This is a genomic window from Rarobacter incanus, assembly GCF_006715765.1.
GTDB lineage: Bacteria > Actinomycetota > Actinomycetes > Actinomycetales > Cellulomonadaceae > Rarobacter > Rarobacter incanus.
In genome coordinates, this window is record NZ_VFNV01000001.1 from 1,787,190 (window position 1) to 2,248,562 (window position 461,373).

The 461,373-nt window shown below is 64.7% G+C and carries 362 protein-coding genes, 10 tRNA genes, 3 rRNA genes, 5 pseudogenes and 2 riboswitches (2 of these 382 running past the window's edge); of the genes and pseudogenes, 260 read left to right on the plus strand and 120 right to left on the minus strand.

The window, feature by feature from the left end; all coding sequences use genetic code 11:
- A protein-coding gene (locus tag FB389_RS07395) for an MFS transporter (RefSeq protein WP_142112365.1) crosses the window boundary here: on the plus strand, positions 1–842 show its 3' portion. 538 nt of this gene lie to the left of the window's left edge; only the last 842 of its 1,380 coding nucleotides appear in the window; the start codon falls outside the window, past its left edge; its stop codon occupies positions 840–842.
- Positions 843–967: 125 nt separating this feature from the next.
- On the opposite strand, the gene FB389_RS10845 is transcribed toward FB389_RS07395, so the two are convergent.
- Together FB389_RS10845 and FB389_RS07400 are read right to left on the minus strand one after the other, a co-directional pair.
- Positions 968–1,126, minus strand: coding sequence for a MarC family protein (locus FB389_RS10845; protein WP_281282031.1), 159 nt, complete (start codon positions 1,124–1,126; stop codon positions 968–970).
- The gene (locus FB389_RS07400) at positions 1,126–1,584 is read right to left on the minus strand and encodes a MarC family protein (RefSeq protein ID WP_281282032.1); all 459 of its coding nucleotides are present in this window, start codon (positions 1,582–1,584) and stop codon (positions 1,126–1,128) included. Before FB389_RS07400 ends, FB389_RS10845 begins: the two co-directional genes overlap by 1 nt.
- A gap of 147 nt (positions 1,585–1,731) precedes the next feature.
- Between FB389_RS07400 and FB389_RS07405 the strand changes: the two genes are divergently transcribed.
- From FB389_RS07405 to FB389_RS07425, 5 genes are all read left to right on the plus strand, one after another.
- Complete coding sequence (locus FB389_RS07405) at positions 1,732–2,538, plus strand: SDR family NAD(P)-dependent oxidoreductase (RefSeq protein WP_142112367.1); 807 nt, start codon at positions 1,732–1,734, stop codon at positions 2,536–2,538.
- Between the two features lie 56 nt (positions 2,539–2,594).
- Positions 2,595–3,170, plus strand: a complete 576-nt coding sequence (pyrE, locus tag FB389_RS07410; protein WP_142112369.1) for an orotate phosphoribosyltransferase — start codon at positions 2,595–2,597, stop codon at positions 3,168–3,170.
- Positions 3,171–3,459: 289 nt separating this feature from the next.
- Complete coding sequence (locus tag FB389_RS07415) at positions 3,460–4,182, plus strand: ABC transporter ATP-binding protein (protein ID WP_211344977.1); 723 nt, start codon at positions 3,460–3,462, stop codon at positions 4,180–4,182.
- Positions 4,183–4,231: 49 nt separating this feature from the next.
- Positions 4,232–5,527, plus strand: coding sequence for a hypothetical protein (locus FB389_RS07420; RefSeq protein WP_170207927.1), 1,296 nt, complete (start codon positions 4,232–4,234; stop codon positions 5,525–5,527).
- Positions 5,524–6,129 carry a hypothetical protein gene (locus FB389_RS07425; RefSeq protein WP_142112374.1) on the plus strand — a complete coding sequence of 202 codons (606 nt, stop codon included), beginning with the start codon at positions 5,524–5,526 and terminating at the stop codon, positions 6,127–6,129. The genes FB389_RS07420 and FB389_RS07425 overlap by 4 nt, the downstream gene beginning before the upstream one ends.
- Before the next feature lie 13 nt (positions 6,130–6,142).
- On the opposite strand, the gene FB389_RS07430 is transcribed toward FB389_RS07425, so the two are convergent.
- On the minus strand, positions 6,143–6,916 hold the full coding sequence (locus tag FB389_RS07430; protein ID WP_142112376.1) for an HAD-IIA family hydrolase: 774 nt from the start codon (positions 6,914–6,916) through the stop codon (positions 6,143–6,145).
- 162 nt (positions 6,917–7,078) lie between these two features.
- Complete coding sequence (locus FB389_RS07435) at positions 7,079–14,716, minus strand: GH92 family glycosyl hydrolase (protein ID WP_142112378.1); 7,638 nt, start codon at positions 14,714–14,716, stop codon at positions 7,079–7,081.
- 199 nt (positions 14,717–14,915) lie between these two features.
- Here FB389_RS07435 and FB389_RS07440 point away from each other — a divergent pair, with 199 nt between their 5' ends.
- The gene (locus FB389_RS07440; protein ID WP_142112380.1) at positions 14,916–15,608 is read left to right on the plus strand and encodes a TrmH family RNA methyltransferase; all 693 of its coding nucleotides are present in this window, start codon (positions 14,916–14,918) and stop codon (positions 15,606–15,608) included.
- 56 nt (positions 15,609–15,664) lie between these two features.
- On the opposite strand, the gene FB389_RS07445 is transcribed toward FB389_RS07440, so the two are convergent.
- On the minus strand, positions 15,665–17,665 hold the full coding sequence (locus FB389_RS07445; protein ID WP_142112382.1) for a hypothetical protein: 2,001 nt from the start codon (positions 17,663–17,665) through the stop codon (positions 15,665–15,667).
- A 203-nt stretch (positions 17,666–17,868) separates the two neighbouring features.
- Between FB389_RS07445 and fbaA the strand changes: the two genes are divergently transcribed.
- The gene (fbaA, locus tag FB389_RS07450; RefSeq protein WP_142112384.1) at positions 17,869–18,888 is read left to right on the plus strand and encodes a class II fructose-bisphosphate aldolase; all 1,020 of its coding nucleotides are present in this window, start codon (positions 17,869–17,871) and stop codon (positions 18,886–18,888) included.
- A 132-nt stretch (positions 18,889–19,020) separates the two neighbouring features.
- On the opposite strand, the gene FB389_RS07455 is transcribed toward fbaA, so the two are convergent.
- Positions 19,021–19,374, minus strand: coding sequence for an STAS domain-containing protein (locus tag FB389_RS07455; protein WP_246043580.1), 354 nt, complete (start codon positions 19,372–19,374; stop codon positions 19,021–19,023).
- Positions 19,375–19,573: 199 nt separating this feature from the next.
- Here FB389_RS07455 and FB389_RS07460 point away from each other — a divergent pair, with 199 nt between their 5' ends.
- On the plus strand, positions 19,574–21,943 hold the full coding sequence (locus FB389_RS07460; RefSeq protein ID WP_246043691.1) for an ATP-binding SpoIIE family protein phosphatase: 2,370 nt from the start codon (positions 19,574–19,576) through the stop codon (positions 21,941–21,943).
- A gap of 21 nt (positions 21,944–21,964) precedes the next feature.
- On the opposite strand, the gene FB389_RS07465 is transcribed toward FB389_RS07460, so the two are convergent.
- Entirely contained in the window at positions 21,965–22,336 is a 372-nt protein-coding gene (locus FB389_RS07465; protein WP_142112388.1) for an STAS domain-containing protein, read from the minus strand.
- A gap of 219 nt (positions 22,337–22,555) precedes the next feature.
- On the opposite strand from FB389_RS07465, the gene FB389_RS07470 reads away from it, so the two are divergent.
- The 3 genes from FB389_RS07470 to purD all read left to right on the plus strand — a co-directional run bounded on the left by FB389_RS07470 (position 22,556) and on the right by purD (position 26,434).
- Positions 22,556–23,842, plus strand: coding sequence for an adenylosuccinate synthase (locus tag FB389_RS07470; protein ID WP_142112390.1), 1,287 nt, complete (start codon positions 22,556–22,558; stop codon positions 23,840–23,842).
- Positions 23,843–23,954: 112 nt separating this feature from the next.
- A complete protein-coding gene (locus FB389_RS07475; protein WP_142112392.1) occupies positions 23,955–25,157 on the plus strand; it encodes an ROK family transcriptional regulator in 1,203 nt (400 codons plus the stop codon).
- Between the two features lie 11 nt (positions 25,158–25,168).
- Positions 25,169–26,434 (plus strand): phosphoribosylamine--glycine ligase, encoded by a 1,266-nt coding sequence (gene purD, locus FB389_RS07480; RefSeq protein ID WP_142112394.1) that lies wholly within the window; start codon positions 25,169–25,171, stop codon positions 26,432–26,434.
- Here the strand turns inward: purD and FB389_RS07485 are convergent.
- A complete protein-coding gene (locus FB389_RS07485) occupies positions 26,431–27,114 on the minus strand; it encodes a hypothetical protein (protein ID WP_142112396.1) in 684 nt (227 codons plus the stop codon). The genes purD and FB389_RS07485 overlap by 4 nt on opposite strands.
- A 1-nt stretch (position 27,115) precedes the next feature.
- On the opposite strand from FB389_RS07485, the gene FB389_RS07490 reads away from it, so the two are divergent.
- The 4 genes from FB389_RS07490 to FB389_RS07505 all read left to right on the plus strand — a co-directional run bounded on the left by FB389_RS07490 (position 27,116) and on the right by FB389_RS07505 (position 30,424).
- The gene (locus FB389_RS07490; RefSeq protein WP_142112398.1) at positions 27,116–28,096 is read left to right on the plus strand and encodes a phosphoribosylaminoimidazolesuccinocarboxamide synthase; all 981 of its coding nucleotides are present in this window, start codon (positions 27,116–27,118) and stop codon (positions 28,094–28,096) included.
- A gap of 55 nt (positions 28,097–28,151) precedes the next feature.
- Positions 28,152–28,409, plus strand: a complete 258-nt coding sequence (gene purS, locus FB389_RS07495; RefSeq protein WP_142112400.1) for a phosphoribosylformylglycinamidine synthase subunit PurS — start codon at positions 28,152–28,154, stop codon at positions 28,407–28,409.
- Positions 28,406–29,119, plus strand: coding sequence for a phosphoribosylformylglycinamidine synthase subunit PurQ (gene purQ, locus FB389_RS07500; RefSeq protein WP_142112402.1), 714 nt, complete (start codon positions 28,406–28,408; stop codon positions 29,117–29,119). Before purS ends, purQ begins: the two co-directional genes overlap by 4 nt.
- Positions 29,120–29,188: 69 nt before the next feature.
- Positions 29,189–30,424: a glycoside hydrolase family 3 N-terminal domain-containing protein gene (locus tag FB389_RS07505; protein WP_170207928.1), complete on the plus strand. Its 1,236-nt coding sequence runs from the start codon at positions 29,189–29,191 to the stop codon at positions 30,422–30,424.
- Positions 30,425–30,453: 29 nt separating this feature from the next.
- Here FB389_RS07505 and FB389_RS07510 read toward each other — a convergent pair whose 3' ends face one another.
- From FB389_RS07510 to cobA, 4 genes are read right to left on the minus strand one after another with little or no spacing between them, the layout of a single operon-like run.
- Positions 30,454–31,755 carry a glutamate-1-semialdehyde 2,1-aminomutase gene (locus FB389_RS07510; RefSeq protein ID WP_142112406.1) on the minus strand — a complete coding sequence of 434 codons (1,302 nt, stop codon included), beginning with the start codon at positions 31,753–31,755 and terminating at the stop codon, positions 30,454–30,456.
- Positions 31,752–32,732 (minus strand): porphobilinogen synthase, encoded by a 981-nt coding sequence (gene hemB, locus FB389_RS07515; protein WP_142112408.1) that lies wholly within the window; start codon positions 32,730–32,732, stop codon positions 31,752–31,754. Before hemB ends, FB389_RS07510 begins: the two co-directional genes overlap by 4 nt.
- Before the next feature lies 1 nt (position 32,733).
- On the minus strand, positions 32,734–34,509 hold the full coding sequence (gene hemC, locus FB389_RS07520; protein WP_142112410.1) for a hydroxymethylbilane synthase: 1,776 nt from the start codon (positions 34,507–34,509) through the stop codon (positions 32,734–32,736).
- Positions 34,506–35,267, minus strand: coding sequence for a uroporphyrinogen-III C-methyltransferase (cobA, locus tag FB389_RS07525; protein WP_142112412.1), 762 nt, complete (start codon positions 35,265–35,267; stop codon positions 34,506–34,508). Before cobA ends, hemC begins: the two co-directional genes overlap by 4 nt.
- A 128-nt stretch (positions 35,268–35,395) precedes the next feature.
- Here cobA and FB389_RS07530 point away from each other — a divergent pair, with 128 nt between their 5' ends.
- Positions 35,396–36,580: an AI-2E family transporter gene (locus FB389_RS07530; protein WP_142112414.1), complete on the plus strand. Its 1,185-nt coding sequence runs from the start codon at positions 35,396–35,398 to the stop codon at positions 36,578–36,580.
- Positions 36,581–36,617: 37 nt separating this feature from the next.
- Here FB389_RS07530 and FB389_RS07535 read toward each other — a convergent pair whose 3' ends face one another.
- From FB389_RS07535 to FB389_RS07545, 3 genes are all read right to left on the minus strand, one after another.
- A complete protein-coding gene (locus tag FB389_RS07535) occupies positions 36,618–37,841 on the minus strand; it encodes an O-succinylhomoserine sulfhydrylase (protein WP_425467271.1) in 1,224 nt (407 codons plus the stop codon).
- On the minus strand, positions 37,838–38,269 hold the full coding sequence (locus FB389_RS07540; protein WP_246043581.1) for a rhodanese-like domain-containing protein: 432 nt from the start codon (positions 38,267–38,269) through the stop codon (positions 37,838–37,840). The genes FB389_RS07535 and FB389_RS07540 overlap by 4 nt, the downstream gene beginning before the upstream one ends.
- Positions 38,270–38,390: 121 nt before the next feature.
- On the minus strand, positions 38,391–39,089 hold the full coding sequence (locus tag FB389_RS07545) for a TetR/AcrR family transcriptional regulator (RefSeq protein WP_142112418.1): 699 nt from the start codon (positions 39,087–39,089) through the stop codon (positions 38,391–38,393).
- Between the two features lie 175 nt (positions 39,090–39,264).
- Here FB389_RS07545 and purL point away from each other — a divergent pair, with 175 nt between their 5' ends.
- Both purL and FB389_RS07555 read left to right on the plus strand, forming a co-directional pair.
- A complete protein-coding gene (purL, locus tag FB389_RS07550) occupies positions 39,265–41,607 on the plus strand; it encodes a phosphoribosylformylglycinamidine synthase subunit PurL (protein WP_142112420.1) in 2,343 nt (780 codons plus the stop codon).
- Between the two features lie 205 nt (positions 41,608–41,812).
- Entirely contained in the window at positions 41,813–42,445 is a 633-nt protein-coding gene (locus FB389_RS07555; RefSeq protein ID WP_142112422.1) for a hypothetical protein, read from the plus strand.
- A gap of 41 nt (positions 42,446–42,486) precedes the next feature.
- Here FB389_RS07555 and FB389_RS07560 read toward each other — a convergent pair whose 3' ends face one another.
- The 3 genes from FB389_RS07560 to FB389_RS07570 all read right to left on the minus strand — a co-directional run bounded on the left by FB389_RS07560 (position 42,487) and on the right by FB389_RS07570 (position 45,407).
- The gene (locus FB389_RS07560) at positions 42,487–43,467 is read right to left on the minus strand and encodes an ABC transporter permease subunit (protein ID WP_142112424.1); all 981 of its coding nucleotides are present in this window, start codon (positions 43,465–43,467) and stop codon (positions 42,487–42,489) included.
- A complete protein-coding gene (locus FB389_RS07565; RefSeq protein ID WP_142112425.1) occupies positions 43,464–44,477 on the minus strand; it encodes an ABC transporter ATP-binding protein in 1,014 nt (337 codons plus the stop codon). Before FB389_RS07565 ends, FB389_RS07560 begins: the two co-directional genes overlap by 4 nt.
- Positions 44,478–44,576: 99 nt before the next feature.
- Positions 44,577–45,407, minus strand: a complete 831-nt coding sequence (locus FB389_RS07570) for a sulfurtransferase (protein WP_142112427.1) — start codon at positions 45,405–45,407, stop codon at positions 44,577–44,579.
- Positions 45,408–45,872: 465 nt separating this feature from the next.
- Between FB389_RS07570 and FB389_RS07575 the strand changes: the two genes are divergently transcribed.
- Together FB389_RS07575 and FB389_RS07580 are read left to right on the plus strand one after the other, a co-directional pair.
- Positions 45,873–46,220, plus strand: a complete 348-nt coding sequence (locus tag FB389_RS07575; protein WP_142112429.1) for a sterol carrier family protein — start codon at positions 45,873–45,875, stop codon at positions 46,218–46,220.
- A 43-nt stretch (positions 46,221–46,263) separates the two neighbouring features.
- The gene (locus FB389_RS07580; RefSeq protein ID WP_142112431.1) at positions 46,264–46,551 is read left to right on the plus strand and encodes a hypothetical protein; all 288 of its coding nucleotides are present in this window, start codon (positions 46,264–46,266) and stop codon (positions 46,549–46,551) included.
- 1,820 nt (positions 46,552–48,371) lie between these two features.
- Here FB389_RS07580 and FB389_RS07585 read toward each other — a convergent pair.
- Positions 48,372–48,578 (minus strand): hypothetical protein, encoded by a 207-nt coding sequence (locus FB389_RS07585; RefSeq protein WP_142110820.1) that lies wholly within the window; start codon positions 48,576–48,578, stop codon positions 48,372–48,374.
- A 478-nt stretch (positions 48,579–49,056) separates the two neighbouring features.
- Here FB389_RS07585 and FB389_RS10920 point away from each other — a divergent pair.
- Positions 49,057–49,335: pseudogene (locus FB389_RS10920) on the plus strand (HNH endonuclease); the annotation flags it as partial.
- A gap of 37 nt (positions 49,336–49,372) precedes the next feature.
- On the opposite strand, the gene FB389_RS07590 reads toward FB389_RS10920, so the two are convergent.
- Positions 49,373–49,579, minus strand: coding sequence for a hypothetical protein (locus FB389_RS07590; protein WP_142112433.1), 207 nt, complete (start codon positions 49,577–49,579; stop codon positions 49,373–49,375).
- A gap of 981 nt (positions 49,580–50,560) precedes the next feature.
- On the opposite strand from FB389_RS07590, the gene purF reads away from it, so the two are divergent.
- Both purF and purM read left to right on the plus strand, forming a co-directional pair.
- Positions 50,561–52,102 (plus strand): amidophosphoribosyltransferase, encoded by a 1,542-nt coding sequence (purF, locus tag FB389_RS07595; RefSeq protein WP_142112435.1) that lies wholly within the window; start codon positions 50,561–50,563, stop codon positions 52,100–52,102.
- 74 nt (positions 52,103–52,176) lie between these two features.
- Positions 52,177–53,301: a phosphoribosylformylglycinamidine cyclo-ligase gene (gene purM / locus FB389_RS07600; protein ID WP_142112437.1), complete on the plus strand. Its 1,125-nt coding sequence runs from the start codon at positions 52,177–52,179 to the stop codon at positions 53,299–53,301.
- Positions 53,302–53,575: 274 nt separating this feature from the next.
- Here purM and FB389_RS07605 read toward each other — a convergent pair whose 3' ends face one another.
- Entirely contained in the window at positions 53,576–53,764 is a 189-nt protein-coding gene (locus tag FB389_RS07605; protein ID WP_142112439.1) for a DUF3073 domain-containing protein, read from the minus strand.
- Between the two features lie 340 nt (positions 53,765–54,104).
- Here FB389_RS07605 and FB389_RS07610 point away from each other — a divergent pair, with 340 nt between their 5' ends.
- Positions 54,105–54,311 carry a BldC family transcriptional regulator gene (locus tag FB389_RS07610; protein ID WP_142112441.1) on the plus strand — a complete coding sequence of 69 codons (207 nt, stop codon included), beginning with the start codon at positions 54,105–54,107 and terminating at the stop codon, positions 54,309–54,311.
- A gap of 227 nt (positions 54,312–54,538) precedes the next feature.
- On the opposite strand, the gene FB389_RS07615 is transcribed toward FB389_RS07610, so the two are convergent.
- Entirely contained in the window at positions 54,539–54,832 is a 294-nt protein-coding gene (locus FB389_RS07615) for a hypothetical protein (RefSeq protein WP_211344978.1), read from the minus strand.
- 2 nt (positions 54,833–54,834) lie between these two features.
- On the minus strand, positions 54,835–55,266 hold the full coding sequence (locus FB389_RS07620) for a phage holin family protein (protein WP_142112444.1): 432 nt from the start codon (positions 55,264–55,266) through the stop codon (positions 54,835–54,837).
- Between the two features lie 112 nt (positions 55,267–55,378).
- On the opposite strand from FB389_RS07620, the gene FB389_RS07625 reads away from it, so the two are divergent.
- Positions 55,379–56,416 carry an FHA domain-containing protein gene (locus tag FB389_RS07625; RefSeq protein ID WP_142112446.1) on the plus strand — a complete coding sequence of 346 codons (1,038 nt, stop codon included), beginning with the start codon at positions 55,379–55,381 and terminating at the stop codon, positions 56,414–56,416.
- 21 nt (positions 56,417–56,437) lie between these two features.
- Here the strand turns inward: FB389_RS07625 and FB389_RS07630 are convergent, their stop codons facing one another.
- The 4 genes from FB389_RS07630 to FB389_RS07645 form a co-directional block, all read right to left on the minus strand.
- On the minus strand, positions 56,438–57,547 hold the full coding sequence (locus tag FB389_RS07630; protein WP_142112448.1) for a fatty acid desaturase family protein: 1,110 nt from the start codon (positions 57,545–57,547) through the stop codon (positions 56,438–56,440).
- 223 nt (positions 57,548–57,770) lie between these two features.
- Positions 57,771–57,843 (minus strand) — tRNA-Phe (locus tag FB389_RS07635).
- Between the two features lie 38 nt (positions 57,844–57,881).
- Positions 57,882–57,955, minus strand: a tRNA-Asp gene (locus FB389_RS07640).
- 92 nt (positions 57,956–58,047) lie between these two features.
- Positions 58,048–58,120: transfer RNA gene (locus FB389_RS07645), tRNA-Glu, on the minus strand.
- A gap of 182 nt (positions 58,121–58,302) precedes the next feature.
- Between FB389_RS07645 and FB389_RS07650 the strand changes: the two genes are divergently transcribed.
- From FB389_RS07650 to FB389_RS07670, 5 genes are all read left to right on the plus strand, one after another.
- Positions 58,303–58,656: a metallopeptidase family protein gene (locus FB389_RS07650; protein ID WP_142112450.1), complete on the plus strand. Its 354-nt coding sequence runs from the start codon at positions 58,303–58,305 to the stop codon at positions 58,654–58,656.
- 107 nt (positions 58,657–58,763) lie between these two features.
- On the plus strand, positions 58,764–59,840 hold the full coding sequence (locus FB389_RS07655; RefSeq protein WP_142112452.1) for a metal ABC transporter substrate-binding protein: 1,077 nt from the start codon (positions 58,764–58,766) through the stop codon (positions 59,838–59,840).
- Position 59,841: 1 nt separating this feature from the next.
- Positions 59,842–60,630: a metal ABC transporter ATP-binding protein gene (locus tag FB389_RS07660; protein ID WP_246043583.1), complete on the plus strand. Its 789-nt coding sequence runs from the start codon at positions 59,842–59,844 to the stop codon at positions 60,628–60,630.
- Positions 60,627–61,811, plus strand: coding sequence for a metal ABC transporter permease (locus FB389_RS07665; RefSeq protein WP_246043584.1), 1,185 nt, complete (start codon positions 60,627–60,629; stop codon positions 61,809–61,811). The genes FB389_RS07660 and FB389_RS07665 overlap by 4 nt, the downstream gene beginning before the upstream one ends.
- A complete protein-coding gene (locus FB389_RS07670) occupies positions 61,808–62,614 on the plus strand; it encodes a metal ABC transporter permease (RefSeq protein WP_170207929.1) in 807 nt (268 codons plus the stop codon). Before FB389_RS07665 ends, FB389_RS07670 begins: the two co-directional genes overlap by 4 nt.
- A gap of 97 nt (positions 62,615–62,711) precedes the next feature.
- Here the strand turns inward: FB389_RS07670 and FB389_RS07675 are convergent, their stop codons facing one another.
- Positions 62,712–65,825, minus strand: coding sequence for an OmpL47-type beta-barrel domain-containing protein (locus FB389_RS07675; RefSeq protein WP_142112458.1), 3,114 nt, complete (start codon positions 65,823–65,825; stop codon positions 62,712–62,714).
- Between the two features lie 271 nt (positions 65,826–66,096).
- Entirely contained in the window at positions 66,097–70,131 is a 4,035-nt protein-coding gene (locus FB389_RS10595) for an OmpL47-type beta-barrel domain-containing protein (protein ID WP_142112460.1), read from the minus strand.
- Between the two features lie 332 nt (positions 70,132–70,463).
- Here FB389_RS10595 and FB389_RS07685 point away from each other — a divergent pair, with 332 nt between their 5' ends.
- Together FB389_RS07685 and FB389_RS07690 are read left to right on the plus strand one after the other, a co-directional pair.
- On the plus strand, positions 70,464–72,146 hold the full coding sequence (locus tag FB389_RS07685) for a DUF885 domain-containing protein (protein ID WP_142112462.1): 1,683 nt from the start codon (positions 70,464–70,466) through the stop codon (positions 72,144–72,146).
- Between the two features lie 64 nt (positions 72,147–72,210).
- Positions 72,211–75,759, plus strand: a complete 3,549-nt coding sequence (locus FB389_RS07690) for a TM0106 family RecB-like putative nuclease (RefSeq protein WP_142112464.1) — start codon at positions 72,211–72,213, stop codon at positions 75,757–75,759.
- Positions 75,760–75,824: 65 nt separating this feature from the next.
- Here FB389_RS07690 and FB389_RS07695 read toward each other — a convergent pair whose 3' ends face one another.
- Both FB389_RS07695 and FB389_RS07700 read right to left on the minus strand, forming a co-directional pair.
- Positions 75,825–76,856 (minus strand): hypothetical protein, encoded by a 1,032-nt coding sequence (locus FB389_RS07695; protein ID WP_142112466.1) that lies wholly within the window; start codon positions 76,854–76,856, stop codon positions 75,825–75,827.
- A gap of 351 nt (positions 76,857–77,207) precedes the next feature.
- Complete coding sequence (locus FB389_RS07700; RefSeq protein ID WP_142112468.1) at positions 77,208–77,930, minus strand: sirohydrochlorin chelatase; 723 nt, start codon at positions 77,928–77,930, stop codon at positions 77,208–77,210.
- Between the two features lie 210 nt (positions 77,931–78,140).
- Here FB389_RS07700 and FB389_RS07705 point away from each other — a divergent pair, with 210 nt between their 5' ends.
- Positions 78,141–79,385 (plus strand): glutamyl-tRNA reductase, encoded by a 1,245-nt coding sequence (locus tag FB389_RS07705; RefSeq protein ID WP_170207930.1) that lies wholly within the window; start codon positions 78,141–78,143, stop codon positions 79,383–79,385.
- A gap of 1,012 nt (positions 79,386–80,397) precedes the next feature.
- Here FB389_RS07705 and FB389_RS07710 read toward each other — a convergent pair.
- Together FB389_RS07710 and FB389_RS07715 are read right to left on the minus strand one after the other, a co-directional pair.
- Positions 80,398–80,470: transfer RNA gene (locus FB389_RS07710), tRNA-Lys, on the minus strand.
- A 317-nt stretch (positions 80,471–80,787) separates the two neighbouring features.
- Complete coding sequence (locus FB389_RS07715) at positions 80,788–81,516, minus strand: M50 family metallopeptidase (protein ID WP_142112473.1); 729 nt, start codon at positions 81,514–81,516, stop codon at positions 80,788–80,790.
- Between the two features lie 66 nt (positions 81,517–81,582).
- Between FB389_RS07715 and msrB the strand changes: the two genes are divergently transcribed.
- Positions 81,583–81,990, plus strand: a complete 408-nt coding sequence (gene msrB, locus FB389_RS07720; protein ID WP_142112475.1) for a peptide-methionine (R)-S-oxide reductase MsrB — start codon at positions 81,583–81,585, stop codon at positions 81,988–81,990.
- 16 nt (positions 81,991–82,006) lie between these two features.
- Here msrB and FB389_RS07725 read toward each other — a convergent pair whose 3' ends face one another.
- From FB389_RS07725 to chcB1, 3 genes are all read right to left on the minus strand, one after another.
- The gene (locus tag FB389_RS07725) at positions 82,007–82,489 is read right to left on the minus strand and encodes a MarR family winged helix-turn-helix transcriptional regulator (protein ID WP_142112477.1); all 483 of its coding nucleotides are present in this window, start codon (positions 82,487–82,489) and stop codon (positions 82,007–82,009) included.
- On the minus strand, positions 82,486–84,066 hold the full coding sequence (locus FB389_RS07730; RefSeq protein ID WP_246043585.1) for an MFS transporter: 1,581 nt from the start codon (positions 84,064–84,066) through the stop codon (positions 82,486–82,488). Before FB389_RS07730 ends, FB389_RS07725 begins: the two co-directional genes overlap by 4 nt.
- 180 nt (positions 84,067–84,246) lie before the next feature.
- Complete coding sequence (chcB1, locus tag FB389_RS07735; protein WP_142112479.1) at positions 84,247–85,005, minus strand: trans-4-hydroxycyclohexanecarboxylate dehydrogenase; 759 nt, start codon at positions 85,003–85,005, stop codon at positions 84,247–84,249.
- A gap of 296 nt (positions 85,006–85,301) precedes the next feature.
- Between chcB1 and FB389_RS07740 the strand changes: the two genes are divergently transcribed.
- The 5 genes and pseudogenes from FB389_RS07740 (at position 85,302) to FB389_RS07765 (ending at position 90,358) form a co-directional block, all read left to right on the plus strand.
- A complete protein-coding gene (locus tag FB389_RS07740) occupies positions 85,302–86,096 on the plus strand; it encodes an IclR family transcriptional regulator (RefSeq protein WP_142112481.1) in 795 nt (264 codons plus the stop codon).
- A gap of 378 nt (positions 86,097–86,474) precedes the next feature.
- Positions 86,475–87,698: pseudogene (locus FB389_RS07750) on the plus strand (MFS transporter).
- Positions 87,699–87,702: 4 nt separating this feature from the next.
- Positions 87,703–88,509, plus strand: coding sequence for a hypothetical protein (locus FB389_RS07755; protein WP_342776030.1), 807 nt, complete (start codon positions 87,703–87,705; stop codon positions 88,507–88,509).
- 222 nt (positions 88,510–88,731) lie between these two features.
- The gene (locus FB389_RS07760) at positions 88,732–89,346 is read left to right on the plus strand and encodes a DUF47 domain-containing protein (RefSeq protein WP_142112488.1); all 615 of its coding nucleotides are present in this window, start codon (positions 88,732–88,734) and stop codon (positions 89,344–89,346) included.
- A 7-nt stretch (positions 89,347–89,353) separates the two neighbouring features.
- Positions 89,354–90,358: an inorganic phosphate transporter gene (locus FB389_RS07765; RefSeq protein ID WP_142112490.1), complete on the plus strand. Its 1,005-nt coding sequence runs from the start codon at positions 89,354–89,356 to the stop codon at positions 90,356–90,358.
- A gap of 60 nt (positions 90,359–90,418) precedes the next feature.
- Here FB389_RS07765 and FB389_RS07770 read toward each other — a convergent pair whose 3' ends face one another.
- From FB389_RS07770 to FB389_RS07785, 4 genes are all read right to left on the minus strand, one after another.
- Complete coding sequence (locus FB389_RS07770; RefSeq protein WP_246043586.1) at positions 90,419–91,441, minus strand: NUDIX hydrolase; 1,023 nt, start codon at positions 91,439–91,441, stop codon at positions 90,419–90,421.
- 3 nt (positions 91,442–91,444) lie between these two features.
- A complete protein-coding gene (locus FB389_RS07775; RefSeq protein WP_142112492.1) occupies positions 91,445–93,751 on the minus strand; it encodes an RNA degradosome polyphosphate kinase in 2,307 nt (768 codons plus the stop codon).
- Between the two features lie 59 nt (positions 93,752–93,810).
- On the minus strand, positions 93,811–94,809 hold the full coding sequence (gene mshD, locus FB389_RS07780; RefSeq protein ID WP_142112494.1) for a mycothiol synthase: 999 nt from the start codon (positions 94,807–94,809) through the stop codon (positions 93,811–93,813).
- 224 nt (positions 94,810–95,033) lie between these two features.
- Positions 95,034–96,098 (minus strand): alpha/beta hydrolase, encoded by a 1,065-nt coding sequence (locus tag FB389_RS07785; RefSeq protein WP_211344979.1) that lies wholly within the window; start codon positions 96,096–96,098, stop codon positions 95,034–95,036.
- A gap of 54 nt (positions 96,099–96,152) precedes the next feature.
- Between FB389_RS07785 and FB389_RS07790 the strand changes: the two genes are divergently transcribed.
- Both FB389_RS07790 and FB389_RS07795 read left to right on the plus strand, forming a co-directional pair.
- Positions 96,153–97,787 (plus strand): bifunctional lysylphosphatidylglycerol flippase/synthetase MprF, encoded by a 1,635-nt coding sequence (locus FB389_RS07790; RefSeq protein WP_142112497.1) that lies wholly within the window; start codon positions 96,153–96,155, stop codon positions 97,785–97,787.
- The gene (locus tag FB389_RS07795; protein ID WP_142112499.1) at positions 97,784–98,629 is read left to right on the plus strand and encodes a hypothetical protein; all 846 of its coding nucleotides are present in this window, start codon (positions 97,784–97,786) and stop codon (positions 98,627–98,629) included. Before FB389_RS07790 ends, FB389_RS07795 begins: the two co-directional genes overlap by 4 nt.
- Positions 98,630–98,650: 21 nt before the next feature.
- Here the strand turns inward: FB389_RS07795 and acs are convergent, their stop codons facing one another.
- Entirely contained in the window at positions 98,651–100,603 is a 1,953-nt protein-coding gene (gene acs, locus FB389_RS07800; RefSeq protein ID WP_142113679.1) for an acetate--CoA ligase, read from the minus strand.
- A gap of 166 nt (positions 100,604–100,769) precedes the next feature.
- Between acs and FB389_RS07805 the strand changes: the two genes are divergently transcribed.
- The 5 genes from FB389_RS07805 (at position 100,770) to FB389_RS07825 (ending at position 106,856) form a co-directional block, all read left to right on the plus strand.
- Positions 100,770–101,396, plus strand: a complete 627-nt coding sequence (locus FB389_RS07805) for a hypothetical protein (protein WP_142112501.1) — start codon at positions 100,770–100,772, stop codon at positions 101,394–101,396.
- Positions 101,397–101,489: 93 nt separating this feature from the next.
- Positions 101,490–102,245: a copper resistance CopC family protein gene (locus FB389_RS10850; RefSeq protein WP_142112503.1), complete on the plus strand. Its 756-nt coding sequence runs from the start codon at positions 101,490–101,492 to the stop codon at positions 102,243–102,245.
- A gap of 38 nt (positions 102,246–102,283) precedes the next feature.
- Positions 102,284–102,874 carry a copper chaperone PCu(A)C gene (locus FB389_RS07815; protein ID WP_246043587.1) on the plus strand — a complete coding sequence of 197 codons (591 nt, stop codon included), beginning with the start codon at positions 102,284–102,286 and terminating at the stop codon, positions 102,872–102,874.
- Complete coding sequence (locus FB389_RS07820; RefSeq protein WP_142112505.1) at positions 102,871–104,097, plus strand: Dyp-type peroxidase; 1,227 nt, start codon at positions 102,871–102,873, stop codon at positions 104,095–104,097. Before FB389_RS07815 ends, FB389_RS07820 begins: the two co-directional genes overlap by 4 nt.
- A 131-nt stretch (positions 104,098–104,228) precedes the next feature.
- Positions 104,229–106,856 (plus strand): ATP-dependent Clp protease ATP-binding subunit, encoded by a 2,628-nt coding sequence (locus tag FB389_RS07825; RefSeq protein WP_142112507.1) that lies wholly within the window; start codon positions 104,229–104,231, stop codon positions 106,854–106,856.
- 159 nt (positions 106,857–107,015) lie between these two features.
- Here the strand turns inward: FB389_RS07825 and FB389_RS07830 are convergent, their stop codons facing one another.
- From FB389_RS07830 to FB389_RS07850, 5 genes are all read right to left on the minus strand, one after another.
- Positions 107,016–108,056 carry a 1-aminocyclopropane-1-carboxylate deaminase gene (locus FB389_RS07830; RefSeq protein ID WP_142112508.1) on the minus strand — a complete coding sequence of 347 codons (1,041 nt, stop codon included), beginning with the start codon at positions 108,054–108,056 and terminating at the stop codon, positions 107,016–107,018.
- 13 nt (positions 108,057–108,069) lie between these two features.
- Complete coding sequence (locus FB389_RS07835) at positions 108,070–108,768, minus strand: GntR family transcriptional regulator (protein WP_142112510.1); 699 nt, start codon at positions 108,766–108,768, stop codon at positions 108,070–108,072.
- A 159-nt stretch (positions 108,769–108,927) separates the two neighbouring features.
- Entirely contained in the window at positions 108,928–110,157 is a 1,230-nt protein-coding gene (locus tag FB389_RS07840) for a sensor histidine kinase (protein WP_142112511.1), read from the minus strand.
- Entirely contained in the window at positions 110,154–110,834 is a 681-nt protein-coding gene (locus FB389_RS07845; protein WP_142112513.1) for a response regulator transcription factor, read from the minus strand. The genes FB389_RS07840 and FB389_RS07845 overlap by 4 nt, the downstream gene beginning before the upstream one ends.
- A complete protein-coding gene (locus tag FB389_RS07850; RefSeq protein ID WP_142112515.1) occupies positions 110,831–111,367 on the minus strand; it encodes a hypothetical protein in 537 nt (178 codons plus the stop codon). The genes FB389_RS07845 and FB389_RS07850 overlap by 4 nt, the downstream gene beginning before the upstream one ends.
- A gap of 195 nt (positions 111,368–111,562) precedes the next feature.
- On the opposite strand from FB389_RS07850, the gene FB389_RS07855 reads away from it, so the two are divergent.
- Entirely contained in the window at positions 111,563–111,955 is a 393-nt protein-coding gene (locus FB389_RS07855) for a hypothetical protein (protein WP_142112517.1), read from the plus strand.
- Positions 111,956–112,251: 296 nt separating this feature from the next.
- Positions 112,252–113,922 (plus strand): MDR family MFS transporter, encoded by a 1,671-nt coding sequence (locus tag FB389_RS07860; RefSeq protein ID WP_342776032.1) that lies wholly within the window; start codon positions 112,252–112,254, stop codon positions 113,920–113,922.
- A gap of 11 nt (positions 113,923–113,933) precedes the next feature.
- Here the strand turns inward: FB389_RS07860 and FB389_RS07865 are convergent, their stop codons facing one another.
- The gene (locus FB389_RS07865) at positions 113,934–115,508 is read right to left on the minus strand and encodes an aspartate:alanine exchanger family transporter (protein WP_246043588.1); all 1,575 of its coding nucleotides are present in this window, start codon (positions 115,506–115,508) and stop codon (positions 113,934–113,936) included.
- A 120-nt stretch (positions 115,509–115,628) separates the two neighbouring features.
- Between FB389_RS07865 and FB389_RS07870 the strand changes: the two genes are divergently transcribed.
- The 3 genes from FB389_RS07870 to FB389_RS07880 are packed head-to-tail and all read left to right on the plus strand — an operon-like array spanning position 115,629 to position 118,633.
- Positions 115,629–117,410, plus strand: coding sequence for a hypothetical protein (locus tag FB389_RS07870; RefSeq protein ID WP_142112521.1), 1,782 nt, complete (start codon positions 115,629–115,631; stop codon positions 117,408–117,410).
- A complete protein-coding gene (locus FB389_RS07875; protein WP_142112523.1) occupies positions 117,407–117,943 on the plus strand; it encodes a fibronectin type III domain-containing protein in 537 nt (178 codons plus the stop codon). Before FB389_RS07870 ends, FB389_RS07875 begins: the two co-directional genes overlap by 4 nt.
- 24 nt (positions 117,944–117,967) lie before the next feature.
- Complete coding sequence (locus FB389_RS07880) at positions 117,968–118,633, plus strand: YigZ family protein (RefSeq protein ID WP_211344980.1); 666 nt, start codon at positions 117,968–117,970, stop codon at positions 118,631–118,633.
- Positions 118,634–118,747: 114 nt separating this feature from the next.
- On the opposite strand, the gene FB389_RS07885 is transcribed toward FB389_RS07880, so the two are convergent.
- The 5 genes from FB389_RS07885 to FB389_RS07905 are packed head-to-tail and all read right to left on the minus strand — an operon-like array spanning position 118,748 to position 123,094.
- Positions 118,748–119,119 (minus strand): hypothetical protein, encoded by a 372-nt coding sequence (locus tag FB389_RS07885; protein ID WP_142112525.1) that lies wholly within the window; start codon positions 119,117–119,119, stop codon positions 118,748–118,750.
- 10 nt (positions 119,120–119,129) lie between these two features.
- Positions 119,130–121,124, minus strand: a complete 1,995-nt coding sequence (gene feoB / locus FB389_RS07890; protein ID WP_142112527.1) for a ferrous iron transporter B — start codon at positions 121,122–121,124, stop codon at positions 119,130–119,132.
- Positions 121,125–121,131: 7 nt separating this feature from the next.
- A complete protein-coding gene (locus FB389_RS07895; RefSeq protein WP_142112529.1) occupies positions 121,132–121,368 on the minus strand; it encodes a FeoA family protein in 237 nt (78 codons plus the stop codon).
- A gap of 33 nt (positions 121,369–121,401) precedes the next feature.
- The gene (locus tag FB389_RS07900) at positions 121,402–122,619 is read right to left on the minus strand and encodes a glycerate kinase family protein (protein ID WP_142112531.1); all 1,218 of its coding nucleotides are present in this window, start codon (positions 122,617–122,619) and stop codon (positions 121,402–121,404) included.
- A 1-nt stretch (position 122,620) separates the two neighbouring features.
- Positions 122,621–123,094 carry a tRNA (cytidine(34)-2'-O)-methyltransferase gene (locus FB389_RS07905; RefSeq protein WP_142112532.1) on the minus strand — a complete coding sequence of 158 codons (474 nt, stop codon included), beginning with the start codon at positions 123,092–123,094 and terminating at the stop codon, positions 122,621–122,623.
- Positions 123,095–123,233: 139 nt separating this feature from the next.
- Here FB389_RS07905 and FB389_RS07910 point away from each other — a divergent pair, with 139 nt between their 5' ends.
- Positions 123,234–123,752, plus strand: coding sequence for an amino-acid N-acetyltransferase (locus FB389_RS07910; protein WP_142113686.1), 519 nt, complete (start codon positions 123,234–123,236; stop codon positions 123,750–123,752).
- Positions 123,753–123,778: 26 nt separating this feature from the next.
- Here the strand turns inward: FB389_RS07910 and FB389_RS10725 are convergent, their stop codons facing one another.
- A complete protein-coding gene (locus tag FB389_RS10725) occupies positions 123,779–124,663 on the minus strand; it encodes an HhH-GPD family protein (RefSeq protein WP_246043589.1) in 885 nt (294 codons plus the stop codon).
- Positions 124,664–124,804: 141 nt separating this feature from the next.
- Between FB389_RS10725 and FB389_RS10730 the strand changes: the two genes are divergently transcribed.
- From FB389_RS10730 to FB389_RS07930, 4 genes are all read left to right on the plus strand, one after another.
- On the plus strand, positions 124,805–125,371 hold the full coding sequence (locus FB389_RS10730) for a hypothetical protein (RefSeq protein ID WP_246043590.1): 567 nt from the start codon (positions 124,805–124,807) through the stop codon (positions 125,369–125,371).
- Positions 125,372–125,642: 271 nt separating this feature from the next.
- Entirely contained in the window at positions 125,643–126,845 is a 1,203-nt protein-coding gene (locus FB389_RS10925; RefSeq protein ID WP_142112536.1) for a S8 family serine peptidase, read from the plus strand.
- Positions 126,842–128,050: a S8 family serine peptidase gene (locus FB389_RS10930; protein WP_342776033.1), complete on the plus strand. Its 1,209-nt coding sequence runs from the start codon at positions 126,842–126,844 to the stop codon at positions 128,048–128,050. The genes FB389_RS10925 and FB389_RS10930 overlap by 4 nt, the downstream gene beginning before the upstream one ends.
- 225 nt (positions 128,051–128,275) lie before the next feature.
- Positions 128,276–128,965: a hypothetical protein gene (locus tag FB389_RS07930; protein ID WP_142112540.1), complete on the plus strand. Its 690-nt coding sequence runs from the start codon at positions 128,276–128,278 to the stop codon at positions 128,963–128,965.
- 93 nt (positions 128,966–129,058) lie between these two features.
- Here FB389_RS07930 and disA read toward each other — a convergent pair whose 3' ends face one another.
- Entirely contained in the window at positions 129,059–130,144 is a 1,086-nt protein-coding gene (gene disA, locus FB389_RS07935; protein ID WP_142112541.1) for a DNA integrity scanning diadenylate cyclase DisA, read from the minus strand.
- 24 nt (positions 130,145–130,168) lie between these two features.
- Positions 130,169–131,566, minus strand: a complete 1,398-nt coding sequence (radA, locus tag FB389_RS07940; RefSeq protein ID WP_142112543.1) for a DNA repair protein RadA — start codon at positions 131,564–131,566, stop codon at positions 130,169–130,171.
- A gap of 166 nt (positions 131,567–131,732) precedes the next feature.
- On the opposite strand from radA, the gene FB389_RS07945 reads away from it, so the two are divergent.
- The 3 genes from FB389_RS07945 (at position 131,733) to FB389_RS07955 (ending at position 135,354) form a co-directional block, all read left to right on the plus strand.
- The gene (locus tag FB389_RS07945; protein ID WP_142112545.1) at positions 131,733–131,918 is read left to right on the plus strand and encodes a hypothetical protein; all 186 of its coding nucleotides are present in this window, start codon (positions 131,733–131,735) and stop codon (positions 131,916–131,918) included.
- Between the two features lie 9 nt (positions 131,919–131,927).
- Positions 131,928–134,060, plus strand: coding sequence for a carbohydrate-binding domain-containing protein (locus FB389_RS10600; RefSeq protein ID WP_281282049.1), 2,133 nt, complete (start codon positions 131,928–131,930; stop codon positions 134,058–134,060).
- Positions 134,061–134,508: 448 nt separating this feature from the next.
- Positions 134,509–135,354, plus strand: a complete 846-nt coding sequence (locus FB389_RS07955; RefSeq protein ID WP_142112549.1) for a hypothetical protein — start codon at positions 134,509–134,511, stop codon at positions 135,352–135,354.
- A 91-nt stretch (positions 135,355–135,445) separates the two neighbouring features.
- Here the strand turns inward: FB389_RS07955 and FB389_RS07960 are convergent, their stop codons facing one another.
- Together FB389_RS07960 and FB389_RS07965 are read right to left on the minus strand one after the other, a co-directional pair.
- Positions 135,446–136,144 carry a potassium channel family protein gene (locus tag FB389_RS07960; protein ID WP_142112551.1) on the minus strand — a complete coding sequence of 233 codons (699 nt, stop codon included), beginning with the start codon at positions 136,142–136,144 and terminating at the stop codon, positions 135,446–135,448.
- A complete protein-coding gene (locus FB389_RS07965; RefSeq protein WP_142112553.1) occupies positions 136,137–137,528 on the minus strand; it encodes a TrkH family potassium uptake protein in 1,392 nt (463 codons plus the stop codon). The genes FB389_RS07960 and FB389_RS07965 overlap by 8 nt, the downstream gene beginning before the upstream one ends.
- Positions 137,529–137,649: 121 nt before the next feature.
- On the opposite strand from FB389_RS07965, the gene FB389_RS07970 reads away from it, so the two are divergent.
- The 3 genes from FB389_RS07970 to FB389_RS07980 all read left to right on the plus strand — a co-directional run bounded on the left by FB389_RS07970 (position 137,650) and on the right by FB389_RS07980 (position 139,405).
- The gene (locus tag FB389_RS07970) at positions 137,650–138,831 is read left to right on the plus strand and encodes an arginase family protein (RefSeq protein WP_142112555.1); all 1,182 of its coding nucleotides are present in this window, start codon (positions 137,650–137,652) and stop codon (positions 138,829–138,831) included.
- Positions 138,832–138,985: 154 nt separating this feature from the next.
- Positions 138,986–139,192: a helix-turn-helix domain-containing protein gene (locus tag FB389_RS07975; RefSeq protein ID WP_142112557.1), complete on the plus strand. Its 207-nt coding sequence runs from the start codon at positions 138,986–138,988 to the stop codon at positions 139,190–139,192.
- 114 nt (positions 139,193–139,306) lie between these two features.
- Complete coding sequence (locus FB389_RS07980) at positions 139,307–139,405, plus strand: 30S ribosomal protein bS22 (protein WP_003792170.1); 99 nt, start codon at positions 139,307–139,309, stop codon at positions 139,403–139,405.
- A gap of 87 nt (positions 139,406–139,492) precedes the next feature.
- Here the strand turns inward: FB389_RS07980 and FB389_RS10855 are convergent, their stop codons facing one another.
- Together FB389_RS10855 and FB389_RS07985 are read right to left on the minus strand one after the other, a co-directional pair.
- A complete protein-coding gene (locus tag FB389_RS10855) occupies positions 139,493–139,621 on the minus strand; it encodes a hypothetical protein (RefSeq protein ID WP_281282033.1) in 129 nt (42 codons plus the stop codon).
- Between the two features lie 124 nt (positions 139,622–139,745).
- Positions 139,746–140,543 (minus strand): HAD family hydrolase, encoded by a 798-nt coding sequence (locus tag FB389_RS07985; protein ID WP_142112559.1) that lies wholly within the window; start codon positions 140,541–140,543, stop codon positions 139,746–139,748.
- Between the two features lie 35 nt (positions 140,544–140,578).
- Between FB389_RS07985 and FB389_RS07990 the strand changes: the two genes are divergently transcribed.
- Complete coding sequence (locus FB389_RS07990; protein WP_142112561.1) at positions 140,579–140,899, plus strand: glutaredoxin family protein; 321 nt, start codon at positions 140,579–140,581, stop codon at positions 140,897–140,899.
- 188 nt (positions 140,900–141,087) lie between these two features.
- Here FB389_RS07990 and FB389_RS07995 read toward each other — a convergent pair whose 3' ends face one another.
- A complete protein-coding gene (locus FB389_RS07995; protein WP_142112563.1) occupies positions 141,088–141,633 on the minus strand; it encodes a YceI family protein in 546 nt (181 codons plus the stop codon).
- 133 nt (positions 141,634–141,766) lie between these two features.
- On the opposite strand from FB389_RS07995, the gene FB389_RS08000 reads away from it, so the two are divergent.
- From FB389_RS08000 to FB389_RS08030, 7 genes are read left to right on the plus strand one after another with little or no spacing between them, the layout of a single operon-like run.
- Complete coding sequence (locus FB389_RS08000; protein ID WP_142112564.1) at positions 141,767–142,411, plus strand: histidine phosphatase family protein; 645 nt, start codon at positions 141,767–141,769, stop codon at positions 142,409–142,411.
- Positions 142,411–143,025: a TlpA family protein disulfide reductase gene (locus tag FB389_RS08005; RefSeq protein ID WP_142112566.1), complete on the plus strand. Its 615-nt coding sequence runs from the start codon at positions 142,411–142,413 to the stop codon at positions 143,023–143,025. The genes FB389_RS08000 and FB389_RS08005 overlap by 1 nt, the downstream gene beginning before the upstream one ends.
- Positions 143,022–143,861 (plus strand): cytochrome c biogenesis CcdA family protein, encoded by an 840-nt coding sequence (locus tag FB389_RS08010; protein WP_142112568.1) that lies wholly within the window; start codon positions 143,022–143,024, stop codon positions 143,859–143,861. Before FB389_RS08005 ends, FB389_RS08010 begins: the two co-directional genes overlap by 4 nt.
- Positions 143,858–145,447, plus strand: a complete 1,590-nt coding sequence (resB, locus tag FB389_RS08015) for a cytochrome c biogenesis protein ResB (protein WP_246043591.1) — start codon at positions 143,858–143,860, stop codon at positions 145,445–145,447. Before FB389_RS08010 ends, resB begins: the two co-directional genes overlap by 4 nt.
- Entirely contained in the window at positions 145,444–146,385 is a 942-nt protein-coding gene (ccsB, locus tag FB389_RS08020; protein WP_142112570.1) for a c-type cytochrome biogenesis protein CcsB, read from the plus strand. Before resB ends, ccsB begins: the two co-directional genes overlap by 4 nt.
- Before the next feature lie 25 nt (positions 146,386–146,410).
- Entirely contained in the window at positions 146,411–147,361 is a 951-nt protein-coding gene (locus tag FB389_RS08025; RefSeq protein ID WP_142112572.1) for an ATP-binding cassette domain-containing protein, read from the plus strand.
- Positions 147,358–148,161, plus strand: a complete 804-nt coding sequence (locus FB389_RS08030; protein WP_142112574.1) for an ABC transporter permease — start codon at positions 147,358–147,360, stop codon at positions 148,159–148,161. The genes FB389_RS08025 and FB389_RS08030 overlap by 4 nt, the downstream gene beginning before the upstream one ends.
- Positions 148,162–148,221: 60 nt before the next feature.
- Here FB389_RS08030 and FB389_RS08035 read toward each other — a convergent pair whose 3' ends face one another.
- The gene (locus FB389_RS08035; RefSeq protein WP_142112576.1) at positions 148,222–149,337 is read right to left on the minus strand and encodes a GTP-binding protein; all 1,116 of its coding nucleotides are present in this window, start codon (positions 149,335–149,337) and stop codon (positions 148,222–148,224) included.
- Between the two features lie 99 nt (positions 149,338–149,436).
- On the opposite strand from FB389_RS08035, the gene rpmB reads away from it, so the two are divergent.
- Genes rpmB through FB389_RS08065 form a run of 6 tightly spaced genes read left to right on the plus strand, consistent with a single transcriptional unit; the run spans position 149,437 to position 151,802 of the window.
- A complete protein-coding gene (rpmB, locus tag FB389_RS08040; protein WP_142112579.1) occupies positions 149,437–149,670 on the plus strand; it encodes a 50S ribosomal protein L28 in 234 nt (77 codons plus the stop codon).
- Positions 149,671–149,841, plus strand: coding sequence for a 50S ribosomal protein L33 (rpmG, locus tag FB389_RS08045; RefSeq protein ID WP_142112581.1), 171 nt, complete (start codon positions 149,671–149,673; stop codon positions 149,839–149,841).
- Complete coding sequence (rpsN, locus tag FB389_RS08050) at positions 149,841–150,146, plus strand: 30S ribosomal protein S14 (RefSeq protein WP_142112583.1); 306 nt, start codon at positions 149,841–149,843, stop codon at positions 150,144–150,146. Before rpmG (FB389_RS08045) ends, rpsN begins: the two co-directional genes overlap by 1 nt.
- Positions 150,147–150,149: 3 nt before the next feature.
- Positions 150,150–150,272 carry a type B 50S ribosomal protein L36 gene (ykgO, locus tag FB389_RS08055; RefSeq protein WP_142112585.1) on the plus strand — a complete coding sequence of 41 codons (123 nt, stop codon included), beginning with the start codon at positions 150,150–150,152 and terminating at the stop codon, positions 150,270–150,272.
- The gene (gene rpmF / locus FB389_RS08060) at positions 150,272–150,439 is read left to right on the plus strand and encodes a 50S ribosomal protein L32 (protein WP_142112587.1); all 168 of its coding nucleotides are present in this window, start codon (positions 150,272–150,274) and stop codon (positions 150,437–150,439) included. The genes ykgO and rpmF overlap by 1 nt, the downstream gene beginning before the upstream one ends.
- Before the next feature lie 7 nt (positions 150,440–150,446).
- Complete coding sequence (locus FB389_RS08065; protein WP_246043592.1) at positions 150,447–151,802, plus strand: YibE/F family protein; 1,356 nt, start codon at positions 150,447–150,449, stop codon at positions 151,800–151,802.
- A gap of 98 nt (positions 151,803–151,900) precedes the next feature.
- Here the strand turns inward: FB389_RS08065 and FB389_RS10985 are convergent.
- Positions 151,901–152,047 (minus strand): annotated as a pseudogene (locus tag FB389_RS10985) (PLDc N-terminal domain-containing protein); the annotation flags it as partial.
- A gap of 363 nt (positions 152,048–152,410) precedes the next feature.
- On the opposite strand from FB389_RS10985, the gene FB389_RS08075 reads away from it, so the two are divergent.
- Positions 152,411–152,833, plus strand: a complete 423-nt coding sequence (locus FB389_RS08075; protein WP_142112591.1) for a DUF4229 domain-containing protein — start codon at positions 152,411–152,413, stop codon at positions 152,831–152,833.
- On the opposite strand, the gene FB389_RS08080 is transcribed toward FB389_RS08075, so the two are convergent.
- Together FB389_RS08080 and FB389_RS08085 are read right to left on the minus strand one after the other, a co-directional pair.
- Complete coding sequence (locus FB389_RS08080) at positions 152,813–153,694, minus strand: 1,4-dihydroxy-2-naphthoate polyprenyltransferase (protein WP_142112593.1); 882 nt, start codon at positions 153,692–153,694, stop codon at positions 152,813–152,815. The genes FB389_RS08075 and FB389_RS08080 overlap by 21 nt on opposite strands.
- Before the next feature lie 56 nt (positions 153,695–153,750).
- Positions 153,751–154,863: an AMP-binding protein gene (locus FB389_RS08085; RefSeq protein ID WP_170207932.1), complete on the minus strand. Its 1,113-nt coding sequence runs from the start codon at positions 154,861–154,863 to the stop codon at positions 153,751–153,753.
- An 88-nt stretch (positions 154,864–154,951) separates the two neighbouring features.
- On the opposite strand from FB389_RS08085, the gene FB389_RS08090 reads away from it, so the two are divergent.
- On the plus strand, positions 154,952–156,031 hold the full coding sequence (locus FB389_RS08090; protein WP_170207933.1) for a DUF3048 domain-containing protein: 1,080 nt from the start codon (positions 154,952–154,954) through the stop codon (positions 156,029–156,031).
- A complete protein-coding gene (locus FB389_RS08095) occupies positions 156,016–156,528 on the plus strand; it encodes a flavin reductase family protein (protein WP_170207934.1) in 513 nt (170 codons plus the stop codon). Before FB389_RS08090 ends, FB389_RS08095 begins: the two co-directional genes overlap by 16 nt.
- Here the strand turns inward: FB389_RS08095 and FB389_RS08100 are convergent.
- Positions 156,501–158,264 (minus strand): dolichyl-phosphate-mannose--protein mannosyltransferase, encoded by a 1,764-nt coding sequence (locus tag FB389_RS08100; RefSeq protein ID WP_170207935.1) that lies wholly within the window; start codon positions 158,262–158,264, stop codon positions 156,501–156,503. The genes FB389_RS08095 and FB389_RS08100 overlap by 28 nt on opposite strands.
- Positions 158,265–158,301: 37 nt before the next feature.
- Here FB389_RS08100 and rsmI point away from each other — a divergent pair, with 37 nt between their 5' ends.
- The 6 genes from rsmI to FB389_RS08130 all read left to right on the plus strand — a co-directional run bounded on the left by rsmI (position 158,302) and on the right by FB389_RS08130 (position 164,658).
- Entirely contained in the window at positions 158,302–159,144 is an 843-nt protein-coding gene (gene rsmI / locus FB389_RS08105) for a 16S rRNA (cytidine(1402)-2'-O)-methyltransferase (protein ID WP_142112603.1), read from the plus strand.
- A 31-nt stretch (positions 159,145–159,175) separates the two neighbouring features.
- Positions 159,176–160,762 carry a methionine--tRNA ligase gene (metG, locus tag FB389_RS08110; RefSeq protein ID WP_211344981.1) on the plus strand — a complete coding sequence of 529 codons (1,587 nt, stop codon included), beginning with the start codon at positions 159,176–159,178 and terminating at the stop codon, positions 160,760–160,762.
- Positions 160,763–160,767: 5 nt separating this feature from the next.
- A complete protein-coding gene (locus FB389_RS08115) occupies positions 160,768–161,712 on the plus strand; it encodes a TatD family hydrolase (RefSeq protein ID WP_142112604.1) in 945 nt (314 codons plus the stop codon).
- A 75-nt stretch (positions 161,713–161,787) separates the two neighbouring features.
- A complete protein-coding gene (locus FB389_RS08120; protein ID WP_142112606.1) occupies positions 161,788–162,894 on the plus strand; it encodes a resuscitation-promoting factor in 1,107 nt (368 codons plus the stop codon).
- A 93-nt stretch (positions 162,895–162,987) separates the two neighbouring features.
- Positions 162,988–163,758 carry a 16S rRNA (adenine(1518)-N(6)/adenine(1519)-N(6))-dimethyltransferase RsmA gene (gene rsmA / locus FB389_RS08125; RefSeq protein WP_342776034.1) on the plus strand — a complete coding sequence of 257 codons (771 nt, stop codon included), beginning with the start codon at positions 162,988–162,990 and terminating at the stop codon, positions 163,756–163,758.
- Positions 163,759–163,767: 9 nt separating this feature from the next.
- A complete protein-coding gene (locus tag FB389_RS08130; RefSeq protein ID WP_142112610.1) occupies positions 163,768–164,658 on the plus strand; it encodes a 4-(cytidine 5'-diphospho)-2-C-methyl-D-erythritol kinase in 891 nt (296 codons plus the stop codon).
- A 4-nt stretch (positions 164,659–164,662) separates the two neighbouring features.
- On the opposite strand, the gene FB389_RS08135 is transcribed toward FB389_RS08130, so the two are convergent.
- Both FB389_RS08135 and FB389_RS08140 read right to left on the minus strand, forming a co-directional pair.
- On the minus strand, positions 164,663–165,154 hold the full coding sequence (locus FB389_RS08135; RefSeq protein ID WP_142112612.1) for a MarR family winged helix-turn-helix transcriptional regulator: 492 nt from the start codon (positions 165,152–165,154) through the stop codon (positions 164,663–164,665).
- Entirely contained in the window at positions 165,151–165,750 is a 600-nt protein-coding gene (locus FB389_RS08140) for a TetR/AcrR family transcriptional regulator (RefSeq protein ID WP_142112613.1), read from the minus strand. Before FB389_RS08140 ends, FB389_RS08135 begins: the two co-directional genes overlap by 4 nt.
- 84 nt (positions 165,751–165,834) lie before the next feature.
- Between FB389_RS08140 and FB389_RS08145 the strand changes: the two genes are divergently transcribed.
- The 9 genes from FB389_RS08145 (at position 165,835) to FB389_RS08185 (ending at position 189,795) form a co-directional block, all read left to right on the plus strand.
- A tRNA-Gln gene (locus tag FB389_RS08145) sits at positions 165,835–165,906 on the plus strand.
- A gap of 117 nt (positions 165,907–166,023) precedes the next feature.
- The gene (glmU, locus tag FB389_RS08150; protein WP_142112615.1) at positions 166,024–167,733 is read left to right on the plus strand and encodes a bifunctional UDP-N-acetylglucosamine diphosphorylase/glucosamine-1-phosphate N-acetyltransferase GlmU; all 1,710 of its coding nucleotides are present in this window, start codon (positions 166,024–166,026) and stop codon (positions 167,731–167,733) included.
- Positions 167,730–168,716 (plus strand): ribose-phosphate diphosphokinase, encoded by a 987-nt coding sequence (locus FB389_RS08155; RefSeq protein WP_142112617.1) that lies wholly within the window; start codon positions 167,730–167,732, stop codon positions 168,714–168,716. Before glmU ends, FB389_RS08155 begins: the two co-directional genes overlap by 4 nt.
- A 13-nt stretch (positions 168,717–168,729) precedes the next feature.
- The gene (locus tag FB389_RS08160) at positions 168,730–170,253 is read left to right on the plus strand and encodes a CDP-glycerol glycerophosphotransferase family protein (RefSeq protein WP_142112619.1); all 1,524 of its coding nucleotides are present in this window, start codon (positions 168,730–168,732) and stop codon (positions 170,251–170,253) included.
- Between the two features lie 303 nt (positions 170,254–170,556).
- Entirely contained in the window at positions 170,557–174,552 is a 3,996-nt protein-coding gene (locus FB389_RS08165) for a hypothetical protein (protein ID WP_142112620.1), read from the plus strand.
- A gap of 139 nt (positions 174,553–174,691) precedes the next feature.
- The gene (locus FB389_RS08170; RefSeq protein ID WP_142112621.1) at positions 174,692–178,753 is read left to right on the plus strand and encodes a cadherin-like beta sandwich domain-containing protein; all 4,062 of its coding nucleotides are present in this window, start codon (positions 174,692–174,694) and stop codon (positions 178,751–178,753) included.
- 2 nt (positions 178,754–178,755) lie between these two features.
- The gene (locus tag FB389_RS08175) at positions 178,756–182,526 is read left to right on the plus strand and encodes a discoidin domain-containing protein (protein ID WP_170207936.1); all 3,771 of its coding nucleotides are present in this window, start codon (positions 178,756–178,758) and stop codon (positions 182,524–182,526) included.
- Between the two features lie 224 nt (positions 182,527–182,750).
- The gene (locus tag FB389_RS08180) at positions 182,751–188,522 is read left to right on the plus strand and encodes a GH92 family glycosyl hydrolase (RefSeq protein WP_170207937.1); all 5,772 of its coding nucleotides are present in this window, start codon (positions 182,751–182,753) and stop codon (positions 188,520–188,522) included.
- 217 nt (positions 188,523–188,739) lie between these two features.
- Positions 188,740–189,795 carry a threonine aldolase family protein gene (locus tag FB389_RS08185; RefSeq protein ID WP_142112625.1) on the plus strand — a complete coding sequence of 352 codons (1,056 nt, stop codon included), beginning with the start codon at positions 188,740–188,742 and terminating at the stop codon, positions 189,793–189,795.
- A gap of 36 nt (positions 189,796–189,831) precedes the next feature.
- Here FB389_RS08185 and FB389_RS08190 read toward each other — a convergent pair.
- Both FB389_RS08190 and FB389_RS08195 read right to left on the minus strand, forming a co-directional pair.
- Positions 189,832–190,209: pseudogene (locus FB389_RS08190) on the minus strand (phosphoketolase family protein); the annotation flags it as partial.
- Between the two features lie 32 nt (positions 190,210–190,241).
- A pseudogene (locus FB389_RS08195) lies at positions 190,242–191,496 on the minus strand (IS3 family transposase).
- Between the two features lie 199 nt (positions 191,497–191,695).
- On the opposite strand from FB389_RS08195, the gene FB389_RS08200 reads away from it, so the two are divergent.
- The 14 genes from FB389_RS08200 to FB389_RS08265 all read left to right on the plus strand — a co-directional run bounded on the left by FB389_RS08200 (position 191,696) and on the right by FB389_RS08265 (position 222,272).
- A complete protein-coding gene (locus tag FB389_RS08200) occupies positions 191,696–194,182 on the plus strand; it encodes an FAD-dependent oxidoreductase (RefSeq protein ID WP_142112626.1) in 2,487 nt (828 codons plus the stop codon).
- A 36-nt stretch (positions 194,183–194,218) separates the two neighbouring features.
- Positions 194,219–195,277 carry a threonine aldolase family protein gene (locus FB389_RS08205; RefSeq protein WP_142112628.1) on the plus strand — a complete coding sequence of 353 codons (1,059 nt, stop codon included), beginning with the start codon at positions 194,219–194,221 and terminating at the stop codon, positions 195,275–195,277.
- Between the two features lie 146 nt (positions 195,278–195,423).
- Entirely contained in the window at positions 195,424–198,516 is a 3,093-nt protein-coding gene (locus tag FB389_RS08210; protein WP_142112630.1) for an esterase-like activity of phytase family protein, read from the plus strand.
- Positions 198,517–198,821: 305 nt separating this feature from the next.
- Positions 198,822–202,286 carry an Ig-like domain repeat protein gene (locus FB389_RS08215; RefSeq protein ID WP_170207938.1) on the plus strand — a complete coding sequence of 1,155 codons (3,465 nt, stop codon included), beginning with the start codon at positions 198,822–198,824 and terminating at the stop codon, positions 202,284–202,286.
- A gap of 343 nt (positions 202,287–202,629) precedes the next feature.
- Positions 202,630–203,226, plus strand: a complete 597-nt coding sequence (locus FB389_RS08220) for a 50S ribosomal protein L25/general stress protein Ctc (RefSeq protein ID WP_142112634.1) — start codon at positions 202,630–202,632, stop codon at positions 203,224–203,226.
- Positions 203,227–203,380: 154 nt separating this feature from the next.
- Positions 203,381–203,983: an aminoacyl-tRNA hydrolase gene (pth, locus tag FB389_RS08225; protein WP_142112636.1), complete on the plus strand. Its 603-nt coding sequence runs from the start codon at positions 203,381–203,383 to the stop codon at positions 203,981–203,983.
- The gene (gene mfd / locus FB389_RS08230; RefSeq protein ID WP_142112638.1) at positions 203,980–207,537 is read left to right on the plus strand and encodes a transcription-repair coupling factor; all 3,558 of its coding nucleotides are present in this window, start codon (positions 203,980–203,982) and stop codon (positions 207,535–207,537) included. Before pth ends, mfd begins: the two co-directional genes overlap by 4 nt.
- 101 nt (positions 207,538–207,638) lie before the next feature.
- On the plus strand, positions 207,639–208,343 hold the full coding sequence (locus FB389_RS08235; RefSeq protein WP_142112640.1) for a hypothetical protein: 705 nt from the start codon (positions 207,639–207,641) through the stop codon (positions 208,341–208,343).
- Positions 208,344–208,566: 223 nt separating this feature from the next.
- Entirely contained in the window at positions 208,567–214,701 is a 6,135-nt protein-coding gene (locus tag FB389_RS08240) for a GH92 family glycosyl hydrolase (RefSeq protein WP_142112642.1), read from the plus strand.
- 153 nt (positions 214,702–214,854) lie between these two features.
- Positions 214,855–216,414 carry a Re/Si-specific NAD(P)(+) transhydrogenase subunit alpha gene (locus FB389_RS08245; RefSeq protein ID WP_142112644.1) on the plus strand — a complete coding sequence of 520 codons (1,560 nt, stop codon included), beginning with the start codon at positions 214,855–214,857 and terminating at the stop codon, positions 216,412–216,414.
- Positions 216,415–216,417: 3 nt separating this feature from the next.
- Positions 216,418–217,869: a Re/Si-specific NAD(P)(+) transhydrogenase subunit beta gene (gene pntB, locus FB389_RS08250; protein WP_142112646.1), complete on the plus strand. Its 1,452-nt coding sequence runs from the start codon at positions 216,418–216,420 to the stop codon at positions 217,867–217,869.
- An 87-nt stretch (positions 217,870–217,956) separates the two neighbouring features.
- Positions 217,957–218,943 carry a UDP-glucose 4-epimerase GalE gene (gene galE, locus FB389_RS08255; protein ID WP_142112648.1) on the plus strand — a complete coding sequence of 329 codons (987 nt, stop codon included), beginning with the start codon at positions 217,957–217,959 and terminating at the stop codon, positions 218,941–218,943.
- Positions 218,944–219,069: 126 nt separating this feature from the next.
- Entirely contained in the window at positions 219,070–220,350 is a 1,281-nt protein-coding gene (gene eno, locus FB389_RS08260) for a phosphopyruvate hydratase (protein WP_142112650.1), read from the plus strand.
- A 230-nt stretch (positions 220,351–220,580) separates the two neighbouring features.
- Positions 220,581–222,272, plus strand: a complete 1,692-nt coding sequence (locus FB389_RS08265) for a hypothetical protein (protein ID WP_142112652.1) — start codon at positions 220,581–220,583, stop codon at positions 222,270–222,272.
- Here FB389_RS08265 and FB389_RS08270 read toward each other — a convergent pair.
- Positions 222,266–223,222, minus strand: a complete 957-nt coding sequence (locus FB389_RS08270; RefSeq protein ID WP_142112654.1) for a 1,4-dihydroxy-2-naphthoyl-CoA synthase — start codon at positions 223,220–223,222, stop codon at positions 222,266–222,268. The genes FB389_RS08265 and FB389_RS08270 overlap by 7 nt on opposite strands.
- A gap of 171 nt (positions 223,223–223,393) precedes the next feature.
- Here FB389_RS08270 and FB389_RS08275 point away from each other — a divergent pair, with 171 nt between their 5' ends.
- The 17 genes from FB389_RS08275 (at position 223,394) to FB389_RS08355 (ending at position 248,258) form a co-directional block, all read left to right on the plus strand.
- Complete coding sequence (locus FB389_RS08275; protein ID WP_142112656.1) at positions 223,394–224,518, plus strand: serine/threonine-protein kinase; 1,125 nt, start codon at positions 223,394–223,396, stop codon at positions 224,516–224,518.
- Positions 224,519–224,602: 84 nt separating this feature from the next.
- Positions 224,603–230,806 (plus strand): Ig-like domain-containing protein, encoded by a 6,204-nt coding sequence (locus FB389_RS08280; RefSeq protein WP_211344982.1) that lies wholly within the window; start codon positions 224,603–224,605, stop codon positions 230,804–230,806.
- A gap of 101 nt (positions 230,807–230,907) precedes the next feature.
- Positions 230,908–231,864, plus strand: a complete 957-nt coding sequence (locus FB389_RS08285) for an AAA family ATPase (protein ID WP_142112660.1) — start codon at positions 230,908–230,910, stop codon at positions 231,862–231,864.
- A 154-nt stretch (positions 231,865–232,018) separates the two neighbouring features.
- On the plus strand, positions 232,019–233,242 hold the full coding sequence (locus FB389_RS08290) for a DUF58 domain-containing protein (RefSeq protein ID WP_142112662.1): 1,224 nt from the start codon (positions 232,019–232,021) through the stop codon (positions 233,240–233,242).
- Positions 233,239–235,701: a transglutaminase domain-containing protein gene (locus tag FB389_RS08295; RefSeq protein WP_142112664.1), complete on the plus strand. Its 2,463-nt coding sequence runs from the start codon at positions 233,239–233,241 to the stop codon at positions 235,699–235,701. The genes FB389_RS08290 and FB389_RS08295 overlap by 4 nt, the downstream gene beginning before the upstream one ends.
- On the plus strand, positions 235,698–236,534 hold the full coding sequence (locus tag FB389_RS08300) for a PP2C family protein-serine/threonine phosphatase (protein ID WP_142112666.1): 837 nt from the start codon (positions 235,698–235,700) through the stop codon (positions 236,532–236,534). The genes FB389_RS08295 and FB389_RS08300 overlap by 4 nt, the downstream gene beginning before the upstream one ends.
- Positions 236,527–236,916 carry a hypothetical protein gene (locus FB389_RS08305; RefSeq protein ID WP_142112667.1) on the plus strand — a complete coding sequence of 130 codons (390 nt, stop codon included), beginning with the start codon at positions 236,527–236,529 and terminating at the stop codon, positions 236,914–236,916. The genes FB389_RS08300 and FB389_RS08305 overlap by 8 nt, the downstream gene beginning before the upstream one ends.
- The gene (locus FB389_RS08310) at positions 236,909–237,868 is read left to right on the plus strand and encodes an o-succinylbenzoate synthase (RefSeq protein ID WP_142112669.1); all 960 of its coding nucleotides are present in this window, start codon (positions 236,909–236,911) and stop codon (positions 237,866–237,868) included. The genes FB389_RS08305 and FB389_RS08310 overlap by 8 nt, the downstream gene beginning before the upstream one ends.
- Positions 237,865–239,535 carry a 2-succinyl-5-enolpyruvyl-6-hydroxy-3-cyclohexene-1-carboxylic-acid synthase gene (menD, locus tag FB389_RS08315; RefSeq protein ID WP_170207939.1) on the plus strand — a complete coding sequence of 557 codons (1,671 nt, stop codon included), beginning with the start codon at positions 237,865–237,867 and terminating at the stop codon, positions 239,533–239,535. Before FB389_RS08310 ends, menD begins: the two co-directional genes overlap by 4 nt.
- Positions 239,536–239,609: 74 nt before the next feature.
- Positions 239,610–241,457, plus strand: coding sequence for a S1C family serine protease (locus FB389_RS08320; protein ID WP_246043593.1), 1,848 nt, complete (start codon positions 239,610–239,612; stop codon positions 241,455–241,457).
- Positions 241,458–241,535: 78 nt separating this feature from the next.
- Positions 241,536–242,237: a class I SAM-dependent methyltransferase gene (locus FB389_RS08325; RefSeq protein ID WP_142112673.1), complete on the plus strand. Its 702-nt coding sequence runs from the start codon at positions 241,536–241,538 to the stop codon at positions 242,235–242,237.
- 83 nt (positions 242,238–242,320) lie between these two features.
- Entirely contained in the window at positions 242,321–243,364 is a 1,044-nt protein-coding gene (locus tag FB389_RS08330) for a polyprenyl synthetase family protein (RefSeq protein ID WP_142112675.1), read from the plus strand.
- A 77-nt stretch (positions 243,365–243,441) separates the two neighbouring features.
- Positions 243,442–244,467 carry an RDD family protein gene (locus tag FB389_RS08335; RefSeq protein ID WP_170207940.1) on the plus strand — a complete coding sequence of 342 codons (1,026 nt, stop codon included), beginning with the start codon at positions 243,442–243,444 and terminating at the stop codon, positions 244,465–244,467.
- Positions 244,454–245,431, plus strand: a complete 978-nt coding sequence (locus FB389_RS08340) for an FHA domain-containing protein (RefSeq protein WP_142112679.1) — start codon at positions 244,454–244,456, stop codon at positions 245,429–245,431. Before FB389_RS08335 ends, FB389_RS08340 begins: the two co-directional genes overlap by 14 nt.
- 183 nt (positions 245,432–245,614) lie before the next feature.
- Positions 245,615–246,988 (plus strand): FAD-dependent oxidoreductase, encoded by a 1,374-nt coding sequence (locus FB389_RS08345; protein WP_142112681.1) that lies wholly within the window; start codon positions 245,615–245,617, stop codon positions 246,986–246,988.
- A 1-nt stretch (position 246,989) separates the two neighbouring features.
- Positions 246,990–247,883: a zinc metalloprotease HtpX gene (htpX, locus tag FB389_RS08350; protein ID WP_142112683.1), complete on the plus strand. Its 894-nt coding sequence runs from the start codon at positions 246,990–246,992 to the stop codon at positions 247,881–247,883.
- A gap of 12 nt (positions 247,884–247,895) precedes the next feature.
- Positions 247,896–248,258 (plus strand): hypothetical protein, encoded by a 363-nt coding sequence (locus FB389_RS08355; protein ID WP_142112685.1) that lies wholly within the window; start codon positions 247,896–247,898, stop codon positions 248,256–248,258.
- Here the strand turns inward: FB389_RS08355 and FB389_RS08360 are convergent.
- Entirely contained in the window at positions 248,245–248,742 is a 498-nt protein-coding gene (locus FB389_RS08360) for a YajQ family cyclic di-GMP-binding protein (protein ID WP_211345023.1), read from the minus strand. The genes FB389_RS08355 and FB389_RS08360 overlap by 14 nt on opposite strands.
- Before the next feature lie 140 nt (positions 248,743–248,882).
- Here FB389_RS08360 and FB389_RS08365 point away from each other — a divergent pair.
- The 7 genes from FB389_RS08365 to FB389_RS08395 all read left to right on the plus strand — a co-directional run bounded on the left by FB389_RS08365 (position 248,883) and on the right by FB389_RS08395 (position 251,626).
- Positions 248,883–248,964: transfer RNA gene (locus FB389_RS08365), tRNA-Tyr, on the plus strand.
- Positions 248,965–249,063: 99 nt separating this feature from the next.
- Positions 249,064–249,135, plus strand: a tRNA-Thr gene (locus FB389_RS08370).
- A 75-nt stretch (positions 249,136–249,210) separates the two neighbouring features.
- Positions 249,211–249,287, plus strand: a tRNA-Met gene (locus FB389_RS08375).
- Between the two features lie 124 nt (positions 249,288–249,411).
- On the plus strand, positions 249,412–249,582 hold the full coding sequence (gene rpmG / locus FB389_RS08380; RefSeq protein ID WP_089396115.1) for a 50S ribosomal protein L33: 171 nt from the start codon (positions 249,412–249,414) through the stop codon (positions 249,580–249,582).
- Positions 249,583–249,599: 17 nt separating this feature from the next.
- Positions 249,600–250,058 carry an FAS1-like dehydratase domain-containing protein gene (locus FB389_RS08385; protein WP_142112689.1) on the plus strand — a complete coding sequence of 153 codons (459 nt, stop codon included), beginning with the start codon at positions 249,600–249,602 and terminating at the stop codon, positions 250,056–250,058.
- 11 nt (positions 250,059–250,069) lie between these two features.
- Positions 250,070–250,480, plus strand: a complete 411-nt coding sequence (locus FB389_RS08390) for a MaoC/PaaZ C-terminal domain-containing protein (RefSeq protein WP_425467252.1) — start codon at positions 250,070–250,072, stop codon at positions 250,478–250,480.
- A 9-nt stretch (positions 250,481–250,489) separates the two neighbouring features.
- A complete protein-coding gene (locus tag FB389_RS08395; RefSeq protein WP_142112692.1) occupies positions 250,490–251,626 on the plus strand; it encodes a UDP-N-acetylmuramate dehydrogenase in 1,137 nt (378 codons plus the stop codon).
- Positions 251,627–251,695: 69 nt separating this feature from the next.
- Here the strand turns inward: FB389_RS08395 and FB389_RS08400 are convergent, their stop codons facing one another.
- Positions 251,696–252,787, minus strand: a complete 1,092-nt coding sequence (locus FB389_RS08400; protein WP_142112694.1) for an adenosine deaminase — start codon at positions 252,785–252,787, stop codon at positions 251,696–251,698.
- Positions 252,788–252,997: 210 nt separating this feature from the next.
- Between FB389_RS08400 and FB389_RS08405 the strand changes: the two genes are divergently transcribed.
- Positions 252,998–253,492, plus strand: coding sequence for a flavodoxin domain-containing protein (locus FB389_RS08405; protein ID WP_142112695.1), 495 nt, complete (start codon positions 252,998–253,000; stop codon positions 253,490–253,492).
- Between the two features lie 109 nt (positions 253,493–253,601).
- On the opposite strand, the gene FB389_RS08410 is transcribed toward FB389_RS08405, so the two are convergent.
- Entirely contained in the window at positions 253,602–254,843 is a 1,242-nt protein-coding gene (locus tag FB389_RS08410; protein WP_142112697.1) for a pyridoxal phosphate-dependent aminotransferase, read from the minus strand.
- Positions 254,844–254,974: 131 nt separating this feature from the next.
- Between FB389_RS08410 and FB389_RS08415 the strand changes: the two genes are divergently transcribed.
- The 5 genes from FB389_RS08415 to rplA all read left to right on the plus strand — a co-directional run bounded on the left by FB389_RS08415 (position 254,975) and on the right by rplA (position 257,539).
- Positions 254,975–255,047, plus strand: a tRNA-Trp gene (locus FB389_RS08415).
- 93 nt (positions 255,048–255,140) lie between these two features.
- Positions 255,141–255,434, plus strand: a complete 294-nt coding sequence (secE, locus tag FB389_RS08420; RefSeq protein ID WP_142112699.1) for a preprotein translocase subunit SecE — start codon at positions 255,141–255,143, stop codon at positions 255,432–255,434.
- 75 nt (positions 255,435–255,509) lie between these two features.
- Complete coding sequence (nusG, locus tag FB389_RS08425; RefSeq protein WP_425467253.1) at positions 255,510–256,232, plus strand: transcription termination/antitermination protein NusG; 723 nt, start codon at positions 255,510–255,512, stop codon at positions 256,230–256,232.
- Between the two features lie 68 nt (positions 256,233–256,300).
- Positions 256,301–256,732 carry a 50S ribosomal protein L11 gene (gene rplK, locus FB389_RS08430; RefSeq protein ID WP_142112703.1) on the plus strand — a complete coding sequence of 144 codons (432 nt, stop codon included), beginning with the start codon at positions 256,301–256,303 and terminating at the stop codon, positions 256,730–256,732.
- 96 nt (positions 256,733–256,828) lie between these two features.
- Positions 256,829–257,539: a 50S ribosomal protein L1 gene (gene rplA / locus FB389_RS08435; RefSeq protein WP_142112705.1), complete on the plus strand. Its 711-nt coding sequence runs from the start codon at positions 256,829–256,831 to the stop codon at positions 257,537–257,539.
- Between the two features lie 105 nt (positions 257,540–257,644).
- Here the strand turns inward: rplA and FB389_RS08440 are convergent, their stop codons facing one another.
- Positions 257,645–258,268, minus strand: coding sequence for an FMN-dependent NADH-azoreductase (locus FB389_RS08440; RefSeq protein WP_142112706.1), 624 nt, complete (start codon positions 258,266–258,268; stop codon positions 257,645–257,647).
- 192 nt (positions 258,269–258,460) lie between these two features.
- Between FB389_RS08440 and FB389_RS10860 the strand changes: the two genes are divergently transcribed.
- From FB389_RS10860 to cofE, 9 genes are all read left to right on the plus strand, one after another.
- Entirely contained in the window at positions 258,461–260,695 is a 2,235-nt protein-coding gene (locus FB389_RS10860) for a glycosyl hydrolase family 18 protein (protein WP_142112708.1), read from the plus strand.
- A 598-nt stretch (positions 260,696–261,293) separates the two neighbouring features.
- Positions 261,294–262,812, plus strand: a 16S ribosomal RNA gene (locus tag FB389_RS08450).
- A 380-nt stretch (positions 262,813–263,192) separates the two neighbouring features.
- Positions 263,193–266,310: ribosomal RNA gene (locus FB389_RS08455) — 23S ribosomal RNA — on the plus strand.
- A 90-nt stretch (positions 266,311–266,400) separates the two neighbouring features.
- Positions 266,401–266,513, plus strand: a 5S ribosomal RNA gene (gene rrf, locus FB389_RS08460).
- Together the 16S, 23S and 5S rRNA genes form the textbook arrangement of a ribosomal RNA operon.
- Positions 266,514–267,400: 887 nt before the next feature.
- Complete coding sequence (gene rplJ / locus FB389_RS08465; RefSeq protein ID WP_142112710.1) at positions 267,401–267,928, plus strand: 50S ribosomal protein L10; 528 nt, start codon at positions 267,401–267,403, stop codon at positions 267,926–267,928.
- Between the two features lie 69 nt (positions 267,929–267,997).
- Positions 267,998–268,384, plus strand: a complete 387-nt coding sequence (gene rplL, locus FB389_RS08470) for a 50S ribosomal protein L7/L12 (RefSeq protein ID WP_142112712.1) — start codon at positions 267,998–268,000, stop codon at positions 268,382–268,384.
- A 549-nt stretch (positions 268,385–268,933) separates the two neighbouring features.
- Positions 268,934–269,137, plus strand: a complete 204-nt coding sequence (locus tag FB389_RS08475) for a cold-shock protein (RefSeq protein ID WP_142112714.1) — start codon at positions 268,934–268,936, stop codon at positions 269,135–269,137.
- 359 nt (positions 269,138–269,496) lie between these two features.
- On the plus strand, positions 269,497–270,495 hold the full coding sequence (locus FB389_RS08480) for a TIGR03557 family F420-dependent LLM class oxidoreductase (protein WP_142112716.1): 999 nt from the start codon (positions 269,497–269,499) through the stop codon (positions 270,493–270,495).
- Position 270,496: 1 nt separating this feature from the next.
- The gene (gene cofE, locus FB389_RS08485) at positions 270,497–271,387 is read left to right on the plus strand and encodes a coenzyme F420-0:L-glutamate ligase (RefSeq protein WP_142112718.1); all 891 of its coding nucleotides are present in this window, start codon (positions 270,497–270,499) and stop codon (positions 271,385–271,387) included.
- A gap of 65 nt (positions 271,388–271,452) precedes the next feature.
- Here the strand turns inward: cofE and FB389_RS10935 are convergent, their stop codons facing one another.
- The 3 genes from FB389_RS10935 to FB389_RS08500 all read right to left on the minus strand — a co-directional run bounded on the left by FB389_RS10935 (position 271,453) and on the right by FB389_RS08500 (position 276,256).
- A complete protein-coding gene (locus tag FB389_RS10935; RefSeq protein WP_142112720.1) occupies positions 271,453–273,651 on the minus strand; it encodes a putative F420-0 ABC transporter permease subunit in 2,199 nt (732 codons plus the stop codon).
- 4 nt (positions 273,652–273,655) lie between these two features.
- Positions 273,656–274,711, minus strand: coding sequence for a putative F420-0 ABC transporter substrate-binding protein (locus tag FB389_RS08495; protein WP_246043594.1), 1,056 nt, complete (start codon positions 274,709–274,711; stop codon positions 273,656–273,658).
- 177 nt (positions 274,712–274,888) lie between these two features.
- Complete coding sequence (locus FB389_RS08500) at positions 274,889–276,256, minus strand: aminotransferase class I/II-fold pyridoxal phosphate-dependent enzyme (RefSeq protein WP_246043595.1); 1,368 nt, start codon at positions 276,254–276,256, stop codon at positions 274,889–274,891.
- A gap of 184 nt (positions 276,257–276,440) precedes the next feature.
- Between FB389_RS08500 and FB389_RS08505 the strand changes: the two genes are divergently transcribed.
- The 48 genes from FB389_RS08505 to FB389_RS08740 all read left to right on the plus strand — a co-directional run bounded on the left by FB389_RS08505 (position 276,441) and on the right by FB389_RS08740 (position 322,526).
- A complete protein-coding gene (locus FB389_RS08505) occupies positions 276,441–277,289 on the plus strand; it encodes a nitrilase-related carbon-nitrogen hydrolase (protein ID WP_142112722.1) in 849 nt (282 codons plus the stop codon).
- A gap of 35 nt (positions 277,290–277,324) precedes the next feature.
- Positions 277,325–278,758: a dihydropyrimidinase gene (hydA, locus tag FB389_RS08510; RefSeq protein ID WP_142112724.1), complete on the plus strand. Its 1,434-nt coding sequence runs from the start codon at positions 277,325–277,327 to the stop codon at positions 278,756–278,758.
- Between the two features lie 12 nt (positions 278,759–278,770).
- Positions 278,771–279,802, plus strand: a complete 1,032-nt coding sequence (locus FB389_RS08515; RefSeq protein WP_142112726.1) for a TIGR03842 family LLM class F420-dependent oxidoreductase — start codon at positions 278,771–278,773, stop codon at positions 279,800–279,802.
- Entirely contained in the window at positions 279,799–280,671 is an 873-nt protein-coding gene (locus FB389_RS08520; protein WP_142112728.1) for an ABC transporter permease, read from the plus strand. The genes FB389_RS08515 and FB389_RS08520 overlap by 4 nt, the downstream gene beginning before the upstream one ends.
- A complete protein-coding gene (locus FB389_RS08525; RefSeq protein WP_425467255.1) occupies positions 280,668–281,561 on the plus strand; it encodes an ABC transporter ATP-binding protein in 894 nt (297 codons plus the stop codon). Before FB389_RS08520 ends, FB389_RS08525 begins: the two co-directional genes overlap by 4 nt.
- Entirely contained in the window at positions 281,558–282,334 is a 777-nt protein-coding gene (locus tag FB389_RS08530; protein WP_142112730.1) for an ABC transporter permease, read from the plus strand. The genes FB389_RS08525 and FB389_RS08530 overlap by 4 nt, the downstream gene beginning before the upstream one ends.
- Before the next feature lie 46 nt (positions 282,335–282,380).
- Positions 282,381–283,559 (plus strand): ABC transporter substrate-binding protein, encoded by a 1,179-nt coding sequence (locus tag FB389_RS08535; protein WP_142112732.1) that lies wholly within the window; start codon positions 282,381–282,383, stop codon positions 283,557–283,559.
- Positions 283,560–283,681: 122 nt separating this feature from the next.
- Entirely contained in the window at positions 283,682–285,016 is a 1,335-nt protein-coding gene (locus FB389_RS08540; RefSeq protein ID WP_142112734.1) for an aspartate aminotransferase family protein, read from the plus strand.
- Positions 285,017–285,769: an SDR family oxidoreductase gene (locus FB389_RS08545; protein WP_142112736.1), complete on the plus strand. Its 753-nt coding sequence runs from the start codon at positions 285,017–285,019 to the stop codon at positions 285,767–285,769.
- A 335-nt stretch (positions 285,770–286,104) separates the two neighbouring features.
- Complete coding sequence (rpoB, locus tag FB389_RS08550; protein WP_142112738.1) at positions 286,105–289,620, plus strand: DNA-directed RNA polymerase subunit beta; 3,516 nt, start codon at positions 286,105–286,107, stop codon at positions 289,618–289,620.
- A 97-nt stretch (positions 289,621–289,717) separates the two neighbouring features.
- On the plus strand, positions 289,718–293,584 hold the full coding sequence (locus FB389_RS08555) for a DNA-directed RNA polymerase subunit beta' (protein WP_142112740.1): 3,867 nt from the start codon (positions 289,718–289,720) through the stop codon (positions 293,582–293,584).
- Positions 293,585–293,726: 142 nt separating this feature from the next.
- Positions 293,727–294,206 (plus strand): recombinase family protein, encoded by a 480-nt coding sequence (locus tag FB389_RS08560; protein WP_170207941.1) that lies wholly within the window; start codon positions 293,727–293,729, stop codon positions 294,204–294,206.
- 419 nt (positions 294,207–294,625) lie between these two features.
- Positions 294,626–295,000 (plus strand): 30S ribosomal protein S12, encoded by a 375-nt coding sequence (gene rpsL, locus FB389_RS08565; protein WP_142112749.1) that lies wholly within the window; start codon positions 294,626–294,628, stop codon positions 294,998–295,000.
- On the plus strand, positions 295,000–295,470 hold the full coding sequence (gene rpsG / locus FB389_RS08570; protein WP_142112752.1) for a 30S ribosomal protein S7: 471 nt from the start codon (positions 295,000–295,002) through the stop codon (positions 295,468–295,470). The genes rpsL and rpsG overlap by 1 nt, the downstream gene beginning before the upstream one ends.
- An 85-nt stretch (positions 295,471–295,555) precedes the next feature.
- Complete coding sequence (gene fusA, locus FB389_RS08575; RefSeq protein WP_142112754.1) at positions 295,556–297,658, plus strand: elongation factor G; 2,103 nt, start codon at positions 295,556–295,558, stop codon at positions 297,656–297,658.
- Positions 297,659–297,781: 123 nt separating this feature from the next.
- Entirely contained in the window at positions 297,782–298,969 is a 1,188-nt protein-coding gene (gene tuf / locus FB389_RS08580; protein ID WP_142112756.1) for an elongation factor Tu, read from the plus strand.
- A gap of 685 nt (positions 298,970–299,654) precedes the next feature.
- Positions 299,655–303,701, plus strand: a complete 4,047-nt coding sequence (locus FB389_RS08585) for an Ig-like domain-containing protein (RefSeq protein WP_170207942.1) — start codon at positions 299,655–299,657, stop codon at positions 303,699–303,701.
- Between the two features lie 599 nt (positions 303,702–304,300).
- Positions 304,301–304,609: a 30S ribosomal protein S10 gene (gene rpsJ, locus FB389_RS08590; RefSeq protein WP_089396113.1), complete on the plus strand. Its 309-nt coding sequence runs from the start codon at positions 304,301–304,303 to the stop codon at positions 304,607–304,609.
- Positions 304,610–304,625: 16 nt separating this feature from the next.
- Positions 304,626–305,285, plus strand: coding sequence for a 50S ribosomal protein L3 (gene rplC / locus FB389_RS08595; protein ID WP_142112760.1), 660 nt, complete (start codon positions 304,626–304,628; stop codon positions 305,283–305,285).
- Positions 305,286–305,290: 5 nt separating this feature from the next.
- Positions 305,291–305,995, plus strand: a complete 705-nt coding sequence (gene rplD, locus FB389_RS08600) for a 50S ribosomal protein L4 (RefSeq protein ID WP_142112761.1) — start codon at positions 305,291–305,293, stop codon at positions 305,993–305,995.
- Positions 305,992–306,291 carry a 50S ribosomal protein L23 gene (gene rplW / locus FB389_RS08605; protein WP_142112763.1) on the plus strand — a complete coding sequence of 100 codons (300 nt, stop codon included), beginning with the start codon at positions 305,992–305,994 and terminating at the stop codon, positions 306,289–306,291. The genes rplD and rplW overlap by 4 nt, the downstream gene beginning before the upstream one ends.
- Before the next feature lie 34 nt (positions 306,292–306,325).
- Positions 306,326–307,162, plus strand: a complete 837-nt coding sequence (gene rplB, locus FB389_RS08610; protein WP_142112765.1) for a 50S ribosomal protein L2 — start codon at positions 306,326–306,328, stop codon at positions 307,160–307,162.
- A gap of 15 nt (positions 307,163–307,177) precedes the next feature.
- Entirely contained in the window at positions 307,178–307,459 is a 282-nt protein-coding gene (gene rpsS / locus FB389_RS08615) for a 30S ribosomal protein S19 (RefSeq protein ID WP_142112767.1), read from the plus strand.
- On the plus strand, positions 307,456–307,872 hold the full coding sequence (rplV, locus tag FB389_RS08620) for a 50S ribosomal protein L22 (RefSeq protein ID WP_142112768.1): 417 nt from the start codon (positions 307,456–307,458) through the stop codon (positions 307,870–307,872). Before rpsS ends, rplV begins: the two co-directional genes overlap by 4 nt.
- A 2-nt stretch (positions 307,873–307,874) precedes the next feature.
- Positions 307,875–308,681 (plus strand): 30S ribosomal protein S3, encoded by an 807-nt coding sequence (gene rpsC / locus FB389_RS08625; protein ID WP_142112770.1) that lies wholly within the window; start codon positions 307,875–307,877, stop codon positions 308,679–308,681.
- Between the two features lie 2 nt (positions 308,682–308,683).
- Positions 308,684–309,103 (plus strand): 50S ribosomal protein L16, encoded by a 420-nt coding sequence (rplP, locus tag FB389_RS08630; RefSeq protein WP_142112772.1) that lies wholly within the window; start codon positions 308,684–308,686, stop codon positions 309,101–309,103.
- Positions 309,103–309,342: a 50S ribosomal protein L29 gene (gene rpmC / locus FB389_RS08635; RefSeq protein ID WP_142112774.1), complete on the plus strand. Its 240-nt coding sequence runs from the start codon at positions 309,103–309,105 to the stop codon at positions 309,340–309,342. The genes rplP and rpmC overlap by 1 nt, the downstream gene beginning before the upstream one ends.
- 7 nt (positions 309,343–309,349) lie before the next feature.
- Complete coding sequence (gene rpsQ, locus FB389_RS08640) at positions 309,350–309,622, plus strand: 30S ribosomal protein S17 (RefSeq protein ID WP_142112776.1); 273 nt, start codon at positions 309,350–309,352, stop codon at positions 309,620–309,622.
- Positions 309,623–309,737: 115 nt separating this feature from the next.
- Positions 309,738–310,106, plus strand: a complete 369-nt coding sequence (gene rplN, locus FB389_RS08645; protein WP_142112777.1) for a 50S ribosomal protein L14 — start codon at positions 309,738–309,740, stop codon at positions 310,104–310,106.
- Positions 310,107–310,108: 2 nt separating this feature from the next.
- Positions 310,109–310,450 carry a 50S ribosomal protein L24 gene (rplX, locus tag FB389_RS08650; RefSeq protein ID WP_142112779.1) on the plus strand — a complete coding sequence of 114 codons (342 nt, stop codon included), beginning with the start codon at positions 310,109–310,111 and terminating at the stop codon, positions 310,448–310,450.
- Positions 310,450–311,028, plus strand: coding sequence for a 50S ribosomal protein L5 (gene rplE / locus FB389_RS08655; protein ID WP_142112781.1), 579 nt, complete (start codon positions 310,450–310,452; stop codon positions 311,026–311,028). The genes rplX and rplE overlap by 1 nt, the downstream gene beginning before the upstream one ends.
- A gap of 1 nt (position 311,029) precedes the next feature.
- The gene (locus FB389_RS08660; RefSeq protein ID WP_142112783.1) at positions 311,030–311,215 is read left to right on the plus strand and encodes a type Z 30S ribosomal protein S14; all 186 of its coding nucleotides are present in this window, start codon (positions 311,030–311,032) and stop codon (positions 311,213–311,215) included.
- A 64-nt stretch (positions 311,216–311,279) separates the two neighbouring features.
- The gene (gene rpsH, locus FB389_RS08665; protein ID WP_142112785.1) at positions 311,280–311,678 is read left to right on the plus strand and encodes a 30S ribosomal protein S8; all 399 of its coding nucleotides are present in this window, start codon (positions 311,280–311,282) and stop codon (positions 311,676–311,678) included.
- 20 nt (positions 311,679–311,698) lie between these two features.
- Positions 311,699–312,235: a 50S ribosomal protein L6 gene (gene rplF / locus FB389_RS08670; protein WP_142112787.1), complete on the plus strand. Its 537-nt coding sequence runs from the start codon at positions 311,699–311,701 to the stop codon at positions 312,233–312,235.
- The gene (rplR, locus tag FB389_RS08675) at positions 312,235–312,606 is read left to right on the plus strand and encodes a 50S ribosomal protein L18 (protein ID WP_142112789.1); all 372 of its coding nucleotides are present in this window, start codon (positions 312,235–312,237) and stop codon (positions 312,604–312,606) included. Before rplF ends, rplR begins: the two co-directional genes overlap by 1 nt.
- 49 nt (positions 312,607–312,655) lie before the next feature.
- Positions 312,656–313,315: a 30S ribosomal protein S5 gene (gene rpsE, locus FB389_RS08680; RefSeq protein ID WP_142112791.1), complete on the plus strand. Its 660-nt coding sequence runs from the start codon at positions 312,656–312,658 to the stop codon at positions 313,313–313,315.
- Positions 313,315–313,497: a 50S ribosomal protein L30 gene (rpmD, locus tag FB389_RS08685; protein ID WP_142113702.1), complete on the plus strand. Its 183-nt coding sequence runs from the start codon at positions 313,315–313,317 to the stop codon at positions 313,495–313,497. Before rpsE ends, rpmD begins: the two co-directional genes overlap by 1 nt.
- A gap of 2 nt (positions 313,498–313,499) precedes the next feature.
- Entirely contained in the window at positions 313,500–313,976 is a 477-nt protein-coding gene (gene rplO / locus FB389_RS08690; RefSeq protein WP_142112793.1) for a 50S ribosomal protein L15, read from the plus strand.
- A 214-nt stretch (positions 313,977–314,190) separates the two neighbouring features.
- Positions 314,191–315,486, plus strand: a complete 1,296-nt coding sequence (secY, locus tag FB389_RS08695; RefSeq protein WP_142112795.1) for a preprotein translocase subunit SecY — start codon at positions 314,191–314,193, stop codon at positions 315,484–315,486.
- Entirely contained in the window at positions 315,483–316,058 is a 576-nt protein-coding gene (locus FB389_RS08700) for an adenylate kinase (RefSeq protein WP_246043596.1), read from the plus strand. Before secY ends, FB389_RS08700 begins: the two co-directional genes overlap by 4 nt.
- Before the next feature lie 65 nt (positions 316,059–316,123).
- Complete coding sequence (gene map, locus FB389_RS08705; RefSeq protein ID WP_142112798.1) at positions 316,124–316,966, plus strand: type I methionyl aminopeptidase; 843 nt, start codon at positions 316,124–316,126, stop codon at positions 316,964–316,966.
- Positions 316,967–317,145: 179 nt separating this feature from the next.
- Positions 317,146–317,367, plus strand: a complete 222-nt coding sequence (infA, locus tag FB389_RS08710) for a translation initiation factor IF-1 (protein ID WP_089395665.1) — start codon at positions 317,146–317,148, stop codon at positions 317,365–317,367.
- Positions 317,368–317,452: 85 nt separating this feature from the next.
- The gene (rpmJ, locus tag FB389_RS08715; protein ID WP_007540807.1) at positions 317,453–317,566 is read left to right on the plus strand and encodes a 50S ribosomal protein L36; all 114 of its coding nucleotides are present in this window, start codon (positions 317,453–317,455) and stop codon (positions 317,564–317,566) included.
- A 164-nt stretch (positions 317,567–317,730) separates the two neighbouring features.
- The gene (gene rpsM, locus FB389_RS08720; RefSeq protein ID WP_142112800.1) at positions 317,731–318,105 is read left to right on the plus strand and encodes a 30S ribosomal protein S13; all 375 of its coding nucleotides are present in this window, start codon (positions 317,731–317,733) and stop codon (positions 318,103–318,105) included.
- 77 nt (positions 318,106–318,182) lie between these two features.
- Positions 318,183–318,584 carry a 30S ribosomal protein S11 gene (gene rpsK / locus FB389_RS08725; RefSeq protein ID WP_142112802.1) on the plus strand — a complete coding sequence of 134 codons (402 nt, stop codon included), beginning with the start codon at positions 318,183–318,185 and terminating at the stop codon, positions 318,582–318,584.
- A 124-nt stretch (positions 318,585–318,708) separates the two neighbouring features.
- Complete coding sequence (locus FB389_RS08730) at positions 318,709–319,731, plus strand: DNA-directed RNA polymerase subunit alpha (protein ID WP_142112804.1); 1,023 nt, start codon at positions 318,709–318,711, stop codon at positions 319,729–319,731.
- Positions 319,732–319,787: 56 nt separating this feature from the next.
- A complete protein-coding gene (rplQ, locus tag FB389_RS08735; protein WP_142112806.1) occupies positions 319,788–320,345 on the plus strand; it encodes a 50S ribosomal protein L17 in 558 nt (185 codons plus the stop codon).
- Between the two features lie 99 nt (positions 320,346–320,444).
- A complete protein-coding gene (locus tag FB389_RS08740) occupies positions 320,445–322,526 on the plus strand; it encodes a DUF6541 family protein (protein ID WP_142112808.1) in 2,082 nt (693 codons plus the stop codon).
- A gap of 93 nt (positions 322,527–322,619) precedes the next feature.
- On the opposite strand, the gene FB389_RS08745 is transcribed toward FB389_RS08740, so the two are convergent.
- The gene (locus tag FB389_RS08745; RefSeq protein ID WP_142112809.1) at positions 322,620–323,411 is read right to left on the minus strand and encodes an ROK family protein; all 792 of its coding nucleotides are present in this window, start codon (positions 323,409–323,411) and stop codon (positions 322,620–322,622) included.
- A 31-nt stretch (positions 323,412–323,442) separates the two neighbouring features.
- On the opposite strand from FB389_RS08745, the gene truA reads away from it, so the two are divergent.
- Positions 323,443–324,327 carry a tRNA pseudouridine(38-40) synthase TruA gene (gene truA / locus FB389_RS08750; protein WP_142112811.1) on the plus strand — a complete coding sequence of 295 codons (885 nt, stop codon included), beginning with the start codon at positions 323,443–323,445 and terminating at the stop codon, positions 324,325–324,327.
- A gap of 16 nt (positions 324,328–324,343) precedes the next feature.
- Here the strand turns inward: truA and FB389_RS08755 are convergent, their stop codons facing one another.
- Entirely contained in the window at positions 324,344–324,703 is a 360-nt protein-coding gene (locus FB389_RS08755) for a DUF5709 domain-containing protein (protein ID WP_142112813.1), read from the minus strand.
- Between the two features lie 124 nt (positions 324,704–324,827).
- Between FB389_RS08755 and trhO the strand changes: the two genes are divergently transcribed.
- The 5 genes from trhO to FB389_RS08780 all read left to right on the plus strand — a co-directional run bounded on the left by trhO (position 324,828) and on the right by FB389_RS08780 (position 329,184).
- Positions 324,828–325,769 carry an oxygen-dependent tRNA uridine(34) hydroxylase TrhO gene (gene trhO, locus FB389_RS08760; RefSeq protein WP_142112815.1) on the plus strand — a complete coding sequence of 314 codons (942 nt, stop codon included), beginning with the start codon at positions 324,828–324,830 and terminating at the stop codon, positions 325,767–325,769.
- A 199-nt stretch (positions 325,770–325,968) separates the two neighbouring features.
- Positions 325,969–326,412, plus strand: a complete 444-nt coding sequence (gene rplM / locus FB389_RS08765; RefSeq protein WP_142112817.1) for a 50S ribosomal protein L13 — start codon at positions 325,969–325,971, stop codon at positions 326,410–326,412.
- A gap of 56 nt (positions 326,413–326,468) precedes the next feature.
- Positions 326,469–326,954 (plus strand): 30S ribosomal protein S9, encoded by a 486-nt coding sequence (gene rpsI / locus FB389_RS08770; RefSeq protein WP_142112819.1) that lies wholly within the window; start codon positions 326,469–326,471, stop codon positions 326,952–326,954.
- Positions 326,955–327,223: 269 nt separating this feature from the next.
- Complete coding sequence (gene glmM, locus FB389_RS08775) at positions 327,224–328,570, plus strand: phosphoglucosamine mutase (RefSeq protein ID WP_142112821.1); 1,347 nt, start codon at positions 327,224–327,226, stop codon at positions 328,568–328,570.
- Entirely contained in the window at positions 328,567–329,184 is a 618-nt protein-coding gene (locus FB389_RS08780; protein WP_142112823.1) for a peptide deformylase, read from the plus strand. The genes glmM and FB389_RS08780 overlap by 4 nt, the downstream gene beginning before the upstream one ends.
- On the opposite strand, the gene coaA is transcribed toward FB389_RS08780, so the two are convergent.
- Positions 329,181–330,134 (minus strand): type I pantothenate kinase, encoded by a 954-nt coding sequence (gene coaA, locus FB389_RS08785; RefSeq protein ID WP_142112825.1) that lies wholly within the window; start codon positions 330,132–330,134, stop codon positions 329,181–329,183. The two genes, FB389_RS08780 and coaA, sit on opposite strands and share 4 nt — an antisense overlap.
- 74 nt (positions 330,135–330,208) lie before the next feature.
- Between coaA and glmS the strand changes: the two genes are divergently transcribed.
- The 8 genes from glmS to tsaD are packed head-to-tail and all read left to right on the plus strand — an operon-like array spanning position 330,209 to position 338,186.
- Complete coding sequence (glmS, locus tag FB389_RS08790; protein ID WP_142112826.1) at positions 330,209–332,074, plus strand: glutamine--fructose-6-phosphate transaminase (isomerizing); 1,866 nt, start codon at positions 330,209–330,211, stop codon at positions 332,072–332,074.
- A gap of 17 nt (positions 332,075–332,091) precedes the next feature.
- Complete coding sequence (locus tag FB389_RS08795) at positions 332,092–332,514, plus strand: holo-ACP synthase (protein WP_142112828.1); 423 nt, start codon at positions 332,092–332,094, stop codon at positions 332,512–332,514.
- On the plus strand, positions 332,511–334,193 hold the full coding sequence (locus tag FB389_RS08800) for a bifunctional ADP-dependent NAD(P)H-hydrate dehydratase/NAD(P)H-hydrate epimerase (protein ID WP_142112830.1): 1,683 nt from the start codon (positions 332,511–332,513) through the stop codon (positions 334,191–334,193). The genes FB389_RS08795 and FB389_RS08800 overlap by 4 nt, the downstream gene beginning before the upstream one ends.
- Entirely contained in the window at positions 334,193–335,401 is a 1,209-nt protein-coding gene (gene alr / locus FB389_RS08805; protein ID WP_142112832.1) for an alanine racemase, read from the plus strand. The genes FB389_RS08800 and alr overlap by 1 nt, the downstream gene beginning before the upstream one ends.
- Before the next feature lie 2 nt (positions 335,402–335,403).
- Positions 335,404–335,916 carry a tRNA (adenosine(37)-N6)-threonylcarbamoyltransferase complex ATPase subunit type 1 TsaE gene (tsaE, locus tag FB389_RS08810; RefSeq protein ID WP_281282034.1) on the plus strand — a complete coding sequence of 171 codons (513 nt, stop codon included), beginning with the start codon at positions 335,404–335,406 and terminating at the stop codon, positions 335,914–335,916.
- Between the two features lie 10 nt (positions 335,917–335,926).
- Entirely contained in the window at positions 335,927–336,640 is a 714-nt protein-coding gene (gene tsaB, locus FB389_RS08815) for a tRNA (adenosine(37)-N6)-threonylcarbamoyltransferase complex dimerization subunit type 1 TsaB (protein WP_170207943.1), read from the plus strand.
- Entirely contained in the window at positions 336,637–337,146 is a 510-nt protein-coding gene (rimI, locus tag FB389_RS08820; RefSeq protein ID WP_142112836.1) for a ribosomal protein S18-alanine N-acetyltransferase, read from the plus strand. The genes tsaB and rimI overlap by 4 nt, the downstream gene beginning before the upstream one ends.
- Positions 337,143–338,186, plus strand: a complete 1,044-nt coding sequence (tsaD, locus tag FB389_RS08825) for a tRNA (adenosine(37)-N6)-threonylcarbamoyltransferase complex transferase subunit TsaD (protein WP_142112838.1) — start codon at positions 337,143–337,145, stop codon at positions 338,184–338,186. Before rimI ends, tsaD begins: the two co-directional genes overlap by 4 nt.
- Positions 338,187–338,306: 120 nt before the next feature.
- Here the strand turns inward: tsaD and FB389_RS08830 are convergent, their stop codons facing one another.
- The 8 genes from FB389_RS08830 to FB389_RS10870 form a co-directional block, all read right to left on the minus strand.
- A complete protein-coding gene (locus tag FB389_RS08830) occupies positions 338,307–340,502 on the minus strand; it encodes a beta-1,3-glucanase family protein (RefSeq protein ID WP_170207944.1) in 2,196 nt (731 codons plus the stop codon).
- A gap of 230 nt (positions 340,503–340,732) precedes the next feature.
- On the minus strand, positions 340,733–343,993 hold the full coding sequence (locus FB389_RS08835) for a glycosyl hydrolase (protein WP_142112843.1): 3,261 nt from the start codon (positions 343,991–343,993) through the stop codon (positions 340,733–340,735).
- Between the two features lie 28 nt (positions 343,994–344,021).
- Positions 344,022–347,249, minus strand: a complete 3,228-nt coding sequence (locus tag FB389_RS10865; RefSeq protein ID WP_211344983.1) for a glycosyl hydrolase — start codon at positions 347,247–347,249, stop codon at positions 344,022–344,024.
- Between the two features lie 130 nt (positions 347,250–347,379).
- Complete coding sequence (locus FB389_RS08845) at positions 347,380–348,393, minus strand: hypothetical protein (RefSeq protein WP_142112847.1); 1,014 nt, start codon at positions 348,391–348,393, stop codon at positions 347,380–347,382.
- A 299-nt stretch (positions 348,394–348,692) separates the two neighbouring features.
- Positions 348,693–349,829, minus strand: a complete 1,137-nt coding sequence (locus FB389_RS08850) for a glutamate--cysteine ligase (protein ID WP_142112849.1) — start codon at positions 349,827–349,829, stop codon at positions 348,693–348,695.
- Positions 349,826–351,094: a THUMP-like domain-containing protein gene (locus FB389_RS08855; protein ID WP_142112851.1), complete on the minus strand. Its 1,269-nt coding sequence runs from the start codon at positions 351,092–351,094 to the stop codon at positions 349,826–349,828. The genes FB389_RS08850 and FB389_RS08855 overlap by 4 nt, the downstream gene beginning before the upstream one ends.
- On the minus strand, positions 351,084–351,845 hold the full coding sequence (locus FB389_RS08860; RefSeq protein ID WP_142112853.1) for an HAD hydrolase-like protein: 762 nt from the start codon (positions 351,843–351,845) through the stop codon (positions 351,084–351,086). The genes FB389_RS08855 and FB389_RS08860 overlap by 11 nt, the downstream gene beginning before the upstream one ends.
- Positions 351,846–352,047: 202 nt before the next feature.
- Positions 352,048–352,179, minus strand: coding sequence for a hypothetical protein (locus FB389_RS10870; RefSeq protein WP_281282035.1), 132 nt, complete (start codon positions 352,177–352,179; stop codon positions 352,048–352,050).
- A gap of 17 nt (positions 352,180–352,196) precedes the next feature.
- Here FB389_RS10870 and groES point away from each other — a divergent pair, with 17 nt between their 5' ends.
- Positions 352,197–352,490, plus strand: coding sequence for a co-chaperone GroES (groES, locus tag FB389_RS08865; protein ID WP_142112854.1), 294 nt, complete (start codon positions 352,197–352,199; stop codon positions 352,488–352,490).
- 93 nt (positions 352,491–352,583) lie between these two features.
- Here groES and FB389_RS08870 read toward each other — a convergent pair whose 3' ends face one another.
- The gene (locus FB389_RS08870; RefSeq protein WP_142112856.1) at positions 352,584–352,892 is read right to left on the minus strand and encodes a WhiB family transcriptional regulator; all 309 of its coding nucleotides are present in this window, start codon (positions 352,890–352,892) and stop codon (positions 352,584–352,586) included.
- Between the two features lie 294 nt (positions 352,893–353,186).
- On the opposite strand from FB389_RS08870, the gene FB389_RS08875 reads away from it, so the two are divergent.
- Genes FB389_RS08875 through FB389_RS08885 form a run of 3 tightly spaced genes read left to right on the plus strand, consistent with a single transcriptional unit; the run spans position 353,187 to position 356,790 of the window.
- Positions 353,187–354,272 carry a MerR family transcriptional regulator gene (locus FB389_RS08875; RefSeq protein WP_142112858.1) on the plus strand — a complete coding sequence of 362 codons (1,086 nt, stop codon included), beginning with the start codon at positions 353,187–353,189 and terminating at the stop codon, positions 354,270–354,272.
- Positions 354,273–354,325: 53 nt separating this feature from the next.
- Positions 354,326–355,840, plus strand: coding sequence for an IMP dehydrogenase (gene guaB / locus FB389_RS08880; protein ID WP_142112860.1), 1,515 nt, complete (start codon positions 354,326–354,328; stop codon positions 355,838–355,840).
- Entirely contained in the window at positions 355,837–356,790 is a 954-nt protein-coding gene (locus tag FB389_RS08885; RefSeq protein WP_246043597.1) for a pseudouridine synthase, read from the plus strand. Before guaB ends, FB389_RS08885 begins: the two co-directional genes overlap by 4 nt.
- Here the strand turns inward: FB389_RS08885 and FB389_RS08890 are convergent.
- The 3 genes from FB389_RS08890 to FB389_RS08900 form a co-directional block, all read right to left on the minus strand.
- Positions 356,741–357,025, minus strand: a complete 285-nt coding sequence (locus FB389_RS08890; protein WP_142112861.1) for a hypothetical protein — start codon at positions 357,023–357,025, stop codon at positions 356,741–356,743. The two genes, FB389_RS08885 and FB389_RS08890, sit on opposite strands and share 50 nt — an antisense overlap.
- Positions 357,026–357,029: 4 nt before the next feature.
- Positions 357,030–358,571, minus strand: a complete 1,542-nt coding sequence (locus tag FB389_RS08895; RefSeq protein WP_142112863.1) for a UDP-N-acetylglucosamine 1-carboxyvinyltransferase — start codon at positions 358,569–358,571, stop codon at positions 357,030–357,032.
- A gap of 290 nt (positions 358,572–358,861) precedes the next feature.
- A complete protein-coding gene (locus FB389_RS08900; protein ID WP_246043598.1) occupies positions 358,862–359,566 on the minus strand; it encodes an exonuclease domain-containing protein in 705 nt (234 codons plus the stop codon).
- A 114-nt stretch (positions 359,567–359,680) separates the two neighbouring features.
- Between FB389_RS08900 and FB389_RS08905 the strand changes: the two genes are divergently transcribed.
- Entirely contained in the window at positions 359,681–360,805 is a 1,125-nt protein-coding gene (locus FB389_RS08905; RefSeq protein WP_142112867.1) for a GuaB3 family IMP dehydrogenase-related protein, read from the plus strand.
- Between the two features lie 12 nt (positions 360,806–360,817).
- On the plus strand, positions 360,818–362,545 hold the full coding sequence (locus tag FB389_RS08910) for a putative PEP-binding protein (RefSeq protein ID WP_142112869.1): 1,728 nt from the start codon (positions 360,818–360,820) through the stop codon (positions 362,543–362,545).
- Positions 362,546–362,635: 90 nt separating this feature from the next.
- Here the strand turns inward: FB389_RS08910 and FB389_RS08915 are convergent, their stop codons facing one another.
- Genes FB389_RS08915 through FB389_RS08925 form a run of 3 tightly spaced genes read right to left on the minus strand, consistent with a single transcriptional unit; the run spans position 362,636 to position 368,414 of the window.
- The gene (locus FB389_RS08915; protein ID WP_246043599.1) at positions 362,636–363,877 is read right to left on the minus strand and encodes an acetate/propionate family kinase; all 1,242 of its coding nucleotides are present in this window, start codon (positions 363,875–363,877) and stop codon (positions 362,636–362,638) included.
- Entirely contained in the window at positions 363,874–365,976 is a 2,103-nt protein-coding gene (gene pta / locus FB389_RS08920) for a phosphate acetyltransferase (RefSeq protein ID WP_142112871.1), read from the minus strand. The genes FB389_RS08915 and pta overlap by 4 nt, the downstream gene beginning before the upstream one ends.
- On the minus strand, positions 365,973–368,414 hold the full coding sequence (locus tag FB389_RS08925) for a phosphoketolase family protein (RefSeq protein ID WP_142112872.1): 2,442 nt from the start codon (positions 368,412–368,414) through the stop codon (positions 365,973–365,975). The genes pta and FB389_RS08925 overlap by 4 nt, the downstream gene beginning before the upstream one ends.
- 205 nt (positions 368,415–368,619) lie before the next feature.
- Between FB389_RS08925 and FB389_RS08930 the strand changes: the two genes are divergently transcribed.
- The 6 genes from FB389_RS08930 to FB389_RS10940 all read left to right on the plus strand — a co-directional run bounded on the left by FB389_RS08930 (position 368,620) and on the right by FB389_RS10940 (position 373,961).
- Positions 368,620–369,477: an SURF1 family protein gene (locus tag FB389_RS08930; protein ID WP_246043600.1), complete on the plus strand. Its 858-nt coding sequence runs from the start codon at positions 368,620–368,622 to the stop codon at positions 369,475–369,477.
- Between the two features lie 108 nt (positions 369,478–369,585).
- Complete coding sequence (locus FB389_RS08935; protein ID WP_142112876.1) at positions 369,586–370,347, plus strand: CAP domain-containing protein; 762 nt, start codon at positions 369,586–369,588, stop codon at positions 370,345–370,347.
- 24 nt (positions 370,348–370,371) lie between these two features.
- A complete protein-coding gene (locus FB389_RS08940; protein ID WP_142112878.1) occupies positions 370,372–370,791 on the plus strand; it encodes a DUF3817 domain-containing protein in 420 nt (139 codons plus the stop codon).
- A gap of 31 nt (positions 370,792–370,822) precedes the next feature.
- Entirely contained in the window at positions 370,823–372,400 is a 1,578-nt protein-coding gene (gene guaA / locus FB389_RS08945) for a glutamine-hydrolyzing GMP synthase (protein ID WP_142112880.1), read from the plus strand.
- A 31-nt stretch (positions 372,401–372,431) separates the two neighbouring features.
- Entirely contained in the window at positions 372,432–372,716 is a 285-nt protein-coding gene (locus FB389_RS08950; RefSeq protein WP_142112882.1) for a hypothetical protein, read from the plus strand.
- A 117-nt stretch (positions 372,717–372,833) separates the two neighbouring features.
- Positions 372,834–373,961, plus strand: a complete 1,128-nt coding sequence (locus FB389_RS10940) for a hypothetical protein (RefSeq protein WP_342776035.1) — start codon at positions 372,834–372,836, stop codon at positions 373,959–373,961.
- A gap of 146 nt (positions 373,962–374,107) precedes the next feature.
- On the opposite strand, the gene FB389_RS08960 is transcribed toward FB389_RS10940, so the two are convergent.
- Entirely contained in the window at positions 374,108–374,515 is a 408-nt protein-coding gene (locus FB389_RS08960; protein ID WP_142112884.1) for a hypothetical protein, read from the minus strand.
- Positions 374,512–375,936: a PspC domain-containing protein gene (locus FB389_RS08965; protein WP_142112886.1), complete on the minus strand. Its 1,425-nt coding sequence runs from the start codon at positions 375,934–375,936 to the stop codon at positions 374,512–374,514. Before FB389_RS08965 ends, FB389_RS08960 begins: the two co-directional genes overlap by 4 nt.
- Positions 375,937–376,092: 156 nt before the next feature.
- Between FB389_RS08965 and FB389_RS08970 the strand changes: the two genes are divergently transcribed.
- The 3 genes from FB389_RS08970 to FB389_RS08980 all read left to right on the plus strand — a co-directional run bounded on the left by FB389_RS08970 (position 376,093) and on the right by FB389_RS08980 (position 378,450).
- Entirely contained in the window at positions 376,093–377,370 is a 1,278-nt protein-coding gene (locus tag FB389_RS08970) for an ATP-binding protein (protein WP_142112888.1), read from the plus strand.
- Complete coding sequence (locus FB389_RS08975) at positions 377,363–378,028, plus strand: LuxR C-terminal-related transcriptional regulator (protein ID WP_142112890.1); 666 nt, start codon at positions 377,363–377,365, stop codon at positions 378,026–378,028. Before FB389_RS08970 ends, FB389_RS08975 begins: the two co-directional genes overlap by 8 nt.
- Positions 378,029–378,102: 74 nt before the next feature.
- Entirely contained in the window at positions 378,103–378,450 is a 348-nt protein-coding gene (locus FB389_RS08980) for a hypothetical protein (protein WP_142112892.1), read from the plus strand.
- Between the two features lie 13 nt (positions 378,451–378,463).
- Here FB389_RS08980 and FB389_RS08985 read toward each other — a convergent pair whose 3' ends face one another.
- Together FB389_RS08985 and FB389_RS08990 are read right to left on the minus strand one after the other, a co-directional pair.
- Positions 378,464–379,321, minus strand: coding sequence for a phosphoadenylyl-sulfate reductase (locus tag FB389_RS08985; RefSeq protein WP_246043601.1), 858 nt, complete (start codon positions 379,319–379,321; stop codon positions 378,464–378,466).
- Positions 379,318–381,129: a nitrite/sulfite reductase gene (locus tag FB389_RS08990; RefSeq protein WP_142112894.1), complete on the minus strand. Its 1,812-nt coding sequence runs from the start codon at positions 381,127–381,129 to the stop codon at positions 379,318–379,320. Before FB389_RS08990 ends, FB389_RS08985 begins: the two co-directional genes overlap by 4 nt.
- A gap of 459 nt (positions 381,130–381,588) precedes the next feature.
- Between FB389_RS08990 and pcrA the strand changes: the two genes are divergently transcribed.
- From pcrA to FB389_RS09020, 7 genes are all read left to right on the plus strand, one after another.
- Complete coding sequence (pcrA, locus tag FB389_RS08995) at positions 381,589–384,117, plus strand: DNA helicase PcrA (protein ID WP_246043602.1); 2,529 nt, start codon at positions 381,589–381,591, stop codon at positions 384,115–384,117.
- Positions 384,118–384,410: 293 nt separating this feature from the next.
- Positions 384,411–385,589 (plus strand): ADP-forming succinate--CoA ligase subunit beta, encoded by a 1,179-nt coding sequence (sucC, locus tag FB389_RS09000; RefSeq protein ID WP_142112895.1) that lies wholly within the window; start codon positions 384,411–384,413, stop codon positions 385,587–385,589.
- Positions 385,590–385,616: 27 nt separating this feature from the next.
- On the plus strand, positions 385,617–386,504 hold the full coding sequence (gene sucD, locus FB389_RS09005; RefSeq protein ID WP_142112897.1) for a succinate--CoA ligase subunit alpha: 888 nt from the start codon (positions 385,617–385,619) through the stop codon (positions 386,502–386,504).
- A 268-nt stretch (positions 386,505–386,772) separates the two neighbouring features.
- Entirely contained in the window at positions 386,773–388,224 is a 1,452-nt protein-coding gene (locus FB389_RS10610) for a cell division protein PerM (protein WP_211344984.1), read from the plus strand.
- A 10-nt stretch (positions 388,225–388,234) separates the two neighbouring features.
- The gene (purN, locus tag FB389_RS09010; RefSeq protein ID WP_281282036.1) at positions 388,235–388,900 is read left to right on the plus strand and encodes a phosphoribosylglycinamide formyltransferase; all 666 of its coding nucleotides are present in this window, start codon (positions 388,235–388,237) and stop codon (positions 388,898–388,900) included.
- Positions 388,901–388,986, plus strand: a riboswitch (ZMP/ZTP riboswitch). It begins immediately after the preceding gene.
- A gap of 70 nt (positions 388,987–389,056) precedes the next feature.
- Positions 389,057–390,697: a bifunctional phosphoribosylaminoimidazolecarboxamide formyltransferase/IMP cyclohydrolase gene (purH, locus tag FB389_RS09015; protein ID WP_142112901.1), complete on the plus strand. Its 1,641-nt coding sequence runs from the start codon at positions 389,057–389,059 to the stop codon at positions 390,695–390,697.
- A gap of 70 nt (positions 390,698–390,767) precedes the next feature.
- Positions 390,768–391,574 carry a collagen-like domain-containing protein gene (locus FB389_RS09020; RefSeq protein ID WP_142112903.1) on the plus strand — a complete coding sequence of 269 codons (807 nt, stop codon included), beginning with the start codon at positions 390,768–390,770 and terminating at the stop codon, positions 391,572–391,574.
- A gap of 186 nt (positions 391,575–391,760) precedes the next feature.
- Here the strand turns inward: FB389_RS09020 and FB389_RS09025 are convergent, their stop codons facing one another.
- Entirely contained in the window at positions 391,761–392,975 is a 1,215-nt protein-coding gene (locus FB389_RS09025; protein ID WP_142112905.1) for an aquaporin, read from the minus strand.
- Between the two features lie 237 nt (positions 392,976–393,212).
- Here FB389_RS09025 and FB389_RS09030 point away from each other — a divergent pair, with 237 nt between their 5' ends.
- The 3 genes from FB389_RS09030 (at position 393,213) to FB389_RS09040 (ending at position 402,322) form a co-directional block, all read left to right on the plus strand.
- Entirely contained in the window at positions 393,213–394,427 is a 1,215-nt protein-coding gene (locus FB389_RS09030; protein ID WP_142112907.1) for an NADP-dependent isocitrate dehydrogenase, read from the plus strand.
- A 45-nt stretch (positions 394,428–394,472) separates the two neighbouring features.
- Positions 394,473–395,501 carry a malate dehydrogenase gene (locus FB389_RS09035; RefSeq protein ID WP_142112909.1) on the plus strand — a complete coding sequence of 343 codons (1,029 nt, stop codon included), beginning with the start codon at positions 394,473–394,475 and terminating at the stop codon, positions 395,499–395,501.
- Positions 395,502–395,776: 275 nt separating this feature from the next.
- Complete coding sequence (locus tag FB389_RS09040; RefSeq protein ID WP_142112911.1) at positions 395,777–402,322, plus strand: glycoside hydrolase family 3 N-terminal domain-containing protein; 6,546 nt, start codon at positions 395,777–395,779, stop codon at positions 402,320–402,322.
- Between the two features lie 711 nt (positions 402,323–403,033).
- Here FB389_RS09040 and FB389_RS09045 read toward each other — a convergent pair.
- The gene (locus tag FB389_RS09045) at positions 403,034–404,311 is read right to left on the minus strand and encodes an ABC transporter substrate-binding protein (RefSeq protein WP_142112913.1); all 1,278 of its coding nucleotides are present in this window, start codon (positions 404,309–404,311) and stop codon (positions 403,034–403,036) included.
- 177 nt (positions 404,312–404,488) lie between these two features.
- Entirely contained in the window at positions 404,489–405,355 is an 867-nt protein-coding gene (gene purU, locus FB389_RS09050) for a formyltetrahydrofolate deformylase (RefSeq protein WP_425467256.1), read from the minus strand.
- Between the two features lie 126 nt (positions 405,356–405,481).
- Between purU and FB389_RS09055 the strand changes: the two genes are divergently transcribed.
- The 3 genes from FB389_RS09055 to FB389_RS09065 all read left to right on the plus strand — a co-directional run bounded on the left by FB389_RS09055 (position 405,482) and on the right by FB389_RS09065 (position 408,410).
- Positions 405,482–405,988 carry a GNAT family N-acetyltransferase gene (locus FB389_RS09055; RefSeq protein WP_142112917.1) on the plus strand — a complete coding sequence of 169 codons (507 nt, stop codon included), beginning with the start codon at positions 405,482–405,484 and terminating at the stop codon, positions 405,986–405,988.
- A gap of 69 nt (positions 405,989–406,057) precedes the next feature.
- A riboswitch (ZMP/ZTP riboswitch) is annotated at positions 406,058–406,148 on the plus strand.
- A 66-nt stretch (positions 406,149–406,214) separates the two neighbouring features.
- Positions 406,215–407,513, plus strand: coding sequence for a serine hydroxymethyltransferase (glyA, locus tag FB389_RS09060; RefSeq protein WP_142112918.1), 1,299 nt, complete (start codon positions 406,215–406,217; stop codon positions 407,511–407,513).
- A gap of 12 nt (positions 407,514–407,525) precedes the next feature.
- On the plus strand, positions 407,526–408,410 hold the full coding sequence (locus FB389_RS09065) for a bifunctional methylenetetrahydrofolate dehydrogenase/methenyltetrahydrofolate cyclohydrolase (RefSeq protein ID WP_142112920.1): 885 nt from the start codon (positions 407,526–407,528) through the stop codon (positions 408,408–408,410).
- Positions 408,411–408,496: 86 nt separating this feature from the next.
- Here FB389_RS09065 and FB389_RS10615 read toward each other — a convergent pair whose 3' ends face one another.
- Positions 408,497–411,136 (minus strand): glycosyl hydrolase family 18 protein, encoded by a 2,640-nt coding sequence (locus FB389_RS10615; RefSeq protein WP_142112922.1) that lies wholly within the window; start codon positions 411,134–411,136, stop codon positions 408,497–408,499.
- Positions 411,137–411,336: 200 nt separating this feature from the next.
- On the opposite strand from FB389_RS10615, the gene FB389_RS09075 reads away from it, so the two are divergent.
- The gene (locus FB389_RS09075; RefSeq protein WP_142112924.1) at positions 411,337–412,131 is read left to right on the plus strand and encodes an exodeoxyribonuclease III; all 795 of its coding nucleotides are present in this window, start codon (positions 411,337–411,339) and stop codon (positions 412,129–412,131) included.
- 22 nt (positions 412,132–412,153) lie between these two features.
- On the opposite strand, the gene FB389_RS09080 is transcribed toward FB389_RS09075, so the two are convergent.
- The 3 genes from FB389_RS09080 to FB389_RS09090 are packed head-to-tail and all read right to left on the minus strand — an operon-like array spanning position 412,154 to position 415,113.
- On the minus strand, positions 412,154–413,299 hold the full coding sequence (locus FB389_RS09080; RefSeq protein WP_142112926.1) for a P-loop NTPase: 1,146 nt from the start codon (positions 413,297–413,299) through the stop codon (positions 412,154–412,156).
- A gap of 10 nt (positions 413,300–413,309) precedes the next feature.
- Positions 413,310–413,840, minus strand: coding sequence for a DUF1003 domain-containing protein (locus FB389_RS09085; protein WP_142112928.1), 531 nt, complete (start codon positions 413,838–413,840; stop codon positions 413,310–413,312).
- Positions 413,833–415,113, minus strand: a complete 1,281-nt coding sequence (locus FB389_RS09090) for a magnesium transporter MgtE N-terminal domain-containing protein (RefSeq protein WP_142112930.1) — start codon at positions 415,111–415,113, stop codon at positions 413,833–413,835. Before FB389_RS09090 ends, FB389_RS09085 begins: the two co-directional genes overlap by 8 nt.
- A 91-nt stretch (positions 415,114–415,204) precedes the next feature.
- Here FB389_RS09090 and FB389_RS09095 point away from each other — a divergent pair, with 91 nt between their 5' ends.
- On the plus strand, positions 415,205–415,930 hold the full coding sequence (locus FB389_RS09095; protein WP_211344985.1) for a YflT domain-containing protein: 726 nt from the start codon (positions 415,205–415,207) through the stop codon (positions 415,928–415,930).
- Between the two features lie 51 nt (positions 415,931–415,981).
- Here FB389_RS09095 and FB389_RS09100 read toward each other — a convergent pair whose 3' ends face one another.
- Positions 415,982–417,508 (minus strand): aminopeptidase P family protein, encoded by a 1,527-nt coding sequence (locus FB389_RS09100; protein WP_142112931.1) that lies wholly within the window; start codon positions 417,506–417,508, stop codon positions 415,982–415,984.
- A 50-nt stretch (positions 417,509–417,558) separates the two neighbouring features.
- Here FB389_RS09100 and FB389_RS09105 point away from each other — a divergent pair, with 50 nt between their 5' ends.
- On the plus strand, positions 417,559–418,443 hold the full coding sequence (locus FB389_RS09105; RefSeq protein ID WP_142112933.1) for a PHP domain-containing protein: 885 nt from the start codon (positions 417,559–417,561) through the stop codon (positions 418,441–418,443).
- A gap of 13 nt (positions 418,444–418,456) precedes the next feature.
- Here FB389_RS09105 and FB389_RS09110 read toward each other — a convergent pair whose 3' ends face one another.
- Together FB389_RS09110 and FB389_RS09115 are read right to left on the minus strand one after the other, a co-directional pair.
- Positions 418,457–420,082 carry a DEAD/DEAH box helicase gene (locus tag FB389_RS09110; protein WP_142112935.1) on the minus strand — a complete coding sequence of 542 codons (1,626 nt, stop codon included), beginning with the start codon at positions 420,080–420,082 and terminating at the stop codon, positions 418,457–418,459.
- Between the two features lie 316 nt (positions 420,083–420,398).
- Positions 420,399–420,623, minus strand: a complete 225-nt coding sequence (locus tag FB389_RS09115) for a DUF3107 domain-containing protein (protein ID WP_142112936.1) — start codon at positions 420,621–420,623, stop codon at positions 420,399–420,401.
- 200 nt (positions 420,624–420,823) lie between these two features.
- Between FB389_RS09115 and FB389_RS09120 the strand changes: the two genes are divergently transcribed.
- Complete coding sequence (locus tag FB389_RS09120; protein ID WP_142112938.1) at positions 420,824–421,480, plus strand: sigma-70 family RNA polymerase sigma factor; 657 nt, start codon at positions 420,824–420,826, stop codon at positions 421,478–421,480.
- Positions 421,477–421,758 (plus strand): mycothiol system anti-sigma-R factor, encoded by a 282-nt coding sequence (gene rsrA / locus FB389_RS09125; protein ID WP_142112941.1) that lies wholly within the window; start codon positions 421,477–421,479, stop codon positions 421,756–421,758. The genes FB389_RS09120 and rsrA overlap by 4 nt, the downstream gene beginning before the upstream one ends.
- A 133-nt stretch (positions 421,759–421,891) precedes the next feature.
- On the opposite strand, the gene FB389_RS10990 is transcribed toward rsrA, so the two are convergent.
- Complete coding sequence (locus tag FB389_RS10990) at positions 421,892–421,966, minus strand: 50S ribosomal protein bL37 (protein ID WP_425467272.1); 75 nt, start codon at positions 421,964–421,966, stop codon at positions 421,892–421,894.
- 108 nt (positions 421,967–422,074) lie between these two features.
- Between FB389_RS10990 and FB389_RS09130 the strand changes: the two genes are divergently transcribed.
- Positions 422,075–423,160, plus strand: a complete 1,086-nt coding sequence (locus tag FB389_RS09130) for a type IV pilus twitching motility protein PilT (RefSeq protein ID WP_142112943.1) — start codon at positions 422,075–422,077, stop codon at positions 423,158–423,160.
- A 3-nt stretch (positions 423,161–423,163) separates the two neighbouring features.
- Here FB389_RS09130 and FB389_RS09135 read toward each other — a convergent pair whose 3' ends face one another.
- The 4 genes from FB389_RS09135 to FB389_RS09150 form a co-directional block, all read right to left on the minus strand.
- A complete protein-coding gene (locus FB389_RS09135; protein ID WP_142112945.1) occupies positions 423,164–423,769 on the minus strand; it encodes a GDSL-type esterase/lipase family protein in 606 nt (201 codons plus the stop codon).
- Positions 423,766–427,515 carry a multifunctional oxoglutarate decarboxylase/oxoglutarate dehydrogenase thiamine pyrophosphate-binding subunit/dihydrolipoyllysine-residue succinyltransferase subunit gene (locus FB389_RS09140; protein WP_142112947.1) on the minus strand — a complete coding sequence of 1,250 codons (3,750 nt, stop codon included), beginning with the start codon at positions 427,513–427,515 and terminating at the stop codon, positions 423,766–423,768. Before FB389_RS09140 ends, FB389_RS09135 begins: the two co-directional genes overlap by 4 nt.
- A gap of 190 nt (positions 427,516–427,705) precedes the next feature.
- The gene (locus FB389_RS09145) at positions 427,706–428,827 is read right to left on the minus strand and encodes a sensor histidine kinase (protein ID WP_246043604.1); all 1,122 of its coding nucleotides are present in this window, start codon (positions 428,825–428,827) and stop codon (positions 427,706–427,708) included.
- Between the two features lies 1 nt (position 428,828).
- Entirely contained in the window at positions 428,829–429,560 is a 732-nt protein-coding gene (locus tag FB389_RS09150; RefSeq protein WP_246043605.1) for a response regulator transcription factor, read from the minus strand.
- Between the two features lie 157 nt (positions 429,561–429,717).
- Here FB389_RS09150 and FB389_RS09155 point away from each other — a divergent pair, with 157 nt between their 5' ends.
- The 3 genes from FB389_RS09155 (at position 429,718) to FB389_RS09165 (ending at position 433,369) form a co-directional block, all read left to right on the plus strand.
- Positions 429,718–431,058, plus strand: a complete 1,341-nt coding sequence (locus FB389_RS09155; protein ID WP_142112953.1) for a hemolysin family protein — start codon at positions 429,718–429,720, stop codon at positions 431,056–431,058.
- Positions 431,055–432,113 (plus strand): hemolysin family protein, encoded by a 1,059-nt coding sequence (locus FB389_RS09160; protein ID WP_142112955.1) that lies wholly within the window; start codon positions 431,055–431,057, stop codon positions 432,111–432,113. Before FB389_RS09155 ends, FB389_RS09160 begins: the two co-directional genes overlap by 4 nt.
- A gap of 77 nt (positions 432,114–432,190) precedes the next feature.
- The gene (locus tag FB389_RS09165) at positions 432,191–433,369 is read left to right on the plus strand and encodes a M15 family metallopeptidase (protein ID WP_142112957.1); all 1,179 of its coding nucleotides are present in this window, start codon (positions 432,191–432,193) and stop codon (positions 433,367–433,369) included.
- Positions 433,370–433,750: 381 nt separating this feature from the next.
- Here FB389_RS09165 and adhE read toward each other — a convergent pair whose 3' ends face one another.
- The 4 genes from adhE to FB389_RS09185 form a co-directional block, all read right to left on the minus strand.
- Positions 433,751–436,471 (minus strand): bifunctional acetaldehyde-CoA/alcohol dehydrogenase, encoded by a 2,721-nt coding sequence (adhE, locus tag FB389_RS09170; RefSeq protein WP_142112959.1) that lies wholly within the window; start codon positions 436,469–436,471, stop codon positions 433,751–433,753.
- Between the two features lie 296 nt (positions 436,472–436,767).
- Complete coding sequence (locus FB389_RS09175; RefSeq protein WP_142112960.1) at positions 436,768–438,534, minus strand: cation:proton antiporter; 1,767 nt, start codon at positions 438,532–438,534, stop codon at positions 436,768–436,770.
- Between the two features lie 61 nt (positions 438,535–438,595).
- Positions 438,596–440,458 (minus strand): dihydroxy-acid dehydratase, encoded by a 1,863-nt coding sequence (ilvD, locus tag FB389_RS09180; RefSeq protein ID WP_142112962.1) that lies wholly within the window; start codon positions 440,456–440,458, stop codon positions 438,596–438,598.
- A gap of 119 nt (positions 440,459–440,577) precedes the next feature.
- On the minus strand, positions 440,578–440,832 hold the full coding sequence (locus FB389_RS09185) for a hypothetical protein (RefSeq protein WP_142112964.1): 255 nt from the start codon (positions 440,830–440,832) through the stop codon (positions 440,578–440,580).
- Between the two features lie 180 nt (positions 440,833–441,012).
- On the opposite strand from FB389_RS09185, the gene FB389_RS09190 reads away from it, so the two are divergent.
- Positions 441,013–442,395 (plus strand): D-alanyl-D-alanine carboxypeptidase, encoded by a 1,383-nt coding sequence (locus FB389_RS09190; RefSeq protein ID WP_142112966.1) that lies wholly within the window; start codon positions 441,013–441,015, stop codon positions 442,393–442,395.
- Between the two features lie 53 nt (positions 442,396–442,448).
- Here the strand turns inward: FB389_RS09190 and FB389_RS09195 are convergent.
- Positions 442,449–442,521 (minus strand) — tRNA-Arg (locus tag FB389_RS09195).
- Positions 442,522–442,601: 80 nt separating this feature from the next.
- Positions 442,602–443,300, minus strand: coding sequence for a FadR/GntR family transcriptional regulator (locus FB389_RS09200; RefSeq protein ID WP_170207946.1), 699 nt, complete (start codon positions 443,298–443,300; stop codon positions 442,602–442,604).
- 75 nt (positions 443,301–443,375) lie between these two features.
- On the opposite strand from FB389_RS09200, the gene argS reads away from it, so the two are divergent.
- The 12 genes from argS to rho all read left to right on the plus strand — a co-directional run.
- Positions 443,376–445,028, plus strand: a complete 1,653-nt coding sequence (gene argS / locus FB389_RS09205) for an arginine--tRNA ligase (protein WP_142112969.1) — start codon at positions 443,376–443,378, stop codon at positions 445,026–445,028.
- Positions 445,025–446,380 (plus strand): diaminopimelate decarboxylase, encoded by a 1,356-nt coding sequence (gene lysA / locus FB389_RS09210; protein WP_142112971.1) that lies wholly within the window; start codon positions 445,025–445,027, stop codon positions 446,378–446,380. Before argS ends, lysA begins: the two co-directional genes overlap by 4 nt.
- 360 nt (positions 446,381–446,740) lie before the next feature.
- On the plus strand, positions 446,741–449,359 hold the full coding sequence (locus FB389_RS09215; RefSeq protein ID WP_142112972.1) for an Ig-like domain repeat protein: 2,619 nt from the start codon (positions 446,741–446,743) through the stop codon (positions 449,357–449,359).
- A 112-nt stretch (positions 449,360–449,471) separates the two neighbouring features.
- The gene (locus tag FB389_RS09220; RefSeq protein WP_142112974.1) at positions 449,472–450,611 is read left to right on the plus strand and encodes a heme/hemin ABC transporter substrate-binding protein; all 1,140 of its coding nucleotides are present in this window, start codon (positions 449,472–449,474) and stop codon (positions 450,609–450,611) included.
- A gap of 2 nt (positions 450,612–450,613) precedes the next feature.
- Complete coding sequence (locus FB389_RS09225; protein WP_425467257.1) at positions 450,614–451,807, plus strand: FecCD family ABC transporter permease; 1,194 nt, start codon at positions 450,614–450,616, stop codon at positions 451,805–451,807.
- Complete coding sequence (locus FB389_RS09230; RefSeq protein WP_246043606.1) at positions 451,804–452,613, plus strand: heme ABC transporter ATP-binding protein; 810 nt, start codon at positions 451,804–451,806, stop codon at positions 452,611–452,613. The genes FB389_RS09225 and FB389_RS09230 overlap by 4 nt, the downstream gene beginning before the upstream one ends.
- Positions 452,614–452,615: 2 nt before the next feature.
- Positions 452,616–453,905 (plus strand): hypothetical protein, encoded by a 1,290-nt coding sequence (locus FB389_RS09235; RefSeq protein WP_142112978.1) that lies wholly within the window; start codon positions 452,616–452,618, stop codon positions 453,903–453,905.
- Positions 453,902–455,284, plus strand: a complete 1,383-nt coding sequence (locus tag FB389_RS09240) for a hypothetical protein (RefSeq protein ID WP_142112980.1) — start codon at positions 453,902–453,904, stop codon at positions 455,282–455,284. The genes FB389_RS09235 and FB389_RS09240 overlap by 4 nt, the downstream gene beginning before the upstream one ends.
- 89 nt (positions 455,285–455,373) lie before the next feature.
- Entirely contained in the window at positions 455,374–456,690 is a 1,317-nt protein-coding gene (locus FB389_RS09245) for a homoserine dehydrogenase (RefSeq protein ID WP_246043607.1), read from the plus strand.
- Positions 456,691–457,761 carry a threonine synthase gene (gene thrC / locus FB389_RS09250; RefSeq protein ID WP_142112982.1) on the plus strand — a complete coding sequence of 357 codons (1,071 nt, stop codon included), beginning with the start codon at positions 456,691–456,693 and terminating at the stop codon, positions 457,759–457,761.
- Positions 457,762–457,783: 22 nt separating this feature from the next.
- Positions 457,784–458,719: a homoserine kinase gene (gene thrB, locus FB389_RS09255; RefSeq protein WP_246043608.1), complete on the plus strand. Its 936-nt coding sequence runs from the start codon at positions 457,784–457,786 to the stop codon at positions 458,717–458,719.
- 870 nt (positions 458,720–459,589) lie between these two features.
- Positions 459,590–461,373, plus strand: partial view of a transcription termination factor Rho gene (gene rho, locus FB389_RS09260; RefSeq protein ID WP_142113721.1) — the 5' portion only. 148 nt of this gene lie beyond the right edge of the window; 1,784 of the gene's 1,932 nt are visible here — the first part of the coding sequence; it begins with the start codon at positions 459,590–459,592; the stop codon falls past the right edge of the window.

Sequence of the window (461,373 nt, forward strand, 5' to 3'; positions counted from 1 at the left end):
TCCTCATCATCAACTGGGCCCTGCCACACCCCACCGACACGTTGCTCAAATCCGAGGCCTTCCTGGGCTGGGGGTGGCGCATACCGTTCCTGTTCTCCGCGGTGATGGTGATTGTCGGCCTGTGGGTTCGACTCAAGCTCGTTGAGTCCGAGGCCTTCAAGACCGCAGAAAAGCAAGGCGCAATCCGCAAGGTCCCCCTGGGCGAAACATTGCGGTTCCACTGGAAGGCGCTAATCCAGGGAACGTTCATCATGCTCGCGACATACGTTCTGTTCTATCTCATGACGAGCTTCACGCTCACCTACGGCACAGCGGCATCCGACGCCGCGGTTCCGGGCCTCGGCATCCGTTACGTCGACTTCGTGCTCATGCAGATCCTCGCGGTCGTGTTCTTTGGGATCTTGACAGCGGTTTCGGGCCCGCTCGCCGACAAACACGGACGCAGGTTCGTGCTGATCATCGTGACGACCGCGATCATCGTCTTCGGGCTCACCTTCGGGTTCTTCCTCGCGCCGCACGGCGACCTAACAACCGCAGTGACCATCGCGTTCCTGATCGTGGGATTTTCGCTCATGGGCCTGACGTTCGGCCCGATGGGGGCTTACCTGCCGGAGCTGTTCCCGACCAACGTCCGGTACACCGGATCGGCCATTGCCTACAACGTGTCGTCGATCCTGGGAGCCGCCCTCGCACCTATCATTGCGGTGGCGCTGTGGACCGCGGCGAACGGCTCGACCTGGCTGGTGGGCATCTACCTGGCGGGGGCCAGCGTGCTGACCCTCATCGCGCTGATCGTGACGCCGGAAACCAAAGAGACGGACTACGACGCGGCCTCGCGCTGACGGCATGATCCGAGCTGCGGCGCGGCCTCTCGCCGCCGTCGCGCTCCCGGCGCGTCCACATTGCCAACCCGGCGCCGGCGGGCAGCCGCCGACGGGCGGGCGGGCCGGCGGGGTGGGGGCACTCGTCAGCCAAATTGAGCGCTGATCCCGTGCACCGCCAGCTCCACGCCGATCGCGAGGATCAAGAACCCCATCACGCGAACTAGCGCGCCCACCCCCGTCGGCCCGAGTCGGCGAATCCACGCGGTGGCGAACCGCAGGCTGAGGGCGATGATGAGCCCCATCAGGGCGCTGGCTGCGATGACGCCGATGCGGGCCTGGGCCCGGGGTGTCGCGCGGAGATGGCAATCACGACGCCGATAGCGCCCGGACCCGCGATCAGCGGCAGTGCCATCGGCGAGAAGGAGATGTCGGCCTTGGTGCGGGCGTGTTCGCGCTCGGCGGGGGTGGCGCGGTCCCTCGGCGTCATCAATTGGAACCCGGAGTGCATCACGACAATCCCGCCGGCGATCTGCAGGGCCCCCGGGGAAATGCCAAAGGCAGATAGGACGAGCGACCCCGCCGCACCGAAAACCATCAGAATCCCGGCGACCCACATGCCCGTTCGCCACGCCTGACGGTGGACGTCCGCGGTGGGCATCGACGCGCTCAGGCCGGCGTGGGCGGCGACAGCGCCGATTGGATTCGTTATCGGTACCAATGCCGCGAGCGTTGCGACAAAGGCCGTTGTGAGTGCCTCCATGCGGACCACCCTAGCGAAGCCGCGTCCCACGGGCTGGGCCGGGGGCCACGCGGGTGGGGACTTGCGGCCGCCGCCCGGCGAGCGGCCGCCGGGCGCCAACCGGTGCGTTTGCGGCGCACACACAGAACGTCACCGTAGGCTTAGGGCATGGGTACGGCACTTATCACGGGAGCAAGTTCGGGCCTGGGCGCGGAATTTGCGTGGCAATTGGCAACGGCCAAACACGACTTGGTGCTGGTGGCACGCAACCAGGAGCGCCTGGACGTGCTGGCGGAACACTTGCGCCAGGTAGCTGGCGTGGGCGTCGAGGTGCTGCCCGCGGACCTTTCCAAGGCGGGGGGCCGCGCCGCAGTGGTCGAACGGCTGCAAGTGGGGGCGTTGCGCGACGGCGAGGTGCCGGTGCGTCCCGCGCCGGGCGAACCGGCACCCATCGGCCTGCTGGTCAACAACGCAGGCTACGCCCTGCATCATTCATTCGTCGCCGATCCCGTCGATGACGAAGTCGACGCGCTCAACGTCATGGTCACGGCGGTCCTGGAGCTGTCTCACGCCGCTGCCACCCAAATGATTTCGCGCGGGCGCGGGTCGATCTTGAACGTGTCGTCGGTCGCCTCCTACATGGCGGCTTCGACGTATTCGGCGCATAAGGCCTGGGTGCGGGTATTCACCGAGGGTCTGGCCGTCGAACTGCGGGACACCGGGGTGTCTGCGACCGCCCTCTTGCCGGGGCTGACCCGCACGGAATTCCATGAGCGGGCCGGCATAGACGATGATTTCCCGGGCATCGCTTGGCTGCGCGCCGACACGGTCGTCGCCAGCGCGCTTGACGCCGCCCGCCGCGGCCAGACGCTGGTGACCCCGTCGCTGCGCTACGGCGCGGCGTCCGGCCTGCTGCGGCTTGCTCCGCGTTGGTTGGTGCGCGCGTTCGGGCACACCGGCGCGCGCGGCGACTGACAAAGGCGGCGGGAGCGCGAACGCAGGGCGGGGCGGCGACCCGATACGCTAGAGCAATGAGCAACGAGACTTTTTCGCCCACCCCGCGCGAGCAACTGCGCGACCTGATCCGCGAACTAGCAGTCGTCCACGGCAAGGTCACGCTGGCTTCGGGTAAGGAAGCCGACTACTACGTCGATTTGCGACGAGTCACCCTCCACCACCTCGCCGCCCCCCTGGTGGGGCACGTCCTGTTGGACCACCTAGAGGAGTCGGGGTATTCCACGGACGACGTGGATGCGGTGGGCGGCCTGACGATGGGGGCAGACCCTGTAGCTCTAGCCCTGCTGCACGCCGCCGCGTCCCGCGGCCAGGATCTGGACGCCTTCGTGGTCCGCAAGGAGGGCAAGGCGCACGGCCTGCAAAAGCGGATCGAGGGCCCCGACGTTGCGGGCAAGCGCGTCATCGCGGTCGAGGACACATCCACGACCGGAGGATCGGTCCTCACCGCCGTCGAAGCCCTGCGGGAGGCGGGCGCGAACGTGGTCGCCGTGGCCGTGATCGTCGATCGCGACACCGGTGCGCGCGAGAAGATTGAGGCCGAAGGGCTGGAATACCTGTACCTATACGGGCTGGACGACCTGGGTCTTTGACCCGCGGCGGGAACCGACGTGGACGCCATGTTCATTGGCGTGAGATGGATGCGGCAAGAATCGCCGTGAGCCAGCACGGGACGTTGGCGGGAGCGTGTTATTGCGACAGGCATGGTCGAATCGGCCACCCTCGCTGGCCTTGGTATGCTGTGTCCGATCTTAGGGCAATGTAAGAGACTACAGCGTCCAAAGATTCGGAGAAGCCTTGGCATTGGCGTCACGCTCTCGGGACCACGCTCCTGGTGGCGGCGCCTGCGATGCCGGCGTCGGACTCGTTCTAGGGGGACGTGTGGATAAGGCCATTTGCGCGCTTTGCGATGTGAGAGTCCGGCTCGGAGGCTTCGAGTTTGGGCCGATCACCCACACGTTGTCGCGAGGGGTGACCTCACTCCTGGGCGCTAACGGTGCCGGCAAGACGACCCTGATGCAAACCATCGTCGGGTCGCGTAAACCCAGCGGCGGTTCCATCAGCGTGGGTGGGGACACGAAGGCCACCGTAGGTTTTTTGCCGCAGGACTTTGCGGCACCCGGGCACGTTCGCGTCACCGACTACCTGCGCTTCATCGCGTGGGCGCGATCTAGCCGAAAGTCGGCGATATCTGCGAACCGCGTAGCGGAAGCACTGGAACGGGTCAACCTCGCCGACAAGGCACACGAACGCATCGCGCACCTATCGGGCGGTATGGTGCGCCGCGTGGGCATCGCGCAGGCGCTGCTGACCAATAGCGACGTGGTGATCCTGGACGAACCGACGGTCGGCTTGGACCCGATCAATCGCGCCGAAGTGCGCGCCCTGATCCACGAGATTGGCGCAGACTCCGCCGTCCTGGTGTCCACGCACCTGTCCGAGGACATTGCTGACTTCAATGCGGGCGTCCTGGTCCTTGACGAAGGGCGCGTGCTCTTCGACGGCACCGTCGCCGGGCTGGTGGCTACGTCAGGAGCGCAGGCCGTCTCAGGGCCAGGCGTTGAACACGCATTCGTGGAACTCGTCCAAGGCCAACGCAAGTAGGGCTCACCACCCAGTGGTCGCCCCGCCGCGGCCACGCGGCGGAACAACTGTGGAAGCGAGCAGAATCTTCATGAATTACCGCCAATTGGTGGCCTACTTTGTGCGCTACGGATTGATCCTCTGGTTGATCCCCATTCAACTGGGTGTCTCCCTCATCGTGGCCCTGCAACGCGGAGCGCAATGGCGCGGAGACGTCATCTGGACACTCGACTGGCTGGGTGTGGCGCTCACTGTCATCGCGCCCTTGGTCGCGGGGTTTGCCGCGGTCGATGCGGCGCGACTCCTGGGCAAAGTGTCCTACCTGGAAGATAACCGGATCAGCCGAACTCCGCACATCGCGCTGGTGTGGGCATACGGGATTGCCGTCACGGCGGTACAGGTGCTGACGCTGGTCATCGCTCTTATCGTGTCCCAGCCAAGTTCTGTGCCGGCCAGTGCCCTGCTCGTCGCACTGAACCAATCACTTGTCCTTATCGTGATGGTCGGTCTGGGATCCCTGGCCGGTCGCCTGGGCGGGAGCGTCTTCGGTGGGATCCTTGCCGTTCTTGCCGGTGCGGTGGTCATGTTTGCGTTCGGCTATTCGGATACCTACCTGTCGCCATTCGACTACGGTGGCGCGACCGTGCCCCGCATCGGCTATATCTACAACACGACCGCCCTCCTAGCGCAAACAGCCATGCTCGCCTTGTTGACGGTCGCTTTGTCCATGACAAGGCTCACGAACCGTGGCCCCCGGCGCGCGCTTCGGCTCGCGGACGCCGGCGGCATTGCGGGCATCCTGGTGGCCGTGATGGTGATTGTTCTTGTGGCCCCGGCCCAACGCCTGAGCCCGTCTGACGAGCGCCCGACCACCTGCGGGGCGGCTGCCACCATACCCACCTGCTTCTACCCGGAGCATCGCCGGGTGGCGAGCGCCTATACCGAACAATTCTGGGTGCTGGCGACAGCGGCAATGGACAAGGGGTATCCCGCGTTCTTGCCCACGCAGGTCGTTGAAGCGAGTCAGACATACCACCCGCGCACGCAGGACCCGAGCGTCGGGGAGTTCATCGTGTCGTCAGCAGGGCTGGCTGGCGAAACCCCAACGTTGTGGGAGATTGCGCTGGGTATTCTGGAACCGGGCCATTGCGCGCAACTGCAAACCGATATTGCGCCGTCACAGCGTTACGCGGATGACCTCAACTCGTTGATCGGAACCTGGCTCCACCTGGTCGATCCGTCCGCGGCGGAGATGGCAGGGCTTGTGGGTATAAAACTCCTCAGCCCCGAGGAGGTCGCCGACCTGGTCGAGGCGTTCCGCACTTGCAACTACCCCTACTTCACGGTTGAGCCGGCTGGGCAATGACGTTCCGAACCATCCTCGCGGCGACGGGATTCCGGCGAACGCTGCCCCTCTTCATCGCGGCCGCGGCGGTCGGGATAGCAGCGCCCGACGGCACGATTGACCGGCTCGGCCCGATCGTGCTCCAACCCGCCGTGCCCGTCGTTACGTTCGTGCCGGTGCTCGTGGGGTTCGCGTTCGGCATCCTGAACGATGCGTGGCCGGTGGCGGTCATCGCTCGCAATCGTCGGCTTATTGCGAGCCGGGCGGTCTCACTGGCTATGGCGACCCTGCTCGCCATTCTTGTCGTCGTCGTGATCGCATCCGTCTCGAATGTGGCGACTGCCGCGACCTTGATCCGCAACGTTCTGTGGGTTGCCGGTCTGGCGCTTGCCGTGGGATCTCTGTGGGGTGCTACGTATGCGTGGCTTCCCGGCGTCGTGTTTTACCTCGCCGCGATCGTGTGGGGCCCAAGCGACAGCGCGCTGTCGCCGTACGCGTTGCTCCTCGCGCCCGTCGATCAGGCGACCGATATCGTGGTGCCTGCCTGCGTGGCCGCGGCAGCCCTCGTCATCGGCGTGACGAACCCGCGCAATCTGGGTTGGCTGCCGAGGGTCTCGCCGTAGCCCGGCGCCCGGCTCAGATCAGCTCGATGAGCGATTCGATTGAGGGATAGACCTGGCTCGGCCGGAATGGGTATTTTTCGATGTCCGATTCCTTGGTCGAACCGCTGAGCACCAAGAAAGTCCGCAGGCCCGCCTCGATTCCGGCGACGACGTCGGTGTCCATGCGGTCGCCGACCATGGCTGTGACCTCGGAGTGGGCGTCGATTCGGTTGAGTGCGGAGCGGAACATCATGGGGTTTGGCTTGCCGACAAAATAGGGCTTTCGCCCGGTCGCCGCCGTGATCATCGCGGCGACCGCGCCCGTCGCGGGCAGCGGCCCCTGCGGGCTGGGACCGGTCGTGTCGGGGTTGGTGGCGATGAAGCGCGCACCTCCCAGGATCGCCTGCACGGCCTTTGCAATGGCCTCGAAGGAATAGGTGCGCGTCTCGCCCAGCACCACGAAGTCCGGCTTCGTTTCGGTCATGATGTAGCCGGCCTCGTACAGGGCGGTGGTGAGTCCCGCCTCCCCGATGACATAGGCGCTTCCCCCGGGCGCCTGGGTCGCAAGGAACTTGGCGGTGGCCAGCGCCGACGTCCAAATCGAGGCCTCGGGGACCTCAATGCCGGAGGCCGACAGGCGCGCCGCCAGGTCGCGTGGGGTGAAGATCGAATTGTTGGTGAGGACGAGGAAGGGGCGTTCCTTTTCCCGTAACCGGCCGATGAAATCGGCGGCGCCGGGCAGCGCCTTGTTTTCGTGGACCAGGACACCGTCCATGTCGGTCAGCCAGGATTCGATCGAATGTGTCATAAGTCCTTCTTGCGGCGAAACGGTTTGCTGCGATCAGCGTAGAGCGCACGGAACAATTCTAGGTGGCGAACCGGTGAACGTCGCGCGCGCATGAGTGGGGCGCTGGGCGGGAAACCACCATTCCCGCCCAGCGCCCCCGGAAAAAGCCTCAGGGATGCGGGGTTACCGCGTTGCCTTCAGCTTGATCGTCTTGGAGGTCTTTGCCTTGCTCGCACCCTTGTACTTCGGGACGAACTTGGCACGGACCTTGAGAGACGAACCCTTGGCGAACCGCGCTGGCACGGTCACGGTGTACTTACCGTTCCGCTTGCGCAGGGCCGGAGTCTTGATCGTCTTGACGACCTTCTTGCCCACGTACACCTTGACCTTTCCGCCTGCAATGCGCCCGCTATTGAGCTTCTTGGACGCCTTGACGGTCACGCGGAATGAGCGGCCCGGGGTGTAACGCTTGCCCTGCACCTTGATCTTCTTGATCGAAGATTTCTTGACGGTGAACGTGGAAGACGCGGTCGAAACTGCGGCGGCGGTCGTGTCGGTTTGGTCCATGCTCGCAACCACCTTGTACTTCCCGACCCACAGCTTCGTGGACAGCTTCACCGTGGCTTTGCCGCCCACGATCGGTGCGACGCCGACGATCTTGCTTCCGGCCTTGAACGTGACCGAACCCGTCTGCGCGCCCCGAACCGTCACGGATACCGACGCGGGCTTGGTCGACTTGTACAGTTGGCTCGACTTGGTGAACTGGGGCTTGCCCAGTGTTACCTTCGCCGCGCCATCGGGAGCCTGCGTCACTTCCACGGCTGCCGGCTGCGATGAGGCAGGGGCGTAGTACTGATCGCCGCTGTATTTCGCGGTGAACGAGTGCGCACCAGCGCTCAGCCCGGCTTGCTTGATCGTCGCCGCGCCCCCAGCGATCGCCGCGGTTCCCAGCGACCTGGTTCCATCGAAGAACTCGACGGTCCCGGTAGCGTTGTCGGCCAGCGTTGCGGTCAGATCAAGCGAACCGGCCGTCGTGATCGCGCTCGCGGAGCTTGTGAGCGTGACGGAAGTGGTGGAGGCCACTACCGCGACGGCGACCGCGTCGGATTCGGCAGCGCCGAACCGTTCATCCCCGGCAAACTTCGCCGTGAACGAGTGGTCCCCCGCGGTCAGTGCGCCGACCGTCAAGTTCGCCGTCCCGTTCACGATGCTGGCAGTGCCCAAGCTTTCGCTTCCGTCGAAGAACTCGACGTCGCCGGTGGCACCGGCGGGCACCGTCGCCGTGAGGTGGCTTTCGGCGATTGCCGCCCGCCCCTCGACATCTGAAGCGAGCGAGAGCGTCGCTGCTACCTTGCTTACCTGCACCTCTACCGCATCCGAGGTGCTGGCCTTGTAGGTCGCGTCGCCAGCGTAGACCGCGGTCAGCATCCGCTTCCCGGCGGCCAGCCCCGTCACGTTGAGCGCGGCGGTTGCGGTGTCCTCGTCGATTGCCTGCGAACCCAGCAATGAATCCCCGTCGAAGAATTCGACGCTGCCGGTCGCGCCATCCGTCACCGTTGCGGTGAGGACAACGGTCCCCAGCGTGTCGGTGGTGGTCGGCGCTGCGCTCAGTTCGGTCGCGGACGCTGCCTTGTCTACGGTCACCACCTTGGCCGGCGAGGTTGCACCGCGGTAGCTCTCGTTCTCCACAAACCGCGCCGAGAACGAGTGCTCCCCAACCGATAGGCCGGGTCCCGCCTCGAATGAGGCGACGCCGCTGGTGGCACTAGCCGACCCGATCTTGGTGTCTGCATCGTAGAACTCGACCGTGCCCGTGGAGGGACCGGTCAAATTCGCCGTCAGCGTCACGGTCTCAAGAACGGTGGCGTCCGTTGCGCTCGTCGTGATTTCCACGGACGAGGCCGCCAACTCCGAGATGATAGTCACGGTGTTCGAATCGGCGCCGCCGAGCGCGGAGTCCCCGGAGTACACCGCCTTGATGACGTGTGAACCCACCGGCAGCCCGCTCAGGGGCAAGGTCGCCTTATCGTTGCTGATCTGGACCTTCCCCAGGGAGTCGCTTCCCGCGAAGAACTCCACGGTTCCGGTTGCGCCTGCCGTCAGCGTCGCCGTCAGCGTCGGCCCGGACACCGGCGTTGCCGTTGCCGCACTCGCTGTCAGGCTCACGGTCGCCGCCACCGAGGTGATGGCGATGGATACCGTGGTGGTTGCTCCCTTGTAGGTCGCGTCGCCGGAATACGTTGCCTTGTACTCCTTGGACGCGCTGGTTGCGGGCGCGGTCACCGATATCGAGGCGACGCCACCGCTGACGGTGGCCGTGCCGAGGGAGGTGGAGCCGTCGAAGAATTCGACGGTTCCCGTGGCCCCGGTGCTCACGGTTGCCTGCAGCGTGAAAGTGCTTCCAACCAGGGGCGACCCCGGCGTGGAATTGACGACGACGGTGGCGTCCGCCTTGTCGACGGTCACCACCGCGGGTGCGGACGTGGAGCCGTTGTACTTGGCATCGCCGGCGTACTTCGCGGTGACGCTGTGCGTCCCAGCGGCGAGCGGGCCCGCGGCGAGCGTCGCCTTGCCGTTGGAAACCGTTGCCGTGCCGAGCGAGGTGGGGCCGTCGAAGAATTCGACGGTTCCCGTTGCGTCGTTCGGGACCGTTGCCGTGATGCTTGCGGTGGTGGTCGTCGTCGGGTTGGTTGCCGGCCCCGCAACTGTGACCGTGGAGTCCACCTTGGCGCTCACCGTGACTTGACGCGATGTTACGACCGTGTGCACGCCGTCGTCGATGCTCACGGTAACCGTGTAGGTTCCCGCCTTTGCGAAGACGTGGGTTCCTGCGACCTTCCCGTCGGCTACTTGCCCACCGGTGACAGGCGAATCGTCTCCCCAGTTGATCGTTGCCGAGTAGGCGTTGGAGGCAGTATCGCCGCCCGCAAACTCCGCCAGATCAACGGTGGTCGCAGAACCCGCGTATGCCGCCGATACCGGCTCCGCCGACGGTTCAGCGGTCAAAGCCGCCGGCGCCGTCCGCGTGCCATCACTCGCTACAGCGAACAGGTGCAACTGCGCCTTCGACGTGTCAGGCTTGGCCGACATGGTCAGCCATAGCGGCGAGCCGTGGCCGGTATCGAGGGTGACGGTGTCCGTTGACCACACGTAGAACGTGGGGCTGGTCTCCGATGTCGAGGTTCCCTTGTAGCGACCCTCACTCGACCCGACGACCACGTTGGACGTGTTGGCGATCTTTGAACCGGTGTCATCCCAGTTGTCGAACCCAACCACGATGTCCTGCGTGTGCCCATCACCGTAGGTCAACGTCAGCGTGCGCGTTTGATCCTTCTCATTTGCAAAGCCGATGAACGAGACCTTCGTCGCATCGTCGCCCACGTTGATCCGGACCGGGGCGCTGGTGCTGACCAGGTTGTCCGGCTTTCCGGATGCGATGTCCGGCAGATCGAACGAGACGCCCTTGCCCGGGACCTGAACCGTGGTCCCCTGGACGAACCCAGAAGCCGCCAGGCTCTCCTTCTTGTACCCGTTGGTGTTCCCGTCGCAGTCCGCCGCGACGCCGAGGACGGTGATGCAGGCGTTATTGAACTGGGCCTGCATCGTTTGATCGCGGCTGACGGTCACCGTCGCCGTTCCCGTGGCGGTTTCGCCGCCCTGGGTTACCGAAATCGGCAACGAGTACACGCCGGTCGCGGAGAACGTGTGCGCCAGGCTGACTGTCAATCCCAGCCCGCTAGAGGTAACCGTCGCCGACTGCGGCCCGTTCCCGTCGAGGAAGTCGACCGTGGCCGAGTAGTCGCCGCTGGCGGCACTGCTGCCGCCCGCGATCAGCGCGTAGCCGGCGGTCACGGCGGACCCCACCTGCGTGGTCAGGGTGGTCGGAATGACGGTGAGCTCGTCCTTTTGTACCTGACCGGCAAGCAGTTCCACCTCGGCGATCGTCGCCGGTTCGCCGGTGCTGGTCGCCTCGATCACGATGCGGTAGCTGCTGTACGTCCCGGGGTCTTCCACCTGGAAGGGCCTGGTTTGCGTGGCCCAGCGGAATTCCTGGTCAGAACGCGAATCAAGGGTCTTCCACGTGGTTCCGTCATTGGACCCCTGGAGCTTCCACGCCTTGGGGGCCGCGCCGCTTGACGCGTTGGTCAGGGTGTAGCTCTGCACCGATGCCGCCACGGCCTTCGAGGCGAATGTGAGGGAAGCGGTCGCGGAGTTGAGCGCGATTGACGTCGTCGACGAGTTGTCGACGAGCTTGTCGGTTGCGGTTCCATCACTCGCCTGGACAGTCGCGTAGTCCGGGCCGGTCACATCGACCAGGGGCTGGGCGGACTGGGCGGTGAAGGTGCGCTCGCCCCACGTGGTCGGGGTCGCCGACATTTCGAACGACAGCGTGTGATCGCCCGCCGCGTTCAGGGCGGCTTGAGACAGCGAGGCCGTTCCAAGGGATTCGCCATCCAGCGTGGCCGAGGCGATGTACACGTTATCGCGCGAGTTTGCGTTTGCATCGATGGTCAGGTCGCCGTTTTCCCTGTGCACGACGACGTGGTCGTAGAGCGGGGAGCCGATCGTGAATTCGCCCGAGCCGAGCGAAAGCGGATAGAAGCCCAGGGAGGCGAAGATCTGCCACGATGACATTTCGCCGTTGTCCTCATCGCCCGGGTAACCCTGTCCGATTTCGGAACCGACGAAGAGGCGCTGCATGACCTCGCGTACCGCGGCCTGCGTCTTCGACGGCTTGCCCGCCGCCGCATAGATCCACGGGATGTGGTGGGATACCTGGTTGCTCATCCCGAATTCGCCCATCCGCACGTCGCGTGCTTCGAGCATCTCGTGGATGACCCCGCCGTAACCACCCGGCTTGTCGGCCTTCTCCTGGGTGGTGAAGAACGCGTCGAGCTTGTCGATCAGGCCCTGCTGGCCGCCGTACAGGGCGGCCAGCCCCTCCACGTCGAAGGGAGCGTGGAAGGCGAAGTTCCAGCCGTTGGTTTCGGTGAATACGCCGCCCCAGACCTCGGGGTCGAACGACGCGGAAGCGGTTGCGAAGGCCCCCGAGCTTGTCTTGCCCTGGAAGAAGCCCGCGGTCGAGTCGAACATGTTGACGTAGTTCTTCGCGCGTTGGCGCAGGTAGGTCGCCTCCTGCGCGATTTGCGCGCGACGTGCTTGTGGCACCGCGGTGTCGGTTGCAAGCTTCGCGGCCATGTCTGCGAGCGCATTGTCGTTGATGTAACCCTCCAGCGCCCACGAAACCGATTCCGAGGTTGCCGTCGAGGTGTAGCCGACGAACTGCGACGTATTGAGACCCTTGCGGCCGGTCTGCGACTGAGGGGACACGACGGTGGCGTTCTTGAGCCCGGCGTCGTATGCCTCGAGCGCGGTAGCGGTGTCAATGGCTCCCGACGTGTACGCCTCGGCGAAGGACGCGTCCGAAGACGTGCCGGTCATCGAATCCGCGTAGCCGGGGGAGGACCAGCGTGCCACCCAGCCGCCTTCGCGGTACTGCTGCACAAACCCGTCTACCAATTCCTCGGCAATGTCGGGGTAAAGGAACGAGTACAGCGGCCAGACGGTGCGGTACGTGTCCCAGAACCCGTTATTGACGTAGATCTTGCCGTCCTTGATCTGCGCGTTCGTCGTTGTCGCCGTCGCCGATCCGGTCGTAGCCAGCACCGGGGAGGCGTGCTTGTATTCGGGGGTGTTTGAGCCCAGCTGCGACACGTCCTCGAATTGGGAGTTCGGGTAGAGGTTGAGGCGGTACAGGTTGGAGTAGGTCGTCACCTTCTGGGCGTCCGTGGCGTTAGAATCCGCCAGGTCAATGACCCCAAGGCGTGCGTTCCACGCGGCGCCGGCCGCCTGCCGGATCTGGTCGAACGTCTTGCCCGTCACCTCGCGGTCCAGGTTCAACTGCGCCTGGTCCTGGGAAATGAACGAGGTGGCGATCCGCAGCTCGACCTGCTTGTTGCCGTCCAACTGCACGACTGAAATTTTGCTCGCGGTGCGGTCCGTTCCGGCCGTCGTTGCGCTTGGAGCGGACGAGTACTTGCCTGCGATGAACATGCGCGTGGCACCGGAGCCGCCGTTCGGATCGACCCACCCGGTCACAGCGCCCGCGGCATCGACCGTGAAGCTCCCCTGGCCGCCGACAATGTCGATGAGGGAACGCAGGGTTGTGTCGCCAGACTTGTTGTTGGTGTAGCGGATGATTGCGCCGTGGTCCGTGGGCGATATTTCGGTGCGCAGATTACCGCCGTCGAGCATCACCGAGTAGTAGTCGGGGCGCGCAATCTCGGTGTCGTGGGAGTATGTCTTGGCGCGCGACGAGAGATTGCCGCTGCCGCCCGTGCCGGCCGTATCGGGCATGAAGACGACCTGGTTGCGGTCGCCCATCCACGGGCTCGGCTCGTGGGAGATGCCGAAGCCGTTGAGCTTATTGGCGCCCGTGGTCGAATCTACGTAGGTGGAGTTCTGATACGAGTATTCCCACCTGCTGGAGCTCGCATCCGTCATGGGGGTGAAGAAGTTGAAGCCGTTTGGCATCGCGGTGATCGGCAGGTTGTTCCCGCGCGAAAACTTGTCATTGGAATTGGTGCCACGGCGGGTGTCGACGTAGCTGACTAGGCCGGCGGAGGTGTCGCGGGCTGTCGCATCCGCGATCTTGATGTCATCTACCCAACCGGCAAACGCCGTGGTGGCGGATCCGTTGGGGTTGTCGTACGAGATGAGGATCTTCTTGATAGTGCGGCCGGCCAGGCTACCGAGGTCCACGGTGACCTTGTTCCATTGGGAGCCGTACAGCGCCTTTTGCTCCCCGTAGGCGCTGGCCTTGAAGTCGAAACCGTTGGTGTCGACCAGGCCCTTCGACGACACCAACGTGTTGTCGTCGAGAACCAGGTCGAGCGCCGTGTAGGTCGCCGGATACGTCAGGTCGGTCTCGTCGAGGATGGGGAAAATTGCGTACGACAACTGGGACGAGTCGCCGATGGCGATGTTCTGGTCATCGAAAAGCACCCCCGCACCCTTGGCCTCCCCCGCCGCGATGTGCGCACCGACGTATTGCATCGATGCCTTGCCGGTGAAACCAGCGTTGACTCGCGCGACCTTCGCGGAGACGGGGCCCGTGCTCACGGTGGTTTGGATCGGGGAAGGAGATGCCGCATTGGACGTTCCGTCCAGGATTTCCCAGTCGCCTAGCTGAATCATCGAATCGCCGTTGTTGGCGTCAATGGCGAGCCGGTAGTACGAATACGCGGTGTTGTTGTCGATGTTGTAGGTGAAAGTCGTCAGCTTCGGCGTCGAGGTGGGAAGCTGATCTGCCCGCGTGTCCAGGGTGTCCCACGAGCTACCGTCGGTGGATCCCTGCACCTTCCAGCTCTTCGGGTTTCGCGCCGGGGAGTCGTCCGCGGTGGTCATCTTGTATTGCTTCACTACCGCGGGGCTGCTCAACTGGTACTGCAACCATCCGGTGTTGGTCTTGACCAGCCATTTCGTGCTGCTCACGCCGTCCGCGGCTTTAGCAGCCCCCTCGTTTGGCAGGTTTTCGCCCGATGCGGTGACCGCGGAAACCAATCCGAGCAGGCTGCCCGCCGAGAATTTTTTCCCCGTCACGTTCGTTAATGCGCCGTAGGCGGTGCCCGTCAGGGGCTGCGCCTCGGAGGCCTCGAAGGAAGTCGAGAAGGTGCCACCCGTAGCGGGGGCAGCCTGCGCGATGGGTGTGGAAATGCCCGCCATCGTAACGCCCAGGGCGATGCTGACGCCGAGGGAGATTGTGCGGGCGGAGCGGCCTGCGCGGCCGCGGATCCGCGGCTCGATGCGTTTTCTGTTCACGAGATTGCTCCTGCTGCTGTTGGATTGAACCGGTGAGATACGCCCATGTACCTCACTTCGCGCGAATATATCCAATTCGCTGACAACGCTGTCACTTATCGCAAGTATTCAACCGTAAGCGCACAAAGTCAAGCCGGGTTTCGCCTCCGCCGGCGGGGGCCGATCGCGGGCGGATCATGGGCGCGGTTACGATATTCGGATGCTTGAAAACCGTCCGTCACCCGGTGCGCCGCTCACTGCGAAGTCGGCAAGCGGAACCCGCCTCCAGGGTGCTCCCACGCCCACGGGCGCCGCGCGCGGGGACGCGCGCGCGAAGTTCGACCCCGAACTGATCGCGGGCGGCGACACCCGGAACGTGGTAGACGAATTCCGGCTGTGGACCGTTGACGCAATCCGCGACGAACTGGACGCGCGCGCCGCGGCCGCGCTCGCGGCGGGGCAGGGGCAACTGCAAATCGCGATCGAAAACTGGGGACACGACTTCAACATCGGTTCGGTGGTGCGCACCGCGAACGCCATGGGCGTGCGCCACGTGCATATCGTCGGTCGCCGTCGCTGGAACAAGCGCGGCGCCATGGTAACCGACCGCTATTTGCACGTGCACCATCACGAATCGATCGCCTCGCTGGTGGGGTGGGCGAGGGACTTCGACCTAGAGGTGATCGGAATCGACAACGTCCCCGGCTCGGAGGCGATGGAGGGCTGGGCCCCGCCGCGATCCGCCCTCATGGTTTTTGGCGAAGAATCGCAGGGATTGAGCGACGAGGCCCGCCTCGCCGCCACGACTATCCGGCATATAACGCAGTTCGGCTCCACACGTTCGATCAACGCCGGGGCGGCCGCGGCGGTCGCGATGTACCACTGGCGGCAGTTCAGGGCCACTGGCAGCTGATCGCGGTGCCTGCCCGCTACATGGCCGCGGGCAGGCACCGATGGGTATCTGCTTTCCTACCTGACCCGGATGGTCGTGCCCTTCTTGGCGGACAGAGCCGTCGCGTTACCGCCGTAGGACACGGTGATCTTGACCTTGCCGCGCTTGGTGAGCTTCTGCGACTTCACGGTTGCCTTCCCCGCCCGGGACAGCTTCTTGGTGAACTTCTTGCTGCCCACCTTGACCGTGACCTTCCCCGTGCCGGCAGCCCCGCCGGCGCGCACGGTCACCGTTATCGTCGCGCGCTTGCCCTTGCGCACCTTCTTCTTTGCAAGTTTCACGCTGATGCTTGCTGCCGCCTTCTTCACCGGGGCGGTGGGCGTACCGCCTGCGTTGGTGCCGCCCGTGTCGGTTCCCCCGGACGCGGCTGCTGTGACGGCCGCGGTCGGGGCGGTCGTCAGGGGCGTAACGGTTGCATACTGCTTGACGGGGGTGACCGTGACCGTCAGCTGCGCCGCAAGGTCGGCCTGCGTCACCAGGTAGGTCTCGGCCGTCGCCCCCGGAATCGGTTCGCCGTTGCGGTTCCACTGGTAATCGAACGAGGTGGGCTCGTTGGTCCACTGGCCGGGGGTGACGGTAAGCGTCTGCCCCACCTGCGCGTTGCCGGAGATTGCGGGCACGACCGATGGGGTAGGTGCCTGCGGGCTCCCGATGGGGGAAACGATCTCCGGAAGCGGAGTGGACGAGCCGCTGATCGATGAAAGCGCAACGTTGAGGTATGTCTCAGAGAGGAAACCGATGCCCCTTCCCACGGCCAACCCCTTGCCGGGCACCGACACGATCGCAATGACCGCTATCGCCAGGTAGTCATTGAACTGAGGGGTCACCTCGAGGGAATCGGACGTCGATAGCACCCGGGCCGTGGTCCCCAGATCCGCCATGGAATCGATCGCCGCCCACACGTAGCTGACGGAAACCTGGTCCTGGTCGAGCGCCGCGATCGCCGTCGGCAGCGTGACGTGTGCCGTCAGCGATTCGCCGTACACAGCGTTGCCCGTGACGTTCACGATCGGGGACAGGGTGGAGATGGAATCCGCATTCAGCACGGGTTCGATCGCGACCTCGAGCGGCGATTCGGCCCCGCTGGCCGATTCGGTCACCGTGACCAGGGATGAGCCTGCGGCCGCCGCGCCGCCAACGGTACCGTTCGCCGAGATGAGCGTGGGTCCCGGGGTCAATCCGCGCAGCGTAACCGAGTTTTCGGCGTCCGTCGCAACCGGGGTCGAAGTGCTGTAGAACGACGACGGTGACGTCGACTCGACGTCGGGTGACGCGTCGAACCCGGCTGCGCTCACGTGCACCGGGCGGCTGGTGCGCCACGCGGTTGAGTCGATCGTGATGGGTGCGGGGGAGGCCTCATCCACCGGCGCGAATGTGCCGGAAGCGGAGCCCGGTGGCGCGGTGAACGTCGCGCCGTCCGAATACTGAGTGAAGTAGTCACCGTGCGCCCGCACCAATATCTGGAACGAGGCGCCGCTGACCACGGGCACGTACGTGGTGCCATCGGCGGCGGTTGGTGCCGCACCGCCTGCCGAGACGAATGGCATCTGCAGGCCCATATTCGATGCGTACTGAACCGCCGCAAGCGTCACATCCGCCTGGGCGGGGCTTACGGTCACCGGGACAAGCACCGTGCTGGGCACGCTCACGGTGATGGCGGAGGCCCCCGCGGACGTTGTCACGGATTGGGTGATGACGCCGTCGGCGACAAATACGCCCGCCGCGGTGCTTAGCCCGATCTGATAGCACTGCGTCGGCAGTGCCGGAATTGTGAACTGGCCCGCTGCGTCGCTCGTGGCCGAGACGGAGGAGCCTGCGGAAACCTTCGCGTTGCACGCCACCGGCGTGTACGTCAGCACCTCGCCGGGAAGCGGCGCGCCGGAAACGGACGCGACCGTCACGACGAGTGGTGTGGGGGCGGCGAACGCTTGGGTGGGTTGCGCTCCGGCTAGCGCCACTGCGACTGCCAGGCCCAAAGCGGGGCCGCAGCGCCGAGACCGGCGGGGATTGGATTGCATGCTTGCCTTCTTTGGTTAGAGCAAATGTGACGAAGCGGACATCCCGCCTCAAAGGCAACTTTATATGCGAACGTGGTAAACGCACCCATTCGGGACGAAATTCGCGATGCGCGTTCGGGTACTACGGCCCACCCGCAATCGCGGGTTTTCTGGGATACTGGTGGTGATCCATTGATCACGACATCTCTACAGGAGCGCCACAGATGGCAATTGCAACCCCCGAGGTTTACAACGAACTGATCGATCGCGCACGCGAGGGCAAGTTCGCGTACCCGGCCGTGAACGTCACTTCGTCCCAGACGCTGAACGCAGCCCTGCAGGGCTTCGCGGAAGCGGAGTCGGACGGCATCATCCAGGTTTCGGTTGGTGGCGCGGAATACGCCTCCGGCCCGACCATCAAGGACCGCATTGCTGGTAGCCGCGCGCTCGCGGCCTACGCTGCCGAGGTTGCCAAGAACTACCCCGTGACCGTTGCGCTGCACACCGATCACTGCGTCGAGGCAAACTTGGACTCGTGGGTTCGCCCGCTGCTCCAGCTCGAAATCGAAGAGGTCAAGGCCGGTAAGAACCCGACCTTCCAATCTCACATGTTCGATGGCTCGACCGTGCCGATCGACCGCAACCTGGAAATCGCGCAGGAACTGCTTGAGCTCTCGGTGCAGGCCCGCACGATCCTCGAAATCGAAATCGGTGTTGTGGGTGGCGAAGAGGACGGCCACACCGCCGAAATCAATGACAAGCTCTACACCACAGTCGAAGACGGCATCAAGACCATCGAGGCGCTCGGGGCCGGCGAAAAGGGCCGTTACCTGACCGCCCTCACCTTCGGCAACGTGCACGGCGTCTACAAGCCGGGTGCGGTCAAGCTGCGCCCGGAGCTCCTCAAGGAGATCCAGGACGGCGTCGCCAAGGTCGCAGGCAAGGCGAACCCGTTCGACCTCGTCTTCCACGGCGGTTCAGGCTCGACGCCCGAGGAAATCGCGGAGGCGGTTGCCAACGGTGTTATCAAGATGAACATCGACACCGACACGCAGTACGCGTACTCGCGTCCGGTCGCCGACCACTTCTTCAAGAACTACGACGGTGTCCTGAAGGTCGACGGCGAGGTCGGTAACAAGAAGGCCTACGACCCGCGCGCATGGGGCAAGAAGGCCGAAGACGGCCTTGCCAAGCGCCTGGTGGAGGCCGCGCAGCAGCTCGGCTCCGCGGGCCGCAAGCTCTGATTTACCCGCCGCGGTAGCGCCTAGCGTTCCGCGTCGATGACAAGCGTGGGGGCCGTCAGCCAAAGCTGGCGGCCCCCACGCTTGCGCAAACGCTCTATTTCGGTGAGTCGGGCGGCGCGGTCGCGGAGCCCCCTATTCGACGATTTCCACCAGGTCCGCGGTGGACGTCACCTCTAACAGGAACTTGACCGTGGGCGGCACGTGCAGCAGGCGCGGCCGCGCCGGAGCCGCTAACGCGATCTTGGAAACGAAGGCCACGCCGAACGAGTCCATGAAGGTGACGTGCCGCAGGTCGAAAGTGACGGGGAGCGCGGACGAGGTGGCCTCGTTCATCGCTGCATTGAATTCCCCTGTGAGGCTCGCGTCTATCTCGCCGGACAGCACTATCCGCAACTCATCGCGTTGAACCAGGATATGGAGCGACCCGGCCCCCGCGGCCGCGCCGGAATCCACGCCGTGCATATTGCTACCTCCAGGAACTTCCACATCGAACAATCTACGACGATAGGGCACCCGTTCGCTCCCCGGAAGGGGTGCGACGGAAGGTGACGGCAGCCAGAACGAGGGGTGGTGCAGATCGACGCCGCATGAGAACATGCAGTCACACCGCATCACCTAGGGACACCATCGGCGCTGCCCGCTGGGCCCGGACCGTCAATCGATAGGATAATTCCCTGTGGACGAAATGTCTGGTTCGAGCCCGCACGAACCCGAAATTCATCCGGCTTATTCGCCCGACGGACCACCCGCGGGCATCGACCGGGTACTCGTTGCGGGGATCGCGGAGCTTGCCACCCCGATTGCGGTCCTGGAATTGCGGCGCGATCTTCTCGCGGCGCAGGCGATTGCGCCGCCGGCGAACGCGACGATGCCGCCCGCGTTCGGATCGATGATCGTGGTCTGGGCGAACCGTGCCGCCCTCGAAGATTGGGGACACGATTCGCGGCCCGTCGTAGGTGAGTCGCTTGGCGCGCTGGCCCCGGGCATCTCGTTCCTGTCCGGGACGTGGGAAATCGAGGCGGGGCTAAGCTCGCGCAGGCCAGTCGACACCGAGGTGCGCGGCATCCTGGAGCATCGCGATTCAGCGGACGAGTTCGCCTACACCTGCACCGTGCAACCGCTTGCGGGCGCGACGGCGCGCGGTGGTGAACTGTGGATGATGCAGCTTTCCGGGCAGGGTGTGGCGGGTGCGGGTGTGGCCGCACCCGCACCCGCCACACCGGCCTATGCGGGCCTCGCCCCCGCAACGCTGGGGGCGGACGCCGATGCGAGGGTCATCGCGGATCACCAGTCGCGCCGCGCTCTGGCGGTTCTTGCGCGCATATCCGAGTACCTGATCGACGTCGATCGCCTCGGCGTGCTCACCGACATTTGCGGGGTCCTGCAAGAGGCCATGGGCGGCTGGTTCGGGTTCTACTTGCGCGTCGGCGACGCGCTCGAATACGTCGAATCGCTTGCAACCGCGTCGTCCGAGGGAACCCGGGCCGTCGCCATCCGGGCCGAATCGGGGCTCGACGCGCTGGGCGACCCCCACCTTCCGGGTATGGGCACCCGCGTCATAGAGGGCCCCGAGATCACCGAGGTGCAGGACCCGGTCCGCGCGCTGCTGCTCGGAAAGGTGGGACACAACGCGGACTTCATATTGCAGGCGGCCTATATGCCGGGCACGGTCTCGAGAGAGCTTGCGCAGGATGTCGGCAAGCGCCTGCCCAACGCGCCTGGCAGGGAGTATGGCAACGCCGTCGTCTACGCGCTGCCGGGGCGCGCGCAGGCGCTCGGCGTCCTGGTGGCGGTCATGCCGGGGTTGAGCGAGGAGACGACCATCGTCGGGACGTCGGCGCGCGTCAAGCGCGCGGCCGCCTGGGGCACAACGTTCGAGGACGGCGCGTCGGTGCTTGACCTCACCGCGCGCCGAGTCGGGATGGCGGTAGAAAACGCGCAGTTGCACCGCCGCGAGCACCAGGTCGCGGAGGCGCTGCAGCGCTCCATGTTGCCGGAGCAGATCGACGTCCCGGGCTTGGACGTGTGGAGCTATTACGCCCCGGCATCGGGGCACGCGCAGGTTGGCGGCGACTGGTTCGACGTCCTGCAATTGGACGATTCCACGGCGGGAATCGTCATCGGTGACGTGGTCGGGCACGACATCGAAGCGGCCGCAACCATGGGGCAGCTGCGATCTATCATCCGCGCCTACGCCTTCGAGCTCATGGATCCGGCGGTGGTGCTGGCCCGTGCCGATCGCATCGCCGCGGAGATGCGGTTGCCTCGTCCGTCCTCGGTTGTCTACGGGTCCCTTGCCAAGATGCGCACCGGCTGGAAATTTGAATTTGCGCGAGCGGGCCACCTGCCGCCGCTCGTGTCCCGCGCGGATGGAGTGGAGGTGTTGCGCGGCGAAGGCGGTCTGCTGGTTGGCTACGGCCGGGGTGCGCGCAAGTCCAGTCGCACCAAGCTTTTGCCCGGGGACGCAATCGTGTTGTACACCGACGGGCTTATCGAGCGGCGGGCGGAGTCGTTGCGCGACGCGCTTGAACACCTGCAACAGTGCCTGGCGCGCACGCGCGGCCTCGACGCGGCCGGCATCGGTGAGGAATTGCTGACCCAATTGCGCGGGGAACAAGAAGACGACACCGCGCTGGTGATCGTGCGGGTGCCTGATGCAGCCACCGGTCCGGCCGCCGCCCCCCAGCGGCAGGCGCGCCGGTGGACGCTGCCGAGCGAGTCGGCGTCGATAGCGCGGGTTCGGCACGCCGTCGTGGCGGCCGCTACGCAATGGGAGTTCGCGGGCGTGGCGGATGCCGAACTCGTCGCCTCCGAACTTGCCGCCAATGCCGTCTTGCATGGATGGGGCCGCCTTGGCCTGCGAGTTTCGATGGATTCTGACGGGCTGCGCGTCGAGGTCGAGGACTCGAATCCGGCGCCGCCGGTGCTGACGACGGGGCACGCCAACCGCGCGGGCGGGTTCGGAATGCGGATCGTGGACAGGTTGGCGACCTGGGGATGGGAACCCAGCGGCAGCGGCAAGGTGGTGTGGGCCGTGATCGCCCACCCGGCCTGATCCCAATCCGACCGGGGGTAGTCAGGTGCCCGTGGGATCCACCGGCGTCAGGCCCAGCCGCAATTCGCCGCTGTCCACCGGGCACGCGTAATCGGCGTCGACCCGGAACAGGTCCAGTGCCCCGCAGGTTTCCAGGACGAACAGGTGGCGGTCGGCGCAGCCGCGCAGTATCGCCTCGCCGCCGCGGCGGCCCGCCGCATCCGCCAACGAGATGAGGAAGGCGGCTCCGGTCGAGTCCACGAACGAAGTGCGGCACATGTCGATCACGAGCAGGGAGCGGCGCAGGCCTGCTATCCGCGCGGCCACCTCGGGGAAGCGGTCCTTGACGGAGAAGTCGAGGTCGCCGACGATCACCAGGGTGGTGGTGGTGACGGATGTCGCGAGCTCAAGCATGGTCTGAACAATAGTTCGTCGGCGGCGAACTTGCCCGATTTGTTCCGCCGCGCCGCGGAAGTTACGGAAGTTTTCTCGAACTTTCGGCCACGAAGAGGGACTCGGCGTTCCCGCTCGGTAGACTTGGCGAGGACCTGGAGCTGCCGCCCGGTCCCTGTGGCCCGCCGCCGTGCGCGGAGCCAACGTAGCCAACCAGACGGCAGCAAAGGTGGGAGTGTCATGCCGGCGATCGTTGTCGTAGGTGCCCAGTGGGGGGACGAGGGCAAGGGTAAGGCGACGGATCAATTGGGATCCAGCGTCGAATACGTTGTCAAGTTCAACGGCGGAAACAACGCCGGGCACACCGTTGTCATAGACGGGCAGAAGTACGCGCTGCACCTGCTGCCGTCCGGCATTTTGACTCCCGATGTGACCCCCGTGATCGGCAACGGAGTCGTCGTCGACCTGGATGTCCTGTTCGAGGAATTGGACGGGATCACGGCGCGCGGCGTGGACGCATCGCGGTTGCTCATCTCCGGTTCCGCGCACGTCATCGCTTCCTACCACCGCACGCTCGACAAAGTCACCGAACGCTTCCTCGGTAAGCGCCGCATCGGCACGACGGGGCGCGGTATCGGCCCGGCCTACGCCGATAAGATCAACCGGGTCGGCCTGCGGATGTGGGACCTGTTCGATGAGAAGATCCTGCGCGCGAAGATCGAGGGGTCGCTCGAACAGAAGAACCAACTGCTGGTAAAGGTCTACAACCGTCGCGCGGTATCGGTGGACGAGGTTACCGACGAGTTGCTGCAGTACGCCGAGAGGTTGCGGCCGATGGTTACCGACACCGCGGTGGTCCTGAACACGGCACTCGATGAGGGCAAGACCGTCCTGTTCGAGGCGGGGCAGGCGACCATGCTGGATATAGACCACGGGACCTACCCGTTCGTGACCTCCTCGTCGGCGACCGCGGGGGGCGCCTGCACGGGCTCCGGCGTCGGCCCCACCCGCATTGACCGAGTCATCGGGATCGTCAAGGCCTACACCACCCGCGTTGGCGAGGGGCCGTTCCCGACGGAACTATTCGATGAGTGGGGCGACCGGCTGCGGACGGTGGGCGGTGAGTTCGGGACGACGACCGGGCGACCGCGCCGATGCGGGTGGTACGACGCGGTCATCGCGCGGTACGCCACCCAGGTCAATGGCCTCACCGACTTTGTCCTGACCAAACTCGACGTGCTATCCGGCATCGAGCAGATTCCAGTGTGCGTTGCCTACGACATCGATGGTGTGCGCACCGAGAACCTGCCGACCGATCAGTCGGCATTCCACCACGCCCGCCCCATCTACGAGTTGTTCCCCGGCTGGGAGGGCGACATCTCCCAGGCGCGTTCGTTCGCGGACCTGCCGCGCCAGGCACGCGACTACGTCGTTGCGCTTGAGGAGCTATCCGGCACGCGCATCTCGTCGATCGGGGTGGGGCCGGGGCGCGAGGCGACTTTGCAGCGCCACAGCCTCGTGGACTGAGACTTTGCCGGGGTCGGTTCGGAGATTTGATAAAAGTATAGATAGGATATCCCGACTTCTCTTTAGGTAATGGTGGGCTGTTCGAGGCTCAACGCGGTGACAGGCGAGAGTGATGAGTAGCGAAAACGGTTTGACCGGCAGGCAGCGTAATCGCGCGGCGGCGCTTGAGTACATTCGGCGTGCGGGAGGGTGCTCCCGCAACGAGCTCATGGACTATCTGGGGCTCTCTCGCGGCGGCGTGGCTCACCTGGTCAACTCGTTATTGGAGACCCACGACGTCGAGATTGTCGAGGAAGATTCGCGGCCGATAGCCAAGCGCGGCCGGCCGGCTTCCAAGATCATCTACAAGTCGCCGCCGGCGCTCGTGGTGGGAATTGACTTCGGGCACACCCATGTCACCGTCGCCATCGCCGACCTGGGCGGACGGGTTTTGGCGGAGCGGACGATCGCGTACGACGTCAATAAGGACGCGCCGGGGGCCTGCGCGCAGGCGCGAGTGATGCTCGACGGGTTGCTGTACGAATCGGGCGCGGGCAACCCCGTCATCTACGCGGTTGCCGGCATCCCCATTTCGATCGATCGGCGCACCGGCGGCATGCGTGCCAATATGCGGCGGTCGAGCTGGGCGCAGGGGCGCCCGCAAGAGATCATCGAGAATGCCCTGGGCATGAGCGTCCGGCTCGAACACGACACTAACCTCGGGGCGCTGGGGGAAATGCGGGTGGGTTCTGCCCGCGGCCTCACGGACGCCCTCTACATCAAGATATCCAGCGGAATCGGTGCGGGGCTGATCTTCGACGGGAAAATCTACCCGGGGTCCAGCGGTTTCGCCGGCGAAATTGGGCACATCAAGGTTCCCGGTTCCTCCGAATTGTGCCGCTGCGGTTCGCGGGGGTGCTTGGAGGCGCTGGCCGGCATCGAGCCGGTTGCGCGGCAGCTGTCGATGGCGACGCGATCGACGATCGATGAATCGGGCAGGATCATCACGCCTGGCCACGATCCCGCCGCCGAGCGGATCCTCATGGAGGCGGGCTGGACGATCGGCCGCCTCATCGCGGACCTGGCGAACTGCCTCGATCCGCAGACGATCATTCTCGGTGGTCGCCTCGGCGCGGAAAACGAGACCGTGCGCGAGGGGGTGGCGCAGGCGATGATGCGGCACGCCGAGCCCGCGATCGCTTCGACCATCCCGGTGCGGCGCGCAAGCCTTGGGCAGCGTGCGGAAATCGTGGGCGCGGTGACGCTGGCCGTGGACGATGCGGTGGTGCTGCTTGATTCCCAGCGCACTGCCGCCGACGCCACGCGCGACCGATAGAATCTTGCCTCGTGAAGATCCTTGTCTTGGGCTCAGGTGCCCGCGAACACGCCATCGTCCACTCGCTCGCCGGCGAACAGGAAGCCCACGAGTTGCACGCCGCGCCCGGAAACCCGGGTATTGCGGAGCACGCCGTGCTGCACGAAGTGAAGGCCGATGACCCTGCGGCGGTTACGCGGTTGGCCAAGCAGCTAACGCCGGATCTGGTCGTCATAGGCCCCGAGGCACCGTTGGTGGCGGGGGTCGCCGACGCCCTGCGCGAGGCCGGTTTCGATGTCTTTGGGCCATCCGGCGCCGCGGCGCAGCTGGAGGGCTCCAAGGCCTTCGCGAAGGAAATCATGGCCGGCGCGGATGTCCCCACGGCGCTGGCGCACGTGTGCACCACCATCGCCGAGGTGGCGGACGCGCTCGACGCATTCGGCGCTCCCTACGTCGTCAAGGACGATGGCCTGGCCGCGGGCAAGGGTGTCATTGTCACCTCCGATCGCGAGGCCGCGCTCGATCACGCGCGCGCCGCGCTCGCCGCCCGCGGGGACGATGGCCGCGTCGTCATCGAGGAATACCTGGACGGGCCCGAGGTGTCGCTGTTTTGCATCAGCGACGGCAAGGACGTCGTTCCGCTGGTCGCCGCGCAGGACTTCAAGCGCGCGCTGGACGACGACCAGGGTCCCAACACGGGGGGCATGGGGGCATACAGCCCGCTCCCGTGGGCGCCCGCCGACCTCACCGAAATCGTCATGGACCGCGTGGCACGTCCGACCATCGCCGCCATGGCGAATCGCGGAACGCCCTTTGCGGGGGTCCTCTACTGCGGGCTGGCGCTGACTTCCCGGGGCGTGCGCGTCGTGGAATTCAACGCGCGCTTCGGTGATCCGGAGACGCAGGTGGTGCTTTCCAGGCTCCAGACCCCGTTGTCGCAGCTGCTGGTGGCCTCCGCGCGCGGAACCATCGGTCAGCTCCCGGCGTTGCAGTGGAAGGACCAGGCGGCAGTGACGGTCGTTGTGGCCGCCCACGGGTACCCGGGGGAGGTCCGGGCGGGGGACCCCATCACGGGAACGGATGCGGCCGCGCGCGTCCCCGGAGTGCACGTCTTGCACGCCGGCACGGCCCTTGACCCGAGCGGCCGCTTGGTGTCGGCCGGCGGGCGCGTCTTGAGCGTGGTTGGCGTTGGCGCAACTCTGCAAGAAGCGCACGATGCCGCGTACCGGGGCGTCGCCCTCATCGATCTGCCCGGCTCCCAGCACCGATCGGACATCGCCGCGAAGGTGCTGGGCTAACTCCCCGCTTGCGCGGCGACGCGCGAGACTTGCAAGCCAGCGGCGTTTCGCCAGTAGACCTCGATGGTGATCGGGTTGCCCTGCGCCACGGTGTCGCGTTGGACCACGACCTGCGTGATGGCTACCGGACGCGGGCTATCGCCCATGACGTCGGCGACGGCCCGCCCGATCTGTCCACCAGAGACGTCCGCCAGCGCGAACGCGCTCGCCGAAGTGGGTGCGGTAAGCGGGTCGCCCAGCGAAACCGCGGTGTCCTCGACGTAAACGTAGTCCTGCCAGGCGCCGTCTGCTGCCTTTCCCGTTGCCTGAATCTGCGTCGAGGTGAGCAGTAGGCGGCTGAGCGCAGTGATGCCGTGTTCGGTATGCAAGGCGTCGAGCGCGCGTTGCGGCCAGGGCGAAGCCATGAGGCCCGGATCGAGCGTTGCCTGCGACGTTGCGGCGGCCGATGGCGTCGCGGGGGAGCCCGCCCGCCACGGCCCCCACCAGGCGACGGCGATCAACGATGCGACGACCGCGCCCGCCGCGATCCACCACCACCGCGCGGCGCGCCGGGAGGCGGGCGAGGCCAACTCGTCGGCCAATTCCTCCCACTCATCCCCCTGCCCGCGCGGGGGCTTGTCGGGGTCGGTTGCCAGGCCCATGTTGCGTTCCTTCGCTTCGGGATTTTTGCGCACGCTCACTATGGACCACACTAGAGGGGTGATCTCGGAATCGAATGACACCGCTCCGTCCGGCTGGACACACGCCTACTCGGGAAAGGTGCGCGACCTTTACGTTCCCGACCTCGAATTGTTGGGCGGCGCGCATCCGCTCGGCGATGTCGTCTTGGTCGTCGCCTCCGACCGGATCAGCGCGTACGACCACGCGCTGTCGCCCGAAATCGCGGACAAGGGACGAGTCCTGACCGCCTTGAGCCTGTGGTGGTTCGAACAGATCAGCGACATAGTCGACAACCACGTCGTATCCGTTGAGGTATCCACAACCCACGCCGATGGCCTGATCCCGCCACAGTTCGCCGGCCGCGCGATGATTTGCAAGCGCCTGAACATGTTCCCGATCGAATGCGTCGTGCGCGGGTACCTGACGGGCTCGGGCCTGGTCGAATACCGCGCCGCGCAGGCCGCGGGACTGCCGGGGCAGGTGTGCGGCGTCGAACTGCCCACCGGACTCACCGATGGCTCCAAGCTTCCCGCGCCGATCTTTACCCCGGCCACCAAGGCGGAGCTGGGCGATCACGATGAGAACATCTCCCTGGCGCAGGCGGCCGCCCGCATCGGCGAGGAGCCGGCCGCCCGGCTGCGCGACCTATCGATCGCCGTCTACGAGCGCGCGGAGAAAATCGCCCGCTCCCGCGGCATCATCGTGGCCGACACCAAACTAGAGTTCGGGATCGACTCGGCGACGGGATCGATCGTGATCGGCGACGAGGTGCTCACTCCCGACTCCTCACGCTTCTGGCCCGCCGACGAGTGGGAGCCGGGGCGCGCGCAGTCCAGCTTCGACAAACAATTCGTGCGCGATTGGCTCACCTCCCCGGATTCGGGCTGGGATCGCGCGGCCGACGGGACGCCCCCCGCGTTGCCCGCCGTCGTCGTCGCGCGGACCCGCGCGCGCTACCTTGAGGCCTACGAGCGCCTGACCGGGCAGCCCCTGGCGCAGTAGCCCCGGTCGAGTAGGATAGTTGCAAACCGCCCACCACTTTGAGAGGGAGCCCCCTGTGGCACGAGTGATCGTCGACGTCATGCCCAAACCTGAGATCCTTGACCCGCAGGGCAAGGCGGTGGCAGGTGCCCTACCGCGACTCGGTTTCACGCAGTTCGCGTCGGTGCGTCAGGGTAAGCGATTCGAACTCGAAGTGACGGGGGAAATCACGGACGAGGTCCTGCTCGCCGCCCGCCAGGCCGCCGCGCAGGTGCTGTCGAACCCGATTATCGAGGATGTCGTGGCTGTCACGATCGCGGAGGACGACAAGTGACCGCAGCGGCCGGGGCCCGCATCGGCGTCATTACGTTTCCCGGCACGCTTGACGACCGCGATGCGGCCCGCGCGGTCCGCCTCGCCGGCGCCGAGGCCGTGAGTTTGTGGCACGGCGACGACGACCTGCACTCCGTCGACGCGGTGGTGGTGCCCGGGGGTTTTAGCTACGGGGATTACCTGCGCGCCGGGGCCATTAGCCGCTTTGCGCCGGTGATGCGCGCCGTGATCGACGCGGCGCAGGGCGGGATGCCGGTGCTCGGTATCTGCAACGGGTTCCAGATACTGACCGAATCGCACCTGCTGCCCGGCTCCATGATCAAGAACGATCACCTGCATTTCGTCTGCCGCGAGCAGCAGCTACTCGTTGAAAACACCTCCACGGCGTGGACAAACGAATACGCGAAGGGCGAGATAATCACCGTTCCGCTCAAGAATCAGGACGGCCAGTTCGTCGCGGATCAGCGCACGCTCGACGAACTCGAGGACACCGGGCGCATCGTGTTTCGATACGAAGGCGTCAACCCCAACGGTTCGCGCCACAACATCGCCGGCATAACGAACGAGCGCGGCAACGTTGTCGGCTTGATGCCGCACCCCGAACACGCGGTCGAGGCGGGCTTCGGCCCGACGGCCGCGGACGGTTCGCGCACCGGCACCGACGGTTTGCGCTTCTTCACCTCGGCCATCGCCTCCTTGGTAGCGTCGTAGCGGGTACCCATGTGGGCAAAGCGTGCACGCACCCCACGGCGGCGCCGGACGGCGATCGCATTGGGCGGTGTGCTCGCATTCGTGGTCGTCTTCGCCGTTAGCGTCTACGCGGCCACGTCCCAGCAGCGTGCGGCCAGCGCCACGTCGCAGGCAACCATCGGCGGGGGGACGGGGAACTCGTCCCTGCCCGTGCAGACCACCACCGAACAGCCGTCGCCCGCGACGGACGGACCGACGGAATCGGACCCGGCAGCAATATCTGGGCAGTCGGCACCCTCCCTCGAAGACGTATCCGCATGGCCGATCGAGCAGCAGGTGGGGCAGCTGTTCATGGTGGGTGCGGCCGCGACCGGCGACGACGCGCAGGCGGTTTCCGCGATTGAGGAACGCCACGTCGGGAACGTCTTCTTGCACGGTCGATCGCAGGCGGGCGTCGCCGCCACCCGGAAGCTAGTGGACACAATGACCGCGCTGGTTTCGCGTGAAACCACGCGGGACCTGCCGCTCTTCGTCGCCACCGACCAGGAAGGCGGCGACGTGCAGGTACTGCGCGGGAGCGGCTTTTCCGACATTCCCGATGCGGTCTCCCAATCCCGCGAAACGGAAGGGGACCTGCAAGAGTTTGCGACCATCTGGGGCAAGGAACTGGGGTCAGCGGGGGTGAATCTCAACCTCGCACCGGTGCTCGACGTTGTGCCTAATAAGGCAGCCGCCGCAAATAACCCTCCGATCGGTGCGTTCAAACGCAATTACGGCTATGGCCAAAAATCGGCGATGCGCGGCCTGGCCTTCGGGCGAGGTATGCGCGCTGCGGGGGTTTTGGACACGGTCAAGCACTTTCCCGGCCTGGGGCTAGTGGCCGCCAACACGGACGTGAGCGCGGACGTAGTTGACACAGAAACGAGCGCATCGTCGCCGTCCGTCCAGGTCTTTCGCGCCGCCATCGAAGACGGTGCGCCCTTCGTCATGGTGTCGTCCGCCACCTACCAAAAGATCGACCCGGACACCATCGCCGCGTTCTCTCCGATCGTGATCGAGGACCTGCTGCGCGGCGAGTTGGGTTTCGCCGGGGTGGTAATCTCGGACGACGTTTCGGCGGCGAAGGCCGTCGCCGCCTGGACTCCCGCCGAGCGGGCGGTGAATTTCATCGCTGCCGGAGGGGATATGGTGCTGGTGTCCGCTCTGCCGTCCGCGGCCCCGGAGATGATCGACGCGGTGGTGGCAAAGGCAAAGGCCGATCCCGCGTTCGCCCGGCGGGTCGCGCAGTCGTGCCACCGCGTGGTCGTCGCCAAGCAACTGCTGTAGCGCGCGGCGTAGGACCGGGTTCGGGGCGATCAGCCCGCGGCGGCCCGCGCCGCGGCGGGCAACGCGGCAAGGATTCGTTCCACGGCGGCATCGTCGTGGGCGGCCGACACGAACCACGCCTCGAGCGCGGACGGCGGCAGCAGCACGCCCGCATCCGCCATGGCGTGAAAGAAGGGGGCGTAGCGAAAAAGCTCCTGGTCGCGCGCCTGGGAGTAGTTCTTGGGGGCGTGTTCGCGAAATGCCAACGATACGAGGTTGCCGGCGCGTTGGACCCGGTGCGCGACGCCGGCAGCGTGCAGCGCCTCGCGGAGCCCGGCGGCGATGGCGGAGGCGGCCTTGTTGATGCGGGCGTACGCCGCATCGTCAGCATGGCCGAGCATCGCCAAGCCTGCGGCGGTTGCCAAGGGATTTCCGGACAAGGTTCCCGCCTGGTAGACGGGGCCAGCGGGCGCCAAGAGCCCCATGAGCGACCCGGGTCCCGCCAATGCGGCGAGCGGCAGGCCGCCCCCGATGACCTTTCCGAAGGTGAAGAGGTCGGGCGACCACCCCTCGGCCGCACCCTCCAAACCCCACCATCCGCGGGGATCGACGCGGAATCCGGTCAGCACCTCATCGAAGATGAGCAGGGCGCCGTCGGCGGCGGTGATGGCGCGCAACTCTGCGTTGAAGCCGGGGCGCGGTGGGACAACGCCCATGTTGGCGGGCGCCGCTTCGGTAATGACTGCCGCGATGCGGCCCGGATGCGCGGCGAACGCATCGCGCACGGCCTGCGCATCGTTGTAATCGACCACGATCGTGGTTGCGGACACCGCCGCCGGAACCCCGGCCGAATCGGGCAGCCCGAGCGTCGCCACCCCGGAACCCGCCGCCGTCAGCAGGCCGTCGGAGTGCCCGTGGTAGCAACCCGCAAACTTCACAATGAGATCGCGTCCCGTTGCGGCGCGGGCCAGGCGCAGGGCCGTCATGGTCGCCTCGGTGCCGGAAGACACGAAGCGGACCTGTTCGACCGGGGGAATGCGCTCGACGATGGATCGGGCCAGTTCGGTTTCCCGCGGGTGGGGAGCGCCGAAGCCCAACCCCGCAGCGGCCGCCGATTGCACGGCAGCGACGACCTCCCGGTGCGCGTGCCCCAACAGTGCGGGCCCCCATTGGCCAACTAGGTCGACATACGTTGCGCCATCGGCGTCGGTGACGTACGCGCCGCGCCCGCTGACCAGGAAGCGGGGGACCCCGCCGACGGCACCCCACGCGCGCACGGGCGAATCGACGCCGCCGGGAAGGACCGCCCGCGCGGCACCGAACAGTCGTTGGTTCGCGGTGCGTCCCGTCACAGAGTTCCCGCGGCTATCCACCCGGCGGCCTGCAAGGCGAAGTAGGTCAAGATGATCGAGGCCCCCGCCCTCTTGATCGAAAGCAGTGACTCCCCGGCGACGCTGTCGGCATCGATCCAGCCGTTGGCGCCCGCGGCCGCGATCATCGAATACTCACCAGAGACCTGATAGGCCGCGACCGGCAGATCCGACGCTTGCGCGAACTTCGCTACGACGTCCAGGTAGGAACCGGCGGGCTTGACCATGACCATGTCAGCGCCGGCAGCTGCTTCCAACGTTAGGGCTCGCAAAGCCTCGCGCTGCCGCGCGAAATCCATCTGATAGGCCCGCCGGTTGCCTACCAGTGTCGATTCCACCGCGTCGCGGAAGGGACCGTAGAAGGAGGAAGCGTACTTCGCGGTGTAGCTCAGGATGGAGGTGGCGGTGAACCCGGCCTCATCCAGGGCGTGGCGAACGTGGGCGGTCTGCCCGTCCATCATTCCGGAAAGGCCCACGGCGTCCGCGCCCGCGCCGGCGTGCAGCACGGCCATGGTGGCGTAGGTCGCCAGCGTGGCCTCACCATCGATGTGGCCGTTCTTGCCAAGAATGCCGCAATGGCCGTGGTCGGTGAACTCGTCCAAACAAACGTCGGAAAAAATGACCAGGTCCTCGCCGGCCTCCTGGCGGGCGGCGCGGATCGCAACCGGGAGGATCCCGCTGGGGTCCGTTGCGCCAGAGCCGAGGCGATTGCGCACCGACGGCACCCCGAAAATCATCACGCCGCCGATGCCGGCCGCGGCCGCGGCGCGCACCTCCTCGCGCAGGCTGGCAATGGAGTGCTGGACGACCCCGGGCATGGAGGGGATCGGCACGGGCTCGGTGAGTCCCTGCTTGACGAAGACGGGCAGCACCAGATCGCGGGGGTGGATGCGCACATCCGCGAGCAGTTCGCGCATGGCCGAGGAGGTCCGTGCGCGCTGGGGACGGACGATGGGCATGTTACTCCTTGCTGAGCGGCGGCAGAATCTGGTTCAGGGCGGCGGCTAAGCCGATGGCGTCGGGCGACACCGCAGTCGCCGCGAGCGGCATTCCCAATTCGCATACTGCGCGGGCGGTGACCGGGCCCAGCGCGACGACGGGGACCGATCGGGACAGGGGATGAAGTCGCTCCCATGAGCGGGCGCTCGATGGCGATGTCAGAACGACCGCATCCGGCGGTTTATTCAGTTGCTGCAATGATACTTCGTCGGCGGCGATACAAGATGTTTCGGACAAAACGACTTGGTATGCGGTGATTCGCCGCACACGGTGCCCACGCTTTTCCAGCGCCGCGGCGATCGCGCCCGCCGTGCGCGCGGACGCCGGTATCGCGATGCGAGACGAGGGGCGCAATTGCCATGCATCGAGGGCGCTATCGCGCAAGGTTCCGTCCGCCTCCCACAGCCCGGCGGCGCCGCTGAGCGTGCGGGTGACTTCGAATCCCGCCCGCGTCGCGGCGGCGGCGGTGGCGGAGCCGATGACTTCGACCGCAAAACCGCCCTGCCGCTGCGCATCGCGCAGATCCGCCCCGGTGCGTTGCAGCGCCTCGATTGTCCGGGCGCTGGTGAGAAAGAGTTGGTCGAACTTCCCCAGCGCCAAATCGGCGACGAGTTCCGCCACCGCCGTCGCATGGGCCTGGTAGTCGGTGCGCAGCAACCTGATCGGCACGGGGATGGCCCCCGCTGCGCGCACCGCCTGCGACCAGCGGTCAGATCCGTCGGAAGGTATGGGCGCGGCAACCAGGGGGGCGTCGACTACGGCGCGGCCGGGCCCGCGGCCCCCGCCGGCGGGCGCTTCCGGGTTCGGGGGCGCGGGGGGCGGTGGCGACTGCGCGCCAATTCCATCGCACGTGCCCGCGCCCTGGGCCAGCAGCGCGCCGGCGACCAGTCCCCCCGCCGCGGCGGCGCTTGGTGCGGTGGCCGTCGCGCGCAGCGGGGCATCCGCTTCCCGCCACAACGTGGCATGAACGGTGACGCGATCATTGTGTGCCCGCGCCCACGCGCCGAGCGCCGCGGTGCATCCGGCATCGAGGCGTTCCAGCACCGCGCGTTCCGCGGTCGTCTCCAACCGTGACGTGGCATCGTCCAGTCGTGCCAGTGCCGCGATCGAAGCTGCGTCATTGGCCCGGCATTCGATCGCTAGCGCACCCTGACCGGGCGCGTAGGGTGCATCTACCGGATCGAAAATGTCCGTTATTGCATCGATCCTGCCCAGGCGGGCGAGGCCCGCGACCGCCAAGACCACGGCGTCCAATTCGCCATCGGCAACCTTTTGGAGGCGGGAATCGACGTTTCCGCGAAGCGGCTCAACGCGCAGATCCGGGCGCCGGGAAAGCAGATGCAGCCGCCTGCGGGCCGATCCCGTGCCCACGCGGGCGTCAGCGGGCAGCCGCGAGAGGGGCAGACCGTCGCGCGCGCACAGGGCATCGCGCGGGTCGACCCGCGCGCTGATCGCCGCCACGATGATCCCGGGCGGTTGAGCTACGGGCAGGTCCTTGAGCGAGTGGACGGCAACATCGCAGCGACCGGCGATGAGCGCGTCGCGGACGCCGCTGACAAATACACCCGCACCGCCGATTTGTTCGATCGGAGCGTTGCTGCGATCCCCGCGCGTGGAGACCACGACCAGTTCGGTCGCTATCCCGGCTTCGCCGAGCAGGGAGGCTATTGTGCCCGATTGGGCGCGTGCCAGCGCCGAGCCTCGGGTGCCGATGCGCAAAGCGCGGTGTGCCGTCACGGGACAACCTTGCCAGTATTTTGCGCCAGCGCGCCCACAACGTCGCCGACGACGATCACCGCGGGCGATGTGATGCCGTGTTCCGCTGCGTCACCGGTCACGTGTCCGAGCGTCGAGACGATGTGGGTCTGATTCCTGCCGAAGCCGTCGTGAATGATCGCGACCGGAGTCGAACCGTCGGCACCCGCTGCCGTGAGGGCCTGGACGTGGCTGGCCAACAGCAACATCCCCATGAGTATCACGAGTGTGTTGCCGCCGCTAACCAGCGCGCCGTAGGCGCTCGCGGTTGCCCGCGGCCAGGCTTCGTGCCCGGTGGCGACCGTGAAGCTGCGGGCCACCTGCCGCGCCGTGACCGGGATGCCGACGCTTCCCGGCACGGAGATTGCGCTGGTGATCCCGGGGATCACTTCGACCGGGACGCCGGCAGCGAGGCAGGCGTCCACTTCCTCGCTGCCGCGTCCAAAGACGAAGGGGTCGCCGCCCTTGAGTCGCACGACGTTTTTTCCGGCGCGGGCGGACTCGATGATTTTCTCGTTAATTGCCTCTTGCGGTACGCGGTGGTAGCCGGGGAGCTTGCCGACGTCGAGCAGAACGGCCTGAGGGGCGAGCTCGCCGAGATCGTCCGTGGGGCCGAGGCGGTCGTAGAGCACCACCTGCGCGTGCCGCAGGGCGCGGGCCCCCGCGACGGTGATGAGATCGGCCGGCCCGGGACCGCCCCCGACTAGGGTCACGGTTCCGTACGGGGGCCGTTCGGTCATGGCTGTGTGGTCCTCCCGGTGTAGTTGGCAGCCGAGTGCGGATGCCTGGAACAGCATTATTGTGCCGCTTTTGTGTCGCCTTTGCGTATTCTGTCTGCCCTTTGGGCAATCTGGGTTAGGTTAGGACCATGACTCAGCCGATTCCCGTTATCCCGCCCGCCCGGCCCGGATCGGGCGCGTCTTCGACCCCGCCGCGATGGCTTCCGAAGGCGTTGCTGATGGCTGTCATCACCGTCTTTGTGGGCATATTCGCTTGGCACGCGCTGGGTTCCTTGACCACGTTGGGCGTGTACCTGTTGCTCGCCTTCTTCCTGTCGTTGGCGCTCGAACCGGTCGTTCTGTGGCTGGTCAAACACAAGTGGAAGAGGGGCCGGGCGGCCGCCGCATCGCTGGTTGGGTTCGTGCTGGTTGCATTGATCATCACGGCGTTGTTCGGGCAGCTTCTGGTGCAGCAGGTCATGGAGTTCTCGAAGCAGGCGCCGCAAATCCTTGAGAATCTGCGCGATTCGCTGGACGGAAAGTTCGGGTTGAAAATTCCCGAAACCAGCGACCTGCTATCGCAGGCGATGACGCGATTCGGCGACGACGTGACGTCCGGTGCGTTGGCGATCGGAACCGGCGTGGTGTCTGGCATTTTCGCGACGATGACGATCATGCTGGTTACCTACTACCTCATGGCCGCTGGGCCGAGGTTCCGGGCCTCCATCTGCGGTTTCCTCCCGGCGGAACAACAAACCGAGGTCTTGCGGTTCTGGGAGATCACGCAGGACAAGGTGTCGGGTTTTATCAGCTCGCGTTTGATCTTGGCCCTGTTTTCCAGCCTGGCCACTTTCGCCTGCCTGACGATCCTGGGAACGCCGTACTCGGTGCCGCTGTCGCTCTTCATGGGAATCGTGTCGCAGTTCATCCCAACCATCGGTACCTACATCGGTGGCGCGCTGCCGGTGCTGGTCGCGCTCGCCGGCCAAGGGTGGGTTAAGGCAGTGATCATCCTGGGGTTCCTCATTGCCTACCAACAGGTCGAGAACCTGCTTTTGCAGCCCAAGATCTCGGCAAAGGCACTCGAGATGAACCCGGCGGTTGCGTTCATAGTCGTGATCGCGTTCGGTTCCGTATTCGGCGCGATAGGTGCCTTCTTGGGCTTGCCCATCGCGGCCGTCATCCAGGCGGGCATGTCGACGTACATCAGGCGGCACGAACTCATCGATTCGGAGATGCTGCACGACCCCAACCAGACGGGGCCCGTGGTGGTGCAAACGGGAGGCGGCGCAGACCAAAGCGTCGCGAAGGGCGATGACGAGGGCAAGGCCTAGCGGGGGCGACGCCGTTGCATGGAGTCGCCAGGAGTCGCTAGGAACTTAGGGCCTGCGTGATGTCGGCGATAATGTCGGCGGTATCTTCCAGACCCACCGAGAGCCGCACCGTCGTTTCGCTGATCCCCACGGCAGCGCGACCCGCGACCCCGAGCTTTGCGTGGGTCGTCGTCGCGGGGTGAGTCACTAGGGATTTGGCGTCGCCGAGGTTGTTCGAGATATCGACGATCTGCAGTGCGTCCAGGAATCGGAACGTGCGTTCTTTGGCCGCTTGCGGCTCGGTGCCGTCGGGAACCGCAATGTCGAACGTGACGACCGTGCCTCCGCCGCTCTGCTGGGACCTAGCCAGGTCGAACTGCGGATGCGATTCCAGGTACGGATAGCGGACTCGGGCGATCGCCCCGCTGTCTTCGAGCGCGCGCGCGACCGTCAGCGCGCTGTCGTTTTGGGCTTTGACGCGCACCGATAGCGTCTCAAGGCCCTTGAGTAGAACCCAGGCATTGAAGGGACTCAAGGATGGCCCGGTGTTTCGGATCAACTTTTCCACGGGACCGTGGATGAACTCGTTCGTCCCCAAAACTGCGCCGCCAAGGACGCGTCCCTGCCCATCAATGTGCTTCGTCGCGGAATAGACCACGACGTCCACCCCGAATTCGAGCGGACGCTGCAGGATCGGCGTCGCGAACACGTTGTCAACAATCACGGTCGCCCCGGCGCCGTGCGCCAGCGCGGACACCGCCGCCACGTCAACTATGTCCTGCATCGGATTCGACGGTGTCTCGAAGAACACGACATCCGCGGGTTGCGAGAGGGCCGTCCTCCACTGCGCAAGGTCGTGCCCATCGACGTAGTCGGTGGTGACTCCCCATCCGGCAAAGACCTCGTTGAAGAGCACCAGGGTGGATCCGAAGAGCGCGCGCGCGGCAACGATGCGGGAGCCGGAGCGCACAACGGCCGCGAGAGCGGTGAAGACGGCTGACATGCCGGTGGTTGTGGCGTAGGCGGCCTCGGCCCCCTCAAGCAGCCGCAGGCGTTCCTCAAAGATGTGGACCGTTGGATTGGCATAGCGCGAGTACATATACTGGTCGCGCGTGCCTGCGAACGCGTCCTCCGCGTCCTGCGCGCGGTCGTACACGTAGCCTTGGGTCAAGAACAGGCCCTCGGATGTTTCGCCGAAGGGAGTGCGGTCGTGCCCACCGCGCACCGCGATCGTCGCGGGGTGCGCCCAATCTGGAAGGGGCTTGTGCCCCGAACCGCTCACAACGACTTCCAGGGAAGATTCGCGACCTTCCACCCGGATACGTTGCGCTGCCCGTCGGGCCCGACCGGCCCTTCAAAACCGTCAAGCACGTTATAGGCCGGGCCGAACCCGGCTGCCGTCGCGGCATTTGCCGCGCCGATAGAACGCTGCCCGGAACGGCACAGGAACACGACCGGGCGGCCGTCTGCGGGTTCCAACCCCAGCGCCGCGAGGTCGGATATGAACGATGGGTTTGGTTGTCCCTGGTCGTTGACCCAGGGAACGAAGCCCGCTTCGCGGCCGGTGGCCGACGTGTCTGGCACACCGATCTGCTTCCATTCGCCGGGTGTGCGAACATCCACCAAGATCGCGTCGGGCGATTCTGTTAGCAGACTCCACGCCTCTTGCGTTGTCAGGTCACCTGCGTAGGACATCATTCCTCCGGGCATTGCGAATACTGCTGATGCTACGAGGATGCGCCGTTTACAGCGGGCCGCGAAACCCGGCTCAGTATGTGAGACGGGATGGGGTGGAGTGTCCCGTTTGCGCTGAACGGATCCCCCGGTTGCGCTAGGCGGAATCCGCGTCCGGATCGGCGAGCGTCAACACTCCCCGTTTGTATACCGGCGCCTTGAAATCGGGGTTCTTGACGGAGGCCTGCGCCACCTCTTTGACAATTTCATCCGTATCCGCAAGCCCTGCCATGTCAAGAATGATGCGAATAGTGCGGAAACGCTCGACGCCGACCGGGCGCTCCGACCTGGTCGATACGAAATTCTGCCCGATCAGCAGGCTCGTCACGGCTTCGGAAACCAGATCATAACCGCGTTTGGGTGTGGTGCCGTATTTCTCGCCAATTCGGGAGATGTAGTCCTGGACGGGTTCGCGAAAGGTCGCGATGATCGCCTTTGAATTCTCTACCGGCGACGTCAAATCGAAGGCCAAAGTCGCTGATGCGCGCGTGATCGGATCGGCGGCAAGGTGATGCCCCAGGCCGATGAGATAGAGAACAAATGCGTGCGCGGGTTGATCGGGGTAAATTGTGTCCGCCGCCGCCTTTACCTTGCGTGAATCCACGTCAAAGGCGTCGGCCAGCGCATCGGCTATCGATTTCTTGGTGGGAAAATGGTAGGCGAAGGCGCCTTTCGTTAAACCGAGCCGACGGGCGACCGTTGACAAGGCGGATGAAGCATATCCATTTTCCGCGATTACTTCGGCCGCGGACGTTAGAAGCCGCTGCCGTGTTAGCGATGACCGTGATGATTGCACATTTCATGCTAATCGCCCGGACCAAATTATTCACCCCGGGAAACGAGTGAAATCGGACCGCGCGGTCGACGAAGGTAGAATGGTGCCGGTTCGCGGTAGACCCGGCGATCCCACTTGAGCCTCCTTCCCCGGAGGCATTGCATGCGACTTCGCGCCAACGTAACTGAGGGAAGTAATGAGCGACTTAGCCAAAGATGCCGTCCGCCCCGCGCTGGACACGGTAGACAACGCCGCCGTGACGCCGGATGAGCCGCAGCCGTACGCGGAGTTGGGGCTGAAGAAGGACGAATACTTGCAGATTCGCGAGCTCCTGGGTCGGCGGCCCACCGCCGCCGAGTTGGCAATGTACTCGGTTATGTGGTCCGAGCACTGTAGCTATAAGTCGTCCAAGGTTCACCTGCGTAAGTTCGGCGACGCCACAACCGATGAGATGAAGTCCCGCCTCCTGGTGGGCATCGGGGAAAACGCCGGGGTCGTCGACATCGGCGATGGCTGGGCCGTGACGTTCAAAGTCGAGAGCCACAATCACCCCAGTTTCGTTGAGCCCTATCAGGGGGCGGCCACCGGAGTGGGCGGCATCGTGCGCGACATCATCTCCATGGGGGCGCGGCCCGTGGCGGTCATGGATCAACTGCGGTTCGGCGCAGTGGACCACCCCGACACCGCCCGCGTGGTGCACGGCGTGGTGTCCGGAGTCGGCGGTTATGGCAACTGCCTCGGCTTGCCGAACATAGGCGGTGAGTTGGTATTTGACTCGTCGTACCAGGGGAATCCGTTGGTCAACGCGCTGTGCCTGGGCGTATTGCGGCATGAGGACATCCACCTGGCAAGCGCGACCGGGGTCGGCAACAAGGTGATCCTGTTCGGCGCCCGCACCGGCGGCGACGGCATCGGGGGCGCTTCCATCCTGGCGTCGGAAACCTTCGAGGATGGCGTTCCGGCCAAGCGACCCAGCGTGCAGGTCGGCGACCCGTTTATGGAAAAGGTCCTGATCGAATGCTGCCTGGAACTGTTCGCCGCGGGCGTGGTTGAAGGCATCCAGGACTTGGGCGCCGCTGGGATCTCCTGCGCAACCTCCGAACTGGCCTCCAACGGCGACGGCGGTATGCACGTTTGGCTCGACGACGTCTTGCTGCGGGACCCCACGCTCAACGCCGGGGAAATCCTGATGAGCGAATCCCAGGAACGCATGATGGCGGTCGTTCACCCCGCCAAGCTCGCTCAGTTCATGCAGATCACGAAGAAATGGGACGTCGAATCGTCGGTCATCGGCGAGGTCAACGACTCCGGTCGGCTGACCATTGATCACCACGGCGAGCGGATCGTCGACGTCGATCCGCGCACGGTTGCGCACGAGGGTCCGGTCTACGACCGCCCCTACGCCCGCCCGGCCTGGCAGGACGCGCTCAACCTGGATTCGATCTCGACTTCCGCGGGCAAGGCGCGGTTTGCGCGCCCCGCGGGCGGCGACCAGCTTCGCTCCTCCGCTCTGGAGTTGTTGGGGTCGCCGAACCTTGCATCCAAATCCTGGGTGACAGATCAGTACGACCGCTTTGTGCAGGGTAATACGGCGCAGGCGCAGCCGGACGATTCGGGCATTATCAGAGTGGACGAGGCCACCGGGCTCGGGGTGGCGCTGGCGACCGACGCGAACGGGCGCTACGCCAAACTCGATCCTCGTACCGGGGCGCAGTTGGCGCTCGTGGAGGCATACCGCAACGTTGCATCGGTCGGCGCGGAACCTCTCGCGATCACCGACTGCCTCAACTTCGGGACGCCGGAACACCCGGACAGCATGTGGCAGCTCGTGGAGGCGATCGAGGGACTGGCGGATGGCTGCCGGGAGCTGGGCGTACCCGTTACCGGCGGAAATGTGTCGCTTTACAACACGACGGGCGACCCGGGGGAGCGGGACTCGTCCATTCATCCAACGCCGGTGGTCGGGGTGCTGGGCCTCCTGGAGGACGTGAGCACGGCGATCCCGATGGGTTGGAACGCGGCGGGATTGAACGTCCTCCTGCTCGGCGTGACGCGGCCGGAGCTTGACGGGTCGGCGTGGGCCGAGGTCGCGCACGCACACCTGGGCGGGGTCCCTCCGATCGTCGATTTCGCGGCCGAGGAAGCGCTGGCCGATTTGCTCACTTCCGCACGCCGTCGCGGCCTGGTCGCGGGCAGCCACGACCTGTCTGAGGGCGGACTGATCCAGGCGCTCATCGAGGCGAGCCTGCGTCACGGGTTCGGGGTGCGCGTTTCTGTGGACCCGGTGACCGAGCGCGACTCTGTTGACGAGTTCGAGGCGCTGTTTTCGGAGTCGACGGCGCGCATTCTTGTGGGAGTCACCGACCGTAACCTTGCCGCATTCATCGAGTTGGCCGCTTCGGTCGGGGTGCCGCTCGCCGCGCTGGGTCGTACCACCGCCAAGCAGGATGCGTCGATTGAGGTGGTCGGGCAGTTCATCATAGGTTTGGACGAGGCCCGCTCGCGCTTTGAGCAGACCTTGCCGTCGTTGTTCGCGTAGAAGGTCGCGAAGCGGGCGTTTTCCCCGCGCCGGCGTGCGGATTGCGCGCCGCCAGTCTCGACTGAAGTCGAGGGCCGCGGTGACTGCGGGTCGTGCGGGCTGCGGGCAAATCTCGCGTTCAAGTATTGAACGATGCTGAAGGGCTTTGTCGTACGCTGCCGATACTCTGGTTCATCAAGGCGGTCGACACTGGAGGTGCGCAGAGATGCCAATAACGTTATCGACGGCGGAACTCTTCTCGGCTTTTCTCGAGATCGTTGAGGCATCAGAGCAGTTGCCCCCGATCCTGGCCGAAGACGTCCGGTTCTCGTTCGTTTCCAGCGTGCTCGAATCGTTTCGCGCGGAGGGCCTGCACGGCCTGCAGGAACGGGGGCTCATCCGGGTGGCGGCAACGGTCGAACTGGACCCATTTTTGCGCGCGGTGCTGCGCACCATCCGCATCGCTGACGTGCGCATCGACATTCGCGTAGAAGTGACGGGGCGTGGTATCGGGGCTTCGGTGCCATTTCTGTCCGCCTTCGGTTTCGATTCCGGAGAGTCGATGTGGACGATCCTGCGCAATTCGACCGACGGCCTCAACGGACTGCACGCGGCCGCACGCGACAGCGCACTTGCCAGCATCAATGAGACGGTAGCGGCAGCATTCGACGGCACGGACGACGGAACCGCGCTGACCGTTTACGTCCTCAAGAAGATGGTGGGGCGCACCGAGGCGCTGGAAGTGGCGCGCGGCAGGACGCTGCGCGGCGACATCGAGGGAGTCGGAACCCAATCGCACTTCCGGCCGGTGGGCGAGGCGATGATGTGGGATCCCCAGTTGCTCCGCGCAAGCAACTGACTTCCCGTCACGGCGCGGCGGATGCGGGTCGGCGCGGACCTCTAGGCGGCATCCCGGCGTTGGAACACTATGGCACCGGCGACCGCGACAACCACGGCAAGAACTGCTAGGTAGATCAACGACTCGCCCTGGTAGACGTGGTACAGCTTCGGGGTGCATCCGTTCATCGCATCAAAGTTCGTGCACACCTCGTAGGCTTCAAACTCCCATTTGCCGTTGAGCCACGCATAGAGCCTTGGCGTGGTGGCGAATCGCCAGCCGCTCCGGATGGCGTGCGTCGCGTAGAGGTCTGCCACCGTCCACATCAGCACGGCGCCCATCGCGATCGCCGCGTGACGCGCGAGGGTTGCGATCCCGTACCCGATCAGCACAAAGAGCACCAGGAGGACGAGCGCCCGCAAGCCGGTTTTGAGGGCGTCGTTTGCCAGCGTGGAAGCGTTGGCTTCCAATGCGCCGTTGTACCGTGCGATCGCGTACACGATCCCGAGGTTCGAGCCGACTACGACGATTCCGGCCGCGACGAGTGCCAGTAGAAGGGCCGTCAACTTGCTTGAATAGACGCGCATGCGCCGCGGTTCGAACGTCAACCAATTACTCATGGCACCGGAAGACAGGTCCGCCGTCATGAAGCTGATCGAAATGATCAGTGCGGCTATGAGAAGCGTGATCGCTGAAAAGACCATCGAGGGGGTTGCCACATCCGCATACGTGGCGGCGTGCTTCAGGAAATCGTCGATTGTCAGCGCTACGCCCTGATCATCGCAGCCGAAATCAGCATCCGGGCCCGCCGCCTCTTGTTCCTTCATGCATTGCCCATCCGGCCCGTAGTATTCCGCGTCCAACCGATTGATGTCGTCGAGTTGGGCTTGGGCGTTCGCGACCTGGGCTGCCGACGGGGGTGCGGTAGACGAGAACACATTCGCAAAGATCAGTGCTTGGCTCAATACCAGGATGGCCAGTCCCGCCAGGATGAGCCAGCGGTGAGAGAACCGGCGTAACTCCGCCGTCACCAAGCGGATCATTTTGCAGCCTCCCCAGCAGTTGCCACGATGGATCGATCATTCGTCGAGCTGGGGACAGCGGCGGCTGCGCCTCCCCCCGGCACCTCACCTGCGGTGAGTTCCAGGAACAGGGCCTCCAGGGTGTTCCCCTCGCTGGTTAGGCCCGAGGCGAAGAGGCCATTGCGGGCCAGCGTCTCGTTGACGCGTGCGGGGTCGGCGGCGCCCGTCACGTGCAGTTCTCCGGCGGTGGGACGTACCTGGTATCCCGCCATCTGTAGCGCGATGAGCCCCGCCGCAATCTCGGTTGGTCGCAACGTCACCTTCACGGTATTGGAACCGCGGGCCGCCAGGAGGTCCGTGACTCGTCCCTGCGCCACGACGGAGCCCGAACCGATGATCGAAACGGTGTCCGCAACCAATTCGACCTCGGACAGAATGTGGCTGGAGACGATCACCGTCTTGCCGGCATCGGCCAGCGAGCGCATCGTTCCGCGAATTTCGCGAATTCCCGCGGGGTCGAGGCCGTTGGTCGGCTCATCGAAGATCAGCAGATCCGGGTCCTTGAGGAGCGTTGCCGCAACTGCGAGTCTTTGCTTCATTCCCAACGAGTATCCCGCGTAGCGGTTCTTTGCGCGCCCGGTAAGTCCGACCGAGTCTATGACTTCATGGACCCGCGCGGCTGGGACCCCGATCGCGATCGAGAGCTGCCGCAGGTTTTCGTATCCCGAGAAATGCGGATAGAACTTCGGCTGTTCGACGATCGCCCCAATTGCCGGGGTGACCTGGGCCAGGTGCTTCGGCACGGCTCGGCCAAGTATCTCCATGGTCCCGGAATCCGCTCTAATCAGCCCGAGGAGCATGCGGATCGTGGTGGTCTTCCCGGAGCCGTTTGGGCCTAGGAATCCATGCACCCCGTGCGCAGGAACGTCCAGATCGAGGTTATTGACCGCAATGACCTTGCGACCGGTGAAGGTGCGATATGTCTTGCGCAATCCGCGGGTGACAACCGCGCAATGGTCGAATGTGGACATAGGGACGCGCCCCCTTGCGTCGTGATGATGGACCTTTGGTTCCAGGTTCCCGTGAACACGATACATGGGGGCGCGCTGTGCCGTCTGGCGGCGCTGGGTTTAGGCAGTCGCCAGGAACTCCCTGATCGGGGTGTTGACCCAGGCTGACCACGAGCCGGGGTATAGAGCCGCGCGGTATCCGGCAATGGTCAATGCCAGGACCTCGTGGGCGGCGGCGATTCCCGATGTGCAGTAGACCGCGACCGGGGTCGAGGGGTCGAGTCCCAGCGCGCTGAAGCGGGTGCGAAGCTGATCGGCGTCCTTGAGGGTTCCGTCTTCGTTGATGTTGAACGTGGTGGGCACGCTCAGCGCGCCGGGTATGTGCCCGCCGCGCGGCTCACCTATGTCCGCAATGCCGTGGAAGTGTTCTGTGGCACGTGCGTCGAGGAGCGCCCTGCGCGCTGCCACCGCCGGAATCTCGTCCGTTTCGAGTGCGTCGAGGTGACCGTATCTCAACGTTGCGGTTCCGGGCCGCACGAACGGGGTCCCAGCCTCCAGCTTGCCGCCCGCGGCGCGCCAGCCGGCGAGCGCGCCGTCCAGAATGCGGACCTTCTTGAGGCCTGCGTGTCGCAGCACCCACCAGGCGCGGGCGGCGGAGATTGAGGAGTTGTCGTCGTAGACGACGACCTCGTCCTCATCGCTGATTCCCCACCGGCGCACGGCCGATTGCAGCAGGTCGAGCGGCGGAAGGGGGTGACGTCCCTCGCTGCGGGCGCCCCGGAACGCGAGTTCGGTTTCGAGGTCGACGTATACGGCCTCCGGCAGGTGGCCGGAAACATAGTCGGCCTGGCCGTTCGGGGCGATCGGGCGCCAGCGAACGTCGAGAATGCGCGGCGCCTTGCCGCGGGAGATGAGGCGCTTGAGCTGGGCGGGGGTAATGAGATGCGTCATGGCGGATGTCCTTTTGCGAAAGTCTGGGTGCCCCAGTGGGCGGGCCGGATGGTGCGATGCACGCTCGCGGCCGAACGGGAATGTGGTGCCACGGATGGGATCCGGGCAAAGAAATACCTGCGCGGTGCGGTTGCTGCCAGCGCAGGTTGGTCGATCAGTTGTCTCGCTGGAATAAGCGGAGATGATCGGCTATCACGCGGCTGGACAGGGACGACAGCAGTCGTCCATGGGCATGCACATTCGGGACATTCGACAACAGGGGGAAACGCGGACGAAAGACAGGGATACCGAGCGGGTACCGGACTGTGTGCGTGCGTTTGCCATGTAAGTAGGATAGAGGCGGTGACCGCGACTGTCCATCCCCCATATCAATCTGTGAGATGAGCGGCGGGAATGTGGCATTCTCGGCGCGGGAGGATGCGATTTGTACGCAATTTGTCTCGCCATGTGGACAGGGTGTGAGGTGTGCGGAAGACGATAGAGCCTGAGCGGGGGATCGCCGCCGTTGCTCGGTGGCGAGACGGCGATTCCTCACGAGCGACAATGACGATTGCGGTGCGCTATACGCTCGAGGAACTTGCCCGGCGCGTGCCGGGCAACAGCGTCGAGGTGAGGGTGCCTCCCTATGCTGCCGTGCAGTGCATTCCAGGGCCCCGGCATACTCGCGGAACGCCTCCCAATGTCGTGGAGATGGACGCGCAGGTGTGGCTCGAGTTGGCGACGGGTGCGACCACCTGGTCCGCCGCCTACGGTGCAGGAAGGGTACGCGCATCCGGAACGCGTGCCTCGCTGGAGGACGTGCTGCCGGTGTGAGGGGGCCTCGTCGGTAGAAATCATCCAACTACGATTGTTGGCCATGAGCACTAGTAACGATGCACGCGACCCGCAGGGCCACGTCCCGCCATCGGAATCCGACGAACCGCAGGTCGTTACGCCGCGACGGGCCCCCAGGTTTGGCAGGTTTGTGGCCTGTGGAGCGGTTGTGGGGGCGGTTCTGGGTGCGCTCGCGTCGCTCATCGCGGGGCTGGCCACGGGGCATTCGCAGAATGCTGGCGCTATCGCCTTATTCTGCGCGGCAGGGCTTGCCGCGGTGGGTGCCTTGGTGGCGGCCGGCATCGCCCTTTATTGGGACGGTAGGTCTTAGGGTGTCACCCCCGCTGTGAAGTTACGCGCGATGAAGCGGGCATGTCGGGGATGATTTGCGCGGGTTCTTTGCGTGCCGAAACGAGTGCGAGGGGCGCTTGGTGCGGCCCGGCCCGTCTGATGTCTGGTGCTCGCCCTGGCGGTTCGGTCACGGGTTCGGTTCTTTGTTCGGTTCTTCGTTCGGTTCTGCGTTCGGTTCTGCGTTCGGTTCTTTGTTGGGTCCCCGCTGGCGCCACGACGTTGGTCGGCATCCTGTTTGGCCCCACGGTGCAGGGGTGCGACGCAGTGGGGGTTCTCCATGCGGGGCACTGGCCACGGGCGCGTTGGCGGCTGTGCGCTGGGCACATGGGCGACTGTGGCGGCTGTGCGCGTGGGCACATGGGCGACTGGGGCAGCTGTGCGCTGGGCACATGGGCGACTGGGGCAGCTGTGCGCTGGGCACATGGGCGACTGGGGCAGCTGTGCGCTGGGCACATGGGCGACTGGGGCAGCTGTGCGCTGGGCACATGGGCGACTGGGGCGGCTGGGCGGCTGGGTGCTGGTGGGGCGGCTGTGCTCTGACGGGGGCGGCTGTGTGCTGTGGCGTCGTCTCGGGGTGTCGTGGCGTGTGTTTTGTGGTGAATTTGTTGGGTCTGAAAGTGCTGGTCGCGGTGGCGATTGGTCGTGGGGTGGGCTGGTTTGGTTGGGCTTTGGGCGCGACAATGTCACAGGCTCATGCAACACTTGTTTCATGGATGGGGAGAATGTTGTAACAAGGGCCGACGTACCCTCGGCCCGCGCGGTCGCGCCCGGCGGGGGTGACCGCGCGGGTGCTGGCGGCGTGCGAGCCCGCAAGAGCGCTGGCGTTCCTGCGGGCGGTGGCGCTAGCGCCACGGCTGGCGCTGCCGCATCCGCTGCCGTTGACGCCCCCACCGCCTCTGCCTCTGCCGCCTCTGCCTCTGCCGCTGCCGCCACGGCTGGCGCTGCCGCATCCGCTGCCGTTGACGCCCCCACCGCCTCTGCCTCTGCCGCCTCTGCCTCTGCCGCTGCCGCCACGGCTGCTGCCGTCAAAGCCTCCACTGCTGCTGTCGCCGACGTTGCCGCCGACGTTGCCGCCTCCACTGCCGATGCCGTTGGTGTTGGTGTTGATGTTGGTGATGTGTTGGTGGGGCGGTTGGCGGGGGTGTATGAGCGTATTCGGGTGTTGGAGTGTGAGGCGGTGGGGTTGGTTGGTCAGATTGTTGGCCGGTGTGGGGTTGGTGATGGTGATCAGGATGTGGCGGTTCGGCATGGGTATAGGAATGCGGTGTCGTTGGTTGAGGGTGTGACTGGTGTTAGTGCGCGGTGTGCTCGGATGTTGGTTGGTGTTGCGGGGGCTACGGCGGATCGGGTGATGCTTACCGGTGAGGTGTTGGAGCCGCGGTTTAGTGTTGTGGCTGGTGTGGTGGGTCGGGGTGGGGTTGGTTTAGAGACTGCGAATGCGATTGTGGTGGGTTTGTCGGATGCGTGGGGTCGGGCTGATGAGGGTAGTTTTGTGGCTGCGCAGCGTGGTTTGGTTGATATGGCTACTGGTGGTATTCAGGATGGTCCGGGTGCTGGTGTGGCGTATTCGTGTGATCTTGTTGCTCGTGCGGCTAGGGTGTGGAAAGACCGGATTGATCCTGATGGTGTTGAGCCGCGTGGGGATGTAGCGCATAAGAATCGGCAGTTGTGGGTTTCGACGCGTGCTGTTGGGGGGTTGCATGCTGTTCGTGGTGGGGTGCCTTCGGATGTTGCTGCTCGTTTCCACGCGATGATGGATGCGCAAAGAGCCCGTCTGGTTACTACACGCGAAACAGGCCCTCAAGAACCACCCACCCCCACCAACACGACCAGCACGGGCGGGCTGACGGCCACCGCGGGCGACGCGACCACCGCGGGCGGTACGGCCACCGCTGGCGGTACGACCACCGCGGGCGGTACGGCCACCGCTGGCGGTACGACCACCGCGGGCGGTACGGCCACCGCGTCCACCGCGTCTACCGCGTCCACCGCGTCCACGGCGTCCACTGCGGGTGGTGCGGCTGGTGTGTCTACGGCGGGTGGTGCGTCTGGTGTGGGGGTGGTGGTGGGTGGTGATGTTGTGCGGGCGCGTGATGATCGTAGGACGCTTCGCCAAATTGGTGCGGATTTGTTTGCTGCTCTTGTGACGCAGTGTCTGGCGGCCCACCAACTCGAGGACCTATCACGCCCGGCAACAGTGCTTGGGTGTGTTGACGAGTCGGGCCAACAACCCCAGGACCTGTCAAGCTCGGTGGGGTCGGGTCAACAACCCCAGGACCTGTCAAGCTCGGTGGGGTCGGGTCAACAGTCTGAGGGTGGACCGCACTCGGTGGGGTCGGGTCAGTGGTCTGAGGGCGGACCACGCTCGGTGGGGTCGGGCAGGTTTGGTGGGGTTGTGCCTGTGTTGGTGACGATTGCGGCTGACCGGGGTAGTGACGTGTTGGCGCCGGCGGGTTTGATTGGGGATGAGTCTGTTCCTCGCTCGATGATTGAGCAGTGGGCTTGTAATGGTGGTATTCAGCGTGTGTGGACGGAGCCTGGTGGGCGGGTTGTGGTTTTAGAGACCCCCTCGCGGGTTTTTTCTGCTCATCAGCGAAGAGCGATCGCGGCTCGTGATGGTAATACGTGTGTGATTCCGCATTGCACTATCCCGGCTCTGGCTTGTGAGGCCCATCACGTGACTGCGTGGGCGTTGGGTGGTAAGACCGTGGTCGATAACGGTGTGCTTTTGTGTTGGTCGCACCACCGCACGATCGAGAATGGGTATTGGGCCATCACCATGGTTCAAGGACGCCCCGTGATCACGCACGCGATACGCTCTTTCCACCCGCGGTCTCCCGCAGGTGGTAACTACCCACCACGCCCACCCCAACAACCCGGACCAGCAAGACCACCGCGGCCACCGGTATCGCCGGGATTACGGGCGCAGGCACCAGGATCGTGGGGATCATCGGGCTCACCGGGATCGCCGGGGTTACGGGTGCAGGCACCAGAAGCGTGGGGATCATCGGGCTCGCCGGGGTTACGGGCGCAGGCGCCAGAAGCGTGGGGGGCGCGGGCATCGACGCAGGACGCGCAGGTGCGAGTATCGCCAAGGGCGCAGTCACGGGCACTGGCGCGAACACGGCCACAAGCACACGCGCAAATACAGATACCATCCGTGGAGCCGGGCTCACCGCAGTCGTATGCGCAGTCACCGGTCGAGCCGGGATCACAGTGGCAGACGGGATCGCCACTATTACCGCAGTCGTATGCGCAGTCACCGGTCGAGCCGGCATCGCAGCCGACGGTCGACCCGCGGTCAAGATCAAGGTCGAGGTCGGGGCCGAGGTTGAGGTCTCACCCGCAGGCGCGGTCGAGGTCGCCGGTAGAGCCCCAGGCGCAAGGGCCGCCGGGTACTTGTGCTGGTCAAGTCACCGGAACTGACCCGACTCGCGACAGAAACCACCCACTACGGACATAACGGTGGGCATTGGGTAGTGGGAACTGGTCGGCGGGGTGCTGCGGCGCGCCCGGAATCACGCGGTTCGCCGCGCGGTTTCCCCGGTGACGCTCGCCACCAAATCCGACGCTTGGACCTGCCACCAAAGTCGACGTGCTACCGCCACCTACGTGCCTACGTGCCTGCGTGCCTACGTGCCTGCGTGCCGCCTGCGGGCTGCCTGCGGGTCTGCGGGCTTGCGGGTGTTGTGGATCTGCGGACCTGGCCGCCGGGGCGTACCAGCGGGTGCACGCACGAGCGGTCTTTCGAGTAGCTCCGGGCATGCGCGGGACGTGAAGCTATGGCTTTGGCACCGTCGGCGGGTGCGGGGTGCGGGTTTATGAGGCAATCGGAACCGCGGTCTCGTCTTGGCGGCGTGTGCGAAGAGAACCGCACCGCGAAGCTTGGCAACTACCGACAACAGTGTTCCCCGGCGCTCATCCAGGCTAATGTAGCCATGCAAATCCGCACGCGGGCTATTGGTCGCTTGATATGGGACAATGATTCCGTGGCTTTGCGCGGAGATGGACGCCTGAATCATGACCTCTTACCGGATGAGAAGGGGCCGCAGGACGAATGCGGTGTCTTCGGTCTGTGGGCACCGGGGGAAGAAGTAGCGAAGCTCGCATACTTCGGCCTCTACGCCCTGCAACACAGGGGGCAAGAATCGGCGGGAATAGCAACATCGAACGGTGAACAGATCCTCGTCTACAAGGACATGGGTTTGGTTTCACAGGTCTTCGATGAAACTGCCTTGAATGCCCTTACCGGGCACCTGGCTGTGGGGCATTGTCGGTACTCGACGACAGGCGGCAATACCTGGGAGAACGCGCAGCCTACTCTCGGCGCGACTGCCTCGGGGACCGTCGCGCTGGCCCACAACGGCAACCTCACGAACACCGCCGACCTCGTCGAATTGGTCGCCGAGCGTTACGGTGCGCAGCGACGCGGCGAGCTTGCCCGCGGAAACACCACCGACACTGCTCTCATCACTGCCCTATTCACGGGCGATGACGGCCACTCCCTCGAGGAAACGGCCATGGAGGTATTGCCGCGTTTGGAAGGCGCCTTTTCGCTAGTCTTCATGGACGAGCACGCCCTCTACGCCGCCCGCGATCCCCAGGGCGTGCGCCCACTGGTGCTAGGCCGGTTGGACCGCGGGTGGGTCGTTGCCTCGGAGACGCCCGCACTCGATATCGTCGGCGCCAGCTACGTCCGGGAAATCGAACCCGGAGAATTCATCAGGATCGACCAGGACGGCCTAGTTTCTAGGAAATTCGCGGAGCCCAAGCGGGCCGGATGCGTGTTCGAGTACGTCTACCTGGCGCGTCCCGATACATCGATCCGCGGCCGCTCGGTGCATGCCGCGCGTGTCGAAATGGGCAAAATACTCGCCCAAGAACACCCCGTCGAGGCCGACCTGGTCATTCCGGTTCCCGAGTCCGGGACGCCGGCTGCCGTTGGATACGCCCAAGAATCGGGGATCCCGTTCGGGCAGGGATTGACGAAGAACAGTTACGTTGGGCGAACATTCATCCAGCCTTCGGACACCTTGAGACAACTCGGTATCCGCCTGAAGCTCAACCCGCTACGCGAAGTCATCCGCGGGCGAAAGCTCGTCGTGGTCGACGATTCGATTGTGCGCGGCAACACCCAACGTGCCCTCATCCGGATGCTGCGCGAGGCCGGCGCCGATGAGGTACACGTCCGCATCAGCTCCCCTCCCGTCAAATGGCCGTGCTTCTACGGCATCGATTTCGCGTCCCGCGCTGAGTTGATTGCCAACGGGCTTTCCGCGGACGAGATCGCCTCGTCCCTGGGAGCGGATTCCCTCGGATACATCTCGCTGGAGGGAATGATCGCTGCCTCCAACCAGCCAGCATCCGAGCTCTGCGCAGCCTGCTTCACGGGCGAGTACCCGATCGAGCTGCCGTCGGAGGAGCGTCGCGGCAAGCACCTGCTGGAGATGCCGACAATGGGCAACCCCGACGACGGGTTGCATTCGCTCACGGTCGGTGCCGGCGGTGCCGGCGCCCTTCAACACCCGTAGGTCGCGGCGGCGGTGGCCCTTGGCACGCCCCGGGAACAATTACGCACCATCCGACTCATTGCAAGGAGATACCCGTGACTAACCCACCGGCATTGACATATGCCAGCGCTGGCGTGGATACCGAGGCGGGCGACCGCGCCGTTGAACTCATGAAGGGCGCGGTGAAGCGCACCCATTCCGATGCGGTTTTGGGCGGTGTCGGCGGATTCGCTGGAATGTACGACGCAAGCTTCTTGTTGCGTTACGAACGTCCCTTGCTGGCGACGTCGACCGATGGCGTGGGAACGAAGGTAGCGATCGCGCAGGCGCTCGACATCCACGACACCATCGGCTTCGATCTGGTGGGAATGGTCGTTGACGACATCGTAGTGGTCGGCGCGGAGCCATTGTTTATGACCGACTACATTGCCACCGGCAAGCTGGTCCCGGAACGCATAGCCGCGATTGTCAGCGGTATTGCGCAAGCCTGCGAGGTTGCCGGGACGGCGCTGGTCGGCGGCGAAACCGCTGAGCACCCGGGCCTGCTTGCAGCCGATGAATACGACGTGGCCGGGGCTGCGACCGGCGTGGTCGAGGCCGCCAACGTTCTTGGGCCGGAACGCGTAGAAGATGGTGATGTGCTGGTCGCCTTGGCATCTTCAGGCCTGCACTCGAATGGCTATTCCCTGGTGCGAGCGGTCATCGCGAATGCGGGGTGGGACCTGACCAAACCGGTACCCGAATTTGGCCGCACGCTCGGTGAAGAACTTTTGGAGCCTACCCGTGTGTACGCAAGCGACTGCCTCGAACTCATCCGCACCGACGGGCTGGACGTTCACGCGATGACCCACGTTACCGGTGGCGGGCTGGCGGCGAACCTGGCTCGGGTGTTGCCCGCGGGAATGGTGGCGACGGTCGACCGCTCCGCGTGGGAGGTGCCTGCAGTCTTCCGTGTCATCAAGGAGCTCGGCAACGTTCCCGTCGCCGACTGGGAATCGACGCTAAACCTCGGCGTTGGGATGGTTGCGATCGTGTCCGCTAGCAGCGCCGACGCGTACGTGAGTGCGGCGCGGCAGCTCGGGACCCCAGCATGGGTCATTGGCGAGGTGGCAGCTGCAACGTCAGCGCGGGGCGCAGAAGCTCTCGCTGATTCGACGTTGGTCGCAGGGACCAAGGGCGTCGAGGGCGGCGCGGTGCACCTAGTCGGTCAATACCGATAAATCGGTCGATGGTTGGTTGCGGGGCGCGCTGCCGCGTACCCCGCGGCAGCTACCAATGGTTCCGTATGTCCTGCCCGAAAGCGGTGGAACGCTGGGTGTGCGGGTCTGGTGTTTCCGCGTAGGCGCGGTCCGTGGTCGGTGGAACGCTGGGTGTGCGGGTCTGGCGTTCCCCGTAGGCGCGGTCCGGAACCGTCACGGCGTCTTACCTCCAGCGACGCAGTACCTCCGCGGTTTGCCCACGGCGACGTTTTGTCACACTAGCTGGACCGGTGCGTCAACGCCCGTACGATGACCACTTATCGTCGTCGTCCTCCGGTACGTCCCACCGTGACTCGGTGGCGACATCCGTTTTAGAACTGCCAGACAACTCTGCCTCGAGAGCCCGATAATCGGTCTCTGGGCTGTAGTACTTGAGTTCGCGAGCAACCTTGGTGTGCTTCGCCTTCTGACGGCCGCGGCCCATGGCTCCGACCCCCTCAACGTGGAAGCGAGGCGGCGACGCTCCTGGGCGTGCGGCCTCGGTGATCAATCAATGTTTCGTAGCACTACCGTACATGTTCAAGTACCCTTGGGGCTAGTTCAGGGGAGCTTGATTCGCCACAAGCGAAGTCGGAGCGCCTTTGCGGGCGGGGCGACGCGCCGAAAAAACGCCGTTTCAAAACGGAAAAATGGCACTCTTCGCCCGAACCTGGGCCTTAGGTCTATGTCGGACACTGGTCGATTCGTCCATGCTTGATGTATTGGTTATTCATATTGCCGGAGGTCGGTAGATTGTGCGGCCCCCGCCGAAGGAAGGTGGAACGATGACCACTGCATCCTCGACGTCCGAGGTTCTGCTGACACCCGCGGAAGTCGCGAACATGTTCCGCGTGGACCCAAAGACGGTGACGCGCTGGGCGAAGGCAGGGAAGTTGAGTTCGATCCGTACCCTGGGTGGGCATCGCCGCTACCGCGAATCCGAGGTCCGTAGCCTGTTGGCAGACTTTGAAGCGGGTCAGCACGGAAACTGATGCTTGCTGCGCCGGGGCGACCCGGTGACAGACCAACAATTGGCAGGCAAGTGGGCAGTCAGTCGGCTGGCGGCCGATAGTTAGGCGGCTGGGGCTGTCGTGCCCGCCGGGGCGACCCGGTGACCGGCTGGCGGTTGGGTATGTAAGTTGGCGGCTGACAGGCAAGGTGGTCGACAAGTAGGCAGCCGACGCTCTCGCTTGGCCCCGGCGGCCGCGAACCTGCGCTTCTAGCGAGACCTGCGGATCGCCTTCACGATTCCGCCCGCGGCAATGGCGCCCGCGGCCACGAGCGCCGCGATCGTCTTCTTACGGCGAGAGTCATCGGCGGGAAGCCCATTCCCCGTTGCGGCGGCAACTACGTCGCGGACGGTCCGCTTGCCCTCATCCTGGAGATCGCGGGCGATTGCGCGAGGCTGAACTCGTTCAACCAACTCACCCAATGCGGCGTCGAGTTCCCTGCGGGCGTTGGCAGTCGAGGGGATGGCGTCCGAGCCGTTCTCCGCGGGTGCGTCGTGGGTCATTTTCATGCCTCCGGGGTTTCCTCGTGTGCGGATGCGGTCTGTTGCGCCTGCGAGATGCTGTCGGCGAGGGAATCTTTGATCTTGGCGGGCACTTCACCGGCGCTAGGCACCTGGTGTCGCTTCATCAGGGAAGCGCCGATGGCTCCCAAAGCCGCGGCAATCACGGCCATCGCGGCGGCAAGTACCAGCCCTGCAAGCCAGGCGGGCATCGCGAGGCACAGACCCTGATAGGCCGCCACAGAAAGGTAGACGGCAGTCAATAGGACGAGCACCCCAGCGGCAGCGAATAGGCCGATCGCGATCGCGGATTCTTTGAGTTTGACGACCAATGAGTTCTTGTACGCGGCGATTTCGGCCTTTGCAAGATCGACGATTGCCGTGATCGCACGCGCAATGACGGCGCTGAGCGGTGGTCGGTCGGTTGGTGTCGTCATGGGGTTCTCCTCAAGGGGCGTCGGACTGCACTTCGCGGCTAACGCCAACCTAGCGATCAGAATTAGGATGAGTCGAGCGCAGTTACAAGACTACGCGTGAAGGAGAATTCTTGTGAGTAGAGCGCAGGACCAGGCCCGCGCCGGGGTCGACATCATGACGTCGGCGGAGCCCGAAGCGGTGGTCTTGTGCGTGGAGAATTCCTGCGGTGAGTACCCGTCGCGCGCGCAGGACCGGGCCCAATATGCGGTCGATATTGTCGAAATTGCGGGCGGGTTCGCGCGCCTGGGGATCCGGGGCACGGATGCTGCCCGCCGGGACTACTTGCAATTTCACATTCACATTGGCAGCCGCTTGGAATCGCACACCTCCGTCAGCGCAGGAATCGATAGCTATACTCTCGTGGCTCCGGTTGAAGTGGATCGGGGCGCGACGATTGCCGCCTTCAATGCCTACGAGTCCTTTCTGGCCAGCTTCTGCCGCGCCCTGATCGCAGTCGATTCCGGTGCGGATATTGCCGTTCGGGGAGCATTGCGGGACCTGGCGGTAGTCGCCGACTACGAAATGCCTCAGCCCGCACCGGCACCCGCCCAGCGTCCGTGGCGCGCACCGATCCCCAGCGCGCCGTGGGCGGTTGCGGGCGCGCCGGGAGGCGCAGCGGATGGGGCCGAGTCGGGTGGGCCTGGGGTGTCCGTGCCGGGAAGCGCAGCGGATGGGGCCGAGTCGGGTGGGCCTGGGGGGACGGGCCCTGGCGTGTCCGCGCCGGGTGGCGCCCCGCGCCCACCGAGCGAACCGGTGAGCACGGAGAAGGCCGTCTTCACGATGGTCGATTCCACGGGCAACGTCTACCCGGTCAAGGCCGTGAAGGTTCTCATGGGTAGGCGTCCCGATCGCGCAGGCTACCCCGGGATAACGACCCTGACTCTGGTGGACCCGTCGCGGACGGTGTCGAAAACGCACGGGTTGGCGGAACTCGTCGGTAATGTTCTGCATGTCACGGATGTCGGTTCGACAAATGGTGTGAGCCTGATCGGCGATGACGGTGTCAGCGTCGTAGTGCACATTAGTGCAGGTCAGACGGTACACGTCGAGCGTGGCGGGTGCTTTCAGCTCGGCGATTTGAAACTAGCCTGGGACCTTGGCGAGCGATGAGATGGGCGGCGCCGGCGCTCGCTAGCCGCGTCTGAACTGGGCGACCATGGGGCACTCGAATGGCGCGGGAGCGGCGAGGCCGACGGTGTTGAGGTAACCGATCACGATCGCGTACGAACGCAATAGCGACGTCTCGGTGTATGGCACATCGTGTTGAGCACAGAACTCCTTGACGATCGCGCGCGTTTTGGCCAAGTGAGGACGCGCCATGCTCGGGAATAGGTGGTGTTCGATCTGGTAGTTGAGCCCGCCCATGAGCGCCGTCATCCACCACCCGCCGCGAATGTTGCGAGAAGTACGGATCTGTTTGGAAAAGAAATCTAGCTTCGAATCGGGGGCGATGATCGGCATGCCCTTGTGGTTGGGGGCGAACGATGCCCCCATATAGAGCCCGAACACTGCAAGCATCACGCCCGCGAACGCAAATGCCATCCCCAGCGGCAAAAGTGCGAAGATGGGCACGAATAGCAGCGCGGAGCGCACCAGAATCAGGGAGAGTTCCGTCCACCGGGACTTCACCTTTCCGGGACCGACAAGAAACCGCAGGCTGTGGAAGTGCAGGTTGAACCCCTCGAGGGTGAGCAACGGGAAGAAGAACCAGCCCTGCTTGCGGGTTATCAGGCGGCGGAACCCCCGTGCCTGTGTGGCGTCTTCGTCCAAGAACGAGATCGTGTCGACCTCGATATCGGGGTCTTTGCGGACACGGTTGGGGTTCGCGTGATGGCGGGTATGCTTCGCATCCCACCACGAATAGCTCATGCCGACGTAGGCCGCCAGGATCCGCGCCAGGCGATCGTTCGCCGGGCCGGAGGAGAGGATTTGGCGGTGCCCAGCCTCATGGGCTAAGAAGGCGACCTGTGTGAACAAAATCCCCAGCGCCGCCGCGATCAGTAGCTGAAACCACGAGTGTCCTAGCAAAACGAAACCGATGATAGCAAGCGCGAACAAAGCTGCGATGACCGCGCCGGTCGCAAGGTAGAAGCGGCGCGAACGCCGCAACAGTCCTGCCTCGCGGACCACCTCAGATAGCCTGGCGTAAGCGCGGATGATCGGCGGGAAGTCCTCGCTGCGTGAGTATTTTTGGGTGGTCGTCGCGGGGGAGCCGAGGGCATCGGCGAGTTGAGTGGAAATACTCTAACCTCGTTCTGTGACGGCGGCCGAGCGCCAGGTGGATTGCGCGCCCGGCGGTCGCCGATCACTGAGGTCACAGTACGGCATGACGCTGCATAGGGCTAGGGCGTACCGCGTGTGGGTGTGGCGGGGACTTGGCCTGCGCGGCGACCCGCGCGCAAAAAAGAACCCTTGCGATGTAGAAGCTACGCAAGGGTTCAGCAGCGATGTAATAGTCGCTACGTGGCTCCGACCGGCGTCGATCCGGTGACCTTTCGATTTTCAGTCGAACGCTCTACCAACTGAGCTACAGAGCCTAGCCTCACAGGCTGGCTGAGCCAGCTGCTGAGCCGAGCGACCCCGACGGGACTTGAACCCGCGACCTCCGCCGTGACAGGGCGGCGCGCTAACCAACTGCGCCACGGGGCCTTGATCAATCAAGACCTTGGTTCGACTTTTCACTTTCGAACCTGCACGATCGTACACGATCATTTCCGCGGAGGGAAATCGCTTCCGATCGGTACCCCCAACGGGATTCGAACCCGTGTTACCGCCGTGAAAGGGCGGCGTCCTAGGCCACTAGACGATGGGGGCGCCTTGCCCGGTTCGTGGTCTTGGAGCATTCCGTGAGCCACCGCCCGGCAACGTGGAGTCGCGCGGCCTGGGGCCGAACAACTCGCCTAGCATAATGGGAAAATGCCACTTTCGGCAACGTGAGGGTCCCGGGCGACGCGTTTCGTGTGGTTGATGGGCAATGCGGCGGGCACAATGGGTCCATGTTTGAGATGTCCCAGGCCGATTTCCAGGCGATTGTTGCGGGGGTTTTGGATCGCATTCCGCACCAGATTGCGCGGCGCCTCGACAACGTCGCCTTTGTCGTGGAGGACGACGCTCCGGACCACGACCCGCACTTATTGGGGCACTTCGATGGTTTTCCGGTCACGGCTGTTGGTGAGGGGGGTCCGGCGGGTGCGCTGCCCGACAAGATCACCATCTACCGGCTCCCGACGTTGCGCATGTGCGAAACGATTGACCAGGTCATTGAGGAAGTTTCGGTCACGGTGATACACGAAATCGGGCATTACTTCGGCATTGACGACGCGCGCCTGCACGAACTCGGGTGGGCTTAGTTCAGTGAGGGACGAGGCCCACCACCCCGCTCCAGCTATTCCATATTGGTAACCATTACCAAATAGGGCTATAGTGAGAACTGTTGTCAACTAGTAGGTAGGTATTGATGAAGAAAACAGTTCTGGCCGTACCCGTCGCCCTCCTGGCGGCCGCGGCGCTCGCCGGGTGCGCGGGTGGAACCGCGGCCTCCTCGTCCTCGTCCTCCAGGCCTTCCGCCGGGAAATCGGACCTGGCGATCGTCGCAACAACCACGCAGGTTGCGGACTTCACACGAAACGTCGTAGGCGACCTGGCGCAGGTCACGCAACTCATTCAACCGAATGCTTCCGCACACAGCTTTGATCCGACGGCGGCGGAACTGTTGGCCATTTCGCAGGCGGACGTCATTGTCGAAAGCGGTGCGGGCCTGGAGACGTGGTTGTCCAAGGTGACTGAGGCGGCCGGGTTCAAGGGGACTCTCGTGGATTCTTCGCAGGGTGTCGAGTTGGGCGGCGATGGTGACCACGACCACGACCACGGGGACGACGCTGATCACGCGGACGACCACGATGACGCTGATCACGCGGATGCGGATGGGCACACGGAAAACGAATCCGGACAAGAGGAGAGCAAAAACCCTCACATCTGGATGGACCCCGCCAACGCGATCATCATGGTGACGAACATCGCTGACGCGCTCGCGGACAAGGATCCGACCAACGCGGCGGGCTTCAAGAAGAATGCAGAGACATACAACGCGAAGCTCAAGAAACTGGACGAATGGATCGCCGACAGCGTGGACCAGGTTCCCGCCGATAAACGCCTCATGGTCTCGAACCACGACGCCTTCTACTACTACACCCAGGCCTTCGACATCGATTTCGTCGGCTCGATCATCCCGAACTTCGAGGACAACGCGGAACCGAGCGCTGCGCAGATTCAAGACCTCATCGACAACATCAAGAAGCTGGGCGTCAAGGCCATATTCTCCGAGTCGGCCATCGATCCGAAGGCCGCAGAACAGGTGGCCAAGTCCGCGGGCGTAACGGTTTACTCGGGTGAGGATGCCTTGTATGCGGATTCACTCGGCCCCGCGGGATCGACGGGGGATACCTACATCAAGGCACAGATCCACAACACGACGGTGATTCTCAGCGCCTGGGGGGCCCAGCCGCTCACCCTCCCCAGTGACATACAGTCGTAGTGTGACTGGAACGGATGGAACTGCCCCGAGCCTTGATCTCGCGGACGCGGCCTTCAGCTACGGGGGACCCCCCGCGCTCAGCGGCGTAACCGCGCACGCGCGCGCGGGTGACGCGATCGCACTGATCGGACCGAACGGCTCGGGCAAGTCTACGTTGATCAAGGGCCTGCTGGGCCTGGTCGGATGCGTCAGCGGCACGGTGCGCGTCCTGGGCGAATCTCCCAGGGACGCGCGCCGCCGCGTGGGCCTGATGCCGCAGACGGAAGAACTCGACCCCGAATTTCCCGTTACCCTGCGGCAGGTCGTCATGATGGGGCGCTACCGGCAGATGGGTGCCATGCGCTGGCCCAGCGCCGCCGACAAAGAAGCCGTCAAGCAAGCGATAGATCGCGTGGGGCTGAGCGGGCACGAGCGGCGGCGCTTCGGCGAGCTGTCCGGAGGCCAACAGCAGCGCGGGATATTGGCGCGGGCAATAGTGTCAGGCCCGCGGATTCTGCTGCTCGACGAGCCTTTCAACGGCCTGGATCAGACCAATCGCGATGCGCTCCTCAAACTCGTAAGCGAACTGCGCGCGGAGGGCGTGACGATCGTGACGTCCACCCACGACCTGCAACTTGCCCGCGATGTTTGTAGCCACGTCATGCTGCTGAATAAGTCCATGATCGCGTTCGGACCCATCGCGTCAACCCTCACCCTCGACAAAATCGAAACGACCTTCCACGGGCTCGGGGTCGAGATCGACGAACACACCCTGACCACACCCGATCACGACCACGGCCGGCACGGATGAGCCCGGCGGACATTGCGCAGGTATTCGCGCTTCCCTTCATGGGCAGGGCGCTGCTGGTGGCGGCGGTCATTTCCGTCGCCGCCGCGATGATCGGCCTGTTCGTGAACTTGCGAAACCTCGAATTCGTCTCCGACGGATTGACGCACTCGGTGTTCCCGGGCCTCGTCATCGGGTACATCGTGGGCGGCACGGAATGGATGGTGGTCGGCGCGCTCGCGGCCGCCATGATCGGCGCCGTTACGCTGACGGTCCTGGACCGCCGCCATGTTGGATCGGATGCCGCGGTCGCGGTCGTGCTCACGTCCATGTTCTCGATCGGGGTCGTGCTTGTTTCGCGGCGATCAGGTTACGTCTCGGAGCTGGAACAGCTACTGTTCGGGAACCTGCTCGCTATTCCGCCGCAATTGGTCGGACAGATCGTTGCGGTGAGCGCCGCGGCCTGCCTGATCATCGTGATCGGCTGGAAGTGGTTCCTGTTCCGAGCCTTCGACGCGCGCGGGTTCGCCGCGGCCGGATTCCCGACGCTGCCGTACGACGTGGCGCTCAATAGTGCGGTCGCGCTAATCGTCGTCGCAGGGTCGCAGGCCATCGGGAATCTGATGGTTTTGGCCCTGATAATTGTTCCCGTGGGGGCGGCGCGCCTGGTTACGCGCAGGGTCCTTCTTATTACCCCGATTGCCGCTGCGCTGGCCGTCACGGCCAACGCGGTGGGTCTGGTCGTGGGCTTCGATCTATCGGTCAACCAGGACGTTTCGGCATCGCCATCGGCGGTCGCGGTGCTAACGCTCATAGCCTTCTACCTGGTCATCATGGCCATGGGCCTATTGGCGCGGGCCTTCGCATCGCACGGAAAATCACCGACGAGTTCCCCGTCCCCCCCTCCCAGCGCCCCCGATCACGATGCGGTTGACCGCGCGGCGGCGCGCGGCGCCGCGTTGTCGGGTGCCGGGGCGTCGGGTGCCGGTGAGGCGGGTGTTGCTTCGGCGGATGGTGCGATGTCGGATGCCGGTGTGCCGGGTGCCGGTGCGGCGGGTGTTGCTTCGGCGGATGGTGCGATGTCGGATGCCGGTGTGCCGGGTGGTGCGGCGGGTGCCGGCGCACCTGCCAGGGGCGGAGCCGAAGGCGGCGCAGCCGCCACCGCCACCGCATTCGATGGGGGACGGGAGGAAGGGCGAGGGTGAACTCGTTCTATCAATTGGCGCAAAGCGAAGCGCTGGTGCTGGGGCTCCTGGCCGGGATCGTGGGGCCGATTGTGCTGCTGCGCAAGCGCGCGTTCTTTACGGTTGCGCTCACTCACGCGAGCTTCCCCGGCGGCATCATCGCGGCGCTTATGGGAATGAATGTGGTCCTTGGAGCGGGGGTCTTCAGCCTGGTGCTCGTTGCGGTGCTGGCCGCGCTGAGCCGCGTCCGGCGGCAGGGCGACCAGGTTGCGACGGGCGTGGTGCTGACCGGCGGGTTTGCTCTGGGCATGCTGCTGCAATCGCTCAATCCCGCGCGCGCGGGCGCGGTGAGTTCTTACCTGGTCGGATCCATCTTGACGGTGCGTGAATCCGACGTCGCGGCCAGTGCCGTGGTCCTGGCGGCGGCGGTCATTGTCGTGGGCGTTTGGGGTAAGGAACTGGTGTTTTCTAGCTTCGACCGCGTCGGCTATGCGGCGGTGGGGTACTCGCCGGTTTTCATCGATGTTATTGCGCTTGTGCTCATTGCCGCGACGGTTGCCGTGATGATGCCGGCAGCGGGCGCAATCCTTGCGATCGCGTTGATAGTGGGGCCAGCGGCCGCCGCCAGAGCGTTGACCGGGCGGCTGTTCCTGCTGATGCCGCTGGCGGCCACCTTCGGTGTCATTAGCACGCTCGGCGGGCTGGAGATATCGAAGGCCTGGAACGTGGCTGCGGGCGGTTCGATGTCGCTGCTCGCGGCCGCCTTATTCGTGTGTGCTCTGTTGGTGCGCGCCGGGGTGACGCGGCTGCGGGCGGCGCGCTGAGGGGGAGTGCGCGGGTGCGGGTGGTTGGCCGCGAGCGAGCAAAAGGGGCGGGGCGACCACTGCGTAGTGGTCGCCCCGCCCCTCCCCTCGTTGTCGGCTATCGCCAAGAGGCCTTGATCTTCTTGACCTTCGCCTTCGACCGGTTACCGGCCTTGTCGTAGGCCCTGACCTTGACCTTCTTCAGGTTCGCCGTGATCCGGATCTTCTTGCTGGACTTGTAGGTCTTCCACTTGCCCTTGCCGTTCACCTTGTACTGGATCTTCACGACCTTCGACGTTGCGTCCTTCGCGGTGAGCTTCAGCAACCTGGCCCCCTTGGACCGCTTTTTGAGTGCCTTGGCCTTGATCTTGGCGGGCTTCTTCGTGTCGATCTTCGCCGTTACGGAGTCAATCGGGGACGTCTTCGAACCGGAGACCACCCGCGCCTGGACCTTGACGGCCTTGCCGTTGGTCTTGACCTTTACGGGGCCGGTGTAGGTCCGCCACGCTGCCGAGCCCACCTTGATCTGCAGGAATCCCGGCGCCGAGGACAGGATCGTTCCCCGGGCCGCAACCGTCACTGCCTTCTTGTACCAGCCACGCTTGCCGTTGGGCTTGGTGGGGGTGATGCGCACGGTCGCGGAGAGCTTGGTGCCGATCGTGAGCGTGCCCGAAGGGTTTGTGCCCTGGTTGGGGTTGCTCGGATCAGTGCCCGAATCGGATGGCAGATCAGTGCCGCCGTTGTTGCCGCCGTTGTTGCCGCCGTTGTTGCCGCCGTTGTTGCCGCCGTTGTTGCCGCCGTTGTTGCCGCCGTTGTTGCCGCCGTTGTTGCCGCCTGTGCCGCCGCCGAGGTCCGGATCGGTGATCTTTCCGGGGTCTCCCTCATTGTCGACGTTGCCGGTCCAGGTTGCGAGCGCGGACACGTTGCCCGCTTCGTCAACTGCCCGGACCTTGACCTCAACATTCGTGCCGTTCGGTGGCGTGATAGTGGCCACTCCGGTAGCGGCGTCGACCGCTGAGGCAGCGAGCCACAGGCTGTTGCCGACCTTGTAGTCGACGTGAATTCTGCTCGCTTCGCTGCCGCCCGCAGTGTCGCTAACCTTCGCCTTGAGCTGGGTGGCGATCGTGCCTCCCGTGGCGACCTGAACGGTTAGATTCGGCGCCGACACGTCGCCCGCCGTCGAATCATACTGGCGCATCCATTTGGTCTTTTCTTCGTCTCCGGCTGCTCCGGCGCTATCTGCCTGACCACCTTGGTCGTTGACGATGTGCCGGATCCCGCCGCCCTTTCCTTCAGCAGTACAGTTCGGGTCTGCGGCGCCTGCGTCAGTCGAGGCACAACCGTTCAACCAACGCGTTACGACTCGCTTGACCGACACGCCTTCTCGTTTTGGTACGGAGACCCCGGTGTGGGCCCAGACCGTGTCCGACCAGCGGAAATAGGAATAGACGCCAGCACCGAAAAGCTCATGGCTTTTTACGGATGGGTCGACCTTATAGGCTGCGTACCCTTCGCGACCGCGATCTGTCCACTGGTCCTGAGTCTCCGGCTCGTAGGGCAGCTCGTTTTGGTAAAAGATAGTCCGGCCGTTTTCCCCGTTCCAAATGGTTTGGTTTTTTTGATAGTGCTCGACAAAGAGTCCCAAAGCGGTGACGTTGTTTGCATTGACAAGGAGCCCGGTGCCTGCCTCGTTGTCGTTCCACCGGTAGCCGCTCTTCACGCCGCTGTCAAAACCGTGATCGGCGCGCCAAGACCAGATGTTATCGATTTGCGTATGGGGGGAGTTGATCTCAATTGCCGTGTCGACGCTTCCGTATTGTGCGCCACCAATTCGGATGTAGATATCGGACAGCGTGGTTGGCGTCTTCGGATCGCTGGTTTTGGCGCCCCGCGGCCCGACCTGGATGAGCACGTCCGATTTCTTCTCGGTGGGTTCGATCATCAATCCCGAAAGGCTGACATTCGAAACGTCCCCGACTGCAATCACAGCGTTACCGTTCGTGGGGCGTAGGGTCGCCAAACCAATGCCTAGCACTACCGTGTCTGCGTTTGTGACTTTGAGAGGCTCTGTCACTGAGTATTGGCCGGGGGTAAATAGTATGTGCTTTCCCGCGGCGAGCGCGCTGTTGGCGGCAGAGGCAGTGAAATTGCTGGGTTGGAACACAACGAAATCGCTCAAAGAAATGCTGGTGCCCTTGCCTGCGCTGGTTTCTGTCCATTGGACACCGCTCGCATTCGTGCGCGCGTCCGGCACAAATACCTGGTAACCATCGGCGCTGTCCCAGGTGAGGAAAGGCGCGTCGCGACTAACGGGCGTATCGCCGTAGTTCGCGTACTTTGACTGGTCTTTCGTGTCCGCGTTCTGGGCAGAATCCGGGTAACTGTCCGCGGGAGCTCCCGTGACCCCGGAAAACACCATGTTCCAAACGGAGCCGTTCCAGGAACCTATTACGGAATCGCGGGTGTACCACTGCTGCTGACCGGCGGCGTAGACCTCACCGTCTACCTTTGAGCTTGCCATGAAGCCGCCTGAAGCAAAGCCGTAGTACTGGCCAATGAGAGAGAGTTGCCCCTTGATGTGCACGCGCCGTAGCGGAGCGGCTTGCGAGACGGCCCATCGCACCGAGTTTGTTGCTGACTGTGCGGCGTTGCCGGTGTCGTAGAAGTCCTGATTCGGAATGGGGTTAATGGCCAGGTTCGACATGCCGCGCCAAAAATTGTTGAGCGATCCGGGACTCTTGCAGAGGTCGCTGTCGTATCGGTCGCCAATTGCGCTGCATATGCCCTGATCTTGCGTATCATGTAGTTCCTGTTCGACCGATAGCGAACCGTTGATGGTCACGGAATCGGGCGATGCGCCGAGGCCCGCGACGGTCGTGTAGTAACCCACCTCGGACTGTATTGGCGTTGCTGCTGTGCCATATGTCCCTGGCTTAAAAAAGAACGCTCTTCTTTCTGTGGACCAGTGGTTCGCGTCGCCGGCCATCGAGCTTGCTGCTGCTCGAAGGGTCGATTGAATCGAGGGTGCGGGCATAGAGTCGTCAAAGATCGTGACGTTCGAACCGAAGTCAGGGTTCGTTGCATCGGCGAGGGTGTAAGCGGCCTGTGCGGGTGTCGCGGCGAGGGTGATGCCCGACGCGATGAGCGCAAGCGCGGCCGTCCCGGCGAGTGATGGTTTAAGCCTGCCTCTGCGGGGGGCTGTCGGTAATGTTCTGCGATGGTGTTCGCTCACGTGCGGGACTCCTTCAAACCGATGTGACGTTCGCTTCGTTGCGTAGCGTGGGGCGTGGGATTTGGTTGGGGCATGAGCGGCCACGCTGCTGCTCATGCACCGTTGACAACGTTATCAGCAAACGTGAAACGCGGCGACCCCAGCGTGCGTGCAACAAATGAACGTACCCGGTTTGTGGCTGTTTGTCCGCGCGCGAGGCGGAAACGGGTGGGCCCCGCAACCAATCGGTTGCGGGGCCCACCCGTTGGCCAATGACCATTTCGGCAAGGTCTCAGACGACCTTCGCGAGGCGCTTCTTGAGCTTCTTCGCGATTTTCACCTTCGACTTCTTTCCCTTCTTCGAAGCGTTTCCTGCCTTGTCGATGGCATACACCCGCAGTTTCGCCTTCTTCTTGACGAGCTTGCGGACAATTTTGGCAATCTTCTTCTTCTTGGCCTTGAGCACAATGCCCTTCTTTTTGGCCTTCTTTGCCGTGATGGTCTTCCACTTCTTGCCGGGCAACTTGTAGCGGAACTTCAAGACCTTCGAGTGCTTATCCGTCGCGGTGAGACGGATGTAGGCAACCCGCTTCTTCTTCTTGATCTTGATCTTGACCTTGATCTTCTTCGGCTTGACCTTGTCCACCTTGACCGACTTGCTAACGACAGGTGATGACTTGGTCATCGTGACTGTCCGAGCTTGGATCTGTGTCTTGCCGTTCGCGGAGACCAGCACGGGGCCCGCATAGGTGTACCACGGGCCGTTCCCCACCTTGATCTGCGCGACGGCACGGGTGCCAGCGGGAGCGGTTCCGGTAACCTTCACGGTTACGTTCTTCTTGAACCAGGTGTACCCCTTCTTCGGGGCCGCCGGTTTGGTGTGAATCGTCGCCGTGAGCGTCTTGCCGACAGTGATGGTACCGGGTGGGTTGCTGCCCAGGTTCCAGGGATCGCTCGCCGGCTTGGCAATGGTTCCGGTCCACTGCGCAACCTCGGATACGTTTCCGGCGGCATCGGTGGCGCGCGCCTTGACGGTGTACGTGCCGTTGTTGGTGAGCGTGATGGGCGTCGAGTACTCCACCCAGCCGTTGCCCAGGTCGTACTCCAGTTTTGCAACCGCACCGCTGTCGTCGCTTCCCGCGACCGTGAGGGTGACGGCGTTGGTGTACTTGCCGTTGGCATCCGGTGCGCGGTCGGGTGTGATGGTGGCGCTAGGGCTGGTCGCGTCGGGGAACCTTATTGTTCCGGTCCACGTTTTGACATCGCTCACCTTGCCGGCGCTGTCCGTGGCGCGGGCCTGGAGCGAATGCTCACCCTCGGACGTGAACGTTACTGGACCGGTGTATGCCTCCCATTCGCCACCATCGCGCATAACTTCAATCGAAGGCGAAGGATCCTTGTCGTCGCTTGCGGTGACAGTGAGCTTGACCGAAGTCTCGTATTTGCCATTCGCACTAGGTGAAGACGGGTCCGACGAAATGGTCACCTTCGGTGCCTCCGCGTCCGGTAGCGACGTGTCGATCTTTCCGGTCCACGTCGCTTCACGCCAGTTCCCCTGCTTGTCGGTAGCCCGCGCTAGCACCGTGTAGGTGCCGTCATCTGTCAGCTTGAACGGCGCCGAGTAGTCGGTAGTGGCGCCGCCGTTGATTTTGTAGGTGACCTTCGGGTAGCCAGCGTTGGTCGTGACGTTATCCTTAGCAGTAATTGTCAGCGTGACCTGCTGCCGGAAGACACCATCAGTCGCAGCCTGCGGATCCGAAGTGATCTGCACCGTCGGCTTGGTCGTGTCGGCGGGGTCTGGGTCGGTTGGGTCCGGGTCGACGGGGTAGACGGGGCCTCCGATGTCCGGGTCGGTGCCCGACTCAGGATCGGTCAGGTCACCGGGGTTGCCGTCCGCGTTGATCTTGAATGTGCGGGAAGTTCTCGAGACGTTGCCGGCCTCATCGGTGGCGCGCAGTTTGACGGTGTGTTCGCCGCTGGGCGGGTTCAGTAGCCCCTTGCCGGTGTCTGCATTGATGCCGACGCGCTTCCAGTTCCTGTCGTCGATTTGGTATTCGAGCAGGATCTGGTCATTCGGAGTCTCATTGTCCGTTGCGCTGACCCACAGGTTCACCGGTGTGGTGTACGTATCGCCATCGTCGGGCGAGGCGGGATCCGCGTCGGTCAAGATCACAGGTGCGATGGAATCGGAATCGGAGTTCCAATCGAAGTTGGCTAGCCACGATGTGCGATCGTTGTCGTTGACCTTGCCGTTCGCGGTGAGATCGACGTTGGCGGCCTTGCGGCCGATCCGGTTCACCACGTGATCGATGGACCCGTAGCCGTTCAAGAACCTTGTCACGGCCGACGTGACGGTCACATTCTCGGCGCGCGGGACGGAGATACCTGTCGAGGCGCTGGGATTGTCTTGCGCGTCCCGGAAGTATGAATACACGCCGGCGCCCCGGAGGCGGTGGTCCGTGACGTCGGGTGCGACCCGATACGAAGCGTAGCCGTCGCGGCCCTCGTCCTTGTACTTCGATTGGTTTGGAACTTCGTAGGGGAGTTCGGATTGGAAGAACACAACGTCGCCGTTGTTGCCGTTCCATTCGACCTGGTTCTTGTAGAAGTGCTCTGCGAACAGTCCGGTCGCGTGGACGCTGTCGCCGTTGACTCGAACGCCAGTTGGCGCGTAGTTGTCGGACCAGCCGTAAAGTCCGGTGCCGCTCGTCGAATCGCCGGTGCCATGGTCGGCGCGCCAAGTCCAGATGTCATCGAGCAAAACGTTGTCGCTGTTGATCTCGATAGCGGTGTCCGTGCGCCCCTTGTTCATGCCACCCACGCGGACGAAAACGTCCGACAGCGTGGTCGGGTTGTCGGGGTTGGAGTTGTCGGCGGTGTCGCCCTCACGGACGGGTCCCACCTTGATCAGCGAATTGGTAAGGCGTTCGCCAGCATCAACCAGGATGCCCGCGATCTTGACGCCCTCAACGTCCGCGACCTTGATAACCGCGTCAGCATTCCCCACCGGGGTTAGCGTCGCAAGGCCGAGCCCCAGAACGACAGTGTTGGCGTTCTTGATCACGATTGAGTGTGAGAGTTTGTAGACATCGGGGCTCAAGATCAAGTGGTTGCCGGGCGTCTCCAGCCACGCGTTAATGTCGTCAATCGACGTGTCCTTGTTGGCAACAAGGAACTTACTGAGTGAGATTGTCTGCGATGAACCGTTCGCGGATGCCGACCAGGTAGTTCCAGACGTGTTCTTTTGCGCATCGGGCACGACAACGGAGTAGCCGCTGGAGCTGTCCCACACGACGTACGGCGCCTCGCGCGAAACGGAGGTCTTATCAACGACCGTCCACTTGTGCAGGGTGCTTACGTCGGTTGTGTCGTTACTGGTGCTGGTCGGGAAGTCCGTCGCGGACGGACCGCCCGTCACGCCCGAGAACACCATGTTCCACACGCCCTTGTCATCGAATTGCTTCGATGTGTCGTTCTGCGTATTGACCGCGCTGTTGCGGAAGAGGAACTGCTGCTGGGAACCTGTTTGGATAGAACCCTGAATCTTGCTGTCGGCAATGAAGCCGCCCGAAGAATACTGGCCCCAGTGCGGGTACACACTCAGGTCACCGTTGATCTGGACGCGACGCATGGGGGCCGCCTGCGACACGGCCCACCGCATCTGGCCCGCATCGGCGTTGCCCGCCGCCGTAGTTCCGCGGGCAGCGTCGTCGCCATACGCGAACTGCTTGGGATTGATCGTCATGTTAGAAAGCGAGCGCCAGAAATTGTTGAGCCCACCCGGCGAGAGGCACTTCGATAGGGACGCGTACTCTTCGGGCGTCAGCGTCTCGATGTAGTTCGAGTCATTGCCTGCGCCCCACGGTTGCTCGCTGCATTTTTGAACTTCCGCAGCCGTGAGCCCCGAATACGTGGTCCCGGCGTTGTACTGCTCGCCCTCGACGTGGAGCGCGCCGTTGATGGTCACATCGCCGGGATTCTTTCCCAAACCTGAGATCTGGGTGTAGTAGCCCACTTCGGAGTTCACAATTTTCGTCGGGTCGTCGGTGGCGCCGTTGTATGACGAGTTCCCGTAGGTACCGGGCTTGAAGAAGAACGCCTTGCGGTCGGTTGACCAGTGCGTGCCCGCGCTCGCGGCGTTTCGCAGGGCCGTGTTGATGTTCTGATTCGACCACGAACTGTCGAAGATCGTGACATTGCCGCCGAACGGATTCGCGGCCATGGGGTCGGCGCCTGAGGCTGCGGCGTGGGCCGGAACGGCGGCGGTGAGCGCGGTCGCCGTGAGCGCCGCGGTCGTCAGGGCCGCGATGAGGCGGCGCTTGTGCAAACTTCTGTTGGGTGGTGCCCCACGTCCCGGGGCCCGAGTGCTTCCGAATGCGCTCACGCGACTTGCTCCTTTTGTCTGCCGATTCAACATCGAACGGCGGCGATGCGGGCGGCCATTGCCCGCCGGGTTTCACCATCGGTGCGGCGCGACTATGCGCTGACAACGATGGCAGGTATATCTATAATTGCCTCACGATACTCGAAGTTGCAAAAGATGTGAGAGCAATCGTGAGTGAATGCGTCTATCCTTTAGATGCAGTGCGCGCGCGTGCGGGGGCGGGGCGCTCGTCGGTAGCAAAGACCTTTGTCACAGGGCAGTACTACCCTGGTGACATGACAGACAATGACGCGGCAGGGCGCGAGCAATCGGCCATCGATCTCATCGCCGAAAAGTGGCTCGACACGGTGGTGACGCTTTTCCCAGAGACCGGCACCTACACGGGCATTGACCCGCTGCCCGACCAGCACGCTGACTTCGGGCCCGAGGGCACGCAGCGCTACCTCGATGCGGCGAAGGCAACACTGCTTGAGCTCCACGACGCTCGGCCGCGCGATGACGTCGATCGGATCACGAAATTCGATCTGGCGGAGCAAATTGGGCTAGAGATCGAGTCGTACGAGGCCGGCTTCCACCTGCGCGACCTCAACGTGTTGGCGTCGCCCGCGCAGGATATCCGGATGGTCTACGACCTGATGCCAACCGCAACCGAAGATGACTGGGCCGTGATCTCGCGAAGGCTGTCGAATGTTGGGCCGTCCATTCGCAGCTACATCGAAACGCTGCGGATCGGTATCGCGCGCGGCGTGACGCCCGCGATACGCCAGGTCAACGCGGTCGCGGATCTGGTCCAGACCTATGGAGGCCCGAACGGGTTGTTCGCGGCGATGGTGGGCGAGGAGAAGACGGCGCCTGCGCACATCCCCGAATCGCTGCGCGCGGATCTGCAGCAAAACGCGGCAAGGGCGGCGCGCGCCTATGAGGAATTCACCGAATTCTTGCGAACGGATTTGGCGCCCAACGCGACCGCGGACGACGCGATAGGGCGTGAGCTGTATTCGATCGCATCGCGAAAGTTCCTCGGAACACGCATCGATCTCGATGAGACCTACGAGTGGGGGATCGAGGAACTTGCCCGCATGGTCGCCGAACAGGAAGCCGTGGCCCGGCGCATCGACCCGTCGCGCAGCCTCGAGAATGTCATCGAATTTCTGGATGCGGACCCGCGGCGTAAGCTCCACGGCAAGGACGCACTGCAGGCATGGATGCAAGAAACGGCCGATAAAGCAGTCGCGGATCTGCGCGGGACGCACTTCGACATTCCCGGGCCCGTGCAGAAGATCGAATGCATGATCGCCTCGACCGACGACGGCGGGATCTACTACACCGGTCCGTCCGATGACTTCTCGCGGCCCGGGCGGATGTGGTGGTCCGTGCCGCCGGGCGTGGAGGACTTTGCGACGTGGCGCGAGCTGACCACCGTCTTCCATGAGGGGGTACCCGGACACCACCTGCAGATCGGGCAGGCCGTCTACAACCGCGCGGAGCTCAACGCCTGGCGCCGCCTGCTGGCGGGTACATCGGGGCACGCGGAGGGCTGGGCGCTGTACGCCGAAAGGCTGATGCAGGATCTGGGATACCTCAGTGACGACGCCGACCTACTCGGGATGCTAGACGGGCAGCGGATGCGCGCGGCGCGCGTGGTCCTTGACATCGGCGTGCACACCGGCAAACCGAACCTCGACGGCACCGGCGCGTGGACGTTCGAGTGGGCGCTCGACTTCTTCCGCAAGCACGTTCACATGAACGACGAATTCATCAAGTTCGAGGTCAACAGGTACTTCGGCTGGCCCGGACAAGCGCCGTCCTACAAGGTGGGGCAGCGGGTTTGGGAACAAATTAGGGACGAGGCCCGCGCCCGCGAGGGGGCCTCGTTCGATCTCAAGAGCTTCCACACGCGGGCGCTCAACGTCGGCTCGGTTGGTTTGGACACGCTTCGCATGGCGCTGCTTGGGTAGCGCGCATCTGCGATCTGCCTGTGGATGGGACGGCCGTGTCGGTGGTCGGCGGTAGGGTCGCGGCATGTACTTCTCACAAGGGCAAGTCGTCACTAGCCCGTCCGACCTGACGGTCGCGGCGCACTGCGAATTCGCATTCGCGCGGAAACTCGACGCCCTGCTGGGGCGGGTGCAACGGCCGCCGCGCGTCGAGGACCCGATGGCCGCGAGGGCGGCACATCTGGGTGACCGCCACGAGGCAGCAGTGCTGCAGCGATACCGCGATCGCGGGTTGCGGGTCGTTGAGATTGCCCGGCCCGACCTGCGCGATCCCGGGCAGATGGAAGTTGCGCGGCAAGCAACGGTGACCGCGTTGAGGTCGGGAGCCGACGTCGTGTTTCAGGCCGCGTTCATGCACGCGGGCATGGTCGGATTCGCGGATTTCCTGGTGCGCACCGATGACGGCGCATATGAGGTGCAGGACACGAAGCTGGCCCGTACGGCGAAGGTAACGGCGTTGATGCAACTTGCTTCCTACGCGGAGCAAATGCGTAGCATCGGGATTACGCCGGCACCAACCACACGTCTCATCCTCGGCGACGGCAGCGAATCCGTGCACGCCCTGCGCGACATCGAGCCAACGTATCGAGCGCGGGTAGAGCGCCTGCGATCGATAGTCGATGCGCGGGTGGGGGACAGCAAGGCAGTCGTGTGGGGAGCGCGCGGGTTGCATGCGTGCGGCACCTGCGAGTGGTGCTCTCCGGAAGTCGAACTTCACGATGACGTGTTGCAGGTGGCGGGCATGCGCGCGGCGCAGCGGGCGCGGCTGCTCGATGCGGGCGTGCGCACCGTTGCGGATTTGGCCGGGCGGCGCGCCGACGTGCCTGGAATCGGCAGCGGCACGCTGGAAGCGATGCGCCAGCAAGCCAAACTTCAACTTGCTGCGCGCGCGGGCGCAGACACCGGCGGGCACGAGCCGCCGGTGCAGGTCGTCGATCCGCGGGCCATCGCGGCGCTGCCGCGGCCGAACGTGGGGGATCTTTTCTTCGACTTCGAGGGCGACCCCATGTACTCGGAACCGGCGACCACGCGCGGGCAAACGGCGTGGGGGCTGGACTACCTGTTCGGCGTCGTCAATCGGCGCGGGGCTTTCACTGCATTGTGGGCGCATTCCCTGGAACAAGAGAAGTCGGCGCTCGTTGCTTTCCTCGACCTGGTCGAACGAAGGCGCGCCGCATACCCCGACATGCACATCTACCACTACGCCGCTTATGAGCAAACTCACCTGCTGTCGATCGCGGCCCGGCACGGCGTGGGGGAGGATCGCGTGGACGCACTGCTGCGCGATGGCGTGCTGGTCGACCTGTACCCCGTTGTGCGCAGGTTCGTGCGAATAGGCGCAGGTTCATACTCGCTGAAAGCGATCGAGGCGCTGTACCTGCCTGCCCACATGCGCGACAACGATGTGAAGACGGCAACGGGGTCGGTTGAGGCCTACTGGGACTACTGCGATGCGCGCGACCGTGGGGACCACGAGGAAGCGCGGGCGATCCTGGAATCAATCGCCTACTACAACGAGGTTGACTGCGATTCGACGCGCAGGCTCCACGAATGGCTGGTGCGGCGCGGGGAGCAGGCGGGCGTGCGCCCGGGCGACGGGTCGGACACGGTCAGCGCGGAGGAGCAAGAGGCGCTTCGACCCGCCGAGTCTGCGCTCGCCGCAAGCCTTAGGGAGAAGGCGGGCGACCCGCTGAACCCCCACCGCAGCGCGCGGCAAACGCTGTGGGGGTTGGCCGGTGCCGCGGTCGATTACCACCGACGCGAAACAAAGACCTTCTGGCGGGCGCACTTCGAGCGGCGCCGCGCGCCGTTATCGGACTGGGCGCACACTCGCGACGTGCTTGTGTGCGATGCGACCGGCGGCGATGCCGGGCCGTGGGAGCCCCCGGCGGGTAACAAGCGCTTGGCTTCGCGCCTGATCGAACTGCGTGGTGAGTTCGGCGACGGAACGACGCTGCGCGAGGGCAGCCAGGTTTTCTTGATGTACGAGTTCGGGAGCCGTGCGCAAGGTGGTAGCGAGCGCCCAGATATGCGACCGGCACATTCACGTGCCCTCGTAACCGCGATCGATGTGCCCCGCGGCTGGGTCCAGGTGGAAGAAAAGGCCGATCTCGGAGAGGAATACTCCGATCTCCCCGTCGCGCTCACGCCGGGGCCGCCGATCCGGCCGGGGTCGATTCCGGGCGCGATCAGCCGCTGGGCGGAGCGGGTGGACCGCGCGCATCCCGGTGTTCCGCGCGATCCGGTGGTTGACATCATGCTGCGTGCACCGTCGCGCACGCATTGCGGGACGCTGGTCCGACCCACATCGGGGAGCGATCTCGCCGCCGCGATCAGCGCAAGCGTCGCCGACCTCGATCATTCGTATGTGGCCGTCCAAGGGCCGCCCGGAACCGGAAAGACCTACACCGGGGCGCGCGTGATTGCCGACCTCGTGGGGCGCCGGAAGTGGAGAATTGGGGTCGTAGCCCAGTCGCACGCGGCCGTGGAGAATGTTCTGGCCGCCGTGGTCGAAGCGGGCGTCGACCGGGACAACGTCGGCAAGAAGGCCGCGTTGGGAGCCGCGGCGGGCGAAACCAGGGCGTGGACGACCCTGCGCAACGATCGGATCCTCGATTTTGTGCAACGTCGGGGAATCGTCGTGGGCGGAACAGCCTGGGATTTCTCGAACGCATCCCGCATCCCGGCCGGGCAACTAGACCTGCTGGTGATAGATGAGGCGGGACAGTTTTCGCTCGCCGCGACGGCGGCAGTGGCAGGAAGCGCCCGGAACCTGCTGCTCTTGGGGGACCCCCAGCAGTTGCCGCAGGTATCGCAGGGGCTGCACCCGGAACCCGTCAACGAATCCGCGCTGGGGTACCTGTCTGCGGGCCACGATGTGCTGCCGAGCCAGTTCGGGTACTTTCTGCCGGCCACGTGGCGCATGCACAGCGAACTGTCCTCAGTCGTCTCGGACCTTTCCTACGGCGGCGAACTGGTGTCGGCGGCCGCCGCGGATGCCAGGTCCCTTCGGGCCCCAGGGGTCCTCGCGAAGGCCGTGCGGCGGACCCGGGACGGCATCGATTGCGCGGCGGGCGTCCACCCGGTGCCGGTGAGCCATACGGGACGGGCAACGAGTTCGCCAGAGGAAGCCGCGCGCGTCGCCGCAATCATCGCGGAATTGCTGGGCAAACCCTGGCGCGATCCGCGGGCCAAGCACGCAACGGATGCGGCGGGTTCGACGCGGCCGCTAGCGGCGGGCGATTTCATCGTTGTCACTCCGTTCAACGCGCAGGTGGCCCAGTTGCAGCTTGCCCTGCATGGGGCGGGACTTGACGAGGTTCCCGTTGGGACCGTCGATAAGTTCCAGGGCAGGCAGGCCGTGATCTCGATCCTGTCGATGGCCGCGTCGGAGCCGAGCGAGGTGCCGCGCGGGATGGGGTTCCTGCTGTCGAGGAACCGGCTGAACGTGGCAATTTCGCGCGCGCAGTGGGCCAGCTACATCGTCTACTCCCCGGAACTGGTGAACTACCTGCCCACTTCCGCCGAGGGGGTGGCTGAACTGAGTGCATTCTTGCGCGTGGTCGATGGGTAGCGCGATGCGGTCTGACGGAACTCAGCGCCCCGTCATTCCGCCGGGCCGCCACGCGAAGACACGCATCACAGGATCGGAACGACGACGGGTAGATCCATAGCCAATTGGTACCCGGCTGGGGCGGCCACGACCTGCGGGATCACGTTGACGGTCGGGGCGGCGCTGGTGACATACCCGTTGTCTGCCGGCATCATTCCGTGGATCTCCGTGTGCAGCAGGCCCGGTTCACCATCGATGTCAACCGCCTCGCGGATGCGGGGCTCCTCGACCTTGTCGGCGCAAACGCGGTGTACATAGCGCAAGGTGACACGGGGTTTGCCGTCAACTTCCCCGATCATCTCAAAGACGTGCCCGTAAATCGTGCCCTTTTCGACGGTGCCCCAGGCAACCTGAAGATCCTCGGGCGCGGCAAAGACCTGGTGGGTTGAGCGTACGGTGTCGAACGGGATGCCGAGGCGCTCGCCCATTTCGTAAACGGCGCCGACGTAGTACGACACGATTCCGGCCTTCAACCTGTCGGAGGGGAACGTGGCCGGATCGGTCCCGTAGCCAAAGACTTTGACCCAACTGGACGTGTTGAACTGGTCGTCCTCGCCCGATTCGACCAGCACGGTATCGACCCGGCCCATGATTCCGGCCAGAACCATCGGAATGTAGCTCGCGTACGCCCCCGGAAGCAGCCCGGAGGGAAGGAAGGTGACGCCCGCGGCGCGCGCGGTATCATCCAATTTCTTGTAAAGATCGGGTGCGGTAACCCTCATGTAGTACAAAGGAATGGTCGTTATGACATTCTTGCCCGCGGCAAGTTCCCGGCAGATCTCGTCGACGCTAGGGCTGAACCGGCCGCTTTCGTCTCGCCGCGTCGGGCTGTAGTCGAGCACCACCTCTCCCGATCCTGCCAAGACGGCATCCACATCGTCGGAGACGGTGACGCCGAGCGGATCGAGTCCGCACACGGTTCCCGCATCCTTCCCGACCATGTCCGGGTTGATATCTATCGCGCCAACGAGTTTGATGCTCGACTTCGTGGCGATCATTCGAATTGCGTCGCGCCCGACGTTCCCAAGACCGCGGACAATGACTCCAACGGGTTCCACAGAACTCACCTCTTCGCAATCACGCGGCCGCAATGCCGCATTGTGGTGCACAGGTCGCGTGGCGTTCGACGGGGCGAATCCGGCGTTCACGCCGAGGCCGCTGGGGATGCCGCGTGGCGAGTGTTCTTGGTTTTCACATTACTCACCTTTGGGTCAAGCTGTAGGGACTTTCATCCCTTGCGCGATGCTGCGCCGGCGGCGGATACCGCGCCGGGGCGTGTGGGTGTTGCGGTGTCGGGGCGGCTGGGCGTGTGTGTGGCGGTGCCGGGGCGTGTGGGTGTTGCGGTGTCGGGGCGGCGGGGCGTGTGTGTGGCGGTATTCCGCGTTGCGCGGGGATCGGGCTTGCGGGAATTAGGGTGCCGCTAACGCCGCGGCATAGTGATCCGCAACGACCCGGGCAAGCGTGGGATCGGGCGCCAGCGGAGCCGAGACAATATCGCCGCCGCTCGCGGCGACCAGTTCGGCGAAGAACCCGGGGGCGAGCACGTACCGCGCGACGATCACGCGCGAGGCCCCGTCAGCCCGGGCCGCGGCCACGGCATCGGCGATGCGGGGTTCACTGGCCGACGCGTAGCCGACCGTCACCGGCACCGGGATGGCCTGGCCGACTCCCGCGGCGACCGCCGCCACGTCCCGGACGGCGGCGGGGTTGCTGGAACCGGCAGCCGCGAGCACCACCCGGTCCGTGGGTTCAAACCCACCCGGCACGGCAGCGATAAGCCGGTCTGTGACCAGTCGGGCAACGAGTGGGTGAGCGCCCAGCGGCTCCCCCTGCGCAACGCCCGCGTGGGCACCGACCGCTCGGGCTATATCCACCTTGGTGTGATAGCCGGTGGACAGAAGCAGGGGGACGACGACGGCCCTCGTCCTTAAATCTTGTGCGCAATCGCCAGCCGCCGGCTCCCCGCACACCTCTGCAAGGACGCGCTCGAGGTCCGGCTGCTGAACATCGACGAAGGCCTCTTCGACGCGCACGGAGGGCAGAAGCTCGCGCACCTGATCCACCAGCGATCGTATGGCCGCCTGCCCTGCGGGGTCGCTCGTTCCATGCGAACACGCGATCAGGACGGTCATATAAGCACCTCAATCGGTCGGGGCCCGGCACGAGTTCCTGCGGGCAGAGTGCGCGGCTACGCTTGCCGAAATCGATTCTTTCACCCACGGTCGCGTGCCCGCCAAAACCTTACCCATCTGAGATGGAATCGCCAGCCCGATTGGTCGCGCGTGTTCACCAGGTGGGCGCAGGTGCCGCCGGCCGGTGCCTCTCAGTACGATGGCCGCACCATGATCCTCCTTGCCCTGAGCGCCTCGCACTGCGACGTTGCCCTCGCGACGATAGAACGGTTGAGCGCAGCGGCATCCAATGTGCGCGCGCTCGGCGCCGACGGGCCGGGTTTGGGCCTTGGCTCCGGTGGTGGATCCGGCTTCGGCTTCGGCAATGGCGCGGGATTCGGCAATGGCGCGCCAGCGGTGCGCGAGGTTGTAACGCTGGCGACGTGCAACCGGTTCGAGGTGTACGCGGTTGTCGATGCCGGCGCCGCTAAGGATGCAACGCGCGAACTGATCGAAGCGATCGCGAACGCCACGGGGCTGAGTTTCGACAGTGTCTTGTCGCTGCTGGTCGCCCGCCACGGGCAGGATGCGGCCCGGCACCTGTTCGCCGTCGCCGCCGGCCTGGAATCAATGATCGTCGGGGAACGCGAAATAGTCGGCCAGGTGGCCTGCGCCTTGAGCGAAGCGCGCGCGGAGGGCAGCGCCGGGCACGTCCTGGGGAGGTTGTTCCAGACCGCGATACGCGTTTCGCGGGAGGTCGAGGCCGCAACCTCGCTGGCATCCCACGGCCGTTCCATCGTTGCGACGGGCCTGGACATGGTGGGCGGCGCGCTGGAAAACTGGGGCGCCGCGCGGGTGCTACTAGTGGGAACCGGCAAGTTCGCCGGGGCGTGCCTGAGCGCCCTGCGGGCCCGCGGATGCACAAACGTGCAGGTCTATTCGCCGTCGGGGCGGGCCAGGGATTTTGCGCTGCCGCGGGGTGCGGCCCCGGCCGACGATGTGCAGCGGGCCCTGCGGCACGCCGACGTGGTGATTGCGAGTTCCGGGCGCGGCAACGTGCTCGATGCCAGGACCCTGGCGCCCGTGTTTGCTGGAGGGGAGCATCCGGTGGCGTTGCTGGACCTGGCCTTGGCGCGCGATATCGACCCCGACGTGCGGTATTTGCCGGGAGTGACCTTCGTCGATCTGGCCGCGATCAAGGCAGCAGCACCGCAGATCAGCACCGAGCCGGTGGCGCGCGCGCACGCCGTAGTTGCCCGCGGGGTTGAGCGGTGGCAGGCCTGGATGAGTGAACAGTCAATTAGCGACGAGGTCCGCGCAATCGTGGATCAAGCCTCCCGTGAAATTGACGCCGCGTGCCGCGCGACCGCAGGGGAGCGGCAGGCGAGGGCGGTCCGCGCCGAGATGCGCCGGGAACTCCACCGACGGCTGCAGCGCGTGCGGCACGCGCACGCCGCCGGGCGGGTCGCCCGTTAATTGGGTGCGCGGTCGGTGCTTGTGGGGGTGCGCGGGGACGCCGAGTGCGGTGTGCTTCGCTGGTCGAGTGTGCCAAGGGCGCGTATCGAGACCAGTAGGCGTGTGGGGGTGGTCTCGATATGCCCGCTGCGCGGGCGGCTCGACCCGCGAAGGTAGCGGTTCTTGGCCGGCCCTGACTGAAAGGGGCGCGGTCGGCGCGTGTGGGGGTGCCCGGGGGGCGTCGAGTGGGGTGTGCTTCGCTGGTCGAGTGCGCCAAGGGCGCGTATCGAGACCAGTAGGCGTGTGGGGGTGGTCTCGATATGCCCGCTGCGAGGGCCACTCGACCGACGGAGGGGCTTTGACTGAAAGGGGCGCGGTCGGCGCGTGTGGGGGTGGCCGGGGACGCCGAGTGCGGTGTGCTTCGCTGGTCGAGTGTGCCAAGGGCGCGTATCGAGACCAGTAGGCGTGTGGGGGTGCCCGGGGGGCGTCGAGTGGGGTGTGCTTCGCTGGTCGAGTGCGCCAAGGGCGCGTATCGAGACCAGTAGGCGTGTGGGGGTGGTCTCGATATGCCCGCTGCGAGGGCCACTCGACCGACGGAGGGGTTTTGACTGGAAGGGGCGCGGTCGGCGCGTGTGGGGGTGGCCGGGGACGCCGAGTGCGGTGTGCTTCGCTGGTCGAGTGTGCCAAGGGCGCGTATCGAGACCAGTAGGCGTGTGGGGGTGCCCGGGGGGCGTCGAGTGGGGTGTGCTTCGCTGGTCGAGTGCGCCAAGGGCGCGTATCGAGACCAGTAGGCGTGTGGGGGTGGTCTCGATATGCCCGCTGCGAGGGCCACTCGACCGACGGAGGGGTTTTGACTGGAAGGGGCGCGCTCGGCGCGTGTGGGGGTGCGCGGGGACGTCGAGTGCGGTGGTTTGGTTCGAGGGCGGTGGTTTGTGCGGGGGTTTTGACTGGAAGGGGCGCGCTCGGCGCGTGTGGGGGTGCGCGGAGACGTCGAGTGCGGGGTTTTGGTTCGAGTGCGGTGGTTTGAGCAGGGTGGGCCCCGTGGGGCTCGAACCCACGACCTACGGATTAAAAGTCCGGAGCTCTACCAACTGAGCTAGAGGCCCTCCGCCCAGGATTCGAAAGGGAACTGAGCGGGCAGCACCGAAATGCCGCGGGGACAACATTACCGTCAAAGGTGGGTTAGCGCCGAATCCTGTTGGGCGCGGCGCAAACTCGCTTGGCGCCCCCACCTAGCAGCGGCGCGCTGAACCGAGCCGCCGGACGGCCCCGCCCACCTCGCAGCGCCGCGCTGAACCGAGCCGCCGGACGGCCCCGCCCACCTCGCAGCGCCGCGCGAAACGGAACTACCGTTTGGAACTAGTCGCCGGCGACTGCGGTCGGTAGGGTTCGCGGTACAGGAGCTGGCGGCGTCACAGCGCGCCTAACCGAACCACCGAATGGACCCGGTCACCAGCCACAGCGCCGAGACGGCGCCGAGCGCGCACGTGACACCCAGGAATACGACCACCCAGAACAGCCCCGGAATCCGGGTCAGGCGCGCAAGCGCGTCCGCATCGGACCCAGACCGCCCCCGCGAGCGCGCGCGCTGGACCTGCATCTCGATCACGGGCCGCACGGCGCCCAGCACCAGCAGCCACGTCAGCGCGTACGCGCTGTACTGGATCAGCTGGGGGTCCGCCCGCCACAGGATGACGCCCAGGACCGCTCCCAACCCCACGATCGGCAGGATTCCGAACCAGTTGCGTACCCACACCAGCATGACGGCGAGCGCGGCAATCCACGCCCAAAGCAACCCGGTGGCGTGCCCCGACGCCACCACCGCCGCACAGCCTAACCCAACGATTGCGGGCCCCGGGTACCCGGCCAAGGCGGTAAAGAACAGCCCCGGCCCACCGGCCCGGCCCGTCGAGGTGGTGAGCCCCGAAGTGTCGGAATGCAGCCTGATCCCCTTGAGCTTGCGCCCGGCGACGACGCCGACGACAGCGTGCGCCCCTTCGTGCGCGATCGTGATGACGTGACGAACCAGCGCCCACACCGGAGGGAACGCGAGCGCAACCAGCACGCATGCCCCCACGATGGCGGCGCTGCGCCCGTCCAGGGGCGCGGTGCGCGCCGCGACATGCTCCCACAGGGTCGCTAGATTGGTCATAAGGGAATCACATCATAGGGGTCTGACGTTGACCTGAATGGTTCAACTATTGCCAAGGAGGCACCCGTGAATTACCAAGTTTCCAGGTCGGATGAGAAATGGCGCGAAATCCTGACGGCCCCGCGTTTCGCCGTCCTGCGCGAAGCGGCGACGGAACGCCCCTTTACCGGTGAGCTGCTTGCCGAACACCGACCGGGGACCTACCACTGCGCGGGTTGCGGCGCGCCGTTGTTTGACGCCGAAACGAAGTTCGAATCGCACTGCGGCTGGCCCAGCTTCTACAAGGACATCAAGCCGGGCGCGATCGAATACGTGCAGGATAAGAGCCACGGGATGGTCCGCACGGAAGTGCGCTGCGCCAACTGCGGTTCGCACCTGGGCCATATCTTTGATGACGCCCCGCAGACGCCGACTGGCCAGCGTTTTTGCATCAATTCGCTTGCCCTTGAGTTCGTGCCGGCGGACGAAAGCTAGCTATTTCAGCTGCCGATTATTTCGACGAGTTCTCCCACGCCGTCACCGACTCAGCGAAACGGTGCAGCCCCGCCGCGAAGCTCGCGACGTCGTCCGGTCCCCAGTCCGCCAGTGCCGCCCCCAGAATTTCCAGCTGTTCGGTCCGCACCGCGCCGACCAATTCCAGTGCGGCGGGGGTGAGGGACAACCTGACGGATCGGCAGTCGTTTTCGTCGGGTCCGCGCTCTATCAGCCCGAAGGATTCAAGGCGCGCCACTTGCCGCGACATGGTCCCCTTCGAAACGCCCTGGGCGCCCGCAAGCTCGGAAAACATTGCGCCGGGGTTCCGCTTCAGGAAGCTCAGCAGCGGAAACGCGCTGGGGTCCAGCCGCGGGTCCACGGCGTGGATCGCCCGCTGCGTGATGTGGCGCCCCCGTCGCAGTATCACGCCCAGGTCGCGCAACAGCTCGATGAGCGCGGCGGGCGGGAACTCGGATGCGACGGGGGGAGATGCGCTCACAGTTCAACAGTCTCCTGCGCCGCGGCCTGCTCACGCAACTGCTCGCCACTGCTGGTCCCCAACGGGATTTCGCGCATGAAGAGCAGTGCGATCAGCACAAGCACGGAGATCGGGGCGCTGATCAAGAAGACGTGGGGGACACCGACGCCGTAGGCGTGTTCGATCACGGACACGATCGGCGCGGGCAACGAGTGGAGGTCGGGGATGTTTGTCAGGCCACCGCCAGTGCCTACGCCCAGAGTCGCAAGGCCGTGGGAGACCTCGTCACGCACTTTGGTGCTAAGGACGGATCCGAGCGCGGCCACGCCCATCGCCCCGCCCATGGTCCGGAAGAAGGCCACGGCGGATGTGCCCGCCCCGATGTCCCTGATATCGAGCGTGTTTTGGGTGGCTAGCACCAGGTTTTGCATCAGCATGCCAACGCCCGTGCCCATGACGAACAGGTAGACGAAGATGAGCGCCAAGGGCGTGTTCTCGTTGATGGTCCCCAGCGCACCAAGTGCCGCGATCAGCGTGATGGCACCGGCGATCATGATCCTGCGGTACCGGCCCGTCGCGGCAATGATATTGCCCGAAAGCGTTGAGGCAGCGAACATTCCCACGGCCGTCGGAAGCGAGGCGAGTCCGGCGACCATCGTTGAATATCCGCGCGACAGCTGCATGTATTGGCCCAGGAACACGGAGGATCCGAACAGGGAGATCCCGATCGCGGCGCTGGCGACGATGGCGACCACGAAGGTGCGGTTCTTGAATAGGTGCATGGGTAGCAAGGGCTCATCGGTGACCAATTCGATGCGGACTGCGACGGCGAGCGCGGCGATGCCGCCGCCCACAAACGCCGCGGATTGCCAGGACAGCCAGGCGAAATCGTCCCCGGCAAAGGTCACCCACAGCAGCAGGGATGCCACGCCGAGGCTGATCAGCAACGCCCCCCAATAGTCGATCTTGACGCGTCGGCGCGTGAATTCGGGGAGTTGCAGGGTGCGCTGGATGGTGACGATCGCGATGATGGCGAGCGGCAGTGTTAGGTAGAAGATCCACCGCCAGCCGAAGTGCTGGGTGATGAATCCGCCCAGCACGGGTCCGCCGACCATGGCCACGCCGGTGAAGGCACCGACGTATCCCATGTACTTGCCTCGCTCGCGGGGGGAGACGATGTCGGCGATCAGTACCGGGCCCAGCGACATCAGGCCGCCCGCGCCGATGCCTTGCAGCGCGCGGAACGCGATGTGGCTGAGCACGTTGGGCGCCATTCCGGCCAGCGCGCTGGAGATGACGGTGATGGCAAGCGCCAGCTGAATGAGGCGCTTGCGGTTGGTGAGGTCGGCCAGTTTGCCCCAGATGGGGGTGCTGATTGTGGACGTCAGCAGGGTTGCCGTCACGATCCAGGTGTAGGCGGCCTGCGTGCCCTTGAGGTCCGCGACGATGACGGGCAGCGACGACGAGATGATCGAGGTCGACAGCACGGAGACGAACAGCCCGACGAGGATGCCGGACATGGCTTCAAGGACCTGGCGGGTGGGGCGCGGGGACGCCTCGATGCCTGCGTGGGCGATGGGGTTGGTAGTTGTGGTCACCCATCGATAATAGTTGCCTTAGGCAACGAAAGGGGGTGGAGCGGGGTGTTGAGTGCGTCACAGGTGTGGTTAAAAGGGTGCTGCGGGTGCCCAATCTGGAACGAATTGGGCACCCGCAGCTACCGCCGGGAGAGGGGAGGGAGAGAGGTCACAAGAACTAGGCCGGCGGCAGATTTGGGGTTAGGAGTCGGCGCGCAGGTTGTTGCCGGCGGTCTCGCCGCCGTCGATTGCAATCGACGACCCGTTCACGAAACGCGACTCGTCGGATGCCAGATAGAGAACGAGCGCCGAGATTTCCTCCTGCTCGGCCGCCCGGCCGGCGGGGATTTGCCCGAACCCACGCTTGAGCCCGGCCGTAAGCGGCGTATTGACGGACCCGGGGTGGATCGAGTTGACGCGCACGCCATCGGCGCCAAAATCCAGCGCGGAAGTCTTGGTGATCCCCATGACGCCCCACTTAGCCGCCGCATACGCGACGCGGTTTTTGAATCCGACGAGGCCCGCTATCGATGAGATGTTGATGATCGAGGAGGTTTCGTTCTTCTTGAGCTCGCCAATCGCCGCTTTCGTCCCGAAGAAGACGCCGTTGAGGTCGATGTCGATCGTTTTGACGAAGTCATCGACCGTTGCGTCCTCGACGTTGCCGCGAGTGAAAATGCCCGCGTTGTTGACCAGGACATCGAGTTTGCCGAACTTCTGGACGGACGCCTGCACGGCGGCGGCCCACGAGTCGTAGTCCGTGACGTTGAGTGTCACGAAGAGCGCATTGTCTTCGCCAAGTTCGGCGGCGAGTGCGGTTCCCTCGTCGGTCAATAAGTCGCCGATGACTACCTTCGCGCCCTCGGCGACCAGCGTGCGCGCGTGGGCGGCGCCCATGCCCCGCGCACCGCCGGAAATTAGTGCAACCTTGCCCGCTACGCGACCTGTCGTGCTTGTCATGGTGTGGCCCTTCCTCGCCCATCCAAACTTTTTGCATTATCTGAATCTGATGGCAGATAGTGAACTTCAGTAGTCCCAATCTAGCTACCGCAAGTGCGCGCCGCGAGGGGTCTTACGTCCTAATCGTTCGATCGAAATGTGGTGTCTTGCTTTGGTCGCGTTGCGCGTGATCGCTGCGCGGCACTAAGGCGCGCGCCAGCGGCGCGCTTATCCGTGGCGGGGTGCTGGTCGGGCGCGGGCGCAGCGCGGGCCCTTTGATCGGGTTCGCGGGTGCGCGCGGTGCGACAATCGAAGGCATGAGTGAGCAGGGTGCGGCGCAGGTCGCTGAGGGCAAGCAGGCGGGGACTCTCATCCAGTCGGTTTCCCGGGCTTCGGCGATCATGATGGCGGTTGCCGAGTCGGATGCGGGGGTGTCGGCGCGGGATGTGGCCGAGCGTGTAGGGATCAACGCCGCCACTGCTCACAACCTGTTGCGCACCTTGTTGCATGAAGGGCTGCTGGAAAAGGCCCCGGGCCCCGCGTATGTGCTGGGTCCCGCGGCGCGCGTGCTCGCGGCTGCGGCCTCCCGGCTGCGCCGCCCCCCCCAGGCGTTCCACGAAGCGCTAACCGGACTGGCGGCCGAAACCGGGGAAACCGCGTACCTGGGAGCGTGGAGCGGCGACCAGATATCGCTCGTCGAATCGGTGGAATCAATGCACACTCTGCGGCTGGTTCCGCGTCCGCTGGGACCCGAAATGGACACGATAAACGCGCGCGCGACGGCCAAAATCCTGCTCGCATACTGCCCGGAGGACGTGAAGGATTCCGTGCTCGATCGTTGCGCCTTCCCCGCGCTCACACCCGCGACGATTGTTACTCGCGCTGCCTTCGAGGCGGAACTCGTGCGCGTGCGCGCTGCTGGTGTCGCGTACGACCGCGAGGAATACTTGCAAGGGGCGTCGTGCGTGTCCGCGCCCATCTGGGTTGGTTCGGCGGTGCCTGCCTGCCTGTCGTTGCACGTGCCGCAGTCGCGTTTCGCGGGCCAGTTCGAGCGCCTGACGGAGGCTACGGTGCGCTACGCCGAGCAGGCGTCGGTGCGCTCTACGCGTTAGTTCGCCGCGCCGGGTGGGCGTCGGTGCGCTCTGCGCGTTAGTTCGCCGCGCCGGGTGGGCGTCGGTGCGCTCTGCGCGTTAGTTCGCCGCGCCGGGTGGGCGTCGGTGCGCTCTGCGCGTTAGTTCGCCGCGCCGCGTTCAGTTTCCCTAAGCAGGCGGCGGCCTGCTGCGTCAGCTAGCGGCGTATGGGTCTAGCGAGATTTTCTTTCCCCACTGCGCATCGGGCCGTAGGTCCCGACCCGCCTCGACCCAAGTCCATATAGTGAACTCAAGTGCACTAAATGATCCAATGGCGGGTGGCTCCCCGCCCTCACGACGGAGGCAGGCGTGTCCACACAAACGACCAGGTCGCGATGGCTGGTATTCCTAGGCGGCTTCGTGATTTCCTTCATGATTGCCGGTATCGCGCTATTCAGCGTGTTCAAGCAGGAACTGATCGAAACCAACGGGCTAGACGCGGGGGCCGTGCCGCTCGCGATGTCTATCTACCTGTTCACCATGGCCTTCGGCGGCATTTTCTCGGGGCGCATCGCCGACAAGTACGGCGCGGTCCCGTTGATGTACGGCGGTGCGGTCGCCTACGGGCTCGGCTGGTTCCTGACCGGCAACGTACATTCGACGGGGCAGCTGTACCTGGTATTCGGCCTGCTGGCAGGCCTTGGCGTGGGCGCCGTTTACAACCCCACAATCGCGGTCACGCTGCGGTGATTCCCGGACATCCGCGGGAAGGTGTCCGGAATGCTGCTTGCTGGCGCGGCTATAGGTCCCGCGATCTTGGCGCCGATCATGAACTCGCTGATCGAAAAGTACGGCGTGACAACGGCCCTGCACGCCCTGGGAATCATCTTCTTCGTTTCGATCGCGGCGTGCGGCTGGTTGATCGTCACGCCCCCTGCGGGGTGGGTACCGCGAGGCTGGACGCCGCCCGCCGTCACGGCGGGCACGGCCGGGGCCGCAACAGAAAAGACCTGGAAGCAGATGATGGCGACCCCATTGTTCTGGGCGATGATTCTACTGATGGCGTGCGCTGCCACCGCCGGGAACATGCTTGTCAGCTCCGCCAAGCCAATCGCCGTTTTGCAGGTCGGCGGCGGGTTTGGCATGGAGGCCGCCGCGTTCGGTGCGATTATCGTCTCGATCTCGACCCTTGCGAACTTTGCAGGTCGCCTCAGCTTCGGCGCTCTGTACGACAAAATCGGCCCGAATCGGTCGCTCCTCATATCCCTCGGGGCAACCATTGTCGCGATGGCGGCCATGTCGGCCGCATCCAATGCCTTCTTCTTTACGGTCTGCATCGTGGTTCTAGGGTTCGCATTTGGTGGCGTACTGGTGATATTCCCGCCCATGACCTCACGCAACTTCGGCATGAAGAACCTTGGGATCAACTACGGGATCATGTTCATCGGTTATGCCATCGGTGGGTACATCGGCCCCAAGTTAGCTACCGCCTTTGTCGGCCCGGACCCCGCCGCGACGAACTACTACCGTGGCGCGTACATCGGCGCCATCGTCGTCGGGATCGTCGGGATCGCGATTGTCGCCCTGATCATGTGGCTCGAAAAGAGGCAAAGGGCCGCACTTACAGCGACGGCGACCGCGTAGCCGAATGGCTGCGTCCGTCGCCCCGCCCGGCGTGCCCGGTCGCACACCTGCCCATCACCGCGGGACGGACTGGGACGCCGGGCGTGCCGCTGCCCGCGGGACCGACTGGGACGCCGGGCGTGCCCGTGTCCGCGCCACCTTCGCGGGGATGCGGGACAATGGGGCGGTGAACTCGTCGGGAAAAAACGGCCGAAGGCCGCGCAGACCAGCAAGCTTGGACTGGCGCGACGCCGAAAAGATCCCCGGGGATCCCGACCCCGCGCTGCGCAACGATCTCGCGCATATGACCGCGAACATGATCGTGCACGGCGCCCGCGACTCGGAGGATCCCGACGTCGTCGGCAGGCTCATCCGGTTGGTCGATACCGAAGGCTTGGACCTGGTCGCGGGCCTGTGGGCGGATTCTCCTGCCGAGACCCTGCCGGGGGCCCTGTGGCGGCTCTACATGCTGCGCGAGTTTGTGCGGCGCGATCCGGAGCAGACCACACGCCGGTACCGCATGGGGATAGCCGCCGCGCCGGTTGCGGAGGCGATCGCTGGGGCGGCAAGCGCGCCCGGACCGCAGGACCTGCGCAGGGTCGCGGACGCAGTCCTAGGCGGGGTGTACGGCGGTGACCTGGCGGTCGCGCTGGAGCGCGCTGCCGCGTTTTGCAGGCTGCTAGCAACGGGCGCCGCCTTCGATGCCGACTCGCTCGATCTGGTCGCGGGCGACCGGGCCCGGCGCCTCACTCTGGCCGCGGCGGGGATGGACCGCACCGCGGACGAGCTGACGCACGCGGCCGAATTATGGCGCGGCGGCAAGTTAGACTGATGGTGCGACGTCAGGCTGCGGTAGCCCCGGGCTCCAACACCAGCCGCTGCGAGCGGCCACACGCCGAGAGGCGCTCCCGGTCTGGCGTCGCTTTTCCATTTGTGCCGACATTTCGGGCACCAAATGTTCGCACTATGGACACCCGGCGTTTACCGGTTATTGTGAGATGCGTCGGCGTCCATATCCGACCGCTTCACAACCCAACCATGTACGGAGACTGCTGTGCGATTCACCCCGCGCGACAACACGTTCTTTGAGCTCCTGGCCGAATCGGCCCAGCAACTCGTCGAAGGATCGAACATCTTGGCCCAGATTACTGGCGCCGAAGGTTCGGACCGCAAGAAGCTTGCGAAGCGGATGAGCGAGATTGAGCACGCCGGAGATGAGGCAACCCACGCCATCATCAAGCGCCTCAACTCCACGTTCGTGACGCCCTTTGACCGCGACGACATATATAACCTCGCATCGGGCCTGGACGACTGCCTGGACTACATGGATGAGGCGGCGGAACGCATTGTCCTGTACAAAATCGATGAACTGCCGGACCGGGTTGACGACCAGGTCGAAATCCTGCGACGGATGGCCGAACTGACCGCGACCGCTATGCCGGGGCTGCGGTCCATGAATGAACTGCACGACTACTGGGTTGAGATCAACCGCCTAGAGAACCAAGCGGACAAGGCGTACCGTAAGCTGATTAGTCATCTCTTTGAAGACGTCAAGGACCCGATCCAGCTCATGAAGCAGCGCGAGGTGGTTGAGGTGCTGGAAAAGGCCGCCGACGCGTTCGAGAAGGTCGCGAACTTCGTCGAGACCATAGCCGTCAAGGAAGCGTGATCGCGACGTGGAGTTCGCGCTCGTCATCCTGGTAGTACTGATCGCACTAACCTTCGATTTCACCAACGGCTTCCACGACGCGGCCAACGCCATAGCCACTTCGATCGGCACCCGGGCGCTGACACCGCGGGCCGCCCTGGCCATGGCCGCGGTGTGCAACCTCCTCGGAGCCATGCTCGGCACCAATGTCGCTGAAACCATCGCGCACAACATCGTGGACATTCAGGATCAGTCCAGTCATTTTGGTTTGATCATCGTCTTGTCCGCACTGATCGGCGCGATCACCTGGAACCTCATCACCTGGTGGTTCGGGTTGCCCTCTTCGTCGACACATGCACTGATCGGCGGGCTCACCGGCGTCGGATTGGCCGCCGGAATTCCGGTCTTCTGGTCCTCCATCGTCGACAAAGTCGTCATCCCAATGGTGGTTTCACCGCTGGTCGGATTCGGGCTGGCGTTTGTCGTCATGGTCGGGGTGTTGTGGCTCATTAGGAACGCTCGCCCCAACCCGACAAACCGCCGGTTCCGCATCGCCCAGACGGCATCGGCCGCCGCCATGGCGCTGGGTCACGGTTTGCAGGACGCTCAAAAGACGATGGGAATCATCATGCTCGCGCTTATCGCAGGTGGGCACTATTCGAAGGATGATTCCATCCCCTGGTGGGTTAAGGTTTGCGCGGCATTGGCCATATCCGCGGGCACGTATTCGGGCGGATGGCGGATCATGCGGACACTGGGGCGCCGCATTATCGAGCTCGATCCCGCGCGCGGGTTCGTCGCGGAGAGCGTTTCCGCAATTGTCCTCTATGTCAACGCCTACGTTTTGCACGCGCCGATTTCAACGACGCACACGATTACCTCTGCGATCATGGGGGTTGGCGCCACCAAGCGGGTCTCGGCGGTCAGGTGGGGCGTGGCCAAGAACATCGTTGTCGGGTGGGTGCTGACGATTCCCGCGGCGGCGATAGTCGGCGCCGTCAGCTTCTGGGTCGTCAACGGGATGCTCAAGTAGCGGCGACCCAAACCAGGATCAGCGGGTGAAGGCCCCGGGTGCTAAAGGTGCCCGGGGCCTTCACCACACCTGCGGTTTGAACTTCTCGACCGTGACGATGCGCGGGCCCGCGCTGGTGTCCGCGATCTGCGCGACCAGGCACGCCCCGGGTTGCAAATAGGGGGTCGAGCGCGGCAGCGCCCGCCTTGCGTGCGCCCGCGCGAACTGTCGCAGTGCGTCGAAAACGGTGGGCAGAACCGGCCTGTGCGTGCACAGCACGGCGCCCACGTTGCCTTCGATCAAGGCGGTGGTGGCATCGAATGCGGATTTCGCTGTTTGTTCGTGCGCCCTTTCGGTGATGTTGTCCAGCGGGGTAAGCGGGATCCCGGAGGCTGCCGCGAACGGTTCGACCGTCGAAACGCAACGCTGCCACGGGCTGGTAACGATCTGCTGGACCCCGTAGCAGGCCAGGAGTTGCACCAGTGCGCTGGCCTGCCCTGAGCCGAACGGTGTGAGGGGACGGGTGGCCTCGTCGCCGGACCAGCGGGATCTATCGACGGCCTTGCCGTGGCGCACGATGATCAAGGGGCGCGTCGCCAGGGTGCCGGTTCGGTGGGCGTCCAACAAGGTCTCAAGCGGGAGCCGGTCGGAAGGCCGGCTGAGTTTTGCCAGCGCCTTCTCGGGTGTCATCCACTTTCGGTCGTCGATCTCGTTCGGGTCTACGGGTGGGACCGGGAACCTGGCTGCAACCGCGGGCACGTCGGCGCCTGCGCGCTGCGCGGCCCAGTAGTGGGCGCGTTTCACCGTGCCGTCGGCAAGCAGATACTGGAGGCCGGTAAGCGGGACACCGAGCACAACGGGGCGGCCCGTTTCCTCAGCCGTCTCCCGCACCGCAGCGACGGGACGCGATTCGGCCTTGTCGAGCTTCCCCTTCGGCCAAGACCAGTCTCGATATCGCGGCCGGTGTATCAATTCAACTTGCAATTCGCCCTTGTGGACGCGCCACGGCAGGGTTCCCGCTGCCTGCACGACTGGGGCGACGGACGTGTCGATCTGTTCGACTTCAGCGCTCATATCGACGACGCGGACGGCGGTGGGCGCCACGGGCTACCGCCCCGCCTTGAGCTGGCGCCGCTGCCGCGCGATCAGTTCCGATTGCAGGTCGACAAGTGGCCCATCTTCGCCTTGGCTGACGCGCCGCCAATTTCCGTCTGATTCCAGATGCCACGATGAAGTCTTTTCTGCTGTGGATTCATCCAGAAGCCACAGCAGGGTTGCGGCATGTCCCGGATCCTCGATGCGAACCAGCGCCTCGACGCGGCGATCCAAATTTCGGTGCATCAGGTCCGCTGATCCGATGTAGACCTCGGCGCCGGACTCCGCGCCGTCCCCGATGGCGGGGCCACCCGAATTCGCGAACGCGAATACGCGCGAATGTTCCAGGTACCGACCCAGGATCGAGCGCACCCGAATGGTTTCCGACAGCCCCGGCACTCCTGGTCGAATCGCGCAGATTCCGCGCACGATGATGTCGATGTTCACCCCGGCCTGCGACGCGCGATAAAGGGCGTCGATCACCTGCTCGTCGACGACCGAATTGACCTTGATCTTGACCCAGGCCTCGCGACCGGCCAGCGCGGCCCGGCGCTCGCGTTCGATGCGCGCTATCAACCCCGTGCGCACCGTCCGCGGGGCCACCAAGAGCCTCGAGAACTTGGTCTGCGGCGCGTAGCCAGACAATTGATTGAATAGCCGTGAAACGTCCTGGCCGATGGTCGGATCGCATGTCAGCAGGCCCAGGTCGGTGTACAGGCGCGCCGTCTTGGGGTGGTAGTTTCCGGTGCCCACGTGGCAGTATCGGCGCAGCCCGTCGGACTCCTGACGCACCACCAGTGAGAGCTTGCAGTGCGTTTTCAGCCCGACGATTCCATAGACGACGTGAACCCCGGCATGCTCTAGCTTGCGGGCCCACGATATGTTTGCCTGCTCATCGAAACGGGCCTTGATTTCGACCAGAGCCAGCACTTGCTTTCCGGCGTCGGCCGCATCGATGAGCGCATCGACAATCGGCGAATCGCCCGAGGTGCGGTACAGCGTCTGCTTGATGGCCAGCACGTTTGGGTCGGCGGCCGCCTGCTCCAAGAACGTCTGCACAGATGTCGAGAAGGAATCGTAGGGGTGATGCAGAAGCACGTCGCGCGTCTTGATCGCGGCAAAGAAATCGGTGGGGGTTGCCCGTTCAACTTCCGCCAGCTGGTGGTTGGTCGTGGGGACGAACTTCGGGTATTGCAAGTCGGGCCGTGCGAGATCGGCTATTAGATTCAACCCTGTGAGGTCCAGCGGCGCCGGCAGGGTGTACACCTCCGATTCCTTGACCCCGAGTTCGCGGGTCAAAATCGTGCGCACGCGCGTGGATATCCCCCGCGCGACCTCCAGGCGGACGGGCGGACCAAAGCGCCGACGCAGCAGCTCCTTTTCCATTGCTTTCAGAAGGTTCTCTGCGTCGTCTTCTTCAACTTCCACGTCCTCGTTGCGCGTCACCCGGAACGTGTGGTGTTCTGCGATTTCCATCCCGGGGAACAGCGCATCGAGATGTTCCGCAATGACCTCTTCGATCGGTACGAACGATGTCTTGCCGTGGTCCGCGGTCACCGACTTGATGTCGGGAGCGCTGGGGCGCCCGTGTTCGTCAACCGCGATGAAGCGGGGCAACAGTGGCGGAACCTTGACGCGTGCAAAGTGTTCCTTACCGGTGGCGGGATTGCGGACCACGACGGCGAGGTTGAGAGACAGCCCCGAGATATAAGGGAAGGGGTGTGCCGGGTCAACCGCGAGCGGAGTGAGTACCGGGAAAATCTGGCGACGGAAGTATTTGCGCAGGCGGTCTTGCTCATCAGCGCTAAGGTCCGCCCAGTGGACCAATGAGATGCCTTCCTTGTCCAATGCTGGACGGATCTGATCTGCGAAGATCGCGGCGTGGTGGTCCATGAGCTGGTGGGCCCGCTGGGAAATCTGGTCCAGTACTTGCAGGGGGCTGAGGCCCGAAGCCGCCGTAACCGCGATTCCAGTGGCGATGCGCCGTTTTAGTCCAGCGACCCTAACCATGAAGAATTCATCGAGGTTCGACGCGAAGATGGCAAGGAACCTTGCGCGTTCAAGCAACGGGAGGGACGAGTCCTCCGCCAACTCTAAAACGCGCTTGTTAAAGGCGAGCCAGGATATTTCCCGGTCCAAGAACCGGTCCGCGGGCAACGGTGGTAGCTCCTCGGGTTGCGCCGGACCGGGGAGTGTCGCGGCGGCCTTGCCGCGCGCCTTGTCCGCAATGTGTTCGGCGATGTGCTCGGCAAGCGTTTGGCCGAGTGGGGAATCGCCCTGTGCTAACTCGGTCTGCTGGACTTCAGTCGCGTCAGTCATACGCCTATCGTGGCACCTCACGTGCCAATTCGGAACTCGAACCGGCGAACTGTGGGTAACTACTTGGGACGGGCGTACTGCACATCGGTGCGGGTAACGGCAAAGCCTGCACGTTGATAGGTGGTGACCGCGGGCGTGTTGTTTGCATCTGTCCACAAGGTGGCGGTCGTAATGGCGCGATCGCGCAGTGAGGCTAGTGCCAGCATGGTGAGACGTTTGCCCCAACCGCGCCGTTGTGCGGACGGGTCAACCGCTAGGACGTAGATCTCCCCGGTTGCCAGCGCATCCGGCTCAACTTTTGTCCACACCGAGGCAAGGAGCGGGCCGACCTCGTCTATATCTGTGCCATCTGCGTCGTTACGACCGCGCACAACAAAGAATCCATTGGCATCGAACCACGATTCGGCCATCCGGGCGCGCAAATCGGCGAGCGTCCATTGGCCCTGCTCTGGGTGGTCGTTGAACGCGCGTGCGTTGAGGTCGAGCCATGCGCGTTCGTCGCGCTCCGCGACGAAGTTCTGCACTAGGCAGTTGGGGCCAAATGTCGCCAGCGTGGTCGCAACCGACGGGATCCACGGTAGTTCGACTGTTGCCGAGGGATCCTCTTCGCTGCCGAGCGGACGCTCCATGAGATCTAGTTCGCGCACCACATGCATGTCTTCTCCCTCCGCAAGCTGCCGGGCGCCAGGCAGGTTGCCGTGTGCCCACACGCGCAACGGGGCATTCGCTCCGGGCTCGCCCGAATGGCTGGGAAGGGTCGCGTCACGCAGCGCGGTGCGTAGCAGAATCCTGCCAATGCCTTGTCTGCGTACCGATGGGTCCACAAACAATTCTGCGGCGGGCCGCCCACCCGCACGGTTGATCTGCGCGTACCCGACGACACTGGCGTCTTCGCTCACAGTGACATGGGTGATCGTTGGGATGTTGCGAGTCAATTCGATGCGTGCCTGCTCGGACAGCGGTACAATGCCGTCTGCTGCCACCACTCGCTCAAGCAGAGGCTTGATCGCGTCTGCCAGCGCAGCCGAGCCATTTGCAATATCGAGAGAGACTGTCATTGGGCTAGTCCATCACATTTTCTTTCGTGGGGTTAATACCGCAGATCCGGGCGCCCTCCCCGGCAGGCGTAAACCCGGTGCCTGGCCGCGATCATCTTCACATTCGACATCCCCTGGCGCCAACCAGCAAGCCTCGCCAAAGACCGCTAAGCGGAATTGGAATGCAGGTACGGCAAGAACGCTAACATTCCGTGGGGCTTCGAGCGTTCCCGTCGCCCTGTGCACTATGCGTACAAGAAAGCTAAAGCCTTCCCCACCGACTCGCGCGCCATCACCCATGTGTGGTTGTGACCGCATGCGATCTTCTGGTCGACGACCGCACCGCGTCCCACCAACAGCGACGCGACCGTATCCATGTCACGACGGCGGGAGGCAGAACTGCTCTGGGCCATGACGATCGCAACACGCATCGCGACCGACTCCGAGTTCCTACTCAGATATAACGCGGGGGTATTCGCGTCGCGCTGTGCCCGGTTCCGCAACAATAGATGCCCCGCCAGGCCCGCATCGGGGTAACCCTCTAGCACGCCGATTGCGTCGAATAAGCGCCGGTTACGCAAGCCGATGTTCAGGGCAGCGAAAGCCCCAGCCGACATTCCGACGATCGCGCGCGACATAGGGCCCGCTGCGGTAGGGAACATACGATCCACCCAGGGCACCACATCGTTGACGAGATGCGATTCGATCAAAGAACCGCCGTTGGTTGAGTCCAGCCCTTCGGTATCCCACTTGCCGAGCCCCCGTCCATTGGTCGAAGGGGCGACCGCGATGAGCGGGGGTATCCGCCTGCTAGCGATCAGCGAATCGAGCGTCGCGGCCAAGTCTCCGCCGGCGAACCAATCGGATGAGCCCCCGGGGCTTCCATGTAACACATAGAGAACGGGATAGCGTTCGGAACCGCGTGGGTCGAACCCCGCGGGTGTGTACACCCACGTGGTGGTTCGCGGTACCCGATAGGCGGGATTTGCGGGGATGACGTGGGGCGAAACGGTGGACCCGGAGTCCGTGACCCAGGACCGCGCCGCCACGAAGGGCAAGCCCCCCACGACGACGCGGACGGCCTGCCGCGTAGGGACAAAGCCGGAGTAGATATTAGCTTCGATCGCGGCGGCGGTGACGGCGCCGGTCACCCCAACCCAGCCCAGGGCGCGGCGTAGGGCCGTGCGCCGCGCGGCAAGCGCGCAAAGCCCAACCGCGGCGCCGCCAACCGCCGCCAGAGCGGCAAACCGGTGAGAGCTGAACCACGCAGAAGCGCCGTACCGGCGCCGGCGAAGCGCTGCAAGAAACATCACGCGATCCCCAATTCTGCCGTGCGACTCCCTTAACAAGGCACACTAGTTCATGTGTCTGTACAGAACTTAACGGGGGGAGCGCCGTGGAGGCGCGCGCAGCGCGCACGGCGTATTGCGAATATCGGTGCGATTGTGATCGCGACGGTGGGGCTGGTGTCGGCGGCGGTCCCGCCGTTGCGGTCCCGCCTAGCGCGCGTGATCGACATTGTGCCAGGAATAGTGCCGGGGACTGCGGCGGTGATGGTTGTCGCTGTATCTATCGCCTTGCTTTTGACCGCGCGTGGCTTGCGCCGCGGCCACCGCCTTGCCTGGGGACTTGCTTTGGGCTTGATGGGGCTCTCGTCGATCCTTCACCTTTTCAAAGGCGGGGACATTGAGGAGGCGGTGATCGCCGCCGTCGCGTTTGGCTGGTTGGCCGGTCAGGGGTTCGCATTCGATGTCGCGCCCCCGCGCTCAACCGTGCGCCTGACGATCCGTTGGGGGAGCATCATCGCGGGCGCGACGGTGGCGCTATCCGTCGGTTTCACACTACTTTTCCCGCACCGCCTGCTGGAACACAGCCACAAGGTAATGTCGCCGGTCGTGCTCGTCGTGGCAATCGGACTTGTCTTCGCCGCCCTATGGATTCTGTTGTCCCCGCGGCAGGGCCGCAAGCTGAGCGCCAAGGAGCACCTTGAGGAACGCGAACGTGCGCGCGCAATCGTCGACGAGTGGGGCGCAGGGACGCTCGACTACTTTGCGCTGCGGGACGACAAAGATTGGTTCTTCGAGGGAAGGTCGGTTGTGGCCTACGCGGTACGTGCCGGGGTGTGCCTGGTATCGCCGGACCCCATCGGCCCCCCTGCGGACCGAGCCCGCGTGTGGGCCGAATTCTTGGACTTTGTGTCATCGAACGGGTGGTCGGTGGCCGTGCTTGGCGCCGCGAAACCGTGGTTGCCGATCTACGAATCTGCCGGCCTTCGATCCGTATATTTCGGGGACGAGGCCATAGTCGACTGCGGCGGCTTTTCGCTGGCCGGTGGCGCCCACAAGTCACTGCGTCAGGCCGTGGGCCGAGTCGACCGTGACGGGTACGTCACGACATTCCACGACCCCGCCACCCTCGCCGATGACCTGCGCGCTGAACTGCTGGAGATGTCCGATCAGAGCCGCCAGGGTGACGTGGAACGCGGATTCTCGATGACGCTTTCGCGCCTTTTCGATCCCGCCGACACCGGACTGTTGCTGTCGGTGACCCGCAACTCCACCGGTCGCGTCGATGCCTTTGTGCAGTGGGTGCCCGCCCGCGACATCCACGGTTGGTCCCTCGACGTGATGCGCAGGCGCACCGATCAGCCCACCCCCAACGGCCTGATCGAATCGAACATCATTGCCACGATGGAAGAACTAGCTAGCCGCGGCGACAAGAAACTGGGGCTGAACTTCGCGGTCGTGCGCGCCGTGCTGGACGGGGAAATGTCGGGTCCGCTAGCCAGACTTTTCCGACCCGCCCTGGAGGCGATGTCCGAACGCACGCAAATGGAGTCACTTGCGAAGTTCAATGAGAAGTTCGACCCCGAATGGGTGCCGAGGTACGTGGTGCTGGATGCCGTCGACTTCGTTGCGGCCCAAGGGCTGGTTATGGCGGATGCCGAGGGTGTTACCGAGATTCCGGTGATCGGTCGGTTCATGGGGCGCGACCGGTGATCGCCTGGGCCGCAGCCATCGCGGCATCGTTGATGTACGGGGCGGCTTCCGTCCTGCAGGCGTTCGCCGCGCGCCGCGCTTCGGGGCCAAAGGTGCTGGTCAGTCCCCTCTACCTGGCGGGGCTGGCCCTCGACGGGATCGCGTGGTTGACCTCACTGGTGGCGCTGACCGAGGTTCCGCTGTTCGCCGTGGAATCTGTATTGGCGGGGTCCCTGGTCATCACCGTGCTATTAGCCCGCGTATTCTTGGCGGCCCGCTTGCGTCGCATCGATTGGATCGCAATCGCCGTGATCATCGGCTCCCTGGTCGTGCTGTCCTTGGGTGCGGGCACGCAGCCCGCCGCGGCTGCGCCGACCTGGTTTGGATGGGCTATGGTCGCGGCCGCCGCGGCGGTGGCGGGAAGCGTGGCCGCGCTGTACCGTGCAGGGCACCCGATAGCCCTCAGCGTTGCCGCTGGCTTGGGCTACGGTGGGGCCGCCGTCGCTGCCCGCGGCACGTCGGGGTTCGCCGGACTGTCCGCAAAGGGAGTGGCCGGGTCGATCGGCGTGGACGGAATCGGCACCCTGCTTGGGGCGCTGTGGCAGCCGACCATCGCGGCGATCATTCTGTTCGCTGCCGCGGGCGCGCTGGCGTTTGCGCGGGCGCTGGAGCGCGGCAACGTCGGGTCGGTGACTGCCGTCTGTTGGGTTTTTGAGGTGGTGGCTCCCGGGGTCGCCGGGGTCGTGCTGCTCGGCGACACCGTGCGCCACGGCTGGCAGGCCCCCGTGATCGGTGGGCTGGTGTTGGCGTTGGTCGGTTGCGTCATCCTGGCCCGGTCGCCCGCCCAGCGGGCCGCCAGCTAGGCGGGCTACCGCGCACGCCCACTACATCTTGCGCGCGATCAGGTTCATCACGGACGAATCCGCCAGCGTCGTTGCATCGCCCACCGTCCGGTTCTCTGCCACATCACGCAACAGCCGGCGCATGATCTTGCCGGAGCGGGTTTTGGGGAGTTCCGGCACTATCAGAATCCGGCGCGGCTTTGCTATCGGTCCTATTTGCTTGCCTACGTGGTTGCGCAGCTGTTCTTGCAGCGCGGCTGCCTGCGCCGGATCCGTGACGAGTTCAGCGAATTGCGCGCGCACGATCACGAACGCCACGACGGCCTGGCCCGTCGTCTCGTCCGCCGCGCCAACGACCGCAGCCTCGGCAACGCTTTCGTGTGCCACCAGCGATGACTCTATTTCGGTGGTCGAAAGGCGGTGCCCGGAAACGTTCATCACGTCGTCCACCCTGCCCAGCAACCAGATGTCGCCGTCCTGATCCTTCTTGGCGCCGTCCCCCGCGAAATAGATGCCGGGGAACCGCGACCAGTACGTGTCCTTGAACCGCTGCAAGTCACCCCAGATCCCGCGCAGCATCGAAGGCCAGGGTTTAGTTATCACCAGGTACCCGCCCGCGCCATTGGGGACTGGCGCCGCGTCATCATCGACGACGGTTGCGCCGATACCGGGCAGCGGGACCTGGGCGGAGCCCGGTTTGGTTGCGGTGACACCAGGCAGGGGGGAAATCATGATCGCTCCCGTTTCGGTCTGCCACCAGGTGTCCACGATCGGGGTGCTGCCGCCGCCTATCACCCGCCGATACCACATCCACGCCTCGGGGTTGATCGGTTCGCCCACCGATCCGAGCACGCGCAGCGAGCCAAGATCGAACTGGGCCGGGATCTGTTCCCCCCACTTCATGCAGGTGCGTATCGCGGTTGGCGCGGTGTACAGGATCGAAACCTTGTACTTCTGGACGATTTCCCACCACCGGCCCCGATGGGGTGCGTCCGGGGTGCCCTCGTAAATTACCTGCGAGGCACCGTTGACTAAGGGCCCGTAAACGACGTAACTGTGCCCCGTGATCCACCCAATGTCGGCGGTGCACCAATACACATCCGAATCCGCCTTGAGGTCGAATACCGCCCAGTGCGTCCAGGCTGCCTGCGTCAGGTACCCGCCGGTCGTGTGCAGGATTCCTTTTGGCTTGCCCGTAGTGCCGGACGTGTAGAGGATGAACAGCGGGTGTTCGGCTTCGACAAAAACCGGATCATGGCGGGTGTCAGCAGCTTCCAACGCCTCGCTCCACCACAGGTCCCGGCCCTGCGTCCACCCGATCTCTTGACCAGTGCGCCGGACGACAACGACGTGGTCCACTCCGGGATGCGACGGATCCAAACCCGCGATTGCCTCATCGACGGCCGGCTTTAGCGCGGCGGGCGCCCCCCGCCGCCACCCGCCGTCCGCAGTGACCACGATTCGCGCCCCGGCGTCCTCGATGCGCGAACGCAGAGCGTCCGCTGAGAATCCCCCGAAGACGACCGAGTGGGGCGCGCCGATGCGCGCGCATGCAAGCATGGTGACCACCGACTCAACCAGCATCGGCATGTAGATCACGACCCGGTCGCCGGTCTTCACGCCGAGCGATTGCAGGGCATTGGCGGCGCGGGAAACCTCCGTGAGCAGTTCTGCGTACGTCACCTGCCGGGTGTCGCCCGGTTCCCCCTCGAAGTACAGCGCCACGCGATCGCCGTTGCCAGCCTGCACGTGGCGATCGAGCGCGTTGTGCGCCGCGTTGAGCGTGCCGTCGGCGAACCAGCGCGCCACCGGCGCCTGCGACCAGTCGAGCGTTTGCGTGAAGGGTGTTTTCCACGTCAGCATCGCGCGCGCCTGATCCGCCCAGAACCGTTCGGAATCCGCACCGAGGCCGTATGCATCCGCATCGACGTTGGCCTGCGCGGCGAAGGGTGCCGGGGGAGCGAAGGAGCGGGCCTCGTTCGCGTGATTGTCCATCCCGCTGGTGCTTGCGTCTGTTCGATCGGTCACGGCGGCCTCCGATTGCTCGTCATTGAAGCGTAGGACCAACGGTCCTTGACGAAGTCTATCCCCAAGATGTGACACCCGTCACAGCAATGGGACCGTTGGCCCGGACCGCGCGCGGCTATGCCATGATGGGGCCATGCCCGCCAGCCCCCTTACGCGCGTGACGCGATCGGTCGCGATCGCCGCCGTGGCGCTGGTTGCTACCGTTTTTGCGCACGTCATCGCCGGGGGAAGCGCCCCGGGGCTCTTTGTCATCGTGGCGACTGCGGTGCCGACGCTGCTGGGAACGGTTGCGCTGTCATGGTCGCAGCGCCGCGCGGTGCATGTAGTGGCGTCTGTGGCGCTGAGCCAGGTCGCATTCCACTGGCTCTTCACTGCCTCGCAGGCGGCCGCCGGCGCCACCTTGACCGGTGCGCCCGGCGCGGGGGAAACCCTGGCCGGCCATGCGCATCACCTCGGGGCGGGAAGCGTCGTGTTCGTGCCCGCTGCCGCCGCGGGGGTGCCGGGGCCCGCCGCCGCGGCCACCATGGTGGTCGCGCACTGCGCGGCGGGCGCGCTCATAGCGGCGTTCATGTATGCCGCAGACACGGTGGGCGACCTGCTGGCCCGCGCCGCGCGGTGGGCCAAATCCCTGCTTCGCGTTGCATGGGCGCCGCGTCGGTTCGGTCGCGCCGAAGCCTCGATCTTCCGATACAGCGTCCGGCACGGGCGCGCCTTGCGCGCGCCGTGGCGGGGGCGGGCGCCGCCCGCGCGCGCGGCGTAGCCGGCGCCCAGTTCTTCTTGGTGACCGGCTGCGCCATCTGCGCGCCAGCGTCGCCGTGGGCGACGGTCATCCACTGTGAGGAATCCAGAGATTATGAAGAACGTACTTGCGCGCGCATTCGGCGCGCCAACCCTTTTTGCCTGCGCGGCCGCGGTCGTTGTCGCGGGAATCGCGGGGGCCCCGCTCGCCTACGCGCACGATGCCCTTCTCGGTGCCAACCCCGCCGACGGGGCCAAGATCAAGGTGCTTCCAGGTGAGCTAAAGCTCACCTTTTCGGAAAGCGTCTTGGACACCGGCGCCGCGATCAAAGTCGTAGGCCCCGACGACGAGCGCTGGGACAACGACGACGCGACCGTCAGCGGCGACCAGGTGGAAACAACCCTGCGCGACGATGCACCCGCTGGCACCTACACGGTCACCTGGCGGGTCGTGTCATCGGATGCGCACCCCATCTCGGGGACCTATGCGTTCACCGTGACCACCGGCGCGGTCCCTGCGAAATCGCAGGATTCCACCGCTTCGCCGGAAGATGGCGCTGCGGCCACCGGGGCCCAGGACGCAACGGACGGCACCCAGGGGGCTGCCGGCGCGGCCCAAGACGGATCCGGTTCCGCGCAGTCGCAGGGAACGCCAGGGGGCGCCGCCGCCGGCGAGCCGGATGCGGGGGCGACGGCCGCTGCCGCCGACGCCGACGCCGCAACCGCCGCCGCGACCGACCGGGCGGGGCGGGACTCGGGCAGCGGGATCTCGCGGCTGATCGGCGCGGCGGTCATCGGCGCCCTGGCGGGAATCGTCACGTATCTGATCTACCGTGCCGTTCGGCGTTCCGCGCCGTCCCGGCGCAAGTAAAAAGCCACCGCGGCCCATCTATCTGCTCTGAGGAAGACATGTTCACATCTAAAACACCCGTTCGCACCGCTGCCGCGATGATTCTAGGCGCGCTAACCTTCGCCGCGCTCGCGGGGTGCACAACTAGCTCGGAACCCACTTCGGCCACATCCCTGGCCGGACAATCGCAAGCGGCCACCTTAGCGCCCGCCCAAACTCAGGCTGACGCCATCACCGCTTCCGACGTCTGGGCCAAGGCCGCCGACAAGGGCGCAATGACGGCCATGTTCGCGGTGCTCACGAACAATGGAACCGCGGCCGCGACCATCACCGCGGCGGAAAGCGAGGACTCGTCCTCGATGCAACTGCATGAAACCGTCACCGATGCTTCGGGGGCGACCGCAATGCAGAAGAAGGACGGCGGATTCACCATCGGCGCTGGCGAAACACTTGAACTAACGCCCGGCGGAAATCACATCATGTACATGGCGCTTGCGCGGGCGCTCAAGGCCGGGGACGATGCCTCGGTCACCCTCTCGTTCGCAGACGGTTCGACACTAACTATCACCGGTCCGATCCGTGAGTATTCCGGGGCGCAGGAAACCTACACACCCGACCACGCCGGGGCGGACATGGGCGGCGGGCAATGACCGATGGCCGCCCCCAGCGCGCAATCTCGCGCCGCGGCCTGTTGGGAGCGGGGGCGATGGCCGGTATCGGTGCGGCGGCTGCGGTTGGTCTGCAGTGGCGTGCGCAGGACCGACGAGGTGCCCCAGCCGCCCCCTCCAAGTCGACCGATGCGGCGTTCGCCGACAGCCGTATCGCCTTTGCAGGCGCGCACCAGGCGGGCCTGACCGTGGACGCGCAAGCGTACGTCCGCTTCGCGGCCTTTGACCTCATCGCGGGCGCCGACCGCGATGCCGTGCGCAGGCTTATGCGGACGCTCACCGATGATGCTTCCGCGCTGATGGACGGACGGGCGCCGCTGGGCGACCAGGAGCCGGAGATGGCGTACGCTCCAGCGAACCTGACGGTGACCGTCGGGGTGGGGCCGGCACTCATGTCGCTGGCGGCCGGGAAAGCGGCCGTGCCGTCGTGGCTGGCTCCGCTTCCCGCGTTCGGCGTGGACGATCTGCGCGAGGAATGGTCCGGCGGCGACCTGCTGGTCGAAGTCGCCAGCGATGAGCCGGCGACGGTCATGCACGCCGCCAGGCAAATAGCGAAGGACATCCGATCAATTGCTTCGCCCCGGTGGGTGCAGGACGGATTTCGCAACGCGCGCGGAGCGTTCGCCTCGGGAACAACCATGCGTAACCTGTTCGGGCAGGTCGACGGGACCGTCAACCCGGTGCCGGGCACGGCGGCCTTCGATGCCGCGGTGTGGATATCCGATGGTCCGCTGGCGGGCGGCACGTCGCTGGTGCTGCGCCGCATCCGGATGGATCTGGACGCGTGGGACCGCATCGACCGCACCGGTCGTGAGGGGTCCGTGGGGAGGTTCCTGAGCAATGGTGCTCCCCTGACGGGCGTCAATGAGCACGACGAGCCCGACTTCGAGGCGGTCGATAACCTGGGCTTCGCCATCATCCCTGATTACGCACACATGAGGCGTGCGCGCGGGGGGAACTCGTCGCCGAAAATCTATAGGAGGGGTGCGAATTACGAGATCCCGGCCCGCGCCGGGCAGACCGAAGCCGGGCTGATCTTCGCGTCGTATCAAGCCGATCCCGTCGCCCAATACGTTCCGATCCAGCGTCGCCTGGATGAATTGGACATGCTGAACGAATGGACAACACCCATCGGGTCGGCTGTCTTTGCGATGTTGCCCGGCGCGCGCGAGGGGGAGAGGCTCGGGGCGGCACTGTTCAACTAGGCGGGGCGATTCGGTCTTTCACGCCAATGGCGAACAAGGGCAGTTTTTGGGGCCGCGGCGCGTTGAGTGCGGTTAGAGTCGAAAGCCACTGGGCCACAGTCATGGCCTCGGTGGCACCGGAAGGAGCGCCCATGTTTGAGAGATTTACCGACCGTGCGCGGCGGGTGGTCGTGCTGGCCCAAGAAGAGGCCCGCATGCTTAACCACAACTACATTGGTACGGAGCACATCCTGCTCGGCCTGATCCACGAGGGTGAGGGGGTTGCCGCGAAGGCCCTGGAGTCCTTGGGTATCTCGCTCGACGCGGTGCGCAGCCAGGTCACCGAGATTATCGGCGAGGGTCAGCAGGCCCCCAGCGGGCACATCCCGTTCACGCCGCGGGCTAAGAAGGTTCTGGAGCTGTCTTTGCGCGAGGCGTTGCAGCTGGGCCACAACTACATTGGCACCGAGCACATCCTGCTCGGTTTGATTCGCGAGGGCGAAGGCGTGGCCGCCCAGGTTCTCACCAAGCTCGGTGCCGACCTGTCCACGGTGCGCCAGCAGGTTATCCAGTTGCTTTCTGGGTATCAGGGCAAGGAACCCGCGAACGCGGGGGGGCCTGCGGAGGGAACGCCTGCCGGGTCGGCCGTGCTCGACCAGTTCGGGCGCAACCTGACGCAGGCGGCTCGCGAGGGCAAACTCGACCCCGTCATCGGGCGCGAAAAGGAAATTGAGCGGGTCATGCAGGTGCTGTCTCGCCGCACCAAGAACAACCCGGTCTTGATCGGTGAGCCGGGCGTCGGAAAGACGGCGGTCGTCGAGGGGCTGGCGCAGGACATCGTGGCCGGAGACGTCCCCGAAACCCTCAAAGATAAGCAGCTTTACACCCTTGACCTTGGCTCGTTGGTGGCGGGATCGCGGTACCGCGGTGACTTCGAGGAGCGGTTGAAGAAGGTCCTCAAGGAAATCCGCACCCGCGGCGACATCATCTTGTTCATCGACGAGATCCACACGCTGGTGGGAGCCGGCGCGGCGGAGGGCGCGATCGACGCCGCCTCCATCCTCAAGCCGATGCTTGCTCGCGGCGAGCTGCAAACCATCGGTGCCACCACGCTCGACGAATACCGCAAACACGTCGAAAAGGACCCCGCGTTGGAACGGCGGTTCCAGCCGATTCAAGTCGATCAGCCGACCTTGAACCACACCATCGCGATACTGAAGGGATTGCGGGACCGGTACGAAGCGCACCACCGCGTGTCGATCACCGATGACGCTCTGGTGGCGGCGGCGACGCTCGCGGATCGATACATCAACGACCGATTCTTGCCGGATAAGGCTATTGACCTTATCGACGAGGCCGGGGCGCGGCTGCGGATCCGCCGCATGACTGCCCCGCCTGAGTTGCGTGATCTTGATGAGCAGATCGCTCAGGCGAAGCGGGATAAGGAATCCGCGATCGATGAGCAGGACTTCGAGAAGGCCGCGCAGCTGCGCGACACGGAGAAGCAGCTCATCGCCAAGCGCGCGGAGCAAGAGAAGGCGTGGAAGTCCGGCGACATGGATACCGTGGCGAAGGTGGACGAGGATTTGGTGGCAGAGGTACTTGCCATGTCCACCGGAATCCCCGTGTTCAAGCTCACGGAAGAGGAATCCGCGCGGCTGCTGCACATGGAGGACGGGCTGCACAAGCGGGTCATTGGGCAGGACGAGGCCATCCGCGCCCTTTCCAAGTCGATCCGTCGCACGCGTGCTGGCCTGAAGGATCCCCACCGCCCGGGTGGTTCGTTCATCTTTGCGGGTCCGACCGGTGTTGGTAAGACCGAGCTTGCCAAGGCGCTAGCCGAGTTCCTGTTCGGTGATGAGGATGCGCTGATCCAGCTCGACATGTCGGAGTACTCGGAGAAGCACACCGTCTCGCGGATGTTTGGTTCCCCGCCTGGATTCGTCGGTTACGAAGAGGGCGGCCAGCTGACCGAGAAGGTGCGGCGCAAGCCGTTCTCGGTGGTGCTGTTCGACGAGGTGGAAAAGGCGCACCCCGACATCTTCAACTCGCTGTTGCAGATTCTCGAAGATGGCCGGTTGACCGACGCGCAGGGGCGCATGGTCGACTTCAAGAACACCGTGATCATCATGACGACGAACCTTGGCACCAAGGACATCGCGCGCGGCGTCCAGACCGGGTTCAACTCGTCCAGCGATACGGCCACGAACTACGACCGCATGAAGTCGAAGGTGAACGAGGAACTCAAGCAGCACTTCCGCCCCGAGTTCCTGAACCGTGTCGATGACGTCATCGTGTTCCCGCAGCTCACGCAGCCGGAGATTCTGTCGATCGTGGACCTGATGATCGCGAAGCTGAACTCGCGGATGCTCGAAAAGGATATGGCCGTCGAGCTCACCCCCGCGGCCAAGAAGCTCATATCGGAGCGGGGTTACGACCCGGTCCTGGGTGCGCGTCCGCTGCGCCGCGCGCTGCAACGCGATATCGAGGATGTCCTCAGCGAGAAGATCCTGTTCGGGGACGTCAAGCCCGGGCAGATCGTCATCGTGGACGCCGAAGGCGACGCGCCGCTCGGTGAGTTCCACTTCAACGGCGTCGACAAGGCCGACTATCTCGCGACCAAGCAGGCCGCGGGCGTCGATGGTGACTCATCGAACGCAGTCGAAGCCGGCGACGATGTCGCAGCCCCGCAGCCCGCGCTGGACGTCGACGATGAGGCGGATGCCGTCGTCGAAGCGTCCGTCGCGGCCGACGGCTCGAAGAACCCCGATGTCGGTTAGGTAGCACCGCGGGCATGACAGTGGCGGGGGCTGCACATTGGTGCCGCCCCCGCCACTTCTCGGTTTTCGGTGAAATTCAGCTATTGTCGGCCGCGCCCGCCCGGCCACGGCACCGGTCGCGCCGGGCGCCACGCGGGAGGCGCCCGGCCGCGTAGAGCGCTACAGCTTGGCCGGGCCCTGGTCGTCCCACAGCGAGTGATAGGCGTTTAGCGCGGGTTGGCCACCCAGGTGCGCATACAGCACCGTGGAGCTGGCAGGGATGTCCTTTTCGCGGACCAGATCGATTAGCCCGGCTAGGGACTTACCTTCGTACACCGGGTCGGTAATCATGGCCTCCAACTCGGCACCCAGGCTCATCGCGTCCATGGTGGACTGCACGGGAACTCCGTAGTGCTCGCCGGCCCATCCCGGCAGGATCGTGATCTCGTCATCGCGCAGATCCCGACCCAACTCGATCAAGGAAGCCGTGTTGCGCGCGATCCGCGTGACCTGGTCGGTGGTCTTTTCCAGCGTTGCCGACGCATCGATCCCGATGACGCGGCGCTTGATCCCGGTGATGTCCTCGAGTGCCGCGAAACCCGCGATCATCCCGGCGTGCGTCGACCCGGTCACCGTGCACACGACGATAGTGTCGAAGAAGACACCTAGCTCGCGTTCCTGGGCCGCTACCTCGAAGGCCCAGTTCGCAAATCCAAGCCCGCCGAGCTTGTGCTCGGACGCCCCCGCGGGAATCGGGTAGGGCTTGCCGCCTGTCTGCTCAACTTCTGCGAGTGCCTGCTTCCACGAGTCGCGGATGCCGATGTCGAATCCGTGCGGATCCAGCCGCGTGTCCGCGCCCATCATCCGGGACAGCAAAATGTTGCCGACCTTGTCGTTTGTGGGGTCATCCCACGGAACCCAAGTCTCTTGGACCAGGCGCGATTTAAGCCCCAGGTGAGCGGCCACCGCCGCAACCTGGCGCGTGTGGTTCGACTGGTAGCCGCCAATAGACACAAGGGTGTCCGCGCCCGAGGCGATGATGTCGGGCACGATGTATTCGAGTTTGCGTATCTTGTTGCCGCCGAAGGCCAGCCCCGAGGACACGTCCTCGCGTTTCGCCCAAACCTGAGCGCCTCCCAAGTGCTGAGTGAGGCGGTCGAGGCGTTGCAGGGGGCTGGGGCCAAAAGTCATCCGATAGCGCGGAAATTGGGCTAGCTTCACGGGCGGTGCTCCTTTAGTGGGATGGGTTTTCACCGGTGGCGGAGCCATCGGGGTCGCTGGTTGAAACCGTCAGATCGGACCAGATCATGCTCGCTAGGTCCGCCGCGCCTTGCGCGTCCTTGCGGCGGCACAGGTCGATCAGCTCGCTGTGACGCTGTGCGGAGGCATGCCCCTCCAACGATGCAAATCGCAGGCGCTCGGCGCGCTCCAACACCGGCTCGTAGGTGGCAAGTACATCCGCAATCGCGGGGTTTGCCGCGACGCGTACCGCGACGCCGTGGAGTTCGGCGTCCGCGGCAAGCGCGGCATCGACGTCTTTGGCGGCGTGCGCCCTAGCGAAGCGCGCGTTTGCCGCGACCATCTGGTCGATGTCGGCGTCGGTCAGCCGGGGCGTGGCTGCAAGCTGAGCGGTTCGGTGCATGGCGGCGACGACCTGGGCCGCGTGGCGGACCTCGGTTGCGTCCAGTGGTGCCACGGTCGTGATCCGACCGGGCGTTGCCCGCACCAAACCCGCGCGCGCCAGCTCCAGGATTGCCTCGCGCACGGGGGTGCGGGAGACGCCGAGCCACTGCGCTATCTGTGCGTCGCGAACCTGCTCATCGGGGGCGAGCGTTCCGGCAACTATCGCGGTTCGCAGCGCGTCTAGGACCGAGTCGCGCAACAGCGGGCGAGGTGGGAGTGGGGGGACCGGAGCGGTAGCGCTAACTGACATGCAATATACTGCACATCGCAGCGAGGGATTTGTCAACAGGGCGGCGGCGTCCCCCGGTCCGCTTCGATGACGGTCGGTGCGGGGTATGGGCCGCCCGCCGGCGCGCCTCGGGCGGTCGGGTGTTAGGCAGGGTGTGAGGGCTCCTCGGGCGGCCGGGTGTCAGGCAGGGTGTGAGGGCGCCTCGGGCGGGGCGAGCGGAAGCGTGAAGCGAGCAACAGCGCCCCCCAGCGGGCCGTTGGTCAGCACGAGGTTGCCGCCCAGTGCCTCGCAGAGCTGCGTGGCGAGCACCAATCCCAGGCCAGACCCGCCTGCCCGACCGTAGGTGGAGAACCGGTGCGGGCCGTTGCGGACAATATCGTCGGGGAAGCCGGGGCCTGCGTCGCGGACTTCAACGGTGTCGCCAAGGACGACCACCCGCACGTTGCCGCCGCCGTGGCGGTTACCGTTGACGATCAGATTGGATAGGACCTGGCCCAGGCGGTGTGGGTCGGTCAGGACACGGGCCGAAAACTCGGCGACCACCTGCGCTCTCGCCTCGGTGAGGCGCTCGATGTCGCGCACGATCGACCGCACTAGCGTGGCGGACTCGTGCGCGTCGAAGCGATCGCGATCAGCGCCACCTTCCGAGCGGGCCAGGTCAAGGAGGTTTTCGACGAGAGCCCGGATCCTCTTGGTCTGGTTGCGCACGAGGGCGGTGGCCTCGTCCGCGTCGTCCAAAAGCTCGGTAGCGTTCACCAATGCCGTCAGCGGATTGCGGAGCTCATGTGCGACATTGGCGGAGAAAGCGCGCTCGCGGTCTAGGCGGTCGGAAAGGCGCGTGGTGAGCTCGTCGATCGTTGTCGCTAGCTCGGCCACCTCATCGTTTCCGCCCACCGCATCAGAAATGCTTGCCTGCGTGCTGTCCGCGCCGACGACCATCGAGGCCGCGCGCCGCAAGCGCCGCGTGAGCTGATTTGCCACCAGGAAGCCGACCGCCCCAGCAAGGACCACGACGGCCGCAGAGGTCCAGGTCAGAATCGCCCGCAGTTGCGAACGCTGGGTGGTGAGCTGATCGGCGCTGACCCGGACCGCCAGGATCTTCGAATCCGCCACCCGGTGGGCACCCCACATCGTGGCGCCGTCGAAGTAGGTGGCGGTGAGGTCTCCTGTAATGGATGAGCGAAGCGTCGGGGGCATCACGGACTGGTTCGTTGTGGCGTTGCGGCTCAAGGCACCCGAGAATTCGTACGTCGCGGTCGCTGCGTCGAGCTGGTCGATCGCCGTCTCGCGCAGGTGTTCTCGGCCGCTGATCATGAATTGGCGATCGACGATGAGGCTTATCGTCGACGCGACGACCAGGGCGCAGCCGATGACGACGAGCGCAATCCGCGTGCGCAGCGACCGAATCACGAAGCCCGTTCCGCAATCGCCTTGTATCCGAACCCTCTGACCGTCGTAATCGCGTCCACTCCCAGCTTCCCGCGCAGGCGCTGCACGTTGGTGTCGACGACGCGTTCGTCCGTCCACGTTTCGTCGTTCCACACCTCCCGCAGAAGCTCACTGCGGCTCATCACGCGCCCCTCGGCGCGGATCAGGGCGAGCAAGAGCCTCATCTCCGTGGCGCTGAGGAGCAGCGGTTCGCCCCCGCGAGTCACGGTCATCGCTTCGGCGTCGACCCGCGCGTCCGCGATCACATACGCCTCGCGGCGCGCGGGACGTTGGCGGCGCACGGCGGCACGTATGCGTGCAGCCAACACGTCGCCGTCGTAGGGTTTCGTGACGTAATCGTCGGCGCCCGCGTCCAAGCCCGCGACCTGATCGAACGGTAAGTCGCGCGCCGTTACCAGAATGATCGGCAGGTCATGCGACGCGCGCGCCAGGCGCGTCATCGATAGCCCATCCATGCGCGGCATGGCCACATCCACCAACGCCACATCGATGCCACCGCCCGCGATCGCATCGAGTCCTTCGACGCCATCGGGCGCCTCCACGACGTCAAAGCCGCGCCGGCGCAGGACCAACGAGGTCGTCGTGCGAACATCGCTGTCGTCCTCAACCACCAGCACGGTGATGGGGTTGCTAGTCATTGAGAGTTGACCTTGTTTGCCGACCGCGAATTATCCACGTCAAATTCCTGCGTGCTCGAAGTTACCCAGGGCGGGCGGTTCTCCGTGAATGTGACGGTGAGGTCGCGGTAGTACTGGGAGGATTCTCCCCGATACAGGTTGCTCAGCGTCACCGCGACCGGAAACTCGAGCTGCTTACCCTCCGCGCACGACGGCTCGCAGTCGTTCACCTCGTATAGAGCCGTCCCCTTCGCGGCCTCCAGGCCCCACGTCGTCCACTGGATCGCGTTGATGGACTCATTGCCGTCTCCGCACGCGAGCACGATCGAGGAGGGGTGCTCACGCGGATTCCCGGCACAGTTAAAAAGGTACGTTGGCTGCGCTTGGCCCTGCGCGGTTGCTGCGGCAGCCACCTTAGCCGCCGGATCCGCGAAGGTGCTTGTGGCCATGCGCCAGATTGCCCCCGCGGCGGCGAGCGCGACCACTAGTGCGAAGACTAATGGTCCGGCTTGGGCATACCGACGGTTGCGCGCGGGCGGGTTGGTCGTGTTCATGATGATCCTCCAACACTATCGTCGCCCACTCCCATACCGTAGCGTCGATTTGTGACACAACTGCCACATTCTTGGGAACGACCTGAGAAGTTCGTGTTGCATTGTGGTCCTGTAAGCAAAATCCGATATGACCAGCGTCCGCGCCGAATGCTTCCGCTATCGACCAGCACTGGCCGCCAATGCGAGGTGGTTGTGATGATGATGAGGAAGGTCGCGGCGGCAGCGGCGATCGCGGTAGGGGCGGCAGGATTGGGCTTGGCGCCGGCGGCGCAGGCAATGCCAACCGAGTACTCGGTCACGGCGATTCCCAGCGCTTCCACCGTCGCGACGGGCTCATATTTCAAAATCTCGGGCGCATACCTGCACGACGATGCCGGCATCGCCGGTCGCACCGTGAAGGTCCAGACCAAGGTCGGCAAGAAGTGGGTCGCGCTGACCGGCGCGAAGGTGAAGACCTTGAAATCGGGCAAATACTCCGTGCGCGTTCAGTTGAACCTGAAGGGGACGCGGAAACTGAGGGTTGCCACTCGTTACCTGGGCGGGGGGATGAACATAGTTTCCCCGACCGTGAAGGTGCGGGTGCGATAGCGCGCTAGGTGCGCACCGCCTTAGGCGCCGGGTCATTCCGCAGGGGGGAATGACCCGGCGCCTGCTCGTTTCACTGGCCCGATGCACGGGGTCCGCGAACCGTGCGAGGATCCCCGCGGGCGCATTCTCGCCGCCGCGGGTTATTGTCTGGCGAAATGTCGGATACAGGTGGAATAGTTTGAGTTGGGCTGTGGTTGGCTAACTTAGGGCTGCCGACGGCGGCCCGTGAGCCGGCGGCTCTTCGCTGACCGGTACGATCCGCGCCCCACGGCGCGACCGCCCAATCTAGGAACACATTGGCGACCACCGATTCACTTTCGCAGCCGCAGCACCCCCAAGGCGCGCTCGGCCCACACGACCCGTCCGGCCAGGACACCCCGCCCGCGACCGCACCGATCGTGCTGACGAACAGGCGCATTTGGGTGATCATGTCGGCGCTGATGGCGGGAATGTTCCTGTCGTCGCTTGACCAGATGATCATCTCCACCGCGCTGCCGACGATCGTCGGTGAACTGAACGGGCTGGAACACCAGTCTTGGCTGATCACGATCTACATCTTGGCGGCCGCGATCATGATGCCGCTGTACGGCAAATTCGGTGACATTTGGGGCAGACGGTGGCTGCTCCTGGGCGCGATCGGCCTGTTCACGATCGCCTCCGCCGGGGCCACGTTCGCGCAGAGCTTCCTGGAACTCGTCATTCTTCGCGGCGTGCAGGGCATCGGCGGCGGGGGTTTGATGATCCTTTCCATGGCGGTGGTCGCCGACATCGTTCCCGCCAAGGACCGCGCCAAGTACATGGGCCCGATGGGCGCCATTTTTGGCCTATCAGCCATTGCCGGCCCGTTGCTGGGCGGCTGGTTCACGGACGGGCCCGGATGGAGATGGTGCTTCGCCATCAACATCCCGATCGGGATCATCGCGTTCCTGATCACCTTCGTGGCGCTGCGAATCCCGACCCACCGCCACGACAAGCCCATCGATGTGCTGGGCATCATAACGATGGTGATCGGCACGGCGGGGATTGTCCTCGTCGCCTCCTGGACATCGTTCGCGAAGAGCTCGGCATACGATTGGTCCAACCCGCGGTTGCTGACCTTGCTTGCCATCACTCTCCTAGCCATCGCGGCGTTCATCGCCGTCGAACTGCGGGCGTTCGACCCCATCCTTCCCCTGCGGCTGTTTAAGAACTCGACGTTCACGCTGACCTCGATCGTGGGGCTGGTGCTCGGGTTGGGCATGTTCGCGGCGATCGGATACCTGCCCACCTACCTGCAGATGACGAAGGGAGTCTCGGTCACGGAATCGGGGCTGCTGCTCATCCCGATGATGGTGGGGATGATGCTGATGGCGATCTCGTCCGGTCTGATCATCAACAAGACGGGCCGCTACAAGCTGTTCCCGATCCTGGGGATGGCGATCGCGGTTGTGGGGCTGATTGGGCTAACGCGCCTGACCGCGGACACGTCGCTGGTGCAATTCGGCGTGACCGTCTTTGTGCTGGGTGCAGGCATGGGGCTGACAATGCAAAACGTGGTGCTTGCCGTGCAAAACGCTGTTGATCCGCACGAAATCGGCGTCGCGACCAGCTCCAACAGCTTCTTCCGCGAGATCGGCGGGTCCATCGGGGCGGCTATGTTCGGGTCTTTGTTTGCCACCCGACTCAAGGAACACCTGGAACCGCTCTTCGCCGCTCAGCAGGGTTCCGGCGGCACCGATTCCGCGCAGTCGCTGACTCCCGAGATCGTCAACGCGCTGCCCGAACCGCTGCACGCGCAGGTGACGCACGCTTTCGCGAACGCCCTGACGCCCGCGTTTTGGTATTTGCTTCCGTACCTGGTCATCGGGCTTGTCGTCACTTTCTTCCTCAAAGAGGTCAAGCTGTCCGATCAAGCCGGCATGGTTGCGCGCGGGGAAGCCGTGGTTGAAATCAAGGACGAGCACCCCCATCACCGGCCGACGCATTGACCTTGAAGGAATCAGAGCCCGACCAGCACCTGCACCAGGACTAGTTTGACGATGATTCCCAGCGCGAAAAGTGCGGCGTACCCGGACTCGATGCGGTCGTCGGTCACCCGCGAATTCGCGAAGTCCAATATGGCGGGCTGACCCACCACCCCCGCGAAGGCCCCACAGGTCCGCGCCGCGCTGAGGCCCAGCAGGCGGCCGCCGCCCAGGAAGGCGGCGGCCGTCACCGCCGTGACCGCTATCGCGATCACGCCAACCTTGAGCCCCGTTGCCGACCACGCGGCGGCCGCGAAGTCGTCACCCGAACTGAGTCCGACGGTGGCGAGGAAGAACAGCAACCCCAGCTGGCGCACCGTCAGGTTCGCCGCCCTGGGCATTCCCCACACGGCGGGGCCGGTGCGTTCCAAGGCGCCAAGAACCATGCCGACCACCAGGGGACCCGCGGCCGCCCCGAGCCCAAAGGTGCCGCCACCGGGAAGCGGTATCTTGATCAGCCCCGCGGCCAGCCCCAGCGCCATGCCGATGCCCATCGTGAGGGCGTCAACCTCGGATATTTTCCGTTCCGAATCCCCCAGAAACGCGCGCACCGCGCGCAATCTGGGCCGCGGCACGACCGCCAGCACGCGGTCTCCGTATTCGAGTGTCAGATCGTCGCGCCCTAGCAGATCCACATCGCCGCGCCGCACCCGCGTGATGACCCCGCCAAACCTGCCCGGCATGTCGAGTTCGGAAATGGTGTGCCCGACGACGGCGCGGTTCGATACGACGATGCGGCGAAAGTCCACGTAGGTGCGGTCGTGTGCCAGGTGCTGGTCGAGGCCGGCGCCCAGGTAATTCGCAGCGACCTCCATGTCGGCGCGTTGGCCCACCACCAGAACGCGGTCGCCCTGGCGCAGAACCTCGTCGGGGCGGACGACGCGGACCTCGTCATTTCTTTCCAGGTACGAAAGGCGAACGCGCTGATCCGCGTAGCCGGGCACTTCGCAAAGCGAGGTTTCTTTACTCACAAGGACGCTGGCGGCGTCCAGCCCTTCCGCGGAGTTGCCACCCTGATCGTGCCGGGCGGGCCAGGCCCTTCCCGCGACCGCGGCGACGGCAAGAATGGACACGATGACGCCGATCGGGTACGCGAGCGAGTACGCGACTGCGGGCTCGCTACTCCCGGCGGCTTCGGAGGCGGCGGCCAGCGCGGGGGTGGAGGTTTGCGCTCCCGTGAAGGCGCCGGCGATCATCGGCCCGTCCACGCCCAGCGCGATCCCGGCCAACCCGGCGGCCGCGGTCGCGGCGATAAGCGTGCCGATGCCGACGAGCATGAGCGGGTACTGCCTGCGCAGATCGCGCACGAAGGTGCTGCCGGCCGCCAGGCCCACGGTGTACACAAACAGCGCCAGGCCCAGCGTCTGCAGGAGCGCCAGGCCCTTGCCGAGGGCGGGGTCCAGCGCGCCCAGCACTAGGCCCGTGAAAAGAGCACCGGCCGCACCGAAGCGAAGCGGCCCGAATCTGACGGCGCCCAGTGCGGTACCCGCAGCGACGACCAGGAACACCGTGAGCAGAGGCGAGGATTCGAGCGCATGGTAAATCGACACGCGCCCACGGTACCCGCGGGATCGGCGGCCGTGGAGGGTCCAACAGCCCCGCGAACCCCCCAAAGACTGGGGAAACTCTGGGGTCGCCATCGTTGCCGGGGACTTAAGTCCCCTGCGACGATGGGGGTAGTGGTTGCGGTGCGATTGGCGTCGACGGCGGCGCGGCCTGATTCGGGCCCGCCGGGACGGGCGCGTGGCAAGGGGGAGAACCCGCTGCGCACCTTCGTGGCACCGACGACCTATGCGTACGGGGTCGTGGCGCCGAGCGGCGGCCGGATGGCGTTTGTCGATCCGAACACGGATCCGGGCGACGATACCGCCCGAATCGTGGTCTCCGGCATCGACGCGAACGCGCACGGGGCCGGGTTTTTCGGAGCCGAAGAATCGGTCGGCCTGGGCGGAGCTGTCGGGCAATCCGCGCAGGTGGTCGCTTGGACATCCGCGCCAACAACTCCCGGTGGCATGACGCAGGTCCGGCCCGCCCGGCAGCCGCAGCCGACGGTCGAGCAGGGGGTTGCGGTCGGCGAAGTCGTCAAGATCAGGACCGGGCAGCCGCAGTCCGACGCACTGTACGTCGCGGACGTTGAAACCGGTCAGGTCACATGGGCGCGGGTCGATGACCCGGCAGCATTGTCTGACTATTCCGCGAGAGTGGGTGCCGCGGGTCTGCACGCAGGGACCTTTTTGGCCGACGGCCGCCTGCGATTGGTGCTCAAAGATGGTCGCGTCGCGACGATCAACTGGCGCAATTCCAACGCAAACATGACGATTGGCCCCGCCGTCGCAATGTTTGCAACGGCAACCGCTGGCGTCATCTCTGTGGACGGCTCGCAGGTGGCGTGGTCCGGTCCCGACGAGTGGGGCGACACCCACGTCATCGTTCGCCGCATCGACGCGGCTGGTGCGATCAGCGGAGACTACGATGCGAAGGGGCGTTATGACGCGGAGTCGGGCGGCTTCTTGGGGGTCACGGACGTGACTCAGATTGCGAACAACGGTCGCTTCGTCGTGGGGGCGCAAATGTTTGCGCACCTGACATCCACCGGCGGGGGACCCGCGTGGTCTGACTATGCGTATCCCGACGTGGTCGTGGACCCCGCAACGGATGCCGCTATTTCAGTGGAGGATGCTCTGGACCGTCCCGCGGCGATCATCGACCCGACACGCACCTACGCCGACCGGCACCTCATATCGACGAATCGGGTGGTGTTGTCGCCCGACGGAAAGTTCGCCTGGTACACCGTGGACGGGTTCAATGACTACGGCAGGTTTGAATCCCAGGTGTGCGGATGGTCCGGGGTCGCGGTCCGCGCCGTTGATGTGCGCTCTTCGCGCTGCGTGGGAACCGATACCCCGCATCACGAAGCGAACCCAGTTCCCGCTCGCGTCGTTGCGGCAGGGCCCGACGGGAGCGCGATCATCGAATCCCGAGACAACTACAGCGTTGACACCGGGTACCGGGGCAACGTTGACGTTGCGCAGGTGTCCGTGGGTAACAATCCGCAATTACATCCGGTTGTCGCCGCGATCGAGGGCCTCGAAGCGACAAATCAAAGCGGTGACGAGCCCTCCTTCAAGCTGATCCCAGCAATGCCGAGCGGTGCGGCGTCCACCGATCTTGTCAATTACAAAGTCACCGCCCAAGGCGCCGGTACCGCCACCAAATCTTGGACCGTGCCTATCTCGCGCGCCAATCCGACGGCGCCGATCGTGCTCGACAACACCAATGGCCCGTGGGACGCCAACCTCACCGTGTGCCTGGCGGCATCGGCGATGGTTGGCGGCAAAGAGGTGTACGGGTCATGCAGCGTCAGCAGCAGCGCTGTGTGGGACCACGAGGCGGGCGGCGGCGGCTCGGCGATGGCGGCGGTGGCTCGGGCGATGGCGGCGGCAACGGTGTGAAACCAGTCGGCGCGGTCACGGGATCGCGGGCGCGGGGAGGCCCGGGCAAGGTCAAGGTCACATGGACCGGAACCAGGTCGGGGCGAGCGGCGCGCTACAGCGTCACGGTGGGCGCGCAGCGCCGGGAGTTGCCGGGGAACGCGCGCAGCGCCACCTTCACCGGATTGACAAACGGCGTCAAGGTTACCGGGTCGATCGTGGCGGTGGACTCGTCGGGGAAAAAGGGGCCGCAAGCCAAGGGGACGGTCACGCCTGTCGGGAAGCCGCGGCCGGTGCGCCGACTCAAGATGGTGTTCAAGGCCAAGGGCAGGGCCGTCGTGACGTGGCGTCCGCCCGCATCGAGGGCTGCCGCACCCGTGTCGCGCATAGAGGTGCGATCCGGGTCGAAGGTCGTGCGCCTGAAACCGAAGGCAGAGAAATGGATCGCGAAGGGGCAACGGAAGGGCAGAACTTACGTCGTAAAGGTCAGGGCGGTGGGCGCCGCAGGGGCGTCGAAGTGGGTGAAGGCGACGGCCAAACGTGCGGTGCGCTGAACGCTGGCGGGGCACAATGGTGGGGTGAACCCCGACGTCGACCCATCGCGCCCGCTATTGGCCACTATCGCCGGGCCGTGCGAGCACGAGATCGATATCAAGAAGTCGCGTTTCATTGCACACCTAGTCCCCGTTCGCACCGTGAGTGAAGCGGACGAGGCCATCTCCTCCCTGCGCCGCCAATACTGGGACGCGCGCCACCACTGCGTGGCGATGGTCATCGGGCCGCACGGCGACCTGCAGCGATCGAGCGACGACGGGGAACCCTCAGGGACCGCCGGGGTGCCGATGCTGGAGGTGCTGCGGCGGCGCCAGGTCACCGACGTTGTTGCGGTCGTGGTGCGGTACTTCGGCGGGACGCTACTCGGCGCGGGCGGGCTGGTGCGCGCCTACACCGCTGCCGTCAGCGAGGCGCTGGATCGGGCGGCGGTGCGCCCGCGGGCGTTGCGGCGCCGGATGACGGTGCACGCCCCGTACGCCGAATCCGGGAAGCTCGAAAACCTGCTCCGCACCTGGTGCGATGCCAATGCTGCTGTTTTCCTCGGGGTTGATTACGCGCAGGATGCCGCGCTGCGGGTTGCGGTGGCGGTGGGTGACGAGCCGCTGCTCGCAGAGTTCATATCGGCTGCGACCGGGGGGCAGACCACGGCGCATTCGGGTGAGCTACAGGTCGTGGAATCGAGCGCCTAGCAGCGCGAACCGTGCGCGGGCGCTTCCCGCCGGAACGGTCGCGGGCGCCCCAACGCGCCGGGAACCGCCTGGCGGGCACCGCGCGCGGGCGCCACTTGCGCGGAACAAGCCACGCTACTTGCGTAGGACCGCGGACGCGGGCGCGAAAGGGCACCCGCGGCAGGTGAGGGGAAGCGGGGCGGGTGGTCCCGCTGCGGCGCCGGGCGCCGCCGGGCAGCCGCCCGCGGAGGTGGGGCATCCGCCGCCCGCCGCGCACCCGCCAACCGGCTGCGCCAGCCCCAATGCGACCAGTTGGCGCACCGCCGCGCGGACGACCTGCACCGAAATTCCCAAGTCGGCGGCGATCAGGGCCTCCGTCGACCCGGCGCGCAGCGCGGCGAGCACGCTTGCGGTCACGGAGCGCGGGGAGGAGGGGGCCTCGTCCGTGATTGGCCGCTTGGCAGGAATAGCGGATCGCCTGCGGGCGGGGGATTCGAGTGCAGTCATGGCGGGCCACTCACCAAACCAGGCGCAGCAGCCAGAAGGCGGCGACCGATAACGTCCACGCGACGGCGATCTGCGCGCCCATGGCGCCCAGCGTCCACCGCGCCCCGAACAGTCGCCACTGTTCGGCGACCGTGGCCAGGCACGGCGTGTACGCGAGCACGAAGATCAGGTAAGCGATCGCGGCTGGCCGCGGGTGCCCTCCCGACGTGGACTCCAGGGTGGAGGTGACCTGCGCCCCCAGATCGCCCGCCAGCGCGGGATCGTCGGGCTCGTCCACCGCGTAGGACTGGGCCAGCGCACCGACCGCCACTTCTTTCGCCACAAATCCGGTCATCACAGAACTAGCCATGTGCCAATCTCCGTAGCCCGCGGGGGAGAACGCGGGTGCCACGCCCTCCGCGATCCGCCCGTACGCGGAATCGGCCACCGGCACATTGGCGAAGCTGTGCCCCGCGGTCACGGGGATGGCAAGCAGCAGCCACACCGCCGCCAGGACGGCGACAATGATGGTTCCCGCGCCTTTCAGGAATGCCAGGACGCGTACCCACATCGTCACGAGCAGGGGTCGCAACTGCGGCACTTGGTAGGACGGCAGGACCAATGCCAGGGGCTCGGCCTTAATGTCGGTGAAGAGGGTGCGGCGCAGCAGCCACGCGCCGCCGACCACCAGCGCCACCGACAGCACGTACATCGTCAGCAGGACCAGTGCCGCATTGCGCGGGAAAAAAATCCCGGCGATCAGGATGTAGACGGTCAGGCGGGCCGGGCACGACGTGTAGGGGATCACCAGGCCCGTGAGCAGGCGCTGCCGCGAATTCGGCAGCGTCTTGGTGGCCGCGAGCGCGGGCAGGTTGCAACCGAATCCGACCACCAGGGGCATCACCACGCGGCCGTCCAACCCGACCGAACGCATCAACCGGTCGGCCAGTACCGCTACGCGGGCGACGTAGCCGGAATCTTCGAGCACGCCGATGGCCAGGAACATCATCGCCATCAGCGGGGCGAAGGCAACGACGGTTCCGACGCCCGCCAGTATTCCGTCGATCAAGAAGGCTTGGAACCAGCCGCCGCCGATGCCCATCGCGCCCAGCGCGGCCTGCACAATCCCGGCCACGGGGCCGGAAACCAGACCCTCGGCGGCGTCCATGATGGGGGCGGCCAGCCGCGTCGCGAGTTCGAATAGCAACCACAGGACCGCCAAGAAGATGGGGATGCCGACCCAGCCATTGAGGAGCCAACGATCGATTCTGTCTGATCGGGTCGGGCGTTCGGGCTCGGTGGCGATACCGGCCTCGTCGATCACGTCCTGCGCCCAGGCCAGCAGGGCGTCGGCGTCCGCCATCAGCTCCTCGACGTCGGCCGAACCGTCGTAGCGCGGGCCGTCCGGCACGGTCCGGACGGTGCCGGGGTGTCGGTCCAATCCGGATAGCGCCGCGGCCAATTCGCTAAAGGGCCGGCCCGTGCGAGGGTCGATGGCGATAACCGGCACGCCCAAAACCTGCTCCAGGCGACCCGGGTCGATCACGGTCCCCGCGGCCGACGCCACGTCATTCATGGTCAGCGCCACCACGATGCGTCGCACCCGGCGGGCAACCTGTCCCAGCAGCAGCAACGAACCGTGCAGCTGCGAGGCATCCGCCACCACCACGACCACGTCGTCGTGGGTGAGCGAGGCGATGGTGTCGCTGGCGACCCGTTCGTCGGCCGATACGGGGCTGAGGGAATACAGCCCCGGCAGGTCGATGAGGGTGTATGTTCGCGGGTCGGCGTCCCGCGCGGGGGAACCGGCGGGCGCGGCCATGCGCCACGATCCGGTGGCAATTTCGACGGTGGTGCCGGGGGAGTTGCGAACGTCCTGGCGGGCGCCCGTGAGCTGGTTGAAGAGCGTGGTCTTGCCGGCGTTTGGTGTGCCGACCAGGACAACGCGCTCGCGGGCGGAAGGTAATACGCCGACGCGGGCCTGCGTGGAGGCGCCGGAGGTGGGGGCGCAGTGGGGGCAGCTCACGGGCGCATCACCGTCCCTGCTCGACGGCGATCGCGGCGCACGTGTGGGGGTCGAGCGCGATTCGCCTGGTCGCGAGCGTGATGACGCGCCCACCGAATGGCGTGGAACGGATCACGCGCACCTGCGCGCCCGGCCTGATGCCCAGTTCGCGTAGCCGCAAGCGGCCCGCGGGTGTGGGGAAGGCGGCGGGATCGACCGATGCCACGGTGACGCGGTCTCCAAGGTGTGTGCCGTTGAGTTTCACACTTTCGACACTACGCGCTTTGGTGAGGCTTGCCTAAGGGACGATGGTCCCGTGGATGTGGCGCGATAGCGCCGCCCCTGCGGCGGCGGCGAACCGGGCGGGTTCGCCGCGAGCGGTCGCCGCGTCACCGGCGATTTCCGTTAGCGTGACTAGGTCGCCGCGTCCCGCAATCGCGCGGCCCGCGTTGCCGATGTCGGTGCCGGTGGTTCCCGCGATGACGCCCACGCGCCGCCCCGCCGCGAGCCGGTGCACCTCGCCGGCGACCTTGCCCGCCCAACTGGTGGCATCAAGCTGCCCCTCGCCGGTTATGACAACATCGGCCCGCCCGATCGCCGCGTCAAGCCCGGACAGAATCGCGAGGGTGGGCGCGCCCGGGCGGATCCGCGCCCCCAGCGCCGTCGCCAAACCGAACGCCGTTCCCCCGGCAGCCCCCGCGCCGGGGCGTTTCGCCGCATCGGCCGCGGCCAGGCCCTGTCGTTCCAGGACATTCGCCAGGTGTCGCAACCCGGCCTCCAAAACAGCCACCTGGGAGGCGTCGGCACCCTTTTGGGGCGCGAACGTGGCGGCGGCCCCCGCGGCGCCCAGCAGCGGATTGGTCACATCGGTCAGCACCTCAATGTCGGCGCTGATGCGCACATCCGATAGGTCCAGCTCACCGAGTTCCCGCAGCTTTTCAGGACTGGGGACGAGTTCCCCGCCCCCCGCATCGAGCATCCGGGCACCGAGCGCCACCAGGGCACCCACGCCGCCATCCGTGGAGGCGGACCCACCCAGGGCGACGATCAGGCGGGTGGCCCCGCCCGCTAGAGCGCGCGCGATCGTTTGCCCCAGGCCATACGTGTTCGCGGTCAGCGGCGCGGGTGGGTCATACAGGCCAAGGCCGCAGCATGCCGCTAGTTCAACGACTCCAACGGTGTCTTCGCCCGCGGCGCTGCCGCCCGGCGTCGGAGCGGTGTTCCGGGGCGGGGCCGCGGCGCCCGCGTCTACGAAGGGATCGCCGGGACACGCGAGCCACGGCCCCGGGCCGGGCCCGGCCTGCGGGGTGCGCGGCTCGCCGACGAGCCGCGCACCCGCGACTCCCGCCGCAAGCACCTCCAGCGTCCCCTCGCCACCATCCGCCATCGGGATGACGGTGATGACGTCGGCGGGGAACTCGTCGGCCCAACCGCGTGCTATTGCGCGGGCGGCAACCGGCGCGGGCATGGTGCCCTTGAAGGAGTCCGGCGCTATCACCACCCGCAGCGATTTCACCTCAGGCGCCGCCCGCGAAGTCGGCCTGGCGCCATGCCTCGTAAATCGCAATCGATGCGCAGGAGGTGAGGTTCAGCGAACGCCGTTGGGCGAGCATGGGGATGCGCACCTCTTCCGTGATGCGCGGGTGCGCAAGCACGTCGGCGGGTAGCCCGGTCGGCTCCGGTCCGAATAGCAAAACGTCCGTCGGCCTGTACGCGATGTCCGTGTAGCGGGTGGTTGCCTGCGTGGTGAAAGCGAAAATGCGCGCGGTGGGAACCGTGGCAAGGAACGCCGCGAAATTCGGGTGCACGGTCATCGAAGCGAGGTCGTGATAGTCCAAGCCGGCGCGCCTTAGCTTCGGCTCGGAGAGGTCGAACCCGAGCGGTTCGATCAGGTCCAGGTGCGCGCCCGTGACGGCGGAAAGGCGGATGGCGTTGCCCGTGTTGGGGGGTATGCGGGGTTCGAAGAACACGATGCGGGGCAACTTTGTCATGCCTCTATTGTGGCGCAAGCCGCACGTTCCTCTATCGCGGGTGCGCGCCGGGTGGCGCTAGTGTTGGTGGGTGACAAAAACGCCCAAACTTCGTGTCGTGTCGGGCAATGGCCCCGGCGCCGCCTCCGAACCCGTCGAATTGCGGCCGCCCGATGACGGCGTGCGGATCCGCAGGGCGTTGCCCCGCGATGTGCCGGGCATCGATGCGCTGGTCGCGGACTACGCCGTTGACCGTATCTTGTTGCCCAAGGAACTGGTTGGCTACTACGAAGATATTCAGGAATTCTTCGTGGCCGAAGACGTGGTGAGCCGCCAGATAGTCGGCTGCGGGGCGCTGCATGTGATGTGGCACGACCTGGCCGAAATCCGCACGCTCGCGGTCACACCCCTGCGCAAGGGGCGCGGAATCGGGGCGCGCTTGGTGCGCGGGCTATTGGAACGGGCGCGCGAATTGGGTTTGAGCCGGGTCTTTTGCCTCACCTTCGAGGTCGCCTTCTTCAAGCGGGAAGGGTTCCACGAAATCGAGTCGACCCCGGTTACCCCGGATGTCTACGCGGAACTGTTGCGGTCCCACGACGATGGCGTTGCAGAATTCCTTGACCTGGCGCGGGTCAAACCGAATACGCTGGGCAACACCCGGATGCTCATCGAGCTATAGCGAACTTCTCGCTGGGCCGCTAGGTCTCAGGTCGGTAGGCGATACGCCAGTGCGTTGTCCGCGCCATGGAATTCGACGACCAGGTTGTCGGTTAGCAGCGATGCCAGGGCCCGTTCGAATTGGGGGTGCGGCGCCTTGACCACGGCAAGCAGCTCTTCGCGTTCGGCGTGTTGGCTGGCGCGCAGTACCGCCATGATCTGGCCCCGGACCTGCCGATCGGTGCCGTGCCAGGCCTGCGCCGTGCGGCGGTGCGCTAACTTGTCGGGTGGCATGCCCGCGGCCTGCCACGCGCACCGGCTCTTGATTGGGCACTCGGCGCATTTCGGTGCCTTTTGGCACACAAGAGCGCCCAACTCCATGCTCGCGGCGGCCCACAGCGCGGCGCGCTGCGGCTCGGCGGGGACCAGCGCGGCTGCCCGCTCGCGCTCCGCGCGGGTCAGGTGTGGCACCGGCAGCGCCTGCGCGTCGAACGCCCGGCACAGGACCCGGCGCACGTTCGTGTCCAGGACCACGGATCTGCCGTGGAAAGCGAAGGCCACCACCGCGGCCGCCGTGTATTCCCCGATACCGGGCAGTGAGCGCAGGCGGGCCTCGTCGCTGGGAACTATCCCATCGAAGTGTTGCACTATCGCCGTCGCGCAGTCCTTTAGCCGCAACGCGCGGCGCGGATACCCCAGCCGGTCCCACACGCGCAAAATATCGGCCGTCGATGCGGCCGCAGTGGCGGCAGGCGTCGGCCACAGGCGCATCCATTTCTCCCAACGGGGCAGGACACGGACCACCGGGGTTTGTTGCAGCATAACCTCGGAGACAAGCACCCCCCAGGACCCGCACGCCGGATCGCGCCACGGCAGGTCGCGTTGGTGCTCCGCGTACCATTCGCACACGCTATCTACCACCGCATTCGACACAACGACCAGTATGGGCCATGCGTCGGCGTGCCCGCATTGCTGCGCGCATCCGCGCCCGTAACGTGGAAGGGAACTAATTCGCCGCGGCGGCAGCCGCAACGCCCGCGACCCGGGCCGCTGGGCTATGGAGGTGACCGGACAGTGAGGAACGAACCCGTGTATCGGCGCCGGCGCGCCGTCGCGTTGACGGCGCTGATCGTCGTGGTTGCCCTGCTCGTGTGGGCGATCGGTGCCATCATTGGAGCATTGCGGCCCGGCACGAAGCCGCGCACCTCGGCATCGCCCAGCGCGGCCGCCACCAGCGCCGCGGCGACAGGCGCGCCCCAGAACTGTTCGGCGGACGGATTGGTCGTGGCGCTGGCCACAAAGGGCGATTCGTTCGCCCTGGGCGGCAAAGTTCCGTTCGCGGTCTCGATCACTTCCACGGCCGACGCGGACTGCCTCATCGACGTTTCTGACACCTCGCGAGTGCTCACAATCCGGTCCGGATCGGACCAGGTGTGGTCCTCGGCGGATTGCGGATCGGCGGATCCGAAGGAACTGTTGATGTCGAAGGGCTCCAAAGAGGCGCACACTGTCACCTGGAAGATCGAACGGTCGGTGGCGGGGTGCAAGGACGGGCAGCCCGCGCTGCGGGCGGGCACATACCGCGCGCAGGTGAGCGTGAGCGGGGCGAAAAGCGACGAGGTTTCCTTCATCCTCAAGTAAAGTGCCCGCCACCCGGCGCGATCCCGCGGGAGACGAGGCGCGCGGCGTCCAGCGCACGCAAGTATAGTGCCCGCCACCCGGCGCGATCCCGCGGGCGGCCCACCAGCGCCGAACCTGTGAATAAATGCGATTGTGACCCCCAGGCCTGACAACGTTGGCAGGTGGTTGTAGGCTCGCACATAGTGACGGCCGCAACGCTGCGGTGCGCCCGCCGCAAGGAACTTCCGGAACTACGCGCCGTGTCTGGTGGGCGCCGGGGGTCAAGATAGACATGAAGAACGTTTCCACCTGGGTTGCCGCAACCGCGGCCGCCGCCCTCGTGATGGTCGGATCCTTGGCGGGTGGAGCAACCGCGCATGCCGTATCCGCGCAGCCGCTCAAACCGAAGGAATCGGCGCAATCGCAGGACTTCGATGGGACCCAGTCGGTGGGTGAAGCCGACTGGCTCGACGATGCGTCCGGGCGGCAAAGCGTTTTCATCCAAACCACGGGCGGGTCCGCGCTAGTGACCATGGCACGGCAACAGAACAAGGGGCTCAGCAAGTCGGCAGCTGCGTCGCGCGCCAAGACCCAGGCTGCCGCCACGCAGGTGACTACCGACGCAATCGCCGACAAGGTCAGATCGCTGGACCCTGGCGCGACAATCATGTACGACTCGCAGCACACCGTGCCCGGAATCGCGGTGCGCGCCACGGTCGGGGCGTTGCAGAAGGTGCGCCAGCGTTCCGATGTCATCACCATCGTGGAGCTGCCGCGCTACGCGGAACCAACCGCGGAAGCCGCCGACGATAAGTCGGCAACCGGCACGGTCACGACGTCCAACGCGCAAACCTCCGACCTGGTGCGGGCCATCGAGGCCTGGAAGCAGAAGAACCAGGGGCAAGACGTCGTTGTTGCCGTTGCCGATTCCGGCCTGGACTACACGCACGCGGACTTCGGCGGGCCCGGAACCACCGCGGCCTACGATTCAGCAGTGGCCGCGGCCAAAGGTTCCGTGCCAACGGGCCTGATGAACACCGAGAAGGTCGTCGGTGGCATCGACCTTTACGGCACCGACGGAACCGGGAACAACCCCGACAACAACCCCATCCCTACCCGCAAGGACAACACCGACCACGGGACGCACGTGGCCGGCTCGATCGCGGGATGGGGAGTCAACTCGAACGGTTCCACGTACGATCCGGGCAGCCGCGACTACTCGCGCGTGAGCGACGCCAGCCAGCTCTCCTCCCTCAAGGTTGCCCCGGGCATGGCCCCGCGCGCGAAGCTATACGGAATCAAGATTTTCGGGGACGACGGGTCCGGCACGGGACTAGCCATGAAGGCGATGGAACACGTCGCAAAGATCACCGCGACGACCAACATCAAAATTGACATCGAAAATGAATCCCTGGCGGGGGCTACGGCAACCCGGACAACGACTACGAAGAAGCGACCGTCGAGGCACTCAATGCCATTGGAATTGTCGCGGTGATCTCCCAGGGCAACGACGGCGACTACGTCGATGTCGGGTCCTCGCCCGCGGTGTCGGAGCGGACCGTGGCAGTCGCGGCGGCGAACAAGTCCAAGCAGATCGCGGACTTCAGCTCGCGCGGCGTCCACGGATCGTTCAAGGAGCGCGTCAAGCCGGACGTAACGGCGGTCGGAGTCGACGTTCGCTCCGCGAAAAGCGGAAGCGGTTCGGACGCAGCCAGCGCCAGCGGCACTTCCATGTCCGCACCCGTCACGTCCGGGGTCCTTGCCATCGAAATGAGCGGGCACTCGTCCTGGCGCACTGGCGACGATACGGCGGCGCTACGCTTCAAGTCGACCCTGATGAACACGGCCTCGACCGACGTTCTTGATTCCGCGGGCAATTCGTATTCGCTGTCGCGCACGGGCACGGGCATGGTTAATGCCTACGACGCGGCTCGCTCCGATGTGTGGCTTGCCTCTGACGACAACGATCACCTGGTGACCGCCTCGTTTGGGGTGGTGGAGGCCGCGCAGCCGCTGACCGAAACGCGGACCATCACCGTGCACAACGAGGGAACGGCGGGGCACACCTTCAACGCGAAGTACGTGGGACGCTACGACGCGCCCGGTGTGAGCTTCAGCGTTTCGCCCAGCACCTTTACCGTCGCCGCCAAGCAGACGGCCAAGGTCACCATCACGTTGACGATTTCGGACCCCTCGCAGCTGCGCCGCGTTATCGATCCCACGATGAAGACAACGACCTCCATCGCGAACGGCAGTTCCAAACTGCCCCGGCAGTATGTGACCGAGGCAATCGGCATGCTCGACCTGCAAATCGCCAACCCCGACCAGGACTCCCACCCGTTCTTGCGGTTGGGCGTCTACGCCGCCCCGAAGCTGGCAACCGAGATCACCGCGCAGGCACCAATGTTCGACGGCAGTGATCCGCTGGTCGGCAAGGTGGCCTTGACCGGGACCGGCTACGACATCGGGAACCCGGGCACCGGCGTGACCCAGCCGTTGACGATGGCGTTCCAATGGGGCGCGACCGATGACGTCAATTCCACCGACCCCAAGGCAAACCTCAAGCGGCAAAGCGACATCGACGTGGTGGGTGCGGCGACCAACTCGCCTAGCCTTACCGATAAATCGAAGGGAACTCTTTACTTCGCGCTAGCTGTTCGCGGCGGCGATCACCATCGAATCGCGTCAATGGCTGCGTGACGGGCAGGTCATCGCTGGGGCTACCGGCACGACATACCGGGTCGAACAGTCCGATGTGGGTCACCAGATCTCGATCCGCGTCTCGGCGCGGCGCGGCGAGATAACGGGGACGGCGCAATCGGATGCGGTGGTGATTCGCACCGGAGTGCCCACCGCGACGCAGCCTCCCGCCGTTGGCGGCGAGGTCTTGGTTGGCGGCACCGTGACGGCGTCCCCGGGACCTGGGTGGATGGAGACGGCTCGACAATCACGTACGCCTGGCTCAGAGATGGGGACGAGATCCCCGGCGCCGACGGGCAGGCCTACACAATCGGCGAACAAGACCAGGGAAGCCAGATATCTGTCCGCGTTGAGGTCACGCGCGATGGGCTCACCGGCTCGCAAACCTCGCAGCCGGTCGCGGTTCCTGCGGCTTCGGACGGTTCCGGTGCGGGGGGCAGCGGAAGCGGCAATACCGGGGGTAACACCGGGGGTAACTCCGCTGGCGGGACGACCGGGAGCGGTGCAACGTCGGGGGATTCGACGAATGCTGGATCCTCGCCATCGGCAGCGGGCAAGAATAAGGCCAAGGTGAAAGTCAAGGTTTCTAAGAAGAAGGTTCACCGTGGCAAGAAGGTGAAGGTGCGTATCACCGTCACCGTTGGAAAGAAGCGTGTTGTTGGTGGGAAGATCCGCGTGCAGGTCACGGGAAAGAAGACGAAAACCTACAAGCTGAAGAAGGGCAAGCGCGTTCTGCGGATCAAGATCGTGCGCTCGTCGAAGACAAAGATCAGGGTGAAATTCCTGGGTACCGCGACCGCGGCGGCCGCGAAAAAGGCGAAGGTCACGATCCGTACCCTTCGGCGTGTTTTCGCGCAGACGGTTTGCTGCGGCTTGGTGTGTGCCCGTTGGGGCACACCCGTTGTCGTAGGGTAGCCCCTGGGGCACACCCGTTGTCGTGGGGTAGCCCCCGGGCCACACCTATTTCGGCGGCTCCGGGCGGCGCCGGGGATTAGCGGGCCGCCTTCGTCAGACGTAGCGCTCCAGTATCGAAGACTCCGCCAGCCGGGACAGGCCCTCGCGCACTGCGCGGGCGCGATGCTCCCCAACGCCGTCGACGGCCATGAGCTCATCAACGGAGGCGGCGAGCAGCTTCTGTAGGCCGCCGAAATGATTGACGAGGCGATCGGTGACGGTGGCCGGGAGACGGGGCACGCGGGAGAGCAGCCGGTAACCGTGTGGGGCGACGGCAGCGTCGAGGGCCTCGCCCCCACCCGGTAGGCCGAGCACCCGGCCCACCAAGGCCAGATCCAGCAGCTGGGACGACGTCAGCGTATCCAAGTCCGCCAGCACCGTGTCGACCGAACGGTCCGCGGGAGCCAGATCGACGTAGTCTCGGATGACGGCCTCGCGGTCGGTCGAAACCCCCGAAATGAGCTCGTCCAGTTGCAAGGTGAGCAATCGCCCGTCGGTTCCTAGTTCGACGACGTAGCCGTTGATCTCGTCGGAAATTCGGCGGACCATCTCCAGACGCTGCACCACTACGCACACGTCGCGGGCCGTGACCAGGTCCTCAATCTCGAGCGCGGAAAGCGTCCCCGCCACCTCGTCGAGCCGCGCGCGGTAGCGTTCGAGAGTCTGCAACGCCTGATTCGCGCGCGCCAGGATCGTGTCGGTGTCATCGAGCACGTGCCGGGCCTGCCCGACATAGACGGCGATGATGCGCATGGACTGGCTCACCGAGATCACCGGAAAACCCGTCTGCTTGGCGACCCGTTCGGCCGTGCGGTGCCGGGTGCCGGATTCGGTCGTCTCGATGCTCGGATCCGGTAGCAGCTGGACGGCGGCTCGCACGATCCGGTTTGTGACGGGATCGAAGACGACGGCGCCGTCCATCTTGCACAGTTCACGAAGGCGGGTTGCCGAAAATGGAACGTCCAAAACGAAGCCGCCGGACGAGATTTCTTCGACTACTGAGTCCATCCCGAGAACAATGAGCGCGCCGGTGCGCCCGCGCAGGATGCGTTCAAGCCCATCGCGCAGCTCGGTTCCGGGCGCTACTGCCGCAAGCGTTTCTAGCAGCAACTGGTCATGGTGATCAAGGGTGGAAGCCACAACATGAATCCTAGCGTCAGGAACCTATGAGAATGCCGAATTCACGGCATCGGAAATGGTGTCTGCCTCGATGATCTGCAGCACGTCACGAATGCTTGCCTTTACCCCGCTGACCGAACCGCTCGGAACGATGGCCCGGCGAAAGCCCAATCGTGCCGCTTCGCTTAGGCGCCGCTGCATGCCGGCGACGGGGCGCAGGTCCCCCGACAGCGCCACCTCGCCGAATGCGACGAGGGAGGCCCGCAACGGCCGGTTCGACATCGATGAGGCGATGGCCAGCGCAATGGGTAGGTCGCTGGCGGGTTCCGCGGCGCGTGCGCCACCGACGGTTGAAACGTACACGTCGCTGCTGCGCAGCGCCTCCTTGAAGACGTGACGATCCAGAACCGCAAGGTTCATGGCGAGTCGCGAGACGTCGACGCCCGAGGTCGTGCGGCGCGGGTTCGATGCCGTTGTGGCGGAAGTGAGGGCTTGGATCTCCGTCACCAGCGGCCGTGTTCCCTCGACGGAGACGGTGATGCAGGTTCCTGCGACTTGGCCGGCGCTGCGCGAGAGGAACAGCTTCGAAGGGTCGGAAAGCGAATCGATGCCGGTGTCGGTCAGCTCGAAGCAACCGACCTCATCGGTTGCGCCGTAACGGTTCTTGACCGCGCGCACCAGGCGCAGTTGCGTGTGCCGGTCGCCCTCGAATTGGCATACGACGTCGACCAGGTGCTCCAGGGTCCTGGGGCCTGCAACCGATCCGTCCTTGGTGACGTGGCCGACCAAGAGAACCGGCATTGCGCGGGATTTCGCGGCGGCTATGATCGCCGCCGCGACCTCTTTGACCTGCGAGATGTTTCCGGCGGCCCCATCGACTTGCGCCGACGCGATCGTTTGCACGGAATCGATTATCACCAAATCGGGACCAACGTTTTCGATGTGTCCCAGGACTGTCGCCAGATCCGTTTCCGCGGCCAGGAGCAACCTGTCTTGCAGTGCCCCGATCCTGTCGGCCCTGAGTCTGACCTGGGCCGCCGACTCTTCGGCGGTGATGTATAAAGCGGTGCGGCCGGCGTGTGCGACGCGCCCGGCGACATCCAAAAGCAGTGTCGACTTGCCGATTCCAGGTTCCCCCGCGACCAAGACGACGGCCCCGGCCACCAACCCGCCCCCAAGGACGCGGTCGAATTCCGGCGCGCCGACGCTGAAGGCCGCCGCGCCCTCGGCAGGCACCTTCGAGATCGGTAGCGCGCTATCGGCAGGCGGCTTGACGGCGGTCGTTTTGGGGCCCGTCGGAGCGCTCGCTTCACGCACGGTGCCCCACTGCTGGCATTCCCCGCATCGGCCGACCCACTTCACGGTTCGCCAACCGCATTCGGAGCATTCGAATTCTGGGCGTGCCGCCTTCGTTGATCCCGCTCTTTTGGTTGTCGCTGACATACGAACAAACTAGCGTGACCGTCTGACAACGCGCCCCTGTGGGTTTTCCAAACCGCTGCGATGGGCGTCTACACAGCAAATTGACAGCGTTGTCCAACGCTACGCACGGTTGGACCCGGAATCCTATGGGAGAAGGTTGAGCAAATCACGAACAATGGAGTGTCGTATGAAGCAAGGAAAGCGAAAGTCCGCGCCGACCAGGATCGGAAGTTGGGGCAAACGCCCCATTGGTATATGCGCAGTGGCGGCCATGTGCGCGGCCGGTGGCATGGCGGCGGCGCCGAGCGCACTCGCCGCAACGGTCGACATCGATACCGTCATGGCGGCCAACGCGCCGATTAACGAAGCGTAGGGCGACCTGCTGTGGGACGAGGCCTCCGTCGCCGACGTAGCGCTCGCAGATACGACCGTCACGACAACTTCGCCCAACGTCGCAGTCAACGAGGGCGTTGTCACCATTTCCGCCGGGGGCACCTACCGACTAAGCGGTTCCCTGTCGGGGCGCCTGGAAATCAGTGCGGGCAGTGAACTCGTCCGAATTATTCTTAACAACGCAACGATAGATAGTGCTGCTGGTGCCGCGATCAACGCCGTGGCCGCAAGCAAGTTCGTGTTGATCGCCGCCGCCGGCTCCACCAACGCGATTTCCGACGCCCAAGGCGGAAGCCAGAACGCCGCGATCGTGTCAAAAATCGACACGATCGTTGGAGGATCTGGAAACATCACGGTGACGGGCAAGACCGGCGAGGCGATTCGCAGTACTGCCGGTTTGGTCATCGACGGCGCGGATCTGACGGCGACGGGCGCGGACGACGGAATTCGCGGCAAGGACTATCTGGTCGTGCGAGACGGCAAAGTTCAAGTCACGGCGGTTGCGGATGCGCTCAAGTCTTCAAATGATTCCGATGTCACAAAAGGATACGTGCTGATCAGTGGGGGCGACCTGCGCCTGACAGCCGGCAACGACGGAATTCAGGCGGAAACGGATCTGCTCGTCAGCGGGGGAACGCTGGACGTCAGCACGGCCGGTGGGGCGGCGGCTGCGGCCGCGCTCGGAGAGGATGTTTCCGCAAAGGGCCTGAAATCCAGCGCAGTGACCGTCATCTCCGGCGGAACAATTCACGTCGATGCGGCCGATGACGCCATCCACTCAAACGGTGAAATCTACCTGAACGGTGGCGACTATAGCCTCGCCAGTGGTGATGATGGGGTGCACGCCGACGTGCGATTGGAGGTGAACGAGGGCACCATCACCATCACCAAGAGCGAGGAGGGGCTGGAGGCCGCCGCGGTCCTCATCGCGGGGGGAACAACCAACATCACGTCCAACGACGACGGAATCAACGCGGCCAGCGATACCATCACCCCCCTCACGCTCGACATCACGGGTGGGTCGGTCGCCGTCAATGCGCAAGGAGATGGGCTGGATTCGAACGGGTCCCTGACCATTTCCGGGGGAACCGTTGTCGTCGCTGGGCCGACCGGGAGCGACAACAGCCCGCTAGATTCCGATGGAACGATGCTTATTGATGGCGGCACAGTGCTGGCCGTTGGAAGCTTCGGCATGGTGCAGACCCCGAGCGCTTCGTCCAAGTCTGGGTGGTTGGCGGGAACCTTCACTTCACAGAACGCCGGAGCCGTAATCTCGATATCGAAGGCGGACGGGACTTGGCTTGCGTCGTACGTTGCGCCGAAAGCGTTCGCCGCGGTCATCTATGCATCCAGTGAGATTGTCAATGGGGAGCAATACATAGTTAGCTCGGGCGCCGGTGCCACGTGCACGACGGTGGGTGGCTTAGCGCAAGCAGGAACAACTGGCACAACGACCCTTGCGACCGTAACGGCCGGGCAGTCGACAGCATCGGGTGGTTCCGGGTCCGGCGGGCCGGGGTCCGGTGGGCCGGGAAGCGGGGGTCCTGGATCGGGAACGCCAGGTGGCACGGCTCCGGGGTCGGGAACGACGGCCCCCGGTGCCAGCGACTCCACGGATCCGGGCGTATCTAGCGTTGCTGCTTGTAGCGCCGAGGGTGGTTCGGATGCGGGTGACGGGTCCGGCACCGGTGACGGGTCGGGCACTGGCACTGGTGACGGGTCGGGTTCTGGCACTGGTGACGGGTCGGGCACTGGCACTGGTGACGGGTCGCAAACTGGAGGCACACAAAGCGACGCGGTTGCCTCGTGCGCGAAAATCAAATCGCGCGCCAAGGTCAAGGTTTCGAAAAAGAAAGTGAAGCGTGGGAAGAAAATCAGGGTCACAATCCGTTTGACCGCGTCCACGGGCACTCCGACCGGCAAGGTGAGGATCGTTCTTGGCGGCAAGAAGATCAAGACCGTAAAGGTCGGTAAATCGGGGACTGTCACTGTCAAAGTCAAGATTCCGAAGAGCGCCAAGAAGGGCAAGGCCGTACTGAAAGTGCGATACCTCGGCTCGTCGAAGTTCAAGAAGAGCGTCAAGGCGGCGAAGGCATCGCGGGTTACGCTCACCTTGAAGTAGCCCGGGGGAGGACTGTCAAGAAAACGGTGGACATTGGATGGGTTTAGGCGGCGTTCGCACCCGCACGGTGGCCGATATATAGCCCCGCGTGGCCCACTATTGGTGGGACGCAAGATCGTTTCGCGTGGTGGTGGGTACGAACGCCATTCCAAGGAGCCGATACGAAGTCCCGCAAGAAGAACAATTTCACTGCGGCGATCAGCCAGGCCGAGGAAGTGGTGATGGACGAGATGTTCTTCCGGGATCTGCCAGCGTTCGGGGAGAACGCGTGGGAAGGGAGGAAGCACTGAGGATCCACATGGAAGTAGTCAAGCAGCAACTCAAGGAACCCAAAACGCTGATCTAGCCGGCCTCGTTCGAAATTCCGCGGCGCACCCGCAGTTCTGCGCGTGCGTGTCGGGGGTCACGGGTAGGCTCACCCCAGAACCGCAGACGAAGGGGAACGACGATGAGTGACGGACCGATCTTTCCGCGCGTGAATGGCGCGCGCGGTGCGGAAGAACCGCGCGACTCCCACGCGTCCGCCCCGGTGCCGGTGGAATTCCCACAGGCCCGCGGCGCCACCGATTCCCCCGCGGGTACCGCGCGCGACGACGACCAGGATCACGCCGCAAGTTTTCCGCCGGTGGTCTTGCCCCGCCCGGCCGAGGATGGCGAAAACGAACCAGGGGAAAACGAACCGGCCGAGCGCGAGAGCGGGCGCAAACGTTTGCCGTTGTGGGCAATCATTCTCATCGCCATCGCGGGCCTCGCGGCTATCGCCGCGATTGTCATCGCAATCGCGGCCAGCAGCAAGGAAAACTCGCCCGGCGCAACCGTGACCGTGACCGCCGAGGCGCCGGTCGCCACGGCCCAACCGATCGAACGCGGCGAAGGGTCGGCCCTGTTTGAGGCGATTCCCGGCCTAGCGAACCAGTTCGCGTTGACGGCGCTGACAGAAAACGCGACCTGGACGGAACAGCACAAGGCCATCGAGGCGTACGACGCCGCATACGCGGGTACCGCCGACGGCATCGACGGTGTGGAAATCACGATCACGATCGGGCAGTGGGAAACGGCGGAAGATGCTGCCCAGGCCGCGCAGGCCCTGGTTTCCTCCGCCCTGGGCGCGGGTGCTGCCAGCACGGATGTCACCGTCAACGGCAAAGTAGTCGGTGAGGTCTACACCCCCGAAGCAGGGCTGGCGCAGGACCACACGGCGGCGACGATGATCTGGACAAACGACACGGTCGTCGTCGAGCTCGCGGGCCCGGCCGACCAGTTGCAACGCATCTACGAAGGCTACGGTCTGTAAAACGCGAAAGGCTGCCGACTCCGAAGTCCGTTCGAAACCCGGCCCCGGTGGCAATGAACTTGCCGCGCGCAGGGCGCGCCTCAACCAAGGGCTAAGGGCGCGCGGCGAACCTGTCTAACAACTCGGAGTGCCCGGAAACGATAAGCAGGTCGGAAGCCGAAATCCGGGTTGCCGGGGTGGCGTAGACGAATTCCTCGCCGGGAGATTTGACTCCGATCACGGTCACTCCGTATTTGGTGCGGATCTTTGACTGCGCGATCGTGAACCCCTGAGTTTCCTTCGGCGGACGCATCTTGACGACGGTGAAGCCGTCCTCGACCTCGATGTAATCCAGTAGCTTCCCAGACACCAGGTGCGCGACGCGCGCGCCGGCATCCGCCTCGGGGAACACGACGTGGTGCGCGCCGATCCGCTGCAAAATGCGACCGTGTTCGGCGGACACCGCCTTAGCCCAAATCTGGGCGGTGCCCATGTCCACCAGATTCCCGGTGACCAGCACGGAAGCCTCCAGGGAGGAACCGATACCGACGACAACGAAGGGAAAATCGCGGGCCCCCAACTGTTCCAGGGCCTCGGGACTGGTCGCATCCGCCTCGACCGTCGGGATGCGGTCCGCGAACATGCGGATGATTTCGGGGCTGCGTTCGACGGCCAAGACTTCCTGACCCAGCCTGTCCAAGGTGGTTGCGATCGCGGACCCAAAGCGCCCCAACCCAACAACCAGGACACCGCTGCGCGACCCCTTGCCCGACCGGTCGGCCTCGCGGAACGGAGTGTGTAGATCAGCCAATGGTCGGCCTTTCTTCAGGTAGTCGGATCACGCGACGCCGATCCCGGATCGCCAGGGCCGCCGCTAGTGTCATGGTTCCGGTTCGACCCAGGAACATGAGCGCGACCAGAACGTATTGTCCCGTGTCCGGCAAGACCGCCGACAGCCCCGACGTGAATCCGACGGTGCCGAACGCGGAAATCGCCTCGAACAGTACACGGTCAAGGGTATCCCCGGAGATTTGCAACAACAGCAGCGAGCCGATCAGCACGGCGGTTGCTCCGATAAACACCACCGCCACGGCGAGGCGGAGCGTGTCACGCGGGACTCGTCGGCCAAATGCCTGAACATCACGATCACCGCGCGCCTCGGCGATAATCGCAAGCACGATCACGGCCAACGTCGTCACCTTGATTCCACCGGCGGTCGACGCACTGCCACCCCCGACAAACATCAGCGCGTCAGTGATGAGCCACGTGGTTTCGTGCGCCTGGCTCATCTCGAACGTGGCGAACCCGCCCGAACGCGGCATCACACCCATCATGAACGAATTCAGGGCCTTGGCGCCGACCGAATAGTCGCCGATCGTGCCGGAGTTCGACCACTCCGTCGCCAGGAACAGCGCCGTGCCGATCACGACCAGGGTCAAAGACGTCACCAGGGTGAGCTTTGTGTGCAGCGAAAGGCGCGCCAGGCGACGGAACCGCGAATGCCGCCACGTGCGCCAAATGTTCAAGATCACGGGGAAGCCCAGCGAACCGACAAATACCCCGACCGCGATCGGGATCAGCAGCAGCCAGTCCCCGGCGTGCGTCGCCAAACCGTCGGCGGTCGGCACGAATCCGGCGTTGTTGAAAGCGCTTATCGCGTAGAAAAGGGAGTGCCACAGGGCTGAACCGAAGGTCTCGTTGAGCATGACGAAGCGGGGCGTCAAAATCAGGGCAAGCGCGATCTCCAGGCTGGTCGAGGTCACGATGACCACCTGGATGAGGGAGCCGACCTCGCCCAACTTCGTGGTCTTTGTTTCCGAAGCGGCGATCAGTTTTTGCGTCAACCCAATCCGCCGCGAAACGGCAAGACCCAGGATCGAGGCGAGCGTCATCACGCCAAGGCCGCCGACCTTCATGCCGAACAGCAACACGACGTGCCCGAACGTCGACCAGTAGGTGCCCGTCGGAACGACGGTCAGCCCCGTGACGGAGACCGCCGAGGTCGCGGTGAAAAGTGCCGTGACAGGAGGCGCCGGGCGCCCCGATGCCGTGGCCGCGGGGAGCATGAGCAGGAGCGTGAAGACGCCGATCACGCCGGCGAACGCGAAAATGGCAAGCCGGGCGGGGGATTGCCGCGCGACGCGGTCGATGAGGTCGCGTGCGCGCTCCGGCGACAGGCGTTCGCGCAGCGTCATGCGGTCTCCTCTCCGCTTTGGTATCTCACCGAAACTATCGCATCCGCCGCCCAATCCTAATAGCGTGGGATCACTCGCGTCGCTTCTGGGCGCGTCGCAGTGCCGCATAAGGGGGCGCACCATGGAAGAGTTGCCGGTTCTTGCCGTCGCCTGGAGTGACGATTTCTTACAATACAAATTCACCGACGAGCACCCCCTCAACCCGACCCGGCTCGACCTGACAATGCGACTGGCCCACGCGCTCGGGCTTTTCGACCTTGCGCAGGTCAAGGTCATCGAGCCGCACCTCCTGGACGCGGCGGCGCTGGCCGCCGTGCACACGCCCGCGTACATCGACGCGGTGCGGCTGGCGGCCGCGGGCATCGCCAACCCGGCCCTGGGCCTGGGTACGACCGACATTCCGCTCGCCCCGTTCCTGGACCAGGCGGCGGCGCTGGTTGCCGCCGGATCGGTCGCCGCGGCCGCGAGCGTGTGGGGAGGCGGTGCGATGCACGCCATCAACCTGGCGGGCGGCATGCATCACGCGCGCGGCGACGCGGCCGCCGGCTTTTGTATCTACAACGATGCGGCGCTGGCGATCCGATGGCTGCTGACCCACGGTGCGCGCCGGGTGGCCTACATAGATTTTGATGCGCACCACGGCGACGGCGTGCAACAGATTTTTTGGGACGAGGCCCGCGTCCTCACAATCTCCGTCCACGAGCAGGGGATCTTTCCCTACTCCGGCAACGCGGGCGAGACCGGGGGGCCCGCCGCCCCTGGCACCGCCGTCAACCTGGCGCTGCCGACCGGGACCGGATCCGCCGCGTGGCTGCGCGCGATCGACGCCGTTGTTCCCGATGCCCTCGCGGCCTTTGCTCCAGACGTTGTGGTCACCCAGCACGGCTGCGACGCGCACGCGGCGGACCCGCTGGCGGGTTTGCGGGTGGGCGTGCCGGCACTGCGGCGCGCCGCTATCATGGCGCACGAATGGGCGCACCGGTTCAGCGCGGGCAGGTGGATCGCGCTGGGCGGGGGAGGCTACGAGGTGTCGTGGGTCGTGCCGCTGTCCTGGACGCACCTGGTTGCGGTGGCGGCGCACCAACCCCTGGACACGGACCAGCCGACCCCGCAGCGGTGGCTCGATACGGCGGCTTCTTTGGGGGTCCGCGATGCGCCCGCGAATCTGGGATGGGCGGACGGCGGCGACACCTGGCGGCCCTGGCTGGGCGGATTCGACCCCGAGAGCGCCACAGACCGGGCGATCCGTGCCACGCGCGCGCTGGCGCTCGCGGAGATGGGCGTCGACGTCAGCTACGGGTAGGCGCGCGAGGCCGCCCGTGCAATGGCGAGTACGTGCGTTATGTCAAAGAAATCACAGTGGCACCTTCAGTTTCCTCAGTCACGTGTTTGGCTCTACTATTGGCAATAGTGCCGCAAGAGATGTGCGGCAAGCCGTTGCCCCAGGAGTGAAACCGATGCCCAGCGACACGCCCGCCGCCGCGTTCCTCACCGTAGCCGAGGTGGCCGAACGCATGCGCGTGTCAAAGATGACGGTGTACCGGTTGGTGCATTCTGGAGAGCTGCCGGCCGTCCGCGTCGGCAAGTCCTTTCGCGTGCCGCAGCAAGCGCTCAACGAGTACCTGAATTCGGCCTTCTACGACGTCGATCGCGCGACTTCGTAACCCTACGTTTTTCATCCCAGCCCGAAACCAGGTAGGCTGAAAGACGGACTTTGCTGCCAGGCACCCGCCCACGGTAGTTGACCAGTTTCCATCAGTGGCACAAGGAGTGAGCCCATGGGTTCCGTAATCAAGAAGCGTCGCAAGCGCATGGCGAAGAAGAAGCACCGCAAGTTGCTGCGGAAGACTCGTCACCAGCGCCGCAACAAGAAGTGAGCGCCTCAGGGGCCCGGCTGTCGCCGGGCCCCTGAACTTTTTCGGGGCGGCGGGCCCGCCGTCACCGGCCGCTCTCACCGCCGTTCGTCACTGGCTCCTCGCACCGCCGCGGCCGTCCGCTCGCACCTTCGCACCGCGGTGTTGCAGCGCCAAGCCGATCCCCGTGGTTGCGAGGATGAGGGCGAGCACTAACAAGGCAGCGATCGTTGGGGTCACCTCACCGACGGTAGGCCCGCGGCATCTGGCGGCCAAGGGGCGGGCCACCATTCAGACACCCTAGCGGCGCGTGCATCTCGCTGGTCGAGCCGATGGCAGTGCGCGCCGGTGTGGGGCGGCAGGGTCAGCGACGGAGCCCTCGTCGGCGCAAAATCGTGCGAACGGTCACGATCGCCGCCCAGAGCGCGCCGGCCGCGGATGCGGTCTTGACGGTTCTGCGGTTGACGAGCCTGCGTGAGCGGAAGTCGCGAATCGGCCACCCCACCGTCTTGGCGTGCCGCCGCAGGCGTGGGTCGGGGTTGATGGCGCAAGCGTGGCCGACCGCGCAGAGCAGCGGCAGATCGTTCATGGAATCGCCGTACGCGTAGGAATCGCCGAGTGAAATGTCGCGGTCGGCGGCCAGCGCCTCGACGCCGAGTGCCTTCGCCTCGCCATGCATCATGTCGCCGACCAGCCGCCCGGTGTACTTGCCGTCCTTGTGTTCGGCAATCGTTCCCAGGGCCCCGGTTGCGCCGAGCCTGCGCGCGATCAATTCGCCGATTTCGATGGGCGTGGCGCTGACGAGCCACACCTCGTGGCCGCGGGCCAGGTGGTCGTTGATGAGCTTCAGCGCGCCGGGGTAGATGCGCAGCGCCAGGACTTCGTCGTAGACCTCTTCGCCGATGGCGACGACCTCGGCCACCAGGTGCCCCTTCATGATTTCGAGGGCCTCGGCGCGCACCTGCGCGATTTGCTTCTTGTTTTCCCCGAATGTGAGGTAGCGGGCCTGGTGGATCGCGAATCGAAGCAGGTCCCGCTTGCGGAAGAATCCGCGGTCCAGGAGCGCGCGTGCGAGGTGAAAGGAGCTAGCACCCCGGATCACGGTATTGTCCACGTCAAAGAACGCGGCGGTCACCGGCGTCGAAGCTGTCGTGGGGCTCATCCACCCCACTCTATCGCGGAAGGGTCACCCTACCCATGGATACTCCAGTTGAACTCATCGTGACACAGGGGTGTTCGCTGTGTGGTCCCGCGGCGGCGGTTGTGGAAAAGGTCTGTGCCGAGATGGCGGTTGCTTGGCGGGTCATCGACATCGCCTTCGGGCGCGCCGTGACGCATGGTGACGACGGCGAGCATTCCCAGTGGCTCGCCGAAGGCGAACTCCACGAACTGCGGCAACGCTGGGCGCACAGCGTCCCGGTCGTGATCGTCGACGGCGCGGTGCAGGGGATTTTTACGATCGATGTCGACCGCCTGCGGGCGGCGCTGGGCGGCGGGGGGCGGCGCTTGCGCGCGTAGGTTGATTTGTACCGACGAGGCCGCCTTGGCCGCCGCGCCGCGCGCGAAGAAGGGCCCGCCAGGCGGGGGTGCTGCCTGGCGGGCCCAATTTCAGCACGGTAGCCCCATGTCGCTACCGGGCGGGGAGTTCTGCAGATGGTGTCTTCAATTGTGCCGGGTTTTGCGGCCCGGGCACCGGGCCGTTTGGCTCATGCCGCGATGGCCGACACGTCCAATTCGATCTTTACGTTGTCCGAAACAAGCACGCCGCCGGTTTCCAGTGCGGCGTTCCACGTCAGGTCAAATTCCTTGCGCGAGAACTGCGTGGTGGCCTCGAATCCGACCCGGACGTTGCCGAACGGGTCCTGGGCAGTGCCCGTGTATTCGGTTGCGAGTGTTACCGGCTTGGTGACGCCGTTGAGGGTCAGGTCCCCGGTGATGTCGAACCCATCGCCGTTCGCGACGACCGAGGTGGTCACGAAGGTCCATGTCGGGTTCTTGGCGGCGTCCCAAAAATCGGGGCTGACCAGGTGCTCGTCGCGTTGCTTGGAGCCGGTGTCGACGCTGGCGGCGTCGAGCGTTGCAGAGACGGTCGACGACTCGACGTCGTCGCCAATCGTGATCGAGCCCTCGGTGACGGCGATCGAACCGCGCACCTTCGAAATGCCGGCGTGGCGGACGATGAATGCGGCGGTCGAGTGCGATGGGTCGATTGCGTAGGTGCCGGGCTTGAGGCCCGTGGGTAGTGCCGTCATGATGCTCCTCCTGGGATCTTGTGAATGAAACGATGCTGGCAAGCTGGTCGAGTCCGGAACAACTAGTTGCGGAATCATTAGTTGAAGCCTAAACCAAATGGGCGTGGGTGGCAAACTCTGCAAGACTTGTCCCATGGTCCTAACTACTGTCCACCTGGTTCGGCACGGCGAGGTCTTCAACCCGGACAAAATCCTCTACGGTCGCCTGCCGGGGTACCACCTCTCTGATCGCGGCAAACTGATGGCCGACCGCTTGGCCGAGTACTTCGCAGATGGAACCCATGACATCACGGAACTAGTGAGTTCGCCGCTGCAACGAGCGCAAGAAACGATGCAACCCATCGCGGCCGCGCTCGGGCTTGCGGTGCGAATCGACGAGCGGCTCATCGAAGCGTCGAACTACTTCGAGGGCAAGACGTTCGGTGTCGGCGATGGATCGTTGCGCCACCCCCAGCACTGGCCACACCTGATAAACCCCTTCAAGCCGTCGTGGGGGGAGCCCTACAAGGAGCAGGTCGCGCGGATGCACGCAGCGGTGGCGGACGCGCGTAACCGCGCTACCGGGCACGAGGCCGTTTTGGTCAGCCACCAGCTTCCCATTTGGATCGCCAGGCTGGCCTTCGAGGACCGCCGGCTGTGGCACGACCCCCGGAAACGTGAATGTTCGCTCGCTTCTGTCACATCCCTGCACTTTGCCGGTGATTCACTCAAGAACGTGACCTATGCTGAACCGGCATCGGACCTTCTACCCGGTGCCAGCACAGTTCCCGGAGCGTAATGAAACCAAAACGCATCGCCCGCGGCGTCCGCAAAAGCGCCGCGACCGCACTCGTCCTTTGCCTGGCGTTTGGCTCCGCCGCCTGCGCGCAATCCAGCGGCAACGCATCGGACGTCGTCAACCAGGGGTATGAATCCGGGGACGGTTCAGTCAAGCAGTGGCCGGCTTCTGCGCGCGGTGCGGCGGTAGACCTTTCCGGAACCGACTACGCCGGCGAGTCCGTTACCCTCAGCGATTACGCCGACCGCGTGGTGGTGCTCAACACCTGGTACGCCGCGTGCCCGCCGTGCCGCAAGGAGGCCCCCGCGCTCGTGCAGACGGCGCAAAAGTACGCCGAGAAGATCCAGATTATCGGGATAAATTCAACGGACGAGGGCGGCGCCGCGAAGGCATTCCAGCGCACTTTTTCCATACCGTATCCCTCGATTCAGGACACGAGCGGCGCCGCAACCGCCGCATTGCAGGGCGTCGTTCCGATCCAAGCGGTCCCGACCACGGTTGTCCTGGACCGCCAGCACCGGGTCGCGGCGCGCGTCCTGGGTGAGGTATCCGCCGGAACCCTCGCGGCCCTCATCGATGATGTGCTGGCCGAATCGTCACCAACGGCCTCATGAGCGCGGTCGCCATCCTTGCCGAAGGCGGCAACTCCCTGACCCATACCGTGTTCGCGGGCCCGGTCCTGCTGGCAGTGCCTATCGCGCTCCTGGCCGGGTTGGTTTCATTCGCTTCCCCGTGCGTCCTTCCCCTGGTGCCGGGCTACATCGGGTACGTGTCGTCCTTGGCCACAGCGCAGGCGTCCTCACCGCCGCACGATCCCGCCGCGGCGATGGCGGCTGTGGGGGCGGGGGCCTCGTCGGAAATTAAACGTCCGGCGCGATGGCGCGTCGTGGCGGGTGTGCTGCTCTTCATCGCGGGATTCACGGCAGTTTTCGTGGCTTTGGGCGTCTTCTTCGGGACGATCGGGCAGTTCCTGCTGCGGTGGGATTCGGTGATTGAGCGGGTGCTGGGCGTCGTGATTATCGTCATGGGGCTCGCCTTTTGGGGCCTGATTCCGGCGCTCGAACGCGACCGGCCGGTGCGCATTACCGCGCGGGCGGGGCTGTGGGGCGCGCCCGTCTTGGGGATTGCGTTCGGCCTGGGTTGGACCCCGTGCCTGGGACCAACCCTGACGGCGATCAATGCGCTGGCGCTCGACGGCGGGTCGGGCACGCGCGGGGCGATCCTGGCAACCGCCTACTGCCTGGGGCTGGGCATCCCCTTCGTGATCGTCGCCTTCTCGATGTCGTCATCGGCCGCCGTCATGGGATTCTTGCGGCGCCACCGGCGGGCCGTGATGGCGGTCGGTGCGGGGCTGCTGATCTTGCTCGGAGCCGCCATGGCGACCGGGCTGTGGGGATTCTTGGCGTCGCGGGCCCAAGGCTGGGTCTCCGGATTTGAGCTTCCGCTGTGAGCGCGAAGGAAAGCGGGCGCAACGTCGTGGCCGGCATCGGCGTGCGCGGATGGTTGCGGTTCATTTGGCGCCAGCTCACGTCGATGAGCGTGGCGCTGATGCTCCTGATGCTGCTCGCTATCGCGGCGATTCCGGGATCGGTCATTCCGCAAAAGATGTCGAACCCGCAAGGTTACGCGCGCTACATCGAGGCCAACCCGGATCGCGTCGCCTGGATGGAGAAGCTGCAACTCTTCGACGTCTACACGTCCGTGTGGTTTTCCGCCGTCTATATCCTCTTGTTCGTCTCCCTGATCGGCTGCATCCTGCCGCGAATCCGGGTGCACTACCGCGCACTACGCAACCCGCCGCCGCGCGCGCCCAAGAACCTGTTGCGGTTGCCCGCTCACGCGCAGGCCAGCGGGGTTACCCGCGATGACGAAGAAATGCGGCGGCGCGCGGTCGGTTGGTTGCGCCGCTCCAAGCGGTACCGCGTTATCTGCGATGACGAACCGGGCGGCGCTTTGGTCGTGCGGGCCGAACGCGGCTACGCCCGCGAGACCGGCAACCTGATCTTCCACATCGCGCTCGTGGGTTTGCTGGTATCCGTGGCGATAGGGCAGCTGTACCACTACCGCGGGCAAGTGATACTGGTGCAAGGGCGCGGATTCGCCAACGCCCAGGTCGACTACGACTCGTTCAGCGCCGGATCGGCATTCGACCCGGCTTCGATGTGTCCGTTTAGGATGACGCTGGACCAGTTCGATGCGAAGTTCCGTGTCAGTGACGCGCAGGCGCAGGACTTCACCGCGCACGTCACGATCGACGACAACGCAACGAGCAGCAAAGAACAGATCAAGGTCAACCACCCGCTGATCATTGGCGGCGCAAAGATCTACCTGCAGGGCAACGGGTACGCGCCCGAAGTCGAGGTCAAGGACGCAGACGGCGAAGTTGCCTTCGCTGGCGCGGTTCCATTCATAGCGCAGGACAACGTATATACCTCGCTGGGCACGATCAAGGTCCCCGATGTCACATCCGGTGACCAGATCGGACTGGTCGGATACCTGCTGCCGAGCGCGGAGCAGAGCGAATCCGGCGCCTGGAAATCGGTCTACCCGGATCTGCTCGATCCCGTCCTGGTTCTCACGGTTTGGCGCGGCGATCTGGGATTAGACAACGGTATTCCGCAAAACGTCTACGAACTCGACACCGACAATATGACCCAAGTGGCCAAGGACGGGAAGGTCGTCACCTTGGTTGTTCGGCCGGGCGAAACCGTCGACCTGCCGGACGATTTGGGATCGTTCACCTTCAACGGCGTCAAGCGCTACGTGGCGCTGGATCTGCGCCACGATCCGAGCTTGACCATGGTGCTGATCGCCTCCATTGCGGCCGTGATCGGGCTGGCAATGTCGCTGTTTATACCCCGGCGCAGGATGTGGGTGCGCATTGCGGGCGCAGTGGCGTCGGTCGGTGGCCTGGCTAAGACCGAGGACGAGAACCTGCAGCGTGAAGTACGCTCACTGGCAGAATACATCGCAGCGCCGGATAAGGCGCCCCCGGTAGGCCCGGGGCAAGCGATTCAGGAAGGAAAGGCCGAATGAACGTCGGGCAGGTCAGCGATGTGTTGGCGTGGGGGACCGCGACAGCGTACGCGATTGCGATGATCACATTCACCATCACCTTGGTGACGGGGCGCGGCGTCGTGGGGGAAGTCGACCTCGCTTCCGCGGCGGCGAGCGCGCGACGCAGGGCCAAGACGATGGGCATCTCCAAGATGCTCGTATTCGTCGGAGCCGCCATGCATCTGGCCGCGGTCGTGACCCGCGGCGTCGCCGCGGGGCGCGCGCCGTGGGCCAACATGTACGAATTCACGCTGGTGGGGTCGCTGATCGTCGTGATTGTGTTCCTGGTGTTCGCGTTGTGGCGCGGGACCTGGTTCCTGGGAGCCGGGGTCACCGCGATCGCTGTTGTGTTCCTGGTGTTGGGCCTGCGGCAACTGCACGTGGCGGCCGACGGGGTGCAGCCGGCCCTGCAAAGCTACTGGCTGGTCATTCACGTCGGCATCGCGGTGGGTGGGGCCGGGGTGTTTACCGTCGGGTTCCTGTTCGCGGTGTTGCAACTGCTGCGCGATTCCTACGACTCCACGCTCGCGAAAATCCACGCGGAGCCGGGCCAAGCCGTGCAGGGCGGGGGAATCCTGCGCTGGGCATGGCTCACGCAGTTGCCCAAGGCCCCGCAACTCGAGGTGCTTGCTTTCCGCGTCAACGCCGTCGGGTTCGTCTTGTGGACCTTCACCCTCATTACCGGGGCGATCTGGGCCGAAGACGCCTGGGGGCGCTACTGGCAGTGGGACCCCAAAGAGGTGTGGACCTTCATCGTGTGGATCGTCTATGCGGCCTACCTGCATGCGCGCGCGACCCAGCGTTGGACCGGGCGCCGGGCCGCCTACCTGGTGATCGCCGGGTACGCCTGCGTTTTGTTTAACTTCACGGGCGTGAACCTCATCTTCAATGGGAAGCACTCGTACTCGGGCCTGTGAGTCGAGGAGCCGCTAGTATCGAGGTGTGGAGCCAACAACCGCGCCGGCGATATCGATCCGCAGCCTGACCAAGCGTTATGGCGCCCGTGAGGTGGTGTCGAAGCTCTCATTCGATGTGCACCCCGGGCGCGTGACGGGATTCTTGGGGCCCAACGGTGCCGGCAAGACCACGACCTTGCGCATGCTCCTGGGCCTGGCCCGGCCGACAAGCGGATCGGCGTCCTTTGGCCATCTCGCCTACGCCGACCTGCCCGACCCGGGGAAGCTGGTCGGGGCATCCATCGCCGCCGACGCCTTCCACCCGGGGCGCACCGCCCGCGACCACCTGCGGGTGTACGCGCCCGCGGTCGGGGCCGCTGAACGTCGAATCGACGAACTGCTGGGCTTCTTGGGGATTGCCGATGCCGCGCAACGGCGCGTGGGGGAGTTTTCCACCGGCATGCGCCAGCGCCTATCTCTTGCCACGGCACTGCTCGGCGACCCGCAGGTGCTGATACTCGACGAACCGACAAACGGGCTGGATCCGGAGGGCATAGCGTGGCTGCGCGAGTTTCTCCGGGCCTATGCAGCCCGCGGCCGCGCCGTGCTGGTGTCCTCGCACATGCTGCTGGAGGTCCAGCAATCGGTGGATGACGTGGTTGTCATCGCGCGCGGCACGTTGATCCATGCCTCATCTCTGGCTGACCTATCGGCGATGGCCGTGGCCACCGTGCGAGTGGCTGGCCCGGATATGGCGGGCCTGCGCGACTTGGCGACCCGGCGTGGGTGGACTATCGTCGGCGGTTCCCATCGCGCCGCTAGCGAATTGGAGTTGCGCGGCATCGGGGCCGCGGCCGTGGGGAAGGCCGCATTCGACGCCGGGATTGAACTGCACGAATTGGTCGAAAACAGGCCCAGTCTCGAGGACGTGTTCTTACAGATGGTCTCAGCCGCGGAGCCCGACAGCCACGTGGGCGTGGGGCAGGTGCCGTCATGATCGCGCAGATCGGATCCGAGCTACGAAAGTTCGTCTCGACTCGCATGGGCGGTTGGCTGTTACTGCTGATGGTCGGATACATGGCGTTCTTGGCGGCCACCATGGCATTCGCGCTCACTGGCGGGCAGGTCGACAGCTCGACGCCCACGCAGGTGCTGTCGCCGCTGGCCCTTGTCCGCGCGGTCTATACGATTGCGGTGTCGTTGGGCTACGTCTTTCCGGTCATCGTCGGCACGCTGGCCGTTACCGCGGAGTTTCGCCACCACACGATCGCTACGACGTTCCTCTTCGAACCCAGCCGCACCCGCTTCGTGTTAGCGAAGTTCGCGGCGATGGTGCCCGTGGGGCTCGCATTCGGCGTTGCGGGGATCGGCGCCGGGGTCGGGGCGGGAGCCGGGGTCCTGGCGATCCGCGGCCACGCCACGATGCTCAACGATGCGAGTGTGTGGGCCTCTATCGGGATGGGCGTTGCGGCGCTTACGGTGTGGGCGTTGGTGGGCGTGGGCGTGGGGCTCATGGTCACGAACCAGGTCGCGGCGGTGGTCATCATCTTGGCCTTCACGCAGTTCGTGGAGCCGATCGCCCGCATGGCGCTGCCCGCCGCACTCGGCGCTGCCGGTTCCAAGGTTGCGAGCTTCCTGCCGGGGGCCGCCGGGGAGTCGATGGCGCAAGGATCGATATATTCGGCGTTCACAACAGGGTCGTTGCTGTCTTGGTGGCAGGGGGCGCTCGTTCTTATTGCCTACGCCTTGGTGTTCGCAGCGATCGGCCGTCTAACAACGCTGCGCCGGGACGTTTAGCCGGCCTCCCGCGGCGCGTTGTGCACCGGCGCCGCGTGTCGCGCCGGCGGCCCGGACCATCTACGGCTCGTCGTCGATCCAGGGCATGAGCGGCTCGGCCAGCTTGCGCCAGGGGATCGTGGGGTCAAAAAACTCCTGCGGCTGCACTAGCGAATCCTCGAATGCGCTGATGATCGACTCGCGTTCGCTATCCGTGCCGATGAAACGCAGCGCGCAACCGTTGCCAGTTCGCCCTTCGCTGGCGTCTGTGCCGGGCCCGAGGCCGGGGGCAAGCGCGCCAATGGCGAGTTGGCCGCCCGCTCCGTCCCAAAGGCACCGCGTCGTGGGCTTGCCCATCACCCGAAACGTGCCGCGCGTGCGGATCCGGCCCGCGCCCATCGCCTCGATGTTCTGCAACAGGCGCGTCGGGTGGAACGGGCGGTCGCTCGCAAGATCTAAGACCCACGCCCGGCCGCGGCCCTGCCGGGGCGGGTGGGCGATCCCCGCGGCGGGGTGGCGCCGCCTGTCGGCGGCGTCGGCGTCATGCCGACACGCCTTGAGGGAGTGAGGATCGGCGACCTTGCCGACCTCCAGGCGGGCGGAATCGGGGGCGCGCAGCAGATCGATCAGGGAGCTCGCGGTCGCGGTTGGGGTTGATGCCACTTGAATGACGTCGGCGTATTCGAGGTTCGTTGCCAACGGCTCACCGAGAACTCGTTCATCATCTGGCCCCAATCCGATCCCGCGTTCCGCGGTTAGCTGCGCGCCCAACAAATCCTCCTCTAGGTTCGTGCCGTCGACCACGGCGAGGGTCGCGGCAAGGCGCAGATGCGACAGCGCGCCGCCGCGGTTCGTCGCGGCCGCCAGCGGGGGCGTGACCAGCGATAATTCGGCACTCACCGGCAAGGCAAGGGCGATGTGGTTCCAGCGCCGATCCCGACCCATGGATGCGAGGGCGGGGATGATGTCCTCGCGCAGGGCGCATGACAGGCACGTGTGGTCCAACTCGACCCATTCGTCACTGATTACTCCGCCCGAGCTTGAGACTATGCGGCGCACGTGATCGCCCGAATCCGCGAAGTCGTACGCGAGGATGCCGGTTTCGGGATCGTCGATCGCTAGCGAAAAGACCGTGGTATCACGCAGGACGCGGTCGATTGAACCGATGACGGTGAGTGCGGTGGGTGGCTGGGGCATGGGCGTCCTTCCGGAAATACGCGATTGACGGGAATAGTTATCATTATTACTATCTGATGTTTGCTAGTCAAGCACGCATCCCAATCAAGAGAGGACATCATGTCGGCACGCTGCCAAATCACCGGGCGCCAGCCGAGCTTCGGAAACTCGGTTTCGCACTCGCATCGGCGCACCAAACGCCGCTTTAACCCAAACGTGTTCAAACGCACCTACTTCGTTCCTTCGCTGGGGCGAAAGGTGACCTTGACGGTCAGCGCGAAAGGCATCAAGACCATCGACCGCAGGGGCATCGAGGTCGTGGTTCGGGAACTGATCAAGAAGGGCGAACTCTAGATGGCATCGAAGCGGACCGACCTGCGGCCGGTAATCAAGATGAAGTCGAGTGCCGGCACCGGCTTCACCTACGTCACGCGCAAGAACCGGCGCAATGACCCCGACCGGCTCGTCTTGCGCAAATACGATCCCGTCATCCGGCGGCACGTCGACTTCAAGGAGGACCGGTAATGGCGAAGGCCGCAAAAATTGCGCGCAATGCTCAGCGCGAACAGATCGTGGCCAGGTACGCGGAGCGGCGTGCCCAGTTGAAGGCGATTATCGCTTCGCCGCTCAGCACGCCCGGCGAGAAGAATGGCGCAATCGCGGAACTGCAACGCCAGCCGCGCAACGCTAGCCGGGTGCGTCTGCGCAACCGGGACGTCGTTGACGGACGGCCCCGCGGCCACCTGCGCAAGTTCGGGCTGTCGCGGGTGCGCATGCGTCAGTTGGCGCTGCGCGGCGAACTGCCAGGCGTGACGAAATCGAGTTGGTGACCGATGAAAGTTAGGGCTTCCCTGCGTTCGCTCAAGGACAAAGACGGGGCAAAGGTCGTGCGAAGGCGCGGGAGGATCTTTGTCATAAACAAGAAGAACCCACGGTGGAAGGGTCGGCAAGGCTGATGGCGGTACCGAAGAGGAAAATGTCGCGGGCCAATACGCGCGCGCGGCGTGCACAGTGGAAGGCGCGGCCGGCGGCGCTCACCGCCGTCAACGCCCCCGATGGGGAACTGCTCGTTGTGCCGCGCCGATTCGCGAAGGCATACGCCCGCGGGTTGGCTGTACGCTAAGCGTTTTATGGGAGCTCACAGCGCGCACGGGCACGCGCATTCGCAATCACGCATCGCCGTAAGTGACCGCCGTGCCATCCGCATAGTCATCGCCGTGATCATCCCGGTCATTATCGGGACGATCGCGGCGATGGCCGCCCTGTGGCCCAACCGCGACAAGCTACCCGATTCGATACCGATCACCGATCCCAGCGCCGTCATCATGTACGCCACCATCACGACCGCCGGGAACTCCACGACGACCGATGTTGGCGCCGTGATCACCAAGATTCCGGCATCGTCCGCCAAGCAATTGCAGGAGGCCGGCGAACAGGTGCCGGCGGTCGGGACCGAAATGCGGCTCTACATGTCCTACGAGCAACTCAACGTTGGCGTGGAGCCGGGCTCCAAGGCCCGCATCGTGTACTTGCCATACGCCGTCGGCGTTGACGATGGTTCCGGCAACGAAGCCAGCCCCTACGTGTTCTTGGACTACGACCGCTCCGCGCCGATCGGTGTGCTGGCGGTGATTTACGCCCTCTTGGTGCTGGTCGTTGCGCGTTGGCGGGGCCTTGCCGCGTTCATAGGTTTGGGGCTGTCCATGGCCGTCCTCGCCTACTTCACCCTGCCTGCGCTACTGGCGGGAGGCCCCCCGCTCCCGATCGCGTTGGTCAGTTCCGTCGCGATCATGCTCGTCTCGCTCTACGTCGCCCACGGCGTGTCGGTGCGCACATCGGCTGCACTGTTGGGAACGGTTGTGGGCCTGGCGCTGACCACTGGGATCGCGTGGTGGGCGACCAAGAACGCTCAATTGACGGGAATGACCAGCGACGAGGCCCTCTCGCTTCCTTCCTACGTGCCGGGATTGGACCTGCGCGGGCTGGTCATGTGCGGAATCGTCCTGGCGGGCTTGGGCGTCCTCAACGATGTGACCGTCACGCAGGCATCGGCCGTGTGGGAAATGCGCGAACTGGCACCGCATGCGACCCGGTGGCAACTATTCCGTGGCGCACTGCGGATCGGACGCGATCACATCGCCTCGACGGTTTACACGATCGTGTTCGCGTACCTGGGGGCGTCTCTTCCACTGTTCATGCTGGTGGTCTTGCAAGAGCAATCGATCGCCACCTCGATCACGTCGGGTTCCATCGCCGAGGAAGTGGTGCGCACGCTTGTGAGCTCAATCGGCCTGGTGCTTGCCATCCCCATTACGACTGTGCTGGCCACGATCCTGGCGCCCGGCCATCAGTCGTCGGCGCCGCCGCGGGAGCCGTCATCGGATGCCCCCGGTGACGAGCCGTCCTTGCCGTCGCCCGCCGCAGGATCGGAGCTCGGCGATGAGCCGGCGCCGGGAGCCTTCGACGTGCCGGGCTGGCGGCGCTGACGGCGGGCTCGTTCGGCCAGGAACGCGAGAAACTCGGGGTCATCGTCCGGGGCAATCGGTGCCGGTGGGCGCGCCGTCCGGCTGCGAACCAACCAGAGGACCGGTCCCATGACCGGCAGGACGATCACCAGGGTCATCCATAGCCAGCGAGGAGCGCCCGCGCGCCGGTAGGCGGGGCTCTGGTATGCGTCGACTGCCGCGTACACGGTGAGCGCGGCGACGGCGAGGAACAGTATCTGGCGCATATCACCAGCCTACTGGGTGGCTCGTTGATCGAGTGCGCCGGTTTGTGCGGGGGGTTTGTGCAGGGGTGGTCTCGATACGCCCGCTACGCGGGCAACTCGACCAGCGGGGACGTCGAGTGCGGTGGTTTGAGCAGGGGTCTTGACTGAAAGGGGCGCGGTCGGCGCGTGCGGGGGTGTGCGAACTCGTCGAGCGCGGGGTTTTGGTTCGGGTGCGGTGGTTTGTGCGGGGGTTTGTGCAGGGGTGGTCTCGATACGCCCGCTGCGCGGGCAACTCGACCAGCGGGGTCGTCGAGTGCGAGGTTTTGGTTCGAGTGCGGTGGTTTGTGCGGGGGTGGGCGTCCTGGATCCGCGTACCCTTGATGGGTGCCTTTGGTTAAATACACGCTCTATCGCGTCGTACTGTTTCTCTTTGCCGCGGCGGTGCTATACCTGCTTGGCATGGGCGGTTGGCTCCTGTGGGTCGCCGCAGTATTCATTGCGTTCTTGCTGTCGTACATTGCGTTGCCGCGCCCACGCGCCGCCGCCTCGCAATACCTGTTGGAGCGGAGGAACCGCCGGCAAGCGGGCCACCGCTTCAGCGACACCCAGGAAGAGGATTTTGCCGACGAGGACACCCAAATCGAGTCCCAACAGATCCGAGATGGCGGGGGTCTTGCGGTGAACCCCGATGGTGGCGACGCACTTCCGGACTGCGGTGATGGCGGGGGTCTTGCGGTGCACCCCGATGGCGGCGACCGTGGGGACAGCACCGATGCAAGCGACGGCCTACCGCGCCCCAAGAACTAGCGCGATAGCGAATAGCAGCGCGAACCCCAATTCGTAAAGACCGGTTCCGGACAGGACCATGATGAGCGCGCGCCCCCAGGCGCCCGCCAGCACCGGAATCGACAGCAGCACGGCGGGGGCCAACAGCAGGCACACCAGCAGCGACCAGCCGCCGGTGGCGGGCGCGGCCAGGGACCCCAAAAGGATCGGAACCGCGATCATCGCGACATAGCTCAGGCGAGCATTGCGCTCGCCCATGCGCACCGCGAGCGTCATCTTGCCTGCCATTCGGTCCCCGGCGATGTCCCGGATGTTGTTGACCATCAGCAGCGCGCAAGCGAGCAGGCCGATGGAGATCGCGCCCAGAACTCCGACCAGCGTGATGCGCCCGGCTTGTGTCAGCTGCGTTCCAAGGACGGCGACCAGGCCGAAGAAAACAAAAACGCCGACCTCGCCCAATCCGCGGTAGCCGTAGGGATTCTTGCCGCCGGTGTAGAACCAGGCCGCGGCGATCGCGGCGACGCCGATGGCGAGCAGCCACCACTGAGCGCTCGCGATCACCAGCACCAAGCCAAACAGGGCACCGGCACCGAACCAACCGAACGCGGCATATTTCACCGCACTCGGTGACGCGGCGCCCGATGCCACCAGCCGCATCGGGCCCACCCGTTCCAGATCGGTGCCGCGGATTCCGTCGGAGTAGTCGTTGGCCAGGTTAACGCCAATCTGCAAGCTCAGCGCAACAGCCAGCGCGGCCAGGGCCAACCAACCGCTGAATTCTCCCGCATGGTATGCGGCTGCCGAGCCGACGATCACGGGTGCGGCGGCCGCGGGAAGGGTGCGGGGGCGAGCGCCCTCGGCCCATTGCGCCAAAGTTGCCATGTCGGATCCTTTCGGGGCGAATTACGGGCGGTGGCCCGCTGCCGCGGTGGGCGGCGTCAGTAGCTGGCGTCCAGTGCGGCGCTTGCCGCGGCGGCGATCCACCGGCGGTCCACCTTACCCGTCGCACCAACGGGAAATTCCGGAACGTCGATGAATGAGTGCGGAACCTGCTGCGGAGCCAGCGCACCTCGCAGGGATTGCCGGGCGGCGCGCGCGCGGGCCTCGTCCCATATTTCGCGTCCCAACCCGCGCGCTATGACCGCGGTGACCCGCTGCCCCCACTGCGGATCGGGCACCCCGACGACAACGACCTGCGCCTGCGGATCGTGCAGGTGAGCGCGGATGGCGTCCTCGACAACCGATGGGACGACGTTGTGGCCTCCCGTGACGATAACGTCGTCGGCCCGGCCGGCCACCCGCAGTCGGTGCCCGTCCCATGTCCCGACGTCGTTGGTGCGCCACCACCCATCCTTCGTGAGGTGCGCGGCGGTCGTCGCCTCATCGATCCGGCCCGCCGCGTCGACGTAGCCGGATGCCAGCACCCGCCCGCGAAGGTGGATGCGGCCGTCGGCGTCGGTGCGGACCTCGACCCCCGGCAGCGGGATGCCGTTATAGACGCAACCGCCGCACGTTTCGGTCATGCCGTAGGTCGTAGTCACGTTGATTCCGGCCGCGGCCGCTCGGGCGGCGAGCGATAGGTCCAGCGCGGCGCCGCCTACCAGCACATGATCGAACGAGGCCAACGCCCGCGTTGCCTCCGCATCGCCCAAAATGCGAAACAGCTGGGTGGGAACGAGCGAAACCGTGCGGCGCCCGGCGGGCAAGGACGCTGCGGCGTGCGCAAAGGCCGCGGGAGTGAACGACGATGCCGGGTCCATGGTCGCGAGCGGGGCCGCTGACAGGTGGGCCCTGACCAGGACCTGGAAGCCCGCGATGTGCCGCGCGGGGAGGCACAGTAGCCAGGCCCCCGCGTCGGTGAGGTGGTCGAGCGTCGCGCGTGCGGAGGCGACCAACGCCGCGTGCGCGAGCAGCACCCGCGCCCCGGTTCCCGACGTCGACCCGGATGTCGTTACGATCACCGCTCCGCTTGCGCCGGCAGCCACGGCGCGGGCCAGACGCGCCGGATCGGCGCAGGTGCGCAAATCTTCGGGCGGTTGGGCGAGGCTCACCATCTCAGCGTATTAGGGCACTTAGGCTGATACGGCATCAAGTGCTCAAGATCACTGATTGATCGGGAAAATGCGTGAGGAGTCGGCCGTGAACCGTCAGGTGCCTTCCAAGGGAAATCGGGGGCCAGCGTGGGCGCGCGTTGTCGCGCCGCTGCTGCTTGTGCCCCTCGTCGCCGCCGGATGCGGGAAATCGGCTTCCGCCCCCGCCACGGTGACAGCGCTTCCCAGCGTGGCGGCGACCCGGGTCGCGCCGCCGGAACCCGCGGCGGCGGCTATCACCTGGCCGCTGACCGGCGTGGAAACCGAAAAGGTGGCGCAGCGGCCCGCGCTGAGCGTCAAGATCGAGAATTCGCCCGCGGCGCGGCCCCAGATCGGGCTCAACGACACCGATTTGGTTTACGAGGAAGTCGTCGAGGGCGGCATAACGCGGTTCATTGCCGTGTTCCAGTCCATGACCCCTAAGGTCGTGGGCCCGATTCGCTCGGTGCGCCCCATGGACGCGAACCTGATCGCTCCGCTGGGGGGATTGCTGGCCTATTCCGGGGGGCAGAGCGCATTCTTGGGGCTGGCGCCGAAGGCTGGCCTCCAGGTGTTGAGCATGGATGCCGGGGCGGCGGGGTTCAGCCGCACCTCCACCAAGGCAGCGCCGCACAACGTGGTTGGTGACACGGCCACGTTCTGGAAGCAGGCCAAGGGCAAGAACAAGAAGGTTCCCGCGGCGGCCTTCGCGTATAACGACGAGGAATCGACCGCGGCGGCATCCGGTGAGTCGATCAAGGAGCTGTCGGTGACGATGTCGCAGGGGTTCAACCCCCGCTGGCACTGGGACGAGAAGAAGAAGGTCTTCAAGCGATCCGAGGGCGCGACGCCGGCCACCGTTCAGGGCGGTGATCGAATCGTCGCGAAGAACATCGTTGTGCTCAAGGTGAAGATCACCCAGACCAAGTATCGGGATCCCGCGGGCAACCCGGTCCCCGAAACGATCGTCATCGGATCGGGCAAGGGTTTGGTCGTCTCCGAGGGCAAGGCGGTCGCGGTGACCTGGAAGAAGAAGAACCAGAAATCGCAGATCGAGCTCGCGACCGCGGACGGCAAGGCGGTCGAATTGACGCCGGGGAACACCTGGATCGAACTCATGCCGAACACAAACAAGTGGACAACGAAGTAGAAGGTAACGCCGCAGAGCGGTTCCGCGAACTCTCGAACCGCCTGGCCAAGGGCGTGGCGGTCGTCAGCGCGCGTCACCGCGGCCACGACGTCGCGCGCACGGTCACGGACGTCATCACCGTTTCGTGGGATCCGCCGACGGTCATGGTTTCGCTGTATTCGCTGGGCAGGATGGCGGAGGCGCTTGAGGCCGAATCGACCTTCGCGGTGAGCTTCCTGTCAGCGGACCAGCGGTGGATCGCGCAGTGGCTGGCGGAACCGGGCACCCCGACGATCGGCCTGCTGGACCAGATCCCGCACCGCAGACTCGACCCCGCCGGGCCTGCTTTGATCGAGGGCGCAAGCGCGGGGCTGGTGGTGCGCAAGGAGCACGAATTCGAGGTTGCCACGCACACCCTCTTCGCGGGCGGCGTGGTCGCCATGGTCGGCGCAGGTGCGCGCCCCTCGGCGCTGCTGCGCCACCGCGGCGACTATATCCAGGTCGGCGACCACATGTGAATGAGCCAGTACATGTACGGAACCGAAACCCCCGTCCAAAGCGGGTAAAAGAACACCGCGACGAGCGCAATGGCGCCCAGGGTCCACCACAGGACGATGAGGGTCGTGCGGCGCCGGCGCCGGGCGCGCCGCACGGTTTGCCGGGCCCGCAACTGGCCGCGGGTGGCGAATGCGGCATCGGGAAGCCGCCGCGCCAGCGCGATCGTTGCCTGCGGGACATCGCACCGTTCCAGTAACAGCGCGACCCCGTAAGCGAACGCGAGCGCTACGAACGGGGACAACACAACCATGTAGAAGTTGAATATGGTGCGTTCGGCGAAGAACAGCCATGGGACCCACGCCCCGACATAACCCGCCACCACCGCGCCCGCGCGCCAGTCGCGCAGGCGGATCAGGAACCACAGTGCACACACGAACGCGGCCGCGCCCAGCCACCACAGCAGCGGGTTACCCAGCGCCAAGACGGCCTCCACCTGGTGACTGTCCGACTCCTCCCAATAAAAGGACGTCGGCCGCGCCTGGATCGGCCACAACCACGGGTTCGACTGGTAGCGGTGGGGCGTTTCGAGATTTTCGTGGAAGGTCAGCATCGTCGAGTGGTAGTGGATGAACGATCGCGCGCCGTTCCACCAGCCGAGCAAAGAATCGGGCAGCCAGCTCGGGATGGGCGCGGGGTTTTGCGCCGCCCACCTGCGGCCCCAGGCGTCCAGATGGGTGAACCACGACCACCACGAGGCAACGTAGACGATCACCAGCGTCGGGACAAGCGCAAAGAACGAGGCCACCGCGTCCCGCACGAACCAGGTCCGCAACCAGTGCGGTGCGCCGATGGTGCGTCGCGCGGACCAGTCCCATGCGACGGCAGCGATACCGAAGGTGACCGCGAAGTAGACACCCGACCACTTCGTTCCGGTGGCTAGGCCTAGCGCGACGCCGCAGGCGATCAGCCACCACCGCATCCCCGCCGGCCTGCCCGCCTGCATGCGGCGGCGCGAATGTGTGCGGTCCGCGATCAGGCACGCGAACGCGACCACGACAAAGAATGCCAGGATTCCGTCCAGGATCGCGGTGCGCGACATCACGATCCCCAGGCCGTCCACGGCCAGCAGCCCCCCGGCCATCGTGCCGAGCGCTGTCGAGGCGAGGATGCGGCGCGCCGTGCGCGCGAGAATGAAGATCATGAGCGTTCCGAGCACCGCGGTCGCGAGCCGCCACGCCCAGGCGTGGTCGACCCCGCCCGCATCGATTCCCAGCGATATGAGCCACTTGCCGACAGGTGGGTGCACGGTGTAGTTCGCCTGCTGGAGGTACTGGTCGACGTTTCCGGCGGCGAAGCTTTGGTCGATGTCAGCCGGCCACTTCGCGTCGTAGCCGATCTGGGACAGCGTGTAGGCGTCCTTGACGTAGTACGTTTCGTCGAACACGATCGCGCGCGGGTGCCCCAGATTGATAAACCTGATCAACCCGCCCAAGGCGGTTACCAGCAGCGGGCCCAACCATCCCCACAGCCGGTCGCGTGCGGTGGCACCGAGCGCTAACTCGCGCGGGGAGAATAGCGCGGGGATCCCAGATTCGCTGCCGGTGGCGGCGGCCGCTGGCGCCGGGCTCGATGCTTGTTCAACGCTTGGGGCCGATTCGAGGGGGGCATCCGGCAGTGGGGCGCCGTGGTGGTCCCCCAATGCTTGCTCGCCTGACGCTTCCGCTCGGTGGGCGTTCGCCGCTACTTGTCCCTGCACCTGGCCCATCGTACTTTCCCCGTGTCACGCTTATTAGATGAACAGCTTTGCGCAATCCGTGACCGGGGGACTGGTGCTCGCGGCGACCCCGATCGGAAATGCGGGCGACGCCTCGGCGCGCCTGATCGAACTGCTGGGAACGGCGGACGTGATCGCTGCCGAGGACACCCGGCGCCTGCGCGACCTGGCGCGCCGCCTGGGGGTGACGATCGCGGGCCGGGTCGTTTCCAATTACGACCACAACGAACGCGCTCGCGTGGGCGAATTGCTGGACGAAGTGGCAAGGGGGGCGCTCGTCCTTGTTGTCTCGGATGCCGGAATGCCAACAGTTTCCGATCCCGGTTACCCTCTTGTTGTCGCGGCCAGCGAACGCGGATTGCCCGTGACGGTGGTTCCGGGCCCGTCCGCGGTCCTCACGGCGCTGGCCATCTCGGGGCTGGCCACCGACCGCTTCGCATTCGAGGGATTTGTGCCGCGCAAGGAGGGCGAACAGCGGCGGCTGTTTCGCGAGATCGCGGGCGCCCCGCACACCCTCGTCTTTTTCGAATCACCGCACCGCGTGGCGCAAACCCTTGAAATCATGCATCAGGAGTGGGGGCCGCGCGCGGTGGCGGCGTGCCGCGAACTGACAAAGACTCACGAGCAGGTGATCCGGGGCAGGCTGGGCGAGCTGGACCTGGGGGAGCAGGTCCGCGGCGAATTTGTTCTGGTTGTCGAGGGGGCAAGCCGCGAAGAGCCGCAGGTCGCGGACGCGGCCGCGCAGGTCGGCGAACTGGTCGCCCGGGGCGTGCGCCACAAGGATGCGGTGCGGCAGGTGGCTGGGGCATTGGGGGTATCGCGGAGGGAGCTGTACGAGGCGACGCTGGCGCCGCGTGCATGAGATGGGACGTGGGGCCACTACCATTGAACCCATGTCCTGCTTCTACCTGACGACACCGATCTACTACGTCAACGACGCCCCCCACATCGGCCACGCGTACACCACCGTCGCCGCCGACGTGTTGACCCGCTGGCACCGCCAGCGCCAGGAGGACGTCTGGTTCCTCACCGGAACCGATGAACACGGCGAGAAGGTGATGCGCACGGCCGAGGCGCGCGGGGTTGCGCCGCAGCAGTGGGCCGACAACCTGGTGGAAACCGAATGGCGCCCGCTGTTGAACCTGCTGAACGTCCGCAACGATGACTTCATTCGCACCACCGACGAGCGCCACGTCGTCGCCGTGCAGAAGTTCATCCAGCGCCTGTACGACGCGGGGGACATCTACAAGGGCAAGTTCGAGGGCCCGTACTGCGTGGCGTGCGAGGAATTCAAACTGCCCGGCGACCTGCTCGAAGAGGGCGGGCAGCTACTGTGCAAGATCCACGGGCGCCCGGTGGAATTGCTCAGCGAGGAAAACTACTTCTTCCCGCTCAGCCAGTACGGCGAGCGGCTCTTGGAGTTGTATGAATCGAATCCGGACTTTGTGCAACCTGCATCCGCGCGCAATGAGGTCATCGGGTTCGTCAAGCAGGGCCTGCGCGACCTGTCCATTTCCCGGTCATCCTTTGACTGGGGCATTGAGCTGCCGTGGGATTCGGGCCACGTCTTGTACGTCTGGTTCGATGCGCTGCTGAACTACGCGACCGCAATCGGCCTTGAGGATGAGAGCAAGAAGGACGAGTTCTCCCGCATTTGGCCCGCCAACGTCCACCTGGTGGGCAAGGACATCCTGCGATTCCACGCCGTGATCTGGCCCGCAATGCTGATGGCCGCCGGCATCGAGCTTCCCAAGACCGTGTTTGCGCATGGCTGGTTGCTGGTGGGCGGCGAGAAGATGTCCAAGACGAAGCTGACGGGTATTCACCCGCGCGAGATCGTTGACGTATTTGGTTCCGATGCGTTCCGGTACTACTTCACGCGCGCCGTGCAGTTCGGCCACGACGGTTCGTTCTCGTGGGAGGACCTGTCCGCGCGGTACAACGCGGAACTGGCGAACGGGCTCGGCAACCTGGCATCGCGGGTCGCGGCGATGGTCGGCAAGTACTTCGGCGGGGTGCTGCCCGAACCGGGGTCCGTGACCGACGCAGAGACGGAGTTGGAAGCAGTCGCGAATGCCGCCGTCGCGGATGCCGAGGCCGCGATCGACCGGATTTCGACCACCGATGCCGTGGCCGCGGTGTGGACGCTTGTCGATGCAACTAACCAGTACCTCACCGAACAAGAGCCATGGAAGGTCGCCAAGCTGCCGGGCGAGATGGGCGCCGACGGAGCCGGTGCCAATGGGGGGCGGCTCGCCACGATCTTGGTGACTGCGGCGGAGGCCCTGCGTTCGCTGGCGATCCTGCTTAATCCGGTCACCCCGATCGCCGCGCAGGGCCTGTGGGATCTGCTGGGGGCCGCGGTCTTGGGCGAGCTGGACCGCCAGCCGGTCGCGGCGGCCGCGTCGTTCGGGAAGCTGCCCGCGGGGACGCCGGTCACCAAGGGAGACGCGCTGTTTCCCCGTATTGAGGAGGCGTAGGCGCCGTGGGGCGCCACCGTCCCCAGGACCGTTCCTGGCCACCCGCCCCGCCGCCGCTGCCGCGGCCCATCGCGGATAACCACACGCACCTGGACTCGATCGACGACGTGCTGGCGCCGGGGGTGCAGGTGCCGACCATTCGCGAGCACCTGGCCCACGCGCGCGAGGCGGGCGTCGATAGGTTGCTGCAGATCGGTTGCGACCTGCCCTCGGCCCGGACCACCGCGGCGTGGACTGCGATGTTTCCGATCCTGGGCGGGGTGGCGATTCACCCGAATGAGGCGGTTCTGCACGCAGGCATCCTGGAGACGGGGCCCGACGGGCAGGACCCGCGGCCGCAACCGCGCCACGCCGCGTCCTTGGCGGAGGCGATCGAGGAAATTGCCGCGCTTGCCGATAGGCCGGGGATCCGCGTGATCGGTGAAACCGGATTGGACAAGTTCCGCACCGGGCCGGGCGGGCTCGCAGCGCAGATCGAATCCTTCCGGGCGCACATAGCGCTGGCAAAGGAGAAAGATCTGGTCTTGCAGATCCACGATCGCGACGCGCACGCGGAAGTGCTGGAGGTGCTGCGCCGCGATGGGGCGCCGGCACGCACCGTCTTTCACTGCTTTTCCGGCGACAAGGAAATGGCGGAATTCTGCGCCAGCCAGGGCTGGTATCTGTCGTTCGCCGGGCCAGTTACCTACCGTGCCAATGACGAATTGCGGGCCGCGCTGCGCGCCGTTCCGGTGGGCCTGGTGCAGGTCGAGACGGATGCGCCCTACCTGCCGCCGCAACCCTACCGCGGCCGCCCCAACGCACCGTACCTGGCGGCGTTGACCGCCGCATTCATGGCCGACGTGATCGATATGCCGCTTGCGGACTTTTGCGAGCAAATCTCGCAGACTTCTGACGCGCTATATGGGCCTTGGCCAGCGGATTATGCGTCATCGGGCACGGATTTGTGACATCCGACACTCGCAACCGCGTGATGAATTCGTTATCGTAGGGAGAGTTCTATTCGCCAGGGTCGAGGTAGCAGCGTGTCAGATTCCAAGAAAGCCCCCCGCCTTTCGCGTCGCGTTGTGACGTGGGCGGCGCAGGGGACCCTGGTGGCGATGCTCGCCGCCGGGACGATCGGGTACGCCAGCGCCAATAAGCGCATCACGGTCGAACACAACGGAACCGACGTCGTCGTGACAACGTTGGGGGCCACGGTGGCCGATGCGCTCAACTCGGCGGGGATCACCCCGGCGGAAGGCGAAATCGTAGCGCCGTCGCTCACGTCGCGGATCCACGACGGCGACGAGATCGCGGTCCGGATGGTCAGCGCCCAGGCCGACGTGGTTCGCACCGATGTCGCAACGCGGTCCGAGCAGCGCGGGCCGCTGCGGGAAGTTACCGTCGTGATCGACGGCAAATCGCAAAAGGTCAACACCACGGCCACCACCGTGCGCGGCGCTTTGCAGGACCTGAGCGTGGTGCTGGACGAAGCGAGCGTTGTGGAGCCGGGCCTCGACGATGAGCTCGCGGACGCAGCAACAATAACCGTTTCGCAGGCCACGACCGCGACCGTGACCACCACGGAAAAGGTCGACTTCGCGGTCACGAAAAAACAGGACTCGACCCTCGCGAAGGGGAAAAAGGTAGTCGAAACTAAGGGCGTGGCGGGCCAAAGGGTCACCACGTACCAGGTCACCGAAGTCGACGGCAAGGAGGTTTCGCGCACGCAGATCGCATCCGGTGTCACGAAGCAGGCCGTGGACCAGGTGGTGCGTGTGGGGACAATGGAAAAGTCCACCACGTCCAGCAGTTCGGGAGGCAGCTCGACTTCCGTGCCGAAGTCGTCGCCGGTGTCGGCGGGCAGCGCGCGCGCGATCGCCAAGGACATGGTGGGTGACGACGAGCAGTTCGCATGCCTTGACGCACTGTGGCAGCGAGAAAGCGGATGGCGGGTCACCGCCGCCAATAGCTCGTCGGGCGCCTACGGCATTCCGCAGGCGCTCCCGGGCAGCAAGATGGCCAGCGCGGGGTCCGATTGGCGCACCTCCGCTGCGACCCAGATCAAGTGGGGGCTCGGATACATCAAGGGTCGCTACGGCACCCCCTGCGGGGCCTGGTCGTTCTTCAAGTCACACAACTGGTACTGAGCCATCAGCGAGACAGATTCACGCGCCCCGCAGCTGCTGGGGCCGGCGCAGATACGTGCCCTCGCAAGCGAGCTGGGGGTCACGCCCACCAAGGTGTGGGGCCAGAACTTTGTGCATGATCCCGGCACCATTCGGCGCATAGTGCGCATAGCGGGAGTCCGCCCCGCGGAGCACGTCGTCGAGGTCGGCCCGGGACTGGGATCGTTGACCCTTGGAATGCTGGAAGCCGGCGCGCGCGTCACGGCGGTCGAAATCGATCCGCGCTTGGCGGCGCGTCTGCCGCTGACCGCTCCGGGGGACGCGCTCACCGTCATCAATGCCGATGCCATGACGGTGACGGAGCTTCCCGGTTCGCCGACCGCGCTCGTGGCGAACCTGCCCTACAACGTCGCGGTGCCCATCTTGCTGCACTTCCTGGCGACGTTTAGTTCGATCGAGCGAGTCCTAGTGATGGTGCAAGCCGAAGTCGCCGATCGCCTCGCGGCGCAACCCGGTTCGCGCACCTACGGTGTGCCCTCCGTCAAGGCCCGGTGGTACGGCGATGTGGCGCGCGTCGGGACAATCTCGCGCAACGTGTTTTGGCCGGTCCCGAACGTTGATTCTGCGCTCGTTGAAATCAAGCGCGGGGAACCGGTTTCCACCACGGCTTCCCGCGATGAGGTCTTTGCCCTGGTAGACGCCGCTTTCGCGCAGCGCCGTAAGACCATCCGCAAGGCGCTTAGCGCCCGCGTTGCCGATTCCGCTATGCTCGACGGCGCGCTTGCCGCTGCGGGTATCGACCCGCAGGCGCGGGGAGAGTCCCTGGCGGTTGCGGATTTCGCTCGGCTGGCCGAGCGCGTGCGGGTCGATCGCCCGCGTGGGTGAAGGAGTAACGTGAACCAGGTTGCCAGCGAGGCTACAGCGACCAGTTACGGAAAAATCAACGTCGCGTTGCGGGCGGGCCCCGTGGATGCCCACGGCTACCACCCGCTGCGGACCGTCTTTGCGGCCGTGAGCCTGCCCGAGCGCGTCCACGTTAGGGCGAGCGACCGGTTGCAGATCGAGGTCGTGAACGACCCGCACGGGGTGGTGCCGCGCGACGAGACCAATCTGGCCGCTGCCGCTGCCCGTTTGATGGCCGATCGGGTGGGACGAGACCCCCTCGTCGAGATCACCATCGACAAGACGGTGCCGGTCGCCGGCGGGATGGGCGGCGGCTCCGCCGACGCGGCCGCAACCCTGCTGGCGCTCAACGAGCTGTGGGGGATGGGCCTGCATCGCAGGCAACTGGCGGCCATGGCCCGCCCGCTCGGTGCCGATGTCCCGTTCGCGGTCGTCGGTGGGACCGCGCTGGGCACCGGCAGGGGCGATCACGTTCTTCCCATCGCGACGAGCCGGAGCCTGCCGATTGCGTTGGCGCTGCAGGACGACGGTATTTCCACCGCGCGGGTGTATCAGCTCTACGACGAATTGCACCCCGGCGCCATCGATCCGCACGCGGACGACGACCTGGTGGCCGGGCTGGAGAGCGGTGACCTGGAACGGGTGGGTCGCAACATGGTCAACGACCTGGAACCCGTAGCCTTCGCCGTCATGCCGCGCCTGCAACAAATCAGGGACGCGGCGCTGCGCGAGGGGGCGCTGGGGGCCGTTGTTACCGGTTCGGGGCCGACGGTTGCCGCGCTGGGGGCCGACGACGATCACGCTCGACGCATTGCCGCGGCGTGGGGGGCACAGGGGCTTTGCGCGCGGGCGGTCGCGGTGCGCTCGGTTCCCGCCGAATAGGGCGCTACTTCAGCGACTTGAGCAGCACCCGCAGCGCGGCCGCGACGGTGTCCCGCTGGTCGGCGTCGAGCACGGTCAGCAGTTCGCGTTCCACCTCTATCAGGTCGGTCAGCGCGGCATCGACCTGGTCAAGGCCCTGCTGCGTGGCGGTCACGACCGCGCCGCGGCGGTCCGCCGGGTCGGGAATGCGCGTGACCAGCCCGCGTGAAACGAGCCTTTCGATTCGGTTCGTCATCGTGCCGGACGTCACTAGTGTCTGATCGGCCAGGGCTCCCGGCGACAGCGCGTAGGGCCTGCCGGCGCGCCTGAGTGCCGCCAGCACGTCGAATTCCCAGGTTTCCAGGTCGTGGCGCGCGAATGCCGCGCGCCTGGCAAGGTCGAGGCGGCGATTGATCCGGGTCAGCCGGGACATGATTTCCAGCGGCCCCAGGTCGAGATCGGGACGGACCCGATGCCAGGCATTGACGATGAGGTCCACTTCGTCGCGCGGGGTCATCGCGCCGCGCCCAGGTGCGGGTTGCGTTGCATTCCGGACAGTCCGAACCATGCCAGATTGACCAGATGGGCGGCGACGACCGACTTGTCCAGCTCCCGGTTGTCGAGCCAATACTGCCCCGTCAGGGCAACCATGCCGACCAGCATCTGCGCGTAGATGGATGCTGTTCCGGCATCGAGCCGGCGCTTGCGGAACTGATCGGCCAGCATGTGTTCGACCTGGGTGGCGACATCGCCGATCAGGCTCGAAAAGGTGCCCGTCGCCTGTGCGACGGGCGAATCGCGCACCAGAATGCGGAACCCATCCTCGTTCTGTTCGATGTATCCGAGAAGAGCCAGCGCCGTGCGCTCCACCAGCGCCTTGGGATGGCCGCCTGCCTCCAGCGCGCCGGAGAGCGCGCCCGTGAGGGACTGGATTTCGCGGTCCACGACGACGGCGTACATCCCCTCTTTGCCGCCAAAATGCTCGTACACAATTGGCTTTGAAACACCCGATTGGGCCGCGATCTCTTCGACGGATGTGCCCTCAAAACCCTTGGCAGCAAACAGCCTGCGGGACACCGCGAGAAGCTGTTCGCGACGGTCTTTCGCTGTCATTCGTGAGCGTGTCGGACGTGCCATGTCTCCATCTTGCCCGAATGTTTGGCACAATAGACCAGTCGCCACGTTCGGTGACGACGTTCCGCCTTGGTGTAATCGGCAGCACACGGGTTTTTGGTGCCCTTAGTCCAGGTTCGAGTCCTGGGGGCGGAGCAACGGCGGGCCCAGTTGGGTCTTTGGTGCGCACGGGCGTGTGCACACGCGGTAAAGTTAGGGCTGACCTCCGCGGCCCGCTGCGGAGTCCTGACCGAATACCGACAGGAGTCATCCGTGGCGCAGGCCGCTCCCGCAGCAGTCATCATTCTTGCCGCTGGTGCCGGAACCCGCATGGTTTCGCGTACCCCCAAAGTTCTGCACCGCATCGGAGGACGATCCCTACTCGGGCACGCTATCCACGCGGCACAGGGCCTGGACCCGCAACGGATCGCGGTAGTGGTGCGGCACGAACGCGATGCGGTCGCGCAGCACGCGATCGAGATCAACCCCGACATCCTGATCGCGGATCAGGACAACGTTCCCGGAACGGGCCGCGCGGTTCAGTGCGGGCTGAGCACCCTGGACGCGGCGGTCAAGGCGCGGGCGGTCGCGTTGAGCGGCGCGCCGCTCGACGCGGAAGGAATCGTCAGCACCACGCAGGTCTGCGGGCCGGTCGTCGTCATCGCGGGGGATGTGCCGCTTTTGGACGCGGCCACGCTCGGCGAGTTGGTCGCGGCCCACAAGGCCGACGGTAACGCCGTGACGATCCTCACGACCGAGGTGGCGGATCCGACGGGTTACGGCAGGATCGTGCGCGACCCCGCGACGGGGAGCGTCGCCGCGATCGTCGAGGAAAAGGATGCGACCGACGGCCAGCGCCTGATCCGCGAGATTAACTCGTCGGTATATGTCTTTGACGCGGAACTGCTGCGCGATGCGCTCACCTTAGTCACCCCTCACAACGCGCAAGGCGAGTTCTACCTCACCGACGTTGTCGCAATTGCCCACGGCCGCGGTTTGCCGGTTCGCGCCGTGCAATCGGACGATCCGGTCATCGTCGAGGGCGTCAACGACCGCGAACAGCTCGCTGTGCTCGGCGCGGAGTTGAACCGGCGCATCCTTGCCGATTGGATGCGGCGCGGGGTCACCGTCGTGGATCCGGCAACGACCTGGGTCGATGTGGACGTGGAACTCGCCCAGGACGTGACACTCCTGCCGGGCGTGCAACTCCACGGCGCCAGCACCGTCGGCGTGGGCGCGACGATCGGGCCGGACACGACTCTCACCGACGTCGAAATCGGCCCCGATGCCACCGTGATTCGCACCCACGGCTCCCTGGCTGTGATCGGCGCGGGGGCTACGGTCGGTCCGTTCGCCTATCTGCGTCCCGGCACCGAACTCGGTGAGCGCGGCAAGATCGGGACGTTCGTCGAGGTCAAGAACGGCAAGATCGGCGAGGGGACCAAGGTTCCGCATCTCTCCTACGTCGGCGATGCGACGATCGGTAAGCACACCAATATCGGTGCGGGCACGATCTTCGTCAACTACGACGGCGTGAACAAGCACCACTCCACGGTTGGGGATGGCGCGCGTACGGGGGCCAACAACATCTTCATCGCCCCGGTGTCCGTGGGTGATGGCGCGTACACCGCGGGCGGAACCGTCGTCCGCTACCCGGTGCCCGCGGGCGCCCTGGCCGTGTCCGCAGGGCGCCAAAGGAACATTGACGGATGGGTCGAGCGCCGCCGACCCGGCACCGAGGCGGCCGATATAGCGCGGCAGGCCCGCGAATCCGAGGCCCCGCAAGAATCCTCGACGCTCGGCCGCCAGGCCCGCGAAGAGCAGGCCCGCGCCGGGTCCGCCTCACACCCCGTAACGCCCGCGGACGGCACCCCGTTCGGGTACCGCATCCCGGACGCGCCCCCCACGCCCGCCTTCGGCACCCCGCAGGCGCAATCCCCCAACCACAACTCACCCAATAAAGAAAGTGGCGACGCGCAATGACAGGTCTGTTCTCCGAAGGTGGCGGAACCAAGAGATTGATGTTGGTTTCGGGACGAGCCCACCCGGAGCTAGCGAAGAACGTTGCCGAGGAGATGGGGGTCGAACTTGCCCCCGTCAGCGCCTATGACTTTGCCAACGGTGAGATTTACACGCGAGTCAGCGAATCGGTTCGCGGTGCGGACGTGTTCGTTTTGCAGTCCCACACCAGCCCGATCAACCAGTGGATCATGGAGCACCTGCTCATGGTCGATGCCCTCAAGCGCGCATCCGCCAAGACCATCACCGTGGTGATCCCGTTCTACGGTTACGCCCGCCAGGACAAGAAGCACCGCGGCCGCGAGCCGATCTCGGCGCGCCTGATGGCCGACCTGTTCAAGACGGCCGGGGCCGACCGCATCATGTCGGTCGACCTGCACACCGCCCAGATCCAGGGATTCTTCGATGGCCCCGTGGACCACTTGTGGGCCATGCCGCTGCTGACGGACTACGTGAAGACACGGGTCGATATCCAAAACGTCACCGTCGTCTCCCCGGACGCGGGACGGATCCGCGTGGCGGAGCAGTGGGCCGCGAAACTGGGTGGGGGTCCGCTGGCGTTCGTCCACAAGACCCGCGATATCACGCGCCCCAACCAGGCGGTGGCGAACCGAGTGGTGGGCGATGTTGCCGGTCGCACCGCGGTGCTGGTCGATGACCTCATCGACACCGGCGGCACCATCGCGGAGGCCGTGCGCGTTGTCCTGGAGGCCGGCGCCAAGGACGTCATCGTCGCGGCGACGCACGGCGTCTTGTCCCACCCCGCGGCCCAGCGGTTGCAAGAATGCGGCGCGCGCGAGGTCGTCGTGACCGACACCCTTCCCATTGCCCCGGAAAAGCGCTTCGAGCACCTCACCGTGCTGTCGATCGCCCCCGTGATCGCGCGCGCGATCCGCGAGGTGTTCGACGACGGATCGGTGACGTCACTGTTCGACGGGAATTCATAGGCAAAGGATCACCATGGGCGCATTGCGGCTAGCGGGCCGATTCGTCAACGACCTCGCGGCCGCGGTGCTGGCAGCGGGCGCGGTGCTGCTGGCCTGGCGGATCGCTGGTGGGCCGTGGTTACCGGCTGCTGCAACCGCCATCGGCGCCGGATTGCTGTGGTTGCTCAGGCCGTTCGCGGCCCGTGTCACGGCAGTGAAGGTGATCGCCGGTGCGCGCGTGGCGGGCCTGCCCGCCGTCGGCGCGCGCGCGCGGCGGGCCGGCGCGGTGCGTTGGACGGTGGCGCTGGGCAGCGTTGCCGGCGTCCTGGTGACGCTGGCAGGCTGGCGGTGGCCCGCGGCGGAGCTGACTGTGGTGGCGCTGGCGGCGCTGTGCGCCGTGACGCTGCGGGCCTGGCAAGTTGTGCGGCGCCAGCGCGCGACACTCGATAAGATCGCGACCAAGATCGCCAAGACCCGGCCGCAGTTCGCCATCTACAACTGCCGTCCGCGCGGCAGCGCCTACCAGATCGCGATGTGGAAAGACCTGCTGGCCGCGTCCGTCCGCCCGGGGATTGTCGTGGTTCGCCAGGAATCCGCGCTGCGCGAACTGCAAGATCGCGTACCATGGCCCGTCGTTCTGTGCCCGCGCTCGGCCGACCTCGAGGCAGTCTTGGCGCCGACCCTCCGGACGGTTTTCTACGTCAATTCCGTCGCCCGCAACACCGACATGGTCGCGTGGAGGGGGCCTCGTCATATCTATTTGGGGCACGGCGATTCGGATAAGGCGCTGTCGTCCAGCCCGTCGCACGCGATGTTCGATGAAATATGGGTGGCAGGAAGACATTCGATCGACAGATACGCGGCCGCGGGCGTGGTGATCGAGCCCGCCAAATTCGTGGCGGTGTCGCGGCCGCAGCTGGCGGCGCTGCGCGACCCGGACCCGAACGAACCGCAGACCGCGCTGTACGCCCCGACGTGGGATGGCTATAACTCCAAGACCCGCCTCAGCTCCCTGCGCGAGGGGGAGCGGATCGTCGCCGACCTGATCGGTGCCGGGCTGCGGGTCGTCTTCCGCCCCCACGCGCTGTCGCGGCAAACCCGCGCGGGGCGCAAAGCTATCCGCCGCATCGAGGGCCTTTTGCGCGACGATGCGCGCCGGACCGGCGCGGAGCATCAGTGGGGCAAGGTCGCCTCGGCTCCCGGGTTCGTGACCGTGGCGTCGATCGCGCATGTGCTGGTGACCGACCCCTCGAGCGTCGTGGTCGACTTCCTGGCGACGGGGCGGCCCATCGTTGTGATCCGTCCGCGCGGCGACGCGGAGGCACCGGATGCGCCCGTGACGGGGCTCGATGCGCGCGTACTCGAAGGCGTGTACGTCGTGCCATCTTCACTGACGGGTTTTAGGGACGAGGTCCGCGTCGCCCTGGGTGAGGACCCGCGGGCAGGCGAACGTGCCGTGGCAACGGCCGCAGTGTTGGGCGAGAAACCGGCCGGCGGGTGGGATGGCCCCTGGCGCGATCAGCTGGCGCGCGTCCTGGGGCCGGCGGGCGACCAATAAGGGGCTGCCCGCCTGCGGCGACGGCAAGGGAGCCTACCCGCGTGCGGCGACGGCTAGGGGGCTGCCCGCGTGCGGCGACGGCTAGGGGAGCCTACCCGCGTGCGGCGGCGACTAGGGGGCTGCCCGCCTGCGGCGACGGCTAGGGGCCTGCGGGCCTACCGGCTCGCGTGTGCTAGTGCGTGGCCTGTGCGGTTCGCGGGAGCGAACTTGCACGGCGGACGCCGAGGGCTCGACGATCGCTGATCCGCCGGTTAGTATTAAACCGGTTTGGTCACACAGGGGTGACCGCCGTCAGGAGAGACGATGAAGTTCCGCACCGCCGCCTTGATCACCGCATTGCCGTTAGTCGTGACATTGGGGCTCGCCCCCGCAGCGGGGGCCCAGGCCGACACCACCAACGGGACTGCGCTGCGCGCGCAGTCGACCGTCACAACCGAAGACGTCAAGGATTCGAGCGCCCAGCGGCAACGCTGGATTTCGGCTCCGGGGTCGCGCATCACCTTGAACCCGGGCAACGACGCCGCGAAGTCGGGCCCATCCATTCCCCTTTCCACCGAGTACTTCGGCTGGGGAGACGAAGCGTACCAGGATCCGCAACTCAAGATATTCAGGGCCCAAGAGGCGCAACCCGCTGCCTCCACGCAAACGGGTACCGAAAGCGTCGCGTGGCGCGAGGATTTCAATGACGTCGGGACCAACAACTGGCAAAACGAGGGCGTCACATCCCAGATCGTGGGCCTGGGTGACGGGAACAAGGGCCTGCAAGTCACGACCGGCCAGGGTAAGGAATACGGCAACATGTATTCCAAGGAGATCACGGTGAATCTCTCGGCGAACCCGATGCTGACGGTGTCCGTGCCCGAACTGGGCGGCGGTGGCATGAGCTACTGGGCGCTCAAGATCAAGCCCGCGGGGTCCGGGGACCGGATGGTCCAGGCCGACACGAACCAGGCCGGGACGTTCGACTACGACCTGTCGGAACTCGACGACACAAAGTCGCTGACCGGCACGCAGACCTTCCTCATCAGGCTGTTCGTCACCAAGAGCGACAAGGTGAACACCCGCACGGCGACATTCGACTACGTCAAGATCTGGGGCACGGGCGTGCCTGCGGGCGATGACGAAACCACGGTCGGGTTGTCGGATAACTTTGGGTCAGCGACGCAAAGCGAGTGGACCATCGGCGATGACCAGGGGCACAAGTTCACGTATCAGGCGGGCAGCGATGGCGGAACCCTGACGCGTGGATCCGGCGCAACCGACAGCTGGGGTGCCGTAACGCGCACCGTCACGGTCGATTTGGATCGGTACCCGACGCTGTCGATCACGGCGGCGGCGACCACGGGCAAATGGAATATGGCGATTTACGACCAAAACGTGGAGAAGAAGAAGCTCTGGGGCTCGGACCAGACCTCCACGGGGGTACAAACGCTCGACGTGGCGGGGTCCACCGGCTGGAGCGGGGTCCGCACCTTCCAGATTCGCATCTACCATTCCGGAGAGGTCGGCACAGGCACCCGCTTCACCGACCTGCACTTCTTCGGGACGAAGCAGTGGCTCAACGTTGCTAGCTCGTACACGCAAACGTGGCAGCCCGAGGCTATCGATTACACCGCCTCGTTCGGCAGCGAAGGTTCGATCGCAGGCTACGACACCGTGGTCGGGGTCGATGGATTTGGACGAGTTCTCACCCCCTCGCTGGCGGGTGGCTACTTGGGATTGGCTGGGAAATACTCCGGCGAGGCAACGTATGACAAGGCGGCCGGCACCCTGTCCGTGGTCACGACGACCGGCCACGGGTCGCACGCATGGGCGGTGAAGTTCCCGGCAGGCACGCAGCTCTACTTCTTCACCTCCGAATCGTCTGCGAGGAAGGGCAAGAACCCGGCGACGAACCCGCGCCCCGGGGGCGGGTACTGGGCAACCACCGTGTCGGGGTCGGCGCAGGCCGCAATCGGCTTCGGCTACTCACTCATCGCCAATTCGCAGGCCGATGAGCGCACCCGGGCCACCACGGATGCGGTAGCCACCGCGGTCAGCGCCTCGTCGCCGTCTGCGCTGAGCCAGGCGCGCGCGGGATGGACCTCGCATTACAACTCCTTCCTGGCGCAGGTCCCCACGCCGCAGGACTTCTCATTGAGTGGCATTGATGCCAAGGCAGTCACGGCCGCGGACGTGCGGCGCGCGTATTACACGGCGTGGATCGGGCTCGAAGCGAACATCATGGAGCCGACCGCGGAAACTCAGGAAGAGGGCGACGACTTTTGGCAAATTGCCACGGGGAAACCGTCCACGTACGCGTCGGGACCGCGCGGGGCGGAGGCGTCGGCGGAGTGGGACTCGCTGTTCGGCATCCAGTTCATGGCTTACATCCGGCCCGAGATTGCGTGGAGCGCGTTCAAGGGGAACCTCAAGCACGCGGTTCCCGAACCCGGCACCAGCCACGAAACCCTGCCGAGCCGCAAGGCGCAGACGGCCTGGATCCTGTACCAGGTCACGGGCGACAAATCGCAACTGGCTGCTGTCTACGACCGCATGGTCGAGTACCTGAACTGGGCATCGCAGGATCAGAACATGCAGTGGAGCTACACCTCGGGGGGAAAGGCCGAACGCGATGCGGAATTCTATGCGTCGATGACCGTGGATCTGGGGTACGCCGAGAAGATATCCGAGGAATTAGGCAAGCCGGATGACGTAACGAAGTGGGCCCAGGTCGCGGGCACGCTCCGGCAAACCTACGAGAGGCTGTTCTTCCCCGCAGGAAAGGCGCCGCTCTACAAGACCTGGATACAAAACGATCAGGGTTGGAAGATCAACGCCGATGAGACGGAACCGATCCAATACGTTCTCACCGGGTTGCACGTTCCGCAACTGTCATCGGGCCCGGCCACCAGCCTGCTTTCGCTGTTCAACGACAACTTTTCGGCGTCCAAGGGATTGGCCGGCCTGACGGGCCCGGGCAACAAGGACATCAAGGCCCCCGATATCCAGTTCGTCACCTACGGGTTGCTTGATAACGGCAAGGCGGCCCAGGCCGAGCAGGTCGTCAAGATCATGAACCGCGACATCATCCGCGCGGGCACGTTCGCGGAGGTGTACGGCGTCAACGGCGATGGGTCGATTTGGGGCGGCTCGGTTGCGCCGTCGATATTCGGCAATATCCATTTCATCGACAACGTGTGGATAGCTAACGGATTCCGCATGGATGTCGGAAACCCCGCTATCCTTCGCCTGCCCAACACAACGGGCGGTCTGACTGGGCTGAAGATTCGCGGCTCGTCGTTCGATCTCGACATCGACGGCTCAACCGCGAAACTGAGCGGCACGGCGGTGAATGAGGGATCGCTGCCCGCCAGCGTCGACGTCTCCGTCATCGGTCAGACCGTGCTGCCACCGGTCGCTGCTCCCTCCAGCGACGCATCCCTCGCCTCGCTGACATACGGCGGCGTCGCGGTACCGGGATTCGCTGCGGCAGTCAAGGACTACCAGGTGGAACTTCCGGCGGGGTCCACCACCGTTCCGCAGGTATCCGCCGCGGCTGCCCACCCCGGGGCGAGCGTCTCGGTATCGCAGGCGGCCGGGCTTCCCGGCACGGCCGAGGTCGTCGTGACCGCCGCCGACGGCACGACGGCCACCTATTCGATTCTCTTCACCGTGGCTGCCAACCCCGGCGAGCCGGGGCCGCAGCCAACCGCGGTGACCCTGGTCGCACCTGCGACCACCGCGACCGCATTCGGCCAATCCGCCAGGTTGGTGGTGACGGCCCAGGCGACTGGCGCAATCCCCGCGGGTGACATCGCGGTATTCGAAGGCTCGCGCAAGCTGGCCTCGGCCAAACTGGCAGCGGGGCGCGCCACTGTGGTCCTGCCCGCGGCGATCGCCGTTGGTCGGCACTCGCTCCGGATTGCCTTCACCCCCTCGGGGACGTCGTTCAAAGCGGCGCAGGCCTCGTCCATCCTCACGGTGAAGAAGGCCAAGCCCGCATTGAAGTCCGTTAAGATCGTCAGCCCCAAGAAGGCGGGCGGGAAGATCAAGCGCGGCAGGGCCGCGAAGGTGAAGATCATCGTCGCGGGTGTCGCAGGTGTGGCGCCTACGGGCAAGGTCGTCCTGAAGGCCGGGAAGCGCACCGTCGCGTCCGGGAAGCTCAAGAAGAGCGGCACGCGATCGGTCGTGACCGTGACGATCAAGAAATCGGCCACCAAGGGACTGAAGAAGACGACCAGGCTCAAGGTGGCTATGACCGAGAGCAAAACCTACTCGCAACTGTTGAAGACGACAAAACTGCGAGTCGTCAAGTAGCCGCGCGGCGTCCGGGACCTGGCAATACCGGACGCCGACCGCCACTTGCCGATCCACTCGACACCGGACGCCATCACCGCGACCGCCGTTCCACTCGCCGCAGGCTACCGCCAGGCGGGCTTCCAGAAGGAGACTCCTCGTGAATCGAGTACTCAAGGGCATCGCCGCCACCGGAATCGGTGCGCTTCTCGCCGCTGGTGCACTCATTGCACCCGTGGCCACTGCCGCGTTGCCGCAGATACCGACCGTGGCGGACCTGCGCGATACCAGTACGACCCAGCCTCGCTGGCTTTCCGTGCCCTATTCGCGTACCGTCATCAACCCCTTCGCGTTCGAGGAGGTGGGGGCCACCACGGAACGCAGCGAGATCGAGTACTCGGGCGGGACGAACCTTCCTCTCTCGAACGGCTTCTACGCCCACGACGAGGCTATTCACGTAAAGAACATCCTCAATGTCTACGAAAAAGGAGCGGAGGCCCCGGAATACTCGCTGAACGAGTCGTTTGATTCGCAAGCGGCCACCGAGGCGGCAGGGTGGACCCTGCGCGATGCCACTTCCGTGTACTCGGGCGGCAAGGTGACGGTCACCAATTCCGGCGCCGAATGGGGATACCTCCAATCGCCCCTCGTCAACTTCAGCCCTGGTGACCAGCCCCTGCTGACCGTCCATGTGCCATCGATCAGCCCCGCGAACGGGCTCTGGTCGATCGAGGCCCACTTCGTCGGGGGAAGTGGACCGGAAGTCGTGAAATTCCAGCCTGATTCGTCCGTGACCGGCGAATTCACCGTCGAACTCGCCAAGAAGCTTGCGGAAGCAGGCCGCACGGGGGCTCAGCAGTTCCGGCTCCGGTTGTGGGCCAGCACATACCACACCGGCTCGTCGAGTGTTTCAGTGACGTTCGACTCGATCTCGATCCACAAGATCGGGGAGAACGACTTCCCCAGCACCGGACAGGCCGTCGGCTGGGAGACGAACTTCGACAACGTGAGCGGATGGTCGGGCCCTTCGAACGGGTCGATAATTGCCTCCGCGGGTGAGGGTGTCATCGCTTTGGGCAGCTCCGGCGACGCCTGGGGTGCAGCGACCACCCAGATCTCCGGGCTCAACGTCGACACCTACCCGCTCCTGTCGCTCAAGGCATCCTCGGGTACCGGCGAATGGGCCGTGAAGGTCAACTCCGGAAGCGGAGACATCCCGCTGCAGGGCGATATCGCCAGCCACGGCGTCTTCACCTACAACCTGCGCGCGCTGACTGGCTGGAGCGGTTCCAAGAACTTCACGCTCAAGGTGTTCCAGGTTGGGCACAACACCTCGACGCGTTTCGACCGCATAGCCATTCATTCCGGAGGTTCCTCGTCGGTCTTCGAAGCCAACAACGTCGACTATGCGTGGACACCCGCATCCGTGACGATGCGGGGAACCTATGACAACATCACAGTCGACACGGAGGACTACTTCTCCACCGGGCAGATCGATGGCCTGGTGCGGAAGATCAACGCGACGGGGGATGGCAACCTTGCCGTCGGGGGAGTGCTGGAGCACTCGAATCCCGCCTACGATGCGGTATCCCGGACCATCACTGTCACCGGACCCTACGCGTCGCGTAGCGTCGCCCTTCCGCTCGATTCCGAAGTCACGTTCTACGGCAGCGTGCAGTCATTCAAGAATGGGGATGCCGGTACCGCTGCTCCGACGAGTTCGTCAGGATACTGGGCGGCGACCCTACCCGCCGACGGGACGGATCGATACATCGGAATCGCGTGGGCAGTTGCGGGTGAGTCGGATGCCGCGGGGCAATCTCGCACCGCGGCGCGGGCGAGCAGGGACGAACAGTCGAGCGGCATCGGACACTGGACTCAGCATTGGAACGAGTACCTGGGCACCGTGCCGGCCCTGGAAGACTATTCGATCCGCCGCGTCGCCGATGGGGGTGTGCAGTCGGACCGTATGCGGGTGTTCTATTTCTACGCGTGGATCAACCTGGAGATGAACGTCCTGCCGGCGACGCCCGAGACCGGAAATCTGTATGCCCAGGTGGGCACAGGCAAACCGTCTCTGTGGATGCACGGAACGCCCGGCACGAGGAACGTCGCGTCCTGGGACTCCCTCCTGGGTATGCAGCAGTTGGTATACACGAACCCCGGTGCCTCCTGGGACTCGTTCATCGGCATGATGAAGTCCGTCAAAATGGACGGCCCCGCGCCAACAGACACCAACGGAACGGACGCCAAGGGTGGATTGAAGGGCGAGTCCCTGCCCAGCCGCAAGGCCCAGACCGCCTGGATTCTCTACTCCGTAACCGGCGACGAGGCCAAGCTCGAGTCGATATTCGACGAGTTGCACGCCCATCTGGTGTGGGAGTCGCACAATCTGCGCTGGATCTTCGGAAGCAACGATGCGACGGACGAACGCGACAGCGAGTTCGTGGCCTCTCTCATCTACGACCTGAAGTTCGCGGTGAGGATCGCCGATCTGCTCGGTCACGACGACCTCTCGGCGTACTACACCTCACTCATCACGTCGCTGACCCGCGACTACGAAGACTGGTTCTTCCCGACCACGCAGGACGGCGCGGGCAAGGTGTGGCCGACAGTGCAGAAGGTCTTCCTGGACACGAACCGCACCTCGATCCCGGAGCATCCGGAGACCGAAGGACAGCCCTATCGTGACCAGAAGGGACGCTGGGTGCGTCAGGGTCTGTCGTACTACACGACGACCGGGCTGGTTGCCGAAGAACTCGGCGAGGGTTTCCGCGCCAAGGTCCTGGAACGTCACGAATGGGACTACGACGCAGATCGCCAGCTGGCGGGCCTCGGGCGTGTGCGTGTCAAGGCGCCGGACGTGCAGCTCATCACCTACGGTTTGCTGGACATGCAGCCGTTCGGTGACTATTCGCGTGCCGATCTGCTCGATCAGGCGACCGTGCTGGTGAACTCGTACAACCGCGATATGGTCATCGCCAAGTGGTTCGCGGAGGTCTACCACGAAACCGGAAACGGTGAGATCGGAGGGCACATCAAGGCCTCCGGCGTGCGTCCCTCACTGTTCGGCATATCCAACTTCATCGACTTCATGCTGATCTCGAACGGTTACCGGCTCGACGAGGGAACCCCGACCTTCTTGCGCCTGGAGGGTGGCACCGGCGGCGTTTCAGGGCTCACGCACAGGAATCAGAAATTCGACTTCGACATTGACGGAACCACGATCCGGCTCGCCGGCGAAGCCGTGGGCAATGGTGGCCTGCCACCCACGATCGATGTCTCCGAAACGGGAGTCTCCTACACTCCCGAGGGCGGATATCAGGCGAGCACGGATGCGTCGCTGTCATCACTGAGCGTCGGAGGTGCGCTTCTGAGTGGCTTCAGCGCGGAAAAGACCGAGTACGCCGTAGAACTCCCGGCCGGTTCGACCACGGTTCCTGTCGTCACGGGTATTGCCGCTGACGAACGGGCGAGCGTCACCGTCACTCCGGCATCGACGCTGCCCGGAACCACGACCGTGCGGGTAACGGCTGAAGACGGAGTGACCACTCGTACCTACCGTCTCGCATTCACGGTGAAGACATCGCCGGTCGACCCGAGCGAGCCGAAGAGCACCCAAATCGATGCGCCGAGCACTGTGAGCGCCCGCTACGGAGTGTCCCCGCGCATCGATGTCAATGTCCGTGCAGCCGAGGCAGTGCCCGCCGGCCGGGTCGAGGTCCGTGCTGGATCCAAGCTGCTCGGCTCCGCAGCATTGATCCGCGGTCACGCGACCGTGTCGCTGCCGAAGAACCTTGTGGTGGGACGACTGGCCGCCACAGTGACCTATGTGCCTGCGAGCAGCGACTTCGCGACGTCCTCGAGGAAACTCAGCGTGACCGTCACGAAGACGAAGGTCAAGAAGGTGACGGCACGCGTCATCAAGCCGAAGAAATCCGCCAAGAAGATCGTGCGCAACAAAGCGGCGACGGTGAAGGTCGTGTTGACGGGTGCCGGCGGCGCTCGCATCGCCGGCACGGTGCGCCTCGTCGCTGGAAAGCGCATCCTGGGCAAGGCGAAGGTCAAGAAGTCCGGTTCGCGATTCGTCGCTACGGTCAAGGTCAGGGCAAAGGCCACGGCGAAGATCAAGAAGGCGACGAAGGTCGTAGCGAAGTTCAGCGGTAGTGGAATCTACAAATCCAGCAGCCACACAACGACGGTGAAGGTAAGAATCCGATGAATATGTCTCGCAGGCGCGCAATGGGCGCAGTCATCGCCCTCGGATGCGCGGGTTCGCTTCTCGCCCCGACAACCGCCGGGGCGATCTCCGCCGACCAGATCGTCACGGGCGGGGTGGCCTCGTTCGAGAGTTCCCCCGTACCTGCGTTCGGAGTGGCTGGGAGCACCACCTTCGACTGGGTACAGCGGGCGCAGGCGTTCGATGACCTCGCGTACGACTGGACGAACCGCGGCGACTTCACCACCATCATGGAGGATTCGACCGCATACAACATGGATCCCGGCGAGAGCTCTTTCAAGATGCCCGCCTACTGGGGTGACGATCGCATCCAGCGGCTCGGACCGAACAACGGTGATGGCTATCAGGAATCGGTGACGCAGTTCTCGTCCATCATCTCCGGCACCCTGATCGGAATCGACAAGAGCAACCAGACCTGCAACAAGCCGAATCTGCCCTCGGGTGTGACCACCTGCAACTACGTCGACATGATGCGCACCTTCGTTCATCAGGGCATCGGCGTGGCAGGAAACACGCCGCTCCTCGGAAAGACCGGTGATGGCAAGGACATCCCCGGCACGCGCGACGGTTGGTACCAGTTCCTGCCCAACGTCCTGTACTACGCCATGGGATCGATGTACCCGGACGCCACGGATATGGACCAGATCCTGCGGGGCATCGCAGACAACTACGACGCGATGGTCCGTCAGATCGGCGGCGCGAACGCCGATTTCAACATGCAGGACTATGACTTCGAAGAGATGAAGCCCATCATCAACGCTGGCTGGAACCAGGCCACGGATATCGGAGCGGCTACGGCTGCGGTGTTGATCTGGGCGCATGACCACTTTGGCGATGCGAAATACCTCCAGACCGCGAAGTGGACTATGGACGCGATGGATCGTTCCAGCGAGAACCGCTACTACGAGATCATCACGATGCTGCTGCCGTACCTGGCCGCGCGCATGAACGCGATGCACGGTACCAACTACGACGTGGCAAAGTATTTCCAGTGGCTCCAGTACGACACTGTTGCCCGCAACGGCTGGGGCACAATCGGTGGGTTCCGCAGCGCAGGCACGAGCCCGTTGCGGTGGGCCAGTAGGACGGTGTCGGGACTCTCTGGCAGCCTCTCGGACACCGGATTCGACGGTGACTCGTCGACTCGAGGCTACGCATTCGCAATGAACTCGTTCGTGACGACCTGGCTGGCCGCGGCTGCCAAGTACGACACGCAGTATGCCAACACCGTCGGTCGCTGGCTGCTCAACGTCAACACGTCGGCCCGGTGGTTCTTCGCCGACCAAGTGGATGCGAACCAGCAGGAGGGCGTGATCAGCACGCAGCAGACCGGTCAGCCGGGATCGTCCACGGGATGGAAGACCGACAAGCGTGCCGGCGCAATCGCGTACGAGGGGTTGCAGCCGCACTCCGGAGTCGGCATCCTGGCCACGGCCGATGTCACGCACCCGGAAAGATCCGGTGGGTGGAACCTGGGGCCGGACTCAACGAACCTGGGTCTGTACGGTTCGGGCTGGATCGGATTCATGTCCGTCATCAAACCGACGAACGTGGCAGACGTCCTGCGAACGGATCTGAACGCCCTGGATCACTTCGGGAACAATGCCTATCCCACGTCGCTGATCTACAACCCGACCGGGTCGGTTGCCCAGGTGCAGATCCCCCTCACCGGATCACGCGACCTGTATGACGCAGTTACGGGCTCCTATCTGGCGCGTGGCGCGTCCGGACAGGCAACGGTGCCAGTGCCTGCGGGCGGTTCCATCGTGCTGGTGGAACTTCCGGCCGGAGCAACGTTGTCGGCCGAGGGGCACACCATCTCTGCCAACGGTGAGCCCATCGCCTATGACGTGACGCCGAGCCGCGACCTGGCTCGGGACGCCGATGTCGTGGTGTCGCCCACCGGTCTCAGTGCGGCAACGGCCGCGAGCATCGTCGACGGCGACTTCACGACCGGGTGGGCAACGACCACCACGCAGGTGCAGAACGTCGTCCTCGATCTCGGCGCCGAGCACAGCGTCGGGTCCGCACTCGTGGCCTGGGGGGCCACGCACCCCGCGACCTACGCCATCGCGACGTCCACGAATGGTTCGTCCTGGACGACTGCGACTCAGGTCTCGTCCCTCGGCGGGCGTGAGACGGCCACGTTCACTCCTCGCAAGGCGAGGTACGTGCGCGTCACCATTCCCATCGGCACCTTCGACCTACGCGCAATCGAAGTCCACCTGGGCGATCTTGCGAGAAGTGCTCGTGTAGAGGTGTCGAGCACGGCCAACACCCACCATGTGGGAGCCAACCTCACTGACGGGTCCCGGTTCACGCGCTGGGAATCTGCCGCGACCGACGCGCAGAACGCCCGGATCGACCTTCGTGGTACCCAGCAGATCGGTGCCGTCCGGATCAACTGGGAAGGGGCCTACGGCCGAGATTTCCGGATCGAGACCTCGCTCGACGGCGCGAACTGGACTGTCGCCAAGACCATCACCGGAGGAACCGGTGGCGACCAGACCATCACCTTGCCCGAGGGCACTCAGGGGCGCTACGTCCGTTTCGTCGGAGTGCAGCGAGGCACCGAGTGGTCGTACTCGATATGGGACTTCGAGGTGTACGGTGCGACAGGAGTCACCCGGGTCGGCGACATCACCCTGGGGGACATCGGAAGCGGAGGAGTCATCGCGGGCGGTACGTTGCCGATCGTGGGAAGCGGGTTCACTCCAGGAGAATCGATCACTCTCGCCTGGCAGGGCGGGGCGAGCAGCCAGGTCACCGCGGATTCCACCGGGGCGTTCACGGCAGAGGTAGTCGTGCCCTCCATCACGGGAGAGCACACTCTGACCGTCACGGGCATGTCATCGGGGGTCGAACGATCGATCACTGTCACAGTGACTCCCACTGCTGAAGTGAGCGTCCCAACAGCCACAGTGCTCAGGCTCAGTTCTAGCACCGTGGTCGCCGACGCGAAGCGTCCCGTCGTCGCGGAAGTCTCCGTGACCTCCAGCGGCTCAGGCACGCCCGCGGGTACCGTGGTAATCACCGAATCGGGCCGTGAGATCGCTCACGGAACTGTAGTGGCCGGCGCTGCAGAGGTGACAATACCCTCGTCCCTGGCGATCGGTGATCACGCGCTTACCGCTGAGTTCCGGAGTGCGGACACCGGCCGCTGGCGGGATTCACGTTCCGCGACCAAGGTGCTGGCGGTCGACAAAGCCCGGGTGACCACTCGGGTGGTCATCGGCAAGGCGAAGGTGGGTAAGAAGACGGCGGCGACCGTTCGCGTGACGAGTACGGGAACCTGGCGCGGAGGACGGGTGACACTCACTGGCTGGGGCGAGACGCGCAAGGTGACCGTACCCGCCAGCGGCTTGGCCAGGATCAAGCTTCCCGCGCTCAAGAAATCTGGTAAGCGAACGCTTGTGGCCCGCACCGTTGCAACCGCGCGCCAGTCGGCCAGCACCCAAAGGCAACGGATTTCCGTCCTCAAGGCGAAGCCGAAGGTAAAGATCAGCGTGAAGCGCTCGGGCGGCATAGCCAGTTTCCGCATCACTGTGGTCAAACCCAAAGGCGTGTCCGCCACGGGTCGCGCAGCCGTCTCCGTCAACGGCAAACGGGTAACGACCGTCCGTGTGAGTAAGCGCGGGAAGGCGAAGTCGGCGACAATCGCGATTCGCGGCCGAGCCAAGGTAGCGGTGAAGTTCACCGGCAACAAGGCACTGCGCACCGTGACCAAAACGGTCGCCGTTCGGGCCCTCCGGTGATTTGGTCCCCGCCCGGCGCATGTCCTGCGGCGGGCGGGGAGCCGCTCCGGTCGATCCCACCAGGTAATTGCATTCTTCAGAACATCACGACGAGTGATCCCCCAAAGTTAGGTATCGAGATGCGTTCATCGTCAAACGGAAAACCCCGCCATTCACGCGGCGGGCGGCGTATCACAGCAGCGGTCGCGATCGCCGCACTGTGCGGTGGGTCGTTGGGAGCAAGTATGCCAAGTGCGCAGGCGGTTAACGCTGAAACCACACCGTTCTATACCTCGTTTGACGAGGTGGCCAACCCCGCGGGGCTGATAAACTCGACGAGTTATTCGGACGCTGGTGCGACCACCCAGAACCTGAGCGGCACCAACTTCTCGATGGGAAGCCTCACTCCGCAGGTCGCATCTGTGACCGCGAGCGCGGAAAACGCCCCCAACGAATCCGCCGCGAAGCTCGTCGACGGAGACCCGTTGACCAAATGGTTCGCCAACACCAAGACTCCGAAGGTGGATCTCGTCGTCGCCGGCCCGCAGCGGGTGACGCGGTACGTGCTCACCACGGCCAACGACGCCCCCGACCGCAACCCGAAGAACTGGACGTTGCGGGGTTCGAACGACGGCAGCACCTGGACCGTCCTCGACACCCGGACGGGTCAGTTGTGGGGCAACGAGGGTGCATCCAGCCTGCACACTCGGCATTCCTTCGCCGTACCTGCGGACAAGCAGGGCGATTACTCGCGCTATCGGATAGACGTGAGCGACAACAACGGCGCGGCTGGCACTCAACTGGCCGGTGTGGAACTCATCGGAACAGGGTCCTCGACACCGAATGTGACTCCATGGCAGACCGCCGTAGACGATGGCCCCTGGTCGAGCCGCGTCGCCAAGGCCAAGGTCGGATTCAGTGGCACCAAGGCGCTGCGCTACTGGGGCTTCCACACGGCCGATGGCGCCGCTCGCACGACCAATGTGCTCTACCAGGACCTCGACCTGCAGATCGGATCCAATACCGAACTCACCTACAAGATCTTCCCCAACCTCGACGAACTGGAACTGGCATGGCCTGCCACCTACGTCGCAGTCGATCTTGAATACACCGAGGCGGGCAGCAGCACCCTCAAGCGAATGTCGCTCGCTGGCCTGACGGACAGTTTCGGGTTCCCTGCTACCGCTCGCGGTCAAGGAGAGTCCAAGCGGCTCCTCGCACGCCAGTGGAACTCGGTACGCGTCGACCTTGGTGCGCTCGCGGGCGCCACCGTTCACAAGGTACTGCTCTCCTACGACAACCCGAACGGTTCAGCGGCCTCCACTCCAACCGGCTGGGTGGATGACATCCGCATCGGCAGCGGTCGCGTCATCGATACGTCGGCCGATGGCCTGACCGCCTACGTGGACACCCGCCGTGGCTCCGACTCCACGGGTGACTACACCCGCGGTGCGACCTTCCCCGCGACGGCCGTACCCAATGGATTCAACTTCTACACCCCGCTGACTGAGGGGTCGTCTAACGTTGACCTGTACAAGTACCAGGGATCGAACACCTCCGCCAACAAGCCGCGCCTGCAGGGCCTCGCCATCTCCCACGAGCCGAGCCGCTGGATCAACGACCGGAACCAGATGCAGTTCATGCCGTCGGTCACCACGGACGGAACGCCCAACGCCGGCCTGGAAAATCGTCAGTTGACGTATCGTCACGAGAACGAGATCGCGCGGCCGGATTACTACTCGGTGACGTTCGACAACGGCATCCAGGCCGAGATAGCGCCCGCCGATCACGCGGCGATCCTCCGCTTCACCTTCCCGGCGAGCGCGAACAACCGGGGCACGATCTTCCTCGACAAGGTGTCGCACGACGCGGGCTTCACCCTGCGGAGCGACAACACCGGATTCGACGGCTGGATGCAGGGCGGCGCCGAGGGAACGACGCGCATGTTCGTCCATGCGCGATTCAACCGCGCGACCGTCGCGCAGGGGACGGCTGCTGGTGACCGCAGCGGTGCCCAGTACGTCTCCTTCGACACCTCCGACCCCGGCAATCGCGTGGTCGAGATGCGCATCGCGACCTCACTCATGAGCGTGAGCCAGGCCTGGCACAACTATGAGCTGGAGGTCGTGGGCAAGAGCTTCAGCCAGGTTCGCGCCGCCGCGCAAGCCGCATGGAACCAGCGCCTCGGCGTCGTGGAGCTGCAGCAGGCGACGGACGAGCAGAAGATCTCGATGTACTCCAGCCTCTACCGCCTGAACCTCTACCCCAACGCGCAGCACGAGAACACGGGTTCGGCTGCTGAGCCAGTCTGGAAGTACGCCAGCCCGGTGAATGCGACCACTGGCTCACCGACGGCGACCGAGACCAACGCGAAGATCAACAGCGGAAGGATGTACGTCAACAACGGCTTCTGGGACACCTACCGGACCGCCTGGCCGCTCTACAACCTGCTCTATCCGGACGTGGCGAAGGAACTCATCGATGGTTTCGTCGAGCAGTACCGGGCCGGTGGGTGGATCGCTCGCTGGTCCACGCCGGGTTACAAGGACTCCATGACGGGGACGAGTTCGGACGCGTCCTTCGCGGACGCCTACATCGCCGGGGCCATCCCGGCATCACTGGCCGAGGAGGCCTACGCGGCTGGGCTCAAGAACGCGACGGCGGTCTCGTCCGCGAATATCCAGGCGGACGGCAACTACGCCGCGGACCAGGTCGGGCGGAAGGCCCTGAATCAGTCGATCTTCCTCGGCTACAGTCCTGCGTCGCTGGACCAGTCGGTGTCGTGGGGGCTCGAAGGGATCATCAACGACTACGCCCTGGGGAAGATGGCGGCCAAGCTGGCGCAGGACCCGGAGGTGGCCGCAGACCGCAGGGCGCGCTATGCGGACGACGCCAAGTACCTGCTCGGCCGCGCCGAGAGCTACGTGAACCTGTTCGACGCTAGCGTGGGCGACCCCGCCGATGCGAACACGCCGCTCGGGTTCTTCCAGGGGCGCAAGGCGAACGGCGACTGGCTCTTGGGCCCCGGTTCCTACGACCTTTCCAACCGCACGTCCGTGTACAACCCCGAGGACTGGGACTCGGGCACCGAGACCGGTCACCACACCTACACGGAGACGAACGGCTGGAACTTCGCCTTCCACACGCCGCACGACGTCGACGGGCTCGCAGCCCTGTACGGAGGGCAGGCGGGACTGATCGCAAAGCTCGACACGTTCTTCGCCACGCCGGAGAAGGCGGACACGCGACGCATCCACGAGACCTATGAGGCGCGGGACGTGCGCATGGGACAGTGGGGGGCCTCGAACCAGATCTCGTTCCACATCCCGTGGATTTACTCCGGCGCTGGTAAGCCCAGCCGGACGCAGGCGCTCACTCGCGACGCTGTGCAGCGACTCTACGTCGGCTCGGACATCGGCCAGGGATACCTGGGTGATGAGGACAACGGTGCGATGAGTGCCTGGTACGTGTTCTCCGCGCTCGGGTTCTACCCGCTCGCCATCGGTTCGGGTGAATACGTGGTGGGCTCACCGCTGCACGGCAAGGCGGTGATCAAGCCGCTGGGACGCAATGGCAAGGTCACCATCAACGCCGCGAACAACTCGGTGAAGAACGTCTACGTGCAATCGGCAACGCTGGATGGGGCACCGTTGCAAAGCGCGTCGCTGAGCGTGGAAGACGCGTTCGACGGAGCCGATCACACGCTGGACTTCACGCTGGGGGAGGAGCCTTCAACGTGGGGCGAGAGCACGCTCCCAGCTGAGCGGCCCACGCCGTCGATCGACATCCTCGACGCCAGGTACGCCAGCGTCTCGGCGACTGGCACGGAAGCATCGTCGCTGACCGACAACACCTCCAGTACTGCCGCGCAGTTCTCCGCGGCGGGCGGGAGCGTCACCGGGGCCTCCAAGGTGGGGCCGGTCACGGTGGACGAGTACACCCTCACCAATGGTGCCGGTTCGGCCGGTGGGGATCCGCGAGATTGGCGACTGGAAGCGTCCAACGATGGTGCAAACTGGACCACTGTGGATCAGCGCAACGGTGAGACGTTCCCCTGGCGCACACAGACGAGGCCGTTCACCGTCGCCTCGCCGGGCTCCTACAGCCGCTACCGGCTGGTGGTCACCCAGACCGGGGGCGGCAACCTTGCGCTGTCGGAGATCGAGTTCCTCGTCGTGACGGGTGGCGCATCCACAAGCGAACTTGCGATTCACGCGTCCGGCACCGTCGATGTCCGTACCGGTGCCGCCTTCACCGGCACATTGGCCACGATCACGACGAACGGCGAGGCGCCCGCTGTCACGGTGGACGCCGGCAACGGCCCGCAAACTGCCACAGTTACCAGCAATCCGTTCGGCGGACACGTCGTGAGCGCGAACCTGGTGTTCGACACCCCCGGCCTGCACACCGTGACGATCGCGGCGTCGCAGGGCGGGCAGCACAAGAGCGTGACCGTCCCGGTCAACGTATACGTAGACAACAGGACCGCGACACAGGTGGCCTCCGCGGCGAACGTCGCCTGCTTCTCGGAACTCGGCGTCGGCGGAAGCTGCGACGGGGAAGGCTATGCCTACGATCGCGCCAAGGTCCGCTCCGCTGGCGTCGATTTCGGTTCTGAGCAGACGGTTCAACTCGGCGGCCGTACCTTCCGGTACACCCTTGCCGATGTCCCGGCCGGACAGAAAGACACATTGACCGGCCGCGGCCAGGTGATTCCTGTTCAGCCCCACCCCGGCAGCGAGCGGATCTCATTCCTCGGAATGGCGAATCAGGGGCAGCGAACGGTCCGAGTATGGCTGGGATACAGCGACAATACGGAGCAGCCGGTGGACGTCTCCTTCGGCGACTGGGTGGACAAGGCAAACAACCCCATCGCTGGCAACACCCAGGTGTTCAACGCTCCGGGCAGGCTCAAGGACGCGGGGCAGGAGTCGCCCGCCAAGAACCTTGCGGTGTTCGCCACCGATCCGGTGATCCTGCAGCCGGGCAAGAATCTGACGCAGATCCGGCTCGAGGATCAGGGAACCGACATTCCTGCCGGCAAGGCGCACATCGTGGCCTTCGCCTTCGACGGATCCGCCGTCTCGCCGCTCTCGGCGGTCCCGGGCGGGCAACTGCCGGCCGCGACGGCGGGCAAGCAGGTCACGGCCCACCTAGCCACGGCATCGGGCGGCCGGGGCGACTACCGGGCATACGTGAACTGGGGAGATGGCACGACCCTGGACGAGGTCGCCACGCAGGATGGCGCCCTCTCCGGTTCGCACACGTACGTAGCCGCGGGCACCTACCAGGTGCACGTCACCGTGACCGACGGTGAACTGTCCAAGGTCGTGGGCGGGACGATCGTCGTCGCGGCCGCGCCCACCGATCCAGGCGGACCCGGCGGTGGCGGCCCCAAGCCGACCGACCCTGTCGTGGTGAAGGTGAGCGCCCCGGTGCTGTCGAAGACGAGTCAGGCATACGACTCGGTGGCAAAGCGCCGGGCTTCGATATCGGCCACAGTTTCCGGCGTCACCACCGGCGTCGTGGCTTTCCGGGCGGGCGGCACGCTGCTCGGCACGGCAAAGCTCGTCCGGCAGGGCTCGATCTACCGGGCGAGCCTCCCGATCCCCGCACGGCTTCCCGTGGGCACCTACCGGGGGCTGACGGCGACGCTGACCTCCGGCGGCAAGTCGGCACAGTCGCAGTCGGCGGGCGTATCGCTCCGGGTCGTCAAGGCGACCACCAAGTCGGTCAAGGTATCGGGCAAGAAGTTCCCTGCGCGCACGAGGCCGAAGGTGACCATCCGGGTGGCAACGCTGTCCAATGGCCGGCCAGCGGTCGGGTCGCTGCGGATCCGCGTCGGCAAGAAGGTCGTGAAGATCGCGAAACTGACGGCCAAGCGCAAGGGCAAGATCGTGGTCAAACTGCCGAAGCGGTACTCGTCCGCGATCAAGGTCAAGGTCAGATTCGTGCCCACCTCGGCGAAGACGGCCCAGGCGAAGTGGTCCAAGCTGGTGTCGCTCAAGCTGCGATAGGAGCCGGGCTACGGGCGCGCTAGTCAATTGGCCGCTGTGTGTCGCTTCCAAGGATCGGGCGCCTGGCTGCGCCCCGGGCCGTGTCCGTAGCGCTGCTACGGGCACGGGCCTCCGCCTTGCCATGCATCCCGTCCGGAATCCGCCACACGCACCGTTAATCAACCGGCGCATCCTAGGCAGAAACCTGACGGAAATCGGGTCGCCGTATCCTGGATCGATGGATGCCAGTTCTGCTCGCCGGTTCAACTCAGACAACTACGCGGGGGCGCATCCCGAGGTGCTGGCGGCGCTGGTACAGGCGAACTCCGGCCATCAGCCGGGATACGGTGACGACCCGTGGACCACGCGGTTGCGCGAGGTGGTCCGAGGCCACTTCGGGGAGGCTGCGCAGGCCTATCCGGTGCTCACTGGGACCGGGGCCAATGTGGTGTCGCTGGCGGCGATGCTCCCGCGCTGGGGCAGCGTCATCACCCCGGCATCCTCGCACCTCAACGTGGACGAGAATGCGGCACCCGAACGGATGGCCGGGATCAAGCTGCTCACGGTCGATACTCCGGACGGCAAGCTCACGCCCGCTCACCTCGATGAGTTCACTGAGAACGTCGGCGATCCGCACCGGGCGCAGCCGCTCGCCATCTCCATCGCGCAGCCGACCGAACTGGGCACGGTCTACCGGATCGACGAACTGCGGGCGCTCGTCGAGCGAGCCCACGCGCTCGGCATGGCGGTGCACATCGATGGGGCGCGACTCGCCAACGCCGCCGCCGCGCTGGGCGCGACGCTAGGTGAGATCACGACCGCGGTCGGTGCCGATGTCGTAACGCTCGGCGGCACCAAGAACGGTATCATCGCCGGGGAAGTGATCGTGGTCCTGGACCCCGCCGCGGGCGAGGGGATCGAGTTCGTCCGGAAGTTCAGTGCGCAACTCGCCTCCAAGATGCGCTTCGTATCGGCCCAGCTAGTCGCCCTCTACGGTTCGGACCTGTGGCTGCGCAGCGCGGCGGCCGCGAACGCCGCCGCCGCGCGGCTGCGGGCAGGCCTCGACCGAGCGATCGCGCAAGGCCTGCTCCCCGGGGTCGAGCTCACGCAGGCGAGCGACACCAATGCCGTGTTCGCCGTCATCCCCGAGCGAGTGCGCGAGGAATTGCGTGCTCGCTTCGGTTTCTACGACTGGAATCCGGCCATCGGCGAGGTCCGCCTGATGTGCTCGTTCGACACGACCGACGGCGATGTGGACGAGTTCGTCGCCGCCGCGGTGGCCGGCCTGGCCTGACGGCGTCGCTTGGCAGTCCGGGCGGAACTCGTCGGGCTACTCGTTGTCCCCGCCGGTCGCGGCGGCCGCCTGGTCCACAGGCGGCGTAGCGGTGCCGTCCCCGTTTGCGCCTGGCCACACCCAGTCGCGGACCTCGGGAATGTCCTCGCCGAATTCGCGGGTGTGCTCCCGTGCGGCGAGGCGCGCGTCGAGCATCTTCTGGCGAAGACCGGCGTAGCGCGAGCCGAGGCCGGGCACCCGGTCTATCACGTCGATGACCAGGCGGTAGCGGTCCAGATCGTTGAGCATCACCATGTCGAAGGGCGTGGTGGTCGTGCCCTCCTCCTTGTAACCGCGCACGTGGATGTTGTCGTGCCCGGTCCGGCGGTAGGTGAGCCGGTGGATGAGCCACGGGTAGCCGTGATATGCGAAGATGTGAAGCGCCCTGGGTTTAATGGAGACTCAGTTCATTTGATTTCAACCAGTTCTTTGGCGCTGGCAACACCAGCATAGAACGTGGCCTCGAACTTTGCAGGCGTCACGTCGCCGAGGTATCCATGGAGGCGCTGAGTGTTGTGCCAGTACACCCAGCCCAGTGTCGCGAGTTCGAGATCATCAATCGTTTTCCACGGCCCAGACTTCGCTGGCCCGCGCACCAACTCAGCCTTGTAATACCCGTTCACCGTCTCAGCGAGAGCGTTGATGCTTAGCTGTCGCCGACAGTCCCGATCGAGGGCGTCGCCCCGATCTGTGCGAGGCGTTCACGGTAGCGAATAGAGGTGAATTGGCTGCCCGCATCGCTGTGACAGCGCAGCTCCGGCAGATGCTTCCCGCGTGACCAGCGCGTCATCTCGATCGCATCCAACACCGTCTCGGTGTTCATATTCGACGCGCACCGCCACCCTACGATCGCGCGACTATACGCGTCGATGATGAAGCACACGTAGGCGACGCCCTGCCACGTCGGCACGAACGTCAGGTCGGTGACCCACAATTGGTTCGGCGCATCGGCCTTGAAAACCCGGTTCACGAGATCAGGATGCCTCGGCATCCTAGGGTCAGGCTTCGTAGTCTTCACCCGCTTCTCACGGCGTGCTCCCTCGATCTTGAGCACTTTCATCAGCCTAGCGACCTGATCACGACCGATATTGATGCCTGCCCGCTGCGCTGCTTTCCAGAGCTTGCGCACCCCATAAACACAGTAGTTGTCTTCCCAGATCTTGAGCAGCATGGGCGCGACCTCTGCATCTCTGATTTGACGAGCAGAAGCTGGCCTGCTGTTCGCGGCATACTACGTGGACGGGGCCACCTGCAGAACCTTGCAGATGCGCTCGACCCCGAGCCTTCGACCAGTCACAACATCGTCCTTGTTCTCGGTGATGAATCGCACTAGTTCCGGTGGTGGCGGTCGAGCTGCGCCCCGAAGAAAGACGCCGCACGCTTCAAGGTTTCATTCGCGCGTTTGAGTTCACGCACCTCTTGCTCGAGTTCTCGCATGCGAGCTTGCTCGTCGGTCGTAACTCCGGGTTTTACACCGTCATCGATGTCGGCCTGGCGCACCCAGGAGCGCACTGACTCAACGCCGTAGCCGAGCTGCTCAGCCACACGCGTCGTCGTTCCTTGACTCGTGCCAAGCTCCGCGCGGAGGGTGCGCACCACCCAGACCGCAGCAGCCTTCTCTTCAGCGAAGTAGCAGCGTCCCTTGTTCTTGCGTTGGGGGATGAGTCCATTCTCGTTCCATAACTCTGGAGCCTCCAACAAACCCAGGGCGCTTCAGATCCCGTCCGCCCGCAGTTGCAGGTCCAGACCGGGCGCGGCGCCCTCAGTGTGTCGTTAGTCCCAGTAATACCCCTGGGGGTATAGAGGTATCCTTGACGTACAGCGGGGCAGCCCGACGGTACCGATTGCGTTGGAGGACTTGATGAAGATTGTGGTGGTTGGCGGGGTCGCTGCGGGGGCGTCAGTTGCAGCGCGAGCGCGAAGGCTCGATGAGGACGCTGAGATTATTCTTTTCGAACGCGGCCATCACGTCTCGTTCGCGAACTGCGGATTGCCGTATCACATCGGCAACGTCATCAAGGACCGCGAACGGCTGTTGGTGCAAACCCCAGAATCGCTCCGGGAGCTTCTCGACATCGACGCCCGCATCGCCCACGAGGTCACCTCGATCGACCCGGCCGCGAAAACTGTCACCGTCAAGGACGTTGACACGGGTGAGCAGTACACGGAGGCGTACGACGCTCTCGCGTTGTGCCCGGGGGCGAACGCCGTGCACATCCCGATCCCCGGAATCGATGCTCCGCAGGTTCGGGTCCTGCGCCGCATAGGCGACATGGATAAGATCAAGGCCCTCGTCGATCGAGAAACCGAGCAGGCCGCCCGCGGCGAACGCGGTGCCATGCGCGCGGTAGTCGTCGGCGCGGGCTACATAGGTCTGGAGATGGCAGAAAGCTTGCACCACCGGGGCGTGCAGGTGACCGTCGTCGAGGCCGCGGACCAGATCCTGCCGCCGGTCGACCGAGAGATAGCCACTCCGGTCATGAACCACCTGCGCACGCGGGGAATAGACGTGCGCGTCGGCGCCTCGGCGGCCGCCATCGCGCAGCAGGCGGATGGGTCCGTGAAGGTGGAGCTTTCCACCAATGCCTTCATCGACGCCGACCTGGTCATCATGTCCGTCGGCGTACGCCCGGCAACCGAACTTGCGAAGGCAGCAGGTCTGGAACTTGGCCCACACGGCGGGATCAAGGTGGATGACCACATGCGCACGTCCGATCCCTCAATTTGGGCGGCGGGTGACGCGGTGGAGACCCCGCACCCGGTTCTGCCCGGAACATACCTCACGCCGTTGGCCGGGCCTGCCAACCGTCAAGGCCGAATCGTTGCGGACAACATTTGCGGCCGCGACAGCGTGTACACCTTCACGCAGGGGACATCCGTGGTCAAGGTGTTCGACATGGTTGCCGGGGGCACGGGCGCCACTGAAAGGCAGCTCAAGGCTGCGGGAATCGCATACCGCGCGGCGCATGTTCACCCCTCCGGTCACGCGGGTTATTACCCCGGGACCGCCATGATGCACCTCAAGGTGCTGTTCGACCCCGAGACGGGGCGCGTCCTGGGCGGCCAGGCGTCCGGATTCGATGGCGTTGACAAACGCCTCGATGTGCTCGCGATGGCGGTGCGGGAGAAACTCACCGTATTCGACCTCGAAGAGGTCGAACTCGCATACGCTCCGCCCTTCGGATCCGCCAAGGATCCCGTCAACATGGCCGGATTCGTGGCCTCCAACACCATCCGCGGTGACATCAAGCTCTGGTACCCCCAGGAGTTCCCGGCGGCCACGGAGGGCGCGCGAATCGTCGACGTCCGCACCCCGCAAGAGTACGAACTTTGGCACATCCCCGGGGCGGTCAATGTCCCCATCGGTGAATTCCGGGAACGGTCGCGCGACTGGGACAAGAACGTGCCCGTTCGCCTGTATTGCGCGGTGGGGTTCCGATCGTATTTGGCGGAACGCATCCTCGACCAACGCGGGTTCGCGGACGCCCGCACGCTGTCGGGCGGCGCAAACACCTTCCGTGCCTGGCACGAGGTGGAAATGGAGGGAGCGGCGCCGCAGGCCCCGGCGGTCTCGTACCCCGCGGCCGGTGCCGCATTCGCCCCAAAGCAAGAAGCGGGAAAGCTGATTGAACTGGACTGCACCGGATTGGCCTGCCCTGGGCCGATTATGAAGATGTCCAAGGCCGTGGACGACCTCAAACCGGGCGACCAGATCTCGGTTACGGTCTCGGACCCTGGATTCGCCCACGACGGCCCGGCCTGGGCCGCGGCAAACGGGCACACGGTCACGGGCCTGACACCGCAGGGCGCGGGCTACCACATGGACCTCACGGTGGGCGGTGGCCCGGGTGGAGTGGGCCTCGTCGACAATTCCGGTCGCGACGGAATGTCGTTCGTTGTATTCAGCGGTGACCTGGACAAGGTGTTGGCGGCATTCATCATCGCCAATGGCGCATTGGCCATGGGCAAACCGGTGCGCATGTTCTTCACGTTCTGGGGTTTGAACGCACTGCGGAAACCCGGAGTCAAGACCGCCGACAAATCGGCCCTCGATAAGCTGTTCGGAGCGATGATGCCGGCCGGGCCCGGGGCCCTCAAGCTAAGCCAGATGAACATGGCGGGCGCCGGAACGGCGATGATCAAAAAGGTCATGAAGGACCACGACGTGGCGCCCCTGCCGCAGCTCATCGAGAGCGCCATGGAGCGTGGCGCCGAGATGACCGCGTGCACCATGACGATGGATCTGCTGGGCATCCGCGCGGCTGAACTCGTCGATGGCGTCAAACTCGGAGGGGTGGCCTCGTTCATCGCGGCCAGCGACGCGAGCGCCAGCACTTTGTTCATCTAGGGCCGATTGCCGTGCGCGCGGCCGTATCCTGAAGATGTGTCGTTACACCATGCGCACCGGTTCAATTCGGACAACTATTCGGGCATCCATCCGCAGGTGGCGGCGGCGATCGCCGACGCCAACGCGGGCCACGCGGCGGGTTACGGCGATGACCCGTGGACGCGGCACCTGGAGGCCGTCGTCGCGGATCACTTTGGTGCTGCGGCGGCGGCCTTTCCCGTGCTCACCGGGACCGGCGCGAACGTGGTCGCCCTGGGCGCGATCTTGCCCCGCTGGGGGTCGGTGGTCACTGCGGCATCATCGCACCTGAACGTCGACGAGAACGCGGCGCCCGAACGGCTGCTCGGCGTGAAATTGCTGACGGTTCCCACCCCCGACGGCAAGTTGCGGCCGGCGGACCTGGATGTTTACGCCGGTGACCGCGGCGATCCCCACCGCGCCCAACCGCTCGCGATCTCTATCGCGCAACCCACCGAGCTGGGAACGGCCTACTCGCTCGGCGAACTGCGGGAACTGTGCTCTCGCGCGCATGAGCTGGGCATGGCGGTGCACATGGACGGCGCGCGCCTGGCGAATGCGGCCGTAGCGTTGGGTGCGTCGCTGCGCCAGATGACGACGGATGCGGGCGTCGATGTCTTGTCGCTGGGGGCGACCAAGAACGGCGGGATGGTCGGCGAATGCGTGGTGATCTTGCACGCGGACGCGGGTCGCGGCACCGAATTTGTGCGCAAGTACACCGGGCAGCTCGCCTCGAAGATGAGGTTCGTCTCTGCCCAACTCGTTGCGCTGTTTGGGACCGAGCTGTGGCGCAGCAATGCAGCGAACGCGAACGCACGCGCCGCCCAACTGCGCCGCGGAATCGAGCGGGTGATCGACGCGCACCCGGATGCCGGTATCCGATTGACGCAACGCTCCGATACCAACGCCGTGTTCGTCGTGCTTCCCGCGCGCATTCGCGAACCGCTGCGCGCCCGATTCGGCTTCTATGACTGGGACGCTCGCGGCGGCGAGGTGCGGTTGATGTGCTCGTTCGACACCTCGGAACAAATCGTGGACGAGTTCACCGCCGCCCTCGCGGCGGCAGCCGGCGACTGACGGTCCCCGCAGGGTTCGCCAAGGGGTGGGCGGGAATTAACCATCCATTTGGGTGCGGTTCGCCTGCGCATGTGAGCGTGGCCAACGCCCGGCGACAATGACCGGGTCGCGCTCGCAGGAGCGCGGCACCCCGTCTCGGAGGTTTCATGCCCTCGCAACAGTCCCCTCGCGCTGCGCGCCTTGCAGCTGCCTCGATCGTCACCGCTGCGCTCGGCCTCTCGGTCGTGACACCGGCAGCGAATGCGGCGCCCGGCGCCGATGTGCCCGTATTGCCCCAGGCCGTTTCCAGTGCCACCTCACCGGCCGCGGATGCTTTCGTGTGGACGTCGCCGCAGGCCACCGACGCGTTCCACCGTTTGGCGACCTACCCGGTCTACACGAACCGACCCGCGGGCGAGGATCCCGCAACCGCAACCGTCGCGGAGATTTCTTCGGTGTCCGCTGATGGCAAGACCCTTGTCTACACGGATGCTCTAGCAAAACGGATCGGGTTTGTGGACCTGACCGATCCGTCGGCACCTGTCGGGCTGGGCGCCTTGAGCCTGACCTCCCTCGGTGATGCGGAAGACGAACCGACGTCGGTCGCCGTGATTGGTGATTACGTCATGGTCGTCGTCAACACCTCCGAGTCGTACGCAAATCCGTCCGGTCGCGTCGACGTGGTGAGCCTCGCCACCCGTCAGAGGGTGAGCAGCATTGAGCTCGGCGGGCAGCCCGATTCCATCGCCGTTACCCCCGACCACACACGCGCCGTGATCGCGATCGAAAACGAACGCGACGAAGAATTCAAGCCAGCCGGGGGCAAGAAGGGCGACCTGCCGCAGCTGCCCGCCGGGTACATTCAGGTCATCGACGCGGCCGGCGCGGATCCGGCGCAGTGGACTGCGACGAAGGTTTCCCTCGTGGACGAGCAGGGGGCGCCGATCCCGGCCATGCTAGCCGCGGGCCTCGACACGCCGCAGGACCCGGAACCCGAATACGTTTCGATTTCCCCGGACGGCAAGACCGCCGCGGTCACCCTGCAAGAAAACAATGGTGTGGTGCTAGTTGACATCGACGCCGCGAGCGTCAAGAGCGCGTTTTCGGTTGGCACCGCAACGGTGACGGGGATCGACACGAAGAAAGATGGGAACATCGATCAGACGAGTTCCATCTCGGACATCGCCCGCGAACCCGATGCGGTTGCGTGGATTGATGATTCACACATCGCCACGGCCAACGAAGGCGACTGGAAAGGTGGCACTCGCGCGTGGTCGGTGTTTGACGTGACCGACGGTTCCGTGACCTGGGACGCGGGCAATAGCCTGGAGCGCTTGGCGGTGCGGACCGGACTGCACAACGAGGACAGGGCGGCGAAGAAGGGCGTCGAGATCGAGGGCCTGTCGGTGGCGACCCTGGGTGGCAAGCGCTACGCCTTCGTGGGCTCCGAACGATCGAACTTTGTCGCCGTCTACAACGTGGACGACGCCAGCAACCCGGTGTTCATCCAGATCCTTGCGGTGACCAACGGTCCTGAAGGAATACTGCCCATACCGTCGCGGAACCTGCTGGTCGTTTCGTCCGAGGTTGACGACGCTTCCGCGGGTGTGCGCTCCAGCGTCAACGTTTTCGGGTACGGAGCCGCGTTCGCGGGCGGCGCGGGGGCACCGCAATTCCCGTCGGTGGTTTCCGCGAACGATGCCCAGGGCAATCCGATCGGTTGGACGGCGCTTGGTGCGCTGAGCACCGACCCTGTCGACGCCGACTACCTGTGGACCGCGGCGGATTCGGCCATGTCCCCGTCCAAGATATTCCACGTCAACGTGGCGGCCGACCCCGCGGTTATTGACGGCGCCATCGCGGTGACCGAAGCGGGCGAGCCGATCGGCTTGGACATCGAGGGGGTCTTTGCGCGGCCGCAGGGCGGGTTCTGGCTCGGTGTTGAGGGCGCGACCGGCGACAAGAACCAGATCGTGCGGGTCGACGCGGCCGGCGAGATTCAGGAGCAGATTTCGCTTCCCGAGGGCACTGCCTCGAACATGGGGAAGTGGGGAATCGAAGGCGTCACCGCGACCTGGGATCGAACCGGCGAACACGTCTACTTCGTCCTACAGCGTGGTGTGGGCAAGACGGGCTCCGCAACTGCAGCAACAATTGGACGGTACGACGTTTCGGACAAGACGTTCCACTGGTTCAGCTACCCGCTTGAGTCGGCCACGACCGCGGGTGACTGGATGGGCGTATCTGAGATTACTGCGCTGGGCCACTCGCGGTTCGCGATCATCGAACGCGACAAGCTGAACGGCCCGGCCGCCTCCGTGAAGCGCGTATACATCGTCACGCTGCCGACACCCGGATCGCAAGAGGATGCGCCCGCGGCCGATGCGGTGGAAGATGCGACTGCACTTGAAAAGACGCTGCTGGTAGATGCGCTGCCCATGCTGCGCGCGACGGCGGGATGGACACAAGAAAAACTTGAAGGGCTGACCGTCGGGTTGGATGGAATTCTGTACGCGGTCACCGATAACGACGGCGTCAAAGACGCGACGGGGGAAACCCAGTTGCTGCGCCTCGGTGCCATCGACGGGTTGCTTGCCGCGACGCAGAGCGACGGCTCGGCTGGTTCCGATGGTGGTTCGGACGGTGGTTCCGATGGTGGTTCGAACGGTGGTTCGGACGGCGCAGGCACCCCGGCGCCCGTGACGTACACCGTTGCCGCTGCGGCCACGGCGGCCACGGTCGGGAAGCGGGCCGTCGTCACGGTCCAGGTCGGTTCATCCGTGGCGGGAGCAATCAACGGGACTGCGTCCGTGCGGCGCGGCGCCGCCGAATTGGCCAGTGGAAGGTTGGTTGAGGGGGGCGCGGAACTCGTCCTTCCAAGTAACCTCACTGCGGGAACGCATCGCCTCACGGTGGTCGTCGGGGTGGCGGGGGCCGCGAAATCGGCATCCGTGGCGCTCTCCGTGCGGGTCGCCAAGGCCGCCGCGAAGGTTCGCGTTACTAAGGTCGCGAAGGTCAAGCGAGGCAAGCGCGCGCGAATCACGGTGTCAGTCGCGGGCGTCGGTGGGGTCAGGCCGACGGGCAAGGTAACCGTGGCTGTGGGGGGCAAGAAGGTCGGGGCAGCGAAGATGAGTGTTGGCGCGGGTGCGCGAGCTGTTGTGGCTGTCACGACCAAAAAGTTGCGGAAGGGCGGAAAAGTGACCGCCGTATACGGGGGTGACCGGAACTATCTGGGAGCAAGCGCGACGAAGAAAAAGTAGCGTCACTGCGCACTGGGGTCGCTGGGCGCGGTTGTTGCTGGGGGTCGCTGGGCGCGGTTGTTGCTGGGGGTCGCTGGGCGCGGCTGTTGATCAGGTCGCGCCCGGCGATCCCCTTTGCGTAAATTGCTCGCGAATGGGCGGGTGATAACTCCGTCATTGGCTTAATTGCGCTTGTGGGAATCATGTATTCCACGTAAGGTCAACCTCGATACGACAACGTTGTCAGTTCGTCTTGGGGACAAGGCCGTCCCCGGGGCTACCGTTCGCAGACCCACCGGTCAGCGATGCCATCGAGAGGTGCAAGGATGCGTCTGAAGAGATTAGTTTCCGGGATAGCGATAGCGGCATGTGGGTCGCTTGCGATACCGCTAGCCCTTGCCAGTTCGCCAGCGGTGGCGGTCACCGCAGGGGGTGATTCACTCTCCGGCGGCCGGCCGGGACTCGCGCAGCAGGCCACACTCGGTGACATCCTCGACGCGAGTTACGCCTCGCTGTCGGATCGTGTGACTGCGTCTGGCTTCGCGCCAACATCAGTAAACGGCGGCTACACCGGCATGTTTATTCGTGATTCTTCGATACAGGCGATGGCTATGCAGGCGGCGGGTGAGCCCGACAAAGCGCGCGACGTTTTGCAGTACATTTCTTCGTACGGCCAGGTGAAGGGCGCCAACCGGGCTCCCAGGGTATTACCGAACGAGGCCTACTCAGTCGATAATTCCGTACCAGCTGACCCCTTCGCTGGTAGGGAAGGCCAATACCAGCTTCACGCGACTGCGCACACCGCTTTCAAACTGACCGATGGAAACAGAGTCGCCCAACCGTTCACCTTGCGCGACAACTATCTCGACACAGTGAAACTCATCATGTGGTCGTACTCCGGGCAGGAGGGAACGGTCCGGATTTCGGTTCGCACCAACTACGACGCCGCCGACGAGATCGCCTACACGGAGGTGAAGCGGACGGATCTCCCGGAGGAGAACGCTGACCAGTGGCAGACCTTCAAGCTTGAGACGATTCCTGGGAAGGAGAGCTACCTGCACGAGGGCGCCAAACTCTGGCTCGTCATGGAATCGACCAGCAGCCAGCGGTATGGCGTTACCGTCGCGAACAAGTCCATCAACCCGCCTGGATCACTGTATAACTGGGAATACGGTCGTTGGGAGGAAAAGGGGCACTCGGTTGCATTTGCAATAAACGACGTTCCCACCTCCGCCACCTCAGGTGCTCCGGTTCCAACAACGCAGGTTGCCACCGTCGGCGAATCGCAGGCCGTCACACAACAATTCGTTAGTTCAAACCCGCTCGGCGGTCTAACGCTCGCGTTGGCACGCGGAACCGGTGCCAGCGGTAACGTAGTCGTGAGTGTGAGCGATGGATCTGGCATCGAGCGTACTGCGACAATGGCCGCTAGCACATTGGGGACGTCGTCCGCGTGGAAGCAATTCACATTCCCCGCACTTGGTGTAAGGTCCGCGGACCGCAAGTATTCTGTGAAAATCAGCGCGCCGGCATCCGCGGCGGGTTCGGTGCTCGTCTACGGTGTCGCGGGTAAGGCCGCGAGCGTCCCGACCGCCATGTCAACCACTGCTAGCGCCTCGACGGTCGAAGGGGACGCGACGGCCGGGTTCCAGGCACAATCATTGGTCTACAGCGGTGAAGACATGGCCAACCAGCCGGATGGTAACTACATGTACATCCTGGCGTGGGCGCGATACATCAATGCCTTCCCGTACGACACGCAATTCATCGCCGAAACCTATCCCACGGTGTCCGCTTGGGCGAACTACTACTTGACGGACGAGTTCTGGAATACGGGCATCAATCCGACGACGGGCAAGCCTCTCAACCTCTTGTACAACCCAGAATTTGAGGGGTCGCGCAAGAATGTGCACCTACGCGGTTACGACATCATCACCAACGTCTTCGCGTCACAGGCGCTGAGCGAGCTGGCAGACGTCGCGGTCATCGCAGGTGAGGACGCGTCCACCATTGAGGGTTGGCGTGAGTGGTCCGCCGAGATAGCGAAGGGAATCAACGACAACCTGGTCGTAACGCGCGACGTCGAAGGCGTCTCGAAGCAGATCTACCGTGAGATGTACTGGCTGCCGGATGGCGAGACCAACACCAAGAATAATTCGGCACTGAAGCGGTGGGACGGGTTCAACTGGGCGAACTTTGCCCCCGTTGCCGCAGACTGGGCCGGCATCGACCGCGCAGTCATGGCCAATACCTACGAAGCGTATTTGGACGGAGGGTCGTACACATGGCCGGCTAAAGGCGGCAAGGGACCGTGGTTGATGTTGCAGGCATGCACACGGAACCTGGGGCCGGATCCGGAGGGCGCAACGTGCAACTTCGATGTTGAGGTGATCGGCAAGGGCCTTGGCTGGGAGTTCGCTTGGGTCAAGGAATACGGCGGTGAAGTCGAAAGCATGCGACTTCCCGTGCTCGCGGACTTTGTTGAGGCGCACACGGGATCGAACAATCTCTTGCAAGAGTCGTTCCTGCTCGATCGTGAAAAGGATCCGGGCAACCAGGAGCAGACTGCCTGGTGGGTGTGGGGAATGCTTCGCGCGTACCCAAGGTCGCAGCAAATCATGGGGCAAGAGCCCGCAGTTCGCGGCATCGCCGAGGTAGGGAAGACACTGACCGCAGATGCCGGTGAGTGGTCACCGAGTGACGTGGAGCTGTCCTATCAGTGGTACGCGAACGGTACCGCCATCTACGGCCAGACGGCGTCGACCCTGGTCGTGCCGGATAGCGTGTTGGGGAAAAAGATCACGGTGCGAGTTTCGGGTAGCAAGCCTGGATACGACAGGGTTCTTATCGAATCGGTGCAGACCGCGGCGGTCGTGGAGGCCGGGACTACTCCGGTCGATCCGGTCGACGCGCAGGTGAAGCTCGAGGCGAGCTCTACTGCTGTCAAGGAGGGGGCGTCGGTGGCTCTGCGCGTCGGCCTGGCGGAGCAGGCGACGGGGACGGTGGAGTTCTTCGACGGTGCGCAGTCGCTCGGATCTTTGCCGGTAGAGGGCGGGGCGGCCACTAAGCAGGTGACTGCTTTGAGCGTTGGCACGCACGTTTTCACCGCGAAGTACAGCGGTGACGAGGCCTACCTGGCCGCCACGACCGAATCCGTGAGTGTGGTGGTTGCGGCGAACCCGGTCGCGCACGTAACGCTCGGCACGCCGAAGTTCCTCACGTCGAGTCAACCTTTCAACGCGGTCACTGCGCGACGCGCGCAGGTGAGCGTAACCGTGAAGGGAACGCTCGCGGGCGCGGTGGAGTTTACGGCTAACGGAAAGGTGCTCGGCCGAGCTGGCATCGTGCGATCGGGTACCGAAGGCGTCGCGACACTGCTCCTTCCCGCGAAGCTCGCGGTGGGTAACTACTCGCGGCTGACGGCGCGTCTGGTATCAGGCTCAACAACCGTGGTATCTGCGGCGGGTGAGCAGACTTTCACTGTGGTGAAGGCCTCCACAAAGAAGGTCAAGGTGAAGGCGAAGAAGTTTGCACGCGGTACCAACCCGAAGATCAAGGTCACGGTTACCAAACTCTCGAACGGGCGCGTCGCAACGGGCAAACTGCTTGTTCGCATTGGAGGGAAGACCGTCAAGACGGTAAAAATCAACGCGAAGAAGAAGGGGAAAGTTTCATTCCGACTCAAGAAGAAGTACTTCAAGTCGGTTAAGGTGCGTGTCCGGTTCGTCCCGAAGTCGAAGGCGACGACCCTGGCCAAGTGGTCAAAACGGGTGACGCTGAAAGCGAAGTGATGTGAGGGGGTGCGGGACCCGCGGTGATCTGTTGGCGGTTCCCGTACCCCTGCGTGCGACCGGCAAAGGGGCGACCGGATGCTGGGCAGCTTTGCGAAACCGACCGGTTTGTATCGGCCAGCATTCGAGTCGTCGTCGGGTATAGTGGTTAGGTTGCCTCGGCGAGGGACGAGCGACGTGCCATTGTGCCGCGTCCGCAAGCACCACGGGAAACCCCGTGAGTGCCGTCCGTTATCGACAGGGCGAAGGCGCTGACGCGCCCGTCACCCGTCCCGCGCCTAGGCGATACGCCGACGTTCCCCACTGGCGATCGGCCCACGGAAGATCTCATCGGAGTAAAACAATGTCTACAATTCAGCTTTCGGCCGTCAAGCGCACCGAATTCGGTAAGGGTGCCGCGCGCCGCGCACGTCGCGCCAACCAGACCCCCGCCGTCCTGTACGGCCACGGTTCGGACCCCATTCACATCGCACTGCCCGCGCACGACACCCTGATGGCGCTCAAGCACCACAACGCGCTCTTCGAGCTCGACATCGAGGGCGACAAGCAGCTCGCCATCGCCAAGGAAGTTCAGCGCAACCCGATCCGCGACACGATCGTCCACGTCGACTTCTTGATCGTCAAGCGCGGCGAGAAGATCGACGTCGATGTCGAACTGGTCATTGTCGGCGAGGCCGCTCCCGCCACCATGGTTCTGCTCGACGCGCAGACCATCTCGATTGCGGCAGAGGCCACCCACCTCCCCAGCTCTATTGAGGTTGACGTCACCGGTTTGGAGGCGGGACAGCACGTCACCGCGGGCGACCTGAGCCTGCCCACCGGCGCGGAGCTCGTTACCGAAGCGGACACCGTTGTCGTGACCGTTTCCGAAGAGACCGTCGAAGAGGAAGCTCCCGCTGCGGATGAAGCGGCTGGCGCCGAAGAGGCCCCGGAGGCCTGATATTTCCTACCCGGCAGCCGCCCGTGTTCACCGTGCATCGTGCGGAGGGCAGGGGTGGCTGTTGGTGTCTCCGGCGCCGCACGCACAATGCCGGCACGCGGGCGCACGGCGCCGCCCGCGCGGTCCAGTAACCCACATCAGCTAGGTCGTATTCATGTCAGATTCCCCATGGCTCATCGTCGGGCTCGGCAACCCCGGACCGCAGTACGCGCACAACCGGCACAACGTCGGGCAGATGGTCCTGGACGAGGTAGCAAGCCGCGCAAGCGGCGTCTTTGGCGCGCATCGCGCGAACGCCAAGGTTGCCCTGGTGCGCCTTGGGATGGGGCCAGGGGGAGTGCCCGGGCCTAAGGCAGTGTTAGCGAAGCCCTCGTCCTTCATGAACACTTCGGGCGGCCCCGTGTCTGCCTTGGCGAAATACTTCCAAATCCCAGCCGATCGCATCATCGTTGTGCACGACGAGTTGGACATACCCTTCCAGGCGATCCGCGCGAAGATCGGTGGCGGCGAAGGCGGCCACAACGGCCTGCGCGACATCTCAAAGGCGCTTGACACAAAGGACTACCTGCGCCTGCGCGTTGGCATCGGTAGGCCTCCGGGCCGCATGGACGTGGCCGACTTTGTCCTGAAAGACTTCGGTGCGACCGAGCGCAAGGAACTGCCATTCCTGATTTCTGATGCGGCCGACGCGGTTGAAATGCTTGTCGCGGAAGGCCTTGTTGCCACCCAACAGAAATACCATTCGAAGGACTCATGAATCTCACCGGCCTGCTCAACACCCTTGCTGAGACGCCCGAGTTCGGTGACATAGCTCAAGCCGGCGCCCGGCGGCTGGCCGCCGACATCATTGGGCCGGCCGGCGTGCGCGCCCCCGTGCTCGCGCACCTCAGTAGGCAAGCGCCGGTCGTGGCGATCACGGCCACGGGTAAGGAGGCCGACGAGCTCGCCGCCGCCCTTCGCTGCTACCTCCCGGACGATGATGTCGCCGTTCTGCCCGCGTGGGAGACGCTGCCGCACGAACGCCTTTCCCCAAGGTCCGACACGGTTGCGACCCGGCTTGCGGTGTTCCGCCGCCTGACCCACCCGGAGCCGGACGGTATGGCCCGGGCGATCCGCGCCCTGGTGATGCCGGCCCGCGCGCTCTTGCAACCAGTCGTAGCTGGGCTGGGGGAGCTGGTTCCGGTGGCAGCCCGCCAGGGGCAGAGCGCCGACATGGATGAGCTTGTCCAGGCCCTGGTCGATGCCGCCTACACGCGAGTCGACATGGTCGAGCGACGCGGTGAGATCGCGGTGCGCGGCGGCATCCTCGACGTCTTTCCCCCCACCGAAGACCATCCGTTGCGCCTCGAATTCTTCGGTGACGACATCGAAGAAATCCGCTACTTTTCGGTGGCCGACCAGCGTTCGCTAGAAATCGCTCAACACGGGCTTTGGGCGCCGCCGTGCCGCGAGCTGCTACTAAACGACGCGGTTCGCGCCCGCGCGGCCGCGCTCGCCGACGCGTTGCCCGCCGCCCGCGACATGCTGGAACGGATCGCTGAGGGAATAGCCGTTGAAGGCATGGAGTCGCTGACGCCGGTGCTGGTCGATGCGATGGTTCCGGTGCTCTCGATGGTCGACTCCGGTTCGGTCATCGTCGCCTGCGATCCGGAGCGGGTGCGCCGCCGCGCAAGTGACCTGGTCGCCACGACCCAAGAGTTCCTGGCGGCAGCCTGGTCCAGCGCTGCGGCTGGCGGGAAGGTCCCCCTCGATCTTTCGGCGGCCTCGTTCTTGGAACTGGCGCAGGTGCAGGGACTTGCAGGGCACCGGGAGTTGCCGTGGTGGACCATCGGGCCCTTTGGCGGCGGCGTGGAGGACGACGAGGCCGCGGGCACGCCCGCTACGGCGGCGGGCCGTGAGGTCATCCGTGTTAGCGCCCGCGAACTAGGGACCTTCCACGGCGACGTCGCCAAGGCGCTCGATACGATCCGCGCGCATCAGCGTGACGGGTGGGTGCTGGTCGCGACCACGCAAGGCGCGGGCCCCGCCCGGCGCATGGTCGAACAACTCTCGCAGGCCGACACGCCCGCCCGCATGGTCACCGAAATCGCGGGCGACCTGGAGAGCGGGATCGTACACGTTGTGCCGGCGCTTGCCGGGCCCGGATTCGCTTCCGACCAGCACCGCCTCGCGGTCTTCAGCGAATCGGATATTACGGGGCGCGCGGTTGCCGGAACGCGGGATATGTCGAAGCTTGCGGCCCGGCGGCGCAACACGGTCGACCCGTTGCAGCTCAAGGTCGGCGACTTTGTGGTCCACGAACAACACGGTGTGGGCCGGTACGTGGAGTTGGTGCAGCGCACCGCGGGCAAGGGCGACTCGGCTACAACGCGCGAGTACCTGGTCATCGAGTACGCGCCATCGCGCCGCGGGCAACCGGGCGACCGGCTCTTTGTCCCCACCGACAAGCTGGACCAAATCACGCGCTACGTCGGCGGCGAGGCGCCCACGCTGTCGAAGATGGGCGGCGCGGATTGGGCAAAGACCAAGACCCGCGCCCGCAAGCACGTCAAGGAAATCGCGAGCGAGCTGATTCGTTTGTATTCGGCGCGCATGGCGACGCAGGGCTTCGCGTTTTCGCCGGATACGCCCTGGCAGCGCGAGCTGGAGGATGCGTTCCCTTACATCGAAACCCCCGATCAGCTAGTCACGATTGACGAGGTCAAGGCCGACATGGAGAAGTCGGTGCCCATGGATCGGCTGATCTGCGGGGATGTCGGATACGGCAAGACGGAGGTGGCGGTGCGCGCGGCGTTCAAGGCCGTGCAGGATGGCAAGCAGGTTGCGGTATTGGTTCCGACCACGCTCCTGGCGCAGCAACACTTGGAGACCTTCACTGAGAGGTACGCGGGTTTCCCCGTGTCGGTCAAGGGGCTGTCCCGCTTCCAAAGCGCCAAGGAGTCCCAAGAGGTCTTAGACGGGCTGGCCGATGGGACCGTTGACGTTGTTATCGGTACGCACCGATTGCTGACGGGATCCGTCCAGTTCAAGCAGCTGGGTCTGGTCATCGTAGATGAGGAGCAGCGCTTCGGGGTGGAGCACAAGGAAACGCTGAAGGCGCTGCGCACGAACGTGGACGTGCTGGCCATGTCGGCGACCCCGATTCCGCGCACGTTGGAGATGGCGGTCACCGGTATCCGCGAAATGTCAACGCTGGCGACGCCGCCGGAGGAACGCCACCCGGTGCTCACCTACGTCGGCGCGTACGAGGACAAGCAGATCGGCGCGGCCGTGCGCCGCGAGTTGCTGCGCGAGGGGCAGGTCTTTTACGTCCACAACCGGGTCGAATCGATCGATCGCGCGGCGGCTCGCATCCAGTCGCTTGTGCCCGAGGCTCGCATCGCCGTAGCTCACGGAAAGATGGGTGAGAAGCAGCTCGACCACGTCATCAGGGATTTTTGGGAAAAGAAATTCGACGTCTTGGTGTGCACCACGATTGTTGAGACCGGCTTGGACATTTCCAATGCCAACACGTTGATCGTCGAACGCGCCGATGTCTTTGGGCTGTCGCAGCTGCACCAGTTGCGCGGGCGGGTCGGGCGCGGGCGCGATCGCGCGTACGCGTACTTCCTCTATCCGCCGGAAAAGCCGCTGACCGAAACTGCCCACGATCGCCTTGCCACCATCGCGGCGAACACGGATCTGGGTGCGGGCATGCAGATCGCGATGAAGGACCTGGAGATTCGCGGCGCGGGAAACCTGCTCGGCGGGGAACAATCGGGGCATATCGAGGGCGTCGGCTTCGACCTGTACGTGCGCATGGTGGGCGAGGCGGTCGCCGCGTTTAGGGGTGACGCCACGCAAGAGCAGGCGGAAGTCACGGTCGAGTTGCCCATAGATGCCCACATCCCGCACGACTACGTCAATGGCGAAAGGCTCCGGCTCGAGGCGTACCGCAAGCTCGCGGAGGTTGCGACCCCGGCGGCCATGGACGAGATTCGCGCCGAGCTGGTGGACCGCTACGGGCCGTTGCCAAAGCCGGTCGGCAACCTATTCGCGGTCGCGGAATTCAGGCTGCTGGCGCGGCGCTACGGGCTCAGCGAGGTCGTGGTGCAGGGCAATTACGTGCGGCTCACGCACGTCGAATTGCCGGAATCTGCGGGCCTGCGGCTCAAGCGGCTATATCCGGGAACGATCATTAAACCCGCCGTGCGCACGCTCATGGTGCCCTACCCGAAGCAAAAGAAGATCGGCGGCGGCCCCATCGTCGGCCTGGAGCTTTTGGCGTGGGCGAAGGAACTGATCGAGTCGATCATCCCGTTGCCAAGGTAGGGCGGCGTCGATACAAAGATTGCGCACAGGCGCCTTCAAGGGGCGGTTCAGAGCCAACCTCCACCATGGTTGTCATGGATTTCCTTAAAGGAGGAAGAATTATGAACGAGACCACCAAGCCCCAAGGCAGCGCCGCGGAAAACGGCCAAGGCGCCGGGGCGCCGGCCGAACAGGCCGCTACCGAGGCGGCGCAAACTCTGCCGCTGGACCCCGCTTCGACGCAGGCGTGGGCGGCGCCGGGTCCGGACGCCAACCCTGGCGCGCAGGCGGCCCCCCTAGCGAACCAAGCACCGGTCGCTCCGGGCGTGGCTGCGGCTCCTGGCGCTCTGGCATCGCAGCCACCCGCTGCGCCGGTCGCACCGGGACCCGGATACGTGGCGCCCGGTCCGGGCGCCACCCCGCCCGCTCCCGCGACCCCGCCGCTGGTGGCCTACCCCCATGGCAACGGATTCCTGGTCGTGCCTGTGGGGACCGTGCCCGCGCAGTCGTGGTGGACCAAGAAGCGGATCGCTTGGGCGGCGGCGATCGCGGCCCTTGCTTTGGTTGTCACGGCGGGGGCGACCGCGTGGATTACGACGGCGGTGGTTGGGAACGACGGTCCGCCCGGAGTCAGCGGGTCGCGGATGCCCGGTTCGGGCAGCGACGGCGGTAGCCAGGGTAATGGGCGCGGCGGCCCGGGTGGCTTCAACTTCGGTTCGGGTAGCGGTCAGTCACAAAGCGGTCAGGGTGACAGCGCTCAGGGGCAGGGCGACGCGGCGGACCAGGGCTCGTCGAGTTCGCAAAGCTCCTACCGGGCGGGCGTCTAAAACGCTGGGGGTGTGGGGGACGCCGGGACCGCGTCCCCCACACCCCCAGATCTGCGTATATGTGACCCTCACGGGACAAATGGTCCAGACTAATCTAAGGAAACTGCGCTATCGTGTGCTCTGACAACGATGTCAGGTAGGGCCTCGCAAACCCTGCCTCGACGATGAGATCGTGCCGTGGCGTTGGCGCCGCTGCACAGCCGAATCCCAGGGAGTGCCGTTCATGCGCAACCGAAGCCCACACGTGCGGCGAAAGCCGTTCAGCATCCTCCTCGCGACCGTCGCGGCTGGCGCCGTGGCGGTGACCGGAGGCGTCGCCGCAGCCCCGACGGCTCTTGCGGCGTCTCTTGATCAGACCGCGTGGCATAGTTCCTTCGACTCGACCGCCGATCCGACTGGTTTCAAGACTTCGGTTGCCGACGGCACCTACACTAACCTTTCCGGCAAGAGCTTCTCGAAGGGATCGCTCAGCGGTTTCATCGCCGAGGCGAAGGCCAGCACGGAACCAAACAGCGGCGAATCCTCCGCGAAGCTTTACGACGGCGACCCCGAGACGAAGTGGTTCGGTGGATCGTCCTCCGCGTGGGTGCAATACAAGCTCTCGCAGGCCAAGACGGCGACCAAGTACATTCTTGCCCTCGCCAACGACGCGACGGGCCGCAACCCCAAGAACTGGACACTTGAGGGGTCAAGCGATGGCAACTCGTGGACCACGCTCGACACCCAGAGCAACCAACTCGGGACGGAAGGCGGAGCGCCCAGCTACTTCACGCGCCACGAGTTCACGATTCCATCCGGTGCACGCGGCAGCTATACCTACTACCGGTTGAATGTCACCGCAACGCACGGTGAGAGCGCGGTTCAGCTCGGCGAATTCGAGCTCATCGACGGCTCGTCGAATGAGGTGTACAAGCAGGGCAACTGGAACACCTACAAATCGAGTGGCCCGCGCGACAGCCGTGTGGCCAAGACCGGCGTGGGATTCACGGGCTCCGGCTCGCTCGAATACAAGGGCTTCGACACCGCCGATGGTGCTGCCAAGGGCACCAACGTGCTGTATTCGGATCTTGACCTCGAAATCGGGACGCAGACGGAACTGAGCTACAAAATCTTCCCGACGCTGGACGAGCTCTCCCTCGACTATTCATCAACCTACGTCGCGGTGGATGTGGAATACACGGACGCCGATGGCAGCAACACCAAGCGCATGTCGACTACCGCGGGGCTTACCGATCAGTACGGTTTCGGGGTTTCCGCTGCCGAGCAGGGCGCTGCCAAGACGCTCTACGGCCGTCAGTGGAACTCCGTGCGGGTGGATCTGTCTTCGCTGCAGGGCAAGCGCGTCAAGCGCATCTTGCTCACGTACGACAACCCGCAGGGCACCAACGACGCCGAAGCGTGGGGGTGGATCGACGACATCAAGCTGGCAAAGGCGACACCGATCGACAGCTCGTCCTACACCAACTACGTCGACACCCGCCGCGGCACCAACTCGAATGGCGCATTTTCGCGCGGGAACAACTACCCGGCCGTCGCGGTGCCCAACGGATTCAACTTCGTGACCCCGCTGACCCAGGGCGGATCGCGCGACGACCTGTACAAGTACCAGGAATCCAACAATGGTGACAACCGGCCACGTTTGCAAGGAATCGGGCTATCGCACGAACCGAGCCGGTGGATCACCGACCGTAACCAGTTGCAGGTGATGCCTTCGACCACCTCGGATTCGACCCCGAACGGTGACTTGGTGGCGCGCGAACTGTCGTTCAGCCACGACAACGAGGTGGCGCAGCCGGACGAGTACTCCGTCGACTTCGACAACGGGATCAAGGCAAAGACGACGGCGACATCGCACGCGGTCATCTTCAACTTCACGTTCCCGGCAGGGGCGGCCTCCCGCACAGTGTTCTTGGACAAGGTGTGGGACAACGCGAGCTTCACAATCGGCGACAACAACACCTTCACCGGGTGGATGGACGGTTCGACGGCCGGGGCGACCCGCATGTTCGTATACGGCCAATTCAGTTCCGCCGTCACTAAATCCGGCACGGCGGCGAACCGCTCCAGCGCTAAGTACTTCCAGTTCAACAGCGATACGGTCGAACTTCGCTTGGCCACCTCGATGATCTCTGTCGACCAGGCAAAGAAGAACTTCAACCTTGAGATCGCCGGGAAGTCGTACCAGGACGTGCAAACCGCCGCGCAGAGCAAATGGGACGAGCGGCTCGGCGTCATTGACGTCACGGGCGCGACCGATGTCGAAAAAGTGAACCTGTACTCGAACCTGTACCGCCTCAACCTGTTCCCCAACGAACAACACGAGAACACGGGAACGGCTGAAGCGCCCGTGTGGAAGTACGCAAGCCCCGTCAACGCTGGCTCCGGCAGCGCCTCCGACACGCAGACCAACGCCCCGATCAAATCCGGCAAGATGTACGTCAACAACGGGTTCTGGGACACCTACCGCACCGCGTGGCCGATGTACAGCTACCTCTACCCCGATGTCGCGGCGGAACTCACCGACGGATTCGTCAACCAGTACGAGGACGGCGGCTGGATCGCCAGGTGGTCGGCTCCCGGGTACGACAACCAGATGACCGGGACAAGCTCGGACGCATCGTTTGCCGATGCGTACATTCAGGGCGATCTGACGACTGCCGAAGCCGAAAAGGCCTACGAAGCAGCACTGAAGAATGCGACGGCGTTGAACTCGTCCAATGTCAAGAGCGATGGAAACTACGACGCCGACCGCGTCGGGCGCAAATCGCTGTCGACGTCCATCTTCCTCGGCTACACCCCGGCATCGCAGGACCAGTCCGTGTCGTGGGGGCTGGAGGGCCTGATTAACGACTACGCGATCGGCAAGATGGCCGAAAAGCTATCGCAGAACGTGACCGACAGCGCCAAGAAGAAGCGGTACGCCGAGGAAGCGAGCTACTTCCTGACGCGCGCCGAGAGCTACGTGAACCTGTTCGATTCGACGGTCGGCGATCCCGACGACTCCAACACGCCGCTGGGTTTCTTCACGGCGCGTGACACTGACGGCTCATGGATCATGAAGGCTGGATCGTACAACCTGTCGAACACCACAACGGTCTACAACCCTGAAGACTGGAACGCCGGCAACGGCACCCGGTACAACAACCACACGTACACCGAGACGGACGGCTGGAACTTCGCGTTCCACGCCCCCTATGACGTGGACGGATTGGCGTCGTTGTACGGCGGGAAGGACGGGCTGGTCCAGAAGCTCAACACGTTCTTCTCCACCCCGGAAAAGGCAGCGACCCGCAAGATCCACGAAACATACGAGGCGCGCGACGTCCGCATGGGACAGTGGGGCGCATCCAACCAAGTTTCCTTCCACATTCCTTACCTCTACGCTGCAGCGGGTAACCCCGCGGGCACCCAAAAGGTAGTGCGTGAGGCGATGAGCCGGTTGTATGTCGGTTCCGAAATCGGTCAGGGATACCCCGGCGATGAGGACAACGGCGCTATGGCTTCGTGGTACGTGTTCTCGGCACTTGGCTTCTACCCGCTCGCGGTCGGTTCGGGGCAGTACGTCATAGGCTCGCCCCTGTACGACAAGGTGACAATCTCGCCGCTGGGCACGACCGACAGCCTGACGATCACGGCGAACAACAACAGCCACGACAACATCTACATCCAGTCGGCGAAGCTCGACGGCAGCGATCTGAAGACGGCCACGGTCGACCAGTCGCAGCTGACCCGCGGAACGCACACGCTGACGTTCCAGATGGGGTCCACCGCCTCGAGCTGGGGCGAAACTTCGCTTGCGGCAGCAAGCCCGACACCAGCCGTCGATGTCGCAAAGCAGGACTATGCGTCAACGTCTGTTGCGGGTCTAGCTAACGCGAAGGCGTTGACTGACGACAACTCGACGACCGAGGCCTCGCTGCCTGCGGCCGCATCGGACATCGTTGTTTCAGCGCTTACACCGTCCACGCTGACCGAATACACCATTACGAACAGCAAGTCGGGCGCTGACCCGACGGACTGGACGTTGTATGGGAAGTCGGCCGACGATAAGTGGGTAAAGCTCGACGAGCGCTCCGGCCAATCGTTCGAATGGCGCACCCAAACGCGCCCATTCGCTATCGAGAATGCCGGGATCTACAGCGAATACAAGTTGAGCGTCACTGCAACGACCGGCGGTGGTGCAACGATCGCCGAGCTCGAACTGCTGTCTAACAAGACAACCGATACGCAGGGCGAACTCAAGGTCACGGCTGCCTCGCAGCTGTCCGCTGGCACTGGGAGCGAATTCACTGGGGTACTTGCGGGTGTAAGCGGAGTCGCACCGCAGGCAACTGTCGACTACGGCAGTGGCGCGGTCGACGCGACCGTGACTGCGCTGAGGTCGGGGGGCTATGCGATCTCGGCACCTACAACGTTCGAAAAGCCGGGTCTCTACACGGCGACAGTGAACGTGACGTCTGGTACCCAGACGGCTACCGTCAAGGTAAATATCTCGGTGGAACAGTTCTCGCTTGCGCAGAGCGTGGCGGCCGCCGCGAACGTCGCCTGCTTCTCCGAGGTGGGCATTGGCGGAAGCTGTGACGGTCAGGGCTATGCCTACAACAAGGCTGCTGTTACCGAAGCGGGCGTGACGTTCGGGACGGAACAGACAGTCAAGATCGCTGGCGTTGACTATTACTACACACTCCCAGATGTTGCCTCGGGGCAGGCCGACACTATGACCGGGCTGGGGCAGACTGTTAGCGGGTATGTGAATCCAGATGCGACGAAGATCTCTGTCCTTGGCTCCGCAAATGAGGGCGCACAAGCGATGATGATCTATCTCAACTTCACTGACGGCACTACACAGGCCGTCCGGGTTGGGGTTAGTGACTGGGTTGGTGGCGTTACAGATCTGCAAGAACAGAACACGCTAGTGTTCAACGCACCAGGCAGGCTAGCTGGAACCGGTACAGAATCGACCGTGAAGAACGCGGGTGTCTTTGCCACCGCGCCGGTTGCGATCGACAAGGATTCGAGCGGCAAGGTTAAGACGATCAAGAGCATCTCGCTTGAAAACCAGGGCACCGATGTGCGCGCAGGCAAGGCCCACATCATGGCCTTCGCGTTCGACGCGTCCGCGGCCTCCACCCTGGTGGCGAACGCGGTGACCGAGCCGGCAACGGCCGGGGCGGGACAGTCCCAGACGCTTACCCTGGCGACGACGAGCGGAGGCACCGGGTCCGTCGCAGCGAACATCAACTGGGGCGACGGGTCCCCGATCGAAGCCGCGACAATCTCGGGCGGCACGGTTACGGGGACCCACACCTACACGGCGAAGGGTACCTACACCGTGACCACGACGGTCTACGACGCAGCGGGGGCAACGACCTACACAAGGATTGTCACCGTGGAGGGTAAGGATGCTTCCACCACCGTCCTCACCGCGTCTGCGAGCCAGGTTGAGGCAGGCGGGCAGGTCACGCTCGTCGCGGTCGTAGCCCCGGCAACGGCGACCGGAAAGGTCGAGTTCTTCCAGGCGGGTGCCTCGCTGGGCGCCGTCGACCTGGAAGGCGGCTCGGCAGCGAAGACGGTCACCTTGGCCAATCCCGGTACGCAGACCTTCACGGCTAAGTATCTGGGCGACGACAATGTCCTAGAATCCTCATCGCAATCCGTCGGGGTCGTCGTGACGCCAAAGGATAACGGCGGTGGCGACAACGGCGGCGGTGACAACGGCGGCGGTGACAATGGCGGCGACAACGCCGGTCAGACGATCACCGTTTCCAAGCCGGTGATCGTGCGCGGAACCCAGGTTTACGGCGCGAGCGCCGCGAAGCGCGCCGCGCTCAGCGTGACGGTGAAGAATGCGAGCACCGGCACGGTGGAGTTCCGGGTCGGCAGCCGTTCCCTGGGAACGGTCAAGCTGGCCGCTGACGGCAAGAACGCGAGCGCAAAGCTCACGCTGCCCGCCAAGCTCCCCGTCGGGTCGTACGTCGGCATCATTGCCGTCGTCAAGACAGCCAAGGGAACTGTGGTCTCTGACCCGACCACGGCCAAGATAACCGTCACCAAGGCCAAGCTCGCCAAGGTGAAGGTGAAGGGGAAGAAGTTCAAGAAGGGAACCAAACCAAAGGTCAAGATCACCTTGGGTAGGCTGTCGAACGGTGCTCGCCCGGTCGGAAAGATCAAGATCAAGGTGGGTAAGAAGGTCGTTCGCACGGTTACGATCACGGCGAAGAAGAACGGTAAGGTCACCGTGAAGCTTCCCAAGAAGTACAGCAAGACGATCAAGGTGAAGGCTACATTCGTCCCGAAATCGAAGAGCACGGTTGCGGGCAAGTCGAGCAAGGCCACCAAGGTCAAGGTTCGTAAGTAGCTCATATCGTGAGAAGGCGGGCGGGGTCCGGAAAGCGGGCCCGGCCCGCCTTTTCAGCGTTCGCAAGCAAGTGCGAGGACAATGGTCCTATCGGGCAAAACGGACATGCCGTAGGTTCGATGCAGGACGAAACGACCAGCCAAGGAGGATGCAGTGCGCATCGGTGTGCCGAAGGAATCAGCGGCTGAGCAGCGAATAGTCGCCGCGACGCCGAAGACCGTGGCGAAGCTCAAAGCGCTCGGTTATGAGGTTGCGATCGAGAGCGGCGCGGGAGCCCGCGCGAACTTCATGGACGAGGCTTATCAAGCCGCGGGGGCCGCAATCGTCACCGCAGACGAAGCGTGGCGCAGCGACATTGTCATAAAAATGGACGAGCCCACCGTCAGCGAGATTGGTCGCATGACCAAAGGGGCGACGGTCATTTCGCGCATGGCCCCGAGCGATCACCCCGAGTTGATCGAATCCCTCAAGACGCACGGCGTCACCGGCCTGTGCCTGGATGCGGTACCGCGCATTTCCCGCGCGCAATCGCTCGACGTGCTGTCATCCATGAGCAACATCGCGGGCTATAGGGCGGTCATTGAGGGCGCCGAGGCCTACGGCGGTATGTTCGGCGGGCAGGTCACCGCCGCTGGAAAGACCGCGCCGGCCACGGTGTTTGTCATCGGCGCGGGCGTTGCGGGCCTGGCTGCGCTTGGCGCGGCGGGGTCGCTAGGTGCGCAGGTGCGCGCATTCGACGTGCGCCCGGAGGTAGCCGAGCAGATCGAGTCGATGGGTGCCACCTTTGTGCGCTCCGCGGGGCAGCAGGAGGTGTCGGCGGATGGCTACGCCAAGCCGCTGACAGATGAGCAAGTCAAGGCCACCGAAAAGACTTACGCGGAGGAATCGGCCAAGGCTGACATCGTCATCACGACCGCGCTCGTTCGCGGCAAGGCGGTGCGCACCATCACGAAGGAGATGGTGGCGGCAATGAAGCCGGGAAGCGTGATCGTCGACCTCGCGGCATCCGGCGGCGGCAACTGCGAGCTGACCATCCCCGGGCACAAGATTGTGACCGACAACGGCGTGACCATAGTCGGCTACACCGACCTGCCGGGGCGGATGGCCGCGCAGGCATCGCAGCTGTACGGCACCAACATCGTCAATCTGCTTCAGTTATGCACCCCAAAGAAGGACGGTGAACTCGTCCTTGATATGGACGATGTCGTCCAGCGGGCCATCACCGTTGCGCGCGCCGGGGAAGTGCTGTGGCCGCCACCGCCAGTCCAGGTTTCCGCCGCACCGAAACCAGCCGCGCAACCCGCGGCGGCGCCGGCGCAGGATCCGGCCGACCGCGCGAAGCGGGAGGCCGCGGCGGCGAAGAGGCGGGAACAAAAGCTGTTCGCCTACGGGGGGATCGCCGCCGTGCTGATCGGCCTCGCCATCACGTTTTCCTCGACGGCGTTCTTGGGATACTTCACGGTGTTCATCCTGGCTGTCTTCATCGGGTTCTATGTCATCACCAACGTGACCCACTCGCTGCACACGCCGCTGATGGCGCAGACGAATGCGATCTCGGGCATCATCTTGGTCGGCGCCTTGTTGCAACTGGGATCCGACAACCTGTGGGTCGTCGCGGTAGCCTTCGTCGCCGCAGCGGTTGCCGCAATCAACATCTTCGGCGGTTTCTTGGTTGCGAGCCGCATGATCAACATGTTCCACAAGGAGGCCTGAGCTATGACCGCCCTACTCGCGACCGGCACGGAAATCGCCGCGAACCTTCAGCGGTGGCACTCGCTGGTCCAGGCCGCCTACGTAATCGCGGGTGTGCTCTTCATCCTCTCCCTGGCGGGCCTGTCGAAGCAGCAGAGCGCGCGGATGGGTAACCTCGCCGGAAAGATCGGCATGACGCTGGCGCTCGTCGCCACGGTCGGCTTGTCGCTGATCCAGACCGAATCGAGCGTGATCCAGACGGCGTCCCTGATCGTCGCGGCGCTGCTGATCGGTGGAATCATAGGCACAATTGCGGCCCGGCGCATCGAGATGACGCAGATGCCGGAAATGATCGCGATCCTGCACTCCTTCGTGGGCCTGGCGGCGGTCCTGGTCGGATTCAACTCGTACGTGACCGAGCCGAAGACCGACGCCGTTCACCTCGTCGAGGTGTTTGTGGGGGTCTTCATCGGTGCGATCACCTTTACGGGTTCGATCATTGCGTACCTGAAGCTGTCGGCAAAGATGAAATCCAAGCCGCTGACGCTGCCCGGGCGCAACGTTTTGAACCTCGTGGCGATCGCCGTGAGCGCGGTCCTTCTCGCGGTGTTCCTGGTCAAGCCCGTGATGTGGCCGCTCGCGGTCATGACGGTGATCGCGCTAGCCATCGGGCTCCACCTGGTCGCCGCCATCGGCGGGGGCGACATGCCCGTCGTCGTATCGATGCTGAACAGCTATTCGGGGTGGGCGGCCGCTGCCGCCGGGTTCATGCTGTCGAACAATCTCCTCATCATCACCGGGGCGCTGGTGGGTGCCTCTGGTGCCATCTTGTCCTACATCATGTGCAAGGCGATGAACCGCAAATTCATGTCGGTGATCCTTGGCGGTTTCGGGGATGCGCCCGCGGGCGCGGCCGCCGAGCAGGTGACCGGCGAAATCCACGAAACGAACGTGGATGACGTGGCGACGCTGCTGCTGGACGCTAAGTCTGTGATCATCGCGCCGGGGTATGGCATGGCCGTCGCGAAGGCGCAGTACCCCGTCGCCGATCTCGCAGCGAAACTGCGGGCGCGGGGCATCGAGGTGCGGTTTGCCGTTCACCCCGTCGCCGGGCGCCTGCCGGGTCACATGAACGTTCTGCTCGCAGAGGCGAAGGTCCCGTACGACATAGTCGAGGAAATGGACGAGATCAACGACGACTTTGCAACCACGGACGTGGTGTTGGTGATCGGCGCCAATGACACGGTGAACCCGGCCGCGATGGAGGACCCCAATTCGCCGATCGCGGGCATGCCCGTGCTCGAAGTGTGGAACGCCAAGCACGTGGTGGTGTTCAAGCGATCGATGGCCGTCGGGTACGCGGGTGTGCAAAACCCGCTCTTCTTCAAGGACAACACGCAGATGCTGTTCGGGGACGCCAAAACCCGCGTCGAAGAACTGGTGCATACGGTCGACGCCGACACGAACAACAACTGAGCGATCGCGCAAGGCGCCCCCCAACGAAACCCGGTATCGTTGAGGGGCGCCTTTGCGCGCGCACTGGCACGGCATCAAGGAGATGTAATGACCGTAATTGTCACCGGAGGTGCAGGGTACATCGGCGCGCACGTTGTGCGGCTGCTGAATCAGGCCGGGCAAAAGGTCGTCGTCGTCGACGACCTTTCCACCGGCGACGCAGCGCGCATCGGCGGGGCGCCGCTTGTCGCAATGGACATTGCCGAACCCGGTGCCAGCGACCGGCTCGCGCAGGTCCTCGGCGACTACGGGGCCACCAGCGTCATTCACTTCGCTGCCCGCAAGCAGGTTGGTGAATCCGTGCAGCGACCGACCTGGTACTTCGCGCAGAACGTCGGGGGTATGACAAACCTGCTCGACGCAATGGAGCGCACCCGCACCGACCGGCTGGTGTTTTCCTCGTCCGCGGCGGTTTACGGCCAGCCGGACGTCGGGATCGTCCAGGAGAAAAACCCCACGGTTCCGATCAACCCGTACGGGCAGACAAAACTCGCGTGTGAATGGCTGTCGGCGGATGCCGCCGTCTCGTGGGGCCTGCGCGTCGTCGCCCTCAGGTACTTCAACGTCGCGGGGGCGGGTGCGCCGGATCTGGGCGACCCGGCGGCCCTGAACCTGGTGCCAATGGTGCTGGAGCGGCTCGCCGCGGGGCGCCCTCCCGCGATCTTCGGGCAGGACTATCCAACCCCGGACGGCACGTGCGTGCGCGATTACATACACGTGCAGGACCTTGCGCGAGCCCACATCGACTCGATCGCCTACCTGGACCGCGAGGATCGTCCCTACCAATCCTTCAACGTGGGGACCGGTGTGGGATCTTCGGTCAAGGAAGTGATCGAGGAAATTGGTCGCGTCAGCGGCCTGGATGTGACGCCCGAGATCATGCCGCGCAGGCTGGGCGATCCGGCGGAACTTGTTGGGGATCCGGCCCGCATCACCAACGTCTTGGGATGGAGCGCGAAGTATGGCCTGTCTCAGATAATCGAATCGGCGTGGGAGGCCTGGCAGGCCGGTCCCAACCGAATCGAAATGCAATAGAAGGTGTGGCGGATCTGAATTCTGAACGAACCGCCGCACGCCGGGACCCCTGTCCCGGGAACCCCATGCGAACAGCGGCTAGGCTTAGTACGTACTCGCAGACAAACACCCTTAAAAGGAGCGAAAGTGGCAATCATTGAAGCCGTAGGCGCGCGCGAGATTCTCGACTCACGCGGCAACCCGACCGTCGAGGTTGAGGTTGTTCTTGACGACAACACGTTTGCACGCGCAGGCGTGCCCTCAGGCGCATCGACCGGCGCCTTCGAAGCAGTTGAGCGCCGCGATGGCGACAAGTCGCGCTACCTGGGCAAGGGTGTCCAGGGTGCCGTGACGGCCGTTGACGACGTCATCGCTCCCGAGATCATCGGCTACGACGCTGAGGACCAGCGCCTGATCGATGCGAAGATGATCGAGCTGGACGGGACGCCCAACAAGGGCAAGCTGGGCGCGAACGCGATTCTCGGCGTGTCGCTTGCGGTTGCCAAGGCCGCTGCGAAGAGCGCCGGTCTGGACCTGTACCGCTACGTCGGTGGCCCGAACGCGCACGTCCTGCCCGTCCCCATGATGAACATCCTCAACGGTGGGTCGCACGCCGACTCGAACGTTGACATCCAGGAGTTCATGGTTGCGCCCATCGGTGCGCCCACCTTCAAAGAGGCGCTTCGCTGGGGCGCAGAGGTTTACCACTCCCTGAAGTCCGTCCTGAAGTCGAAGGGCCTGGCCACCGGCCTGGGCGACGAGGGTGGCTTCGCGCCGAACCTTCCGAGCAACCGCGACGCCCTGGACGAGATCATCATCGCGATCGAGAAGGCCGGCTTCAAGCCGGGCGTCGACGTCGCTTTGGCGCTTGACGTTGCTTCGACCGAGTTCTTCAAGGACGGCGCTTACCAGTTCGAGGGCAAGGCGCAATCGACCGACTTCATGGTCAAGTACTACGAGCAACTGATCACGGACTACCCGCTGGTCTCCATCGAGGACCCGTTGAGCGAGGACGAATGGGCCGCCTGGACGCAGCTCGTTGCTGAGGTCGGCGACCGCGTGCAGATCGTCGGCGACGACCTGTTCGTCACCAACCCCGAGCGCCTGGCGAAGGGCATCGAGCTCAAGTCCGCCAACTCGCTGCTGGTCAAGCTGAACCAGATCGGCACGCTGACCGAGACGCTCGACGCGGTCACCATGGCGCAGCGCGCCGGCTTCACCGCCATGACGTCGCACCGTTCCGGCGAGACCGAGGACACCACCATCGCAGACCTGGCCGTCGCCACCAACGCGGGCCAGATCAAGACCGGTGCCCCCGCCCGCGGCGAGCGCATCAACAAGTACAACCAGTTGCTGCGCATCGAGGACGCGTTGGACGACGCCGCCGTTTACGCAGGTCGTTCCGCATTCCCGCGCGCTAAGTTCTGATCGATTAGGGGGGCGCGACGCCCGCCGGATTGAACATGCGAAAGGGTCGGCCCCGGCGACGGGGTCGGCCCTTCCTTTATTGTCGATCATGGGACCTGGAATTCTATGGTGAAAGAATTCGGCCGTGCGCCAAGACAACTCCGCAAATAACGGTTACCGTAGTCACTTGAGATCGAAACTATTCATATGCGGCGGGGTTTGAAATGCGCGTTGTTGGGGAAAATATCTTGATGCGAACTCTAGGGGGCGTGGTCGTCGTGTCCCTGCTCGCCCTAGGGCTCGGCGCCCCCTCGGCCAACGCGGGCAACGGCGCCTCCACCCTAGGCGACCAGCAATCGGGGTCGGCCGCCGATAGCGGCGAATCCCTGGGAGACGACGCGGGCGGCATCCCGGACGCGAGCGGAGTAGACGGGGGCGCGGACACCCCCACGACGGCTTCGCCCCTGCCCGTGGCCGCATCGCTACAAAAACGAGTAAGCGAGTCTACGGGAAGCGCGACGGCTTCGGCCAAGACCCTGCGTTCCTACCTAAAGTCGCGTGACAAAGTCAGGGCAAAGAAGCGCAAGACGTATAGGGTCACGCCATCGACAAAACCCACAAAGAAGGGTTACAAGAACACCAATTACCGCAAGTCAAAGGGCTACAACAAGTACACCAAGCACTATTACATGCTCCGCAGTTACCTCGAGCGGATCGAGAAGAACGGCGGCGGTGTGCTCGTTCTCAAAAAGGGTGTGTACCTGGTACCCGGTGCCCTATACGTGCCGAAGAATACGACGATCAGACTCGAAAAGGGCGCGGTTGTGCGCAAGACGAGGGTCACCCACACCGCAAAGGTGAAGGTCTCCAACGCGCTATTCCAGACAATTCGGCCCTCGAAGGGGCTCAAGAACGGCAAGAGCGCCAAGTACCGCTATTCCGGCTACAAGGGCGAGAAGAACATAACGATTACCGGAAAGCCCGGATCCGTGATCGACCTGAACAACATTGCCTGGGCGCACGGAATCGTGATCGGGCACGCGCAACGGGTCACCGTCAAGGGGATTTCGTTCATACGCGCTAATCGCGCCCACTACATCGAGTTGGATGCGTCAAAGCAGGTCGTCATCGACAGCAATTCGTTCGGCCCGGTGGGCAAGGATACGTGCCGATGCAAGGAGGCGGTGAATCTCGATACGCCCGATCGCATCATCGGCGGTTTCCCGTTTGCTTGGTCCGCGCAAGACAAGACCGCGAACGACACGGTCGTGGTCACTCGAAACGGCTTCAACGGCACCGAGGTCGGAGTCGGAACTCACAACTTCTCCGCGAATAAGGTGGGAAGCTCCTACGTGCAGATCTATCACCGGCGTATCACGGTATCCGGAAATACGTTCACCAACATCAAGGGCCGTTACGCTGTCCATGTCATGCAATGGGACAAGGCGACTGTTGCGAACAACACGGTAGACAAGGTAGTCCAGACATCCGGAATCGAGCGCGGAATCGTGGTGGACGGGTCGCGCGATCTGCTCATATCCAAGAACGTCATCATGAATGTGCCGCGCGCGATCGAGCTGCGCGTGACGACAACGGGTGCCAACGCGCTCTTCTACGGCTACAGCGTCAACTACGTGAGCGAAATCGATTTCAGCTCGTGGCAGACGAATATCATTTCGAAAGTGGATGAGAGCTTCATCCGGTGGGCGACTGGGGTGCCCGGTGAGGATCTGAAACGACGCATCGCCATCCCGTGCGTCAAATCGTGCGGGGTGCCTGCCAAGTACAAGTATGTGCAGACGTACATAATCCCGGAGCCTGAACCGACCCCGGAACCGGGCGGTGGCACCGGTGGCGATGCTGGTGCGGGGACGGATACGGGCACCGGGTCCGGGGGAGATACGGGCGGCGCTACCGGAACGAGTGACGGTGGCTCTCAGTAATAGTGGGGGTACTGTTCCCAGTTCGGCTCGCGCTTTTGGAGAAACGCGTCACGGCCTTCTTGGGCCTCGTCCGTCATATATGCCAATCGGGTGGCTTCACCTGCGAACACCTGCTGGCCGGCCAGCCCATCGTCGGCGAGATTGAAGGCAAACTTCAGCATGCGAATAGCCTGCGGTGATTTCGTCGAAATGATGCGCGCGTACTCCAAACCCGCCTTCTCCAGGTCCGCATGCGGGACAACATCATTGACGCTGCCCCAATCGTAGGCCTGCTGGGCGCCGTATTCGCGGGCAAGGAAGAAAATCTCGCGTGCCCTCTTTTGCCCCACCTGGCGCGCCAGATAGGCCGAACCGTAGCCCCCATCGAATGAGCCAACATTCGCATCCGTCTGCATGAACCGCGCGTGTTCGGCGCTCGCTATTGTGAGGTCGGCGACGACGTGCAGCGAATGCCCGCCGCCGGCCGCCCACCCGTTGACGAGCGCGATCACGACCTTCGGCATGGTGCGAATCAGCCGTTGCACCTCCAAAATGTGCAAGCGTCCCGCGCGGGTGGGGTCGAATGTGGCCGGGGTGTCGCCCTCCGCGTAGTGGTAGCCATCCTTGCCCCGGATGCGCTGATCGCCGCCGGAACAAAACGCGTGCTTGCCGTCGAGGGGGGAGGGGCCGTTGCCGGTGAGCAATACAGTGCCCACACTCGGCGTCATGCGGGCGTGGTCGAGCGCGCGGTACAGTTCGTCGACCGTGGCGGGGCGAAAGGCGTTGCGGACCTCAGGACGGTCGAAGGCGATCCGGACGACCGGCAGGTCTTTCCCGGACGCGGGATCGATGCCGCGGTGATAAGTGATGTCCGCGAGGTGGCCCGCCCCCGCTTCGCTGCGCCAACGCGCCGGGTCGAACGGGGTATCCGGGCCGAGGTGGGGGTGGGGGTCAGTTCTTTCGACGCGCATGGCTGCCACTCTAGTCGGCGACGAGCGAGCGACGTTAACCTGTGGAAACCGTGGCTCCTTTGCGTCGCTGCCGGTAGAGTGATCCGGAAACCTAGACCGAAATGCCACAAGGCAAAAGTCACAGCAAACCCATAGGCGAGTTGAGCTGCACAGCACAAGGGAGGGGCATTCATGGCGAAACGTTTGCCATCCGCGCCTCCCGTTTTGCCCGGATTCGCCTACATAAGCCCGCTGGGAGTGGGTGGTTTCGCGGACGTTTTCCTCTACGAACAACAGATGCCACACCGCAAGGTGGCCGTCAAGGTTTTGCTGCGTGATGTCGTGGACGAGGCCGTCTCGACCATGTTCAATGTCGAGGCGGATGTGATGGCTCAACTTGGCTCGCATCCATCCATCGTGACCGTGTACGAGGCATCCCTTTCCGCCGACGGCCGCCCCTATATCGCCATGGAATACTGCCCCACCGTGATCGGGCAGATCTATCGGCGCCAGGAGCTTTCGATCGCGGAGGTGTTGCGGATCGGGATAAAGCTGTCCGGGGCGCTGGAGTCCGCGCACCGATCCGGTGTGCTGCACAGGGACGTGAAACCGTCCAACGTGATGGTGACCGCCTACGGCGCGCCCCAGCTGGCCGACTTCGGCATAGCCTCGTCACTTTCCGGGAAACCCGGCGTCATGGCCCTATCGGTCCCGTGGAGCGCGCCCGAGGTGGTCGCGCAGTCCACGCCAGGATCGGTCGCCAGCGAGGTGTGGTCGTTGGGTGCGACCCTATACTCCCTCATCGCGGGCCACAGCCCATTCGAGATTCCTGACAGCGGCAAGAACACGCCAGAATTGCTGGCGCGGCGGGTCCAACACGCGAAATTCACCGCGCTGGCTCGCAAGGACGTTCCCGCAGAACTGCAAGGAATCCTGGCGCAGACCATGCAGGCCAATCCGCGCAGGCGTCAAGAGGCGGCAGGCGAGGTGGGCGAACAGCTCCGCGCGGTCCAGAAGTCGCTAGGGCTGGCGCCGACCGACATGGAAGTCCTGCGCGACCAGAGCGGGGATTACGAGCCCGCCGCGGGGGATCGCGATGCCGGCGCGCGCACGGGCGTCGTGCGAACTCGCGTGGATGTTGCCTCGCAGCGAAAGCCGCGAACGCCCACCGATGCGCTGGCGCCGAGCGATGACATCGAGGACTCGCCCGTCGGCGTTCCCCGCGGCACGGTACCGCGCGGCGTTGTGCTGTGGGGCGCGGCCGCGATCGCGGCGTTGACCGGAATCGTCATCGTCCTGCTGCTAGCGGGACGGTAGACAGTGTTGCGATCACCCGTCCCGAATGCGACGCGCGGCGGCCGCTCGCGCGGCACCGGGCGATTGCTCGCAGTGATCATTGCCGTGACACTCATCGCTGGCGGCGCGCTTATCGTGGCCGCCAAGGCCCAACCGGCGAAGGAACAGGTCCCGCGGTCCAGCGCGTCATCGGTGTGGGTCAGCAGGGATCAGGGAAGCCGAACCGGGCCGCTCTATGGCCTGCTCGACACGTCAATCGAGGAGCTGACGAACATCCAACCCGCCCTGTCGACTTTCCCGAAGTGGATTGTGCAGGGCGCCACCGCAACCGTTTTGGTCGGTGGGGATCGATACCTCCCCGTTGACCCCGCGTTGCCTCCCGCTCTCAGCGACGAGACGACCCTGCTTGCGCTGGGCGTCGTGATCGAGCAGGTGCAGGTTGCCGGAGAATACGTTGCATTGCTGGACGATGCGGGGAACGCATACGCCGGCACCGTCGCAGAACTGTCCAGAGGGGCGCTGGGCACGCAGCTCAATTCCGCGGCCGCGGGCGGCGCCGACGGTGAATCCGCGATTGCGGTTTCCGTGACGGACCAGGGAGTGTTTTCCGCCCTGACTTCGACCAAAGAACTGCTGCAATTCGATTCCAAGCAGACGCCGTCAGTGGTGAACAGGAGCGAACTGGCTGCCTTTGAGCCGCCCGCGAGCGAAGATACCGCCGTCTCCCTGGCCACGTTTGGAGAGCATTGGGCGGCACTCGTCGCTAATCCTGGCGGGCAAACCCAGGCCCTGTGGCTCGATGATGTCCGGCTCGCCGACGATCTGCCCGAGCAAACACTCCTGGGGACGTCCGATACCGCGGAGTCCGTGCTGCTTGCCGGCCCCGAGGGCCTCGCATCGGTGAGCGCTGACGGGCTGGGCCCCTTCGATGGTTCCGTGCGGGCAGGGGTCGCGGTTGCCGCTCCGCGGGCGGTGTCCCAGGGATGCGCGGTTGCCGCGTGGGTGGTCGGGACCGCAATGGTGGCCAGCCAATGCGATGGCAGTCCGGTCGCCCTGCCGGGCGCCGCGGCGGATCCCGCCGACAGGGTAGTCCTGCGGACGGTCGGTTCTGCAACCGTGCTCAACGATGCGACGACGGGGGCGACGTGGATCCTCGACGCCGCCGGGTGGACATTCGTCGCCTCCAGCGTCGAGTGGAACAACATCGACCGGTCCGCCAACAACCAGGAGATCCTGGATGAGGCGGACGTGGCCGATCCCCAGCCGCCCACGGCCCCCAGCGGTGAGAACGCGCGCTTTGGGGTGCGGCCAGGGTCGGTTACCTCCGTGCCGGTGCTCATCGGGGCCACGGATCCGAATCCGGAAGACGTCATCACGATCGTTCCCGGCACGATTGAATGGGCCGGAGAGAGCCCGTTTCCCGTCCCCGAGGTGGGCAACGGCAACACGAGCATCGTCGTCGACGCCCGGGATGCCGCCCAGGGTGGCGGCACCCTGACATTTGACATCACTGACGGCAGCGCCGCGGGTGGGCATCAGGTGAAGGCGGCTATTGACGTGAGCGTGCATCCGTTCACCGTCAACGAGGCTCCGCGCGAGGTGCGGATCGGCGGCGAGGAGGCGAGTTCATACGCCATTGCCCCCGATGGCGTGCTGAATGTGGATGTGGCGCGCTATTGGGTCGACCCCGACGGAGACGATGTGGCGCTGACTGTGCTGGCGCCGACCGCGGGGACCGCGGTCGCAACCGCGGCCAACCACATCGTGTATCGGCCCGATGCCGAGGCGGACGCCACGACCGTCGCGGTAAAGTACAGTGCCGCGGACGGACGGGGCGCCGAGAGAGAATCCGACCTTAGCGTGTCGATTCTTGAATCCGCGAAGCCGCTGGTCGAGCCGCTGGCGGTCACCGCCGTGGTCGGAGTCCCGATGCGTATTGCTGTGGCGGACGCCATCTCGGGGGTGGGCGACCGCATCAAGATTGCGCTTGGCAAGCAAGATGTAGACGGGCTCGCAGCCGAAGTCCGGCAAGACCCTGCCGAACTGGTGGTCACGGCCAAGCGCGCCGGTTCGTTCCCGGCGCTCACCTACGAGGTGACCTCGGGTGACTCGTTCGCCGCGGGAGTAGTCCGCGTCACTGCGGTCGTAGATGCTCCCGCCGCGGTGGTGGCGCCACCGATCCGAGCATTCGTCAGCCCGGGCACGGACACGCAGATCGACATCTTGGCGGTTGTGCCGAACCCGGGCGGAACCGCGGTTGCATTGACCGGCGTGGCCGAAGCAACGGCGACGCCGGAAACCCTGAGCGCATCCGGAATCGACGTGCAGGCGTTCGACGGTTCGAGCGTGCGGGTGGCGGCAGACTTCGCGGCTCGATCGCCCGCGTACGGGGAGGTGGTGCAGGCCGGATCGTTCACGTATTCGCTGGTCGCCACGTCGGTCACCGGCCGGTCCATCCGCCTGCAAGGCAGCGGAACCGTGTACCTGACAGCGCCAATAGACAACCCAACGCTGATAACCCGGACCGATACAGTGCAGATCGCGGCCGGGCAGACCGCGGACGTTTCGGTGCTGGACAACGACATGGCTGAACCCGGCGTGAGCATCCAACTCGACCCGCGGCCGCGTGGGCGCAGCAACACGGTCGATTCGGGCACCGGGCTACTCGCCTTCGCCGCGGGATCCGTCGTTCGGATACTGGCGCCACTAACGCCCGGAACCTACACCGTCCCTTACTACGCCTACCCCCGCGGCTACCCGGCGAAAGTGGTGCAGGGAAGCATCGTGGTAACCGTGCGCCCCGCCGGGGGGCAATCGGCGCCCGACATCACTCGCCTGATCGGTCAGGTGTCCCTGGGCGGAACAACCACGATCGCGTTGCCGGGAGCGGGCGGAGACCCGGACGGAGACGAGACGTACCTGGCGGGCGTCGAGGGCGTCGATCCGCAGGTCGCGCGGGTCGAAATTGACGAGGGCCGCAGGTCGCTCACCGTCGAATCGAAGCAGAACCTGGCGGCAACACCGGGCGGCAGCTCGCTTGCTCCCATCCGTTTCACCGCGCGCGTGGAGGGCGGCAGCAAGGTGGAGAGCGTGCCCGTGGTGGTGAGCCGCGTCGGCGCCGACGCTACCACCGTGGCCTTTAACGATTACCGGTACGAGGCGCAGGGTTCCCGAATCGAAATCTCGCCGCTCCAAAACGACGTGTGGCCCGGCGGCCAGCAGGCGATTCTGCAGAGTGTTGAACGGGTCGATACGGTAGCCGACCGCTCGGCGGGTGGGACGACTTTGAGATACACGCCCGTCGGCGATCTGACGCAGGATCGCCAATCGTTTGCGGCAGAAGTCTTGGCCGGCCGCACGACCTACCGGTACACGGTGGTGACGGGGATCGCCGATAGCACCGGCGATTTCGATCCCGCCCGCGAACGCGGGGTGCAAACCGGTGAGGCCGAGGCCTACGTGGTGGTTGAATCCGTGCACGACAGCGTCCCGCAGTATCCGCGCGTGCAAGACACGTACGTTTCCAACGCGGCGATAACGGGGACTGATCCGGTGGATAGTCGCCCCCGATTCACTGTGGATGTCATTACCGACAAGGTCACACCCGCGATGAACGGACGCCGCATTGCGGTGCTGACCGCGTCGCAAGCGCAGGGCTCCACCGATGGGGTCCGCATGGTCTCTGGCACGCTCACGGCAGCGGCGTCGGTAATCGCCTTCGAACTCGAATCGCCAATCACCGCAGGGTCCGACTATCCGGTCGTCTCCTACGGTTTTGTGCGCGTTCCCGCGGCCGACTCGTTGCGGCCGGAGCGTCGCAATCCGCAACGAACCTTCACGGTCCGCGAGGGCGGGACGCTCAAGATCGACCTGGCCGAGGAGATCGTTACCATACCCGGGCAGTCACTGGAGCTCGTCTCCGCGAGCCCGAGCGGCGTGCGCGCCGCCGCGTCACCGCCGGCTTCGTGCGCGGTCAACGGCACCACCCTCACCTACACGCCCGGGACCGGTTCCGCGGCCGTCAGCGACGACTGCACGGTTACGGCCCGGTGGCGGGGAACAATCGATAGCGCGACCACGCTGCGGTTCGCGATCACTGTCGTTTTGATCGACGAGCCCCCGGCCTTCACGCAGTCGCAGATACCGTTGGTGGTGCGCCCCGGCGGCGACGCGAGCGAGCGCGAGATCGACCTAACTCCCTACATCCGATGGGAAGGCGCGAGTGGGCAAGCCGACCGATCCCAGCTTGCGGTCCGGCTCACCGGTGACCCCGGGGACGCCATGGTCGTTGAGGGCCACGGGCGGACCGTAGCCGTCACTCATCTCGAAAAGGATGCCCGCCCGCAGGTGGTGCGGATGCAAGCCGAGCTTTTGCGGGACAATAAGGGCTTTTCGCCAGCGGTGACAGTCTCGATCGTGATCGAGGTGAAGCCCGCTGCAGGAACCGGACCCATCACGTTCGCGGATGCGACCGTCAACCTCAGGTTCGCCGGGTTCGATCGGATTGTGCAGGCCAACTCCGATGTGCTCGACGATATCGTGCGGCCGGAACTGGAATCGCGCTATTTCGGTTGGGACGGGGGGGCGGTGCATTTCGACACGTCTTCCTGCAAGGCGGCCTCCGCCGCGCTCACGTGCACCGATCTCGGTGAAGGTCGAATAGGTATCACGGTTGACCCCGGCACTGAGGAGTCCCCAACGCCATCATTTGCGGGGGTGCGGGTCAGGTATTCGGCCACGGATTCGAGCGCGGCGTCCGGGCGCACCGTGAACACCGGCAGCGGATTCGTGATCCTCTCGTACGACGGGGTGCCGAGCCCCCCAAAGGTCGCGTTCGTGGCTGCAACCGCCACCTCCGTCACATTGCGGGTCGCGGCTAACGCCCGGGACAACGCCGCAGAAATAACTCGATGCCGGCTAAGTTCGTCCAGCGGGCAAAGCCGCGAGGGCCAGGCAACGGGCGGCGAGTGCGAGATCACGGTCAGTGGTCTCACGGCGGGCAAGCGCATTCGATTCACAGGGCAGGTGAGTTTCGGTGCCGGATGGTCCGCGCAGTCGAGCGCCCTCGAGGCGTGGGCCTATGCCGCCCCAGCCAAACCTATCGTCACTTGGAAGCCCGTTGCTGGGGCGGAGGCGGGCCTCGTCGATCTCAACATCGTGCAGGGCGATGACGGCTCGACGAGGCGGTTCGAGGTCTACCGGCAAGATGGGACTCGCGTTGCCGGCACCATGCCCAACAACGGTTCGGCACGTGCCGTGCGGCTGCGCGCGGTGAGCGCAGGCGGGGAGCGCATCGAGGTGCGGGCGATCGGCGACGTGCCCAACGCCGCCGAATCGCAGGAACCCGCGCAGGCGTCGGTGGAGATCGAAGTCTACGGGGTCCGTGACGCCGACATCACTGCATTCCGCCAGGTCACGGCGGCCGACAAGGTGTCGGCAGAATCGTTCAGCGCCCAGGTCAAGATCGCCGGATCAGCGGGCATCAAGTGGGCCATTACCACCGCGGCGACGTGCGTGCCCGACAAGGTCGCCACCGCCGCCGACAATTCGGATACGGTGAACCTCGAGGGGATAAGCCCCGCGGGCGGACTGGCGGCCAATGCCGCAACGCAGGTGACATTCTGCGCCGTCGCATTCGACGCGAGCCCCCTGGCAAGCAAGCCGGGCCTGACATCCGCGCCGAAGGATAGATTCGGTGGCATCCAGCGGCAGTCCCTGCAAGCTATCTCCCTCGCGATCAACACCGATACCGTGCAAAACACCCTGAAGTACGACATCGTCGAGCGCGACGGAGGGTATGCGGTCGAACTCAACAGGACGTCCTATTCTCCACCGGGGTCGGCGGTCGAATTGACGCCAATTCTTGTGGCCGACCCCGGCGAATACGTCGTCAACGGATCGGTCGAGTATCGGGCGAAAGTGAGGCTTCGCTACAAGGACCAGGTATTGCCGACCGAGTACAGCATCGGTTCGGTTGCCACCAACAGGCGCTACATACCGGGCCCCGTTCAATGGCCCGCGCTGGACGCCGGGGAGTCTTGCACGCAGTTCCAAATCGCGCCGCCGACGCTCACCAACGCGAAGACCGCCCACTGGACCTGGTCCATTGCCTCGGACCACGGTGAGCCCGACGTGACCATCACCCAGCCGGGCAGCTCGGTCCAGGATGGGCTTGTGGAATTCGGTGCGGCGCACGCGGCGGGGGATTATGTTTTTACCGCGACCGTGACGTTCCGCGGACCGATAGGCGGACTCAGTGCGGTCACGCACACGTTCCCGGCCATTGCCTGTGCGGCGGGCGGCGGGTGATGGAAGCACTGTATAGCCGCGCCCGACGGGCCGCACGCGATAGATTGGCACATCGATTTGGGGGCCGACCCCAGCCACGACGGTCGAGGAGGTAGCAAGACATGGCAGTCACCCAGGAAGAGACAGACTGGTTTCGAAGTACGTTCGAGGGGCTGGTAGGCAACATTGAGTCGGTGCTGTTTGGAAAGCAGCACGCCGTCAAGCTGGCGCTCACGGCCATCGTGGCGCGGGGGCATTTGTTGCTTGAGGACGTCCCCGGGACAGGCAAGACCTCACTCGCGCGGGCGATTGCGCGCACAATTTCGGGGTCGACGAGCCGCATCCAATTCACCCCGGACCTGCTGCCCGGAGACGTCACTGGGATGACGGTTTACGACCAAAAGACCGGTCAGTTCGATTTCCACCACGGTCCGATCTTCGCGAATATCGTGCTCGCCGACGAAATCAACAGGGCGTCGCCCAAGACCCAATCCGCCTTGTTGGAAGCGATGGAGGAAGGCAGCGTTACCGTCGACGGGCTAACCCGGCGGCTGCCGCCCCCCTTCATGGTCATCGCCACGCAGAACCCCGTTGAGCAGGCAGGCACATACCGCCTCCCGGAAGCCCAATTGGACCGTTTTATCATGCGTTCCTCGATCGGCTATCCGGATCACACCTCCATGATTCGTATCATCTCCGAGGCGTCCGATCTGCCCGATCCCGAGGCGGTGATCACCCCGCAAACGCTCGTGACGATGGCCGACGTAGCGCGCGCGGTCTACATCGACCCGCTCGTAACCGACTATATCGCGCGAGTCATAGAGGCGACGCGCACGGCGGTGCAGGTGGCGTTGGGAGCATCCGTGCGCGGTGGCATCGCCTTGGCGCGAACGACTCGCGTGTGGGCGGCAAGCCAGGGGCGCTCGTTCGTGACACCCGACGACGTCAAGGCATTGGCGGGCCCGGTGCTGGCACATCGCCTGATTTTGGATCCGGAAGCAGAATTTGATGGCGTGACCACAGACGCGGTCGTAGCCCAGATATTGCTCGACGTTCCACCGCCCCACAAGCACGCGTGAACGAGCGAGAGCACGAGTGACTCCTTCGCGAGGCGCATCCGCCCGGGCGAGCAACTACCGCAGGGGTGACTTGGGCGCGCGCACCGAGAGCCGACAACCCGCGAACCTGCTCTCCCAACCGCAATCCGTGCGGCCGCGGCGAGGTGTCAAAATAGTGCTGCGCGCGGTTGGCGGTGCCAGCAAGTGGCTGGCGCGGGTACTGACTCCCGGCGGATGGTTCGCCGTGGCGGGAAGCTGCGCCGGGATCACGTTGGCGTTGACGCTCGGGTGGGCGGGGGCCGGTGCGGTTGGGTTTGCGTGCGCGATCGCGTTGGCGACCGCCGTGGCGTTCGTCGTCGGGCGGCGCGAATACGGCATCGACCTGGGCGTATTTCGAGTGCGTGTTACGGTCGGCGACAGTGCAACCGGGGCCGTCGTGGTGACGAACGTGGGCGCCCATACCGCACTGCCCGGTCGCGTGGAGCTTCCCATGGGACAAACCCTCGCGGTGATCGATGTTCCGATGCTTCGCCCGGGCGCCGAGCATATCGAGCATCTCGCCTTGCCGACGGCACAGCGCGCGGTCATTCCCATCGGACCAGCGCGCGAGGTAAAGGCGGACCCGTTGCGTTTGTTGCGGATCGAAGGTTCCTGGGAACGGGTGGAAACCCTTTACGTCCATCCGCGCACGGTAGCGGTTCCCACCGGCGAAGCCGGGCTGATACGCGATCTGGAGGGCAGCGCAACGGCCGCGATCACGGATGCCGACATGTCATTCCACGCGCTGCGCGAGTATGCCACCGGAGACGCAATCCGGCACGTCCACTGGAAGGCGACCGCGCACACGGGCACGCTCATGGTCCGGCAGTTCGAGGAGACCCGCCGGGCCCGCATGGGCGTACTGCTATCGCTGCGGCGGGCGGACTTTGCTGACGAGGAGGAATTCGAGCTCGCGGTCTGCCTGGCCGCTTCGGTTGCCGTTGCCGCGCGCCGACAGGGCAGGGACGTTTCCGCGGTCGTGCCGACCCCGATACCCGAGTTCGAGGACGCGGTTCGCCCGAGCCTGCGGACACTGAAATCGACGACCGCGGGCACGCTGCTCGATGAATTGTCATCCGTGCGGGGCGTCGAGCGGGCGGCGCGACTTACGCAGATCACCGAGCTTGTGAACCGTGATGTGCGCGGCATCTCGGTGGCGGTGATGATTGCCGGTTCCCGGGTGCCCCTCCCGGAGCTTCGGACGGCGGCGCTGAAATTCCCGCGCGACGTGGGGGTGCTGGCGCTCATCGCGAATCGGGATGCACCACCGGCAATCCGCGTCCTGCCCGACCTGACGATCGCGACAGTTCCCGTCCTCGAGGATCTGCGGGGAATGCTTGTGCGGGGTGCGAAATCGTGAGCCAATCGCGCGACGGGTGGAGGACTGGAAGCAGGCGCGCGTCCTGGATCCTGGATGCGTGCGCGATCGTGATCCTGCAATCGATCGCCGCCGTGATCTGTGCGCCCGCATACGGCTCGTGGCGGTTTGCGGTCGCGGCCGTGCTCGCAATAGGCGCACCCGCTGCCATCGCAATCATCCTGACCTGGGGAGTGTGGCTGCGGGCCCGCGGCGTGTGGGCGGCGTACGGGATCTGGTATTTGATCACGGGCATCCCGGTGGCAATCGGCTCCGCACTGTGGGACCTGCCAGCCAACCTTGGCTATGGCGCCTCGCAACTACTGACCGCACCGGTAACGGCGTGGAAACCGCTGGTCACGTTGGACGAGCCCCTTGGCGCGTTTGGAACGGTGCTCGTTCCGGCGTACATCGTTTTCGGCACCACCACGCTGTTCGCGGTGCTGGTGGCGGTGCGCCGGCCGCGACTCGTTGGATGGCAGCTTGCCGCCGTCGGCGCGGCATTGGTTTTCGCTATCGGTACCGGGCCCAAGGACCCGGGGGAACTCGTCCTTCATTTCTTCGGTGATGTGGAAGTCGGGCGCGAAGCGGTATGGGGAGCGCTGTGGGCGGCCGCCGCGCTGGCTTGGGCGGCGTGGCGCGTGCGAGTTTCGTATAGATACGCCCAGCGAGTGAACGCGAAAGGACGGCGCAAGCCGCGGCGAAGTGGTGCGATGGCGGGACGGCTGGCGGCCGCAACGGCCATCATGGTGCTCGCCGTTGTCGTCAGTGCGGGGCCTGGCCAGGCGCTGCTGCCCGCGCGATCCGTGGCACGCATGTGGTTCTCTTCACCCACGGTGCAGCCTCCGGCCACGAGCCCGCTGGATGGATTTAGGGCCTACTTCACGCCCAGCAACATCAACACGGAACTGCTCCGCGTCAGCGGCCCGGACGTGCCCGAGACAATTCGGCTTGCGACTCTCAGCAGCTATCGCGGAGACACGTTTGTGGCCGCCGAGGACCAGGATCCCGCAGGCGGATACCGGCAGCTGGCCTTGCGGGTCGAAGACGTGGCGGGGCCCGCGGCCACTGTCGAAGTGACGGTGGGGGCCTACGAGGGCGTATGGGTGCCGTCGCCGGGACAACCGATCCGGATCGACTTCCACGGCAAAGATTCGCGGCAATTGACAAACGCGACCTACTTTTCCGCGCAGGCCGATCAACTGATCGTGGTCGAGCCCAGGGATGAAAACGCAGGGCTCAGCACGGGGGATCGCTATCACCTGACGTATTCGCGAATGCCGCTGGCCAACGCGGTGGGGCGATCGACGGGGATCGTTCCCGCCTGGACCGCCCGGCAGGCACCGGCGATGTACCAGTGGCTTGCACAGACAGGCGCCGACCTGTCCACCGTGGGGGGCGTGCAGGACGCCGTGACGGCGATGATGAGTGCGTCCTATCTAGGGCACTCCCTCGACGATCCCGCCGCCGGCGGGTCGCGGAGCGGGACCTGGCTCGAGGATCTTCCCGCTAACTACACATTTTGGCCGAGCTTCGCGGGACACAACCTGCGCAGCCTTGAGCAGAACATCTTCGCGCCCATGATCGACCCGGCATACGAACCCTGCACCTCGGCCAGCGACCGGCAGTGCGCCGCGACCGTTGGCGATGACGAGCAGTACGCCAGCGCGGCCGCACTCATCGCCCAGGCCGGCGGGTTCGCTACGCGTCTCGTGGTGGGGGCCAACGTCAGGGCCGATGGATCGGTGCGGGGAGGGGATGTGCGCGCATGGACCGAGATTCAGGACACGACGGGCCAATGGAACCGCATCGAGGCGACGGCCCGCACCGACAACTCCTTCCGCGACGATAATCCCACCCCAACACCCAGGCAGTATTCCAACCCCGTAGACGCCGGGGCGGCCACGCAGAGCGCTCCGCCGGATGACAGGGGCCAGGCGGGGACGGGTAGCACCACCGAAGCTCCATCCGGGAATGAAGACGCGGCGCGGGCGGCGATGTGGATCCGCATCGCGACGTGGGCCGGCGGCGGGACCATTGCGCTGGCAGTCCTGACGCTCCCACTGTGGCTGGCGCTGCTCGCGAAGGCGATCCGGCGGCGCCGGCGGAGGCGCCGCGGGACCCCGGAGGACCAGATCACCGCCGGGTGGGATGAGTTCGTTGACCACCATATCGACGCGGGCCGCCCCGCGCCTGGGGCCCGCACCCGCGCGGAAACGGCCCGACTCTACGGCGGCGACAACGCCGCATACATCGCTGACCTGGCCGATCGGGCCGTCTTTTCGCATTACGATCCCGCAGCGAGGCTGAGTGAGGACTTTTGGGTGGAATTACATGGGTACCGTGCGCGTGAGCGCGCGCAAATGTCGAAAGCTGCGCGGATCAAGAGCGCAGCGTCGTGGCGGTCACTGCGAAGGCGGCGCTACAGCGCCGCGGGGAACACTAAGGGGGGCGGCTCATGAGGGGTATGGCGACGCGCGTTGCGGCACTGACGCACGGTGGTTTGGTCAGGAGCCACAACGAAGACGCCTTCGTGGCCGACGGTACGGTGTTCGCGGTCGCCGATGGGATGGGCGGGCACGAACGAGGCGAGGTTGCTTCCGCGATGGTGGTCGCAACGCTGGGGGAATTGGCAAGGGACTCGCCGGGGGCCGCCACGACGTGCACCAAGGTGGCGGGGGCGCTCGCGGATGCGCAGGTGAATGTCGAGCGTATCTCGGGCGGCGCCGCGCGCGCGGCGGGCTCGACGGTGGCCGGAGCGGCTTTGGTAGGCGGGCCCGCAAACTATCAGTGGATGATCTTTCACATCGGCGACTCCCGCGTGTACAGGCTCGCGCACGGAACCTTGGAATTGCTCACGATCGACCATTCACTCGTGCAGGAGCTTGTTGATTCCGGCAACCTCACCCCGGCGCAGGCGCGCACCTCGCCGCACCGCAACGTCATCACCCGCGCGCTCGGTTCCCCGGATCATGAACCATCCGTTCGGACCATTCGCGTTGCGCCGGGTGAACGCATCATGATGTGCACCGACGGTCTGACGAACGAATTGTCGGACGCCGAAATTCGGCAGGTGCTATTGGCGGTACCCGATACGGAGATGGCCGTGCGCACGCTCGTCCAAAACGCACTCGATCACGGGGGCCGAGACAATGTGAGCGTGGTACTCGTCGATGTGGATGCTAGCGATGCCGACGGGCCGGTGGGCGAGGACCCGGGCGAAGGCGCCAGCGACGCACCGAGCGAAGATACGGCCCCATCGCGGCGGCGGGAGGGCGCCGGGACACATGAGTGACGAATCCGACTGCGACGACACGATAGTTCGCCCGCAGCTGCCCGCACGGGAACCGGAGGCCACTGCCTCGCACGAGGAAGACACGGTGGTGCAGGGCGCGTCCGCCGCGGGCGGCCTGCCCACCCCGGGTGCGTCGCCGCCGCAGATTCCCGAACCGGCGCGCGATTCGTACGCATTGCGCAGCCCGCCGACGGAACTCGCGCCGGCGACGCGCGACTTCGCTATTGCATCCACGCGCACCCGTGTCGGGGTTCCCGCGCCGCCCCGCGCGCGCGGGCGCGTTGTGGGGCCGCGCTTCGGTGGAATAATGCTCTACGCGTCCGTGATCGTGATCGGGATCGCGGCGGGAGCGTACCTTCTCAACGGGTGGTGGCATGGCTGACTTGGTTCCGTGGGTCTATCAGACGGCTTTGATCACGCGGTTTCGCGGCCTGCGCCAGCGCGACGGCATCCTGCTGCGGGGCGACGCCGGCTGGGGAGAGTTTTCGCCGTTTTGGGACTACGACGACAACGAGTCGGCGCCGTGGCTGCGCAGCGCTCTCGAGATGGCGCATACCGAAGCGCCTGCCCCCGTGCGATCCCGCATACCGGTGAACGTCACGGTGCCTGCGGTCGGTGCGCAACGGGCCGCCCAGATCGTGCGCGGGGGGCGCGGATGCACCACGGCAAAGGTGAAGGTTGCTGCCGCGGGGGACACCGAGGCAGCGGAGGTCAGCCGCCTGGAGGCGGTCCGCGATGCGTTGGGGCCCGGCGGGCGGATCCGCATCGACGCTAATGGGGGGTGGTCGCCGCAGGTCGCCATCCGGCGAATCCCGGTGCTTGATCGCGCCGCGGGAGGGCTCGAATACGTGGAACAGCCCTGTCCCACCGTGGAGGACCTGGCGTATGTGCGCAAACACGTCGATGTGCCAATCGCGGCCGATGAGTCGATTCGGCGCGCGGAAGACCCGTTGCGCGTGGTGCGCGAACACGCGGCCGATATTGCGGTGCTGAAAGTGCAACCGCTGGGTGGGATCCGCAGCGCGCTGCGGATCGCCGAGCAAATCAAGATCCCGGTCGTAGTTTCCTCGGCCCTCGAATCCTCCATCGGGATAGCTGCGGGGGTCGCTTTGGCCGCGGCGCTCCCGGAATTGCCTTTTGCCTGCGGACTCGCCACCACCTTGCTATTTGCGCACGATCCCGTGGCCAAGTCGCTGGTCCCGACGCAGGGGGCCCTAGACGTTGCGGCGGCGCTGGATATTCAACGCGGCGGCCCGACGGGGGAGCCGGCAGCGGGCCCGCGGGCCGACCGGTGGCGCGAACGCTTGCATCGAGTGGGTAAATTGGTCGAGTGAAACAGCCACCCGCGGTGCTCGCCGCTACCGCGATCGTCCGCGCTTTGATCGCCTCGGGTGTGCGCAGCGTCGTCATTTGCCCGGGTTCGCGTGATGCCCCCCTGATTTACGCGTTTGCGACCGCTGCCGACCGCGGACTTTGCCGGATCTTCAGCAGATCAGACGAGCGCTCCGCAGCCTTTTTGGCGCTCGGACTGAGCCTGGGCGCCGACCGCGCGCCCGTCGCCGTGGTGACTACGTCCGGCACGGCGGTGGCCAACCTGCACCCGGCAATGCTGGAAGCGGCGCACGCAGGCGTACCCCTGATCGCCGTGACGGCCGACAGGCCGCAGCGTTTGCAAGGAACAGGTGCGAACCAGACTACGGTTCAAGCGGGCGCGTTTGGCCCGGCGACCGGCACCGTCGTCGTGCCTTGCGCAGATCCGGCGGACATCGAAAAGGCCGTTTCCGACGCCGTCGCCGGTGCCGTCCGGCCCGGCGACAACTCGCCCGCGCACCTGAACTGTCCCTTCGATGACCCACTGGTACCAAGCGGCGCCGACGGCAGTTGGCAGGATCTTGGAGATCGCGTGGAAGCGGGGGAGGTTCGGCCCGCCGCCAGCGCCCCCGTCGCGCCGCGTTCGGCTCGGCTCACTGCCGCACAAAGCCAACGGATTCTTCGAACCGATAGAACGGTCGTGATCGCCGGTTCCGACGCGGGACCGGACGCGGGTCGCCTGGCGCGCGCACAGGGTTGGCCGCTGATCCGCGAGATCACCGCGGGCTTCGGGCCGGGACCCTGCGACGTCCCGTCGTACCGGGAAGCGATCGACCGGTTCTTCGGAGACGGTCCGCACGGCCGACTCGAACAGGTGGTTGTGTTCGGCCGCCCGACGTTGTCGCGCCAGGCATCCGCGTTGGCATCCGCGCCCGGCATCCGGCTGATTTCGATCGGGCAGATGCACGGTGGCGTTGACCGCTTCTTCGATCCTGCTCGCCGCGCGCACTTGCGCTTGGAGGGCGCACCGGCCGGTTGGTTGCGCGATGCGTCGCCGAGCGCCCGCCGGAGCGACTGGCTGCGATTGTGGCTTACGGGGGCCGCCGCACCGCGCGCGTTCGGTGCCTCGCGGGGTGAGCATGGGCTTAGCGGGCGCGCGGCGGTGGGAGCCGTGGTCGAGTCGCTGGCACCCGGGATGGCCCTGGTCTTGGGTCCTTCCAGGGCGATCAGGCACGCGGACGAGGCCGCCCTTCCCCCCGGAATCGCGATCCATTCCAACCGTGGCCTTGCGGGAATCGACGGCGTCGTTTCCACGGCGATCGGCGTCGCGCACGCGCGACCCGCATCCGATACGGTCGCCGTCATGGGCGATGTGACCTTCCTGCACGACATGGCGGGGCTACATCGCAGCGCGGGCGAGCGCCCACTTAGGTTGTCGATCGTGGTGCTGGCCGATGGTGGAGGCACCATATTTCGCGGGCTGGAACACGATGCATTTGCCGAATCGGACTCGCGGGCCCGCAGGGCCGTTGAGCAACTGCTGGTTACGCCTCCGAGCGTGCGGGTTGGTTCTGTGGCCACGGCGCTTGGCGCCGATTACGTGAGCGTCGACGCCGAGCCGCAACTCCGCGCGGCGATGAGCGACAGGCCCGGCGGGTTGCGCGTCATCGAAGCGCGGATCGTTTCATAGGAAGCGTCCAGCATTGTCCGAGCGGGCATCAAGATTGGTGGTGTTTGCTTAGTGGCATCAAAGGAGGTCACCCCATGAACCAGGAACCCAACAAGGACCGCTTCGGATCCGAACCAACCGGCCAGGATCTGAACGCCACACAACGGCTGACACCGCTCGCCCACACCCAACCGTTTACGGCGCCGCGGGTGGAAGCAGGGTCGGCCGATTCTGTTGACGCCGACCGGTCGGAGAGTGCCACGTCGGGCACCCTCAACTCCAGCCCCTTCGCCGCTCCCGGGCCGTACGCTGCGTCGGGTTCGGCGGCAGGTCAGGATGCGTCGCGAGTGCAGCCCTCGCAACCGTACGCGCCGCCGGCGCAGCCGACTCAGCCCGTCCAGCCGGCGCAGTCCGCCCATTCCGCCCAGCCATACGCGCCCAACGGGCAGTCGTCGCCCCGGTACGCCGCCCAGGCGCAGCCGGTCACGCAACCCCAGGCCGCGCCGCAGTACGCGTCGGCCTTCGCGGCACCAACGTCGCCCGCTGAATTTGCGACCGAGGCGGGTGCGGAGCACGCTCCCGGGTGGGCGGCTCCGATCGGCGCGGTGCCCGCTACCGGATCCCTCCCCGAGAACCGAGCAGCGCGCCGCAATCGAAAGAAATCCCCACTCTTGGCGATGTCTGCGGTGGCCGTGGCGGCCGCGCTGATCGCGAGTTTCTCGACCGCGTTGCTAGTCAAGTCCACGCAATCACCGAGGGCGGCGGCAACATCGACCGCCGCAACGGCACAACTTGGCAGTTCATCTTCCAGTACCGTAGAGGTGCCGGTGGCCTCGTCCTCAACTGACAATCCGGACTGGCAAAAGGTCGTGACAGCGGTCTCTCCGTCGGTCGTGTCAATCAAGGTGACGACGGCGTCGGGCGAGGGCGAAGGTTCCGGCGTTATCGTAGATTCGGCGGGTCTGGTGCTGACCAACGACCACGTCGTGGGCGACGCAACGAAGGTAACCGTCACGCTCACCGATGGGCGCATCTTCGATGCGACGATCGTGGGAACGGACGCGACGACGGATCTGGCGGTCGTCCGCCTCAAGGACGCGCCCGACGACCTGAAGGCGGCGGTATTCGCGGATTCCGACACGGTGCAGGTTGGCGATCCCGTCATGGCCGTCGGAAACCCCCTGGGACTGTCGAACACGGCAACCACGGGCATCGTCTCGGCGCTGAACCGTCCCGTCTCGACATCCTCGACAAGTTCAGCTTCCAGCGAAACTGTTGTCACCAACGCGATCCAGATCGATGCGGCAATCAACCCGGGTAACTCGGGCGGACCGCTCTTCAACGCGCAGGGTGAGGTCGTGGGCATCACTTCTTCCATAGCGACGATGTCCAGCACCTCCAGTTCGAGCGGTTCTATCGGCCTCGGCTTCGCGATTCCCTCCAACGTTGCCAACATGATCGGTGAGCAACTCATCTCGAGCGGCAAGGCGGAACACGCCTACCTCGGGGTCATGTTGGGCGACGGTGAGGCGACCGCCGACGGAGCGACCAGGCAGGGCGCCAAGATCGAGCAGGTCGTGGACGGGTCCCCGGCTGCTACGGCGGGCCTCAAGGCGGGCGACGTGGTAGTAGCGGTCGATTCCAACACCGTCTCCGGGGCCGAATCGCTGACCGGTTTCGTGCGCGCAAAGGCGTCGGGAAGCGTCGTGAAGCTGACCGTGGTCCGTGATTCGAAGGAGATCGAGGTCAGCGTGACCCTCCAGGTGCGGGCCGATTCTGACACGAGTAGCGGTGGGTCGACCCAGCAGGATGATCAGAGCGGGCAGGATGGCAAGAGCGGCCAGAGCGATCAGAACAGCCAAGGCGGCCAGAGCGATCAGAACAGCCAAGGCGGCCAGGGTTTTGACCCCTTCAACCCGTTTGGCGACAGCGACCAGGGATAATCGAAGGTACCAAGCAGTGTGGCGTCGGCCGGAACCCGTTCGGATTTCGGTCGGCGCCGCCATGATAGGACGAGGACAATGCCCCAGTTGGACAAAGACCCGCAGGTAGTCGCCGAGATGTTTGACGGGATAGCGCAGCGATACGACATCACCAACGATGTCCTCTCGTTGGGGTTGACCCGCAAGTGGCGCCACGAGGTCACCCGCGAAATCGATCCGCGACCGGGGATGGACATCTTGGACCTTGCGGCCGGTACGGGAACCTCAAGCGTCCCCCTCGTGGAGGCGGGTGCCAAGGTAATAGCGGCGGACTTTTCGGCGGGAATGGTCGCCGAGGGCATGCGCAGGCATCCCGAGGTGGACTTTGTCCAGGCAGACGCCGTGAACCTCCCTTTCGACGATGACACGTTCGACGTCGTGACGATATCTTTCGGATTGCGCAATGTGGTTGACACCGAGCGCGCGCTCGCGGAAATGCTGCGGGTCACCAAGCCGGGTGGGCGCATCCTCATTTGCGAATTCTCGAGCCCAACCGCAAGGCCGCTGCGTGCCAGCTACACGTGGTACCGCGACCACCTCTTGCCCAAGGTGGCGGGGGCCGTTACCCGCAAGGCGGGTAGCTATGAATACCTTGCCGAGTCCATTTCCCAGTGGCCCGACCAGGTCGAGTTGGGCAAGCTGATGGTGCGGTCGGGCTGGACGCGCGTCGCATATCGCAACCTCGCGGGAGGGATTGTCGCGCTCCACCGCGGCACGCGCCCAGTCGCCGATCCGCAGTAGCGGGTCGTAAATGTGTCGTTCGCCGCATCAATTACTCACAAACTTATTTTTCCGGCTAAGTTCATAGGGTGGAACATTCCGGTATGACCAACACCGCGTCGGCAATAGCGACGGAGGATGGCAGCTCTGCGGGTGCGTGGCCGTGGATATCGCCGCGCCTGTCTGCAGCGCTGGAACCGCGCCTTGCGAAGGTCGAAGAGATGCTATTGGCCGCGGCCGCCAACGCGGATGCGCTCGCCAACACGGCCTCGCGTCACTTGGCGCTGGCCGGAGGCAAGCGACTGCGCCCGCTTTTCGCCCTGATAGCGGCCGAATTGGGTGACGCGCAGCGCCCTCAAGTCCTAGATGCGGCTGTCGTGGTGGAACTCACCCACCTCGCGACGCTGTACCACGACGACGTCATGGATTCGGCGCCGCTGCGCCGGGGCGCGCCCTCGGCGCATGCGGTGTGGGGTAATACCGTTGCGATCCTCACCGGCGATCTGCTGTTCGCGCGCGCGTCGGCAACGGTGGCGACGCTGGGGCCGGACGCGGTGCTGCAGCAGGCGCGGACGTTTGAACGACTCTGCTTGGGCCAGCTCCACGAGACGGTCGGCCCGCGTGAGGGTGACGATCCGCGCGAACACTACCTGGAGGTCCTGTCGGACAAGACTGCCTCGCTTTTGGCGACCGCGGGAAGGTTTGGTGCGCAATTCGCGGGATGTGACCCGTCGATCGTGGAGGCCGTGGGCCGCTTCGGCGAGTTGGTCGGCGTCGCTTTCCAGCTCGCAGATGATGTGATCGATCTGTTGCCGGGCGCCTCCATGACCGGCAAGACGCCGGGCACTGACCTGCGTGAACACGTTGTAACAATGCCGATACTGCTGCTGCGCGAGCGGGTTTCGAGCGGCGAGGATGGCGGGGACGACGCCGAGTTGCTAGCTGCAATCGATGGCGACCTTAGCGATGACGCCACCCTCGAGGCGGTCCTGGCCAGGTTGCACGGGCACTCGGTGGTGAGCCAAACACTCGATCTTGCCAAGGACTACGTGGGCCGTGCGGTGGGCGAGCTGGAGAACCTGCCGCAGGGCGAGGTGCGCCAAACCCTCGAGCGATTCGCATGGGCGATGGTGGACCGCACCCAATAGGGCTGTGGATATCCGGGGCGCCGGGTGCGGCCCGCGGTAGCGTGAGCGTGTTCCTTGAGACCAGGGGAGGTCACCGAATGCGCGGGGTTCCACCAGCCAATCAGGCCCCGGGCGCGGTGCGTGCTATCGCGTCCGCAATCGACGCCGGTGTTGCGGCGTGCGTCGCGGCAGCCTGCCTGTCGCTCCCCGTCCGCGGCCTGGGGACGGTTGTTGCCGTCGCTGTCGGCGCGGGCTACGCGGTGCTGCTCGGGGTGGCGGGTTGGAGCCCCGGGCGCGCCCTCATGCGGCTTCGGCTGGTCGATAGCCATACGGGTATGCCGGTCGGCGCGTTCCGCGCCAGTGGTCGTACGATCTTGCTCGTTGTGGCTCCGTGGGTGATGGTGAGCGCACTGCGGGACCCGGATGGAATCGGATGGCACGACCGGATGCTAGCGTGCGTGACTATCGTTGCGTCGAACGCGACTAGGCATAGATTTCCCAACGAGGCCGCCGCGCCCCCAACGGCGCGTGCCCCGATCTGCGCCGACCCGCGATCCGGCGACTCGAACCTCGCACCGCCGGGGGAAGGCGCGTGCGCAGCGGATGCCCTTGCCCCCGGCACAAAGGCCCCGGCGCAGTACCGTCCGCCATGCGAATTCAGCGAGCAATCGGGGCCGCCACCAGCGCCGGTGATACGCGGAAGCGACGTCGATCACTTCGAGGTGGCCGCTGGGGCGACCGTGGTGGCTTCCCCGCACGGGCGGGAAACACCGACATGGGAACTCCGTTCGGCGGCGGGCGAATCCATCGTGGTGGCGGGACCCACGATCGTCGGCAGGTGCCCGCGCGCCGCCCCTGGTGCGCATAACACCGTCCGCCTGCACGACCCCGAGCGCTCGGTTTCGCGCAACCACGTGTTGTTATTGCCGGGGAGACGGGGTTTGTGGGCGTGCGACATCGGATCGACCAATGGGACGCGAATTCACCGAAAGGGCGGGGAAACGGTACCTTGTATGCAGAGCGTGCGGGTCAAGGTCGACCCACACGATGTCGTAGAAATAGGTGACCACATGTTTCGATTGCACCGAGCGATCTCGAGGGAGCAACACCATGTTGACCAGTAGGTACATCGCAGGCGAAGCGGCGGCCGTCATCCGTCCCGGGGGGATCGCGGTCGTGGGCCCGGAGATCGGCGACGATGCCGCCTCCGTGCTGTGGCACAAGACCGAGCGCACGATGGCGAGCGAGGCCATCGAAGTGATTCTGAAGCACTTTGGGCACGACTTCGTCCCCTTCGCCTCGGCAGCACTCGGCGCGGATGGATTGCACGTCGCCGCGCGCGGCGGAGCCCGCGCGGAGGTGCAAGACGGCGCGGGCGTGGTCCACATCGTGGGAGATGGCGCAGGTCAGCTCGTCAAACGGGTGTTTCCGGACGCCCTGCGGGTCACGGTCCTGTTGCCGGAACATACCCCGCGATTGGGCGAAGGGTGGCAGGTCGAGTCGGGGCTGGTGGGGGCCTCGCAGGTGACATCGTTTGTCGAACCGACGGCCGCGGTGGAGGCAACCGAGATCGACGATCTTCTCGACGATTTGGATGCCACGGTGATCGCTTCCCCGGCAAGCCTGTCGCGTTCCGACGATATTGCGGATGTCGAACTCATCAGCGAATTGGTTGCCGCGGCGAACCCGCATTTCGAGCGAGAATCCGCCGACCTCGCGACCAGCTCCAATGGGAACGAGGCCACCTCATCGCCCTACAAGTTGGTCTTGGGCTCGGGGATAGTCGTTGAACTCGATAGGCCGGTCATCGTGGGGCGGGCGCCGATCGACCCGCGTTCGGAGTACGCCCCCCAGCCGCACCTCGTTGCATTCGATTCTCCGGGACGGGGAATCTCCAGGACTCACGCAATGATCGAGCAAGGAATCAATTGCGCGGTCGTCACCGACCTGAATTCCACCAATGGCGTGGAGGTGCTGATCCCGGGCCGCGGCAAGCAGAGGCTTGCCGCGGGGGTCCCACTGTCAGTTCCTGCGGGTACGGTAGTAGACATCGGAGAAGGCGCGACGTTCCTGGTCCAAGAGGTGTAGGCGACTCTCGTCTCCGTCTCGCAACCTGGGACCGCCTTCAAATCGAGAAAACCAGTGTGCTAGCGTCACCGGCTACATCGCTGGCCTTGGTCCGCTGACTTCACGGCGGGCCTTGTGCGGCCACCAACGCCTCGGCCGCGCCCTTGCGCTGACCGGCGGACTGAACGGAATTCTGGAGGAGATGTGACCACAAATCGCCCTGTGCGTGTTGCGGTGATCGGGGCTGGACCAGCCGGGATCTACGCGGCCGACATCCTGTCGAAGACGGACCTTGAGGTATCGATCGATCTGTTCGAGCGGCTCCCGGCGCCGTTCGGCCTGGTCCGCTACGGGGTCGCGCCCGACCACCCCCGTATCAAGCAAATCATCAATGCTCTGCACAAGGTTTTGGACCGCGGCGATATCCGGCTCATTTCGAACGTCACGATCGGTGACGACATCACGGTGACGGAACTACAGGATTACTACGACGCAGTCATCTTCACGACGGGCGCCATCCGCGATGCTGATCTGGATATCCCCGGTATCGACCTCGATGGATCGTATGGGGCGGCAGATTTCGTTTCCTGGTATGACGCGCACCCTGACTACCCGCAGACCTGGCCGCTCGAGGCGCAGAGGGTCGCCGTCATCGGTGCTGGCAACGTCGCGCTCGACGTAGCGAGAGTGCTCGCCAAGCACGCGGACGACCTCCACTCGACGGAGATCCCCGACCACGTCTACCGCGCGCTCAAGGCATCGCCCGTCACCGATGTCCACGTTTTCGCGCGACGCGGACCGGCGCAGGCGAAGTTCTCTCCGCTGGAACTGCGGGAATTGGGACATGTCCCCGACGTCGACGTCGTCGTATACCCCGAGGATTTCGAATTCGATGAGGGATCGTTGGCCGCAATTCAGGGTTCGAATCAGGTCAAGCAGGTCGTCAAGACGTTGACGGATTGGGCTCTGGTAGACCCCTCTACGCAGACCGCCAGCCGCAAACTCCACATTCACTTCCTGGCGGCGCCCGTTGCGATCCTGGACCAAAACGGTGATGGCAAGGTTGACGCGCTGCGGACCGAACGCACCGCACTCAATGGCGATGGCACCGTCTGCGGCACCGGCGTTTTCCACGACTGGCCGGTTGAGGCCGTCTATCGCGCGGTCGGATACTTCGGAAGCCCCGTCGATGGCGTGCCATTCAACGCGGCGAAGGGCGTGATCAACAACCAGGGCGGACGCGTGATAGATCACGACGGGGTGCAGGTCCCGGGTCTCTACACATCCGGTTGGATCAAGCGAGGCCCGGTTGGCCTCATCGGATCGACGAAGTCGGATGCTTCAGAAACCATTGCTAATCTGGTGGAAGACGTCGCGGCGTTACCTACCGCCAAGAATCCGGATCCGCAGGCCATCATAGGTTTGCTTGAGCAACGGGGTATCCCCTATTTGCGCTGGCAGGATTGGTTGCAGTTGGACGCCTTCGAGCGGCATCTCGGGGAGACAGAAGGCCGTGAACGGGTAAAGGTCCCCACCCGCGAGGAAATGATCGGCGCATCGAGGACACCAGTGGCGTGATATGAGTTCAGCTCCGCTTTCGACCAGACACTTCAACGGCTTGAAGACAACTTTGCTGTTCGCAGGGATGTGGGCCGTCCTGCTGGGAATCTGGGCGTTGGTGGGGCGGGACTCGTCCAGCCTGCTTGTTTTCTTTTGCGTGCTGGGCCTGGCCGGTACCGCCTGGGGCTACTGGAATTCCGCGTCGATTGCGCTGCGCGCCATGCAGGCGTATCCGGTAACCGCACAGCAGCAGCCCGAGATGTACCGTATCGTCTCCGAGCTGAGCCAGCGGGCCGGCCAGCCCATGCCTGCTTTGTACGTCTCCGCCACTAGCTCGCCGAACGCGTTCGCCACCGGTCGCAATCCACGCCATGCTGCCGTGTGCTGCACGGAGGGAATTTTGCAGATCCTGAACGAGCGCGAGCTGCGCGGGGTGCTGGGGCACGAACTCATGCACGTATACAACCGCGACATTCTGACTGCCTCCGTCGCCTCGGGTATCGCGGGTGTTATCTCCTCGATCGCGCAATTCCTGATGTTTTTCGGTGGCGGCCGGGATCGGGACTCCGCGAATCCGCTCGCGGCCCTCGGCATCGCCCTACTGGCGCCGATCGGCGCGTCCATCATCCAACTGGCGATCTCGCGCACGCGCGAGTACGACGCGGACGAGGACGGTGCCAGACTAACGGGCGACCCGCTCGCACTGGCCAGCGCATTGGCGAAGCTGGAGATAGGCACGTCCCGGGCGCCGCTGCCCGACACTCCGAAGCTCGAAAATGTCTCGCACGTCATGATTGCGAACCCGTTCGCAGGGCGCGTCAAATCGCTGTTCGCTACCCACCCGCCGATGGATCAACGGATCGCCCGGCTTGAGCGGATGGCGCAGGGCGGCGCCTTCGGCAACTTTCGGTGAGAGAATTGCGTCATGGGCTTAGTTCTGACGGTTGCATTGTGGGTCGGCGGCGTGGTTGTCGCGGTCGGCGTGTTGGTGTTGGCGATTAGGGCGTTCGCGCAGCCCGACGGGACAATGGCCGGCGGCGGCGCCGGGGGCGCGCTGGGGGGATTCGATGAGGCATTCAACCCCGCGCAACACAACGCCAATTTGGAACGCGAGAGGCAGCGATCGGTGCCGGTTGAATCGCCGGTGCCGGGCAATCGGCAATGGGAATCAGACGAGATGAAGATCCACTACTCGATTGACGGAACCCCCCAGTCGATTTCCATCCGCGGAAACTCGACCGGGAAGTCCGCCGCGGGCGACGGCTCGTCGGACACTAGCGGTAGTTGACGAACTGCAGGGCAAAGTCGAGGTCGGCGCCCTTGAGAAGGGTGATCACGTCCTGCAGTGCATCGCGGGACTTCGAAGTCACGCGGACCTCGTCGCCAGTGATTTGAGTTTTCACGCCCTTGGGGCCCTCGTCGCGAATGATCTTGGTGATCTTCTTCGCCGCGTCCCCGGCAAGCCCCTCCTTGATCGTCGATTCGAGGCGATATTCCTTGCCGGACGGCTTGGGCTCGCGGTCTCCAACCTCCAGTGACTTGAGGGAAATGCCGCGCTTGATGAGCTTCGTTTCGAATACGTCGAGAATCGCGAGTACGCGCTCGGCCGAGTTCGCGGCCATCACGATCTTCTCACCGCTCCACGCGATCGATGCGCCAACGTTCTTGAAGTCGTAGCGCTGCGCTACCTCTTTTCCCGCCTGATTTAGCGCGTTGTCTACCTCCTGGCGGTCCACCTTGCTGACGATATCGAATGATGAATCGGCCACAATCATGCCCTTCTCGCAGAGAAAACTTAGGTGCCCTAAGACTAGGCGGGCGGTGTGCGGGAAGCGAAATATCGGGGCCCGTGAGTGCCGATTTCGCACTTCGGCTTTTACCTAGTAAAGTGGTTCCGCCCGGTAACGGGCAAGGCGGGTTGCCCGAGCGGCCAAAGGGAGCTGACTGTAAATCAGCCGCGTCATGCTACGGGGGTTCAAATCCCTCACCCGCCACGCAGCATTACTTGGCAGTACCGCGCGTCCGGCGCTTCGTCGGCGGACGTAAATCCGATTTTGTTCTCGCATGACATTGCGATAGCGTAGGTCGGCGCTGCCCCCGTAGCTCAGTGGTAGAGCGCAGTCTTGGTAAGACTGAGGTCATGGGTCCGATTCCCATCGGGGGCTCTGATAGTGGTTCGCGTCGTTGCTTTAGCAGCCGACGCATCACTGTCTAGCTTGGATGTATCCAGGCAACCTAGCGGCGGGGTAGCTCAGTTGGTTAGAGCGCACGGCTCATAATCGTGAGGTCGCGGGTTCGAGCCCCGCCCCCGCTACCATTGGTGACAGGTTCAATCTCGCGCGCTCGACCGGCGGCGCGCGAAAAGCACCGGTTGACAGCCCCGGGAGGGGAAGTGAACCGGATTATGTTGCGCCCGTAGTGGCGCGAGAGGTGGCACTACCGTGGCAAGTAAGTCGTCTGACGTTCGTCCGAAGATCACGATGGCATGCGTTGACTGCAAAGAGCGCAACTACATCACGAAGAAGAACCGCCGCAACGACCCGGACCGCTTGGAACTCGCGAAGTTCTGCCCGCGTTGCGGCCGCAAGACGCAGCACCGCGAGACTCGCTGATTTAGCGCTGAGTTCGCGTGGTAAACGTCGAGTTTGCGGGGCGGGTCTATCCGCCCTTCGGCCCCTATCGGGTCGGGCGCGAGAAGATTCGCGAGTTCGCGCGCGCCGTGGGCGCGCACCTTCCGCAGCATCACGACCTGGCCGCCGCCCGCGCACAGGGTTACGGCGACCTGGTGGCGCCGGTCACCTTCGCGGTTACGATCGCCCAGGCGGCCGAGGCGCAGCTCATTGAGGATCCTGGCGCGGACATCGATTTCTCTCGCGTAGTGCACGCCGACGAGCGATTCGAGCATGTCCGTCCGCTCGTGGCCGGTGACGACGTCGTGACTGTCCTCACCGTGGTTTCGATCAAGGAACGCGCGGGACTGGCCATGGTTTCCACGCGCGCCGATATTCACGAGAGCCTCCCGGGTGACGAACCGGGTGAACTAATCAGTTCGGTTCACTCGACGCTGGCAGTTCGGCTGGAGGCATAGGTATGGCCGATATGACCTCCATCAACGTTGGCGATGTGGTCGCAACCAGGACTATTGCAGTTGACCGCAAGACCCTGGTGCGTTACGCAGGCGCTAGCGGCGACTTCAACGATATTCACTATTCCGATGTCGTGGCGCGCGCGGTCGGCCTGCCGGGCGTTATCGCGCACGGCATGTGGACCATGGGCGCCGCCGTTAGCGTCCTGGAGGACTTCCTCGGCGACGCCGGACTCGTCATCGACTACCAAACGCGGTTCTCGCGGCCGGTGGAGGTTCCCAGTACAGGTACCGCCGAAATCAACGTGTCGGTCGCCGTGGGCGCCATCGACGCTGCGCGCGGCACCGTTCGATTTGACCTGAGTGTCACCGTTTCCGGCGCGCGCGTGCTGACGAAGGCGCAAGCCGTGGCCCGGCTCGGCTAGCCTGGGTGTATGCCCAGTTTCGACCAGCTCACCACCCTGCGCGTCGGCGGCCCTGCCGACAACTACCGCGAAGTATCCACCGAACAAGAGTTCATCGATACGATCCGCGAATGTGACGAGGCGGCCGAACCGCTTTTGGTGCTGGGGGGCGGTTCAAACGTGGTCGTCGCCGACGAGGGCTTTGGCGGGGTCGTGGTGCGCGACGTGCGCTCCGGCGTCGCCGTCGAGAGCCAGGATGCGTGCGGTGGCGCTTCTTTTTCAGCGGTGGCGGGCACCGCATGGGACGACCTGGTGGTCCACGCGGTCAACAACGATTGGGTGGGCCTGGAAGCACTGTCCGGGATACCGGGAACCGTTGGCGCTGCGCCCGTGCAGAACATCGGTGCCTACGGCCAGGAGGTTGCGGGCGCGATCGCCGCGGTGCGGGTGTGGAACCGCGTAGCGGGCAGGGTCGAGACCTTCGCTGCCTCCACGTTGTCCTTTGGCTACCGAACCTCGCGTCTGAAGCAATCGATGCGCGCGGATTGCGCGCTTGCGGGTGCCCCGTGGTATCCATCACCGGCCTATGTCGTGCTTTCCGTTTCGTTCCAGGTGAGGCTGGCTTCGCTGAGCGTTCCCATCGCCTACGGCGAATTGGCGCGCACGCTGGGGGTCGAGGTTGGCGCCCGCGTCCCCCAATCTGAGGTGCGCGCCGCAGTGTTGGAGTTGCGCGGCCGCAAGGGCATGCTGCTGGACGATCCGGCGGCGCCAGATTTCGATCGATGGAGCGCTGGTTCGTTTTTCACGAACCCGATCGTCGCAGCGGATGTGGCCGCATCGCTTCCCGCGGATGCGCCCCGCTACCCGGTGCGTTCCGCGCTGCCCCTGACCACCACCGCCCCGAGCCTGGGGCGCATCCGCGATGACGTCATCAAGACGTCGGCCGCCTGGTTGATAGAGCACGCGGGGTTTGGTCGGGGGTTTGGTCTTTTCGGGGACGAGTCCCCCGCCCGCCTTTCGACCAAGCACACGCTGGCGATAACGAACCGGGGTGGCGCGAGCGCGCAGGACGTTATCAACCTCGCCCGACACGTGCGCGCCGGGGTCAAGGACGCGTTCGGCATTACTTTGGAGCCCGAACCGGTGCTGGTCGGTCTGGCGCTCTGAACCCCCGGCCGCGGTTGGCGCCGGCACCGGCGGGCGTTCCGCGTCGCGGCGCTGGTCGATGAGTCGCGCTCAATGGCGCGCGGCGGCTGGCGCGGCCCGGTCGCCGGCCGGCGCGATAGGCGGCAGCGATCCCGGTTCCCGCAGCCACGCGTCGATGCCGTCGTAGAGCCGCGCCTTGACGTCGGTGGCCGCGGCTGAGGCCTGCACGGACGACCGCGCAAGCGCGGCGAGTTCCGCATCCGACCAGCCCGCGCGGCGCAGCACTTCGTACTGTGCGGTCAGCCGGGAACCGAACAGCAGCGGGTCATCCGCGCCCAGCGCCACGTTCGCGCCGGCCGCGACAAGCGTCCTGAGGGGAACGTGCGCGGCATCGCGGTAGACACCCAGCGACACGTTGGATTGTGGGCAGACCTCAAGGGCGATGCCGCGCCTGACTATGTCGTCCAGGAGAGTGAGGTCCTCGGCGGCGCGCACACCATGGCCGAGCCTGTCGGGATGCAAACTCGCTATGACCTGCCGAATGTGTGCCGGTCCGAGCAGCTCACCTCCGTGCGGGACCAGGAGCAGTCCGGCGCGGGCCGCTATTGCGAACGCGGGGCCGAACTGCGCGGTTGCGCCGCTGCGTTCGTCGTTCGAGAGCCCGAACCCCATGACTTCCCCGGGGCCGTCGCCGGCGTGACGCGCGGCCAAACGCGCGAGCGTGCGGGCATCGAGTGGGTGGCGCATCCGCGATGCGGCCACTATCACCCCCACATCGACGTTGTGCGCGCGCGCCGACGCGCGTGCCTGATCGAGGACGATCTCCAGCGTCGGGGTGATGCCGCCCAGGCGCGCCGCATACGAGGTGGGGTCAACCTGAAACTCGAGCCTTCCCGAACCCTCCTGTGCGTCCGTCTCGATGGCCTCGTCGACCAATCGGCGCATATCGGATTCGTCACGCACGCAATTGCGTGCGGCGTCGTAGAGCCGTTGAAATCGAAACCAACCTCGCTGGTCGGCAGGTACGCGCAGAGGGTTTCCCGTAAGGAGTGCCGAGGGGAGCCTAACCGAATGCTTGGCGGCCAGATCGCGCAGCGTTTCCGGCAGCATGGAACCGGTAAAGTGCAGGTGAAGATGCGCTTTGGGAAGGGCGTTCAGATCACGTTCCGGGTCGTTTGCCATCTGCTTAGTGTGGCATCTGATCCGCGCCCGGCGGTGCAGCGGCGCGGGGCGCCGCGACGCAATGGGCGGGCGGGGTGCTGCGACGAAGTGTGCGGACGGGGTGCCGATTCAATCCGCGCCAGGCGGTGCAGCGGTGTCCAGACCTTGGACCCAAGCGCGCGCACATGTGGCAGGGTTGGATGATGAGCCAAGGTAGGCCGAGGAGGAACAATGAAGGTTTTGGTGGCAGTTGCTAGCAAACATGGCGCAACCCGCGGCATTGGCGAGGCCATTGCGGACGAGTTGACCGCCCGCGGATTCGATGTCGTCAGCGCGGAGGCGGGCGCGGCGGACATCACTGGATTCGACGCGGCCGTTGTGGGATCGGCCGTCTACATGGGTACGTGGCTGGCAGACGCCCGAAACCTGGTGCAGCGGATCGCGGCAGCGGCACCGCGCGTGCCGGTGTGGATATTCTCCTCGGGCCTGAGCGATACGCCCAGCAAGGAAACCAACGGTTCGGGAGAAAAGTCGCTCCGCAACGTCGGTGCGAACATCCGTCAGCATCGCCACTTCTCCGGCAGCCTGGATCTCAACGACTTGAGCTTGGCGGAACGCGCAGTTATCGCCGCTGCGCGTGGCAAGAACGGCGACCGGCGCGACTTCGCCGCGATCAAGGAGTGGGCGGATGAGATCGCCGACGACCTAACGGCGGGCGCTTCCTAGGCACATCACAATCCGGCCCCGTCGTGCCCCCGTGCGGGGACTGCGGGGCTAGCGGGCGAGCGGGCCCGGTTGGCGACCCGCTACGCACCCCCCGTAACCGTGTGCAGGGCTAGCGCGCGAGCAGTTCCTGGATGCGGCGGACCCCGGTGATTAGGTCCTCCTCACCGAGGGCGTAGCTCAGGCGCAGGTATCCGCTGGGGCCGAACGCCTCACCGGGTACGACCGCGACCTCCACCTCGTCCAGGATCACCTTCGCCAGCTGTGCGGACGTCGTCACTTCGATTCCCGCGATCGTGCGCCCCAGGACGCCGGTGACATCGGGATAGACATAGAACGCGCCTTGCGGGAGCGGGCAGTTGAATCCATCGATTTCATTGAGCATCGCGACGATGATCTTGCGACGGTGGTCGAACGCTTGCCGCATCGTCTCGACGATCGTCATGTCTCCCGTCAATGCCGCCAGGGCGGCCTGTTGTGACACGTTTGACACGTTCGACGTGAGGTGCGATTGGAGGTTGGTCGCTGCCTTGATGACATCTGTTGGCCCCGTCATCCACCCCACGCGCCAACCCGTCATTGCAAAAGTCTTCGCCACGCCATTGAGGACGACGGTTTGGTCAGCCAGCTGCGGAACGTGAGCGAGAATCGACTGCGCCCTAACGCCGTCGTAGGTGAGGTGCTGGTAGATCTCGTCACTAATCACCCAGATGCCATTGGACAGGGCCCATTGCCCGATCTCAACAAGTTCCGCGGGCGAGTAGACGGCTCCGGTGGGGTTCGATGGCGAGCACAAGAGCAGGGTCTTCGTCGCCGGGGTTCGCGCATCTTCGAGTTGCGCAACGGTCACCTTGTAGCCTTGGCTGGCCCCTGCGAACACCTGTACGGGCACGCCACCGGCGAGGCGTATTGCTTCCGGATAGGTCGTCCAGAACGGGGCAGGAAGAAGCACCTCATCACCGGGATCAACCAAAGTGGCGAACGCCTGGTAGACGGCCTGCTTGCCACCGTTGGTCACCAGCACGTTGGCCGCCTCGGTGTGGTAGCCAGCGTCAATCTGCGCGCGCTGTGCAATCGCCGCCCGCAGCGCCGGCAACCCGGCCGCCGGGGTGTAGCGATGGTTGGCAGGGTCTTTGGCTGCCGCGATCGCTGCCTGAACAACGTGGGCCGGGGTGGGGAAATCTGGCTCTCCGGCGCCGAAGCCGATTACCGGGCGGCCCTGTGCTTTCAATTGCTTGGCGCGCGCATCGACGGCAAGCGTCGCCGATGGGGCGATTGCGGCCACGCGCGTCGAAACGCGCGGCATTGGATGGGCGGAACCGGGCTGAGCCGTGCTGGCAGATTTAGTCACCATCCTATCGTTGCAGAAAAAGTGCTGCCCGGGTTAGACCCGGGCCGTGATTTCGCGTACAGTAGAACGTCGGTGGTAATTACCGCATGATCGGTTGCGCCCGCGAATTGGCGCAATCGAGATGTTCACCACTTAGGGCAGTGGCGCAATTGGTAGCGCAGCGGTCTCCAAAACCGCAGGTTGCAGGTTCGAGTCCTGTCTGCCCTGCAAAGCCTCACTTCGCGAAGCGCGGAGCGGGCATAGTTGCCACACCGACCGGTGGGGTGACGCAACCAATAGAAGCGACGACAAGGATCAACTGTGAGCGAGACTGCATCGGCCGACTCCGGCGCCACGGGCGCCGTCGACGCCGGCAAGGGCAGCGCCGCCGGCAGCAAGGCCGCGGGCAAGGGCAACAAGGGGCCCGGCTTTTTCGGCAGCATTGCGCTGTTCGTGCGCCAGGTGATCGCGGAGCTGAAGAAGGTTGTAACGCCCACCCGGTCGCAACTGATCAACTACTCGATAGTTGTGGTCGTGTTCGTGGCCGTCATCATGCTGTTTGTTGTCGGCATTGACTTCGGACTAGGTAAGCTCGCAAGCCTTATATTTGGCTGACAAGAACTCAGCGTCGGGTAGCGTAGCTGCGTGACGCCGTGAAGATCCATCGGCTTGCGGTGCGAGCCTGGCCGATTGATCACATCCGATGAAGAAAGCAGGTTCCACGTGTCGGAGCAGCCGCTCGACCCCACCACCTCCGAAGTCGATGAGACGGTGGCGACCGAAAACGAGCAATCCGCAGAGGCGCTCGACCCGGCCACGGTGCTCAAGGATGAATTGCGTGGTCTGTACGGAGACTGGTACGTCATTCACTCGTACGCGGGCTACGAAAACCGGGTGAAGACTAACCTCGAGACCAGAATCCAGTCGCTCAATATGGAGGATTACATCTTCCAGATCGAGGTGCCGATGGAAGAGGTCACCGAGATCAAGAACGCGCAAAAGAAGACCGTGCGCCGCGTGCGGATCCCCGGGTACGTATTGGTTCGCATGGAACTCACGGATGAGTCGTGGGGTGCGGTGCGGCACACGCCGGGTGTCACCGGGTTTGTCGGGAATGCGCACCAGCCGACACCGCTATCGCTTGACGAGGTCTTCTTGATGCTCGCTCCCTCAATGCTGAGCGACCAGCCGGCGGAGGCCGCCAAGGCTGGCGAGTCCGCGAAGAGTGCTCCGGCCATCGCGGTTGACTTCGAGGTGGGCGAGTCGGTGACCGTGACGGACGGACCGTTCGAAAACCTTCCTGCGACAATCTCCGAAATCAATGCGGAATCACAGAAGCTCAAGGTTCTGGTATCAATTTTTGGCCGGGAAACTCCGGTCGAACTCGCGTTCAACCAGGTCGCAAAGATCTAGTTAGCGCAGCCCATGCAACCGGGTCATCGCCCATGGCGTCGGCCCCCACACAGAAATAGAGAAAGCTCATGCCTCCCAAGAAGAAGGTCTCTGGCCTCATTAAGCTCCAGATCCAGGCTGGAGCCGCCAACCCCGCGCCGCCCATCGGTCCGGCACTGGGTCAGCACGGCGTCAACATCATGGAATTCTGCAAGGCGTACAACGCGGCGACGGAATCCCAGCGCGGCAACGTCATTCCTGTCGAGATCACGGTTTACGAGGACCGCTCGTTCACCTTTATCACCAAGACACCCCCGGCCGCGGAGTTGATCAAGAAGGCAGCCGGAGTCGACAAGGGCTCGGCGACGCCGCACACGGTCAAGGTTGCCAAGCTCAGCGCCGAACAGGTTCGCGAGATCGCCAAGACGAAGCTGCCCGACCTCAACGCCAATGACATCGACGCCGCCGCGAAGGTGATCGCCGGAACGGCTCGCTCGATGGGTATCACGGTCGAAGGCTAGTTCGACCACAATTTCCCGGGCGCATCCGCGCCCACCAACCAAACAGTGGCAGGGTCACGCGGACCCGGACCACGACTGCTGAAGGAGAAGAAGCAGATGGCAACGCGTTCAAAGGCCTACAGGGCCGCCGCAGAAAAGATCGACAAGGACGAGCTCTACACACCGGCGCAGGCCGTGCGGCTCGCTAAGGAAACCTCATCCAAGAAGTTCGACTCGACAATCGAGGTCGCAATGCGATTGGGCGTCGACCCGCGCAAGGCCGACCAGATGGTGCGTGGCACCGTGAACCTTCCCAACGGAACCGGTAAGACCGCTCGCGTGATCGTTTTCGCGAACGGTGACAAGGCAGAGCAGGCACTCGCCGCTGGCGCCGACGAGGTGGGTGGCGACGACCTGATCGCTAAGGTCGCAGGCGGGTACACGGACTTCGACGCGGCCGTCGCGACCCCTGACCTGATGGGTAAGGTCGGGCGCCTCGGTAAGGTGCTGGGTCCCCGTGGCCTGATGCCGAACCCCAAGACCGGTACCGTCACGATGGATGTCGCCAAAGCGGTGACGGACATCAAGGGCGGAAAGATCGAGTTCCGCACCGATAAGCACGCCAACTTGCACTTCATTATCGGTAAGGCTTCGTTCGACGAGAAGCAGCTCGTCGAGAACTACGCCGCGGCAATTGAAGAGATCCTGCGGCTGAAGCCCTCTTCTTCGAAAGGGCGCTACATTCTCAAGACGACGTTCGCGACCACGAACGGTCCGGGCATCCCCGTCGACCCCGCGAAGGTTAGCAAGCTGCACGACGAGGACTGATATTTCTGCCACCGCGGCGCAGTGATGACGATTGAGGGGCCGGTCCACCTAGGGTGGACCGGCCCCTCAACTACTGTCGAACACCGGCCGCGCCGCCGCGCCGGGCTAGAACTCCTTGGCGGCCTGCTCGATCCTGGCGAACGCGCGCGCCATGATCTCGTCGGCGTGCGTTGGGTCGTGGTCCATTCCCTCTGCGGTCACCTGGACGAAATCGGTCACGCCGAGGAAATTGAACATCGTCTTCAGGTAGACCGAGGCGGGGTCTTGGCCACCGAAGACACCGCCCGATGCCTGAATATGCAGCGCCTTCTTTCCCGTTACGAGTCCCACGGCGTCACCGGCTGCGTTGTACCGAAAGGTCTTGCCGGCAACGCATATCGTGTCAACCCACGCTTTGAGGCGTGTCGGTACTCCCAGGTTCCACAGCGGGTTCGCGATGACAACTTTGTCCGCCGCAAGGAACTGATCGGTGTAGTTGGAAAACAGCGTGACCTTGTTCTGTTCGGGCTGATCCAAGTGCACGAATGGCACGCCAGCCGAGAGCTTTCGCCACCCGCTGAGAAGGTCGAGGTCGATTTCCGGAATCGCGACACTGTAGAGATTAAGGTCGCTAACGTCGTGGTCGGGGTGGAGGCGAACGTATGCCCTGACGAATGCATCAGCCAGTTGCATCGAGCGCGAGGCTTCTGAAGTGAGCGGATGGGCACGAACGATCAGAATCCGAGACATGTTGACCTCATTTCGTCGAAGATATGCCAGCTCATAGCACCTTTGAACACGGCTGGCCGTAGTTCCTTCATCGTAGTCCCGGCCCATCGAGTAACCACCGCAATTGTAGGTCGTGCAAAGGTTTAACGCGGCGGAGGCACTATCACTGTGCTTCCGCGGGCGCGGTCACCAAGTGCTTGCTAAGTTCACGCTATGAACAAAATGCACAATGCCGTGCTGCGAGCCCTGGCAGCTTTCGTGACTGTATTCCTTGTCGCGACGGGAGGGACAACCACCGCGCAGGCTAGCTCAAACCTTGCCACAGCGGCCGGGCAAGTCACGCAGGCGTCGAAACGCGCCGAGGTGGCCTCGTCCCAAAGCGGCTGGCTCACCGGCTATTGGCACAACTTCAACAACGGCTCGACGCTGCTCAAACTGACCGACATTCCGCAGGCGTACAACCTGGTCGCCGTGGCTTTCGCCGAACAGTCAACGACTCCGGGCGCCGCACAGTTCCAGTTCGCGACGACGGACTTTGCGGGTGTGTACACCGAGACGCAGTTCCGCAAGGACATCAAGACGCTGCAGGGTCAGGGCCGCAAGGTCATCATCTCGATCGGCGGGGCGAATGGCGCGATCTCGGTGACCAATGCCACGCAGCAGGCCAACTTTGTGTCGAGCCTGCGCACCATCATCGACACCTACGGATTCGACGGCCTGGATATCGACTTCGAAAACGGCATCACCGCGCAGTACCTGGGCGGCGCGCTGCACGAATTGGCAAGCCACTACGGATCCGGCTTCATCGTGACAATGGCCCCGCAGACCATGGACTACTACTCATCGGGCATGGAGTATTGGAAGCTCACCGTGGCGGTCAAGGACATCCTGACCGTCACCAACCTGCAGTACTACAACTCCGGGTCGATGCCGGGCGAGGACGGCAAGATCTATTCGCAGGGAACGATCGACTTCCTGACGGCGTTGGCGGCCAAGCAGATCGAGCAAATGGGGCTGCGTGCCGACCAGGTCGGACTCGGGGTGCCGTCGATTGTGGCCGCGGCACCATCGGGCGGGTACCTGTCCCCGTCCGATGTGTCCAAGGCCATCGACTGCCTGGAAACCCTGAAGAACTGTGGTTCGTACGTCCCGCCGCGCGCCTACGGCAAGATCGGTGGCGCGATGACCTGGTCGATCAACTGGGACGCCACGAATGGCTACGCCTTCGCGCAGACCGTGGGGGCAAGAGTCGGCTCCGGCGACGGCACCCCAGTGCCGAATCCGGGCGGCGACGGTGATGGGTCTGGTTCCGGGTCGGGTGGTGGTGATGGGTCTGGTTCCGGGTCGGGTGGTGGTGATGGGTCTGGTTCCGGGTCGGGCGGTGGTGATGGGTCTGGTTCCGGGTCGGGTAGTGGTGAAGGGTCTGGCGGCACCACCGATCCCGGTGGCAGCGGTAGCAGTGCCGGTGAAGGTTGCGACAGCGTACCCGCATGGAAGTCGGACGAGAGCTACCTCGCCGGCGCACGGGTCGTGTACGACGGACTGATCTACGTAGCGAAGTGGTGGACGCAGGGGAATATCCCGCCGCTCAACCTCGGTGAAGGCAAGCCCTGGTCCCAAGACGGCGCGTGTTCGGACGCCGGTAGTCCCGGCGGCGGTGGCACTGGTGGCAGTTCGCCCCAGCCCGGTGGCGGAACAGATCAGGGAAACGACGGTTCCGGAACACCAAATGCGGGTGGCCCGGGTACAGGATCAGGAAGCGCCACGGGTAAGGACCCCGCGCGGACAGTGATTTCGATCAAGGACTATCGCGTCGCTGCGGATGCGGCATCCGAACAGGTCTACGTTCAGTTGGCTGTATCGGGAGGTCCTCGCGACCTCGAAGTGCAAGTGAAGAAGCGCCAGGAGTGGAAACGCGTGGGCGCTGTGCGGGTACGCGCCGCGGCGACGACGGTCGACATCTTGCCGGCGCTAAAGACGTCGCTCGGGGCTGCGGGATTGGTCCCGAGCGGAACGTACGAAATTAGACTAGTGGCGCGTGCTACTTCGGGCTCGCAGCCGTATGCCGCGGCAACCTCCAGGACTATCACGGTGAAGGTCAGCCCGAAGCGCACGGTGATCCGCGGATTCACGAGCGGCAAGAAGCAACAAGCGACCATCAAACGTGACAAGCGACTGAAAGGGCGCACCATCACCATTGTTTGGGCGGGAGCGGGTAAGAAAGCGAAGGTCCAACGTCGAATTGGATCTGGAGCATGGAAAACCGTCAAGCGGGTCGAGTTCCCGACCGCGCAAAGTGACAATAAGCTCTGGGCGTATCAGCGTGATGTGACACTCACCTTTCCCAAGGAACGAAAGCGTGGGGTCGTCCGATACCGAATTGTCGTGCCAAAGACGACGGCAACATCGGGCGCAGTCAGCAAGGTGCTGCGCGTGCGAGTGAAATAACTACCGCTGCGGACTAGAGCGAAACGGCACTAACGCGGGGACGAGGCCGCCCGACACGGTGTTGATGTCGCCCCAGCAGACCAGCGCACTCCGAGTGCAGCGAACGTGCGTGGTGGGTGGGTTTGCGTTCTGTGTTGGGGGTGTGTATTGTTTTATCTCGTTGCCCCGGGAGGTTGGCGGGTGGGAACGTTGATTTATCAGGGTTTCTGGCCGTTTTTTGGTGGTGATGTGACCGGTTTGTTGGCGTGTTTTTTGCGTTGATGGGCTAGCTGTTCGTGTCTTGTGGGTGCGGATGGTTCTTGCTGGTTTTGCCTGGTGGTTTGACTGGGTGGGGTTGGTGGGGTAGGGTTGTTAGGTTGCCTCGTGGCTGGTTGGGACTGTTTGGTTCTGGTTGGTTGTGGGTGTGGTGGTTGTTTGAGAACTCAATAGTGTGTTTGATAGTTGATGCCATGATGGTTGGATGGCTGGGCTGCTTTTGTGGTGGTTTGGTTGTTTGATTGTCTTTTGTTTGTCCTGGCGCTCTTTTTGGGGTGTTGGGTTTTTTGGAGCTTTGGTTCCTTCGTATTGTTGTTACACCTGTGGGTGTGGCGATTTGTTTTTTACGGAGAGTTTGATCCTGGCTCAGGACGAACGCTGGCGGCGTGCTTAACACATGCAAGTCGAACGATGAAGGAAAGCTTGCTTTCTGGATTAGTGGCGAACGGGTGAGTAACACGTGAGCAACCTGCCTTTCACTTTGGGATAACAGTTGGAAACGGCTGCTAATACCAGATATGACCTTCTTCCGCATGGTTGGGGGTGGAAAGTTTTTCGGTGGAAGATGGGCTCGCGGCCTATCAGCTTGTTGGTGGGGTAATGGCCTACCAAGGCTTCGACGGGTAGCCGGCCTGAGAGGGCGACCGGCCACACTGGGACTGAGACACGGCCCAGACTCCTACGGGAGGCAGCAGTGGGGAATATTGCACAATGGGGGAAACCCTGATGCAGCGACGCCGCGTGAGGGATGACGGCCTTCGGGTTGTAAACCTCTTTCAGTAGGGAAGAAGCGTAAGTGACGGTACCTGCAGAAGAAGCGCCGGCTAACTACGTGCCAGCAGCCGCGGTAATACGTAGGGCGCAAGCGTTGTCCGGAATTATTGGGCGTAAAGAGCTCGTAGGTGGTTTGTCGCGTCTGGTGTGAAATCTCACGGCTCAACCGTGAGCTTGCATTGGGTACGGGCAGACTAGAGTGCGGTAGGGGAGACTGGAATTCCTGGTGTAGCGGTGGAATGCGCAGATATCAGGAGGAACACCGATGGCGAAGGCAGGTCTCTGGGCCGCTACTGACGCTGAGGAGCGAAAGCATGGGGAGCGAACAGGATTAGATACCCTGGTAGTCCATGCCGTAAACGTTGGGCACTAGGTGTGGGGCTCTTTCCACGAGTTCTGCGCCGTAGCTAACGCATTAAGTGCCCCGCCTGGGGAGTACGGCCGCAAGGCTAAAACTCAAAGGAATTGACGGGGGCCCGCACAAGCGGCGGAGCATGCGGATTAATTCGATGCAACGCGAAGAACCTTACCAAGGCTTGACATACACCGGAATCGCTCAGAGATGGGTGCGTCTTCGGACTGGTGTACAGGTGGTGCATGGTTGTCGTCAGCTCGTGTCGTGAGATGTTGGGTTAAGTCCCGCAACGAGCGCAACCCTTGTCCTATGTTGCCAGCGGGTTATGCCGGGGACTCATGGGAGACTGCCGGGGTCAACTCGGAGGAAGGTGGGGATGACGTCAAATCATCATGCCCCTTATGTCTTGGGCTTCACGCATGCTACAATGGCCGGTACAAACCGTTGCGATCTCGTGAGGGGGAGCGAATCGGAAAAAGCCGGTCTCAGTTCGGATTGGGGTCTGCAACTCGACCCCATGAAGTCGGAGTCGCTAGTAATCGCAGATCAGCAACGCTGCGGTGAATACGTTCCCGGGCCTTGTACACACCGCCCGTCAAGTCACGAAAGTCGGTAACACCCGAAGCCGGTGGCCTAACCCTTGTGGGGGGAGCCGTCGAAGGTGGGACTGGCGATTGGGACTAAGTCGTAACAAGGTAGCCGTACCGGAAGGTGCGGCTGGATCACCTCCTTTCTAAGGAGCTTTTGATCGCCCCGGTTTTTGGGGTGGTGGCTATCTTTCGGTGCCGAGTGTGTGCCGGGGTAGTTGCTCATTGGGTGGAACATCAACTATTGCTGTTATCGCGTTGTTCGAGTTTCTAGTACCGGTCCTCATTTTGGTGGGGGTTGTGGAGGGTGCTTGGGTGGTGTGGTGGTGGTGTGGACACACTATTGGGTCCTGAGGCAATCACGTGTGGTTGTTTCTTGGCGGCGTGTTGGTCTTGTTCCTTGGTTGTTTTGGGGGGTGGGGCTGGTTGGTTCGTTGGTTGTTTGAGAACTGTATAGTGGACGCGAGCATCTTGTTTTTGTGTGATCGAGTTTGATGACATTTTTTGTTGTTGTTTTCTTGGTTTTGTTGAAGTTTTTAAGAGCACAGGGTGGATGCCTTGGCACTAGGAGCCGATGAAGGACGTTGTAGCCTGCGATAAGCCTCGGGGAGTTGGCAAACGAACTGTGATCCGAGGGTGTCCGAATGGGGGAACCCAGCTAGGGTTATGCCTAGTTACCCTTACCTGAATATATAGGGTAAGTGGAGGGAACGTCGGGAAGTGAAACATCTCAGTACCGGCAGGAAGAGATATTCCGTGAGTAGTGGCGAGCGAAAGCGGATCAGGCCAAACCATGCGCGTGTCAAGTTGTCAGGCGTTGCGTGTGTGGGGTTGTGGGACTTGATTGGGTGATCTGACAGTTACCCGTGGAGTGAGAAAGTCGTGTTGATAGTTGAACGGTATTGAAAGGCCGACCATAGAGGGTGGTAGTCCCGTAAACGAAATCTCATGGCCTCCTTTTGAGGATCCCAAGTAGCATCGGGCCCGTGAAATCTGGTGTGAATCTGCACAGACCACTGTGTAAGCCTAAATACTACCTAGTGACCGATAGCGGACTAGTACCGTGAGGGAAAGGTGAAAAGTACCCCGGGAGGGGAGTGAAATAGTACCTGAAACCGTGTGCTTACAATCCGTCGGAGCCTTCTTAGTTGGGGTGACGGCGTGCCTTTTGAAGAATGAGCCTGCGAGTTAGTGCTCAGTGGCGAGGTTAACCCGTGTGGGGAAGCCGTAGCGAAAGCGAGTCCGAATAGGGCGTTATAGTCGCTGGGTCTAGACCCGAAGCGGAGTGATCTATCCATGGGCAGGTTGAAGCGCGGGTAAGACCGCGTGGAGGACCGAACCCACCTAGGTTGAAAACTGGGGGGATGACCTGTGGATAGGGGTGAAAGGCCAATCAAACTCCGTGATAGCTGGTTCTCCCCGAAATGCATTTAGGTGCAGCGTCACGTGTTTCTTACCGGAGGTAGAGCTACTGGATGGCTAATGGGCCTCACCAGGTTGCTGACGTCAGCCAAACTCCGAATGCCGGTAAGTGAGAACGTGGCAGTGAGACTGCGGGGGATAAGCTTCGTAGTCGAGAGGGAAACAGCCCAGATCACCGGCTAAGGCCCCTAAGCGTGTGCTAAGTGGGAAAGGATGTGGAGTTGCATAGACAACCAGGAGGTTGGCTTAGAAGCAGCCACCCTTGAAAGAGTGCGTAATAGCTCACTGGTCAAGTGATTCCGCGCCGATAATGTAGCGGGGCTCAAGTACACCGCCGAAGCCGTGACATTCACGCGTATGCTAGGCCTTTGTGGTCCAGGTGCGTGGATGGGTAGGGGAGCGTCGTGTGGGCAGTGAAGCTGCGGGGTAACCCAGTGGTGGAGCCTACACGAGTGAGAATGCAGGCATGAGTAGCGAAAGACGGGTGAGAAACCCGTCCGCCGGATGACCAAGGGTTCCAGGGTCAAGCTAATCTTCCCTGGGTAAGTCGGGACCTAAGGCGAGGCCGACAGGCGTAGTCGATGGACAAGCAGTTGATATTCTGCTACCGGCGAAGAACCGCCCATACCAAGGCTTGTGATACTAACCACCTCACCGCGTCAGGTACTTCCCTTCGGGGTTGTTCTTGTTGTGGTGGGCTGGGAACTGAACTTGTAGTAGGTAAACGTGTTAACAGTGGTGACGCAGGAAGGTAGTCCGTGCCTGGCGATGGTTGACCAGGTCTAAGGTTGTAGGGCGAATGGTAGGCAAATCCGCCATTCATGTGCCTGAGAACTGATGGGGAGCCCCATTGGGGGTGAAGCGGGTGATCCTATGCTGCCTAGAAAAGCCGCGACGTGAGGTTCTAGCCGCCCGTACCCTAAACCGACACAGGTGGTCAGGTAGAGAATACTAAGGCGATCGAGAGAATCGTGGTTAAGGAACTCGGCAAAATGCCCCCGTAACTTCGGGAGAAGGGGGGCCCGGACCGTTACCATCCATGCGGTGGGAAGCGGGTAAGGGCCGCAGAGACCAGGGAGAAGCGACTGTTTACTAAAAACACAGGTCCGTGCGAAGTCGCAAGACGATGTATACGGACTGACGCCTGCCCGGTGCTGGAAGGTTAAGAGGACCGGTTAGCTCTCTTGAGAGCGAAGCTGAGAATTTAAGCCCCAGTAAACGGCGGTGGTAACTATAACCATCCTAAGGTAGCGAAATTCCTTGTCGGGTAAGTTCCGACCTGCACGAATGGCGTAACGACTTCTCTACTGTCTCAACCACGAACTCGGCGAAATTGCATTACGAGTAAAGATGCTCGTTACGCGCAGCAGGACGGAAAGACCCCGGGACCTTTACTATAGCTTGGTATTGGTGTTCGGTCCGGTTTGTGTAGGATAGGTGGGAGACTATGAAGCGGCCACGCCAGTGGTTGTGGAGTCAATGTTGAAATACCACTCTGATCGGGCTGGGCTCCTAACCTCGGACCATGATCTGGTTCAGGGACAGTGCCTGGTGGGTAGTTTAACTGGGGCGGTTGCCTCCCAAAGAGTAACGGAGGCGCTCAAAGGTTCCCTCAGCCTGGTTGGCAATCAGGTGTTGAGTGTAAGTGCACAAGGGAGCTTGACTGTGAGACTGACAGGTCGAGCAGGGACGAAAGTCGGAACTAGTGATCCGGCCACGGCAAGTGGAAGCGTGGTCGCTCAACGGATAAAAGGTACCCCGGGGATAACAGGCTGATCTTGCCCAAGAGTCCATATCGACGGCATGGTTTGGCACCTCGATGTCGGCTCGTCGCATCCTGGGGCTGGAGTAGGTCCCAAGGGTTGGGCTGTTCGCCCATTAAAGCGGTACGCGAGCTGGGTTTAGAACGTCGTGAGACAGTTCGGTCCCTATCCGCTGCGCGCGTAGGAAACTTGAGAAGGGCTGTCCCTAGTACGAGAGGACCGGGACGGACGAACCTCTGGTATGCCAGTTGTCACGCCAGTGGCACGGCTGGTTAGCTACGTTCGGAAGGGATAACCGCTGAAAGCATCTAAGCGGGAAGCCTGCTTCAAGATAAGGTTTCCACACCAGTAATGGTGGAAGGCACCCAGCTAGACCACTGGGTAGATAGGCCGGACGTGGAAGCAGGGACTAACGACCTGTGGAGCTGACCGGTACTAATCAGCCAACAACCTCAACACAACACAAAACAAACGTAAGCGTCCACTATACGGTTCCCAGAGAACCACCAAACCAAACACAAACATGGTTTGCTACACTCTGACAAATGTTACGGCGGTCATAGCGAAGGGGAAACGCCCGGCCCCATTCCGAACCCGGAAGCTAAGCCCTTCAGCGCCGATGGTACTGCCCCTAGGGGTGGGAGAGCAGGACACCGCCGAACACTAACCAAACACGAAGGCCCACCACACACTGGTGGGCCTTCGCGCATCCCACAACAAAACACACCACCCACCACACAGACGCAACACGCACCACCCACCAACCACGGGTCTGGGGACTGCTGCATGATGCGAGGACATTCAGTATCTGCGCTCGCTTCGTACCAGAGGATCTCGCGCTGCTCCGGGTCGAAAGCGACCAGGTTCTCGCAATCCACGAGAATGGAACGGGGGGGCGACTACTGCACGCCGCAAAAGCCGATGGGAAGAATCCGTCGGCACCACTCCGGCCCTGGTGTAGTCGGCGCATGCGCGCTCCGTCACCGCTGCCCCACCGAGAAGGGCGGAGCGTAGGCTCAGGCTCATACCGCCGCGGAACCACGTGTAGACGCTTGCGCCGAAGCGTTCACGAATGTCCACCGCCGATGGTGCCGCCATGGTGTGCGATCAGCCACCTAAACGAGAGTGCACGGAATGGAAACGCCAATGCCTTGGCCTATGCCCGATACGGGGACGTTACAAGGTGCCAACGACACCGCCGCTGCAGCGCACGGTCGCCGGGGCAATGTCAGCGGGTACCGCGACCCGTCGAGTGGCCGGAATCGCCCGAGCCCTTCGGTGCGCCACGCGGCGTCCCCCGTGCGCAGGGAATTTAGGAGGGGTGGCGAGCCTCGTCGCTGTCGTGTATACTTATCCTCGTAACCCAAGACCGCAGGTCGATGGGCGTGCCCGCGCTAATTGCTCGGGTGCTCTCTCCGAAGTCTCGCATAAATGCGAAGGCCGGCGCAGGTGACGAGTCTCAGTGGAGTTTTCTCCGATGTGCCCCGCCCTGCGCGGGGCTTTTTTATGATGTGGGGCGAGGGCGACCTGCATCATCGGAAGGAATGCCATGGCGAGGCCAGACAAGGCAGCCGCTGTTGCGGAACTGGTGGATGAATTCCAGCAGGCAAACGCGGCAGTGCTGACCGAGTACCGCGGCCTGACCGTTGCTCAGCTCCAGCAGCTGCGCCGGTCGCTTCGCGGTAACGCATCCTACGCCGTGGTGAAGAACACGCTCGCAACAATCGCGGCCAAGCAGGTCGGCATCGAAGGATTCGACGCCGAATTGCACGGCCCGTCCGCAATCGCCTTTGTGACCGGTGACCCGGTCGAGGCGGCCAAGGGCCTGCGTGACTTTGCCAAGGCGAACCCTCAGCTCGTTTTGAAGGCGGGTGTCCTGGATGGACGCCCGGTAACGGCCGCTGAGATCGAAAAACTCGCGGACCTCGAGTCCCGCGAAGTTCTGCTGGCCAAGGCTGCCGGCGCGATGAAGGGCAAGCTGTACCAGACGGCTTACCTGCTCACCGCACCCGCGTCCAAGGCTGTCCGCACCATCGAGGCGCTGCGCGAGAAGCAGGCGTCCACCGAAGCTGCCTGATCGACTTCGATCGTCAGCATCAACCAAAACCTGCTTATTTCGCAGACCAATTAGGAAGGAACGCCAATCATGGCGAAGCTGAGCACTGAAGAACTCATTGCAGCTTTTAAGGAACTGACCCTCATCGAGCTTTCCGACTTCGTGAAGGCCTTCGAAGAGGAATTCGACGTAACCGCCGCCGCTCCTGCAGCGGTTGCAGTTGCCGCCGCCCCGGGCGCTGGCGCCGCTGAGGCCGAGGAAGAGAAGGACGAGTTCGACGTCATCCTCGAGTCGGCTGGCGACAAGAAGATCGCGGTCATCAAGGAGGTGCGCGCCCTCACCTCGCTCGGTCTGAAGGAGGCCAAGGAGCTCGTCGACGGTGCTCCCAAGCCGCTGCTTGAGGCCGTCAACAAGGAAACCGCTGAGAAGGCAAAGGAGGCCCTGGAGGCCGCCGGCGCCAAGGTCACCGTCAAGTGATCTGAGCCCGCAAGGGACCGCGGTTCACGCCGCATTGATTGACCGTAGGCCCGCACCCAATTGGGTGCGGGCCTACGGCATTTTCGGTTGGTGTAGGCCCCGATATTGTGCGTATCCGTTGGTCCTGCTGTCCGGCGGAAATTCGCGGTAGCGCATTGCTGGCGCATGCCGTAGAGTTAACGGCGATGCGGGTGCATGGCGCTCGGATCTCTCGGTTTCAATAGTCGCAGTTTCGGTTGGGCACTTCGCTTTGCGATAGTGCTCAAGGTGGTCGCGGCATTACCCGCGACGCACTGCCCCAACAACGAAGCGACTTACAGTTAACACGAACTCTTTGGCCACCGGCCAGCACCCGCACAGCGCGCCGGCTTGCGCGACGCCTCATGGTGCGCGGTCACGCCATCGCAGCCGCCGGAACCTTCCGCCGGTTTCTTCTATCGCGCAGCGGTCCCTCTACGAGCTGACCGGCGCCCACCCCAAAATCTGCACGGCACAGAATACGTCGTGTCAGCCGGACTGGATCATCAGTCCACGAACAAAGGAAAACACATGGCAACAGGAACCGTGAAATGGTTCAACCCCGACAAAGGCTTCGGATTCATCGAGCCCGATGACGGCGGCGCAGATCTCTTCGCGCACTACAGCGCAATCGTTGGCACCGGCCACCGCAACCTCACCGAGGCGCAGAAGGTCGAGTTCGACGTAGAGGCAGGGCAAAAGGGCCCGCAGGCCACCAACATCCGCGCGATCTGATCCACAGATTCAGCAGCCGTAGCCCCCTCAAGCTTCCCGCGGGAATCTTGAGGGGGCTACGGTCGTTTCAGGGCGAGGTCGTGGGGCGAGTTCGGGGTCATACGCCAGAACGTGTGGATGGCTCGGGCGTGTCGCGGGTTGTTTGATGGGGATTCGCTTCGCGTACCGGGCGGGGCGGGGCTATCGCGGATGCGGCGCGCCTGGCGGCAGCCGCAGGGTGGGTCGGCGCGGGCGCCGCGGAAGGCTGCCGTTGCGGGGACGCTGGGCGCGGGTGCCGGGGGCACTCGTCCGCAAATGTTTTTTCACTCTCGAAACACAACCGAAGCCGCCCAACAACACCGCCACCGTAGTGTCATCCCATGAGTTTGACGATTGGTCTAGCCGCGGCCCTTGAGCAGTTCCACCCCACGCAGATCCTAGAGACCGCACAACTGGCCGAACAGCATGGCTTTAGCGGCGTCATGGCCGCGGATCACTTCCAGCCGTGGGTGCCCGCGCAGGGCGAAGCCGCGTTCGTGTGGAACGTGCTGTCGGCCTTGGGCGAGCGGACCAGCGGGGACATCGGGCCGGGCGTCACCGCCCCAACCTTCAGGTGGCACCCCGCCATGATCGCGCAAGCTTCGGCCACGCTCGCCGCCATGTACCCCGGTCGGCACTGGCTGGGCCTGGGATCGGGCGAGGCGCTGAACGAACACATCATCGCCGGATACTGGCCGGAAGCCCCGGAGCGCATCAACCGCATGTTCGAAGCGATCGACATCATAAAGAAGCTGTTCGCTGCCTCGCTCGCGGGCAAGGACGTCAAGCACGCGGGCCAGTTCTACAAGCTCGAATCGACGCGGCTGTGGACGATGCCGCAAACCCCTCCGGAAATCCTGGTAGCTACCGGGGGTCCCGTCACCGCAAAACGCGCCGGACGGGTCGCGGACGGGCTCATCACGGTCGGCGCACCCCTGGAGAAGATCGCCATGCTGTTCGGGAAATTCGCCGATGGCGCGCGTGAATCGGGCCGCGACCCCGAGGCAATGCCCAAGGCCTTGCAGGTTCACCTTTCCTGGGCGCCCACCGAAAAGGAAGCCCTGGCGAACGCGATGCACGAATGGCCCAACGGTGGCATGAAGTTCCCCAAGGCCGATATCCGCTCGCCGTTCGACTTCGAACAGATGGCGAAGCTGGTGCGCCCGGAGGATTTTGCGGGAAGGATGGTGATTTCCTCCGACCCGGATGTGCACCGCGCGGCCCTGCAAAAGTATGTCGATTTGGGGTTTGATCGAATCTACCTGCACAATGTTGGCCGCAACCAGGCCGAATGGGTCGAGGTGTTCGGCCGCGAGGTGCTGCCGAAGCTGCACCGGTAGCATGCTGAGCATCTGGCCGATCACCGGGATCGGCGAAGTGGCACGCGGCGCCGACCTGGGAGAACTGATCGCCGCGGCCGTCGCTGGCGCGGGCGGGCGGGATGCCGGGCCCGCCACCGCCGGAACTAGACAGCTGCCAGGCCGTGAACATCCCATAGCGGTGGCGCAGGATGCGGCCGCGGATTCACCCCCGGGCGGGTGGATGCTGCGTGACGGCGACGTGGTCGTCATAGCCAGCAAAGTCGTTTCCAAGGCGGAAGGGCGCGTCGTAGCAGCGGTTGATCGTGAGCAGGCGATCACGGATGAAACGGTGCGGGTCGTGGCGACCCGCGCGCACGGAGCGGGCCTGACTCGCATCGTGGAGAACAGGCTGGGGCTCGTGATGGCCGCCGCCGGAGTCGACGCATCGAATACGCCCGCGGGGACCGTCCTGCTGCTACCCGTGGACCCGGACGCCAGCGCGCGGGGGATACGCGCGCGGTTGAGGGAACTGACGGGGGCCCGGGTCGGGGTGATTATCGCCGACACATCGGGGCGCGCCTGGCGTCAGGGGGTCACGGACATGGCGATCGGCGCGGCCGGGGTCACCGTCCTGGACGACCTGCGCGGCGGGGTGGACAGAGAGGGACGAGTGCTCAGCGCCACCGTTGTTGCCGTCGCCGACGAGCTAGCCGGCGCAAGCGAGTTGGTGCGCGGTAAGGCCTGCGGAGTGCCCGTGGCCGTGATCAGGGGAGCGGCATCGTGGACGACGCACCACGACGGCGGCGGGGCGCGCGCGATAGTGCGGCCGGCCGCGGACGACATGTTCCGCCTCGGCAGCGACGAGGCATACCGGCGGGGGTACGAGGCGGGTAGGGCGGCAGCCGAACGGGATCCGGTTGCGGGGCAGTAGCACGCGCCGTATGACCAAGACCGGGGCTGCGCAGGGCGGTCGCGGCAACCTGCACCCGCAAGGGCCTACGCGAAACTGAGGACCGATTCCCCGGTGGCTGGATCGGTGAGGCGTCTGCAGCGCACGCCGTAGACTTCGGCGATCAATCTGGGGCGTAGGACCTCGCTGGCCTGTCCCGCCGCGCGCACGCGCCCGCGGTCCAACATGATGGCGCGATCGCAAAAGTCGGCGGCGAGAGTGAGTTCGTGGATTGCCGCAATCACGGTCACGCCCCTCGCCGCGACCTCGCGGAGCAGCCGCAGCACATCGAGTTGGGCACCGACATCTAGGTAGGTAGTTGGCTCATCGAGGACGAGCACCGCCGGTTCTTGTGCTAGCGCCCGCGCAATGTGAACGCGTTGCCGTTCCCCGCCAGACAACGTGGATATGTCGCGTTGCGCCGCATGCAGGACGCCGGCTTGCCGCAGCGATTCCAGCGCCGCGGATGTGTCCTGCCGGGTCGCCGAGGCCAGCAGCGAGCGGTGCGGGATCCGTCCCAGCAGTACGGCGTTGAGGGCGGTCATGCCGGCCGCTGGTTGCGGCGCCTGTTCCACCGCGGCGATCACGCGGGCCCGGGAGCGCGCGGACAGCGCCGCCAGGTCACGATCTCCGACCATGACCGTGCCGCCCGCGGGCGCGCGCAGGCCGGCCAGGACGCGCAATAGCGTCGACTTGCCCGAGCCGTTCGGTCCAATCAGTCCCGTAACGGTGCCCGCGGGCGCGACGCAGTCAACGCCGTCAATGATGAGCGTTCCATCGGCCGCCCAGGCCACACCGGCCGCACGCAGACCGAATTCGCCTGTCGCAGGCGCCAAAGTGGGGCGAGGGAAGCGAGCCGAGCCCGGTGTCGGCTGCGCGGCGGGGGCGCGGCCGCGCAGTGCGGGCGCAGGAATCGCAGGTTCGCATCCTGCTGAGGCGTAGCCGAGCTCCGTGCCGCGAGCGGGTGAAGGCGCCGCATCTTCGACTCCGGCCGCGACATGCGCCGGCGCGGGCCGCGCAAGCGCAACCTTGCTGCGCCTGCGCAGCAGCCACGCAAAGACCGGGACACCGATTGCGGATGTGACGACCCCGACCGGCAGCTCGCGCGGAGAAAAGACGGTCCGCGCAGCAGTGTCCGCCCAGATCAAGAAGATTGCCCCTGCCAACGCGGATACCGGCAGGACCACCCGATAGCTGGAACCGACAACCATGCGCACCCCATGCGGCAAGATGAGCCCGACGAACCCAATCGCCCCCGACTGGGAGACGAGCGCGCCGGTGAGCAGCGCGGTCGCAACGAACAAAATGAGCCTGACGCGCCCGGCCGGAACGCCGAGCGCGGTCGCGGCGTCATCGCCGAATCCGAAGGCGTCGAGCACGTTTCCCACGAAGCACAGCGCTATGCCGATGATCGCGGCCGCCCAGACGATCGCCGCGGATTTCCATTGCGCCCCCGCCAGAGATCCCATGAGCCAGGAGAGTATTTCTCTGTAGGAATCGCCGGTGGCAGTCCAGAAGATGACGAGGGAGACCACGGCGGAACACCCCTGCGACACCGCGATTCCCGCCAAGACCGTGCGGTTCATCGAACCGCGTCCGCCCAAGGTCACCGTCAGCGTGAGCGCGAGCATCGCCCCCGCGAACGCCGCTGCGGGCAGGGCAACGCTCACGCCGAGCAGCAGCACCGAGACCGCTCCCAGCGAGGCGCCGGACGACAATCCGAGCAGGTAAGGGTCGGCAAGCGGATTGCGTGTCAACGCTTGCAGGATCGCCCCGCACAAGGCCAAGCCGGCCCCCACGGCGGCGGCCGTGAGGACTCGCGGAACGCGCAATTCCCACACGATCGCGTCGCGAATGGTGGTTAGCGGGTCCAGCCGAAGGGCCTCGTTGACGCCCAGGTGTGTGGCCAGCGCGCGCAACACCTCCCCGAGCGACAGGTGCGCCGAACCGAGCGTGATCGCGATCAGGATCGACGCAATCAGCACGGCGGCTAGCCCCGCCACAAACGCCGCGCTGTGCAGGGGCCGGCGGGGAGCCGCGGGGTGTGCGGCGTCCCCATCCGTTGCCGCCTCCGCAAGTCGGCGCGTGGCGGCGGACTCGTTTCCGCGGTGTGCGGGCCTTGCATCCGCTCCCGCCGACTCGGGTCGTGCCGCCCCTGTGCCGTGCGGGAGCCCCGCCGCGCCGGCGCCGTGCGAGTGCGCCGACGGCTCACGTTGACCGACCGGCGCGGCCCCAACCGGCGTCATCGTCCTACTCCTGGCCGTCCGCTGGCGTGGCATCCGGTGAATCGACGCTCAACGCACCGAGCTGATCGGCAATGGACACGGTGGCATCGACCGTGCGGACACCGGCCTCGGTCGCCGCGAACGGGACAACGATGTATCTGCCCTCCTTGACCGCACTCAATTCCTTGGTGACCGGATTCGACGCCAGATAGGCCTTCTTCTTTTCGGCGCTGTTCCACGTCGAATCGACCAGCACGATCACGTCGGGATCCGCGGCAGCGACATTTTCCCAGGCGAATGACGCCCACGATGCCTTCTCCGTCACGATGTTCTGCAAACCGGCGGCCTCCATGATCAGTTCGGGTGCGCCGATAGCGCCGCCGACGAACGGCGTATCCGTTCCGGAAGACCACCACAGGGCACGCAGGTCTCGTCCGTCCTTTACTACCTTTGCCAGCGCCGCCCGCTCCGCGCTCACGAGCGAATCTGCGGCCGCGGCCGCATTGAATATCTGCCCGGCCTCGCGAATCGAGGCGAAAACATCGTCAAAGGTCAGCGGATCGGGTTGGTTTTCTCCCTGGCACGCCGGTGGGGGAACGTACGTGGCAATACCAAGTTTCGCCAGCTCCGCGCGATCGCCAATTCCCTTCGCGCTCACATTCGACTCCCAACCGGCGTAAATCAGGTCCGGTTCCAGCGCCAGCACGGATTCCTGCCCGGGAACCTTGTCGCTGAGCGGTGACGTTAGAGCAGGAACCGTGCGATCGGCGAGCGAATCCGGCAGCGGGCCGTCCAAGTAGGCGGCGCCCACGATCTTCGATTGCACGCCCAGCGCCAGCATCATTTCCGCCGTTGACGATTTGACGGTGACGACCCTTTGCGGCTCCGCCGCGATCGTCACCGAAACGCCGCAGTTCGTGATGGTTAGGGGGTAGTGCGTCTCCTCGGTTCCGGTCTGGCTCGCGGCGGCCTGCGTCGCGGATGTGGTGTCAGTAGAACTGGCGCATCCGGCAAGCAACGTTGCCAGCGCCACGGCGCTGACCGTCATCGAAGCCACGAGGCGCGGTGTGAGTGGGGTCACGAAGGTCTCCTTACATAAGGTGGGATCGGGAAGGGCGCGCTACCGGCGCCTGGTGACTCGCGCCCCACTCACCGGGACGCCGCTGCGAGCAATAGACAACTCGCGGTCAGTAAATCCATCCTAAGGGCGGTGAGAAGCGGTTAACTCCGCCGAAATGTTCACGCTCCGGCGCCGCCTCTATGGCCTAGCGGCCAACGCAAGGATGCGTGCGAGTTCCGGAATGGACTCAACCGGGCGGGAAACCGATACCCGGATGTGCGCGCTCGCGGGGGCGATCGTGAAGACGCTTCCGGGCGCGACCCGCACGCCGGCGCCGGCCAGGCGCGTCAACGCGGCATCCTCGTCGTGCACAGGCACCCAGAGGTTCAAACCATCCCCGGGGGTAACGGCGACCCCCAGATCGGTCAGGGCGGCAGCCAAGAGATGGGAGCGGCCATAGTAGACCCGGCGCGCCTCCGAAACCGCCGCGATCGCGTCAGCGTCCGTCAAAAGGTCAAACAGGAGGCGTTGCAGTAGCCGGCTGGTCCAGCCGGGTCCGAGCATCCGGCGGGCCACCAACGGATCGATGATTATTGCGGGCCCGCCGACCGCGGCAATGCGCAGGTCGGGCCCGTGCGATTTCGAATACGAACGGATCCGCACAACCTGGTCCGGCAGGAAGTTACCGATGCTGATGTCGCGGGCGACGCTCACCTCGCCCGAGTGATCATCCTCGATGACCACCACATCGGGGTGAGCGCGCAGCACCGCGGCCAATTCGCGGGCACGGGTCGCGGTGATGCTCACACCCGTCGGGTTGTGCGCTCGCGGTTGGACCACGACCGCCCTGACCCCGTGGCGAAGCGCGGCGGACAACCCGGCTACGGTGATGCCGTGCGCATCGAGCGGAATCCGGAAGCGGTCGCGGCCCGACTGCTCCAGGAGGTCGAATATGGGCGGAAACCCGGGGTCTTCCACGCCGATGCGATCACCGAACGTGGTTACCTGGTCCAGCACCCGGCCAATCGCGTCGAGCGCGCCATCGACCACCGTCAGGCGCTGCGGGCGAAACGGCCACGATTCGCGAATCACCGCCTCCAATTGCGGCAATACGGGGGGAGCGACGTAGCTGTCTGTGTCGGCACCGGCGATGGTGCGGGCCGCGCGGGTCAGCGTCCTTTGGATGGAGGGCAAGAGAGTCGGATCCGGGGTTCCCGTTGAGAGGTCGATGGCGGCGGGCTCCATGGCCTCGTTCATTGATTTGTAGCGTGGCGGGAGCCAACTGGTCCTTCCCGGAAGCATGTAGGTTCCCGCTCGCCCGCGTGCGATCACCAGCCCCACGTCCGCCAGTGCGCGCCAGGCGCCGCTGACCGTTGCGGGGCTTACGCCAAGGGCGCGGCTCACGTCGCGGACGGTGGGGAGGCGATCGCCGGCGCTGATGGTTCCTGCCTTGAGCAGACGCGCGATTCCCGCGGCGATACCGCGCGGACTGGTGTCCTCGATATGTTCAACCAGGACGGAAACATTGATCTGCATGGCTGCAATAGTTCCCCCGATTCCGTTCATTTGGGGGCACTTTGGGGGCAATCCAGCATGAATTTACGTACGCGACATACCCAATTAGCAACGGTTACGCCGCCGAAATGTTCAACCGCCACAGTTACAAGCATCACGACGAGGTGGTGGCCGCAGCACTCGACTCGTCCGCCACCGAAGAAGGATTTCCACCGCATCGGAGGCGAAACAAGAAATGTCTGTTGTTCGTGTTGCATATACCCAAGCCCGCTGGACTGGCGACAAAGAATCGATGATCCAGTTGCACGAGGACTGGACGCGGGAAGCCGCGGCCGCGGGCGCCCAGATCATCGGATTCCAGGAACTGTTCTACGGCCCCTACTTCGGGATCACGCAGGACCCCAAGTATTACGAATACGTGGAGACCATCCCCGGCCCGACGACCGACCGCTTCAGCGCGCTGGCCAAGGAACTGGGCATCGTGATGGTTCTGCCGATCTACGAGGAAGACCAACCTGGCGTCTACTACAACACCGCCGTCGTCATTGACGCCGACGGGACGGTGCTGGGGAAGTATCGCAAGCACCACATCCCGCACGTCCCGAAGTTCTGGGAGAAGTTCTACTTCCGCCCCGGCAACCTGGGCTGGCCCGTGTTCGACACGGCGGTCGGTAAGGTCGGCGTCAACATCTGCTACGACCGGCACTTCCCCGAGGGATGGCGCGTTGCCGCGCTCAATGGAGCCGAGATCATTTTCAACCCGAACGCTACGGCCCCGGGCATCTCGAACCGCCTGTGGGAGGTTGAGCAGCCCGCCGCCGCGGTCGCGAACGGTGTGTTTATCGTCGCGAACAACCGGGTCGGTCTAGAGGACAACGAATATGGCGACGAGGCCGTCAAGTTTTATGGGTCGTCCTACCTTGTTGGGCCCGATGGCGAATACGTCGGCGAGGTCGGCTCCACCGAAGACGACGCGCTCTACATCCGCGACATTGACCTCAACAAGGTCCGCGAGGTTCGCGAACGTTGGCAGTTCTTCCGCGATCGCCGTCCCGATGCCTACGGGCCGATCGTCGCGCCGTGATTCGTTGCAGAAACTGACTTTGAGGAGGAAACGCTGTGAAGACTCTCATCACGGGTGGCACCGTCGTTAACTCAACCGGTCGCGGGCTGGCTGATGTGCTCATCGAGGGCGAAAAGATCGCCGCCGTGCTGCCGCCGGGCAGCCAGTTGCTTGGCGCCGACCTGAAGTCAGCGGTGGATAAGGTCATCGACGCCACCGGCAAGTACGTCATTCCTGGCGGAATTGACGCGCACACGCACATGGAGATGCCGTTCGGAGGCTCGAGCGCTTCGGACACATTCGAGACGGGGACCACCGCGGCCGCTTGGGGCGGGACGACCTCCATTGTCGACTTCGTGGTTCAGTATCCACACCAGAACATCCTCGATCAGTATCACCTATGGCACGAAAAGGCCGCCGGTAACAGCGTCATCGACTACGGTTTCCACCAGATTCTGTCGGACGTGCAGGATTCGTCGCTGACGGCGATGGACGAACTGATCAGCGAGGGTGTGACCAGCTTCAAGCTGTTCACCGCCTACAAGGACGTCTTCTTGTCGGACGACGGGCAGATATTCCGCGCGTTCCAGAAGGGCGCCGAGAACGGCGCGCTCATGATGATGCACGCGGAGAATGGTTCCGTCATCGATGTGCTGCAAAAGCAGGCGATCGAGGCGGGCCACACCACGCCCTATTACCACGGGACCACGCGGCCCTGGCAGACCGAGGAAGAGGCCGTCCACCGCGTGATCATGCTGGCCGATCTGGCACGCGTGCCGCTGTATATAGTCCACGTTTCAGCCAAGCAGGCGGTGGAGCAGATAGCTACCGCCCGCGACCGCGGCCAGAACGTCTTCGGCGAGGCGTGCCCCCAGTACCTGTACCTCTCGCTCGAAGAGCACCTGGCGGCCGTAAGCGAGCAATGGGGCGACTTTGAGGGGGCGAAGTGGGTTTGTTCGACCCCGGTGCGCTCGCGCGAGGAGGGCCACCAGGAGGCCATGTGGCAGGGGTTGCGGACCAACGATCTGCAACTTGTTGCCACCGATCACTGCCCGTTCTGCATGACCGACCAAAAGGAACTGGGCATCGGCGACTTCACCAAGATCCCAAATGGAATCGGATCAGTCGAGCACCGCATGGACCTGATTTACCAGGGCGTCGTGGACGGGAAGATCACGCTTGAGCGCTGGGTGGAGACCTGCTCGGTGACGCCCGCCCGCATGTTCGGGATGTACGGCCAAAAGGGCGTTATTCAACCCGGCGCGGATGGCGACGTGGTCATATACGACCCGAACGGCCACACGAGTATCGGGCTGAACAAGACCCACCACATGAACATGGACTATTCCGCGTGGGAGGGCTACGAGATCGCCGGGCACGTCGACACGGTCATCTCGCGCGGGTCGATCATCGTGGACAACAACACGTTCCTCGGGTCGACGTCGCACGGAAAGTACATCAAGCGCGGCCTAAGCCAGTACCTGATCTGAGGCGGGGGAAACATGGATTTCGGAATTGTATTGCAGACGGATCCTCCGGCGTCGCGCGTCGTGGATCTGGCCCGGCAAGCGGAAAACTACGGGTTCACGCACGCTTGGACGTTCGATTCGCATCTGCTGTGGGAAGAGCCGTTCGTCATCTATTCGGCGATGCTCGCGGCCACGCGCAAGATCGTGGTGGGCCCGATGGTCACCAACCCGGCCACCCGCGACTGGACGGTACTGGCGTCATTGTTCGCGACCCTCAACGAGATGTACGGGAACCGCACGATATGCGGCATCGGCCGGGGCGACTCCGCCGTTCGCACGCTCAACGGTCGGCCAACAAACCTGGCGACGTTGCGTGACGCCATTCACGTGATCAAGGAGTTGGGCAATTCGCGATCGGTCGAACTCAATGATCGCACCATCCAGTTTCCGTGGGCCAAGGGGTCGGAACTGGACGTCTGGGTGGCGGCCTACGGGCCGCTCGCCCTGAAACTGACCGGGGAAGTTGGCGATGGGTTCATTCTGCAACTCGCGGACCCGGACATCGCCGGCTGGATGATTAAGGCGGTGCGCGATTCCGCCGAAGCGACCGGACGCAACCCCGACGACATCAAGTTCTGCGTCGCAGCACCCGCCTATACGGGAAACGGCGAGTCGCCGGCGGAGCGCGCCCACATGCGCGAGCAGTGCCGATGGTTCGGCGGCATGGTCGGCAACCACGTCGCTGACATCGTCAAGCGATACGGCACGGACTCCGCCATTCCGAAGGCGTTGACCGACTACATCGAACGACGAGAAGGCTACGACTACAACCAGCACGGGCGAGCAGGCAACAGCCACGCCTCATTCGTGCCCGACGAAATCGTTGAGCGATTCTGCCTGCTCGGCTCGCCGTACGAGCACGTAGAAAAGCTCGGTGAGCTCAAGAAACTCGGCGTGACGCAATACGCCGCCTACTTGCAGCACGACAACAAAGAAGAAACGCTGCGGATGTACGGCGAACGGATCATCCCAGCGATGGCAGAAACCGTTACGGCGACGGCATGAACGGTAAAGCACGCACGATCATCACCGGCGCCATCGGAATCATCGCGCTGATCGCCATCTGGGAGCTGTACAAGGCTCTCGGGCCCGCGGGCGGCGTCAGCATCGGCGACATCACGGTGTTACCGCGGACCGCTGATACCGCGATGCCGCACGTGTGGGACATGATCGCGCGTGCCGCGCAGCCAATAAACCGCGCTTCCAACGCGGTTCCACTGTGGCAGGCGGTACTCGCGGCGGGAGCCATGTCCTTGGGCATTGCCGGCGTCGGGTGGGTTGCCGGCGTCGTGGTGGGGGTGGGCCTGGCGGTGCTTATGCAACGCCTACAGGTCGCGCGGGCGGCGATCCTCCCCTGGGTCATATTGAGCCAAACGGTCCCGCTCATCGCGCTGGCGCCCCTGGTCAAGGGGTGGGGATCCAAGCTCGAGTTCGGAACATTCGACTGGCAACCCTGGATGAGCGTAGCTGTCATCGCTTCGTACCTGGCGTTCTTCCCCGTTGCCGTCGGCATGCTGCGCGGGCTGTCATCCCCGCAGGACGTGCACACCGAACTATTCCGAACGTACAACGCCAGTTGGTGGACGACGCTGACGAAACTCCGGTTCCCGGCGGCGGTGCCGTACCTATTGCCGGCCCTGCGGCTGGCGGCTGCCAACGCCGTGGTAGGAGCGATCGTTGCTGAGGTTTCCACGGGTCTCAAGGGAGGCCTGGGCCGGATGATCATCGAGTTCGGTCAGGCGGGTTCCTCGGATCCCGCCAAGGCGTGGTCTCCCATCTTCGGGGCGGTGCTGATCGGATTGGTGTCTGCCGGGATCGTGTACCTGATTGGCCTAACCCTAAAACGCTATCGATATGCGGAGGTAGACGCATGAGTACAACACCGACACCCGGATCGGGTGCGCAAGAAGGACCCATGCGCGTCCAAAGCCAGCCGCCGTCGGGCCCCGCCGTTGCCGTGGAGGTAAAGAACGTCACCCGCATCTTCGCCGCAAAATCCGGCGAAGTCACGGCGCTCAGCGACGTATCGCTTGACGTTGCTGCGGGCGAATTCGTGTCGCTCATTGGTCCCTCGGGTTGCGGCAAGTCAACGCTGTTGCGGTTGATAGCCGACCTCGATCAGCCCACGAGCGGGACCATCGACGTCTTCGGCAAACCCGCCAAGGCGGCCCGCGAAGCGCAGGACTACGGGATCGCGTTCCAGCAGGCCGGTCTTCTCCCGTGGAGATCGGTGCAGGCAAATATAGAGTTGCCGCTGGAACTCCACGGGCAGGGTAAGGGCGCTCGCGCAGCGCGGGCAAAAGAGCTGCTGGCCCTGGTGGGCCTGTCCGACTTCGCCGGACACATGCCCGGACAACTTTCCGGTGGTATGCAACAACGCGTTGCGATAGCTCGATCACTGGCAGAAAGCCCCAGCCTGCTGCTCATGGACGAACCGTTCGGCGCGCTCGACGAGATGACGCGCGAACGACTACAAACGGAGCTCCTGCGCATCCGTGCGGAAACAAACGCAGCGGTCGTATTCGTCACCCACTCGATCCCCGAGGCCGTCTACCTTTCGGACCGCGTTGTCGTCATGTCACCGCGTCCCGGCAGGGTCGAGCGGATCATCGACGTCGCACTGGGCAGCGCCAAAGATCGCGCCGAAGATTTGCGTGAGGAAACGCAGTTCTTTGAACGAGTCGCCGCGGTCCGCGATGCGCTGCACATTGCCCACGGCGATGCGCCGGCGTCGGGCGGTGCCAAAGGGGTGGACATCCGATGAGCGCCGGCGCAGTGTGGGACAGGCTCCGGGCGGTGATCGCTCCGCTGGCGTTCGGCGCGATCTTCCTGGGCGCGTGGCAATGGGTTGTCACGTTCTATGACCTAAAGCCGTACGTCGTGCCGAGCCCGCAAGCCATCGCCGAACAGTTTGCGGGCAACCTTGACACCATAGCGTCCGCCGCCGGAGCGACCGCGAAGAACTCCCTGTTCGGGCTCGCGCTCGGTGTGTTGGCAGCTCTTGTGTGGGCGGGGGCCTCGTCCGCGATTCGACTCATACGCGAGGCAAGCGCTCCGATCGTGATGGCCGCCTCCGTGGTACCTATCGTCGCGCTGGCGCCGGTGCTCTACTCGATGTTCGGGCAAAGCGTGCAAACCGCGCGCATCATGATCGCGGCGCTCGCGGCCTTTGTGCCCGTCTACATCAACACGCTGCGGGGCCTGCAAACAGTGGCTCCAATCCACCGCGACCTCATGCGGGTATATGCGGCATCCCCTTGGCAGACCACCAAAACGGTGACGCTGCCAGGCGCGTTGCCCTTCTTCTTCACTGGCCTGGGGATTGCTTCCTCGGTGTCGGTGATCTCGGCGCTCGTTGCCGAGTATTTCGGTGGCCCGGTTGACGGTTTGGGCCGGTCCATCACCTCCGCGGTTTCCTCGTCGCGCTACGCCCTCGCCTGGGCGTACGTGATAGGCGCCGTCATCATCGGCGTAGTTTTCTTTGTCGCCACTTCACTCGTGGAACGGGTCACTTTGCGTCGCCGCCAGGCGCGCTGACTCGATCCCTGACCTCCCTTCCACGCCCTAAGAGAGGAAAACCTCCATGAAAACACTGAACCGCCGCGCGCTCGGCGCAGTCGCATTGGGTTCGGCCGTGGCTCTTGCCCTGGCCGGATGCTCGGGATCATCGAGCTCATCGTCAACCACGTCGCCCGAAGCAAGCACATCCACCGACGCCGCATCGGGCGAACTCAAGGATGTCACTTTGCAATTGCAGTGGGTCGCCCAGGCTCAATTCGCCGGATACTACGCGGCAGTAGCCGAGGGTTTCTACAAGGACGAGGGCCTGAACGTCACGATCCAGGAAGCCGGCACCGACACGGTGCCGATCGACGTTCTGGCTGCCGGCGATGCCGACTTTGCCATCTCCTGGGTGCCCAAGGTGCTGGGCTCGATCGAGCAAGGCACCAAGGTGACCGATATCGCGCAGATTTTCGAGCGCTCCGGGACGACCCAAATCTCATTCAAGAACAAGCAGATTAAGACTGCCGCGGATCTCAAGGGCAAGAAGGTTGGCTCGTGGGGGTACGGCAACGAATGGGAATTGTTCGCCGGGATGCAAAAGGCCGGGATCGACACCACCAAGGACATCGATTTGGTCCAGCAGGCATTCGATATGAACGCCTTCCTGTCGGGTGACATCGATGCGGCCCAGGCGATGACATACAACGAGTACGCCCAGGTCCTGGAGACCAAGAACCCGGATACCGGCAAGCTCTACACGGCCGACGACCTCAACGTCATCAACTGGAACGATGAGGGCACGGCGATGCTTCAGGACGCCATCTGGGCGGATTCCGACAAGCTTGCCTCGGATGCCGACTACGCGGACACCGCGGTGAAGTTCATCAAGGCCTCGATCAAGGGCTGGGCGTACGTGCGCGACCACCCGCAAGAGGGCGCGGACATCGTCACCGAGGCGGGATCTACCCTCGGCACCAGCCACCAACTGTGGATGGCTAACGAGGTGAACAAGCTGATCTGGCCGTCCACTTCCGGGGTGGGCATGATCAACAAGGACGCGTGGGACCAGACCGTTTCGATCGCCAAGGGAACCAAGAATGAGACGGGCTCGACCATCATCACGCAGGACCCGCCGGAAACCGCGTACTCCAACGAATACGTCACCAAGGCTCTGGAAGAGCTCAAGGCCGAAGGCGTCGACGTCATGGGGTCCGACTTCCAGCCCCAGGTCGTCACCCTGAACGAGGGCGGCAACTGATCGGCGTGCTGATCTATCCCGCCAAGCCGTGATCCCGGGCTCCCGCCAGTTCGGCGGGAGCCCGGGCCCCCGAAGCCAACCCACCGAGTAGCCCCCTAGTCGCATGTTTGCGAGGTTCAACCATGTCCACATCCACCACTAATTCGCTAAGCCTGAGCGATGAGGCTGTCATTGCGGCCGATCACGCGCGCGTATTTCATTCGTGGTCCGCGCAAGCGCACCTTCCGAACTTCACGGTGGACAGCGGGCAGGGCTGCCACCTGTGGGACCAATCTGGCCGCAGGTGGCTAGATTTCACCAGTCAACTGGTCAACGTCAACATTGGCTACCAGCACCCGGCGGTCGTCGCGGCCATCAAGGCGCAGGCCGATATCCTCACCACGATCGCGCCCGCCACCGCCAATGGGCAGCGCGCCACGGCCGCGGAGTTGATACTGCGCCACCTGCCCGATTCTTTCGAAAAGGTGTTCTTCACCAACGCCGGGGCGGACGCGAACGAGAACGCGATCCGGCTGGCGCGCCTGTACACGGGCCGTGACAAGATCATCTCGCACTACCGGTCGTACCACGGCAATACGGGCGCTGCGATCAACGCGACCGGTGATTGGCGCCGCATGCCGAACGAGTATTCGCGCGGGCACGTGCACGTTTTCGGCCCCTATCTTTACCGGACGGAGTTTTGGGCGACTACGCCCGAGCAGGAATGCGAACGAGCTCTGCACAGCCTGGAGCGGACCATCCAGAGCGAGGGGCCGGACACCGTCGCCGGCATCTTATTCGAATCGATTCCTGGCACCGCCGGTATCCTCACACCGCCGCCCGGATACCTTGCGGGCGTGCGCAGGCTCGCGGACAAGTACGGGATCGTGCTGATACTCGATGAGGTAATGGCGGGCTTTGGGCGAACCGGCAACTGGTTCGCTTTCCAGGCGCACGACGTCGTTCCCGACCTGGTGACCTTCGCCAAGGGCGTCAATTCCGGTTACGTTCCCGCAGGTGGGGTCGCGCTGAGCGGGCCCATTGCGCACGCATTCGACGACAGGGTGTTTCCGGGCGGGCTCACGTACTCGGGGCATCCGCTGGCGATGGCCGCGATCGTGGCGACCATAACCGCGATGGAGGACGAGCGCATCGTCGAGAACGCGGCGCGTATCGGTTCCGAGGTGATCGCGCCTGCTCTGACCGATCTGGCGGCCTCCAACCCGCTGGTCGGTGAAGTCCGCGGCAGCGGAGTCTTTTGGGCCATCGAATTGGTCCGCGATCGAGTCACGCGGGAGCCGGTGACGCCGGCCACTATGGCGGCGATCAAGGCGGCGTGCTTCGATAGGGGTCTGCTGGTGTTCCTGGCCGACAATCGAATTCACATAGTTCCACCGTGCGTGGTGACCGATGACGAGGCGACGCAGGGCCTCGCGATCATCGCCGACGTGCTTTCCCAACTTTCCAAGGAGTCCTAAATGTCATCCCCTCGTCGCGTTCTGGTCACGGGTGCATCGTCCGGGATCGGGGCGGCCACCGTGCGCAGGCTGTGCGCGGAAGGTTTCAGCGTAATCGCCGCGGCTCGCCGTGCTGATCGCCTGGAGGAACTGGCCGCACAGACAGGTGCGCAGGCGTACCCGCTCGATATTACGGACGAGTCCGCCGTCGCCGAATTGGCTCGCCACCTGGAGGAAACGGGCGGCTTGGCCGCCGTCGTAAACAACGCCGGGGGAGCGTTCGGCCTGGATCCCGTCGCCGAGGCGGATGTGGCGCAGTGGCGAAAGATGTACGAACTCAACGTCATCGGTACGTTGCAGGTAACGAAGGCGCTGTTGCCGCTGCTGCGCGCGAGCGGCGCCGGCGATGTGCTGACGGTCACTTCGACCGCGGCCCACGCGCCGTATCCCGGCGGCGCCGGCTACACGGGCGTCAAGCACGCGGAACGGATGCTGGTGCAGACCCTGCGCTGGGAACTCGTGGGCGAGCCGATTAGGGTGATTGAGATTTCGCCGGGAAACGTGGCGACCGAGGAGTTCTCGTTGGTCCGCTTCGACGGGGATGCGAAGCGCGCCGCCGCGGTCTACGAGGGGTACCAGCCCCTGGTGGCCGACGATATCGCGGACGTCATCGCGTTTGCGCTGACGCGTCCCGATCACGTGAACCTGGACCTGTTGATTGTTCGCCCGCGGGCGCAGGCGAACAATACAACCATCGCCCGCACGGGGGTGTGATCCCCGGGTAGCCAGACGCATTCCCAGCGGCATTGCGGGCCGCGGGCGCCGGTGACGATTCGCGGATTGCATGCGGATGATTAGTCGCCGGCGCCTTCTCGTTTTGCCGCAATGACGGCAACCGATCGGTCGACACGCTGGGGCGGGGAAGTCGACAATTGTGCCGACTTGCTTTATTCTCTCTCGATCCGGTATGCTGTCGCTTTGCGCCTTATTGTGGCTCGCGTTGTCATGCCGACTTTCGTGGATACCAATGGTATTCCCGCCGGTTGGTGTGTCAAAACGGGCATCATTTCGACGCTGGCGTGCATCCGTTTCGCAGGGAAGGACCCCACTTGGCTGCCTCGCGCACCCCTTCTGCTCCGTCCAAAGAAGCTATCGCGAACCGTACGGCCTCCGGCCGTATCTCGTTCGCGCAGATATATGAACCGTTGGAGGTTCCGAATCTTCTAGCTCTCCAAACCGAGAGCTTCGATTGGCTGTTAGGGAACGAAAGGTGGCAGGCCCGCGTGGCTGCCGCCAAGGCGGCTGGCCGCCGCGATGTTCCCGAAACCTCTGGTCTGGAAGAGATCTTCGAAGAGATCTCTCCGATCGAGGACTTCGCGCAGACCATGTCGTTGCAGTTCTCGAACCACCGTTTCGAACCACCGAAGCACACGGCAGAGGAATGCCGCGCGAAGGACTTCACCTACGCCGCCCCGTTGTTCGTGACGGCTGAGTTCTACAACCACACCACCGAAGAGATCAAGTCTCAGACGGTGTTCATGGGCGACTTCCCGTTGATGACCGAGCGGGGAACGTTCATCATCAACGGCACCGAGCGTGTTGTCGTCTCCCAGTTGGTGCGTTCACCCGGCGTCTACTTCGAGCGCACCCCGGACAAGACCAGCGACAAGGACATCTTTGTCGCAAAGGTGATTCCGTCACGCGGTGCGTGGCTCGAATTCGAGATCGACAAGCGCGATTCGGTGGGCGTTCGCGTCGACCGCAAGCGCAAGCAGTCGGTCACGGTCCTGCTCAAGGCACTGGGGCTGTCGGCATCTGAAATCCGCGAGCGTTTCGCCGATTACCCCGCCGTCCTCGAGATGCTCGAGAAGGACACGGTCTCAACGCAGGACGAGGCCCTCGTCGACCTGTATCGCAAAATTCGTCCGGGCGAGCCGCCCACGGCGGAAGCCGGCCGCAACCTGCTTGAGAGCTTCTACTTCTCATCGAAGCGCTACGACCTGGCCAAGGTCGGTCGTTACAAGATCAACAAGAAGCTCGGCGTCGACAAGCCGTTGAGTGAGTCGGTGCTGTCGATTGATGACATCTTGGCCGCGATCGAGTACCTGTGTGCGCTGCACGCGGGAAAGGCGACGCTGACCGGCGAACGCGGCGGCGAAGCCGTCGACGTTCGCGTTGAGACCGATGACATCGATCACTTCGGTAACCGTCGCATCCGCGCGGTTGGGGAGCTGATTCAGAACCAGATCCGCACGGGATTGTCGCGCATGGAGCGCGTTGTGCGCGAGCGCATGACGACCCAGGACGTCGAGGCTATCGCGCCGCAGACGCTGATCAACATCCGGCCCGTGGTCGCGTCGATCAAGGAGTTCTTCGGAACTTCCCAGCTGTCGCAGTTCATGGACCAGAACAACCCGCTGGCGGGTCTGACGCACAAGCGTCGCCTCAACGCGCTCGGCCCCGGTGGCCTCTCGCGCGACCGCGCCGGAATGGAAGTTCGCGACGTTCACCCGTCGCACTACGGCCGCATGTGCCCGATTGAGACGCCCGAAGGCCCGAACATTGGTCTGATCGGATCGCTCGCGTCGTTCGGACGGATCAACCCGTTCGGCTTCATCGAGACTCCCTACCGCAAGGTCGTGGAGGGCCACGTGACCGATGAGGTCGTGTACCTGACGGCCGACGACGAGGACCGCTACAACATCGCGCAGGCGAACACCCCCCTGAACGCGGACGGTTCGTTCGCGCAACCGCGCGTGCTCGTTCGCCTCAAGGGCGGCGAGACGGAAGACGTCCCGGTCCACCAGGTTGACTACATGGACGTTTCGCCCCGGCAGATGGTTTCGGTCGCAACCGCGCTGATTCCGTTCCTCGAACACGATGACGCCAACCGGGCGCTCATGGGTGCCAACATGCAGCGCCAGGCTGTGCCGTTGGTGCGGTCCGAGGCCCCGCTGGTGGGAACCGGCATGGAGTGGCGTTCGGCCGTCGACGCGGGCGACGTCATCCTGGCGGCCAAGCCGGGTGTCGTTTCCGAGGTCTCCGCCGACCTGATTACCGTGGCGAACGACGACGCGACGACGTCAACGTATCGCGTCCGCAAGTTCGTGCGCTCGAACCAGGGAACTAGCTACAACCAGCGCGTCCTAGTGGACGCCGGCCAGCGCGTCGAAATCGGCTCGGTTCTGGCCGATGGGCCGGCAACCGACGGCGGCGAATTGTCGCTGGGACGCAACCTGCTGGTCGCGTTCATGTCGTGGGAGGGCCACAACTACGAGGACGCGATTATCCTCAGCCAGCGCCTGGTCAAGGACGACGTCCTCTCCTCGATCCACATCGAGGAGCACGAGGTCGACGCCCGCGATACCAAGCTTGGCCCCGAGGAAATCACGCGCGATATCCCGAACGTGTCGGACGAGGTCCTGGCGGACCTGGACGAACGCGGCATCATCCGGATCGGTGCCGAGGTCACGAGTGGAGATGTGCTCGTCGGTAAGGTGACCCCCAAGGGTGAAACCGAACTGACACCGGAACAGCGCCTGCTGCGCGCCATCTTTGGCGAGAAGGCACGCGAGGTTCGCGACACGTCGCTCAAGGTGCCGCACGGCGAGACCGGAACTGTCATCGAGGTTCGCACGTTCAACCGCGAGGACGGTGACGAGCTGCCCGCCGGGGTCAACGAGTTGGTGCGCGTCTACATCGCCCAGCGCCGCAAGATCACCGCCGGTGACAAGCTCGCCGGTCGGCACGGGAACAAGGGTGTCATCTCGACGATTCTGCCCGAGGAGGACATGCCGTTCCTTGCGGACGGAACCCCCGTCGACATCGTCTTGAACCCGATGGGTGTTCCGGGACGTATGAACGTCGGTCAGGTGCTCGAGGTCCACCTGGGGTGGATCGCGTCGCAGGGTTGGGACATCACCGGACTCAAGGAGGCCACGAACGAGTGGCTCGCCAAGGTCCCCGAGCATGCGCGCAAGGCCGACCCCGGCAGCCGCGTCGCTACGCCCGTCTTCGACGGTGTGGAAGAGGACGTCTTGGCGGGATTGCTCGCGAACACGCGACCGAACCGCGACGGGAACCGCATGGTCGGCCCCGACGGCAAGGCTCGCCTGTTCGATGGACGCTCCGGTGAGCCGTTCCCGGATCCGGTTTCCGTCGGGTACATGTACATCTTGAAGCTTCACCACCTGGTGGACGACAAGATTCACGCACGTTCGACCGGCCCGTACTCGATGATCACCCAGCAGCCACTCGGCGGTAAGGCGCAGTTCGGTGGCCAGCGATTCGGTGAGATGGAGGTCTGGGCCCTGGAAGCGTACGGCGCTGCCTACACGCTTCAGGAACTGCTCACGATTAAGTCCGACGACGTCCCCGGACGCGTCAAGGTATACGAGGCAATCGTCAAGGGCGAGAACATTCCCGACTCGGGGATTCCCGAATCGTTCAAGGTGCTGCTGAAGGAAATGCAGTCGCTGTGCCTGAACGTCGAGGTTCTCTCTAGCGAGGGCAATGTCATCGAGATGAAGGAATCCGACGACGACGACGGCTACCGCGCCGCCGAAGAGCTCGGCATTGACCTGGCTCGGCGCCCGAACGCTGCGAACAGCATCGACGAGATCTGATGTGCTGCGGGTGGCGGCGACGCCGCCACCCGCACCACAACCTTGAGTTTTCCACCTTAGCCAGCCCCGGCTGGCGGCCAAAAGGAAGTAGGACACCTTGCTCGACGTCAACATCTTCGACGAGCTGCGTATCGGCCTGGCCAACGCCGATGACATCCGTGCGTGGTCGCACGGCGAGGTCAAGAAGCCCGAGACCATCAACTACCGCACACTGAAGCCCGAGAAGGACGGCCTGTTCTGCGAACGCATTTTCGGGCCGACCCGCGACTGGGAATGCTACTGCGGAAAGTACAAGCGCGTGCGCTTCAAGGGCATCACCTGCGAGCGGTGTGGCGTTAAGGTCACGCGTTCCAAGGTTCGCCGCGAGCGTATGGGCCACATCGAGTTGGCGGCTCCCGTCACTCACATCTGGTTCTTCAAGGGCGTGCCTTCGCGCCTCGGTTACCTTCTGGATCTGGCACCGAAGGACCTCGAGAAGGTCATTTACTTCGCCGCCTACATGATCACCGACGTCGATGAGGAGGCGCGGGCGGAGGACCTGCCCGACCTGCAAAACGGCGTTGACCTGGAGATCAAGGAGCTGGAACAGCGCCGCGATGCCGACATCGAGGCGCGCGCCGTCAAACTCGAGCAGGACATGGCCGCCCTCGAGGCAGAGGGCGCAAAGGCCGATGCCCGCAACAAGCTCGAGAACTCGGCGCACCGCGAGATGGAGCAGATCCGCCGCCGCGCAAAGCTCGAAATCGAACGCGTAGAAAAGGTGTGGGACCGCTTCAAGGGCCTGAAGGTTGCGGATCTGGAGGGCGACGAGGCGCTGTACCGCTCGCTGCGGGACCGCTACGGGGACTATTTTGAAGGCTCCATGGGCGCCGCCGCCATTCAGAAGCGCTTGCAGTCGATGGATCTGCAGGCCGAAGCGGAGGCTCTGCGGGAAACGATCGCGACCGGCAAGGGACAACGCAAGACCCGCGCCCTGAAGCGGCTGAAGGTCGTCAATGCGTTCCTGTCCACCGACAACTCACCTACCTCGATGGTGTTGGATGCGGTGCCGGTAATTCCGCCGGACCTGCGCCCGATGGTGCAGCTGGACGGTGGGCGCTTCGCGACCTCCGACCTCAATGATCTCTATCGGCGAGTGATCAACCGAAACAACCGCCTCAAGCGTCTGCTGGACCTGGGCGCTCCCGAAATCATCGTGAATAACGAGAAGCGGATGCTCCAGGAAGCGGTGGACTCGTTGTTCGACAACGGACGCCGCGGTCGCCCAGTCACGGGCCCCGGAAACCGTCCTTTGAAGTCGATTTCGGACATGCTCAAGGGTAAGCAGGGGCGGTTCCGCCAGAACCTGCTCGGCAAGCGCGTCGACTACTCCGGTCGTTCGGTGATCGTTGTCGGCCCGAAGCTGAAGCTGCACCAGTGTGGTCTGCCCAAGCAGATGGCTTTGGAGCTGTTCAAGCCCTTCGTCATGAAGCGCCTTGTTGACCTCAACCACGCACAGAACATCAAGGGTGCCAAGCGCATGGTCGACCGCGCTCGCCCCGAGGTTTGGGACGTCCTCGAAGAGGTCATCACGGAGCACCCCGTGCTGCTCAACCGTGCCCCCACCCTGCACCGCCTGGGAATCCAGGCGTTCGAACCGCAGCTGGTCGAGGGTAAGGCTATCCACCTGCACCCGCTCGTGTGTGGCGCGTTCAACGCCGACTTCGATGGCGACCAGATGGCCGTACACCTGCCGCTGAGCGCCGAGGCCCAGGCGGAGGCCCGGATCTTGATGCTTTCGAGCAACAACATCCTCAAGCCCTCCGACGGGCGTCCGGTGACCATGCCGACCCAGGACATGATCATCGGCCTGTTCCACCTGTCTACGCTCCGGGAGGAAGCCGCCGGGGCCGGGCGCGCGTTCTCATCGGTGGCCGAGGCGATTCTCGCGTTCGACCAGGGAACCTTGCACCTCAACGCGCCGATCAAGGTGCGCTTCGAAGAGGACTTTGTGCCAGCCAACCCGCTTCCGGAGGGGTGGGAGCCCGGTCAGGCCTACGAAACGACGCTCGGACGCGCACTGTTCAACGAGCTGCTTCCGGTCGATTACCCGTTCGTCAATGACGTGGTCGACAAGAAGAAGCTGTCGATCATCGTGAACGATCTGGCGGAGCGCTATCCGAAGGTTGCCGTCGCAGCGTCCCTGGACGCGTTGAAGGACGCCGGTTTCAAGTGGTCGACGCGTTCTGGGGTCACCATCGCTATTTCCGACGTGGCAACACCGGCAGAAAAGGCGAAGATCCTCGACGGAGCCGAGGCGAAGGCTCTCACGGTTCAGGAGCAATACGACACCGGTCTTATCACGGACGACGAGCGACGCCAGGAACTGATCGACATCTGGACCCAGGCCACCGACGAAGTAGCCGAAGCCATGCAGAAGAACTTCCCGAAGTACAACACCGTGTTCCGCATGGTGGGATCGGGAGCGCGTGGTAACTGGATGCAGGTGCGCCAGATCGCGGGTATGCGCGGTCTTGTGGCGAACCCGAAGGGCGACATCATTCCCCGCCCGATCAAGTCCAACTATCGCGAGGGCCTGTCGGTCCTTGAATACTTCATCGCGACGCACGGGGCCCGAAAGGGTCTTGCAGACACCGCCTTGCGGACCGCCGACTCCGGGTACCTGACCCGGCGCCTGGTGGACGTGTCCCAGGACGTGATCATTCGCGAGGAGGACTGCGGCACCGAGCGCGGGTTGTCGCTTCCGGTTGCGGTTTCGGACGGTGCGGGCGGATTTGTGCGCGATGAGAAGGTCGAGACCTCGATCTACTCGCGCACACTAGCCGGCGACGTCGAAATCGATGGTGAGGTTATTGGACGCTCTGGCGAGGACGTCGGCGACGTTTTGATCGACAAGCTCATCGCCGCCGGGGTTGCCACGCTCAAGGTGCGTTCGGTGCTGACGTGCGAATCGCGCGTGGGTACCTGCGCCAAGTGCTACGGGCGCTCGCTTGCGACCGGCAAGCTCGTCGACATCGGCGAGGCAGTCGGGATCATCGCGGCGCAGTCAATCGGTGAGCCCGGTACTCAGCTGACAATGCGTACCTTCCACACCGGTGGTGTCGCGGCGGCCGACGACATCACGCAGGGTCTTCCCCGCGTGACGGAGCTGTTCGAAGCGCGCACACCCAAGGGAGAGGCGCCGATCGCCGAGTATTCGGGGCGGATCGAGATCGAGGACGAGGAGCGTTCGCGACGACTCATCCTTACCCCCGATGACGGCTCCGAACAGATCACCTACCAGGTCTCCAGGCGGGCGACGCTGTTCGTGCACGATGGGGATCACGTTGAGGTCGGCACCCAGCTTGTCAAGGGTGCGCGCGACCCCAAGAAGGTGCTGCGAATACTTGGTCCGCGTGCAACCCAGAAGCACTTGGTCGACGAGGTGCAGGAAGTCTACGGTTCCCAGGGCGTTGACATCCACGACAAGCACATCGAGGTCATCGTGCGTCAGATGCTTCGCCGCATCACCGTGCTGGACTCCGGCGACACGAACCTGCTCCCGGGCGAGCTCGCGGAGCGTGGACGGTTCGAGGACGCCAACCGCCAGGCGATCGCCGAGGGCGGACGCCCCGCCTCGGGTCGACCCGAATTGATGGGGATCACCAAGGCATCGCTTGCGACGGATTCGTGGCTGTCGGCCGCGTCCTTCCAGGAGACGACGCGAGTTCTGACGGAGGCCGCGATGAGCGGTCGCCGCGACCCGCTGCTGGGCCTGAAAGAGAACGTCATCCTCGGTAAGCTCATCCCAGCGGGAACCGGGTTGCCGCGGTACCACCAGGTCACGGTCGAACCGACTGAATCGGCGCGCGACGAGTTGTACCCGAGCTTCGGGTATGACGAGGTCGGGGCGGTGGACTTCGGGTTCGGTGGCACCGGCGAGTCGATCCCGCTTGACGACATCGATTTCGGTGACTTCAGCTAGGTTGCGGTAGACGCAGGTGTGGGGCGGGTCGGTCTTGACGGATCGACCCGCCCCGCGCGCGTTGTGGGCACCGCCGCGGCAAGCGGACGGGCTATTGTGAGTGGTGCAGGTACGGGCTAAACGCAGATGTGGAGGCATGCTAGTGGCGGGATTGATCGTCGGTTTGGTAACCGATACCGAGGGGCTGCCGGCGGTCGCGCAGCAGCGGGCCGACCTGGCGGAAGCCGGCGGCGTAGGGGCAGACATTCGGTCGCTCTCCGCGCGCACGCAAGAGGACTGGCACTACGGAATTGCGAGCGTGCTCGAGGACCTGGGTGCGGGGGACACGGTACTCGTCACCGATCTTGGGGCGTTTGGGACCCGGATCGATGACGTCGTCGAGCGCCTGGCCGCGCTGGTGGATCGTGGCGTGCGGTTCCGTTCACTCAACGACGGCATCGATACGGGCAACGACTCGGCATTCGGCGATGCGATGGTGACCCTCGCGCGGGCTGTCCAGGCCGGTCGGGACGCGCGGACGCGGGCCGCGTTGCGCGCCTATGGGGGCGTGCACGGCGCGACGCCGCCAAAGGCAAGATTTGTGGACGAGGCCGCCTACCTCCGGGTCAAGTCTCAGGACTGATTGCGGAACTTGACAGAACAACACCAGCGCTCTATTGGCATTGTTGTGTCCGGATGCTAGACTGGGTGACTGTGCCTGTTGGACAGGCCCCGTATTTCGACCGGATTTGCCGCGGCCAGGCCGCGGGGGGAGCCGGAGCATCGGAACAACAAAGGTATTGCGTGGCTCGCGTCGCGCCTGCGCTCATGGTGCGTCGAGCCTTGGTTGCGGGTCGGATCAGACACATTCCGGGCTCGGCGCTGCACGGCGGCGCGTGCCCGGCCATCGAGCCGGTGGTACGTGGCGTGAAGCAGCTTGTCGGGCTGTGGCGCGCTGGTGCGCCCAGTTCGGACAGTGAGTTCGATCCGCGTGCGGATCTACAAGCAGTGATAACCCATGAAAGCCGGTCACTATGACGGGCTCGAACAGACGGAGAAGTAGTGCCCACTATTCAGCAACTCGTCCGTAAGGGACGTACCTCGAAGGTCGGGAAGTCAAAGACTCCCGCCCTCAAGGGTTCCCCGCAGCGTCGCGGTGTATGCACCCGCGTCTACACGACTACACCGAAGAAGCCGAACTCGGCTCTGCGTAAGGTCGCTCGTGTGAAGCTGTCCTCGGGTATCGAGGTCACGGCGTACATTCCAGGTGTCGGACACAACCTGCAGGAGCACTCGATCGTGCTCGTCCGCGGCGGTCGTGTTAAGGACTTGCCAGGTGTTCGTTACAAGATCGTGCGCGGCGCGCTCGACACCCAGGGTGTCAAGGGTCGCAAGCAGGCTCGCAGCCGTTATGGCGCGAAGAAGGAGAAGAGCTGATGCCTCGTAAGGGACCGGCCCCGAAGCGGCCTATCATCATTGACCCGGTGTACGGGTCGCCCGTTGTCACCCAGCTCATCAACAAGGTTCTCCTTGATGGCAAAAAGACCACGGCGGAATCGATTGTCTACGGCGCGTTGGAAGGCGTGCGCGAGAAGACGCAGCAGGACCCCGTGGTTGTGCTCAAGCGCGCTCTGGACAACATTCGTCCGGCGCTCGAGGTTCGCTCGCGTCGCGTCGGTGGTGCCACCTACCAGGTTCCCGTCGAGGTCCGTCCCGCGCGTGCTACCACGTTGGCGTTGCGCTGGCTGACCGACTTCTCGCGCGCTCGTCGTGAAAAGACGATGACCGAGCGCCTGCAGAACGAGATTCTGGACGCATCGAACGGCCTTGGTGCCGCGGTCAAGCGCCGTGAGGACATGCACAAGATGGCCGAGTCGAACCGCGCGTTCGCACACTACCGCTGGTGATTACGTCCGGCCCCGGGCGCGCCCCGGGGCCGGCCACCCGCTCCTAGTACCCCCGATCCTCCAGCGACTGAACGAGGTAACCTAAGTGGCACTTGAAGTGCTAACCGACCTGCATAAGGTCCGCAACATCGGCATCATGGCCCACATCGATGCCGGCAAGACTACGACGACTGAGCGCATCCTGTACTACACGGGTGTCAACTACAAGATCGGTGAGACGCACGACGGCGCATCGACCATGGACTGGATGGAACAGGAGCAGGAGCGCGGCATCACGATCACGTCCGCCGCGACAACGTGCTACTGGAAGAACAACCAGATCAACATCATCGACACTCCCGGGCACGTCGACTTCACGGTCGAGGTTGAGCGCTCACTGCGGGTGCTCGACGGTGCGGTGGCGGTATTCGATGGTAAAGAGGGTGTCGAGCCGCAGTCGGAGACCGTCTGGCGTCAGGCAGACAAGTACAACGTCCCGCGCATCTGCTTCGTCAACAAGATGGACAAGCTCGGCGCCGACTTCTACTTCACGGTCGACACCATCATCAACCGGCTCAAGGCGAAGCCGCTCGTGATTCAGATCCCGATCGGTGCTGAGAACGACTTCGAAGGTGTCGTCGACCTTATCCAGCAAAAGGCTCTGGTCTGGCGGGGCGAGACGAAGCTCGGCGAGCACTACGAGGTCGAGGAAATCCCCGCCGATCTGGCGGAAAAGGCCGAGCAGTATCGCGCTGAGCTGATCGAGGCGGTTGCGGAGGCCGATGAGGAACTGCTTGAGAAGTACCTTGGCGGCGAAGAGCTGACCATCGACGAGATCAACTCGGGCATCCGCAAGCTCACCATCGCGGGCGATGCGTTCCCCGTTCTGTGTGGCTCGGCGTTCAAGAACAAGGGCGTTCAGCCCATGCTCGACGCCGTGATCGCCTACCTTCCTTCCCCGCTCGACGTTCCCGCCATCGAGGGACACGACCCGCGCGACGAAAGCAAGGTCATTGAGCGCCACCCGGACGCCACGGAGCCGTTCTCGGCCCTCGCATTCAAGGTCGCGACTCACCCGTTCTTCGGCAAGTTGACCTACGTTCGCGTGTACTCGGGCAAGGTCGAGCAGGGCGCGCAGGTGCTCAACTCCACAAAGGGTAAGAAGGAACGCATCGGTAAGCTGTTCCAGATGCACTCGAACAAGGAGAACCCTGTTCCGGAGGCATCCGCCGGTCACATCTACGCCTTCATTGGCCTCAAGGACGTTACGACGGGCGACACGCTTTGCGACTTGCAGAACCCGGTCATCCTCGAATCCATGACGTTCCCCGAGCCCGTCATCGACGTGGCGATCGAGCCCAAGACAAAGGCCGACCAGGAGAAGCTGTCGACCGCGATCCAGAAGCTCGCCGAGGAGGACCCGACCTTCCGCGTGAAGCTGGATGAGGAGACCGGCCAGACCGTTATCGGCGGAATGGGCGAGCTTCACCTGGACATCTTGGTCGACCGCATGCGGCGTGAGTTCAAGGTCGAGGCGAACGTCGGTAAGCCGCAGGTGGCGTACCGTGAGACGATCCGCCGCAAGGCCGAGAAGATCGACTACACGCACAAGAAGCAGACCGGTGGTTCCGGTCAGTTCGCTAAGGTGCAGGTGACTTTCGAGCCGCTTGAGACCACCGATGGCGAGCTTTACGAGTTTGTCAACGCCGTCACGGGTGGACGCATCCCCCGCGAATACATCCCGAGCGTGGACGCTGGAATCCAGTCGGCCATGGAGCAGGGTGTGCTGGCAGGCTTCCCGTTGGTGGGCGTCAAGGCGACGCTGCTTGACGGCGCCTACCACGACGTTGACTCGTCAGAGATGGCGTTCAAGATTGCCGGCTCGATGGTCCTCAAGGAGGGCGTCAAGCGGGCAGACCCGGTTCTTCTGGAACCGGTGATGGCGGTAGAGGTGCGTACACCTGAGGAGTACATGGGTGACGTCATCGGTGACCTTAACTCCCGCCGTGGCATGATCCAGTCGATGGAAGATGCTACGGGTGTCAAGGTCGTCCGGGCTCAGGTACCGTTGTCAGAGATGTTCGGGTACATTGGCGATCTGCGGTCGAAGACCCAGGGTCGTGCAGTTTACTCGATGCAGTTCGACAGCTACGCCGAGGTGCCTCGGAACGTTGCCGACGAAATCATCAAGAAGACCCGGGGCGAGTAAGTCCCACAGGTCGAGAACCTCAACACAAGAAAATCAACCTGTAGTAACGCCCCCGCAGAATCAAAACAAGGTAAGATTCTGCATCGTTCGGCACAACTACCTTTCGTCCCCAGGAGGACCCCAGTGGCTAAGGCCAAGTTCGAGCGGACCAAGCCGCACGTCAACATCGGTACCATCGGTCACGTTGACCACGGTAAGACCACGCTGACGGCAGCGATTTCGAAGGTACTTCACGACAAGTACCCGGACCTGAACCCCGAGTTCAAGTTCGACGACATCGACAAGGCTCCCGAAGAGAAGCAGCGCGGTATCACGATCAACATCGCGCACATCGAATACGAGACCGACAAGCGTCACTACGCGCACGTTGACGCCCCCGGTCACGCTGACTACATCAAGAACATGATCACCGGTGCGGCCCAGATGGACGGGGCTATCCTCGTTGTCGCCGGTACCGACTCGGTCATGGCTCAGACCAAGGAGCACGTCCTTCTTGCTCGCCAGGTTGGCGTTCCCTATCTGCTCGTCGCGCTGAACAAGGCCGACATGGTGGACGACCCCGACATGCTCGAGCTCGTCGAGGAAGAGGTCCGCGACCTGCTTGAGTCGCAGGGCTTCGACCGTGACGCCCCCGTCATCCCCGTCTCGGGTCTGAAGGCACTCGAGGGCGACCCTGAGTGGGTTGCCTCCGTTGAGAAGCTCCTTGACGCGGTGGACGAGAACGTTCCCGACCCCGTCCGCGAGCTCGACAAGCCCTTCCTGATGCCGATCGAGGACGTCTTCACGATCACCGGTCGTGGAACCGTCGTCACCGGTAAGGTCGACCGCGGTGTCCTGGACGTCAACTCCGAGGTCGAGATCGTCGGTCTGCGTCCGATCCAGAAGACGACCGTCACCGGTATCGAGACGTTCCACAAGTCGATGGACCAGGCACAGGCCGGTGACAACACGGGTCTGCTGCTGCGCGGTATCAAGCGCGACGAGGTCGAGCGTGGCCAGGTTGTCGTCAAGCCCGGTTCGATCACCCCGCACACCGACTTCGAGGCTCAGGTTTACATCCTGAACAAGGACGAGGGCGGGCGCCACAACCCGTTCTTCTCGAACTACCGCCCGCAGTTCTACTTCCGCACCACGGACGTTACCGGTGTCATCACCCTGCCCGAGGGTAAGGAAATGGTTATGCCTGGCGACAACACCGAGATGACCGTTCACCTCATCCAAGAAATTGCGATGGAAGAGGGCCTCGGCTTCGCCATCCGCGAGGGCGGCCGCACGGTTGGTTCGGGTCGTGTAACCAAGATCATCAAGTGATCCTTGTCTAGCATTCGCGCTTAGGCGCGCTTGCGAGGCGGGGGTCGAGCATCTATTGATGCTCGACCCCCGCTTTTTTGTTGTCATCATGCCCGCGATTATGCGCTTGATCGTGGAACGATAGTGCCGCAGATGTAGTGGGGTGAGGCGGCCATTTCCTGGTTTTATGACAATACGTCGATCACTGCCGCGTAGCAGTCCACCGGTGGGGCATGCGGTCGATGGCGGTGAGTCCGGCTTGCGCGCACAGCACGATGTGAGTAACAACACACTCGGAGTGCAGTTCGTCGGGTCGCGTTTCCGCCTCGGCGTGGGCGTGGGGCGGGGTTCGGTTGCCCGAAGCCCGCACGATGCCGACCGCGAAAGGCCGGTGAACGTTCCAATTCCCTGTCTCATCAGTCGCTAGTCGTGGGCGAGTCTTGTGTGGTCTGGCGATCCGTCGCAAGTTGAGGTACCGGACGAGGCCAGCGGACTCTAGGCCTTAGCATCGCACGCTCTACGGGCGACTATTGACATCGCTTCTGTGGTTTGCAAACATGTTCTACGTTATAGCCGGACGTATAGTCGGCCTGTCGCCAAACTAGGATTCCCATTGGAAGGCGTCTCAATGTCAAAAAAATCCCCAAATGGGGTACCTCGTGGTCGTGCCCTGAATCGATCCACCGCCCTACTCGCGTCGAGCGCAATGGCTGCGACCGTGTTCGTTGCGGGCGTCGTCTCAGCGCCGTTTGCCGCCGCCGATACCGTCAGTGAAGGGTTCCGAGGTGTTTCGGCGTCAGGATGGAAGCTACTGAATTCTGCGTGCTTGACCGATGCGCCGTCTGGGAGCGCGGCATATTGCAAGCGGGACCAGACGCCTTCACAGGTATCGACATCGAACGGGTACGGTACCCCGGCCGTCTCGGACGGAAACTCAGGATTTCTGCAACTCACGGCAAACCGTCACGACGATCGCGGTGGTGCCATTTACAACACCGGTATTGGTGCGGAACATGGTTTGCGGGTTGAGTTCACTCAGTATCAGTACGGGCGTGAAGACGGAGGCCGGCGTTCGGCGGATGGAATTAGCTTCTTCCTCGTAGACGGCCAGAGCGATCTGACGGATGTTGGCGCATACGGTGGCGCGTTGGGCTATGCGCCGCGCACGTCGGACTACACGAACTCACAGAACTGGGGGATTGAGGACGGGTACCTAGGTATCGGTCTGGACGCTTTCGGAAACTATGCAAATAGCGGGCATGTTGGCGGATCTGACTGCGGTGTAGTCCCCGGCGAAACCAACAACATGTACGGCAACAACTATGAATGGAATCCGAGCGATCCGAACCTGCAAGCAACCAATGCGATATCAGTTCGCGGTCCGTGGGGTGGAACGGTAACTACCGGATACTGCCTTCTGGCCAGCAAGAAGCTAGACAGCGCCGGTGTTAATGGATCTACAACGAGTTCGTGGGGCAGCGACTCGATCTATAAGGAGGGGATCAACAATGTGATCCCGTCCACAACTGAAGTTGAATCGGCGGCGCGAAGGGTCCAGATTATCGTGAAGCCGGGGGCGACGGGTGCTGCTCCGACGGTGAGCGTGTCGATCGACTACTCGGGGACGGGAAACAACTTCGTGCCGGTTCTCACGGATGTGCAGATCAAGGACCGCGCTGGTAACCCTGCACCTTTGCCATCGTCGTTCAAATTTGGCTTCGCGTCTTCGACGGGCGGATCAACCGGTTCGCACCTGATCAGCGGGCTCACCGTCACGGGTGACCCGACCGCAACCGATGACTCTGTGACGCTCTCACAGTGGCAGCCCGCCTCCTTCAACGCGGCATCCCTAGTGACCCCGGGCGCTTTCCCAATTCCGGCTACTGGCGCCTACTCCATAGAGGACCCTGCCCACCCGGGAACCTTTGGTTCGTCGTTTTCGACGTCATACGGAACGTGGCAGATTAACACGGACACGGGTGCGGTGACCTATACGCCTACACCCGGTGTCGCGCAGTCAGGACATTCCCCCCAGGTCAAATTCCGAGCAACTGATTCGAACGGGACCGTGGCCGCTGGGAACCTGCACGTAACCTACAAGCCAACGACCGGGGACGAAGAGAAGGTGGTAGCACCGGGCGCCACTGCTACGTTCCCGCCTTCGTCGCTCGACACGATTCTGGGATCTGGTACGGTCGCCAGCTACAAGTTGCTCGACCCTGCCACCGGCAATCCGATCTCGACCGACACATACACTGACTCGCACGGCGGCGTCTGGACGATCGACCCCACAACCGGGAGCACCTCCTACAAGGCTGCAGCGAACTACCGAGGTCCTGTTGACCCGATCGGTTACCGATTGACTGACTCGAATGGCTTCACCACCGATGGAAAGCTATCGATTTGGGAGCCTCCGGTCGGCGCCGACCAAACTAAGTCGGCCACGCGCGGTTCCGATGTCACTTTCGATCCCGCTGGCGACCTAGTCACCACCGGTTCCGATGGCAACCCCACTGTCAAGCTGTCCGACCCGGACGCCGGAAACCCGAACAAGAAGTCCGTTCCGGGACAGGGTGTGTGGACCCTCGATCCTGCAACGGGCAAGATCACGTTTGATCCCGAAAGTAACTCGATCACCAACGTGACGCCAATTTCCTACACCGTGACGGACAGCAGGGGGCAAACGGACACGGGCCTGTTGGCTGTGGCTTACGATCCGCAGACTGGTGATGCTCAAAAGACTGTTGAACCTGGCGGCACCGCGACATTTGCGCCGAACGACCTTGGTACTGTGCCGGGATCGGGCGCTATTACGGGATACCAATTGCTAGATCCCGCCACCGGCAACCCGATCGCCTCCAATTCCTACACGGACTCACACGCAGGTGTCTGGACCATCAACCCGGCGACGGGCGAAACAACGTATGCTGCGGCTACTGGCTATCGCGGTCCCGTTGACCCGATCACCTATCGAGTCACCGACGCTAACGGAAAGACTGCTGACGGCACGCTGTCGATAATTGTCGGTCCGGCGGCAAACGATTCTACGGTGACGGCTGCACGCGGTGATTCGGTGACATTCGATCCGATTGGCGACCTTACGAAGGCTGGTACGGACACGACATTGACGATAAGTCTGGTTGGAGCGGATGCTGGTTCGCCGAACACGAAGACGGTCAGCGGCGAAGGCGTGTGGACGCTCAACCCCGCTACCGGCAAGATCACATTCGCACCCGCGGCGAACTATTCGGGCGCGGTGACACCAATCGACTACATCGTTACTGACGGGAACGGGCTGAAGGACCAAGCCAAGCTCGGTGTCATCTACCCGCCCGCGACTGGAGATTCGGTCAAGACCATAGAGCCCGGCGATACGGCCACCTTCGCTCCCGCCGACCTCGGTACATCGGGCGGATCGTCGGCTGCGCTCACGTACACCTTGCTCGAACCCGGCACGGGCAACGCGGTGACGTCGTACGCCGACACCCACGGTGGCCTATGGACCATAGACCCGACCACAGGTGAGACGACCTATAAGTCCGACCCGAGTTACCGCGGGCCGGTCCCTGCCGCCGACTATCGCGTGACGGACGGCAACGGCAAGACGGCCGACGGCAATCTCAACATCCTGATCGGGCCCAAGGCCTCGGACGAAACCAAGACCTCGAACCCGGGGTTGGCTGTATCGTTCGATCCCGTTGACGACCTGACCAAGTCCGGATCGGATTCGGCGAAGACGATATCATTCGTTTCGCCTGACGCATCCGACTCCAACAAGAAGACCGTGCCGGGTGAGGGTACATGGAACCTGGTGCCAGCCACCGGTGTGATCACCTTCACGCCCGAGCCGGGTTACACCGGGAACCCGACGCCGATCGACTACCGGGTCACCGATGGCAATACTCTGTCGGACACGGCGACTCTGACGGTCAAATACAACCAGCCGCCCGTAGCGGGCGACAAGGTCGTGACCGTTAACCCCGGGGAGACGGCAAAGCTGGCGCCGGTGATCACTCCCGGATCGGACGCCAACCTCGTGGCATCGATCGACGGTTCCGACGCGGGGGACCCGACGAAGAAGACCGTACCGGGCCAGGGCGTGTGGACGATCGATCCGTCGACGGGGAAGGCGACCTTCACCCCGGAGGCGGGATTCACCTCGAATCCAACTCCCATCACATACACGGTCACTGACGGGAACGGATTGACCGATTCGGGCAAGCTGACGGTGTTGGTGAACCAGCCGCCGGTCGATAAGGACCACGGCAAGACGACAAACCCAGGCGAATCCGTGACTTTCGATCCGATTGGGGACTTGACGACGCCGGGCACTAGCACGGACCTTGAAGTCAAGCTGGTGGATCCCAAGACGGGCAAGCCGACGACGTCAACCACGGTCACGGTGCCCGGAGAGGGCGTGTGGACCGTCGATAAGTCGACCGGAAAGGTGACGTTCACGCCGCAGGACGGATTCACGGGCACCGCAACCATTGACTACCAGGTGGTCGATGGGAACGGGTTGACCGATACTTCGACGCTCAGCGTTACGGTGAAGAAATCGGCCGACACCAACAAGTCCGATAACACCAGCACCGACGATTCGGGAAGCGGAAGCTCGGGGGATGACTCCGGGAACTCAAGTGGCAACCTCCCGCAGACCGGTGCGGAAATCACCGTGCCCGTGGTGATAGCACTGTCCCTCCTGCTGGTCGGAGCCGGGCTGGTTGTCGTCAATCGCCGCCGTACGGCGTGACTGACTGAAATCGATCTCGCGCGTGTTGTGAACTAGCGTGCGGGGCACCCAAGGGTGGTGCGCGGCCTCGACGGGTCGCGTACCACCCTTGCGTTGTCTGCGTGGAGTCGTTGCGCGCGAATGCGCTGCGGAGGTGCGGCCCGCTCGGCGGCGGACACGCGCCCGCTCGGCGGCCAGCGCTGCTCCCATGCGAATGGTTGCGGGGAGGGGCGCGGGCCTCGTCCCGCAATGCAGGTTGCGCGGAATGTATAACATGTGGCAGACTAATCAGGTTGCCCGCTCAAGGGCTTGCTCCTTCATGGGGTTTGACGAATCGAACAGCGGATAGATGCTAAGCGCCGGCGGGGCATGGCCCGGGCGCGGGTGTTTCGGTTGTTCGGTCGCCAAATAGGCGCGTGAACTCCGCCGACAGTATCTTGGGCAGGGCGTACGGACGTTGAAGTCGCGGGGACGTCGGCATGGCCGATAGCAACTGCGGTTTCTATCACAGGCCCCCACGTTCCACCCGGAACAGCGGCCGGGTTGGTTGCAATTATGCGACACGCCCGAGTGCGGGGGTCGGACAGCTAGCAGTTCAAGAAAGTGAGTCAGACGACGCCATGGCGGGACAGAAGATCCGCATCCGGCTCAAGTCCTACGACCACGAGGTAATTGACAGTTCAGCGCGCAAGATCGTTGACACCGTCACCTCCGCTGGTGCGACAGTCGTGGGCCCGGTGCCGTTGCCGACCGAGAAAAACGTATTCGTGGTGATCCGGTCGCCGCACAAATACAAGGACAGCCGTGAGCACTTCGAGATGCGCACACACAAGCGGCTGATCGACATCATCGATCCCACGCCCAAGGCCGTCGATTCGCTCATGCGTCTCGATCTGCCTGCGGACGTGAACATCGAAATTAAGCTCTGAGGCGGTGACAAGAGACATGACTATCCAACAGAACGAACGTCCCGTCACCGCGGTGCTCGGCACCAAGCTCGGCATGACGCAGGTTTGGAACGAAGCTGGCAAGCTCGTGCCGGTCACCGTAGTTGCCGTCAGCCCGAACGTGGTCACCCAGGTTCGTACGGTCGAAACCGATGGCTACGCTGCTGTGCAGCTTGCCACCGGCCAGATCGATCCGCGCAAGGTAACGAAGCCGCTCAAGGGCCACTTCGAGAAGGCCGGTGTGACACCCCGTCGCCACGTCGCCGAGATCCGCACCCCCAACGCCGGCGATTTCAGCCTCGGCCAGGAACTTGCCGCCGACACATTCGAAGCGGGCGTGCTGGTGGACGTGCAGGGCACGACCAAGGGTAAGGGCTTTGCCGGTGTCATGAAGCGGCACGGGTTTGCTGGCGTCAGCGCCTCCCACGGCGCTCACCGCAACCACCGCAAGCCCGGATCCATCGGTGCCTGCGCAACACCTTCGCGCGTGTTCAAGGGACTTCGCATGGCTGGCCGCATGGGCCACGAAACCCAGACCACCCAGAACCTGACCATCCACGCAGTTGACGCTGAAAAGGGCCTGCTGCTCGTCAAGGGTGCCGTCCCCGGCCCCAAGGGCGGGATCGTTGTGGTTCGCAACGCCGTGAAGGGTGCCTGATTGCAATGACTGAGACAGTACTTTCCGTAGAGATTCTTGACGCTAAGGGCGCCGCGGCCGGAACGGCCGAACTGCCCGCCGAGATCTTCGACGTTCAGACGAATATTCCGCTGATCCACCAGGTCGTCGTCGCGCAGCTAGCAGCGGCCCGCCAGGGCACCCACGCAACGAAGACGCGTGGTCAGGTTTCCGGTGGTGGCAAGAAGCCATTCAAGCAAAAGGGAACCGGCCGCGCCCGCCAGGGCTCGACACGTGCTCCCCAGTTCGCCGGCGGTGGCACGGTCCACGGCCCGCAGCCGCGCGACTACAGCCAGCGGACACCCAAGAAGATGAAGGCAGCCGCGCTTCGCGGGGCCCTTTCCGACCGCGCACGCGCGGGTCGCGTTCACGTGGTGAGCGGCTTTGGCATCGACGAGAAGCCCTCGACCAGTGCCGCGTTGGCCGTGTTGGGTAAGTTCTCCGACCGCAAGAACGTGCTCGTGGTAGTCGAGCGCAGCGATGATCTGACTATCAAGTCGTTGCGCAATGTGGCATCTGTCCACCTGCTGCCCGCCGACCAGCTGAACACGTACGACGTTCTCATTTCGGATGACGTCGTGTTCACCAAGGGCGCTCTTGACGCTTTCGTCGCCGGTCCGGCGACCGGTCGCGGAGCAAGCGCCGTCGCTACCTCGTCGGAGGTTGCAACTGAAGAGGAGGCCGCGAAGTGAGCACGGTCAACAAGAACCCGCGCGACATCCTGATCGCTCCGGTTGTGTCGGAAAAGAGCTACGGGCTTATCGATGAAGGCAAGTACACCTTCGTTGTAGCGCCGGACTCCAACAAGACCGAGATCAAGATCGCGGTTGAGCAAGTCTTCGGTGTCAAGGTTGCTTCGGTTAACACCCTCAACCGTAAGGGCAAGACCCGGCGCACGAAGTTCGGTATCGGCAAGCGCAAGGACACCAAGCGCGCGATTGTTACCCTCGCTGAGGGTTCGATCGACGTGTTCGGTGCCATCAACTAGCGCGGGCCACGAAGGAGATTGAGGACGAATCCCCATGGGAATCCGTAAATACAAGCCGACAACGCCGGGCCGTCGTGGCTCAAGCGTGGCGGACTTTGCCGAGGTCACCCGGTCAACGCCGGAGAAGTCGCTGGTGCGCCCGCTGACCAAGTCGGGTGGACGCAACAACACGGGCCGTATCACGACACGTCACAAGGGTGGCGGTCACAAGCGTGCGTACCGTGTGATCGACTTCCGTCGTCACGACAAGGATGGCGTGCCCGCAAAGGTCGCACACATCGAGTACGACCCCAACCGCACCGCTCGCATCGCGCTGCTGCACTACGCAGACGGCGAGAAGCGTTACATCGTGGCGCCGAACAAGCTGCGCCAGGGTGATGTCGTTGAGGCCGGTGCCTTGGCCGACATCAAGCCGGGCAACAACCTGCCGCTGCGCAACATCCCGACAGGTACCGTTATCCACGCGATCGAGCTCCGCCCCGGTGGCGGCGCGAAGATCGCACGTTCCGCGGGCGCCTCGGTGCAGCTCGTCGCGAAGGATGGGCCCTACGCCCAGCTGCGCATGCCGTCAGGCGAAATCAGGAACGTGGATGCCCGCTGCCGCGCAACGGTCGGCGAGGTTGGCAACGCAGAACAGTCAAACATCAACTGGGGTAAGGCCGGTCGCAACCGCTGGAAGGGCAAGCGCCCGACCGTCCGTGGTGTGGCAATGAACCCGATTGACCACCCGCACGGTGGTGGTGAGGGTAAGACCTCCGGTGGTCGTCACCCCGTTAGCCCCTGGGGTAAGCCCGAGGGCCGCACGCGTCGCCCGGGCAAGCCCAGCGACAAGTTGATTGTTCGTCGTCGCCGCACCGGCAAGAAGCGCTGATAAGGAGCCTGACCAATGCCACGTAGCTTGAAGAAGGGCCCCTTCGTCGACGACCACCTGCAAAAAAAGGTGGACGCCCAGAACGATGCGGGCACAAAGAATGTCATTAAGACCTGGTCGCGCCGGTCGGTTATCACGCCGGACTTCCTTGGTCACACTTTTGCCGTGCACGACGGCCGTAAGCACGTCCCGGTGTTCGTCACCGAGTCGATGGTCGGTCACAAGCTCGGCGAATTCGCACCCACGCGCACCTTCAAGGGACACGTGAAGGACGATAAGAAGGGGAGGCGGCGATGAGCGGCACACCTCGTAGCAAGGAGAACGCCTCGGAGCGTCGGCTCAGCCTGCTGGGCGACGCGGAGGGCGCATTCGCGGTGGCCCGATTCGTTCGCGTCACGCCCATGAAGGCGCGCCGCGTCGCGGATCTGGTTCGCGGAGCTTCCGTCGACCAGGCCGTCTCGACCCTGAAGTTCGCTCCCCAGGCCGCGGCCGAGGACGTGCTGAAGGTCGTAGAGTCGGCAGCGGCGAACGCCGTGACGACGGAAAACCTGTCGCGCGAATCCCTCGTGATTTCGCAGGTCTTCGTTGACGAAGGACCGACGTTCAAGCGCTTCAGGCCGCGTGCCCAGGGGCGCGCGGGCCGCATCCTGAAGCGGACGAGCCACATCACCGTGGTCGTCACCCCACGTGAAGAGAAGGGACGGGCCTGATAGTGGGACAGAAAGTTAACCCGCTCGGGTTCCGCCTGGGCATTACGACCGATCACCGTTCGCGTTGGTTTGCCGACTCGACAAAGCCGGGGCAACGCTACCGCGACTTCGTTCGCGAAGACGTTGCGATCCGGAAGTTGATGACGACAAACCTGGAGCGCGCTGGTATCTCGAAGGTTGAGATCGAGCGTACTCGTGACCGCGTGCGTGTCGACATGCACACGGCGCGTCCGGGCATCGTTATCGGACACCGCGGTGCGGAGGCGGAGCGCCTTCGCGGTCAGTTGGAGAAGCTGACCGGCAAGCAGGTACAGCTGAACATCCTTGAGGTCAAGAACCCCGAGGTGGACGCTCAGCTCGTTGCGCAGGGAATCGCGGAGCAGCTCGCGAGCCGGGTGTCGTTCCGTCGTGCGATGCGCAAGGGCATGCAGTCCGCGCAGCGCGCCGGTGCCAAGGGCATCCGCGTCCAGTGCGCTGGTCGTCTGGGTGGGGCCGAAATGAGCCGCAGCGAGTTTTACCGCGAAGGTCGTGTGCCGTTGCACACTCTGCGCGCGAACATCGACTACGGCTTCTTCGAGGCTCGCACCACCTTCGGTCGCATCGGCGTCAAGGTGTGGATCTACAAAGGCGATGTGACCGAAAAGGAGTGGGCCCGCGAGCAGGCGAGCCAGGCTCCGCGTCAGGGCCGTGGTGGACGTGGCCCGCGTGCGGGCCGTGGGCCTCGCCGCGGTGGCGACCGCAACGCCAATGCGCAGGGAGCTCCCGCTGCCGCCGAGCAGCCGGCCGAGTCCGCTGGTAAGGAGGGCTAATCATGTTGATTCCCCGCAAAGTTAAGTACCGCAAGCAGCACCACCCGAAGCGCACTGGTAACGCGAAGGGCGGCACGACGGTCGAGTTCGGGCAGTTCGGTATCCAGGCTCTGGAGCCCGCCTACCTGACCAACCGGCAGATCGAAGCTGCGCGTATTGCAATGACCCGTCACATCAAGCGTGGCGGTAAGGTCTGGATCAATGTGTTCCCGGACCGCCCGTTGACCAAGAAGCCCGCCGAAACCCGCATGGGATCGGGTAAGGGTTCCCCCGAGTGGTGGGTCGCCAACATCAAGCCGGGTCGGGTTCTGTTCGAGCTCGCCGGTGTTGACGAGCCGCTCGCCCGCGAGGCGATGCGACGCGCGATTCACAAGCTCCCGATGAAGTGCCGTTTCGTGGTACGCGAAGGTGGTGCGAACTGATGGCAATTGGTTCGAAAGGTCTAGCGCCAAGCGACCTCGATGGTTTCACCGACGAGAAGCTCGTGGCGGAACTGGACAACGCAAAGAAGGAACTGTTCAACCTGCGGTTCCAGTCGGCCACGGGCCAGCTGGAAGACCACGGCCGAATCAAGGCCGTCAAGCGCGACATCGCTCGGATCTACACGATCTTGCGCGAGCGTGAGCTGGGTATCCGTACGGCACCGAGCGCGAGCAAGTGAGGCATAGATGAGCGCAGAGAACACTGAAGTCCGCGCCAGCCGCAAGACCCGTCGCGGGTATGTGGTTAGCGACAAGATGGACAAGACCGTAGTAGTTGAGGTCGAAGACCGCGTGAAGCACGCTTTGTACGGTAAAGTTATTCGCCGTACGTCCAAAGTGAAGGCTCACGACGAAGAGAACTCCGCCGGCATCGGTGACCTGGTGCTGATCATGGAGACTCGTCCTTTGTCTGCTACCAAGCGCTGGCGTTTGGTAGAGATCCTCGAGAAGGCCAAGTAAGCAACGCTGAGGTGGCTGCGGCGCACATTGCGCCGCAGCCACCTAGGCATGACAGTTATCCGTTCGGCAAGGCTCGCTTCAGGCGAGAACCAGCACGACGACAGGAGTTCAACACATGATCCAGCAGGAGTCGCGACTGCGAGTCGCCGACAACACCGGTGCCAAGGAAGTCTTGTGCATCCGTGTGCTCGGTGGTTCCGGCCGCCGCTACGCCGGTATCGGTGACGTTATCGTCGCCACCGTCAAGGATGCTATCCCTGGCGGCAACGTCAAGAAGGGCGAGGTCGTCAAGGCCGTCATCGTCCGCACAGTTAAGGAACGGCGTCGTCCCGACGGTTCCTACATCAAGTTCGACGAGAACGCGGCCGTCATCCTCAAGAACGATGGCGAACCCCGCGGAACCCGTATCTTCGGTCCGGTCGGCCGCGAGCTGCGTGACAAGAAGTTCATGAAGATTGTTTCGCTCGCGCCGGAGGTGATCTGATTATGGCGAAGATCCGTAAGGGCGACCTGGTCGTCGTTATCGCTGGTGCCGATCGCACCAAGCAGGGCAAGGTCCTCGAGGTACTAGTCGACCAGGACCGCGTCATTGTTGAGGGAATCAACCGCAAGACGAAGCACCGCAAGGTGGGGCAGACTCAGCGCGGCACTCGCACGGGTGGTATTGAGACCATCGAGGCGCCTATTCACATCTCCAACGTGATGTTGGTTGACCCCGAGACGAAGAAGGGCACGCGCGTGGGACACCGCGTCGAGTCCATCGAGCGGGACGGACGCACGCGTCAGGTTCGCACTCGTTTCGCCAAGCGCTCAGGTAAGGATGTCTGATGAGCACCGAGACAACAGCCATTGAAGCTCCGGCCGTCCCGCGGCTGAAGCAGAAGTACCGTGACGAGATCCTCAAGGGACTGCACGACGAGTTCAAGCACGCCAACATCAACGAGGTTGCGGGCCTGACAAAGATCGTTGTCAACATGGGTGTCGGAGACGCGGCCAAGGACTCCAAGCTGATCGAGGGCGCGATTCGCGACCTATCGACGATCACTGGTCAAAAGCCCCAGGTGACCCGCGCGAAGAAGTCCATCGCGCAGTTCAAGCTCCGGGAAGGAATGCCGATTGGCGCACACGTGACGCTGCGCGGCGACCGCATGTGGGAGTTCCTGGACCGCTTGCTTTCGCTTGCTCTTCCGCGTATCCGCGACTTCCGTGGTCTGAGCGCGAAGCAGTTCGATGGGCACGGCAACTACACGTTCGGCTTGACTGAGCAGTCGATGTTCCACGAAATTGACCAAGACAAGATCGACCGCGTGCGCGGTATGGACATCACGATCGTGACGTCCGCGACCACGGACGACGAGGGTCGCTCGTTGTTGCGCCGCCTCGGCTTCCCGTTTAAGGAGAACTGACATGGCTAAGAAGGCTTTGATCAACAAGGCTGCTGCGAAGCCTAAGTTCGCAGTTCGTGCTTACACGCGTTGCCAACGGTGCGGCCGTCCGCACTCGGTGTATCGCAAGTTCGGCTTGTGCCGTATTTGCCTGCGGGAGATGGCTCACGCTGGTGAGCTCCCCGGTATCAAGAAGAGCAGCTGGTAAACAACTACGTCGCAGGTCCGCTCAGGATTGAGCGGATACCCCGACGAGGAAGGGCGATGGCCCAATGACGATGACTGACCCCATCGCAGACATGCTAACGCGTCTGCGTAACGCCAACTCGGCGCACCACGACTCGGTGACAATTCCCTACTCGAAGCTCAAGGCCCGCATCGCGGACATCTTGAAGGCTGAGGGATACATCGCTGACTGGGATGTTGCCGATGCGAAGGTTGGCAAGAACCTCTCCATTTCGCTGAAATACGGCCCCAACCGCGAGCGTTCGCTCGCTGGCATCAAGCGTGTTTCAAAGCCTGGTCTGCGTGTTTACACGAAGTCGACCGAGTTGCCCAAGGTGCTCGGCGGACTGGGTATAGCGATCCTGTCCACTTCTTCAGGATTGCTCACGGACAAGCAAGCTCACGACAAGGGTGTAGGTGGGGAAGTCCTCGCCTACGTCTGGTAATCGGAAAGGAATATCGAACCATGTCTCGAATTGGTAAGATCCCCGTTCCGGTTCCCGCCGGAGTGGACGTCAAGATCGACGGCGACCAGGTCGCTATCAAGGGCCCCAAGGGCACGCTGGAGCACACCATCCCCGCACCGATTTCGGTGGAGTTGGAAGGGAGCGAGCTCAAGGTTTCGCGCCCCGACGACGAGCGCGCCTCGCGATCGCTGCACGGTCTGACGCGCACGCTGCTCGCAAACATCATCGAGGGTGTGACAAAGGGCTACGAGAAGAAGCTCGAAATCGTCGGTACGGGTTACCGCGTGACGGCAAAGGGTTCGGACCTGGAGTTCGCGCTCGGTTTCTCGCACCCGGTGCTCGTGTCCGCTCCCGAAGGCATCACGTTCGCGGTCGAGAGCCCCACTAAGTTCTCGGTCGCCGGCATTTCCAAGCAGCAAGTCGGTGAGGTCGCTGCAAATATCCGCAAGATCCGTAAGCCCGAGCCTTACAAGGGCAAGGGTGTTCGGTACGCGGGTGAAAACGTACGCCGCAAGGTCGGAAAGGCTGGTAAGTGATGGCTGTCGAAATCAAGGGCAAGGGCAAGGCAGTTTCGCGCGCCCGCCGTCACCTGCGTCTTCGCAAGAAGGTTACGGGTACTCCGGTTCGGCCGCGCCTGGTCGTGACTCGCTCGACGCGCCACATCGTGGCGCAGGTCGTCGACGACACCGTCGGCCGCACACTGGCATCCGCTTCCTCGCTCGAGGCGGACCTGCGGGCGCTCGACGGGGACAAGCGCGCCAAGGCTCGCAAGGTCGGCGAATTGGTTGCCTCGCGCGCCAAGGCCGCGGGTATCGAAGCGGTCGTGTTCGACCGCGGCGGTAACAAGTACCACGGTCGCGTGGCGGCGCTGGCAGACGGAGCACGCGAAGGTGGTCTGACACTGTGATGGCTACGTTCACCACGACTGCATCCGAACTCAAGAAAAGGACTTACTGATGGCTGCAGGGCAGCAGGGCAATGCCGGCCGCAGCGCCGGTGAGAACAACGAGCGGCGTAACGACCGTCGCTCTGAGCGCCGCAACGACTCGCGTCGGGGCGAAGCAGAAAAGAGCGCGTTCGTTGAGCGCGTCGTCACGATCAACCGGGTTTCCAAGGTCGTCAAGGGTGGCCGCCGCTTCAGCTTCTCCGCGCTCGTCGTGGTCGGCGACGGCGACGGGACCGTGGGCGTCGGCTACGGCAAGGCGAAGGAAGTTCCCGCAGCGATAGCTAAGGGTGTCGAGGAGGCGAAGAAGTCCTTCTTCCGGGTTCCGCGCATTCAGGGAACGATTCCTCACCCGGTGCAAGGCGAGGCAGCGGCCGGTGTCGTGTTCCTGCGTCCGGCAGCGCCTGGTACCGGTGTTATCGCCGGTGGTCCGGTGCGTGCAGTGCTTGAGTGCGCCGGAATTCACGACGTGCTGAGCAAGTCGCTCGGTTCCTCCAACGCAATCAACATTGTGCACGCAACCGTCGAGGCGCTGCGCCAGCTTGAGCAGCCCGAGTCTGTGGCAGCGCGGCGCGGGCTGCCGCTCGATGCGGTCGCTCCCAGCGCGCTGCTTCGTGCACAGGCAGCTGGTCGCGCAGAGAAGGCTGCGGCAGCAGAGCAGGTAGGTGCATGATGGCGAAGCTGAAGGTTACGCAGATCAAGTCTGAAATTGGCGGCAAGCAGTACCAGCGCGACACGCTTCGCAGCCTGGGACTGAAGCGAATTGGTCAGACCGTAATTAAAGAGGACCGTCCCGAATTTCGCGGCATGGTCAAGACGGTTGCGCACCTTGTAACCGTTGAGGAGGTCGACTGACAATGGCAGATAAGAAGACAACGGAAGAGAAGCCCGCAGCCACTCTGCGCGTGCACCACCTGCGTCCCGCACCGGGAGCCAAGACCGCCAAGACCCGCGTTGGTCGTGGTGAGGCATCCAAGGGTAAGACCGCGGGTCGTGGTACCAAGGGAACAAAGGCTCGCTACCAGGTTCCGGCGCGATTTGAGGGTGGGCAAATGCCACTCCACATGCGCCTGCCGAAGTTGCGTGGGTTCAAGAACCCGTTTAGGACCGAGTACCAGGTCGTCAACCTTGACAAGCTGACGGAGTTGTTCCCCGAGGGCGGCACCGTCACGGTGGCCGACCTTGTCGCAAAGGGCGCGGTTCGCAAGAACCAGCTGGTCAAGGTGCTCGGCACGGGCGAAGCCGGCGCGAAGTTCGACATCACGGTCGACGCTGCGTCCGCCTCGGCCAAGTCGAAGATCGAAGCAGCTGGCGGATCTTTGACCGTCAAGTAGTTCGAAATCAGCGAGGCCGGGTGGCCACATGCCACCCGGCCTCGCTGTGTGTTACTTTTCTTTTGACCGGTAGGTGCCCGCACTCGCAAAGACGTGAGTTACCCATCAGCGGCAAATACCGGTAAGGTTCGACAAGTGTCGTACTGTCGACACGCGCAATGGTCGCTCGTCGTGGCGACAAGATCCCCGCTTCGTGCGGGCCCAGGAGGATTCGGTGCTCAACGCATTCGCTCGGGCGTTCAAGACACCCGACTTGCGACGCAAGTTGTTGTTCACGATCGCGATTATGGTGCTCTACCGTATCGGCTCGTTTGTGCCCTCACCGGGTGTCGACTACAAGGCCGTTCAGGAGTGTGTGCAGGTCGGCCAGACAAACGACTTCATTGGTCTGGTAAACCTGTTCTCCGGTGGCGCGCTGATGCAGTTGTCGATCTTTGCGCTCGGCATCATGCCCTACATCACGGCATCGATCATCGTGCAGCTGCTGCGGGTCGTCATTCCCCGCTTCGAGACGCTTTACCAGGAGGGCCAGGCGGGTCAGACCAAGCTGACCCAGTACACCCGCTACCTGACAATCGGGCTCGGAATCCTCCAGGCAACCACGTACACCACGATGGCGCGCACCGGCGTGCTGCTCGGCTGCGAAGACTCGGTTCTGTTCAACGACGGAATCATGAACCAGATCTTCGTCATTTCCGCCATGACCGCTGGTACGGGCTTGATCATGTGGCTCGGTGAGTTGATCACCGAACGCGGTATCGGCAACGGCATGTCGCTCCTCATTTTCACCTCGATCGCCGCATCGCTGCCAACCGCCCTGTGGGGGGTTGCCGGCGGATCGGCCGGAATCGGCAAATTCGCCATGGTGATGGCCATCGCGTTGCTGGTGGTTGTCGCGATCGTGTTCGTAGAACAGTCGCAGCGACGAATCCAGGTGCAATACGCGAAGCGCATGGTCGGCCGCAAGATGTACGGCGGAGCCTCGACGTACATCCCCATCAAGATCAACATGGCGAACGTTATCCCGGTTATCTTCGCGTCCTCGATTCTTGCGGTGCCGGGGCTCCTCGGCCAGTTCTCGAAGAACCCCAACGGGGGTTGGGCCGCGTGGGTGCAGCAGAACATCTCGGGATCCACAGCACCGATTCACCTGGCGCTGTACACGTTGCTGATCATCTTCTTCACGTTCTTCTACACGGCGATCACGTTCAACCCGACCGAGGTCTCCGACAACATGAAGAACTACGGCGGATTCATACCCGGCATACGCGCGGGCAAGCCGACGGCCGACTACCTCCAGTACGTGATTACCCGGATCACGACGGCCGGGTCGCTGTACCTCGCCGTGGTGGCCTTGTTGCCGACCCTCGGGCTGATCTGGCTCGGTGTCACCTCGCGGATTCCGTTCGGTGGTACCTCGATTCTGATTCTCGTCGGTGTCGGGCTCGAGACGGTCAAGCAGATCGACGCGCAACTGCAGCAACGTCACTATGAAGGATTGCTCAAATGACAGTTTCTCGTCTCCTCGTCATGGGCCCGCAGGGCGCGGGCAAGGGCACCCAGGCGGCGCTCCTTGCGGAATGGCTCGGCGTACCCGCAATCTCCACCGGTGACATCTTCCGTGCCAACATCAAGGGCAAAACGGAACTTGGCGTCTTGGCGCAGTCTTACACGGCGCGCGGGGAACTCGTCCCCGATTCGGTCACAAACGATATGGTGCGATCCCGGCTTTCTGAGCCCGACGCCCGCGCGGGATTCATCCTTGACGGATACCCGCGAAACGCGGCCCAGGTCGGCGCGCTCGATGAGATTCTCGCCGATCTGGCGGAGCCGCTGCAGGCGGTCGTGGTGCTCACCGCGGACCGCGACGAGTTGCTGGCCCGCATCGCTAAGCGCGCGCAGATCGAGGGGCGCGAGGACGATACCCCGGAGGCAATCGCGCGGCGGCTCGACATCTACGAGGCCGAGACCGCCCCGTTGCTCGCGGCGTATCGCGAGCGGGGGCTCCTGGCCGAGGTCGATGGTCTCGGAACCGTCGAGCAGGTGGCGGCGCGCGTTCGCGACGCGGTTCAGGCCAAATAGGGTCGGCAGGACCCTCGCTTTCGAGATTGCGTTAGTGCGGCGGCGATAGATGCAGAGGCACATCGGTGTTCGGTAGGCGTATACAGCGCAAGAGCCGCGAAGACGTTGTACGGATGCGGTCCGCGGGCCTGGTCGTGGCGCGAGCGCTCGATGAGGTCGGACGGCACCTGGAACCAGGGCGCACAACGATGGAACTCAACGAAATCGCTGACGCAGCGATACGGCGGTGGGGCGCGGTTCCTTCATTCTTGGGCTACGAAGGCTACCCGGCCAGCGTTTGTGTTTCTGTAAACGATCAGGTCATACACGCGATACCTGGCCCGCTCGAGTTGCAAGCGGGCGACGTGGTGTCGGTGGATTGCGGTGCCGTCCTCGACGGTTGGCACGGCGACGCGGCTCGCACCTTGATCGTCGGGGGCGGGGACCCGCAGGACGAATTTCTGGTCGAAACGACCCGGCGGGCGATGTGGATCGGGATCGCGGCGCTGTGGGGAGCTCGGCGCATCGGTGAGGTTGGGCGGGCTATTGACGCATACATCACCGATCAAGAAGCCAGCACCTCGCGGCAGCTGGGCATCGTCGAGGAATTCGTGGGGCACGGGATCGGCACGGAAATGCACCAGGACCCCGATGTGCCGAACTATGCAACGAAGCGTTTGGGTGAGCGCATCGGCGCGGGCATGTGCTTCGCGATCGAACCCATGATTACCGCCGGCGGCGGTGGCGTCGTGACCGAGGAAGACGGCTGGACGGTCCGCACCGCGGACGCAAGCAGGGCGGCGCACTGGGAGAACACGGTCGCGGTATTGCCAGATGGTTTAGCGGTGCTGACAGAGGCGGACCTGGGCCGCACGGAGTTGGCTGCCCTAGGCGTTCCAGTGGCGAGTGGATTCGAAGCCGAGCGGTAGGTCGCGCAGGTGACCGTGCCGGGCCTACGCCTAGCAGCGAGAACGTGGCGAAAACCCACCACGACCGAAAACTTCCCAGATTTCCGCGGATGTTGTAGAATGCTACGTCGGGTGTGTGTTGTGTGCATGCACCCCGTCAGGCGTCGAATGGCGCGTAGATCAAACAGTTAGCGGAGGATATGGCGAAAAAGGACGGTGCGATCGAGGTTGAGGGATCGGTAGTTGAGGCGTTGCCAAACGCAATGTTTCGGGTCGAACTCGCCAACGGGCACAAAGTTCTCGCTCACATTTCCGGCAAGATGCGGCAGCACTACATCCGTATCCTTCCGGAAGACCGTGTCGTTGTGGAGCTCAGCCCCTACGACCTCACGCGTGGACGTATTGTCTACCGCTACAAGTAGATCAACTGGCCGAGCGCCAGTTCAATTCACATCAACAACACCGCTGATGCGCGTGGTTTCGCGCGCATTTGGCTAAGGAACCACGATGAAGGTCAACCCGAGCGTCAAGAAGATCTGTGACAAGTGCAAGGTGATTCGCCGGCACGGAAACGTCATGGTCATCTGCGAGAACCCTCGTCACAAGCAGCGCCAGGGCTAGAACCCTGGAGCTGCGACGAGCAGCTCACCACGTACAACGCATCACCAGCGTGGCACTAGCAACTGTAGCTATCCCCGCAAACCCTCGGTCCGGAGGCCGCGGCTCGCACGAAGGCGAGAGGTGATGCGCCAGACCTCCGGTTGTAGTTAAGGAAGCACCTGCCCATGGCACGTCTTATCGGAGTTGACCTGCCGCGCGACAAGCGCGTTGAGGTTGCACTCACTTACATTTTCGGTGTTGGACGCACGCGCGCCCAGCAGACCCTGGCGGCGACGGGCATCAGCCCGGACGTGCGCGTGAAGGATCTCACCGACGCAGACCTAGTTACCTTGCGTGATTACCTTGAGGGTAATTTCAAGCTCGAGGGTGACCTTCGCCGTGAAGTTGCCGCGGACATCCGCCGCAAGGTTGAGATCGGCTGCTACGAGGGCCTGCGGCACCGCCGTGGCCTGCCGGTGCGCGGTCAGCGCACAAAGACGAACGCTCGCACCCGTAAGGGACCGAAGCGCACCGTTGCGGGCAAGAAGAAGGCCCGCTGACCCCACCAGCAATCCGGTGCCGCGCCTAGTCAGCGCCGCCGGTTCGATGATCTCAACTTTAGGAGTAGGACAAGTACATGCCTCCCAAGACTCGCGGTTCAGTCCGCAAGCCCCGCCGCAGGGACAAGAAGAACGTTCCCCTGGGCCAGGCTCACATCAAGAGCACCTTCAACAACACGATCGTCTCGATCACGGACCCCTCAGGCGCCGTCATCGCTTGGGCCTCGTCAGGTCAGGTTGGCTTCAAGGGTTCGCGCAAGTCGACCCCCTTCGCCGCGCAGCTGGCTGCTGAGGCGGCCGCCCGCCGGGCGCAGGAGCACGGCGTGAAGAAGGTCGACGTCTTCGTCAAGGGCCCGGGCTCGGGTCGCGAGACTGCGATTCGTTCGCTGACGGCCGCCGGCCTCGAGGTCGGAACCATTCAGGACGTCACCCCGCAGGCTCACAACGGTTGCCGCCCCCCCAAGCGTCGCCGCGTCTGATTCTTAGTGGTTGGGGTTCGCGCGCAACTGCGCGGCCCCAACCGCATCGGTTCCGGCCACCGTCGGAATCCAGCTAGCCGCGAAACGTCATATAGCGGGCGTTTCATGCGAAAGGAATAAACAAGTGCTCATTGCACAGCGTCCCACTCTGACCGAAGAGCAGATTTCTGCGACACGGTCACGGTTTGTCATCGAACCGTTGGAACCAGGCTTCGGCTACACCATCGGCAATTCGCTGCGTCGCACGCTGCTGTCATCGATTCCGGGTGCCGCAGTTACATCGATTCGTCTCGATGGCGTGCAGCACGAGTTCGAGACAATCCCGGGTGTCAAGGAAGACGTTACAGAACTCATCCTTAACATCAAGAAGCTCGTTGTTTCCTCGGATAACGACGAACCAGTCGTCATGTACCTGCGCAAGGCCGGTCCCGGCGTTGTCACGGCAGGCGACATCCTTCCGCCCGCTGGCGTGGAAATCCACAGCCCAGAACTGCACCTCGCTACCCTCAACGAGAAGGGCAAGATCGAGATCGAGCTCACGGTCGAACGCGGCCGCGGCTACGTGTCGGCGCAGCAAAACAAGCTGCCCGATGCGGAGATCAGCCGGATCCCCGTCGACTCGATCTACTCGCCCGTTCTCAAGGTCAGCTACGCGGTCGAGGCCACGCGCGTTGAGCAGCGCACGGACTTTGACCGCCTCATCGTCGACGTCGAAACCAAGCCGGCGATCTCGCCCGCGGACGCCTTGGCCTCCGCCGGAAAGACGCTCGTCGAACTGTTCGGGCTGGCCCGGGAACTCAACGTCGAAGCTGAGGGAATCGAGATCGGCCCGTCCCCGACGGACGCCGAGCTCGCGGCCGACCTGGCGCTTCCCATCGAGGAGCTCGATCTGACGATCCGTTCATACAACTGCCTCAAGCGCGAGGGTATCCACACCGTTGGGGAACTCGTCGCGCGAAGCGAAGCGGATCTTTTGGACATACGCAACTTCGGCGCCAAGTCTATCGATGAGGTGAAGAAGAAGCTTGCAGGTCTGGGCCTGGGGCTGAAGGATTCTCCGTTGGACTTCGTGCCCGTCTCTAGCGACGAGTACGACGACGACGAGGACGACGACGAGGGCGCGGAACTGCCCGAGCAGTACAACTGATTTTTTTCGGTTCCGACTGCTCGCGGTCGTGACCAGCCATTCAAGGAGCAACTATCATGCCTACCCCTACCAAGGGTGCCCGTCTCGGCGGCGGAAGCGCACACGAGCGTGCCATCCTCGCCAACCTCGCAACCAGCCTGTTCGAGCACGGCCGAATCACTACCACGCTGACGCGCGCCAAGCGCGTGCAGCCGCTTGCGGAGCGTTTGATCACCAAGGCGAAGCGCGGCGACCTGCACGCGCGTCGCCAGGTTTCGGCGGTCATCCGCAACAAGACCCCTCGCCGTTGGGACGGCGAGGGTGACGCCTACACGATCGTGCACCACCTTTTCACGGACCTCGCCCCGAAGTTCGCGGAGCGCAACGGTGGCTACACCCGGATCACCAAGGTCGGCACGCGCAAGGGCGACAACGCCCAGCTGGCCGTCATCGAGCTGGTGCTGGAGCCGGTCAGCGCGAAGCAGGCCGTCGTGCGCGAGGCCGCGGGTGCGACCAAGCGCGCAGCCAAGGAGCAGGCGAGCGACGAGTCCGCCGCCATCGAGCCGACCGCGGAGGCCGCTGTGGAGGCACCGGAACCCGCAGACGCTGGCGCGGAAGACAAAGCGGCTGAGTAGCAATTGGGTCGCCAAGGCGACCTGGCAGTAGGGAAAATGGGTCAGGACTAGATTTGTCCTGGCCCATTTTCGACTTTCTTACAGGAACGAGGCTACCGGGTGACCGCTGTACTCTTTTGCCTGGCGGCGGCGCTCTTTGCCGCCGTGATGTACGGTCCGGGTCTCGCCGTGACCCGGTTGGCGCTGCGGCTTCCGTGGGCGGTGGCGGCGGCGTCGGCACCCGCGGTTTCGGCGGCGATCGTGGGGATCGCCAGCTATGCGGCCCACGCCGCAAACGTGTGGTGGTCGTGGACCCCGTTCCTCGTGACGAGCGCGGTGGCGGTGGCGGTCGCCGCGCTCGGGCGGCAGTGGGCGCTGCGCGCCCGCGTGCCGGGATGGCATTCGCTCAGGCCCGGGGCGCGGGGACCAGCCCGAATGCGAGCGTCCCGCGGCCTCAGTGTTGCGGGAGGCCGGGAAGGCGATCCGGGGGCCAGCGGGCCGCGCACCCGGAGGCGTCAATGCGCGCTATTCGCCGGGGCCGGCGCGTGCGGCGCACTGCTGATCGCGATCCCGATGGTCGCCGGGATGGGTTCGGTCACCGCGCCTTCCCAGCAGTGGGACGCGGTCTTTCATCTCAACGCGTTGGCGAGCATTTTCGACAGCGGCGACGCGTTCTCGCTGCGCGGCATGTGGCCCGACGGATCGACCTCCTATTATCCCGCGGTCTGGCATGCCGCTACGGCACTCACGGCGGACACCCTATCGCCCTGGCTGTTCACGGTCGGCCGGACTGCGATCGCGTGGCCCCTGGTGGCGAACGCCGCGATCGTGGCAACCGCGACGCTGATCTGGCTGCCCGGCGTGTATGCGTTGACCCGCGTCGTCGCGAAGAGCCACCGCATCGCCGCTCTAGCCACGGTGATCGCCCCGGCCTTCGCGGTATTTCCGACCTTTCAGCTTTCTGTGCTGGCGCAGTGGCCGGCGGGTCTTTCGGTCGCCGTCGTGCCGGGGGTTTTGGCGCTTTCGGTGTTCGCGCTCGATCACGAACGAGGCCGCCCCCGCGTCGCCTCGCTGCTTGTCGCGGCGGCGGGCGCGATTGGCGCGGGGATGCTACACGGTTCGGCCCTGGTGGCGATAGCGGTGATGGTGCTGCCGCTCGCTGTCTCGCGGCTCTGGCCGGCCTTCCGCTCGGCGCTGCGCGCGCGGAGGGCGGCGACCGTTGCCGTGACCGCGGCGGCGGCGGCGGCCATCGCCGCCACCGTCTACGTGGCAGCAAGGATCCCAACGATCGCGATGCTGTTTAGTTACCAGCGCGAGCCGATCCGGTCCTACCCGCTATCGGTCCTGCACACCGTGTTCGATGTCGAGCTACTGAAGTTTCCCGGAAACCTGGCGATCACGGCGTTCGTGATCGTGGGCGCCGTTGCCGCCTGGCGGGCGGCGAGCCGGCGGTGGTTGGTGTGGACGACGATGCTGGTCATAGTGCTCACCGCCATTGCGGCGGGCCCCGACGGGCCCGTTCGGCAACTCACCGCGATCTGGTACCTTCAGCCCTCGCGCATCGAGGCGCTGTATCCGGCCTGCGCGGCCGTGCTCGCGGCCCTGGGCGTCGACGTTTTCGCGCGTGGAGTCGCCCGCCAGGTGGCGCTGCGCGCGAAGCCCGGCGGGCGTGCCCGCAACGGCTACCGCGTCGCGGCGGTGGGGGCGCTCGTTCTTGCCGTGGCCGTATCCGGGGGATACCAGTTCGCCGCGCGGGAGGATAGTTTTGCCCAGTCCTATGTTCCGGGCAAGATCCGGTGGGGCACGATTGCCAATCGGGACGCGTTGCAGGTCGCCAGCGGGGCGTGGCGGGTCGTTGACAAGGGCGCGCTGGTCATCGGCGATCCGTTTCAGGGCGCGGCCTACGTGTGGTCGCTCGGGGACCGCAATGTCGTGTACCCGACGCTGTCGACCGCCCGGATGGACGCCGATCAGCAATTCCTCGCCGCGAATTTCTCCCGGATAGGGAAGGACGAGCGGGTCTGCGCTGCCCTCGCGAGGGTGGGGGCTACATACCTCTTCTACACGCAGCCCTCCGCATTCGCAGGCGCGAAACCCACGCGCGGCTTCACCGGGTTTTCCGCGGTCGATCTCGCGAGCGGCTTTACCCCGGTGCTGGTCGCCGGCTCAGCTGGCCTGTACCGCATCACCGCCTGCGACTAGCGTTCCCGCACCCGGCCCGCCAGGTGGCGGCGGTGCGCGCGGTGGGGGGCGGCCCGTAGGGATATCACCGCCTGCGGCAAGCCTCCGCGCGCCCTACGGGCGGCGGCTGGAACTCTGATCGAACCGCGGCAGCGACCACACGCGCGCGCCGCCCACGAGCGCCGCGGAATTGGGAACGATGACGACGTCGTCTCCGAGGCGGTCCACGACGGTCGGCGTGATGCGCCGCGAGTTACCGCCGCCCACGTAGAGACGATCCCACAAGAAGACGGGGCGCAGGCCCTCAACCACGCGCAGCACGCGACGGGACCACAGCGCATCGCCGAGGCGACGCCGCTCGGGTTCGCCGATGTACTCGTCGTATGTGTTTTGGCGGGTAATTGGCGCATGAGATATCTCGAGATGCGGTGCCAGGCGTCCGCCGTGAAAGTGAGCAGAGCCGAGACCGGTCCCGAACGTGAGGACGAGTTCGAGGCCAACCTGTGCAATGACGCCAGCGCCATGGATTTCGGCATCGTTGAGCACTATCACGGGCTTGCTCAGCGAGGAGGAGAGAGCTGCGGCGAGATCGAATCCGGACCAGGCGTCCCGCAGCGCGGGTTCGACCTTGCTGCGCGGTCCCGAGCGCGTTATGTAGTGAGGGGTGTGGATCACCACGCCGTTGCGGATCATGCCCGGCATGCCCACGCTCACCCGGTCCGCCGGCGCCAGCGAGCGTGCCAGGTCGCCGATGGTGTCTATGAGCAGCTGCGGCGGCAGCGGGTACGGTGTCGGAACCCGCACCGGTGCTCCGTGCGCGGTGCCCGCGCTGTCGAGCACGGCGGCCTTGATGCCACCGCCCCCGCAATCGACGGAAAGGGTGCGCTGCGACTCGCTCGAAACCATACGAGTAGGCTACGCCGACTAGGCTGTACCGGTGGAAAACGGAACCGTGCGTATCAGATTGGATGTGGCCTACGACGGCACCAACTTTGCCGGATGGGCGCGTCAGCCGGGCCTGCGGACCGTGCAGGGCACGCTCGAGGAAGCGCTGGAGCGCATTGTCCGCCGGGTACCGCGTGGACTGCGCCCCCTGGGCGCCACGGTCGCGGGTCGCACCGATGCGGGTGTGCACGCCCGCGGGCAAGTGGTTCACGTGGATATCGACCGTGAAGCGTGGGAGCGGATGCCTGGGCGTGGGGATAGGCCGCCCCAGGTTGCGTTGGTGCACAGGCTGGGCGGGGTCTTGCCCCGGGACCTGGTGGTGCGCGACGCCGCGGTGGCGCCGGGGGGATTCGACGCGCGGTTTTCGGCTCTTTCTAGGACGTACAGGTACCGCATCGCGGATGATTATTATGGACGAGATCCGCTGCGCGCCGCATGGACGCTTTGGCACCGCACTCATCTCGATCAGCAAGCCATGGACGCCGCCGCACGGCAACTTATCGGTTTGCGTGACTTCGCGTCGTTTTGCCGCCCGCGCGAGGGCGCCACAACCATCCGCGAACTGCAAGAATTCAGCTGGTCGCGGCCGACGTCGGGGCCCGATGCGGGCCTTGTCGTCGCGCAGATCACTTCCGATGCGTTCTGCCACAACATGGTGCGCGCGCTGGTGGGATCGTCCTTGCTGGTGGGCGAGGGACGGCGCCCGATCGAATGGCTGGCCGAGGTGGCTGCGGCGCGCGATAGGTCGCGCGCCGGTGCGGTTGTGGCTCCCATCGGCTTGACCTTGGAGGCGGTCGCCTACCCGAGCGATGGGGAGCTTGGAAAGCGCGCGCGTGCCGTGCGCGCCCGCCGCCTCGACGAGGAAGTTCTGGGCTGACGTAAGGCCGGCCAGGCTATTCGTCGATGACGTGCACGGCGGCCTCTTCGGCGCTTGCCGCGCCGCCGTCGCGCCCTTCGTCGACTGCGAAGACGTCGTTGTCGCGGCCGCTGGCCGCAGCCGGATCGTCGACGAGTCGGCCGGTTCGCAAAGTGTCCGCGTCCTGGTCCTCATCCCAGACCTCCGGTTCCTCGGCGGCGAGTTCCCGGTCGATTGAAAGACCCTCCTCTTGCGCGGCCGCGGTCTCGGAATACAGGCCCGCGCGCGGGAAGTCGTTTGGCGAGTAGCCCTCGTCGAGCGGATCGCCCGCGCCGTTGTTGATCAGGGTGTCCTCGTTGGGGAGCTGGTCGCTGTCTACCTCGTTGAATTCGCTCATGCACCTATGTTGGCACTAATCGTGCGAGCGTGCAGGCGGCGTCGGGCGGTGGCGGGCGCAATCGCCTTCCGCACCATCGCGGCGCCGTTTTTCCCGGGAGCGGGGGCCTCGTACTCTTATGTGCATGGCCACTAACAAAATCGTCTTGTTCTACGGTTTCACGCCCATTGCCGACACCTTCGCTGTCAAGCTGTGGCAGCGCGAGTTAGCGGCCAGATGGGACCTGCGCGGCCGCATCATCGTGGCGCCCAGCGGCATCAACGCAACCCTGGGCGGGACGGTGCAAGCACTGAAGCGATACGTCAAGGCGACGAAGGAATACCCCGGCCTGCAAGATATCGATGTCAAATGGTCCGCCGGTACGGGGGCGGAGTTCCCGCGGCTGAGCGTGAAAGTGCGCCCGGAGCTGGTTGCATTCGGGGCACCCGATGAGATTGAGGTGCAACCCGGCGGCGTCATCGGCGGGGGTCAGCACCTGGCGCCCGCGCAGGTGAACCAGTTGGTCAAGGAGCGCGGCGACGACGTTGTGTTCTTCGATGGCCGCAACGCGTTTGAGGCGCAAACGGGACGCTTTCGGGGCGCGGTGGTACCGGCGGTGGAGACCACGCACGACTTCATCAAGGAGCTCGAATCGGGTAAGTACGACGACCTGAAGGACAAGGCGGTCATCACGTACTGCACGGGTGGGGTCCGCTGCGAAATCCTGTCCGTCCTGATGAAGAACCGCGGGTTCAACGAGGTCTACCAGATCGAGGGCGGCATTGTGCGCTACGGCGAACAATTCGGCTCGGGCGGCCTGTGGGATGGGACGCTGTACGTTTTCGATGGGCGCGGGTCGGTCGCTTTCGGCGCCGATGCGCGGACATTGGGGCGGTGCACACTGTGTGGGGGAGCCACCGACCGCTACCTCAACTGCGCGGATGCCGCCTGCACGCATCAGCGACTGGCGTGCCGGGAGTGCGTGCCGGGGGCCGCCTTCGCGAACCGGTGCGCGCAGTGTGTGGAGGAACGCGCCGAATGGTTGCCGCGTCACCTTGACCGCGCACCAAATCAACCTGTAGGGTAGATAGTCGTTGTGCTTGGCCTAGGTGTGCCCGGCGCCGTTCGGACCCCACGCGCTCCCACTCGCGTGATGGACATCGGCGGACCGGATATCACTCGGCGCGGCGAAGCCGGTTGTCCGGAAATAGCCCAAGCACCGACCAGCCCCGCACCACCGCGATCGTGTGATGGTGCAGATTCGAACCGAAACGAAGGCTACGACCGTGCGTACGTACACTCCGAAGCCCGGTGACATCCAGCGTGACTGGTACGTCATCGACGCTACTGACGTCGTCCTGGGCCGTTTGGCGACCCAGATCGCGACACTGCTCCGTGGGAAGCACAAGCCCACCTTTGCTCCTCACGTTGACGGCGGCGATTTTGTCATCGTCATCAACGCTGACAAGGTGGCACTGACTGGCAACAAGCGCGAACAGAAGTTCGCGTACCGGCACTCCGGCTACCCGGGCGGTCTGCGCGCTGTAAAGTACGCCGACCTGCTCGACAAGTCGCCCGAAAAGGCGATCGAGAAGGCTGTGCGCGGCATGATTCCGAAGACCACGCTTGGGCGCCAGCAGCTCAGCAAGCTCAAGGTCTACGTCGGTGGCGAGCACCCGCACGCCGCTCAGCAACCCAAGCCCTTCGAAATCACGCAGGTCGCGCAGTAGCGCTCCGGTGATTCACTTTCATCCGTAACTAAGACAAGGACGCGAGGACACCGACAGTGGCCGAGACCAACGTCGACAACGACACGCTGGAAGAGATTCCCAGCATCTACACGAGTGAGACCGAAGCCCCCAGCGGCCGCGGTCTGAGCGCGACCGCCCCGGGCCAGGCCCTGGGTCGCCGCAAGGAAGCAGTTGCGCGCGTGCGCCTGGTTCCCGGTACCGGCCAGTGGAAGATCAATGGCCGCACCCTTGAGGACTACTTCCCGAACAAGGTTCACCAGCAAATCGTTGAGTCGCCGCTCAAGACTGTGGATGTTGAGGGCCGCTTCGACGTCATCGCGCGCATCAACGGCGGCGGCATCTCCGGGCAGGCCGGCGCGCTGCGCCTGGGCATCGCCCGCGCCCTCAACGAGATTGACCGCGAACACAACCGCGCCGCCCTCAAGAAGGCGGGCTTCCTGACGCGCGACGACCGTGCGGTCGAGCGCAAGAAGGCCGGTTTGAAGAAGGCGCGCAAGGCGCCTCAGTACTCCAAGCGCTAAACAGCGTTGCGTGGACCGGACGCGGTTCACCAGCAGGTCACCCCCGCACGGCCTTTGGGCAGTGCGGGGGTGATTTGCGTTCGCGTCCATGTGCATGCCGCCAGCGCGGTGTTCGAGGGGATCGGCGTCCAGCTCTGCGTCCCGTGGGCCCGGTCCAGGGGCGTCAACTATGCTTGTGACCGATGGCGCTAGGCTGCGCCGGTCAAGCATCGTGTGCGGGCACCACCGCCAGATACTCACCGACTTCATATAAGGGGGCCACGCTCGCCATGGCACGATTGTTCGGAACCGACGGCGTTCGCGGAGTTGCGAACAAGGATGTCACCGTAGAACTTGCGCTCGACCTGGCGGTTGCCGCGGCGCACGTTCTGGGGCAGGAGGGCCGTTTCAGCGGGCCACGGCCGCGGGCTGTTGTCGGACGGGATCCGCGCGCCTCCGGCGAGTTCTTGGGGGCGGCGGTGAGTGCGGGCCTGGCTAGCGCCGGCGTCGACGTGATCGATGTGGGTGTGGTTCCCACCCCGGCGGTTGCCTACTTGACCCGAACCATGGACGTCGACTTGGGCGTCATGATCTCGGCTTCCCACAATCCGATGCAGGACAACGGCATCAAGTTCTTTGACCGCTCGGGCTACAAGCTGGAGGACGCGGTCGAAGACCGCATCGAGGCCCGTCTGCGTGAGCCGTGGGAGCGGCCAATTGGCGCCGCGGTCGGGAGGCTGTCGTACGACGGGCACGCGATCGATAGCTACCTGGATCACCTCGTCGCCTCTGTTCCCCACCGGCTCGACGGCCTGCGCGTGGTCGTGGACGGAGCGAACGGATCCGCCTCAAAGCTGGGGCCGGAGGCGCTTCGCCGCGCGGGCGCAGAAGTCATCGAGATTGGGGCCAGCCCCGATGGCATCAACATCAACCATGGCTACGGCGCGACGGCGCCGCGGCGCATGGCCGCCGCAACCGTCGGCCACTGGGCGGACGCGGGCGTTTCTTTTGACGGGGACGCGGATCGCTGCATAGCTGCGGACAACGACGGCAACATCGTCGACGGCGACCAGATCATGGGCACGCTCGCGATCGGGCTCAAGGAACGCGGATCGCTTAAGGGCGACACGTTGGTGGCCACCGTCATGTCCAACCTGGGCCTGACGCAGGCTATGTCGCAGGCAGGCATCGCGGTCGCCCGTACGGCGGTGGGCGACCGCTACGTGCTGGAAGAAATGCGCGCCCACGGTTACAACCTGGGCGGCGAGCAGTCGGGGCACGTCGTCATGCTCGACCACGCCACGACCGGTGACGGGACCCTCACCGCCCTCCATCTGCTGAGCAGGGTCGCGCAGACCGGGCGCACACTGGCCGAATTGGCGTCCATGATCCCGCGCTTGCCGCAGGCCCTAATCAACGTGCGCGGCGTCGATAAGCAACGCGCACGCAGCGATGAGGCCCTGACGCAGGCGGTGGCAGCGGCGGAGCAGGAGTTGGCGGGTTCGGGCAGAGTGCTATTGCGGCCGTCAGGAACCGAAGCGCTGGTGCGCGTGATGGTGGAGGCGAGTACGCAAGAACACGCCGACGAGGTTGCCGAACGCCTTGCGGCAGTGGTTCGCGACCGACTGTCGCTATGAAACCCAACGGTGCGGATCGCGGGTTGCGGGCAGCGGTGGAGGAACTGCTGCGACGCTACCCCAACGGCATATTCCCGATAGTGGGGGCCGGTGACCCCGTGCTGCGAAACCCCGTGCAGCCGTATGCCGGCCAGCTCGGCGACCTGCTCGATGCCACGCTGGATGCTATGCGACGGACCATGCTCGACGCCCCCGGCGTTGGCCTGGCCGCCAATCAGATCGGGCTCCCACTCGCGCTGGCCGTGATGTGGGATCCCGGGACGGACACGAGCGATCCGCGCGAAAGATCGCCGTTCGCGTGCCGCGCGGTGATCAACCCCACCTACCAGGTGGTACCGAGCCCCGACACCGGGCTAGTTGAGTCACGAACCTTCTATGAAGGATGCCTATCGGTTCCCGGATACCAGGCCGAAGTGACGCGTCACCGTGCGGTTCGGTTCCGCGGGACGGACCAGGACGGCACCGAGTTCGACGAGGTGTTGGTCGGGTGGCCGGCTCGAATCGCACAGCACGAAACTGATCACCTCGCCGCAACCCTCTACGTCGACAAGGCGGACCTGCGCACGTTGGCCACGAATCAGTGGCTGGCCGCTGCCCGCTCGCTGCCTTCCTAGAGCTTTCGTAACCGAATCTGCTGCACCGCGTGCGACTCGCCCTTGGTCAGGACAAGCGTTGCCCGGCTCTTGGTGGGAGCGATGTTTTCTTGCAGGTTCGGCGCATTGATGCTGTCCCAGATCGCCACGGCCTGGGCCACCGCCTCGTTGTCGCTGAGCCCCGCATACCGCTGGAAGTAGGAATCGGGGCGCGCGAATGCGGTGCTGCGCAGCGACAGGAATCTCTCGACGTACCAGCGCCGAATGTTCGCCTCATCGGCGTCGATGTAGATGCTGAAATCAAAAAAGTCCGATACCGCCAGCGACGATGGCAACGCCTGGTCCGTGCGCGCGGGCTGCAGGACGTTCAGTCCCTCCACGATGAGAACGTCGGGTCGCCTCACGAGGGTTTGTGCTCCGGGGACGATGTCGTAGGTGACGTGGCTGTAGACGGGCGCGGGCACGCTCTCGTCTCCGGACTTGACGCGCGCAAGGAAGTTGATGAGCGCTCGTCGGTCATATGATTCCGGGAATCCCTTGCGATCCATGATCCCGCGCGCCTCTAACTCGCTATTCGGCAGCAAGAACCCGTCCGTCGTGATCAGATCGACTTTCGGGGTCTCCGGCCAGCGGGCCAGCATCTCGCGCAGAATCCGGGCGACCGTAGATTTTCCCACCGCGACCGAACCGGCGATGCCAATGACGAAGGGGGTTCCGTCCCACCGCTCGTGCAGAAACGTCGAAGACGCCTGATGCAGGGTCCCCGTCGCGCTGACGTACAGACTCAGCAGCCGCGAGAGCGGGCGATAGACGATGTCGACCTCATTCAGGTCGAGGGGGTCGCCGAGGCCACGCAGTCGTTCCACATCGGCGTCGGTGAGTGGCAGCGGCGTCGATTCCGACAACCGGCTCCACGAATCCCGGCCAAATTCGATGTAGGGGCCAGGCCCAGGCAGGTCGTCGCTGTCCATGGCGTACCAGTCTAGGCGACGAATCCGACCCCGGCGCCAGCCTACGCGGCGTGCAACTTGCTAGCCTTAGGACCATGTGTGGAATCGTTGGATATGCGGGGCCCGTGGCGGCTCCCTCGAATCGTCCGCTCGAGATCGCGATCGAGGGCCTGCGGCGGCTCGAATACAGGGGCTACGACTCGGCGGGTGTTGCGGTCGTTGCGCCCGGGTTGCAGCAGGTCGAGGTGCGAAAGAAAGCGGGAAAGCTCGCCAACCTGGTCGCGCTGCTCAACGCCGAACCCCTGCCGCCGGCCACGGCAGCCATCGGACACACCAGGTGGGCGACGCACGGCGGACCGACTGACGTCAACGCGCACCCGCACGTCGCCGATGACGGCAAGCTGGCGCTGATCCACAACGGCATCATCGAAAACTTCGCCGCGCTGCGCGACGACCTCAAGGCGGATGGATCGGTTTTCTATTCGCAGACCGACACGGAGGTTGCTGCCCACCTGCTGGCACGCGAATACCGCACCCACGGGGACCTGGCCGAGGCGATGCGCGCGACCGCCCGCCGGCTCGAGGGGACGTTCACGCTCCTTGCCGTGCACACCGACTCCCCCGGAACGGTGGTGGGCGCCCGCCACGATTCACCGCTAGTGGTCGGTTTGGGGGAGGGCGAGAACTTCCTCGGATCCGACGTTGCGGCATTTGTGTCCGCTACCAAGCAGGCGCTTGAACTCGGGCAGGATCAGGTGGTCACGATCACCGCCGATTCCGTCGCCATCACCGACTTCGCAGGCAACCCGGTCGAGGCCCAGCCCTACACCGTCGACTGGGATGCGTCGGCCGCGGAGAAGGGCGGTTTCCGCACCTTCATGGACAAGGAAATCAACGATGAACCGCAGGCGGTGGCGGACACGCTGCTGGGGCGCACTAACACGGCGGGCAATCTCACCCTCGACGAGTTACGGATCGATGAGGCCCTGCTGCGCACCGTTGACAAGATCATCGTGATTGCGTGCGGCACTGCCGCCTACGCCGGACACGTTGCCAAGTATGCGATCGAACACTGGTGCCGGATCCCGGTCGAGGTCGAGTTGGCGCATGAATTCAGGTATCGCGACGCCGTGGTCTCGGAAAAGACCCTCGTCGTGGCGATCTCGCAGTCCGGCGAAACGATGGACACGCTCATGGCGGTGCGCCACGCGCGGGAGCAGGGCGCGAAGGTGTTGTCTATCGTCAACACGCACGGATCTACGATCCCGCGCGAATCGGATGCGGTGCTATACACGCATGCGGGCCCGGAAATCGCCGTCGCCTCGACCAAGGCATTCCTGGCCCAGCTCACCGCGGCCTACCTGCTGGGCCTCTATTTGGCGCAGGTGCGTGGTACTAAGTTCCCCGACGAAATCGCGGGCGTCCTGGCGGACCTGAAAGCGATGCCGAATAAGATCCGCACCGTCATCGACGGCGGCGACCGAATCCGCATGATAGCGCGCTGGATGGATTCGCGTTCGGTGCTGTTCTTGGGCAGGCACGTCGGCTTCCCCGTCGCGATGGAGGGGGCGCTGAAGCTCAAGGAACTGGCGTATATCCACGCCGAGGGCTTCGCCGCGGGCGAACTGAAGCACGGGCCGATCGCGTTGATCGAACCGGGCATTCCGGTGTTCGTTATTGTGCCATCGCCGCGCGGGCGCGATTCGCTGCATTCCAAAGTGATATCCAACATTCAAGAAATCAGGGCGCGCGGGGCCCGCACCCTCGTTATCGCCGAGGAGGGCGACGACGCGGTGCTGCCGTACGCGGACGAGGTCTTTTGGGTGCCGCAGTCCCCGACACTCCTATCGCCGCTGGTCACGGTAGTGCCGCTGCAAATATTTGCGTGCGAGCTCGCCACCGCGCGAGGCCTGGACGTCGACCAGCCGCGCAATCTGGCAAAGTCCGTGACGGTCGAATAGGCGGGGTCACGAGGGGCATGATCCGGGCAATTGGAACCGATTTCGTGGCCCAGGAGCGCCTGCGGCGGGCTTTGGGACGAGTTCCGCGCCTGCGCGAGCGGTTGTTCACTGCGGCGGAGCGCGATTTGCCGTTGCCAAGCCTCGCGGCGCGATTCGCCGTGAAGGAGGCCGTCGCGAAGGCACTCGGGTCGCCGGGCGACCTCTCGTGGCAGGACGTGAGCACTGTGCGCGGAAGCGCGGGAGAACCCGTGGTGAAACTCGCGGGCGCCAGCGCCCGGCGGGCCGAGGCGTTGGGGATCGACACCTGGCACGTCTCGATCAGCCACGATGGCGGATTCGCGCTCGCTTTCGTGGTTGCGGAAGCGCGGACCTGCGGCGCAGGCCCGGCCGCCGACGCGGTGGCGGCGCCCACCCGCCGTGCCGAGGGGGCGCAGCGATGATCGAGGGGTTCAGCGCCGAAGACGTGCGCGCCGCCGAGGAGCCGCTGCTGGCCGCGGGAGTCCCGCTCATGGAACGCGCCGCTTTCGGATTGGCGATGCGGGCGCTGGCCGCCTTGCGCGCGCGCGGCGGGGTCCGCGGGGCCCGGGTCGTCGTTCTGGCGGGCAGGGGAAACAATGGCGCGGATGCGATGCTTGCGGGCGCGCATCTGGCCGCGCGCGGCGCTGCCGTTTCGACAATCCTTGTGGCGGGATCCGGGGTCGATCACGCCGTGGCGCGCCTGCGATCCCAGGGAGGCCGCTTCCTTGCACTGCAGGACGCCGACGACCCGCGGGCAATCGAGATGTGTCGCACCGCGACCCTGGTGCTCGATGGGGTGCTGGGAACCGGATCCGCCGCGAACACGGGCGTGCGCGGCAACGCGCGCACGCTCATGGCGCAGGCGCGCGGCGCGATTGCGAGCGCAGGCGCTTTTGTGATCGCCGTCGATCAGCCCTCCGGGATCGACTCCACCACGGGCGCGGTCCCCGACCCGCAGGCCGTCCTTCCGGCTGACGAAACGGTCACCTTCGGCGCCGCGAAGGCTGGCTTGCTGTGCGAGCCCGCGGCCACCTATGCGGGCACCATCACCGTGATCGACATCGGCATGGGCGCGCAGCTGACCGCTACCGCGCCCGTCGTGCGCCGCTTGCAGGTGGCCGATGTGCGCGCGGAGCGCCTGCTACGAGCCCCGCGCGCGAGCGACCACAAGTACCTGCGCGGGGTCGTGGGGATCATTGCGGGGTCCGCCCACTATCCCGGTGCGGCCATCATGTCGTGCGCCGCGGCGCAGCACGCGGGAGTCGGCATGGTCCGCTACTTTGGGCCACGGGAGGCGGCCAGCCAGGTGATCGCCGCGAACCCGCAGGTCGTCCACGCCGCGGGCAGGGTGCAGGCGTACGTGGCGGGCAGCGGCCTGCCCGCCGACCACGATTCGCAGGCCGGTGCTGACAGGGAACTTGCGGCGCAATATAGCGCGTCCGCCGCCGCGCTGGCGCTCGCCCTGGGCACTGCCTCACCGGTCGACCTGGCCAGGCTCGGCCTGGGCGAGGGCGCGGCACCGGTGCCGATCGTGCTCGATGCGGGTGCGCTCACCGCACTGCCACGAAACCTGCCCGCCCACGTCGTCCTGACACCCCACGCGGGTGAGCTGGCTAGCCTCCTGAACCAGGCGGGCCACCCGGACGTCACCAGGGCAGGCATCGAGGGTGCGCCCCTGCGATTCGCCCGCATGGCGCACGGCATCTTCGGCGGGACCCTTTTACTGAAGGGATCAACGACGATTATCGCCGGGGCGGGCGGCGTATGGTCACAGAACGACGGAACCGCCTGGCTCGCGACGGCGGGAGCCGGCGATGCACTGGCCGGAATAGTCGGTGCGGTTCTGGCGCAGAACTCGTCCCTCATCATGACGGGACGCCAGGACACCGGCAGGATCGTTGCGCTCGCGGCAATGATCCACGGCATGTCCGCGCGGTTTGCGGCGGGCCTGCACCCGGTGGCTGACGGTCAAGGCGGTCGGATCGATCCCGACCCGAATCTGGGCAGACCAATAACCGTCCCCGGGCTCATCGAATGCATCCCGCGGGCCGTCGCGCAGCTGCTTTCCGCCTCCCCCGATAACGGTGGGACAATAGTGTAGTGACTGATCACTATTACCCGGCCCGCGCCGTGGTCGATCTCGGAGCCATTCGCCACAACACGGAACTGCTTGCGCGGACCGCCGCGGGAAGCGCCGTCATGTCCGTGGTCAAGGCAGACGCCTACGGGCATGGGCTTGTGCCGGTGGCCCGCGCCGCGCTCAGCGGGGGTGCGACGTGGCTTGGCGTCGCCCAGTCGAGCGAGGCGCTCGCCCTGCGCGCGGCGGGCATTGGCGCCCCGGTTCTGACCTGGCTTTACGGGCCCGATGCCCCGTTTGAAGAGCTTATTGCGTCAAACATTGACGTTTCGGTGGCGTCCTTGGACGCGTTGGCGCGCGTGCAGCGGGCTGCCCTGGGCCTGGGTCTCACCGCCCGAATCCACGTCAAGGTCGACACCGGGTTGGGGAGAAACGGAGTTACCGCTGGTCAATGGGAGGATTTTGCGGAATCGCTGCAATACGCTTTGACGGTCGGCAGTATTGAGGTGGTCGGAATCTGGTCGCACCTGGCCTTCGGCGATGAACCGGGCAACCCCTTCACGCAGGTCCAGATTGCGGCACTGAACCGGGCCTCGTCGGATCTTGAAGGCAGGGGTACGGGGCCCTTGCTGCGCCACATCGCCGCATCGGGCGCGACATTGCTGGAGCCCGCCGCCCGCCTGGACTTGGTGCGGCCCGGCATCGCAACCTATGGTCTCACGCCGTTTCCGCAGGTGGCCGACAGTGAGAAGCTGGGATTGCGGCCCGCGATGCGGGTGGTGGCCGAATTAGCGACGGTGAAGCCGGTCGATGCGGGGCAGGGCGTTTCCTACGGGCATCACTACGTCACGCAGGCGCCCACCGTCTTGGGCGTCGTGCCGCTGGGCTATGCCGATGGCGTCCCGCGCCACGTCTCTGGAAACCCCGATCATCCGGGCGCGCCGGTGCGGATTCTGGGGGCCGCCGCCCGCCCGGGTCGAATCGCGGGGAGGGTCTGCATGGACCAGGTCGTTGTCGATCTGGGGCCGGACGCGTCGGAGCGTGCGGGCGACAAGGTCGTGCTGTTCGGTGACCCGGCCATGGGCGAACCGACCGCACAGCATTGGGCGGATTGCGCGGGCACGATCAACTATGAGATAACCACCCGCCTGGGGCCGCGCGTCCCGCGCCAGTACGTCGATAGTGCGCGCGCCGACGGCGACGTCGACCTCACGCAGACGGATTGGAGCTAACGGTGGCAGCCAAACTCCTCGATGGTTACAGCCAGGGGTTGCCAACGGCCGATGACATGCGCGATTTCGGTGCGCGTCTGGCCGCCCTGCTGCGCCCTGGCGACCTGGTCATCCTGACCGGGCCCCTGGGAGCGGGGAAGACCACCCTGACCCAGGGCATCGGTACGGGCCTGGGAGTGCGCGGTCACATCGTGTCGCCCACGTTCACGATCGCACGCGAATATCCAGGACCGGCGGGGGCGCCCGGGCTTGTGCACGTCGACGCCTACCGCCTGGGTTCGCTGGACGAACTGGATGCGCTGGACCTCGACACCACACTGGACGAATCGGTCACTGTGGTTGAGTGGGGGGCGGGAGTCGCAGAAGTGCTGAGCGAGGACAGGCTCGAAGTCACGATCGATCGCCCACTCGGGGCGGGAACGGGCGGCGACGCCTTTGACCAGCCCAGCGAGCGGCGCGTGACACTGCGCGCGAGCGGGGCGCGCTGGGCATCGGCCGCGTGGCTCGAACGGTAGGGTGGTTTCCGTGGTGACATTGGCAATAGATACCTCGGCAGGCATCAGCGTTAGCGTCGTCGGGCCCGATGAGGTGGTGACAGAATCCAACCCTTCGAACCGGCAGCATGCCGAACTGTTGGCGCCCCTCATCGAGCGCGCACTGGGGCGCGCTGAGGTTCTTCCCAGTGACGTGACGCGAGTCGTTGTCGGTACCGGCCCCGCGCCGTTCACGGGATTGCGGGCCGGGCTGGTCGCGGCCCGCACGTTCGCGTTTGCCCGCGGCATTCCCGTCTTCGGCGTGTGCTCGCTGGACGCCGTGGCGTTGCGCGCGGCGCGTTCATTGGCGCTGCCCACCGGCACCAGGTTGCTGGTACTCGCCGATGCGCGGCGCAAGGAGGTCTATGGCCGCAGGTACCTGGTTGAGTCGGTCGATGATGGAACCTTCGGCGCAATCGGTGTGGACGAGGCCCGCGTCCTCGCGCGGGACGGCTCTGCCTTTGTGGAGCGGCCATCCGCATTGACCGATGTGGACGCCACTGTCGTCGTGACTGCGGGCCCGTTGCCCGTACTGGGCGACGTGGTGCAGGTTGATGCCGACAACTGCACCCTGGAGGCGGGGTTGCTGGCGAGCATCGCGCGCGATGACCTGGCCGCGGGCGCCGAGTTGGCCTGCGATCCCCTCTACCTGCGTCGTCCGGATGCGCAGGTGCCGACCCAGGCCAAGCGGTCGGCTGGCGCATGAGCGGCTCGGTTGAGACGTACCGCGTGCGCGCCATGCGGGCATCGGATCTGGACACGATCGTGCGTTTGGAACAGGCCCTTTTTGGCAAGCAGGCGTGGTCGTACGCGATGCTCGCCGAAGAATTGGGCGGTCCCGGCAGGTGGTACATCGTTGTCACTCACCGCGATCTGACCTCGATCGGACCGGATACGGTCATCGGTTACGCGGGCTTATGGTTCGACGGAGAAGTCACGCAAATCATGACTGTCGGCGTCGACGTCCGGCATCAGGGTAACGGCGCTGGATCAATCCTGATTGAGGCGCTCGTTTCCCGATCGGTCGCAATCGGCGCCGAGGCGGTGCTGCTCGAGGTCGCGGTGGGGAATGATCCGGCGCTGCGCCTGTACGGCAAGTACGGCTTTGAACAACTTGGAATTCGGAAGAGGTATTACCAGCCGGGCGACATCGACGCGGTCGTGATGAGGCTGGACCTAACCGATCGGTACGACAAAGGGCAGGATCTGTGAGCGAACCGTTAGTACTGGGCATCGAATCCTCGTGTGACGAGACGGGAGTCGCCTTGGTGCGGGGCAACGACCTGTTGGTCGATTCTGTGGCGAGTTCCGTTGAAGAGCATGCCCGTTTCGGCGGGATCATTCCCGAGATCGCTTCGCGGGCTCACCTGGAGGCGATGGTCCCAACGCTATCGCGGGCGTTGCAAATAGCCGATGTCGATTTGGGTTCCATTGACGCGATTGCGGTCACGGCGGGACCGGGCCTGGTCGGTCCTTTGACCGTGGGTGTGTCGGCGGCGAAGGCGCTTGCGCTCGCGACCGGTAAACCGTTATACGGTGTCAATCACGTAATCGGGCACGCCGCCGTGGATCAACTGGTGCACGGAGAGTTTCCCGAAAGGTTCCTGGCCCTGGTTGTGTCCGGGGGACATTCGTCGATGCTCCTGGTCGACGATATCGCCACGGGTGTGCGGGAATTGGGGTCGACGTTGGACGACGCTGCAGGCGAGGCGTTCGACAAGGTTGGGCGGTTACTCGGTCTGCCGTACCCCGGCGGGCCGCACATCGATCGCCTGGCCAGGGAGGGCGACCCAGCGGCGATCCGGTTCCCCCGTGGACTGACCTCGGCGAAAGATCAGGCGGCGCACGCTTACGATTTTTCTTTCTCGGGACTGAAAACGGCGGTTGCCAGGTGGGTCGAAGCGCGGGAAGCCGTTGGTCAGGAGCTTCCGCTCGCCGACATTTCAGCATCTTTCGCGGCCGCTGTCGCCGATGTCTTGACGGCGAAGACAATCGCCGCCTGTGAACGTCACGGCCTGGACACGGTCGTCATCGGCGGGGGCTTCTCGGCCAATTCGCAACTTCGCGACATGGCGGCACTGCGATGCGCGGAAGCGGGGATCACATTGCGAGTACCGCCCATTCGCTACTGCACCGATAACGGAGCGATGATCGCGGCGCTGGGGGCGTCGATGATTCGTGCCGGGGTCGCACCATCGCGCCTCGATTTCGGCGTTGACTCGTCCATGCCGCTCGAGGTCACCCACGTGTGATGCACGTTCCATGCTCGCCGATGGCGCGGGGTTGAACTAGTCCCAGCCGTAACGACAATGGGTGTTTGCCCGGTGGTATACCGGACAAACACCCATTGTCGTGCGGGCTTCGTCAGTCGGTCACTTCTTCAAGGTGTACTTCTTGACCTTGGACGTGTTGCCGGCCTTGTCGTAGGCCTTGAAAGTGATCTTCTTGAGCTTCGCGGTGATCTTGATGCCGCTCGTTTTGTAGGTGCGCCACTTGCCCTTCCCGTTTGCCCGGTACTTGATGACCCGAACGCCGGATGTGCTGTCCTTCGCCTTGAGCTTGATGACCTTTTTCTTCTTGAGTGCCTTCAGCTTCTTCGGAGCCTTCGTGTCGACCTTCACCGTACCGCTGTCAACGGGTGAGGCCTTCGACCCAACGACGGTTCGCGCGTTGAGCTTCGTTTTACCTTCCGGAAGGCGAATGGCTTTGCCGTTGTAGGTCTTCCAACCTGAGTCGTTGAGGCTGACCTGAATCGTCGCTTTCGCGCCCTTCGGTGCGGTCCCCGAAATCGACGCGGTTGCGGCCGACCGAATCCAACCGCGCTTTCCGGTTCGCGTGTGCTTCACCTCGATGGTCGCGGACAACTGCGTGCCGATTGTGATAACGAAGGAATCGCCGGTGCCGCCGCCGGTGTTGTCGTTGCCGCCGGTGCCGCCGCCGGTGTTGTCGTTGCCGCCGGTGCCGCCGCCGGTGTTGTCGTTGCCGCCGGTGCCGCCGCCGGTGTTGTCGTTGCCGCCGCCGGTGTTGTCGTTGCCGCCGCCGGTGTTGTCGTTGCCGCCGGTGCCGCCGCCGGTGCCGCCGCCGGTGTTGTCGTTGCCGCCGGTGCCGCCGCCGGTGCCGCCGCCGGTGTTGTCGTTGCCGCCGCCGGTGTTGTCGTTGCCGCCGGTGTTGTCGTTGCCGCCGCCGGTGTTGTCGTTGCCGCCGGTGCCGCCGCCGGTGTTGTCGTTGCCGCCGCCGGTGTTGTCGTTGCCGCCGGTGCCGCCGCCGGTGTTGTCGTTGCCGCCGGTGCCGCCGCCATTCTCGCCATCATCCACCCCATGCTCGGTGGCAAGGGGGGTCGCGTCGCCGGCGAACGGGTCAAGTTGCAGGTACGCGCGCTGAGGGTTCGTGGTAGCTACCAAGGATTCTTGCTCGGACACATCGTCATACGCGAAGGCATACGCACGACCCGACACCATTTGGTCGTGCACAATCTTGACGTAGTGGTTGGTCCAAGCCGAGTCGGTGAAGTAGGTGCTGGGCGAGGCCGGTTGAGTCGTCTGGGACATGATGTTCGAGCGGTTGAATGCCGCGCAGACGGTGCGTGCGATCTCTCCTTGCACGCCGCCACCCGTCAAAGGACCGTCGCAACCAACGACGTTCGATGGTGACGGTTTGGCGATGGTGATGGTAGTGAGGCCCGTGTAGCCGCTCGGTGGTTGGAATACAAAAGTGTCTCCCTGGACCGTTCCGGTGTATGCGAACTTCGGGTCAATCGTTCGTGGCTTGACCGTTAAAGTCGTGGAACGATATTTGTCCCAGGTTGCATTGATGTAGTTCTGAAGAGAATTAGTGTCAAGAACTCCGTCGATGAGAGCATCCTTGGCGCTGAGAATACGCAAGATGCCGCCGTTCCCGTCCTTCTTGACTGCGCCGCTCCAGCCTGTTTGGGCGGAGAGATAATCGGCGATGGCATAGATTCCAGAGTACTTCAGGCGCCCAATCGAGAATGAGCTTCCGTCGGCATTTTGAACACCCACCTGGACTGGCGGGCCCACAAAGTCCACCTGGCTTGAGTTGAGCCACAGCCCGGTGTTTCCATCGGGGTGCTGTGTGAGCGAGTATTCAGCTGATCCGTGCAATATTGACCTATTCGGGTCAGACGTATTGAAGATCGACGGATACGCGAAGTTGGAGACGCCATTTCCATCGAGAACCTTGGAAAACTGTAGCTTTTGCCCGTATGAGTAGTAGATGCGACCGGAGGCAAGCACGGGGGTGGATACCGTAATCGTGTTGCCCGACGTCGGGCCCGCTATCGAAATATCCCCGACCGGTGTGGGGGTACCGGTTGCTCCTGACAGGGAGTGAAATGTCCCGTTTTGATCAAGCCATCCGACTTGACCGGACGAGTTCGTGCCGAGGATGTAAATGTACACAGGATCGCTGCGTCCGGACTTGTTGCTGATCTCCAACGGTAGCGGCACCTTCGGCCCCGCATCGGCGACTGAGGCAGGTGCTACCGCAAGCGCGCCAACGCACACGAGCGCAAGTGTTCCGAGAGTCGCTAGGTAGCGCTTAAATCTCACAGTTCGTCTCCTCGTTGAGAACGTCCATTTCGGAGGCGGCCCCGGGTTCTGCATTGAAACCCGTCGACTCCGCCCTGTCCAGCGGTACCGAATCCGGCCATTCTCTGGATTCTTGATACCAACTTCAGCCTATATGACAACGTTGCCTTCCGCGAGAGACCTATCGTCATTCCAGCACGCCTGCCTTCAAGCGTTGAACGCTCGGGGTACGAGGCAAACGGCGCGCCACGTCACATGACCTTGACGCTCGTTTTGGTGGCGGTCGCGGCACCTGTTCGCATCGCGTATCGGACCTTGACCACGCCGCGCCAGCGGTTCTTCGCCGCCTTCACCTTGACGGTGGCTTGCCAGCGCTTGCCGTACCGCTTCACCTTCGCTTTGCCGATTCGGTGCCCCTTGACGGTGAGCACGACTGTGCCCCGCAGGTCGCGAACCGCCTTGGAGGTGACGCGCACCCGGATTTTCGCCGAGTGCCGCTTACGAATCGCTTTGCGCAACCGCTTCGATTTTCCGGCCTTGCCTTTGACGATTTTCACGGACGAGATCCGCGCGCGCTGTTTCACCGCCTTCCGTGACTTGGCTGTGGAGCTATCTCCAGCGCCTTTACCGCTTTCGTTAGCGGAGGTAGCGCCTCCGGAGCCTGCCTCGTTGCCGCCGCCGGTGTTTCCGCCGCTGGTGCTGCCGCCGGTCCCACTGCCGCCGGTGCCCCCGGTGTTTCCGCCGGTGCTGCCGGTGTTTCCGCCGGTCCCACTGCCGCCGCCGGTGCTTCCACCGGTGTCGCCGCCTCCACCTGTCCCGCTCCCACTGCCATCTCCATCGCCTCCGGGCGTGGAGGGGGCGCGGCACTCGTCCCTAATAGACCCCACCGCAAGCCCCGTGCCACCGGCAGCGGACCCCAACCCCGCCGACAACCCGCCTGCCGCCGCTCCAAAGACTCCGGTCCGCCCGGCTGCGACGACGACCGCAGTGCAATCAGAGAACGTCACGGTGATTTCCCGCGAGGACGTATTCGATACGACGTAGGTCCGTGCATCATTCTTCGTGAACGCGGTCGCGAACGGATAGTTTGCGGTCACCGTCCGGTCAACAGTTCCGAGCCGGGTCAGGTTAGCGATCCAGTGATAGGTATGCGCGCGTGTAGATCCGGATTCGTTGGTGTACACGCTCCCGGTCGCTCCGTTGGAATACGCGCCAAGGGAGTCGAGTCTGCTGAGCGCGGTGGCGCCATCCGCCAGTGCGAGCGCCGAGAGGTGAATATCCGCCCATTCGTTCAGGTTTTCGCCGCTCAATCGCGGGGCCGCTTGGAGTGCCGCGTAATTGCGCGACACCGAGGACGTGGTGAGGTACAGGAACCCGCCCGTGACCGGCAGGGTGTTGATCCCGTATTTGTACGCGCGCTGGCCGTTGCCGAAGAACAGCCCGCCGGTGCCGCCGTTGGTCCACACAACCGGGACGATCTGGTCGTTGTAGCCCTTTGGTAGTGCGGTCCCCGAGTCGTTGAACCAGTATTCGTTGATGGCGGCGGCCTGGGTTGTGTACATGTACACCCCGGCGTCACGGTAACTCTTGTTGCCGGTGACCTGTCCCCACATCATCATGCCGTAGGTGAAGTTCATCGCCTCCGATGACGACTCTTGGTTGTTGCCGGCGTCGTAGGCTCCCGGCCCGGCCGCGTAGTCGTGGCCCGCATACACGTCGAAGTAGCGCAGGTAGGGGAACATCGAGTCCGTGCGCGAGGGCGAATTGACGTCCCTGATCATCATCTCGACCATCTCGCCGTATTGCGAAACCCAGGTCGGGTCGAACCGCGCCAGGACGGCCGCCGCGACCACGTAGTAGCCATAGTGGAAGTGGTGGTCATTCAGCTCGGTGTCTGCATAAAAGTCCGTCGGGTAACCGATCAAGGACTTCCATTTATCGGTGTATCGCAGTACCTGGCTGTTCTTTCCCGGGGCCGCAGTAAACCAGTCCGTGAGTGTTTCGCGAATATCGGCAAGCGCCTTGTCGCGCACATCGGTGCGCCCCAGCTGGTCGGCAACCTCCACGATTCGCGCGGTACGCCCCAGGGCTTTGCCCACGCCATAGGTGGGAGTGTCGTTGTCCCGCAGCGCGTGCGCCAGGCTCGTTCCCGCCAGGTAGGAGTCAAGCTCGCTGTTCAACCGATTGCGTTCATTCGATCCGGCCACTGCGGTTGCAACCCCCGGAACCTCGGTGAGCACGCCGCTAAACGTGTCCCGGGTGGTGAAGCTGGTAATCCCGATGAGGGTTTTCATGGGTCCGCGCGGTGAGGAGTAGGTGGGGGCTTGGGAGATATTGAAGGACGAGTCCGCCGTCCCCGCGTACTTGCGCCACTGATGCGGAAGCAGCGCCATCACGGTTCCCGGAAGCGACCCGGTCGGCGCGTTCGCGATCGGCTGCGCGGTCGCTGAGTACGTCGTTGTCACGGTGCCGAGCGAATCGTCGTAGGAGTAGTCGGCGCGGGTGTTCGTGACGGGGGAATACGCGTAGGGCTGATACTGCCGGGCGAGATTCCACGCGTCCTGCGCGGAGCCTGTCGATTCGATCGGCAGGGCTGCGACGGCGAAGTAGCCACCGGAGGTGGCGGTGAGGTTTTGCCATCCTCCCCAGTCGCCGAAGGTGCGTGTCCAGGTCGCGCCGGGGGGCGCGTATGCGGCGTAATAATAGCCATTGGGATTGGTATTTCCCGCGGTCGAGGTGCGGGCGAACACGACCAAGCTGGCCCCCGACGGGTCCGCGGTTGTGTTTCCGCCTGTGACGTAGGTCATCTCGCTTGACCACGTGTTTATGCGGAGTCGCGCATTGCCGCCAGAAGCCTGGTACCAGGACAGCGGCATGCCCTCGCCTATGGTTGCGTCGAGGGTTTTGCCGTTGGGGTCGCGCAGGCGCGTTGATACGGTCCAGTCGGACCAGTCAGTGACCGTGATAGCCGGGTTGTTAGTTGAGAAGGACGAGGCCGCAGTCATCCCTTCGACTTGCGCCACGACCATTCCCTTGGACATGTACTGGTGGAAGCTTTGGTCGTTGGCGCCTTTACCCGTCACGCTCGCAACGGTGGTTAGGGGGCTGTAGGCGATATGCACGCCGGGGATGTCCGAGTCGCCGTCATACTGGCTCGATAGGTATCCGTCCTCGATTGAGTATTGGACCGGCAGGGCGCTAAGGGCGTGGTTTTGCGAGCACTTTTGGGTTCCGGAGGCATCCGAGAATTTGAACACCAGCGATGTCCACCAGTCGTTGGTCGGCACGGGCTTATTCGGGGCGTCGGTGGAAAGATACGCGCGCAGGTTGTCCTGGTTGCAGGCCGCGCCCGGCACCTGTCCGACATTCTCGGTGGTGTATGAGCCATTGCCCGCATTGACGATCCCGGCGCTTGCCGCGGGTGCTAACGACAGTCCCGCCGTTGCGAGACAGGTTGCGGCCGCTGCGGCCATCGCAACAACGCGGGAAATGGTGCGTTTGGTGCCGTTCACGTTTGTCCCTTCGTTGGTGTATTGGCAGCTACTTGGCTACGGCGCGTAGGCCGGTTGCCAAAGACGCAGGCGCATACGCTTTCGACCCGGCGAATCGTACGGTGATCTTGCCGCGGTATTTGTTCTTTGCTTTCTTGATGGAAACCGTCGCGATCGCAACATTCTTGGATCGCTTCAGCTTCGCCTTACCGATGATCTTCTTGCCCACTTTGAGTTGGATCTTGCCGGTGAGGGGAACGCCGCGCGTGCCCGCGAGCACGATCTTGATCCGGGCGGCCTTCTTCACGCGAATCGTTCTTTTCGATCGCTGACCCTTCACGATCTTTGCCTTCTTGAGCCGCACGGATCTTGCCGTCTTGGTCGTCTTGACCTGCCCGGCCGGAACCTTGATCGTGATCGTTCCCTGGTCCGACCCCGGGTTCGTGGTTGTGCCGTCGCCGGGTGTGGTTGTGCCGCCGCCGGGTGTGGTTGTGCCGCCGCCGGTGTCTCCGGGATCCGTCGTGCCCCCGCCGGTGTCTCCGCCCGGGTCGGTGGGGTCGGTGGGGTCGGTGGGGTCGGTGGGGTCGGTGGGGTCGGTGGGGTCGGTGGGGTCGGTGGGGTCGGTGGGGTCGGTGGGGTCGGTGGGCGTGCCCGGGTCGGTGGGGTCGCTCGGATCGATGGGCGGCGCGGGGATCGAGATTCCCGCGCCGCCGGTTGCCGCGCCGGTGATCTTGGGAGCGGCGCCGGCCACCGACGTGGCCGACGTACCCGCGGGCGCTGTGACCGTCGCCACGACAGCGCCGGTCGAGACGTTCGTGAACGTCACCGTGATCGCCTGGCTGGAGGCGTTCGTGACCACGTAATTGTGGTTGCCGTTCTTCGTGAACGTGGCAGCGAGGGGATAGTTGGCGACGACGGAGGTATCGACCGCACCGAGCGCGTTCAGCCCCGCGATCCAGTTGAAACTGTGCGCGTGCGATCCGCCGGTGTCCTCGCCGAACGTGCCGTTGCCGTCCGCCGCCTTGAATTTCGACAGCGCATCCGCGGGATCGGATAGGGCGCGGTAGGAATACATGATGTCGTGCCAGTATTTGGGGTTTGCCTGCTGGCCTTGATATTCGTTCCACGTGCGCGCCGCAACCTGGCGGTTATAGCCCAAGTACAGGGAGCCGCCCGTGACGGGCAGCATGTTGATCCCGTAGAACGTTTCCGCGCCCTTATCTGGGAACCACAGCGAATACTGGGCCCCGGAAGACCACACCATCGACGCGTAGTTCTTGGAGTAGGTGCCGGGCGGGAAGTCCCCACCGGAATTGAACCAGTAGCGCGAAATAGCTGCGGCTTCCGTCGTATAGAGGTAGATGCCGGTATCGCGTATCGACTGCTTCCCGGTGACCTCGCCCCACAAAACCATGGCCTGCGCCAGATTCATGGCTTCGGCGCTCGATTCCTGGTTGACTCCCGTGGAGAACCCGCCATCGCCGGACGCCCAGGAATGCCCGGCGTAGATGTCGAACGTCCGCAGGTACGGGAACATCGAATCGTTCCTGTCGGAGGAAGCCACGTCGCGAATCAGCAGGTCCACCATCGCGCCGTACTGCTTTGCCCATGCGGGGTCGAAGCGCGCGAGCGTTGCTGCTGCCTCGATGAAATAGGCGTAGTGGAAGTGGTGGTCGTTCATCCGAGTCAGCGTCCCGTATTGATCCGTGCCTCCGGGGCCCGCCGGGTATGCCAGGAGCGTGCCGTACGCGCTTGAGTAGGCGAACACCTTGTCGCTGTCTGATCCGGAGGACGGCGTGAACCACTCGGTGAGCGTCGACTTGATTTTCGCCAGCGCCTTGGAGCGGGCCACGGTATCGCCAGCCTGGTCGGCAACCTCGGCAACGCGGGCGGCCCGCCCCAAGCCCTTGCCCGTCCAGTAAGAAGCATTGCCGTAGCGGTCCTCATTGGCGCCGGCATTGGTGGGATTGTCCTCCGTCATGTCGAGGTAGCGCATCAGCTGATCGTGGTCGGCGCCGCCGGGAAGCGTGGTGACGCCGGGCATCTCGGTCAGGACCCCGTAGAACGGTGTGCTTGTGGTGAAGCCTGTGCCGGTAAGTACCGTCATGGCGCCGCGCGCGGACGTGTACGTCTGCGGGTTCGAGCTGACCGTGCCGTCCGATCGGTATTGCTCCTGGTGGGGGTACAACGCCATGACGGTCGAATCGGTTGACCCGTTGCCCGCCTTGCGGCTAACCGTGACGCCATAATGGGCTTTCAGCGTCCCGGCAGCCTGGTCGTAGGTGTAGTCGACCCGGGTCCCGGTCACGGGGGAGTAGGCGTACTGCTTCCACCCGGTGGCGACTTGCGAGGCGGAGGCGCCATCGGGGACGATCGCGATCGCGTACCACCCCGATTCGGCGGCGAACACGTTCGACCCGGAGCCTTGCCAGGTGGAGCCGTAGGGCGCCCAGGCCACATAGGTGCGCCCGTTGACCGCAAGCGTCAGCGTGTCGGTCCCGGTGCCGGATGCCTGCGTAGAACCGGTGGTCTGTATCCGCGCCGCGCCGCCCACAGCCTGGAACCAGGCGATCGGCAGGCCGTGCCCGATGATCGACCTAATTTGCTGGCTGCCGCCGGTCAGGGAGGTCTGCACCGTCCAGTCGGTCCAGTCCTCGACCTGCAGGGTGGAGCCGTTGAATTCCTGGAACTTGTTGGAAGCGCTGCCGGCGACCCCCGCATAGAGATCGTGCCCGTCCCAGGCGGGACTCATGTACTGGTAACCCTGACCGGTGAAGTTGGTGAGGCCGCCAAAATTCACCGCGCTGCTCACCTTGTTGGTGTACGTCATGCCGAGCCCGCGGTTGTGCCAGCTGTAGGCCGCCGGCTGCGCATAGAGCGGCTGCCCCAGATCGCATCCGGTCCACGTGGCCTCCAAATGCCAATGCCGGAAGACCAGCGAGCTCCACCAGTCGTTCGTCGGCACGGGCTTGTTCGCTGCTGACGACGCGATCAGGGCGGGCTGCGAGGACCCGTTGGACCCGTTGCGCTGGTACGCCTGCTTTGGCGCGGATGTGCAGTACTCGCTCAGCTCGCCCGGCTCGGCGCCGACCTTACCGTTGACGTAGGCCCCCTGCCCCTGCGCGTCGGGTTTTACGACGCTCGCGGCGCTCGCGGCGCTCGCGGCGGGCGCAGCGGCGACTAATGCCCCGACCACAAGGGCGGCGGCGGCGATGGCGGCGCTCGTCCTTGATCCCCAGCTTGCAAAGTGTCCGGATTGTCCTGGCGATGGGTGCACGGGTGACCAGCTTTCGGGCTCGCACTGCGTTGACAGCGTTGTCAATGAATGTGCGCGCACAAATGCCCGCACCCGTTAACACTACGACGGATGCGGGCATTATGCCCAGAGTCCCGAACCGGAACGGCAATTAGCCCGCGACGTGGGTCAATTCGCCAACCAGCGCGCCAACGCTCGCGCGGAGTGTGGTTGTGTCGATCGGCTCGGCGAGCGCGCTCGCCAGTTCGCCCAGCGCATTGAGGCTATTCATACGAGTCCGCCCCTCGTTGAGCTGCGCGTCGATCGGCGGCAGCATGTCGCGCAGCTCGCCGGACAACTGGAAGCGGACGACCAGCTGCCGCCAGGTCATGAGCATCCGGTGAAACTCAGTAAACGATTCGTCGAGAGTCGCGATGTCCTCACGGATGCCGATCAGACCCGAATTTGTTGCGCTCAGCGTGGCATCGACCGATTCGACCGCGCGGCGCAGCTCCGATGTGAGCATTTCTATCTGCTGGTCGGTGTGGACGGAAGAGCCTCCCGTCGCGGATTCGACGATAAAGGACGAGATCATGTCGATCTGCAGCGCGGCGATCGTGATCTGCATGCGCAGATCCATGGTCAGCTCGCGCGCGATTTCGAGCGAGAGCGTCAGGCGCTGCATGGCGTCAACCATGTCTCGAGAAAGCGCGACCGCCGCCTTGCCTGCCTTGCCCAGCACCGGGGAGGCCTGGGATACGACTGCGGATGCGTTTGCGGCCTGCGTGATTGCGCCATTGAGGACGTCGGAGGTCTGCTGCGCCTGGGCGAACTCATCGGTGAGGCGGGAGTAGTCGTCCAGGCGGCCGATGAGGATGCCCAGGTCGGCTTTGACCTGCCGGTTGCGGGCGATCAAGCGTGCGGGAGCCTCGGGCAGGGCGGTTATGGTCGCAAGCGTCCAGTAAAAGTAGCCGTCCTTGGCAAGGTTCTTGACGTAGGCGACCATCGGCTGCTCTGCCTTCAGGCGCTGCCACATGAGGTAGAACAGGCCCGCCGGCATGTCCGGGTTTCGCAGGATGTTGTGAGCGTGTCCGACTAGTTCGGCTTCGGGATACGCGGACAAGCGAACAAACATGGAATTGACCGTTTCGATAATTCCCTTTTTGTCCGTCGTGGAGAAAAACATGTCGCGCGGCTGTAGGCGGCGTTCGGGTGCGGGTTTGTGTCCATTTGCTGCGCCTCAGGGTCCTTATTGGCGTGAATGACGAAGTATTTACGCATCGAACCGTAGTAGCGAAGTTCGTGAATGGCGCTCCGAAAGCCGCCAATTTAATGCACGTCACAGTGCAGATGTGTCGGCGGGTGGTGCCAAATGCGTTGGAATCATCGGGCGAATAGGCTCCGAATCCGGACGTGAATCACCCGCCCGTCACCCGGTTGACGTTTTTGCGAAAAACTAGGCAAATACGGCCGGAATTGTGGCCGTCACCCGAAGGTCTGGGCGCGAAACTCGCGAACCAGCGACAGAACCACCGCATCGAGCCTGCCCTCGCTCTCGCGCGCAACGACGCGCTGGCGCTGGTAGCTGGCACCCGCCTCGATGATGCGATGCACGCCAGCCAACTCGGCGGCGCAACCCAGCCGGTCGGCCACGGGCTCCAAATCGCGCAGAAGGGAGCGTAGCGAATCCGTGATTAGTTCTTCGTCGCCCGCCCGATTTGTGATGATGATGGCATCCATTCCGTACCGCGCCGAGCGCCACTTGTTCTCCTGAGCAAACCACGGTGGAAGCGTCGGCAAATCGCGGCCCCGGTCTAACTGTTCGGAAAGGTATTCGACCAAGCAGTGTGTGAGCGCGGCCACCGCAAGGAGCTCGCCGAGGTTGGATATGCCATCGCAAATGCGCATTTCCAGGGTCCCGAAGCGGGGCGAGGGGCGAATGTCCCAACGGATTTCATCAAAGTGATCGATGACGCCGGTGTGGAGCATGTCTGCGACGTAGTTTTCCAAATCGGACCAGGTTTCGAGCTGATACCCAAGGCCCGCGGTCGGCAGCTGCTGGAACAGCAAGGCGCGATTCGACGCGTAACCGGTGTCCTGCCCGCCCCAAAATGGCGACGACGCGGCAAGAGATTGCAGGTGCGCGAAGTAGGGCAGCATGCCGCGCGCAATCGGCATAACCTTGTCACGATCCTCGATTCCCACATGGACATGAACCCCGTAGATCAACATCTGCCGGCCCCACCACTGCGTGCGGTCGATCAGCGTGGCGTAACGATCCTTGTCGGACACCTTTTGCTGATCCCACCGGGCAAAGGGGTGCGTGCCGGCGGACATGAATTCCACCCGCATCGGGTCGAGTATTTCTTGGACCAGTTCGGCGTTGCGCCGCAAATCCTCCCCGGCCTGCCCGACTGTTTGGCGCGCGTTGGAAACGATTTCGATCGTGTTGAGCAAAAGCTCCTGGCGGACATTGGGATGTTGGGAGCCGTCGGGGCTAATGCGGTCGAGCACGATCGGCGCGACCTGCCGCAAGTCGCCGGAATCCTGGTCCACCAGCGCCAATTCCCATTCGACCCCGACGGAAGATCGCGGCGATGAAGCAAAGGGTATGGCGCTCACGGGTGGTTCCCTTCGACAGGCTCGACAACCAATGCGCGATGGTGCCCGGCGACGCGAGTGACGATGAGTGTCGCGTGATCGTCTCCGCGCAGTCGTAATTGTTTGCGCACAAGCTCCGGCGTCACCTCGACGCCGCGTTTCTTAATTGTCACCGAACCTACGCCGCGCGCGCGCAGATATCCACCGAGTTTCTTGATGTGAAACGGTAGCGTTTCGAGGATCCGGTAGTTCTTGGCCAAGGGCAATGGGGCGACGCTTGCCACATAGGCGATCCCGGGTGCCACCAGGGCGGGTCGGGGAATTTCCGACGAGGCCGCCGCCTGCGCGAGCCACGTCCCCACCAGATGGGAACGAATTATCGCCGCATCGGGCTCGGCGATGTACGCCCCGGGGGCGTCGGGGTCGGTGGCCAGGCCCACCGTGGGGGCGCCGTAGCTGCCATCGGGGATCCCGGCGATGTGCACGGCCGCGGCAGTGCCGTTCGCATCGCCGCGCGGGGACGTGGCGGCGATGGTTGCGGTGTGGCGCGGCACGGAGTCGTGATGGGATGCGCCAGCGGCTTCCCACCACAGGCACGTTTCGACCAGGTCGCCGTCGAGCGAGGTCCACTGGGGTCTGGCGTCGGCGGGTATGGACGAGTGCCTGATCGCTGGGGCGACCTTGACGGCCATGATTTGCACCTGGCGGCGCAGGGCCCACACTGCATCCAAGGATGGCGAGTATTCGCGCGGATCGTGGATGCGGTTGCCGCCCGACGTGCGGCGCGCCGGGTCGGCAAAGATGGCGTCCGCCCCCGCTAGGTCGGCGCGCAACCCGTCACCGGTGATCACCGTCGCGCCGGTTCGCCGAAGGTTGTGGCTGGCCAGGTGGGCGGTGGCCTCGTCCAATTCATAAGCGGTAACGCGCATTCCGGTGCCTGCAAGCGCGAGCGCGTCAACCCCCAGCCCGCAACAAAGATCGGCGACGCTGTGCGCCCCCATTGCCCGCATCTGCTGGGCTCGCAACTGCGCGATTGGCCACCGGGTGGCCTGCTCCGCGCCCGCGGTCGTGCCGAGGAAGTCGGAGGCAAGGTCCCCGATCTTGGGGCGCAGGCTCGCGCGCAAGGAGCGCTGGGTCTGGAGAGCGGCAACCAGGTCCGGCGCTAGGCCGAGCTTGCCCAGGCGGTCCGCGATCCGCAGTGGGTCCGTGGTCGGCCAGGATTGCATGTCTTCAACGATCTGCAAGGTGGCCGGCCGAGTGAGCGCAGTTGCTGTCTCAAGCTCCATTAGCAGACTCCCTCGCTTCGCGCGCCGCGGTACCCGCGCCCGACTGCCCGATCCGGTGGTCCAGGGCGCGCCCAACCGCGTCCGGAAGCTCGGCCGGGGCGTTAGCCAGCGCGCAGGCACCCGCTGCCCGTAGTTCGTCGGCGCTGCCGTAGCCCCACAGGACCCCGACGGTTTCGATGCCGTGTGCCCGTGCCCCCGTCACGTCGTGTTCGCGGTCGCCGACCATGATCGTTCGGACCGCTCGGGGTTCATGATCGAGCGCCCGGGCGATCACATCCGCCTTCGTGATGCGAGTCCCGTCGAGTGAGGCGCCATAGATGGCGTCCAATAGGGGTTCGAGGCCCACGGCCGCCGCGATCCGCTGGGCGTACCATTCCGGCTTCGATGTCGCCACGGCCAGGCGGCTGCCCGGTGAGCCCGTCGCCAGTGTGCGCAACGCGTCGGGGATCCCAGGGAATACCGTCGTATCGGCCATGCCGACGTCGCGGTAGTGCTCGCGGTACGCCGCGATGATTGCTTGTGCGGTGCCGCCGTGCAAGCCGATTCGGGCGAGCGAATGCGCTATCGGTGGCCCTAGAAAGGTCGCGAGGGTGGCCTCGTCAGGTTCATCAACGTGTGCAACTGCGAATGCGGCGCGCAAGCTGGAAAGGATCCCCGGGGCCGAATCCGCAAGCGTGCCATCGAAGTCGAGAAGTATCAGGTCGCCGGGGGCGCTGCGAGCGGGCCGTGGGTCGCGCAGGGGAGGGGTCATCGGTGAAGTCTTTCACGCTGGGCCCGAGTGGCGCATCCCGGGTTGCCGCAGGGCGCCGAGCGCGGTCAATGATTGGGCGCGGGGAGCACTGGCGGCCGGTTCAACCCTGACCGGCAAGCGGGAAGGGGGCGGCAGGGCCGCGCTGCGCGTTCGCCCACAGTGAGATGTTTAGCACTCGCCTTGACCGAGTGCTAACCGCGCTCTAACCTAAGAGGTAGGTCATCGAGGCGCGCTTGCGCACCGCGATGACGGGGACCACAGCGAGCTGCACGGCACCGCGACGACGTGAAGCTAGCGGAATGTGGTCCTGCATGGTCAGTGAATTCCAACTCACGAAAGGGGAGGTCCGCAGTGTCGGTCTCCATCAAGCCTCTCGAGGACCGCATCCTCGTCAAGACCCTCGAGGCAGAGGTCACCACGCCGTCCGGCCTGGTTCTGCCGGACACCGCCAAGGAAAAGCCGCAGGAAGGCGAAGTCCTGGCAGTCGGCCCCGGTCGTGTTGACGACAAGGGTAACCGGGTCCCGGTCGATGTTGCCGTTGGCGACAAGGTCATCTACTCCAAGTACGGCGGCACCGAGGTCAAGTACGCCGGCGAGGAATACCTCATTCTCTCGGCTCGCGACGTGCTCGCGGTCATTGGCTAATTCTTAGCTGAAGAAGCGGCGGGGGTGCACACCATGTGGTGTGCACCCCCGCCGCTTTTGCGTTCGCTGCCAGTTTGCAAGGCCCAGGGGTGGTTAGACCGCCCGCACGGACCGGCGTCCCTTGCGGTCTTGTTCGGCAAGGATGGCGGAGCGCTCGTCCTCGCTTAATCCTCCCCACACGCCGTAGGGCTCGCGCACCCGCAACGAGTGGTCGCGGCACTGCTGGAGCACGGGGCACTGCGCGCAAATCGCTTTGGCTGCTTCCGCACGGCGGCGCCGCGCCGCGCCCCGTTCGCCTTCGGGGTGGAAGAAAACGGTGTCGTCGATGTCACGGCATGAACCCTTGTACTGCCATTCCCACAGGTCCAGCACGGGGCCGGGTAGGCGTGAAACTTCGGTCATGGTCGTTCCCTCCGTTGCGGTTACATTTCCGGATGCACTTCGTTGAGCAACCTGTGAACAACTTACCAACCGGTTCGGCAGGCATTCAAGCCCGGTGTCTCAAATTGACCCATCGGCGTTGAAATTGCAATGGAAAATGCGCCCGCGAAGCGTTGTCGTTCGGGAGGTGGCGAACACTAAGGGCGCAAAACCTGCCTCGGATTGCGGCCGCGGGTAGCCGTCGCGAACCGATCGTGAAACGATTCACCCGCTCGCGCGTTGGCGGTGCGACGCGGTCGCGGGCAAAATTGGTCTATGCCCAAAATTCCGCAGCCGTCGCTTGGTGATTCCCCGGCGCAGGGGGGAACTCCCGCGCCGCCGGGCTGGACGGTCGCCGCGGTCGCGAAAAAGCTCGGCGTCGCGCCGGGCACGCTGCGGACCTGGGACAGGCGCTACGGCCTTGGCCCGTCGACTCACGCCGCGGGGTCGCATCGCCGCTACAACGTGGATGACTTTGCTCGGCTCGTGATCATGCGCAAGCTGGCCCTCGAAGGCGTGGCTCCGCAAGACGCGGCACGGGCCGCGCTCGCCGCGCAAGTCGACGGTTCCAGCGTCAAGGACCTGGAAGAGGAACTGAAGTCACTGTCGACGTCCGCTCCGGTCGGGATGGCCCCCGGCGCGGACCCCGCGCGCAGCGCGCACGAATCGCCGGGTGCCTCAATCTTTCACCTACCCACAGCACCCAACCGCGGATTGGTGACCGCGCAGTCCGTCATCGAGGCTGTGCTGGCGGGCAAGCAGCAACACACCGCCGACTTATTGACCATCCAATCCTCCGCGGATCCCCTTGATTGGTGGCTCGATATTGTGCAACCCGCCGTCACGCAGCTATCGGAACGCACGGTACTTGCGCGTCCGGGCGAGGCGCCGGAACTACTGCTGTTGAGCGAGTCCATGGCGGCCCTGGGGCGCTTTGTGGAGGCACTGGACGCCGAAGCGTCGCGCCGGGGTGTTGCTGCGGGGCACCCCAGTCGCAATAGGAACCTGGTGTTGGTTTTCGTCGCTCCTAGCTGCGTGGTGTCGCTCGCTGCCCACGTGTTCGCGGCCACGCTCCTGGCGCGCGGGGTGACTGCGAGGGTCGTGACGGGGCCCGCATCGGCGCATCGCGCCGCCGAAATCGTGGCAATGGTGCGGCCGCGTAGCGCCGTCGTGCTGACGGAATCGGACCAACCCGACGCCGGCTTGGTGCGGGCACTCAACGAGGGCAATCCGGAACTGCCGATATTCGTGGGCGTCAAGGGTGCCGGGGTCCCCGCAGACATGCCGCTTGCCCCAACGATCCAACGTATCCGGTCGTTCACCGGCATGGTCCACGAGGTGCTTGCCGTCACATCCCAGTAGTGGCACCGCAGGTGGGTGCCCTTATGGGTGCGGGAACATCGTAGGATTCTGCCATGACCAATTCCGCCCCCGCGCACGATCCGTTCGGCTTTCTTGGACTCACTTACGACGATGTTTTGCTCCTTCCGGGCGAAACGGACGTTATTCCTTCCGAGGTTGACACGTCATCGCGTCTCACTCGGGAAATTACCCTGAGAATCCCCCTTGCGTCGGCCGCCATGGACACCGTGACCGAGTCGCGCATGGCAATTGCGATGGCTCGCCAGGGAGGAATCGGGATCATTCACCGCAACCTGTCGATCGACGCGCAGGCGCGGCAGGTGGATCTGGTCAAACGGTCCGAGTCGGGCATGGTTTCGGACCCGGTCACCGTCTCGCCGGACGCAACCCTTGCGGAGTTGGACGCGCTGTGCGGCCAGTACCGAGTTTCGGGCCTGCCGGTGGTCGATCACGACGGAATGTTGGTGGGCATCATCACCAATCGCGACCTGCGCTTCGTCGCGGCGGACCAGTTCACGCAGCTCAAGGTCCGCGACGCCATGACGCCGATGCCGCTGGTCACCGCGCCCGTCGGGATTTCGAGGGACGAGGCCGCCTCGCTCCTCGCCAAGCACAAGATCGAGAAGCTGCCCCTGATCGACGCTAACGGCCGCCTGGGCGGCTTGATCACCGTCAAGGACTTCGTGAAGTCGGAGCAGTACCCGCACGCGACTAAGGACGCGGAGGGCCGCCTGGTCGTGGGTGCCGCGGTGGGGTTCTTCGGGGATGCGTATGAACGCGCGACCATGCTGGCGGATGCGGGCGTTGACGTCTTGGTCGTCGACACGGCTAACGGACACGCCCGGCTCATGCTCGAAATGATCGCCAAGCTGAAACGCGACCCGGCGATGAAGCACGTGCAGATCATCGGGGGCAACGTCGCGACGCGCGCCGGAGCGCAGGCGTTGGTCGACGCGGGCGCCGATGCGGTCAAGGTCGGGGTAGGGCCGGGTTCGATATGCACGACCCGCATTGTTGCCGGCGTTGGCGTCCCGCAGGTGACCGCCATTTACGAGGCGTCGCTGGCGTGCAAACCCGCGGGGGTGCCCGTGATCGGCGATGGCGGGTTGCAGTATTCCGGCGACATCGCGAAGGCCCTGGTGGCGGGCGCCGATTCCGTCATGCTCGGTTCGCTTCTGGCCGGATGTGCGGAGTCTCCCGGTGAGCTGGTCTTTGTCAACGGCAAGCAGTTCAAGCACTACCGCGGCATGGGATCGTTGGGCGCAATGGCGTCTCGCGGCAAGGTTTCCTATTCGAAGGACCGCTATTTTCAGGCGGACGTGAATTCCGACGACAAGATCGTTCCCGAGGGGATCGAGGGGCAGGTCCCCTACCGCGGCCCCCTTTCGGCAGTGGTCTACCAGCTCATCGGCGGGCTGCACCAATCGATGTTCTACGTGGGTTCCAGGACGATTGACGAACTGCAAAACCGTGGGAAGTTCGTTCGCATTACGGCCGCGGGGCTCAAGGAATCGCACCCGCACGACATTCAGATGACGGTCGAAGCCCCGAACTATTCCGGGAAGTGAGGCGGCACCGAGCGGCGCGCCGCAGGGGTGCGCCGCTTCCCGTGCGCGATGGGCTGGGTCCCGTCCGGTTGCAGATCGCGGCGGGCCCGTGGTCAACCATCGCGGAGTACCTGATCGGGCGATTCCCGTGGGACGAGGCCGGGCTGCGGCAAAAGATCGCCGCCGGCGAGGTCGTAGACGAGCTGGGACGCCCGCTGCACTCCGGTTCCCCGGCCACGGTGGGATCGCTGGTGTTCCTCTATCGCGACCCGCCCAGGGACGAGATCCCCGTCCCGTTCGAAGCCGAAATCCTGCATCGCGACGACGACCTGATGGTCGTGGATAAGCCGCATTTTCTGGCCACGACGCCGCGCGGCTCTCACGTTCGCGAGACGGTCCTGGCGCGCCTGCGGGCGCGCACCGGCCTGGACGAGCTATCGCCGGCGCACCGGCTGGATCTGGCGACGGCGGGGGTGCTGTTGTTGACCACTCGCCGGGAGCTGCGCGGCCCCTACCAGATGGCGTTTCAGCGCCGCGACGTGGTCAAGACCTACGAGGCGATCGCGCCGTACCGCGCGGAACTCGCGTCGCCGACCGTTGTTCGCTCGCGCATCCACAAGGTCGATGGGGTCGTTACGGCCGCCGAGGTCCCCGGTGAGCCGAACGCCGAATCGTTGATCGAGTTGGTGGGCGAGGCCGGCCAGTGGAACGGCGTGCGATGGGGCAGGTACCGCCTGACGCCACATACCGGCAAGACCCACCAGTTGCGTTTGCACATGATGCAGGTGGGGGCCCCGATTTTGGGCGACGATTACTACCCGCACCTGACGCGGCGCGCGGAGGGGGACTTCACAAACCCGCTGCGGCTGTTGTCGCGCAGTTTGCAGTTTGTTGATCCGCTGAGCGGCGAACTGCGGACCTTTACTTCCCGCCGGGAGCTTGCCGCGCCTGGTGCTGCCCCCGATTGGTGATGACGCGGACGTGCCAGGTCATGATGAGCGCGTTTATGGTCACAATCGCGGCGAAGATCGCTATCGCGCCGGTTCCCGTGACGATCTTGAGAACGAACACGACTAGCACCGCCGCCACCAGCATGGCCGCCTCGCCTGCCAGGATGATCTTGAGGCGGCGGGAGTCCGCGGCGGCGTAGTCGGTCCGCTCCGTCGGCGCCAGTGGTGCGGCCGCGCCTACCTGCTGGTCGTCCATCAATTCAGTCCCTAAACGTTTCGATGCGGGCACCAAGCTCTTCCAGGCGTTGGGCGAGCTGTTCGTAGCCGCGGGCAATGATGTCCACGTTCCGCAACACCGATTCGCCGCGCGCGGCCAGCATCGCTAGCAGGATGACGACGGCGGGGCGCAGCGCCGGGGGGCACACTACCTCGGAACCGACCCAGTGGGTGGGGCCGGTGACATCGAGCCGGTGAGCGTCCAGCAGCCGCACATCGGCACCGAGTCGGGTCAGATCGGTGAGGTGGATGGCGCGGTTCTCGTATACCCAGTCGTGGATGAGAGTGTTGCCGGTCGCGCATGCCGCGATCACGACGAAGAATGGCAGGTTGTCGATGTTCAGCCCTGGGAAGGGCATGGGGTGGATCTTGTCGTGCGGGGCAACCAATTCGCTGGGGTAGACGGTGACGTCGACCAGCCGCGTTCGCCCGTTGTGCGACAGGTATTCCGGGGTCAGGGTGTACTTCAGGTGCATTTCGGCGAGCGTCGCGAGTTCGATTTCCATGAACTCGATCGGCACGCGCGTCACCGTGATCTCGGAGTTTGTGACTATTCCTGCCGTGAGTAGGCTCATCGCCTCCACGGGGTCTTCCGAAACCACGTACTCAACATCCTCGTTGAATGACGGCTTTCCAGTGATCCGCAGCGTCGTGGTGCCTATGCCTTCGATGCCAACACCCAAGAGCTCGAGGTAGAAGCACAGGTCCTGGACCATGTAGTTCGGGCTGGCGTTGCGAATGACCGTGACCCCATCATGGCGGGCGGCGGCCATGATCGCGTTTTCGGTGACCGTGTCACCGCGTTCGGTCAAGATGATCTGCAGATCGCGTTGAGTGACGGGATGCGCGACGGCGTGGTAGCTCCCGGACGTGGCCGTCACCTCGAGTCCGAACGGTCGCAACGCGATGAGGTGCGGTTCGATTGTGCGGGTCCCCAGGTCGCAGCCGCCGGCGTAGGGGAGTTCAAACTCGTCCAAACGGGCAAGGAGCGGTCCAAAGAACATGATGACTGACCGGGTCCGCCGGGCCGCATCTGCGTCGATTGTGGACATGTCGAGGTCGTCGGGGACCTTGATGGTCACGTCGCGTTCGTCTTCTGACCACTCGACGCTGGCGCCGATCGATCGCAGAACCGCGATGATTCGCTCGACCTCAACGATGCGCGCGACGTTGCGTAGCGTCGTCGTGCCGCGGTTGAGCAGCGACGCGCACAGCAGCGCGACCGCGGCATTCTTGGACGAGTTCACCGATATCGTGCCGCTGAGTTGCTCCCCTCCGAAAACTCGCAGATGCTGATGCTTGGACGGCCCGAAGCTGATCAGTTCCGAGTCGAGGGCGCTGGAGATCCGCGACAGCATTTCAAGGGTGACGTTCTGCGAGCCCTGCTCGATGCGTGCGACCGCGCTTTGACTGGTCCCGAGCTTGTCGGCGAGTTGAGATTGCGTCAGGCCACGATGTTGGCGCGCGGCGCGCACCAGGGAACCGACTTGGACGAGGTCGTTCGCAGTGGTTTCAACAGCAGTCATAGCAACCACGATATACCCCTCATGAGGTAAATGCGGGCGATGCGGCGGCGCTGTGCGCCAACTCACCAAACATTCACGATGTGGAACATCATGTGTGAGATATGGGGAGGTGCTTCGCGTGGCTAGAACGCCCCGGACAAAACGCCAAACGCGTAAACCCGCGGCAAACCACGCGGCGCGGCAGTGCAAGCGCCGCAGCGACCGCCGCGACTTCGGAAAGCCTCCGCATGGCAGGTCGCGCAGATGCGTCGCCGATGGAGATCCTTGCGGGGCCCTGCGGCCTTGGCGCCCTAGGGCAGCCACTCCTCGCTTGGTCCCTGGCCGGAGTACCCCTGGCGCTCGCGCCACTGGTTGAAGTTCTTAGCCCAGGCCGCGTGCGCGGTGCGTTGGAAGTCTTGAAGCTGCTGTAGCGGCATGTCTAGCGCCGCCCTATGCCGTTTGAACATTGCCGCCAGCACCAAGAGGGTCATCGCGGAATCAGTGGTGGAGTTGTGCAAGGCATCGGGCACATCGACGTCGTAGACCTCGCAGAGCGTTTCGAGGGTGCGCTTGCCCCGGCGGTATCGATCGACGGCGCGGTCAAGCACCAGTGGATCAATGACTAGCGGGGAAATCCCGCCAGTGCGTTCTTGGATTGAGGGGAGGTTGTATCGATCGATCTCGGCGGCGAGCAACGGCAGGTCGTACGCCGCATTGAATACGACGATCGGCACGCCGGCCGCAATCCCGCCGGCCAGCGTCCCCGCCACCGCATCGATTCCCTGGGCCGCGTCCATCCCATTGGCCTGGGCGTATTCCGTTGTCACGCCGTGAATCGCGGCGGCACCGGCGGGAATGGGGACGCCCGGGTCGATCAGCCACTCCTGCGTGGATATGGGAACGGTGCCCGGCACGGCCGTCACGATCGATGCGGTCACGATTCGATCAGCCACAACATCGACGCCCGTGGTTTCGGTGTCAAAGGCCGCCACCGGGGCCTCAATCCATGCGTTCACTGTTCGCCTCATTACTGGTTGGTTCCGACTCGCTTTGATGGAGTTAAGGGTGCCACGCCCCACTGACACGCATCGCAATCGCACCAATGCGAGCGTAGCGGGTAGGCTGAACCAGTGAGCAATGAAGTTGAGATTGGACGCGGCAAGCGCGGTCGGCGCGCATATTCCTTCGATGATGTGGCGGTGGTGCCATCGCGGCGCACACGTGACCCGCGGGACGTGTCCACCGGTTGGCAGATAGACGCGTACCACTTCGATACCCCAATTATTGCGGCACCGATGGATTCGGTGATGTCACCGGCCACCGCGGTCCAATTTGGCCGGCTCGGCGGCCTGGGAGTGCTGGATCTTGAGGGCCTGTGGACACGCTACGAAGATCCCACGGATCAACTCGCCGAAATCGCACAACTGCCTGCAACCGCCGCTACCGCGCGGATGCAGGAACTATACGAGGCGCCCATCGACGCCGACCTCATAACTCAGCGGTTGCATGAAATCCGTGAGGCGGGCGTGACGGTGGCGGGCGCACTGACCCCCGCCAGGACGCAGCAGTTCTACAAGACCGTTGTGGATGCCGGCGTCGATCTCTTCGTCATTCGCGGTACCACGGTCTCGGCGGAACACGTATCGGGCAACGCGGAACCACTGAACCTCAAGCGCTTCATTTATGAGCTCGATGTGCCCGTCATTGTTGGGGGCGCCGCAACCTACACCGCGGCCCTGCACCTCATGCGCACCGGCGCCGCGGGTGTTCTGGTTGGATTTGGCGGGGGAGCGGCGCACACCACGCGCGTATCGCTCGGCATCCACGCCCCCATGGCATCGGCAGTGGCGGATGTTGCCGCGGCTCGGCGCGATTATTTGGACGAGTCCGGCGGGCGGTATGTCCATGTCATCGCCGACGGCGCGGTTTCCCGTTCGGGGGACATGGTCAAGGCCATTGCTTGCGGCGCGGACGCAGTCATGATCGGGGCGGGGCTCGCCCGCGCCACCGAGGCCCCGGGCGCCGGCTGGCACTGGGGGCCAGAGGCGCACCACGGCCAGCTGCCGCGCGGCGAGCGAGTGCACGTCGGAACGGTCGGGTCGCTGGAAGAAATACTCTTCGGTCCGTCCTCGCGTGCCGACGGAACGATGAATATCGTCGGCGCCTTGCGCAGGGCAATGGCGACGACGGGTTACTCCGACGTCAAGGAATTCCAGCGCGTGGAAGTCGTTGTCTCGCCGTATCTGCCGGCGTAGCCAACGGTCACGATGAGGGATTCAACGGATTTGGGGCCCCGCATCTGGCGCGGTGTGGGAGTTGGCCGCGCGGGCGCGGTCGGTCCTGTCGTGCAGGTGCGCGGGGTTCCGCGGGTCGCCCCGGACACGCCCGTGCTCGTCGAGGGCATTCCCGCTGGGAAGTGGGCGCTACGCAACCTGGTGTCCGACGCATTCGCCGTCGTCACCAGGCGGCTGCACGAGCGGGCGGGGCGCGCCACCGAAAACGCGAGATTGGCCTTCGAATCCGCCGCGGTGCTGGCCGAGGATCGGGCCCTGCAAGCAGAAGTTCTGGCCCGCATCGCGGACGGCGATCCCGCGGTCGCCGCCATCGATACCGTCATCGCCGGATTCGCCAGCTACCTTGCGGCGTCCGGCGAGCCCACGGCGGTGCACGATGTCGAACTGCGAAAAGTGCGCGACTGCGTGGTCGCAGAAATACTCGGTCTGCCGCAACCGGGCGTGCCCGAATTGGTGGAACCTACCGTGCTGGTTGCCAGGGAGCTATCGACCACGGATATCTCGTCCTTGAATAAGGACCTTGTGCTCGCCATCGTCACCGAATTGGGAGGCCCAACCAGCCATGCCGCGATCCTCGCGGGCCAAATTGATGTGCCGTGCATTGTGCAGGCGACTGGCGTAACAGAGCTGGCTGATGGGGTCGTCGTCGCGGTGGACACTGCGACGGGGACGGTGACTCTTGACCCAACCGACACCGACCGCGACCGTCTCGAACGCCGCCGATCCTCGATACGGGCGCTCGATAATGAGCGCGGTCCCGGCGTCACGCGCGACGGCGTGGCGGTCGCGTTGGAAGCGAATATCGCCTCGATGGCCGACGCCGCGCGGCTCGCGGATTCCTCGGTGCAGGGCGTCGGGTTGTACCGCACTGAGGCAGTTTTCTTGGAGCGCGCCACACCGCCCGGTGTCGACGAGCAGCGGGTGATATACGAACGCGTGCTGCGTTCGCTGGGCGGGCGCCCGGTGACGATTCGCACCGTCGATGGCGGGGCGGATCGCCCCCTGGAATTCCTGCTCGGGCAGGGGATGGATCCCGCCACCGCGTTCGAGGCGTTGGGGCTGCGTGGGTTCAGGCTGGACGTGAGGTACCCGCAGATACTCGATTCGCAGTTGCGCGCGATCGCGGCCGCGCAGGACAACACGGGCGTGGCCGTGCGCGTGATGGCGCCCATGATTTCGACACCACGCGAGGCGGCTGAATTCGCCAAGAGGGCGCGCGAGTTCGGAATTGCGCAGGTGGGCGCGATGGTGGAGATTCCGTCCGCCGCGCTGCGCGCGAGCAAGATCCTGGAGCACGTCGACTTCATTTCGGTTGGAACCAACGACCTGGCGCAGTACACGATGGCGGCGGACCGGACGCTCGGCGAGCTGAGCCGGTTGCTCGACCCCTGGCAGCCGGCCGTCCTGGACCTGGTGTCGATGGCGGCGCGCGCCGGTAAAGAACACTCCAAGCCCGTTGCCGTGTGCGGTGAGGCGGCAGCGGATCCGGCGCTCGCCCTCGTGCTGGTTGGGTTGGGGGTTACCTCGCTGTCGATGGCCCCCGGGGCCGTCAGCGCGGTTCGGCACGCGATCCGGCACCATTCAGCGAAGGAAACACGCGCCATCGCGCGCGCGGCGTTGGCCGAATCGAGCCCGTCGAGCGCGAAACGTGCCGCGTTGGAACTGGTCGATCCGCAGGTGCGGGCCGACCTGGAGCTGTAGGCACTGCCCAACGAACGCGTGTGGCGGGTTCCCTAATTCGGGGAACCCGCCACACGCGAGGGGGATGCGGTGATTATTGCCGCTACGGCGTCACTTGTCCGCGATGAGCGCGACTACCTGGCGCGCGATGGCAAGCTCCTCGTTGGTGGGGACGACCATGACGTGGGTTGACGTCCAGTCGCGCGAGATGATCCGCGGCTCCTTCGACCGTTCCAGGTTCCGCTCGGGGTCGATCGCAACGCCCATGGGCTCCAAGTCGGCGATCACGCGAGCGCGCACAATGTCATCGTTTTCGCCGACTCCGGCCGTGAAGACGATGACGTCCACGCGGCCCAAGATGGCGTGGTAGGCGCCGATGTACTTGCGCAGGCGGTGGATGTAGACGTCCAGGGCCAGCTTCGCGTCCTCGTTGCCCTCTTCAATCAGGCGGTGCAGTTCGCGGAAGTCGTTTTCCCCGCTCAGGCCCTTGATGCCCGACTCTTTGTTGAACAGGTGGTCAATCTCATCGATCGACATGCCTGCGTTGCGCGCCAGGTGGAATACCACCGCCGGGTCAATATCACCGGTGCGGGTACCCATGACCAGGCCCTCGAGCGGCGTCAGACCCATCGAGGTCTCCACCGCAACACCGCCCTTGACCGCGGTGATCGAGGCGCCGTTTCCGAGGTGCAACACGATCTGGTTCAGCTGGCTCAGATCGCGCCCCAGGACCCGGGCCACCTTCCCGGAGACATACTGGTGGCTGGTGCCGTGCGCGCCGTAGCGCCGGATCGCATACTTCTTGGCGACGTCCTTCTTGAGCGCGTACGTGTACGCCGCCTCGGGCAGCGTCGCGAAGAACGCGGAGTCGAAAACGGCCACGTGGGGGACGCCCGGAAGCAGGCGGCGGGCGACCTCCATGCCCTGCACGTGCGCGGGGTTGTGCAGCGGCGCAAGGGGGGCTAGCTCCAGGATCTTTGCCTGCACCTCGTCGTCGATGAGCGTCGGCTTCGAAAAGACGTCGGCCCCCTGGACGACGCGGTGTCCCACCCCCACGACGTGGGCGCGGTCCAGATCCGGGCCCACCTCGGCGAACAGCGCCAGGACGATCTCCAGTGCCTCCGTGTGGTCCTTGACGGGCTGGCGCCGCTTGGTGGTGATCCCGGCGAATTTGTGGGTGATGACGCCCTCTTCTTCGCCGATGCGCTCGACGTTACCGACGGCAACGGGCTCACCGCCAGCCGGGTTGACCAGCTGGTACTTGACCGACGACGAACCGGAGTTGAGCACCAGGACAGTGTCGGATGCACCGTAGGCGCTCAGGCCCTCGTTGGCTGGGTTGGGGACGTTCACGATTGGTTACTCCTGGAGGATTGCGCCTGAATGGCGGTGATGGCGACGGTGTTGACGATGTCCTGGACCAGCGCGCCTCGCGACAGGTCATTGACGGGTTTGCGCAGGCCCTGCAGGACCGGGCCGATGGCGATCGCGCCCGATGACCGCTGCACGGCCTTGTACGTGTTGTTTCCGGTGTTGAGGTCGGGGAAGACGAATACGGTCGCGCGCCCGGCCACGTCGGACCCTGGCATCTTCGATGCTGCGACCGACGCGTCGACGGCGGCATCGTACTGAATCGGGCCCTCCACGGACAGATCCGGGCGCCGCTCCTTGACCAGCTCGGTGGCCGCACGCACTTTGTCGACGTCCGCCCCGTGCCCGGACTCGCCGGTCGAGTACGAGAGCATCGCGATACGCGGTTCGATCCCGAACTGCTTTGCGGTGGCCGCCGACGAAATTGCGATGTCCGCGAGCTGCTCGGCAGTGGGGTCGGGGTTGACTGCACAGTCGCCGTAGGCCAAAACGCGATCCGCCAGGCACATGAGAAATACGGACGAGACCACCGACGTTCCGGGGACGGTCTTGATTATTTCGAAGCTCGGCTTGATGGTGTGCGCGGTGGTGTGTGCGGCGCCCGAGACCATACCGTCGGCGTATCCCAAATGCACCATGAGCGTCCCGAAGTAGGACACATCCGGAACAATCTCGCGTGCACGATCGACAGTCATGCCCTTGTGCTTGCGCAACTCGGTGTAAACGCTGGCGAATTCCTCGAGCAGCGGCGAGGTGGTGGGATCGATAAACGTCGCCGCCGAGAGGTCCAGCCCCAGGTCCGCGGCGCGTCCCCGAATCTGCGTCTCGTTGCCCAAGATGATCAGGTCCGCCACCTGGCGCTGCAACAGCGTGGAGGCAGCCCGCAGAATGCGGTCGTCGCCGCCCTCGGGCAGCACGATCCGCTTGCGCTCCGCGCGGGCCTTGCTCAGTAGGTCGTATTCGAACATCAGCGGTGTGACTACCGGCGGGCGTTCGACGGCCAACGAGTCGAGAAGCGCGCGCCCGTCAACGAATTGTTCGAAGAGGTTGAGCGCCAGATCCTTCTTGCGCTGGGAGTCGTTTGAGACGCGTCCGCGCACGGCGGCGGTCAGGTTCGCCGACTTGAAGGTCCCATACGACGTCTTGATGATCGGGATGTTCAAGTTCAGGTCGCGCACCAGGCGTTCGATCAGGGCGGGCGGTTCGAATCCGCCGTTGAGGATGATCCCGGCAAGCGATGGGAAGTTTGCGGCCGAGTGCGCAACCAGCAGGCCCAACAGAATGTCGGAGCGGTCCCCGGGGGTGATAACGACACCACCGTCCGTGAGGCGGCCGATCAGGTGGTCGATGTTCATGGCGCCGATGATGACGTCGAGGGCCTCGCGGTTGAGCAGTTCCTTATCGCCAGAAACCAGCTCGCCCTTGACGGCATCGACCAGTTGCTGGACCGTGGGCGCGGACAGCAGCGAGTTGTCCGGCAGCACCCACACGGGGCTGTTCCCCGCGTGCAAGGTGGTGCGCAGCGAGGCGGCCTCGTCGGGCAATGCCTTGTTCACGACGGCGCCCACCAACGACGCGTGATGGGTCGAAAGCACGCCGGCCGATACGTCAATGAGCTGCTGGATCTCGTCGTTGCTGCGGCCCTGTCCCGAAACCACCAAAAGCACGGGCGCGCTGAGGTTCGTGGCGATCTGGGCGTTGAAGGAGAGCTCGGTTGGACCCGCCACGTCGGTGTAGTCGGAGCCGACAATGACAACGACGTCGCACTGGCTCTCGATCTCGTGGTACTTGGTGACTATCTGCGACAGCGCCATTTCTGGGTCGGCGTGGACGTCTTCGTAGTTGACGCCGGTCGCCTGTTCGGCGGTCAGATTGACGCCGTCGTGGGCCAAAAGCAGGTCCAGAACGTAGTCGCGGTCCTGGGGCGCGCCGGGTGTCGCATGCTTGGTGCGAGCTACGGGGCGGAACACGCCCACGCGTTCCACCTCGCGGGCGAGTAGGTCGACGACACCATAGGCCAGGGCGCCCTTGCCGGTGTCACCCTCGGGTGATGTGATGTAAATGCTGCGAGTGGTGCTCACTCGTTGTCGCCTCCTGTAGCGGATGTGGCGGAAATACCGCGGAGATCGTCCCCGGCCCGGGCGCCTCTTGCGTCCGGCCACACCCAATCCCGAACCTCGGGTATGTCTTCCCCGTGAGCACGCGTGTACTCCCGGGCTGTGACGCGGGCATCGAGCATCTGCTGGCGCAGGCCGGCGTAGCGCGATGTCAGTTGCGGCACGCGGTCGATGACATCGATCACGAGCCTGTACCGGTCCAGGTCATTGAGCATGACCATGTCGAACGGTGTTGTTGTCGTTCCTTCCTCCTTGTAGCCACGCACGTGGATGTTGTCGTGGCCGCTACGGCGGTAGGTTAGACGGTGGATCAACCACGGGTACCCGTGGTACGCGAATATCACGGGACGATTAGCCGTGAAGATGGTATCGAAGTCGCTGTCGGGTAGTCCATGCGGGTGTTCTTGCGGGTCCTGCAGCCGCATCAGATCAACGACGTTCACCACGCGCACGCGCAGGTCAGGAACGTGGGTGCGCAGCAAATCGGCCGCCGCCAGCACTTCGAGGGTCGGGACGTCGCCCGCGGCCGCCAAAACGACATCGGGATCGTGACCCGGCACCTCGGTTCCCGCCCATTCCCAGATGCCCAGACCGCGGGTGCAATGCGCCACGGCCTGCTCCATCGTGAGCCAGTTCGGCGCGGGTTGCTTGCCGGCGACCACGACGTTGACGTACTGGCGGGATCGCAGGCAGTGGTCGTACGTGCTCAGCAGCGTGTTCGCATCGGGGGGTAGGTAGACGCGGACCACTTCGGCCTTCTTGTTGACGACGTGGTCGATGAAACCGGGGTCCTGGTGGCTGAAGCCATTGTGGTCCTGGCGCCACACGTGACTCGATAGCAGGTAGTTGAGGCTGGCGATGGGGCGGCGCCACGGAATGTGGTTGGTAACCTTCAGCCACTTGGCGTGCTGATTGAACATCGCGTCGATGATGTGGATGAAGGCTTCGTAGCAGTTAAACATGCCGTGGCGCCCGGTGAGAAGGTACCCCTCCAGCCATCCTTGGCACTGGTGCTCGGATAGCATCTCGACCACTCGCCCCGCGCGCGCCAGATGCTCATCGACCTGCGGGGAGACGAATTGCGCCTCCCATACCTTGTCGGTGACGCGGTAGACGTCCTGCAGCCGATTCGAGGCGGTTTCATCGGGTCCGAAGATGCGGAAATTGTCGGGGTTGAGCTCGATGACGGCGGCCAGCCACCGACCCAATACCTTGGTCGCTTCGCGCACGGTCGCCCCGGGGGCGGGCACTTCGACGGCGAAATCACGAAAATCGGGCAGGCGCAAATCTTTGAGGACGAGGCCGCCGTTCGCGTGCGGGTTCGCGCTCATACGCAGATTGCCCGCGGGAGCCAACGCGGAGATGTCAGCGGATATGCGGCCGTTGCGGTCGAATAGCTCTTCGGCGTGGTAGGAACGTAGCCATTCGTCCAAGATCGCCAGGTGTTCCGCGGTGTCGCGCGCGCTTGGCAGGGGGACTTGGTGCGCGCGCCAGGAACCTTCCGTGACCTTGCCGTCGATGACCTTCGGGCACGTCCAACCCTTGGGCGTCTTGAAGACGATCATCGGCCAGCGCGGTCGGGTCTTGTCGCCGTGCTGGGCCGCGTGCTTGATCGCGGCGATTTTGTCGAGCACGTCATCTAGCAGCGCCGCGAAACGGCGGTGGATGGAGAGGCGGTCCTCGTCATCGAATCCCGCCACAAAAAGGTGCGGCTCATGCCCGTAGCCGACCATGAGCGCGGCCAATTCCTCATCCGGGATGCGCGCCAGCACGGTCGGGTTCGCGATCTTGTAGCCGTTGAGGTGCAGGATCGGCAAGACCACCCCGTCGTGGACGGGATTGAGGAACTTATTCGAGTGCCAGCTCGTGGCCAGCGGCCCCGTTTCGGCCTCGCCGTCGCCCACGACCGCGGCTACGAGCAGGTCGGGGTTGTCGAATGCTGCGCCGTAGGCGTGGGCGAGCGAGTATCCGAGTTCACCGCCCTCGTGGATCGAACCGGGGGTTTCGGGAGCGACGTGGCTGGGAATGCCGCCCGGGAACGAAAACTGGCGCATGAGTCGGCGCAGGCCCTCGGCGTCGTTCGTGATGTCGGGGTAGGTCTGGGTGTAGGTGCCGTCGAGATAGGAGCTGGCGACCAGGCCGGGACCGCCGTGCCCGGGGCCGGTGATGAAAATCGTTTCTTGCCGCCGTTCGGCGATCACCCTGTTCAGGTGCGCGTACAGGAAGTTCAACCCCGGGGTGGTTCCCCAGTGGCCGAGCAGGCGCGGTTTTACGTCATCCCTGGTCAACGGCCGTTCCAGGAGCGGGTTATCGAGCAGGTAAATCTGTCCGACCGACAGGTAGTTTGCGGCGCGCCACCAGCGGTCAATCTGGCGCAGAGTGTCGTCGGTGACCTGAGCCATGATTCTCCTAGTGGTTCAATTCGCTACGTCCCGGGGTACCCCTCAATACAATCGTATGCGGCGCGGAAACGCATTAGGACTTACGGGCAGTTTGGCGCAAATTGCGAGTGTTGTGCGTCACGTTTCGCGCGCCGCAGTCCGCAAGAACGGGCGCCGCGCGCGGGGCGCGGTGGATCCCGCAAATTCAGGCGCTACGGTAGGTGGCGTGATCGAATCCCGCACCGCAGCGCAGCCGCCGGACCGACTCCGCTTTGTGCGCACGGCGGGGCAGCCTCGTCTCCTTGCGTTACTGCTTGTCGTGGTGCTGATTGCGGCCGCCTGCTTCGCTCTGGGGCGCTGGCAGTTTCATCGCGCCTTCGAACGCTCGCAGCTGGCCCAGCACCTCGCGGATACCGGCGGCGACGTGGCAGGCGCCAGGGCGATCGGCGACACCTTGGCACCGCAGCAGAAGTTCCCGGGAGACTTGGTCGGGACCACGGTGACGGCGACCGGGACCTTTGAACCACGGCGCTTCTACGTCGAGGGCCGGGCGGTTGGTGGCAAGGTCGGCTACGTGGTGATGGCGGGCCTGCGCATCAGCGACGATGGGGTCGGTGGTGCGTCCTGGGCGGGCTTGAGCGGCCAACCGGTGCTTCCCGTCGCGTTGGGGTGGGCCGCGACGCTCGCCGAGGCCACGGCGGCCCAGCCGCCCACCGGACCTGTCAGCGTGGTCGCGTACCTGCAGGGCGGGGAGCAGGCGGGGCAGGCTCCGAACGCGGACGGCGTCATCGATTCGATCAGCTCGACCTTGCTCCTGGGGCAGTGGGGCGGGCCGATCTACTCGGCCTACGGCGTGCTGCTCGATTCGACCCCCGCCGCGGCGGTGGGGCTGACACCCCTGCCGCGCCCGCAACTCGACGGCGGCGAGGACCAGGCCAACATGAGGAACCTGTTCTACGCGATCGAGTGGTGGGTCTTTGGCGGGTTCGCCGTTGCGCTGTGGATCCGGGTGGTGCGCGACGAATCGCGTGCGGGATCGGCGGCGCCGACCCTCGACGACGTGATTGCGCGCGGCGCGGCCTAGCCGCCCGGTGCCGGTGCCTGAATTGTGAGAGGGTATCGACTCTGCGCGGCAGATTTGTGATACTGGTCACGGGTGATTTGTGCGGTTTGTGGCGGACGGGAGCAGCAAATGGGCATCGCATCGCGTCCTGGCGGCGTCGCACGGGCGCGCCTCGTTTCTTTGCTTTGTGCCGTGGCGCTTGGGTTGGCTTGCATAGTTCCGACGAGCGCCGCCGCCGCCGTTTCGGCCGATTCCGGGCGCGCCGCTTTGGTGAAGAAGCTGAACTCCCTGCGGGAGTCGCGGGGGATCAAGAAGCTGCGAAGCAACTCGAAACTCGACCAGGTCGCCCAGCGGTGGGCCCAGAAGATGTCGGCGAAGGACAAGCTGGAACACAACCCGTCCTTGCGAACCCAGATCCCTGCGGGATGGCGATCATTCGGCGAGAACGTCGGCTGGGCCATCGGATTCAAGTCCAATCCGGCGCAGATTCACCGTGGGTGGGTCCAATCGCCGCCGCACTACCAGAACATGGTCAACGCCAGCTTCACCGACGTCGGAATCGGCTACTACGAGGTCGACGGAATCGGCGCCTACGCCGTGCAGGTGTTCGGGACGTACCCGACAAGGACCGCCGCTGTTCCCAGCCTGAAAAAAATATCGCGCAAGACCGCCAGGGCCAGGATCAAGGTCAAGATCAGAATCACGGGCAAGAATCTCACCAAGGTCACACGGGTCACGGTCGGCAAGAAGCGCGCCAGGATCGTCAAGCGGAAAGGGACGCTGCTGGTCGTGACGGTCACGGTTGCGAAACCAACGAAGGCGTATGTGCGCTTGCACTGGTCCGGGGGCGCGACCCCGAAGTCCGCGCGCAGCGCTATCAGGTTCCGATAGCGCGGGGCGCTACGCTTGGGTGCCATGACCGAACCCAGTGACACTTCAGCCACCGGAACACCGACCAGCGATCCCGCGGACCTGGCCAAGGCGCAGGCCGTGATCGCGGCGGCGCGCGGGGCCACGACGCGTTATCGCGTCATGGCGTGGATCACCGGCGTCATGCTGCTGGCATTGTGCGTCGAGATGATCCTCAAGTACCTGATGCACGCGGACGTTTCCGCGATCGCGTGGATCCCGTACGCCCACGGTTGGATCTTCGTTGTGTATCTGGTAACCGTATTCGACCTGTGGACAAAAATGAGGTGGTCGCTGGGGCGCCTCGCGACCATGGTTTTTTCCGGGGTGGTCCCGGTCATGAGCTTCGTGGTCGAAGCGCGAGTGCACCGCGACGCGGCCGCGAAAGCGGATGCCGCGCAACGCGTGATAGCGGGCCGGTCGTAACCTTTGCGCTTTGCCCACTATCCTTGTGCCTGTGACTCAAACAGCACCTTCCCAGCCGCGACCGGTCCTGGTCATCGACTTCGGAGCGCAATACGCGCAGTTGATAGCCCGCAGGGTCCGTGAGGCCAACGTCTACTCCGAAATCGTGCCGCACACGGCGAGCGTTGCGGACATTATGGCGAAGAACCCGGCGGCGATCATTCTTTCCGGCGGGCCGTCCTCCGTGTATGCGGACGGTGCCCCGACCGTCGATCCGGCGCTCTTCGAGCAGGGCGTGCCGGTGCTCGGCATCTGCTACGGGTTCCAGGCGATGGCCGCGGCGCTCGGCGGCACGGTGGCGCAGACCGGACTGCGCGAATACGGGCGCACCCCGGTGGGTGTGTGCGAGGCCGGCGTCCTGCTGGCGGGAAGCCCCGCGCAGCAGCCGACCTGGATGAGCCACGGCGACGCCGTGCACGCGGCGCCTGCGGGATTCACCGTGCTTGCGTCTTCGCAGGGTGCGCCGGTTGCCGCGTTCGAGGACGACACCCGGCGGCTCTACGGCGTGCAGTGGCACCCCGAGGTGAAGCACTCCCCGTTCGGGCAGGACACTCTCACCAATTTCCTTTACAAGGGTGCGGGGTTGAGCCCTGACTGGACCCCCGGGAACGTCATCGCCGATCAGGTCGCCGCGATCAGGGCCCAGGTGGGCTCGTCCCGCGTCATTTGCGGGCTGTCTGGCGGCGTAGATTCCTCCGTCGCGGCGGCGCTGGTGCAGCGCGCGGTCGGCGACCAGCTGACGTGCGTGTTTGTCGATCACGGGTTATTGCGCCAGGGCGAGGCCGAGCAGGTGGAAAAGGACTTCGTCGCAGCCATCGGCGTGAAACTGGTCGTTGTCGACGCCAAGCAGAGATTCTTGGATGTGCTCGCGGGGGTTACCGAACCCGAGACCAAGCGCAAGATCATTGGCCGCGAATTCATTCGCGTATTCGAGGACGCAGCGCGCGATATCGTGGCCGATGCAGGCCAGGGCGGCGACGTGAAGTTCCTGGTGCAGGGGACGCTGTACCCCGACGTCGTGGAATCCGGCGGCGGTGAGGGAGCGGCAAACATCAAGAGCCACCACAACGTGGGCGGCCTGCCCGATGACTTGCAGTTCGAGCTGGTCGAACCGCTGCGCACCCTGTTCAAGGATGAGGTTCGTGCGGTGGGCATCGAATTGGGTGTGCCCGAGGACATCGTTTGGCGCCAGCCCTTCCCGGGGCCCGGATTGGGAATCCGGATCATCGGCGAGGTCACGGCCGACCGGCTCGACATCTTGCGTGCTGCCGATGCCATTGCCCGCGAGGAATTGACGAAGGCGGGCCTGGACCGCGACATTTGGCAGTGCCCGGTGGTTCTGCTGGCCGATGTGCGCAGCGTCGGCGTGCAGGGCGACGGGCGCACCTACGGGCATCCGATCGTGCTGCGGCCCGTGTCCAGCGAGGACGCGATGACCGCGGACTGGTCCCGGCTCCCTTACGACTTGCTTGCAGAAATCTCGAACAGGATCACTAACGAGGTGAGCGACGTCAACCGCGTCGTACTGGATGTCACCAGCAAGCCGCCGGGCACGATCGAGTGGGAATAGCAACCAACGCATCACTAACAAAGGAGTTCGCATGACGCAGGGGCCCAACTATTACGACCCGAAGGAACTGTTCGGCCAGGACTACGACGGTAGCGACGAGGAACTGGAAGAGGACGGCGAAATCGAGATCGTTCCCTCCGAGGATGGGGATGGATTCGAAATTAACGGCCCAGTCCCGGCCATCTTGGACCTCTTCACCTCCGGGATCCTTGACATCGTCGAGCAGGCCGCCGACGACGGAGATTTCGATCCCGACACGGTTGCCACGGTCATCAAGGCAGTGGCGCAAATCCGCGAGGCAGTGGATCTGGACTAAACGGATACATTGAACACCTTGGCCCCCGGCGCGGCACACGCCCCGGGGGCCAAGGTATGCCTACGGTGGTTTAGTACATGTTCACCTGCAGGGGACGCTGTCACCCGAGGAGCCACAATGTCGAGTAAAGTCACCATCAACCACACAAAGGGAGTCAAGGTCGTTGGCCTGCTCATCATCATCATCGGTGCGGTGATGATGGTCGCCGGCGTGGGGACCTACTGGCAGGTTTCCGCGCAGTTGCGTGCGGAAAAGATCACGGTCTCCGACGACGCGGACTTCTTGGCCGGATACCAGGTTGCTGGTCCCCTCACGGCCTACGCGCAGGCGGAAGTCATCAATAAGCACGCTCTTGCGGAATCCGACAACAAGACTTACGCGGAACTTGACCGCGACGATCCGACGCGCGCGACCGTGATGAACGCATCCTTCCTGCGCGCGTCGCTGTTCACCTCGGTAGTCGCGTTTGGCGTTGCCGTTCTGGTGGCCGCGCTGGGCCTGATCTTCGTCTTCCTCGGGTGGACCCTGCGGCGCCTTGCGGGTGGGCCCGCGGTGGTAATCGAAACCTTTGACACCGCCTCCCCGGCTGGGCCCGTGCCCGTTGCCGATGCGACGCCGGTGTCGGCGGAGCCGGAGGCGGCTGAGGACCCGCTACCCACCCGCGCCTCGCGCAAATCGGTGCCCGCCGAACCGGCCCCGATCGACGCCGACGGCGCGCGCAGCGGCGCGACGGTAGCCGAGGCGCTGAGCCGTCACGCGCGTGGGCCCGCCACGACGCCGACCCCGGCCGTTGCCGGTACGGGTGCAGCCGTGCTTTCTGAAACCAGCCTTGGCGGGGCGGCCAATGGTGCAGCCGCGGATGCGCCTGCACCCGTCGCTCCGCAGGCACCCGTCGCTCCGCAGGCACCCGTCGCTCCGCAGGCACCCGTCGCTCCGCAGGCACCCGTCGCTTCGGAGGCACCGGCCGGGATCGTCCCCGCGCCCACCCCGGCGCCGGCCGAGGCCGCGGCGGCCCCCCGCATCCCGGTGGACCGGCCTGCCGATATCCAGGATTCGGCCCTGCTCGATCAGCAAGCCGCCGCGGCGGCGGTTGAATCGGGTCCAACGGTTGTTTCACCCAAGATCCCGTCGTTCGACGAGGCAATTGCGGAGCAGTCGGAATCCCAGATTCCGGTGCCGCCGCGCGTCAGTTGGCAGTCGCCGGCCCAGCGAACAAGTGAGACTCCCGCAGCGGAGCAGGACTAGGCCGGGCTACCGCGCCTCGGTGATCCTCGGGTGAGGTGTCCGGAGACCGCCTACCCGCCGGTGGCCGATTCCGGTGTTGCTACGAGCGACTGTGCTGCTGCTCGGTCAGCGGTTTGACGAGGGGGTTGGTCTCGTCCTTTCTTGCTTCAGGATGTGTGCCTGAGGGCGGGCGCAATCGCGGCCACGACCAGCGCTATGCCGGCTCCCGCCAGTGCGATGGCAAGCGCCGTTGTGCCGTTGAAATGTGCCCCCGCCCCCCACGCGATGGTCGCCACGCCGAGGCAAAGAATGAGGGCACCCCACACCACTGAGGTGACCCGCGGGCCCCTCTTGTACGGCTCGGTGCGGGGCGCAGCGGGAACGCCCAGGCCGGAAGGGAAGTGTGCCTCGCCGGCGGCGTGCGGCTCGGCAGGTGCGGCGGATTGGCCGGGCTCGTGCGTGACGGTGGGTTCGCCGGGCTCGTTCGCGACGGTAGGTTCGCCGGGCTCGTGCTGCCTTGCCGGATCGCTGACGTCGCTGTGCTGGGTGGGCCCGTTGGGCTGGTCCTGAGTCATTTCTTTTCCTTGATCGTAATGTTGCTCATCGTTGACGAGATATCGATGCGCAGGCGCACGGGGCTTCCTGCCTGCGCGGTCGGGGTGGTCACCGTGCCTCCGTGCGAAAGGTCGGCGTCAAGGAAATCGTCTTCGCCTGCGGCGGATTCCCACACGACGTCGCTCATGGTCGTTTTGCCGGCAAGTGATGCAGCGATCCCTGGTGGGACAAGGATCGTGACGTTGGACATGACCACCCGCACGGGCACGGTTGTCGCGGTCTCGGTGCCGAAATCGACGTCCCGCAGATCTACGGTGCCCTCGCTGGCGACGAACACAAATCCGCCCGCCACATCGCCGGTGTGTGCCGGCGAGTACGAACTGGATGCGAAGGTCGTCACCCGCGCTTGTTCCATGCCCGCGCGCACCTGACCCCAACCCGATAGCGGCCCGGCAACAATGAGAACGAGCACAATCACCCACCCCAAACCGCTGGTCTTGCGGCCGGTCAATCCGGCGATCAACATCGTCAGTCCGGCGATGACAAGCACGGTCCCGGCGGCGATCGCTACGATGTCACCGGAAATGACTCCCTGCTGGTGCGCTCCGATCACGGCGGCCACGGCGATCAACATCACACCGATGACGCCTGCGACTACCGCGCCCGGTACCCGCCGCCACCGCGGCTTGGGTGCCTTCACCGTCGCCGGGGGGACGGGTGCGGCCGGGGGCGCGGGTGGGCCGTATTGCGGACCGTCGGGCGCGGCCGGGGGCGCAGCAGGAGTGCGGCCGGTGGCGGCCCGCGCGGTGGGGTCGGCGCTTGCGGGGGGCTGCTGCTGCGGCGGCGGGGCACTCGTCGCGAATGTCGGGGCGGTTGCGGTTGGATATGCGCCCGCCGCGGTGGGCGCGGCGGATGGCCATCGCGTTCCCGGGCCGGGTCCTTGCGCATGGGGCGAGCTGGCGTAGCCCTGGCGCGCCGCGCGGGCACGCTGGACGCTGTTGACGATGAACACGGCGGTTCCCGCGACGATCGCGACGGACAGCACCGTGCTCGCGAACCCGAAGGGCCAGGCCCAGGGCTGCCCCGGCAGCCCCGTCACGGCCCATCCGCCGCCCCACAAAAGACCCACCGCGGGTACCGCAAGGACGCCGATGTAGGCGTTGTCCCATTTCCCGGCCAGCAGTTCTTCGGCCAAGATCCGGCCGCTGCGGGCATCGGGCAGCAGGGCCCACGCCACCGCGTATGCCAGGGGGCCTATACCGGTAAAGATCACCACGACGAGCGCGATGGCGCGCGCCAGCGCCGGGTCAAGGTTCCAGCGGGCGCCGATGCCCGATGCGACCCCGGCGATCCAGCGATCGTCGGACCTTTCGATTTTCATGTCGCGTATGGCCGCGAAGAAGCCGCCGGTCGAACCGGGGCCTGTCTGGTTCGTGTTCATGGTTTCATCCTGCGGCCCGCAACGGCCTTGCGGTATCGGGAACTACCCTGAATTGTCCCTGAACGGGTGCGCCCGCACCTGGGGTGGAACCCGGAATTACTCACCGGGGCCCGGTATTTGCTCGCCCGCGTCCAGGGTTCGTGGAACGATGGTGGCGTGCCCGTTCAATCCTCCCCAAAGGCGCCTACGACCAGGCTGCCGCTGCGCCGCATCGAGCGCGGCCGCATTGCGGCGGGCGTGTGCCGGGGGCTGGCGGCGCACCTGGATCAACCCGTCCAACGCATTCGGTTGGCGATGATCGGCCTTGCGGTCTTCGGCGGCGTCGGCGTGGTCCTGTACCTGTTCTTGTGGTTGACGGTGCCGGTCGGGGACCCCGCACTGGACGCGCGGCAGGGCGCCGATCTTCAGCGCGCCCGCGGCGCACGCGAACTCGTTGAGCGAGTCGCCGCGAGCCGGTGGCAGGGAGTGTCTGTCGCGAATGCTGCCGTCGGGGTGCTGCTGGTCGTTATCGCGGTCATGCTCATCGGGCGCCCCGTTCCCGAACGCTTGGCGCAGTGGCTGCTGCCCGTCTTCATCGTCGCCGCGGGGGCATTGCTGACATGGTCACAGCTTGACCAGAGCCAGCGTCAGCGATTCTTGGGGAATACGGATGCGGCAACCGGCAGGTGGGGCGCGGTCAGGTTCGTCGCGGGGATTGCCCTAGTCATCGCCGGGGTGCTTGCCTTCGTTGGGCGGGGATCTAGCCCCGCCGTCGCCCTCGGCGGCGCGGTGGCGGCGATCGCGGTGTTGGCGGGCGTGGCCTTGGTGCTTGCGCCCTGGTGGCTGCGCCTGCTCAGGGATCTGGCCCAGGAGCGCGCCGCCCGCGAACGCGCCGACGAGAGGGCGGACATCGCGGCCCACCTGCATGATTCGGTACTACAGACCCTTGCACTGATACAGCGGAATGCGGGGGACGGGGTGCTCGTCGGTAAACTAGCGCGGACCCAGGAACGCGAACTGCGCGGCTGGCTTTACCGCGATGAGGCCCCGAGCGGCACGTCGGTGGCCGCAGAAATCCGCGGCGTATGTGAGGAAATCGAGGACGAGTTCGCCGTCGCCGTTGACCTGGTCACCGTGGGGGACACGGCTCCGGACGCACGCAGCGGCGCCCTGCTGCAGGCGACCGGGGAGGCGCTGAAGAACGCCGTGCGGCACGGCAAACCCCCGGTCACCGTGTATTTTGAGGCCGCCCCCACCCACCTCGAGGTGTCGGTGCAAGATCGCGGTGAGGGATTCGACGTGGATGCCATTGCGCAGGACCGCTTTGGCGTGCGGCAATCGATCGTGGGGCGCATTGAGCGGCGCGGTGGCAACGTTCTCATAAGACAACGCGGGGATGGGGGAACTGAGGTGCGGATGAGTATTCCGCGGGGCGAGGAGGCCGAAGGTGAGTGAGTCGTTGCGTCTGGTGGTGGTGGATGACCACGCCATGTTCCGGGCGGGGGTCGTGTCGTTGCTGCCCGATGATTTCGAGGTGGTGGGTCAGGCCGCCGACGTCGAAAGCGCGATCGCGATCATCGGTGAGACCGCCCCGGACGTCGTGCTGCTCGACGTGCATCTGCCCGGTGGGGCCGGCGGTGGGGGAGCGGAGGTCGCCGCAGCGGTTGCCGCGACGCGATCCCCCGGCGGTGCTGACGTCCGGATGCTCGCCCTGTCGGTTTCGGATGCCGCGCAGGACGTCGTGTCGGTGATCAGGGCGGGGGCGCGCGGGTACGTGACTAAATCGATCGAACCCGTCGCACTGGCCGACGCTATCCGGCGGGTAGCCGCCGGTGACGCAGTGTTCTCCCCGATGCTCGCGGGGTTTGTCCTGGATTCCTTCGGTTCGCAGCCGGTTGTGCCCGAGAGGGACGCGGAACTAGATCGGCTCAGCGCCCGCGAGCAGGAGGTCATGCGCCTGATCGCCCGCGGATATTCCTACCGCGAGGTTGCTGGCGACCTGTTCATCTCCGTCAAGACGGTGGAAACGCATGTATCGGCCGTGCTGCGCAAGCTGCAACTGTCGTCCCGCCACGAAATCACCAGGTGGGCCGCCGCACGGCGGCTGTTGTAGCGCGGTTTGCTGACTGAATCGGTCGGTGCGTTGAATACTTCGACATCGCGGCCAGCGGTTCGTAGGATCAAGACATGAGCTTTCTTTACGGGGTGTTCCTGTTCCTGCACATGGTCGGATGGGCGATCGTCTTCGGCGGTTACCTGGCCACCATGAAGCAGCCGGGTGTCTACAAGGGCACGTTGCACGGCGCGCTGACGGCACTAGTTTCGGGCATTGCGATGGTGGGAATCCGCGAAATGGATGACTCCATGAACGACCCGAACATGGTGAAGATCGCGCTGAAGCTGGGCATCGCCCTGGTTGTCGTCCTACTGGCGTTCGTTGCGAACGCGAAGAAGGAAGATGCACCTGTGGGGCTCAAGCACGCCATCGGCGGGCTGACGCTGGTCAACATCGCCATCGCTGTGTTTGTGCACTGATACAGCTTCGACGCTAGATGACGTGCAACCCGCACTCGGTCTTTGTCTGTCCCGCCCACCTGCCCGAGCGTGGGTCCGCGCCGGGCTCCACCATCGACGTGCACGGGGCGCAGCCGATCGACGGGTAGCCCTGTGACAGCAGCGGGTTGACGATGACTGCGTTTTCCGCGATGTAGCGTTCCGTCTGTTCGTCGCTCCACGCGGCGATCGGGTTGACCTTCACCAGCTTATTCGCCTGATCCCACACGACAATCGGCGCCTGGGCGCGCGACGGGGCGTCGGCGCGTCGCACCCCGGTGAGCCACACCTCGTAGTCGGCCAGTTGGTCGCGCATCGGCACCACCTTGCGCAGGTGGCAGCACTTGGTGGGATCGCTAGCGAACAGATCCTTGCCGTGCGCCAGGTCCTGCTCGGCGACGCTGGCGCGCGGCCGTACCGACACGACGTTGACGCGCATGTCGGCGGCCACCCGATCGCGCGTCGCCAAGGTCGTTTCGAAGTGGTACCCGGTGTCGCCGAACAGGACATCGACCCACGGTTTGTATGACGAAACCAGGTGCACCAGGACGGTATCGGCCATGGAACTGGCCACGGCGATGCGGTCACCAAACGTATCGATCACCCACGCAAGGACGCGGGCGGCATCTGCCTCGTCCTGAGCGCCGATCTGCGAACCGTGCAGTAGGTCGCGCCCCTGTGCGGCTATCCGTTGCAGTTCCGCCTCGGTGCGCCGGGGTGTGCGCTCGCGTTCCCTCCGCTCCGCTTCCCGCCGCCATTCGGCCTGCCGCGCCAAACGCTGTTGGGCGACGAGCGCCCCGCCCCCAGCAGCAAACACCCCCGTGAAGGCATTAGCTTCGCCTAGGGTGCTCAACGCAGCAGTTCCTCGTCGGCGCGCAGCGCCCACTGCGCGAACGGTTCGTTCCCGTCGCGGTTTTCGACGTAGGAGCGCGTGAGCTTTTCCACGTATTCGCCGACGCCGTCCGCGGGGACCTTGAGGCCGCGCACGGTGCGACCGAAACCGGCCTCGGCCCGCTGCTCCGAAATGAGCCCGCCGCCAAGGTGAACCTGATAGCCGGGAACCTGCTCGCCCTCGTCGTTCATGATGAGCTGCCCCTTGAGCCCGATGTCCGCGGTCTGGATCCGGGCGCACGAATTCGGGCACCCGTTGACGTTCAAAGTCAGCGGCAACAGCTTGTGTTCCTGCGTGACGTCGGCCAGGGCCTGGTCAAGGTGCTGGATGGCGCGCGTCGCGTTCGCCTTGGTTTCCACGATCGCCAGCTTGCAATACTCGATGCCCGTGCACGCCATCGTCGAACGGCGGAAATTGCCCGGTTCGGCCTCGAATCCTAACTCGCGCAGGGTACCCACGGCCCGGTCAACGTCACCGGGCGGCACGTCCAGGAGAAGGAGCTTCTGATACGGCGTGAGGCGAATGCGGTCGGAACCAACCGACTCGGCCAGGTCCGCGACCCCGGCCAACGCGGTGCCACTGGTGCGCCCCACGTAGGGAGCCGCGCCTATATAGAATTTTCCGTCCTTTTGTTCGTGCACCCCGACGTGGTCCGCGGAGCGGGTCGGCTGGGCCGGTGCTGGCCCATCGGGAAGTTCGTAGCCCAAGTATTCGTCCTGCAGAATCTGCCGGAATTTCTGCGGGCCCCAGTCGGCCATGAGGTACTTGAGCCGGGCTCGATTGCGCAGGCGCCGGTAACCGTAGTCGCGAAAGATCGACGTGATGGCGACCCACACCTCGGGGACCAGGCGCGGCTCAAGGAAGGTGCCGAGGCGCTGCGCCAGGTGCGCGCTGGTCGACAGGCCGCCCCCGACCCAAAGATCGAATCCGACACCGAGCTCGGGATGCACGACCGGCACCAGCGAAAAGTCGTTGATTTCCGGAACGACGTCGAAGCTGGGGTGCCCGGTGATCGCGGTCTTATACTTGCGCGGAAGGTTGGAAAAGGAAGGGTCCCCGATGTAGCGCCGCACGATTTCGGCGATGATGTCGGTCGGGTCGATGATCTCGTCCTTGGCAATGCCAGCGACGGGAGAACCCAGGATCACGCGCGGGACGTCGCCGCACGCCTCCGTGGTTTGTAGTCCAACGGCTGCCAGCCGCTCCCAGATCTGGGGCATCGATTCGACCTCGACCCAGTGGAATTGGATGTTGTGGCGGTCGGTGATGTCCGCGGTATTGCGGCAAAAGTCCTGCGAGATTTGCGCGAGAGTGCGCAGTTGCGCGACGTTGAGTGCACCGCCGTCGGAGCGCACCCGAAGCATGAAATAGGAGTCCTCGATTTCCTCGGTTTCGAGTTGCGCGGTGCGCCCGCCGTCGATTCCCGGCTTGCGCTGCGTGTAAAGGCCCCACCAGCGAAAGCGACCGTGCAGGTCATCCTTCGGGATCGAATCGAATCCCTCCTTGGCGTAGATCCGTTCGATGCGCTCGCGGACGTTGAGGGGGTCGTCGATCTGCTTGAGTTCCTCGTTTGCGTTCAGGGGCGTTTTCCCGTCCACTTTCCACTGCCCGTTGGGGCGTGCGGCCCGGGCCGGGCGCCCCGGGCGCTTCGCGGCGGCGGCCGAGGCAGGGGGCTGCGTGGCTGCTTGCGAGGCAGTCGGGCTAGAGCTTGTCGGTTCAGAGCCTTTCGGGTCAGAGCCGCTCGGCGCCGGAGTTTGGGGAGCAGTCATGGGGATCCTTCGGATGTGCAGGGGGGCGTATGACCGGGGGATTTTGTCTGAAAGACGTTACGTTGGCCGGTATTGCCGTGACCACAGGGGTTCACATGATGGACAGCGCGGCACTGTCGGGTGTCCGAAACTGGGACCGCGGCTTGGTGGCGGGCTCAGCAGAACTAGGGAGGGGGCTACTCGACCGGTGGAGGTAGCCATTCTTGGTCGGCGCCGACTGAAAGGTGCGCGGTCGGCGCGCGCGAGGGTGCGCGGGGGCGTCGAGTGCGGGGTTTTGGTTCGAGTGCGGTGGTTTGAGCAGGGGTCTTTACTGAAAGGGGCGCGGTCGGCGCGTGCGGGGGTGCGCGGGAACGTCGAGTGCGGGGTTTTGGTTCGAGTGCGGTGGTTTGCGCAGGGGGCGCGTGACCGAAAGCTGCGCGGACTACTCGATCGACGGGGTGCCACTAGGCTTAGACCATCATGGCTTCATTGTTCGACTCACTCACTTCCAAGCTTGCGCGTTCGCGCGCCGAATCGGCGGGCACCTCCGTGCTGCCGTCGTTGGCGATGCCCGTAGATCAGCAAGAACCGGCGCCAGAATACGACGAAGGACCTGCCCACGACTACGACGCTTTGGGCGATCCCTACGCCGCGCAGGATGCCCAGTGGGAAGCGCAGCGGGCACGCGAGGCAGAGCAAAGGGCGGCCGGCCTTCTGCGCGGGCTCAATCCGCAGCAACGCGAGGCCGTCGAATACGCAGGACCGGCACTTCTGATTATCGCGGGTGCGGGTTCCGGTAAAACTAGGGTCCTCACTCACCGGATCGCCTACCTGCTCGCCACCGGCAGAGCGCGGCCCGGGCAGATCCTCGCCATCACCTTCACGAACAAGGCCGCCGCAGAAATGCGTGAACGCGTTGCCGACTTGGTCGGGCCCGAGGCCCGGCGCATGTGGGTTGCCACGTTTCACTCCGCGTGCGTACGCATCCTGCGCGCCGAACACGATCACGTCGGGCTGAAATCGACGTTCTCGATCTACGATTCCGCCGACTCGCAGCGGCTCCTGACGCTCATCGCGCGCGATCTGGATCTGGACGTCAAGAAGTTCCCCGCCAAGGTCCTGGCGCGCAAAATATCGGACCTGAAGAACGATCTGGTGCCGCCGAAGCAGTTCACGGAGGCTGCGGGCGGGGCGGGTACGGCGGACTTCGACCGCACGCTAGCGCAGGTTTACGAGCGGTACCAGGCTCGCCTGCGGGGAGCCAACGCCGTCGACTTCGATGACATCATCGGCCTCACCGTTCAGCTGCTGCAACGCAACCCCATCGTTGCCGAGCACTACAGGCGCAGGTTTAGGCACATTCTCGTCGACGAATATCAGGACACCAACCACGCCCAGTACGTCCTGATTCGCGAGCTAGTGGGCACGGGCGACAACCCGGACGTCCCGCCCGGGGAACTGACGGTCGTCGGGGACTCGGACCAGTCGATCTATGCATTCCGCGGCGCCACTATTCGCAACATTGAGGAATTCGAGCAGGATTATCCGGCCGCGCACACCATCTTGTTGGAGCAAAACTACCGTTCCACGCAGACGATTCTGTCGGCAGCCAACGCGGTGATCGCCCGCAATAGCGCCCGGCGGCCAAAGAAACTGTGGACCGATTCCGGCCAGGGCGACAAGATCATTGCGGACGTGGCGGAGGACGAATACGGGGAGGCGCGATTCGTCGCGGATGAGATAGACGAGCTCGCCGACAGCGGGACATTCCGCTATTCCGACATCGCAGTGTTTTACCGTGCCAACGCGCAGTCGCGGGCCCTTGAAGACCAGTTCATCAAGGTCGGACTGCCGTACCGAGTCGTTGGCGGAACCCGCTTCTACGACCGCAAGGAAATAAAAGACGTAGTCGCTTACCTGCGGGTCATCGCAAACCCAGACGACGACATCTCGTTGCGCCGGATATTGAATGTTCCCAAGCGGGGGATCGGCGACCGGTCCGAGGCCGTCATCGCGCAGTTCGCCGCCCGCGAGTCCATTAGCTTCGGCACCGCACTGCGGCGCGTCGGCGAAATTCCCGGAATGACCTCCCGGACAATCAAGCCCGCAGGTGCCTTTGTCGAGTTCCTAGATGACGCCGCCGCGTTCGGGGCCGGGCACGGAGTAGACGAGCTTGTCGAGAGGATCCTCGATAAGTCTGGGTACCTGGCGGAACTGCGCGCCAGCGACAACCCGCAGGACTACACGCGGGTCGAAAACCTGGCCGAATTCCACTCGGTTGCAGTCGAATTCGTCACCGACTACCCAGACGCGGACCTGGTCGACTTCCTGGAGAGGATATCGCTGGTCGCCGACGCCGATCAGATCCCGGGCGATCAGGGCATGGTCACGCTCATGACTTTGCATACCGCGAAGGGGCTGGAATTCCCGGTCGTATTCCTGACCGGCATGGAGGATGGCACGTTCCCACACTCTCGATCCATGGGTGACGACACCGAGCTTGCGGAGGAACGTCGCCTCGCCTACGTCGGCATCACGCGCGCGCGCCGGCGGCTCTACCTCACGCGCGCCGGCATGCGCTCCGCGTGGGGGCAACCCTCCGAGTTTCCCGCCAGCCGGTTCTTCGATGAGATACCAACCGACCTCATAGAGTGGCGCCGGCGCGAATCTCCCACCATGTCGATACGGCAGACCGGGTGGGGCTCTTACGGGTCCCGAAGGACCCAGAGCGACGATGATTTTGCCCCAGCCATTGGTTCCGGCAACGCCAAGAGCACCTTTGCGCGCAGCGGGGAGGCGGAAGGGCGGGCCTCGTCGATGAGCGTGGATCGCATCGAAACGCCCTCAATATCCCTGCGGGTCGGCGACAAAATCACCCACGACAAGTTTGGCCTGGGAACCGTCGTGGGGCTGGAAGGCAGCGGCCGCAACGCCGTCGCGCGCGTGGATTTCGGGACGGGCGACCCCAAACGCCTGTTGCTTCGGATGGCGCCGATTACCAAGCTGTAGGCAACCTGTCCTGCCCCCGGTCAGTGAACCAACGCGGGCGTGCACGCATGCGCGGGACTCACCGATACGGGCGCGGTTTGTGTCGCGGGTTTCGATGCCGGCGGCTACAGAGAAAGCCGACGCGCCTGCGGGACGCCCGCAAGGGGCGCCGCTCCCGGCACTCACGCAAGCGACGGCACGCACGCGGGTGATCCCGAGTCCGTTGTGATGGTCACGCAGACGGCAAAAACGGACTACATTGGGACCAATGTCTTGATGTCGAGACACTTTCTTCGAGGGAAGGACCAGCGAGGGTGGACCTATTCGAGTATCAGGCCCGCGATGTCTTCGAAAAGCACGGCGTCCCCGTGCTGGACGGGATCGTGGCAACAACGCCTGCCGAGGCGCGCGCGGCGGCCGAAAAGCTGCTAGCGGATGGATCATCCGTTGTCGTGGTCAAGGCGCAAGTCAAGACCGGGGGCCGCGGTAAGGCCGGCGGGGTGAAGCTGGCACGCAGCGGCGCCGAGGCCGAAGAGAAGGCCGGCGAAATCCTGGGGATGGACATCAAGGGGCACACCGTGCACCGCGTCATGATCGCGGCCGGCGCCGATATCGACCAGGAGTTTTACTTCTCGGTGCTGCTCGACAGGGCCAACCGCTCCTACCTGGCCATGGCCAGCGTCGAGGGCGGCATGGAAATTGAGCAGCTCGCCGTTGAACGGCCCGAGGCCCTGGCCAAGGTCGAGGTCAACCCCTTGGTCGGGATCGATGAGGCAAAGGCTAACGAGATCGTCGTGGCGGCCGGATTCGCGCCCGAGATCAGCGGTCAAGTGGCAGACGTCATCCGCAAGCTGTGGGACGTTTACGCCGCGGAGGATGCGACCCTGGTGGAGGTCAACCCGCTTGTCAAGACCGGCGACGGGCGCATCGTTGCGCTGGACGGAAAAGTGACGCTGGACGACAACGCGGAGTTCCGGCACCCCGAACACGCGAGCCTTGTCGACAAAGAAGCGGCCGACCCGCTCGAGGCGAAGGCCAAGGAATACGACCTCAACTACGTCAAGCTAGACGGCCAGGTCGGAATCATCGGGAACGGTGCCGGGCTGGTCATGTCCACCCTGGATGTTGTCGCCTACGCTGGCGAGCGCCAAGGTGGGGTCAAGCCGGCCAACTTCCTCGACATTGGCGGTGGCGCGTCCGCCGCGGTCATGGCGGCAGGCCTAGACGTCATCTTGGGCGATAGTCAGGTCCAGTCAGTATTCGTCAACGTGTTCGGCGGAATCACCGCGTGCGACGAGGTTGCGAACGGCATCGTCAAGGCGCTCGAGATCCTGGGCGATCAGGCCACCAAGCCCCTCGTTGTCCGCCTCGACGGAAACAACGTCGTCGAGGGCCGCAGGATCCTTCAAGGAGCGGCACACCCACTGGTCACTCTTGCAGACACCATGGACGGTGGAGCTGAACTGGCCGCGCAACTAGCAAACCGCGCCTGACGGCACCAGACCTCAAGGAACACACTCATGGCAATTTTCATCGATGAAAACTCCAAGGTAATCGTGCAGGGAATGACGGGCGCCGAGGGGCAGAAGCACACCACCCGCATGCTCACGGCCGGCACGCAGATTGTCGGCGGCGTCAACCCGCGCAAGGCGGGCACATCCGTCGAATTCACGCTCGGGGATCAAGACATCGAAATTCCGGTCTTCGGCACGGTGCCCGACGCGGTCAGCGCCACGGGCGCTGACGTATCCGTGATCTTTGTGCCGCCGGCATTCGCGAAGGGCGCTGTGGTGGAAGCGATCGAGGCGGGCGTTCCGCTGATCGTGATCATCACCGAGGGCATCCCCGTCAAGGACTCCGCCGAGTTCTACACGCTGGCGAAGGAAAAGGGCGTGCGTCTCATCGGGCCCAACTGCCCCGGCATCATCAGCCCGGGAAAGTCTAATGTCGGGATCACCCCCGCCGACATTACGGGCCCGGGCAAGGTTGGCCTGGTTTCGAAATCGGGCACGCTCACCTACCAGATGATGTTCGAGCTTCGCGACCTTGGGTTTTCCACCGCAATCGGCATCGGCGGGGACCCCGTAATCGGCACCACGCACATTGACGCCCTTGCGGCATTCGAGGCCGACCCGCAAACGGAAGCGATCGTCATGATCGGCGAGATTGGCGGCGACGCCGAAGAGCGTGCGGCCGAATTCATCAAGGCCCACGTCACCAAGCCGGTCGTTGGCTACGTCGCCGGGTTCACCGCCCCCGAGGGCAAGACCATGGGGCACGCCGGGGCGATCGTGTCCGGATCCTCCGGCACTGCGCAGGCGAAGAAGGAGGCCCTGGAGGCCGCCGGCGTCAAGGTCGGTAAGACGCCTTCCGAAACCGCCCAATTGCTGCGCGACGTGCTTGCATAGCCCTTGCGCCGCATCGCCCGCCTGACCCGGTGACACAACCGGGGCCCTACCGGGCAAGGGGCCCGCGCATCGCCCGGGTCCCTTGCCCGATTAGCGTGGTACCGGCCACGCCTGCGCGCCTAACGCGCGCAGTAACGGCACCATGGTGGCTATGGCGCAACGACCGAACGCTCCGAGGATCCAACGGGCCCAAACATCGCGGCCGGTCTCACCCTCGCCCACCCGCACCCAGCGCCCGACCACGACCCGCCGCTCGGAAGGTTCGAGCGTGGGCCCCGCACTGCGCCCGGCGGCCGACACATCGCGTTCGACCGCCGACGAATCGAGCCCGGCGCCCATCGTCCCGCGTTTGGGGCCGCCCGCCGGCCGCCAGGCGTCCCCCGCCTCGCGTGAGGCGCCCCCCGCTTCGCGCCCTGCCTCGCGCGGCCCGTCCAAGCGGCGCAGCGGGTCGGCGACGATCGATGCACCGCAAGCGGAACGTCCCCCGATGCCCGCATGGCTGGCGGGATTGATTATCGCGGTGCAGGGTGCCGCCTGGTCGTGGGCGATCGTCGTCGTACCCGCCGTTGCCGCATTCGTCACCGCCGCCACCCAGGTCACCACCCAAAGCTCGTGGTCGGCGGCGGTTCGCGTCGGGAGCGCGCTGTGGCTGCTGGCACACGGCGGTCAGGTGAGCGTGGGGGACGCATCCATTTCCCTCATGCCGCTTGGCCTGACGGCGCTCATTGCGGGAACATGCGCGCTATCGGCACGCAGGTCGGCCCACAAGCGTTGGCAGAGTTGGGTCGCGGCCACCGCTTTCTACGTCCTCATCGTCGCCATTGCCGCCCTCGCAATCGGTTCAAGCCTGGCCCGCGTGCTCCCCGTCACCGCCGTTGCGGCGGCGACGGGGACCCTGTTCGGGATGACCACGGGCAGGGACTCCGAAACCATGCGCGCGACGTTGCGTGCGTGGTGGAGCAAGGTCCCGGCGCAGGTGAAAGAACAGCGAGGTGTGGCGGCGGGCATGCGGGCGGCCGGAATAGCGGTCGCCCTGTGGGCATTGGTCGGTGCCTGCATGGTGACAATGTGGGCGTTCGCGGGCCGCGGCTCCGCGGTCGACATCTTGGCTTCGCTGGCCCCGGACACGTTGGGTGGCCTGGTCTTGGGTGTGGCGCAGACGGGCTTTGCGCCCACGTTCATCGTCTGGGCGATGGCGTGGGTGAGCGGCGCCGCATTCCAGGTCGGCGCCGGCAGTGCGTTTTCCCCGGGGCACGCCGTGCTCGATCCGCTTCCCGCGGTTCCGCTCGTATCGGCGCTGCCCACCGGCGGAATGACGGGAGCGTGGGCAACGTGGGTACCGGCAACGCTCATCGTCGTTGGCGCCGTCGCCGGTATCTCCGTGTGGAAGACGCTCAGACGCGGACCGGCAACGGATGACCCGCCGGCCGGGGTTAGCATTCGAGACCTCGCCGTCGCCGTGGGCACCTGCATCGTCACCCTGGCCTTCGCGACATCGATCATGCAAGGCCTGGCCACCGGCAGTATCGGGCCCGGCATCCTGGCCACGACCGGCGCGCATGGGGGCGCGGTGATTGGCGGCCTTTCGTGGCGCATCGGGGTCGGAATGGCGGCAGCGCTGGTGTGCATGCATCCTTGGCCGCGGGCGCAGCTCGCGGCGCTGTGGCGCGCGAGCGCGCGGGCAACCGGTTTGGCATCGCTCGATCCGAAGAAACGGTAAGGTCACACGCGTGAGTAATCAACCAGAATTTCCGCGCCACGACGTAACGCCCGGGGGGAGGATCGTTGTGTTGGCCTCCGGCGCCGGATCCACCATGGCGGCAGTGTTGCGAGCGCAGACCCGACCCGCCTATGGTGCGAGGATAGTCGCGGTGATCAGCGATGTTGCGGGGGCGGGGGCGCTCGTCCTTGCAAAGCAGCATGGGATCGCGACGGCCGTTGTGTCGCCGGCAGAATTCGAATCGCGCGATGCCTGGAACGTCGCATTGGCACGCACGGTGCAGGGATTCGCGCCCGATATCGTCCTCAGCGCCGGTTTCATGCGAATCCTGGGGGCGCCGTTCCTGGCGCAGTTTGGGGGGCGGACCGTCAACACCCATCCCGCCTTGCTGCCGTCCTTTCCGGGTGCGCACGCGGTCCGCGACGCGATGACGTACGGCGTTAAGGTCACGGGATGCACCTTGCACGTCGTCGATTCCGGGGTTGACACCGGTCCCATCATCGCGCAGGTTCCCGTGCCCGTGCTGGACGGAGACGATCAATCCACCTTGCACGAGCGCATCAAGGAGGCCGAGCGGGAACTGCTGGTCGGGTGGATGCCGCGTCTGGCGCGGGGTTTCGAAGTGATTCAGGGACGAGTCCACCTCCCACCGTTTCGCGGCGACACGATAGAATGAGGGCTTGCGCGCGACTGGCGTAGGTGGGGTAACCACCGGGGAGCGCGCACAATCCCCGCAGGGCATGGTCCGCCTGGGTGCCCGGGGCGCGCCGGATGCGGCGTGTGCGACATGTGCCGACTACCTTTGGCACGCGAACCCAGAATTAGGAGAGTAATGGCTCACCCCTCTGCCCCCGATATCCAACTATCTGACGACGCGCTGCGGCCGCTGCGGCGCGCATTGATTTCGGTCTACGACAAGACCGGATTGGTCGAATTAGCGAAGGCGTTGGCTGACGCGGGGGTCGAAATCGTTTCCACCGGATCGACGGCAAAGACCATTGCCGCGGCCGGGGTACCGGTCATCCCAGTCGAGGACGTCACCGAGTTTCCCGAGTGCCTGGAGGGCCGCGTCAAGACACTGCACCCGCGAATCCACGCCGGAATCCTGGCGGACACCCGCAAATCGGACCACATTGCGCAGCTCGCCGATCTGGGCGTGGAGCCGTTCGACTTGGTTGTCGTGAACCTGTACCCGTTCACGCAAACCGTTGCCAGCGGCGCCTCCGCGGACGAATGCGTCGAACAAATCGACATCGGCGGGCCCAGCATGGTCCGCGCAGCCGCTAAGAACCACCCGAGCGTCGCGGTGATTACCGATCCGGCGCAGTACGAGGACGTGCGCGGCGCGATTGTCCGCGGCGGGTTCACCTACGCCCAGCGCAAGCAACTAGCGGCCGCGGCGTTCGTGCACACGGCAAACTACGACGTTGCCGTGGCAACGTGGATGGGGCAGGTTGTGGCCCCGAGCGATGTTGTCGATACCGATGATGGTCCTGTTCGCACAGGGCTTGGGGCGTGGCTGGGCGCGACATACGTGCGCAAGCAGTCGCTGCGCTACGGGGAAAACCCGCATCAGCCCGCGGCGCTTTATGCCGATGTGGCCGGCGATGCGGGAATCGCGGGGGCCGAGCAGCTGCACGGCAAGGCGATGAGTTACAACAACTACGTCGATGCCGATGCTGCCTGGCGGGCGGCGCACGATCACGGCGCGCAGCCCACGATCGCGATCATCAAGCACGCGAACCCCTGCGGGATCGCGATCGGTGGCGACATTGCCGAAGCGCATTTGCGGGCGCACGCCTGCGACCCGGTCTCCGCATACGGCGGCGTTATTGCGGCCAATCAGACCGTCACCGCTACCGCCGCGAGCCAGATCGCGGGTATCTTCACGGAGGTTGTCATCGCCCCCGATTTCGAGCCGGAGGCGCTGGACATCCTGCAAGGCAAGAAGAACATCCGGCTGCTGCGGATGCCTGCCGGAGCACCCGCCCAGTGGGAGACCCGGCCCGTTTCCGGCGGCATTTTGGTGCAGCGCGCCGACCGGGTCGATGCTCCGGGGGACAACCCGCTCAACTGGAAGCTGGTCGCGGGCGAAGCGGTGGACGATAAGACCCTGGCCGACTTGGTGTTCGCATGGCATGCGGTGCGGGCGGTGAAGTCGAACGCCATATTGCTGGCGGCCGATAGTGCCACGGTCGGGATCGGCATGGGGCAGGTCAACCGGGTCGATTCGTGCAAACTGGCGGTGGAGCGGGCGCGCGAACTTGGGCAAGGGATCGATCGCGCGGCGGGATCCGTCGCGGCATCGGACGCATTCTTCCCGTTTGCCGACGGGTTGCAGGTGCTGCTCGACGCGGGCGTCAAGGCCGTGGTCCAGCCCGGGGGCTCCATCCGCGACGACGAGGTGATCGCCGCTGCCAAGGACGCCGGCATCTCCATGTACTTGACTGGCGCACGGCACTTCGCGCACTGACGATTGGGGCGGTTGCCCGGCGGCGCAGCCGCCGGGCAACCGCTCAGAGCGGAACGGTAGGCTTCCCGGTATGGATTTTTCGGCAGCGCCTCGAACTGGCGGTGGGCAGCGCGCTGATCTGGATGGCGGCGCCTGCGGGGAGCCGTGGCCAATGCGTCCTGTTTTGGTGCCGGGTGCCGATCGTGGCCCCGTCATTTCCACGCCGACAGACACGGCCCGGGGGAACGCCGATCCGGCCCACCCGCCGCTAGCCGCGCGGGCGGGGGACGGCCTGCCGGAAGCTGCGCCTTCGAAACCCTCCGCGCCCGCCGGCTCCACTGGGCTGACCGAGCCCGTCGGCTCCACGGGACTGACCGAGCCCGCCGGCGCCTCTGCTCCTGCCGGCTCCACGGGGCTGACCGCGCCCGTCGGCTCCACGGGGCTGACCGCGCCCGCCGGCTCCACTGGGCTGACCGAGCCCGTCGGCTCCACGGGGCTGACCGAGCCCGCCAGCGCCGCTCCCGCCGGCTCCACTGGGCTGACCGCTCCCGCCGGCGCCGCCGCGCCCGCGAACGGCGACAAACCGCATTCCGAGTCGCACACCCACCGCAAACCCCCGAAGCCCGGGACCCTGGCCTTCCCACTCGGATCCGGGCGCGGCCAATTTGCCATGGGTTTGGCGGTTGCGGGAGTGTGCGCTGTCGCCGCCATCGCCGACGTGTACGTCGCATTGCAGCTGTTGGTGGGGGCATTGGTTGTGATGGCACTGCTGCGCGCATTCGTTCCGGCGCGCGGCATTCCCGCGCTCATCAACAGAGGCAAGGCCTTCGACGTCTCGTCCTTTGTCGTGGCCGCAATCATGATCGAGACGGTGCTGGTAACCGGCCCCAGACTGTAGGTGTGCGCTGCGGCGGGCCCGCCTGTAGGTGTGCGCTGCGGCGGGCCCGCCGCGTTGCGCGCGGGGCGGGTGGCGCGCGACGCCCACTATGCGTGCATCCGGCACACAAACTGAGCCGCGGTACAAGGAAGGGTGGCGTCGAACCCGTAACGGGTTCGACGCCACCCCAGTGCTATGCGGCGGCGGTTACGCCTTCGGCGCCGGGCCATCCTCGCTGCTGGAGTCCTGCTCTTCGGCGGCCAGCTCCTGGTCCACCACCTCAACGATGTCTTCGCTGGCGACCGCTTCGTCGGCGTTGGTGCCATCGACCTCGATGCCTTCGGCTGCGTCAACGTCGGCTGCGTCGGCCTCATCCGCTGCGTCCGCGGCTGCGTCAACGTCGGCTGCGTCGGCCTCGTCAGCGGGCGCTTCGGTGTCGAAAGCAACTTCTTCGATTACGACGATCTCGGGGCGAGGCGCAGCGAACCCGCGGTAGAACAGCGCCGCGATGGCTCCACCGAGCAGCGGCGCGACCACGAACACCCACAATTGGCCCCACGTCCAACCGCCCGCAAACAGCACGGACGAGATCGATCGAGCCGGGTTGATCGATGCGTTGGTCAGCGGCATCGCAACCGCGATCACCGCGGACAGCGTCAGCCCGATGACGATGGGCTGGAACTTGATCGTGGCGCGCTTGTCGGTGACTGCCAGGATGATGGCGACAAACACCGCGGTGGCAATGGCCTCGATGATGAGTGCGTTCGCCCAGGAAATGTCCATGGACGGGTTGAGCGTCACCTGGCCGGCTTCGACGGCCTCCTTGATCTGGTCGGTCGTCGCACCCTGGCTCAGGTAGCCGGCGACCTGCGTCGCCGCGGATGAGTCGAAGCCGGGCGAGTGCGTCCCGAACCCGTTCGACGCCGCACGGAACAGTTCGGCGCGGGACGTCGAGGAGATGCCGTCGATGACGTTGACCTTATTCGGCGTCACGGCCCACAAGACGAGGGTTGCGAACGCGCCACCAAGCACCTGCGAACCCCAGTAGGGGAGCAGATCCTTCCACGACGCGCGCCCCGCAATGGTCAAACCGAACGTGACGGCCGGGTTGAAGTGGCCCCCCGATACGCCGCCGACCGCGGAAATGCCCGCCATCAGTGCGATACCGAAAGCCAGCGCGACGCCGAGCTGGCCCATGCCGAGGACGGCACCGAATAGGGCGGCTCCCACGCCGACAAATACGAGAAGGAATGTGCCGAAGAATTCGGCACCGAGCCGTGCGAAGATCCCCGACGATGCGGGCGCCGGGGCGGTTTCCTCGCTCGCGATAAAGATCGCTTCGGCCAAGGGTTCACGTGTATCCACGTCCGGCGCGGGGATCTCTTGCGCATCGGCTGTAGGCGTGGCGGCCTGTTCAGTCATGGTTTTCCTGTCATATAGATTGCTGGGCACATTCGGTGCGCTCCGCGGTAAGAGCAGAACGCGCACATGCACGAATTGTGCCACCGAACTCTGTCAAATTGATATGGAATCGCTAAGTTGCTCGCGAATGGAAGCCCGCTTGCGAGGGCAAGGGGGCCTCGTCCCTAAATTAACTTGATATCGAGCAATCCGGTAGCCTTGACTCACACCGTCACCAGACCTCCAGGAGTATTCGGAATGTCCAAGATCAAGGTCGTAAACCCCGTAGTTGAGCTCGACGGGGACGAGATGACTCGCATCATCTGGCAGTTCATCAAGGATCGGCTCATCCACCCCTATTTGGACATTGACCTGAAGTACTACGACCTGTCCATCGAGAACCGCGATGCGACCGACGATCAGGTCACGATCGACGCCGCGAATGCCATCAAGAAGTACAACGTGGGCGTCAAGTGTGCAACGATCACGCCCGACGAGGCCCGCGTCGAGGAATTTGGCCTCAAGCAGATGTGGAAGTCGCCCAATGGGACCATCCGGAACATCCTGGGGGGTGTGGTCTTCCGCGAGCCGATCATCATTTCCAACATCCCGCGGCTGGTGCCCGGGTGGACCAAACCGATCATCATCGGGCGCCACGCATTCGGTGACCAGTATCGTGCGACGGACTTCCTGACGCCCGGCGAGGGCACCCTCACGGTCACGTTCACCCCGGCCGACGGATCCGAACCCATCCAACACACCGTGTACAACTACCCGGGCGCAGGCATCGCCCAGGTGCAGTACAACCTGGACCAGTCCATCCGTGACTTTGCCCGCGCGTCCTTCGCGTACGGATTGCAACGCAACTACCCGGTGTACCTTTCCACCAAGAACACGATCCTGAAGGCCTATGACGGGCGTTTCAAGGACCTGTTCGCCGAGGTGTTCGAGAACGAATTCAAGGACCAGTTTGCGGCGGCGGGGCTCACGTACGAGCACCGCCTGATCGACGACATGGTCGCGTCCGCCATGAAGTGGGAGGGCGGATACGTCTGGGCGTGCAAGAACTACGACGGCGACGTGCAATCCGACACTGTCGCCCAAGGGTTCGGTTCGCTGGGTCTGATGACGTCGGTTTTGATGACCCCTGATGGCAAGACCGTTGAGGCCGAGGCGGCGCACGGCACGGTCACCCGCCACTACCGCCAGCACCAGCAGGGCAAGCCGACCTCGACAAACCCGATCGCTTCGATCTTTGCTTGGACCGGTGGGCTCAAGCACCGCGGCAAGCTGGACGGCACGCCCGAGGTCACGCAATTCGCCGAAACGCTCGAAGACGTTGTCATCAAGACCGTCGAAGCGGGCAAAATGACCAAGGATCTGGCGCTGCTGGTCGGTCCGGGGCAGGAATGGCTCACTACGGAAGAATTCCTCGCTACCCTTGATGAAGGGCTAGCGAAGCGGCTCGGATAATTTCGCGGTCGGCCGCGGCGCATTTACGAGTGATCAGGAGATCGCGTGACTGAACGACCTGCAACGACGCAGCGTAACCAGCCTGTGACCGTCACGGTGACGGGGGCTGGCGGCCAGATCGGCTACGCTCTTCTGTTCCGCGCCGCGGCCGGCGCCATGTTCGGCTCGCACACGCCGGTGCGGCTGCGGCTACTGGAAATTCCCGCGGGCGTGCGCGCTGCGCACGGGGTAGCTTTGGAACTGGACGACTGCGCGTTTCCGCTGCTGGCTTCCGTCGACGTGTTCGACGAGGCCGATCGGGCTTTCGACGGCACCGACGTGGCGGTTCTGGTGGGCGCCCGGCCGCGGACGGCCGGGATGGAGCGCAAGGATCTGCTGGCGGCGAACGCCGGGATATTCGGCCCGCAGGGCCGAGCGATCAACGACAACGCGGGCGACGACGTGCGCATCGTGGTCGTCGGTAACCCCGCGAACACGAACGCGCTGATCGCCAGCGCGCACGCACCGGACATCCCGGTCGATCGATTCACGGCGCTGACGCGATTGGACCACAACCGGGCTCTTGCGCAGCTATCGCACCGATTCGGGGTCGACACGGGTCACATTACGCGTATGGCGATCTGGGGGAATCATTCGAATACGCAGTTTCCCGACGTGAGCAACGTGGCGGTCAAGGGCAGTCCCCTCGCGGGTTCGCAGCTGGACCGCGCGTGGCTGCGTGACGAATTCATTCCGAAGGTCGCTGACCGCGGCGCCGAAATCATCGCGGTCCGCGGCGCGTCGTCGGCGGCATCGGCGGCGAACGCCATCATCGACCACGTGCACGACTGGTTCAAGGGCACCCCGGCGGGGGATTGGACCAGCGCCGCGGTCATGTCGCGGGGCGAATACGGTACCCCCGCCGGGGTGTTTTGCTCATTCCCCGTGACGGCCTCCGGCGGCGCCTGGCACATCGTTCCGGACCTCAAAATGAGTGACGAGGCCCGCTCCCGCCTTGCAATCTCTACCGACGAATTGCTCGCGGAGCGGGCGGCAGTGGCCGAGCTTGGCCTGCTGCCCGTGCATCACGTTTAGTTCTTAGACTCAGCACGCCGTATCGAGACTGCGTGCGGTTGTCCGTCGTTGTCACTTTGAGTATCGTGACGGAATCATCTGCGTGTCTCCCACACTGACGACCAATGAGGGCCGTGGGGAAAGGAGCATCGCCACAAGCGTGTGGGGACTCATCGTCGAATCTTCGCTGCTCCATTCACGCACGGTGAGCGCAATCGGTTGTCGCCCGCGGCACGACGCTCCCCACGCGCGTGCGTGCCAGGGTTGCAACTCCGTTGACTACAAAGGAGTGCACGATGAGAAGTCCTTCCAGCGGAGCCCCCCGGCGGGGACCGCGGGTATCTAAGTCATGGCGAAAGGCTGCCGCCGCCTTAGCGATCGCGGCGCTTGGCCTGGCGGGCCTAGCGAGCCCGGCGCAGGCGGCGCCAGCCAATCTGTCCCTCGGTGCGACGGCCACTGCCACCAAGGCGGAGGCCGGTAGCCCCGCATTCCACGGGATCGACGGCGACTCCGGCACCCTGTGGAAGACGGGGGGCATAGACCCGAACACCGAGGTCAAGTACACCGTCGACCTCAAGGGCGTGGCTGCGCTCGAGGACTTCGTGATCGAGTGGGGTTGGTCGAACGCCAACACCTACGACGTCGTGACCTCCGTTGATGGCGACACGTGGTCGGAGCCACTCACGTTCTCGATTGACGCCTCGGGACCCGTTGACAAGAGTGGGACCTTCGCGGAAGGCACTAAGGCCCGCTACGTGCAAATCGACATGAAAAAGGCCAACCAGGACTATGGGTACGAGTTCAAAGAATTCCAGATCAACGGCACCCTGGATCCGCAGGACGCGCTGACCAATTTCGCGCGCGGGGCGAGCATCAGCGCCACGGTCGACGCAAACACGGATGAGGGTTCAGAATTGGCCAACGCCATTGACGGCGACCTGGCAACGCAGTTCAAGACCGTGAACAACCCGACCGTGGAGAATCCCGACTACCCCGTCGAGATAACCCTTGAATTCACCAAACCCGCAACGCTGGATTCGTACCGCGTGCTATTCGGCTGGGGCTATGCCCGTTCGTATTCCGTAGCAACGTCGTTGGACGGTACGAACTGGAGCGATCCGATCGAGGTGAGCGAAGCCAACGACCAAGCGGATCCGCTTGCGAGCGCAGGGACGCTGGCCTCGTCAATCCCGGCAAAGTACTTCAAGGTTTCACTGGATTCGATCCGCGGCTACGACGACAAGTACTGGAACTACGAGATCAAGGAAATCGAGGTTTGGGGAACCGAATACGTCGCGCCGCAGATTGTGCAGGAGCCCGTGGATTTGGCACGGTTCGGAACCGCCGTCGCCAGCAAAACCGAGTCGGGCAACGGTGAGGAGCGAGCAATCGATGGCGATCCGTCCACGCGCTGGTCTACCGGTGAGCTGAGCAACAACACGGAGCAAAACGCGACCGAAACCTACACCCTCGACCTGGGCACGGTCGCTTCGCTGGACTCGTCCAAAATCAATTGGGAATACTCCTACGCGCTCGACTACACCCTGACCGTGGCGGACACCGAGGAGGCGCTGGCCACCGCGGAACCCGTCGTGACCGTGACGGATTCCGATGGCGACGTTGACGAAAACGCGTTCCCTGCGGGCACATCGGGGCGGTGGGTCAAGATCACGATGACCAAGCAACGCGAAAACTGGTGGGATCCAACCCAACCCCACTTCTACGGATACTCGTTCTACAGCTTCGAGGTGTGGGGGATTCCCAGCGACCCGATCGCCGTCCTGAGCAGTCCTGCGCTGGCAGATGACGCCGGATCCACGATTCCGCTCTCTATCCTGCTCAACAAGAAGCTAGCGACACCGACAACGCTCAAGCTCACGACGCAAGATGGGACGGCGCTCGCGGGCACCGACTACACCGCCATTGACAAGACCGTCACGGTTCCAGCCAATACGTTGCGGGTGGACATCGACGTCAAGACTATGGCGGGCGGAAACGGCGGGACCTTCACGATCAAACTTGCCGCGATTGGCACCGATATTGCAATCGGGGGCAGCGACGAGACCACGGTGACGCTCATCAAGGCCCCGATCGAACTTGCGCCCGCCGGCGACTGGACGACGTTGTATGACTTCGAGAACGGCGAGCAAAACGTTTACAGTTGGGGCGATTCCGGCGATGGGAAGGACGGCAACACCCCTGCCATCGACGTGGTGGCAGGTGACCGCACACCCAGCAGCACCAAGGTTCTGGAACTGACCAAGACCAATGGAAACAGCTGGGGAGGCGTCTCAAACGACTTTGCTTCCGCGCGGAACTGGAAGGAATACGACGCGTTCCGCTTCTGGTTCAAGGGGACGGATTCAGGGAAGACGCTGACCTATCAGCTGAAGTCGGGCGAAAAGACGAATGCGACGACATTCGAAACCGACTTTGTCGATGACAGCACCGACTGGAAAGCCGTCGAGATCGCGTTCAAGGACCTGCGCAACAAGAACAACAGCGCCGATCGGTTCGACGCTAAGAAGGTCCAGGGATTCTCGTTCGGACTGGGCGGGTTCAGCGGAACCGTTCTCATCGACGATCTGGAACTGCGCGAACGCGCCGGGGACATCGAGACGTTCGACGGCGACGTGACCTTGACGACCGAGACCGAGCCCGTCGGCATTTACGGATGGGCGAACCCGGACGCTGCCGTGCCCGACTTTGACATTGTCACTGACGACAGGGCCGGCGCCGCCACCGGTGACAACAAGGTGCTGGCGGGGACGTACCAGGTCGAGACCGGCGGCTGGGGCGGGGTGACCGAAAACTTCGCGGACGCTCAGGACTGGTCGTCGTACCAGGGGATTCGCTTCTGGTGGTATGCAAGCCAGGAAAGCAACCCGGCATCGCCGACGGCGGGCGCGGACATCAAGTTCGAGATACGCACGGGCGGTGGAAGCGGAGCCGATGCTGCGCTGTACCAGACCACCTTCAAGGACAACTGGGGTTCGTCTACCAGTCGTTGGAAGCTAGTCGAGATCCCGTTCTCGAGCCTGCAACGACGCGCGGACTACCAGCCGACCAACGCGCCAACCGACGCCAAGCCCATCTTGTCGCGTGGTTGGGGCTGGTCTCTGACCTTCCCGGCCGGAACCGGCGCCACGGGCTGGAAAGTCGATTCGATCCAGGCATACGGTGCGGCTTCGAGCGCTGACGACATCACGGTCTCCGTCGACCCGGGGATCGCGCTCGTTGACAATGGCGACAAGGCTAAGGTGAGCATCAAGGCGACATCCGTGGATGGGCTGCCGCTTGCATCGAGTGTCGATGTTGCTTTTGCGACGGCTGATGGATCTGCCAAGGCAGGCACGGACTACACGGAAACGTCGGGGACTGTGACCTTCGCGGAGGGAGCCGAGTCTGGTTCCACATCAACCATCGAGGTCGCAACCATCGCGGTTGCCGGTGAAGCCGAGGCACGGTCCTTCGCGATCGACCTTACGCCCAGCATCGGCGAGTCCGCCGGGGCCGGCAAGGTTGTAATCAACGCCCACGGATTGGCCTATCTAGACTCCTCGAAGTCGGATGCCGAACGTACGGCGGACCTGCTCACTCACATGAGCCTGGAGGATAAGGTCGGACAGATGGCGCAGGCCGAGCGGCTCGCGTTGCAATCGGACTCGATTTCGCGTCTGAGGCTCGGCTCTGTCCTGTCGGGTGGGGGTTCGGTTCCGGAGGGCAACACCGCCGACGCCTGGGTTGACATGGTCAACGGGTACCAGCGTCAGGCGCTGTCGACCTCATTGCAGATCCCATTGATCTACGGAGTCGACGCCGTGCACGGCCACTCCAACGTGGTCGGCGCGACGATCCTTCCGCACAACATCGGGCTGGGATCGACCCGCAACCCGCAACTGATCGAGGCGGGCATGCGAGTGACCGCCAAGGAGGTTCGTGCCACCGGTGTGCCATGGACTTTCGCACCGACGCTCGCCGTCACGCGCGACGAGCGGTGGGGCCGCAGCTACGAATCCTTCGGCGAAGACCCGTCGATCGTGAAGATCTACGCGAAACAGGCCGTGCAGGGACTGCAAGGAACGGATCCCACGGATTTGTCGGGTTCGGACAAGGTACTCGCGACGGCCAAGCACTGGGCCGGCGATGGCGGCACCGAATACGGCACCGGAACCGACGGGTACAAGTTGGACCAGGGCATCACCAAGTCATCGACGCTGGAGGCATTCTTGAACCTGCATGCTTCGGTGTACGACCCCGCGATCAGCGCCGGGGTGGGCTCGATCATGCCGTCGTATTCGGCGGTGCAGATCGGCGACGGTGACCCCGTGCGGATGCACCTGAACAAGGAACTGAACACGGATGTTCTGAAGGTCCAAAAGGGATTCAAGGGATTCTTGATCTCGGACTGGGAGGGCGTCGACAAGGCCGCAAAGGTCACCAAGGTGACATACACCGAAGATGGAGAGCAGAAGACCCGCTCCATGACCTATGACGAGGCCGCCGTCGCCTCTGTCAACTCCGGCATGGACATGGTGATGGCACCCTACAACTACGAAACGTTCATCAACGCGATCAAGGCAGGCGTTCAGAGCGGCGCCATCGAGACAAGCCGCATCGACGACGCCGTGAGCCGCATCCTTGAGCAGAAGTTTGCTCTGGGGCTCTTTGAAGAGCCGTTCGCTACGAAGGGCAATGTCGATGAGGTCGGTTCGGAGGCGAACCGCGCGGTCGCCCGCGAGGCCGCTGCCGAGTCGCAGGTGCTGCTGAAGAACGACGGAGCTGCGTTGCCGCTCAGCGCCGGGCAGACCGTGTATGTTGCCGGATCCACTGCGGACAACCTGGGGCGCCAAATGGGCGGATGGACCATCAGCTGGCAGGGTGGAACCGGCCAAACGACTGATGGAACGACGATAGGCCAGGCGCTCAAGGCCGTCGGCGGTGACAACGTCACCATCGCATCGACGAACGCGGTTCCCGACAAGTCGTACGACGTGGGCGTCGTGGTGGTGGGCGAAAAGCCGTACGCCGAAGGCGTCGGCGACGTTGGCAACTCGCAAGGCGGGACCTCGCTGGAACTGTCGGCCTTCGACAAGACTGCGATCGCGAATGTTGCGCAAAAGGTTGACAAGGTCGTTGTCCTGGTCGTGTCGGGTCGCCCGCAGATCATCGACGAGTCGCTACTCGGAAGCATCGACGCGTTGGTTGCTTCGTGGCTGCCGGGATCTGAGGGTGATGGCGTCGCGGATGTCATCTACGGAAAGAAGCCCTTCACCGGATCGTTGTCTGTGACTTGGCCCGCGTCAGCCGACCAAGTGCCGATCAACGTCGGTGACGAGGACTACTCGCCGCTCTACCCGTTCGGGTGGGGACTGCACACCGACTCGGCGAAGGACCGACTGGCATCGGTTGCTGACGCGGTGCGGCCGGGAGTGAAGGCCGTGATCGAAGGTCTGCTCGCGAACGATGCGTTGTGGGATGCTAACGGGAACCTTGCCAACGCTGCGACCGGGTTGGTGGAAATCCAGAAGCTTGCGGCGATGCTCACCGGGGCAGACGATGTGGCGGCGGCCTCCAAGGTTGCGTCGATTGCGCGCGATGTTGCGGCCGCGACCTACACCGTCAATGATGCGGAAAAGTTCGCGGGAGCCGAGGTCGGCGTGATTTCGGGCAAGCCTGCCGACAGCGTCGTTGAGATGGCAAGCTTGGCGGGCTTCGACCTGGATCCTAACGATTCCGTGGCCTCGGCGGATGCCTCGCTCAGTGACCTGACGGTCAACGGGACGTCAGTTGAGAACTTCGCCGCAAGCAAGTTGGAGTACACCGTCGAACTGCCGTTTGGAAGCTCGCTGCCCACCGTGGCGGCGACGGCAGCGACGGCGGGTGCTTCAGCGTTGGTCACGCAGCCCACAGCGATCCCCGGTGATGCCACAGTCGTTGTTATCGCCGCCGATGGCGTGACGACTTCGACCTACACGGTGCACTTCACCGTGACGCCTCCATCGAATGATGCGTCGCTGTCGGATCTGACCGTGAATGGAAAATCGGTTGAGGGCTTTGCGGCTAGCACCTTCGGGTACAGCGTTGAGCTACCGGCCGGTAGCTCGGTTCCGGTCGTCGAGGCGGTCGCATCGAATGCCGCCGCGGTGGTCACGGTCACGGATGCCACTGCGGTTCCGGGATCGACCAGCGTCGTGGTTCGCGCGCAGGATGGCGTGACAACTTCGACCTACACGGTGCACTTCACCGTGCAGAAGCCCGACACCAACAACCCCGGTGCGGAGGCGAAGTCGTTCAGCGAATATGGGCCGGCAAGCGTTTCCGGAACAGTTCGATACGGGCGCACAGTCACGGCTAAGTTGGGCACGGCCCGCCCGAGTGCGGAAAAGCTCACCTACCAGTGGTTCCGTAATGGCAAGGTGATCGCCGGGGCAACTCAGAACACGTACAAGGTTGGCAAAAAGGACGTCGGCGCCAAGCTGCGTGTGGCGATAACCCTGCACAAGACCGGGTACATCGATGGTGTCGTGACTTCGAAGGCCGTCAAAGCCAAGAAAGCTAAGACAACGACGAAGCACAAGGTGCTCAAGGCCAGCGCGAAGAAGGTGACCGTGCGTGTTACGGTCCGCGCGAGCGGCATCAAGGCGCCGTCCGGCAAGGTGAAGGTCAAGGTGGGAAGCAAGACCAAGACGATCAAACTCACCAAAGCGAATAAAGGCAAGATTCGGGTCACGATAAAGCGGCCAGGATCGGGGAAGTTGACGGTGCGCTCGAGCTTTAAGGGCACCAAGTATCTCGCGAGTTCTTCGGCCAAGAAAGCGAAGACAGTGCGAGTCGGGTGACGCTGGCATCTAGCCGGTGAATCTCAGGCGGGAGCCGTGACCTTGGGCGGGGTCACGGCTCCCGTTCTTTGTCGATCGAGTGCGCTGCGCCTCGTTGATCGAGTGGGCTGCGCCTCGTTGGTCGAGTGGGCTGCGCCTCGTTGATCGAGTGCGCCGTAGGCGTGTATCGAGATCAATGTGAGGTGGTGGTCTCGATATGCCCGCTGGGCGGGCTACTCGACCGGCGGGGCCGTGTGTGGTTCCGCGTTGATCGAGTGCGCTGCGCTTCGTTGATCGAGTGGGCTGCGCCTCGTTGGTCGAGTGGGCTGCGCCTCGTTGGTCGAGTGGGCTGCGCCTCGTTGATCGAGTGCGCCGTAGGCGTGTATCGAGATCAATGTGAGGTGGTGGTCTCGATATGCCCGCTGGGCGGGCTACTCGACCGGCGGGGCAGTGTGTGGTTCCGCGTTGATCGAGTGCGTCCTAGGCGTGTATCGAGATCAATGTGAGGTGGTGGTCTCGATATGCCGGCTGGGCGGGCTACTCGACCGGCGGGGCAGTGTGTGGTTCCGCGTTGATCGAGTGCGCTGCGCCTCGTTGATCGAGTGCGTCGTAGGCGTGTATCGAGATCAGGCCCTATTATTGGCCAGCCGATGTGGCCTGTGTACGCCCGCTTCGCTGGGTACAAGACCAGCGAAGCGGGCTACAAGACAGGCGGGCGTCGCGGCGCGGCGGCTAGCCCTTTGCGGCCGCCACCAGCGCCTTTTGGAACGCTGCCAGATCCGTCTTTTGCGTTGCAAAGTCGGCGACGGCCGCCGTTATCGCGTCCAACTCCGTGGGCGCGGCAGCAGCCCCGTGGGCCAGCGACGACACGATGGTGTTGTCCTTGAAGTCCTTGATCGCGCCCTGTTGATACTCGGAAAACTCCGACGGATCGGCGTCAGTGCGGGCAGGGATCGAGCCCTTTGCCTTGTTGAAGGCCACCTGGCCGTCAAGCGAGCCAACCGTCTCGAGCCAGGCTTTGGAACCTTCCGGGTGCGGCGCCCCGACAGGAAGAGTAAATGAGTCAGCCAGGTAGTCGAACACTCCTGCTGTGCCAGGGACAGGCGAATACAGCACATCCGAGCCGAGTTTCGCGCCATCATTTTCCAGTTCGGCCGCAGCCCAGTCGCCCATGACGTTGAATCCTGCCTTGCCGTCCTTTAGGAGCGCAAGCGCCTGCGGCCACTCCAGCTCGTCCCGGTTTGAATTGGACAGCTCCAGGAGCTTTTGGAAGTTTTGCAGCGAAGCCCTAACCTGAGAACCACCCCAATTGGTGGTGCCGTCCCACAGGCCGTTGTAGCCCTTGACCCCGAGGTCGGCCAGCAATGTCGTTTCGAGCAACTGCACCTGAGTCCAAGACTGTCCGAGCGCCAGCGGGGTCTTGCCCGTCTTCTTTATGGCCTCTAGCGCCTTGATCCAATCGGCGGTCGTGGAGTAGGTGGCTTTCGGGTCTAAACCGGCGGTCTTGAGGACATCGGGATTGATCCACACCATGTTGGCCCGGTGAATGTTGGCCGGGATGGAATATATCTTGTCCCGCACCGTCAGCTGGCTGATCAGATCGGCGGGGAATACGTCGCGCAGGCCCCACTCGTCGTAAAGAGATGACAGGTCCTCGATCTGTCCCCGCTTGACGTAATCGACCACCGCGGCGCCCGCGTGTGATTGGAAGCTGTCCGGCGGGTCATACTCGCTGAGGCGTTCGGCCAGCACCTGTGTGGCGTTGGATCCTGCACCGCCGGCGACGGTTGCGTTGACGAACTGCACGTTCGGGTGCTGCTTATTGAAAACGGCAACAAGAGCGTCGAGGCCCGCCTTCTCCGAACCCTCAGTCCACCAAGAGAACACCTCCGCCTCGGTGGTCTGGGTCGCCGCCGACTGCTCGGTATCGCCCGACGCGCACCCGGCGATCCCCAGCGATGTGACCATAGCTGCTGCGAGCGCTACGCCGCGCACCCATTTCCTTGTCATGCCCAACCTCCGACTCTCCGGTCAACGCAGTATCCATCGCGCCATTGCGGTGGTGACGGGCCGATACGGGGGTACCGCTCCTGCGTTCGTCCAGCGCAGCGATGTTATTACTGAGGGTATCGGTCTTTAGCGTCCTCGTCTAAAACCGTCGCGCGAGGTGGCGGGTGAAATCGGCACCTATTTGAAGACGACCGTGCGCTGTCCATTGAGAAGCACGCGGTGTTCGGCGTGCCACCTGACGGCGCGGGCCAGAACTCGTCGCTCAACGTCTTGGCCCAACGTCACCAGTTCCTCCGCGGAACGACCGTGGTCGACACGCTCGACGTCCTGCTCGATGATGGGCCCCTCATCAAGGTCGCCGGTGACGTAATGGGACGTCGCTCCGATGAGCTTGACCCCCCGCGCATGCGCCTGGTGGTACGGTTTGGCGCCCTTGAAACTCGGCAAGAACGAGTGGTGAATGTTGATAACGCGGCCCGAAAGCTCGCTGCAAAGCTCATCGGAGAGGATCTGCATGTAACGCGCCAGCACCACAAGTTCGACGTCGAGGTCATTCACCAAGCGGACGAGCTCGCGTTCGGCCTCCGTCTTCGTTTCCTTGGATACCGGTAGATAGATGAATGGGACCTCATAGAAGTCGGCGAGCGGCTTGAGGTCCATGTGATTCGCAACGACTGCGGCGACCTCGATGGGGATGTCGCCGGCGCGCTGGCGGAAGAGCAGATCGTTCAGGCAGTGAGCCGCCTTGGAAACCATGATGATCGTGCGCACGGGGCGCCCGGCAGCGTCCAAGCGCCATGTCATATCGAATTCTTCGGCTACCGGGGCCAACGCCACGGATATTCGATTCGCATCGGTGGTGGTCGCCACCTCGACCCGCATAAAAAAGGTGTTGGTGAGCGGGTCCCCGAACTGCTGCGATTCCGTAATGTTGCCGTTGTGCTGTGCCAGGACCCCGGTCACCGCATGGACGATCCCGGGGCGGTCCGGGCACGATAGCGTCAGGACCCAGTGCTGCGTTGATTCGTTGCTCACAGAGGTCAAGGGTAGCCGTGTTGGGTGGCAAACGTCGCGTTGCCCATCACGCGCGCCACATGCGGCGCCGCGATTACCGCCCGGCACCCGCGGTCCCGGGTGTATTTCCCCGACAAATAGTGCGAATATAGGTCCATGAGCGACGCGACTGACGGGCCAATGGAGATCCGAATCGAGCCGATCGAGGTTTCGCATGCGGGGGAGCTTCTCACGTTGCGGCGTGCTGCTTTTGTGACCGAAGCGCAGGCTTACGGCGATCCAAATATCCCGCCGCTCACCCAGACATTGTCGCAGTTGCGCGAAGATCTGCAACGTTCTGACGTCGTGACGCTGGGGGCCTGGCTCGGGCATCGCCTGATAGGTTCGGTCCGCGTCGAATTCGAGGGGGACAAGGCGACCCTCGGGCGGCTGGCCGTTGCGCCGGACCAGCAGGGCAGGGGCGTGGGCACTCAGCTGATGTTCGCGATCCTTCCGCATCTTCCGGAAACAACGACCGAAATCTGGGTTTTCACCGGCAAGGATTCGAAGCAGAACATAGCTATGTATCAGGATCAAGGCTACGAATACCAGCACGACGAGGTTGCCGGACGCTTGACCTACGCCTATTTGCGAAAGATCCTGGCCGACCAGGGCGTCGATTAGTTTCGTTTATTTACGGACGAGTTCTCCGTGCCCGTGCCACTGCCGCCGAAGAGGTAAGTGTCGTAGCATAGTGCAGGTCGCAACTGGCGCATGAGGTGGATCACCACCAGGGAGCGACGTTGAGTGTGCCGATCGTAGGTCGTTCGCCTGGGCCGACGGTCACGTGCCAGACCGATTTGTCGTGTCTACGTGGCCGCAGCCACGAGGGACCTAACGAGGAGTAAACGTGAGCGAAGCGAACGCCCAAAACCCCCTACTCAACGCAAACATCGCCGACTTGGATCCAGAAATCGCCGCCGTCCTCGACGGAGAACTGGGCCGCCAGCGCGATTACCTAGAGATGATCGCGTCCGAGAACTTTGTTCCGCGCGCCGTGCTACAGGCACAGGGTTCGGTTTTGACCAACAAGTACGCTGAGGGATACCCGGGCCGCCGATACTACGGCGGCTGCGAAGAAGTTGACGTGGCCGAAGAACTAGCCATCGAACGGGCCAAGGCGCTGTTCGGGGCGAAGTTCGCTAACGTGCAACCGCACTCCGGTGCGACCGCGAACGCCGCCGTTTTGCACGCGATTGCGCGGCCCGGCGACACCCTGTTGGGCCTGTCGTTGGACCAGGGCGGTCACCTGACCCACGGCATGAAGATCAACTTCTCCGGGCGCCTTTACGACATCGTTGCCTACGGTGTGGACCCGGAGACGTCGCTGATTGACATGGAAGAGGTGCGGCGCCTCGCCCTCGAGCACAAGCCGAAGGTCATCATCGCCGGTTGGTCGGCTTACCCCCGCCACGTTGATTTCGCAAAGTTCCGCGAGATTGCCGATGAGGTTGGGGCGTACCTGTGGGTCGACATGGCGCACTTCGCGGGGCTGGTCGCAGCCGGCCTGCACCCCAGCCCGGTTCCGTACGCCGATGTGGTTTCCTCGACTGCGCACAAGACGTTGGGCGGGCCTCGTTCTGGTTTCATCCTGACCAACGATGAGGCGCTGGCGAAGAAGATCAACTCCGCGGTATTCCCGGGCCAGCAGGGCGGGCCGCTGATGCACGTGATCGCCGCGAAGGCTATCGCTTTCAAGGTCGCGGCCGGCGAGGACTTCCGCGATCGGCAGGCGCGCACGCTGCGCGGCGCCTCGCTCATCGCCGATCGGCTGATCGCGAAGGACGTCGCGGATGCGGGCATCGCTGTGCGTTCGGGGGGAACCGACGTGCACCTGGTGCTGGTCGACTTGCGCGACGCCGCCATCGACGGCAAGCAGGCCGAGGATCTGCTGCACGAGGTCGGTATCACCGTCAACCGCAACGCGGTTCCGAACGACCCGCGTCCGCCGATGGTGACTTCGGGTTTGCGTATCGGTACCCCGGCGCTCGCCACGCGCGGGTTTGGGGACGAGCAGTTTACTGAGGTTGCCGACATCATCGCGATCACGCTCCGTGACGGCGCCAACGCCGACGTTGCGGCGCTGCGCGCCCGCGTCGCGGCCCTCACAGCGCAATTCCCGCTGTACCCGGGCCTTGCGCAGTACTGAGCGGGGTCTAAAATGACGGCGAACGTTCTAGATGGCAAGGCGACGGCCGCGACCATCAAGGCGGAACTGGCGGATAGAGTCGCGGCGCTACGGGATCGCGGGACTGAGCCGGGTCTCGGCACGTTGCTGGTGGGGCAGGACCCCGGAAGCAAGTGGTATGTCGCGGGTAAGCACCGCGATTGCGCCGAGGTCGGAATACGCTCGATCCGCGAGGATTTACCCGAGACGGCGACCCAAGACGAGATCGAGGCCGCGGTCACGAGGCTGAACAACGACCCCGCATGCACGGGCTATATCGTGCAGTTGCCGCTCCCGAAGGGAATCGACACCAACAGGGTGCTGGAACTGATCGATCCTGACAAGGACGCAGACGGACTGCACCCGACGAACCTGGGGCGGTTAGTTCTGCGTGGCTCGGGACCCATCACGTCTTCCTTGCCGTGCACTCCATTCGGGATCGTGGAATTGGTCGAAAGGCACGGCCTTTCCTGGGCCGGGAAGCACGTTGTCGTCGTTGGGCGCGGGGTTACCGTGGGACGGTCGATCGGGCTGCTGCTCACGCGCAAGGAGATCAATGCGACAGTCACTCTGACGCACACCGGGACGCGTGATTTGCCGGCCCTACTGCGCCAGGCAGACGTCATCGTCGCCGCCGCCGGTTCGCCGGGAATCGTGTCCGCGGCGGACGTGAAGCCGGGGGCCATTGTCCTGGATGTCGGCGTTAGCCGCGCAACCGACCCTCAGACCGGGAAATCGGTGGTCGTTGGCGATGTCGATCCGGCGGCCGCCGAGGTGGCGGGCTGGCTTTCGCCCAACCCCGGAGGAGTGGGGCCGATGACTCGGGCGATGCTGTTGGTCAACGTGGTGGAGGCAGCCGAACGGCAGGCGGGACTTTAGCAGTAAGGGCGTGCCGCGCATGTGAGAAGGCCTTGGGCCGGGTTTTTCATCCCCGGCCCAAGGCCTTCTCCGCATGGATCCGCGGGCTACCTCACACGGATTTTAGTGCTGATTTTGGCGCTGCTGATGTTCTTATTGCCCCGTATCGACAGCTTGATTCTTCCCTTCTTTGTCGCGTTCTTTACCGCGATGGTGGTTTGCCACTTCCCCTTGACCAAGCGGAGCTTTCCCTTGCCAATCTGCTTCCCGTTGACGCTGGCTTTGACGGTGCCGCGCAGGTTGGCGTTGCGCGGCGCGGTGAAGACGACACGGATCCGCCTGACCGTCCCGCGTTTGATCGCGCGCTTCTTGCCCTTTCCCAGGGCTCGCTGCTTCGCAATGACGGCCTTGGCCTTCTTGACTCGGACGATCAGAGTTTTTGAGAACGAGGCCCCCGTCTTCGGTGTCACCGTCACCCGCAGTGGATAGGTGTTGGCATCGAGGCCGCGGTCAAGAACGAACGAGGCCCTCCCGTCCTGCAGCCGCAGCGTCCGGTTCGCGCTCTTGGACCCGGCAGAGAGGCGCACGGTGATCGAGCCCTCGACCGGCTTGCCGGATTCCGTGATCGCAAACGAAACGGTGTTGGTGCGTCCGTACGTCGCTGTCAGGCCCGCCACCACGGATCTGTAGTCCATGGTTACCCATTCGATCGTGGAATCGTTGTCGTTGCCGCCGGTGCCGCCGGTGTTGTCGTTGCCGCCGGTGCCGCCGGTGTTGTCGTTGCCGCCGGTGCCGCCGGTGTTGTCGTTGCCGCCGTTGCCGCCGGTGTTGTCGTTGCCGCCGTTGCCGCCGGTGTTGTCGTTGCCGCCGTTGCCGCCGGTGTTGTCGTTGCCGCCGTTGCCGCCGGTGTTGTCGTTGCCGCCGTTGTTACCGCCGTTGTTGCCGCCGTTGTTGCCGCCGGTGTTGTCGGTGCCGCCGTTGTTGCCGCCGGTGTTGTCGTTGCCGCCGTTGTTGCCGCCGGTGTTGTCGTTGCCGCCGTTGTTGCCGCCGGTGTCGGTGTTTCCCGCGTCGACGGGGCCCTGCTTGGCGGCGAGCAGTTTGGTATTCAGCGTCGAGATTAGTTCGTTGCGCTCATCGCCGGACAGCTCCCACCACATGCCGCCTCCCAGACCGTTGGCGACGATGTATGAAGCCTTTGCCGCTATCGACTCCTTGTTGTCGTAGGACCACCATGTCTTGGTTGACGCGTTGTAGCACCAGGCGGCGCCGGCCACCGGGTCAAAGGAATCCGTGCATGTCCCAGTGATGACGTCATAGTCTTCATTTCCTGCTTCCCAGGTGCCATGGGCTGCCGTGTAGTTCCCGGATACCCAAGACTGATCGGAAGTGACGCCCGACCATCCGCGGCCGTAGGCGGCAAGACCGATACCAAGTTGCGAAGGTGCGATCCCCTTCGACGTGTATTGCTTGACAGCCTTATCGATGCTGTACCGCTTGTCCGCCGCGCGATTGTCCTTTGGATCGTCGTAGAGGTTTGCCTGATGTCCGTTCTTCGAAAGATCCCAGGTCCCCCAGAAGTCGTAGCCCTGGATGTTCCCGTAGTCGAAGTAATCGAACAGCTCTGGGTCATTCCAACCACCCGCGTTAATGTCAGCCGGGTTAGCGGGCAAGAATCCGGACAGCAAGTAGTGGCGGCCCGTTTGGTTCTCAAGGGCATCTAGTTGCGTGCGGAATTCCTTGAGCAGTGCTTTGAAATTCGCCTTGTCGTTGACGGGGTCAACGAAGTTCGAAGCCTCCCCGTTCGTGGAGCCTGGCCATTCCCAGTCGATATCGATTCCGTCGAAGATGCCGGCCGCAGCGCCGTCACCGCCGAAGCCATCGATGATTGGAACGTTGCCCTTGAGGTACAGATCGATGCATGAAGATACGAGTGCCTTCCTGGATGCATCCGTCGCCGCGGCCTTTGAGAAGTACTTGGAATAGGTCCACCCGCCGATCGAGATCATGACCTTGAGGTGTGGGTACTTCGCCTTGAGTTGCTTGAGCTGATTGAAGCTACCGGCTAGTGGCTGATTCCACGTATCGGCCGTGCCCGACACGGAATCACCGGCCGAATAGGTCTTGCCATAGTCCGCGAACGCGTCCCCTGCGCCTTCAGGGTGGCCTTCGCGTGCCTGTCCGTTCTTGATAAAGCACTTGTAGGTGTTGTTATCGATATTCGCGAACGAGTAGTTGATGTGCGTCAACTGCTTGGCGGCGCCGGAAGTGTCGACGTTCTTGACCGTAAACTTGCGACCGTAGACACCCCATTGAGCAAAGTATCCGACATTGCGGTATCCGTTCAGAGCGGAGTCCGGTGCAGTCGTTCCACCCGTGCCGCCTGAACCCGATCCGTTGTTGGAACCGTCGCCCGATCCTGGCGTCGTCCCTCCACCGCTGCCGGGATCACCCGTGCATGCACCATTGTCTACCCATTGCTCGGCCTTTCCTGGGATATCGGTAGCACCTGCCCACCACTTCGCGGTGTAGGTATGCCCCTGATATGTGACCTGCGAGCCGCCGCTGTAGCTTCCCGTCGCGGCCCATGCGGGCGCCGTGCACGCTGCATCAGCGGCGGCAACTACCGGCGCGGCGCTGCCAATTGCCGCGCCTGAACTGAGTGCGAGCGCTAATGCGGCAGCACCCGCGACGAGTACCTTCTTGTGCCTCGACCAGAGGGAGGCGTCGAGCTGAGTTGAACGAAACATAGCTTCCTTGCTATTCCTGAGTGCCCGCGTGCATGTCTTTTGCAGGCTCTTGATATCGACATCGTTATGTTCACACGCAGAACTAAACCTCGCATCCTGAAAGGGGCGCAAGGCGAATTTGACGATGCCGAGCAGCGCTCTGACCGTTCAACTTCTGAACTCATTTGCTTACCGCGACGCGTATCCGCGAGGATGTGACGGTGCTAAAAATCGCGACAATCAATGTCAATGGAATCCGTGCGGCGGCGAAGAGGGGCCTCGTCCCTTGGATAGAAACGCAACGGCCAGATGTACTGCTCCTGCAAGAAGTGCGGGCAAATGACGACATCGTCGCCGACCTGCTACCCGGATGGAACATCGCGCATCAGGCGTGCCGGATCAAGGGGCGCGCGGGTGTGGCGATTGCCACCACGCTGGCGCTGGGCGACATTCGCACCGGGGCCCAAGACGAAGAGCCCGATGTTGATACGGGGCGCTGGATTGAGGCCGACATCATTACCCCGTCGGGTACTGCGCTCACGGTGGTGTCGGCCTACCTGCATTCCGGCACGGTTGGAACCATCAAAATGGACCAAAAATACGCGCACCTGGACGTTGTCACCGACCGCATGGCGCACCTGGCGCAGCGCGGGGGGAAATCGATCGTGGGTGGGGACATCAACATCGCCCACCACAACGACGACATCAAGAACTGGAAGGGAAACCTGAAAGCGGCCGGATTCCTGCCGGAAGAGAGGGCCTACCTGGATCGCTGGTTCGACGAACTGGGATTCGTAGATGTCGGGCGGGCGGTTGCCGGCCCGGGTCCCGGCCCATACACCTGGTGGTCGTGGCGGGGCAAGGCATTCGACAACGATGCTGGGTGGCGCATCGACTACCAGATAGCGACCCCGGAGCTGGCGGCGACGGTCAAGTCTGCTGTCGTGGATCGCGCGGCCGCATACGACCAGCGCTTTTCGGACCACGCCCCGCTGATCGTCGAATACGACATCTAGAGCGGCACGGGGGCGCCGCGCCCTACAGCGGCGAGATCGGGAGGGATTGCCCGGGCAGACCGCGCGGCCGGCTCGTTAGTGCGCGGGCAACGCGCGTGATCGCCTGCGCGGCGGCGGATTGCGGATTCCCCAGGACCACCGGTAGGCCGCTGTCCCCGCCCTCACGAATCGCCGTGTCCAGGGGAACCTGCCCCAGAAGGGGAACCGGCGACCCGAGCGATTGGGCCAAACGACCAGCGACGAGTTCCCCGCCGCCGCGCCCAAAGATTTCCATGCGGGATCCGTCAGGGGCTTGCAACCACGACATGTTTTCCACGACTCCGGCCACGCGCTGGGAGGTCTGCACGGCCAGGGCCCCGGCCCGCATGGCGACATCCGCAGCGGCAATCTGCGGGGTCGTCACGACAACGAGCTGGGAAGTCGGCAGCAGTTGTGCGACGGAGATCGCCATGTCGCCCGTGCCGGGCGGCAAGTCGAGAAGCAGCACGTCCAGGTCCCCCCAAAAAACGTCGCCGAGGAACTGCTCCAGCGTTCGGTGGAGCATGGGGCCGCGCCAGACGACCGCCCGGCCCGGGGGCGTGAACATGCCGATCGATACGAGCTTTATCCCGTGTATGACCGGCGGGATCAGCATTGCGTCTATGCGCGTTGGCTGAGCGGTGGAGCCGAGCATCAAAGGTAGCGAGAAACCGTGAATGTCCGCGTCAATGACGCCGACGCTCAGTCCATCCGCGGCCATCGCGGCGGCGAGATTCGCGGTCATGGTCGACTTGCCGACCCCGCCCTTGCCGGATGCGATCGCAAAGATGCGAGTCAGGGATCCGGGGTCCGCGAAGGGGTTGGGGGCGCGTCCGTCGGTGCCGCGCAAGGTGATGCGCAACTGCGAGCGCTGCGCGGGCGTCATGACGCCGAAATCGATATCGACGTGGCCCACCCCGGGCACCGAGAGCGCCGCCCGGGTCACCGCGTCGCCCAAATCGGCGCGAAGCGGGCAGCCGGCTTGGGTGAGGTCGATGCCGATTTGCACCCGGGTTGGGTCGGCGGGGTCGAGAGCGACGCGGCGCACCATGCCCAGTTCGGTAATGGGACGCCGGATCTCGGGGTCGTCGACGGTAGAGAGCGCGTCGCGCACGCGGGCAATCACGGTATTCTGCGCGGGAGTTTCCATGGTCAGATCGTTATTTTCTTTCCGTCGAAATGTGCGTTGTCCCGTTGTCCTCGGCGTGATCGTCGCGGTCGTCGTGGTTCAACTCTTCGAGCAGGTTTCGCAATTCGGAGCGCACGAAGTCGCGGGTCGCCACGTCGCCCAGGGCGATCCGGAGCGCCGCGACTTCCCGCGCCAGGTATTCGGTGTCAGCCAGATTACGCTCGGCGCGCTGGCGATCCTGTTCGGCGCTGACGCGGTCGCGATCGGTCTGCCTGTTCTGCGCCAGCAGGATTAAGGGTGCGGAGTAGGACGCTTGCAGGGACAGCATCAACGTCAGGGCGGTGAAGCCGTTCGCGGCCTTGTCGAAACGTAGCTCACCGGGGGCAAAGGAGTTCCAGGCCAACCACGCGATACAGAAAATCGTCATGTACACCAAGAACTGCGGTGTCCCCATGAAGCGCGCTATCGCCTCGGAGACGTTTCCGAAGCCCTCTTGGGTAACGTTGACTCGCGGCAGAATAGTGCGCCGAGTGGTGCGGGGAAGATCCAGGCGCTCAGCCATGATTAGCGTCCCCCTGTGTCTTCGAATCGTCGGTGCCGCGCCAGTCTTCGGGCAGCATGTGGTCAAGGACATCGTCAATGGAGACGGCGCCGAGCAGGTGTCGATCCTCGTCTACGACGGGGAGGGCCAGCAGGTTGTACGTTGCGAGTTGGCGGGCGATCTCTGAAAGAGACGTGTGGGGGTCGACCGGTTCGATGTCCGAGTCGACGATGGTGCCGATGGCGCCGTGGGGCGGTTCGCGCAGCATCCGCTGGAAGTGCACGACCCCCAAGAAGCGGCCGGTGGGCGTTTCCACCGGGGGGCGGACCACGAAGATGGTCGCCGCCAGTGCGGGTGGGACATCGGCGCGCCTGATGCGTGCGAGCCCGGTGGCAATCGAGGTCTCGGGAGAAACGATCACGGGTTCGGTGGTCATCAGGCCACCGGCCGTCTTTTCGTCGTACGAGAGCAGCAGGCGAACGTCCTTGGCCTCTTCCGGCTCCATGAGCGCCAGCAACTGTGCGGCCTGCGCGTCGGGCATCTCGTGCAGCAGGTCCGCCGCGTCGTCGGGCTGCATCGCTTCCAGGACGTCCGCGGCCCGGTCCACCTTCAGCCGGGTCAAGATATCCACTCGGTCGTCGTCTGGAAGCTCCTCCAACACGTCGGCGAGGCGCTCGTCGTCCATCGCGGTTGCGACTTCGAGGCGACGGGTGTCGTCAAGCTCATGCAGCACGTCGGCTAGGTCGGCGGGTTTGAGTTCCTCGTATGTGGCCAGCAGCGTCTTGGCGCTTTGTTCGGCGCCGGTGCGTGTGAGGGCGAGCACATCGGAGACATCGGCGACCCACGTTTCGCCGCGGCGGCGAAGGACAAGCCCACCACCTGTCGGCGCGTCGCGCCGCAGCGAGAGTTTGGTGATTTCCCAATCGCGCATGCGTGATTGCTCCATGGCAAGATCTTCGATCGTCGCCTTTCCGGACCCATCCGTGAGCTGAACTTCCCTGTCGAGCAGTTCGCCGATGGCAAGTGTTTCCATCGGCCGCTGCTCGAACCTGCGCATGTTCAGTAGCCCGGTGCTAATGACCTGGCCCGGTGCAATGCTCGTGACGCGCGTCAGCGGAAGGAATACGCGTTTTCGGCCCGCGACCTCCACCACCAGGCCCACCGCGCGCGGGTTGCCGTGCTGCCGCAGCGTCACGACGACATCACGAACGCGGCCTACCAAGTCGCCCAGCGGATCGAAAACCTTGGTCCCGGCCAGGCGCGCTATAAATACCCTTCCAGAAGCACTGCTCACCGCACAAGACTAACCGGTGCGCACGCGGTAAGGGCGCCGTTAGGTTCGCTCACCGCATGACCGCAAGACACTTTCGCGCGATAATGGTTCCATGACATTTGGAGCGGCGAACAATTCTCGAATTCCCACCCTTCCGCAGGGGGTGGAGATCGCCTCGTTCAGTAACTATTTAGACGCGCAAAAGGCGGTTGACTACCTGTCCGACAAGGCCTTTGCGGTGCAGAACGTAACGATCGTCGGCGAAGACGTCAAGATGGTTGAACGAGTAACCGGACGCCTCACCTATTCCAAGGTTGCGCTCGCTGGAATGGCGTCGGGCGCCTGGTTCGGACTCTTTATCGGGCTGTTGTTTATGCTCTTCGTGAACGACGGGACCGTCGCGATGATCTCCGCGGTGGCTGTCGGTGCGGGTTTCGGGATGCTGTTTTCGGTCATATCGTTCGCTTTGACCGGCGGCAAGCGGGACTTCACCTCCGCGACCCAGCTGGTCGCCGCGCGCTACGTTGTCCTCTGCGAAGCCGCGAGTTCGGGCGCGGCCCGCGAGTTGCTGCGTGCGGGGGGTTACCTGCGCCAGACACCGCCACCGTCAGCACCCGCGGTCCAGCTCCCGGCGGATCAGCGATCCGCCGTCGGTACTGACGGCGACCCCGCGGAGCAGCCGTCTAAGCCGCACCCCAACTTCGTTGACGAGCATGGGCGCCCGCGCTACGGCGTGCGAACCGAGGATCTGCCCAGCGGCGCCGGCGCAACGGGAGCCGCCCCGCACGGATCGACCGCGGAGGCACCCAACACCGCGGATACGCGCGGCGAGCTGTAGTAGAGCCGCGCGCAGCGCGTCAACCGCCGCGTAACTAGGCCAGGCGCCGCGTCAATGGCGCAGGCTGGCGATCCACGATTCGACGTCGTCGGGGGTGCGCGGCAGCGCGGCCGACAGATTCTCGCACCCGTCTTGGGTGATCAGCACGTCATCCTCGATGCGCACGCCGATGCCGCGAAACTCCTGCGGGATGAGTTGGTCGTCGGGCTTGAAGTAGAGCCCCGGCTCGATCGTGAACACCATCCCCGGTTCCAACACGCCGTCAACGTACAGTTCGCGGCGGGCTTGCGCGCAGTCGTGCACGTCGAGGCCCAGGTGATGCGAGGTTCCGTGGACCATCCACCGGCGGTGGAACTGCCCGGATTCGGCGAGCGATTCCTCGGCAGAGACCGGCAACAATCCCCACTCGTCGAGCTTGGCGGCGATGACGCGCATCGCGGCCGCATGCACATCGCGGAACCGATTTCCGGGCAGCGCGACAGCGAAGGCCGCGTCCGCTGCCTCCAATACCGCCTCGTAAACGCGCCGTTGCGCATCGCTGAAGCGTCCACTGATCGGAATAGTGCGCGTGATATCCGCCGTGTACAGCGAATCAACCTCGACGCCCGCATCCAAGAGGAGCAATTGCCCGTCGCGCACCTGCCCGTCGTTGCGAATCCAATGCAGCGTGGTTGCGTGCGGTCCGGCCGCGGCAATGGTCTCGTATCCAACGGCGTTGCCGTTGACGCGCGCCAGCGAATCGAAGGTGGCCTCAACGACCCGTTCTCCGCGCTCGTGCCCAATTGCCTGTGGAAGAGCGCGGATGACCGCCTCGAACCCGCTAGCGGTGGCGGCGACGGCCTCGCGCAGGTGCCCGATCTCCGCGTCATCCTTGACCAGCCTCAGTTCGCTGGTCGCTTCGAAGAGCGCATCGTCGCCCCCCTCGCCCGGCCCGGTGGGTAACTGTGATTGCGCCCGTATCCGATCAACCAACTCGGTGACGGCGGCATCCGCCTCCCGCATCACCAGCAGGCCCATGCCCTCCGATCCGACGTCCTTCGCCAAGCGATCGGGGAGCGTGTCGATGTGCGCGGTCGCCATCCCGGTTTCGACGGCGACCTCGTCGAGGGTCGGACGCGCGCCAACCCAAAACTCCCCGTAGCGCGGATCCGCGAAGAACTCGTCGTTGTCGCGTTCGGCCAGCGGCCGAAAGAACAAGGTTGCCTTCGGCGTGGGATCGCTGGCGTCGGCGTCCGGCACGTCGATGACCAGGACAGCGTCCGGTTCGCGATCGGTTCCCAGCGCGCTGAGGTGCGCGAAGGCCGAATGGGGGCGGAACCGGTAGTCGGTATCGTTCGAGCGCTGCCGCAGGCCACCCGCGGGAATGACGAGGCGCGTGGCGGGGAAGGCCCGGCCCAGCCGGGCGCGGCGCCGCGCGGCGTAGGGGGCGTCGGCGCTTTGGGCCGTGCGGGCCGGTTCGCGGGGCGCCCAATTTCCCATGATGAAGTCGGAGAATGCGGAGGAGGTGGGCCGCTGGCTGCGGTTGGTTCCGCGGCGTGCCAGTGAATCCGTTGAGTGCGCCTGGTCATCGTTCGTCATGCTTTCCATTGTCCACCCACCTGACCAGCGCCGCGGCTAGAGTTGATGGCATGGGTTCGCAAAACCACCATCCGTCCGGTGAGTTCCGGGCCGATCTGCACACGCATTCGACGGCTTCGGACGGCACGACCTCCCCACGCGATGTGGTCGCGGCCGCCGCCGCTGCCGGTCTGGACGCGGTGGGTATCACGGATCACGACACAACGGCGGGGTGGGCGGAGGCGGCGCGGGCGGCAGCCTCCTGTGGGGTGACCCTGGTGCGGGGCGCGGAAATCTCGTCCGCGATGGAGAAAATGTCTGTGCACATGCTCGGGTATCTCTTCGACCCCGACAATGCCGATCTACGCCGGGAATTTGAGCTGGTGCGCTCCGATCGCGTCACGCGCGCGGAGCGGATGGTCGACAACATCGCGGCCGATCTGCCGCTTACCTGGCAGGACGTGCTCGAGCAGACGCCGCAGGGTGCAACCGTCGGGCGCCCGCACATTGCCGACGCGCTGGTCGCGAAGGGAATCGTCCGCGACCGCGACGAGGCGTTCGCCGACATCCTGGCCGCGCACGGCCGCTACTTCGTGCGCCACTACGCCATTGATTCGGTGCGCGCGGTGGAGCTGGTGCGTGCCGCGGGGGGAGTTCCCGTCATCGCGCATCCGGGCGCCACGATCCGCGGCAAGACGCTGTCCACGAATGCGTTGGAGCAACTGGTTGAAGCCGGCCTGCTGGGCATCGAGGTGTACCACCGGGACCACGATGCCAAGGAACGAGTCCGCCTCCGCGATTTCGCGCGCCGCCATGACCTGATCGTCACCGGTTCAAGCGACTATCACGGGGCGGGTAAAAAGAACCGGCTCGGTGAGAATCTCACCGAGCCGGTCATGGTCAAACGGATCGCCGCCGCCGCGGGCGTTCCCGTGCTGGGGAGACTACCGCAGTAGCGGGGCTACGCCATCAGGAATCCTTGTTCGGCGTCTCCGTAATCGGCTGGCCTCCGCGCGTGCGCCGCCGGTTCCGATTACGGCTGCGACGCGGCTTCGTTGGGTTGTCGGCAGACTCGTCGCCGTTCGCCCGCGCAGCAGCGCTGCGTTCGGTGCCGTTGCGGGAGGCGCTGTCGCCGGACCCGTTCCGCGGGCGTGTGCCCCGGTCGCGTCCGCCACGGCCCTCGCCCCGGTCGCGTCCGCCCCGGCCCTCGCCCCGGTCGCGTCCGCCGCGGCCCGGGTTCTTGGTGTGCTTGCCGGTCTCGCCGACATCCTCGAGTTCTTCTGCCTCCAGCCCGGCCCGGGTGCGCTGCGTGCGAGGCAGGCGGCCCTTGGTGCCCGGGGCGATGTTGAGATCCGAATACAGGTGATCCGAGGTTGAGTAGGTCTCGATGGGATCGGGTTGACCCAGCCCGATTGCCTTATCGATGAGAGACCATCGCGGTACATCGTCCCAATCCACAAAGGTAACCGCCGTACCACGCTGACCCGCGCGGCCCGTGCGCCCGGTGCGGTGCAGGTAGACCTTTTCGTCTTCGGGGCACTGGTAGTTGACGACGTGCGTGACGTCTTCGACATCGATTCCCCGCGCCGCAACGTCCGTGGCGACCAGAACGTCGATCTTTCCCTTGCGGAAAGCGCGCAGGGCCTGCTCGCGTGCCCCTTGCCCCAGATCGCCGTGGATGGAACCGGCCGCGAATCCGCGTTCGGTGAGTTCCTCGGTCACCTTGGCGGCGGTGCGCTTGGTACGGGTGAAGACGATGGTCAGCCCCCGTTCGTGGGCCTGCAAGATGCGCGCAAGGACCTCGATCTTATCGAGCGCGTGGGTGCGGTAGACGAACTGGGCGATGTTCTTGACCGTGACCGAATCGTCATCGGGATCCGCGGCGCGGATGTGAGTGGGCTGCGTCATGTATCGGCGCGCGAGGGCGACCACGGCGCCCGGCATCGTTGCGGAGAACAGCATCGTTTGACGCACCGCCGGAGTCTGCGCCAGCAACTTCTCAACATCCGGCAAGAACCCGAGGTCAAGCATCTCGTCCGCCTCATCCAGGACGACAATTCCGGCCCGGCGCAGGCTCAAGTGGCCCTGGTTCATCAGGTCGATCATCCGCCCCGGGGTGCCGACAATCACATCGGCGCCCGCGGTGAGCGCGGCGACCTGGGGCTCGTAGGCGCGCCCGCCGTAAAGCTGGACGATCCGCACCGATCGGCGCGAGGACGCCGTGGAGAGATCCCCCGCCACCTGCACCGCGAGTTCGCGGGTGGGAACGATCACGACCGCCTGCGGCTTACCGGGGACGGGCAGATCGGCGTACCCGGGTTCGTCCGGGCCAACGACGCGGTTGAGGAGCGGAACCCCGAAACCAAGCGTCTTTCCGGTTCCGGTCTTGGCCTGGCCGATGATGTCGTGGCCGCCCAGGGCGACCGGAAGTGTCATGGCCTGAATCGGGAAGGGGTGGACGATGCCGGCATCGCGCAGGGACCCGACCGTGTCGTCGAGTACGCCAAAATCGGCAAAGGTCTGTTCGGGAGCGGTAGACTCCGCTGCTTCTTCGTGGGTGGGCTGCGCCGCAGCGTCGGGGATGGTGTTTGTCACCTGGGCGGTCCTGTCGGATCATGTTGGGCGCCTGGACCGGCTTGTCTGCGGTCCGCGACGCTGCTCAACAAACGGACGGAGGCCGATCGCGCAATTCTACCGGGCAGCGTTGCAGCGTGCCGCGATCCCCATCACTGAAAACTGGGGGAGATGATCCGTCGTTGAGTTTACGACCGGGCAACCGTGTGAACGGAATCATTCTAGCGCGCAAAGGCGCAGTTGGGTGATTGCGGCGAACGCGAGCCACCGAACTGCGATGATGCGGGTCGGCGGCGGGGCTGCGCCGTGAAACCTCGGCGGCCCCGCGCCGCGACGCCTAGAGCGCGCCGAACCCCACCCGGTAGTGGGTTTCCGCCCCAATTTCGATGTAGGCAATGCTGGCGGCGGGGACCAGCACGGTGCGGCCCTTGGGATCGGTCAGGGAAAGCAGCGTCCCTTTGTCAATCGCGTCCTTGATGCGGTCGGCGACCTCCGATGCTGTGCTGTCCACCTCGACCGACAGTTCGCGCGGGTTGTTCTGGACTCCGATAGTGATCTCCACTGCTATCTCCTTGTCGTCTGTACGTGCGCCGGATGGCCTACGAACCGATCGTAGTGCGTGACCGGGTGCGGATCGGGCCGCGGAATGTTCCGTTCGCCACGAGCGTTATCACTAGCGTGCCGACCGTGAACTCGACCTTAGATAGACCGCCTCTGGTTCGTGCCGCGTCCCGGGACGCGGGCCGGGTAGTCTTGCGGGTAATGGATACAAACCGCGCCCCCGTGAGCGAAGCGCAGGCAGATCGCCGTGAGCGATTCGAGCGCGACGCGTTGCAGTACCTCGACCAGTTGTATGCCGCCGCGCTGCGTATGACGCGTAACCCGACCGATGCGGAGGACCTGGTCCAAGAGGCCTTCACCAAGGCCTTTGCCGCGTTTCACCAGTACCGTCCGGAAACGAACCTAAAGGCGTGGCTGTACCGGATCTTGACGAACACGTACATCAACACGTATCGCAAGAAGCAGCGCGAGCCGAAACACTCTGCGACCGATGAGATCGAGGATTGGCAGATAGCGCGGGCCCAGTCGCACACCTCGACGGGCCTGCGCTCCGCGGAGATGGAGGCGCTGGACCGCCTGCCCAACGAGGACATCAAGCAGGCACTCGCGCAACTGCCGGAAGATCGCCGGGTGGCCGTTTACCTCGCGGACGTCGAAGGTTTCCCGTACAAGGAAATCGCCGAAATGATGGGTACGCCGATGGGCACGGTCATGTCCCGCCTGCACCGCGGCCGGGCGCAATTGCGCGAACTTCTCGCGGATTACGCGAAGCAACGGGGCCTGGACGTGGGCGATGAACACCGATCCGCTTCCCCCGCGCAGGATGTACGGTCCGAAGTCGAGCAGGAGGACAAATGAGTCACCAGGCCAAGCCCTGCGGTCAATCCCCGGCAACGGGCGGTCCCTGTGATTGCCAGGAGGCCTACGAGCACCTTCTTGAGTACCTGGACTCGACGCTCAATTCGACCAGCGCCGATCGCATTCGGGCGCACATCGAGAGCTGCGAGTCGTGTTCGTCGGACGCCATTACCTCTGAGATCGTGCGGAAGCTGCTTCGCAGGTGTTGCATCGAGCAGGCGCCCAGCGAATTGCGGGTGCGGATCGTGCAAAGGTTGAGAATTATCGACGAGGCCTGACCCTTAGGCCGCTATGCTCACTGCAGCGGACGGCTTGCGCCGCGCGGAGGGGGCCAATTCGGTGGCTACGGGATGCAAAAACGGGGTGACCGCACGCTATGCGTGCGGTCACCCCGTGGTCGTTTCGCCTCGCTCAGGCGTTGGGACGCTTGCCGTGGTTAGCGGGGTTGCTCTTGCGGCTGCGGCGCTTCCGTCCACGCTTGCTCATCAACTTCTCCTGGTTTTCTTGGGGCGCCACCAATTCCATTGCGGCGCAAGGTCACTAGACATTGTCCCATAGTTTAAGGCTCACCCGAGTGCGGCCGATAATGGACCTGTGAGTAACGTTCAGTCTGTGGCCCCGCTCTTGCACGCGCTTGTTTCCGTCGGCGCATCCGATCTGCACTGCAAGGTGGGTTCCGTGCCGCGCCTGCGGGTGGACGGTCGCCTGCGAAAGGTGCAGGCGCCCGTGCTGGCACCCGCCGATACGCTGCACATACTCTCCGAGGTGCTTCCCGAAGAATTCTTCGAAGAATTCGAGCGGACCCACGAGGCGGATTTTGCGTACCAGCTCGAGGGCGTGGGGCGGTTCCGCGTGAACGCGTATCAGGCGCGCGGCTACGTCGGCATCGTGTTTCGGCGGGTCGCGGAGGGAGCGCTTTCGGTGGCGGAGCTGGGGCTGCCGGAAATAGTCGGCGCGCTCGCCCTCGAACCGCGTGGACTGGTCCTGGTAACCGGCCCGACGGGTTCCGGAAAGACGACGACGCTGGCGGCGATGGTCGATCTCATCAACACCTTCCGTGAGGTGAACATAGTGACCATCGAGGACCCCATCGAGGTTCTGCACACGGACAAGAAGGCCATCATCTCGCAGCGCGAGGTGCGCCACGATACCGCGGACTTCAATGTCGCCCTGCGTGCCGCAATGCGCCAGGACCCGGACGTCATCTTGGTGGGGGAGATGCGCGACTCGGAGACGGTCCGGGCCGCGCTGCAGGCAGCAGAGACGGGGCACATGGTGATGTCCACCCTGCACACCATCGACGCCCAAGAAACCATCAATCGCATCGTCGACTTCTTCCCGCCATACGAGCAGCAGCAGGTGCGCACGGCGCTCGCGCAGGCCCTGCGCGGAGTGGTCTCCCAGCGTTTGGTGCGCAGGGCCGACGGCGGCGGGCGACGCGTCGCCGCCGAGGTGCTGGTGAACACGGGCCGCACGGCCGAGGCCATCATGGACCCTGCGGACAATCCGCCCCTGTCGGATTTGATCGCGGAGGGCGAATACTACAAGATGCAGACGTTCGACCAGCACCTATTCGACTTGGTCCGCGACGGCGTCATCACCTACGAAGAGGCGTGTTCGGCATCGTCCAACCCGCAGGACCTGACCGTCGAGTTGCGGGCGGCCGGCATCCTCGCCTAGGCGTCAGCCGTCGTTCGGCAGGCCCAACCAGGTGCGCCATCCGTAGTGCAGCACGAGCCAGGCGATCAGGCCGTACCCCGCCTGCTGGGGCAGGCGATTTCCGGACGCCGCCAGATCCCCGAGCCACTGCTCGTGGTACTGCAACGGCGAAAACAGCTCCACGAATGGCGTGCGACGACGCCCTGCAACGTCGTGGAAGGCGGTGGACAGTTCGCCGAGCTTCGCCTCGTTTTGCGACAACACCGGCGGTGGCCCCACCACGAGCGGATTCAGTGATTTCTCGATCGCGACGTCCAGGATGTTTGCCAGATTGAGCCGCGAACGCGCCAGCGAGAGGCCGTGCTCGATATCGGCGGGGCCAAGCGCAACCACCAGGCGGGTCTCGATGTCGGTCGCGCGACGACGTTCGAATTCGGCGAACCAGCGGTCGGACATCTGCGAGGTGGTTTCGCCCGGGACCGCCAGCGTGACAACCTCGATCTCGCGTTGCGGAAGCGTGCGCGCCGCAACCCTTCCGGTCCACCCCAACGCCTTGGGGTCACCGAATCCGGCCGCGTACTGGTCGCCGATGACGATGATGCGCACGGGCGCATCTGCCGAACCGCTCATCGCACGAACGCCGCTTCGATGAGCGCGGCCTGTTCGGCCAGGTGAACCTTCGACATGCCGGCGGCGGGCGATGCCGCCGCGGTGCGGGTCATCGCCCGCAGGCGCCTGTCCCCGATCACCGCCGGTAGATGCATCGCGATGAACGACCACGCACCCTGGTTCTCCGGCTCATCTTGCACCCACACCAACTCGGCGTCCCCAAAGGGGGCCAAAGCGTCGTCGATAGCTGCGGGATCTAGCGGATACAGCTGCTCGAAACGCACGATTGCGGTGTTCGTGTCGCCGAGCTCGCGACGCTTGGCGAGAAGGTCGTAGTAGACCTTCCCCGCGCACAGTAGGACGCGATCGATTCTGGTCCCGGCGGTTGCGGAGGCGCGGGCCTCGTCGTCGCCAATGACCGGGCGGAAGGTGCCGGTGGTGAAATCTGCGACCGAGGATTTCGCGGCCTTGAGCCGCAGCATGGACTTGGGCGTCATGACAATGAGTGGGTGGCGAGGTCGCTGGTAGGCCTGCTTGCGCAGCAGGTGAAAGTACGAGGCCGGGGTCGACGGGAACGCCACGGTGAGGTTGTTTTCGGCGCACAGCTGGAGGTAACGCTCCAGGCGCGCGGATGAGTGGTCGGGGCCCTGCCCTTCGTACCCATGGGGGAGCAACATGACCAGCGACGAGTGCTGACCCCACTTCTGTTCGGCGGAGGAAACGAACTCGTCGATGATCGTCTGCGCGCCGTTCGCGAAGTCGCCGAATTGGGCCTCCCACAGAACCAGCGCATCGGGGCGTTCGACGGAATATCCGTACTCGAACCCGAGGCCCGCGAATTCGGTGAGCGCCGAGTCGTAGACCCAGAACTTGGCCTGATCGGATGCGAGGTAGAGCAGCGGGGTCCATTCGGCGCCGGTTTCGCGATCGTGCAGCACCGCGTGGCGCTGCACAAAGGTTCCGCGCCGCGAATCCTGTCCGGCGAGCCGGACGGGCATCCCCTCAATGAGCAGCGAGCCGAACGCGAGTAGCTCTCCAAAACCCCAGTCGATCCCGCCTTCGCGTGACATCTTCTCGCGGCGTTCCAAGAGCTGCTGGAGTTTTGGGTGCACCGTGAATCCGGTCGGCGCGTTGAGGTGGGCGGCGCCGATGCGTTCGATCACCCACTGCTCGACCGCGGTGCGCCAGCCGATCATCGTGCCGGCGTCTTCACGCTGCGATTCCGGGCGTTCCAGGCCCGCAATGGGTTCGGTATCGGCGGGGGGCAGGAAATTGTCGTCGCGGGTCTCGGTGAAAACGCGTTCGAGTTGGGTGTGGTAGTCGGCGACCAACTGTTCCGCTTCGTCGGGGGTGATGTCTTTGCGCCCGACCAGTGCCTCGGTGTAAAGCGTCCGCACGGAACGCTTCGCTTCGATCAGGTTGTACATCAGCGGCTGTGTCATGGAGGGATCGTCGCCCTCGTTGTGGCCCCGCCGGCGGTAGCAGATGAGATCGATGATCACGTCGCGGTCGAACTGCTCGCGGTAAGCGAATGCCAGGTCCGCGGCGCGGATGACGGCCTCGGGGTCATCGCCGTTGACGTGGAAGATGGGGATCTGCAAGCCCTTTGCCACATCGGTGCAGTACATGGTCGAGCGCGATGAACTTGGGCCCGTCGTGAAGCCGACCTGGTTGTTTACGATGATGTGAACGGTGCCGCCGGTGCGGTACCCACGCAGTTGCGCGAGGTTGAGGGTCTCGGTCACAACACCCTGGCCGGCGAACGCAGCGTCCCCGTGAATGAGGACCGGCAGCACGGAGAAACCATCGCCGCCCAGGTCGATGCGGTCCTGCTTGGCGCGCACGATGCCCTCAAGTACCGGGTTGACCGCTTCGAGGTGGGAGGGGTTGGCCGCCAGGTACACCTTGGTCGTGGCGCCCGATTCGGCTACGAATACGCCCTCGGTCCCCAGGTGATACTTGACGTCACCCGAGCCCTGCACGGATCGCGGATCGAGGTTGCCGTCGAACTCACGGAATATCTGGCCGTAACTCTTTCCCGCGATGTTCGCCAGCACGTTGAGCCGCCCACGGTGCGACATTCCAATGCACACCTCATCGAGCCCGGCCGTTGCCGCGCGCGAGAGCACGGCGTCCAGGAGCGGAATCAACGATTCCCCGCCCTCGAGCGAGAACCGCTTTTGCCCGACGAATTTGGTTTGCAAGAAGGTTTCGAATGCCTCGGCGGCGTTGAGCTTGCGCAAAACGCGCAACTGATCGGCGCGCGGGGTCTTTTCGTACCCCGCTTCGAGCCGCTGCTGGAGCCATTTGCGCTGCGCGCGATCGGCCAGGTGCATGTATTCGAAGCCGATCGTGCGGCAGTACGAATCCCGCAGCAATCCGAGGATGTCGCGCAGGGTTGCCGATTCTTTGCCACCGAAACCGGCAGTTGGGAACCGTCGCTCCAGGTCCCACAGGGTCAGCCCGTGGGTTTGGATGTCGAGGTCGGGGTGGCGTCGCTGCCGATATGTCAACGGATCGGTGTCCGCCAGCAGGTGTCCACGGGAGCGGTACGCGTGGATCAGCTCGGCGATACGCGCGGGTTTGGCCGCCTCGGCGGCGGCGTCGATCGTGTTGTCCCGCACCCAACGCACCGGCTCGTAGGGTATCCGCAGGGAGTGGAAGACCCGATCGTAGAAGCCATCGTTACCGAGTAGCTTGTTGGCCATGACCTTCAGGAACTCGCCGGATTGCGCGCCCTGGATGATCCGGTGGTCGTAGGTCGAGGTGATCGTCAGGACCTTCGAGACGGCCATGCGAGCCAGTTGCTCGTCGGAAGCGCCCGAGAATTCCGCCGGGTAGTCCATGGCGCCGACGCCGATAATCGTGCCCTGGCCCTGCATGAGGCGCGGCACGGAGTGGACGGTTCCGATGGTGCCGGGGTTCGTCAGCGAGATCGTCGTGCCCTTGAAGTCTTCGACCCCGAGCGAACCCGTCCGTGCCTTGCGGACCACGTCCTCGTACGCCTGCCAGAACTGCGCGAAGTCCATCGTTTCGGCGGCCTTGATGCAGGGAACCAGGAGCTGGCGCGAGCCATCGGGTTTGGCCAGGTCGATAGCGAGGCCGACCCCGACGTGGGCGGGGGTGACAACTGCGGGCTTGCCATCGATCGTCGTGTAGGAAGCGTTCATGGCGGGCACTTCTTCGAGCGCCTCTACCAGCGCGAACCCGATGAGGTGCGTGAACGAGATTTTCCCACCGCGTCCGCGCAGAAGGTGATTGTTGACGATGATCCGGTTGTCCACCATGAGCTTGGCCGGCACCGCTCGCACCGACGTCGCGGTGGGGACGTGCAGGGAGGACTCCATGTTGCTGACAACGCGCGCGGCTGGGCCGCGCAGCTTGGCCGTCGTGTCGGTGCCATGATCCGGATCGGTTTGCACCGCCCGGCGGGCCTCGTCCGCATAAGGTGCGGTCGCGGGCTGCGCCGTCGCCCGCGGAGCGGGGTCGTGTCCCGTCGCGCCGGGTTCGGGAGTGGGCGGGGCATCGGTGACAGTTGTCACCGCGCTCGCGACCTGTTTGGCCGTCTGTGGCGCGGAAGCGGGAGGCGCGGAAGCGGGAGGCGCGGAAGCGGCGGCAGATCGCTGCTGAAAGTACTCGATCCAAGCGGGGTCGACCTTCGAGGGGTCCCGCAGGAATTGATCATAGAGCTCATCAACGAGCCATTCGTTGGGTCCGAAATCGGTGGCGGCATCGCCACGGGGGCTCGAATCAGCATTCGCGGACACGCGGGATCTCCCTTTAACTGTTCCAGTGGTCTGCCGGTTGCTACGTGCTAAGCGTAGGCCCTTTTTCTCATGGGGACCGCATTGAGTTGGGTATGCGCGGTAACTGTCTCGCGCGCGCGCAATGCGGGGGCAAAGACGACGCCATGGAAACCCCTGCGCATGGCTTGGTGTTGGTCTAGATGCGCTGCGCTCAGGACTGCGACTGGCGCTGAGGCGACGGCCGCCGCGGAAGCGTGACCCGCATGATCAGACCCGTGGGCGAATCGACGACACCGACGCGTCCGCCGTGCAACTCGACCGCCCAACGAACGATCGAAAGGCCAATGCCGGTGCCGCCCGTGGGCCGCGGGCGCGGGGAATCCCCCGCGCGCTCGCTCGTTCCCACAGCAGGTATCTGGCCGGTGTGAACCGACGCGTGCCCGCTGACAAACCTTGAGAACACCCGCTCGCGTTCCGCGCGCGGGATGCCCGGCCCCTGGTCGATCACGTCGATAAAGACAAAGGACGAGTTGCCCGACGCCGCCACCGTGACCGTCCCACCCGCGGGGGAATGGCGAATCGCATTGTCAACGAGATTGATCAGGACCTGTTCCAAGCGATCCGGATCGGCATGCAGGACCATGTCGCGTGGCGACACGGTCGTGTTCACCGTCACTGCGGCCTGGCTGGCCGCGACGAAGGTGGAGTTGGTGCATTCATTCAAGAACTGCGCCAATTCGATGGGCTCAATGCGCAGGGGAGCGGTGCCCGCGTCGATGCGTGACAGATCGAGCAGATAGGTGACAAGCCGCGTCAGCCTTTCCGTCTGCCGCAACGAGCTGGCCAGAACCGCGGGAGTGGGTTCGCTCACGCCGTCGACTAGGTTCTCAAGTTGCGCCTGCAAGGCCGCAATCGGCGTGCGGATTTCGTGCGCCACATTGGCCACCAGGTCGCGCCGGGCCTGATCTTCCGCTTGCAGTTCGGATGCCATCGCGTTGAACGCCTTCGCGAGCTGGCCGACCTCGTCCCTGCTCGTCGCAACCACGGGCCGCGAATAGTCGCCCGCCGCCATTGCCTGCACGGAATCGCGCATCTGCCGCAGTGGAGACGTCATGCCGTGGGCCAGCAGGTACGTCAAGGTCAGCGCGATTGCCATCGCCACCGGGAACGTGCGCGTTGGCCCAAGCCGAAATTGGAGACCGAGCCACGTCACCAACGCCGCCGCGGTCACCGAAAAGACGACCAGCGCGCCCAGCTTGATCTTCAGCGACGGTATGCGATCCAGCGGCCGCACGTCGGTCCAACGGGAATGGCGCGGGGATGCGGAGCTCACCTCAAACGTCCTGGCGCGAGCCGTTGAGTGCGGGAGGTTCGAACGCGTAGCCCACCCCATGGACGGTGCGAATCAGGTCGGGGCCGAGCTTGCGGCGCAGCGCCTTGACATGCGAATCGACGGTTCGAGTCCCCGAAGCATCCACCCAATCCCACACCTTTTCGAGCAGGCTTTCGCGCGTGAGAACCGTCTTGGGGGCACTGGCCAGGGTGACAAGCAGCTCAAACTCCGTTGGTGTCAGGTGGATCTCGCTGCCGGCCCGCGTGACACGTCGCTGTGCGGTGTCAATGACCAGGTCGGAGATTACCAACGGCGCCTTTTCGGCGGTGGGCGCGGGGCTGGTCGCGCGCTCCACCCGCCGCAGCAAGGCCTTGATGCGTGCAACCAGTTCGCGCTGCGAAAACGGCTTAGTCATGTAATCGTCCGCCCCGACGCCCAGCCCGATCAGCATATCCATCTCGTCGTCGCGCGCCGTCAGCATCAAGACCGGCACGGGCGCCGCAGATTGGATCCGGCGGCACACTTCCAACCCGTCGATGCCCGGCAGCATGACGTCCAAGACCACGAGCGAAGGGTTCATCTTCGCCGCCGCGTCGACCGCCATCAATCCATCGTGGGCGACCTGCACGACCCACCCCTCGGCGGCGAGGCGTTGGGCAACCGCGGCGGCGATATCCGGGTCGTCCTCGACAACCAGAATCTTCACGGGGGCAATGGTTGTTGCGGAGCTCATGGTTCCAGAGTCGCACATGTTTCATTGCCGCGGGCGACTGCGGCGGCGCTAATCGTGTCCGCCGCCGCGCCGGCGCCGAATTTCGGTAGTATTGGCCCACCATGGACGTTGACAGACGCGCGCGTGCGCAGGCACGCATAGTGAACAGCCCAGACCAATGAACGACTACGTTGCGCTGGCCATCGGCGTTGTCCTCACGCTGGGAACTGCCATCTTTGTGGCCTCAGAGTTCGCCCTCGTCACACTCGATCCCGCACTCCTGGCGGACAAGAAGCAGGATCGGCGCTCGCGGACTGTGATCGCGAGCCTGCGGCGCCTCTCCACGGAGCTATCGTCCTCCCAGGTGGGCATCACCGTCACGACAATCCTGCTCGGATACGTCAGCCAACCCGCACTGTCGCGGTTGTTCGCCGAACTCCTGAGCTCGCGGGCCGCGGCGTCGGGAGCGGCGCTTGCCGTTGCGGGCACCCTGTCCATGATCGCCATCAACGTCTTTTCGATGCTCTTCGGCGAGTTGGTTCCGAAGAACTACGCGCTTTCCGCGCCGTGGCAGATCGCGCGCCTGGTCGTCCCGCTGCAGCGGGCGTTTACGGTCGCGTTCAAGCCGCTCATCGCGGTCCTCGACGGATCCGCGAACGCCATATTGCGGCGCTGCGGCATCGAACCGCGCGAGGAGCTGTCGGGTGCGCGCTCCGCGCAGGAGCTGGCGGCGCTGGTGCGGCGCTCGGCGCAAATGGGCACGCTCGAGACCGGTGTGGCGCGCCTGCTAACAAACTCGATCGAACTCGATGAACTATTTGCGGTCGATGTTATGACCGACCGCACTCGGGTCTCGGTGATCTCGTCGGAATCGAGTGCGGCCGACGTTATAACGCTCGCTCGCGCAACCGGCCATTCGAGGTTCCCGATAACGGGTTCCTCGCGAGATGACATTGTCGGTCTGGTGCAGGTGCGCAAGGCGCTGGCCATTCCGCGCGCTAGGCGCGAATCCGTCCCGGTGACGGCGATTATGGACGAGGCCCATCAAGTCCCCGAAACGGTCCCGCTGCGCTCGCTGCTTGTCGAATTGCGCGATGCGGGTAGCCAGCTGGCCATCGTCGTCGATGAGTACGGCGGGACGTCCGGGATCGTCACGCTGGAGGACGTGATTGAAGAAATAGTCGGCGACGTTGCGGATGAACACGACCGCGATCGCGCACTGATCAGTGCCGCCGGCGCGGGCGCCTGGACGGTGTCCGGCCTTGCTCGCCCCGACGAGGTCGCGGAGGTCACCGACATCGTTCTGCCAGAATCCGCGGCTTACGAAACGGTCGGGGGGCTCATCATGGCCCGGCTGGGGCGGATCGCCCAGGCCGGCGACACCATCGACGTGGACACGGGGCCCGGTGGGCGCGCGGTGCAGCTGCGGGTCGAGGCTATGGCGGGACGCCGCGTGGGGCGGGTGCGGATTCGGCTCGTGCCGGGCACCGACGCCGCGGTGGGGGAGGCGCGAGCGTGAGCACCTCCGTTGCGCTGATCATCGCCGTGGCGCTGCTGGCCGCCAACGCGTTCTTTGTCGGATCCGAGTTCGCGATCCTCTCCGTGCGCCGAGCCGCCATGGAGCCGTTGGCCGAGGGCGGTCATCGCGGGGCGACGCGGGTCATTTGGGCTATGGAACGACTCTCCCTCATGCTTGCCTGCGCGCAACTGGGGGTGACGCTGTGTTCGGTGGGATTGGGTGCCATTGCCGAACCCGCCATCGCTCACGCCATAGAGGGGCCGATGCAGGCAATGGGGATACCCGACGGCGCGGTGCACCCGATCTCCTTTGCCATCGCCCTGTTCTTTGTCGTCTACCTGCACGTGGTGATAGGTGAGATGGTGCCGAAGAACATCTCGGTTTCCGCTCCCGACAAGGCCGCGCTTGTATTGATCCCCCCGCTGACGGTGATTTCGAAGGTGCTGGGGCCGGTGGTGGTGGTCATCAACTGGCTGGCAAACCACATCTTGCGAGCCACTGGCGTGACGCCGAAGGACGAGGTCGCCTCCGCATTTTCGGTCCAGGAAGTGCAGTCGATCGTGGACCGATCGCGGCAGGAAGGCGTATTGCGCGACGACGAGGGGCTGCTCACGGGAGCCTTGGAATTCTCGGAACTGAATGCGGCACAGGTGATGGTGCCGATGTCCGCGGTTGTGACGGTGCCGCCCGATGTTACCCCCGACCAAATCGAGGATGCGTTGCGGCGTACTGGATTCAGTAGATTCGTGGTGGCGAACAGCGACGGGGATGCGTTGGGCTATGTCCACATCAAGGACGTTCTTGATGCGACCGACTTCACCGCGTCCAAACCGGTGGATTCCGCGGCGATTCGGCCCCTTCCGCGGGTGTCCGCGAGCGTGGATGTGGAAGACGTCTTGGCCCGCATGCAACGCACGGGGGCGCATTTGGTTCGGGTGGTTGACGGGGAGAAAGTCGTTGGAATCGTGTTCCTGGAGGACATTTTGGAGGAACTGGTCGGGGAAGTTCACGACGACATGCAGCGGCACCACGTACATGAGCATCCCCCTGTGTAAAATCCCCGTCGCCTTTCGCTTCCGAGCAGGGGCGGGTACGATGGACCGGGTAGCCAGATTCGATCGATGAGTCGGGCGTGACCGTGTTTCGCGCAATGATTGGAGAGCGAGTGCTAGAAGTCGAGGCAAAATCGACCGCTGCCGCTCCCACGACGCGTCGCCATCTGCGCGAACAGCGATTTGCTGCCGCCGATTCGGCATCCGCCATTCCAACGTTGGGCACGCGTTTCCGCAGGCGACCCACTGCTGGCGAGATTGCTCGCGGCGGAGCCTATCGGGACGGCGTCGCGCCGCGCCGCGCGGCGGCGCCAAAGCTCGTCAATGAAACCACCGCCGTCGGTGGCCCGCAGGCCGCGGATCGCACCGGCACGCCCGGGCTTAGTGACACGCGGCGCCAGGGTGCGCGCACCGGTTCCATTCACGCGATGCCGCGCGCCCGCCGTTCGGCAGGGTGGCTTCCGAAGGCCGCCATCGTCGCCGGTTTGGCCGTCGCAACCGTTGCTTTGCCCGGAACGCATGTGCTCGATTCGTTGCAGGGCGCCGGGATCGAGAGGATCGTCTCCGCGAGCAGCGCCGATGCCACCGCGGTGGCCGCCGCCGCGGGCAGTCAAAGCGTCGGCGGCGCGACGCAGGCGTTAGCGCCGACTACGCTGTCGATCATCCAAAAGGCGGTGGCGCAACCCTCGGCCCCGGCCGCGATGGCGCAGTCGCTGACCGATGACGAACGGTCGGCTGCCATGGCGACGCGTTCCGAGGTCCGTTCGTCGCTGCCCGGATGCGATCCCAGCGTGATCGCTGACGGCACGAACGGTGAGTTGGTGGCCTCCCAACTCTGCGAGTTGCCGCAGGGCGGCGGGTACCAGCTGCAGCCGGAGGCCGCGGTCGCCTTTGCTGAGATGTCTAAGGCCTTCGAGGTGCGGTTCGGCACCCCCATGCTCGTGACGTCGGCCTATCGATCGTACGGGCGTCAGGCGGGTTTGTACGCAAGTAACCCGGGCATGACCGCCGCTGCCGGCAAATCGAACCACGGGTGGGGATACGCCGTGGACCTCGACAAATCCACATATACTTCGGCCGACCGGTGGGCCTGGCTGCAAGCCAACGCGGGCTACTTCGGTTTCGGGAACCCCGACTGGGCAAAGGGCGCCCGGTACGAGCCGTGGCACTGGGAATACATGGCGGGCGTTGTGCGCGTCGACAACGACGGTGGTACGGGTTACAAAGAGCGCCTGGCAGACGTGGCTTCGCAGGATTAATCTCACCCCAAGGGCGTGAACCCGAGTCGCACCGCGGCTCGCCGGGTGCCGGGGCATCGTTCTACCGGCCTGATCGATTCGCGCCATCGAGCGACGCCAAGGTCCGTCTCTCTCGCCTCCGTGAGCCAGATCGTCCTGGCTGTCCGTGCCGTGTTCGTTTACGCAATCGGCGCTGCTCCCCGGCGGACGCTGACCCCTGCCGCCCCCGCGGACGCTGGTGCCTGCCGCCCCCGCGGACGCTGACCCCTGCCGTCCCCGCGAGCGTTTGACCCCTGCATATCGCTTATCGCTTCGCGGACCAGGTCATGGCTGAGGGCCACCCGCTTATGCGAGTGGCCCTCAGCCATGTGGTTCGTGCGAATCACCTATAGAAGCGACCTATCAGCCCTTCTTGTTTGACTTCCGCGCGGGCTTTGCCTCGACGGTCGCGTCGGGAGCAGCCGCGGCCGCGGCGCGGTTCGCCTTGACCTCCTCCACGGTGATTCCGTAGTAGGCGGCCTCCATGATCGCTTTCATGTCGTCGATCATCGGCAGGCGGGGGTTGGCGGGCGCGCACTGGTCCTCGTATGCGCGCAGTGCCAGGTCGTGCAGTTGCGAGATGAACGCCTGCTCGTCGACTCCCTGCTCCTTGAAGGACTTGGGCATTCCCAGGCGGCCGCGCAGCTCGTCGACGGCCTTGGCGTACGACTCAACGCCCTCTTCCGGCGTGGAGGCCGGAAGACCGAGGTGGCGGGCGATGATCTGGTAGCGCTCCGGAGCGATGTAACGCTCGTACTTGGGCCAGCTGGTGGGCTTGCCCGGGACCGTTCCGTTGTAGCGGATCGCGTACGGCAGGAACACGGCGTTGGTGCGGCCGTGGACCAGGTGGAAGCGGCCACCGATCGTGTGCGCCATGGCGTGGACAATTCCGAGGAACGCGCTACCAAACGCCATACCCGCGATCGAGGAGGCATTGTGCATGGTTTCGCGGGCCTTGATGTGCTTGGCCGTTCCGGGTGTTCCGGTGACGGACTCTTCGATGTTCTCGAAGATCAGCTTGATGGCGTGCAGGCACAGGCCGTCGGTGAAGTCGTTCGCATACACGGATACGAACGCTTCGGTGGCGTGAGTCAGTGCGTCCATGCCGGAGTCGGCAGCCAAGAAGTTCGGCTGGCCCTGGGCCAGTACCGGGTCGACGATCGCGACCGTGGGCGTCAGCGCGTAGTCGGCCAGGGGGTACTTCTTGCCTTCCTCCGGGTCCGAGATGACCGCGAACGGCGTCATCTCTGCACCCGTACCCGACGTGGTCGGGATGCAAACCAGCTTGGCCAGCTTGCCGAGCTCCGGGAACTTGAACGCGCGCTTGCGGACATCGAAGTACTTTTCGCGCATGTCGGCGAATTCGATCTCCGGGTGCTCGTACAGCAGCCACATGACCTTGGCCGCGTCCATGGGCGAGCCGCCGCCGAGCGCGATGATCGTGTCGGGCTTGAAGTCGCGGATCAGATCGGCACCCTTGCGCACGTTCTGGACGCTAGGCTCGGGCTCAACATTGTCGATGATCTGCAGCGAGACCTTTTCTGGCCGCCGGTTCAGGACGTCGATGATCTTGTCGACCACGCCCAGTCGCGTCATTGTCGCGTCCGTGACAATGGTGACGCGGTGGATGTGGAACATGTCCTCGAGGTAGCGAATCGCGTTCGGCTCGAAGTACGTCTTTGCCGGGACCTTGAACCACTGCAAGTTGTTGTTCCTCCGCCCAATTCGCTTGATGTTGATCAGGTTGACGGCCGAAACGTTGTTCGAGACCGAGTTGCGTCCGTAGCTACCACAACCCAGGGTGAGCGACGGAATGAACGCGTTGTAGATGTCGCCGATACCACCGAGGGCTGAAGGCGAGTTCCAGATGACGCGGATCGCCTTGACGCGCGAGCCGTACTCGCGTGCCAGGTCCTCGTCCTCGGTGTGGATTGCGGCGGAGTGACCCAAACCGTTGAGCTCGACCATCTGCTCGGCGAGCTGGATGCCCTCTTCGGAGTTCTCGGCACGCAGCACGGCCAAGACGGGCGCGAGCTTTTCGCGGGTCAGCGGTTCCTGCGGACCGACACCCGAACACTCGGCAAGAAGGATTGACGTGTCTTCGGGGACGTCGAAACCGGACTGCTTGGCGATCCACACTGCCGACTTGCCGACGACGTTGGGGTTGAGCTTGGCCCCAGCGCAGTTCTCGGAGTTTGCCTGGGCGCCGAAGATGAATTCTTCGAGCAGGCCCTTCTCGCGATCGTTCACGCGGTACGCGTGGAGGCGCTCGAACTCGGTCATGGCCTCGTCGTAGATCGGCGCGTCCAGGATGACAGCCTGCTCGGACGCGCAGACCATGCCGTGGTCGAAGTCCTTGGAGATTACCAGGTCGTTGATTGCGCGACCGAGCTTGGCGGAACGCTCCACGAATGCGGGGACGTTACCGGCACCGACGCCGAGGGCAGGCTTTCCGCACGAGTAGGCGGCGCGAACCATCGCGTTACCACCGGTTGCCAGGATCAGGGCGACGCCGGGGTGGTTCATGAGGGCATTTGTGGCCTCAATGCTGGGGTGCTCGACCCACTGGACGCAGTCCTCGGGGGCACCGGCGGCAATCGCTGCATCGCGGACGATCTTTGCGGCGGCCACCGAGCAGTTCTGTGCGTTCGGGTGGAACGCGAAGATGATGGGGTTACGGGTCTTGATCGCGATGAGCGACTTGAAGATCGCGGTGGAGGTGGGGTTGGTAACAGGAGTGATACCGGCAACCACACCAACGGGTTCGGCAATCTCGACGATGCCGTTGATTTCGTCGCGGCTGATCTCGCCAACCGTCTTTAGCTTCGCCATCGAGTTCGTTACGTGCTCGCAAGCGAAGATGTTCTTGGTCGCCTTGTCTTCGAAGACGCCGCGGCCGGTTTCCTCAACGGCAAGTACAGCTAGGTTTCCATGCTCGTGAAGCGCGGCTACGGAAGCCTTCTTTACGATCTGGTCGATCTGTTCTTGATCGAAGCGCTGGTACTCGCGCAGGGCTGCGAGGCCGCGCCCGACCAGGGCGTCGATCTCCGCTGCAACCTCAGGACTTGGGCCATTGTCTGCCATGACTACCCTCTCTTTGGAGTGTCGTGAATCCGTTGACGCTCAGGCGGCGCCACCTCGGATCAGTGGTCTGAGTTCTTGTGTGATCTCGTGAACAACACTATGGGACGAGCCGTGCTGACGGGTGTGTCATAGGTCCCAAGTTTTGTGCCTAGTCGGACATGTCGGGTATAGCCCGATAAGGCGCTACGTCCAATTTATGGTAGAAACCGGTCAGGCGGTAGTCAGGCACGAACATTGCGGGACGAGGGCCGCGCTGCGCGCGGCGCAGCCCGGCGGTACTGCAAGGGACCGTGGGGCTAGGGGGTCATCCGCGAGAGCCAGGAGGTCGACAGCGACTCCTCGGCCAGGTCGATCTCGCGGAGCATCGATCGCATAACCGTTTCGTTGATTGACCCGCGATCGCGTTCCGTCGCGAGCACCTGCCGCTGGGCCTTGATCAGGTCGCGCCGAACTTGCTGAATCATCGCCGATCGCTGCCGGACCGCCTTGAGCTGGGTGTTGCCGGCCCCCGCCGCGCGCTTCGCACCTGCCGCGGGGGGTGCGGCTTGCTCGTTTGCGGCAGGTGGGACGATCGGAACCCAATCGCCGGGGCGCGAGTCGGCCTGCTGCGAAAGGTCGGTGACCGATTGCGCATCGCGTGCGACCTGCGATGCCGCCGCGCCGGCGGCGACGATGCGCGCGCGCAGTTTGTCGGCGATCTCGCTGGCCTGATCCTTGCCGAGGCGTCCCGACCAGCGATTGATTGCCGTCGATATGACGGCGGCCTGTGCCTCCGCCATGAGCACGCGCACGTGCATCTCTTGGACCGAATCGAGCCGGTGGTCCTCGTCCCCATTGAGGTGCAATCGCTTGATGAGCCACGGGAGGGTGAGGCCCTGCAACAGGAGCGTGCCAATGGCGGTCGTCAGCGCGGCGAGTTGCACGGTGGCGCGTTCGGGAAACTCGATGGCGCCGGTCATTACGGGTATCGCGGCGGCGGCCGCTATCGTGACCACGCCGCGCATTCCCGCCCAACCGACGACCAGGGATTCGCGCCAGCTGAGGGTATCGTTGGCCGGCCGCGGGCTCCCGGGCAGGCGGAACGAATCCACCTTGCTCGTGGCGAATACGTAGGCGGGCCGGATCACAATGACCACGCCCAACACCACCGCAGACACCGCGATCGCGTGTCCGAGGCCCTGGTTGGAGGCGAGCACGTCGGCAACGATCCAACGCAGTTGCAATCCGATGATCGCGAAGGTGATTGTCTCGAGCGCTAGGTCGACGCTTTCCCAGATGGGAGCCTCGCGCAGCCGGGTCGTGTAGGACGCCTCGGGCGCGTGCTTGCCCAAGTACAGGCCGGCCGCGACGACGGCCAGGACCCCGGAGCCATTCAGTTCCTCGGCGGACCAGTAGCAGATGAACGGGACCAGGACCGAGACGAGGATGGCCACGGTCGTGTCGTCGAGGGCCAACCTGACCCGGTTCGCGATGGAGCCGAGGATGAGACCGATCCCGACCCCGACTATCACCGCGAGCAAGAACGTTTCGAACCCCGTCGTCAGCGACCAGACCCCGGATGCGACACCGGCGAGCGCCACTTTGTAAAGCGTCAGCGACGTCGCGTCGTTGATGAGGCTTTCGCCGGTCAAGATGGTCATCACCTTGCGGGGAAGCCCGAGCTTCTTGCCGACGGCCACCGCTGCAACGGCGTCCGGTGGGGCGACTACCGCGCCCAACACCAGCGCGGGCAGGAATCCGATGGCAGGGAAGAGCCAGGTGACTAGCCCCGCGACCGCCAAGGCCGTGACCACGACGGCCCCCACGCCGAGACGCGTGATGGCGTGCAGCGACGTGCGCAGATCCTGGTATGAACTCGATAGGGCCGCCGAATACAGGAGCGGGGGCAGCACGACGCCGAGGATGACCTCGTGGCTCAGCTCAATGTGCGGGACCGCGGGGATGAACGATGCGAACACGCCAACCACGACGAGCAAGAGCGGCGCAGCGAGTCCGCGGCTGCGCGCGAACGCGGTCACGGCAAGTGACAGAACCACGAAACCGATAATGAGCGCCGGGGTCATCAAACAACTCCTTCTTACTCAAATGCGGTGTTACCGCTCGGTGTGCGAGGCGCGGAACCGATCAGCGGCGTGTGATGAGCGATACGTCGCGCACCGCCCCGCGATCCGCGGACGTGGCCATGGCGGCATACGCCTGCAGCGCTGGGGACACGTAACGGTCCCGCTCCTTGGGTTGGAAGGGACGATCGGAGGCGAGCATCTTTTCGCGCCGGGTAGCCAGTTCCTCGTCGGAGACATTGACCCGAATGAGGCGAGAATTGACATCGATCTCAATCTCGTCGCCGTCCTCGATGAGCCCGATGGCGCCGCCCGCGGCCGCCTCCGGCGACACGTGGCCGACGGATATCCCGCTCGACCCGCCAGAGAATCGCCCATCGGTGATGAGGGCGCACACCTTGCCGAGTCCGCGACCCTTGATGAAGCTTGTCGGGTAGAGCATCTCTTGCATGCCAGGGCCGCCGGCGGGCCCCTCGTATCGGACAACGACGACGTGACCCGGCTTGACCTGCTTGCTGAGGATTTTCTCGACGGCCTCTTCTTGGGATTCGACCACCAGCGCCGTTCCAACGAAGTGGAAGACATCCGGGTCGATCCCGGCGGTCTTGATGATCGCTCCATCTTCCGCAATGTTGCCGCGCAGGACCGCCAGCCCGCCCTCGACGGTGTAGGCGTGCGCGACATCGCGTATGCACCCGCCGGCGGCATCAGTGTCGAGAGAATCCCAACGGTTTTGGGTCGAAAACGCCTGCGTGGTTCGCACGCCACCGGGGGCCGCATGGAACAGCTCGATCGCGCGGGACGTAGCAGAGCCACCGCGCACGTCCCAATCGGCCAGCCACCTTTCAAGGGTTGCGGTGTGCACGGAAGTCACGTCGTGGTCGAGCAGCCCACCGCGGTCGAGCTCGCCCAACAGCGCGGGTATTCCGCCGGCCCGATGCACGTCTTCCATATGGTAGTTCGGGTGGTTAGGGGCGACCTTCGAGAGGCACGGGACCCGCCGCGAGATCGCGTCGATGTCTTCGAGAGTGAAGTCAACGCCCGCTTCCTGGGCCGCTGCAAGGATGTGCAGCACCGTGTTGGTCGATCCTCCCATCGCGACATCCAGTGTCATAGCGTTCGCGAACGCGGATTTGGTGGCGATCGATCTTGGCAGGATCGACGCGTCGTCATTGTCGTAGTACCGCCGGCACAGTTCGACCACGGTGCGACCCGCCTCCAGGAACAGATCGCGGCGGGCCGCGTGCGTGGCAAGCGTCGAACCATTGCCCGGCAAGGAAAGCCCGAGGGCTTCGGTTAGGCAGTTCATGGAGTTAGCGGTGAACATCCCCGAACACGATCCACAGGTCGGACACGCGCTCTGCTCAATGGCGCTCAGGCCCTCATCACTGACGTTGTCATCGGCCGAGGAATTGATCGCATTGATGAGGTTCAGGTGACTGGTCGCGACCCCGTTGACAATGACGGCCTTGCCTGCCTCCATGGGCCCGCCCGAAACGAAGATGGTCGGGATGTTGAGTCGGAGCGCAGCATTCAGCATGCCGGGGGTGATCTTGTCGCAGTTCGAGATGCACACCAGTGCGTCGGCGCAGTGCGCGTTGACCATGTATTCGACCGAATCGGCGATCAGGTCGCGGCTGGGCAGCGAATAGAGCATTCCGCCGTGCCCCATGGCGATCCCGTCATCGACGGCGATGGTGTTGAATTCCTTGGCGACGCCACCGGCCTCGCGGATCGCGCCAGCCACCAAGTCACCCATGTCCTTGAGGTGGACATGGCCGGGAACGAACTGTGTGTAGGAGTTAGCGATGGCAATGATCGGCTTGCCGAAGTCCCCCTCGCCCATGCCGGTGGCGCGCCACAGCGCACGAGCACCGGCCATGTTGCGGCCGTGGGTGGAAGTCTTGGATCGCAAGGGGCGAGGCATGTGGGGGCTCCTCAATCGGTGAATCTACTGCCCCAAGCCTATCGCGCTGGACTGACAAAACGGACCGTGCCCCGCTAGCGGCCGGGGCACGGTCCGTGCTTGGCAGTGACCTCAAGGCGTTAGATTTTCGTCGGCCCCGCACCGAACGACGACGCCGCGATCGCCTTATCAACGGCGGTAGCGACGCGTTTGAAGGCGGCGATGCCCTTGCCCCCGGCTGCCTTCCACCGTTGCGCGGCGGTGGCATCAGGCACCTTGGACGCATTCGATGCGACGTTGCTCGCATGGGCGGATGGCGCGGGGGCCAGGGCCAATAACGACCCAGCGATTCCCAAAGCGGTGGACCAGGCGCGGATGTGGGAGTGATTTGACACGGTGATCACCTCGTTGTGTGTGGAAACAACCCGGACGGTTACCTCAAAGTAGATCGGGTGCGACGAGGCGGGTAGGGGAAACCTCGGAAACTGGGGTAAGACTGGGGGCGCCGGGCGCGCGGATCCGTCTTCGGCGGCGAGCCCGGCGAGAGTCGGGCCACACACGGCTAGCATCGTGGCATGAGAACTAAGCGATGGGTGGGCGCCGCGATCGCCCTGGCACTAGTGGCGCAGCCCGCCACGGCGCACGCGGCCACACCGATTTGGACGCTCTCCCAAGATGCGGTCGTGCGTTCGGCGGTGACGGTCGGCTCGGACCAACTCGAATCTGTCGGCGGCGAACAGGGCGTAACCGGCCCCGCGGGCGCCGAAACGTCCGACGCGCTCAAGGCGGACGTGGCGAAACGGGTCGCGCAGCGGGTCAAAGCCGGAAAACTAGGGGGGAACTCGTCCATAAAAATCATCGACGTGCTCACGGGCGAGGAAATATATAGCAACAATGCCGCCACGTCGCGCACCGTCGCATCCAACACGAAACTGCTCACGGCCGTCGCGGCGTTGCAGACGGTGGGTGGTTCGACGCGATTTGCGACGAAGGTGTCGCGGCAGGGCAAACGATCGATCTATTTCGAGTCGGGCGGCGACCCGCGGTTGACCAAGGCCAAGATCAAACGACTCGCGAAGGGCACGGCCGCAATCCTGAAGAAGCGCGGGGTGAAGAGAGGAACCATTACGGTCCGCCTCGATGACACGATCTTTACGGGCGCGACCAAGCACGCGACCTGGAGGCAGGGAGGCTACAACCTGGCAACGATCCAACCCGTGCGGGGAACCGCGATCGCGGGGGTCCGGTCCGCCGATTCTGCCGCCGCAGCGGCCCGGCTCTTCGCCAGCTACCTGGACCGATCGCTTCCCACCAAGGTCAAGGTGCGGTACGCGGGGCGCAAGGCGACGCCCGCCGCCGCCAAGGCGGTGGCCGCGGTATCCAGCTCAACCGTGCGCACCCTGGTCAAACGCATGCTGCTGCGCTCGGACAACCAGGTTGCGGAGGTGCTGCACCGGCACATTGGGATCGCCGCGGGCCAAGCGGGTAGCTTTGCGGGCGGGGCCGCGGGCACACTGGCGGCGATACGAGCCTTGGGGGTGCCCACCGCGGGCGTCTCGCTGAAGGACGGATCGGGGCTGTCGCCGCGGGACACCATGTCGGCGGAGTTCTTGGTTTCGCTGCTGGCGGTCATCGCCGATCCCGCCAACAAGGCGCTGCGCCCGATCCTGTATTCCGGCACCGCGCTGCCAACGTCCGGCCTGAGCGGCACCCTCATCAAGGGATACGGCCGGTTCACATCGTCCAAGTCAAAGTGCGCGGTCGGGGCGGTCGCGGCAAAGACCGGAACGCTCGACTACGAGATTGCCCTATCCGGGTTCACCGTGGGTTCCGACGGCCGGCTCAAAGCTCTATCGATAGCGGTCAATTCCGTGCGGGGTGCGGCGAAAACCAAGGCGCGGATCGCCATGGATGAGGTGGCGGCCGCGGTAGCGGGATCGTGCGCCGCCGACTCGTGACCGCACTGACCGAAAAACCGGCCACACGTGGGTGAGCCAGATGTGGCTGCGGGTGCGCCCGATAGGATTCGAACCTACGACCTTCTGCTCCGGAGGCAGACGCTCTATCCACTGAGCTACGGGCGCGTGCGCTGCTCGCTCACGCGATTCAGCACGATCAACGAGACTACCAGGGTTGGTGCGTTCCGTGCACGTTTCGCCGGCAGCTACCGCGGCGCATCCGGTTCGGCAGTGTCCAGGAAGCGCGCGAGAGTTAGCCGCACCGCGTCCATCGCGCCGGTGCCGTCGCCCTGGATCACGGCGTGCATGATGGCGTCATGGGTGCCTTGCAGTTCGCCGGCCCGTTCGGGCGATTGGGAGGCGGTCTCAAGGTTGATTTGAATGTTTTCGCGGATCGCATCGGCCAAATTGTCGTGCAGTGTGAGCAATAACGAGTTCCCCGACGCCGCCACCAACGCGCGGTGAAAGGCCAGGTCCGCCGCCACCACGTCGGGGCGGCCCAGGTGCTGGTGATCGACGGCGTCCCCGACCAGTGAGTGCAGCTCGCGGGCGGCCATTGTCAGAGCGATCTTGGCGGATTCGGTCGCCCGCTGCGACGCCAACCAGGCGGCTTCCACCTCGATGGCCCGCCGCGCCTCCAGGGCGTCGGAGTGGGAAACGTGCCCCAGATGCCGGTGCAGGGCGGGGCCAAGCTCGTCCTGCGAGACAACGTAGGTCCCCGACCCTTGGCGCTTTTCCACCAGCCCCGCGTGCACAAGGGATTGGACAGCCTCGCGCACGGTATTGCGGCCCACGTCCAGCAGATCGGCCAATGCGGGCTCGGTTGGGATCTTGCTTCCCACCGGCCACGTCCCGTCGACGATGAACTGCCGCATAGCCTCAACGGTCTTGCCCGATAGCTGCATTCGCGTCGATAGCTGACTACACATGTGCCCGACCCCCGTGTGTGTTCCATACCCCTTGCGAAGTACCATAGCCGAGTGACTCCCGAGGAACTAGCAGGTGCCGTCCGCAGCGCGTTGACGGCCGCACTGACCGATACCCCCCTGGCCGACGACATCGAGGGCGCCGCCGCGCGCGTCGTTCTTGAACGCCCCAAGCAGCGTGAACACGGTGACTGGACAACGAACATTGCGCTGCAATTGGCGAAGGGTGCGGGGCGCAAGCCGCGTGACCTGGCGGCGTCGATTGCAGCCGCGCTGAGCGACGTCGCTGGGGTCGACCGGGTGGAGATCGCGGGCCCAGGCTTCCTCAACATCACGCTTTCGGCGGCCGCCGCCGGCGAACTGGCGCGCACAATCGTCACCCGCGGGCCCGACTTTGGTCGCGGCGAGTCGCTGACCGGCCAGGTCATCAATATGGAGTTCGTTTCCGCGAACCCGACCGGGCCGCTGCACATCGGGCACACGCGCTGGGCGGCGCTGGGCGATTCGCTGGTGCGCATACTGCGCGCCGCGGGCGCCGATGTCACCGCGGAGTACTACATCAACGACGCCGGCTCGCAGATGGACAAGTTCGGCGAATCCATCCTGGCGCGGATCACCGGCGGTGAGATCCCGGAAGGCGGGTACCGCGGAGAGTACATCACGGCGCTGGCGGAGCGAATCGCGACGGAGCACTCGTCCATAACGACACTGCCGCACGGGGAAGCCGTCGCCTTGGCCCGCGAGGAGGGCTACCGGTTGCAGCTCGCGGAAATAAAGGATGTCCTGCGCAAGTTCGGCGTGCACTTCGATGAGTGGTTTTCGGAGCGGACCCTGCACGAATCGGGCGCAGTCACCGGCGCCGTTGACAGGCTGCGCGAGCAGGGCCACGTCTACGACAAGGATGGCGCGGTGTGGCTGCGCACCACGACATTCGGCGACGACAAGGACCGGGTCCTGATCAAGGCCGACGGCTCCTTCACCTACTTCGCAGCCGACGCCGCGTACTACCTGTCGAAGAAGGACCGCGGCTACACGCGCAAAATCTACCTATTGGGCGCGGACCACCACGGCTACGTGAACCGCCTGCGGGCCATTTCCGCGTGTGCGGGCGATAACCCGGATGTCAACATCGAGATCCTCATCGGGCAGCTGGTGTCCGTGGGCGGAGCCAAACTCTCCAAGCGCGCGGGCAACATTATCGAGCTTTCCGACCTGATCGAGTGGATCGGCACGGACGCGGTGCGCTACTCGCTTGAGCGGTATCCCGCAGACACCCCCTTGTCGCTCGACGGGGAGGACCTGCGCAAAAAATCCAACGACAACCCCGTCTTCTACGTGCAGTACGCGCACGCGCGCACGGCATCGGTGCGACGCAACGCGGCCGATGTCGGCATTAGCAGGGAGCAGGCATTCGCCCCGTCGCTGCTGACCGACGCGACCGAATCGACCCTGCTGGCGCAACTTGCCGATTATCCGCGCATCGTCGCCCAGGCCGCCGCGTTGCGCGAACCGCACCGGATCGCGCGATACGTGGAGGAACTGGCGGGGGCGTACCACCAGTGGTACGGCGCGTGCCGGGTCACCCCGCAGGGCGACGAACCCGTAACGGACCTGCACCGCACGCGCCTGTGGCTCAACGATGCGGTCGGGCAGGTGCTGGCCAACGGGCTGGATCTGCTTGGCGTCAGCGCGCCGGAGCGAATGTGACCGCCCTGGTGGCGCGGGTGTGGCCGCGCGAGACGACGCTGGGCGATGGCGGGGCGCTGCACCTGGGCGGGCAGGACGTCAGGGACCTGGCACAGAACTTCGGAACGCCCCTGTTTGTCGTAAACGAGGACGATTTCAGGGCGCGTGCGCGCTCGCTGCGCGAGGTGTTTCAGTCCGCATTCGCCGACATCGGTTCGGACGTCGATGTGTACTACGCGGGCAAGTCGTTCCTGTGCACCGCCGTCGCGCAGTGGGTCATCGCGGAGGGCCTGAGGCTGGATACCTGCACGGGCGGCGAGATGGCGGTCGCGCGGCGCGCAGGTGTGCCCGGACCGAAGATGGGGCTGCACGGCAACAACAAGTCCGACCGCGAAATCGCGACGGCGATCGAGATGAAGGTGGGCCGGATCGTCATAGATTCGCTGGCCGAGGTGGGCCGGGTCGCCGCCGCGGCGCGGGCGGCCGGTAGGCGCGTGCCCGTGATGGTCCGCGTGACGACGGGCGTTCACGCGGGCGGCCACGAGTTCATTTCAACCGCGCACGAGGATCAAAAATTCGGCCTGTCGCTTGCCGATGGCAGCGCCCTCAAGGCCGTCGAGCTGGTGCTTGGAAACGGCGACGATCTGGAGCTTTTGGGCATCCACACCCACATCGGCTCGCAGATTCAGGACCCGACGGCGTTTGTCGTCTCGGCGCGCAAGTTGCTCGCATTCCGGGCGCTGGTGCGCGACCGCACCGGCTTCGTCATGCCCGAGGTAGATCTTGGTGGCGGGTTTGGCATTGCCTACACCAAGGCGGATGAGCCGATCGACAGCGCCGCCTTGGCGCGCGAATTGGCGCAGGCGATTGATGACGAGTGCTCCGCAACCGAAATAACGGTTCCCCGCATATCGATCGAGCCCGGAAGGGCAATTGCCGGCCCCAGCACGGTCACGCTGTACAGCGTCGGTGTCGTCAAGCCGGTCACGGTGGATGACGGGGACGTCAAGGTGCGGACCTACGTATCCGTCGATGGCGGAATGTCCGACAATATCCGCCCCGCCCTGTACGGGGCCGAATACACCGCGCGGTTGGCCAACCGCGATTCGTCGAAGGTGAAGATTCGTTGCCGGGTGGTGGGGAAGCACTGCGAGTCCGGAGACATTGTCATCCCGGATATCGACCTGCCGGCGGACATTGCCCCCGGGGATCTGCTGGCGGTGCCCGCGACCGGCGCCTACGGGCGCTCGATGGCGTCGAACTACAACCTCATCGAGCGGCCCGCCGTTGTGGCGGTGCGCGGCGGCGCCGCGCGGGTGATCGTCCGGCGTGAGACGGAGGACGACCTGCTGGCGACGGATGTTGGCGCGTAGGTTCCGGGCGCAGTTGCGCCCACCGGCCGCGGGGGCATTCGAGGAGGCACACGCCGCGGCCGACCGGTTCGGCGCGGCCGGGTGCTGATCCCGGCCCGAGATGTCGCAATGTCACTATCGAAGTGACTGCCCGTCACCAAATAGCAGCGTTTTTGGCGGTCGGACTGTGTCTTAAGTCACAAGTTCTGCGATTCTGCCGGGAGCGGTTGATTTACGCAACGAATGTGTTGTGCAATGGAGGTCGGCTCGGTTAGGTGAGCCAAACCTGTGCTAGCTAGGCAGCGTAGCGGACCGCCGCGAGGGCGGCCGCGCTTGGATGCATCGATGCTGGCCAGACCCTACTAAATCCAAGGGATAAAAGTGACTTCATTGATGAAGAATGCCTGGCGTGCCGGGGCGGCTGTTGTCGCAACCGCGGCGCTAGCCCTCGGGGGGATCGCCCCCGCGGCCATGGCCGACGAAGCTCAAAGCGGTGGCCGCGTTGTAACGAGTGGCGGTTTCGCCTGGAAGATTTCTGAGCAAATCGCAGAGCACATGAACACCAAAACCGCATCAGGCGATGCCACCGTTGACGCCACGTCAGGTGTGGTCACCTTCGCCAAGGGAACGGGCTCTATCGATGTCGCGGCGGGGACCGGATCGCTTCAGTACAGTGGCACTGTCAAGGAAGCATTTGTCAACGGTAGTACAGAGTATTACTCAGTTACCATTGCGAACCCAAAGGTTGATTTCCTCGGCGATGGCAAGGGTGCGCTGAGCGCCACTGTCAGTTCTGCATCGGCACAGTTGGGTCCATCTCCCGCTGCCAGCACCGAACCTTCGGTTGTCAAGATCGCTGATCTCACTGACGTGTCGGTCGCGCTCGACGGGACTACCTTCACCATCGCTGCTACGCCGGCCTGGGACGGTGTTGTGGAACCAGGATCGCAAGCGGCGACCGACCTTGGGCTCCCAGCCGGTCAACCCTATGAAGGCCAATCCTTCGCTCCAGAATTCCTCGGTGCTTTGGTTTCGGGAGTCAGGGCGCATTTCTACGCCTCTAAGGACCCACAGCATGCGACAAGCGGCACAGCTAACGCCGCTGCCAACGAAAAGAAGCGTCCCGCCTCGCTCGGTCTGACAGCATCCGCCGCCCCCGGGCTCACCTCCGTCTCTTTGAAAATGACGAGCCAGACTGCGGGCACGCTCACAGTGACTGGCGCGAACTTCAACCCCGTCACTAACGGGGGGGACGACGGCATCTACGTCGGCGTCGCGCCCGCGGGCGGTCTTCCAGACGTTTCTTCGCAAACCGGCATGGCGAACTTCGCTGGAGCTGCCTGGGTCAGGGCGAAGGAGATCACGGATGGGGCATTCACTGCGTCGGTTCCGCTCTCCCTCGACGATCTGGATCCCAAGCTTGCCTACAGCATCTACACCTGGCAGGCGCACACCCACTCGAACACGTCGCAGGACACCGAAACGGCACTCAATCTTGCACCTGTTATCACCGCGCAGCCCACGGTGGTCACGACGTTCGTTGGCGAGCCGGCGAAGCTGACCTTCACGGATAATGGGTTGGCAGACACCTTCCAGTGGCAGGCCAAGGCTCCTGAGGGCGATTGGGCCGACATCGAAGGCGGCACTGCAAAGTTCTTGCAGGTGCAGCCCACGCAGGACAACTTTGCGGCCACCTACCGGGTGGTCGCTACCGGCAAGTTTGGATCGGTCACCTCCGAGCCGTTCGCGATCGCGACCGTTGAGCGCCCTGAGGCGCCGACTATCACCGACGTCTCGGTGGTTAAGGAATCAACCTCGGGGATCACGATCGCGGTCGCCGGCAGGGACTTTACCCCTAATACGTTCCCCGGCGATGCAGGCATCTACGTCGCCGTTGGCGAGGCAGGCGGCCTGCCCGACGTGTCGAGCCGGGAAGCGATGGCGGAATTTGCCGGTTATACGTCCGTGCCGGAGGCAGGGATCACGGGTGGCAAGCTTGCCGCGTCGGTCGAGGTGCCGTTCAGCGGGCTGGACCTCACCAAGAGCTATTCGGTGTACACCTGGCAGGCGCACACCCACTCCAACGACTCCCAGGACACAGAGACCCCGATTGACATTATGGGTTCCCTGACCGCGGTTTCGTTTAGCGAGCAACCCGCGGATCAGACCATCCTCGACGGGCAGTCGGCAGAATTCAGCGTCCAGGCGGCCGGCAGCGGCGAGCTTTCCTACCAATGGCAAAACTCCACCGATGGCGGAGCGAACTGGACCGACATTTCGGGCGCAACGGCATCGGTCTACGCAACGGGCAAGCTCGCGACAATCGCCTCCGGGCAGCTTTTCCGCGTCGCGGTGACCGGATTCCTAGGTACGCAGACCTCCGATGCCGCAAAGCTCACCGTGAAGGACCTGCCGGTACCGACCATAACCGCCACGGCGTCGCCCGGCACGTACGGAAAGGCGACGAAGGTCTCGGTCAGCGTGAAGGCTGGAGCTTCCAACACCACTGGCACCGTGACGCTGAAGAACGGTTCGGTTGTACTGGGAACTGCCGGGGTAATCAACGGCAGCGCCACACTCACCATCAAGGCGACCGCGCTGAAGCCGGGAACCCACGCACTGACCGTGTCGTACAGCGGTAACGAGCTAGTCGCGGGCGCCAGTGCGTCGCCGAAGGTCACGATCGCGAAGGCTAAGGCAACGATCACTGCCAAGCTGGCCAAGAGGTCGATCAAGGTGAAGAAGAAGTCGACGGTCAACATCGCGGTCAAGGCCAGCGGCGTGAGCGGAATCAGCGGCAAGGCAACGGTTACCTGGAAGGGAACCAAGGGCGCCGCCAAGGGCAAGAAGTTCACCAAGTCCGTGACCGTGAAGAATGGCAAGGCGAAGGTGACTCGCAAGCTCGCTAAGAAGGGCACCTACAAGGTGTCGGTCGCCTTCAAGAAGACCTCGCTGGTTTCAGCGGCGACGAAATCGGCAGGCAAGCTGAAGGTCACGTAAGACACTCGCGGAACGTGCGGGAAGGGTGTGGGGAGGGCGGCATCGCGCCGGCCTCCCCACACCACACCAGCGTCGCATCACGTCGACGCGAACCGGGGAAGAGGGACAAAGCGTGGCAATAGCCGCACGCATCAAGAAGAAGTGCCGCACCGCAGTAGCGGCCGTCACGACCGTGGCGCTGGTAGCGGCCGTCGCCGCCTGCGGGACCGGGAGTGGGGGGACGGGGGCCTCGTCCGCCCCAACCACGGCCACAACGGCGACCCCCCTGAACGAACTTGCGGTTCCCGCGGACCCCAAATCCCTGACCGGGCCGTCCACCGCGACGAAGGTGAGCGACGTGATCGATCCGATCGCGCAAAACCCCACCCCGGCGCTTCCGGCGACGGTGACCGACGCGCAGGGGACCAAGGTGACGATCACCGATACGTCGCGCATCCTGGCGCTCGACATATACGGCACACTTGCCCAGGTGGTGTACGACCTGGGTCTGGGAGATAACGTGGTCGGTCGCGACACGTCGTCAACCTTCGATGAGATCAAGGACCTGCCCCGGGTCACCGAGAACGGGCACAGCCTCAATGGCGAATCGATCCTCTCGCTTTCCCCGACCGTCATCATCACGGACACCTCCCTGGGGCCCTGGGACGTGCTGCTGCAAATGCGCGACGCGGGCGTGCCGGTCGTGGTCGTCGATTCCGATAGGACCCTGGAAAACACCGGAACGATAATCAAGCAGGTTGCCAACGCCCTGGGGCTGAAACAGCAGGGCAAGGAACTGGCCAAGCGCACCACCGACGCGATCGATGCGAAAATTGCGCAGATCAAGCAAATAGCGCCATCCGATACCGTCCACAAACTGCGGATGGCCTTCCTCTACGTGCGCGGGAACGCCGGGGTCTACTACATGTTCGGGGAAGGATCCGGCGCGGACTCGCTGATCGAGGCGTTGGGCGGCTACGACGTTACCGCCGAAACCGGGTGGACCGGAATGCGGCCGATCACCGATGAAGGGCTGGTCGCGGCCCAGCCGGACCTGGTTCTCACGATGAGCGGCGGGTTGGAGGCAACCGGGGGCGTGGACGGGCTACTCGAGGCGGTTCCTGCGCTGGCCCAGACACCAGCGGGTGCCAACCGCCGCATCGTGGACATGGACGACTCCCAAATCATGGGCTTTGGGCCCGATTCCGCCGCCGTACTCGATTCCCTGGCGCGCGCCATCTACGCCCCCGATTCCGCGGCCGAAAGCCAATGAGCGTGACCGAACCGGCCGCCAGAGAGCGCAGCGCGAGCGCCGGCGAACTGCCGCTGGGCGGCGCGGGTGCGTTGGTTAGTTTCGACGAGTTCGCCGCGGGCGCATCCATCATCACCGCGCAGGCCGATGATCGCGCCGCGGACCGCACCGCATCGACGCCGCGGTGGGGGCGCGCCGCCGTGGTCGGTGCGTTGCTGGTTGCTGCCCTGCTGATCATGATTGTCATTTCCGCTGGATCCGGGCAACTGCATGTGCCGCCCGCCGAGGTGGTGGGCGCGATCACATCGAAGCTGGGGCTCGATTGGTTCCCCGTCCCCACCCACGCGCAGGGCGAATCCGCGCTGTTCACGATCCGCTTCCCGCGCATCGTTATGGCGATGCTGGTCGGTGCCGCGCTGGCGACGGCCGGTGCCTTAATGCAGGGCGTCTTTGGCAACCCGCTGGCGGAACCGGGGGTCGTCGGCGTTTCGTCCGGCGCCGCGCTGGCCGCCAGCTCGGTGATTGTTTTCGGAATAACCTTCGCGGGCAACTGGACGGTCGCCGTCATGGCCTTCGCGGGGGGGCTGATAACGAGCCTGGTCGTCTTTGCCCTGGCTCGGTCGCGGGGGCGCTCGGAGGTCGTCACCCTCATTCTCACGGGCGTGGCTATCAACGCATTTTGTGGGGCGGGGCTGGCGTTTTTGACATTCTTAGGTGACACGCAAGCTCGCGAACAGATCGTTTTTTGGCAGCTCGGATCGCTCAACGGAACGCGCTGGCAGTACGTGGCAGTCGTGGCCCCGCTGGTCCTGATCGGATTTATCGCGTCGCTGGCCATGGCGCGCCGACTCGATCTGCTGTCGTTGGGGGATCGCGTCGCGCGGCACCTGGGCGTCAACGTCGAACGCCTGCGGCTCCTCGCGATCGTGGTCGTGGCGCTGATGACGGGCGCGGCGGTGGCGTTTTGCGGAATCATCTCCTTTGTTGGGCTTGTCGTGCCGCACATCATCCGCATGGCGGTTGGCCCCAATCACCGCACGCTCATCCCGTTGAGCGCGGTGGGCGGCGCATTATTGCTGGTCAGTGCGGACCTAGTGGCGCGCACCGCAATTCCGTTCGCTGACCTGCCCATCGGGATGCTCACGTCGCTTGTCGGCGGGCCGTTCTTCTTCTGGCTGTTGCGGCGCACCCGTTCGCGGGCTGGGGGCTGGGCGTGACCGAACCACTCGCGGGGCCGGCGATCCACGCCGCCGGCGTCACCGTAAAGATCGGCGACCGGACGATCCTGGATGATGTCAGCCTGGACATCGCCGCCGGTGAAATGGTGGCATTGGTGGGGCCGAACGGGGCCGGGAAGTCCACGCTTCTCGCGGTGCTGGCCGGTGACCGTACCCCGACCAGTGGGTCCGTCGTGCTCGGCGGAATCGACCCGCACCGGGCGTCGCCGAAAACCACCGCCCGCCGCCGCGCCGTGCTGCTCCAGGACCAACAGGTGGCCTTCCCCTTCCGTGCGCGCGAGGTGGTGCGCATGGGACGCTCCCCGTGGCGCGGGACAAGGGCCGAGCGGGACGACGAGCGGGTCGTCGACGCCGCCATGCGGGTGGCGGACCTGGAATCGCTTGCGGAGCAGCCTTTCGGAACCATGTCGGGGGGCGAAAGGGCCCGCACGGGGTTTGCGCGCACGCTCGCGCACGGCACGGGGATCCAATTTTTGGACGAGCCCACCGCGGCCCTTGACATCCACCACCAAGAGCGAGTGTTGCACCAGGCGCGCCGCGGTGTCCGTCGCGGCATGACGAGCGTTGTTGTGCTGCACGACCTGGCGCTGGCGGCGGCCTACGCCGACCGGATCGCGGTCATGGCGGCGGGGCGACTGCGCGCCTTCGGCCGTCCGCGGGAGGTGCTGACGCCGCAGTTGCTCTCCGAGATTTATCAACACCCCGTGGACGTCATTGAACACCCGACCACTGGCGCGATCTTGATCGCGCCCCTTCGTTACAGCGCTGAAGAATGGCAGGAATAGCAGTGAATAGCTTGCGGCAGCGAACGGTCAGGCGCGCTACGGCCGCGATTGCCATGGGTGCTTGGCTGGCGGCATCGATGGCCGCGGCTACGGTGTCCGGTGCGGCGGCGCGCGTCGAAGTCGCAAACGAATTCGGCAAGGCCCAGGCCGACACCACCTATTCGACAACGGTGACGGTATCGGGAACCGGATTCCAATCGATCAAGGGCGGGTTTGGCGGGATCTATGTGCTCTTCGGGTGGGTAGATTCCGGATCGTGGCGTCCGAGCAAGGGTGGCAAGACCTCTAACGGCGACCTGCTCTACGTTCCCGACGCCAGTTCCAAAACCAATGCCGGGTTCCAAAAGTACGTGGCGTTCCCGGGCGCCAGCACGGCGGCTGACGCCAACGGTGGCACGATCAGCGCCAAGGGCGCATGGAAAACGACGCTGGTCATCCCCGGCCCGACATTCCAGGCCACCGGCAAGAATGGTGCGGTGACCGAGGTCAACTGCCGCAAGGTGCAGTGTGGGATCATCACGATCGGTGCGCACGGCGTCGTCAATGCGAGTAACGAGACGTTCACACCGATCTCCTTCGCCGACATCTACGGCGAGGATACGGCCGCAACCGACAAGTCGAACGCCGGGGCGTCGAGTTCTTCTGGAAAGAAATCCGCGACCGGAGCCGCGGCGACCGCCAGCGATGCGGCGGGTTCGCAAACGCGGGCGGAGGCCTCGTCGCAAGCGACCGCAACCGTCGGCAGCGGTGCCGATTCGCAGGACGCTAGCGACGAGGACGGCGGCGATGGCGGGGGCGAGAGCGGCGATTTAGCGGACGAAGCAACGGCGGTTGCGGCGACGCTGAAGGTGGACTTCGATACTGCAGTCGTGGGGCGCGTCCTGGCGTTCACTGCCACGGGATTCACCGAAGGCGAGCAGGTCGTCGTGGTTTTCGATGACGGGCAGGCGGCCGTCGGCCCCCTGGTCGCAGGCAAGGGCGGCGCGCTGGCCGGCCTATTGACGCTTCCCGGGGCTACGCAAATGGGTACGCACACCCTGGCGGCTACGGGGGCGACCTCGGGAACCAAGGTGTCGATTTCGTTCCCGGTGCGAGCCGCCGATACGACCGGGGCTATCACCAACGCCTCCGAGACCGCAGCCGCGCCCCGGGGCGCTAAGCAAGATAGCGCCTTCGCGATCGCGGCGGTGGTTAGCGCACTGCTGCTAGTCGGCGCTTCCGTGTGGCGTGTGTTGGCGACGCGTCGGCGACGCGGTGCGGGGCGAAGGACACGCAAGGGGGCGCAGGCATGACACGGTTTCGCGCAATCGCGGGTGCGGGCGCGGCGACGCTGCTTGCGGGAATCGCCTGGCTGGGTATGGCGCCGGCGCTCGGGTCAGGCGACTCCAATGGGGGGACCGGGGCCGCCCCCGTGGCGGTCGAAAACGCGCAACTCAGGTGGGGTATTTCGAATGAGGTGGGTGCGGGTTCCTACTTCGGCGGATGCAATTTCCTCTCGGCGGGCAAGGCCGGCAACGCCGGCGGCAGCGTGGTTTGGGGCGCCTCCGCGGGGTTGTATTCCGCGGCCGAGGGCAACGTAAGCATCGAGAAACCGGACGAATCGGGGGCGCTGGTCCCCGCAACCTGGGACACCAAATGTTTGGACGCGCGCGGGCAGGCCGTCAACGTTTCGAACGTGGATTCCCATTCCGGCAATCAGGTGGTCATCGTCGGGGGAACTGGCGCGGTAGATTCCGCCACCGGAGCGGGAACCATCCAGTGGACGGGGTCCTTCACCGTGGCCATGTACGGTGGCATGACCTACTGGAGCGCGTCGAACCCGCGGCTGACCATCGACCCGGATGGAAGCGGCACGCTGGTCGCGGAGCTTTCGGGGTACTCGGCCAGCCAGAGCGGCGCCGCGGCATGGTCCGCGCTCCCCGCAACGACGGCCACCCTCGCGAAGATCTCGACGGTGAGCGGCCTGACCGACACCGGGTTCATCGCCCGCACTTCGTACCTCGGCACGGACTTGGGCACGGGCGTCCAGGCCGCAAAGACCGCGCAGAACGCGGCGTATTGGGGAAGTTTCCCGGCGGACATGGTTGCCTTTCAGGAGCTCACGGGCCAGGCTGCGTATTGGTACACCTCCGGGGGCGGTCACGACGCGGCTAAGGTCGCACTCGACATTTCGGTGAACTACGAGCCCGCGGAAGCCACCACGACGGTGCCGCCGGTCGATGACAGTACCGCGGCGCCGGTCAACATCGTGAAGTCCCCGCCCGCCTCCACATCCGGCACAAAGAAATCGTCGGCAGGCACGACGAAATCTTCCAAGAAGAAGGCGGCTGCGCGGTCCGCGGCGAAGGCTGCGTCCAGCAGTTCCCAGACCGTCAGCGCACCGCCGGTGACAAAGCCGCCGACGCAACGCGCGGCGGCACCGGTGACAACGGCGCTGGCGGATTCGGTCCGGACGGATTCACTTGCGCCGCTGGTTCCCGCGCTCGCGGTCGCAACGGTATTCCCGGCCGACCTCTACCAGCCGGCGCTCACCGCCTCGGCCACCACGGCCGCGGCGGTGAGCGCCGCGGAGCCGGCTGACGCCGGCCGCGCGGCGTGGCTCGTGATCGCAGCGGCACTGTGCGCGGCCGCACTGGTTGTGGCGCCGTTGCCCACCCGGTCGCGCCGGTGATGACGCCCCAAATCCGTGCGGGTAGACTTGCCTAGGCCCGCGGCGGGCACCATCGTCGCCTCACCACCAGATAACTGCTCGAAGGAACTGTGCCAGTGACACATGCGCCCGTAACCGGTAGGCCTCTGAAGATTGCCGTTCTTGGGGCCGGCGTTGTCGGCACCGAGGTAATTCGCGCACTGGTGACGGACTCCCATGACCTGGGGGCACGCATCGGCGCAGCCGTGGAACTGGTGGGCGTCGGCGTGCGAGACGTCGCGGCAGACCGCGACGCGATTGTGCCGACCTCATTGCTGACGTCTAACGCCGCGGACCTGGTGGCTGGCGCGGACATCGTCGTGGAACTCATGGGCGGTATCGAACCCGCGCGGACACTCATCTTGCACGCATTCGAAACCGGGGCCAGCGTTGTCACGGCGAATAAGGCGCTGATCGCAGCCCACGGGCCGGAACTGTACGAAGCTGCTGAACGCGCGGGGCGGGATCTATACTTCGAAGCCGCCGTGGCGGGTGCGATACCCGTCGTCCGGGCTTTGCGTGAATCCCTGTCGGGCGACCACGTGCGGCGGGTTCTGGGGATCGTCAACGGTACGACCAACTACATCCTCGACCAGATGACGACCGACGGATTGGACATGGCGCAGGCGCTGTCGCAGGCGCAAGAACTGGGGTACGCCGAAGCGGATCCCACGGCTGACGTCGAGGGAATGGACGCGGCAGCGAAGGCCGCAATAATCGCCGCACTGGCATTCCACACGCGGATGCCGCTGGCTGCCGTCGCGCGTGAGGGTATCACGACCGTCACCAAGGAAGACGTGGATGCCGCGCGCGATGCCGGTTACGTCATCAAGCTGCTGGCAATCGTCGAGGACACCGAGGCGGGTGTGCAGGCGCGCGTGCACCCGTCGCTGGTTCCTGTCGGTCACCCATTGGCGGGTGTTCATGGTGCCTTTAACGCGGTTTTTGTCGAGGCCGACGACGCCGGAGAGCTGATGTTCTACGGGCGCGGCGCGGGCGGTGCGCCAACGGCTTCCGCGGTGCTGGGCGACATCGTGTCTGCGGCGCGCCACCGCGCACACGGCGGACTTGCCCCCGCCGAATCTGCGTATGCGGCAATCCCCATCGCTGCTGCGGCCGAGGCGCACACTCGCCTGCAGATTCGGCTCGTGGTGGCCGACCGGCCGGGAGTCCTGGCGCAGGTGTCTACCGCCCTGGCGGACCACGGCGTTTCCATCGAGGCGGTGCGCCAGCACGACACCCCGGCCGCGCGCACCCACGGCGGCGTCGAACTCATCATCATCACCCATCGGGCGCGGCAAGCAGATCTTGACGCAACCGTTGCAGAATTGGCCGAATTGGACGCAGTGATCAAGGTGGCGTCCGCGTTGCGAGTTGAGGGAGTCTAAATGGCACACATCTGGCGCGGAGTGATCCGCGAGTATGAGCAATACCTGCCCGACCACGTTGCAGAAACCATAGTCACTCTTGGCGAGGGTGGAACCCCCCTGGTCGCGGCCCGCCGCCTGAGCGAATTGACTGGCGCCCGCGTCTACCTCAAAGTCGAAGGAATGAACCCAACGGGGTCGTTCAAGGACCGCGGAATGACCACCGCGATGTCCGCCGCCGCATATCGCGGGGCCAAGGCGGTCGTGTGCGCGTCCACGGGGAACACCTCCGCCAGTGCTGCCGCCTACGCGACCGCTGCCGGTATGACGTGCGCCGTGTTGGTTCCGGACGGCAAGATTGCGATGGGCAAGCTTTCGCAGGCGCTTGCGCACGGCGCGACGCTGTTGCAGGTCGAGGGTAACTTCGACGATTGCCTGGTGGCCGCCCGGAAGCTTGCAGAGACCTACCCCGTGGAACTGGTCAACTCCGTGAACCCGGACCGGATCGAGGGGCAAAAGACGGCCGCTTTCGAGGTCGTCGACACGCTTGGAACGGTTCCCGACATCCACGCGCTGCCCGTCGGAAACGCGGGCAATATCACCGCCTACTGGAAGGGCTACCGCGAATACAAGGATGCCGGCGTCACCGATGCGCTGCCCCGAATGTGGGGGTTCCAGGCGGAAGGCGCATCGCCCATTGTCCAGGGACACCCGTTCGATGAACCCGAAACTATCGCGACAGCCATCCGGATCGGAAACCCTGCTTCGTGGACCCAGGCAGAGCAGGCGCGCAACGATTCCGGTGGCGTTATAGAAGCCGTAACCGATGAGGAAATTCTCGCGGCCCACCGCCTGCTGTCGGCCGAGGTCGGTGTCTTCGTGGAGCCTGCCTCCGCCGCGGGTGCCGCCGGCGTTCTCAAACGAGCCAAGGCCGGGCTTGTTCCGCAGGACGCACTCATCGTCATCACCGTCACGGGCCACGGTTTGAAGGATCCCGCCTGGGCGCTGCGTACGCTCGAAGGCGAAGAGATCAAACCCGTGCGCGTGAGCGCCGACGTTGTTTCCATCGCAACGGCTCTGGGGCTTGGCTAACATGCAGATTGGGAACGACCGCGTGCGGGTTTCAGTTCCCGCGACGAGCGCCAACCTGGGGCCTGGCTTCGACGCACTGGGGCTAGCTCTCAACGTGCGCGACACCATCGAAGTGACCGCACTAGCGAGCGAGACGACCGAGGTCACCGTCGTCGGTGCCGGTGCGGGCGAAGTCCCCTCCGATGCCTCGCATCTGGTCGCGCGCGCGATTCGGGTCGGCCTCGAATATGTCGGTGCGCCCGCTGTTGGGTTGCGTCTCACGTGCCACAACGTGATTCCGCACGCACGAGGCATGGGTTCTTCCGCGGCAGCCGTTGTGGGCGGCTTGGTAGCGGCGCGTGCTCTCATCTCAGATCCGGAAGCGCTGGACGATCAGAGCATTTTGGAACTCGCCACGCAGATGGAAGGGCACCCGGACAACGCGGCGCCCGCGCTCATGGGCGGCGGAACCGTCGCGTGGATGTCGCGGACAGAAGACGGCGAACTGCAGGCTCGTGCAACTCGGATTGAGGTGAATCCGCAGATAGATCCTGTAGTGCTCATTCCTGACACGAGGCTCGCGACGAAGGCGGCCCGCGCCGCGCTTCCCGCCGAGGTTCCCCATAGTGACGCCGCCTTTAACGCGGGGCGTGCTGCCCTGCTCGTCGCGGCGCTGACCCGCCACCCCGACCTCCTTTTCGATGCGACCACAGACCGGTTGCACCAGGCCTACCGATCCGCCCAGATGCCGCAGTCGGCGTTGGTGGTCGAGAGGCTCCGTGTGCAGGGACTCCCGGCGGTCATCTCGGGGGCCGGGCCCACTGTGTTGGTCTTTGGCACGCATGATGCCCGTGCTACGGAGGACCAGGCCATTGCGGGCATAGTGGGCGGATGGGACGAGGACGGACGAGCGCCATCGGGATGGCAAGTTACGCGGCCCGGAGTCGCGGCGGCCGGCGCCTGGTTCGAAGCTATGTGATTCGAGGCCGACAGCGGTTCGCGGCCCGTCGCACGCATATGTCTGCCAAGAAACGCCGCCCGCGCGTTGCTTGAGCGCGATCATCGCGCACACGCTTGTCGTGGGCTCGTGGGCTCGTGGGCTCGTGGGCTCGTGGGCTCGTGGCGGTTGGAGTCTTGGGGTTTTTGCATGTTGGTTGGCCACTGTTTGTTAGAACGGTGGTGGTTCGTCAAAGCAGGGTCTGCTGTAGGAACAGGTGACAGTTCGTGTTAGGCCGTGAGGGCCAGGTTCTTGTTCATGATGGTCTCGAACTCGACGGGCGTCAAACGTCCGAGGCGGGGTTGGCAGCGACGGCGGTGGTAGGTGCGCGCTGCGGGTGCGCGCTGCGGGTGCGCGCTGCGGTGGTGAGCGCGGTAGGTGAGCCCGGCGGGTGCGCGCTGCGGTGGTGAGCCCGGCAGGGAACCTCCGGTAGTGCCGCACTGCGCTGCGGAACCTCCGGTAGGTGGCTCGCGGCTACGGACAGTGGTAGTATTACGTCTGGTCGCAAGCATTATCGATTGGAGGCGAACGGTTTTCGCGTTCGCGTTGTGTCCGATAAACGTGCCCCGACCTTCCCCGATAGTCCTCCCCGCGAAGCGGATGATGCCCCGGTGTGAACCGCGGTAGCGGTAGCCCGCAGGGGTAGCCAATTCTGGCTAAGGGAAAGATTCCGCGCCACATCAATCTAGATAGCGGCGCGATCAAAACGATGTGACCAGATTTGCTGGCCCCCAACCGTGCCTGACGTGATGCGACGCCAAGCACCGAAAAAATGAGAAGGATTCCTTCGTGACACAATCCGCCAATCCCACTAACGATGGCGCACAGGGTGGAGCAGGGTCGCTTTCTGCGATGAAGCTCGCCGAATTACAGAAACTTGCATCTACGCGCGGGATCAAGGGAATTTCCAAGATGCGCAAGGGTGAACTTGTTGAGGCGATCCGCGCCAATGGGGGCGCGGGACGCACTGCAAAGACTGAGCGAGGCGCGGACAAAGCCGCTGTTCAGGCGGCGCCTGTCAGCGAGAGCCGGACCCGCGCAACGAGCGACCAGCGCCCCGCCGCGTCGAAGGAGCAAGGGGCACCCACGGCTCCGGCGGATACGGCGAACGGATCCGAAACGCAGCGCGATGAGCGGCCTCGCCGCAACCAGTCTGAAAAGGTGACGCAGAACGACGCGGAGCAGTCGAAACTCGGCTCGACCGAAAACATCCTGGAGGGCCTACCGTCGACATCGCGCGGCAAGAGCGTTGCGCGCGGCGAGCGCCGCGGCGAAGCCGCGCAGCCGGAGCAAACGGAGCGCCGCGTCGCAGGCGACCGCGCCGAGCGGGCGGCGACTGTCGTCGAAGACCTGCCAGGTTCCAACCGCGACGGGCGCGGTCGGCGCGGCCGCAATGGGCGAGACGGTGACAAGGGCACCGATCAGCGTTCCGGCACGGGTCAGCGCGACAACCAGCGCAGGCAGGATTCCTTTGATGCTGAGGACGACCGCAACGGCCGCCGCCGCCGGGGACGCGACCGCTACCGCGATCGCGACCGGACCCGGCGCGGGCGCGGGCGCGCCACCAACGACCTGATTGGCGTCGACGACGTCGAGGTCACAGAAGACGACGTGTTGGTTCCCGTCGCCGGCATCCTGGACATCCTCGATAACTACGCCTTCGTTCGCACCAGCGGGTATCTGCCGGGGCCCAATGACGTCTACATGTCGCTTGCCCAAGTCAAGAAAGCCGGTCTGCGCAGGGGCGACGCGATCACGGGTGCGATCCGCGCGCCGCGCGAGGGAGAAACGCCGGGAGCCAGTTCGCGCCAGAAATTCAATGCGTTGGTGCGGCTGGACACGGTCAACGGACTCACCGCTGACGTTGCACGCAAGCGCCCCGACTTCACCAAACTGACACCGCTTTACCCCCAGGAACGCCTGCGCCTGGAGAACGCGGCGAATTCGAAGCTAACGCCGCGCGTCATCGATATCGTTGCGCCGATCGGGAAAGGCCAGCGCGGCCTCATCGTCGCCCCGCCCAAGGCCGGAAAGACGATCATCATGCAGCAGATCGCCAACGCCATCACGACCAACAATCCTGAGGTCCACCTCATGGTCGTTCTGGTCGATGAGCGTCCCGAGGAAGTCACCGACATGGAGCGCACGGTCAACGGCGAGGTCATCGCCTCCACCTTCGACCGCCCCGCATCCGATCACACCATGGTCGCCGAACTGGCGATTGAACGTGCCAAGCGTTTGGTTGAACTCGGCCAAGACGTCGTTGTGCTGCTCGATTCATTGACGCGCCTTTCGCGCGCCTACAACCTCGCGGCGCCCGCATCCGGGCGGATTCTATCCGGTGGTGTGGACGCGTCGGCGCTCTACCCACCGAAGAAGTTCTTTGGTGCCGCCCGCAACATCGAGGAGGGCGGATCGCTCACGATTTTGGCTTCCGCCCTGGTGGAGACGGGTTCAAAGATGGACGAGGTCATCTTCGAGGAATTCAAGGGGACCGGAAATATGGAGTTGCGCCTGAGTCGCCAATTGGCGGACAAGCGCATATTCCCCGCCGTCGACGTCAACGCATCCGGTACCCGTCGCGAGGAAGTCCTGCTTCCTGCGGAAGAACTCAAGATCATCTACAAGTTGCGGCG

Coding starts and splice junctions, on each gene's coding strand:
- FB389_RS10845 (WP_281282031.1), bottom strand. CDS start 1,126: ATGGGGCTCATCATCGCCCTCAGCCTGCGGTTCGCCACCGCGTGGATT.
- FB389_RS07400 (WP_281282032.1), bottom strand. CDS start 1,584: ATGGAGGCACTCACAACGGCCTTTGTCGCAACGCTCGCGGCATTGGTA.
- FB389_RS07405 (WP_142112367.1), top strand. CDS start 1,732: ATGGGTACGGCACTTATCACGGGAGCAAGTTCGGGCCTGGGCGCGGAA.
- pyrE (WP_142112369.1), top strand. CDS start 2,595: ATGAGCAACGAGACTTTTTCGCCCACCCCGCGCGAGCAACTGCGCGAC.
- FB389_RS07425 (WP_142112374.1), top strand. CDS start 5,524: ATGACGTTCCGAACCATCCTCGCGGCGACGGGATTCCGGCGAACGCTG.
- FB389_RS07430 (WP_142112376.1), bottom strand. CDS start 6,916: ATGACACATTCGATCGAATCCTGGCTGACCGACATGGACGGTGTCCTG.
- FB389_RS07440 (WP_142112380.1), top strand. CDS start 14,916: ATGCTTGAAAACCGTCCGTCACCCGGTGCGCCGCTCACTGCGAAGTCG.
- FB389_RS07445 (WP_142112382.1), bottom strand. CDS start 17,665: ATGCAATCCAATCCCCGCCGGTCTCGGCGCTGCGGCCCCGCTTTGGGC.
- fbaA (WP_142112384.1), top strand. CDS start 17,869: ATGGCAATTGCAACCCCCGAGGTTTACAACGAACTGATCGATCGCGCA.
- FB389_RS07460 (WP_246043691.1), top strand. CDS start 19,574: ATGTCTGGTTCGAGCCCGCACGAACCCGAAATTCATCCGGCTTATTCG.
- FB389_RS07465 (WP_142112388.1), bottom strand. CDS start 22,336: ATGCTTGAGCTCGCGACATCCGTCACCACCACCACCCTGGTGATCGTC.
- FB389_RS07470 (WP_142112390.1), top strand. CDS start 22,556: ATGCCGGCGATCGTTGTCGTAGGTGCCCAGTGGGGGGACGAGGGCAAG.
- FB389_RS07475 (WP_142112392.1), top strand. CDS start 23,955: ATGAGTAGCGAAAACGGTTTGACCGGCAGGCAGCGTAATCGCGCGGCG.
- FB389_RS07490 (WP_142112398.1), top strand. CDS start 27,116: ATGGACCACACTAGAGGGGTGATCTCGGAATCGAATGACACCGCTCCG.
- hemB (WP_142112408.1), bottom strand. CDS start 32,732: ATGCCCATCGTCCGTCCCCAGCGCGCACGGACCTCCTCGGCCATGCGC.
- cobA (WP_142112412.1), bottom strand. CDS start 35,267: ATGACCGAACGGCCCCCGTACGGAACCGTGACCCTAGTCGGGGGCGGT.
- FB389_RS07530 (WP_142112414.1), top strand. CDS start 35,396: ATGACTCAGCCGATTCCCGTTATCCCGCCCGCCCGGCCCGGATCGGGC.
- FB389_RS07540 (WP_246043581.1), bottom strand. CDS start 38,269: ATGCCCGGAGGAATGATGTCCTACGCAGGTGACCTGACAACGCAAGAG.
- purL (WP_142112420.1), top strand. CDS start 39,265: ATGAGCGACTTAGCCAAAGATGCCGTCCGCCCCGCGCTGGACACGGTA.
- FB389_RS07555 (WP_142112422.1), top strand. CDS start 41,813: ATGCCAATAACGTTATCGACGGCGGAACTCTTCTCGGCTTTTCTCGAG.
- FB389_RS07560 (WP_142112424.1), bottom strand. CDS start 43,467: ATGATCCGCTTGGTGACGGCGGAGTTACGCCGGTTCTCTCACCGCTGG.
- FB389_RS07565 (WP_142112425.1), bottom strand. CDS start 44,477: ATGTCCACATTCGACCATTGCGCGGTTGTCACCCGCGGATTGCGCAAG.
- FB389_RS07570 (WP_142112427.1), bottom strand. CDS start 45,407: ATGACGCATCTCATTACCCCCGCCCAGCTCAAGCGCCTCATCTCCCGC.
- FB389_RS07580 (WP_142112431.1), top strand. CDS start 46,264: ATGAGCACTAGTAACGATGCACGCGACCCGCAGGGCCACGTCCCGCCA.
- FB389_RS07590 (WP_142112433.1), bottom strand. CDS start 49,579: ATGATCCCCACGCTTCTGGTGCCTGCACCCGTAACCCCGGCGATCCCG.
- FB389_RS07605 (WP_142112439.1), bottom strand. CDS start 53,764: ATGGGCCGCGGCCGTCAGAAGGCGAAGCACACCAAGGTTGCTCGCGAA.
- FB389_RS07610 (WP_142112441.1), top strand. CDS start 54,105: ATGACCACTGCATCCTCGACGTCCGAGGTTCTGCTGACACCCGCGGAA.
- FB389_RS07615 (WP_211344978.1), bottom strand. CDS start 54,832: ATGACCCACGACGCACCCGCGGAGAACGGCTCGGACGCCATCCCCTCG.
- FB389_RS07620 (WP_142112444.1), bottom strand. CDS start 55,266: ATGACGACACCAACCGACCGACCACCGCTCAGCGCCGTCATTGCGCGT.
- FB389_RS07650 (WP_142112450.1), top strand. CDS start 58,303: ATGTTTGAGATGTCCCAGGCCGATTTCCAGGCGATTGTTGCGGGGGTT.
- FB389_RS07655 (WP_142112452.1), top strand. CDS start 58,764: ATGAAGAAAACAGTTCTGGCCGTACCCGTCGCCCTCCTGGCGGCCGCG.
- FB389_RS07665 (WP_246043584.1), top strand. CDS start 60,627: ATGAGCCCGGCGGACATTGCGCAGGTATTCGCGCTTCCCTTCATGGGC.
- FB389_RS07685 (WP_142112462.1), top strand. CDS start 70,464: ATGACAGACAATGACGCGGCAGGGCGCGAGCAATCGGCCATCGATCTC.
- FB389_RS07690 (WP_142112464.1), top strand. CDS start 72,211: ATGTACTTCTCACAAGGGCAAGTCGTCACTAGCCCGTCCGACCTGACG.
- FB389_RS07700 (WP_142112468.1), bottom strand. CDS start 77,930: ATGACCGTCCTGATCGCGTGTTCGCATGGAACGAGCGACCCCGCAGGG.
- FB389_RS07705 (WP_170207930.1), top strand. CDS start 78,141: ATGATCCTCCTTGCCCTGAGCGCCTCGCACTGCGACGTTGCCCTCGCG.
- FB389_RS07715 (WP_142112473.1), bottom strand. CDS start 81,516: ATGACCAATCTAGCGACCCTGTGGGAGCATGTCGCGGCGCGCACCGCG.
- chcB1 (WP_142112479.1), bottom strand. CDS start 85,005: ATGACAAGCACGACAGGTCGCGTAGCGGGCAAGGTTGCACTAATTTCC.
- FB389_RS07740 (WP_142112481.1), top strand. CDS start 85,302: ATGAGTGAGCAGGGTGCGGCGCAGGTCGCTGAGGGCAAGCAGGCGGGG.
- FB389_RS07755 (WP_342776030.1), top strand. CDS start 87,703: ATGGCTGCGTCCGTCGCCCCGCCCGGCGTGCCCGGTCGCACACCTGCC.
- FB389_RS07775 (WP_142112492.1), bottom strand. CDS start 93,751: ATGACTGACGCGACTGAAGTCCAGCAGACCGAGTTAGCACAGGGCGAT.
- mshD (WP_142112494.1), bottom strand. CDS start 94,809: ATGACAGTCTCTCTCGATATTGCAAATGGCTCGGCTGCGCTGGCAGAC.
- FB389_RS07785 (WP_211344979.1), bottom strand. CDS start 96,098: ATGTTTCTTGCAGCGCTTCGCCGGCGCCGGTACGGCGCTTCTGCGTGG.
- acs (WP_142113679.1), bottom strand. CDS start 100,603: ATGGACAATCACGCGAACGAGGCCCGCTCCTTCGCTCCCCCGGCACCC.
- FB389_RS07805 (WP_142112501.1), top strand. CDS start 100,770: ATGCCCGCCAGCCCCCTTACGCGCGTGACGCGATCGGTCGCGATCGCC.
- FB389_RS10850 (WP_142112503.1), top strand. CDS start 101,490: ATGAAGAACGTACTTGCGCGCGCATTCGGCGCGCCAACCCTTTTTGCC.
- FB389_RS07815 (WP_246043587.1), top strand. CDS start 102,284: ATGTTCACATCTAAAACACCCGTTCGCACCGCTGCCGCGATGATTCTA.
- FB389_RS07820 (WP_142112505.1), top strand. CDS start 102,871: ATGACCGATGGCCGCCCCCAGCGCGCAATCTCGCGCCGCGGCCTGTTG.
- FB389_RS07825 (WP_142112507.1), top strand. CDS start 104,229: ATGTTTGAGAGATTTACCGACCGTGCGCGGCGGGTGGTCGTGCTGGCC.
- FB389_RS07835 (WP_142112510.1), bottom strand. CDS start 108,768: ATGTCAGTTAGCGCTACCGCTCCGGTCCCCCCACTCCCACCTCGCCCG.
- FB389_RS07845 (WP_142112513.1), bottom strand. CDS start 110,834: ATGACTAGCAACCCCATCACCGTGCTGGTGGTTGAGGACGACAGCGAT.
- FB389_RS07850 (WP_142112515.1), bottom strand. CDS start 111,367: ATGAACACGACCAACCCGCCCGCGCGCAACCGTCGGTATGCCCAAGCC.
- FB389_RS07855 (WP_142112517.1), top strand. CDS start 111,563: ATGATGATGAGGAAGGTCGCGGCGGCAGCGGCGATCGCGGTAGGGGCG.
- FB389_RS07870 (WP_142112521.1), top strand. CDS start 115,629: ATGGGGGTAGTGGTTGCGGTGCGATTGGCGTCGACGGCGGCGCGGCCT.
- FB389_RS07885 (WP_142112525.1), bottom strand. CDS start 119,119: ATGACTGCACTCGAATCCCCCGCCCGCAGGCGATCCGCTATTCCTGCC.
- FB389_RS07905 (WP_142112532.1), bottom strand. CDS start 123,094: ATGACAAAGTTGCCCCGCATCGTGTTCTTCGAACCCCGCATACCCCCC.
- FB389_RS10925 (WP_142112536.1), top strand. CDS start 125,643: ATGAAGAACGTTTCCACCTGGGTTGCCGCAACCGCGGCCGCCGCCCTC.
- radA (WP_142112543.1), bottom strand. CDS start 131,566: ATGTCAGCGACAACCAAAAGAGCGGGATCAACGAAGGCGGCACGCCCA.
- FB389_RS07945 (WP_142112545.1), top strand. CDS start 131,733: ATGAAGCAAGGAAAGCGAAAGTCCGCGCCGACCAGGATCGGAAGTTGG.
- FB389_RS07955 (WP_142112549.1), top strand. CDS start 134,509: ATGAGTGACGGACCGATCTTTCCGCGCGTGAATGGCGCGCGCGGTGCG.
- FB389_RS07965 (WP_142112553.1), bottom strand. CDS start 137,528: ATGACGCTGCGCGAACGCCTGTCGCCGGAGCGCGCACGCGACCTCATC.
- FB389_RS07970 (WP_142112555.1), top strand. CDS start 137,650: ATGGAAGAGTTGCCGGTTCTTGCCGTCGCCTGGAGTGACGATTTCTTA.
- FB389_RS07975 (WP_142112557.1), top strand. CDS start 138,986: ATGCCCAGCGACACGCCCGCCGCCGCGTTCCTCACCGTAGCCGAGGTG.
- FB389_RS07980 (WP_003792170.1), top strand. CDS start 139,307: ATGGGTTCCGTAATCAAGAAGCGTCGCAAGCGCATGGCGAAGAAGAAG.
- FB389_RS07985 (WP_142112559.1), bottom strand. CDS start 140,543: ATGAGCCCCACGACAGCTTCGACGCCGGTGACCGCCGCGTTCTTTGAC.
- FB389_RS07990 (WP_142112561.1), top strand. CDS start 140,579: ATGGATACTCCAGTTGAACTCATCGTGACACAGGGGTGTTCGCTGTGT.
- FB389_RS07995 (WP_142112563.1), bottom strand. CDS start 141,633: ATGACGGCACTACCCACGGGCCTCAAGCCCGGCACCTACGCAATCGAC.
- FB389_RS08000 (WP_142112564.1), top strand. CDS start 141,767: ATGGTCCTAACTACTGTCCACCTGGTTCGGCACGGCGAGGTCTTCAAC.
- FB389_RS08005 (WP_142112566.1), top strand. CDS start 142,411: ATGAAACCAAAACGCATCGCCCGCGGCGTCCGCAAAAGCGCCGCGACC.
- FB389_RS08010 (WP_142112568.1), top strand. CDS start 143,022: ATGAGCGCGGTCGCCATCCTTGCCGAAGGCGGCAACTCCCTGACCCAT.
- ccsB (WP_142112570.1), top strand. CDS start 145,444: ATGAACGTCGGGCAGGTCAGCGATGTGTTGGCGTGGGGGACCGCGACA.
- FB389_RS08030 (WP_142112574.1), top strand. CDS start 147,358: ATGATCGCGCAGATCGGATCCGAGCTACGAAAGTTCGTCTCGACTCGC.
- FB389_RS08035 (WP_142112576.1), bottom strand. CDS start 149,337: ATGCCCCAGCCACCCACCGCACTCACCGTCATCGGTTCAATCGACCGC.
- rpmB (WP_142112579.1), top strand. CDS start 149,437: ATGTCGGCACGCTGCCAAATCACCGGGCGCCAGCCGAGCTTCGGAAAC.
- rpmG (WP_142112581.1), top strand. CDS start 149,671: ATGGCATCGAAGCGGACCGACCTGCGGCCGGTAATCAAGATGAAGTCG.
- rpsN (WP_142112583.1), top strand. CDS start 149,841: ATGGCGAAGGCCGCAAAAATTGCGCGCAATGCTCAGCGCGAACAGATC.
- ykgO (WP_142112585.1), top strand. CDS start 150,150: ATGAAAGTTAGGGCTTCCCTGCGTTCGCTCAAGGACAAAGACGGGGCA.
- rpmF (WP_142112587.1), top strand. CDS start 150,272: ATGGCGGTACCGAAGAGGAAAATGTCGCGGGCCAATACGCGCGCGCGG.
- FB389_RS08065 (WP_246043592.1), top strand. CDS start 150,447: ATGGGAGCTCACAGCGCGCACGGGCACGCGCATTCGCAATCACGCATC.
- FB389_RS08080 (WP_142112593.1), bottom strand. CDS start 153,694: ATGGCAACTTTGGCGCAATGGGCCGAGGGCGCTCGCCCCCGCACCCTT.
- rsmI (WP_142112603.1), top strand. CDS start 158,302: ATGAACAGCTTTGCGCAATCCGTGACCGGGGGACTGGTGCTCGCGGCG.
- metG (WP_211344981.1), top strand. CDS start 159,176: ATGTCCTGCTTCTACCTGACGACACCGATCTACTACGTCAACGACGCC.
- FB389_RS08135 (WP_142112612.1), bottom strand. CDS start 165,154: ATGACCCCGCGCGACGAAGTGGACCTCATCGTCAATGCCTGGCATCGG.
- FB389_RS08140 (WP_142112613.1), bottom strand. CDS start 165,750: ATGACAGCGAAAGACCGTCGCGAACAGCTTCTCGCGGTGTCCCGCAGG.
- FB389_RS08155 (WP_142112617.1), top strand. CDS start 167,730: ATGACAGGTCTGTTCTCCGAAGGTGGCGGAACCAAGAGATTGATGTTG.
- FB389_RS08160 (WP_142112619.1), top strand. CDS start 168,730: ATGGGCGCATTGCGGCTAGCGGGCCGATTCGTCAACGACCTCGCGGCC.
- FB389_RS08165 (WP_142112620.1), top strand. CDS start 170,557: ATGAAGTTCCGCACCGCCGCCTTGATCACCGCATTGCCGTTAGTCGTG.
- FB389_RS08175 (WP_170207936.1), top strand. CDS start 178,756: ATGTCTCGCAGGCGCGCAATGGGCGCAGTCATCGCCCTCGGATGCGCG.
- FB389_RS08180 (WP_170207937.1), top strand. CDS start 182,751: ATGCCAAGTGCGCAGGCGGTTAACGCTGAAACCACACCGTTCTATACC.
- FB389_RS08185 (WP_142112625.1), top strand. CDS start 188,740: ATGGATGCCAGTTCTGCTCGCCGGTTCAACTCAGACAACTACGCGGGG.
- FB389_RS08200 (WP_142112626.1), top strand. CDS start 191,696: ATGAAGATTGTGGTGGTTGGCGGGGTCGCTGCGGGGGCGTCAGTTGCA.
- FB389_RS08210 (WP_142112630.1), top strand. CDS start 195,424: ATGCCCTCGCAACAGTCCCCTCGCGCTGCGCGCCTTGCAGCTGCCTCG.
- FB389_RS08215 (WP_170207938.1), top strand. CDS start 198,822: ATGCGTCTGAAGAGATTAGTTTCCGGGATAGCGATAGCGGCATGTGGG.
- FB389_RS08220 (WP_142112634.1), top strand. CDS start 202,630: ATGTCTACAATTCAGCTTTCGGCCGTCAAGCGCACCGAATTCGGTAAG.
- pth (WP_142112636.1), top strand. CDS start 203,381: ATGTCAGATTCCCCATGGCTCATCGTCGGGCTCGGCAACCCCGGACCG.
- mfd (WP_142112638.1), top strand. CDS start 203,980: ATGAATCTCACCGGCCTGCTCAACACCCTTGCTGAGACGCCCGAGTTC.
- FB389_RS08235 (WP_142112640.1), top strand. CDS start 207,639: ATGAACGAGACCACCAAGCCCCAAGGCAGCGCCGCGGAAAACGGCCAA.
- FB389_RS08240 (WP_142112642.1), top strand. CDS start 208,567: ATGCGCAACCGAAGCCCACACGTGCGGCGAAAGCCGTTCAGCATCCTC.
- pntB (WP_142112646.1), top strand. CDS start 216,418: ATGACCGCCCTACTCGCGACCGGCACGGAAATCGCCGCGAACCTTCAG.
- galE (WP_142112648.1), top strand. CDS start 217,957: ATGACCGTAATTGTCACCGGAGGTGCAGGGTACATCGGCGCGCACGTT.
- FB389_RS08265 (WP_142112652.1), top strand. CDS start 220,581: ATGCGAACTCTAGGGGGCGTGGTCGTCGTGTCCCTGCTCGCCCTAGGG.
- FB389_RS08270 (WP_142112654.1), bottom strand. CDS start 223,222: ATGCGCGTCGAAAGAACTGACCCCCACCCCCACCTCGGCCCGGATACC.
- FB389_RS08275 (WP_142112656.1), top strand. CDS start 223,394: ATGGCGAAACGTTTGCCATCCGCGCCTCCCGTTTTGCCCGGATTCGCC.
- FB389_RS08285 (WP_142112660.1), top strand. CDS start 230,908: ATGGCAGTCACCCAGGAAGAGACAGACTGGTTTCGAAGTACGTTCGAG.
- FB389_RS08300 (WP_142112666.1), top strand. CDS start 235,698: ATGAGGGGTATGGCGACGCGCGTTGCGGCACTGACGCACGGTGGTTTG.
- FB389_RS08305 (WP_142112667.1), top strand. CDS start 236,527: ATGAGTGACGAATCCGACTGCGACGACACGATAGTTCGCCCGCAGCTG.
- FB389_RS08310 (WP_142112669.1), top strand. CDS start 236,909: ATGGCTGACTTGGTTCCGTGGGTCTATCAGACGGCTTTGATCACGCGG.
- FB389_RS08320 (WP_246043593.1), top strand. CDS start 239,610: ATGAACCAGGAACCCAACAAGGACCGCTTCGGATCCGAACCAACCGGC.
- FB389_RS08325 (WP_142112673.1), top strand. CDS start 241,536: ATGCCCCAGTTGGACAAAGACCCGCAGGTAGTCGCCGAGATGTTTGAC.
- FB389_RS08330 (WP_142112675.1), top strand. CDS start 242,321: ATGACCAACACCGCGTCGGCAATAGCGACGGAGGATGGCAGCTCTGCG.
- FB389_RS08335 (WP_170207940.1), top strand. CDS start 243,442: ATGCGCGGGGTTCCACCAGCCAATCAGGCCCCGGGCGCGGTGCGTGCT.
- FB389_RS08340 (WP_142112679.1), top strand. CDS start 244,454: ATGTTGACCAGTAGGTACATCGCAGGCGAAGCGGCGGCCGTCATCCGT.
- htpX (WP_142112683.1), top strand. CDS start 246,990: ATGAGTTCAGCTCCGCTTTCGACCAGACACTTCAACGGCTTGAAGACA.
- FB389_RS08355 (WP_142112685.1), top strand. CDS start 247,896: ATGGGCTTAGTTCTGACGGTTGCATTGTGGGTCGGCGGCGTGGTTGTC.
- FB389_RS08390 (WP_425467252.1), top strand. CDS start 250,070: ATGACCTCCATCAACGTTGGCGATGTGGTCGCAACCAGGACTATTGCA.
- FB389_RS08395 (WP_142112692.1), top strand. CDS start 250,490: ATGCCCAGTTTCGACCAGCTCACCACCCTGCGCGTCGGCGGCCCTGCC.
- FB389_RS08400 (WP_142112694.1), bottom strand. CDS start 252,787: ATGGCAAACGACCCGGAACGTGATCTGAACGCCCTTCCCAAAGCGCAT.
- FB389_RS08405 (WP_142112695.1), top strand. CDS start 252,998: ATGAAGGTTTTGGTGGCAGTTGCTAGCAAACATGGCGCAACCCGCGGC.
- FB389_RS08410 (WP_142112697.1), bottom strand. CDS start 254,843: ATGGTGACTAAATCTGCCAGCACGGCTCAGCCCGGTTCCGCCCATCCA.
- rplK (WP_142112703.1), top strand. CDS start 256,301: ATGCCTCCCAAGAAGAAGGTCTCTGGCCTCATTAAGCTCCAGATCCAG.
- rplA (WP_142112705.1), top strand. CDS start 256,829: ATGGCAACGCGTTCAAAGGCCTACAGGGCCGCCGCAGAAAAGATCGAC.
- FB389_RS08440 (WP_142112706.1), bottom strand. CDS start 258,268: ATGTCTCGGATTCTGATCGTTCGTGCCCATCCGCTCACTTCAGAAGCC.
- FB389_RS10860 (WP_142112708.1), top strand. CDS start 258,461: ATGAACAAAATGCACAATGCCGTGCTGCGAGCCCTGGCAGCTTTCGTG.
- rplJ (WP_142112710.1), top strand. CDS start 267,401: ATGGCGAGGCCAGACAAGGCAGCCGCTGTTGCGGAACTGGTGGATGAA.
- rplL (WP_142112712.1), top strand. CDS start 267,998: ATGGCGAAGCTGAGCACTGAAGAACTCATTGCAGCTTTTAAGGAACTG.
- FB389_RS08475 (WP_142112714.1), top strand. CDS start 268,934: ATGGCAACAGGAACCGTGAAATGGTTCAACCCCGACAAAGGCTTCGGA.
- FB389_RS08480 (WP_142112716.1), top strand. CDS start 269,497: ATGAGTTTGACGATTGGTCTAGCCGCGGCCCTTGAGCAGTTCCACCCC.
- cofE (WP_142112718.1), top strand. CDS start 270,497: ATGCTGAGCATCTGGCCGATCACCGGGATCGGCGAAGTGGCACGCGGC.
- FB389_RS10935 (WP_142112720.1), bottom strand. CDS start 273,651: ATGACGCCGGTTGGGGCCGCGCCGGTCGGTCAACGTGAGCCGTCGGCG.
- FB389_RS08500 (WP_246043595.1), bottom strand. CDS start 276,256: ATGAACGGAATCGGGGGAACTATTGCAGCCATGCAGATCAATGTTTCC.
- FB389_RS08505 (WP_142112722.1), top strand. CDS start 276,441: ATGTCTGTTGTTCGTGTTGCATATACCCAAGCCCGCTGGACTGGCGAC.
- FB389_RS08515 (WP_142112726.1), top strand. CDS start 278,771: ATGGATTTCGGAATTGTATTGCAGACGGATCCTCCGGCGTCGCGCGTC.
- FB389_RS08520 (WP_142112728.1), top strand. CDS start 279,799: ATGAACGGTAAAGCACGCACGATCATCACCGGCGCCATCGGAATCATC.
- FB389_RS08525 (WP_425467255.1), top strand. CDS start 280,668: ATGAGTACAACACCGACACCCGGATCGGGTGCGCAAGAAGGACCCATG.
- FB389_RS08530 (WP_142112730.1), top strand. CDS start 281,558: ATGAGCGCCGGCGCAGTGTGGGACAGGCTCCGGGCGGTGATCGCTCCG.
- FB389_RS08535 (WP_142112732.1), top strand. CDS start 282,381: ATGAAAACACTGAACCGCCGCGCGCTCGGCGCAGTCGCATTGGGTTCG.
- FB389_RS08540 (WP_142112734.1), top strand. CDS start 283,682: ATGTCCACATCCACCACTAATTCGCTAAGCCTGAGCGATGAGGCTGTC.
- FB389_RS08545 (WP_142112736.1), top strand. CDS start 285,017: ATGTCATCCCCTCGTCGCGTTCTGGTCACGGGTGCATCGTCCGGGATC.
- rpsG (WP_142112752.1), top strand. CDS start 295,000: ATGCCTCGTAAGGGACCGGCCCCGAAGCGGCCTATCATCATTGACCCG.
- FB389_RS08585 (WP_170207942.1), top strand. CDS start 299,655: ATGGCTGCGACCGTGTTCGTTGCGGGCGTCGTCTCAGCGCCGTTTGCC.
- rpsJ (WP_089396113.1), top strand. CDS start 304,301: ATGGCGGGACAGAAGATCCGCATCCGGCTCAAGTCCTACGACCACGAG.
- rplC (WP_142112760.1), top strand. CDS start 304,626: ATGACTATCCAACAGAACGAACGTCCCGTCACCGCGGTGCTCGGCACC.
- rplD (WP_142112761.1), top strand. CDS start 305,291: ATGACTGAGACAGTACTTTCCGTAGAGATTCTTGACGCTAAGGGCGCC.
- rplB (WP_142112765.1), top strand. CDS start 306,326: ATGGGAATCCGTAAATACAAGCCGACAACGCCGGGCCGTCGTGGCTCA.
- rpsS (WP_142112767.1), top strand. CDS start 307,178: ATGCCACGTAGCTTGAAGAAGGGCCCCTTCGTCGACGACCACCTGCAA.
- rplV (WP_142112768.1), top strand. CDS start 307,456: ATGAGCGGCACACCTCGTAGCAAGGAGAACGCCTCGGAGCGTCGGCTC.
- rplP (WP_142112772.1), top strand. CDS start 308,684: ATGTTGATTCCCCGCAAAGTTAAGTACCGCAAGCAGCACCACCCGAAG.
- rpmC (WP_142112774.1), top strand. CDS start 309,103: ATGGCAATTGGTTCGAAAGGTCTAGCGCCAAGCGACCTCGATGGTTTC.
- rpsQ (WP_142112776.1), top strand. CDS start 309,350: ATGAGCGCAGAGAACACTGAAGTCCGCGCCAGCCGCAAGACCCGTCGC.
- rplN (WP_142112777.1), top strand. CDS start 309,738: ATGATCCAGCAGGAGTCGCGACTGCGAGTCGCCGACAACACCGGTGCC.
- rplX (WP_142112779.1), top strand. CDS start 310,109: ATGGCGAAGATCCGTAAGGGCGACCTGGTCGTCGTTATCGCTGGTGCC.
- rplE (WP_142112781.1), top strand. CDS start 310,450: ATGAGCACCGAGACAACAGCCATTGAAGCTCCGGCCGTCCCGCGGCTG.
- FB389_RS08660 (WP_142112783.1), top strand. CDS start 311,030: ATGGCTAAGAAGGCTTTGATCAACAAGGCTGCTGCGAAGCCTAAGTTC.
- rpsH (WP_142112785.1), top strand. CDS start 311,280: ATGACGATGACTGACCCCATCGCAGACATGCTAACGCGTCTGCGTAAC.
- rplF (WP_142112787.1), top strand. CDS start 311,699: ATGTCTCGAATTGGTAAGATCCCCGTTCCGGTTCCCGCCGGAGTGGAC.
- rplR (WP_142112789.1), top strand. CDS start 312,235: ATGGCTGTCGAAATCAAGGGCAAGGGCAAGGCAGTTTCGCGCGCCCGC.
- rpsE (WP_142112791.1), top strand. CDS start 312,656: ATGGCTGCAGGGCAGCAGGGCAATGCCGGCCGCAGCGCCGGTGAGAAC.
- rpmD (WP_142113702.1), top strand. CDS start 313,315: ATGGCGAAGCTGAAGGTTACGCAGATCAAGTCTGAAATTGGCGGCAAG.
- rplO (WP_142112793.1), top strand. CDS start 313,500: ATGGCAGATAAGAAGACAACGGAAGAGAAGCCCGCAGCCACTCTGCGC.
- FB389_RS08700 (WP_246043596.1), top strand. CDS start 315,483: ATGACAGTTTCTCGTCTCCTCGTCATGGGCCCGCAGGGCGCGGGCAAG.
- infA (WP_089395665.1), top strand. CDS start 317,146: ATGGCGAAAAAGGACGGTGCGATCGAGGTTGAGGGATCGGTAGTTGAG.
- rpmJ (WP_007540807.1), top strand. CDS start 317,453: ATGAAGGTCAACCCGAGCGTCAAGAAGATCTGTGACAAGTGCAAGGTG.
- rpsM (WP_142112800.1), top strand. CDS start 317,731: ATGGCACGTCTTATCGGAGTTGACCTGCCGCGCGACAAGCGCGTTGAG.
- rpsK (WP_142112802.1), top strand. CDS start 318,183: ATGCCTCCCAAGACTCGCGGTTCAGTCCGCAAGCCCCGCCGCAGGGAC.
- rplQ (WP_142112806.1), top strand. CDS start 319,788: ATGCCTACCCCTACCAAGGGTGCCCGTCTCGGCGGCGGAAGCGCACAC.
- FB389_RS08745 (WP_142112809.1), bottom strand. CDS start 323,411: ATGGTTTCGAGCGAGTCGCAGCGCACCCTTTCCGTCGATTGCGGGGGC.
- FB389_RS08755 (WP_142112813.1), bottom strand. CDS start 324,703: ATGAGCGAATTCAACGAGGTAGACAGCGACCAGCTCCCCAACGAGGAC.
- trhO (WP_142112815.1), top strand. CDS start 324,828: ATGGCCACTAACAAAATCGTCTTGTTCTACGGTTTCACGCCCATTGCC.
- glmM (WP_142112821.1), top strand. CDS start 327,224: ATGGCACGATTGTTCGGAACCGACGGCGTTCGCGGAGTTGCGAACAAG.
- FB389_RS08780 (WP_142112823.1), top strand. CDS start 328,567: ATGAAACCCAACGGTGCGGATCGCGGGTTGCGGGCAGCGGTGGAGGAA.
- coaA (WP_142112825.1), bottom strand. CDS start 330,134: ATGGACAGCGACGACCTGCCTGGGCCTGGCCCCTACATCGAATTTGGC.
- glmS (WP_142112826.1), top strand. CDS start 330,209: ATGTGTGGAATCGTTGGATATGCGGGGCCCGTGGCGGCTCCCTCGAAT.
- FB389_RS08795 (WP_142112828.1), top strand. CDS start 332,092: ATGATCCGGGCAATTGGAACCGATTTCGTGGCCCAGGAGCGCCTGCGG.
- FB389_RS08800 (WP_142112830.1), top strand. CDS start 332,511: ATGATCGAGGGGTTCAGCGCCGAAGACGTGCGCGCCGCCGAGGAGCCG.
- rimI (WP_142112836.1), top strand. CDS start 336,637: ATGAGCGGCTCGGTTGAGACGTACCGCGTGCGCGCCATGCGGGCATCG.
- FB389_RS08845 (WP_142112847.1), bottom strand. CDS start 348,393: ATGTTTTTCTCCACGACGGACAAAAAGGGAATTATCGAAACGGTCAAT.
- FB389_RS08855 (WP_142112851.1), bottom strand. CDS start 351,094: ATGGAGCTTGAGACAGCAACTGCGCTCACTCGGCCGGCCACCTTGCAG.
- FB389_RS08860 (WP_142112853.1), bottom strand. CDS start 351,845: ATGACCCCTCCCCTGCGCGACCCACGGCCCGCTCGCAGCGCCCCCGGC.
- FB389_RS08870 (WP_142112856.1), bottom strand. CDS start 352,892: ATGACCGAAGTTTCACGCCTACCCGGCCCCGTGCTGGACCTGTGGGAA.
- FB389_RS08875 (WP_142112858.1), top strand. CDS start 353,187: ATGCCCAAAATTCCGCAGCCGTCGCTTGGTGATTCCCCGGCGCAGGGG.
- guaB (WP_142112860.1), top strand. CDS start 354,326: ATGACCAATTCCGCCCCCGCGCACGATCCGTTCGGCTTTCTTGGACTC.
- FB389_RS08890 (WP_142112861.1), bottom strand. CDS start 357,025: ATGGACGACCAGCAGGTAGGCGCGGCCGCACCACTGGCGCCGACGGAG.
- FB389_RS08895 (WP_142112863.1), bottom strand. CDS start 358,571: ATGACTGCTGTTGAAACCACTGCGAACGACCTCGTCCAAGTCGGTTCC.
- FB389_RS08910 (WP_142112869.1), top strand. CDS start 360,818: ATGAGGGATTCAACGGATTTGGGGCCCCGCATCTGGCGCGGTGTGGGA.
- FB389_RS08925 (WP_142112872.1), bottom strand. CDS start 368,414: ATGGCTCAGGTCACCGACGACACTCTGCGCCAGATTGACCGCTGGTGG.
- FB389_RS08935 (WP_142112876.1), top strand. CDS start 369,586: ATGGGCATCGCATCGCGTCCTGGCGGCGTCGCACGGGCGCGCCTCGTT.
- FB389_RS08940 (WP_142112878.1), top strand. CDS start 370,372: ATGACCGAACCCAGTGACACTTCAGCCACCGGAACACCGACCAGCGAT.
- FB389_RS08950 (WP_142112882.1), top strand. CDS start 372,432: ATGACGCAGGGGCCCAACTATTACGACCCGAAGGAACTGTTCGGCCAG.
- FB389_RS10940 (WP_342776035.1), top strand. CDS start 372,834: ATGTCGAGTAAAGTCACCATCAACCACACAAAGGGAGTCAAGGTCGTT.
- FB389_RS08960 (WP_142112884.1), bottom strand. CDS start 374,515: ATGACTCAGGACCAGCCCAACGGGCCCACCCAGCACAGCGACGTCAGC.
- FB389_RS08965 (WP_142112886.1), bottom strand. CDS start 375,936: ATGAACACGAACCAGACAGGCCCCGGTTCGACCGGCGGCTTCTTCGCG.
- FB389_RS08980 (WP_142112892.1), top strand. CDS start 378,103: ATGAGCTTTCTTTACGGGGTGTTCCTGTTCCTGCACATGGTCGGATGG.
- FB389_RS08990 (WP_142112894.1), bottom strand. CDS start 381,129: ATGACTGCTCCCCAAACTCCGGCGCCGAGCGGCTCTGACCCGAAAGGC.
- pcrA (WP_246043602.1), top strand. CDS start 381,589: ATGGCTTCATTGTTCGACTCACTCACTTCCAAGCTTGCGCGTTCGCGC.
- sucD (WP_142112897.1), top strand. CDS start 385,617: ATGGCAATTTTCATCGATGAAAACTCCAAGGTAATCGTGCAGGGAATG.
- purH (WP_142112901.1), top strand. CDS start 389,057: ATGGCTCACCCCTCTGCCCCCGATATCCAACTATCTGACGACGCGCTG.
- FB389_RS09020 (WP_142112903.1), top strand. CDS start 390,768: ATGGATTTTTCGGCAGCGCCTCGAACTGGCGGTGGGCAGCGCGCTGAT.
- FB389_RS09025 (WP_142112905.1), bottom strand. CDS start 392,975: ATGACTGAACAGGCCGCCACGCCTACAGCCGATGCGCAAGAGATCCCC.
- FB389_RS09030 (WP_142112907.1), top strand. CDS start 393,213: ATGTCCAAGATCAAGGTCGTAAACCCCGTAGTTGAGCTCGACGGGGAC.
- FB389_RS09040 (WP_142112911.1), top strand. CDS start 395,777: ATGAGAAGTCCTTCCAGCGGAGCCCCCCGGCGGGGACCGCGGGTATCT.
- FB389_RS09045 (WP_142112913.1), bottom strand. CDS start 404,311: ATGACAAGGAAATGGGTGCGCGGCGTAGCGCTCGCAGCAGCTATGGTC.
- FB389_RS09055 (WP_142112917.1), top strand. CDS start 405,482: ATGAGCGACGCGACTGACGGGCCAATGGAGATCCGAATCGAGCCGATC.
- FB389_RS09065 (WP_142112920.1), top strand. CDS start 407,526: ATGACGGCGAACGTTCTAGATGGCAAGGCGACGGCCGCGACCATCAAG.
- FB389_RS10615 (WP_142112922.1), bottom strand. CDS start 411,136: ATGTTTCGTTCAACTCAGCTCGACGCCTCCCTCTGGTCGAGGCACAAG.
- FB389_RS09080 (WP_142112926.1), bottom strand. CDS start 413,299: ATGGAAACTCCCGCGCAGAATACCGTGATTGCCCGCGTGCGCGACGCG.
- FB389_RS09085 (WP_142112928.1), bottom strand. CDS start 413,840: ATGGCTGAGCGCCTGGATCTTCCCCGCACCACTCGGCGCACTATTCTG.
- FB389_RS09095 (WP_211344985.1), top strand. CDS start 415,205: ATGACATTTGGAGCGGCGAACAATTCTCGAATTCCCACCCTTCCGCAG.
- FB389_RS09100 (WP_142112931.1), bottom strand. CDS start 417,508: ATGACGAACGATGACCAGGCGCACTCAACGGATTCACTGGCACGCCGC.
- FB389_RS09105 (WP_142112933.1), top strand. CDS start 417,559: ATGGGTTCGCAAAACCACCATCCGTCCGGTGAGTTCCGGGCCGATCTG.
- FB389_RS09120 (WP_142112938.1), top strand. CDS start 420,824: ATGGATACAAACCGCGCCCCCGTGAGCGAAGCGCAGGCAGATCGCCGT.
- rsrA (WP_142112941.1), top strand. CDS start 421,477: ATGAGTCACCAGGCCAAGCCCTGCGGTCAATCCCCGGCAACGGGCGGT.
- FB389_RS09135 (WP_142112945.1), bottom strand. CDS start 423,769: ATGAGCGGTTCGGCAGATGCGCCCGTGCGCATCATCGTCATCGGCGAC.
- FB389_RS09150 (WP_246043605.1), bottom strand. CDS start 429,560: ATGAGCTCCGCAACAACCATTGCCCCCGTGAAGATTCTGGTTGTCGAG.
- FB389_RS09155 (WP_142112953.1), top strand. CDS start 429,718: ATGAACGACTACGTTGCGCTGGCCATCGGCGTTGTCCTCACGCTGGGA.
- adhE (WP_142112959.1), bottom strand. CDS start 436,471: ATGGCAGACAATGGCCCAAGTCCTGAGGTTGCAGCGGAGATCGACGCC.
- FB389_RS09175 (WP_142112960.1), bottom strand. CDS start 438,534: ATGACCCCGGCGCTCATTATCGGTTTCGTGGTTCTGTCACTTGCCGTG.
- ilvD (WP_142112962.1), bottom strand. CDS start 440,458: ATGCCTCGCCCCTTGCGATCCAAGACTTCCACCCACGGCCGCAACATG.
- FB389_RS09190 (WP_142112966.1), top strand. CDS start 441,013: ATGAGAACTAAGCGATGGGTGGGCGCCGCGATCGCCCTGGCACTAGTG.
- FB389_RS09200 (WP_170207946.1), bottom strand. CDS start 443,300: ATGCAGCTATCGGGCAAGACCGTTGAGGCTATGCGGCAGTTCATCGTC.
- FB389_RS09240 (WP_142112980.1), top strand. CDS start 453,902: ATGACACGGTTTCGCGCAATCGCGGGTGCGGGCGCGGCGACGCTGCTT.
- thrC (WP_142112982.1), top strand. CDS start 456,691: ATGGCACACATCTGGCGCGGAGTGATCCGCGAGTATGAGCAATACCTG.